Here is a 460,252-nt window from a genome sequence, read left to right on the forward strand (position 1 = left end):
CGGCTTGAAGGCGCCGGCGAACTGCTTGATCGGCGCGTCGCCGCGGAACAGGTACATCGGGTTGACCAGGGAGCTGCCGGCGGTGAGTTCGATCGCGTCCAGCCCGCCGTCTTCCTCCAGCCATTTGGCCGTGGTCACCGATTCCTCGGTGGTGATGCCGCCGCGCACTCCGTCGGCCATGTTCAACTTGGCTGTGACGGCGATCTGCCGCGGACCCTGGTCGACGGCCCGGCGCACGGCCATCACCACCCCGCGCGCGACCTTCGCCCGATTCGCCAGTGATCCGCCGAACTCGTCGTCGCGCCGGTTGATCAGTGGTGACAGAAACGAGCTGGCCAGATAGTTGTGGCCGAGGTGGATTTCCACCGCGTCGAAGCCGGCCTCCACCGCAAAGCGGGCGGCGTGCGCGTGGTCGGCCAGCACGTCGTCGATGTCGTCGCGGTCGGCCTTGCGGGCGAACCGCATGCCGATCGGGTTGAAGAACCGCACCGGCGCCAACGCGGTGGTCTTGTTGGAGCGAGCGTCGGCAACCGGGCCGGCGTGGCCAATCTGTGCGCTCACGGCCACGCCCTCGGCGTGGATCGCGTCGGTGAGCCGGCGCAGGCCGGGCACCGCCTCTGGACGCATCCACAGTCCGTCGCCGCCGGTGCGGCCGCCGGGGGAGACCGCGCAATAGGCGACGGTGGTCATCCCGACGCCGCCCGCCGCCGGTTGCCGGTGGTACTCGATCAGGTCGTCGGAAACCAGCGCGTTGGGGGTGCGGTGTTCAAACGTCGCTGCCTTGATGACCCGGTTGCGCAGGGTCAGGGGACCGAGTTTGGCCGGGCTGAAAACATCTGGCGGGCCTGGGCTGAGACTTGCCATACGGGGAGCCTACTCAGGCGGCATGCCAGACTGTCTGGCGTGGGAGCAATCACGCTGGACGGCAAGGCCACCCGGGACGAGATCTTCGTCGACTTGACCCATCGCGTGGCAGCGCTGAGCGGATCGGGACGCACCCCTGGACTGGGCACAATCCTGGTCGGGGACGACCCCGGCTCGCAGGCCTACGTCCGCGGCAAGCACGCCGACTGCGCCAAGGTGGGCATCACCTCGATCCGGCGCGACTTGCCCGCCGACATCGACACAGCCACGCTCAACGCCACGATCGACGAACTCAACGCCAACCCCGAGTGCACCGGTTACATCGTGCAGTTGCCGCTGCCCAAGCATCTCGACGAGAACGCGGCGCTGCAGCGCGTCGACCCGGACAAGGACGCCGACGGGCTGCACCCGACCAACCTGGGGCGCCTGGTGCTCAACGATCCGGCTCCGTTGCCGTGCACGCCCCGCGGCATCGTTCACCTGCTGCGCCGCTACAACGTGCCGATCGCCGGTGCGCACGTGGTAGTGATCGGCCGCGGTGTCACGGTGGGCCGGCCGTTGGGCCTGCTGCTCACCCGGCGTTCGGAGAATGCCACAGTCACGTTGTGCCACACCGGAACTCGCGATCTGCCCGCGCTGACCAGGCAGGCCGACATCATCGTGGCCGGGGTTGGGGTGCCGCACCTGCTGACCGCCGACATGGTGCGCCCGGGCGCGGCCGTGGTGGACGTGGGGGTCAGCCGGGTGGACGGCAAACTCACCGGCGACGTGCATCCGGACGTGTGGGAGGTTGCTGGCCACGTGTCACCCAACCCAGGTGGTGTGGGCCCGCTGACTCGCGCCTTTCTGCTCACCAATGTCGTCGAGCGAGCCGAGCAGCAATGACGACCGGGGCCATCCTCGGGCGCGCGGTCCGCGCCCAATGGCCGATCCTGCTTGTCGGGCTGATCTTCTTGGTGGCGTTCGCGCTTGCCGGGGCGAACTTCTGGCGTCGCGGCGCGCTGCTGATCGGCATCGGCGTGGGGGTGGCCGCGGTGCTGCGGTTGGCACTGCCCGACGAGCGGGCGGGGCTGCTGGTGGTGCGCAGCCGGGGAACCGACTTTCTGACCACGTTCTCGGTGGGGGCAGCGATGATCTACGTCGCGTGGACCATCGACCCCCTCGGCACCGGCTAGCGCCGGGCAGCCTCGCCGAGCGCTCGGTTACTGCGGCAGCCCAGGGATGGACTGCAGGCCCGGGATCTGTTGTAGCGCTCCCGGCATCTGGCCGTTGGCGACGTCGGCCATCACCGACGGGCAGTACATCTGGATGGCGATGGTGGCGAACATGCTGGCCATCCCAGGCGACATGCCGTTGCTGCCGCTAATTTGTGAGGCGGCCGCGGCAAGGTTTCCGCCCGGCTGAGCCATCATTGGGCATACCGACTGGCCCAGTGCCGCAGCGCTTCCCGGGTCGCCGTAGTTGACACCAGCGTTGGACAGCGCGGTAGTGAACGCGTCGTCAATCGGACTTGCCTCGGCGGGTGCGCTGGTGAAGGCCGCGGCGGCGGCGAGCGCGCCCGCGCCTGCCGCGAGTAGTCGTATGGTCAGCGGTTGGTGGCGCCATAGGTTCATCTGTGTTCCCCTGATCTGAAGTTGGAGAGCACCGAAGTCCAGCGGCACTCAAGCGACGTTACGAACCTTTCTCTGCCGCGGTCTCATTCGGGACACGATGGCGTAAAGGTTTGGTGTGCCAAGCGTTTTGTGGGGCGTCGCGCATGCCGGCATCGAGTAGCGGGGTTACGGCCCAACGACACGATCACATCACGCTGCACTGCGACACGTTGCACGACAACCCGTTTCGCGGGCGGGGCGATTAACAATGCGGGCATGATCTCTCGTCAGGCCTTTCTCCGCGGCGCCGCGGGGGCGCTGGCCACCTCGGCGCTGTTCGGGACGACGAAGGTACGGGCCGAGCCGGCCAACGGCTGGAGCACCCTGGCCTCCTCGATCAGCGGCAAGGTGCTGCTGCCGTCCGACGCGAACTTCGCCAGCGGCAAGCAGGTGTTCAACTCGTTGTACAACGGGTCCAGTCCGGCTGCCGTAGTGGTGGTGACCTCGCCGGCGGACGTCCAGAAGGCGGTTGCCTTCGCGGCGGCCAACAAGCTCAAGATCGCGCCGCGCGGCGGAGGCCATTCTTACGTCGGCGCGTCGAGCGCCAACGGCACCATGGTGCTCGACCTGCGCGGCCTGACCGGCGGGGTGAACGTCGATCCCGTCGGGGGGACCGTCACGGTTCCGGCCGGCACCAATCTGTATTCGGTACAGCAGGCTCTGGCCGGTGCGGGTCGCGCGATTCCGATCGGCAGTTGCCCGACGGTGGGCACCGCGGGGCTGACATTGGGTGGCGGGATGGGGGCCGACTCCCGCCACGCCGGCCTGACCTGCGATGCGTTGCGGTCGGCGACGGTGGTGCTGCCCACCGGAGAACTGGTCACGGCCTCCGAACAGGACCATCCCGATCTGTTCTGGGCACTGCGCGGCGGCGGTGGCGGCAACTTCGGGGTGACAACGTCGCTGACGTTCAGCACCTTTCCTACCGCCGACACCGACGTGGTGCGCGTCGAGTTCGCACCCACCGCGGGGGCGCAGGTGCTCACCGGCTGGCAGACCTGGATCGCCGGGGCCGACCGCAACACCTGGGGGCTGGTCGATCTCTCCGTCAACGGGTCCCAGGGCGCCTGTCACGTGCTGGCAACCTGCCCGGCCGGCTCCGGCGCCGCGGTAGCCGACGCGATCAAGTCCGCGGTCGGCGTGACGCCGACGGCGACCGAACACAAGACCCTGAGCCGCATGGACCTGGTGACCTATCTGGCCGGCGGCAGCTCCACGAGTTCGCCGCGTGCGTTCGTGGCCGGCTCGGACGTCATCGGCACCATGAATTCGGCTGCGGCACAAGCGATCGTCGGGGCCATTGGCAAGTGGCCACCGGAGGGCGGACGCGCCTCGGTGATCGTCGACACGCTCAGCGGCGCGGTCGGCGACGTCGATCCGGCCGGCACCGCCTTTCCGTGGCGCCAGGCCGCCGCCGTCGCGCAGTGGTATGTGGAGACCGGCAACGGGTCCTCGTCGACGGCGAGCACCTGGGTGGCTACCGCACACCAGACGGTCAAGCAGTTCTCGGTGGGTGGCTATGTCAATTATCTGGAGGCCAACACGTCGGCGTCCCGGTATTTCGGGTCGAACCTGGCGCGGTTGACGACGGTTCGCCAACAGCTCGACCCCGGCCGGCTGATGTACTCCGGGCTCGACTTCTGATCGACTCGGCTTCTGGATCGACCTCGGCTTCTGAATCGACCTCGACTTCTGGATCGACCTCGCCGAGAGTGATTCCTGCGAGGCGACTCACCGCAGATGCGTCGCGGGATTCACTGTCGGGGTCGGCTGTGATCCGCTCAGTGTCGGATCAAGGTTCCGCTGTTCGTCGGTAGTGCGGAGGGACAGTTTGCCAACGAGGGGAACCCCATGACCGACATCACCGAGTTACACCGAGAGTTGATCGCACGAGTCCGCGACAACGACGCTACGGCACCACGCGAGCTGCGTCGCGCCGCATTCGACAATGCCGACCTCGACGAACCCGTGCGCACACTGATCGACAAAGTCGTCGGCCGGTCGCACCAGGTGACCGATGAGGACGTCGTAGCGGTGCGCACGGCTGGGTTAAGCGAGGACCAGATCTTCGAGATAGTGGTGTGCGCCGCCGTCGGCCAGGCAACCCGTCAGCATGACGGCGCGCTCGCCGTCCTTGCGGAGGTGACCGGGCGATGAGGCTCGAGGTGCTGGACCGCGGTCACCCGTTGCCGACGAAGGCATTGTTCGGCGTGATTCGACTGGTCACCCGACAACCAGTGGTGGACGCCGTCAAGCTGGCCCTTTACCGGCGGCAGTTCTACGGTGCCGGACCGCTGACCCACGAGGCCATGCGCGGACGCTCGGAGTGGTCGGTCGGTGACCGGGAGCTGATGGCCGCGTACATCTCGCAGGCCAACGACTGCGCGTTCTGTGTGGCCGCGCATTCGGCGACCTCCGGCCAGTGGTACGGCGATGCCTCGAAGGTGGCCGCAACGCTGGCCGACCTGGACACCGCGCCGATCGGTGAACCGCTGCGGGCCACACTGCGGCTGCTGGGCAAACTCACCCGGGAACAACGCATCGACGCCGATGACATTCATGCCGTTGTGGCCGAAGGCGTTTCCGCATCGCAGGTCCGAGACGCTCTGGCGGTATTCCTGGCCTTCGATATCACGAATCGGTTGGCCAACGCGTTCGGCTTCGCCGTCGCGGGCCCCGAGGCGATGAACGCGGGCGCCCGGCATCTGCTCAGACGCGGATACCGCTGACGCTCAGCCCAGCGTTGCTCGTACGCACACCGTCACATATGGCAGCGCCAACCCGGCAGAGTTGGCCAGCGCCGGGTGGGTGGCCAGCAACTCGCGGACCCGGTCCAACGTTTTGGTGCGCACCTCCGTCGGGGAGGTAATGCAGTAGGTGCGTGACGCCACCAAGTCGACAAGCGCTTGCGGCGTAAGGTAATTCGTCCATTCGACCTGATGACGCTCCACGTCGGTGAACGGCTCAGGCAAGGTCACCAGGTCGTTCAGGGGGTCGGCGTCGCGGCCGATGATATCGCCGAGCTCGCGCACCCAGCCCAGTCGTTCGTCGCGGGTGTTCCACACCAGGCCCAGCCGCCCGCCGGGTCGCAACACCCTGGCCACCTCCGGCACGGCGCGGGCCGGGTCGACCCAGTGCCACGCCTGGGCCACCAGTACGGCATCAACGCTGTTGTCCTCCAACGGAATCTCTTCCGCGGTACCAAGCAGGGCCACCGTTTTCGGCAGCGATGCGCTTAGTACCTCCAGCATTTCGGGAACCGGGTCGACGGCTACCACGTCCAGGCCCCGTTCCACCAGGCGCGTGGTCAGCTTCCCGGTGCCCGCACCCAGATCGAGCACCTTGCGTGCCCCGGATGACAGCAGCCAGTCGATCGCCTCGGGTGGGTAGGTCGGACGGCCTCGCTCGTAGGCGGCGGCCGCCGAACCGAAAGACAGCGAGCGATCACGCCGGGACCGGGTCACCGCGGACACTCGCCTTGAGCCAGATCCAGTGTCTGGCCGATCAATTCGCCGACCGCTTCGGACTCGACCAGGAACCCGTCGTGGCCGCAGCCCGAGCTGACCACCTGCACGCCGTCGCAACCCGGCAACAGTTCGGCAAGCTCGTCCTGCAACCGCAGCGGGTAGAGCCGGTCGGAGGTGATGCCGCCGACCACCACCGGGACCGGGCAGCTGGTCAGCGCCGAGTGCACGCCGCCACGTCCGCGGCCAACGTCATGGCTGTTGAGCGATTCGGTCAGGACCACGTAGCTGCCGGCGTCGAATCGGGACACCAGCTTGTCGCCCTGATACTCCAGGTAGCTCTGTACGGCGTAGCGGCCACCGGTCGCCGGGTCCTCGTCCGGCTGTGCTTTGTTGGCGAACCGGGTGTCCAGTTCGAGTTCGCCGCGGTAGGTCAGGTGGGCGATTCGCCGGGCGAGCTTGAGGCCCTCGTCGGGCGCGCGGCCGGATTCGTGATAGTCGCCGCCCTGCCAGTTCGGGTCGGCCTTGATGGCTGCGATCTGCGTGGTCTGGGTGCCGACCTGGTCGCCGGTCGCGCGGGCACCGACCGCAAGCAGCAGCCCGGCCCGCACCCGGTCGGGGTGACCGACAATCCATTCCAAAGCCCGGGCTCCGCCCATGGACCCGCCAACGACGGCGGCCACCTCGGTTATTCCCAGCGCCGCCAACGCGGCGATGTCCGCCTGTACCTGATCACGGATGGTGATCAGTGGAAACCTTGAGCCGTAGGGCTTTCCGTCGCGAGCCAGCGAACTCGGACCAGTGGAGCCACGGCAGCCGCCGAGCACGTTGGTGGACACCGCGCACCAGTGGTCGGTGTCGATGGGGGCGCCTGGACCGACGACGCCGTCCCACCAGCCGGGAGTGGGATGCCCGGGCCCGGCCGGCCCGGTGACGTGCGAATCACCGGTCAGCGCATGCAGCACCATGACCACGTTGTCGCGTGTCGGTGACAACTCGCCCCAGCGCTGCACAGCGATATGGACGTCGTCGATGGCCGCGCCGCTCTCCAGCCGCAGCGAGCCGATGTCGACGACACCGATCTCACCTTCGGCGGGCAACGTCTGGGTGGGTACGTCGGAGATCGTCATTTCGGTTCTCTCGCGAGGCCTTAGAATGCCGCCACGGTCTGCGGGTCGCTACCGTTGGCCGCGTATACCCCGGCTGCGGCGAAACCAAGCTCCAGGTCGGCCAGGATATCGGCAATACCTTCGATGCCCACAGCCAAGCGCACCAGGCCGGGTGTGACGCCGGTGGCCAATTGTTCGGCGGGGCTGAGCTGGGCGTGGGTGGTGGATGCCGGGTGGATCACTAGCGAGCGCACGTCACCGATGTTGGCGACGTGACTGTGCAGCTGCAGCGCGTCGACGAACGCTTTGCCGGCCTCGACGCCACCGGCCAGTTCGAAGGCCAGTACGGCTCCGGTTCCCTTGGGCGCCAACTTCTTTGCCCGCTCGTGCCACGGCGAACCGGGCAGTCCCGCGTAGTTGACCGACAGCACGTCGTCGCGGGTAACCAGGAACTGCGCGACCTGCTCGGCGTTGGCGACATGGCGCTCCATCCGCAGGCTCAGCGTCTCTAGACCCTGGGCCACCAGGAACGCGTTGAACGGTGACGCCGCCGAACCGAGGTCGCGCAGCAACTGCACGCGCGCCTTGAGCGCGAAGGCCGGCGGTCCCAGCTCGGCGTAGACCACGCCGTGATAGCTCGGGTCTGGCGTGGTGAATCCGGGGAAGCGGCCCTGTGTCCAGTCGAAGGTGCCGCCGTCGACGATCACGCCGGCGATTGCCGAACCGTGCCCGCCCAGATATTTGGTGGCCGAGTGGACCACGATGTCGGCGCCCTGGGCCAGCGGCTGGATCAGGTAGGGCGTGGCGATGGTGTTGTCGACGATCAATGGCAACCCGTTGCGATGCGCCACCTCGGAGACCCCGGGGGTGTCGAGGATGTCGATCTGCGGGTTGGAGATGGTCTCGGCGAAGAACGCCTTGGTATTTGGGCGCACGGCTTGTTGCCAGGCGTCCAGATCGTCTGGGTCCTCGACGAAGCTGACCTCGATGCCGAGCTTGGCCAGCGAGTAGTGGAACAGGTTGTACGTGCCGCCGTAGAGCCTGGGGCTGGACACGATGTGGTCACCCGCGCCGGCCAGGTTGAGGATGGCGAACGTCTCGGCGGCCTGCCCCGAAGATAGAAACAGCCCGGCCACCCCGCCCTCGAGCGCAGCGATGCGCTGCTCGACGACATCGGTGGTCGGGTTGCCGATGCGGGTGTAGATGTTGCCGGGCTCGGCGAGCCCGAACAGCGCGGCGGCGTGCGCGACATTGTTGAACGTGTAGGACGTGGTCTGGTAAATCGGCAGCGCGCGCGCGTTGGTGGTCGGGTCCGGTTGCTGGCCGGCGTGGATCTGCTTGGTCTCGAACGACCAGCTCGCCGTCGGGTCGGTCTCTGCGGTGTTGTCGTTGGTCACGAGAATGCTTCCCCTGTCTGGCTCAGGGGCCCGTTGATGGCGGACCCGCGCTTGCCGGATAGCCGGTTGTGGCTACTCAACCTGGTCATCACCCGGGGCACCCCACCGCGGTTGGAGGGTTGCCGGCCAGCAAGCCGGGGCTTGACGCTGGCGCTCATGACCGTTTCGAAGGATATCGTATGGCCGCCGATGGCTGCCAATTGCGCAGCAACTGGCGGGTGCCGTAGGCCGATCTTCGCGTGCACGGAGTATCTACGAGATGCATACCGGCTGCTGGCGCAAATGCTCTCGCGTCGCACGGTTGCGCGGGTTTCAGCTGATCTAGCTGGGAGTGGCACGATCCAAGCCCGTGAGCCGTTCGCGGGTACCGGCATAGCAACGACCCGTTCGCACCCGCTACTTCGGCCCCTTCGCGTGACGCGTTTCTGGAGTCGTTGGCACCCTCCGGCGCGCGTTGCGCTCTTGACCGCGGGTTTCAATGCTGCCGCGCCGCGTTAGTCCTTGTTGATCAAGTTGTCCAGGGTAGGCAACGGTGCCGGAGTGGTGTCCATTTTCGCGTTTGCGCGGAGTTGAACCAATTAAACGAAATTAAATTCTAGAACTGCAAATAACAGCGTTGGCTGGCCACTGGATCGGAACAACATTCTAAATTCGCGGGCTCTCCGATGTCTGCGGACATTGCGCTGGCGTGCTGGCCAGAATTTTTACGAAGAACAGCGCCGGTTCCATTGTTCGTCATGCTTCGATCAGGTACATTGACCAGTCAACAGCCAACGGATTGGGAAGAGGTCTATGTTGACGGCTGCAAAGAAGAGCATTACTGCGCATCCCAATAGTTGGTATGCCGTTGCACGAAGTAAAGATATTCCATCAGGATCCCGCCGTGTAATCCATGTCCTGTCGCGTGAGATTCTGCTTTTTCGAACGAATACTGGCAGCCTTAGTGCCTTCGACCCGTTCTGTCCACATCTTGGTGCGCATATTGGAAAGTCGGGACGCGTAGTCGACGACACGTTGCAATGCGGGTTCCATGGCTGGAAGTTTCGCGCTGACGGTTCCTGTGCCGAGATACCGTATGCTCGCCGTATTCCACCGAAGGCGCGGCTCACGTCATATCCTGTATATGAATCGCATGGATTGGTATTCCTCTATTATCACGCCGATCGAACGGCGCCCTCAGGAGTTCCATCATTGCCACAACTGGATGCGATCAATCCAGCCATTTCGACCTGGAAAACGAGGCGGTGGCATTTACGGCGGCTGCGGTCACAGCTGATTGATGTTAATGAAAACGTGGCCGACCCGGTTCATTTTCAGTATGTTCACGGCGGACAAGCAGTCACGCGCTGCGAATTACTTGATGATGAAGAGACATTTCATACACGCGTCGACTTCGGATTAAGTTTTCTCGGTTTTAATTTAACTACGGTTGTTGACACAATCCTCTACGAACCTGGGATCTTTGTTAACCATACAACCTATCCTTCGGGTCAGGTTTTGGTCGTGGGCGGCACCACACCGATTGATGAGGAGCACTGTCAAACGCTAGTTAAGGTTCTGGTGCCGAGGTCGAAATCTCTGCATGCATTCGCCTTATCTTCCATCGCGGCTTGGCGCGTAGGACGCGCGATCGGCGAAGATACCGAAATGTTTTTCTCGAAGGTTTTTCGTGACCATCCACTACTGTGCGAGGAAGATCGTGCGCTCGCCCGATACAGGCATTGGCACTCGAGATATGTCAGCAAAAAGACCGACCCTCCTAAGGAACAGAGCAAAATTCCTGCTGGTGCGGTAGTGGCGGATTCAGCAGTCTAAGAGTGGCCGCGCGTAGCACACCGGTGCTTCGAAATGATGGATTTCAGTACCGCCGCCGATCCCGCAGAACGACCGATCTGCGGAGCTGCTCGATTGCAGAGTCGGCAGTCGCAGCAATTAACTATGTCTGTTTAGGTTCGGTGACGTCTTGATTGAATTCGCCAGTTGCTTACGTAGGCTTGTGTGCAAGTCAATTGCACCGACGATCGGCATCCGCGCATTTCGTAAGCCCTTTGATCAAGTGAGCCACGATCGGCGAGAGGTGTATTTCAGTGGAGCTTAAATCGAACATTTACGATGCACCATCACAGGTCGATTCAACGGGGGTGGAGGGGCAAATTCCGTTTTCTGGTTCCTTATCGAAGGTGCGTCGGTTGGGAGCTACACTGCCCCGCTTCCCATCGGGCTGGTTCGCGGTCGGGTTCTCCGCTGAGCTGCGCGCTGGACAGATCTTAACGCGGCGCTTTATGAACCGAGAAGTGGTAATCTACCGAACTCGATCGGGTATCGTGCGAGCCATCGAGGCTCATTGTCCGCATCTTGGCGCACATTTTGGATACGGCGGCAAAGTGGTAGGTGAAGAGCTACGCTGTCCCTTCCACGGTCTGGGATTCTCGGTCAGCGGGTCATGCGTTTATTCTCCCCAGGGTCCGCCACCGCCGGCGGCACGGCTCCAAATTATTGAGTCGCGGGAAGTATGCGGAGCGATAATGTTGTGGCACGGCCCCGCTGGAGCAGAGCCTTGGGAGCTGAGGGAGCCGGAGAGCCCGTACAGTTGGGGGCAAATAAGGTATGGTGCTATCCCGTCATCCGCCCCTACGCAGGAGATGGTCGAGAATTTTGTTGATTATGCCCATTTTCTAACAGTGCACCGAATTCCCAGCACGAACTTGATGCAGCCCATTTCCTTCTCGGGGCACACGGCACAGGGTCGCATCGAATTCGTGCGGCCTTTGCCGTTCAAAGGTGGGATTCGCATTCAGATGGATATCCGGGCTCAGGGTCTTGGTTTCGTCGTGGTGAACTATGAAATAGGTGGAGTGCCTTTCAGGCTGCTTGCGCTTAACACTCCGGCCAGCGATGTCGAAACAATGGCATATGTCGGATCTGCGGTCGCGAAGGTAGCTGCGAACACGCGTGCAAAGCTTTCGCGAAAATTAGTCGCACCCCTGCTGGGGCGTTTGATCCATCAGCAAACGATGGTCGGGATTCGCGAAGACAAGGTGATATGGGACCATCGGAAGTACTTAAGCCGTCCGGCGATCGCCGCGGGCGATGGCCCGATTGCCGAATACCGAGCATGGGCCAGCCAGTTTTACCCGGAAACCGCGGACTAGCTCGACAGTCCGGCATTAGCTGATTCTGAGCGTGTCCTCGACATCGGAGTGCACGCCTAGCGGCGCGGTAAGGAGGCCTCAGTAGGCCGGAGTCAGGACTGCTGGAGAGCTACCGGAAGCATCTCGCGTCAGCGCCTGGACGCAACCTCAACCGGGGCGTCGTCACGTCAACGGGTTTACGCTTCTTTGCGCGCAGTCCACCGCGACTGATCAGCATGCCCGTGCGCCCCGGTCTGGTAGCCACTGGTGCGAGGCTCGCCCGTGCGCGCCGAGGAGACGCATTCGTCGAGGAACTCGGTGATCACCTCGGTGACCCGGCCCGGCGCCTCGAACATCGGCACATGTCCGACGTTTTCCAGGACGGTGAAACGATGATCGTCGGGCAGGTGATTACGGAAGTGCTTGCTGAACCGAGGGGAGGGGACGATGCGGTCCTTGGTGCAGATCACCAGATGCGCCGGGACGGCGTTCTCGGCAAGTTCCTGCAGGCCGGGCATCAGCAGCGCTTTGAGCAGTAGCTGGAAGTACGCCGGGCAGTGCGCAACGTCATCGATGATGGTGCTCAATTCGCGTTCGCTAACGCCGTCGGGTGAGGCGCTGATCGCGTAGGTGGCCAGCGGGCGGCTGAACGGAATGCGCAGCACCCGCGGACCCAGCAGCCAGGCGACCACCAGCAACGGGATGCCCAGGATGAACTTGGCGATCACCTCGAACTTCGCCGGACTCCAACGCGTCCATCCGCCAGCCGGGGCGATGCCGGTGACGCTGCGGGCGCGGCCGCGCCGTTCCAGCTCGAACGCGACCCAGCCGCCCAATGAGTTGCCGACGATGTGCGCGGTGTCCCAGCCCAGTTCGTCCATCTGACGTTCCACGTGGTCGGCCAACACCTGCGAGGACAGGAACCAGGTGCCGGCGCGGGGACCGCCGTTGTGGCTGGCCATCGTGGGTGCGAACACCTCGTAGCGGCCGGTGTCGGCCAGTTGCTGCGCGACTACCTCCCACACCGTCTGAGACATCAGGAATGGGTGCAGCAACAGAACCGGTTCTGCCGAGCCGTCGGTAGGGCCCAGGTGGATGGGCTCGCGGGGAGTCACATTTTCGACAGTAAATGCGGTACCGCCGGTACCGCAAGCTGCGTGGGCCTGGCATTCCCCGTACCGCGGGCGGCACATGAAAGGATCGACAGCACCATGAGCACCCCGACCGGATCACGCCGGATCTTCTCCGGCGTCCAGCCCACTTCCGATTCCCTGCATCTGGGCAACGCGCTCGGCGCTGTCGCCCAATGGGTGGGTTTGCAGGACGATCACGACGCGTTCTTCTGCGTGGTCGATCTGCACGCGATCACCATCCCGCAGGATCCCGCGGCGCTGCGACGCCGGACGCTGATCACCGCCGCGCAGTATCTTGCGCTGGGTATCGATCCGGCCCGCGCGACCATCTTCGTGCAGAGCCACGTGCCCGCCCACAGCGAGCTGGCGTGGGTCTTGGGCTGCTTCACCGGCTTCGGGCAGGCGTCGCGGATGACGCAGTTCAAGGACAAGTCATCCAAGCAGGGGGCCGACTCCACCACCGTCGGGCTGTTCACCTATCCGGTGTTGCAGGCCGCCGACGTGCTGGCCTACGACACCAATCTGGTGCCGGTTGGGGAGGACCAGCGCCAGCACCTGGAGCTGGCCCGCGATGTCGCGCAGCGGTTCAACAGCCGCTTCCCGGACACCTTCGTGGTTCCCGATGTGCTGGTCCCCAAGGTCACCGCAAAAATCTACGACCTGCAGGACCCGGCGTCGAAGATGAGCAAGTCCGCCTCCTCCGATGCCGGACTGATCAGCCTGCTGGATGATCCGGCCAAGTCTGCCAAGAAGATTCGCTCCGCAGTCACCGACAGCGAACGCGAGATCCGCTATGACCCGCAGGCCAAGCCGGGGGTGTCGAATCTGCTGAGCATTCAGTCGGCGGTCACCGGGGTGGGTATCGACCGCCTCGTCGACGGCTACGCCGGGCGCGGTTACGGCGACCTCAAGAAGGACACGGCCGAAGCCATCGTCGAGTACGTCAGCCCGATCAAGGCGCGCGTCGAGGAACTAACGGCCGATCTGGCCGAGCTGGAGGCGACCTTGGCCGCCGGCGCGCAGCGGGCGAACGAGGTCGCCAGCAAAACCGTGCACCGGGTCTACGATCGGTTAGGTTTCCTTCCGCAAGGGAATAGGTGAGCCATGAACGAGGCGGTCGAGCAGGCCGAGCCGGGTTTGCTCGATCGGCTCCGGGCCCGACATGCCTGGCTCGACCACGTCGTGCGTGCCTATCAGCGTTTCAATGAGCAAAACGGCGGGTTCTTCGCCGGCGGCCTGACCTACTACACGATCTTCGCGCTCTTTCCGCTGCTCATGGTCGGCTTCGCGTCGGTCGGGTACCTGCTGTCGCGACGGCCGGGATGGCTCAAGGCGATCGACGACAAGATCACCGCGTCGGTGTCCGGCCCAATGGCCAAACAACTGGTCGAACTGATGAACTCGGCGATCGAGGCGCGGACTTCGATCGGGATCATCGGCCTGGCCACCGCCATTTGGGCCGGGCTGGGCTGGATTTCACACTTGCGGGCCGCAATCAGCGCGATGTGGGCGCAAACCCCGAACGGCGAGGGCTACGTGCGCACCAAGCTGTCCGATCTGCTGGCCATGCTCGGCACGTTCGCCGTGACCATGCTCAGTCTCGCACTGAGTGCGCTCGGCCACACCGGACCGATGCGGACGGTGCTGAGATGGCTTCATATACCAGAGTTTTCGATCTTCGACCCGATGTTCCGGGTGGCCTCGATATTGGTGTCGTTGCTGGTGACCTGGCTGCTGTTCACCTGGATGATCGCTAGGTTGCCGCGGGAGAAGGTCCGGCTGGTCACGTCGATGCGGGCCGGCCTGCTGGCAGCGGTGGCCTTTGAGTTGTTCAAGCAGGTGGCGTCGATCTACCTGCGAGTCGTGTTGCGTAGCCCCGCCGGTGCAACGTTCGGACCGGTATTGGGGTTGATGGTGTTCGCCAATGTGACCGCTTACCTGGTGTTGTTCGCCACGGCTTGGGCGGCCACCACCCGCCCGGAAGACCCGCGCGACAAGCAGATCGAGCCACCGCCGCCGGCTGTTATCAGCCCGCGGATCCTCGTCGACGAGGGGCTCAGCGCCCGCCAAACCGCCGTCGCGCTGGCAGCGGGAGCTGTTGGTGCGCTTACGCTTTCCAGGTTTGCGCGAAGAAGGGACTAGCCCGGGGTCACCAACTGCTCACGCATCCGCGCGGCGAAGGCAGTGACCGCTTTGAGTGGGCGCATCATGACGGTGATCTCGTCGATGAGTCCCGCCCGGCCGGTGTGCAGGAAATCGCAGCCCCAGAGTTCCAGCCCATCGACTTTGGCGGTGAATCTGAACGCATGATGGGTTGGCCCGCAGCTAGATTCGGGTCCGCAAAGCTCCGCGACGAAGCGAAAGTCGTCGACAACCGTCGCGACGGCTCCCACGACCAGCGCGATGGCGTCGCGGCCGCGGTAGGGCCGGCGCGTGATCGGGCTGTGCAGCACAGCGTTTTCGGCGAAAATCTCGCCAATGGTATCGAACCGGCCGGCTTCGACGGCCGCGCGGAATGGATGCGTGCTCACAGCCCGGACCCCCGTCCCACTGCGACGATGACAGCGGCTGTGAAGATCAGCACGGTCAGCGCGACATTGCGCGGCTCGCGCAGGTGCGCGTGCGAGCCGATGGCGCCGACCATCACCACGGCGAAACCGGCAGCGGCCAGCGGGGTGAGAAACTTGTCGACCCCGAGTAGCCAGGGCAGCAGAATCCCGATAGCGCCCAGCAGTTCGCAGAACGCGGTGACCCGAACTACCGGCAGCGGGAAGGGAGCGACCCCGGTTTGGCCGATCGCGATCAGCCTCTCTTTGGGCTGACTTATTTTCGCCGCCCCCGACACCGCGAATATTGCGGCAAGTGCTACCTGCAATGTCCATAGCAGTGCATTCATTTCGACCTCCGATGTAGATGTGCGTGCACAGATGAGACGCCGCAGCCACGCCGGATGTGACAGGGACTTCAGCCGACCAGCTTCAAGCCGACGATGCAGGCGATCACTCCGCCGATGAGCAGGATCTTTACCGGCGACGCCGATTCGCCGCCGGTCAGCATCGCGTAGCCGACGGTGAGCACGGCGCCGACGCCGACCCACACCGCGTAGCTCGTTCCGGTGGGTAGGCTGCGCATCGCGATCGCCAGGCCGGTCATAGATGCCAGCAGAGCGACGGCGAAAATCACCGAGGGAAGCAGCCGCGAGAAGCCGTCGGACCTCGCCAACGCGGTGGCCCACACGGCCTCTAGGGTCCCCGACACGATCAAGACGAGCCAAGCCATCACGCACCTCCATAGCGCCGTCTTTTCGCAGGCCGGGTACGGTGCGCCTCGTCCGGTGTCGGTTTCGACTCAGGCGATGCTAGCAAACTGCGGAAAGGCCGGGCACCCACTGCCCGTCGGCCATCACCGCTTTGACTCTCAGATCAGCTTCCAGCACAACAAGATTCGCGCGCCATCCGGCCTTTATGGCGCCCACCCCATCGAACCCCAGCGCACGGGCCGGGGTGGCCGAGGTGGTCCGCACCGCCGCGTTCAAACCCGAACCGCGCGCCACCGCAGCGAAGAGTTGATCCATGGCGGCGGTGCTGCCCGCGATGGTGGACGTGCCGCGCACCGTGGCCACACCCGCATTCACCACGATCGGCAGCGACCCGAGACGGAACTCGCCGTCGCCGCATCCGGCCGCGGCCGTCGCATCGGTGATCACCGCAACGCGCTCGGGCCCCACCGCCGCGATCACCGCGGCGACTACATCGGGGTGCAGGTGCACGCCGTCGGCGATGAGTTCGACGGTCACCCGCGGGTCGGCCAGCAAGGCCAGCACCGGGCCCGGGTCTCGGTGGTCCAGTGGCGGCATGGCATTGAACAGATGGGTTCCGACGGTGGCGCCCAGCGCCAGGGCGTGCCGAGTCTGTTGGTATGTCGCATTTGTATGCCCCACGGCGACAACAATATTCGCCTGCACAAACCGGCGGATCGCCCACTCGCTGCCGGGTAGTTCGGGGGCCAGCGTGACCATCCGGATGGTGCCGTCGGCGGCGGCGAGCAGGGCCTCGATCTCGGTCGCGTCCGGCGCGCGCAGCGCAGTGTGGTCGTGGGCGCCGCAGCGCGCCGCACTGAGCCACGGTCCCTCCAGGTGGATGCCGGCGACGGTGCCTTGGTGCGTCGCCTTGGCGAGGACGCGTACGGCATCGATCAGATCGGTGGGTACGGCGGTCACCAGGCTGGCCAGCATGGTGGTGGTCCCGTGCCGGCGGTGGAACTCGACGGCTTGCTCGGCCGTGGCCGGGTCGGTGAACGACGAACCACCACCCCCGTGTACGTGCATGTCGACGAAGCCAGGAACCACAACGGAATTCGGCAGATCGACATCGACGGGGACGGGCGGGTCCCCGCCGCCGCAGGCAACGATTCGGCGCCCGGCCACGTGTACCCAGCCTGGACGGCAGACTTCGCCATCGACGACAACCGTCCCGGCTTGGATCAGGGTCACGAGGACTCCGCCGGCGCGGGCCAGCGCCCGCCGTTCTCCCAGAAGTACCTGATCTCCTCGAGCTGGCGGCCTTTGGTCTCGGGCGCAAAGCGATGCACCACGACGAAGGCGACAACAGCGAACACGCCGAATGCGGCGAAAACCGTTGCGCCACCGAGCCAGTCCAGCAACGTCAGGAAGAAGGCGGCGATCAGCGCATTGGCGATCAGATTCGAGGTCAGCATCACGCTGGATCCCATTGACCTCAGGTGAGACGGAAAGCTCTCGCCGGCGAAAACCCAAACCAGCGAACCGAATCCGAAGTTGAACCCGATGGTGAACAGCAGCACCCCGCCGAACCCGAGTGCCAGTGCGACACCACCTTGTCCACTGCCCTTGGGGTAGAAGGCGATCAACACCGCGTCGGCGGCGATCATCATCGCGATACCGGACAGCAAGATCGGGATCCGGCCCAGCCGGTCGACCAGCGACAGCGACACGCTGACCGCCGCCAACGCGGCGACCTGCACCAGCGCGGGCAATCCCAGCTTTCCGAAGTTGCCGGCAAAGCCCATGTCGGAGAACAGTTGTGGGCTGTAGTAGACGATTGCGTTGATCCCGGTGATCTGCACCAGAAATCCGAGTGCGACGACGAACAACGTGGCCCGCAGGTATGGCCGCCGCAGCATCTCCCCGATGGTGCCGCGGCCCTCGTCGACCGCGGCCGTGATCTCGGCCAGATCGGTCTCGACGGCGTCGGCGGGTTCGACTCGCGCCAGCGCTTCGCGGGCCTGCTCGACGCGGCCCTTGAGCACATACCAGCGCGCGGTATCGGGCATCCGCAGCAGCAACGGGATCAGCAGCGTGGCGGGCACGGCAGCCAGGCCCAGCATCCAGCGCCAACTCTGGATCGTCTCGGCCAGTGCGTAGCCCACCACATAACCGAGGATGATGCCGGTAAGTGTGGCGAACTGGTAGGCGGTCAGCAGCCGGCCCCGCACGGCGGACGGCGCCGATTCGGCCACGTACACGGGCACCACTACCAGCGACACCCCGATGGTCACGCCCAGCAGGAACCGCGCCGCAAACAGCATCGGCAGCGACACCGCCGTCGCGCCCAGCAGCGCGAACACCGCGTAACCGATCAGGATTGCGACCATCGACTTCTTGCGTCCGATCGCGTCGGCGAGCACCCCGCCGGCCAGGGCTCCGACAATCTGGCCGATCACCACCATGGTGGTCACCAATCCCTTTTCCGGGATGGTGAGGCCGAAGTCGTTGGGCAAGAACAGCAGTGCCCCGGCGATGCTGGATAGGTCGTAGCCGTAGATGACTCCGACGCTGGCCGCGGTCAGTCCGACCAGGATCGCCCGCCGTCGAGCGCTCAGATTTTTACCTTTGCTCTGAGGATTTTGATCACTGCGGCGGGGTCGTCAGGGGTAATGCAGGCGCGCACTGGGCGGCCCGTGTGCAGGATCAATAGTGTTGACTTGCGGCCCCGGTGGACGTCTAGGGGGAACCAGTAGCGCGGGTCGGTGGCGCCCCAGATGCGGCCCTTGCCAGTAGCCCAGCCCATCTTTTTGGACTTGATGCTGGTGATGTCGGCGTATTCGATGCGCTTAGCGTTGGCAAACGGGAAGTAGTAGCGCCGAATTGTCATCCCGTCCTCGTCGAGCGTGAGGCCAGAGTCCTCGTAGAGGGCGGTCATTGCGTGGAGTCTAGTGCTGGGCCCGGCGGTTCATCGACCGTGCCACCAGGATCAGACCGAAGACGACAACGGCGCCGACAAGGGCCACCCCGACCCGGATTGGGAGCGCGTCGGCGGGCGACATCAAACCGGCGGCCTGGGTGTTGTCGGGGCCGCGGCTGGCCGGGTTGTTGCCGGGGGTGGCCAGCGACGGATCGGGTTCCACCAGCGATCCCACCTGAGTGCCCTGGGGGGTGCTGAACCCATAGTCGAGCAGATGCGCGGCCTGCTCCCACGGAGCGATCGGCTGCCGGGTGCCGTGCAGCAGCACCGCCATCAAGCGCCGGCCGTCGCGGTTGGCCGCGCCGACGAAGGTCTGGCCGGCGTCGTCGGTGTAGCCGGTCTTGCCGCCCATGGCGCCCGGATAGTGGTAGAGCAGCTGGTTGTCGTTCTCTAGCTCATAGCCCGGGTGGTCGCCGTGGCCGGGGAAGTCGAAGGTGCGGGTGGCGACGATGTCGGCGAAGACGGGGTTGTGCCAGGCATAGCGGTAGAACAGGCCGATGTCGTAGGCCGAGGTGCTCATGCCCGGCCCGTCCAGCCCGGACGGGGTGGCGACGCGGGTGTCGTGGCCGCCTAGCTTGACTGCCAGCACGTTCAGCTTGTCCAGGGCGGCTTGCATGCCGCCGAGTTGCATGGCCAGCGCGTGCGCGGCGTCGTTGCCCGAGTGCATCAGCAGGCCGTGCAGCAGCTGGTTGATGGTGTAGGTGCCGCCGGAGTCGACGCCGACCTTGGTGCCTTCGGCGGCGGCGTCGTCATCGGTGCCCGGGACGGTCTTGTTCTGGTTGAACGCGTTGATGGATGCCATCGCCACCAGCACCTTGATGATGCTGGCGGGGCGGTGGCGCGCGTGCGGATCCTTGGCAGCGATGACGGCGCCGCTGTCAATGTCGGCGACCAGCCAAGCCTCGGCGGAGACGTCGCCGGGCACCGGGGGGGTGCCCGGGGCGGCGACGATGCCGCACCCGCCCAGTGCGGTTCCGCCGATGGGTGTCGAGGGTACGGCCAGCGGCAGCGGCGGGTCGCCCGCGTGGGGCACTTCGGAGGAGTCGACCGCAGGCGGAGTGTTGATCTTGTACGGGCAGTTCGGCGCCCCGGGATTCGCTTCGGCGCTGGGCTCTGCGGAGGCGAGCGCACCCGACCCCGCGACGAGGAATATCGCCGCGGCCAGGCTCGAAGCTGCGCGAAGTGAGGTCCTTAGAAGGGGCATCGCTGAGCAGACTAGGCGATTGACGGTGGGAATTCGGGTTGCCGCGCTGTGACTGATGTGGCGTAAGTTGCGGGTCGAAACCCGGTATTTGACAGTGTCGGAAACCTAAATGACACTGTCATTATCATGAAGTTGCTGACACTTCCCGAATTCGCCGCCGCGGCCGCCGAGGCCGTGCGGGCATCCGGCGCGGCACCGGAGAACCGGCAGGCCAAGGCCGTCCCGGCCGAGCGGATGGTGCGCTATTACACGGCCCGGGGTCTGCTACCCAGGCCGGGAAACGCCGGCCGCGCGCTGACCTACGGGCGCACGCACCTGGTCAGGCTTGTCGCGATCAAGCGGTTGCAGGGCCAGGGACTGTCCCTGGACGACATCGCCGCACGGTTGGAGGGGATGTCGCAGGACGACGTGGAAGCGCTGGCCGCGATACCGGCGGGGGCTATGCCGGCCGACCTGGGCGACCCCCAGCCCACTGCCGAACCCGCCCGCGCGGCCGGCACCTTTTGGCGGACGGTTCCCGCGGCCGCGTCCGTCGCACCCGTTGCGGCCGAACCGGCGGTGACCAGCCTGCAGGCCGTCCGCCTTTCCGACACTGTCACCTTGTTGCTGGACGGATCTGCCGGCCCGCTGCCCCCGCTCGACTCGTTGCGCAGTGCCGCGACGCCGCTGCTGGATCTGCTCGCCACCGCATGGAAGGACTCGCCATGAATGCCCAATTGTTGCCCCTGCTGCCGCCGGAATCCGCCCCGCCGGTTCGAGCCGACGTGCCGTCGTGCGGCGAGCTAAGCGCGGCGGACGGCCGTCCGCTGCCGCTCAAGGCGCTCAGTGTCGAGACCGCGATTGTGGGCATGACGGCCACGTCCACGGTGCGGCAGCGGTTCGTCAACACCGGCGACACCACCATCGAGGCCACGTATGTGTTCCCGCTGCCTTCCCGGGCCGGGGTCACCGACTTCGTCGCGGATCTGGCCGGACGACGGGTGATCGGCGTGCTCAAGGAGCGCGGCGAGGCCCGTGCCGCGTACGAACAGGCCATCGTGGCCGGCCAGCGCGCCGCGATCGTGGAGGAGGACCGCTCCGACGTCTTCTCGGTGCGGGTCGGCAACATCGGGCCGGGCGAAGCGGCCACCATCGAGATGCGGCTGACGGGCCCACTGCCGTTCGAGGACGGCGAGGCCACCTTCCGCTTTCCGCTGGTGGTCGCCCCGCGCTACACCACGGGCACCCCGCTGCCGGGCGACCAGACCGGTTCGGGACAGGCCGCCGACACCGATGCCGTGCCCGACGCGTCGCGGGTGACCCCGCCGCGGCTGCTCGATTCCGAAGACCGCCCGGACCTGGATATCTCGCTGACCGTCGACGGCGCCGGACTGGCGGTGTCGGAGCTACGCGCGAGCCTGCCCACCGTTGTTACTGCCGGCGACGGACCGAGCGTGCTGCGGCTCGAGCCGGGCGTGCGCGCTGACCAGGACTTCGTGCTGCGTTTCCTGGTCGACCGCAGCGGGCTGTCGTCGTCGGCGGTGCTGGTGCCGGACGCCGAAGGCCACCAGGGCACCTGGGCGGTGACCGTACTGCCGCCCGCCGAGACATCCAGTGCGCCTAGGGATGTGGTGGTGGTGCTGGACCGCTCGGGATCGATGCACGGCTGGAAGATGATCGCTGCGCGACGGGCAGCCGGCCGGATCGTAGACATGCTCGACGCGCGAGATCGGTTCTGTGTACTGGCTTTTGACGACCGGATCGACACGGTACCCCGGCTCAGCGCCGGATTGGTCGAGGCCAACGACCGCAACCGGTTCGCGGCCGCGTCCTGGCTGGGTTCACTGGACAGCCGCGGGGGAACGGAGATGGCCGAGCCGTTGCAGCGGGCGGTCCAGCTGCTCAGCGATTCCGGCGCCGAGAGGCAGGCCAGCGTGGTGCTGGTGACCGACGGGCAAATCACCGGCGAGGACCAGCTGCTGCGGACGCTAGCCCCCACGGTCGGGAGCACCCGCATCTATTGCGTGGGCGTCGACCGCGCGGTCAACGCGGGCTTCCTGGACCGGCTTGCGCAGTTGGGCACCGGGCGATCGGAGCTGGTCGAATCCGAGGAACGGCTGGACGAGGTGATGGCGCGGCTGGCCCGCACCATCGGGCGCCCGGCGCTGACCGGGCTGCGGGTCCGTGCCGACGGCGTCGAGCTCATTGACGACACCGTCACGCCGAGCCGACTGCCCGACGCTTTCGCCGGTGTGCCGAGGGTGATCTCCGGGCGCTACCGGGGCCCGGGCCCCGCAACGTTCCGGATCGAAGCCGACGGCTCCACGGTGGCCACGCTGGACGCGCGGATCATACCGGAAGCTGTTGCGGTTCAGACGATTTGGGCTCGGGCGTTGGTACGTGATCTGGAGGACGACTACGCTGCGTACCGCGCCGACGACGAATTGGCCGCGCAGATCGTCGCGCACTCCATCCGGTTCGGGGTGCTGTCCCGCTTCACCGCTTTCGTGGCCGTCGACCCGTCACGTACCGACGCGGGGCCACTCGACGAGGTGATCCAGCCCGTCGAGAGGCCCTCCGGCTGGGCGCCCACAGTGGGATTCGCGCCCACCGGAATGGCTAATTCGGCCGCCTGCCTGGCGATGCCCGCGCCAGCGGTGTACTCCGGGCCCGAAGCCCGCGCTACCCGGAAGCCCGCGCCCGCGCGGCTGCGGCCGCTGGACAAACTGCTCAAGCAGGTGGAGAAGGCAACCCAGGTGCGGCGTTCTGGGCTCGACGCGGTGCTGGCCGAACTCGAGCAGCATCGGGATGCGGCGACGGAGCCCGACCTGCACGCGGCGCTGGTGCAGCTGTGCAATGCGTTAGCGCGGTTCGTGAAGGGTCAGACGCAGGCCCAGTCGCGGGAGGTGCTGGTGGCCGTAGACGCGGTCAAGCGGCTGCTCGGCGGCAGCGATCGCGGACCACGCGTCCGGAAGCTGCGGTTCTGGGAGTAGCGCAGGCGCGGCTTCGCCGACTAAAACCGCTCCCAGACCTGCCTCAGCACACCGCGCAGGATCGATTCGATGGTGTCGAACTCGGCCTGGCCGCTGATCAGCGGCGGGGCCAACTGGATGACGGAGTCGCCGCGCTCGTCGGTGCGGCAGTACAGGCCGGCGTCGAACAGTGCCGCGGACACCCGTCCCAGGAGCACCGACCGTTCGTCGTCGGAGAACCTCTGCTTGGCGGCCTGATCCTTGACCAGTTCGATACCGAAGAAGAAGCCTTCGCCGCGGACATCGCCGACGATCGGTAGGTCGTAGAGCTTTTCCAGCGTCGCTCGCAGGGCCGGGGACTGCTGCTTGACGTGATCGTTGAGGCCTTCGCGCTCGAAGATGTCCAGGTTGGCCAGTCCGACGGCGGTCGACACCGGATGGCCGCCAAAGGTGTAGCCGTGCGCGAACATCGTGGAGCTGTCGTAGAACGGCTCGAACAGCCGGTCGCTGGCAATCATCGCGCCCAGCGGTGAGTAGCCCGACGTCAGGCCTTTGGCGCAGGTGATCATGTCCGGCACGTAGCCGAAATCGCGACAGGCGAACATCGAACCGATCCGGCCGAACGCGCAGATCACCTCGTCGGAGACCAGCAGCACGTCGTAGGCATCGCAGATCTCACGGACCCGCTCAAAGTAGCCCGGCGGGGGCGGGATGGAGCCGCCGGCATTCTGCACCGGTTCCAAGAACACCGCGGCGACGGTGTCAGGGCCTTCGAATTCGATGGCTTCGGCGATCCGGTCGGCGGCCCAGCGCCCGAACGCTTTCTCATCGGTGTCATAGGGCTCGGGGGCGCGGTAGAAGTTGGTGTTGGGCACCCGGAATCCGCCTGGGGTGACCGGTTCGAAAGGCTGTTTGTACTTAGGCAGTCCGGTGATGGCCAGCGCGCCCTGGGTGGTGCCGTGGTAGGCGACCGAACGCGAAATCACCTTGTGCTTACCGGGTTTGCCGGTGAGCTTGAAGAATTGCTTGGCGACTTTCCATGCCGTCTCCACGGCTTCGGTGCCGCCGGTGGTGAAGAACACCCGGTTCAGGTCACCGGGGGCGTAACCGGCGACGCGTTCGGCCAGTTCGATCGCTGTCGGGGTGGCGTATCCCCAGAGCGGGAAGAACGCCAGCGTCTCGGCCTGTCGCGCCGCGACCTGCGCGAGTTCACTGCGGCCGTGGCCGACCTGCACGACGAACAGCCCGGAGAGCGCATCCAGGTATGCCTTGCCGTGGTCGTCGTAGATGGTGACGCCGTCGCCGCGGGTGATGACCGGCGGCGTGAACCCCGGACCGTGTTGGCTGAAGTGCAGCCAGAGGTTGTCGGCCATCGCTGGCGAGCGTAACGCCGAGTCCGCGGTGGCCAGCAGTCGGAGGCCTTCCTGGGAATGAGCTGTGAGCCTCCGCGCTCTAGTTGCTAATGACAATCATTGTCAATAATCTCATGACGAATTCATATGAACCCAAACACCCGGGGGAGTTACGGATGACGTACCGGTCTGCACTGCGCGGGTTGGCGGACGGCGGTTGACCATGTCGGCACCGATCTGGATGGCCTCACCGCCGGAGTTGCATTCGGCGTTGCTGAGCGGCGGGCCCGGGCCGGCGTCTTTGCTGGCGGCGGCGGACGCGTGGAGCCTGCTCAGTGCCGAGTACACGGCCGTGGCCGAGGAATTGCTCGCGGTGCTGTCCGACGTGCAGGGCGGTGCCTGGGCCGGGCCGACCGCCGAGTCATACCTGGCCGCCCACATCCCGTTCTTGGCATGGTTGGAGCAAGCAGGCGCAAACAGCGCCGCCGCCGCTTCCGGCCTGAGCACCGCCGCCGCGGGCTATACCGCCGCGGTAGCGGCCATGCCGACGCTGCCCGAACTGGCTGCCAACCACGCGATCCACGGCGTGCTGGTGGCCACGAACTTCTTCGGTATCAACACCATTCCCATCGCGCTCAACGAGGCCGACTACGCGCGGATGTGGGTACAGGCCGCCACCACGATGGGCGTCTACCAAGGAGTGTCCAGCGCGGCGGTGGCGGAGGCGCCACCGACCCCCGCGGTCCCACAGATCGTGAAAAACGACGCGAGCGAGGCGTCGAACCCGCTGCAGGGCATTGAGCAGTTCTGGCAGAACCTGTTGCAGGAATACCAGAACTTCGCCAGCAACCCGCAGCTCAACCCGTTCACCAATTTCGAGAACCTGGTGAACAATCCGCAGCTGGATGCCATCCTCGAGCAGTTCGGTATCGGCAACGACACCGTCGCGCACGACCCGACTGTGGTCAACGGGCTGGACAATGCGATCGCCAACATCCTGCAGCGCTTCGGCTACACCTGGAACCCCGCGCAGGGCACGCTGAACGGGCTGGATTACGACGACTACACCGACCCGACCGTCGCGGCCTTCTGGGTGGCCCGGTCGCTGGAGCTCAGCGAGGACTTCCAGCAGTTCTTCGTGTATCTGCAGACCAACCCAGTGCTGGCCGTGCAGTACCTGGTGAGTCTGGAGTTATTCGACTGGCCGACCCACCTCGCCGAGATTTTCACCCTGACCAGCCAGCCGGCCGCGCTTGCGGCCGCGCTGCCGGTGGCAGCCGCCCCGTTGGCGTCTGTCGGCGGACTGGCCGGCCTGGCCGGGCTGGCGGCACTGCCCGCACCCGCGGTGGCGCCACCGCCGGCGCCTGCGGTGGTTCCCGCGCTGACCCCGGTCGTCGGGGTGGGCTCGACGTTCGCCGCGCCGGCCGCGGGGGTGGCGGGGGCGCCGCCGCCCTCGCCCACGCCACCGAGTCCGCCCGCACCGGCCAGTCCGGCGCCGCCGCCGGCGCCCGGTGCGCCCGGTGCGGGTTTCACGCCCCCGTACGTGGTGGGCGGTCCCCGAATCGGCTCCGGCTCCCCGATGGGTTCAAGTGCCAGCGCCCGGGCGCAACGCAAAGCACCGGAACCGGATTCGGCTGCCGCCGGTGCTGCGGCGGCCACCCGAGAGGCAGCACGGGCACGTCGGCGGCAACGGTCCAAGCGACACGGCGACGCCGACGAGTACATGGACATGAACGTCGACGTCACGCCGGACTGGACACCACCGCCCGATCAGACAGCCCCCTCTGGCCGCGGCGCCGGCCAGCTCGGGTTCAGCGGAACCGTCGGCAGTCGGTCCGCCGACCCGGCGGGCCTGGCCACGATGACCGACGACTTCGGGGCCGGGCCGACCATCCCGATGCTGCCCGGCACGTGGGAGCCGGACGACTGGGAGGACCAGCGGCCCGAGCGTTAGGGTCGAAAATATGGCGGCGACCCAACAGATCTCGGAATTCGAGGCGTTGCGGCCACACCTGATGTCGGTCGCCTACCGGCTGACCGGGACGGTAGCCGACGCCGAGGACATCGTCCAGGACGCCTGGCTGAGGTGGAGCACGCAGGATGGGGCGATCCATGACCTGCGGGCGTGGCTGACCACGGTGGTGAGCCGGCTGGGCTTGGACCGGTTGCGGTCGGCGGTGCACCGGCGCGAGATGTACACCGGCAACTGGCTGCCTGAGCCGGTGGTCACTGGCTTCTCGGACTCCCAACCCGCCGATCCGCTATCGGCGGTGGTGGCCAACGAGGACGCCCGATTCGCGGCGATGGTGGTGCTGGAACGGCTCAGCCCCGACCAACGGGTGGCATTCGTGCTGCACGACGGGTTCGCGGTGCCGTTCGCCACTGTCGCCGACGTGCTGGGCGTCAGTGTCGCCGCCGCCCGACAGCTGGCGTCGCGAGCCCGCAAAGCCGTCGCCGACGCACCGCCGCCCGAGCCCGACCCCGGCCACGCCGAGGTGGTCGGCAGGCTGATGGCCGCGATGGCCGCCGGCGACATCGACACCGTGGTCTCGCTGTTGCATCCCGACGTCACGTTCACCGGCGACTCGAACGGCAAGGCTCCCACCGCAGTGCACACCATCCGCGGGGCAGACAAGGTGGTCCGCTTCATGTTGGGCCTGGCCCAGCGCTACGGGCCGGCGTTCTACACGGCCAACCAGCTGGCGTTGGTCAATGGCGAATTGGGTGCCTACACAAGCGGATTCACCGGCGAGGACGGTCGTCGAGACTTGGCTCCGCGGATCACCGCGATGACAGTGCGCGACGGGAAGGTGGTCGCCCTGTGGGATATCGCCAACCCGGACAAGTTCACCGGCTCTCCGTTGCGGCGCTGACCCGTCCGCGGGTCAGTTCCAGGGCACCCGGCAAGTCTCCCCGGAGCTGAAACCCTGCTCGGTGATGCCCAGCGCCGAGTACATCCGAGCGCGCATGTTCTCGACGCCGATCTGATAGGTCAGTTCGATCACGCCCGCCGCACCGAACCGGGCGCGCAGATCGTCGACCTGTTCGTCGGTCACCGAATGCGGGTCGGTGGTCATGGCGTCGGAGTAGGCGATGGCGGCGCGCTCGTCCTCGGTGAACAGCGGCGAGGTCGCGTACGCGTCGATGTCTCGGAGCCGGTCGATGTCCAACCCGTCCAGGCGCTGCAGCATCGAACCGAAGTCCACGCACCAGGAGCATCCGATGGTTCGCGCGGTCCAGAACACCGCCAGCTCGCGCGCGCCGGCCGGCAATGTCTGCGACGCGCGCTGCAACATCGTCTCGTGCACCGCGTTGGCGATCAGTAGCCGCGGGTGGTGCGCAGCGACGGTGAACGGTTCGGGAACCTCGCCGAAGCGCCGCTTGGTGACCCGGTACATGGTGCGAACCAGCAGGCTGGCGCGCTTGGGGGGCAGGGGCTCGATGCGGGTGTGTTGTGTCATGACCATTGGACGAGACGGGGCGTCGGTTCGTGACAGCGCGTTGGTGATGGAGGCAGCGCCAAGGATCCACCAAGGATTCGTTGAGGTCCGCCCAGGAGTCTGGGCGAGTGGAACAGCCAACGTCGTCTTACTGGACTTACACCGCGATTCCGATGGTCAACGACCTCGAGGAGCAAGCGCACCAGGAGGTGCTGGTCGCCGACTCGCGGCTCGATCAACCGGGCATCTGCGCCGCGGTGGAGGCAGTCTTCGAGGCCAACCCCACCCTGGGCGCGGTGTTCGAGCCGAGTCGCGACCACTGGTTGTCCCGCCCGGGCGGCGCCTGGAGCTGGGCTGTCGAGCCGCCGGGGGCCACGGTGACCGAAGTGATCGCGCGGCAGCGCGCCTGCTATGACAAGCGCACCGGCCGGCTGTTCGCGGTGTCGTTGCTGCCTGGCGCCCGCGACCGGCTGGTGCTGACCGCCAGCCACCTGTGCGTGGACGACACCCTGTGGCGTGCCGTGGTCGATGGTCTGATGACGGCCTACCGGGGCGGAGTCCTGGCGCCCGACGCTGAGTATCGGGCTAGAAATCGTGCCGGATGCTCATGGGCGTGGTGGCGGGCAAGTCGCCGCCGCCGATCACCAGTCGCGCAAGCGGCGTCAGCGCACTGAACAACAGTTGAAGTTCGTCATCGTCCAAACCGTCGAATGCGTGCAAAGCCAATGTGTCGGTGACGGTCTCGATCTGGTCCTTGAGGCGGCGGCCTTCGGGCGTCACGGCGCCGTCGTGGCCGAGCAGGCCGCGCGCGGAGAGGCTGCGCTCGCAGGCGCCCCACTCGGCCTCGTCGTAGTGACGCGCGCGCTTCATGTATTCCGCGGACACCTCGGTGGCCGCGGCGTGCAGCACATTCGATTCGCGCCCCGAGATGCCCGCGGCCGCCAGCACCGCAATGTGCCCGTCACCGCGATGCTCACGCAACAGCGTCGCCGCGTGCCACAGCGCGGCCACCGGCTCGTTTGGCACCCGCAGCGCGATGTTGGCCGCGAACAGCGGCCGGCCGCTCAGCGGTGTGCGCTGTGCCGCGCGGATCGCCAATTGTGCTGCGGTGCGCACAGTTTCGTTGTCGGTTACACCACAACGCCGTAACGCCGCGACCGCTGAGTCCTGCCGGGCCCGCAGCACGACATCCGGCGCGGCGATCTCCCACGCCGCGGGCAACGCCTTGGCGACCCGCTCGTGGGAGAAGTTGTAGAACACCGCGGTCACCACTTCCGGCGGCACCGGACCCAACGGAGCCGAGCGGGCCGCGAAGTAACCCGCGAAGAAGCCGCGGTAGCCCAGGCCGTCCAGCGCTTCGCGGGTTTCGGACGCGAAGTACGTCACGGCATGGATCGATTCGAAGCGGTCGTAGAACTGCCGGGCCAGTTCGGGTGTGCGTTGCATGATTGCAGCTAAGCATTTCCCAGGTGCCCGCCAAGTCCGGGATCGTCGCCGAGCCCCGCGCGGACCGAGCCGCCAGACTCGCCGCGCCGAACGTCAACGCGAGAACATGGTGGCGCGTTTAACCTCTTGGATCGCCTTGGTCACCTCAATGCCGCGCGGACAGGCGTCGGTGCAGTTGAACGTGGTGCGGCAGCGCCACACGCCGTCGACCTCGTTAAGAATGTCGAGTCGTTCGGCGGCCGCCTCATCGCGGCTGTCGAAGATGAAGCGGTGCGCGTTGACGATCGCCGCCGGCCCGAAGTAGCTGCCCTGATTCCAGAACACCGGACAACTTGTGGTGCAGCACGCGCACAGGATGCATTTGGTGGTGTCGTCGTAGCGCGCGCGGTCGGTCGGGCTCTGGATTCGTTCGCGGGTGGGCGGGTTGCCGCTGGTGATCAGGTACGGCTTGATGGCCCGGTACGCGTCGAAGAACGGTTCCATGTCGACCACCAGGTCCTTCTCCACCGGCAGCCCACGGATCGGTTCGACCGTGATGGTGAGTTTCTTGCCCGGCTTTTGCGGCAGCAGGTCGCGCATCAGCACCTTGCAGGCCAGCCGGTTGACACCGTTGATCCGCATCGCGTCGGACCCGCACACCCCGTGCGCGCAGGAGCGGCGAAAGGTCAGCGTCCCGTCCAGGTAGCCCTTGACGTAGAGCAGCAGGTTCAGCAGCCGGTCACTCGGCAGGCACGGAACCCGGAAGCTTTGCCAGCCGCCGGTCGCCGCGAACTTGTCCGGGTCGTCGGGGTTGAAACGTGCGATCTTCAGCGTCACCATCACCGCGCCGTCGGGCACCGGTGGCAGCGGCGGGTCCAGCGTCTGGACGTCGGTTGCATCGGGCTCCGGGTTCATCAGTACTTTCTTTCCTTCGGCTCATACCGGGTCTGCACAACGGGTTTGAAGTCCAGCCGAATGTCGCTGAGCAGGTCGGTGCCCTCCTTATAAGCCATCGTGTGGCGCATGAAGTTGACGTCGTCGCGGTTGGGGTAGTCCTCGCGGGCATGACCGCCGCGCGACTCTTTGCGGTTGAGCGCACCCAGCACGGTGACCTCCGCCAGCTCCAGCAGAAAGCCCAGCTCGATGGCCTCCAGCAGGTCACTGTTGAATCGTTTTCCCTTGTCGTGCACAGTGATTCGGGAATAGCGCTGTTTGAGGGCGTGAATGTCGGTGAGGGCTTGCTTGAGGGTCTCCTCGGTGCGGAACACCGCGGCGTTGTTGTCCATCGTCTGCTGCAGGGCGGTGCGGATGTCGGCCACGCGTTCGTTGCCGTGCTCGCTCAAGATGTCGGCCACCCAGCCCTGCACCATCGCGGCCGGTTCCGGTGGCATGTCGGCGAAGTCGTTGCCGCGCGCATAGGCGGCCGCAGCCAGTCCGGCGCGGCGCCCGAACACGTTGATATCCAGCAGCGAGTTGGTGCCCAGCCGGTTGGCGCCGTGCACCGAAACGCACGCGCACTCTCCGGCCGCGAACAGGCCCGGCACGGTGTTGGTGTTGTCCCGCAACACTTGTCCGGTGACCGTGGTCGGGATGCCGCCCATCACGTAGTGGCAGGTCGGGTACACCGGGACCAGCTCGTGCACCGGGTCCACGCCGAGGTAGGTGCGGGCGAACTCGGTGATGTCGGGCAGCTTGGCCTCCAGCACGTCCTCGCCGAGGTGGCGCACGTCGATGTACACGTAGTCCTTGTTGGGGCCTGCGCCGCGGCCCTCGAGCACCTCGAGGACCATCGAGCGGGCGACGATGTCGCGGGGCGCCAAGTCGACGATGGTCGGCGCGTAACGCTCCATAAAGCGTTCGCCGTCGGCGTTGAGCAGCCGGCCGCCCTCGCCGCGCACCGCCTCGGAGATCAGGATGCCAAGGCCAGCCAGTCCAGTCGGATGGAACTGGTGAAATTCCATGTCCTCCAAGGGAAGTCCCTTGCGGAACACGATGCCTATACCGTCTCCGGTCAATGTGTGCGCGTTGGAGGTGGTCTTGTACATCCGGCCCGAGCCGCCGGTGGCCAGCACGATCGCCTTGGCGTGGAAAACGTGGATCACCCCGGTCGCCAACTCATAGGCGACCACCCCGGTGGCAATCGGCCCGGTTGGGGTCTCGGTCAGCACCAGGTCCAACGCGTAGAACTCGTTGAAGAACTGCACATCGTGCTTGACGCAGTTCTGATAGAGCGTCTGCAGGATCATGTGGCCGGTACGGTCGGCGGCGTAGCAGGCCCGGCGCACCGGCGCCTTACCGTGATCGCGGGTGTGTCCGCCGAAGCGGCGCTGGTCGATGCGGCCCTCGGGGGTGCGGTTGAACGGCATCCCCATCTTTTCCAGGTCCAGCACCGCGTCGATGGCCTCTTTGCACATAATCTCCACGGCGTCCTGGTCGGCGAGGTAGTCGCCGCCCTTGACGGTGTCGAAGGTGTGCCATTCCCAGTTGTCGTCCTCGACGTTGGCCAGTGCGGCGCACATCCCGCCCTGGGCAGCGCCGGTGTGGCTACGCGTCGGGTACAGCTTGGTCAGCACCGCGGTGCGGACGCGGGGACCCGCCTCGACCGCCGCGCGCATTCCGGCGCCCCCGGCGCCGACGATCACCACGTCGTATCGGTGTTGCTCGATCACAGGCCCTCCGACTCTTCTACGAGATGTTCGGGTTGAAGGTCATCAGCACGTACGTCCCGAGCATCAAGGTGAACACCATCGACGCGGTAAGCAGCGCGTTGAGCCAGAATCGGGTGATGTTCTTACGGCTGTAGTCGTCGATGATGTTGCGGATCCCGTTGCCGCCGTGCAGTTGTGCCAGCCACAGCAACAGCAGGTCCCACACCTGCCAGAACGGCGAGGCCCAGCGTTGCGCGACGAAGTTGAAGTCCAAGCGGAAGACGCCGCCATCCCACATCAGCATGATGAACAGGTGGCCGATCGCCAGGAATACCAGCACGATTCCGGAGAACCGCATGAACAGCCACGCGAACTTCTCGAAGTTGGGTATTCCGGCGCGGCGGCGCGGGGAGCGGGGGTTGTCCAGGCTGGCCGGCCGGTCGTAGCTGCGTTGCCGCACCGGTGCGATCTGGCCGGGGCCCAACTGCAGGTCGGGGCTGCTCATCGCAGGTGCTCCGATACGTGGATACCGATCACCACTCCGGCCATCACCAGGGGTATGAGGAACGCCACCGCAACGACCCACAACATCGTTCGCTGATGACGGGGACCCTCCGACCAGAAGTCGATCAGGATGATTCGGATTCCATTGAGCGCGTGGAACAGCACCGCGCCCACCAGGCCGTACTCCATCAGGCTGACGATCGGGGTCTTGTATGTCGCCAGGACCTGGTTGTAGGCCTGCGGACTGACCCGTAGCACCGCCGCGTCGAGCACGTGGACGAACAGGAAGAAGAAGATCGTGGCTCCGCTGATGCGGTGCAACACCCACGCCCACATGCCGGGATCGCCTCGGTACAAGGTGCGTGGCGGGCGTCGTTTGCGCGGGGATCCCGGGCTGACCGGTTCCGCGGTCTCGGTTTGCGTACTCACCTGGGTTCTCCCCCTTCTGCCGGGCACCCGAGCTTAGCTCGGTCGACGTTGCCCGCGGTAGAAAAGCAGTGCGATTAACATCTCGCGCGGCGGTGGAGGCTAGGGTTGCTTTCATTGATTCTGCGCGTCGGCGAGCGGGGCTGCAAGATGGCTGATATTAATTGGAATATGTTGCGGGACAACGCAATCAAGCTATCCGCGCGAGCTTATGCGCCGTATTCTAGGTTCCCGGTGGGGGCTGCCGCGCTGGTGGACGACGGCCGCATCGTCGCTGGCTGCAATGTGGAGAATGTCTCATATGGCCTTGGTCTCTGTGCCGAATGCGCGGTCGTGTGCGCCCTGCACGCCGGCGGTGGTGGCCGGTTGCTGGCACTGGCGTGCGTGGACGGCAACGGTGCCCCGCTGATGCCGTGCGGGAGGTGCCGCCAGCTGCTGCTGGAACACGGCGGACCGGACATGCTGATAGACCACGCGCAGGGCCCACGCCGCCTGGGCGACCTGCTGCCCGATGCCTTCAGCCCCGATCTGCGTCGGCAATCATCGTGAGCGACAACATATTTGTGTCCCGCCGGACAGTCATGCGCCGCCGGGTCGCATTGATTACCGTCGTGGTCGCCGTCAGCGTCGGGCTGGTGGGATGCGGCTCACACTCGGGTACAGCCTCGCCCCCCGCGTCGCCCTCGTGGTCGGAGGAGTCCGTCACATTCCAGGTGGGCGAGATGACGGTGTATGGCACGTTCCGTCACCCGGCAGGGCAGAGCCCGGGCGTGCCTGCGGCGCTGCTGATTGCCGGCAGTGGGCCGACCGATCGCGACGGGAACTCCGCGGTCATGCCCGGCCAGATCGACACATTGCGGAATCTGGCCCAAGCCCTCTCGGACAGCGGAGTGGCTAGCTTGCGCTACGACAAACTCGGCACCGGTCAGACCGGTGTCGGCCCGTACGCCAAGGACCCAGGAAAACTCGACATGGCCGTGTTTCAGGATGAGGCGAGCGCGGCGCTGAGCTTTTTGGCCGGCCGGCCCGGCGTCGACAAGCACCGGCTCATGGTGATCGGCCACAGCGAGGGCGCCTTGTACGCCCTGCTGCTGGCCACCGCCGCGTCCGGGACGGTCCCTTCGGTGCGGGCGCTGGGTTTGCTGGAGCCGCAGAGTCGCCGCGTCCTAGACCACGTCTTGGAGCAACTGCACGCCCAGGCCGACGCGGCGGTCGCGGCTGGCAAACTGACCACGGCCCAGGCCGCCGAGTACACGGCGGCTTTCGACAAAGCTATCCAGGAATTCCGGGCAACCGGTCAGGTCCCGGCCGACGAGCCCGCGGCGCTCAAGCCGATCATCAACGCCGCCAACGCCAACATCCTGCAGCAGGAAGATGCCGTCAACCCGGCCGACATGGCCGCGAAGCTGCCCCGCGGCATGCCGGTGCTGGTCAGCTGCAGCGACGCAGACACCCAGGTGAACTGCGCCGACGTCGACCAGTTGGTATCGGGGCTGACCAGTGCCGGCACCAACACCGACTTTGTGCACCTGACCGGCGTGAACCACGTTCTCAAGGAGGATGCCAGCAAAGCGCCGGACAACTACACCAGGCCGCTGCCCTTCTCTGCCCAGCTCACCGCCGCACTGGCGTCCTTCGTCAAAGGCAACCTTTGAGCCAGTTGGTATCCGGCACGTTCGACGCGCCAACGGTCATCCGCGTTAAGCGGGACGGTGGCCGGCTGCCGGACGCCGCGATCGACTGGGTAATCGCTGCCTACACCGACGGCCACGTCGCCCCTGAACAGATGTCGGCGCTGCTGATGGCGATATTCCTGCGCGGCATGGATCGCGGCGAGACGGCCCGCTGGACAGCCGCGATGCTAGCCTCCGGACCCCGGATGGACTTCACCGACCTGGGTCTAGCGACCGTGGACAAGCACTCCACCGGCGGCGTCGGCGACAAGATCACCCTGCCCCTGGTGCCCGTCGTTATGGCATGTGGCGGCGTGGTTCCGCAGGCGTCCGGACGCGGGTTGGGTCACACCGGAGGCACCCTGGACAAGCTGGAATCGATCGCCGGATTCACCAGCGAGTTGTCCAATGCGCAAGTGCGCGAGCAGCTCCGGGACATCGGGGCGGCCATCTTCGCCGCGGGTGAGCTCGCCCCGGCCGATGCCAAGCTCTACGCGCTGCGTGACGTCACCGGCACCATCGAATCGTTGCCGCTGATCGCCAGTTCAATCATGAGTAAGAAGCTGGCCGAGGGCGCGGCCGCGCTGGTACTCGACGTCAAGGTCGGCTCCGGGGCTTTCCTGAAGTCCGAAGCGGACGCCCGCGACCTGGCCAATACCATGGTGGAGCTCGGCCACGCGCATGGTGTGCCAACTCGCGCGCTGCTGACCGACATGCGCGGCCCGCTTGGCCGAGCCGTCGGCAACTCCCTGGAAGTGGCGGAGTCGCTGGAGGTGCTGGCCGGCGGCGGCCCGACCGACGTGGTGGAGCTGACCGTGCGGCTGGCCGCCGAGATGCTCGAGCTGGCCGGGATAACCGGCCGCGATCCGGCGCAGACGTTGCGGGACGGCTCCGCGATGGATCGGTTCCGGCGGCTGGTCGCGGCCCAGGGTGGGGATTTGGCGAAACCTTTGCCAATTGGTGAGTGTTCGGAAACCGTGACGGCCACCAGGGGCGGCACAATGGGCGATATCGACGCAATGGCAGTGGGGCTGACGGCGTGGCGGCTCGGTGCGGGCAGATCCCGTCCGGGTGCGCGGGTGCAGCACGGCGCCGGCGTCCGGATCCATCGCAGACCCGGCGAACCGGTGGCCGCCGGCGACGCTTTGTTCACGCTCTACACCGATACTCCGGAACGGTTCGGCCCGGCGCTGGCCGAGCTGGACGGGGCCTACCGGGTGGCCGACGAGCCGCCCGCGCCCCGGCCGCTGATCATCGATCGGATCACGTGATGCTGACGCTGGAGAACATCCGCCAGGCGCCCAAGGCGCTGCTGCACGACCACCTCGACGGCGGGCTGCGCCCGGCCACCGTGCTCGAGATAGCGGAGGAAATCGGCTACGACGGCCTTCCCGCCGCCGACGCCGTCGCACTGGCCACCTGGTTTCGCACTCAGTCACACAGCGGCTCGCTGGAGCGCTACCTCGAACCGTTCTCGCACACCGTGGCGGTGATGCAGACTCCCGACGCGCTGTACCGGGTGGCCTACGAATGCGTGGAGGACCTGGCCGCCGACTCGGTGGTGTACGCCGAGGTGCGGTTTGCCCCAGAGCTGCACATCAACCGGGGACTCTCGTTCGACCAAGTTGTCGACGCGGTGCTGGCGGGATTCGTCGCCGGTGAAAAGGCTTGTGCGGCAGACGGTCGCACGATCAAAGTGCGTTGCCTGGTGACCGCGATGCGACACGCTGCCATGTCGCGGGAGATCGCCGAGCTGGCGATCCGGTTCCGGGACAGGGGCGTGGTCGGATTCGACATCGCCGGCGCCGAGGCAGGCCACCCGCCGACCCGGCACCTGGATGCGTTCGAATACATGCGAGACAACAACGCGCGCTTCACCATTCACGCCGGCGAGGCATTCGGGTTACCGTCCATCCACGAGGCGATCGCGTTCTGCGGCGCCGACCGGCTGGGTCACGGAGTGCGCATCGTCGACGACATCGATATCCATGCGGATGGGACGGTCAAGCTGGGGCGCCTGGCATCGTTGTTGCGCGACAAGCGAATTCCGTTCGAAATGTGTCCGAGCTCCAATGTGCAGACCGGAGCGGTGGCCAACATCGCCGAGCATCCCTTCGACCTGTTGGCGCGCACCCGCTTTCGGGTGACCGTCAACACCGACAATCGGCTGATGAGTGACACCACGATGAGCATGGAGATGTACCGGCTGGTCGAGGCGTTCGGCTACGGCTGGACCGATCTGCATCGCTTCACCATCAACGCGATGAAGTCCGCGTTCATCCCGTTCGATGAGCGGCTGGCGATCATCGACGAGGTGATCAAGCCGCGCTATGCGGTGCTGATCGGGTAGCGAGTCGGCGGTGCTGACTCAGGCGTGTCGTGCGGCCTCCTGGGCGAGTTGTACACGGGAGTTGTTGCCCAACTTGGTATAGACGTGGGTGAGGTGGGTCTGCACCGTGCGCGGCGAGACAAAGAGTCTTTCGGCGATATCTTTGTTCGAAAGCCCTTCTCCGACAAGGCGAACCACGTCGAGTTCGGCACGCGTCAGGGATGCCCAGCCGCTTGCCGCGCGTTTCCGCTCACCGCGCCGACGCTGCGGGTAGGCGATCGCCTCCTCGGTGGAAAGCGCGGCCCCGTCGGCCCAGGCGCATAGGAGTTGATCCTCGTCCATCGCCGTCCGCAGCGCGGTCACTGATGATTCGTATACGGCGTCGTAGACCTTGAATCGTACCGCGCCGGTACGCTGCCGCTGCGCCTCGGCCGCTCCGAAAAGCCTCGCGGCCACGGATTGATTTTCTTGATCGACGGCCAGCCGGGCCAGGGACTCGAGGATAGCCGGAACGCAGTTGTACGCCCGCACCTCGGCCGCGCAGGACAGCGCGGCGTAGGCGTCACGTTCGGCCTGCTCCGGTTCGCCCTGGCTCATCGCCACCCGGGCGCGCGTCGTCAGCGCCAGTGCGAGGTGCCAGCCGGACGTCGCCTCGACGGCCTCGTCGGCGCACTGCCGAGCTTCCGCCAGATCTCCGGACGCCAGCAGTACCTGGGACTTGAAGGCTCGCCAGAAATGGGCCGTTTGGGGCTGAGCGTTCAGGTTCAGCCAAGCCTTCTCGTTCGCCTCCTGCGCGGCCTCGACGTCACCCTCGACCAGTGCGGCGAGCACCAGCGTCGCATAGCCGAGTCCGGCGAAGTACTGGCCCGCCTCGGTGGCACCCGCAATGGCGGCCTCGGCGGCGGCGCGTGCACCGCGCACGTCGCCCTGGTAGGCGAGAGCATCGCCCAGGCCCTTGAGGCTCAGTGAAGTCAGCAGGTCGGTGTCGCTGCCATCGCTCACCAGCTCGGCGAATTCCTCTGCGGCCCTGGCCAATTCGCCATGCCAGAGTCGTGCATACGCCACGCTCAGCCGGCACTGGCGGGAGCTAACCAGGTCACCGATCGCGTCGGCGACAGCGCTCCCCTCGCTGCCGATCGCGTAGGCGGCGGCCGCGTCGCCCGCCACCATGGCGGCGTTGCTCTGCCAACTCAGGATCTGGCTGAGCCGCCACTGGTCCCCGGTGGAGCGGGCGTGTTGAGCCGCTTCGGCGAAGTATTCCTGCACCTCGTTGGCCTCATAGTTGAAGCCGGCCGTCAAGCCGCGCGCGGTCAGCGCCCGGGCCAGCAGTACAGGGTCCGCAATCTCACGCGCCATTGCCAGCGCCTCCTCGGCGCGCTGCCGGCTTGCGGCCGCGTCGAGGAATATGTCGAGCACAGCCATATCAGCAAGCGCTCGCGCGCACACCTGGGGGGCGATGTCGTGAGGGTCCGTAAGATCCTTCGCCAGCAAGGATTCAAACCACGAGCGGCCCTCGCGCATGTGTCCGCGGCTGAGCCACAGCGGTTGCAGCGACGAAGCCAGCGCCATGGCGGATTCCCAGTTGTAAGTCTCGCGGCACCAGGTGAAGGCGGCGCGCAGGTTGTCGATCTCGGTCTCGGCCTGATCCAGTAATTCGGCGTAGTCGGAGCGTCCCGGACTGTCGAGTCGCGCTGCCATGGCGATGTAGTGGTCACTGTGACGCTCACGCACGGTGTCGGTTTCGTCCGCCTCGTGCAGTTGCTCCATCGCGAATTGGCCGATCCCCTCGGATCTGCGGTATCGCGTCCGGCCCGCCGTGCTGTCGGCGACCACCAGTGACTTGTCGACCAGCAGGGTCAGCTCGTCAAGCACCTGGTAGTGCGGTAACTCACCGAAGCCGGCCACGGCCTGCACCGTCTCGAGGTCGAAACCGCCGACGAACACTCCCAGCCGCCGGAACAGGATCCGCTCGGGTTTGCTCAGCAGTTCGTGCGACCAGTCCAACGATGCCCGCAACGTCTGATGGCGCAGCGGTGCGGTGCGCGCACCGCCGGTCAGCAGGCGGATCTTGTCGTCGAGGCCGGCCATGATCTCGGGCAGCGACAACGACCGTACCCGCGCGGCCGCCAGCCCGAGGCCCAATGGCATGCCGTTCAACCTTCGACATATCTGGCTCACCAGTTCGACGTTGTCGTCGGTAACGGCGAAGTCGCGTCGGGCCAGCCGGGCACGGTCGGCGAAGAAGGCGATCGCGTCGTCGGACGACAGTGTCGGCACGCGCCAGACCACCTCGCCCGCCACCGCCATCGGCTCGCGACTGGTAGCCAGCAGGGTTAGTTCGGGGCAGCCCTGCAACAGTGCTTTGATCTGTGCCGCCGCGCCATCCAGCAAATGCTCGCAGTTGTCCAGCAGGATCAGTGATCGACGCCTGCAGAGGAAACGGACCAGGCTGTCCAGCGTGCCGTGTCCAGTGTGATCGACGAAGCCGAGCGCGTCGGCAATTACGCCCGGCACATCGTTGGGATCGGTGATCGGCTCCAGATTGGCGTAATAGACCTGGTCAGGTCCCTCCGGGGCCAGTTGAGCCGCAACCTGCACGGCCAGTCGGCTCTTCCCCACACCGCCGCCGCCGATCAGCGTGACCAACCGGTTGTCGGCCAGGATCGGTAGTACCTCTGCAATCTCGCGCCTTCGGCCGATGAAGCTGTCCAGCTGCACCGGAAGTCGACCCGCAACCGACTGGGTGGGCGCGCGAAGCGGCGGAAAGTTGTTGGGCAGGTCGCGGTGGCCCAACTGCGAGATGTGTTCCGGGCGAGGCAGATCACGCAGTTGATACGATCCGCAATCGATCAGCCAGGTCCCGTCCGAGAGCTGGTCGAGGACCATGTCGGCGGTGGTAGCCGACAACAACGTCTGCCCGCCGTGCGCGAGATCACGCAGCCGCCCCGCGCGATTGATCGTCGCGCCGACGTAGTTGTTGTCGTCGCGCAACTGCACGTCGCCGGTGTGCAGGCCGATGCGCAGTGCTATCGGTTCCAGCGGACTCAGCTGCAGTTGGAGGGCGCAGGAGACAGCGTCGGCGGCACGTCCGAACGCGACGACGAAGCTGTCACCTTCGCCTTGTTCGATGGGCCGGACACCGCCATGGGACGCGACGAGGTCGGCGAGGGTCCGATCCAGCAGTGCAATCGCGGCCGCCATCTGCGCGGGCTGGGTCTGCCAGAGCCGGGTAGAGCCTTCGATGTCGGCCAAGAGCAACGTAACGGTGCCGGTGGGCAGCAATTCGCTCACTCTCCAGTGCGAACGGCGGGTCCGAATTTTGTGTACCGATCCCGATCATGCTAGTCAGCATCGTGCCAGTTGGAGTGGCAGTTCTCGGCAAAAGTACGTACGCGTGTCAAATAGCCCTGCGCAAACGTACGACCCCCCCACAGGGGGGATTTACGCGTTCCTACCGATGATTGGTGCCTCGGTAAATAGGAAAGTCGATGCAGCCAAGATTTGGCCGCAATTTTCCGAAGGACCCAGACATGAAGCACCTGATTCGCGCTGCCTCGACTCTCGGCCGCACCGCCGACCTGTACGTGTACCGCAACCGGCCGCAGATCCGGACCGACCACGCGGCCCGTTACGCATTTCTCGAGAGCTCTTCGATGGCGCGCGCAATGGATCGGCTCTAGCGGACCAGCCGCACCCGGAGGGTGCCATGACCGACATCGACTTTGCCCTGGGCTGGGAGTTCATCGACCTCGAGGAGGGCGTGCCCCGGCAGTTACGGTTTCGGACCGAATGGACTCCTTCAGGCGACGGTGAGTCAGTCGACATCACCGGCCAGCTCGTCGCCGTCGTCGCCGACAGCAGTCGCCACGACCTAGGCCATGCCATCCCGATCAGCCAGCCCGGTGTCCTTCATGCCCACGTCGAACAAGCCCTCGTCGGGTGGCAGACCTGGGCGATGATAGGCAGCACCAGGGTCAACCTCGACCAAATTCGCCGGCGCATCTCGTCGGCAGGCCTTGCCCCTAGCGAGGCACTCCCAAGCCGCGGCTCAGTAGGATCGGGCGGTTCCACCGCGCAGCCCAGTAGGGGAGCCAGCCGCAATGCTGCCGCAGCGAATCCGCTCCGACGAGGCCGACCTCGTCACCCTGCCCGACGGGCGCGTGCTGGCCTGTCTGGACTGGGGTGAGCCGGCCGGCTATCCGGCGTTCTACTTTCATGGCACTCCGAGTTGCCGCTTGGAGGCCGTATTCGCCGACGCCGCCGCCCGCCGACACGGATTCCGGTTGATCGCCGTCGATCGTCCCGGCTTCGGGCGTTCCACCTTTCAGCGTGGCCGCCGGTTCCGCGACTGGCCCGCCGATGTGTGTGCGCTGGCCGATGCCCTGGACTTGACCACGTTCGGCGTGCTGGGGCATTCGGGGGCCGGACCGCATCTGTTTGCCTGCGGCGCGTTCATCCCGCACTCTCGGTTGACATTCATTGGCGCGCTCGGGCCGTGGGGGCCATTGGTGACGCCGGAGATCATGCACGGTCTCAGCGGCGCCGACCGGCTCTACGCGCGGCTGGCGCGTTTTGGACCGGGGGCGTTTCATGCTGCCTATGTCCCGTTCGGCTGGGGCGCGAGATACGCACCCGGATTCTTTGCCAAGGTGGTGACGGTATCGCTGCCCGATACCGACCTGCAGCACGTACGCGATGAGCTGTTCCTGCGGCACTTTCGTGCCATCCAGCTCGAGGCGTTCCGGCAGGGTGGTCGCGGTGGGGCGCACGAGACGTTCCTCGAATACCGGCCGTGGGGATTCGGGGTCGACGAGGTCTCCGTGCCCACCCACATCTGGCAGGGCGACCGGGACACCTTCATCCCGCGCGTTATCGGTGAATATCTCCAACGCGTCGTCCCCGACGTCGACCTGAACTGGGCCCGTGGAAAAGGGCACTTCAACATCGAGGACTGGGACGCGGTACTGGCGGCGTGCGCCGCCGACGTCGGACTTGGATAGTTAGCCCGCCCGATTCGGCAATCACGTGGTGCGTCGCCGGGTAGTGGTCGGCCGTCGCCAGGCGGGCCGGCGGCGGTTTGGCGGCCTCGGCGGTTGTGGTTGTGTCGGTGGCGACGCGGGTGACGCGGATGCGGCGGCGACGGGCCACCAAGGCGCAGCGCTCTGCCCAGGTTATAACCGCTACTCGCGTCGCAACCGGCTCTCGACGAACGCCTCCAGCTTCTCCCACGCCCGCACCGCGGCGGAATACGGGCCGTCGGGTTTGCTCACCGAATCCGGCTCCAACACATAGGCGATCAACTTGCCTAGCGGCTTGCTGGTCTCCAGCGCCTTGTCGACGGTGCTCTCCTCCGAGTAGTCGCCGATGTCACGGAGCAGTTCAACGGCCAGGTCAAGCTGCTCGCGGTCCACTGCCTCGGGGCCGTCGGTGAAGTCGTCGGCCAGCCCGCTGAGTACGTAGACATTCTCGTCGGTGATGTCGACCTTCAGCGAGCCGTCGGTCGCGGCGGTGCGGATGTCGTCGTAGGTGCTCAGATCCGACAGGTCGTGGTCGTGCTCGTCGGCGAGGTAGCGCGCCAGCGCCCGCTCGGAGCTGAACACGCTGATCCGGCCGTTGCGGCCCAGGAAGATCGGACGGTCGTCGAAGTAGCAGCGCAACGTGTAGAACGTGCCCGAACTCGTCATGATGCGGATCGGGTCGATGCCCACCTGCGCCCAGAAGTCCTCGTCGCTGCCCAGCACGACGGTGTCGCCCGCGGCGCGGCCTTCCTCGTTCTCTTCCTCGCCGTCCTCGGCGGACTCGTCGGCTTCGTCGGCCGTATCGCCTTCCGCCGCGGCCTCGTCGTCTTTCTCGTCGGCTTCGTCGGCCGACTCTTCCTCGGGTTCCTCGGGTTCTTCGATCTCCTCTTCGAGTTCTTCGGCAGCTTTGGCCGACAGGTCCTCGTCGACCTCGGGGCCCACGACGATGTCGTCGAGGGCCTTGAGCACGTCGTCCCAGCTGCGGGCGATCACCTCGGCGATCGCCTCCCAGCGTTTGCGGCCGGCCTTACCGGTGAAGTTGTCGATCCCGCCGGACACCGTGCCCAGATTCGGGTTGCCGTTGAAGAATTTCGAGATCGCCGGCAATTCGCATACCGAGCCGATCGACGACACGATCGCCAGCGCGCCGGCCAGCGCCTTCACCGATTCCTCGGTCGGCTTATCGGCCACCAACTCCTCGACGGCGACCAGGTCGAAACGCTTGTCCTCGGCGGGCTCGAACTTGCGGGCGTGTGTCTCGGTGATGCCCTGCCAGCCCGGGTGGTCGGTCAGGTCATTGTCGTCGTTGCTGCGCACGAACGCGACCAGGTCCGAAACGTTCTCAAAGGCGTACAGGTCGTCGTCCTTGCCCAGGAACGCCTCCCATTCATCCCCGGAGTCGCGCCAGCGCGGCGCCCACAGCGTGTAAAGGTCGCCCTCGGACAGGCTCAGGCGGATGGGCACGAGGTCAGCAGCCATGCGGCACACAATAGCGACCCGCTGCGTCGGCGCTTATCCGCCCCAAATAGTCGCGATCGGGGCAGCATTGGCCGCTAAACCCGTTTTGGGCAGTCCGTACATCTCCTCCAGGGTGGCCAGCACGTTGTAGTGGCTGATGGTCTCGTTGTAGCTGCCGGGCTGGATGTGAGCGCCGTAGAACACCGTCGGGATCTGGTTGCGCTGGCCGCCGTCGTCCTCGTCCCACGTCACGATCAGCAGACTGTTATTAGCCCTGGCCCAGTTGGCGTACGCCGACATCCGGCTGTTCAGCCAGGCATCGCCCTGGGCAATTGACCCGTCGTGCATGTTGTTGTCGTTGTTCGGGATGACGAACGATACGGTGGGCAGCGACGCATAGTTGGCCGGCTGCGGGAAGGCCGAGAACGGCACCGACACCCCCGGCGGCACATTGCTGAAGTTGACCCACGGCACGTGCTTGCGCGCATACTTGCCCGCGCTGCAGGCCGTCGAACCCACCGCCGGAAGGTCTTCCGAATAGCCCCCGAAGGTGCGGCCCGCGGCCAGCAGTTCGGTCGCCAGATTCGGCTGGGCGCCGACCTCGACCGGGCAGCTGTCCTTCTTCAACCCGAACGTGCTGCCGGCGAACAGCGCCAGATAGTTGGGCTCGCTGGGATGGGTCTCGGCGAACGACTGCGCCATCATCGCCCCGCCGGCGGCCAGCGCGTTGATAAACGGCGCTGCCTGATTGCCGATGATATTGGCCTGAGAGCGGTTCTCTTCCACCACGATCACCACGTGCGCGTAGGTCGGCAGGACGGCCGCCGCCAACGCTGACCGAGGTGTCGGCAGCACGACTGCACCCACTGCCGTCAGGGCGCAAAATGCCCTGATCAGATGCCTTTTCAGCCGCCGCATGCCGGGAGTATATGGGGCGGTCGCAGCACCCAAAGGGACTCGATCACGCGTGTCAGCGGGCCTGAACCGGATTGTTATATAAGGTCACTCCCCGTGGAGGTGCACGTCGTTGACCACCCGCTGGCGGCGGTCCGGCTGACCGCGCTGCGCGACGAGCGCGCCGACAACGCCACCTTCCGGGCAGCGCTGCGGGAGTTGACGCTGATGCTGGTCTACGAAGCGACCCGGGACGCGGGGATCGAGCCGGTGTCGATCCGTACGCCCCTGACCGCGACGACGGGTGCGCAGCTGACCGAGCTGCCGCTGCTGGTTCCGGTGCTGCGGGCCGGGCTGGGCATGGTTGACGCCGCGCTGGCGGCACTGCCGGGCGCCGCCGTCGGGTTCGTCGGGGTGGCCCGCAACGAACAGACCCACCAGCCCGAGCCGTACCTTGCGTCGCTGCCCGAGGACCTGTCTGCGCAGCCCGCGGTGATCCTGGACCCGATGCTGGCCACCGGGGGATCGATGACACACACTGTGCGTCTGCTGCAGGAGCGCGGCGCGACGAGCATCACCGCGTTGTGCGTGGTGGCGGCGCCGGAGGGCATCGCCGCGTTGCGGGAGGCGGCGCCGGGCGCGCGGTTGTTCACCGCGGCCGTCGACGACGGACTCAACGAGATCGCCTACATCGTGCCCGGACTCGGCGACGCCGGCGACCGTCAATTCGGGCCGCGCTGATCGGTCACCAGTGCGCGATCTCGGCTTTCAGCTGGTCGCGCAGCTCTTTGGCGCGCTGCCGAGCGGTGCTTAAATCTTCTGTCGGTTTGCAGCGAATCTCCAAGTAGCACTTCAGCTTTGGTTCGGTTCCCGACGGCCGCACCACCACCCTGGCCGAGGTATTTTGGTCGCCTCCAGCGTAGATCAGGGCGTCGTCGCTGTCGGTGACTCTCATCGGGAGGCCGGCCAGTCGGGCCGGCGGTGCCTGGCGCAGTCGTCGCATCACAGCGGCGGCTTCTTCGGCGTTGGCGACCCGGCGCGACACCGCGCCGACCTCGTGCACGCCGTAACGGCGGGCCAGGTCGTCGAGCGCGTCGAGCACGGTGCGGCCCCGCTGCTGCAGCGAAACCACCAGGTCGCAGCACAGCACCGCCGCACTGATACCGTCCTTATCCCGCACCGCGGCCGGGTCGACACAGTGCCCGATCGCCTCTTCGTAGGCGTAGACCAGGCTTCCGGGGTGCTCGCCGTCAGCGCGGGCCAGCCACTTGAACCCGGTGGGTGTCTCGACGTGCATCGCGCCGTGATGGTGAGCGATCGCGGCAAGCATGCGCGAGGACACCACCGTGCTGGCCACCGTGCGCCTACCCGTTGCCGGCTGCGAAAGGATGTAATCGCCTAGCAGCCAACCGGTTTCGTCGCCGGACAGCATTCGCCAACCGGATCCCGTCGGTATGCCGACGGCGCACCGGTCGGCATCGGGATCCAGCGCGATCGCGATGTCGGCGTCGACGTCGGCGGCCAGGGTCAACAGCGCGTCGGTAGCCCCTGGCTCCTCCGGGTTGGGAAAGTCGACCGTGGGGAAATCGGGGTCCGGCGTGAATTGCGTTGTGACCGTGTGCACGTCGTCGAAACCGGCCCGACGCAGCGTCTGCACGGCAACCGCGCCACCCACCCCGTGCATGGGAGTCAATGCCACCCGCAGCCCGCCGGCGCCGCGGCGTACCCCCGCCGCGCGACGGATGTACCGCTCCAGCAGGTCGGTCTCGGCGGGTTGCACTGGGATGCGCGGGATTTCGTCGGCAGGAGGAGCCGCGGGGATCGCGGCCTCGATCTGTCGGTCGGTCGGGGAAACGATCTGCAGGCCGCCCTGCAGATAGACCTTGTAACCATTGTCGGTCGCGGGGTTGTGTGAGGCCGTAATCTGAATCCCAGCGACCGCGCCGGTCGCGCGCACCGCGAAGGCGACTACCGGCGTAGGCACCGGTCCCGGGTATAGCAGCACTGAAAACCCTTGGGCAGCAAGCGCTTCGGCGGCAGCAGTGGCGAACATGGCCGAACCGTGCCGGGCGTCGCGTCCGACGATTACCGAGCCCGCACCGATTACCTGCGCCAAAGCCCAGGTGGCCCGCAACACCACCGCGATGTTCATCGCGTCCGGACCGCCCCGCACCGGCCCGCGCAGGCCCGCAGTGCCAAAGGTCAACGGACGCGCGAACCGGGCGGCCAGTTCGTGCAGATCCAGCGCCGCCAGCTCGGCGGCCGTCGTGGGGTCGGGGTCGTGGGCGATCCAGTCCTCGGGCCTCACTGGAACCGGGCGATCACGTCAGCAAGCAGCGACCCCATCGCGGCGGCGGACGCGGCCCCCGTGGCAAGCACCTCGGCGTGGCTCAGCGGCTGGCCGGTGATGCCGGCGGCCAGGTTCGTCACCAAAGAAACTGCTAGCACCTCGGCGCCGGCCGCCCGGGCAGCGATCGTCTCGTGCACCGTCGACATGCCCACCAGGTCGGCGCCCAGCGTCTGCAGCATCCGGATCTCGGCCGGCGTCTCGTAGTGCGGCCCGGGCAGCGCGGCGTAAACGCCTTCGGCCAGTTCCGCGTCACTCTCGCGGGCCAACGCGCGTAACCGCGGCGAATACGCGTCGGTCAGATCGACGAATTGCGCCCCCACCAGCGGAGAGCGCGCGGTCAGGTTCAAGTGGTCGCTGATCAGCACCGGCTGACCGACCCGCAGGTCCGCACGCAGCCCGCCCGCGGCGTTGGTAAGCACCACGATCCGTGCCCCCGCCGCGCACGCCGTCCGGACTGGATGTACCACGTGCTGCAGGTCATAGCCCTCGTAGGCGTGAATCCGCCCGGCCAGCACCAGCACCCGGTGCGCGCCGACCGGCACCGACAGCAGCTCACCGAGGTGCCCGGCCGCGGCGGGTGGGGCAAATCCGGGGACGTCGGCCTGCGCCAGCACCGCGGTCGGGGAGCCCAGCGCGGCCACCGCGGGTGACCACCCCGACCCCAGGACCACGGCGACGTCGTGCCTGCCGATGCCGGTGCGTTCGGCGACGACGGCGGCCGCGCGCGCCGCCATCTCGTCGGGGTGGGGCGCCACGTTGGTCACATTGGGCGAGCCTAGCTCGTCGCGCCCCCGAAACTGCGGGTGTGTGATGATCGGCCCTGTGAGACTTCGTAAATCGCCTCCTGCCGTGGTGGCCGCCGTCGTGTTCGCAGCCTTCGCAGCGCTCGGGATCGTGCCGCTGCCCAAAGCGACCGCCGACGACTGCCCGGACGTCGAACTCGTCTTCGCCCGCGGAACCGCTGAACCGCCTGGCATGGGGCGCGTTGGCGACGCGCTGATGGCAGCGCTCGGCCCCGCACTGGGTGGCCGCAGTCTGGGCGCCTACCCGGTCAACTATGCGGCCAGCTACAACTTCCTGACCACGGGCGATGCAGCCAACGACGCAGGCAGTCACATTGCCTGGATGGCAGAGCAATGCCCCAACACCCGGATCGCGCTCGGCGGCTTCTCGCAAGGCGCTGCCGCGATATCGATGCTGGCCGGTGTGCCGCCGCTGGGCGAGCGGATCGGTACCTTCGGCTCGGCTCCACCGCTGGACCCCGCGCTGGTCGGCCGCGTTGCTGCGGTCGCGGTGTTCGGCAATCCAGGCAACCGGTTCGGCACCCCGCTGTCGACGGCGGGAGCGTTCGCCGGCCGCGCGATCGACCTGTGTAGCGAGGGCGATCCGGTCTGCGTCGTCGGCGGTCGTGACCGTGAGGCGCATCATGCCTACGAGGTACCGCCCTGGCCCGGGCAGGCGGCACAGTTCATCGCCGCACGGGTGTGACGGGCGCTCGGCATCCCAGGCGGCGGTGAGATACTGCGAAGATGCCCGTAGCACTGGACCGCGTCGAAGATCTGGTGCGACGGCGTGGCAGTGACCTGATAGAGCTGTCCCACGCCATCCACGCCGAACCCGAGGTGGCGTTCGCCGAACACCGCAGCTGCGCCAAGGCCAAAGAGCTGGTGGCCCAGCGCGGTTTTGCGATCACCCCGGTTGCGGGTCTGGACACGGCGTTTCGCGCCGACTACGGCAGCGGGCCGCTGGTCGTTGGGGTGTGCGCCGAATACGACGCACTGCCCGAGATCGGCCACGCCTGCGGCCACAACATCATCGCGTCCACCGGGGTGGGGACCGCGCTGGCGCTGGCCGAAGTCGCCGACGAACTCGGCCTGACGGTGGCCCTGCTGGGCACCCCGGCCGAGGAGTCCGGCGGCGGCAAGGCGCTGATGCTGCGGGCCGGAACGTTCGACGACGTCGCACTTTCCGTGATGGCGCATCCCGGACCCACCGACATCGCCGGCGCGCGGTCGCTGGCGCTGACCGAAGTCACCGTGCACTACCGGGGCAAAGAATCGCACGCCGCCGTCGCACCGCATCTGGGGATCAACGCCGCCGACGCAGTGACCGTCGCGCAGGTGGCGATCGGGGTGCTGCGCCAGCAGCTGGCGCCCGGCCAGCTCGTGCACGGCATCGTCACCGACGGCGGCCAGGCGGTCAACGTGATTCCCGGGCAGGCAACACTGCAGTACGCGATGCGCGCGATCGAGTCCGATTCGCTGCGTGAGCTCGAGGGCAGGGTGTACGCGTGCTTCGCCGCCGCGGCGCTGGCCGCTGGCTGCGAATACGAGATCGACCCGGCCGGGCCGGGTTATGCCGAGCTGAAGCCCGATCAATGGATGGTCGACGTTTTTCGTGAGGAGATGCGCCGGCTGGGCCGCGAGCCGCTGGCCGCCGCGGTGGAGGTGGGCCTGCCGATGGGCAGCACCGACATGGGCAACCTGACACAGGTGATGCCCGGTATACATCCGGTGATCGGCGTCGACGCCGGCGGGGCCACGGTGCACCAGCGCGCCTTCGCTGCGGCGGCCGCCGGGCCCAGCGCCGACCGGGCCGTGATCGACGGAGCGATCATGCTGGCACGCACGGTCGTCGCGCTGGCCTGCGAGCCCGACCAGCGGGATCGGGTGCTGACCGCGCAGGAACGTCGAGGGTCGCTCGGATGAGCCTCATCGACACAGCCGAATCCTGGTTGGCCACCCACTGCGACGACCTGGTCGCCTGGCGTAGGCACATCCACCGCTATCCCGAGCTCGGCCGCCAGGAATTCGCCACCACGCAATTCGTCGCCGAGCGGTTGGCCGACGCCGGGCTCAATCCCAAGGTGATGCCCGGAGGAACCGGCCTGACCTGTGATTTCGGGCCTGAGCACCAGCCGCGGATCGCGCTGCGAGCCGATATGGACGCACTGCCGATGGCCGAGCTGACCGGTGCGCCGTACGCATCGACGATGCCCAACATCGCGCATGCGTGCGGGCACGATGCCCACACCGCGATACTGCTGGGCACCGCGCTCGCGCTGGCGTCGGTGCCCGAACTGCCGGTCGGGGTGCGGCTTATCTTCCAGGCAGCCGAGGAGCTGATGCCCGGAGGTGCGATCGACGCGATCGCGGCCGGCGCACTGACCGGGGTGTCGCGGATCTTCGCACTGCACTGCGACCCCCGGTTGGAAGTGGGCAAGGTGGCGGTGCGACTGGGACCCATCACATCGGCCGCCGACCAAGTCGAGATCACGCTGCAGTCGCCCGGCGGGCACACCTCGCGCCCGCACCTGACGGCCGACTTGGTCTACGGGCTTGGCACGCTGATCACCGGCCTGCCCGGGGTGCTGTCGCGCCGGATCGACCCCCGCAACAGCACCGTGCTGGTGTGGGGTGCGGTCAATGCCGGAAATGCGCCCAATGCGATTCCGCAGTCCGGGGTGCTGGCCGGCACCGTGCGCACCGCGAGCCGTCAGACCTGGTTCGACCTGGAAGGAATCATCCGGGAGAGTGTCACGGGCCTGTTGTCGCCGCTGGCCATCGAGCACACCTTGCAGTACCGACGCGGGGTGCCGCCGGTGGTTAACGAGGATCTCTCCACGCGCATTCTCACCCACGCCATCGAAGCGGTCGGCCCCGACGTGCTGGCCGATACCCGCCAGTCCGGCGGCGGCGAGGACTTCTCCTGGTACCTCGAAGAAATCCCGGGCGCGATGGCCCGGCTTGGCGTGTGGTCGGGGGAGGGTCCGCAGTTGGACCTGCACCAGCCGACGTTCGACCTCGACGAGCGTGCGTTGGCGATTGGTGTGCGGGTGATGGTCAACATCATCGAGCAGTCCGCGTCGTTCTAATTCCGGCCTTCGCCTTTGGCACTTGTGCCGAGCGCCCTCTTGTGTCTTGTGCCGAGCGCCCTCTTAAGTGCGGTAAAACGCCTCTGCGACCGGCATTTTGAGGGCGCTCGCGCGTGTGAATTGTGAGCGCGTCGCGTGTTGCCGAAGATTGGCCGCGTGCGCGCCGAACTCTGTCAGCTGCTTAACCAGCAGGGTGGCGTGGTTACCGCCGCTCAAGCCTTGAGCGTCCTGAGCCGCCGCAACTTGGAGACCTGCATCCGGCGCGGCGAGCTGCGAAGGATCTGGCGCGGCGTCTACGGCAGCGGGCGAGACACCACCACGTTGCGGCTGCGTGGGCTCGACCTGCTGGCGGGCACTACGGTCGCAACGTGTTTACACACCGCGGCCGCCGCCTACGGATTCGACACTGAAAGCGATGCCGACCTGCATGTGCTCAACCCCGGCTGCGGGCACCTGCACTCGGCACCCGGGCTGGTAGTACACCGACGCGAAGGTGCGCCGCTGACGGCAATTCGCGGCCGGCCGACCACGACGCCCGCCTGGACGGCGATCGAGGTGGCGCGCGGCCTGCGCCGGCCGCGCGCGCTGGCCACCCTGGACGCGGCGCTGCGCAGCGGTACCTGCAGCCGCGACGAGCTTGCCGCGGCCGTCGAGCTGCAGGCCGGCCGTCGAGGTATTCGCACCGCACGGGAGCTGCTTGTGCTGGCATCGCCGTTGGCCGAGTCGCCGATGGAGAGCGAGGCCCGGCTGGTGATGATCGACGGCGGATTGCCGGAACCGGTGCTGCAATACAAGGTCGTCGACCTGAACGGACGCCTTTGGCGGGTCGACTTCGCCTGGCCCGAGTGTCGCGTCGTGGCCGAGTACGACGGCGTCGACTCGCACCGCAGTGCCGAGGCGTTCAAATACGATCGGCTGCGAACCGCGTCGTTGCAAGATCTGGGATTGGTTGTCGTTGCGATGGTGGCCGAGGACGTCCGATTCGAACCCTGGCATCTCGTGAGCCGGCTCAGGACACGATTGGACTATGGTCGGGCCGCAGGGCCAGCGCGAGCGTCCTGAAAATGCCGTCGAAAACCGGATTTCACCGTACATACGGGGACGCTCGGCGACAGAGATATACGTAAGGCGCTCGGCGCAAGGGATCAGCTATGCGCTGGGGCCCGGGCCAATGTTGCGGGCCGGGCGGGTGCGAATGTCGTGCACGTATTCGGCAGGAGCGCCTGCGATTTCGGCGGCATCGGCCATCACCCCGAGGTAGCGCGCCGACGGTAGTCCGCCTTCCCAAGCGTCGAGTACATACAGCCACGCCAGCACTGGGTCGATGTCGGTGTCCGACGCCTCCCGCTCCACCCGACAGCGGATCTTCTTGTGCACACCGAACTCAGAGCCCTCCCAGCGGTCCAGGTTCATCTCGTCCGCCGGCGTCATGTCGTAGAGCACTACGAACACCCGCGAACCGGGATCCTGGACGACAGTGGCCAGCGCGCCTTCCCATCCGATGTCCTCGCCGCCGAACGTCAGCCGCCAGCCCGGCAACCAGCCCGTTCCGGCCATCGGGGAGTGCGGTGCACGCTTGAGCATCTGCTCGGGATGCATGTTCGAGCCGTACGCGGCGTAGAGCGGCACGGGGAAAGCTTAAACGCCGCGCGCTCACGCGGCGTCAACCGTCACGCCAAGCGGGGTGGGACTGCGAACCGCATGGTCGCCAAGCGGGGTGGGACTGCTTGGCTTCTCCTCGGTTCGCGCTGCGAACCGCATCGTCGCCAAGCTAGGTTTGAGGCCGTGGTGACGCGCATCGTGATCCTCGGTGGAGGCCCGGCCGGATACGAGGCAGCCCTAGTGGCCGCCAACGCACACCCCGACTCGGTGGAAGTCACCGTGATCGACTCCGAAGGCATCGGTGGCGCCGCCGTACTCGACGACTGCGTCCCATCCAAAACGTTCATCGCATCGACCTGGCTGCGCACCGAGCTGCGCCGGGCGCCGCGGCTGGGCTTCGACATCGACATCGACGACGCCAAGATCTCGCTGCCGCAGATCCACACCCGGGTCAGGAAGCTGGCCGCTGAGCAGTCGGCCGACATCGCCGCCCAGTTGCGCGCCGTGGGGGTGCGGCTGATCGCGGCTCGCGGCGAGCTGATCGACCCCGCCCCCGGCCTGGCGCGACACCGCATCAAAGCAACCGCCGCAGACGGCACCACCACCGAGCACGATGCCGACGTGGTGCTGATCGCCACCGGCGCCAGCCCGCGGGTGCTGCCGTCGGCCCAGCCGGACGGCGAGCGCATCCTGACCTGGCGGCAGCTCTACGACCTCGAAGAGTTGCCCGAACACCTGATAGTGGTGGGCTCGGGGGTCACCGGCGCCGAATTCGTGCACGCCTACACCGAATTGGGGGTGCCCGTGACGGTGGCCGCCAGTCGCGACCGGGTGCTGCCCTACGAGGATGCCGACGCCGCCGCGGTGCTGGAGGAGTCGTTCGCCGAACGCGGCGTCCAGCTGTTCAAGAACGCGCGCGCGGAGTCGGTAACCCGCACCGACACCGGTGTCCTGGTGACGATGACCGACGGCCGCACCGTCGAGGGCAGCCACGCCCTGATGACCATCGGTTCGGTCCCCAACACCAGCGGCCTGGGCCTAGAGCGGGTCGGCATCGAGCTGGGCCCGGGCGACTACCTCAAGGTGGACCGGGTGTCGCGGACGTCGGTCCCCGGCATCTACGCCGCCGGAGACTGCACCGGCCTGCTGCTACTGGCCTCGGTCGCGGCGATGCAGGGCCGCATCGCGATGTACCACGCGCTCGGCGAGGGTGTCAGCCCGATCCGACTGCGTACTGTCGCGGCGACGGTGTTCACCCGGCCCGAGATCGCGGCCGTCGGCGTCCCGCAGTCGGCGATCGACGACGGCGAGTTCAGCGCCCGGACCATCATGCTGCCGCTGCACACCAACGCGCGGGCGAAGATGTCGGGGCTGCGCCAGGGCTTCGTCAAGATCTTCTGCCGCAAATCCACCGGCGTGGTTATTGGCGGCGTGGTGGTGGCCCCGATCGCCTCCGAGCTGATCCTGCCCATCGCGGTGGCCGTCACCAACCGCATCACCGTCAACGAATTGGCCCAGACGTTGGCCGTTTACCCCTCGTTGTCCGGGTCCATCACCGAGGCCGCCCGTCGTTTAATGGCGCACGACGACCTGGACTGACTAGCCTTGGGCGAGCGCCTACCGACGAGTAACTGACAGGAGTCCTTAGTCGTGAGCAATCCGAGCAACGCAGCGGAGGGCGAGCAGAACTGGTCCGACGGGTCGCTGGGACCGCAACAGCGTGCGGTGGCCTGGGATCGTCTCGGCGCCGAGCAGTTCGACGTGGTGGTGATCGGCGGCGGCGTGGTCGGCTCCGGCTGCGCGCTCGACGCGGCCACCCGCGGCCTCAAGGTGGCCCTGGTCGAGGCTCGGGATCTAGCGTCGGGCACCTCGAGCCGCTCGTCGAAGATGTTTCACGGCGGCCTGCGCTACCTCGAGCAGCTCGAGTTCGGGCTGGTGCGCGAGGCGCTGTACGAGCGCGAGCTGTCGCTGACCAAGCTGGCGCCGCATCTGGTCAAGCCTTTGCCGTTCCTGTTCCCGCTGACCAACCGGTGGTGGGAACGGCCCTACATGGCCGCCGGAATCTTCCTCTACGACACCCTCGGCGGCTCGAAATCGGTTCCCGCGCAAAAACATTTGACCCGAGCCGGAGCGCTGCGGCTGAGCCCGGGCCTCAAACGCAGCTCGCTGATCGGCGGCATCCGCTACTACGACACCGTCGTCGACGACGCCCGGCACACCATGACGGTGGCGCGTACCGCCGCCCACTACGGCGCCGTAGTGCGCAGCTCCACCCAGGTGGTCGCGCTGCTGCGGGAAGGCGACCGGGTCACCGGAGTGCGGGTCCGCGACTCTGAGGACGGCGCGATCACCGAGGTTCGCGGGCACGTGGTGGTCAACGCCACCGGGGTGTGGACAGACGAGATCCAGGCACTGTCCAAGCAGCGCGGTCGATTCCAGGTGCGTGCGTCCAAGGGCGTACACGTGGTGGTGCCACGCGACCGAATCGTCAGCGACGTCGCGATCATCCTGCGCACCGAGAAGTCGGTGATGTTCGTCATCCCGTGGGGCAGCCACTGGATCATCGGCACCACCGACACGGACTGGAACCTGGACCTGGCCCACCCGGCGGCCACCAAGGCCGACATCGACTACATCCTGGGCACCGTCAACCAGGTACTGGCCACCCCGTTGACCCACGCCGACATCGACGGCGTGTACGCCGGGCTGCGCCCGCTGCTGGCCGGGGAGAGCGACGAGACCTCCAAGCTGTCCCGCGAGCACGCCGTCGCGGTGCCCGCGGCCGGGCTGGTCGCCATCGCCGGCGGCAAGTACACCACCTACCGGGTAATGGCCGCCGACGCGATCGACGCCGCAGTCCAGTTCGTGCCGGCACGGGTGGCGCCGTCGATCACCGAGAAGGTGAGCCTGCTGGGCGCGGACGGCTACTTCGCGCTGATCAACCAGGTCGAGCACGTCGGCGAGCGGGTGGGCCTGCACCCCTACCGGGTACGGCACCTGCTGGACCGGTACGGCTCGCTGATGGACGACGTCTTGGCCTTGGCGGCCGACAGGCCGGAATTGCTGGGCCCGATCACCGACGCCCCGGGTTACCTGAAGGTGGAAGCCGTCTACGCCGTCGTCGCCGAAGGCGCCCTGCACCTGGAGGACATCCTGGCCCGCCGGATGCGCATCTCGATCGAGTACTCGCACCGCGGCGTCGACTGTGCCCGGGAGGTTGCCGAACTGGTCGCGCCGGCGCTTGGCTGGAGCGCCGCCGACATCGACCGCGAAGTCGCCAACTACAAAGCACGGGTGGACGCTGAGGTCCTGTCCCAAGCCCAGCCCGACGATGTCTCCGCCGACGAGTTGCGCGCCAGCGCACCCGAGGCGCGCGCTGAGATCCTGGAACCGGTGCCGCTCAAGTGAAACCTGCGCCGCTGCCGGTCCGGGACGGTCTGGGTCCGGCGCGGGTGCGGCTGTGCGGTGGACCGGTGCTGGCTGAGCTGAGCGAACGGTTTGGCGCGGCCGCCCGTGCCAAGGTGCTGGCCGGGGAGGTTGTCGACACCGACGGCGCCGTGGTCGGCGAGGCGACCGTGCTGCCGGCGGGTGCGCACGTGTATCTGTACCGCGACCTGCCCGACGAGGTGCCGGTGCCTTTCGAGATTCCGGTGCTCTACCGCGACAACGACATTGTGGTCGTCGACAAGCCGCACTTCCTGGCCACCATGCCGCGTGGGCGTCACGTCGCCCAGACCGCGCTGGTGCGGCTGCGCCGCGAACTCGCGCTGCCGGAGCTCAGCCCGGCCCACCGGCTGGATCGGCTCACCGCGGGGGTGCTGCTGTTCACCGCCCGGCGGGAGGTGCGGGGCAGGTATCAGACATTGTTCGCCCGCGGCGAGGTGCGCAAGACCTACCTGGCGCGCGCGGAGGTCGACCCGGCGGTGCCGTTGCCCCGGGTGGTACGCAGCCGGATCATCAAATACCGGGGTCGGCTACAGGCGGTCAGCGAACCGGGGGAGCCCAACGCCGAGACGCTGATCGAACTGATCGCGCCGCAGCAGCGTTTGTACCAGCTGACACCGCGCACCGGCCGTACCCATCAGCTGCGGGTGCAGATGGCTTCGCTGGGGTTGCCGATCCTCGGGGACCCGTTGTACCCCAACATCATCGACGTCGCACCGGACGACTTCAGCGCGCCGCTGCAGTTGCTGGCGCAGTGCATCGAGTTCGACGACCCACGCACCGGTGCGCGCCGAAAATTCGTCAGCCGACGCACGCTGCACCCCCAGCCGCCGGGCTAGGCGCTCAAGCGGGACTGCCGCATCCGGTTGCGGACAATGTGCTCGACCAGTACCGGAACGAACGTCTGGATCGGCGCGTCGGCGAACTGCTGCGCCGCCTGCTCGCACCACCTCGCGATCTCAGCGGTTCGCTGCTGGTCCTCGCGCCCCTCGTGTTTAGCCAACGTAACCGCCACGTCGGCCACCGACCGCGCGACCTGCGACTGCCCGGCCGGTCCGGGTTCGGCCGGGACGCGTGCCGCCTCCAGCGCACGACGGGCTTCCTCCGGGCCGGTCTCCGGCCGGATGACGTGCAGGAACAGGTGGTCGCCGTCCTCGCCGACCAACATCACACTGGCGGGTTCGTCGCTGCTGAAGCCCAGCAACTCAATGGTGTGGCCGGCGACCTGCGCACGCGAGGGCACTTCGTCCCAGCCGTGCCGGTGATAGCCCACCATCACGACCCGCCCCAGCCGGTCGGACACCGATGTCATCAGGGGCGGCAGTTCGTCGACCAGTCGCCGCGAACGCGGCCACCACGCCCCGTCGACATGCTCCGAGGCGGAGCGGTAAGGCTTGAGCTGCAAACGCTTGTCGCGTTCCATCGTCGACCACCTGCCTGTTGAAGCCGGAGAGTTCCGGCGCGATCCGTCCATTGATACCGAGCGTTGTGATCCGTGAATTGACGGCGGCTGAACACGCGGTTGTGCACGCGCGAACGGGCGGCGCAGCTGGCATTGTGGTGCACGGCTGGCGCGGCGCGCCAAACCTGAGCGAGGAGAGGCCGGCGATGTCAGCAGCGCCCAAGACGACCGTCCCGATGCCGACGGCGCAGCAGGTCGCCACGGCCGCCGCCGACGAGGTGCTGCGCCAGTTGGACAGCTCGGCGGCTGGTCTGTCCACCGTCGAGGTGGCGGCGCGGCGCGCACGGTACGGGCCGAACGCGGTTGCGACACACCGGGTCAGCGCGGCGGCGGTGTTGGGCCGCCAATTGCGCAACGCGGTGCTCATCCTGCTCGCCGGGACGGCGGTCGTTTCGTCCTTCCTGGGCGACGGTGTGCAGGCGGTGATCATCGGCGTGATCCTGGTGGCCAGTGTGGGTCTTGGGTTTTTCAACGAGTACCGTGCCGAGCGGGCCGCCGCCGAGCTGCACGCGGGGATGCGCCACCAGGCGGTGGTGCGCCGTGACGGGCGGTTCGTCAAGGTCGGTGTCGTCGATCTGGTGCCCGGCGATGTGGTCCGGTTGTCGCTGGGTGAGGCGGTTCCCGCGGACCTGCGGCTCATCGACGTCAACGGTCTGGAATGCAACGAAAGCATCCTGACCGGCGAGTCCGCCGCCGCCGAGAAGACGTCAGATCCGGTGCCCGCCGGCGAACTGGCCGAAGCATCGGACCTGGCTTTCATGGGCACCATCGTTAGCGCCGGTAGCGGCGTCGGGGTGGTGTTCGCCACCGGGCGAGACGCCGAATTCGGGCGTATCGCAGCGGGTTTGGATGAGCGGGCACCCGAAACCGGGTTCCAAGTGGGGCTGCGCCGGTTTTCCTATTTGTTGCTGCAGGTCGCGATCGCACTGATGCTGGTCATCCTGGTCAGCAATCTGTTGCTCGGCAAGCCGATCATCGACTCGGTGCTGTTCTCGTTGGCCATCGCGGTCGGCATCACCCCGCAGTTGCTGCCGGCGGTGGTCAGCGCCGGCCTGGCGACCGGGTCCCGACAGCTGGCCAGGGCGAAGGTGCTGGTCAAGCGCCTGGTATGCATCGAAGACCTGGGCGACATGGACATTCTGATCACCGACAAGACCGGCACCTTGACCGAGGGCCGCCTGCGCTTCATCGGTGCGATCGATCCCGCCGGTGCGGACAGCGACGCGGTGCGCCGGTTCGGCCTACTGGCCACCGACGTAGACCCGCAATCCGGCGGCGTCAGCGCCAACGCGCTCGACGACGCGCTGTGGGAGTCCCCCACGGCGAGTCACCTGGTGGGTGCGGACGTGCGGCGGGTGGCGTTGCTGCCGTTCGACCATGAGCGCCGGGCCACCTCGGTGCTGATCGACGACGGCGACGAACGAGTGCTGGTGGTCAAGGGCGCACCCGAACAGCTGCTGCCGTTGTGCCGGACGACGCCGGCTGCCGCGGACGAGACGCTGGCGGCCCTGTTCGCCGCCGGGCGCCGCGTAATCGCTGTGGCAGCCCGCCCCGCCGCCGGACTCAGCACGATCACCCGCGACGACGAATGCGATCTGCAGTTGGCCGGGTTCCTGCTGTTCGCAGACGAACCCAAAGCCGCGGCCCGGCAATCGCTGTCCCAACTGGCCGGTCTCGGTATCGAGCTCAAGATCGCCACCGGCGACAATCCACGGGTTGCCGAAAAGGTTTGTGCCGACCTCGGTTTGGCGTCCAAAGGCACGGTTACCGGCGCGCAGCTGCAGTCCTTCGATGAAGACGCATTCGCCGACGCCGCGGTGAATCACACCATCTTCGCCAGAATTTCACCCGAGCAGAAGGCGCGGCTAATCGCCTGTCTGCGTGGGCACGGCCGGTCGGTGGGGTTTCTCGGCGACGGGGTGAACGACGCGCTGGCCCTGCATTCAGCCGACGTGGGAATCTCGGTCGACAGCGCCACCGACGTCGCCAAGGACGCCGCCGACGTGGTGCTGCTGGAGAAGGACCTGGGTGTGCTGGCCACCGGCGTGGCCGAGGGTCGGCGGATCTTCGCCAACACCATCAAGTACGTGTTGATGGGCACGTCGAGCAATTTCGGGAACATGTTCAGCGCCGCGGCCGCCTCGGCGCTGCTGTCCTTCCTGCCGATGCTGCCCAGTCAGATCCTGCTGAACAACCTGCTCTACGACAGTTCGCAGCTGGCGATCCCGACCGACCGCGTCGATGAGGAGCAACTCCGTGCGCCGTCGCACTGGGATGTCGCTTTCATCCGGCGATTCATGCTGACCTTCGGGCCGATCAGCTCGTTGTTCGACTTCTTGACGTTCGGGCTGATGCTGGGTGTGCTGCATGCGGGCCCCGTCGAGTTCCGCACCGGATGGTTCGTGGAATCGCTTGCGACGCAGACGTTGATCATCTTCGTCATCCGCACCCGCAAAGTGCCGTTCTTACGTAGCCGCCCCAGTGCGGCGCTGGCATTGGCCGCTCTGTCGATGGTCACCGTGGGTGTCGTGCTGACCATCTCGTGGCCGGCGCGCACCCTGGGGTTCACACCACTGCCGTGGCAGTTCTTCGCCGTGTTGGGCGGTTTCGTGGCGGTCTACCTGATTCTGGTGGAGCTCGCCAAGATGATGTTCTACGCCGAACCGGTGCGCTTGGCCGCGGCGCCGCTTCGTACCCGGGGGCGTGCCCACCGCATCCGGCGCCGCGCCGCGCGTTTCCACCATTTCGGGGGTGGGGCCGCTTAGACGTCCGGCGGGTCCGGGGGTCCCTGCAGCGCATCCAAGCCCTGCTCGATGCCGTCATTGGCTTGCTGCCAGAAGACTTGGGTGCCGGGCGCGGCGATCGCGCGGCTGGCGTCGCAGTCACAGCTCAGGGCGCTGTACACGCTTTGGTCGGCACCCGCCGAACTCGCCGTCGCCGCCGCGACGCTCAGCGCGATCGCGGCGCCCGACAACACTTTCGTGATCACTCATACTCCCCGTGAGGCTGGTGCCGAAAGTGTAAGGTCTGCCACCACGGATCGCGCGTTGCGATAACTGGGAATCGGCTGTCAAGCCGTCCCGTGATGCCGCGGGCAATAGGCGCTGATGCTCAGTCCGACGAAGTAGCCGGCGTGATAACCATCCAGGTTGCTGCTTGTAGCTACATCATTTGCGACGTCGGCCTTCGCTCTGCCGGTGTCGAGTTCATCGCAAACCTGATGCGCGGCCAAGATGGCCGCTTGCGGGGTCGCGAAGTTAATCCCGTGCGACTGCAACGCATTCAGGAACTGTCCGTCGATGCCGTCGGCGTGCGCGGCCGGGCCCACGAGCACCGCCACCGGGACAGCCAGCGCAACCACCAGTGCGGACCCTGGCAACCATGTCCGCCGCTGGCCGAGCGAGCGGATCGCAGAGATGATCATCGCTACAGCCTCCTCACGGCGAAAGTGTGACGTAACTAGTTGCTTACATTGCGATCATCGCACGTAACGGTCGGATGAGCGAACGGTTTCGGGTTCGCTGACCCAGACTGGCGCACCACCATTGCGGGACGTGTCAGCGCCATGAACCGTGGACCAACTGCGGCTGAATTTGTGAATGCGGGTGTGTTCAACCGGGTTCGCGGGTCGACTGCGCCGCCCCAGAACTTGTTAGCATGCCGCGGGACGGCCGAAACGGCCGTTTGCTGGTGCGGGTCGAGGAAATGAATTGGATCACTTTCGATTTGGTGTCGTGCTGACAGCAGTGGTCGTGCTGTTGTCGACGGCGTGTGATGGCAATCACGGCGCCGGGAATACGGCTGCCACCGCCGCGACGTCGGCCAGAGCGGGCTGCGGCGGCAAGGCGTCGCTGAAGGCCAGTGGATCCACCGCACAGGAAAACGCGATAACCCGCTTCACCCGGGCTTTCGAACACGACTGTCCCGGCCAGACCGTGGACTACACCGCCAACGGCTCCGGCGCCGGGATCAGCGAATTCCTTGGTGGGCAAACCGATTTCGCCGGCTCGGACTCGCCGCTGAGCAAGGACGAATACGGCGCGGCGCAGCGGCGCTGCGGCTCGCCGGTTTGGAACCTGCCGACGGTGTTCGGCCCCATCGCGATCGCGTACCACGTCAGCGGTCTGGCGGCGCTGAACCTCGACGCCCCGGCGGCGGCCAAGATCTTCACCGGCGCCATCACCGCGTGGAACGATCCGGTGATCACTGCACTGAACCCGGGTGTAGCTTTGCCGCCCACGCCGATCCGCGTCGTGTTCCGCAGCGACGATTCCGGCACCTCGGACAACTTCCAGCGCTACCTGGACACTGCCTCGGGTGATGCCTGGGGCAAGGGCGCCGGCAAGCAGTTCCGCGGTGGCGTGGGGGAAGGCGCCCTGGGGAGTGAGGGCGTCGCCGCGGCCGCATCAGAAGCCGACGGCGCGATCACCTACGTGGAATGGTCTTTCGCTCAAGCTCACCAGCTGAACACGGCCAAGATCATCACCTCGGCGGGCCCCGACCCGGTGGCCATTGGCCCCGATTCGGTGGGCGCAACGATCTCGGGTGCCTGGTTCATCAGGGACGGCAACGACCTGGCGCTGGACTCGATCTCGTTCTACCGACCGAACCAGCCCGCCTCGTATCCAATCGTGCTAGCGACCTACGAAGTTGTCTGTTCAAAGTATCCAGACGCCCAGGTGGGCGCTGCGGTCAAAGCGTTTCTGCGCAGCGCCATCGCCTCCGGGCAGAGCGGTCTAGCCGACCACGGTTACGCCCCCGTTCCCGCCGCGTTCAAAGGCCGGTTGTCCGCCGCGGTAAATGTGATCGCGTGACAAGGTCGTTTGCTGGATACAACAACCTTTGACGCTCAATGTTCTAGGCTTTTTTCCGGGGTGTTTAACCGAATGTTCCAAAAGTTTTCCAGCGGTGGTCATTGTGAGGTGCTATGGAGTTCATTACGTTGCCGCCGGAGATCAGTTCAGCGCTGATCCATTCGGGACCTGGCGCTGCGTCGCTGACCGAGGCTTCGTACGCCTGGCAGCGGCTTGGCGTCGAACTGGATGAGTCCGCCAGCGTTTACACTCCCGCGGTTGCGGCGCTCGCCGGGTTGTGGCACGGCCCGGCGTCCTCGACGATGGTCGACGCAGTTGCCCCGTATCTGTCCTGGATGCGCACTACCGCCCAGCAGTGCCGCCAGCTGGGCTTGGCGGCGCAGGCGGTTGTCTCGGAGTTCAACTCCACGCTGTCGACGGTGGTGCATCCTGCGGTGGTAGCGGCCAACCGCCAGCAGCTCGCGCAGCTGCTGGCCACCAACGGGCTGGGCAGAAACCTAACAGCCATCGCCGAAACCGAAGCGCAGTACGAGCGCATGTGGGTCAACAACGCGGCCGCGATGTACCGGTATGAGACAGCGACGGCGCAGGCGCTGCTGGTTGAGCCGTTCACCTCGCCGCCGCAGATCACCGACGCCGAGGGGGAGGGCGCCCAAGCCGCGGCCGTGCAGACGGCGTCGGCCACCTCGGCGGGCACCGCCGCCCGATCCGCGCAGTCGGCGATGGCTAGCACGGCGGCCGCGCTGCCCGCCGACGCGGTGGCGCCGCCGGTGTCTCCGATCGATGCGCTGGTCCAGGCCGTCGGCGTCACCTTCGACCCCAACCAGGGCTGGTTCGGGCTGGCCAACACCTACGCCAACCAGTTCATCTCGTCCGGATTCCCGATCAACCTGCTGTCCTACATGGCCCAGAACACCTCGGCTCAGGCCCTGCAGTCGGTGGCGCCCGATGTCGCCCAGGGGCTTTCGGAAGGCGAGGCGGCGCTAGGCGACATGGCGGCCGGGCTGTCGAACGCGGCCGGCGCCCTGGGGTCCATCGAACCCGCCGCGGCGATGGGTGCCGCGGTGCAGATGGGCGCATTGTCAGCGCCGCCCGCCGCCACCGGCGTTTTGACCGCCGCGCACAGCATGCCGGTGCAGCTCGCCTCGGCGGCTTCGCCGCTTCCCGCGGCGGACGCCGGCGGCGGATTCCCGATGCTTCCGCCGTTGATGCCGCCGCCGGTCAGTGCCGGCAGCGGCTGGAAGAAGCGCAAAGAGCCGAAATACGAGGACCTGGCGATGGGCCTGGAGTTGAAGGGGACGTTCATGACTCGTCCGCCGTCGGCGGGCTGAGGACCGGATCAACGTTATCGGTACTTTTAACGGCATGCCCTGGGCGCGTCTGCTCTTGCTTGCCGCACTCCTAATCTGTCTGGTCGGGTGCAACGAGCGGCAGGTCCAGGCTGCCCGGGCCCGCGACCAGGCGGGAATGATGCAGTATGGCGGGCTTAACCGCACCTATCTGGTGCACGTGCCGCCCGGGCCGCCCTTCGGCCTGGTGCTGAACCTGCATGGCGGCGGCGGCACCGGTGCCGGGCAGCGGGGTTTGACAGACTTCGACTCCGTCGCCGACATCAACGGCCTGCTGGTGGTCTATCCCGACGGCTACGACAAGAGCTGGGCCGACGGGCGCGGCGCCGCTCCGGCCGACCGCCGCCGACTCGACGACATCGGTTTCCTGGTCGCGCTGGTGAACAAGCTGCGCAAGGACTTCAATGTCCCCGAAGGCCACATTTTCGCCACCGGCATGTCCAACGGCGGATTCATGTCCAACCGGTTGGCCTGCGACCACGCCGAGGTGTTTGCCGCGATCGCCCCGATCTCCGGCACCTTGGGTACTGGTGTGGCGTGCAATCCATCGCGGCCAGTGTCGGTGCTTTATGCGCACGGCACCTCCGATGCGGTGGTGCCGTACAACGGTGGCGACGTCCGCGGTCGGGGCGGACTGAGCCACGCCATCTCGGCAAACAGTCTTCTTGAGCGCTGGCGAACAATCGACCAGTGCCCGGGTGCCCCAATCGTGTGGGAACTGCCCAACGTGGGCGACGGAACCGTCGTGCGTCGGTTCGACTCCCAGGACTGCGCCGAGAACACCGAAGTGGTGCACTACCAGATTGACAAGGGCGGTCACACCTGGCCGGGCACAAAACAGTATCTGCCGAAGTCGGTGATCGGGGCCACCACCCGCGCCTTCGACGGCTCGCAGGTCGTCGCGCACTTCTTCATGACCCACGGCCGTGGCTGACGCCGCGGTGACTCAACGCTGACAGGTCGGGCACCAGTACCGCACGCGCTCGACCGTCCCGCCCGGCGGGTTCTGCTGCACGATAGGTGTGCCGCAGCGACGGCAACTTTGGCCGGCCCGTCCGTACACCCACAGTTGCCGGCCCGCTCGGGTGTCGCCGGTGGTACAGCGATTCCAGCGGAAGCGGTTGACCCACAACATGTCTCGAGCGCGGCTGACCAAGCGCAGCGGATCGGCGACGGCCCGGACCGGTGCGGTCGGCAGGTGTCCGCTGACGAAACACAGTTCGTTGCAGTACACGTTGCCGACCCCGGCCATCACCCGCTGGTCCAGCAGCGCCTCGGCGAGAGCGCGATCCGGGTCGCCCACCAGGTTGGCGGCGGCGCGCCGCGGGTCCCAGTCGTCGCCGAGCAGATCGGGTCCCAGATGGGCGACCGCGTCGACGTCGTGGTCGCGGTCGCGGATCTCCAGCACGCCCAGGTCGATCCCGACGGCTTGGATATTGCCCGCTTCCAGGATGATTCGCGCCCGATGGTCAACCCGGACCGGACGCTTGCCGACCCGCCAGCTGCCGTCCATCTTCAGGTGGGAGTGAATGCTGGCGGGGCCGACCCTAATGAACAGGTGCTTTCCGCGACTGAGCACTTCGTCCACCACCTGCCCGGCCAGGTCCACGGTGGCGAATTGCGGCACCCGGACGTCGCAGCGCGTCAGCGTACGACCGACCAGCTGCTCGCGCAGCGCGGCCGCGGTGTGCCAGACGGTGTCTCCTTCGGGCATGGCCTACCGCAGCCGCAGACCGCGTGGCGTGCGCGCAAAGCCCGCTTCGGCCAGTGCGTCGGCCGCTGCCGTTCCGGACCCGTCGGGCGCGAGCACCGAAACCCCGTCGACCCGCTCAACTAGCAGCGACGCCACCCGGCGGGCGGCGACCAGATCGGCCAACGCCACCGCGGCCGCCTGCTCGGCGCCGGCATCGGCGTAGAACGTGAGCAGTGAGCGCCCACCCCGTTCCAGGAACCAGCACAACTCGCCGTCGACCAGCACCACCAGCGCCCCGGCCTTGCGGCCGGGCCGCGCGCCCTCACCGGCGGCGGCTGGCCAGGGGAGCGCCGCTCCGTACGGGTTCGCCGGGTCGGTGGCGGCCAGCACCACGGCCCGGTACTCGGGCCGCTGCGGGTCCACCCCGTCCAGATAGCCCCGCAATCGGTCCACGGTCGAGGCCACGGCGAATTGCGCGCCCCCCAACGACTCGATGAAATAGCCGCGCTGACAACGGCCGGCGTCCTCGAAACCGCTCAGCACCTTGTACAGCGTGGCGAATCCGCCCGCCACCCCTTCGGCGGCGACCGCGCCCTTGGTGAGCACCCCGTGGCGGTTCAATAGCAGCTCGGCCTGGAAGTGGGCGCGCAGGGTGGAGTCGGGCTCCGGCCGCGACAGGGCCGACCAGCGACCCGCCACGGTGGGATCGCTGCTGCGGGCCTGCGCGTGGGCAACGCTGTAGCGGCTCAGCCGCGGCGGCCGCTGGGCGCGGTGCGCGGGGGCCGATCGTTTGCGGGAACCGCTGCCGAGCAGGGCCCGCACCGGCGCGAAGGTGTCGCCGGTTACCCGGCCGGCCCAGATGAGTTCCCACAGCGCGGCTTTGAGCTCGGCCTCGGCGTATCCGGCCTGTGTGAGCTGGCGAAAGAAGTACGCGCCGCCGCCGGCCAGGGTGTCCAAAACCGCCCGGTGCACCTCGGTCAGTTCGATGTCGGTCGGCGCGGCCAGCGTCAGGGCCGCCGAATCGGCCATGTGCAACGCGATCCAGCCGTCGGTGCCCGAGATCGACCCCGCACCCGACCAGGTGACCTCCCCGCTGGCGAGTAACTCGTCGAGCGTCGCGGGAGCGTAATCGCGCAGCCGCGGGGCCAGCACCAGCGGCTCGAGTGCCGAGGCGGGTATACGCACTCCGGCCAGCTGTTCGACGACGGATGCCAGACCGTCTGGTCCGGCGGGGCGCATCCCGGCCGAGCCGGCGCCGCCCACGTGATGCCACGCGGGCAGGAACCGTCCATAGGCGGCGGTGCTGACCGGTTCGACCTGCGCACGCAGCGCGGCCAGCGAGCGCCGCCGCAGGATGCGCAGCACGTCGGCGTCGCACCACTGCTCGGCACCGGGACCGCCGCTGCTCGCCAAGAATTCGCCGCGCACCAGGCGCCCGTCGCTGGCCAGTCGGCCGAGGACGTCCGCGGTGACCCGGAGCCCCAGCCCGAACCGACCGGCGGCCTGGGCGGTGTCGAACGGCGTGTGGGTGCGCGCGTAGCGTCCGAGCAGCTCGCCCAACGGATCGGTCACGGCCGCGGTGAAAGTTGTCGGCAGGCCGACCGGTACCGCGGCGCCGACCCCGTCGCGCAACCGGCCGATGTCCTCGACGGCGACCCACCAACTGCGCCCGGCGAACGACACCGTCAGCGCCCGCCGGGTGGCGCGCAGGCCTTCCAGCCAGCCGCCCACGTCGGCAGTGGTGGAGCGGGCGGCCACCTCTCCCTCGGTCAGCGGACCGAGCAGCCGCAGCAGGTCGGCGACGCCCTCGGCATCGCGCGCGGCCCGGTCGGCCGACAGATGCTGCAATTGGCGACCGGTGCCGGCGATTACGTCGGGGTCCAGCAGCTCGCGCAGTTCGATCCGGCCAAGCAGCTGGGCCAGGAGCGTGCTGTCTAGCGACAGCGCCGCTGCGCGCCGCTCCGCCAGCGGCACATCGCCCTCGTACATGAACGCGCCGACGTACCCGAACAGCAGCGACGCCGCAAACGGCGACGGTTTGGCGGTCTCGACCTCCAGCACCCGGACCTGACGCGCGGCGATCCGGGCCATCAGACCGGTCAGGGTCGGTACGTCGTAGACGTCCTGCAGACACTCACGGACCGTTTCCAGCACGATCGGGAAGTCGGGATACTTGCGGGCCACCTCCAGTAGCTGGGCGGCGCGTTGCCGCTGCTGCCACAGCGGTGAGCGTTTGCCGGGATGGCGGCGGGGGAGCAGCAACGCGCGGGCTGCGGCCTCCCGGAACCGGGAGGCGAACAGCGCCGACTCGCCGACTTCGGCGGTGACGATCGGGTCGATCTCGTCGGCCTCGAACACGAACAGCTCGGCGCCGGGTGGGGCGTCTTCGCCGGCGGACATCCCGGAGAATTCGGTGTCGGGCAGTCGTACCACGATGCCGTCGTCGGAGGCGGTCGGCTTTTCGTCCAGGCCGTAGCGTTCGCGCAGCCGCCGACCCACCGCCAGTGCGAGCGGACCGTGCACCTGAAGCCCGTACGGCGAATGCAGCACGACCCGCCAATCGCCCAACTCGTCGCGGAAGCGCTCGATCAGCAGCGTGGTGTCGGTAGGCACCACCCGGGTGGCGCCGCGCTGCTCGTCCAACAAACGCCACAGGTTGTCGATCGCGTAGTCGTCGAAACCCCATCCTGCGCAACGCTTTCCGAAGGCATCTCGATCGAGTTCAGCCAGCTCCCCGGTCAGCGCGCCCAGCGCGGCACCGAGTTCCGCGGGCCTGCCGACGTCGTCGCCGCGCCAGAACGGCAACCGCGCCGGCTGGCCTGGTGCGGGGAGGACCAGCACCCGGTCGTGGGTGATCTCGACGATTCGCCAGCTGGTGGCGCCCAGCGCGATGACGTCGCCGGGGCGCGATTCGTAGACCATCTCCTCGTCCAGCTCGCCCACTCGCGACGGCTTCTCCGAATCGGTGGCCAGGTAGACGGTGAACAATCCGCGGTCGGGGATCGCGCCGCCGGAGGTTACGGCCAGCCGTTGCGCGCCCGGCCGCGCCGTCAAAATGCCGTGATCGCGGTCGTAGACCAGCCGGGGCCGCAACTCCGCGAACTCGGTCGACGGGTACTTGCCGGACAGCAGGTCCAAGGTGGCCTCGAACACGCCACGCGGCAGCGTCGCGAACGGGGCGCTGCGCCGCACGGTGTCAAACCAACGGTCGGCGTCGATGGGCTCCAGGGCCGCCGCCGCGACGGTGTGCTGGGCCAGGATGTCCAGCGGATTGGCGGGTACCCGCATGGTCTCGATCTGACCGGCGAGCATGCGCTGGACGCTGACCGCGCAGCCGAGCAGATCGGTGCGGTGCTTGGGGAACAACACACCTCGCGACGTCTGGCCGACTTGATGGCCGGCCCGTCCGATCCGCTGCAGGCCGCTGGCCACCGAGGGCGGCGCCTCGACCTGGATGACCAGGTCCACCGCGCCCATGTCGATGCCGAGCTCCAGGCTGGAGGTGGCCACCACCGCCTTGAGCTGACCGCTCTTGAGGTCCTCCTCGACGATGGCGCGTTGCTCTTTGCTGACCGAGCCATGGTGGGCGCGGGCCAGCAGGGTGGGCGCGCCGAAGCTTTGTCCGCTACCCATCACATAGGCCGGCGCGCCGCCCGGCACCTGGGTGTTGGTCGCCCCGGCAATCTCGACGCCGCACCGCTCGGCATGGATCTCGTTGAGCCGCGCGGTCAGCCGCTCCGCAAGCCGCCTCGAATTGGCGAACACGATGGTCGAGTTGTGCGACTCGATCAGGTCGACCAGCCGGGCCTCGACATCGGGCCAGATGGAGTTGTCAGCCAGATTTGCCATGTCGGGCACTGGCACCTGCACGGACAGCTCGACGGTCTTGGCCGAGGGCGGGGCTACGACAGTCGTGCGGGCCTGGCCCGACAGGAACCGGGCCAACTCCTCGGGCGGACGCACGGTGGCCGACAACCCGATGCGCTGCGTGGCCCGATCGGACAACTCGTCGAGGCGTTCCAGCGACAGCGCCAGGTGCGCGCCGCGCTTGGTCGCCGCGATGGCGTGGATCTCGTCGACGATGACCGTCTGCACCCCGGCCAGGGTGTCGCGCGCGGAAGACGTCAGCATCAGAAACAGCGATTCGGGAGTGGTGATCAGCACGTCGGGCGGCCGACTGATCAGTTGCCGCCGCTGGGCCGGTGGGGTGTCGCCGGATCGGACCCCCACGCTGATTTCGGGAGTGGGCAGGCCGCGGGCCTGCGCCAGGCGGGTCAAACCCGCGAGAGGGGTGCGCAAGTTGCGCTCCACGTCCACCGCCAGCGCCTTGAGTGGGGAGACGTAGAGCACCCGGGTGCCCGGTGGCCGCTCGGGCGAGCGCGCCAGGCTGTCCAGTGCCCACAGGAATGCGGCCAGCGTCTTGCCCGACCCGGTCGGCGCGACGACCAGCGTGTTGTCCCCGTCGGCGATGGCGTTCCAGGCGGCGGCCTGAGCTTCGGTGGGCGCGGCGAAAGTACTGGTGAACCAGTCACGGGTGACGGCGCTGAACCGGGCCAGCGCGGCAGGCGACGAAGCTTCGGGTTCAGACGCCGCGGTAGTCACCCAACCATCGTGCCTGCAGGCACCGACAATACGTCCAGACCGTCAGGACTGCGGCTTGAACCGTGCGGTTGCCATCGCCTCGGCCAGCTTTTCGGGGATCGCCGGGACCCGGACGATCGCGTCGAGCAGGGTATGCGCGCAGGCGTCGGCCAGCCGATCCGCTTCCAGGGTCTGGTCCATGATCCGTTGCCGGCAGATTTCGAAAGTGAACGCCAGCCAGCCATGGATGATGACCCGCAGGTCCCGCTCGACTTCGGGTTCCAGCACGTTGGTCCCGGGCATGCCGCTGATGACCTCGCCGATGCGGGTCATGACGTGTTCCATCTGGCGGTTCTTGGCCTCGTCGTCGATCCCCAGCAGAACTGGGTCGGAACGGCCGAGCCCGACGTACGCCGCCCAGGCGGCCTCCGGGTTCTGTTCGTGGTAGGCCATGTAGGCCAGCACGCCGGTGCGGATCTCCTCGAACATCGTCATGCCTGGTGCCGGGTCGATGTTGGTGGCTGCATACAGCCGGTCCGCTTCGTCCTTGACGACGGCAGCGAAGAACGCCCGCTTGTCCGGGAAGTAGTGATACATCAAGGCGCGCGAAACCCCGGCACGCTCGGCGATCTCGTCGATCCGAACCTCGTCGTACGGCCGTTTCCCGAAGACTTCCGCCCCCAGGGCGAGCAGTTCGGCGCGTCGATCCTCAGGAGATAGTCGCCTTCTGGCTGTCGCCATAATCACAGATAGTACTCACGCCAGGTATGCACTCCCTGTGAACCGATCTGCTTGGTAAACCGATCCGCTTGCCAAGGCTTCTTCCGGTAGGGCCGAGCAGACGGTTTGTGAGATGGCTCCCGAACGAACGGCCAGCGGTTTGCCCGATGGCGACGCTGGGTATTGCAGTTCAACATCGTCCAGCGGGATCACGAGGGGGACCCGCGCAGCGGCGTAATGTACGAGAAAAGCCAGATAGAGGTGCTCCGATGCATAGAGCAGACGAGAAATTGCGCGGTGACCACCTGGGTCGGGACGACGGCGAGGTCCACGCCGCCATCAAGTTTGCGGTGCTGGCGACCGCGGCCGGGTTGGGGTTCGTAATCGTGGCGGCACTGTGGGTGTCGACCTGCGGCGGGGTAAGCGTGGACACGGTGGCGTGCGGCCGACCGGAGCGGACCATCTTGGGGTTGGGCGGCCCGCTGATCTTGCTGCTCGCCGGTCTCTGGTCGTTCATCCGCACCTACCGGGTGTGGCGCGAGCAGGGGGTCTGGTGGGGGTGGCATGGCGCCGGCTGGTTCCTGCTGACGCTGATGCTGGTGACCCTGGCGATGAGTGCCCCGCCGATCGCCGGGTCAGTAATGGCGCTGTAGCGCGTTCACCGGCCGGCGCGGTTCCGCGAGTTCCGTCGTGATTTCCCTATCTGTAGCGGGTACTCCACGCAGGTACGGAACCGAACGAAGGAGGCTGCCATGGGGGACACGTTTCATGACCCCGTCGACCACTTGCGGACGACGCGGCCACTTGCCGGCGAATCGCTGATCGACGTCCTGCATTGGCCGGGCTACCTGCTGGTGGTGGCCGGGGTAATCGGCAGCGTCGGATCACTGACGGCATTCGGCAGCGGGCATTATGCCCAGGGCGTGACGGCGGGCATCGCCGCCGCCGCTGTGTCGGTCGTCGGGCTGCTATGGCTGGCCGTCGAGCATCGCCGGATCCGTCGTATCGCCGACCTCTGGTACGCCGAGCACCCCGACGTGCAACGCGGGCCGCTGGGCAGCTGACTGGACGAAAAACTACTACGAATCGACTGCCCGGCAGGCGATTTGGAGTTTCGTGTGGTCCCGCTAGAGTTGAGTTCGGCGCGCCCGGCGGGGTCGCGACCCAACCGCTCCTGAAACACTCGGGCGTTAGTTGTTTTATCCGCGCCGACGACGGGGTATCAGGAGGGCACCATGATGAGTACCGGCACAATTCCGTTAGCGTGGACGCCCCATCATGGGGTGCGAAATCACGACGAACACGACAACCAACACCACCCTGGCCAGCAACGAGACGTTCCTTCGGTGTCGACATCGGTGCGCAAAGCCACTGCCGGATGTGTTTGCCTCGCCGGCGACTGGTTGAATACCCGGTGGCGATCATGACCAACCGGCTCGACCCATTGGTCCACGGCGGGCAGCAACCCGGCGCCTTAGCCGGGGACCAGACCAAGGGTAGTGTCGGTCGAATATTGCCGGGAGGCCAAATGACCGATGCGGATCTGCGCGCTGACGGGCGTCAACGCGGTTACCGCGCCGTCGAATTGACTGTAGCTGCCCGCCTGGAGAACCTGGCGATGCTACGAACCTTGGTCGGTGCTATCGGCACCTTCGAGGACCTGGATTTCGACGCCGTCGCAGACCTGCGGCTGGCCGTAGACGAAGTGTGCACCCGACTGATCCGCTCGGCGACCGCCGGCGCCACGCTGACGCTGGTCGTGGATCCACGCGACGACGAACTGGTGGTGGAGGCATCCGCGGCGTGTGACACCCACGACGTGGTGGCCCCGGGCAGCTTTAGTTGGCACGTATTGACCTCGCTGGCCGATGATGTTCAGACGTTCCATGACGGTCGCAAGCCGGACGCAACGGGCAGTGTCTTCGGCATCTCGTTGACGGCGCGGCGGGCGGCCCCCGGTAAGTGACGGCCAGTTGACAGAGCAACCTGCCGGCGGTTCCAATTCGCGACCTAACGAATACGCCGATGTTCCGGACATGTTCCGTGAGCTCGCCAGCTTCGCTGCCGGCTCGGCGGAGTTCCAGCGGCGCCAGGACAAGATCGTGGAGCGCTGTCTGCCGCTGGCCGATCACATCGCGCGCCGGTTCGAGGGCCGCGGCGAACCGCGCGACGACCTGATTCAGGTCGCACGGGTGGGGCTGGTCAACGCCGTGGTGCGCTTCGACGTCGAAACCGGTTCGGATTTCGTCTCGTTCGCCGTGCCCACCATCATGGGCGAGGTCCGGCGACACTTCCGCGACAACAGCTGGTCGGTCAAGGTGCCGCGCCGGCTCAAGGAACTGCACTTGCGGCTAGGCACTGCCACCGCCGAGTTGTCGCAGCGGCTCGGCCGGGCGCCCACCGCAACCGAACTCGCCGCCGAACTGGGCATGGACCGCGCGGAGGTGGTCGAGGGTCTGGTTGCCGGCAGCTCCTACAACACCCTGTCGATCGACAGCGGTGGCGGCAACGAAGACGACGACGCCCGCGCGATCGCCGACACCTTGGGTGACGTCGATTCCGGTCTGGATCGGATCGAGAACCGCGAGGCCCTGCGTCCGCTACTCGAGGCGTTGCCGGAGCGCGAACGAATGGTGTTGGTACTGCGGTTCTTTGAGTCTATGACGCAGACCCAGATCGCCGAGCGCGTCGGCATCTCGCAGATGCACGTGTCGCGCTTGCTGGCGAAGTCGCTAGCGCGGCTGCGGGACCAGCTGGAGTAGGCGCACCTGTTCGGGTCGGGTCGGCCCCGTCCACGCGGTGATGGGCAGCGTGCCGTCCGGATCGCAGATTCGCAGTAGCCGTGCTACCGCCCGGCTGGGCGTCATCACCCAAGTGGTGCCGTTGGCCGAGCACTCCACGTTGATTCGGTGCAGCGCGGAAAACGCCGCTGTGCCAACGAAATCTAGACCAGCGAGGTCGACCACCAGCCATCGGCAGTGCCGCGCGCAGCGGGCGACGTATTGGGCGAACTGATCTGCGTTGGCGGCGTCGAGTTCACCGCGGGCGGTGACAACACCGCTGGACAGCTCCCACTTCGCGGTGAATTCGGCGTTTGGGCATTTTAGCCACATTTGAGTGACGGGCATGTTGGCTCCGAAAGTCGGCGACGGCGTGCGTGCACGATTCGCCTCCCCGCGAATCCTGGCGCACCAGCAATTCGTTCCGCACGGCTGTGAACTCAACCTGTCCGCACCCTACCCCCGATGGGCAGGGCCGACAACGCAGTGACCAACTGGAACGGCAATGCCGAACCAGGCCGAACCGGAAGGCCCCTATTTGATCTCGGCCAGCACGGTGCCCTGGGTGATGGCCGCGCCCGGCTCGACCGCCAGCCCGGTGATCACACCATCCTTGTGCGCGGTGACAGGATTTTCCATCTTCATCGCCTCCAGGACAACCACAAGGTCGCCGACGGAGACCTCCTGGCCTTCCTCCACGGCTACCTTCACCACAGTGCCCTGCATGGGTGCGGTCACCGCGTCACCGGAGGCCGCAGCCCCCCCGTGCCCGCCGCGCTTGCGGGGCTTGGGCTTGCGGCGTACCACGCCGACAGCGTCCGGGGCGCCGCCGCTGGCCAGCGCCAGGTCGCCGGGCAACGAGACCTCGACCCGGCGGCCGTCGACCTCGACGACCACCTTCTGGCGTGGCCGGGAATCTTCCTCGTCAATGGGTTCGCCGCCGGTGAAGGGCTCGACGGTGTTGTCCCACTCGGTCTCGATCCAACGGGTGTGCACCGTAAAGCCGTTCTCGTCACCGATGAACGCCGGGTCGGACACCACTGCGCGGTGGAACGGGATCACCGTGGCAAGGCCTTCAACGTGGAACTCGTCGAGCGCGCGGCGGGCGCGGGCCAGCGCCTCGTCGCGATTGGCACCGTAAACGATGAGCTTGGCCAGCATGGAGTCGAACTGGCCGCCGATCACCGAGCCGGCGTGCACCCCGGAGTCCAGCCGGACACCGGGTCCGCTGGGCGTGTCGTAGCGGGTGACCGGGCCGGGTGCGGGCAAAAAGCCCCGGCCGGCGTCCTCGCCGTTGATCCGGAACTCGATGGCGTGGCCGCGGGGGGTGGGGTCCTCGGTGATGTCGAGCTTCTCGCCATTGGCGATCTTGAACTGCTGCAGCACCAGGTCGATGCCGGCGGTCTCCTCGGTGACTGGGTGTTCCACCTGCAGCCGGGTGTTGACCTCGAGGAACGAAATCAGCCCGTCCTGGCCGACCAGGTATTCGACGGTGCCGGCACCGTAGTAGTGCGCTTCCTTGCAGATCCGTTTGGCCGACTCGTGGATCTCCTTGCGCTGCGCGTCGGTAAGAAAAGGTGCCGGCGCTTCTTCCACCAGCTTCTGGAAGCGGCGCTGCAGCGAGCAGTCGCGGGTGCCGGCGACGACGACGTTGCCGTGCTGGTCGGCGATCACCTGAGCCTCGACGTGGCGGGGCTTGTCCAGGTAGCGCTCGACGAAGCATTCGCCGCGCCCGAAGGCGGCGACGGCCTCGCGCACGGCGGACTCGTAGAGGTGCGGGATCTCTTCGAGGGTGCGCGCGACCTTCATGCCGCGTCCGCCGCCACCGAAGGCCGCCTTAATGGCAATCGGCACGCCGTACTCCTTGGCGAAGGCGACCACCTCGTCGGCGTCCTTGACCGGGTCCGGGGTGCCCGGCACCAGGGGTGCCTGTGCGCGCGCGGCGATGTGGCGTGCGGTGACTTTGTCGCCGAGGTCGCGAATCGACTGCGGGCTGGGCCCGATCCAGATCAGCCCGGCGTCGATCACAGCTTGGGCGAAGTCGGCATTCTCGGACAGGAAGCCGTACCCGGGGTGAATCGCGTTGGCGCCTGACTTCGCGGCGGCGTCCAGGATCTTGCCGAAGTCCAGGTAGGACTCGGCCGACGTTTGACCCCCGAGCGCATACGCCTCGTCCGCCAAGCTCACGTGGGGGGCGTCGGCATCGGGCTCGGCGTAGACCGCCACACTGGGCAGGCCCGCGTCCTTGGCCGCCCGGATCACCCGGACGGCGATCTCGCCGCGGTTTGCGACCAGAACCTTCGCGATTCGCGAGCTGGCGTGACTGGGCACTGCGCCTCCTGTTTTAGCGTCTTCTTCGTCTCTAAGAGAATTTCTTACAAGTCTTGTGGGGGAAGTTTATGCGGCGCGCGCAAGCCGGTGGAACCCGGTCTACCGTCAGGCGGATTCGCGCAGTCGCCGTTTGATCCGGGCCAGCATCGCCGACATGCCGCGCAGCCGCAGCGGGCTGATCAGATCGGCCAGTCCGAGGTCGGTGTAGAAGTCCTCGGGCACCGCCAGAATGTCGGCCGCGGACGCTTCGTCCAGCCCCGTCGCCAGGATCGAGGCGAACCCACGGGTGGTCGGGGCCTCGGCCGGTGCGCTGAAGTGCAACCGCACCCGGTCGGGGTCGCTGGCGTCGACGTGCAGGAACAGCGGGGACTGGCATTCGGGCACCGGCTCCATCGCCGAGGGGGCCAAGTCCGCGGGCAGGTCCGGCAGGTCGTTGGCGAACTCCAGCAGCAGCTGCAGCTTCTCCTGGCCCTGGACTTCGGCGAAGTCGGATATCACTTCGGCCAGGGCCGTGGGCATGCTCATCAGGCCGGTACGGTCCCGGGATCTTCGCCGGCCACGATCGGCACCCGCACGGTGTTGCCCCACTCGGTCCAGGAGCCGTCGTAATTGCGCACCCCCGGCTTGCCCAACAGGTGGGTGAGTACGAACCAGGTGTGGCTGGACCGTTCGCCAATACGGCAGTAGACGATCGCCTTGTCCTCGGGGGTCACGAATCCGTACAGCTCGTCGAGCTCCTCGCGGCTGCGGAAGCGTCCGTTCTCGTCGGCCGCCTTACCCCACGGGATTGAGCGGGCGGTGGGGATGTGGCCGGCGCGCAGCGCACCCTCTTCGGGATAGTCGGGCATGTGGGTGCGCTTGCCGGTGTATTCGTCGGGGGAGCGCACGTCGATTAGCGGCTGGCCACCCAGGGCCGCGAGCACGTCGTCCTTGAAGGCCCGGATCGGCGCGTCGTTGCGTTGTACGACGGGATAGCCGGCCGAGGTCTTGGTGGGCACTTCCAGGGTGGTGTCGCGGCGCTCGGACAGCCATAAGTCGCGACCGCCGTTGAGCAGCCGCACGTCGGGATGCCCGAACAGGGTGAACACCCACAACGCGTACGCCGCCCACCAGTTGCTCTTGTCGCCGTAGATCACCACGGTGTCTTCGCGAGCGATGCCCTTGCTGTCCATCAGGGCGGCGAACTGCTCGCCGTTGATGTAGTCGCGAACCCGCGGGTCGTTGAGGTCGGTGTGCCAGTCGATCTTGACGGCGCCGGGGATATGTCCGACGTCGTAGAGCAGCACGTCTTCGTCGGATTCGACGATCGCCAGGCCGGGCGAGCCGATATGGGCGGACAGCCAGTCCGGGGTGACGAGGCGTTCGGGGTGGGCGTAGCCCGACAGGCTGGGGCTGGGATCCGGGGGCAGAGGCACGTCTTGAAGCCTACTCAGTGTTTGCGCACTACCCGTTCCGGTTGGCCCGGTTTCCAGATGGTGATGTCGAGGTGGTCATCGCGCACTTCCACCGCCGATGCCCCGGTGATCTCGACGCCGACCATGTCGAACTCCTGGCCTCGCAGGTCCAGGCCGATTTCGTCGAACAGCGCCGCGGCGAAGCGTTCGTGCAGCCCGCCGTACGCAACGAAGCGAGCCAGCCCCCAAAGTTTTGCGTCGCCGTCGGCGACTGCCGTGTCGACCGTCGCCGTGTGCAGACATAACTTCGGATTGCGTTGCAGGTCAAAGTATTTAGTGGTGTTCGGCATTCCCGTGATCCACAGTTGATCCTCGAAGATCCGGGGCTCCATCGGGCTGATCCGTGGAAATCCGTCGGATCGGATGGTGGCCAACATGCATAGGTTTCCGGCCGCGGCGTGGCGGCGGGTGAAGACGGCGCCGATGCGAGGGGCGTCGGCGGTGAACTGTGCCCAGGACGTCATAGGGTCGAGACTAGGAGGCTGCCCACAAGTCGGCGACCGACAGTCCGCAGCGGGCCAGCAGGGTGCGCAGTAGCGGCAGGCTCAGCCCGATCACCGTCGACGGGTCGCCGTCGACGCCGTCGACGAACCAGCCGCCCAGCCCGTCCAGGGTGAATCCGCCGGCGACTTGCAGCGGCTCGCCGCTGGCCAGGTAAGCCGTCAGGTCGCCGGCCGCCGGAAATCCGAAATGCACTGTGGTGATTGATGTTTCGGCTTCGGTTTGCACGACGACGTGGTCGCGCAGCCGGATCAGGCAATGCCCGGTGTGCAGTTGACCGGCTTGCCCGGCCATCGACTGCCACTGCCGGCGGGCGTCGTCGATCGACCCGGGCTTGCCGCACAGCCGGCCATCCAGGTAGAGCATCGAGTCACAGCCGACGACAACGCAATCCGCGGTCAGGTCGGGTTCATTCAAGACGGCGCTCACCTGCTTAGCCTTGGCGACGGCCAGGGCGCGCACCACCTGGTCGGGCGCAACGCGGGGACCGAGCCCGGCGACCAGGGCGTCCTCGTCGACTCCGGAGACCACCACTAGCGGTTCGACGCCGGCCTGGCGCAGGACTTTGAGCCGGCCGGAGGAGGCCGACCCGAGCACCAGCCGGGTCATCGACGCATGTGCTTCATTTCCTGCAATGTGATGCGCTGCCAGCTGAAGACGGGGTAGCGCAACTTGTCCACCGGCAAGCCCCAGCGGGTGGCGACGGGCTCCGGTGGCGGTGTGCCGCCGCCGATGCAGCCCAGCACGGCGACGAGCGCGGCCAGCTCCTGATCGGTCGGGTGCCCCTTGAGGATCTGGAGGTGCGGCTCGTGCGGATGCGGCGCCTCGACCGTTGCCGGTGCCTCGTCGCTGATAGGGGCGCTCATAGGGGGATGTTCCCATGCTTCTTTGGCGGCAACTGCGCGATCTTGCGTTCCAGCAGCCGCAGCGCCGTGCCGATGTAGCCGCGCGTGTGCGACGGCGGGATCACCGCGTCGACATAGCCGCGCTCGGCCGCGATGTACGGGTTCACCAGCGTGTCCTCGTACTCCTGCTGCAACTGCAGGCGCAGCGCGTCCACGTCCTCGCCCGCCTGAGCCGCCTCCTTGAGCTTGCCGCGGTAGACGAAACCGACCGCGCCGGAGGCGCCCATCACCGCGATCTGCGCAGTCGGCCAGGCCAGGTTGACGTCGCAGCCCATGTCCTTGGACCCCATCACGCAGTAGGCGCCGCCGTAGGCCTTGCGGGTGATGACCGTGATCTTGGGGACGGTTGCCTCGCCGTAGGCGTAGAGCAGCTTGGCGCCGCGGCGGATGATGCCGTTGTATTCCTGGCCGGTGCCGGGCAGGAAGCCGGGAACGTCGACCAGCATCACAATCGGGATGTTGAAGCAGTCGCAGGTCCGGACGAACCGGGCGGCCTTCTCGGAGGCGTTGATGTCGAGGCAACCGGCGAACTGGGTGGGCTGGTTGGCGACAATGCCTACTGGTCTACCGTCCACTCTCCCGAATCCGACGATGATGTTCTGCGCGTAGCCGGCCTGGACTTCGAGGAACTCGTCGTCGTCGAGGATGCGGACGATCACCTCGTGCATGTCATAGGGCTGATTGGGCGAGTCCGGGATCAGCGTGTCCAGCTCCAGGTCCTCGTCGGTGAGGTTGTCCTCGATGGGGCCGACCGGCAGTGGCGCCGGCTCGCGGGGCGCGTCGGTGGCGTTGTTCGGCGGCAGGTAGCTCAGCAGGTCGCGGACGTAGTCGAAGGCGTCCTGCTCGCCGGACGCTACGTAGTGCAGCGTGCCGGACTTGGCCATATGGGTGTGGGCGCCACCAAGTTCCTCCATGGTGACGTCTTCGCCGGTGACGGTCTTGATGACGTCGGGTCCGGTGATGAACATCTGGCTGGTCTGGTCGACCATGATGACGAAGTCGGTCAGGGCGGGGGAGTAGACGTGCCCACCCGCGGCGGCGCCCATGATCAGCGAGATCTGCGGGATCACACCCGATGCCAGGATGTTGTTGCGGAAAATGCGGCTGTACAGGCCGAGGGAGACCACACCCTCCTGAATGCGGGCGCCGGCTCCATCGTTGATGCCGATCAGTGGTCGGCCGGTCTTGATCGCCAGCTCCTGGACCTTAACGATCTTCTCGCCGTACACCTCGCCCAGGCTGCCGCCGAAGACGGTGGCGTCCTGGCTGAAGATGCAGACGTCGCGTCCGTCGATGGTGCCGTAGCCGGTGACCACGCCGTCGCCCACCGGACGGTTGGCCTCCAGGCCGAAGTTTTTGCTGCGGTGCTTGGCCAGGGCGTCGAGTTCGACGAAGGAATCCTCGTCCAATAGCGCGGTGATGCGTTCGCGCGCGGTGAGTTTGCCCTTGGCGTGCACTTTGTCCACAGCGGCTTCACCGACTGGGTGCAGCGACTCTTCGCGACGCTTGTGCAGTTCGGCCAGCTTGCCGGCGGTGGTGTGGATATCGATGACGTGCTCGGCTGCGGGCTCAGCCGTATGGGAAGACTGGTCGGTAACGCTTGTCATGGGAGACGATGTTATCGGCAGCCCCCTGCCCCGTCCTTAGGCAGCCCTTAAGTAGTCTCCGGTGATGGGCGACGACGGCGCGCTGGACTTCTCGCAGGAGTATGACGTTCTGGTTGCCGGTTCCGGCGGCGGCGGCGTCACCGGCGCTTACACCGCCGCTCGCGAGGGCCTGGACGTGTTGCTCGTCGAGGCGACCGACAAGTTCGGCGGCACCACCGCCTACTCCGGCGGAGGCGGGGTGTGGTTCCCGTGCAACCCGGTGCTGCAGCGGGCCGGCAGCTGGGACGGTGTCGAGGACACCATCGACGACGCGCTGACCTACTACCACGCAGTGGTCGGCGACCGGACCCCGCGCGAACTGCAGGAGACTTACGTGCGCGGCGGTGCACCGCTGATCGAGTACCTTGAGCAGGATCCGCACCTGAAGTTTGTGCCGCTGCCCTGGCCCGACTACTACGGCAAGGCGCCCAAGGCGCGGCTCGACGGCCGGCGCCACATCGCTGCCAAGCCCCTGAAGGTGGCCGCGGCCCCCGAGCTACGCGACGCCATCCGTGGGCCGCTGGACACCGACCGGCTCGGCGCTCCGACACCTCCCGACTACTACATCGGTGGCCGCGCGCTGATCGCGAGGTTCCTGACGGCGATCGGGCAGTACCCGAACGCGACGCTGCGCCGCGACACCGCCCTGGTCGACCTCGTCGTCGTAGACGGCAGGGTGCACGGCGCCGTCGTCGAGCGCAACGGTGAGCGCACGGCAATCCGGACCCGGCTCGGCGTCCTGTTGGCCGCCGGCGGTTTCGAGAACAACGACGAACTGCGCCGCCGGTACGGGGTGCCCGGCGTCGCCCGCGACACAATGGGCGGGCCGGGCAGTCTCGGCCAGGCACTACAGGCGGGTATCGCTGCCGGCGCTGACACCGACCTGTTGGACCAGGCGTGGTGGTCGCCGGGCATGACGCATCCCGACGGACGCTCGGCGTTCGCGCTGTGGTTTACCGGCGGCATCTTCGTCAACCAGGACGGCAACCGTTTCGTCAACGAATCCCGGGCCTACGACCGCGCGGGCCGCGAAATCATCGCCCGGCTGCGGGACGGGTCGGTCACGTTGCCGTACTGGATGATCTACGACGACCGCGAAGGCGAAGTGCCGCCGGTCAAGGCCGCCAACGTGCCCATCGTCGAAACGCAGAAATATGTCGACGCCGGACTGTGGCACACGGCCGACACGCTCGAGGAACTCGCCACCCTAATCGGGGTACCCGCGGCCGCGCTGACGGCGACGGTCGCGCGGTTCAACGAGTTCGCCGCCGCTGGCCGGGACGACGATTTCGGCCGCGGAGACGAGGCGTTCGACCGCGCGTTCTCCGGCGGCGCCTCGCCGCTGGTTCCGATCGACAAGCCGCCCTATCACGCTGCCGCATTTGGCATCTCGGATCTGGGCACCAAGGGCGGGTTGCGCACCGACGCCGCCGCCCGGGTGCTCGACGCGTCCGGGCGGCCGATCCCCGGCCTCTACGCCGCCGGCAACACCATGGCCGCGCCGAGCGGGCTGGCCTATCCCGGTGGGGGCAACCCGATCGGCACCAGCATGCTGTTCAGCCACCTGGCGGTACGGGACATGCTCGGCCGGGCGGCCGGCGCCTCCTAAGCTAGCCCGATGACCGACCGCGACCAATCAACGCCCCTCGACGAGGCCGCGCTGCGCGTCGAGGTGCTCGGCGAGCCTTCCTACTGGCGCCGACTCGACGTCGTCGCCCAGACCGGATCCACCAACGCCGACCTGTTGGCCCGCGCCTCGTCGGGGGAGGACATCGACGGCGCGGTGTTGATCGCCGAGCACCAGACGGCCGGTCGCGGGCGTCACGGCCGCACCTGGCTGGCGTCGCCGGGCGCGCAGCTCACCCTGTCGGTCGGGGTGCGGGTGGACGACGTGCCGACCGCCGGCTGGGGCTGGCTGTCGCTGGCCACCGGCCTGGCGGTGGTCGACGCGGTAGCCGGCGAGACCCCGGTAGAACCGTGCCTCAAATGGCCTAACGACGTGCTCGCCGGAGCCTCCAACTCGATGCGCAAGCTGGCCGGGATCCTGTCCGAGGTGTCCCAGCCGTTCGCGGTGGTCGGCATCGGGCTCAACGTCGCCGAGGCGCCCCGTGACGTCGACGGGCCCGGGGCCACCTCGCTGCGCGACGAGGGAGTCCAGACACCCGACCGGGACCTGTTGGTGCGTCGGCTGCTGCGCGAACTCGGCGAGCGCATCAAAGCGTGGCGCGGCGCCGACGACGGCTGGGCCGCGTTGGCCAACGACTACCGGGCCCGCAGCCTGACCCTGGGCTCGCGGGTGCGCGCCGAACTGCCGGGCGGAAGCGACGTCGTCGGCATCGCGCGCGACGTCGACGAGCAGGGCCGGCTGTGCCTGGAGACCTGGGACAACGACGCCGACAAGTCGGGCCAGACCGTGGTGGTGGCCGCCGGCGACGTGGTGCATTTGCGGTAGCCAGGCCGGGCGATAGGGTCGCGGATATGAGCTATCCGGACAACGCCCTGGCCGCTGGCGAGAAGGTCGTGTTGCATCGGCATCCGCATTGGAAGCGGCTGATCCTGCCGGTCCTTGCGCTGATCCTGTTGACGGGGCTGGCCGCGCTGGGCAGCGGGGTGATCGACGGCAGCCAATGGCAGCCGCTCACCAAGAAAATTTTGTTCGGCGTTATCTGGGGCATCTGGCTGGTCATCGTCGCCTGGCTGACGGTGTGGCCGTTCCTGACCTGGCTGACCACCCACTTCGTGGTGACGAACCGGCGGATTATGTATCGGCACGGCGTGCTGACCCGCAGTGGCATCGACATCCCGGTGGCGCGGATCAACAGCGTGGAATTCCGGGATCGGATTTTCGAGCGGATCTTCCGGACCGGAACGCTGATCATCGAGTCGGCGTCGCAGGACCCGCTGGAATTTCACGACATCCCGCGGTTACGCGAGGTGCACGCGCTGCTGTATCACGAAGTTTTCGACACGCTGGGCTCCGAAGAGTCGCCCAGCTGAGCCTGCGCCTTGCGCTTGTTGCGCCATGCGCGCAGCAGCGTGACGTTGCCGCCTTCGATCTGGTCCTCGAAGACCTCGGCGATGCCGCCGGCGGTAAGCGCCGATTCCAGCGCCCGGTCCGGGTCGCGCGCGAACGCGTCCGGGAACACCCAGCGCCGGAAGGCCCAGAACCGGAACGCCATTTGCAGCAGGTTGCCGATGATGTACGCCGATAGGAAGTCCGCGAGATTCTCCACCGTCAGCGACACGTTGGGCACCCGCAGCTGCAGCACGTAGCTGGAGAACCACAGCGGGGCCATACTCAACAGCACCCCGACGCCGCTGAATGCGAAGAACAGCAGCGCCTCGTGGTGGCGCTCGCGGCCCCCGCGGTTCCGGAAGCTCCACTCCCGGTTCAAGATGTAGGACGCGATGACCGCGACGATCCCGGCGATCACCTTGGCGGTGACCGGCTTGGATTCGAGAATGGTGAGCTTGAGCGTGTAGAAAATTGCCGAGTCGATGATGAAAGTGGTGCCGCCGACGATGGCGAATTTGATCAGTTCATGGTGGCGCATCGCAAAGGGCTGAATTACCCCCGGGAGGCGCGCAATCGTGGCATCGGCAAAGGACACAGCACGCCAGTCTACGGACGATCTCGAAACCGACGCAAAATGATACATAACGATTTGGTAGAACGGCCGGTAAACACGCCGGTCAGGCACCGTGACACCATGATGGCCGTGCCGAGTCCCCGTACCCCGCTGGTGGCGATGGTGGGCGGTGGTCAGCTTGCCCGCATGACGCATCAGGCCGCTATCGCCCTCGGTCAAACCCTGCGTGTTCTGGCTAACACCGGTGACGAGCCGGCGGCCCAGGTGAGCCCCGACGTGGTGATCGGTTCTCACACCGATCTCGAGGACCTGCGCCGGGTGGCGGCCGGGGCCGCCGCGCTGACCTTCGACCACGAGCACGTGCCCACCGAGCTGCTGAACAAGCTGGTCGCCGAGGGCGTCAATGTTGCCCCGCCCCCCCAAGCCCTGATGCACGCCCAGGACAAGCTGCTGATGCGGCAGAAGCTGATGGCGCTGGACGCACCGGTGCCCCGCTGGCTGGGTATCGAGACTGTCGAGGGACTCGGCGAGCTTGAGGCGTTCGCGCGGCAAACCGGTGGTGCGCTGGTGGTCAAGGCCGCCCGCGGGGGCTACGACGGCCGCGGCGTGACAATGGCGCGTGACCTCGCCCACGCTGGGCAGGTCGCTGCCCAGTACCTCGCCGACGGGGTGCCCGTGCTCGTCGAGGAACGGGTAGGGCTGCGCCGGGAGTTGTCGGCGCTGGTGGCCCGCTCGCCGTTCGGCCAGGGCGCGGCCTGGCCGGTGGTGGAGACCGTGCAACGGGACGGGATCTGCGTGCAGGTGATCGCGCCGGCACCGGACCTGACGCAGGACGCGGCCGCCGACGCTGCACAGCTGGCGCTGCGGCTCGCTGGTGAGCTGGGTGTGGTCGGGGTGCTCGCCGTCGAGTTGTTCGAGACCACCGATGGCACGTTGCTGGTCAACGAACTCGCCATGCGCCCGCACAATTCCGGGCACTGGACCATGGACGGATCCCGGACCAGCCAGTTCGAGCAGCACCTGCGTGCGGTGCTGGACTATCCCCTGGGCGACACCGACGCGATCGTGCCGGTGACGGTGATGGCCAACGTGTTGGGCGCGGCGCAGCCGCCGTCGATGAGCGTGGACGAACGGCTGCACCACCTGTTCGCCCGGATGCCCGATGCGAAGGTCCATCTCTACGGCAAGGCCGAGTGGCCCGGTCGCAAGGTCGGGCATGTGAACTTCCTCGGCACCGGCGGTACCGGCCTGGCCGAGCTGCGCAATCGTGCCGAGTTGGCGGCACACTGGTTGTCCCACGCGCAATGGACGGATGGATGGGATCCACATGGTTAACGCTGATAGCCCACGCGTTGGCGTGATCATGGGCAGCGACAGCGACTGGTCGGTGATGGCTGATGCGGCCGCCGCGCTGGCCGAGTTCGATATCCCGCACGAGGTCCGGGTTGTCTCGGCGCACCGCACCCCCGGGGTGATGTTCGACTATGCCCGCGACGCCGCGGGGCGCGGCCTTGAGGTGATCATCGCTGGCGCGGGGGGAGCGGCTCACCTGCCCGGCATGGTCGCCTCGGCCACACCGCTGCCGGTGATTGGGGTGCCGGTGCCGCTGGCGCGCCTGGACGGCCTGGATTCGCTGCTGTCGATCGTGCAGATGCCGGCCGGTGTTCCGGTGGCCACGGTGTCGATCGGCGGCGCGCGCAACGCGGGACTGCTGGCCGTGCGCATGCTGGGATCGTCGGACCCACAGCTGCGAGCGCGCATTGTCGCGTTTCAGGATGAGCTGGCGCGCAGCGTGCAAGCCAAGGATGCGGCGTTGCAGCAGCGAGCGAGTAAGTTAGGCGCCGACTAGCAAGGAGGCCGAGAGATGGCTGGATGGGCCGGAAACCCGTCATTCGATTTGTTCCAACTTCCCGAGGAACACCAGGAATTGCGCGCCGCGATCCGGGCGCTGGCGGAGAAGGAGATCGCCCCGCACGCCGCCGACGTCGACGAGAATTCGCGGTTCCCGCAGGAGGCGCTGGACGCGCTGAACGCCTCGGGTTTCAACGCCGTCCACGTGCCCGAGGACTACGGCGGCCAGGGTGCCGACTCGGTGGCGGCATGCATCGTCATCGAGGAGGTCGCCCGGGTCGACGCGTCCGCCTCGCTGATTCCCGCGGTCAACAAGCTGGGCACCATGGGCCTGATCCTGCGCGGCTCCGACGAACTCAAGAAGCAGGTGTTGCCGTCGATCGCCGACGGCACCGCCATGGCCTCCTACGCGCTGAGCGAGCGCGAAGCCGGCAGCGATGCCGGATCGATGCGGACCCGGGCCAAGGCCGACGGCGACGACTGGATCCTCAACGGCACCAAGTGTTGGATCACCAACGGCGGCAAGTCGAGTTGGTACACGGTGATGGCGGTGACCGACCCCGACAAGGGGGCGAACGGAATCTCGGCGTTCATGGTGCACAAGGACGACGAGGGCTTTGTCGTCGGGCCCAAGGAGCGCAAGCTGGGCATCAAGGGCTCACCCACCACCGAGTTGTACTTCGAGAACTGTCGGGTGCCCGGCGACCGCATCATCGGAGACCCCGGTACCGGCTTCAAGACGGCGCTGGCCACCCTCGACCACACCCGTCCGACCATCGGCGCGCAGGCGGTTGGGATTGCGCAGGGCGCCCTGGACGCGGCGATCGCATACACCAAGGACCGCAAGCAGTTCGGTGAGTCGATCAGCAGTTTCCAGGCGGTGCAGTTCATGATCGCCGACATGGCGATGAAGGTGGAGTCCGCCCGGTTGATGGTCTACACGGCGGCCGCCCGCGCCGAGCGCGGCGAGGGCAACCTGGGCTTCATCTCCGCCGCGTCGAAGTGTCTGGCCTCTGATGTGGCCATGGAGGTCACCACCGACGCTGTGCAGCTGTTCGGTGGCGCTGGCTACACCGTCGACTTCCCGGTCGAACGGATGATGCGCGACGCCAAGATCACTCAGATTTACGAAGGCACCAACCAGATTCAGCGGGTCGTGATGTCGCGGGCGCTGCTGCGCTGAGTTTTCCCGTAAACAGTACGTATGTAGTTTCGCGAACCAGGGGAAAACGCCAGCGCAACCACCTACTATCCAGCAGACGAACAAGTCCACGCGATTGAGCAGCCAGTCGGGGTGGCAGGACAAAACGCAGGGCCTGTGTTCGGCGGGCCGGCCGCATGCCTGCGCGCCTTCGTCCATCCAGACGTATTCCCACTGCCCAGGGGGCGATGAGGTGAAAAGCGTGGCTTCGCGTGCACTTGAACGTGTGGCGAGGACTTGATGGTGCAAAGTTCGATCGCACCGGTTTCGACATGGCAAGCCTTGTCACTGCTGCTGGTCGAGGACGACCGCGCTGACGCGGTGCTCGTCGAGGAGCTGATCGCCGACGCAGTCGCCGACATCGAGGTGGTGTGGGCGCAGTCGATGGCGCACGCCGAACGCGAGCTGGCCACCGCGCGGCCCGATTGCGTGCTGCTGGATCTGAATCTGCCCGACGCCAACGGAATCGACGCTCTGGACCGGATTCTGCGCAGCGACGCCACCGTTCCGATTGTCGTACTGACCGGACTCAACGACGAGTTCTTCGGGGCGTCCGCGGTCGCGGCCGGTGCGCAGGACTACCTGGTCAAGGGCCGGGTGGAGCCGGAGATGCTGCGCCGGGCGCTGCTGTACGCGATCGAGCGCAAGCGTGCCGAGCTGATCGCCGCGGACCTGCACGCCAGCCAGTTGCGGGCGCGAGAGAACGCACTGCTCGAACGCGGCCTGTTGCCCTCGCCGCTGTTGCTGGACAACCCGGGTGTCGACATCGTCGCCCGGTACCGGCCCAGCCGCGAGAACGCGTTGCTCTGCGGCGACTTCTACGACGTCGTGCAGACCCCGGACCGGGTCACCCACGTGCTGATCGGCGATGTCGCCGGACACGGCCCGGACGAGGCGGCGCTGGGAGCTGCGCTGCGGATCGCTTGGCGCACACTCACTTTCGCCGGTGTGCATGGCGGCGATCAGATGCGGCAGCTGGAGCGGGTGCTGCATGCCGAGCGCGCTGAGAACGGCGTGTTCGCCACCGTGTTGAGCCTGGCGATACCGCCCGGCGGTGGCCCGATCACCGCCGTCCGGGCCGGCCACCCGGGCATGCTGCTGCACGGGCCGGGATCGGTGGAGTGGATCGAACCGCCCTATGGCCCGGCTTTGGGTCTGCGCTGCGCGGGCTGGCCACAGCATCAGGTGGAGCTGCCGCCGGGGCACGGGTTGTTGCTGCTCACAGATGGCCTGTTCGAGGGTTACGCGGGGATCAGCGGCCGCCGGCTCGGTGAGGCCGGTTTGCTCGACCTGGCGCGGCGGCACGCGGAGTCGCCCGGGCCGGAATTCGTTGACGCAATCATCGACGGCGCCGAGGAACTGGCCAGGGGCATGGGTGGGCTCAGCGATGACATCGCCGTGGTACGCGTGGAGCGCACCTCGTGAGGACTGACGCGTCGGGAACGCTGCCCAAAAAGCAGCTCACCGTACGCGGCTGGCAGGCCCTGGTGCTGTCCGTGATGGGCGTGCTGGTGCTCGCTGGTGCGGTGGTGGGGGCGTTGTTGCTGAACCACGCCGACGAGGTATCGCGTGAGCTGCGAGACGGCGTGCAGCCGTCCAGGGTGGCAGCTTCCCAGCTGCAGGCCGCGCTGCGCGACCAGGAAACCGGTATCCGCGGCTACCTGCTTAGCTTTGACCCGCAGTTCCTCAAGCCGTACTACGACGGTCAACGAGCCGAACAGGACGCCGCTGCCACGATTCGCCAGCTGGTTGGCCGGCATGGCGAACTCATGGCGGATGTGGACGCGATCGAGGCAGTCGCGCGGGACTGGCGGAAGACCTACGCCGAACCGGTGATCGGCGCAGTGAACGCTAACAACGCCGCTGCCACCAAAAACGCCGACCTGACCTCGCACGGCAAGGAGCTGTTCGACCGGCTGCGCTCGCTTTTCGACACCCAGACCGCGCATTTGACCGCGGCACGCGATCAGGCTGCCAACGACCTGCAGCGCATGAACGACTGGCGCGACCGGGTGCTGGGTTCGATGGTGCTGACGTTCTTCGTGACGGCTGCGGTGCTGGGATTGCTGACCAACCGGGCGGTGTCGCGTCCGTTGGCGTCGCTGGCGGCGTCCTGCCGACAGGTCACCGAAGGCCACTTCGGCGATGTGATCGAGCTGCCTCGTCGGCCCTCGGACATCCGGGGCATCGCCTACGACGTGGAGGGCATGCGTCAGCGGATCGTGCAGGCGCTGGAGGCATCGCAGGCGGCACAGTCGCAACTCGACGAGCAGGCGGCCGATCTGCGGCGTTCGAATGCCGAACTCGAGCAATTCGCCTATGTCGCGTCGCACGACCTGCAGGAGCCACTGCGCAAGGTGGCCTCCTTCTGCACGTTGCTCGAGCGCCGATACCGGGACAAGCTCGACGACCGTGGGGTGGAGTACATCGACTTCGCGGTCGACGGCGCCAAGCGCATGCAAGTGCTGATCAACGACCTGCTCAGCTTCTCCCGGGTTGGCCGGCTGAACACCAAGTACACCGCGGTCGAACTCGACACGGCATTGGATTCGGCGGTGGCCAACCTGACCGTGGCCATTGAGGAGTCGGGAGCCGAGATCGTCCGGCCCGCCCAGCGGCTGCCGCAGGTCAACGGTGACCCGACGTTGCTAGTGGTGTTGTGGCAGAACCTGATTGGCAATGCCGTGAAGTTTCACCGCGAGAACGTCCCGCCCAGGGTCGCGATCGATTTCCGAAGCGGTACCGGATCTCGGGCGGATCACTGGGTTTTCAGCGTCTCCGATAACGGCATCGGTATCGCCGAGGAGTTCGTTGACAAGGTGTTCATCATCTTCCAGCGCCTGCACGGTCGCGACGCCTATGGTGGAACGGGTCTCGGTCTTGCGATGTGCAAGAAGATCGTCGAGCACCACGGGGGCACCGTGTGGATCGACACCTCGTACACCGATGGGACACGGTTCGAGTTCACTTTGCCTGTCGCCGAGCTCAACGCTGAACCCATCGGGGGGCGCAGTGGGGTAGCCCAGCACGACTTGGTCACTTCCGAAGGAGCACACGAATGACATCACCCGGTCGCGCGATTGACATCCTGTTGGTCGAGGACGACCCCGGCGACGAGCTGATCACCCGGGAAGCGTTCGAGCACAACAAGCTGAAGAACAGGCTGCACGTCGCGCACGACGGCGAGGAGGGCCTGAACTACCTCTACAAGCGCGGCGCGTACGAGCACGCGCCGCGTCCGGACCTGATCCTGCTGGACCTGAATCTGCCGAAGTACGACGGCCGGCACCTGCTGCAGAAGATCAAGTCGGACCCCGAGCTGTGCCGTATCCCGGTCGTGGTGCTGACCACGTCATCGGCCGAGGAGGACATCCTCAAGAGCTACAAGCTGCATGCCAACGCCTACGTCACCAAACCGGTGGACCTGGATCAGTTCATGAACGCGGTCCGTCAGATCGACGAGTTTTTCCTCCAGGTCGTGCGGCTGCCACCCAGCTAAAGTCGCCGGGCGTCAGTGCACGGGAGCCGCTTCGGCAGCGGGTGCCGAGGCGTGCACGATTCCGTGCCGATCCACCACGTGCACATGCACCGTGGCGAAGTCGAAGAAGATGCCGACCACCTGCACGGCGCCGGATTCCACCGCGTCCGCCAGGACCGGGTGCCGGCTCAGCCGGTCGACTTGCAAGGCGACGTTGACGATCGCCAGCTGGTCGACGTCGCTGAAGCGGAACCCGTTCGAGGTGCAGCTCACTCGCGCCTCGTGGTTGTTTCGATAGGCTGCCACGCTCTCGCTGGCGTGCTCGAGCCACTGCGCGATCGGGCTGGCGGGGTCGTCGACGGTCCCGTCGAGCAGTGCCTGCATCGCCCGGCACGATGAATGTCCGCACACCACAACCGAACTCACGCCGAGCTGGTTGACCGCAAAGTCCAGGGCGGCGTCCACGGAGTGCTCAGCGGGGTCGACGGGCACCAGGTTGCCGACGTTGCGCACGATGTAGAGGTCGCCGGGTCGGCTGGCGGTGATGGTGTCCGGCAGGATCCGTGAGTCGGCACAGGTCAAGAAGACGGTGTCCGGGTTGGGTGAATCCACCAGTTCGGGGACGTGGTGGTGCAGGTTGCCGTTGCGGTGATAGTGCTGGACGCCGTCCAGAATCGATGCGTCGGTCCGGTCGCCGGTGTTATCGCGGCGCGACGGCCAGGGAGCTTCGCGCAGGGAGCGGGAGAGGAAGTGGCGTCTGGGCGGGCTGCTGTGGGCGCTCACCAGGTTGGCCGGTGAGGTCTCGACGATGGTCACCGATCCGCCTGTGGCCTCGTGGGCGGTCTTCCAGTCGGAGATGGCCTCGGAGATCGAGTGGTCGATGTAGTCCGCGTTCAGGTTCAGCGTCACCTCGCAGCCGGGCGGCAGCATGGAGAGCACGTTGGTCAGTCGAGGCAGCAGCAGAAAGCTGAGGGTGCCATCGATGTCGACGCGCCAGTGCTTGGACTCCTCGCCGATCGGCTTGGCCTCGATGGGCGCCTGAATCACCCGGATCAGCAGGAAGGCGATCGCGACGGCCAGCCCGATGGCGACGCCTTCGAGCAGGTTGAGGAAGACCACGCAGACGATGGTGATGGCGTAGATGAAGAAGTTGCCGGTGCGCACGGCCACCTGGATGTGGGCCAGCTTGATCAGCTGGATTCCGATGACGATGAGTAGCCCGGCCAGCGCCGCCTTGGGGATCAACTCCACCAGGCTGGTCAGCAGCGAGGCGAACAGCAGGATCCACACCCCGTGCAGCACTGCCGACGTCCTGGTGCGCGCGCCTGCGGCAACGTTGGTGGAGCTACGCACGATGACGCCGGTGACCGGGAGCCCGCCCAGCAATCCGGACGCCACGTTGGCGCTGCCCTGCCCGATCATCTCCCGGTTGAAGTTGGTGCGCGGGCCGGTGTGCATTTTGTCGATGCCGACCGCGGACAGCAGGGATTCGACGCTGGCGATCAGCGCCACCGTGAGCACGCCGAGGGCGACCGCGCCGATCTCGGCGAGCCACGGGTGACCGCTGGGGGACATCGGTGGCAGGTGCGGAAGCCCGATTGCGTCGAAGAAATTGCCCGACAGGTTGATCCGGTCCACCTGCAAATTCACCAGCAGCGACAGCACGGTGGCCACCACGATCGCTACCAGCGCGCCCGGGATGAAGCGGATACGCGTCGGTAGCTTCGACCACAGCACCAGGATCGCGATGACCGTGCCACCCACAATCACCTCGTGCAGTTCGTGATTCATGATGCCGTCGGGAAGCGCCTTGATGTTCTCCCACGCCGAGCTGCGTGAGGAGCCGCCCATCAGCACGTGGATCTGCTGCAGCATGATGGTGACGCCGATGCCGGCCAGCATGGCGTGTACCACCACCGGGGCAACGGCGAGTGCGGCGCGTGCCACCCGGACCAGGCCCAGCAGGATCTGCACGCCGCCCGCGCACACGGTGATCAAGCACGTCATCTCCCAGCCGAACTGATTGATCAGCCCGGCCACCACCACGGTGAGACCGGCGGCCGGGCCACTAACCTGCAGCACTGAACCGCCGACCGCGCCGGCGATGATGCCACCCACGACCGCGGCGATCAGCCCGGCCATCAGCGGCGCGTTGGAGGCTATGGCGATGCCCAGCGACAGGGGCAGCGCCACCAGGAAGACCACCAGCGAGGCCGGAACGTCGTAGCGCAGGTTCGGCAGGATCTTGCGAGACGCGGGCGCCTCGGCGATGGCAGTGCTGCTCATGCGACTCCTCGTGGCCGGGTTACGGCTGACGACCCTTACAGGTCCGGCGTGAACGCGATCTGTTGACCGGCTGTCCACCAGGCATCGGGAGCGGGCAAAACATATTTGCGACCAGCAAACATATGAGCCCGATTACCGGCGTATCACCAAATATCCCTGCGCGTATCAGCCATTCGGCCGGCGGCGCGACGATTCATCGGCAATTCAAAGAAAAACCACGAACTCTGGTGCGTGAATTTAAGAAAGCCCGGTGAGATATAAGTCGTTGTGTTGGCCCGGAGCCGGTGGCGGTTCGGCGACGGTGGCGTCGAAGGTGGTGTAGCGAGCCGGCGTGCGGATGACGGTGACGGACCCGATCTCGGGATCGTCGGCGCCCACTTCCAGCGCAAGGTTGTTCTCGGCGAACAGCGGGGTGTCCACGACCTGCTTCCAGCTGTAGGCCAGGCATGCCATCAGCCCGCCCTCCTGCAGCAAATCGACCCATTCGGCGGCGCTCTTAGCGGCCAGCGCCGACTCGAGTTCGTCGGTCAGCTCCGCATAGTTAATCGCCCGGGAGCGTTGGTCGGCAAAGCGCTGGTCGTCGATCAGGTCGGGCCGGCCGATGGTCTGGCACAGTTTCGTCCAATGCTTCGGCACGTACGCGCTGATGATGAGGTACCCGTCGGACGCGCGGAACGCGTCCGACGGCTGGGTGGCGAAGCCGACGCTCTTGCGCTTCTTGCCAGGTTCGTTGGCCGGTTTGCTGACCGGCTCGTTGGCCGGTTCGGCTTTGGTGGCGAGCTTGTTCAGATGAATGGTCAGCTGATTGGCCTGCAGGCCCACCGCGACGTCGTACATAGCGACCTGGACCAGGTCGCCGACGCCGTGGCGCTCGCGGTTGAGCAGCGCGGCGAGCACCGCCTGTGCCAGCACGTGCCCGCTGGCGTTGTCTACCAGCTGAAAGGGGATGATCTGCGGTTTGCCGCTGGGCGTGGGCATCCCGGTGCTCATGCCGGCCTCGACCGCGACCATCAGGTCGACACCGGGTCGCGCGCCGTGCGGTCCGTTGCCGCCGTACGCGCTGAGGCGGGCGTAGATCAGGCGGGGATTGCGCGCCCGCAGCTCGTCGGGGCCCAGGCCCATCCGCTCCATGACGCCGGGCCGGAAGCCTTCCAGCACGACGTCGGCGGTGTCGGCGAGCTGGAGGATCTGCTGCTTGGCCGCGGCGTCGGTGAGGTCGACGGTCACCGACTTCTTGCCGCGGTTGTTCGGCAGGAAGTAGGTGGCCAGCGGCGGGCGGCCGGGCAACACCGAGGTGAGCCGCCGGGCCTGCTCCCCGCCGGGCGCCTCGATCTTGACGACCTCGGCGCCCAGGTCGGCCATTATCTGTCCGGCCAGCGGTCCGGCGACGTTCTGGGTGAAGTCGAGTACCCGGAATCCGTCGAGCGGTTTGGGGTGGTTGTCCGTCATCGGCCGCGCTTCTCCTCGTCTGTCTCGCCGTTGGGGGTCAGGCGTGACGTACATGCTTCGACAGAGTAACGACGCGGTCGCAGGCGCTGTCATCAAACCGTGTCCGCGGCCGGCGAGCCGCGTTGCGGGCGTCTTCGGCGGCTCGCATCTAGCATCGTGGGATGCAACCGGCGACTAACCCCGGTCTTATTGAAGCCAACGCCTGCTGCGACGGAACCGTCGCCCGCCACGGGCCTCCGACGCGAGATCCCGCCTGGCAGCGCCACGCGAGACTGGCTCATCGGTTGGCCTGGGTGAGCCTGGCGGTGATGCTGTGCGAGGGCGTCGTTGGTCTGTGGCAGGGCCTGGCGGTTGGGTCGATCGCCCTGACCGGGTGGGCGCTGGGCAGCGTGCCCGAGGGCCTGGCCAGTGCGATGGTGATCTGGCGGTTCAGCGGTTCGCGCACGCACTGCCAGAAGGCCGAGCGGCGCGCGCAGATCGGTGTCGCGGTGTCGTTCTGGCTGACCGCCCCGTATATCGCGGCCGAGTCGGTCCGGCACCTCTTCGAGGGCCAGCACGCAGAGACGTCGACGATCGGTATTGCGTTGACGGCGCTGGCGTTGGTGTTGATGCCGACGCTGGGTTGGGTCAAACACAATCTGGGCGCGCGATTGGGCTCCGGGGCCACCAAAGGCGAGGGCACGCAGAACTACCTGTGTGCCGCCCAGGCCGCGGGGGTCCTGGTCGGCCTTGCCGTCACAGCGACCTGGTCCGGCGCCTGGTGGGTGGACCCGGCCGTCGGGCTCGCGATCGCCGCTGTTGCGGTGTGGCAGGGATTCCGAGCCTGGCGTGGCCTGGACTGCGGCTGCTGACTGCGGCTGCTGACTGCGGCTGGAGACACAATTTCGATTGCCGCCAATGTGCTGTTCACTCGCTGCCTGCCCGCTGTTCTCCATCCTTAGAACTTGCTGCCGACAGGTGCTCGGCGGCGACCTGCTGGCGCGTCCAGCATTCGGGGCGCACCGGCCCGGGCCGCTGTTATGCAGCGCCACTGAAGTTCAAACCCATTGCACGGCAAACAGGCTCGCGCCAGAGCTGGGTTTGTGAATCACCTGGCAATCAGCTGAGACCAGGCATTCCTCCTCGCATCGAACGCCTAGTACGTGTAGTAAGGGTAGAGCAAGGGGGAGGTATGCAGAAGTGGTGTATTTCATGACAGTTGAACGGATTGCCCAGGTCAGCCCGGTGCCGATCGGCTGAGCCCGCAGACAATGAGCCGGTGACATTGTCGTCCGCCGCTCACAGCCCATTGTGAACACCCACTGGCGAAGCTCACAGGTGTGAATTCCCGGTTCGTGTCGAATCTGACGAAAGGACTTTGCTGCGCCCGGAGAACGGCCAATGGCATCATGCGGGGGATGAGCTGTTCGGCCTATCACATGTTGTGCCGCTGACGATTTGGTCGATATGAGCCCGTGCAACTGCACGGGTCTTCGCCTTCCGAAGATCTGCAGGATCGGCGATGTGCGTCTTGTTGTCGCCGTGCGTCGACAGACCGTCGGTCAATGAATTCAGCGGTGACTGCTGCTCAAAGTAGCGGCGGTTTCTACGAAATGAATGTTCTTCAAAATGGGAGGGATTCAGATGACGGAGTTACTGACACACTTTGAGAGCGAGCTGGAGCTCGTGAAGAACGGCCTTCTTTCCGTGGCCACCGAAGCGCTGCCCGAAGTTACGCCAGATCTCGAAATCGCCGACCTCGGCTACAGCTCGGTCCAGACTCTGGAACTTCTCGCATATCTGGAGGAGACGGCGGCTATTTCGTTACCGCCGCGGTCGCTGATCGGGGTCGAGACAGTCGCGGACCTGGTCGCGAAGGTGCACCAGGCCGTTGTCGAAACCACAGCGAGCCGGATTTGAATCCCACTTCAGAAGCGCTGGCGGACAAACCCTCTGGTGCGCGATTGGCTGTGGTGGGTATGGCGTGCAACGTCCCCGGCGCCGCCGACGTGAAGTCCTTTTGGCAGATGTTGATGGCGGCGGAGTCTGCATTCGACACGGTTCCGCGGGATCGGTGGGACCACGAGCCGTTCTTCGACCCGGCGGGCCGCACCCCCAATTCCGCTTATAGCGACGTGATGGCCACCGTGAGTGGAATCCAGGAGTTCGATCCGCTGCCTTTCGGCATCTCGCCGCGCCAAGCGGAGGTGATGGATCCGCAGCACCGCATCCTGCTGACGGCCACCCGGGCGGCACTCGACGACGCCGGGTTGGGTGATCGTCAGCTGGCCTCTCGGAAAGTTGGTGTTTACGTTGGCATTTCGGCCAGCGACTTCCGGGAGCTGATGACAGCCCCATTGCGGGTACGGCAGTTCGCCGGGGGCGCATTCGGGGCGGGCACCGACACCGACCTCGACTGTCTGGCCGAAGCGGTGCCCCCGGTGCGGGCGTTCACCATGCCCGGTTCGTTGCTCAACATGGCGGCCGCGGCGATCAGTCGCAGCTTCAATCTGCGGGGACCGTCGATGGCGATGGACGCCGCCTGCGCGTCATCGCTAGTCGCCTTGTACAGCGCGGCGGTTGCGCTGCGTGCCGGCCAGTGCGACACCGCCGTGGTCGCCGGGGTGCACGTGAACCTAGTACCCGACGGACTAATCCTCTTCTCGAAGATCGGCGCCGTGTCCAAGACAGGCGTGTGCGCCCCGTTCGATAGCAGCGCAGACGGTTTCGTGCTCGGCGAAGGCGTGGGCGTGGTGGTGCTGACGCGACAGGACGCGGTCCCCGAAAATGCCGAGGTCTATGCCTGGCTGCGCGGGGTCGGCTGCACCACCGACGGTGCCGGCGCGGGTGTGATGGAACCGCAGGTGGACGGACAGTGTGCCGCGGTGCAAGCGGCCCTGGCCGATTCGGGGCTTGCCGCGGCCGACGTCGACTACATCGAAGCGCACGGCACCGCCACGGTGGTCGGCGACGCCGTGGAAGTCGAATCGTTGAGCGCCTGCCTGCCGCCGAGGCAGGAATCACCCCGCTATCTCGGCAGCGCCAAGGCCAATGTGGGCCACGCGATGTCAGCCGCGGGAGTGATCGGACTCATCAAGGCTGTGCTGGTGTTGCGGCACGGCGTCGTCCCACCCCACCCGCATCTGCGCGAAGAACGCCCCGAACTGCGGCTCGGCGATCGGGGCATCGTGATACCCCGCGAACCGCTCCGGTTGCCCGACTTCGATCGGCCGCACGTCGCCGCGGTCAGCGCGTTCGGATTCGGCGGCACCAATGTGCACGCGCTGCTGCAGGCCGAGCCTGTGGCGGCGAGTGCGGCAACGACGAGCTACATCGTGCCCGTGCGGGGACGTAACGTCGACGAGGTCGCATTCCGGTGCCAGTGCCTGCTGCGGGACCTCGAAGACGACGATGCGGATCTGGCCGGTGTCGCGGCCACCCTCACCCGGCGAGCCGAACGGGGCGCCGAATTGTTGGCGGTGGCAACCTCGGTGGCCGGGCTGCGCAGTCAGCTGCGAAAGGCGCTGAGCGTCCTGCGATCCGAGCGTCCCGTGCCCCATGAGATCGGCGAAGCCCTCTGGTACCGGGACACCGAACCCGACGCGCAGGCGCTGCAGCTGTGCTTCCTGTTCGGTGGCCAAGGATCCCAAAAGGTCAGTGACGCAGCGACATTGCGCAACTCCGATCCGGAATTCTCGCGGGTCGTCGAAGAGCTGGCAGGTTGCGCGGAGTGCCCCGGCCTGCTTGAGGCGATGTACCCGGCCGAACCCGATGCCGGGTCGGCGGCGGCGCTGGCCGAGACTCAGCGCTGCCAGCCGGCGTTGCTGGTCACCCAGCTGGCACTCGCCGGGCAGTTGCAGGCTGCCGGCATCGATCCCGATGTAGTGCTGGGACACAGCGTCGGTGAATTTGCCGCCGCAGCGGTGGCCGGAGTCGTGACGCCGCAAGCGGCGGTGCGCTTCGCCGCGCGCCGAGGCCAGGCGATCGCCGAGGCGGACATTCCGCGCGGCGGCATGCTGGCCTGCCGTGCCGACGAGGCAACGGTGCGGGAAGCTTTGGAGGGCAACAGCTCGGTCTGGATCGTCAACGTCAACTCGCCCGAACAGACCGTGGTAGCGGGTACAGCGGACGGAATCGCCCGCGCAGCAAAACGACTCGGCTTGGCCCAGGTGGCTCACAAAGAGCTCGATGTCTCGCACCCCTTCCACAGCCCACTGCTTGCGCCCGCCAATGCGCGGATAGCCGAACACGTCGACGCCCTGGTTCTGCAGGACCCCCGAGCGGCTTTCTTCTCCTGCCTGCACGGCCGTCGATACACCGACGCCAATGACATTCGCCAGTCGTGGCGTGAGCACGCGCTGCTGTCGGTGCGATTTGCCGATGCGATCGGCGCGGTCGGCGCTACCCGTACGGTGTTCGTCGAAATTGGAGCGGGGACAACACTGTTGAATCTAGTTCGTGATTCCGGTGTGCCGCGGGAGAGGCTGGTGCCGGCCGGCGACTTCGGCGCCGACCCACGGCACGCGGCGAATCTGCTGTTGGCCCGGTTGCGCGCGCTCGGCGTCCGGGTGGCCTTACCCGGCCCGGGAAAGCGCAGGGGCGCACTCCTATCGGCGCTTCCCCTGCCCGCCAAGACGTTGTGGCCGTTGAAGAATGGCCGGGATGATGCCGCCGCGTCAGTGTCGGTCGTGACTTCTGAGTCGGCGGACGGAGCAGCGGCAGATTCGGCGAACCCATTCCCGGCCGCGCGGACAGAACTTGCCACCGATACGAAAGACACAGTCGTGCAAGAGCTCATCGCGCTGTGGCGTGAACAGACGGCCGTTATCGCCAAGCATCTAGAGGGCACCGGCACCGGCACCGGCACCGGCAGCGCTGCGGCGCAGGCCCCGGTTCGCGCGGCGCACGCGTCGAGTTCGGCCGACGTGTTGGCGACGATCGCCGAGATCGGTTCCTACGACGTGAGTGACCTGGCGCCAGAACAGTTGCTGGTCGGCGATCTCGGATTCGACTCGCTGATGCTTACCGCGTTGTTAAACAAGTTGCGCGGGCAGCACCCCGATCTCGCGGTGCAGGAGTTCAATCCGGCCGACCTGACCGTGGCGACGGTGCTCGCCTGGGCGGGGGATCGGCAAGTATCCGCGGCGGCGGCCGCCGCGGATCGAAAACCGCCAGCGGTTGCCCGGCAGCACGGAATCGCGGAGTTCCCGGAGTGGCAGGCCCTGAGCACACGCTTGTCGGCGTTCCGGGACGCCGGCATCGAGAACCCGTACTGGACCCTGCACGAGCGGGTGGTCAACGACACCACCCAGATCGGCGATCGGGTGCTGGTCAACTATTCGAGTTACAACTATCTCGGGCTGTCGGGAGACCCTCGGGTGAGCCGCAGTGCCCAACAGGCCATCGAACGCTACGGGACCTCGGTCTCGGCCAGCAGGTTGCTCTCCGGCGAGAAGCCGCTGCACCGGGAACTGGAAGCTGCCATCGCCAGGTTGATCGGCGTCGCGGACGCGGTGACGCTGGTGGGCGGTCACTCCACGAACGTGACCGCGATCGGTCACCTGCTCGGCGAGGCGGACATCGTGCTGCCGGACGCGCTGGCCCACGACAGCATCATGCAGGGCTGCCATCTCTCCGGCGCGGTCCGACGGCCCTTCCGCCACAACGACGCCGGCCACCTGCGGGAGCTGCTGTCCAACGTGCGCGACCGCTACCGGCGCGCCCTGGTGGTGATCGAGGGCGCCTACAGCATGGACGGCGACATCGCCGACCTGCCGGCGTTCATCGAGGTGGCCAAGGAGCACGACGCCATGTTGATGGTCGACGAGGCGCATTCCATCGGCGTGCTCGGCGCCGGTGGGGGCGGTGTCAGCGAGTACTTCGGGGTGGACCGCTCGCAGGTCGACATCTGGATGGGCACCCTGTCCAAGTCGTTGTCGAGTTGCGGGGGCTACCTCGCCGGTTCGGGTGAGCTGGTCGAGTACCTCCGCTACAGCCTGCCCGGCTTCGTCTACAGCTGCGGATTGCCACCAGCGTCCGCGGCTGCCGCGCTGGCGTCGATCGAGATCCTGGCGGCCGAGCCCGAGCGGGTTGCGGCATTGCACGCCAACGCCGACTACATGCGGTCGGCGTTCACCTTCCACGGCTTGTCGTTCGGGCTGAGCAAGGACACCCCGATCGTGCCGTTCGTGGTCGGAGATTCGGCACGCTGCCTGGCACTGGCGAGCCGGCTGCGAGAGGCAGGGATCAACGTCGACCCCATCATGTACCCGGCGGTGCCCGACGACGAGGCGCGGCTGCGCTTCTTCGTCACCGCGTCGCACAGCTTCGAACAGATCGACAGCACGGTCGCGGCGCTGGCCCGCGAGTACCGCAATCTGTCTGACCGGGCAATCGCATAGGAGAAGAACACAAATGGCGCAACCCCACACCCCGATGACTGTCGTGGACGCCCTAGAGCAGGGCTCGACCGACAGCCGGCGCGGCTTCGCGTTCATCGGTGACGACCGTGCGGAAACTTTCGTATCCTTTGCCGGCCTGCGCGATTCGGTGGCCCGCGCCGCGGCGGTCTTGGCTGACCGCGGCATCGTCGGGGGCGATCGGGTGGCCCTCATTGTGCCCGACGCAAAAGAGTTCGTCACCGGCTTTTTGGCCGTCATGTGGGCGGGAGCGATACCCGTCCCGCTCTACCCGCCGGTCGGCTTTGGAAAGCAAGATTCGTATCTGGAATACATTGCCACGCTGATGAATTCGGTGGGAGTGACGGGACTGGTGGTCCCGCAGTGGTTGGACGAGGCACTCGAGTTGGGTGAGCGGTTCCGTGCGCGGTTGTCGGCGGTCGCGCCCGCTGATGCGCTGGACACCGGCAACGACCTCCTGGATCCGGCGGCCCGTGGGGCCGACCAGACGGCGTTTCTGCAGTTCACCAGCGGCAGCACCGGTAAGCCGAAGGCCGTGGTTGTCAAGGACCGCGCGTTGTGGGTCAACATCGAATCGTTCGTATCGACCCTGGGCTGCAACGACGAAGACCATATCGTGAGCTGGCTGCCGCTGTATCACGATATGGGACTTGTCGGCAAAATGCTTGCTCCCCTGATGTTTTCACTGAACACTACGTTCCTGCCCACACTCGGGTTTCTGCGGGACCCGGGCAGCTGGCTGGACACTATCTCGGCCAAACGCGGTTCCATGTCGTTCGCACCGAACTTCGCCTACGCCCTGGCGGCGAAGAAGGCGCAGCCCCCCGAGACGGGATGGGATCTGTCCAGCATGCGGGTCTTCGGTTGCGCCGCGGAACCAATCAACGCCGACACCCTGGACATGTTCATCGAGCGGTTCGCGCCGCACGGCTTGCGGCCCGAGGCCGTGGTCCCGGGCTACGGCATGGCCGAGGCGACGCTGGGGATCACCCTGGACCGGTTGGACCGCCGGTTCCGCCGGCTCAGCGCCGCCGCGGACGCCTATCACGCTGGGGGAGTGGTGCACTCGCCGGCCGACGGGGCCGCCGCGCTCACCTTCGTGAGCAGCGGCCGGGTGTTCGCCGACGGGCACGCCCTGCGGATCGTCGACGACGCGGGACATGAGCTACCCGCCGGACGGGTAGGCGACGTCCAATTCCGGGGGCCGTCTCTGGCTATGGGCTACTTCGGCGACGCCGAGGCCACCTCGTCGGCGTTTTTGCCGGACGGGTGGCTGGCGACCGGTGACCGCGGATTCATCCACGACGGCGACCTCTTCATCACCGGGCGGCGAAAGGACATCCTGATCGTCAACGGCCGTAACTATGATCCCCACCACGTGGAGTGGGCGGCCGCGGACGTCCCCGGAATCCGAAAGGGAAACGTAGTCGCATTCTCCGTGCCCGGAGAACTCACCGAGGACATCGTCGTTGCCGCCGAACGGAATTCGGCGGACCCGGATCACGATCAGCAAGTGCGGCGAATCATCTGGACCCGCACCCGCCTGGCCGTTGCCGAGGTGGTCTTCCTGGACCCGGGGCAGCTACCCAAGACCTCATCGGGCAAGGTGCAGCGGTCCCGGACCCGCGACCTGTACCTGCGCGGCGAGTTGCGTGAGTCCGCCGTCGCAACCCGCACGCACACCCACACCGCGAAGGTCTGAGCCGGTGAATCAACGCGAAGGGGGAAGGGAGCCGTCATCGTCGAGTCACTGAAGCGCGCCTGGGTTCCCCTGGTGGTGGTGGCCGTGCTTGCTGTCGCGGCCTTCGCCGTCTTCCGGCTGCACGGAATCTTCGGATCGCAGAACATCAATGCGTCTGCCGGCGGCAAAGACGAGTCCAAGAACGTCATACCCAAGGACGTGGTGTACCAGATCTTCGGGCCGCCCGGGACGCACGGCCAGGTGGACTACCTCGACGAGTACGCGCAACCGAAGCGAGCTGAATTCAGCAGCTTACCTTGGTCTTTCGACATCAACACCCTGATGACATCGGTCTTCGCCAGCGTCGTTGCGCAGGGGGACAGTGACACCATCGGTTGCCGGATTGTCGTCAACGGCGTTGTGCGCGACGAGCATACGGTGAGCACCCGCGACGCCCAAGCATCGTGTCTGGCGAAGGCCGCGTGAGCCTTCATCGCACCTCCGAGCGGCGTGGCCTGGCCGGTTTCGTGCTCAGGTTCTCGGTTCCGGTCATCCTGGCCTGGCTCTTGCTGACCGTCCTGGTGAATGTGTTCGTGCCGCAACTGGAGGCGGTGGGCAAAGAGCACTCCGTCTCACTGGCTTCACGCTCGTCGCAGTCTTACCGGGCGCTCAAACGCCAGGGTGAGCTGTTCGACCAGTTCAACTCCGACAGCATCGCGATGGTGCTGCTGGAAAGCGACACCGCGCTGGGGCCGGCCGCGCGTGACTACTACCGCGGGCTGGTCGACCGGCTCAAGCGCGATACCGCGCACGTGCAGCATGTCCAGGACTTCTGGGGCGACCGGATCACCGCCGGCGGCGCCCAAAGTGCGGACGGCAAGGCGGCTTACGTGCAGATCAACCTGGTCGGCGACCAGGGCACGACCACGGGTAAGGATTCGGTCGCAGCGGTGCGCGGCATCGTCGATCGGGATCCTCCGCCGCGTGGGCTCCGGGTGTACGTGACCGGTCAGGCGGCGCTGACCGCGGATATGAACAACGCGGGGGACAAGAGCCTGACCAAGATGACGCTGATCACCTTGGCCGTCATCACCATCGTGCTGTTGCTGATCTACCGATCGATCAGCACTGTGCTGCTGATCCTGGCGGTGGTATTCGTCGAGTTAGGCGCCGCGCGCGGGGTTGTCGCGTTCCTGGGCCAGCAGAACCTATTCGGCCTGTCGGTGTTCGCGGTCAGCCTGATCACCTCACTGGCGATCGCGGCCGGCACCGACTACGTCATCTTCTTCCTCGGCCGGTACCAGGAGGCCCGCGCGGCCGGTCAGGATCGCACGACTGCCTACTTCACCACCTACCGCAGCGTCTCACACGTCGTGCTGGCCTCTGGCCTGACCATCGCCGGTGCGACGCTGTGCCTGAGTTTCACCCGGCTGCCGTACCTGCAGACCCTGGGTGTGCCGTGCTTCATCGGGATGTTGGTGGTGGTCGCGGCCGCGCTGACCGCCACGCCCGCGGTGCTGCTGGTGGCCACCCGGTTCGGCCTGATGGAGTCCACCCGTGTCGTCAGCAATCGGCGCTGGCGGCGCATCGGCACCGCGATCGTGCGCTGGCCGGGGCCGATCCTGGCGGTTACCTGCATCGCCGCCCTGGTTGGTCTGGCTGTGCTGCCGACGTATTCGGTGAGCTACAACGAACGCTATTACGTGCCCGACCGGCTCCCGTCGATCAAAGCTCTCGAGGTCTCCGACGCGCACTTCTCCAAAGCTCGGATGAACCCGGACATCTTCGTCATCGAGGCGAAGCACGATTTGCGCACTCCCGCCAACATGCTGGTGCTGGACAAGGTCGCCCGGGCTATCTTCCGGCTGCACGGAATCAACAAGGTGCAGAGCATCACTCGGCCGCTCGGCGCGCCGATAGACCATAGCTCGGTGCCGTTTCAGGTGAGCGCGCAGGCGATTCCGCTCAACGAGAACATGCAGTTCCTCAAGGAGCGTATGGGCGACATGCACAAGATGATCGACGACATCGGCCGCATGATCGCCATCCTGGAGCAGACGCATGGCATCATGACCGACCTGTCGAACATCAACCACGTGACGCTCGACGACACGAAGGCCATGCAGGCCACCACCGCCAAGATGCGCGACGAGTTCGCCGACTTCGACGACGAGTTCCGGCCGATCCGCAACTATTTCTATTGGGAGAAGCACTGTTTCGACATCCCGATGTGCTGGGGGATAAGGCAGTTGTTCGACTCGCTGGACAACCTGGACGTGTTGGCCGAGAACATGCAGACCATGAACGGGCACTTCGAGCAGCTGGACACGACGTTGCGCAAGGTCAACGAGCAACTGCCACCCATGATCGCGGTTGCCACGACCGTCCGGGACACGATGCTGACCATGTACAGCAGCTACGACGGGTTCGTCAACCAGATGGACCGCATGGTCGACACCGCGAGCGTGATGGGCCGGGCGTTCGACGAAGCCAAGAACGACGACCTGTTCTATCTGCCGCCGGAAGCGTTCGGTAACGAGGACTTCAAAAAGGGTATGGCGCTTATGCTTTCACCCGACGGCAAGACCGCGCAGATGATCATCACCCACAAGGGTGACCCGGCCAGCAACACCGCACTGGCGACCACCGATGCCGAACTGGATGCCGCGCAGGAGGCGCTGAAGGGAACACCGTTGGACGACTCGTCGGTCTATCTGGCCGGCACTGCCCCGACGTACCACGACATCGCCGAGGCGGTGAAATATGACTTGATGATCGCGGTGGTCGCCGCGCTGAGCCTGATCCTGATCATCATGCTGGTAGTCACCCGCGCCGTGGTGGCGTCGTGTGTGATCGTTGGCACCATCGTGGTGTCGTTGGGTTCGTCCTTTGGTCTTTCGGTGCTGATTTGGCAGTACATCCTGGGCCTGCCGCTGCACTGGATGGTTATGCCGTTCACCGTGATTGCGTTGTTGGCGGTGGGATCGGACTACAACTTGCTGCTGGTGTCGCGCCTGCAGGAGGAACTCGGTGCCGGGCTCAACACCGCGATCATCCGGGGTGTCGCCGGATCTGGCAAGGTGGTCACCGCGGCCGGGCTGGTGTTCGCTTTCACGATGGGGTCGATGATAAGTAGCGATCTGACGGCGATCGGGCAGGTCGGTACGTCCATCTGTTTGGGCCTGCTGTTCGACACCTTGGTGGTGCGCGCGTTCATGACCCCGGCGGCTGCCGCCCTGCTGGGGCGTTGGTTCTGGTGGCCGATGCGGGTGGACAAGTACGCGGCGCGTGCCCGTCGGCGCGCCAACTCCGCTCGCGAGCTGGTGCCGGTCTGAGTCAATCCAGCCGGTAGCGGATCAACCGGGAACTGTTGGCCACCACCGCGACCGACGATGCGTTGTGCAGGATCGCGGCCAGCACCGGCGACAGCGCGCCGCCCGCCCCGATCAGCAGGCCGGCCGCGTTGACGGCGATCGACATGCCGTAGTTCTGCTGAATGACGTCCACGGCGCGCGCACCCAGGTCCCGCACGTCGAGCAGCCGGTGCAGGTTGTCGTTGGCCAGTGCAACGTCGGCGGTCTCGACGGCGACGTCGGTGCCGGCCAGACCCATCGCGATCCCGATGTCGGCGGCGGCCAATGCGGGCGCGTCGTTGACGCCGTCGCCGACCATGCCGACCACGTAGCCGGCCTGCTGCAGCTCGCGTACCACTTCGAGCTTGTCCTCGGGCATCACCTCGGCGCGCCACTCGTCGATGCCCAGCTCCTCGGCCACCACCTTGGCGATATCTGGGTGGTCGCCGGTGAGCATCACGATGCGGCGAATCCCATTGACCCGCAACTGGTTCAGTACTTCTACGGCTTCGTCTCGGACTTCGTCACGCAGGCTGATCAGGCCCACCAGCGTGCCGTCCACCGCGAGCAGCAGCGGCGTCTCGGCCTGCGAGCGCAGCTTGGCGACCCATTCAGACGCTTTCTTGGACACCTTGACCTTTTCGGCGCGCAGCAGCCCCGGGCTACCCAGCAGTAGGGTGCGCCCGTCGGCCCAGGTCCGCATGCCTAGGCCCACTAGCACCTCGCACTCCTCGTGTGGCGGGATGCTGATGTGGCGCTCCTCGGTGGAGCGGATCACGGCTTCGGCCAGCGGATGTCGCGAGTGGATCTCCGAGCTGGCGGCGTAGGCCAGCACCTGTTCGGGCTCCCACTCCTTGTGCAGGGAAACGATATTGGTGACCACTGGGCGTCCCACGGTCAACGTCCCGGTCTTGTCGAACACGATTGCGTCCACGCGGCCGGCCTGCTCGAGGTGTGAGCCGCCCTTGATCAGGATGCCGCGTCGGGCGCCGTTGCCTATCGCCGCGCTGATCGCCGTCGGGGTGGACAATCCCACCGCGCATGGGCACGCGATCAGCAGCATCGTCATCGCGCGCCTAACGTCGCCCGTGATCAGCAGGGTGAGACCCGAGACCAGGAAGGAGGTGGGCACGAAGCGGCGGGAGAAGTTCTCTCCGACGGTTTGGATCGGAGCCCGATCATGTTGGGCTTCTTCGACTCTGGTGATAATACGGCCGATCGTGGTCTGGTTGCCGACGGCCTGCGCGCGCACCACCAGCCGGCCCCGGACCACCACCGAACCGGCGTGTACGTGAGCCCCGACGACCACCGACACCGGTAGGTTCTCGCCGGTGATCGCGGACTGGTTGACCACCGCCTCGCCATCGACCACCTCGCCGTCGACCGGGATGGCGACGTGGTCGTGGATCACCACCTCGTCGCCGATCTGCACAGTGTCGATCGCCACCTGCACCTCGGTGCCGTCGCCGAGGCGGATCCAGGCGGTGTCCTGGCTGCCGCGCAGCAGGTCGGAGATGGCGCGCCGGGTCCGGCGCAGGGTCAGATCCTGCAGGTACTCACCGATGTTGAGCAGCCACAGCACCGTCAGCGCGACCACGTTCTCGCGCAGGATCAGACTGGCGACCGTCGCCGCCGAGACCAGCGCATCGGTGCCGAGCTTGCCCGAACTCACCGAGCGCAGGGCTCCGCGCAGGAATGGGTAGCCGGTGAAGATGGTGACGCCGGTGGCCACCACGCGTCCGCTCGGACCGAGCAGCGGGGGCCGCGCGAACACGTATCGGCGCACCCCGAGCAGTGCCAGCGCCGCGCCGCCGATAACCATGCGCAGCACATCGGTGTTGCGGATCTCGCTGGAGTGCGGCGCCCTGGCGGGGATCAGCTCGGCGGCAACGGTTTCGGCGGCACTGATCGCATCGAGCACGGCGCCGCGGTCACACCGGGTGGGGGAGTACCACACGACCACCGAACCGGTGCGCGGGTAAGCGTGCACCACCCGAACGCCGTTGACCTGGGCGACAGCGTCTTCCACCGCGACGGCCCGCCGCGAGTCCGAACGCACCCAATCCACCCGCACCCGCATTCGGCCGGCGGCGTCGGAGACCACCGCCAAGTCGCGGTCGGCCGCGGTGACGAGCGCCTCCGAAGCAAGAACCGTCACGATCAGTGGTCGTGGTCGTGGACGTCCCCGACGGCAGGTGTGGGTGCTTCTTCGCCGATGCGGTCGCGGGCCTCGGCCATCACGTCGGCGATCTTGAGCCGGGCCGACTCGGCGGCTTCCTCGGCTTTGCGGGTGCTACGCAGGCCCAGTTCGGCGCTCTTGACCGCGGTCTCGTGCAGGGGCGCCTTCTTGGCGGCTTTCTTCAGCACTTCGTATGCGGTGACCCCGGCGAGGCCGGTGAGTACCGTCGAAGCCGCCTTTGCGAATAGCACCTGCACCGCCATCGTCACGCCTTTCTGTGGGAGTTCCCCGACGCTAACATCAAAATATCGCGATATCAACATGTATCCGAAAGCCGCGCCGGGCGGCGCCGTTGATGTCGACCTACGCGATGACTATGCCGGGCGTGCCGTCGCCACCATTGGAACCGTTGGGGCCGCCGCTTCCCCCCATGCCAGCCTTTCCGGCCGTGGCCAGCAATGTTCCATTGGTGTTGCCGCCGTTGCCCCCATTGCCGCCGTTACTGCCATCGAGTGAGCCATCGCCACCGTCGCCACCGCTGCCGCCGTTGGCGGTGTTGACCGCAGTGGCAGACGCTGTACCGCCGCTCCCGCCGTCACCGCCACCCGCGCCGCCGTCTGCGCCGAACCCGCCCGCGCCGCCACGGGCCACCGCTCCGGCAACGCTGTGAGTGATTTCTGCCGTGCCGCCGTTTCCGCCCGCCCCGCCGATGCCGGCGGCACCGCCGCTGGCGCCACGCGCGCCGTCGCCGCCGACAGCGTCGCCGGACCCCGCGTTGTTGGCAAACCCGCCGTTACCGCCAGCTCCGCCGCCGGCGCCGCCGGTGCCGCCGGACGCGCCGGAATGGCCGATGGCGTCGCCGCTCCCGGCAACGATGGCGGCCCAGCCCCCGTTTCCGCCGGCACCGCCGATGCCCGTGTCGCTGTGGCCACCGCGACCCCCCGCTGCTCCGTAAGCGTCTTGCGACGAGGACGCATTGACAATCTCCACACTGCCGCCGGTGCCACCGGCGCCGCCGTTGCCGCTGCTAGCGGCGCCACCGCCGCCGCCGGCACCGCCAGCGCCCGTGCCGAGTCCATACTGGACTGCCCAGCCGCCGTCGCCACCGGCACCGCCAGTGGTCCCGGTGCCGCCGCGACCGCCGGCACCGCCGGCGGCGGCGCCCATCGAAGTGGGATCGGTAACTTCGGCGGCACCGCCGCCGCCGCCCTTGCCGCCGACTCCGGTGCCGCCTGCGCCGCCGTCCGCTCCCGCACCGGCGGTGGCGCTACCGGCTCCGGCGGCGGACGCCGAACCTCCGTCACCGCCGTTGCCGCCTCCGGTCGCACCGCTGCCGCCGCGGCCGCCTTCGCCGCCCACAGCGTCGCCCTGGCCGTTGTGGGTCGCAAAGCCGCCCGATCCGCCGTTTCCGCCGCTGCCCGAGGTGCTGTCACCGCCCGCGCCGCCGTCGCCGGCGGTGACCGTAGAGGTCGCGGTTGTGCCGGCGTTTCTCGCGGCTCCGCCGTTACCGCCGTCGCCACCGTTGCCGACGGTCGCCGCGCCGCCGGCGCCGCCGTGGCCCGCATACAGGTAGCCGGATCCCTGCGCACCTCTGGCGTCGCCGCCGTGGCCACCGTTGCCGTTGGTGCCGCCGGCAGCTCCGTCGGCGCCGTCGGCGCCGATCGCCTTCCCGGTTCCCTCGGTGTAGCCGAGGCCGCCATTGCCCCCGTTCCCGCCGTTGCCAGACACGCTGGTGCCGGCGGCGCCAGCCGCTGCCCCGTAGACGTCGACGGTCGAGGATGCGTTCAGCGATGCTGCGGCGCCGCCATTGCCGCCGTTTCCGCCGCTGCCGGTGGTGGCGGCACCACCGCTGCCACCGGCGCCGGCGGTGACCGCGCCCGTCCCGTAATTGACAGCGATGCCGCCGTCGCCGCCATTGCCTCCGGTGGTGCCGGCCGCACCATTGCCGCCGGCGCCGCTGGAGGCGACCGCTGTCGAACCAGGTCCGTTAACCGTTGCCATGCCGCCGCGCCCGCCATTGCCGCCGAGGCCGGTGGTGCCGCCCCCTCGGCCGTCGGCCCCATTGCCTCCCACTGCGGCACCGCCGCCGGAGGTCTCGGCCGTACCGCCGAACCCGCCGTCACCGCCCCCGGCTGGGCCGGCGCCGCCGCCGGCTCCCTGTCCGCCGAAGGCAGCCCCGCTGCCGATGTTTTGTGCGCCGCCACCCGCACCGCCGCGGCCGCCGAACGCATTGCCGCTGTCTGCGCCGGCGCCGCCGTTGCCCGCGTGGGCGTCTCCGCTTCCGGCCGCGCCGGCGAAGCCACCGACACCCCCGCGGCCGCCGTCCTCGGTTGCTCCGAATCCGCCCTCGCCACCGGTCGCGCCGGTGGCGTCTCCGGCTCCGTATGTGACTGCCCATCCGCCATCGCCGCCGTCGCCGCCGAACCTGGCTCCCAATCCGCCCGCGCCGCCCGCACCGCCCATTGCGTGGCCGTCGCCGTTGTTGTCCGCTTGGCCGCCGTTGCCGCCACGGCCACCGCGGCCGGTCAAGCCCTCACCGCCGTCGCCGCCCTGTCCGCCTGTCGCCGAACCGGTGCCGTTGCTGACGGCTTCGCCGCCGTATCCGCCGTCGCCACCGTCGGCACCGAATCCACCTTTGCCGCCAGTGCCGCCAATGCCCGTGTCGCCGCCGGTGCCGCCGGTGCCGCCGGTGCCGGCACTGCCGCCCTCGCCGGCCGTGCCGCCCTGCCCGCCTCGACCACCGCTGGCGCCGGACAAGCCGGCGCCGCCTTCCCCGCCGGTGCCGCCGTTGCCACCGGCGCCGCCGTTGCCGTTGATGCCACCGTTGCCGGCCCCACCGCCACCGCCGGCGCCGCCGTTGCCGCCCATGCTGCCCTGGCCGCCGGTTCCCGTGCCGACGGCGAGTGTTCCTTCCATCCCGGCACCGCCGGTACCGCCGGTGCCGCCGGCGCCGCCGGTACCCATCGCACCGCTCGCGGCACTGGCGTAACCGGCGCCGCCCACACCCGCGGCACCTCCGGTTCCGCCCGCGCCGCCGGTTCCGGCGCCCGAACCGTTGTCGGTGGCCCCGGTGCCGCCGTGACCGCCCATGCCGCCGGTACCCCCGGTGCCACCGGCGCCGCCAATGCCGTTGGCGCCGGCGGTGCTGCCGAATAGCCCCCCGGGTTGCCCGCCTGCCCCGCCCGCACCGCCGAGGCCGCCGCCACCCCCTTGTCCACCCGTGCCGCCGGCGCCACCCGCGCCGTCGTCGATGCCGGCGACCCCCGTGGCGCCCGCCGCACCTGCGCCGCCGGTACCGCCGGTGCCGCCGACGCCGCCCGCCCCGCCGGCGCCCCCGTTGCCCCACAGGATGCCGCCATTGCCGCCGGCCCCGCCGGTTGCGCCGGCGCCGCCGGTCCCGCCGATCACACCGGTGGCCCCAACCGAGCCGGTGGCGCCGATGCCGCCGGTCCCGCCGTTGCCGCCATGGCCGAACAGTCCGGCGTCGCCGCCGCGGCCACCGGCTTGCCCGACCGCGCCGGAGCCGCCGTTGCCGCCGTTGCCCCAGAGCAATCCGCCCGCACCGCCATTCGCGCCGGTGCCGGCCGCGCCGTCGGTGCCGTTGCCGATCAGCGGACGGCCCAACAACGTGTTGGTGGGTGCGTTGATCACACCGAGCACCAGCTCCTCGATACGTTGCAGCGGTGCGGCGTTGGCCGCTTCGGCCAGCGCGTACGCACTGCCGGCTCCGGTCAGCGTCCGCACGAATTGTGCGTGAAAGGCATTGGCCTGCACGTGTAGCGCCTGAAACTGCCGGCCGTGGTCGGAGAACAGCGCGGCGATAGCCGCTGAAACCTCGTCGGCGGCTGCGGCGGCCATTCCCGTTGTCGCCGTGGCGGCGGTATGTGTTGCGGAGCTGACCGTCGAACCGACCCCGGCCAGCTCAGCGGCGACGGCGGCAACTTCCTCTGGCACTGCGAAGACGTACGACACCTATTCCTCCATGACGCGCCGACAATAAGATTCCGGAGTGGTCAGATTGCGGCCCGGTTCGCGCAATGACCAGTCATCGACGTCCGGATGCTATAGGTCAAATTTAGGGCAGAAGTGGCTTTTCGAAATATCTATGACGAGACTCTTTAGTTCTTCAAATAAAAATCAAATGATTTGTCAATAAAATTCACACGGGCGGCGTCTTGATGCATTACCTGGACGAATCATGTTGTAGCTCAGTTCATCTACGTCCACCGTGGACGCGGCGGTCCATTTATCACAACGTGGCGTGAAACAACTGCCGGATATCGATTCGCCTTGTCAAACAATTTGACATTCGCCGGACTTGTTCCGTGGAATGCGTCAAAGCCTGCGGGTGACTTTCTCGGTTTCGATCCGGCGCTGGATTGTCGCCAAATCTGGGTTAGCCACCTGTACCAGCGACCCCCCAACCGACAGCACTGCCAGCAAACCGTCCACCAAGAGTTCGGGCCGTTCCCACGACGCGGTGGACAGCACCCGGTCCGCCGACGTCAGACCGTGCAGCGCCGCCGATTGCGCACATGCCGCTAGCAGCTGCGCGGTCGACTGCCCGGCCAGCGCCGGGCCGGGCTGTGCTTCGGGCACGATCTGGTCGCCGTGCACCCGCACCGCGGTGGCGTAGTCGGTGACACCGATCGGCAGGTCGGGAGCCGGCTTGCCGAACGGGTCCAGCGACAGCACCGCCACATCACCATTGCCGCTGCCTTCGGCAACCACCAGATCCGCCTCATCGAGGCGGTCGGCGGTGCACAACGCGATATCGGCGGGGCCGTCGAGTATCACCTCGGCGCCGATCCACCACACCCCGAACAACACCGCCGCCGTCTGCCAATGCGCCGGCAATAGCACCGCAACCCGGCTGCCCGGTCCGGCGCCCAGTTCGTCGCGCAGCAGGTTGGCCGTCTTGGCGGCCCAGTTCGCGAGCGTGACCGCGGAAAGCTCGATACGTTCACCGGTGGAGTCGTCGTAGTAGGTGATGCGTGGGCCGACGGGGTCGGCGCGCAGCATCGGGTCCAGGATCGCTCCGCTGAGTGTTAGTTGCCCCACGAAGTGGTCAGTTTATGCACTCCGGGTTGTCCGAACCCGCGGTGAGGATTGGCGACGGCGCGGGCGCGGTCGAGTTCGCGGCGCCGACGGTCGAGGCGCGAACCGGCGTCACCGTCCCGCCGTCGAGGCCGGATCCGGGACCGGTGTAGTCGTTGGCCAGCACCACCCGCACCGCTCTCGCCGGGATCGACGAGTCCGCGACGACGGGCAGGCCACCCAGCTGCTTGGCCACTTCCTGGGCGCCCAGGTCGTCGGTTTTGGCGGTGCGCACCTGGCTGTTCTTGACGTGGCCACCCTCGTTGTTGCCGACTGTCCCGGCGGTGAAGCCCTTGGCGGTCAACACATCCGAGACGGCGGAGGCGAGCCCGTTGATGTCGGTGTCGTTGACCACGTTGGCGGTGGTCTTGGCGGGCGCGTACGCCAGTTCCTCGGTGTGGCCCTGGTCCTGCTCGTGCAGCAGCCCGGCGACCCAGTCCTGCACCTGGTGCGGATCCACTCGCACCACGCTCTGCATGCCGTCGTCGCTCCAGCCGGCTCCGTCGAGCACCGGGATCGTGGCGAACGCAACCTTGCCGCCAGCCAGGCTCTGCAGTTGACGGACGAAGTCCATGATGTCCCAGCCCGACGAGATCACCACCGAGCGCTGCACCGCCTGTTCCAGCCGCTTGAGCGTGGCCGGGCTGGACAGCGTCCTACCCGAGATCACCCGGTGCGCCAGCGAGGCCATCACAACCTGCTGTCGCACTACCCGGTCCAGGTCGCCACGGGGCAGCTCGTGGCGCTGCCGGACAAAGCTGAGTGCCTGGGGTCCGTTCAGCTTCTGGCGGCCGGCCGGGAAGTCGGCGCCCGAAAGGGGTTCGAACACCGCCTCTTTGAGGCATACGTCGACGCCTCCGAGCGCGTCCGCGATCAGGGCGAAGCCCAGCAGGCCGATTTCGGCGTAGTGGTCGACGGTGACTCCGGTGAGGTCGGCCACCGTCTTGATCAGGGCCGTCCGTCCGGCTTCGGTGCCTGCGGCCGCGGCCTCGGCGGCCGAGGCGCCGGCTTTGACCAGGCTGGTCCGCTTGGCTTCACGGGTTTGCCCGTAGACGCCGTTGATCTTGGTCTTGCCCAGGCCGGGCGCCTGTACGTAGGAGTCGCGGGGGATCGAGATCGCGGTTGCCGACTTCCCGTTGTTAGGGATCCGGACCAGGATGATCGTGTCGGTGTTGGTGGCTTCCTCGTCGCCGGCGCGCAAGGTCGCCAGTTCCTCGGGTGTCAGGGCATTGCCGTGTGCGTCGGTCCGGCTGTCGAGGCCGACCAGCAGGATGTCGATGGCGCCGTCGTCGCCGCCGTGTCCCAGCGAGGGCGACGACATGTGGAAGATGCCGTCTTCGAAGGACCTGACGTTGCTCCAGGCCACGCCGGTGCCGATCACTACGGCCACCGCCATGACGGTGCAAACCACACGAATCACACGAGCCACAGTTTGCGCAGGCATCACTGTAGGTTACTTGCGCAACATCGTGTTTCCGGGTAGCTCGCCTCGGCGTGCCAGACTCAAACCATGGCGGGCAGGCTTGTGGTCACCGGTGCGGGGGGGCAGTTGGGGAGCTTGGTGGCCGCGCAAGCTACCCGCGCTGGCCGCGACGTGCTGGCCAGGACTTCCTCCCAATGGGACATCACCGATCCTGTGCTGGCCGAGCAGCTGATCCAGGCCGGCGACACCGTGATCAACTGCGCCGCCTACACCAATGTCGACGGCGCCGAGACCGACGAGGCCGGCGCGTACGCCGTCAACGCCGCCGGCCCGGAGCACCTGGCCAGGGCCTGCGCGCGGGTCGGGGCGGACCTCGTTCACGTCTCGACCGACTTTGTGTTCAACGGCGATTTTGGGGACGCACCACCACATCCCTACGAGCCGGGCGACCCCACCGCGCCGCAGGGCGTCTACGCGCGCAGCAAGTTGGCCGGGGAACGGGCGGTGCACGCCGCGCTGCCCGACGCCGTCGTGGTGCGCACCGCGTGGGTCTACACCGGCGGCATCGACCGCAGCGACTTCGTCGCCGTGATGCAGCGGCTGGCGGCCGGTGCGGGTCCGATCAAGGTAGTCGGCGACCAGACCGGCTCTCCCACCTACTCCGCCGACCTGGCCGCGGGGCTGCTGGAGTTGGCCGACAGCGCGGTTCGCGGTCGCGTGCTGCACGCCACTAACGAGGGTGTGGTCTCCCGCTACGAGCAGGCCTGCGCAGTGTTCGAGGAAACCGGCGCCGACCCGCAACGGGTCAGTCCGTGCAGTGCCGACGAATTCCCGCGGGCGGCCGCGCGGCCGTGCTATTCAGCGCTCTCCAACCGGGAGTGGGGCGCGGCGGGCTTGACACCGCTACGCCCTTGGCGCAGTGCACTTGTCGCGGCACTTGCCGCGACGGGCGCCGACGTACCGTTACCCTCTACGCGTGACTGACGTTCTGCCGGTGGTGGCGGTGACCTATTCGCCGGGTCCGCACCTGGAGCGGTTTTTGGCGTCACTATCCCTTGCCACCGAACGCCCCGTCAGTGTGCTGTTGGCCGACAACGGCTCCACCGACGGCACACCACAAGCCGCCGTGATGCGCTATCCCAACGTCAGGTTGTTACCTACCGGGTCCAATCTCGGTTACGGGACGGCGGTCAACCGCACGGTCGCCAAGCTGGCGCAGCGCGACGAAAGCTGGGTCGAAGACTGGATGATCGTGGCCAACCCGGATGTGCAATGGGGTCCGGGCAGCATCGACGCGCTGCTCGAGGCGGCCGGCCGATGGCCCAGGGCAGGCGCCCTTGGACCCCTGATTCGCGACCCGGATGGGTCGGTGTACCCGTCGGCGCGCCACCTGCCCAGCCTGGTCCGCGGCGGCATGCACGCGTTACTAGGGCCGGTCTGGCCACGCAACCGCTGGACCACGGCATACCGCCAAGAGCACCTGGAACCCAGCGAGCGTCCGGTGGGCTGGCTGTCGGGGTCGTGCCTGCTGGTCCGCCGGGCCGCCTTCGAGCAAATCGGCGGCTTCGACGAGCGTTACTTCATGTACATGGAGGACGTCGACCTTGGCGACCGGCTGGGCAAGGCCGGCTGGCAGTCCATCTACGTGCCGTCGGCGGAAGTGCTGCACCACAAGGGCCACTCGACCGGGCGCGACCCGGCCAGCCATCTGGCCGCGCACCACCGAAGTACCTATATCTTTCTGGCCGACCGGCATTCCGGCTGGTGGCGGGCACCGCTGCGCTGGACGTTGCGAGGCTCACTGGCCCTGCGCTCTCGGGTGATGGTGCGCAGCGCACTGCGCAGGTCCCGCAAGTCGTTGCGCAGAGAGTTGAAGATGGCAGAAGGGCGGCGCTGAGGTGGCACCCCACGAAGTCGACGCGGTGGTCCTGGTTGGCGGCAAAGGAACCCGGCTGCGTCCGCTGACGCTGTCCGCGCCCAAGCCGATGTTGCCGACGGCGGGGCTGCCGTTCCTGACTCACCTGCTGTCGCGGATCGCTGCCGCGGGCATCGAGCACGTAGTGCTGGGTACCTCCTACCGGGCCGAGGTATTCGAGGCCGAGTTCGGTGACGGGTCCAAGCTTGGACTGCAGATCGAGTATGTGACCGAGGAGAACCCGCTGGGCACCGGCGGCGGCATCGCCAACGTGGCCAGCAAGCTGCGCCACGACACGGTGATGGTTTTCAACGGCGATGTGCTGTCCGGCGCGGACCTGGGCCAGCTGCTGGACTTTCATCGCGCCCGCCGCGCCGACGTGACCCTGCACCTGGTGCGGGTCGGTGACCCCCGAGCGTTCGGCTGCGTGCCCACCGACGATAACGACCGCGTCGTCGCCTTTCTCGAAAAGACGCAGGATCCGCCGACCGACCAGATCAACGCCGGCTGCTACGTCTTCTCCCGCGGCGTCATCGACCGGATACCGCGCGGGCGCGAGGTATCAGTCGAGCGGGAGGTGTTCCCGGCGTTGCTGTCGGATCCCGCGACGAAGGTTTGCGGCTACGTCGACGCGTCCTATTGGCGCGACATGGGCACCCCAGAGGACTTCGTGCGCGGATCGGCGGATCTGGTGCGCGGGATCGCGCCGTCGCCGGCGCTGCACGGCCAGCGCGGCGAGCAGCTGGTGCACGACGGCGCCGCGGTGGCGCCGGGCGCGCTGCTGATCGGCGGCACGGTGGTCGGCCGCGGCGCCGAGATTGGCCCCGGGGTGCGGCTAGACGGGGCGGTGATCTTCGACGGCGTCAAGGTCGAGGCGGGCAGCGTGATTGAACGCTCGATCATCGGCTTCGGTGCCCGCATCGGCCCGCGGGCGCTGATCCGCGACGGCGTGATCGGCGACGGCGCCGATATCGGCGCCCGCTGCGAACTCTTGCGCGGCGCGCGGGTGTGGCCGGGGGTCTCGATTCCCGACGGCGGCATCCGCTATTCGTCGGACGTCTGAGCACCGCCGGCCGTGACCTGGTTCCCTTGTCGGGAGCGCATCAAGCTGGAGGGACGCTGGACGTCAAGACCGGCGAGCTCGGGTCACCAACTGCCGTAGCGCGAAATCGGTGCCGTCCGGCAATTCGTCGACCGGCCACCATTTCAGATCGTCGGACTCGTCGCTGAGCACGATCCGCGCCCCGGCCGGCGCGTGCGCTACGAACTGCAGATCCAGATGCCTGGTTGGCATTCCCAGTGAGCACGTCAGCGCATGGACGTGCACGGCAACCAGATTCGGGTCCAGCCGCAGGTCGATGATGCCGGATTCTTCGGTGGCCTCGCGCAGCGCGGCGGCCAGTATGTCGGTGTCCTCGTCCTCGCAGTGGCCACCCAGCTGGACCCAGCGACGCAGCCGCGGGTGCAGGGTGAGCAACACCCGCTCGCCCCGGTCGTCGAGCACCAGCGTCGACGCGGTGATATGGCCGGGTTCGCACGCGCGCTGGCAGGCGTCTTCGCGAGCCAGCACGAAACCCAGTACGGCCTGACGCAACGCGTCCTGCGCGCCGTCGGCTGCTTCCCACTCCGTGAGCAGCCCAATCACCGACTCCCGCAGCGTCATCGGCCCCTCCGTCCGGTGCGGCGGTCCCGCAGAGCGATCCACGCCGCGCGGCACTCCGCCACCACAGCCGGCGACAAACCCAGCCCCTCGATCAGCACCCGGCGATCCACTAGGTCCAGCGCCTTCTCGATCTCGTTGGCCCGCAACAGAAGATCGACATCGGCCGCCAGGCCGGGACGGGCGCACGCGGGCGGTGGTAGCGGCAGCCGTTCGGCCTCGGCGGGTTCGAGTTCCAGGATCCCGCCGCCGTAGCTGCGGCCCATGGTCTCGGCGAAGGCGAAGGTAGCGCTGTTGTGGAACACCGCGGCTAGGGCGGTGGGCTCGATGCCCGGGGTGACCCGGACCCGGTGCACGGTATCGGTGCTTGTTGCCGCGGCCGCGTTGACGGTCAGCCGCGGCGCCTGGTGGATCTGGCGCAGCAGGAACAGATCCGGGTTCCACAACGACGGGGTCCTCCACCACGGTTTGCGCAGCGAGCACTTGTAGCCCAGGTGGACGCCGGCGGCCTCACCGGCCTCAATGTGTGCGGCTAGGGCGGTGTCGGTGGGCTGCGCCGGGGCATTGAGCAACCAGGTCCGTCTACCTCTCGCGACATCGTCACTGCGGCAATCGAAGTCATAGCGCAGGCCGGACAGCTGCACGCTGCGGGAAACCAGCGGGACGCAGTGCGGCGTGAGTCCCAGCTCGCGAGCCTGGGCGTCGGTGAAGGTGAAGAAGCTGTTGCGGCCGGTCACAATGCCAACGTCCACCCCGGCTACCCGGCCCAGCCGGGTCATGGCGGGGCCCTCCACGAGGTCGCGCAGCGTCTGGATCGCGGCTGGCCCGAGGAAGTACTTGGTCCACTTCTCGGTGTCGTGCAGCAGCGCGGGAGCCGCGTCGACGTTCAGGTCGGCGCCCTCCAGCGTGTCCGCGCCGGACAGCTGGACCGTGCGGATCTGCGCCGGCCCGGTGCCAACGACGCCGCAGAACAGCACCACCTCCTGCAGCACCCCGTCGAACACCAGCCGCCGGAAGCTGATCAGCGTGATCTCCCGATACCGACTCACCAGGAAATCTCGCAGCTGCGCGGCATAGCCGACCTGAAGCAGCTCGGCGGGTAGCACCAGCCCGACCCGGCCACCGGCGCGCACCAGTGCGGTGCTGGCCACCACGAAGGGGACCCACGCGTTGGTCAGCTTGGTGGGCCGCATCCCCTCGCGTCGCATGAGGTCCAATGCGGACTCCCGTTGTTCGGCGGGCCAATTGCCGAATCGGATGTAGGGCGGGTTGCCGGCGACGCCGTCCCACCCGGCGCTGCGCAGGGCGCCGGGCCAGGCGAACAGGTCGCAATTGTCGACCGGCGCGAACTGCCTTGCCTTGGCAGCTTCTTCGGCGACCAGCTCCACGCCGCGGGCCTGCCCGGTCAGTGTGGCGAGCTCGCGCAGGATGCTGCCGTCGCCGCAGGAGGGCTCCAGGATCCGGGACCCGGCTAGCGCGACCCACCCGGCCAGGAAGCGGGCAATCGGTTCCGGCGTGTAGTAGCCGCCGCGGACCTTCGCGGCCGAGGCGGGATTCTTGCCCGCGAACGTTGTCATTTCCGGATCAGCAAGTCTGCGACGGGCGCCGGCTCGCGCGGGCCGGCCGGCTCGGCGGGGTAGCCGATCGCGACGGCCCCCAGTGGCTCCCACTCGGCGGGCAGCGCCAGCTCGTCGCGGACTAGGTCCGCGGCGAAGATCGTCGACCCAATCCAGCAACTGCCCACCCCCCGCACCGCCAGCGCCACCAGCAGGGCCTGTACGGCAGCGCCCACCGCGACGGTGAACATGGTGTGCTCGGCGGCGGTGCGCGCTTCGTCAGGGTACTCGTGCGCACCGTCGGGAACCAGGAAGGGGATGACGACTTCGGTTGCGTCGTAGAGGATTTGGCCACGGGAAACCCTGCGTTCCACCGCGTCGGGCGGGCGGCCGTCGCCACTGAGGTCGCGGCGCCATTTGTCCTTCATCCGGTCCAGCAGCCTAGTGCGGGTCTGCGCGGTCTGCAGCCAGACGAACCGCACCGGCCGGGTGTGATGGGGGGCCGGGGCGGTCAGCGCCTCCGCGACGGCGGCCTCGATGAGTTCGGCGGGGATGGGCTGCGTGCTGAACTGCCGCACTGACCGACGCGTCAACTGGGCCTGGCGCCGGCCAAGATCCAGTGCCTCGGCGGTGCCGAGCCAGAACAAGTCCTCGTCGCCGGGGCGTACCAGGTCCCGGGCCGTCGAGCCGTCGTCGGCCGGTTGCAGCCCCCGCACCACGGCGACCGGCATCGCGGTCAGCTTGCCCTTGACCAGATCCGCCGCGGCCGCGACCTCGTCGGCGATGGCGATCTCGGTGACCACCAGGTCGTTGCCATGCTGGTCTACCGCACCCGAATAGTTGTGCAGCACAGCCAGACCCGAGCTGCCGACGGCGGCGTCGATCTGACCGTTGCGCCAGGCCCGGCCCATGGTGTCGGTAATGACTACGGCGACATCGACACCGAGTCGCTCGCGCAGGGCGGCCCGCAAGGCCGCGGCACTGCCGTCCGGGTCGAGGGGCAGCAGCGCCAATTCCGAACGGCCGACGTTGGATCCGTCCACACCGGCCGCGGCCTGCACCAGTCCCAGCCGGTTCTCGGTGATCAGGGTGCGTTCCTTGCGGGCCAGTACACGTACTGCCTCTTCTTCGACCAGCTTGCGGCGCAACGAATCTCGCTCCTCGGCGGCCAAAGGTGCCGGCACCAGCCGGCCTTCGCACTTGGACACCACCTTGCTGGTGACCACCACCACGTCGCCGTCGCGCAGCCATGGCGTGGCGGCTGCCAGGGCCGCACCCAGGTCGTCGCCCGGCCGGAACTCGGGAAGCTCGGTAACGGGCAGGATTTCGATGGCAGCGGCGGTACCGTGTTCGCCGGTTGGCGGTAGAGCCGGCTGTCGACTCACTCCGTCACGCCCGCAATCTCGAGCCCGGCCCGCACCATCTCGGCGGTGGCGGCCGGGTTGCTCATCATCAGTGGAATGGAGCGCGTCGTCACTCCGTCGATTTCGGCTGAGTCGCCGTCGTGGACCAGCCAGCAGTCCAGGATGCCGGTACTGCTGCGGGCGCCGTAGTACTGGCCGACTGCTTGGGCGGTGGACTCGACCCCGATCACCGACAGGCAGGCATCGGCCATGCCTCGCAACGGCTTACCGCCGATGATCGGCGAGTAGCCGACGACGGGCGCCGAGGCCGCTCGCAGTGCGGCCCGGATGCCGGGCACTGCGAGGATAGCGCCGACGCTGACCACCGGGTTCGACGGTGCCAGCATGATGGCGTCGGCCTCGGCGATTGCGACAAGTGCTTCGTTTGTGGCGCTTGCCTTTTCGGCCCCCACGAACGCGAAGCTGTGGGTGGGCACTTGGGCGCGGTACCGTACCCACCACTCCTGGAAGTGGATCGCCCGCCGGGTCGCGGATTCTGGGTCGGTGATCACGACGTGCGTTTCGCAACGGTCGTCGCTGACCGGTAGCAACAGTGCTCCGGGTTGCCAACGGTCGCACAGTGCCGAGGTGATCTGTGTCAGCGGGTAGCCGGCGTTGAGCATCTGGGTGCGTACCAGGTGCGTGGCCAAATCACGGTCGCCGAGTCCGAACCAGTCGGGCGCTACGCCATAGCGCGCGAGTTCCTCCTTGGCGTGCCAGGTTTCGTCACGGTGACCCCAGCCGCGTTCCGGGTCCACACCGCCGCCCAGGGTGTACATGCAGGTGTCGAGGTCGGGGCAGACCCGCACCCCGTGGATCCAGGCGTCGTCGCCAATGTTGACCACGGCCCGCAAGTCGTGGCCGTTATCCCCGGATTGAGCAAACTGGCCGAGGCCCAGCAGCTGCTGCACCCCGAGCAGGAATCGGGCACCCCCGACGCCGCCGACGAGAACGGTGACCTTCACACCGCAGGACAGTACCCCCGCGCGTGTGGCATGGTGGTTCCGGTAACCGCTGTGGCGCAAGGGACTTGTGATGAATCTGTGGCCGACACGCCGCGTCCCTACCACAACAGAATCGCCGAAATTCGATCACGAGATGGTATGGAAATCCGCCGAAGTGCTTGACCAAGATCGCCGACCCGTGTCTAATCACATCAGTGTCATTTCCCGGTTGGCCGGCCGGTTCCGGTGTCGCAGACCGAGATTCGATCACTTGTTCGAATTGGGTATCTGTACATCAGAACAGTGGGAAACTATTTCATTCTCTATCAGTGAGGAGGCGGAGGCATGTCCTATGAGTACCTTCGGGGCGTAATGGGAAGCACACCGCACGCCGTTCCCGGTTCCGCCGTGACGTCTTTGCCAATGCCGACGGCACCTGTCCGCCCTCATCTGAGTGTGGTTCCCGACGCACCGTCCGCGTTCGAGCCGGAGCCGTTGGAGGAAGTCCCCGCCGATCAGTGGCAGGACAAGGCGTTGTGCGCGCAGACCGACCCAGAAGCCTTCTTCCCGGAGAAGGGCGGCTCGACGCGCGAGGCGAAGAAGATCTGCCTGGGCTGCGAGGTCCGGCACGAATGCCTGGAATATGCGCTGGCCCACGACGAGCGCTTCGGGATCTGGGGCGGTTTGTCGGAACGGGAACGCCGCCGCCTCAAGCGCGGTATTATCTAGCCCGCCTTGCGAATAGGCGAGTATTCAGTCGTCGATCGTCGGGTCGATAACCGAGGGCTCGACGTCCAGAAAGATGGCCACTTGGGCCACCAGTATCTCGTGCAGTAAGTCGCCGAGTTCGACGGTGTCCTTCGCTCGTCGCTCAATTGGCTTGCGGAACAACACAATTCGTGCCCGCGTGGCGTTGCCGCGGACATCGACCCCGGCCGGGATCAGCCGGGCCAAAGCGATCGGACCGTCGGCGATCACCTCCGGGGGCCACTGCACGCTATCGGGATCCTTGGCCGAGATGCGCGGAATCTCGTCGACGGCGATGTCGAGCTCGGCCACCCGGTCTCGCCAGCGCCGCTCGATGGGTTCGTAGCACTCGAGCACCGCCATGTCGAAGCGTTCCGCCCGGCTCCGCCACCCCGGCACCGTCGGCGGCAGTAGCGGGCCGCGTGGATCGCGACCCCGTCGCCGGGATCGGCGGCGGAATGCTCCGGCCGGCCCGATCCAGGGTCGATCACTGCGGCCACAACCGCGGGAATCGCTCACGCGCCGATGGTAACGGTTGCACATCGTGCGCCGACGCGTTGCGCGTGTCCGGCGCTTGCGCGGCGTCAGCGCGCGATAGCCTTTCGATCGTGAACGTACCCCGTCGCTGCTGCCGGCCCGGGTGTCCGCACTATGCAGTGGCAACGCTGACGTTCGTCTACTCGGACTCCACGGCGGTGGTCGGCCCACTCGCTACCGCGCGGGAACCCCATTCCTGGGACTTGTGCGTCGGTCATGCCGGCCGCATCACCGCCCCCCGCGGGTGGGAACTTGTCCGTCACGCCGGGCCGCTCAATGCCGAGCCTGTCAACCCCGACGAAGACGACCTGGTCGCCCTGGCCGACGCGGTGCGCGAGGGCGGCGCTGCCCGGGCCAACGCGGTTGTCAACGGCTTCACCGCCGAGGTCTACGACGGGTACGACGACGTCCCGCGTACCAACGGTGCCGGGGACCTGCACACTGCCGGTGCCCACGCCACCGCGCCCAGCGGCGGTCTGCTGGCGCCGCCCGAGCACCGCTCCGGTCGGCGTCGCGGGCATTTGCGGGTATTGCCCGATCCTTCCGACTAAGCACCTGCCGTGCCGGTCGGGGGTGGCCGATAGGCTGGCGGCCAAGAGTTCACGTCGTCAGGAGCACCCCGCATGTCTTGGCCCGCCGCGGCTGTCCACCGTGTCATCAAGGCATATGACGTGCGTGGGCTTGTCGGAGACGAGATCACCGAACCGTTCGTCACCGATGTCGGCGCCGCATTCGCCCGGCTGATGCGTGCCGAGGGCGCCGGGCAGGTGGTGATCGGGCATGACATGCGCGACAGTTCCCCGGCGCTGGCGGCCGCGTTCGCGCGTGGAGTACTCGGCGAGGGCCTGGACGTGGTGCGCATCGGTTTGGCGTCCACCGATCAGCTGTACTTCGCCTCGGGGCAGCTGAACTGCCCGGGTGCCATGTTCACCGCCAGCCACAATCCGGCGGCGTACAACGGCATCAAACTGTGCCGCGCCGGCGCCAAACCGGTCGGCAAGGACACCGGTCTGACGACCATCAGCGAGGACCTGATCGCCGGGAACCCAAGTGCCTATCAGGGCGCGCCCGGCGCCGCCGCCGACAAGGACGTGCTAGCCGACTACGGGGCGTTCCTGCGGTCCCTGGTGAACACCGATGGCCTGCGCCCGCTGCGGGTCGCGGTGGACGCCGGCAACGGGATGGCCGGGCACACCACGCCCGCCGTGCTGGGCGCGATCGAATCGATCACCTTGCTGCCCTTGTACTTTGAGCTCGACGGCACATTTCCCAACCACGAGGCCAACCCGCTGGACCCGGCGAACCTGCTGGACCTGCAGAACTTCGTGCGTGAGACCGGCGCCGATATCGGGCTGGCTTTCGACGGCGATGCAGACCGCTGCTTCGTCGTCGACGAACGCGGCCGGCCGGTCTCCCCGTCGACGGTCACCAGCCTGGTGGCCGCCCGCGAGCTGGGCCGCGAGATCGGCGCCACGGTGATCCACAACGTGATCACTTCCCGCGCCGTGCCCGAATTGGTGGCTGAGCGCGGCGGCACACCGCTGCGCTCACGCGTCGGCCATTCCTATATCAAGGCGCTGATGGCCGAAACCGGCGCCATCTTCGGCGGCGAACATTCGGCGCACTATTACTTCCGCGACTTCTGGGGTGCCGACTCGGGGATGCTGGCCGCCCTGTATGTGCTCGCGGCGCTGGGGGAGCAACATCGTCCGCTGTCGGAGTTGACCGCGGACTACCAGCGCTACGAATCCTCCGGCGAGATCAACTTCACCGTGGCGGACGCGCCGGCCGCGGTGGACGCGGTGTTGAAGGCGTTCGCCAGCCAGATCCACTCCATCGATCACCTCGACGGCGTAACGGTCGACCTGGGCGGCGGCAGCTGGTTCAACTTGCGCAGTTCCAACACCGAGCCGTTGTTGCGGCTCAACGTCGAGGGGCGCAGCATCGAAGACGTGGACGCGGTGGTCGGCCAGGTCAGTGCACAGATCGAGGCGCAGGCAGGCCGGGACGGGGCCGGACCGTGAACGCGATCGGCGCCGTCGATCTGGGAGACACCGACGGTCTGCTCGCCGCTGACCGCGACGGCTTGCTGCGGGCAGCGTCGATGGCCGGCGCTCAGGTGCGTGCGGTGGCCGCCGCGCTGGACGAAGGAGACCTGGACCTGCTGCGCGAGCCGGAGAACAAGCCGCGCACGGTGATCTGGGTGTCCGGGCGCGGCACCGCCGAATCGGCCGGTGCCCTGTTGGCCGCGACGCAGGCCGGCGCGGCCGCCGAGCCCATCGTGCTGGCTAGCGAGGCGCCGCCGTGGGTCGGACCGCTCGACGTGTTGATCGTGGCCGGCGACGATCCGGGGGATCCCACCCTGGTCGGCGCTGCGGCGACCGGGGTGCGGCGCGGCGCCCGGGTAGTGGTGGTGGCGCCCTACGAAGGTCCGCTGCGCGACTCCACGGCGGGCCGGGTCGCGGTGCTGGCTCCGCGGCTGTGGTCGGCCGACGGGTTCGGTTTGTGCCGGTATCTGGCGGCGGGCTTGGCCGTGCTGCAGGTGGTCGACTCCCGGCTGCGCGTCGATCTGGCGGCACTGGCCGACGAGCTGGACGCCGAGGCGCTGCGCAATAGCGCCGCGCGGGAACTGTTCACCAATCCCGCCAAGACACTGGCCGCGCGTATGACCGATCACCGGGTGGTGTTGGCCGGTGACAACGCGGCGACGCTGGCGCTGGCCCGGCACGGCAGTTCGGTGTTGTTGCGTAACGCGCACCAAGCGGTAGCGGGTACCGGGCTGGCCGACGCGCTGGCCGCGCTGCGCGACGGGCACAGCAGATCCCAATCGTCCACCGAGGCTCTCTTCCACGATGAGCAGATCGACGGGCCGTTGCCGCAGCGCCTGCGGGTGCTGGCACTGACGCTTGCCGACGAGCGCACCGTGGTCACGGCCCGCGTCGCCGGGCTCGACGAGGTCTATCTGGTCGGTGCCCAAGACGACCCGGGTTTGCCGCCGGCGCCCATTGCGGCGCAACGGGCCGAGCTGCAGCTGGCAGTATTGGCCGTTCGGTTGGAGATGGCCGCGGTTTACCTGCGACTGGCACGGGGATAGATAAACGGTGGAACTGCTACGCGGAGCCTTGCGCACCTACGCCTGGGGATCTCGCACCGCACTCGCCGAGTTCACCGGGCGGCCGGTCCCTGCCGCGCACCCCGAGGCCGAATTGTGGTTCGGCGCGCACCCCGGCGACCCGGCCTGGCTGGAGACGCCTAGCGGTGAGACTTCGTTGCTGAAGGTGCTCACCGACGATCCGGAAGGGCAGTTGGGGTCGGCTTGCCGCGCGCGGTTCGGTAACGTGCTGCCATTTTTGGTGAAGGTGCTGGCCGCCGACGAGCCGTTGTCGCTGCAGGCCCACCCGAGTGCCGCGCAGGCGGTGGAGGGTTACCGCCGCGAGGAGCGACAGGGTATTCCGGTGAATTCGCCGGTGCGCAATTATCGCGACACCAGCCACAAGCCCGAGCTGCTGGTGGCGCTGCAGCCGTTCGAGGCTCTGGCCGGCTTCCGGCAAGTGTCCCGCACCGCAGAGCTGTTGCGGGCGCTGGCGGTTTCCGATCTCGACCCGTTCATCGATTTGCTGGGCGCCGGTTCGGATGCGCAGTCCGATGCCGATGGGCTGCGCGCGCTGTTCACCACCTGGATCACCGCGCCCCAACCCGATCTAGATGTGCTGGTGCCTGCCGTGCTGGACGGCGCCATCCAGTACCTCAGCTCTGGTGCCACCAAGTTCGCCGGTGAGGCCAAAATGGTGCTAGAGCTGGGGGAGCGTTATCCCGGCGATGCCGGAGTGCTGGCGGCGTTGCTGCTCAACCGGGTCATCCTGGCCCCGGGTGAGGCGATCTTCCTGGCGGCCGGCAACTTGCACACCTACCTGCACGGTTTCGCGCTGGAGGTGATGGCCAACTCCGACAACGTGTTACGCGGTGGGCTGACTCCCAAGCACGTCGACGTGCCGGAGCTGCTGCGGGTGCTGGACTTCACCCCGACACCGGAGTCGCAGCTGCGCCCGCCGGTTCACCGGGACGGGCTGGCACTGGTGTACGACACCCCGACCGACGAGTTCGCGGCCGCGTTGCTGATGCTCGACGGCGAGAATCTGGGCCATGAGGTTGACGCGCCGTCGCGTCATGACGGCCCACAGATCCTGCTGTGCGCCGAGGGGGAGCTGACGGTGCACGGCAAGTCCGGGTCGCTGAATCTGGACCGTGGGGCGGCGGCCTGGGTGGGCGCCGACGACGGCCCGATCCGGCTGTCCGCGCAGCGCCCGGCCAAGCTATTCCGGGCTACCGTGGGCTTGTAACGGCGCGGCGGCGTTCCCGCTTCTCGCCCAGCCACAGCCGCATGTTGTGCGCGATGGTGCGGCCGAGTATCGACGGCGACGGCACCATGTAGAGGCTGTCGAGCAGCGAGAAGCGACGCAGAAACCATTCGCCCAGTACGGGATTGGTTTCGGCCGCGCCCAGGAATTGGTCGAACAGCCCGCCGGCGGCCCGCCACCAGCCGGGTTCGGGTGAGGCGGCCGCATGGTGGAACGTGACGTCGCCGATCGCGTTCATCGTCCACACCGGGAAGGTGGTCTTGGCGGTGAGTCGGCTGAACTCGCCGGCCAGCTCGCTGTCGTCGTCGACCGATTGCAGCGCCCGGCGCAGGTGACCGGCCTGTAGCGACGTCATTGTCATGCCCTGCCCGAACGTGGGGTTGAAGCTGGCCACCGCGTCTCCAAACGGCACGATCCCGGCCGGGAAGCGCTCCAGCTTGTGGTAGCGGCGCCAGCGGCTGACCGGGAACGCGTGGTAGGCCGGATCGCCGACGGGTTCGGATTGCGCCAGCGCGGCGTTGAAGTGTTCCGGCAGCAGTTCCTTGGCCAGTCCGAGCATTTCGGGATAGGTGCGCGGTGGTTTGGCGTTGGCCACCCCGAAGGTGGTCAGCACCCAGGTGTAGTTCTCATAGTGCAGCATGCCCAGGCCCAGCGACTGGTCATGGGAGGCGCCGGCGACCACCACCTTCTCGGCGATCAGGCCTTCGGGCATGCGGAACTGGTGGGTCGCGTAATTGATGCCGATGTCGACGGTGGCCTCGGGGGCACGCTGGTAGCCCCATTGCGTCAACCACACCGGCAGCCGGGTGCCGCGTCCCGCGGCGTCGACCACGAGATCGGCGCCGACGAACTCGGGCGAATCCTGGCCGGGCCCGGGATCCAGCAGGATGCCCGTCACCCGCTGTGTCGCGGGCTCGAACCGGGGCTCGGCGACCGGGCGCCGCTGTATCGAGACGTTGTCGATCTGCTGGACCCGGCGCCGTATCTGCCACTCTAGGTGCGGTCGGCTGGGCACGTAGGCGGTGAACTCGTCCCGCAGGGTGTGCCCGGTGCCCAGCACGTGTCCGGCCGCGCCGAGATGGATGCAGTCCGGCCGGTTTTCCAGGATCGGTACTCCCGCGGCGACCATGTCGTCCAGCAGACCCGGGAACAGGCCCTCGAACTCGTTGGCGCCACGCGCCATCAGCATGTGCAGATGCCGGTCCTGGGGAACGGTGGCGCGGTTGGCCGGCTTGCTGGGCAGCTCATCGCGCTCGTAGACGGTTACCCGGGCGTAGAAGTCCGACAGCACCCGGGCTGCACACAACCCGGCAATGCTGGCACCGATGACGACGGCGTGATTTCTGTTCGTTGTGCTCCCCACCACCGACGCAGAGTACCCAGTACTGTCCCGTCACAAAGGTGAGGTGAAAGGGGGCGCTGAATGGTCCGGTTCAAGGATTCGGTGCGCACGAAGACGGTCGAGCAGTCGATCGCCGACACCGACGAGCCCGGTACCCGGCTCCGCAAGGACCTCACCTGGCGGGATCTGGTGGTGTTCGGTGTCTCCGTGGTGATCGGGGCCGGGATCTTCACGGTCACCGCGTCGACCGCCGGCGACATCACCGGGCCGGCCATCTGGATTTCGTTCCTGATCGCGGCGGGCACCTGCGCACTGGCTGCGCTGTGCTACGCCGAGTTCGCTTCGACGCTGCCGGTGGCCGGCAGCGCCTACACCTTCTCCTATGCCACTTTTGGCGAGTTCCTGGCCTGGGTGATCGGCTGGAATCTGGTGCTGGAGCTGGCAATTGGCGCGGCGGTGGTCGCCAAAGGCTGGTCCAGTTACCTGGGCACCGTGTTCAGGTTTTCCGGCGGCACCGCGACGTTCGGGTCGTTTCACTTCGACTGGGGCGCGTTGCTGATTGTCACGCTGGTCGCGATCCTGCTGGCGCTCGGCACCAAGCTGTCGTCGCGATTCTCTGCAGTGGTCACCACCATCAAGGTGGCGGTGGTGCTGCTGGTTGTGGTGGTCGGCGCGTTCTACATCAAGGCCGAGAACTACCGGCCGTTCATCCCCGAACCTGAGACCGAGCGCGACGGAAACGGTCTCGACCAGTCCGTATTGTCGATGCTCACCGGTGCCGGCAGCAGCCATTACGGCTGGTACGGGGTTCTGGCCGGAGCGTCGATCGTGTTTTTCGCGTTTATCGGTTTCGACATCGTGGCGACCATGGCCGAGGAGACCAAGCATCCGCAGCGCGACGTCCCGCGCGGCATTCTGGCGTCGTTGGGCGTGGTCACGGTGCTCTATGTGGCGGTTTCGGTGGTGCTGTCCGGCATGGTGTCCTACACCCAGCTGAAGACCGTGGGGCGCAACTCGGCGAACCTGGCCACGGCTTTCCGGGCCAACGGCATTCATTGGGCCAGTGGCATCATCTCGGTCGGCGCCCTGGCCGGTCTGACCACCGTGGTGATGGTGCTGATGCTGGGGCAGTGCCGGGTTCTGTTCGCGATGGCCCGCGACGGTCTGCTGCCGCGAGGCCTGGCCAAGACGGGTTCCCGGGGCACGCCGGTGCGTATCACCGTGCTGGTGGCGGTGGTGATCGCTGCGACGGCGTCGGCGTTTCCGATCGACAAGCTGGAGGAGATGGTCAACGTCGGCACATTGTTCGCGTTCGTGCTGGTGTCGGCCGGTGTCATCGTGCTGCGCAGGACCCGTCCGGATCTGGAACGCGGGTTCAAGGCGCCGTGGGTGCCGCTGTTGCCGATCGCTTCGGTGGTTGCCTGCCTTTGGCTGATGCTCAACCTCACCGCGCTGACTTGGGTCCGGTTCGGCGTGTGGCTGGTGCTCGGAGCGGCGATCTACTTCGGCTACGGGCGCCGGCATTCGGTTCAGGGACGGCGTACGCACCACGATTTGGACTCGACACGAAGTGCGTGAATGACGATCCTGTTTACAAATTGGCGCCTGGTGTCTAGACACGAGACGCAAACTATCGTATTGTCCAATCTCAAGGTGGTGTGACTCACAAGGAGGTTTGGCATATGACCACACAACTCACGCAAACCGACCCGCAACCTGCGGGAACACCGATCGAATGGCGCGACAAGAAGCGCTATCTGTGGCTGATGGGCCTGATCGCCCCCACGGCGCTATTCGTAATGCTGCCGATCGTCTGGGCGTTCAACCAGCTCGGCTGGCAGACCACGGCCCAGGTACCGCTGTGGATCGGGCCGATCCTGCTGTACATCCTGCTGCCCGCCCTGGACCGCTTCTTCGGCCCGGACGGCCAGAATCCGCCGGACGAGGTGATGGAGCGGCTGGAGAACGACAAGTACTACCGCTACTGCACCTATCTCTACATCCCCTTCCAGTACGCCAGCGTGCTGCTGGGCGCCTACCTGTTCACCGCCTCGAACCTGAGCTGGCTGGGCTTTGACGGGCCACTGGGCTGGTTCGGCAAGATCGGCCTGGCGTTGTCGGTCGGTGTGCTCGGCGGCGTCGGCATCAATACCGCGCACGAGATGGGGCACAAGAAGGACTCGCTGGAGCGCTGGCTGTCCAAGATCACGCTGGCCCAGACGGCGTATGGCCACTTCTACATCGAGCACAACCGGGGACACCACGTCCGTGTCTCCACCCCGGAGGACCCCGCGTCGTCCCGCTTCGGCGAGACCTTCTGGGAGTTCCTGCCGCGCAGCGTGATCGGCAGCGCCCGCTCGTCGGTCCACCTCGAGGCCCAGCGGATCCGCCGGCTCGGCAAGAGCCCGTGGAACCCGCGCACCTACCTGTCCAACGACGTGTTGAACGCCTGGGCGATGACGGTGGTGCTGTTCGGCGCGCTGATTGCCGCCTTCGGCGTCGGGGTGATCCCCTTCCTTCTGATCCAGGCGGTCTTCGGCTTCAGCCTGCTCGAAGCCGTCAACTACCTCGAGCACTACGGGCTGCTGCGGCAGAAGAACGCCAACGGGCGCTACGAGCGGTGCGCCCCCGTGCACAGCTGGAACTCCGACCACATCGTGACCAACCTGTTCCTGTACCACCTGCAGCGGCACAGCGACCACCACGCCAACCCGACCCGGCGCTACCAGACGCTGCGCAGCATGGAAGGTTCGCCGAACCTGCCCAGTGGCTACGCGTCGATGATCTCGCTGACCTACGTCCCGCCACTGTGGCGCAAGGTGATGGACCACCGGGTGCTCGCGCACTACGGCGGTGACATCACCAAGGTCAACGTGCAGCCCCGGTTGCGCCGCAAGCTGTACGCCAAGTACGGCGTTGCCGAAATGGCCCGGGCATGACCGCCGCATATCAGTGCCCCGTCTGCGAGTACACCTACGACGAGGCCAAAGGTGACGCCCGCGAAGGATTCCCGGCCGGCACCGGCTGGGACCAGATCCCCGAAGACTGGTGTTGTCCGGACTGCGCCGTCCGCGAGAAGCCCGATTTCGAACTCGTCCAGAAAGGATAGAAGTCAGATGAGTGACTACAAGCTCTACCAATGCGTCCAGTGCGGTTTCGAGTACGACGAGGAACTGGGCTGGCCGGAAGACGGCATCGAACCCGGCACCCGCTGGGAGGACATCCCCGAGGATTGGAGCTGCCCGGACTGCGGCGCGGCCAAGGCGGACTTCGTGATGGTGGAGGTCGCCCGGCCATGATCGGCACCAACTTCGTGGCCAAAGCGGATAGTGTCGCGCCTGTGAAGCGGATTCCTTACGCGGAGGCGTCGCGGGCACTGCTGCGTGATTCGGTCCTCGACGCGATGCGGGACCTGCTGCTGAGCCGCGACTGGTCGGCCATCACGCTCTCGGACGTGGCCAGGGCCGCCGGCATCAGCCGGCAGACCATCTACAACGAGTTCGGCTCCCGCCAGGGCTTGGCGCAGGGTTACGCGCTGCGCCTGGCCGACCGGCTGGTCGACACCGTCAGGACCGCGCTGGACGCCAACATCGGCAACATCTACGAGTCGTTCCTGCAGGGGTTCCGGGCCTTCTTTGCCGAGTCGGCCGCGGACCCGCTGGTGCAGTCGCTGTTGTCCGGGGTGGCCAAGCCCGACCTGCTGCAGCTGATCACCACCGACAGCGCGCCGATCATCACCCGGGCCTCGGCACGGTTGTCGACGGCCTTCACCCAGACCTGGCTGGCCACCAGCGACGACGACGCCAACGTCCTGTCTCGGGCGATCGTGCGGCTGTGCTTGAGCTACGTGCCCATGCCGCCCGAATCCGACCACGATGTCGCCGCCGACCTAGCGCGGTTGATGACGCCGTTCGCGGAGCGGCACGGGGTGGTGAACGTCCCTTAGAGTCCCCTGACGGGCGGGTCCGTGCCGGGCGGCTACAGTGGCTGAGGAGCAATCCGAGGCGCTGCTAGCCGCCCGGCTCCGCTGTGTGACCCAAGACGTTCCGAAAGAACCCCGACGAAGGATGTAACACGACCATGGCCCCCGGAAATTCGCTGACACCCGACGTTATCAACGGCATCGACTTCAAGGTCGCTGACCTGTCGCTGGCGGAGTTCGGGCGTAAGGAACTGGACCTGGCCGAGTACGAGATGCCCGGCCTGATGTCGCTGCGCCGCGAGTACGCCGAAGTGCAGCCGCTCAAGGGTGCCCGGATCTCGGGGTCGTTGCACATGACGGTGCAGACCGCGGTGCTGATCGAGACCCTGGTCGAGCTGGGCGCGCAGGTGCGCTGGGCGTCCTGCAACATCTTCTCCACCCAGGACCACGCGGCGGCGGCGGTTGTCGTCGGCAAGCACGGCACCCCGGAGGAGCCCAAGGGTGTGCCGGTGTACGCCTGGAAGGGCGAGACGCTCGACGAGTACTGGTGGTGCGCCGAGCAGATGCTCACCTGGGAGGGTGAGCCCGCGAACATGATCCTGGACGACGGCGGCGACGCCACCATGATGGTGCTGCGCGGCATGCAGTACGAGAAGGCCGGCGTGGTACCGCCCGCCGAGGACGACGACCCCGCGGAGTGGAAGGTCTTCCTCGGCGTGCTTCGCAAGCGCTTCGAAACCGACAAGCAGAAGTGGACCAAGATCGCCGAGTCAGTCAAGGGTGTCACCGAGGAAACCACCACCGGCGTGCTGCGGCTGTACCAGTTCGCCGCCGCGGGCGATCTGGCGTTCCCGGCGATCAACGTCAACGACTCGGTGACCAAGTCCAAGTTCGACAACAAGTACGGCACCCGGCACTCGCTGCTCGACGGCATTAACCGCGGTACTGACGCGCTGATCGGTGGCAAGAATGTGCTGATCTGTGGCTTCGGCGACGTCGGCAAGGGTTGTGCGGAGGCCGCCAAGGGCCAGGGTGCGCGCGTCTCGGTCACCGAGATCGATCCCATCAACGCGCTGCAGGCACTGATGGAGGGCTACGACGTGGTGACCGTGGAGGATGCCATCGCCACCGCCGACATCGTCATCACCTCCACCGGCAATAAGGACATCATCTCCCTCGCGCACATGAAGGCGATGAAGGACCACGCCATCCTGGGCAACATCGGCCACTTCGACAACGAGATCGACATGGCTGCGCTGGAGCGCTCCGGCGCGACCAAGCTCAACATCAAGCCGCAGGTCGACTTGTGGACGTTCGGTGACACGGGCCGCTCGATCATCGTGCTCTCCGAGGGCCGGTTGCTGAATTTGGGCAACGCCACCGGACACCCGTCGTTCGTAATGAGCAACAGCTTCGCGAACCAGACGATCGCCCAGATCGAGCTGTGGACCAAGAACGACGAGTACGACAACGAGGTGTACCGGCTGCCCAAGCACCTCGACGAGAAGGTGGCCCGCATCCACGTCGAGGCACTCGGCGGCAAGCTGACCAAGCTGACCAAGGAGCAGGCCGAGTACCTCGGCGTCGACGTCGAGGGTCCGTACAAGCCGGACCACTACCGCTACTGAGCTGCGCGGAACCCGCATTCCTGCCGAGCGTGACGCGCAGGCGCAGGCGGGCGCCATGCTGATCGTGATCGAGGGCGTCGACGGCTCCGGCAAGCGGACGTTAACCGACGGGCTGAAGGTTTCCTTCGAGGCGGCCGGCAGGTCGGTGGCGACGTTGGCCTTTCCCCGGTACGGGCTGTCGATCGCCGCGGATCTGGCCGCCGAGGCACTGCACGGCCAACACGGCGACCTGGCCGATTCGGTGTACGCGATGGCGACGTTGTTCGCACTGGACCGGGCCGGGGCGGTGGCCGAGATCGAGCGGCTGCGCCACGACTGTGACGTGCTAATCCTGGATCGCTACGTCGCCTCCAATGCCGCGTACAGCGCGGCGCGGCTGCGGCAGGACGCGACCGGGGCGGTAGTGGCGTGGGTGCGGCAGCTCGAATACGAACGGTTGGGGCTGCCGGCGCCGGACTGGCAGATCCTGCTCGCCGTGCCGGCCGAACTCGCCGGGCAACGGGCGCGCAGCCGGGCGGAGCTTGACCCGAGCCGGGCGCGCGACAGCTATGAGCGCGACGACGGACTGCAGCACCGTACCGGCGCGGTGTACTCCGAATTGGCCGCCGCGCAGTGGTGCGGCAGGTGGCTGGTCGTCGGCGCGGACGTCGATCCGGGCGCGCTGGCCGCCACCGTTTCGGGCTCCGAGACCCCGAAATAGCACAAATTTGGCGATATTCGTCCCGATCGGGCAAGAAACGCCCGTGTGGTGCGGCAGTTTTGTCAGGAACTGGTGACACCATGGACGTCATGAGGCAAAGGATTCTGGTTGTCGACGACGACGCTTCGCTGGCCGAGATGCTCACCATCGTGTTGCGTGGGGAGGGTTTCGACACCGCCGTCATCGGCGACGGCACCCAGGCCCTGACCGCGGTCCGGGAACTGCGGCCCGACCTGGTGCTGCTGGACTTGATGCTGCCGGGCATGAACGGCATCGACGTCTGCCGGGTGTTGCGTGCCGATTCGGGTGTCCCGATCGTCATGCTGACCGCCAAGACCGACACCGTCGATGTGGTGCTGGGGCTGGAATCCGGCGCCGACGACTACATCATGAAGCCGTTCAAGCCCAAGGAGCTGGTCGCGCGGGTGCGGGCGCGGCTGCGTCGCAATGACGACGAGCCCGCCGAGATGCTGTCCATCGCCGATGTGGACATCGACGTGCCGGCGCACAAGGTCACCCGCAACGGCGAGCAGATCTCGCTGACGCCGCTGGAGTTCGACCTGCTGGTCGCGTTGGCGCGCAAACCGCGCCAGGTGTTTACTCGTGATGTGCTGCTCGAACAGGTGTGGGGATACCGGCACCCGGCGGACACCCGCCTGGTGAACGTGCACGTCCAGCGCCTGCGCGCCAAGGTCGAGAAAGACCCGGAGAACCCGACCGTGGTTCTCACCGTTCGAGGAGTGGGTTACAAGGCCGGACCTCCGTGATCCGGTCGGGAGAGTGCGGTGTAGGTGATCTGGCGCTCCCCACGACGTAGCCGAGGCCGGTGGGGTCGTTCCGGCCCGTTGCCGCGCGGACTGAGCGCGCTGAGCCGTGCGGTCGCGGTCATCTGGCGCAAATCTCTGCAGTTGCGGGTCGTAGCGCTGACGTTGGGCCTGTCACTGGCCGTGATATTGGCGTTGGGATTCGTGCTGACCAGCCAGGTCACCAACCGGGTGCTGGACATCAAGGTCAAGGCCGCGATCGACCAGATCGAGCGGGCCCGTAACACCGTCAGCGGAATCGTCAACGGTGAAGAGACCCGCTCGCTGGACAGCAGCCTGCAGCTGGCCCGCAATACGTTGACGTCGAAAACCGATCCCGCCTCCGGTGCCGGCTTGGCGGGCGCGTTCGACGCGGTGCTGATGGTGCCCGGCGACGGCCCGCGCGCGGCGTCCACCGCGGGACCTGTGGACCAGGTGCCCAGCGCGCTGCGCGGCTTCGTCAAGGCCGGGCAGGCGGCCTACCAGTACGCAACCGTGCACACCGAGGGCTTCTCCGGGCCAGCGCTGATCGTCGGCTCGCCGACGTCGTCGCGGGTGGCCAACCTGGAGCTGTACCTGATCTTTCCGCTGGCAAACGAGCAGGCGACCATCACCTTGGTGCGCAGCACCATGGCTACCGGCGGCCTGGTGTTGCTGTTGCTGCTGGCCGGTATCGCGCTGCTGGTGTCGCGCCAGGTGGTGAACCCGGTGCGGTCCGCCTCGCGGATCGCCGAGCGGTTCGCCGAGGGCCACCTGTCGGAGCGGATGCCGGTGCGCGGTGAGGACGACATGGCCCGGCTGGCGGTGTCGTTCAACGACATGGCCGAAAGCTTGTCCCGGCAGATCACCCAGCTCGAGGAGTTCGGCAACCTGCAGCGCCGCTTCACCTCCGACGTCAGCCACGAGCTGCGCACGCCGCTGACCACGGTGCGGATGGCCGCGGACCTGATCTACGACCACAGCGCCGACCTGGACCCGGCGCTGCGCCGTTCCACCGAGCTGATGGTTAACGAGCTGGACCGGTTCGAGAGCCTGCTCAACGACCTGTTGGAGATCTCCCGCCACGACGCCGGGGTGGCCGAATTGTCGGTGGAGGCCGTCGATTTGCGCACCACGGTCAACAGCGCGTTGGGTAACGTCGGTCACCTGGCCGAGGACGCCGGCATCGAACTGCTGGTGGACATGCCGACCGAAGAGGTGATCGCCGAGGTCGATGCGCGCCGGGTGGAACGCATCCTGCGGAACCTGATCGCCAACGCCATCGACCATGCCGAGCACAAGCCGGTGCGGATTCGGATGGCCGCGGACGAGGACACGGTGGCGGTGACCGTGCGCGACTACGGCGTCGGGTTGCGGCCCGGCGAGGAGAAGCTGGTGTTCAGCCGCTTCTGGCGGTCGGACCCGTCGCGGGTGCGGCGTTCCGGCGGCACCGGACTGGGCCTGGCGATCAGCATCGAGGATGCGCGTCTGCACCAGGGCCGGCTGGAAGCCTGGGGTGAGCCGGGGGAGGGGGCATGCTTCCGGCTGACCCTGCCTTTGGTACGCGGACACAAAGTGACCACCAGCCCGCTGCCGATGAAACCCATCCCGCCGTCTAGCACCCCGCTGGGTCCGCAACCGCTCACCCCGACCGGTCCCCAGCCCCTCACGCGTCACCGCGAGCACGCCGACCGGAGCGGATGATGTTGTTGCGCAAGTTTTTTGCCCTGCTGTTGGCGGCCGGCATGCTGGCCGGCTGCGCGAGTGTGCCTAGTTCGTCGGCCCCGCAGGCGATCGGAACCGTCGACCGGCCGGCGCCGTCGAATCTGCCCAAGCCGACTCCGGGCATGGATCCCGACGTACTGCTGCGGGAATTTCTCAAGGCCACCGCCGACCCGGCGAACCGGCATCTGGCGGCGCGCCAGTTCCTCACTCAGTCAGCGTCCAACGGCTGGGACGACGCGGGTAGCGCCCTGCTTATCGACCATGTGGTGTTCGTGGAAACCCGTGGTGCCGAACGTGTTTCGGCGACTATGCGGGCCGACATCCTGGGTTCGCTGTCGGATGTGGGTGTCTTCGAGACCGCGGAGGGTCAGCTGCCCGACCCCGGCCCGATCGAGTTGGTCAAGACGTCCGGTGGTTGGCGCATCGACAAACTGCCCAACGGGGTTTTCCTGGACTGGCAGCAGTTCCAGGCCACCTACAAGCGCAACACGCTGTATTTCGCCGATCCGACCGGCAAGACCGTGGCGCCCGACCCGCGCTATGTGGCGGTCTCCGACCACGATCAGCTGGCCACCGAGCTGGTCTCCAAGTTGCTGGCCGGACCCCGCCCGGAGATGGTGCGCACGGTGCGCAACCTGCTGAGTCCACCGCTGCGGCTGCGCGGCCCGGTGACCCGCGCCGACGGTGGCAAGAGCGGCGTCGGCAAGGGGTACGGCGGTGCCCGCATCGATCTCGAGAAGCTGGCCACCACCGATCCGCACAGTCGGCAATTGCTTGCCGCGCAGATCATTTGGACGCTGGCCCGGGCCGATATCCGTGGGCCGTATGTGATCAACGCTGACGGCGCCCCGCTCGAGGACCGCTTCGCCGAGGGCTGGACGACTTCCGACGTCGCGGCCACCGACCCCGGGGTGGCGGATGGCGCCGGCGCCGGTCTGCACGCTTTGGTCAACGGGTCGATGGTAGCCCTGGACGGACAGCAGATCAGCACGTTGCCGGGTGCGTTCGGGCGGATGGGGGACCAGACCGGGGCCGCGCTGTCGCGCAATGGCCGGCAGGTGGCGTCGGTGGTGACGTTGCGCCGCGGCGCGCCGGACATGGCGGCGTCATTGTGGATCGGGGATGTGGGTGGTGAGGCGGTGCAGTCCGCCGACGGGCACAACCTGTCGCGGCCGAGTTGGTCGCTGGACGACGCGGTATGGGTGGTGGTCGACGCCAACAACGTGCTGCGGGCGATCCAGGAACCGGCGTCGGGTCAGCCGGCCCGCATCCCGGTGGATTCCACCGCGGTGTCCAGTCGCTTCCCCGGTCCGATCTCCGACCTACAGCTGTCCCGGGACGGCACGCGGGCGGCGATGGTGATCGGGGGCCAGGTGATCCTGGCCGGTGTTGAGCAGACTCAGGCTGGGCAGTTCGCGTTGACTTACCCGCGGCGGCTGGGTTTCGGGTTGGGCACCTCGGTGGTGTCGTTGTACTGGCGCACCGGGGACGACATCGTGGTGACCCGCAACGACGCCACGCACCCGGTGTCCTACGTCAACCTCGACGGGGTGAACTCCGATGCGCCGTCGCGCGGTCTGCAGATTCCGTTGTTCGCGATCGCGGCGAACCCGTCGACGGTATACGTCGCCGGTCCGCAGGGGGTGCTGATGTATTCGGCGGCGGCCGCCGAAACCCAGCAGGGCTGGTCGGAGGTGGCCGGGTTGATGATCGGCGGTGCTGCACCGGTATTGCCCGGCTGAGTGCAGCGGTTACCCTCGCACAAAGGAGGCGCTTGCCGATGTCGCCGAAGGTCCCGTTCCTGCGTTGGGACGATCCGCTGCGGGCGCTGGACGCGTTGGCGTCGCTGTGGTTTTCGTCGGTTAGCGCCGGAGCCGCCCAGGCGGCCGCGGTGCCGTACCGGACGTTGTTCGCCACCTTGCAGCAGTTGCTCGTCGGCAAGGAAGTCACGGTGCGCATCGGCGAGCACGACGTGACGTTGACCGTCACCGAGCTGGAGTCGGCGCTGGATCCGCAGGGCCTGCCGGTCGGCCAGCTCGGGGAGGTCCGGGTGGCCGCACGCGACATCCGCTGGGACGAGCACCAGCTACAGAGCGCCGTGGCGGTGCTGCGCAACGTGCACATCCGTCCGGGTGTGCCGCCGCTGGTGATCGCGGCTCCGACGGAATTGTCGACGGAGTTGGCCAAGGATATTTTCGACGACGTGTTGCGGCAGGCGGCGCCGCAGCTGGACAGCGACCTGGGCGACGACGGGACGGCGCGGCTGCGCTGGGCCCGCCGGCCCGCCTGGGGCGGGCTGGAAATCGACGCCGACGTCACCGGGTCGACGCTCTGGCTGCGTCCTCGAGCTCTGGTCGCCGGGCAGCGCCGCTGGAAGCTGCCGCAGCGCACGCCGGCCTATCAGGTGCCATTGCCGGAGTTGCCGCACGGGTTGATGATCACCGGCGTCGAGCTCAACCCGGGGGCGCTGCACGTGTCCGGACTGCTGCCGGAGTGGCGGATGGAGTTGTCGCTGCCGGCCTTGGAGGATCTCATCACCCGGCTCAGTCAGGGTGCGCTCAGCTTTAGCTGGCCGTCGCTGTGGTGGGGTTCGGACTGAAACGGAGACCGAATTACAACGGTGTAAATTACACCAATGTAATTTAGCGGATTAATTTGCTACGGCGCTATTTCAATGTGCGGCCCGTTGGTCTCACGCAGACGCTCAGGTGGGTTCTCAAGCCCCGAAACCCCCTGCTACGTCACCATTCGGGAAAGTATCGGTCACGGCGCGGCGCGGGTGGGGTATCGGTTGGGCAACCATCAAATCACTGCTCTAGGCGCGAATTCGGCGCACCTATACGGTTTCCGGTTGTCAGTTAATTGCGGGGGCAATGAATTGGGATGGACGGGGTCGCGTTGCTGATGAGGGATCGATTCTGTATTGCGCTGTTAGCCGGTGCGGGCTTTTGCGGAGCTGTGCTGGCGTTGAGTCCGAGTGCGGCCGCCACGCCCCGGCCGACCGGTGGCGGGGGCGCTTGCCTCGAGCAACTCGCCGCTCCGCTGGTGCCGATGGCCGCGCCGGTCGTTCTGCCCGGGCCGGTGCCGGTGGCGCCGGTGGTGCCGGTTGCGCCGGTGGTGCCCGTCGCCCCGGTGGTGCCGGTCGCGCCCGTCGTGCCGATGGCCGGCGCTGGTGCCTTGCCGGCCGACGCGGTGCCCGCGGCGCCGATTACCAAGGCGGCCGGCACCGGGAAGGGCGCACCGACGGCTCCGCCGCCGTCGCTGGCCGCCACGGCCGCACCGGTGGTGCTGCCCGGCCCGCCGCCGCCACCGGAACCAACTGCGCCCATTCCGGCGATGCTGGCCGGGTCGCTGTCTGCGGTGCCGGTGTGTGCGGCGGGTGGGGTCAACTAGGCGGCCGGTCGGGATTGAGCGTCGACGGCTGGACGTCCACCTCTTTTCCGCTGTGGTCTACCGTGACTCCTGCCTCTACGATCACCGGGTCGCCGACGTGGACCGTGTCGTAATACCACTCGGCATCGGCCGGGCTGAGGCTGATGCAGCCGTGGCTGACGTTCTCCAGGCCCATGGACTGAATCGCCCACGGAGCCGAGTGCACGTAGAGCCCGTGGTTGGTGATGCGCACCGCGTAGTCGACCGGGAGCCGGTAACCGTCCGGGTCGTTGACCGGGATGCCGACCGAACTCGAATCCATGATCACCGAACGGTCTTTGGACAGCACGCTGTAGCTGCCGACGGGGGTGGCGAACTCAGGCCTGCCCATCGAGGCGGGCAGGATCCCGGACTCTCCCCAATGCGGCCGGTGGTGCGGCGCAGGCAGGGCAGGAGGCGGGGGTCCCGCGTCGACGTCGTCGATGCGGACGGTGAACGTGTGGTTGGCGATGTCGGCGACGCCGACGACCTTCGGTCCGGTTTTGAAGTCGGTGCGCAGGCCGCCCACCGACAGCGCCACCGTGCTGTGCGCCGGCCAGTACCGGTCGGGCACCCATTGCACGACATTGACGTCGAGCCACTCGAACCTGCCGGTCATCGCGGGCTGCGAGCTGATCCGGATGGCCCGTTCGGCCGCTCCCCGATCCGTGACGGGCCCGCGCAGGGTCACCACCACCGGGTGGGCCACGCCGACTACCGCGCCGCGCGCGGGCAGCACCGAGGCGACGTCGTCGTAGGGCCGGCTCACACCCAACAACGTCAGGTCGGCTCGGCCGCCAAACACGGCTGTGGTAATCGCAACCGACACCAGAAGAGACCGTATTGCCGCCCTCATCACGACCTTTCAACACCTCTGTTAGTCGGATTGCTCTGTCGCTGGTGATCGTAGGGGCGCGGTGAGGCGTGAAACTGAAAGCGCGCGTGGGTAAGTCGGTCAGGGTTTGGTTACAAGTGGGTCTCCGCCGCCGTGATGTCCGGCGCTGTCACACCTACACACCAAACTGTGGTCATGCCAGGTGTCCTCGATCTTGTACTGCCGCTGGAGTGCGGCGGTTGCGGTGAGCCCGCCGTGCGCTGGTGTCAGGCGTGCGCGCGCGAGCTGTCGGTTTCACCCGGTGAGCCGCTTGTAGTGAGCCCGCGGGTGGACCCCGGCGTTCCGGTGTTCGCGCTGGGCCGCTACACCGGTGCCCGCCGCCAGGCAATCCTGGCGGTCAAGGAGCGGGGCCGCGGGGATCTGGTGGCCCCGCTGGCGTACGCGCTCGCGGTCGCGGTGCACCGGCTGTTGTGCTGGGGGATGGTTGAGCAACCGCTGACTGTGGTGCCGGCGCCGACGCGGCGTTCGGCGGCGCGGCGGCGCGGCGGGGATCCGGTCGCCCGGATGGCCAGGGCCGCGGTCCTGGGCAATCCAGACATCGCAGTCGGGGCGGTGCTGCGCTTGCGCGCGCTGGTGCACGACTCGGTGGGGCTGGACGTCTCGGCGCGCGAACGCAACGTCGCCGGACGGGTGCTGGTGCGTGGTCGCCTGCCGGTAGACGAGGTGTTGATCGTCGACGATGTCGTCACCACCGGCGCCACCGCCGCTGAGTCGGTGCGGGTGCTGCGGGCTGCCGGGGTGCGGGTGGCCGCCGTTCTTGCCATCGCAGCGGCGTGAAAGCCCCGGGACAACAGTGAAGAAGCTAGACAACAGTGAAGAACTCGCAAAGAGTCCGCGAATTGGGTGGCACGTGAAGGCGAACACGGGTTAACGTCGACAGCAGACTCTCGACTTACGTTCGCGAAATTGCCGAGTTGAGCAGGACCCGCGGTAGGAGGTGAGTATTCGACTTCTTGCTCCGGCGGGCAGCCTGCGGCAATACCGTTCTAAACCCCGTCGGTGCGTATCGAAATGCCGTGCACGCAGGGTGCGTGTGACACGACGAGAGAAACGAGTTGTCAAGAATGTCAAGGCTTTCCGTGGATTCCGAGCAGGTTCTCGAACCGGCAGGAATTGAGAACGACGCCAGGACCGAAGCCCAGGCCGATCCGCTGGCCAACGCCGAGATCGTGTTCAAGGGGCGCAACGTCGAGATCCCCGATCATTTCCGCACCTACGTTTCACAAAAGCTCGCCCGATGCGAGCGTTTCGACCGAACCATCTACCTGTTCGATGTCGAACTCAACCACGAACGCAACCGGCGTCAGCGCAAGGCATGCCAACGCGTGGAGATCACCGCGCGCCGCCGCGGGCCGGTGGTCCGCGGCGAGGCCTGCGCCGACAGTTTCTACGCAGCGCTGGAGTCCGCCGTCGCCAAGCTGGAGAACCGCCTGCGCCGGGGCAAGGATCGCCGCAAGGTGCACTACGGCGACAAGACGCCGGTGTCCCTGGCCGAGGCCACCGCGGTGCTGCCGCCGCCGGAGAAGGCGTTCGACTCCGAGCCGGCCGAGCCGCACGCCCACGACGGCGCCGACCTGGCCGTTAGGGACCACGAGCCGGGACGGGTGGTGCGTACCAAGGAACACCCGGCCAAGCCGATGTCGGTGGACGACGCGCTCTACGAGATGGAACTCGTCGGACATGACTTCTTCTTGTTCCTGGACAAGGAGACCGACCAGGCGTCGGTGGTCTACCGTCGGCACGCCTACGACTACGGGCTCATCAGGCTGGCGTGATCCGCTCGGCTTGACGATCGACACCGGTCAGCGGCTCGTCACCTAGCCCATTTGGTCGCGCCCGGCTACGCCGCGCTAGCGATCGCTCCTAGGATGGGGGTCGCTTGTAAAGAAGACGACTCCTGCTTACAGGGGAACACCCCAAAGGGGACCACACTGTGCTGTCCAGATTGCTGCGCCTCGGTGAAGGTCGCATGGTCAAGCGCCTCAAGAAGGTGGCCGACTATGTCAACACGTTGTCCGATGACGTCGAGAAGCTCACTGATGCCGAGCTGAGGGCCAAGACCGACGAGTTCAAGAAGCGCCTGGAGAAGGGCGAAGAGGACCTCGAGGACTTGCTGCCCGAGGCGTTCGCGGTGGCCCGCGAGGCGGCCTGGCGGGTACTCGACCAGCGTCCGTTCGACGTCCAGGTGATGGGCGCTGCCGCGTTGCACCTGGGCAATGTCGCCGAGATGAAGACCGGTGAGGGCAAGACCCTGACCTGTGTGTTGCCCGCCTATCTCAACGCTCTGGCCGGCAAGGGCGTGCACGTTGTCACGGTCAACGACTACCTGGCCAAACGTGACAGCGAGTGGATGGGCCGGGTGCACCGCTTCCTGGGCCTGGAAGTCGGCGTCATCCTGGCGCAGATGACGCCCGAGGAACGGCGGGTGGCGTACAACGCCGACATCACTTACGGCACCAACAACGAGTTCGGGTTCGATTACCTGCGGGACAACATGGCCCACTCGCTGGATGATCTGGTGCAGCGCGGACACAACTTCGCCATCGTCGACGAGGTCGACTCCATCTTGATCGACGAGGCCCGCACCCCGCTGATCATCTCCGGCCCGGCTGACGGCGCGTCCAACTGGTACACCGAGTTCGCGCGCATCGCTCCGCTGATGGAGAAGGACGTCCATTACGAGGTTGACCTGCGCAAGCGCACCGTGGGCGTACATGAGAAGGGCGTGGAGTTCGTTGAGGACCAGCTAGGTATCGACAACCTCTACGAAGCCGCCAACTCCCCGTTGGTCAGCTACCTCAACAACGCGCTGAAAGCCAAGGAGCTGTTCAACCGCGACAAGGACTACATCGTTCGTGACGGCGAGGTGTTGATCGTCGACGAGTTCACCGGCCGCGTGCTGATCGGCCGCCGCTACAACGAGGGCATGCACCAGGCCATCGAGGCCAAGGAGCACGTCGAGATCAAGGCCGAGAACCAGACGCTGGCCACCATCACGCTGCAGAATTACTTCCGGCTTTACGACAAGCTGGCCGGCATGACCGGTACCGCGCAGACCGAGGCGGCCGAGCTGCACGAGATTTACAAACTCGGTGTCGTGTCCATCCCGACCAACAAGCCGATGGTCCGCACCGACCAGTCCGACCTGATCTACAAGACCGAAGAGGCCAAGTACATCGCGGTGGTCGACGACGTCGTCGAGCGTTACGAGAAGGGCCAGCCGGTCCTGATCGGCACTACCAGCGTGGAGCGTTCGGAGTACCTGTCGCGCCAGTTCCAGAAGCGGCGCGTCCCGCACAACGTGCTCAACGCCAAGTACCACGAGCAGGAGGCCGGCATCATTGCCGAGGCGGGCCGGCGTGGGGGCATCACCGTGGCCACCAATATGGCGGGCCGCGGTACCGACATCGTGCTGGGCGGCAACGTCGACTTCCTCACTGACAAACGGTTGCGGGATCGTGGCCTGGACCCGGTGGAGACACCTGAGGAGTACGAGGCGGCGTGGCACGAGGAGCTGCCCAAGGTCAAAGAGGAAGCCAGTGCGGAGGCCGCCGAGGTGGTCGAGGCCGGCGGCCTGTACGTGCTGGGCACCGAGCGTCACGAGTCGCGGCGCATCGACAACCAGCTGCGCGGCCGGTCTGGCCGGCAGGGTGACCCGGGGGAATCGCGGTTTTACTTGTCGTTGGGTGACGAACTCATGCGGCGGTTCAACGGTGCCGCCCTGGAGAGCCTGCTCACCCGGCTGAACTTGCCGGACGACGTGCCGATCGAAGCCAAGATGGTCACCCGGGCGATCAAGAGCGCGCAGACCCAGGTCGAGCAGCAGAACTTCGAGATGCGCAAGAACGTGTTGAAGTACGACGAGGTGATGAACCAGCAGCGCAAGGTGATCTACGCCGAGCGTCGCCGCATCCTGGAGGGCGAGAACCTCAAGGATCAGGCCACCGACATGATCCGCGACGTCATCACGGCCTACGTCAACGGTGCGACGGCCGAGGGTTACGCCGAGGACTGGGACCTGGATGCGCTGTGGACCGCGCTCAAGACGCTCTACCCGGTCGGCATCGACCACGAGACGTTGACCGCCCACGACGAAGAGTCCGAGCGTGACGACCTGACTCGCGAAGATCTGCTCGAGGCGCTCCTCGAAGACGCGGAAAGGGCTTATGCCGCAAGGGAAGCCGAGCTAGAGGAGATCGCAGGAGAGGGCGCGATGCGCCAACTCGAGCGCAACGTGCTGCTCAACGTCATCGACCGTAAGTGGCGCGAGCACCTCTACGAGATGGACTACCTCAAGGAGGGCATCGGGCTGCGCGCGATGGCCCAGCGTGACCCGCTGGTCGAGTACCAGCGCGAGGGTTACGACATGTTCATGGCCATGCTCGACGGAATGAAAGAGGAGTCGGTCGGCTTCCTGTTCAACGTCAGCGTCGAGGCCACCCCGGCGCCGCAGGTCGACGTGGCGCCCGTCGAAGAGCCGGAGGGTCTGGCCGAATTCGCCAGCGCGGCCGCGGTCGGGGACGACAAGCACGAGAAGCCGACGCCGAAGGAGCCGGTGAGCACGTTGCGCGCCAAGGGCATTGACAACGAAGCGCCCGCACTGACGTATTCGGGCCCGTCCGAGGACGGCTCGGCCCAGGTGCAGCGCAACGGTGGCGGCGCCAAGACGCCGGCCGGGGCGGCGGCCGGCGGTACCCGTCGAGAACGGCGAGCTGCTGCGCGACAGCAGGGCCGGGGCGCCAAGCCGCCAAAGTCGGTGAAGAAGCGCTGATTTGACGCAGCTCTGCGCCATTGGCCGGTCGTCAGCCGATGTGCAAGGCGACCAGCAGCCATTGGCCACCTACGGGCAGTCGCTCCACCCGAGCGGCGATGGCGTGGATTCGTTCGCCGCGGCTGTAGATGCCGAACACTTCGGCGGCGGTGCTCGCGGTGCCGCCGCCAGTGGGCTGCAGCCGCATTCTGCGCAGCATCGCGGCTCCCGGTTGGGGGGCCAGCCTCAGGCTGGACGCGAGCACCGAATCCACCAGGTCGGGCGCCAGCACCGAGCGTAGCTGCCCGGCCGGGCGGCGGCGGTCGATGACTTCGAGCACCCGGCGCAGCGCGGCGTCGGCGAACTGTGCCGCTTGCCGCATCTGCGGGGACAGCGGCGCCGCGGGCGGGGTGTACCCGGCCTGACTGCGCGCACGCGACGTCGCTGGCCGCGCTGGCGCATGGGTTGCCGGACGGCATCGTGGCGGGTTGCGGGTCGGTGGTTCGTAGTCGATCACCGGGGTGACGGCAAAAGTGGGCACGGGCACTCTCCGGTTCATGAGCGGCGATAAGGGGCAGCCTGCGCAAGAGTGACAGACAATGGACGTTCCGCGGTATTCACTTCGGACGCCATCCACAGCCACTAAAGTGCTGACCCGCACCGTCATTCAGCGACGATTGCGGTTACCGTGGGCGGCAACCCGCTTCGTGATGAAAGAAGACAGAATTGACAGCTAGGACAAGCCCGCAATGGTGACCCGGTTGTCCAACGCGGACGCGTCCTTCTACCGGCTGGAGAACACCGCCACCCCGATGTACGTTGGGTCGCTGGCGATCCTGCGCAAGCCACGGTCGGGGCTGAGCTACGAGACGCTGCTGGCCACCGTCGAGAAGCGGTTGCCGCAAATACCGCGCTACCGGCAGAAGGTGCGGGAGGTCCAATTCGGTTTGGCCAGACCGGTCTGGCTCGATGACCGGGACTTCGACATCACCTACCACATCCGGCGCTCGGCGCTGCCGTCACCGGGTAGCGACGAGCAACTACACGAGCTGATCGCCCGGCTTGCTGCACGGCCGCTGGACAAGTCGCGGCCGCTGTGGGAGATGTACCTCGTCGAGGGCCTGGAAAAGAACCGGATCGCTCTTTACACCAAGTCGCACCAAGCATTGATCAACGGCATGGGTGCGCTGGAGATCAACCATGTGATCGCCGACCGGACCCGCCGCCCGCCGCCGCTGCCCGAGGATATCTGGGTGCCCGAGCGCGACCCCGGCAGCACCCGGCTGGTGCTGGGTGCGGTCGGCGACTGGCTGGGAGCTCCGGGTGCCCAGTTGCAGGCCGTCGGGTCCTCGGTGGCCGGCATGCTGACCAGTTCGACGCAGATCGTCGAGGCCGGTCGCCGGTTTCTCGACGTGGTGCGCACGGTGGCGCGGGGTACCGCGCCCAGCAGCCCACTCAACGCGACGGTGTCCCGCAATCGGCGGTTCACGGTTGCCCGCGGTGCGCTGGACGATTATCGGAAGGTGCGGGCGCGCTACGACTGCGACATCAACGATGTGGTGCTGGCGGTGGTGACCGGTGCGCTGAGCAACTGGCTGATGTCGCGCGGCGAAGCCGTCTCGCCGACCGCGACGGTGCGCGCGATGGCGCCGCTGTCGGTCTACCCTGACGACCAGCTCGACCCGTCCGGTCCGGGGCAGGCGATGAGCGAGGTGACCCCGTTCCTGGTGGACCTGCCGGTGGGGGAGCGCAACGCGGTGGTGAGGCTGTCCCAGATCGCCCACGCCACCGAATCCAACCCGACGGCCGCCAGCCGGGTGGACGCCAGAACCATCGTCACGTTGTCCGGTTTCGCGCCACCGACGTTGCACGCGATGGGGATTCGGGTGGCGACGACCTTCTCGGCGCGCTTGTTCAACTTGCTCATTAGCAATGCGCCGGGGGCGCAATCGCAGATGTACGTCGCCGGCACCAAGTTGTTGGAGACCTACGCCGTGCCGCCGCTGCTGCACAATCAAGCGCTGGCGATCAGCGTCACGTCCTACAACGGGGTGCTCTATTTCGGCATCAATGCCGACCGCGATGCGATGAGTGACGTGGACCTGCTGCCGGGGCTGCTGGCGCAGTCGCTGGAGGAGTTACTGGAAGCTTCGCGCTAGTTCAGTGCCACAATGGCTGTCTAAGGCTAACATCCGTTGATGTGAGCAACCCGAACAACGACGGTTCGTCGACGAAGTCCAAGAAGAAGAAGTCGACGGCGACGGGCGCGCGCAAGGTTTCGAGTGACGTCTACCAAGCCGAATTGTTCAGGCTGCAAACGGAATTCGTGAAGCTGCAAGAGTGGGTGCGGCACACGGGTGCGCGCCTGGTGATCATTTTCGAAGGGCGCGATGCCGCGGGCAAGGGCGGTGCTATCAAGCGGATCACCGAGTATCTCAGCCCCCGCATCGCCCATGTCGCTGCGCTACCGGTGCCCACCGACCGCGAACGCGGACAGTGGTACTACCAGCGTTACATCGCCAATCTGCCCGCCCGGGGTGAAATCGTCCTGTTCGACCGGTCCTGGTACAACCGTGCCGGCATCGAGAAGGTGATGGGATTCTGCACCCCGCAGGAGCACTCACTGTTTTTGCGGCAGACGCCGATTTTCGAGCAGATGCTGATCGACGACGGGATATTGCTGCGTAAGTACTGGTTCTCGGTCTCCGACGCCGAGCAGTTGCGCCGGTTTAAGGCGCGACTCAATGATCCTGTGCGGCAATGGAAACTGAGTCCGATGGATCTGGAATCGGTGTATCGATGGGAAGACTATTCACGCGCCAAGGACGAAATGATGGTGCACACCGACACCCCGGTCAGCCCGTGGTACGTGGTGGAATCCGATGTCAAGAAGCGTGCCCGGCTGAATATGATGGCGCACCTGCTATCAACCGTCGACTACACCGAGGTGGAGATCCCCAAGGTGAAATTGCCTGACCGCCCGGTCGTCACCGGCAACTATCAGCGGCCCTCACGGGTGTTGCAGAAGTACGTCCCCGATCATGTCGCCACGCTGACGACATGACCCAGGTCTACATCCCGGCGACCCTGGCCATGTTGCAACAGCTTGTCGCCCACGAGGCGTTGCGCCCGGTTAACGGCACCGCATTCGCGGTGACGCCGACCTTGCGCGAGTCCTACGCCGCGGGCGACGACGACGAACTCGCCGAGGTGGCGCTGCGCGAGGCCGCGTTGGCGTCACTGCGACTACTGGCGGCCGAGCCCGCCGGTGCGCTGCCGCTGCGGCGCGTGGTGCTGGCGGCCGAGGTAGATGAATTGACCTACCGTCCCGATCTCGACGACGCTGTGGCCCGGATCGCCGGCCCGGTCGCCCGGGATCAGGTGATTGCGGCTTATGTGGACAATTCCGCCGCCGAGACGGCCGTGGCAGCGGCGATAGAGGCGATCGACGCTGCCGATCTGGGCGACGAGGACGCCGACCTGATTGTCGGCGATGCCCAGGATCACGATCTTGCCTGGTACGCCAGTCAGGAGCTGCCTTTTCTGCTCGAGCTGCTCTGATGGCGGCCGCTTCCGACTGGCTACGCAACCGTAGGTTACGGTACCGTAGGTTAGTCGAGGCCAACAGTGCAGGAGTTTTCGTGAGCAAGAAGCACGTAGCGCTCACCGCCAAGGTCGTCGAGACCCAGCGCCCAAGCGTGGCCGGGGCGGACAAGCATCCCGGCTGGCACGCTCTGCGGACGATTGCCGCGCGCATTACCACGCCGCTGTTGCCCGATGATTATCTGCGCCTGGCCAATCCCTTGTGGTCGGCGCGGGAGCTGCGGGGACGCATCGTGGAGGTCTGCAGGGAGACCGAAGACTCCGCGACCTTGGTAATTAAGCCCGGTTGGGGTTTCAGCTTCGACTATCAACCCGGGCAGTACGTGGGGATCGGGGTGCTGGTCGATGGCAGGTGGCGCTGGCGGTCGTATTCGCTGACGTCGAGTCCCGCGGCCGCGAACGCCGGTTCGGCTCGCACCATCACCATCACCGTCAAGGCGATGCCCGAAGGGTTTCTGTCCACCCACCTGGTGGCCGGGGTCGAACCGGGCACCATCGTGCGGCTTGCCGCGCCGCAGGGGAATTTCGTACTGCCGGACCCGGCGCCGTCGGCCATCCTGTTCCTAACCGCGGGTTCGGGCATCACGCCGGTAATGTCGATGTTGCGAACGTTGGCCCGCCGCAACCAGATTGGTGACATCACCCACGTGCATTCGGCGCCCACCGAGTCCGATGTGCTGTTCGGCGCCGAACTGGCGGCGCTGGCCGAGCACAATCCCGGCTACCGGTTGTCGGTGCGCCAGACCCGCACCAGCGGCCGGCTCGATCTGACCCGACTGGACCAACAAGTGCCGGATTGGCGATCGCGCCAGACCTGGGCCTGCGGACCCGAGGGCATGCTCAACGCAGCCGAGAGGATGTGGTCGGCGGCGGGCATCGGCGATCAGCTGCATCTGGAGCGGTTCGCGGTCCCCAAGGCCGCCCCGGCGGGGGCCGGCGGGACGGTGACCTTTGCGCGCAGCGGCCGGAAGGTGGCCGCCGATGCCGCGACATCGGTGCTCGACGCGGGCGAGCAGACCGGCGTGCTGATGCCGTTCGGTTGCCGAATGGGTATATGTCAGTCATGCGTGGTCGAACTGGTTGACGGCCATGTGCGAGACCTGCGGACCGGTCACGAGCACGATCCCGGCTCCAGGGTGCAGACCTGCATCTCGGCGGCATCTGGCGATTGTGTGATCGACATCTAGAGTTACTGGTAGGTAACCTACGGAGTCGTAGCTTTCGATAGCGTAGGTCTGGGTAAGCTTCGGGACGATACGACAGGGAGGAAGACGTGGCGATCACCGACGTCGACGTATTCGCGCACCTGACGGACGCTGACATCGAAAACCTGGCGTTCGAGCTGGACGCAATTCGCCAGGACATCGAAGACTCGCGTGGCCAGCGCGACGCGCGTTACATCCACCGAACTATCGCCGTCCAGCGCGCGCTCGAACTGGCTGGCCGGGTCACACTGGCCGCCAGCTCCCGGCGTTCGGCTTGGTGGGCAGGCACCGTTACGCTCGGCGTGGCCAAGATCATCGAGAACATGGAGATCGGCCATAACGTCATGCATGGCCAGTGGGATTGGATGAACGATCCCGAAATTCACTCCTCGACGTGGGAGTGGGACATGAGCGGGTCGTCCAAGCACTGGCGCTATACCCACAACTTCGTGCACCACAAGTACACCAACATCCTGGGTATCGACGACGATGTCGGCTACGGCTTGCTGCGCGTCACCCGGGATCAGCGCTGGAAGCGCTTCAATATCTTCAACCTCGTGTGGAACACGCTGCTCGCGCTCCTGTTCGAATGGGGTGTCGGCATGCAGCACGTGGAGATCGGCAAGGTCGTGAAGAAGCGGATGGATCACGCCGAGGCCCGCGAGCGGATCGACGAGTTCCTCGCCAAAGCCGGTCGGCAGGTGCTCAAGGACTACGTCGCTTTCCCGGCGCTGACCTCGTTGTCACCCGGCGCTACCTACAAGTCGACGGTGAAGGCCAACGCCACGGCCAACGTGATCCGCAATGTCTGGGCGAACGCCGTGATCTTCTGCGGCCACTTTCCCGACGGCGCTGAGAAATTCACCAAAACGGACATGATCGGCGAGTCCAAGGGGCAGTGGTACCTGCGGCAGATGCTGGGCAGCGCCAACTTCGAGGGCAGCTGGCTACTGCGGTTCATGAGCGGCAACCTGTGCCACCAGATCGAGCACCACCTTTATCCGGATCTGCCGAGCAATCGGTTGCATGAGATCTCGCTGCGGGTGCGCCCGATCTGCGACAAGTACGACTTGCCCTACACCACAGGGTCTTTCCTGGTGCAGTACGGCAAGACGTGGCGGACGCTGGCCAAGTTGTCGTTACCCGACAAGTACTTGCGGGACAACGCCGACGACGCGCCGGAGACGCGCAGTGAGCGGATGTTCGTCGACCTTGAGCCCGGCTTTGCGGGCCCCGATCCAGCCACGGGCCGCCGCCGCGGATTGAAGACGGCGATCGCCACCGTGCGGGGATGGCGCCGCAACAAGCGGTCTCGCGCCGCTGATGGTTCCGACGACCTGGCGGCCTGACTCTCGCGTTTCTATGTTGCCGCATGTCCAGCTGCGGCCTTCCGCTTTGGTTTCGATGTTGGCTCGGCGGCCCAGCTGCTCTGCGCGCCGACCGGGTCTACCCTCGAAACGTACTGAGGAAGGTGTGTGATGCTCGCAGCGTTTGGATTCGAAAACCTCGGCGTCGTGGTCGGGGACATGTTCTTCGTCGACCCGAACCCCAACGCCGGTCACGAGACCCCGGAGCGGGGAGTCAGACTCGAACTGCGCATTGTCGACCGGGACGAGCCGCAGGGTTCTATCTACGCCGGGATACCGATCTCGTTCAGCCGCCCGGTGTGGCGGGTGGATCTGTTCGGCTCCACCGAGAGCCCGCCTGGCACGCTGGACCGGGCGCATCACCACCCGCGGTTCAATGGTTGGGAGCCCGGACGCCGTCACTTCGTCCCCGAACTGTCCGCTGACCCCGTTGGCTGGCTGACCGGCCAACTGGCCAATCCGCCGGCCGTGCTAGCCCGGGCCGGTGTCGACGCCGGTGACTACACCGAAGCCGACGTCGCCGGACTCGCCGCCACCGCCCCGGAGATCGTCGCCGCTGTTCAGCGGATGCTCGAGGGTGTGCGCGACGGGGAATTGGCTCCCGCACCCCCGGAGCCGGTTGCGGCGGCCCGCACCGGCTGGCTCTGAGTCTGGGGCAGCGATACCCCGCACGCCCCGCAACGGGGCGTCACGAGAGTCGTTCGATGATGGTGGCGTTGGCCATGCCGCCGCCCTCGCACATCGTCTGCAGCGCGTAGCGGCCACCGCGTTGCTGCAGGGCATTGACCATGGTGGTCATGATGCGCGCTCCGCTGGCACCCAAGGGGTGGCCGATAGCGATGGCGCCACCGTTGACGTTCGTCTTGGCCAGATCGGCGTTAGTCTCCTTCGCCCAGGCCAGCACGACGGGCGCGAAGGCCTCGTTGACCTCGAAGATGTCGATGTCGCCGAGCGTCAGTCCGGCGCGCTGCAAGACCTTTTCGGTGGCAGGGATGACGCCGGTCAGCATGTAGAGCGGGTCGGAGCCCACCACCGTCGCGGTGTGGATACGGGCCAGCGGTCGCAGGCCGAGCCGCTGGGCGGTCTCCCCGCTGGTGATCAGTACCGCCGCGCTGCCATCGGACAACGGTGAGGAGTTACCCGGGGTGATCTGCCAGGTGATCTGTGGGAATCGCGCCGCGGCGGTCTCGCTGTAGAACGCCGGCTTGAGGCCGGCCAGCGTGTCGAGCGTCGTGCCGGGACGGACGATCTCGTCGGTGGACAAACCGGCGACCGGGATCAACTCATCATCGAATAGGCCGTCTTTGGTTGCGGCGGCGGCCTTTTCGTGGCTGGCCGCAGAGAATTCGTCGAGTTGGGCACGGGAGAACCCCCACTTCGCGGTGATCAGCTCGGCGCTGATGCCCTGCGGTACCAGTCCGTCCGGGTAGCGCCGCGTCATGTCCGTGCCGAACGGGTTGCTGCCCGCCAGCACCGAGCTGCCCATCGGGACCCGGCTCATCGACTCTACGCCGCCGGCGATCACGATCTCGTAGGCTCCGGCGACTACACCCTGGGCGGCGAAGCTGATGGCCTGCTGGCTGCTGCCGCACTGCCGGTCGATCGTGGTGCCCGGCACTGACTCCGGGAAACCCGCTCCCAGCAAGGCATTACGGGCAATGTTGACGGCCTGGTCGCCGACTTGGGTAACGGCTCCGACGATGACGTCGTCGACCTGTGCCGGGTCAATATCGGTGCGCGCCACCAGTTCGCGCAGGCTGTGCGCGAGCAGGTCGGCTGGCAGCACGTCGTGCAGTGCGCCGTTTGCCTTGCCTTTGCCGACGGGGGTGCGGACAGCACCCACGATGACGGCGTCTCGGGTCATGGCTCCTCCTTGAGCTGAGTTTCGTTACCTATACTCAGCTATAACACCTGGATATACTGAATGCAACCTAGGTCGGGAGGTGATTTGCGTGACAATGTTGCAGGGCAGGCTGGCCGACCGCGACGCATGGTCGGCGGTCGGCGAGTGCGCAATAGAGAAGACGATGGCCGTGGTCGGTACCAAGTCGGCCATGCTGATCATGCGTGAGGCCTACTACGGCACCACCCGGTTCGACGACTTCGCCCGGCGGGTCGGCATCACCAAGGCTGCAACCGCGGCGCGGCTCGCCGAATTGGTCGAACTGGGGCTGCTGACCCGACGGCCCTACCGGGTGCCCGGGCAGCGCAGCCGCGACGAATACGTGCTCACCGAGGCAGGTGTCGAGTTCATGCCGGTGGTGTGGTCGCTGTTCCAATGGGGCCAACGTCATCTACCCGGCAAGCATCGGCAACTGCGCCTGACGCACCTGGGCTGCGGGGCGGACGTCAGGGTTGAAATTCGTTGTGCCGAAGGGCATCTTGTTGCACCGGAGGATCTTGGTATGCGGCTGACCCGCTGATTGCACAGCGACGTTGTTGGGGCGTGTCTCAACACTCCCTGAGTCCGCTGAGTAATCGACGCGCCGCAGCGACGCGGCGCATCGCCGGCCCCGACAGTAAGTCGAGTGCGCACTCGGGGTCGGCCGGCGGCCCCATGTGCCCGCACCCGCGGGGGCAGTCCTCGATCGCCTCGGCCAGGTCGGAGAACGCCATCATCACGTCCTCGGGACAGATGTGCGCTAGCCCGAACGAGCGGATGCCGGGGGTGTCGATTACCCAGCCGCCGTTGGCAAGCGGAAGGGCGACCGATTGGGTCGACGTGTGCCGTCCGCGGCCGATATCGGTGACCTCGCCCACCGCCCGATCCGCCTCGGGCACAAGCCTGTTGACCAATGTCGACTTACCCACTCCGGAGTGTCCGAGCAATACGGTGATGTTGTCGTCGAGCAGGTCGGCCACCGCGAACAGGGGGTCCTCGACACCCGCGGCGACCACGGTCAGGTCCAGGTCCACAAACTGTGCGGCGAATGGCTCCGGTGCTGCGAGGTCGGTTTTGGTCAGGCACAGGATCGGCCTGAGTCCGCCGGCGTACGCGGCGATCAGCGCACGGTCGACCAGGCCGGTCCGGGGTGGGGGATCGGCCAGCGCGACCACGATCAGCAGTTGGTCGGCGTTGGCGACCACCACCCGTTCGCTCGGGTCGTCGTCATCGGCGGTGCGGCGCAACACCGTTCGTCGGGGACCGCGCCGCACGATGCGGGCCAGGGTGTCGGTGCGGCCGGACAGGTCGCCGACGATGTCGACGTCGTCGCCGACGACGATCGGGGTGCGGCCGAGCTCACGCGCCCGCATGGCGGTGACCCGCCGCTCCGGAAGGCCACCCAACACGCATCCCCAGCGGCCGCGGTCGACACTGACCACCATGGCGGCCTCCGCGTCGGCGTGCTGCGGACGAGTTTTGGTCCGGGGCCGCGAACCCTTGCCGGAGCGGACCTTGACGTCGGACTCGTCGTAGTCGCCGGGTCTCAAGTGTTGTGCACCATTTCCGCCCAGAGTTGCGCAAATTCGGGCAGCGTCTTGGTGGTGGCGGCGATGTCGTCGACCTCGACGCCGGGTACGCGCAGCCCCACGATTGCGCCGGCCATGGCCATCCGGTGATCGGCGTAGGCCCGCCACAGGCCGGGGCGCAATGGCCCGGCGGTGATAATCAGGCCGTCGTCGATCTCCCGGCAGTTGCCGCCCAGGCGGTTGATCTCGGCGCTCAGTGCGGCCAGGCGGTCGGTCTCGTGGCCGCGTAGGTGCGCGATGCCGCTCAGCCGTGACACCGATCCCGGTCTTGCCAATGCGGCCAGCGCCGCGATTGTCGGAGTGAGTTCGCCGACGGCTGCCAGGTCGACCTCGAAGCCCTGGTATCCGTTGCCGGGGCCCTGCAGCTCGAGAACCGAATCATTCTGGCTGACAACGGCATTGAGCTTATGCAACACGTCGATGATGTGCCCGGCGGGCTGGACGCTGTGTGCTGGCCAACCCGTGATGCGCACAGTGCCGCCGGTGACCACCGCGGCGGCCAGGAACGCCACCGCGTTGGTGAGATCGGGCTCGACCTCCCACTGCCTAGCCTCTACGGCGCCGGGATGCACCTGCCAACGGTTGGCGACGGTGTCGTCGACGTCAACACCGGCTTGGCGGAGCATCTCGACGGTCATCGCGATATGCGGAGCCGACGGCAGTGACGCGCCGGTGTGGTGCACGGTCAGGCCCTGGGTGAACGACGCGCCGCACAGCAACAGACCCGACACGAACTGAGACGACGACGAGGCGTCGATGCCCACCGAGCCGCCGGCCACCGAGCCGTTGCCGTGCACCTGGAAGGGTAGGCCGGTGCCGTCGACCGGGACGCCCAGGCCGCGCAGCGCGTCGAGCAGGGGTGCGATGGGCCGGGCGCGGGCCTGCTCGTCGCCGTCGAAGGTGACCGGGACGGAGCTGAGCGCGGCCAGTGAGGGGACGAAGCGCAGCACCGTGCCGGCCAGGCCGCAGTCGACGCGGGCATCGGGCCCGGGTTGGATCTGGCCGCTGACGGTCAGCTCAGTCCCTGGGCCTGCCACGGTGAGGCCGAGCGAGTGCAACGCCCCGATCATCAAGTCGGTGTCGCGGCTGCGCAGCGCCCCGGTGATCGTCGAGCTGCCCTGGCCCTGAGCGGCGGCCAGCGCCGCGAGGATCAGCGTGCGGTTGGTCTGGGACTTAGAGCCCGGGACGGTCACGGTCGCGTGCACCGGGGTCGGTGCCGACGGGGCCTGCCATGCGCTCACCGCTCCATCATCGCTTGTCGGGTGGCTCTGCCAACATGGAGCTATGTGTGGACGTTTCGCGGTCACCACCGATCCGGCTCTGTTGGCCGAGAAGATCAAGGCAATCGACGAGGCCAGCGGCGCTTCCGACAGGGCGTCCGAGCCCAACTACAACGTGGCTCCCACCACCACGGTCGCGACCGTGGTCACCCGGCATACCGAGCCGGGCGATGAGGCCACCCGTCGGGTGCGTCTGATGCGTTGGGGACTGCTGCCGCCGTGGGTGAAGGCCGGCCCGGATGGCGCGCCGGACAACCAGGGGCCGCTGCTGATCAATGCGCGCGCCGACAAGGTCGCCACGTCCCCGGCGTTTCGGGGGTCCGCTAAAGGCAAGCGCTGCCTGGTGCCGATGGACGGCTGGTTTGAGTGGCGGCCGAACCCGGAGACGGGCAAGTCCCCTAAGACGCCGTTTTTCATGCATCGCGGTGACGGGGAGCCGTTGTTCATGGCCGGATTGTGGTCGGTCTGGAAGCCGGCCAAGGAGGCCGATCCGCTGTTGAGTTGCACGATCATTACCACCGACGCGGTGGGGGAGCTGGCCGAGATCCACGACCGGATGCCGCTGGTGTTGGCCGAGGACGACTGGGATGCGTGGCTGAATCCGGACGCGCCGCTGGACAGCGAGATACTGGCCCGCCCGCCCGACGTGCATGGCATCGAAATCCGTCAGGTGTCGACGCTGGTCAACAACACCCGCAACAACGGGCCTGAGCTGCTGGAGCCGGCTGAGCCAGAGCCGGGGCAGATGACGCTGCTGTAGCGGGAAGGTAGAACGGGTGCGGCGGCGCCCTATCCGCCGGAGACAGCGATCGGCTGCTTCTTGTCGCCTGGAGACGAAATCGCACGAACCGGCACGACTTAGCATGCCTATGTGACCGGCAAGTACACCTATACGTTCGAAGAGATCCAGAACCGCCCCGTGGCGGTGATCGGAGCGGGAACGCTGGGCCGACGCATCGCGCTGATGCTGGCCAGCCGCGGCGGCACCGTGCGGATCTACGCCCGCCGCGAAGAACAGCGGGCCGAAGCCACCCAGTTCGTGACAGATAACCTACCGAAATTGTTGCAAGACAGAGGATTTGGTGAAATCGGCGTCGCGGTGGGAACCGCTTCGCTCGAGCAGGCGCTCGACGGGGCATGGCTGGTCATCGAATCCGTCCCCGAGCGCCTGGACATCAAGGTCCCACTGTGGGGCGAGATCGACCGGGCCGCTCCGCCGAGCACCATCTTCGCCACCAATTCGTCGTCGTTCCCATCGCGCCTGATGGCCGAAAACATCAGGGACAAAACTCGTTTGTGCAACACCCACTTCTACATGCCGCCGCAGTTCAACGCCCTGGACCTGATGTCGGACGGTCAAACCGATCGCGGCCTACTCGACACGCTGTTGGCGGTGCTGCCCGAATTCGGCCTGCACCCCTTCGAAGCGCTGAAGGAGTCCACCGGATTCATCTTCAACCGGGTGTGGGCCGCCATCAAACGCGAATGCATCGCGGTGGTCGCCGAGGGTGTGGCCCGCCCGCAGGACGTCGACGGGATGTTCAAGGTCAACTGGGGAGTACCCGCCGGGCCCTTCCAGATGATGGACATGGTCGGTCTCGACGTCGTGCTCGACATCGAGAACAACTACGCCCGGGAGTTCCCGCACCTGCCTGTGAGCGTGCGGGACTTGCTGCAGTCCTACGTCGACGCGGGCAGGCTCGGCCTCAAGACCGGTGAAGGCTTCTACAGCTACTCATAGCGTGCCTTTCACACATGTCAGCGACACCGCCGTGGCCACCGCCTCGAGTAGCCGGCTGAGCTGATCGGCGTCGTGGATCGACCGGTCGCCGCCGGCCAGCCGGGTGAATACCCCAGCGATGAAGGTAGTGACGGCCGCGGCCTGCGCGGCGACCAGGTCGGGGTCATCAGTGTCTGGTTGCAGGTGCGCGATGGCCTGCTGCGCCATCGCGTTCATCCGGCCGAGGAAGTCTGCGGAGGTCTCTGCCAGGTCAGGGTCGCGTGCTGCGGCCAGCAGCAGCTCATGACGCGCCCGATTGAGCATCAGCCCGCTCCCGCCAGCCTGGAGCAGGATCAGCTCGGCCAGGTGCGCGAACGGCGAGGCCGCGTCGAGCGGCTCGTCGATCACCGACCGCAGATTGGCGACGTCGATCTGCGCGACGCGCTTGCCGACGCCGCGCAGCAGCGCGGCCCGGGTGCGGTAGTAGTACGACGTGGTGCCGTCGGGCACGCCAGCGCAACGGTCCACCCGACCGTGGGTGAGTCCGCGTGATCCATATTCGGCGAGCACTTGTATTGCGGCATCGCACAATTCGCGCCGTCGCTCGTCGCCGTCGCGTTTGCGGGGAGTCTGGGACGGCGTATTCAGCGCAGCACCGTGCCGCCATCGATATTGATTACCTGGCCGTTGATCCACTCGCCTTCGTGCGACAACAGAAAGGCGACCAGGGACGCGATGTCGTCGGGCGCACCGACGCGGTGCCCGCGGATGCGTTTGAGGGCACCGGCTTCCAGTTGCGGCCACTGCGGCACCGACCGGATGGCGTCGGTTGCGGTGAACCCCGGCGCGACGGCGTTGCACCGGATGCCGTCCTTGCCCCACCGCGCCGCGACGTGCCGCGTCAGCGATCCGATGCCGGCTTTCGCGGTGGCGTAGGCAGGCCGCGCGGGTTCGCCCTGGAACGCCGCGGCCGATGACATGTTGACGATCGCCCCGCCGCCGCGCGCGAGCAGATGCGGTATGGCGTATTTCATGGCCGCCACATATCCGCGCAGGCTTACCGCCATCACGCGATCCCATACGTCGAAGTCGATGTCGACAACGTCGGTGTCGGCGGGCAGGGTCGACATGTCCGCACCCACATTGAAAAGCACGTCGATTGCGCCGAAAGTTTTTGCGGCAGTGTCCATTAAGTCAGCAACCGACGGCGGATCGGCGAGGTCGAACCCGACGTGGGTGGCCGTGCCGCCCGTCGCGGTGATGTGTTGAGCCGTTCGTGCTGCGTCCTCGGCGGCGATGTCGCCGACGACCACCCGGCAGCCCTCTTCGCCCAGCCGGATGGCGGTCGCCGCGCCGATGCCGGTGGCTCCGCCGGCCACCACGGCGACTCTGTCGGTCAGTCCGCGCAATCCCATGGGCGTCCCTCCGCATATTGACATTAACTCTAGAACTATAGAGGATCAGCTGTCATGGCTGGGATTCATCGGAAACGGCCGGCCGTGCCCAAAAAATTGAGGACGACCGAATGAACTCCGTGCGGTTCGACTTCACCGGCGCACGTGTGCTGGTCACCGGCGGCACCAGCGGCATCGGCAACGGCATTGCGACCGCCTTCGTCAAGGCAGGTGCCTCGGTGATGATCACCGGAACACGTTCCGCGGCTGCAGATTACGATGCCGACCTCGGCGCGTTCAGCTATCAACAGTGCCGGATTCAGGATTCCGATTCAGTCGACGCCCTGGTCGGTTCGTTGGGCGAACTGGACATCCTGGTGAACAACGCCGGCGGTCCCTACCCCGCCGGAGACGAATACGACCCCGACGGCTACATCGCCTCGGTGACGCAGAACATGTTTGGGCCGATGCGGCTCACCATGCGCTGCCACGAACTACTCAGGGCCAGCAGCGCTTCCGGCGGAGCTAGCGTGGTCAACATCGTCTCGATGTCCGCGTTTCGCTCGGCGGTCTTCGTGCCCGGCTACGCCTCCGCGAAGATGGGCTTGGTCGCGCTGACGATGAACCTCGCGCGCCGCTGGGCGAACGACGGGATCCGGGTCAACGCCGTCGCACCCGGGATGATCGACACCCGGATGACACAGCCGGCGTTGCGTATTCCGCAGATCATGGACGTCGAGATCGGCTTCCACACCCCGTTGGGCAGGCCCGGCACTCCGCAGGACTGCGCGGGCGCGACATTGTTTCTCTGTAGTGACGCCGCGTCGTACATCACCGGGTCGACGGTCGCCGTCGACGGCGGGTATCTGACGGTCTGAACCATGTGTGGCTACCACAACGTCAGCCGACATCGAACTGGAGAGACGCCGTGACCGACGCACCACTGTCGCCGCTGGACTGCTACCACACCGGGCTGGTGGTGCCCGACTTGCAAGCCGCGATCGAAAGTACCACCGCTGCAGCAGGATACACCTGGACCAAAGCGGTCGAGGCCACCCTGGCCATCGCTGCTGGCGACGCAGAGTACGAGGTTCCCTTCAAGTTCGTCTACTCCATCGAGGCCCCGCACCTGGAACTGATCCAGGCGGTGCCCGGCACCATCTGGGCGGAACAGCCCGGCGGTGCGGCCCACCACCTCGGCTACTGGGCCGACGATCTTGTGGGCATCGCGGACCGGCTCGCCGCGGCAGGGTATCGACTCGAGGCCCGGCCCGCAGGCGATCAATTGTCGATGTTCGCCTACTTCATCGCACCATCCGGTGTCCGCATCGAAATCGTCGACCGCGCACTGTTTCCCGACTTTCCGGGCTTCCTGGAATCCGTCAAGGCCTGATCGATGAGGAGCAGGAGATGAAATCCGCCGTGGTGACCGGGCCGGGGAAGACCGACGTTGTCGATGCCGATCGCCCACAGGTTGGTGCGAGTGACGTGCTGGTACAGATGCGTGCCTGCGGCATCTGCGGATCGGACGCGTTCTACGTCACCATCGGAGGCGTCCCGCCGCGCCAGGGCCGGATGCCGCTCGGTCACGAACCTGCCGGCGAGGTGGTCGAGGTGGGCCCAGCGGTATCCGGTATCACGGTGGGCGACCACGTCGTCGTCAACCCAATGGCAGCACCCGGCGGCATCATCGGCAACGGCGGCCCCGCTGGTGCGCTGTCCGACTACCTGCTGATCGAAAACGCGGTCCGTGGCACCAGTCTGGAGGTGATCCCGGATCACATCCCATGGCAGGTCGCCGCGCTCAACGAGCCGATGGCGGTCGCGCGGCACGGCGCCAACCAGTGCCGGCCGAAGTCGTCGGACAAGGTGGTGGTGTTCGGTGCCGGTCCGGTAGGCCTAGGGGCCACGCTGGCATTCAAATCGATTGGTGTGCAACATATCGCGGTCGTCGATCTGGTTCCCGGACGACTCCAGAAGGCGCTGCAGATCGGCGCCGACGCGGTGATCAACTCCGCTGAGGAAGATGTCGTCGAGCGGCTCCTCGAGCTGCACGGACCGGGTGAGTCGATGTTCCCCGGCAAGGTGGGCACTCACGTCTACCTCGACTGCGCGGGAGTAGCCGCCGTCGTCAACACCGCCTTGGCGGCAGCTCAGAAGGGAGCCACCCTGGGCATCGTCGGCGTGCACAAGCAACCGGTGCCGGTCGAGTTGATCAACGTGATGAGCAACGAGATCACGATCGTCGGCAGCATAGGTTATCCGACCGAGATCTTCGAGGTGACCAAGGATCTCGTTGTGAACTGGGAGAGGTATGCGCTGATTGTCAGTCACACCGTGCCGTTCGAGAACCTTTCAGACGCGCTGCAATTGGCTAGCACGCCAGGTGCCGCGGATAAGGTCGTCGTCACGTTCTGAGTTCGCCGGCCGCGGCCTTTGGCTCCGCGTAGTTCGGTGTCCGCAACAGCGCGATCGAGGTGCCGAGATACCAGAACAGCAGCGAGACAGCCGGCGCCCAGGCAGAAAAGCCGCCCTCGAGGCAGAACGGCCCGGTGCGGAAGAACACGCCAGTGCTGGCGACCAGATCCATCAGGAACGTCAACACTGCTAGATAGCCGGTCCATTTCGGTAGGCCGCCGTAGGCGAAAACACTGAACGCGTAGGCGACCGCCGTGGTCGCTATGAGAAAGCCCCACAAGCCGATCAGCACGCCGCCGAAATGAGTGCCCAACAGGAAAGCCACATCGGCTGACAGTGCCGCGGCGTGCTGCGCAACCGCGATTTGCATTGCCTGCGTGACCATGAGCAGGCCCAGCACAATGCCGGTGCCGACGAAGAAAAGCTCAGCAAGGTAGCCACTATCGGCCGTGCTGCGCAAGACGCGACGCACTGAGATGGCGAAGATCAGCCACAGCGGCGCGGCCAGGGCGTACATCCAGGCCTGCACGACCAGTGCCTGCTGATGTTCGATGAAGTAAGCCTGATAGGTGGACGGGTTGCCATTCGCCTCCGGTGGGGCGCCCGGGAGCGCGCCGGCAACGACAGCGATGAGTACGTAGCCGATGCCGGCGACACCACCCATTCGAATCCACCGATTGTCGATCATGCCTGGTGACGCTACGCCCGCGACGACAGCCAATCCAGAGCCAGCCGGGCCGCATTCGCCCCGCACATGCCGTGCGCGCCGGGCCCCGGTGGGGTGGCCGCCGAGCAGATGTACATCCCAGGTACGCCGATACGATAGGGCGACAGCGTGATTCGCGGTCCGAAGGTGAGCTGCCGAATATCCTTCGCGCCGGTCATGATGTCACCACCGACGTAATTAGGGTTGTACGAAGACATCTGCGTGGCCGAGCGCACCGACATGCCGGCGATGCGGTCTCGAAACCCGGGTGCGAACCGCTCGATCTGAGAGACGATCGCGTCGGTCGCGTCGCCGGTGTAACCGTTCGGGACGTGCGCGTAACTCCACACGGGATGCACGTTGCCCACCGAGCGTCCAGGGTCGGCAAGGTACTGCTGGCCCACCAGGACGAACGGCCGCGACGGCATCCGACCAGCGTGGATCTCCCGCTCGGTCCAGGCCAACTCGCGGTACGTGCCGGCCAGGTGTACGGTACCGGCTCGGTGCGCAGCCGGATTCGTCCATGGCACACCGCCTTCGACCGCAATGTCGACCTTGAACGCGCCCGGACCCCGGCGGAACCGGCTGAACGCCCGGCTGATTCGGCGCGGCAGCCGGTCGCCGAGGATCCGGACTACCGCCTCTGGGCCCAGGTCGAACATTGTCACGTCGGCGGTAGGCAGCTGTTCGGCCGCGATGACGCGGACACCGGTCTCGATCTTGCCGCCCAGGTCGCCGAGCAACGCCACCATCGCGTTGGTGATCGACTGCGATCCACCCTCGGCGACCGCCCAGCCGTGGCGATGCCCCGCCACGATGATCCCCATGCCGATCGCCGATGTCATCGGGTAATGCAGCGGCCGAAAGGCGTGCGCGGCAACGCCTCCGAACAGGGCGCGTCCCTGCTCGGTCCCGAATAGTCGAGCGAAGGTGGACGCCGGCGCCACGGTGGGCATCCCGAAGCGGGCCAGTGCCAACGGATGACGCGGCACCCGCAACAGCGGACGCATAATGTCCTGGCTCAGCAGGTCGAACCGTGCGGCGGGATACCCGAATGCCAAGCTCCACCGGGATCCGTCTCGCCCGAGCCCGGCAGCGGTTTGCTCCACCGAGCGGTATAACACCCCGGCCGACCCATCGTCCAGCGGATGCGCACAATCGATGTCCGGCCAGCGCCAAGCCAATCCGTACCGGTGCAGTCCGGCGTCGGTCAGGAACTGGGATCCGACAGCCATCGGGTGGATCGCCGAGCAGTGGTCGTGCAGCAGGCCCGGCAGGATCGCCTCGCTGCTGCGGGTACCGCCACCGACCTCCTCGGCGGCCTCCAACACCGTGACGTCAACACCTTCGGCGGCCAGGGTGATGGCGGCGGCGAGGCCGTTGGGCCCACCGCCTACCACCACGGCGGTGCTCACGCCGTCGCTCCCAACTGGTTGGGCCGCAGTGCCCAGCTCACCTGAAGTGGGATCGGGCCGTCCGGCAGCCAGGGTTGCGCGGCGACCGCGTCGGCCACCTTCCAGGTGCCGCGCTCGATGACGCCGAGGGCGGCGTCGATCAGCTGGTAGTGCTGCACACCAGCGCCGAACGCTTCCGACTCCACCCACGCCACTACGCACTCGCCGGGCTCGAAGCTTGCCTCGGCCTGCACGGCCCGCACGAATGATGCGTCGTGCAAGTGGCCGTCGCCGAAGTTGAACCCGATGGTGGAGTTGCACAGGAACTCACCCTCGCGCACGGTCCGGATGTCGATGTCGGGTAGGCGGCTGATCAGCAGCGAGAAGAGGCCGCGACCCTGGCTGTGCATGGCGCGCCAGGCAATCGTCTTCTGGCAGGTGATCTCGGCCCATTGCGGGTCATAGCCAAATGCGACGAACTGGTCGACTTGGTTGCCGGCCGAGCGGGTGAGGCGGTTCAGCTTCGCCTCGGCGCCCGGCGCGAACGTCCACACCGCCGAGGCCCAGTTGCCGGCGTACTGCCGCAGTGACGGCAGGAACGAGACTTTGTCGGGCCGCAGGTTGCCCAACACGGGAAAGAACAGCAGACCCGCCACCAGTAGGGCGGTCAGCCACGGCGAAGACATGTCGGTCACGTAGTAGCCCTGCCACGAAGGAAAGCCGAGGAACAAAAATACTGTGGTGTAAGCGAATACGACGTTCCACTCCAAAGGCACGGCCAGCGGGAAGGTCGAGATGATGAACAGGTGGAACCCCACCATCACCAGGGCCGCAGCCAATGTCAGCCACTTGTTCGTCGAGAAGAACAGGATCAGCGGGGCGACGATCTCTACCAGCGTGCCGTTCACGTGCGCCATGAACCCGGCCACCTTCGACGGCCGCATGTCCCGCGGAAAGTCGCGGTAGTGCGCCCGCTTGAGCCATTTGAACGGAATGAAGGGGCTGTTGCTGACCATCGGTGGAATCACGCTGGAGAAGTGCTTGCCGAACTTGGAGAATCCCGCACCGACCCAAACCACCACGATCAGCATCTTCAGCGCGATGATCATGTCAGTGAAAGGCAGCACCGTGAAGAACACCAGCGCAGGGAAGTACTGCTCGCCGCGCGCGGCCAGGAAGATGGTCTTGTCGCGCAGGCCGATCAGCACCAGCAGCGCCATCGGGGCGATCAGCAGCGCTGGGTTCACCAGCCCGGAGGTATTGTCCGGCAATGCTTTTGACAGCGAGTCGCTGTGCACGCCCGGCAGCACCAGCGCCACTACCAGACTTGCCAACAAAGCCAGGTACACGCCGATGTCGAACCAGGTGCGCCGGTCGCCGTCCGTGCCGGGCACCCACCGCCACGGCCGCAGCCGGATCGTGCCCGGGCGCGCCCAGAACAGGATGCCGCCGGTCATCGGCTTGACCTTGCCCGCCAGCGGGCCCCACGATCCGGCGACCCCGATCGCTTCCAGCAGGACCGTCCACAAGATCACCTTCTGGTATACGATCGGCTGGTTCCACCATTGGCCGACGTGCCAAAACGCCGGCAGCCCGGAGGTCACCGTCGCGATGGTGACGCCGCCCAACACGAAGAACAGCGCCAGCTTGACGATGTACACCAAATGCACGATCCGGGGCGAGCCGAAACCGTGCTCAGCCCAGTCGGTGATCAGGATCCGCATGCGTTCCATCAGCGGCTTGCGCAGAAAATCGTGCGGATCGACCGCGGGATTATGAGGTTCGGTCAGTGCCATGATTTTCGCTCCTTTGCTTGCGGGTGGCGCAAACATAGGGAGTCGTGTGCTGTGGGCCACAGTCCTCGACCGACAAAACAACGTGCCGCGGTTATCGCTCGGAAACAACCTCAAGGGCTAACGTCAATGTCGTGAACAAGACGCACCTCGCCAGCGACGTTGAGGTGAAGCACTACGTCGCGCAGGTCGCCGGCCGATTACAGGAGCGGCTCACCGAAGTGACCGCGGACATCCGTCTTTTCCTCGACACGCACATCCCCGAGCTGCGACGGGACGCCCGAATCCTCGAACTGCTCGGCGCCAGCATCGAAGGCAACGTCGAAACGATGCTGCACGCACTGCGCCACGACATCGCCGTGGAGCGCGTCGAGCCTCCGACTGTCGCACTGGAATATGCGCGGCGGGTAGCTCAACATGGCGCTCCGGTCAACGCGCTGGTGCGCGCCTACCGGCTGGGGCAACGCCGGATCAGCGAGCTCATCTTCGACGAACTACGGGTTACCGACATGCCGGAAGCGATGCGGGTGCCGGTGATCGAAGCGATGACGGTCGCGATAGCGGAGTACATCGACCGGATGTCGCAGGAGGTGGTCGTCAGCTACGAGGATGAACGCGAGCGGTGGCTGGAGAACCAGAACAGCCTGCGTGGCGTTCGGGTGCGCGAGACATTGGCCGCCATCAATCCAATCGACGTCGACGCGGCAACCACGGCGATGAGATACCCGCTGCGCTGGCATCACCTGGGTCTGGTCATGTGGTATCCGGAACGGGCGACGGAAACCGACGAGCTCCCGCGGCTGCAACGATTTCTACGGGAACTGGGCGAGTCGGTGGGTACCGACGCCGTTCCGCTGTTCGTCGCCGCCGATCGCACCTGCGGGTGGGGCTGGTTGCCGTACCGCGCCGCGACGGGAGACCCGGTGTCGAAGGTTCGCCAGTTCGCGCTATCCCGATCGGACTCACCGAGCGTGGCCATCGGAACCGTCGCCGCCGACATCGATGGGTTCCGCCGCTCGCACCGTGAGGCCGTCGAGGCGCGCGGCGTCGCGATCGTCAGCGACCGCGCCGAGCCGACTGTAATCGCGGCCGGTGATCCCGGACTATCGGTGGTCGCGCGGCTGGGTTTCGATGTGGCCGGTACGCGGTCCTGGGTGGACCGGGTGCTCGGCGACCTGGCCACCGATGACGACAACGATGCGCGGCTGCGCGAAACGCTTCGGGTATTTCTCGGCTGCGGTTCCAGCTACAAGACCGCCGCCGAGGAATTGAACATGCATTTCAACACCGTGAAGTACCGGGTGGGTCGCGCGGTGGCCCGGCGGGGCCGCGAGATTGGCGACGACCGTCTCGAGGTGGAACTGGCGCTGCTCGCCTGCCATTGGTACGGCACGCCGGTACTGCGGTCGAAGTAGCTATGCGCCCTGTCGCTGGGCGCGGGTGCGCGGCTGCGGGGTGAGGGTGTGCACCAGCGTGATCACCGCCGGAAGTAGCACCGGGAACAGGATCAGGACAAGCATCGCGGCAATGGTCAGGTAGGCCATGAAAGGTCTCGCTTCTCTCCGCTGGTCGCGGGAACATTTGGAGCACTGAATGATTGGATGGCGCGACGCTGCGCTGTCCGAGAAATCTAGGGCTGTCGCCGGCGTTTCGGCCATGTCCGCAGCGGATCAACTTCCGGCTCGGCTTTGTCGGCCGAAGACAAGAGTGATGTGTAGTGCGACTGCCACCATGAAAGCCACTTCAACCAGGATGTGGAGCAGAACGTGACCGCTCTGAGCGCTGGCCTCGTCGCCGCGAAAGACCGACACCCCGAGCGCATTGCGCTGCGCTGCGACGAGCTGCAGCTGACCTACGCCGAACTCGACGCCGCCGCGGCCCGAGTGGCGACGCTGCTGGAGCGCGCGGGCGTTGTGGCCGGCGACCGGGTGGGCGTGATGCTGCCGAATACCCCCGCATTCGCTATCACGCTGTACGGGATCATGTATCGCGGTGCCGTTGCGGTGCCGATGAATCCGCTGCTCAAGTCCCGTGAGGTGGCCTACTACCTGTCCAACAGCGGGGCCAAGGCACTGTTCGCGACCCCGGCCTTCGCCGATGAGGCCACGGCAGGCGCCGCCGCAGTCGATGCCCAGTGCTGGCTGGTCGACGACGCCGCCCTGCGCGAACTCATCGACGATCTACCCGCCCAGAACACACCGGCGGACCGCGCTGACGATGACGTCGCTGTCATCCTGCACACGTCCGGTACAACCGGAAAACCCAAGGGGGCCATGCTCACTCACGCCAACCTGAGCAGCAACGCCGACGTCGCGGTACGTACGTTGCTGCAGATCGGGCCGGACGACGTGGTGATGGGCTGCCTGCCGCTGTTCCACGTCTTCGGGCTGACTTGCGGGTTGAACGGTTCGATCTTGGCGGGCGCCACGCTGACCTTGGTGCCACGATTCGATCCACGCAAAGCGCTTGAAGTGATCGAGCGGGACGGCGTAACGCTGTTCCAGGGCGTGCCGACGATGTATTCGGCGCTGCTCGGCCTGGTCGACGACGCCGCAGCCGACGCCACCCGCAGCCTGCGTGCTTGCGTATCCGGCGGGGCGTCATTGCCGGTCCAGGTACTCGTTGACTTCGAAAAGTCCTACGGCTGCGTCATTCTGGAGGGCTACGGGTTGTCCGAGACGTCCCCGGTGGCCTCCTTCAATCACCCCGACCGACCACGCAAGGCAGGCTCGATCGGCACGCCCGTCGAGGGTGTCGAGATGCGTGTGGTGGACCCGGCCGGCGCCGAGGTGCCGCAGGGCCAGCCGGGTGAGATCCAGATCCGTGGCCACAACGTGATGCTGGGCTACTGGAATCTGCCCGACGCTACCAAGGCCGCTGTCTCCGAGGATGGTTGGTTCAGCACCGGTGACGTCGGGCGCGTCGACGAGGACGGCTACTTCTACATCGTCGATCGCACCAAAGACATGATCATACGCGGTGGGTACAACGTGTATCCGCGGGAGATCGAGGAAGTGCTCTACGAGCACCCGGCCGTGGCGGAGGCCGCGGTGATCGGCGTGCCGCACGACGAGCTCGGTGAAGAGGTCGGCGCCGCGGTAGCCCTGAAGAAGGATGCGGCCGTCGACGTTGACGAGCTGCGCGACCATGTCAAAGCCCGCGTGGCCGCCTACAAATATCCGCGCCGCATCTGGCTGGTCGACGCCTTGCCCAAGGGTCCGACCGGCAAGGTGCTCAAGCGCGAAATCGTTGTTCCAACAACCGAAAGCCCGTAGATCAATGGCCACCTCGACCGTTCCGAAGCCCGACGAACTCGCCGCACCTCTGGACCTGCTGCTGACCAGTGCCACCAGGCCCTTTATCAGCCGGATGCTGCCTGACGCGACCTGGAGCCGGTTCGCCACCAACCTCGCCAGGCAACCCGGTGCGGTTGCCGGCCGTGCCGCCACTCTGACTCGCGAACTCGGCAATATCGTCGCCGGCCGCTCGCATCGGGTGCCGGCGCGGGCCGATAAGCGCTTCACCGACCCGGCGTGGCAACAGAATCCGGTTCTGCACCGCATTATGCAGGCCTACCTCGCGGCGGCCGAGACCGCCGAGGCATTGCTGGCTGACGCCGCGCTGCAGTGGCGCGACGAGGAGAAGATGCAGTTCGTCGTGAACAATATCGTGGAGGGACTGGCGCCCAGTAACAACCCGCTGATCAGCCCGCTGGGCTGGAAGGCGCTGATCGACACCGGTGGCCTCAGTGCGGTTCGGGGCGCCAAAGCCTTTGCCCGGGATATGCTTTCAGCGCCACGGGTGCCGGCGATGGTGGAGCCGGACGCGTTCGCGGTGGGGGAGACTGTCGCCGTCACCAAGGGGGCGGTGGTGGCGCAGACCTCGATGTTCGAATTGATTCAGTACGCACCGCAGACCGAGCAGGTGCGCGCTGTTCCGCTGCTGATCGTGCCGCCGGTGATCAACAAGTACTACATCATGGACATCACGCCGGGACGCAGCATGATCGAATACTTCGTCCGGCAGGGCCAGCAGGTGTTCGTCATCTCCTGGCGCAATCCGCAGGCTCGACACCGGGATTGGGGCTTCGATGCCTACGGCGGTGCCATCCTCGAGGCCATGGCCGCCGTGGGCCAAATTACCGGAACCGACAGCACACACCTGTTCGCCACCTGCTCGGGCGGCATCCTGGCGGCGATGACGGCGGCCCACCTCGCCACGATCGGCGAGGCAGACCGCATCGCCGGCCTGGCCCTCGCGGTCACCGTGCTCGACGAGAACCGGGCCGGTTTCGCAGCCGCAGCGATGAGCGACCGCGCCGCGCAGGCCGCGATCCGTGCCTCCGACAAGAAAGGCTACCTAGACGGACGGGCCATGGCCGAAATGTTTGCCTGGCTGCGGCCCACCGACCTGGTGTGGCGCTATGTGGTGAACAACTACGTGCAGGGCCGCCCACCCGCGCCGTTCGACGTGTTGTTCTGGAACGCCGACACGACCCGGATGACCGCCGCGCTGCATCGCGACATGGTGCTGATGGGACTGCAAAACGCGCTGGTCACACCGGGCGGGGTCAGCATGCTGGGCAGCCCGGTCGACCTGGCCACGGTCACCAACGACGCCTACGTCATCGGTGGAGTCGCTGACCACATCTCGCCGTGGCAGGCTACCTACCGCAGCGCCCGGCTGCTCGGCAGCAAGGACAGCCGTTACATACTGTCCACCAGCGGCCACATCGCCGCGCTGGTCAACCCGCCCGGAAATCCGAAGGCGTCGTTCCGATCCGGACCCGTGGACGTCGACGACCCGCAAGGATGGCTCGATTCGGCGCAGAAATCCGCCGACTCCTGGTGGCCCGACTACGTTAGCTGGCTCGCTGAGCGCAGCGGTCCGCAGATAGACGCGCCCAAAGTGCTTGGTGGTGACGGGTTTCCACCACTGGGTGCCGCGCCGGGACGTTACGTGATGGAGAAGTGAGTAGCTACGTCGCCGCCGGAGGACAACGGATCCGCGTCGAAACCCGCCCCGGCACCGGGGTGCCGCTGGTGGTGTGCAACGGCATCGGCGCCAGCCTCGAAGTGCTCGACCCCTTCGTGGATCAGTTGACTTGTCCGGTAGTCAGATTCGACGTTCCCGGAACCGGGGGATCGCCGACGTCGTTGTTGCCGTACGGGTTTCCCTACCTGGCCTGGGTGCTAGGCCGGGTGCTGACCAAACTCGGCATCGGCGTGGTCGACGTACTCGGGCTGTCCTGGGGTGGGGCGCTGGCGCAGCAGTTCGCCTTTCAAAACCCGCGACGGTGTCGTCGCCTGGTGCTGGTCGCCACCGGAACCGGAGCGGTGATGGTGCCAGCCCACCCGCGCGTGCTAGCGAAAATGCTGACCCCGCGCCGCTTCTCCGATCCGCGGTATGCCGCCTCGATCGCCGGTGAACTCTACGGCGGCACGGTGCGCGCGCACGGCGAGGACGTGGCGCAGCTTTTCGTCAAGCAACTGCACGCCGGCTCCAAGCTCGGGTATCTGCATCAGTTGCTGGCGGGGTCGGTGTGGACCAGCCTGTTCGCGCTGCGCGCCGTGCGGCAGCAGACGTTGATCGTCGCCGGCACCGACGACCCGATCATCCCGGTAATTAACGCTCACATCATGAATGCGCTATTGCCGCACTCACGTGTGCACCTGCACGGCGGCGGCCACATCGATCTGGTGCACAACGCCACCGAACTAGCGCCGGTGATCGAGCAGTTTCTCAAGGCGCCGGGTCCGCGGGCTTAACTCGCCGCCAGGTCCCAGGTGATCGCGTCGGTCAACCGGACTAGATCGGCCGGACTTACCACCACATCCCAGTGCCGCCTGCCGGCGCTGCACAGCACCCGGTCCCAGTTCAGCGCGGAATTGTCCACCGCCGTGCGCAGCCGTCGGCGCTGGCCGAACGGTGAAATGCCGCCAACCACATAGCCGCTGGACCGCTCGGCTGCGGCAGGGTCGGCCATGCTGGCCTTGGCCACACCGAAAGCCGCGGCGACCGCTTTCAACGACAGCTTCGAGGGCACCGGAATCACCGCGACCGCCAGCTCAGCGGGCAGCGCGACGATCAGCGTCTTGAACACCTGTTCGGGCGCTATGCCGGTGCCGTCGGATAGGTCGGCAACCGAGTCGAACTGCCGGATCTCGTGCGGTACACCGGCTTTGACCAGGACCGCGATGCCCGGCGTGGCCGCGCCGGCCACGCCGGCTCAGGGGCCGCTGTAGCCGGGCGGGTTGACACCGTCGACCCAGAAGTCGACGCCGAGCTTCGAGCCCGGTACGCAGTCGTAGACCGATAGGTCTTTGACCCCGGAGTCGACGAGCACGTCCTCGCACAGCAGCATGTTGCCGGTGAACTCGCGTGACGGCTTGTTCAGGATCACGTAGGCGGCGTCCGAGTACACCTCGGGCTTGCGGGACCGGGCCATCGCCTCGTCGCCTCCGAGTAGGTTCTGTACGGCGGCGGTGGCTACCATGGTGCGCGGCCACAGCGTATTCGAGGCGATGCCCTCGTCGCGCATCTCCTCGGCAATCCCCAACGCGCACAACGTCATACCGAACTTAGCCATCATGTACGCGGTCGGCTTCAGCCATTCTTTGCCCAGCAGTACCGGCGGCGACAGCGTCAGGATGTGGGGGTTCTCACGGCCCTTCATGTGCGCAAGACAGGCCTGCGACACTGCGTAGGTGCCGCGCACCTGGATGCCGTTCATCAGGTCGAACCGCTTCATCGGCACCTCGGTGATGGAGCCCAGGTTGATCGCCGACGCATTGTTGACACAGATATCGATGCCGCCGAACTGCTCGACCGCCTTGGCTACCGCGGACTCGACCGACTCCGGGTCGCGCACATCCCCGACGATCGGCAGGGCCTGCCCGCCGACCTCCTCGAGTTCCTTGGCGGCGGTGTACACGGTGCCCGGCAGCTTCGGGTGCGGCTCGGCGGTCTTGGCGATCAGCGCGATGTTGGCGCCATCCTGCGCGGCGCGCTTGGCGATCGCCAGCCCGATGCCGCGGCTGGCACCCGAAATGAACATGGTCTTATCTTTGAGCGACATGGCGTCACCCTAACGCCCCGTCTCAGCTGCCGTTTCGTGGGTGGCCATTCCTGCCTTGCCCGCAGGTGAGCCGCCGCGTTGGTGCGAACTGCCGCCGCGCCGCGCCGCTCGCCATTATCCAGGTCATCAGGCCAGCGAGGAGCCATCAGGCCAGCGAGAGGAAAAGCTCTTCAGCTCGTCGTCGCTGAGGACCGGTTTCGTACCGGCTTAACGCTGGTGTCTTGTCCGGTTGCCGAGTCTACCCGGGGGGGTATGCAATCGCTCGGTGTACTATACCCGGTAGGGTATATTTGGACGTCCGCCACGATTGGAGAAACTGCGATGAGCTTTCTTAAGCGGGTTTGGGTGGCGCTAGTTGTCGTGGTGGCGGTCGCGCTCGGTGGGATCGCGGTCAACCGGCTGCGCGGCGCGTTCGGCTCCGATGCAAGCTTCAGCGCGAGCGGCAGCAGCGCCCAACCGCTCCAGCAGTCCCACGTCAAGCAGGTGATCTACGAGGTCTATGGGCAGAGCGGGGCAACGGGAAAAGTGAGCTTCCTGGACGGCAATGCGCAGCCGCAAAATGCCGCGTTCACCGGATTGCCCTGGACGTTCACGATCGAAACGACAGTTCCTGCGGTTATCGCGAACGTGGTGGCACAAGGCACCGGAGGCGACATCGGGTGCCGGATCACCGTCGACGGTGTGGTCAGGGACGAGCAGTCGTCGGTCGGCCATCACGCTCAGACGTCGTGTCTGGTGAAAGCCGCATGAAAACCGACAGCGAAGCTCAGCCAAGATTCATGCGGTTCGTCCGCCGGTTCGCCGTGCCGATTCTCATCGCATGGCTGCTGCTGACGGTTGCGTTGAATGTGCTTGTGCCGCCGATCGAGTCGGTCGCTCGGAATCACGCCGTGACGATGTCCCCACAGGATGCGCCGGCGATGATAGCCGCGAAACGCATCGGCTCGAAATTCCACGAATCAGACTCCGACAGCATCGCGATGATCGTCTTGGAGAGCGATAAGCAGCTTGCCGCTCCTGCTCACCGCTATTACGACAACTTGGTAAAGGCGCTGCAGGCAGACTCCAAGCACGTTCAGCATGTCCAGAACGTGTGGGGTGACCCCCTCACGGCTGCCGGCGTACAGAGCCGGGACGGCAAAGCTGCTTATGTCCAACTGAATCTGGCTGGGGACCAGGGCAGCACCCTGGGCAACGAGTCCGTCAAAGCGGTGCGCAAGATCGTCGAACACTCGGCGCCCCCTGCGGGTCTCAAGGTGTACGTCACCGGGCCGGCGGCGCTGACTACCGACATGAACGAAGCCGCAGATAAAAGCATGTTCACGATGATGGGCGTGACGGGCGTGGTCATCATGATCATGCTGTTCATCGCCTACCGTTCGGTGAGTACGGTGCTGCTGGTTCTCGTCATGGTTGGTTTCGAGATGGGTACGGCGAGAGGGCTCGTGGCGTTGCTCGGGAATTACGACTTGCTGGGATTCTCGACGTTCGTCGTTGCCATGTTGTCCTCGTTGGCGATCGCCGCGGGAACGGACTACGCGATATTTCTGATCGGTCGCTATCAGGAGGCCCGACAGGCCGGGCAAGATCGAGAGACCGCCTATTACAGCATGTTTCGTGGGACTTTCCACATTATCTTGGGGTCGGGATTGACGATTGCCGGTGCCACGCTATGTCTGCACCTGGCGCGCCTGTCGTATTTCAAGGCGCTGGGAGTTCCCTCCGCGCTGGGCCTGCTCGTCGTCGTCGCGGGGGCCTTGACCGCAGCGCCGGCTGTTGTCGCGGTGGCGAGCAGGTTCGGGTTGCTCGACCCGCGGCAGATGATCAAGACCCGCGGGTGGCGACGTATCGGCACCGCCACAGTGCGCTGGCCCGGTCCGGTGTTCGCGGCATCACTGGTCATCGCGATCGTCGGTATCCTGATCATGCCGAGTATGAAGGTTAGTTACAACGACCGGTTCTACATTCCTAGCGATCTGCCCTCGAATGTCGGATACGCGGCAGCGGAGCGCCATTTCAGCGCCGCCACAATGAATCCCGACATTCTGATGATCGAGAGCGATCACGACATGCGCAACAGCGGTGACATGATCGTTCTGGACCGGCTGGCCAAGGACGTCTTCCGCTCGCCGGGAATTGCGATGGTACAAAGCATCACCAGGCCGCTGGGCGGTCCGATCGAGCACACGTCGATCCCCTTTCAGATCAGCGCGCAGTCAATCCCGATCCAGGAAAACCTTCAGTTCATGAAGGACCGAACTGCCGACATGCTGGCGATGAGCGATGATCTCGGCGCCATGATCGCCTCGATGCAACGGATGCAAGGCTTGCTGCAGGCGATGAGCAACACCACCCATCGCATGCTCGGCGACATGCATGACATGCAAGCCACACTTGACGAGATGCGGGACCATATCGCCGATTTCGACGATTTCGCACGTCCATTCCGTAACTACTTGTATTGGGAACAGCATTGCTACAACATCCCCGTGTGCTGGGCGGCCAAGTCGGTGTTCGAGGCGATGGACGGTGTGGACAGGTTCAGCGAGAACATGCACACGCTGATCGCCGACGTCCACGACGTCGACACGATTTTGCCGCAGATGGTTTCCGAATTCCCGGCGATCATCGCTGTCGCGACATCCATGCGGGCAACGTTGTTGACGATGCACAGCAGCTTCTCGGGCCTGATCACGCAGATGGCGAAGATGACCGACACAGCAAGCGCAATGGGGCAAGCCTTCGACGCCTCCAGGAGCGGTGACTACTTCTATCTACCGCCAGAAGCGTTCCAGAATCCGGATTTTCAGCGAGGCCTGAAGCTCTTTTTATCGCCGGACGGCAAGGCGGCGCGCTTCATCATCACCCACGACACCGACCCGGCTACGCCGGCGGGCATCGCCGCGGTAACACCGGAACTTGCCGCCGCGCACCAGGCGGTCAAGGGAACGAACCTGACCGACGCCAAGTTCTATCTGGCCGGGACGGCGGCCATCTACCGCGACATCCAGTCGGGCTCCCACTACGACTTGCTGATTGTCGGCATCGCGGCGGTGACACTGATTTTCGCCGTCATGGTGATAATCACCCGTGCTTTAGTGGCGTCTGTGGTGATCGTCGGCACCGTCCTGTTGTCGCTGGGGGCCGCTTTCGGACTCTCGGTGCTGGTCTGGCAGCATCTGTTCGGCCTGGACCTGAACTGGATTGCCCCGGTGTTCGGGTTGATCATCTTGCTGGCGGTCGGCTCGGACTACAACCTGCTGCTGGTGTCCCGCTTCCAAGAGGAGATCGGTGCCGGGCTGAAGACGGGCATCGTCCGCTCGATGGGCGAGACCGGTGGCGTGGTCACCTCGGCGGGCCTGGTCTTCGCCTTCACCATGATGTCCATGGTCGCCAGCGATTTGCGCTCAATCGGCCAGGCCGGCAGCACGATTGGGTTGGGGTTGTTGTTCGACACCCTGATAGTGCGATCGTTGATGACGCCGTCGATCGCCGCACTGCTCGGACGCTGGTTCTGGTGGCCTCAACGGGTGCGTCCGCGGCCGGCCAGCGAGATGCTGCGGCCCTTCGGACCGCGTCGTCTGGTCAGATCGCTGCTGCTGGGCGAGAGCGCGGACTCGGTCAACAATGAGCGACGGATTTCGGGCGAGCCCGATCGGCCACTATCGCCGGCCGGTGTCGTCGTGACCGCCAGCGATGATCCGCATCATTCGTAGATTGATGCGGACGAAGCGCCAGAACTGGATGACCGGGTTTTGGCGCATACGTAGCGTCGACGCCGTGGGCAGCGGCGCCTCGGCGATGCGCTCTGCGGTCTTCTGATCAACCGCGGAGTGATTGTTAACCTGCCGCACGAGAGACCCTTTCATTCAGGTATCAGCCACCACAGCGGCCGAGCCTTTGCCTTGTAGATGAACATGAAGTGCAGCATCAGTTTGATCCAGTGACCCGCCAGGCCGAGCTCTCCGGACGTGCCGGCGATGTCACGACCGGTCTGTGGGTACCGCGCCGGGTCGGGAACGACCGGGTACATCGTCATCGCCGCGGCCGAACCGCGTCGAAGTCCGGTGCCGGCTGAGGCAACGCAAGCGGCTCCCATTGTCGCCATGGATGCACGATGGGCGTTGGCCTGGGGTGCTTCGACGCGGTCCCGGATGGTCTCGGCGACCGTCTTGGCCATGACGCCTGACGGCATGCCGGTGCGAGGCGGGCTCGGCGTGATGACCGTGCCTCGAGAGCTCTTGCGTGGTTTTGAAATCGGGTGTGGCGGTGCGAATGCGATACCGGGCGCGAAGATATTTGGGTATTTCGGAGACTCGTAGGTGTGTGGCCAGTCGTCGGCCGACCATTCGTCATACGGCTTGCTGGAATAGTCTGCGTCGACCTTGAGGAAGCCCGATGGCGCGAACAGTTCTGAGGTGATGTCGTTGCCATCCTTATCGTAAGCAACCAGACTGGCGCCTTTGAACGGTGGTAACAGCATCGCGAAGTCGAATTCCAGATCGCGTTCGACGCCGTCGAGTTGCTCGTAGCGAAGCTTGCCGTCCATCACCTCGTGGACGGCGGCCTGTGTAATCGCCGTGACGCCACGTTCCCGGAACAGCGACTCCGTCCACAGCCGGCTGGATTGCACGAAACCTTTGTCGACAAAACTCATGCCGTCTACGCCGAAATCGCCGAGCTCGTATTCGTTCGTGAGATAGACGATTTCGGCGAGGTCACGTACACCGGCCTCGCGCAACTTGTGCTCGACATTGAAGGTGTACTCGAACGCCGCGCCCTCACAGGTGCAGGTGCCGTGCCCGACGCCGATCACCAGGCGTTGTCGCTCACCCTTTTTCAACTTGTCGACGACGTCTTCAAGCGCCTTTGCGGCCTGCCGGGCATGCCCTGCCGTGCACACCGAGTATGAGTAACCGTCCGGACCAAGTCCTGCAGTGGCGGCGAAATTCAATTGCGGGCCAGTCGCATTGATGAGGTAGTCGTACTCAAGACTGCCTGACTCGCCGCGGTGTTTGTCATCGGTATAGGTGAAATCCACTGATGGCGAACCGTTGTCGCGGGTTCCCTCGGGTCGGATTGCTGTCGCGAGGCCCTGGTAGAAGGTGATGCGCTTACGCCGATAGATTGGTCGCAGTGGAATCAGGACCTTGGACGCATCCATTTGTCCGACTCCGACCCAGATATTCGACGGGATCCAGTTCCATTCCGCGGCTGGGGAAATGACGGCGACTTCATGCTCACGGCGTAACCATCGCCGCAGATGCAAGGCGGCGGTGTGACCGGCGATGCCGGCGCCAAGAATTACAACTCTGGCCATCCCGGCTCCTATCTGTGGTGCCAGTCGGGAATACCCGGCGGGGTATTGCTATTGTATAAGACATGACAGCAAATAGCCACTACCATGACGTCCTGAACGACCTCAATCCACAGCACCGCGACCTGCGGCAGATGATCCCGGACGTGTATCGGGGATTCGGCGAGATGAGCAACGCCGCACTGACTTCGGGCGCATTGGACAAGCGATACAAAGAGCTGATCGCAATGGCCATCGGCGTGGTCGCCGGCTGTGACGGTTGCATCGCATCACACGCGCGCGGAGCCGCTCGCGCCGGCGCGACCAAACAGGAGGCTGCCGAGGCCATTGGCGTCAGCATCCTTATGCACGGTGGTCCCGCCACCATCTACGGCGCCCGCGCCTACACCGCGTTTTGCGAGTTCGCCGACTCAGCCGCCGGCGACACACAGTAGATAAGGAAAGCACTATGTCGGTAACAAACCTCACTGCAGCCGATTTTGAATCTACGATTCTCGACAACGAAATCGTGCTGGTTGATTTCTGGGCACCTTGGTGCGGACCGTGCCGTGCATTTGCGCCGGTTTTCGAGCGCGCCGCGCAAGACCACCACGGCGTAGTGTTCGCCAAGGTGGATACCCAGGCCGAGCCTGCACTGGCGGCCACCGTCAACATCCGGTCAATCCCGACCATCATGGCGTTTCGTGAGGGCATTCTGGTCTACAGCCAGGCTGGGGCGATGCCCAAACCGGCGCTCGAAGATTTGATCAGCCAGGTCGAGCGACTCGACATGGCCGTAGTGCGGGCCAAGATCGCCGAACGTAAGGCCGCCGCGAGCGCTTAGCGCGGTGGATGCGTCCGGCTAACGCCCTGCAAGCCGGACCAGGGTGCGGGTACCACCGAGATGTCCCGCGGAAATAGCAGGCCGGCAAATGCCGTTGATCGAGGCGGCGTCCGCATTGGCATCAACTAAAACTAGTGACGAACCGACCGGGGCGGGCGCGTGTCGGTCGCGGCCTTTAGATTGGGAGGAGGGAGCCAGGTGTCAACGGCGACGAGCCTATTGTGCGACGAGCGGTTGGATAGCTTCCTTGCGAGTCCGGCGGCGTTCTTCGCGCTGTCCGGTGACACCGCAACCGAAGGGACCGTGTTACTCGAGATGGCCGACACCGATGGCGAGACCGGGCCCGAGGTTGCCGAGACTCCGCCCGAACCCGAACCAGCCGCGCCCGCACCGGCGGAGACCGACGCCGAACTGACCGCGCGCTTCGAGCGTGACGCGATTCCGCTGCTTGATCAGCTCTACGGTGGTGCTTTGCGCATGACCCGCAATCCCGCCGATGCAGAAGATCTGCTGCAGGAGACGATGGTCAAGGCATACGCAGGGTTCCGGTCGTTCCGGGAGGGCACCAACCTCAAGGCTTGGCTGTACCGGATCCTGACCAACACCTACATCAACAGCTACCGCAAGAAGCAGCGGCAACCGTCGGAGTACCCGACCGACGAGATCACCGACTGGCAGTTGGCCGCCAACGCCGAGCATTCCTCCACCGGACTGCGGTCGGCCGAGGTCGAGGCGCTCGAAGCGCTGCCGGACACCGAGATCAAGGCGGCGTTGCAGGCGCTGCCCGAAGAATTCCGGATGGCGGTCTACTACGCGGACGTCGAAGGTTTCCCGTACAAGGAGATCGCCGAGATCATGGGCACCCCGATCGGTACCGTGATGTCTCGGCTGCATCGCGGCCGACGTCAGCTGCGTGAACTGTTGGCTGACGTGGCCAGGGACCGCGGCTTCATCCGTGGTGAGCATGAGGAGGTGTCGTCATGAGCGAGTCCTGCGGCACGCCCAGCGGCCACGACCACGGCGATTTCGGCTGCGCCGAGGTGATCGCCGAGGTGTGGACGCTGCTCGACGGCGAATGCACGCCGGAAAAGAAGGAAAGCCTGCGCCGGCACCTAGAAGCGTGCCCGGGGTGTTTCCAGCACTACGGGCTTGAGGAGCGGATCAAAGCGTTGGTTGCCACTAAATGCAGTGGCGAAAAGGCCCCCGAGGGTCTGCGGGAGCGGCTGCGGCTGGAATTCCGCCGAACCACCATCATCCGCGGCGAAATTCAGCCCTAGGGTCGCCGGTCAGGCGTTGGGCCGCTTGCCGTGGTTGGCCTTGCTGTACTTGCGGTCGCGCTTCTTACGGCCACGCTTGGCCATGGTTGAACCTCATTTCCTCAGGTTTTTCGCTGCAGGCGGCCGAAACGCCGCGCAATTGGCGTCCATTGTCTCACGCGGACGGCCCCCCGCGCTCCACCGCCCGCGCCACGCGACCTCGAACGGTCTTATGGTTCGATATAGAAAGCCCGACGGGGCAGACCAGCATGGGCAGTGGCCGATACGAGTGGGGTGATGGATGTCCGAGGAGGTTCGCGCCGAGATCGTAGCCAGCGTGCTCGAAGTCGTTGTCAACGAAGGCGACCAGATCGCCCAGGGCGACACCGTGGTGCTGCTCGAGTCGATGAAGATGGAGATCCCGGTTCTGGCCGAAGTCGCCGGCACGGTCAGCAAGGTGAGCGTGGCGGTCGGCGACGTCATCCAAGCCGGCGACCTGATCGCCGTGATCAGCTGACCAACTCCTGGGTTCATGTCCACTCTCGGTGACCTGCTCGCCGATCACACGGTGCTGCCGGGCAATGCCGTAGACCATCTGCACGCTGTGGTGGGGGAGTGGCAACTGCTGGCCGACCTGTCCTTCGCCGACTATCTGATGTGGGTGCGCCGCGACGATGGCGTCCTGGTGTGTGTCGCCCAGTGCCGGCCCAACACCGCCCCGACCGTCCTACAGACCGACGCGGTGGGCAGCGTGGTCGCCGCCGACCGCTTACCTTTGGTCGCCGATGCTTTTGCGTCCGGCGAGGTGCAGCAAGGAGACGCCGGCAAACAGGGCGAATGGCAACTCCCCGGCCTCAATGCCGGACTCCTTCGGGGACCTAACGTGATCGCTTCACCCGTTCGATACGGCGAACAGGTGGTGGCGGTGCTGACCCAGCACCAAACCGAGACCACAGCCCAACGCATGTCCGGCCACCTGGAGACCGCCTACCGCGACTGCGCCACCGATCTGCTGCACATGCTCGCCGAGGGCACCTTCCCCGACGTCGGCGACGTGGCCATGTCCCGTTCCACACCGCGCGCCGGCGACGGATTCATCCGCCTCGACGTCGACGGCATCGTCGCCTATGCCAGTCCCAACGCACTTTCCGCCTACCACCGGATGGGCCTGAACAGCGAGTTGGAGGGGCACAACCTGATCAAGGTCACCCGGCCACTGATCTCGGACCCGTTCGAGGCCCAGGAGGTGGCCGAACACATCCTCAATCTGCTGGCCGGGGGTTCCAGCATGCGCATGGAGGTCGACGCCGGCGGCGCCACGGTGTTACTGCGGACGCTGCCCTTGGTGGTGCACGGGGAGAATGCGGGGGCGGCAATCCTGATCCGCGACGTCACTGAGGTCAAGCGGCGCGACCGTGCCCTGATTTCAAAGGACGCCACCATTCGCGAGATCCACCACCGGGTGAAAAACAACCTGCAGACGGTGGCCGCACTGCTGCGGTTGCAGGCCCGCCGCACCGTCAACGCCGAGGGAAGGGAGGCGTTGATCGAGTCGGTGCGGCGTGTGTCGTCGATTGCCCTGGTGCACGATGCGCTGTCGATGTCGGTGGACGAGCAGGTCAACCTCGACGAGGTCATCGACCGAATCCTGCCGATCATGAATGACGTCGCCTCGGTGGACCGCCCGATACGGATCAACAGAGTCGGCGATTTGGGTGTCTTGGACTCCGACCGCGCAACGGCGCTGATCATGGTGATCACCGAACTGGTGCAGAACGCGATCGAGCACGCCTTCGATCCCGCCGCCGCCGGGGGTTCGGTCACCATCCGGGCCGAGCGGTCGGCCCGATGGCTGGACGTGGTGGTGCACGACGACGGGCGCGGCCTGCCCGAGGGATTCAGCCTGGAGAAATCTGACAGCCTGGGTTTGCAGATCGTGCGAACGCTCGTCTCCGCCGAGCTGGACGGGTCCCTGGGCATGCGAGAGGGCAGTGACCGCGGTACGGACGTGGTGCTTCGGGTGCCGATCGGTCGACGAGGCCGGCTACTGGTATGACGACGTTCGTACGCAGCAATGCGGCCCCGGTTGTGACCGGGGCCGCATCGCAGTGAATCTAGGGTCAGACTCCGCTGCGAGCCTTCGTCCGGGCGTTGCGACGCTTGAGTGCGCGCCGCTCGTCCTCACTCATCCCGCCCCAGACGCCTGAGTCCTGGCCGGTGTTCAGAGCCCATCCGAGACACTCTGTGGTCACCGGACAGCGATTACAGACCAGTTTCGCGTCAGCGATCTGCGCGAGTGCCGGTCCGCTGTTCCCAACCGGGAAGAACAGTTCCGGATCCTCGTCGCGACAGACCGCCCTATGGCGCCAATCCATTAGTTGCTACTCCTCACTATGTGCGCAGCACTGCGCACGGGCATTTCTTCTTGGCTGTTAAACCGTGCACAAGAAAGGGGTTCTGTACCTCTGCATATCTCTGCATGCAACCTTTTGATCGTTTCACAGGCTCAACAGATGTCAATAGTGTTACGCGGGCTCGTGGGCTATCTCACTTTGGCGATCTCTTACCCTTGCCCTTAACCAGTTGTACTACACTACCCGGCGAATTTCGCCCCACATTTTCGTCGCGGACGAGTCACGACTTCATTCGCGCAGGTCAGTGACCTGTTTCCGGCTGGGAGCCGGGCGCTGGAGCCGCCACCGCGAGGGCATTCGGGACCACCCGGAACGTCATAGACTCCCGCAAACCGAGGTATTCGCCGTCGTACTGACAAGCGGCCGGCTCGGCCATCTTAGTTATCCGCGCGTAACTCACATCGTCGTCGCGGATCAGCTGTTTGGCCTCCAACTTGGGGCGCTTGGCCAGCAGTTGGCGCAGCAGTCGCAAGGTGGGGATCAGCTTCATACTGGTGAGCGCGAATATGCCCAGACCCGACTCGAAGCTGCAGCCCGGGTTGGTGACCATCGGCCGGTCGTCGCTATAGGTCCAGGGGTTGGTGTTGGAGACCCAGACGAAGTGCACACCGGAAACGGGATCGCGGTCCGGCAGTTCGAGGATGAGGTTCGGGTCGCGTCGGCTGAACCGCACCGAGACGGGCACTGCCACTCTCCAGTAGCGCAGCGGTGTGATCTTGTGGCCCTTCTCGCGCTCCTTCTCCACCGCCTCGACCACTTCGGCGTCGACACCCATTCCGGCGTTGACCAGCGCGTAGATCTCGCCGCAGTCGATCAGGGAGATGCGGCGCCACTGCCGGTGCTGCTCGTATTCGTCGAGGAGGTCGATCAGCTGGTTGCTGGCGGCCGCCGGGTCGCGGTGTATACCCAATGCCCTGGCCAGCACGTTTGCCGAGCCGCCGGGAATGACCCCCAGCGCTGGGACGGGTCCCTGGGGGGTCGAGCCGGGGCGGCCGAGCATGCCGTTGACCACAGCGCTCACCGTGCCGTCGCCGCCGTGCACGACGACCAGATCGTAGCCTTGCGCCACCGCGGTGCGGCCGAGTTCATTGGCGTGACCTGCGTGTTCGGTGTTGACGATGGTGAGCTGAACGCGACTTTCCAGGGCGTGTGTCACCAGTTCGCGGGCGGCCGGTGTGATGCTGGTGGCGATCGGGTTGGCGATCAACATGGCACGCATGAGCCATGACGTTATGCGCGGCGGTCCCTTCCGCTCCACGCGGGCCGGGGTTGGGTCCGGTTGACTACGCTGGCGCCGTGACCGTTCGAGCTCCCTCTGCTGTCCGGCGCGCCGGATTCATCGTCGCGGCACAGGGGATCGCGGCGTTGGCGATCGCGGTGACTTTGGTGATCCGTGGTCTGGCGGGTGCCGACCAGCATGTCGTCAACGGATTGGGCACCGCGGGCTGGTTCGTGGTTTGCGGCGGCGCGGTGCTGGCCGGCGGATACGCGCTGGTGACGGGCCGTCGCTGGGGACGCGGGCTGGCCGTGTTCACCCAGCTCTTGCTGCTGCCGGTGGCATGGTATCTGGCGGTGGGTTCGCACCGGCCGCTGTTGGGTGTCCCGGTCGGGTTGCTGGCGCTGACCGTGCTGGGCCTGCTGTTCAGCGCGTCGGCGGTGCGATGGGCCGCGGGCGGCGGTCAGCGCGGCTCGGCCAGCGCGACCAATTCGGGTCCAGACACCCGGTAGGTCGTCCACTCCCGCTGCGGCCGCCCACCGACGCCGTCGTAGAGGGCGATAGCGTCGGCGTTCCAGTTCAGCACCGCCCAGGACAGCCGCGAATAGCCGTTGGCCAAGCATTCGCCGGCCAGCGCCGACAGCAAACCGCGGGCTAGGCCGCGGCGCCGGAAGTCGGGCCGCACATAGAGGTCTTCGAGATAGATGCCGGCCACACCGTCCCAGGTGGAGAAGTTCAGGAACCACAGCGCCATGGCAGCGATCTGGCTCCCGACCGTGCTGACATGCCCCCGCAACGTTGGCTCGTTTTCGAAAAGTGCTGCTGTTATTTGGTTTTCAGTGACCGAGCACTGTGGAGCGGCTTCCTCGAACTCGGCCAGCTCATGGATCATGGCGGTGATGTCGGCGACGTCGCCCGGTCGGGCGCGGCGGGTGCTCGGCGTCACTGCTGGACCTCCAGTGCGTTCAGTATGGTCGCGAATTTCGTTGTGGTCTCGTCGACTTCGCTGTCCGGGTCGGATTCGGCGACGATCCCGCCGCCCGCGTGAGCCAATGCTGATCGGCGGTCGGGCGACAGCTGTGCGCAACGGATCGACACCACCCAGTCGCCGTCGCCGGCCGCGTCGCACCAGCCCACTGCGCCGGCATAGAAGCCCCGGTCACCCTCCAGGGCGGCGATCAGCTTCGTCGCAGCCTCGGTCGGAACACCGCCGACCGCGGGGGTGGGGTGCAGGGCGAGTGCCAAATCTATTGCGGTAGTTGAGGTATCGCGTAGCCGTCCGATCACCGGGGTGCACAGATGCCAGACCGCCGCGGTGCGACTCAGCTGCGGCCCGTCGGCAATGGTCAGCTCATCGCACAACGGCTCCAGCGCGGCGCGCATGGTATCGATCACCAACCGGTGCTCGTGGCGGTCCTTGGCCGAAGCGGCCAGCGCTGCCCCGTTGGCGGCATCGGTGTCCGGGTCGGGCGACCGTGGCGCCGATCCGGCGAAGGGCCGGCACACCACGCGATCCCCGGCGCGCGCGACCAGCAATTCGGGGCTGGCGCCCACCAGGGCGGCGCCGCGGTAGTCCGCACCGGCCGCGCTCAGGTCCACCAGATAGCCGTATGCGGTGGGGTCGGCGGCGATGAGCCTGCGCAGTACGACGCGGCCGTCCAGCGGTGCTTCGGCGCGCAACCTCAAGGCCCGCGCTAGCACCACCTTGTGCAAGGGATTGTCCGGTGCGGCCAGCTGATCGCGGGCCCGGCTGATCCGGGCCCGGTGCTCGGCAAGCGCCGGGATGGCCACCTCCGCACGCACCGCCGGCAGGGGCCCGGTGGGCCAGTCCGGCAGTAAGTTGAGGCGCCGCAGCGTTTCCGGAACCAGCAGCGCGACCGGCTGGGATAAGTCGAAAGGCAACGCGCCCAATACTATTGGCGCGCTTCCCGACCGCAGCGCGGTTTGCGCGGCTGTGATATCGCGATAGTGTTCCCTAGCTCGGTCAGCGATCAGGGTCCCGCGCGCTCCGGTCAGCGCAAACGCCGGTTCGGGGTTCACGCGGATGCGATCGGTCGCGGATGACAGCTCAGTCCGAGCTGACTGAGCTGACGGATGCCGTGTTCGAACCCGCAGATCGCGATGGTCGCGGTGGGCATGCCGAAGCGTGACCCCTCAGTCACCGGAAGCTGCACCCACCGGGTGATCACAGCGCGGGAGAAGTGGCCGTGGCTGACGAACAGCACATCCCGCGATTGCATGTTCTCCAATGCCAAGGCGATGGCGTGGTCGGCTCGATCGCTGACCTGCGCGATGGTTTCGCCGCCGGGACAGCCGTGTGTCCACACCAGCCAATCCGGGTCGGACTCGTGGATCTGCGGTGTGGTCAGCCCCTCGTAGTCGCCGTAGTCCCACTCCGCTAGCAGCGGCGTGACCTGATCGATGATCAGCCCCGCCAGGTCGGCAGTGACCAGGGTGCGACGTCGCGGGCTGCAGATAACCAGGGGATCGTCCAGGCCGAGTTCGCCGAGAACGACGCCGGCGAATTCGGCCTGCTCCCGGCCGGCCTCGGTCAGCTCGATGTCGGTGTGCCCGGTGTGCCGGCCGGACTTCGACCACTCGGTCTCACCGTGACGCAGCAACAGCAGCCGGTGCTTTGCGACCCCCATGCCAGCGATTCTGCCCGAGACGCCGACGCCGGCCCGGTGCGCCACCCGACCGGTGCCACCGGGTACGTGCCAGGATGGGCACCGTGACCGCGTCGGCGACGATGCGGAGCGAAGTGACAAGGAGGAGCGACGCTGGTGAGTGAGTTGCGCGTGCTGGCGGTGGCCAACCAGAAGGGTGGTGTGGCCAAGACGACGACGGTCGCCTCGCTCGGTGCGGCGATGGTGGACATGGGAAAACGGGTGCTGCTCGTTGACCTGGATCCGCAAGGATGTCTGACATTCTCCCTCGGTCAGGACCCCGACAAATTGCATGTCTCCGTGCACGAGGTGCTGCTGGGAGAGGTCGAACCGAGCACCGCGTTGGTCACCACGGCCGAGGGGATGACTCTGCTGCCGGCCAACATCGATTTGGCCGGTGCCGAAGCGATGCTGCTGATGCGGGCCGGGCGGGAATACGCACTCAAACGGGCGCTGGCCAAGATCGCCGACAACTTCGACGTGGTGATCATCGACTGTCCGCCGTCGCTGGGAGTGCTCACCCTCAATGGGCTCACCGCCGCCAACGAGGTCATGGTGCCGTTGCAGTGCGAGACGCTGGCACACCGCGGCGTGGGTCAGTTCCTGCGCACCGTCGCCGACGTCCAGCAGATCACCAACCCGGACCTGCGGTTGCTGGGCGCGCTGCCCACGCTGTACGACTCGCGGACCACTCACACCCGTGACGTGCTGCTCGACGTCGCCGACCGCTATGAGCTGCCGGTGCTGGCGCCGCCGATTCCGCGGACCGTGCGTTTCGCCGAGGCCAGCGCGTCGGGCTCGTCGGTGCTGGCCGGCCGCAAGAACAAGGGCGGAGTGGCGTACCGCGAGCTGGCGACGGCCCTGCTCAAGCACTGGAAGACCGGCAAGCCACTGCCCACCTTCGCCGTCGAGTACTGACCGGGCTTCAGCCCAGCGCCACCAGGGTGTCGCCCCGCTGCTCCATCAGCCTGGAACCCAATACCGCCGGGATGACGGGTGCCGCGCTGGGTTGCCGCTCGACGGGTATGTAGCGGCTGGCTTCGCCGTTGACCGGGTCGTACACCCCGATAGCGCCGGTGACCGGTACCAGCAGCTGGCCGGCCATCGTCACGCCTGGCCCCAGCGGCACCGCGGTTTCTCCCGCGGCGATGGTGTAGCGCACGGTGAGGGTGCCGGCATCGAACACGAGCAGCGAGTCTCCCGTCCACCAGGTCACAAGGCTGCCGGTAGTCGACGCCACCGCAGACGCCGACGGCGGCGCGGGCAGCAGCGTGCTCGCCACCGTGGTGCCGGTTTCGTCCAGCACGTCGACGTGCGGCTGCGGGGACGGCAGATATACCGCGGTGCGGTTCTGCGAAACCACCACCACCCGGGCACCGGTGCCCGGACGCAACCCGGGCTCGACCACCACTTGCTGCTGGGGCTCGTCGTCCTCCTTGCCGGGACGCAACAACACCAACCGCATGTCGGCCTGATTTTCGCAGGACTCCAGCACCGCCACCTGCGACGAACTGGCCGTCGCCGATTCGAGCGTGCAACCGGAGTGCAGGCCGCGCGCCGATGGCTTAACTCGGGCGTCGATTTCGCCGTAAGCCATCATCCGGACCATGTCCGAGCGCCACATCTCCAGCCTGGTGCTGCCCGCCGACAGCACGGTGGTGCCGTCGGCGGATAGGCGTACCCGCGGATCGGCGTAGCTGCTGCGGGCGGGGCCGCGGCGCCCGGTTGCGCCGTCAATGGTGCTGACCTGGCCGCAACCACGATCGTCCCGGTAGACCGCGACCGCATAGTGGTACACCCAGGTCACCCCGCACAGGTCTGTGTCGCGTGAGTAGCTCCACACCGGCTGTCCGGTGCCCGGGTCGCGGCCCTCCATCAGGCGGCCGCCGGCGGTGACCACGACCCCACCGACCACCACCGGAACACGGGTGGCCGGACTGGGCGCGGACCAGAGTTGGTGCAGTGCGGCCGGGACCTCCCGCGCTGTGGCCGGCGTCGCGACGGGTGCGGACGCGGGCCGACTGATGGTGGCCCGGGCGTCGCTCGTCCACCAGATGAGCGAGGCAGCTACGCCGATGGCGACGGCGATCGCCGCAGCAGCCAGCATGTCGCCCCTGGTGCGCCGCTCGGGTCGGACCATTGAGTTGCGTTCGCCTCGGTTGAGCGTGTCAGTTGGCTGCCGGGGCGGCGTCTACCGGCTTGCGCCGGCGCCGGCGCCGGCGGGCCGAACTGCTCGCCGAACCCGTACCGGCAGTCGCAGCCGCAGCGCCACCCGCCTCCGACGCGGAATCGCCGGTGGCGGCCGGGTTGACGGGGTGGCTGGTCACCGGTTTGCCGCCGCGGGTGCGCTGGCGCCGGTCGGTGCGACGCGCCGGACGGCTGGTTGCACCGTCGCTGCTGCTGGCTTCGCGACGCTTGGCCGGTGCCTTGCGTGGTTCGCCGACGGTGCCGCCGGCGTCGGCCGGGATGGACAGCTCGGAGTACAGGTGTGGCGAATTGGAGTACGTCTCGGGCGGGTGGGGCGAACCCAATCCCAGCGCCTTGTCGATCATCGTCCAGCGTTCCAGCTCGTCCCAGTCCACCAGGGTGACCGCGACGCCGGTACGGCCGGCGCGGCCGGTACGCCCGATGCGGTGGACGTACATCTTCTCGTCCTCGGGGCACTGGTAGTTCACGACGTGGGTGACATCGTCGATATCGATGCCGCGGGCCGCCACGTCGGTGGCGACCAGCACGTTGATGTCACCGGAGCGGAACGCTTTGAGCGCCTTCTCGCGCGCGATCTGGCCGAGGTCGCCGTGGACGGCGCCGACGGCGAACCCACGTTCGTTGAGCTCGTCGGCCACCTTCTGAGCCGTGCGCTTGGTCCGGGTGAAGATCATGGTCGCACCGCGGCCGCCGGCTTGCAGGATCCGGCTGACCAGTTCCACTTTGTCCAGCGCGTGGGCGCGGTAGACGAACTGCTCGGTGGTGTCGTGCACTGCCAGCGAATGCGGCGCCTCGGCCCGGATGTGGGTGGGCTGGGTCATGAAGGTGCGCGCCAGCGTGATGATCGGGTCGGGCATGGTCGCCGAGAACAGCATCGACTGTCGGTCGGCGGGGATCTGCCGCAGGATGCGCTCGATATCGGGCAAGAAGCCCAGATCCAGCATCTCGTCCGCCTCGTCGAGCACCAGGACCGACAAACCGCCGAGTTGCAGGTGGCCTTGCTGGCACAGGTCGAGTAACCGGCCGGGTGTGCCGATCACTACGTCGGCGCCTTTCTGCAGCGCCTCGATCTGCGGCTCGTAGGCGCGGCCGCCGTAGATGGAGATCACCGAGAGTGGCCGCTGGCCGCCGTCGTCGGTGGTAGCGGTCAAGTACTTGGCCGCGGTAGCCAGGTCGCCGGTGACCTGCAGGCACAACTCGCGGGTCGGTACGACCACCAGGGCGCGCGGGGCGCCGGTCAGCGGTCGTGCAGCGGTTTCGGAGGTGACGCGCTGCAGCAGCGGCACGCCGAACCCGAAGGTCTTGCCCATGCCGGTGCGGGCCTGGCCGATCACGTCCTCCCCGTCGAGCGCCAGCGGCAGGGTCAATTCCTGGATGGCGAAGGGAGTCTCGATGCCCTTCTCGGCCAGCGCGCGGACAATTTCGTCGCGGACGCCAAGGTCGGCAAATCCTGGTTTGGGGGTAGCTTCAGCGTTGTTTTCGAGTGCGGTCATACGCGGTTGGAGAGCCTTTCGGTGACAGTAGTCGAGGTTGAATCGGTACTTCTCTGTGTCGCGGTTCACGCGCGCACGAGTTCCGATTCCGACTATGTCGCCGGGCCCGGTCGCCGGCCCGCATCGGCTTCGATCGTCAGCGGGCGGCTACGTGCACGCACATTTCTTGGGCGGTGGCAGCACAGATTCAGCCACTACCAATTAGCCATCATACCTGGCCGCTTAGTGGGACCCAGTGGGTTCGACGACTCCCTACTAGAGTGTTGCCCATGCCACCGCCCCCATCCGCCGACGAGTTGGCGGAGTCGCCCAGGCCGCGGCTGTCAGCCGATCACCCCGGTGTCAACGAGCTTTTCGCAGTGCTCGCGTATGGCGAGGTGGCGGCGTTTTACCGGCTGACCGACGAGGCGCGGATGGCGCCCAACCTGCAGGGCCGGATCTCTATGGCCAGCATCGCCGCCGCCGAGATGGCGCATTACGAGCTGCTACGCGACGCGCTGGAAAGCCGGGGTGTGGACGTCGTCGCGGCGATGTCGAAGTACGTCTCGGCACTGGAGAACTACCACCGGCTGACCACCCCGAGTACCTGGCTGGAAGCCTTGGTTAAGACCTACGTCGGCGACGCCTTGGCCGCTGACCTCTATCTCGAGATCGCCGGCGGGCTGCCCGACGAGGTCGCCGACGTGGTACGGGCGGCACTGTCGGAGACCGGGCACTCCCAGTTCGTCGTCGCCGAGGTGCGTGCCGCGGTGACATCCAGCGGCAAGCAGCGCAGCCGGCTGGCATTGTGGGCTCGCCGGCTGCTCGGGGAGGCGATTACCCAGGCCCAGTTTCTGCTGGCCGACCACGACGAGCTGGTCGACCTGGTGGTGTCGGGCAGTGGCGGTCTGGGGCAGCTCGGTACGTTTTTCGAGCGGCTGCAGCGGACGCACGACCAGCGAATGCGGGAGCTGGGCCTCAGCTCTTAGCGGGTGCAGGTGGCGATCGACGAGTTGTTGGCCGACGCCTTGACCAGCTGTCCTTGGGCGTTGACGATCGAGCAATTCAGCTGGCCGTAGATGCTTGTCGCGATAACCGACTCGGTCTGCACGCCAGGGTTGAGCACGACGACCTTCGTCCACGGCAGCGCCACGTTGAACTCCGTCACCGGGAAGCCCCGCGCGTCCGTGTACGCGATGTTCACCAGGTCGAAGAGCTGCTTGGTACCGGTCACGGTGTAGACGATCGCGCGTGGACTCAGAGCGGCGCCCGGGGGCGTGGCAGGGGGAACGGGTGCGGCGGTGGGAATGCGGGTGGGCACATTGCTGGGCGGCGTCAGGGTGGTGACCGTCTCCGGAGGCAGCGGTGTCCGTGCGGTGGTGGGTGGTGTGCTTGGCGTCATGCTCGGTGGGGCCGGGCTGTGTGGTGTGGTGGAAATCACTGTCCGCGGTGCCGGCGCACCGACAGTGGCCTTGGTGGTTGCGCTGTCGCCGCTGTTGATGATGACGGCGGTCGCGATCGCGCCGATAGCGATGACGGCGCCGAAGAACAGGGCGATCGGGCGCCAGCGACGATTGGCCGGCCAGGCCCAGTCTTCGTCGTCATAGCTGTCGTGCGCCCAGCTGTCGGTGTCGGCTACGTCGTCGGTGTAGCCGTACTCGTAATCGTCTTCGTAGCCTTCGGGAGCTGGGCGGCCTTTAGCCTCCGAGAAGTCCTCGAGGTCTCGGACGATGTCGTAGAGGGTGTTACGTATGGTACCGATGTTGCCGATGTTACTGAGACTCGTAGGCGTGGATTCGGCGTCGGACCAGGTGTTGGCAAAGGTTAGACCGAATTGTGACGTGTTCGTTTCGCTAAGCGCGAACCACCAGCCGGGGGCGGGGCGGCACGTCGTGGGCTGGCGTCCATTAGCCTGCTGCTGACACGCCTGCGATCGGAAAGCCAACGGAAGGGGCCCTGTGGAGGTCAAGATCGGTATCACGCAAAGTGCGCGCGAACTGGTGTTCTCCAGCGCGCAGACGCCTGCCGAGGTCGAAGAGTTGGTCGGCGCGGCATTGCACGAAGACTCGGGACTGCTGAGTCTGACCGACGAACGCGGCCGCCGTTACCTGGTCAACGCGGACAAGATTGCCTACGTCGAGATCGGTGCCGCCGACTCACGCCGGGTCGGCTTCGGGATCGTTGCAGACTCCGCGGCCAAGGCCGCCAAAGCCTCAGAAAGCTAGGAGCGGGCCAGCGGCACGTGCGATAGTCCGCCCCAGGCGAACTGCACGGTGCCATCGACGGCGTCCGACTTCGAGATCGGCTTATCGGAGTCCAGCCAGTAGCGCGCGCTGTCCACGCTCATGCCGACTAGGCCCACCGCGATCATCCGGGCGCGATGCGGATCCAGCCCGGAGTCCTCGGCGATCAGGGCGAATACCGCGTCGATGCACGATTCGGTGGCCACCCGCACCTGCGCCGCCACCTCCGGCTCGGTGACGTAGTCGTTCTCGAAGATCAGGCGGTACCCCTGGCTGTCGTGCTCGATGAAGTCGAAAAACGCCTGCACGGCCGAGTGCAATCGCCGCCTGTTGTCGGTCGTCCTGTCCAACGCCTGCTGCACGCCGGAGACCAAGTTGTCCACATGCCGATTCAGCACCGCCAGATACAGTTCCAGCTTGCTCGAAAAGTGTTGGTAAAGAACCGGCTTGCTGACCCCTGCGCGATCCGCGATCTCGTCCATCCCGGCGGCGTGGTAGCCGCGGTCGACGAAGACGTCACTGGCGACCACCAGTAGCTGGCCGCGGCGCTCATCACGCGGCAGCCGGTTTCCCCGACGGTTCGAGGGCGCGGCGTCTCCCGGCCGAACACCTTCGGCCGACCTGACAGCGCGTCGCGGCGCTGCCTTGGCGAGATCGCTCATCGGTCCTCAATCTGGTCGGCGGTGTGCCCATTTTGCCATCCCCGCGGCCGCACCGTAATTTGCAAGCAGATTACAACCTGCGTTGTCGCGTCGACCGGAACCCGTGCTATCCGGCTTTTCGGGCGCGCCAGGGCGGGCTGCCAGGTGCCGTTGTGCCATCCTGGGGAAATGACGTCCCCGCGGCCTGCCCGCGACACAGGTCGCGTGCCTGTGTTGCGTGACGACTGGCGCGAGCCGCTGCGGGCTCAACGCGACCCGCTCGGCCAGAACGCCGGCCGCGTCCGTGCTGACCGTGATCGGCCACGGCAATGGCGCAAGCAGTCGTGGCTCGGGCGGTTCGTGACCACCTACGGCTGGCGGGCGTACGCGCTGCCGTTTTTGACAGTGATCACGCTGGTGGTGGCGTATCAGACGGTCGCCGGTGCCGGCAGCCCCAAGCCGGCAGCGCAATCGACCCACAAGGATCCCCCCACCATCGGCGCGGTCGGTACGTCGATCCTCGATACACCGCCGCGTGGCCTGGCCGCTTTCGACGCCAACCTGCCGACCGGCACGCTGCCGGAGGGCGGGCCGTTCACCCAAGCGGGTGACAAGACGTGGCGAGTGATCCCGGGCACCACACCGCAGATCGGACAGGGGACCGCCAAGGTGTTCCGTTACACCGTGGAGGTCGAGAACGGCCTGGACCCCACCATGTACGGCGGTGACGACGCTTTCGCGCAGATGGTCGACCAGACGCTGGACAACCCGAAAAGCTGGACGCACAACCCGCAATTCGCGTTCGTCCGCATCGACGGTGCCGCTGGGGGCAAACCCGACTTCCGGGTGTCGTTGGTATCGCCGATGACCGTGCGGGTGGGATGTGGTTACGAGTTTCCGCTGGAGACCTCGTGCTACAACCCCTCATACGGGCCCGACCGAGAATCCCGCGTATTCATCAACGAGGCGCGCTGGGTGCGCGGAGCGGTTCCCTTCGAGGGCGACGTGGGCTCCTACCGTCAGTACGTGGTCAACCACGAAGTCGGCCACGCCATCGGGTACGTGCGCCACGAGCCCTGCGAACAACAGGGCGGGCTCGCGCCGGTGATGATGCAGCAGACGTTCTCCACTGCCAACAACGACGGCGCAAAGTTCGACCCCGACCAGGTCAAGCCCGACGGCAAGACGTGCCGATTCAACCCTTGGCCGTTCCCGATCGCCTGAATCATCGCTGCCCGCCCGAGGCTGCGCCTAACCTCGGTGGTGTGACGCCATCGTTGCCGCCGCTGGTCGAACCCGCCGCCGCGCTGAGCCGCGATGAGGTGGCCCGCTACAGCCGCCACCTCATCCTTCCCGAGCTGGGCGTAGACGGGCAGAAGCGGCTGAAGAACGCGCGGGTACTGGTGATTGGCGCCGGCGGCCTCGGGTCGCCGACCTTGCTGTACCTGGCCGCCGCCGGGGTCGGCACCATCGGGATCCTCGAGTTCGATGTCGTCGACGAGTCCAACCTGCAACGCCAGATCATCCACGGCACCGCCGACGTCGGCCACTCCAAGGCTCGGTCGGCGCGCGACTCGATCGCGGCGATCAACCCGTTCGTCGAGGTGCAACTGCACGAGCTGCGGCTGGAGCCCGACAACGCGGTCGAGCTGTTCGAGGGGTACGACCTGATCGTGGACGGCACCGATAACTTCGCCACCCGCTATCTGGTCAATGACGCCGCCATAGTTGCCGGCAAGCCCTACGTATGGGGGTCGATCTACCGGTTCGAGGGCCAGGTGTCGGTGTTCTGGGAAGACGCGCCGGATGGCCTCGGGTTGAACTACCGCGACCTCTACCCGCAGCCACCGCCGCCGGGCCTGGTGCCGTCTTGCGCCGAAGGCGGTGTGCTGGGCGTCATCTGCGCCTCGATCGCGTCGGTGATGAGCACCGAGGCGATCAAACTGATCACCGGAATCGGCGAGACGCTGCTGGGGCGCCTGATGATCTACGACGCGCTTCAGATGAGCTATCGCACGATCCGGATCCGCAAGGACCCCTCGTCGCCGAAGATCACCGAACTCGTTGACTACGAGCAGTTTTGCGGCCTGGTCCCGGAAGATGCCGCAGACGCTGCCGCCGGTTCGGCGATCACTCCCGCCGAGCTGCGCGCGATGCTGGACTCGGGTAGGAAGCTGGCTTTGATCGACGTTCGCGAGCAGGTCGAGTGGGACATCGCGCACATCGAGGGTGCCCAGCTGGTGCCCAAGTCGTCGATCATCTCGGGGGAAGGGCTGGCTCAGTTGCCGCGGGACCGGGTTGCGGTCCTGTACTGCAAGAGTGGGGTCCGCTCTGCAGAGGCACTGGCCGCGGTAAAACGGGCCGGCTTCTCTGACGCGGTTCACCTGCAGGGCGGGATTGTGGCATGGGCCAAGCAGGTGGAGCCCGACATGCTCATGTACTGATCTGACCGCGCCCGTTCCCCGGGGCGAACACGATCGGCCATTGCGCCGCTCGTCGCGACCGCTCTACTAGGCTGACCGCTGTGACCGTCGAGCCGCCGCCCGAGCACGTGCTGACGGCGTTCGGTTTGCACGGGGTGCAGCCCGCCCCATTGGGCGATGCGTGGGAGGGCGGCTGGCGGTGCGGCGAGGTCGTGCTGTCCATGGTGGCCGACAATGCGCGTGCCACGTGGTCGGCGCGGGTTCGTGAGACATTATTCGTCGACGGTGTGCGCTTGGCCCGGCCGGTCCGGTCCACGGATGGCCGTTACGTGGTCTCTGGCTGGAGAGCTGACACCTTCGTTGCGGGCACCCCCGAGGCCCGCCACGACGAGGTGGTCTCGGCCGCGGTGCGGCTGCATGAAGCCACCGGCAAGCTGGAGCGCCCCCGCTTCCTGACTCAGGGACCCACCGCGCCGTGGGCCGACGTCGACGTGTTCATCGCGGCTGACCGTGCCGCGTGGGAAGAGCGCCCGCTGCAGTCGGTCCCGCCCGGAGCGCGCACCGCGCCGCCGTCGGCCGACGCCGCGCGTTCCGTCGAGCTGATCAATCAACTTGCCACGCTGCGCAAGCCGACCCGCAGCCCCAATCAACTGGTGCACGGTGATCTCTACGGCACGGTGCTTTTCGCCGGCACCGCGCCGCCGGGCATCACCGACATCACGCCGTACTGGCGGCCGGCATCCTGGGCGGCCGGGGTTGTCGTCGTCGACGCGTTGTCGTGGGGTGAAGCCGACGACGGGCTCATCGAACGGTGGAGTGCGCTGCCGGAGTGGCCGCAGATGTTGTTGCGCGCGTTGATCTTCCGGCTTGCGGTGCACGCCCTGCATCCCAGGTCCACCGCCGAGGCGTTTCCGGGTCTGGCCCGCACCGCGGCAATGATCCGGATGATCCTCTAACCGTCGAACTCGTAGCGGACCTCGCTCAGCGCGATCCGGCCGTCAACCGACAACACCCCTTCCGCCCGCAGCAGCTCCAGCTGCCGGGTGGTCAGATGCCGGGCGGGCCGTCCGGAGGCGGTGATCACCCGGTGCCAGGGCAGGTCCGCGGAATCGGTGCGCATGATCCAGCCGACGATGCGAGGGCTGGAAAGTGCTGCGGCAGAAGCGATGTCACCATAGGTCGACACCCTGCCCGGCGGGATCGAAGCGACCAGCGAACGCACCCGTTCAACCTGCTCGTCCGTGACTCGGGCCACGGTCAGCCAGCCAACCGTTTGCGCACCAGCGCGGCGACGTCGTCGGGCTTGGCGTGCGGCACCATGTGATCGCACTCGTAGTCCAGGAGTTCGAAATCGGTCCCCAAGCGGTCCCGTAATCCGGCGATCAGCGCGTCGCCGACGTAGGGCGGTGACGTCCACTTTGCCCGCACCAGCGTCGTCGGCATCCCTGGGGGCGGCAGCACGAGGTCGCGGGCCAACTCGCTCCAGTACGACATCATCGCGGGTAGAAAGATCCGCCAGCCGTACCGTCCATTAGGCAGCGGCACCAGATGCTCGTCCAGATCGGCCTCGAGTACCGCCGAGTCCACATCCGCCCAAGAACCGCCGGCTTTTTCCTGGTAAGCCTGCGCGCGGTCGGGATAATCGGGCGAGCCGAACATCGCCTCGGCGATCTGCGCCGTCCAGTGGCCGTCCAACCCGATAGCCGGATCGAGCAACACCAAACCGGATACCACCTCAGGCCGGGCCGCGGCCAGGTGCAGCGCGAGCGCGCCACCAAAGGAGTGCCCGACGACCAGCGCAGGCGCCTGTATCTCGGCATCCAGCAGTGCGGCGAGCGCCGAAACGTTGGCGTCGATGCTCCACGGAGCGTCCCAGGTGGACCTGCCATGTCCGATGAGATCCGGTGCTGCGACCGATATTTCGGGTACGTAGTTGGTGAAGTGCTGCCAGCGCTTGCCGTGCCCGGTCAATCCGTGCAGTGCCAGTAGCTGGACCGGGCCGGGGGGGCCGAAGCGGTGCACATGTAGGGCGGGGGTCACGCGTCGATCATGCCCCGAACCGACCCGCCCTTTCGAGTTGGCCTCTTTGAAGAACTGGCGCGCTGGTAGTAACGCGTGGCCGGCGTTGTGGGCGCTTCCGGCCGGATTCTTCATGATCATGCTCCACTGGACCATCGTTGGCGTCGCGTACCTCCGGGTCCGGCGGTGGCCTTTGGCCTTGGTATTGGCTGGCGCGCTGCTGTGCTGTCGGCCGACATGACGGTGACCACCCCAATGTGGCGATTAGTGTTGCCGTTCATCGGAATTGGTGTGGGTGAGGCATTCATCACCTCACCATTGGCGGCGACCGCCACGCTCGATCTGCCGACTGAGCTGGCCGGGGCGGGCTGTGGTGTCTTGCCGCGGCGATGTCGCAATCGGTGTTGCTGCTGGCGTTCTTGGCGCTGCTCGGAGTGGTCTGTGCGGCGTGTCTCGTCGGGGTGCGGCGGTCTGTCGTCACGGCATCTTCCAGCACGGAGTAGCTGGTCGGGCAACTTGTCGGACCCCCGTGGTTGCATGCCCGGTATGTCATACGCGTGGGGTGCCGAGGCGCGGGAGGTACTGCAGCCCGGGTTGCGCGGGGTGGTGCGGGTGCTAGGCGGCCCGGGCACCGGCAAGAGCACGCTGCTGGCCGCGGCCGCGGCGGCTCAGATCGCTGCCGGGGTAGATCCCGAATCGGTTCTGCTGCTTACTGGTTCGGGCCGGATCGGAATGCGGGAGCGCAGCGCTCTGACGATGGCGTTACTGGGCCGGGGCCGGGTTGCGGCTGTACGCGAGCCGTTGGTCCGCACGGTGCACAGCTACGCCTACGCCGTGCTGCGGCGGGCCGCTGAGCGCGCGGGGGACCCGCCGCCGCGGCTGCTCACCGGCGCGGAGCAGGACGCCATCGTGCGGGAACTGCTGGCCGGTGACCTCGAAGACGGCAGCGGGTGGCCCGACCACATGCTGCCGGCGCTGACCACGGCCGGGTTCGCCAACGAGCTGCGAAACCTGCTGGCGCGCTGCGCCGAACGTGGTGTAGATCCGCTGGACCTAGAGCGGCTTGGCCGTCGCTGCGGGCGTCCAGAATGGGTCGCGGCTGGTCGCTTTGCCCGACAGTACGAGCAGGTGATGCTGCTGCGCGCGGCGGTTGGCACGGCGGCACCTCAGGCGACGGCACCGGCGCTGGCCGCCGCCGAGCTCGTCGGCGCGGCGCTGGAGGCATTTGCGATCGATCCGGAGCTGTTGGCCGCCGAGCGCGCCCGGGTCCGGGTGTTGCTGGTGGACGATGCACAGCAGCTCGATCCGCAAGCGGCGCAACTGGTCCGGGTGTTGGCGGCCGGTCCCGACACTACGCTGATCGCCGGCGACCCGAACCAGGCGGTGTTCGGGTTTCGGGGCGGCGAGCCAGCCGGGCTGCTCGGCCAGGACGGCCCGTCGGTGACCCTGACGGTCTCGCATCGCTGCGCTCCTGCGGTGGCGCGCGTCATCAGTGACATCGCCACCGCGCTGCCCGGCAGCAGTGCAGGTCGGCGAATCGAAGGCAGTGGCGATGAACCGGGTTCGGTGTCGGCGCGGTTGGCGGCCACGGCGCATGCGGAGGCCGCACTGGTCGCGGACACGCTGCGGCGCGCGCACCTCGTCGACGGTGTTCCGTGGTCGCAGATGGCGGTGATCGTCAGGTCCGTCCCACGGGCCGGCGCGCGGTTGCCGCGGGCGCTGGCCGCCGCGGGAATTCCGGTGGCGACGCCGGCGAACGGCGCATCGCTGTCCGAGGAGCCCGCCGTTGATGCGCTGCTCACCGTCTTGGCCGCGACGGCCGAGGGGCTCGACGAGGATCGGGCGCTGACGCTGCTCACCGGCGCAATCGGCCGCGTCGACCCGGTATCGTTACGGCAGTTGCGCAGGTCGCTGCGCCGCGCTGAGGCCGAGCTGGTTCCGACGCTGCTCGGCGACGGGCCGTTGTCCGGGCCACAATCCGGCGCGCTGCGACGGGTGCGGGCGGTGCTGGCCGCCGCCGGGCGGTGCGATCGTGATGGTCAGGATCCGCGCTACACACTGTGGGAGGCCTGGCATCGGTCCGGTCTGCAGCGCCGCTGGCTGGCCGCCATCGAGCGCGGCGGCACGGCCGGGGCACAGGCCACGCGAAATCTCGAATTGGTGACCGCGCTGTTCGACACCGCCGACGACTATGTGTCACGCACTTCTGGAGCGTCACTGCGCGGACTCGTCGACCATGTAGTGGCCCTGCGGCTACCCGCGTCCACCCGTGCACCCGCCACTGAGGGCGAGCACGTCGAGGTGCTCAGCGCACACGCTGCGCTGGGCCGCGAATGGGATCTGGTGGTGATTGCCGGATTGCAGGATGGGTTGTGGCCCAACACCGTTCCGCGCGGTGGCATCCTGGGCACCCAACGGCTGCTCGACGAAGCCGACGGGATCACCCAGCAGGCGTCGGCCCGTGCACCACTATTGGCCGAGGAGCGACGGCTGCTGGTCGCCGCCATGGGCCGGGCCCGCCGCCGGTTGTGGGTGACAGCGGTCGACGGGGACGCCGGCGGGGGTCAGGACGCCGCGCTGCCGTCGCCGTTCTTTTACGAGCTTGCGGGTGAGACTGAATCTATTGTGACGCAGCCTATTTCAATGCCTCGAGTATTGTCGACCGCGGCGGTGGTGGGTCGGCTGCGGGCTGTGGTGTGCGCCCCCGAGGGGATGGTCGATGAGGCCGTCCGTGCCTGTGCAGCAACCCAATTGGCCCGTCTGGCCCAAGCCGGTGTGCCGGGTGCGGATCCGGCGCGATGGCACGGGCTGATCCCCCTCAGCACCGATGCGCCGCTGTGCGGTGCTGGCGACGTCGTCACGTTGACGCCCTCGACCCTGCAGACGCTGTCCGACTGCCCGCTGCGCTGGCTGGCCGAACGGCACGGCGGCAGCAACCCGCGAGAGCTGCGGTCGACAGTCGGCTCGGTGCTGCACGCGCTGATCGCCGAGCCGGGCCGCACCGAAGCGCAATTGCTCGCCGAACTCGACCGGGTGTGGACTCACCTGCCGTTCGACGCCGGTTGGCATTCGGCTAACGAGCTCGCGCGCCATCGCGCCATGATTGAGGCGTTCGTCGAGTGGCGGGCGCAGACGCGCGGCGAGTTCGCCGAGGTCGGTGTCGAGGTCGACGTCGACGGCGTGCTCGACACTCCGCGCAGCGACGGGGGACAGATTCGGTTGCGTGGCCGCATCGACCGGCTTGAGCGCGACGCCGCCGGCCGGCTGGTGATCGTCGACGTCAAGACCGGCAAGACGCCGGTCAGCAAGGACGACGCCCAGCAGCACGCACAGCTGGCGATGTACCAGCTGGCCATCGCCGAAGGCCTGCTGCCCGAAGGCGACGAGCCCGGCGGCGCCCGTCTGGTCTACCCCGGCAAGACCGGTGCGGCCGGGGCCTCCCAACGTGAGCAGGACCCGCTGACCGCGCAGGCCCGCGACCGTTGGACCACCCTGGTACGCCAGGCCGCCGACGCGACGGCGGGCCCGCAATTCGTCGCCCGGCGCAACGACGGGTGCTCACACTGCCCGATCCGGCCGTTTTGCCCGGCCCATGCCGACGGGCCGGCGCAGTGAGCCCCCGCTACACCCCCGCCGAATTGGCCGACGCCCTGGGCATTTTCCCGCCCACCGACGAGCAGTCCGCGGTGATTGCGGCGCCGCCGGGTCCCCTCGTCGTGATCGCCGGCGCCGGGGCCGGCAAAACCGAGACCATGGCGGCTCGCGTGGTGTGGCTGATCGCCAACGGCTACGCAACCGCCGACCAGGTCCTCGGATTGACCTTCACCCGCAAGGCCGCCGGGCAGCTGCTGCGGCGTGTCCGGGCCCGCGTGGCCCGGTTGGCCGCGCTGGCCATCGAGGGCGTCGAGGCCGCGGGCACACCGGCCGTCAGCACCTACCACGCGTTTGCCGGGTCGCTGCTGCGCGACTACGGCCTACTGCTGCCGATGGAACCCGACACCAGACTGCTCACCGAGACAGAGCTGTGGCAGCTGACATTCGATGTCGTCACCGGCTACCGCGGCGAACTGCGGACCACAAAGACGCCGGCCGCCGTCACCTCCACACTGTTGCGGTTGTGGGGCCAGCTCGCCGAACACCTCGTCGACACCGGACAGCTGCGGGACACCCATGTCGAACTGGAACGACTGGTTCACACCCTGCCGGCGGGACCGCGCCAGCGGGACACCGGCCCCAACCAGGCGCTGCTGCGGATGCTCAGCAGTCAAACCGTGCGCGCCGAACTGGTGCCGCTGCTCGACGCCCTGCAAGAGCGTCTGCACGCCGCCAAGGTGATGGACTTCGGCATGCAGATGGCCTCGGCGGCGCGGCTGGCGGCAGAGTTCCCGCAGGTCGGCCGCGAGCTGCGGACCCGCTACCGGGTGGTGCTGCTCGACGAGTACCAGGACACCGGGCATTCCCAACGAGTGGCGCTGTCCGCACTGTTCGGCGGCGGCGCCGACGACGGGTTGGCGCTGACCGCGGTCGGCGACCCAACCCAGTCCATTTACGGTTGGCGCGGCGCATCGGCGACCAACCTGCCGCGGTTCACCACCGACTTCCCGCTGTCTGATGGCTCCCCAGCGCCGACCCTGGAATTGCGCACTAGCTGGCGCAACCCGCCGACCACGCTGCATTTGGCCAACGCTATCTCGGCCGAGGCCCGGCGGCGCTCGGTGGCGGTCCGGCCGCTGCGCGCCCGCTCGGACGCCACGGCCGGGGTGGTGCGGTGCGCGTTGCTCTCCGACGTTCGGGCCGAACGCGGCTGGATCGCCGACCACATCGAACAACGGTATCGGCTGGCTCGCGACAATGGCGTCGCCCCGCCCACCACCGCGGTGTTGGTGCGCCGCAACGCCGACGCAGCACCGATCGCGGATGTGCTGCGGGCCCGCGGAATCCCGGTCGAAGTGGTCGGCCTGGCCGGCCTGCTGTCCATCCCCGAGGTCGCTGACCTGGTGGCCATGCTGCGGGTGGTCGCCGACCCCACGGCCGGGTCGGCGGCCATGCGGATACTGTCCGGTCCGCGCTGGCGGCTCGGTGGCGCCGACCTCGCCGCGCTGTGGCGACGTGCGCGGGAATTGGCCGGGGGTGCAACGGAATCTGCCTCGGCCGAGTCGATCGCACGACGGGCGGGATCTGATGCCGACACCGCCTGCCTGGCCGAAGCCATCTGCGACCCCGGCCCGCCGGCCGCCTACTCGTCAACGGGACACCAGCGCATCAGCACGCTCGCCACCGAGCTGACCGCGCTGCGCGGCCACCTCGGCTACCCGCTGCCCGACCTGGTCGCCGAGGTGCGCCGGACGCTGGGCTTGGATTGCGAGGTCCGGGCGACCGCGGTCGCCGAGTGGTCGGGCACCGAACATCTGGACGCCTTCGCCGACGAGGTGGTCGGCTACGCCGAGCGAGCCAGCCTGTCCGGGACGTCCACGAAAGCCTCGGTAGCCGGCCTGCTGGCCTACCTGGACGCGGCCGCTCAGGTGGAGAACGGGTTGGCCTATGCACAACCGGCCGTCGCCAAGGACCGAGTCCAGGTTCTCACCGTGCACGCCGCCAAGGGATTGGAATGGCAGGTGGTGGCGGTGGCCCACCTGTCGGGTGGCATCTTCCCGTCGACCGCGTCGCGCAGCAGCTGGCTCACCGACCCCGGCGATTTACCACCGCTGCTGCGGGGCGACCGCGCCGGCGTCGGTGGGCTCGGTATCCCGGTGCTGGACACCTCGGCGGTGACGAACCGAAAACAGCTGTCGGACAAGATCTCCGAACATCGTGCTCAGCTGGACCGGCGACGTGTCGACGAGGAACGCCGGCTGCTGTATGTCGGTGTCACCCGCGCCGAAGACACCCTGCTGGTGTCCGGTCATCATTGGGGATCCGCGGGCATCAAGCCGCGCGGTCCCTCGGAGTTTCTCTGCGAGATCAAGGAAGTCATCGAACGCTCGGAACAAGCCGGCGAAAGCTGCGGAATCATCGAGCACTGGGCGCCGGAGCCGGTTGACGGCGAGCGAAACCCGTTGCAGAACAACATTATCGAAGCTGTATGGCCCGCCGAACCGCTGGGTCTGAGGCGTACTGACGTCGAGCGGGGGGCCTTGTTGGTGTCGCAGGCGATGGCCGCCATGACCGAGAGTGATACCGCCGCCGAGTCCGGCTCCGCGGCCCACGGTGTCGCCGACCCAGAAGGGTGGATTGCCGACGTCGATGCGCTGCTGGCCGAACGCGCCCGCGCAGCCGCGGTGCCGCAGCGGGCGCTTCCAAGCCAGTTGTCGGTCAGCGGTCTGGTCGAGTTGGCCCGCGATCCCGATAATGCCGTGCAACGGCTGATTCATCGGCTGCCCACCCGCCCTGATCCACATGCCCTGCTGGGCAATGCATTTCACTCCTGGGTTCAGAAATTCTACGGTGCGGAGCTGCTGTTTGACCTGGGCGATCTGCCCGGCTCCGCCGATTCGGACGTGAGTGATCCCGCGGAGCTGACCGCATTGCAGGCGGCATTCACCGAATCAGCGTGGGCGGCCCGTACCCCGATCGCGGTCGAGGTTCCCTTCGAGATGCCGATCAACGACACCGTGGTCCGGGGGCGTATCGACGCGGTGTTCGCCGACGACGACGGCGGTACGACTGTGGTGGATTGGAAGACCGGTGAGCCGCCCCGCGGACCCGAAGCCATGCGGCAGGCTGCGGTGCAGTTGGCCGTCTATCGGCTGGCCTGGGCAGCGCTGCATGGCTGCCCGGAGTCTTCGGTGCGCACCGCCTTTCACTACGTGCGGAGCGGGACGACCGTAGCCCCAACAGAGCTACCCGACGCCGACGAGCTGGCCGTCCTGCTTGCCGACGCCAACCGCGCTCCGGGAGGCTGATCGTGGTTACATGATTGGCGTGCGAGTGACCAGCGTCGGGATCAAGACGGCTTGCCGTGGCGCAAGGTAGTTGGCGGCGACTGCGGCGTCTCGACGAGAGGCTGACCGTCCAACCGAGTTACGCCCTGGTCGGCGTGCTGCGTATCCCGCAGGGCCAGGCCAGCCCCGCCCGGATCGTCTCCCGCCGGGTGCTCATCGCGTTGGCGGCGTTATTCCTCGGTGCCATCACCGTCTACCTCGATCGCGACGGGTACCACGACACGCAGGGCGACCGGCTGTCCTTCCTGGACTGCCTCTACTACTCGGCGGTGACGTTGTCGACGACCGGGTACGGCGACATCACGCCGATCTCGGAATTTGCCCGCGCGGCGAACGTCCTGATCATTACTCCGCTTCGCATCGCGTTCCTGATCCTGCTGGTCGGAACGACGCTTGAGGTCGTCACGGAAACGTCTCGGCAGGCACTGAAAATCCAGCGTTGGAGGAGCAGGGTGCGCAACCACACCATCGTCATCGGGTACGGGACCAAGGGTAAAACGGCGATCGCCGCGATGCTGGGGGACGAGACGGCTCCCGGCGAGATCGTGGTCGTCGACACCGATCGGGCCGTGCTGGACCGCGCCGCGTCGGCGGGTCTGGTCACCGTGCACGGCGACGCCACCAAATCCGACGTGCTGCGGTTGGCCGGCGCGCAGCACGCGGCCTCGATCGTGGTGGCCACCAACCGTGACGACACCGCGGTGCTGGTGACGTTGACCGCGCGCGAGCTGTCGCCCAAGGCCAAGATCGTGGCGTCAATCCGGGAAGCTGAGAATCAGCATCTGCTGCAGCAATCCGGAGCCGACTCGGTAGTGGTCTCCTCCGAAACCGCCGGCCGCCTGCTGGGGCTGGCTACCACCACACCCAGCGTGGTGGCGATGATCGAGGATCTGCTGACCCCCGACGAAGGCCTGGCCATCGCCGAACGCGAGGTGGAACGGTCCGAGGTCGGCGGCTCGCCGCGGCACCTGCGAGACATCGTGCTCGGGGTGGTACGCGGCGGGCAGCTACTGCGCATCGACTCCCCCGAGGTGGACGCGATCGAGACCGACGACCGGCTGCTCTACATCCGCAACGCCGGGCACTAGCTGTGGACTTCCAACTGCGCAATATCCCGCTGCTCTCGCGGGTCGGCGCCGACCGCGCCGATCAGCTGCGCACCGATGTCGAAGCGGCCGCGGCCGGATGGGCGCAGGCGGCGCTGCTGCGCGTCGACAACCGCAATCAGGTGCTGGCCGCCGACGGCCGGGTCATCCTCGGCCCGGCCGCCGCGCTGGGCGACAAACCGCCGCCCGAGGCGGTCTTCTTGGGCCGCCTCGAGGACGGTCGCCACGTTTGGGCGGTTCGTGGGGCCCTGGTGACGCCGGATGATGTGGCCGAACCCGACTCCGTTGAAGTGCTCGACCTGCGCCGACTCGGCCGCATCATCGACGACACCAGCAGCCAGTTGGTGTCCGTGGCGCTGGCATTGCTGAACTGGCATGACAGCGCCAGGTTCAGCCCGGTCGACGGGACGCCCACCAAGCCCGCCAGGGCCGGCTGGTCACGGGTCAACCCGCTTACCGGGCACGAGGAGTTCCCGCGCGTCGACCCCGCGGTGATTTGCCTGGTGCATGACGGTGGCGACCGTGTCGTGCTGGCCCGGCAGGCGGCGTGGCCGCAGCGGATGTTCTCGTTGCTGGCCGGTTTCGTAGAGGCCGGCGAGTCGTTCGAAGGCTGTGTGGCGCGCGAGATCCGCGAGGAGATCGGGCTGACGGTGCGCGGCGTGCGCTACCTGGGCAGCCAGCCGTGGCCGTTCCCACGGTCGCTGATGGTCGGGTTCCACGCTGTCGGCGACCCTGACGAACCCTTCGCGTTCAACGACGGCGAGATCGCCGAGGCGGCCTGGTTCACCCGCGACGAAGTGCGCGCCGCCCTCGACGCCGGTGACTGGACAACCGGGTCGGACTCGAAACTACTTCTGCCCGGGTCGATTTCGATTGCTCGGGTGATCATCGAGTCCTGGGCCGCGCTCGACTGACAACGCGGCGTCTCTGCTACTTGATGCGATCGGTGATGTTGTCCAGGATCGTCGCGGCGATCCGGTCGGCCGGTTCGATGCCCAGCACACCGACGGACATCAGCACCGCGTTCTTGACGCGATATTGGTGACTCCAGCCACTGTCGGTGATGCGCAGGGAGGTGGAATCGGGCCGGTCCACCTGGAAGGTGTATTTCGGATCGTGCAGGGCCACACAGGCGTTCAGCGACGACTCCAATTGGCCGAGGGCGCTGCGCGCCCCCGCGGCATCCGGGTAGATCGCGACCGCCTGACTGACCGAGTCGACCAGCGCGATCCCCCCGGGCAGCGTGTCGTCGGTCACGCCGCTGTAACCCGCGCTGCGAAATTCGGTCCAGCCGGAAGCAAAAGTTAGGTCGCTGGTCCCCGCCGCCCGGCAGGGGCCGGGCGCGTTCACGTCGCCAGCCGGTGGATGGCGAAGGTCCGCGTGCACATGTGGGGTCAGTTCCTCGTAGTTGGCGATGCGCCGCACATCCTCGACGCTGACGATCAGTGCGTCGACCCGGCTGGCGGCGGGGGCCGGCGCGGCGTTGGTGTCGTGGTGCGAGCATCCACAGAGCGCAGCCAGTGCGCACCACACGGCGAAGACCGCTCGTCGGGCCAGCGCCGATGCCATGGCCCTTATCGTAGGGGCGATCAGACCCGGCAGTTCGCAGCACTTGCGGCGCCGTGTCGGCAGCTGTGACTCAGCCCGCGACCTGCGCCAGCTTCGCCTTGACCTCGCCGGCACTCGGGTTGGTCAGCGTCGATCCGTCGGCGAACTTCACAGTGGGGACGACGTGGTTGCCGCCGTTGACCGACCCGACGAACTCCGCGGCCGCGGGGTCGCGCTCGATGTCGATCTCGTCGTAGGGAATTCCCTGTGCCTTCAGCGCTGTCTTCAGCCGAAAGCAATAGCCACACCATGTGGTCGAGTAAACGGTGAGCGCGGCGTTGGTCATGACTGGTAAACGTATCCGCACCGCGGGCCATTCCGGCCGCGGGCCCCGCCGAAGGCCGCGACACGCCAGGTTTGTCGGCGGGCACTGACAAGATGGACGCCATGCCGGTAGTGGCCGACTCTCTGATCGCAGACCTGGACGACGAGCAACGCGAAGCCGTTGAGGCTGCGCGCGGACCGGTGTGCGTGCTCGCGGGCGCGGGCACCGGCAAGACCCGCACCATCACCCATCGCATCGCACAGCTCGTCGCCAACGGTCACGTCGCCGCCGGGCAGGTGCTGGCGGTGACGTTCACTCAGCGCGCGGCGGGGGAGATGCGCTCGCGGCTGCGATCGTTGGATGCCAGCGCGCGGATCGGGGCCGGAGTGGGCTCGGTGCAGGCACTGACCTTTCACGCCGCAGCCCATCGTCAGCTGCGCTACTTCTGGCCGCGGGTGGTCGGCAACACGCGGTGGGAACTGCTGGACACCAAGTTCGCCGTCGTCGCCCGGGCGGCCAGCCGGTCCCGCCTCAACGTCAGCACCGACGACGTCCGCGACCTGGCCGGCGAGATCGAGTGGGCTAAGGCGTCGCTCATCACCCCGGAGGACTACGCCGGCGCGGTGGCCGCCGCGGGCCGCGACACCCCGCTGGACGCCGAGCAAACCGCGGCCGTCTACGCCGCCTACGAAGCGCTCAAGGTGCGCGACGAAGACGTCACGCTGCTCGATTTCGACGACCTGTTGCTGCACACTGCGGCTGCCATTGAGAATGACGCTGCAGTGGCCGGCGAGTTCCGCGACCGGTACCGGTGTTTCGTAGTCGACGAGTACCAGGACGTCACCCCGCTGCAGCAGCGGGTGCTGACGGCCTGGTTGGGCGACCGCGACGACCTCACCGTGGTCGGTGACGCCAACCAGACCATTTACTCGTTCACCGGCGCTTCGCCACGCTTTTTGCTCGACTTCTCGCGGCGCTACCCGGACGCCACCGTGGTCCGTCTGGAACGTGACTACCGGTCCACGCCGCAGGTCGTGTCGCTAGCTAACCAGGTGATCGCGACCGCTCGGGGTCGGGTGGCAGGCAGCAAGCTGCAGCTCACCGGCCAGCGCCCACCCGGCCCGGTCCCCAGCTTCCGGGAGCATCCTGACGAGGCCACCGAGGCCGCGGCGGTCGCCTCGTCGATTGCGCGGCTCATCGAATCCGGTACTGCGCCTTCGGAAATCGCGATTCTGTACCGGGTTAACGCCCAGTCAGAGGTCTACGAGGAGGCGTTGACCGAGGCTGGCATCGACTACCAGGTGCGCGGCGGTGAGGGGTTTTTCAACCGTCAGGAGATCAAGCAGGCCTTGCTGGCGCTGCACCGCGCGGCAGAGCGGGGCTCCGAATCAGGCCCGGTCCGCGACGTCGTGCGCGCCGTCCTGGAACCGTTGGGGCTAACCGTGACCGAGCCGACCGGCACCCGCGCCCGCGAGCGCTGGCAGGCGCTGGGAGCGCTGGCCCAGTTGGTCGACGACGAGCTCGTCCAGCGTCCGGATCTGGAGCTGCCCGGCCTGGTAGCCGAGTTGCGAACCCGCGCCGACGCCCGCCATCCACCGGTGGTGCAGGGCGTCACCCTGGCCTCGTTGCATGCGGCGAAGGGCCTGGAATGGGATGCGGTGTTCCTGGTGGGCCTGGCCGACGGCACCCTGCCCATCTCGCACGCACTCGCGCGCGGCCCCGAAAGCGAACCCGTCGAGGAAGAGCGCCGGTTGCTCTACGTCGGAATTACGAGGGCCCGAGTGCATCTGGCGCTCAGCTGGGCGCTGGCGCGGACGCAGGGCGGCCGGCAAAGCCGCAAGCTGTCACGGTTCCTCAACGGCATCGCTCCCGATACACGCGCCGACCCCGCTCCGGCGAAGTCGCGGCGTAGCCGCACCCCGTTACGCTGCCGGATCTGCAACGAAGAGTTGAGCACACCCGCCGCGATCATGCTGCGGCGGTGTACGACGTGCGCGGGTGACGTCGACGAGGACCTGCTACTCAAGCTGAAGGCGTGGCGACTCGAGATGGCCAAGGAACACAAGGTTCCGCCCTACATCGTGTTCAGCGACAACACGTTGGTCGCGATCGCCGAGATGCTTCCAGCCGACGAAGCGGGGCTGATCGCTATCCCGGGCATCGGCGCCTCCAAGCTCGCCCAATATGGACCCGACGTGCTCGAGTTGGTACGCCAGGCCCGCTGACAACCAAACCCGCAGGTCAGAAAATCGGTTGGCAGCGCAGGCCACGACCCATTACGCTCAATTGCTGGTTCACCGAGACATGAGACGAGACATGAGAAGGGGGGTGGCCACAATGATCAACAACCTCGTATCTGGCGCTGCAGTGGCTACCCGCAGCCCCCATTGGGGCACTGCCCATGCCGCCGCCGCGCCGGCGGCCGCGGCCAAGCGCCGTGTCGCCGCCGCGACTGAAGCGTCCGTGGATCGGGGCTATCGCACAACGAGCTGAGCAGCCCAGTTACGCCAAATGGCCACGGACCCGAAGTCACCAGGATCCGTGGCCATAGTTTTTGGGAAGACAGCTTCCCGACCTGGTCCGGATCACCGAAAGCAGCCAACCGACCAGGAAAAGGTGAACAAGCAATGTCGACCACGCCAGTCCCTAGACAGACGCGGCCGGTCCTGCCATGCCACGCCGACGATCCCGACCTGTGGTTCGCCGAAACCCCGGGCGACTTGGAACGCGCCAAGATCCTGTGCGCCGACTGTCCGGTCCGGCAGCAGTGCCTGGCCGCAGCGCTCGATCGGGCAGAACCCTGGGGGGTGTGGGGCGGTGAGATCTTCGAGCGGGGCTCGATCGTCAGCCGCAAGCGTCCGCGAGGACGCCCGCGCAAGCAGGCCGCCTGAATGCCGGCATCGCCGTCGCGCGGGACAGTCAGACGGCGGCAGTATCCGGCTCGGCGAAGCCGGGAATCAGCTCCTCCGAGAGGGCCTTGATGGGAACGGTTGCGTCCAGTTGGCACAAGATCGCGGCCACCGATGCGATCACCCGCATCGGGATGGCCAGCTTGGGGGGTAGGTCCATCTGCCGAACCGTCTTGATCTGCGCCACCGAACGGTCGAATTGGCTGACCGTCATTCGCTGCAGCCATTTGCGGGTGTAGTGGAACTCCTCCACCTCGATGGGTTCGACGTATTGGCGCAGCATCTCGTCGATCTCACGCACCGACACCTGCTGGCCCGGCTGGATGAACCCGACCTTCTCCATCGTCGGCAGCAGCAGGTCGTAGTTCTTGTCGCGGGCTAACCGAATGGTCATCCCGAGCTCGATTGGGTACCCCCCGGGCATGGGCGCCACGGCACCGAAGTCGATGACGCCCATCCGCCCGTCGGGCAGCAGCAGGAAGTTCCCCGGGTGGGCGTCACCGTGCAGCATCTCCAGCCTGCGCGGCGCGTCGAAGGTGAGCTCGAGCAGCCGGACGCCGATCAGGTCGCGCTGTTCCTTGGTGCCACTGCGGATGATCTCGGCCATGTGAGTGCCGTCGATCCACTCCTGGATGACCACCTTCGGTGCGCTGGCGACCACGTGTGGCACCGAGAAGTGCGGGTGGCCTTCGTAAGCCTTGGCGAATGCGCGCTGGTTGTTGGCTTCCAGCCGGTAGTCCAGCTCCATTTCAGTGCGTTCGAACAGCTCGTCCACCACGCCCTGCACGTCGGCGCCCGGCGCGAGCTGCTTGAACAGACCAACCATGCGCTGCATCGTCTTCAGGTCGGCGCGCAGCGCCTCGTCGGCGCCCGGGTACTGGATCTTGACGGCGACTTCGCGGCCGTCGGACCAGACCGCCTTATGTACTTGGCCGATGCTGGCCGAGGCGACCGGGGTGTCGTTGAACTCGCTGAACCGGTCCCGCCACTTGGTGCCGAGCTGAGCGTCCAGCACCCGGTGCACCTTGGCGGCGGGCAGAGGCGGCGCGTCCTTCTGCAGCTTGGTCAGCGCCTCCCGATACGGCTCGGTGAACTGCTCGGGGATGGCGGCTTCCATTACCGACAGCGCCTGGCCGACCTTCATCGCGCCGCCCTTGAGCTCGCCGAGCACAGTGAACAGCTGGTGGGCCGCCTTCTCCATCAACTCGGTGTTGACTTCGTCCCTGGACTTGCCGGTCAGTCGCTTGCCGAAGCCGAGAGCAGCCCGACCGGCCATACCAACCGGCAGGCTGGCGAGCTTTGCATTGCGGGCCGCGCGGCCGCGCTTTATTTCTGACACCTATCCATCATCCATGACGTCCAGCGCAATGGGCGCATTGATCCCACATCGTTCGCGTTGGTTCAGCTGCGGTTGCCGAGCAATATGTAGTCTCTTCGGGTCGCAATCGAGTGACGCATACTCACCACACCCGCCGAAGGGGACCGCAACCGCCATGGCAGCACGACAGACCCAGCACGACGCCGCCGACGCTCTGTTCCGGGCGATCATCGAAACCCTGGACAAGCACCGCAACGAGCGCACTCTGACCGAGCACGTGCTGGACACCCTCGGCCGGGCCTACGCATCGATATCGACGAGCGTTCCCGAGCAGGGCCGGCTGGGCTGACCCCCTCCGGTAATTCAGCACGCACACAACGGGTGCCGCGTCCACTGCCGCGCCACGATCGCGCTGGAGTTCAGGTCGAACTCCAGCGTGGCATTGAGCGACGACGGGGGAGTGGCTTGCCGGCCGCGCACCGCGGCGATCACCTGATTGACCTGGCCCAGTGCCAGCGCTGCCGTCGCCAGCAGGGTCGCGCGGTCGGCCACGCCGACGGTGTCGCGTAGCTGGGCGGCGATGGCGGGCCATGCCGCGTCGCGGTCGCGGCGGTGCAGGTCGGCACACGCCAAACAGCTGGTCACCCCAGGTATCACGAGCGGCCCGACCAGCCCGGTGCCGTCACGCACCCGGACCGGCAGATGCGGGACACCGGAACTGTGCAGATCGCGCACGATGCGCGGGTCGGCCACCAGGTAGTCAGCCAGCACTACCAGGTCGACCGTGGCGGCGGACACCGCGGCGTGCGGTTGACTGCTCTGCCCGATCCGCACGCCCGAACTGCGCAGCGCCGACACCAGCAGATCCGACAGCGGCCCTCGTCCGTGCACCCGGATCGAGGCGGCCCGACCCGTGGTGGTGCCGGGCTCACGGGTCGCGACACCATGGCTGACCAGCTGTTGCAGCAGTTCGGTCAGGTCCTCGCCGTTGGTCCGCCGATGCAACTCGGTCAGTGGTACCGGTGAGCGCATCGCCCGCAGTAGCGCGGCCAAACCGCTGGTGGTCAGCCCGCCCGGAGGTCGGATCAGCACGGCCCGGCGAGGATCCCAGCCGACCTGCACCGCACCGTCGGGTCGTAACAGCACCGGCATCGCCGGGTCCAGGCAATACAGGGAAGCGGGCCGTGCCATGACGTGCCACGGTGCCACGACTGCGGCGAGGGCGTCCTCAGTTATCCACAGCGCCGGGGTCGTCGTTGCCGCGGTTTTCGCGGCCCAATTCGGCCTCCAGGTCCGAGAGCGCGGCGTCGATCCCGCTGGTGTCGCCGCCGATTGCCCCATCGATGAACGCTGCCGGGTCGTCCAGGTCCTCGGCGCTGGGCAGCAGGTCCGGGTGTTGCCACACCGCGTCGCGGGCGTCCATTCCCACGGCCTGCTCCAGCCGGGTCCACAGTGCCGCAGCTTCGCGCAGCTTGCGGGGCCGCAGTTCCAGGCCGACGAGGGTGGCGAAGGTTTGTTCGGCGGGACCGCCGCTGGCCCGACGGCGCCGCAGCGTCTCGCTGAGTGCCGCTTCGCCCGGCAGCCGCTCACCCAGGGCGGCGGTCACCACCGTCTGTACCCAACCTTCGATCAGCGCGAGCAGGGTTTCCAGCCGCTCCAACGCCTGCGTTTGCGCCGGGGTGGCCTTGGGTTCGAACACGCCCTGGCTGAGCAGTTGTTCCATGGCGGCGGGGTCGGCCAGCGTCGCGGGATTGAAATCCCGGGCCAGCTCTTCGATGCCGGTCATGTCGATCTGCATTCCCGCTGCGTAGGCCTCGACGGCCCCCAGCAGTTGGGTGGGTAGCCACGGAACGTGGCTGAACAGCCGGTGGTGGGCGGCTTCACGGGCGGCCAGGAACGTCATGATCTCGCTGCGTGGCTGTTCGAGCCCGGACGCAAATGCCTCCACGGCCTCCGGCAGGATCGCGGCCACGCCCTTGGGACCCAGCGGTAGACCGATGTCGGTCGAGGTCAGCACCTCCTTGGACAGCCGACCCAGCGCCTGGCCCAGCTGCGACCCGAACGCGACGCCGCCCATCTGGGACATCATCTGCATCAGCGGCCCAGCCATGCCCTTGGCTTCCTCGGGCAGCGCGGACACCCACACCGAGGAGATCTGCTGGGCCATCGGATCGCACAGCCGCTTCCAGGTGCCGATCGTGTTGTCCACCCAGTCGGTGGGGCTCCAGCCCGTCGCCCTGGTGGTGCCGGCCGGCAGCGCAGTGGCCCCGTTCAGCCAAGTCTCCGCCAGATGCACCGCGTCGGAGATCGCCGAGTTGGTGGTGGCCGGGATGGGTGCGACGAAGCCGATCGAACTGGATGCGACCTGGCGGGCCAGGTCGTAGTTGACCGGGCCGGCGTTCGAACCGGCGGCACCCGACGCCATCGCGTTGCCGACGCCGCCGAACATCTCGCCCAGGCGGGTGAACAACTGGCCGAGGTTGGCCATGTCGAACTCGCCGCCGAAGCCGAACGGGTTGGCGCCGGACTCGGGGTCGTTCTCGCGCCGCTTGTCGCGATCGGGGTCGTCTCCGGCGTTGAAGCCGAAGGGCAGGTCAGCCATGACGTCAACGGTACTCACCGCGCAGCGGGAAAGTGCACTGCACCGTCACGCTCGTAGCTGAACGGTGTGCCGCCCCCGCCGGTTAGTGTGTTCGGCGTGAACAGGCGGATTTTGACCTTGGTGGTCGCGCTCGTCCCGATCGTGGTGTTCGGCGTTCTGCTGGCGGTGGCCAAGGTGCCGTTTGTGTCGTTGGGGCCGGGTCCCACGTTCGACACCCTCGGCGAGGTCGACGGCAGTCAAGTGGTCCACATTGAGGGCACACAAACTCACCCGACGACGGGCCACCTCAATATGACGACGGTGTCCCAGCGTGACGATCTGACCTTGGGCGCAGCCATCGGCCTGTGGATTTCAGGCCAGGAACAGCTGGTGCCGCGGGACCTGATTTACCCACCGGGTAAGTCGCGCGACGAGGTCGACAAGGCCAACGACGCCGACTTCAAGAACTCCGAGGACAGCGCCGAGTATGCCGCCCTGGGATACCTGAAATATCCCGAGGCGGTGACGGTTGCGACGGTCAGCGACGGCGGCCCGTCGGTGGGCAAGCTCAAGCCCGGCGACGCGATCGACGCGGTCAATCGGACACCGGTGGCCAACGTCGAACAGTTCACCGGCATCTTGAAGAACACCAAACCCGGCCAGGTGGTGACGATCGATTACCGCCGCAAGAACGAGCCGCCCGGCGTCGCTGAGATCACCCTGGGCAGCAACAAGGATCGCGACTACGGGTTCTTGGGCGTCGCCGTGCTGGACGCGCCGTGGGCGCCGTTCACCGTGCAGTTCAACCTGGCCAATATCGGCGGTCCGTCGGCCGGTTTGATGTTCAGTCTGGCTGTCGTCGACAAACTCACCACCGGCGATCTGGCTGGCTCCACGTTCGTCGCGGGCACCGGCACTATCAGCATCGATGGCAAAGTCGGGCCGATCGGCGGAATCACGCACAAGATGGCCGCGGCCCGCGCCGCCGGGGCGACCGTGTTTCTGGTGCCGGCGAAAAACTGCTACGAAGCGGTCTCCGACGTTCCGTCCGGGCTGAAGCTGGTGAAGGTCGAGACGCTCGGCTCGGCGGTGGACGCTTTGCACGCGATGACCTCGGGGGCGGCCACCCCGAGTTGCTGACTCCGACCCCGGGTCGCGTGATGCGTACAGTTGTGACCGTCGGGGAAACAGAGCAGGGAGCGTAGCCAGTGGGAATGCGGCCCACCGCAAGGATGCCGAAGCTGACTCGGCGTAGCCGGATTCTGATCCTGATCACCCTGGGTGTGATCGTGCTGTTGCTGGCCGGCCCGCGGCTGATCGACGCTTACGTCGACTGGTTGTGGTTCGGCGAACTCGGCTACCGCTCGGTGTTCACCACCGTGCTGGTTACCCGCCTGGTGGTATTCGTGCTGACCGCGTTGCTGGTTGGCGGCATCGTTTTCGGCGGCCTGGCCCTCGCTTACCGCACCCGCCCGGTGTTCGTGCCGAGCAACGAAAACGACCCGGTGGCGCGATACCGCGTCCTGGTCATGAGCCGGCTGCGATTGGTGGGTATCGGGATCCCCGCTTCGATCGGGGTGCTGGCTGGCGTCGTCGCGCAGAGCTACTGGGCGCGCGTCCAGCTGTTCCTGCACGGCGGCGATTTCGGGATCCGCGACCCGCAGTTCGGTAAAGACCTCGGCTTCTACGCGTTCGAGCTGCCGTTCTACCGGTTGGTGCTCAGCTATCTGTTCGTCGCGGTCTTCCTTGCTTTCCTAGCGAATCTGGTGTCGCACTACTTGTTTGGCGGCATCCGGTTGTCCGGGCGGGCCGGGGTGCTGAGCCGCTCGGCGCGGATCCAGTTGATCACCTTGGTCGGTGTGTTGGTGTTACTCAAGGCCGTCGCGTACTGGCTGGATCGCTACGAGCTGCTATCGCATACCCGTGCCGGCAAGCCGTTCACCGGGGCCGGTTACACCGACATCAACGCCGTACTACCGGCCAAGCTGATCCTGATGGCGATCGCGCTGATCTGTGCTGCCGCGGTGTTCTCTGCGATTACGTTGCGCGACTTGCGGATTCCGGCCATCGGACTGGTGCTGCTGTTGTTGTCGTCGATGATCGTGGGGGCCGGCTGGCCGATGATCGTCGAGCAGATCAGCGTCAAACCCAATGCGGCACAGAAGGAAAGCGAGTACATAAGCCGTAGCATCGCCGCGACCAGGCAAGCCTACGGACTCACTCCGGACGTGGTGACCTACCGCAACTACACCGCTGGCGACAGCCAGGCGACCGCACAGCAGGTTGCCGCCGACCGCGCCACCACCTCCAACATCCGGCTGCTCGACCCCACCATCGTCAGTCCGGCGTTCACCCAGTTCCAGCAGGGCAAGAACTTCTACTACTTCCCCGAGCAGCTATCCATCGACCGGTACCTGGACCGCACCGGCGCGCTGCGCGACTACGTGGTGGCCGCCCGCGAACTCAACCCGGAACGGCTGATCGACAACCAGCGCGACTGGATCAACCGGCACACCGTCTACACCCACGGCAACGGGTTCATTGCCTCACCGGCCAACACTGTGCGCGGCATCGCCAACGACCCGAACCAGAACGGCGGCTACCCGCAGTTTCTGGCCAACGTCGTCGGCGCCAACGGCAGCATCGTGTCCGACGGGCCGGCGCAGCTGGACCAGCCGCGCATCTACTTCGGGCCGGTGATCGCCAACGCGAGCGCGGACTACGCGATCGTCGGCAAGACGGGCGCCGACCGCGAATACGACTACGAGACCAGCACCGAGACCAAGAACTACACGTACACCGGCAGCGGCGGCGTTTCGGTGGGCAGTTGGTTAGCGCGCAGCGTATTTGCCGCGAAGTTCGCCGAGCGAAACTTCTTGTTCTCCAACGTGATCGGATCCAACAGCAAGATCCTGTTCAATCGCGACCCGGCGCAGCGGGTGGAGGCGGTGGCGCCATGGCTGACTACCGACAGCTCCGTTTACCCGGCGATCGTGAACAAGCGGCTGGTGTGGATCATCGACGGCTACACCACGCTGGACAACTACCCGTACTCCGAGCTGACGTCGCTGTCGTCGGCGACCGCGGACTCCACCGAGGTGGCGTTCAACCGGTTGGTCCCCGACAAGAAGGTCTCCTACATCCGTAACTCGGTGAAGGCCACCGTCGACGCCTACGACGGCACCGTGACGCTGTATCAGCAGGACGAGAACGACCCGGTGTTGAAAGCTTGGATGCGGGTGTTCCCCGGCACCGTCAAACCCAAGAGCGACATCACCCCTGAACTCGCCGACCATCTGCGCTACCCCGAGGACCTGTTCAAGGTGCAGCGGATGCTGCTGGCGAAGTACCACGTCAACGACCCGGTGACGTTCTTCTCCACGTCCGACTTCTGGGACGTACCGTTGGACCCCAACCCGACAGCCAGCAGCTACCAGCCGCCGTATTACATCGTCGCGAAAAACATTGCCAAGAACGACAACTCGGCCTCATACCAGTTGACCAGCGCGATGAACAGGTTCAAGCGCGATTACCTGGCCGCCTATATCAGCGCCAGTTCGGACCGCGACACCTACGGCAAGATCACCGTGCTGACCATCCCGGGTCAGGTCAACGGGCCCAAGCTGGCCAACAATGCAATTACTACCGACCCGGCGGTGTCGCAGGACCTCGGCGTGATCGGGCGGGACAACCAGAACCGCATCAAGTGGGGCAATCTGCTCACACTGCCGGTTGGCCAGGGCGGCTTGCTGTATGTCGAACCGGTCTACGCCTCGCCTGGGGCCAGTGACGCGGCGTCGTCGTATCCGCGGCTGATCCGGGTGGCGATGATGTACAACGACAAGATCGGCTATGGGCCGACGGTAGGCGATGCGTTGACTGGGCTGTTCGGGCCGGGTGCGGGTGCGACCGCGACCGGTATCCAGCCGACTGAGGGAGGCGCGCCGGCAAGTACGCCGCCGCCGGCCGCCGGTCCGGGTCCGCCACCGCCGACCGCCGCGGTACCCCCGCCTCCGGATGGGTCTGCGGCGCTGTCTCCGGCGAAAGCCGCTGCGCTGCAAGAGATTCAGGCTGCGATCGGCGCGGCCCGGGATGCGCAGAAGAAGGGTGACTTCGCGGGGTACGGGTCGGCGCTGCAGCGCCTGGACGAGGCGATTACCAAGTTCAACAACACCAAGTAGGTGCGCGGGCGTGTTCGCTGCCTCCTGCCTCTCCTGTTGCCCCTGACTTGGTGCCTTGGCTCTGCCCTCTTGGCTCTGCCCTCTTGATCCTGCCCGCCTCTGCTTCGCGAGCGTCCCCGCATGTACGGCCACGGGCCGATATTTGCGGCATTAGGGGGACGCTCGTCGCGATGAGTCGGTGCAGTTGGGCATGTAGGTGGTGCGGTCCGAGGACGCCCAGGAGGGCCCACGCATTGCTCGAGAACCAACCCGAACTTCACCGGCGCTTTGCGGTCCGCATTCCGTGCGTTTCCTGGCGATTTGGTGACGCTCCCTCACGTTGGGTAACGTTGCGTCTACCGACGCGGGGTGGAGCAGCTCGGTAGCTCGCTGGGCTCATAACCCAGAGGTCGCAGGTTCGAATCCTGTCCCCGCTACCAAAGTTCGAAAGTTCGAACTTGGGTCCTGATAAACAGGGCGCAAGTTCGAACTTTTCGACATTCTGGGTGTTGTTATTCTCGGTTCCTGCGCGGCGACGGTGCCGCCCGTCAACTCGGCGTCGAGGCTCTGTTTGAGATTCGGATCGAGAAGCCGATCGAACAGCTCGGTGAGTTCCACGTCGGCAATCTCATCGTCGGTGATGTAGAGCCGCTCGAACACTGCTTGGACCATCAGTCGGCGCTCCCTTGGATGACTCTTCATATAGAAGTGCTCGGAGTCACGCAGGATGTTCAGTGCCGCGTCTAGGGGTACTCGGCTAAGACGTTGTTGTCAGTCGGCTGATCGGGGGTTGGCCTCCGAGTGCTGAGTGGCGTCGTTGATTGTTGTAGTGCTCGAGCCATGGGGCAAGGGCTGCGCTACGGGCATCGTTGGTGGTGAAGACCTGTCGGTAGGCCCATTCGGTTTGCAGTGTCCGGTTGAAGCGTTCGACTTTGCCGTTCTGCCAAGGGCAATGGGGACGGATGAACTTGTGCGTGGCGTTCAACGAGGCTATGACCTCAGCGACGGCAACCGATCGCCGGTAACTGAAGTGGTTGTCGGTGATGACCCGCTCGATGCTGGTGACACCGCAGGCGGCGAAGTGGGCAGCAGCCCGTCTGAGAAACGCCGCGCAGGTGGGCCCTTTCTCATCGGGCAAGATCTCGGAGTAGGCCAGGCGGGAATGGTCATCCACGGCGGAGTGCACGTAATCAAAGCCGGTTCCGGCGACCTTGTGTGCGTAAGTGTCGCCGGCGGCCCGACCCTTGGCCTTCCACCCACCGCCGTCCGGGATGCGGCCAATCTTTTTGACGTCCATATGGATTAACTCACCAGGGCGTGCTCGCTCATAGCGGACCGCGGTAGTTTTCGAGGCCCGTATCGGTGTGCCGGTGAGCGGATCGCAGTCACGCAGATACGGCACCTGGTGGCGTCGCAGGATCGTACTGACGGTACGTGGCGACACTCCAAGCTCGGCCCCGATCCAGTCTTGGCCGCGGCGCTCACGAAGCCGCAGTGTGATCACCGCGTCTTCGACAGCCGGCGCGGTCCGGCGCGGGCATCGTCGCGGCCGTGACGATCGATCTGCTAGACCCGCCGATCCGAGCTCGCGGAAACGACGGACCCATCGGTGCGCGCATTGCCGCGAAACGCCCAGCTCAGCCGCAACATGAGCAACCGGACGTTGACCGCCAACGATCCGATCGACCAACAAAGCGCGACCGTGAACGGTCAATCGAGCATTAGCGTGGGACACGAGGACCTCCGTGGGGTCGTGAAGACGTCAGACATCTCCACTAAGCCCGGAGGTCCTCCCCACAATCAACAACCGTCACCAACGTGTCCGCCGAGTACATCTAGGCCCTTGCGAAGTACGTCGCGGTCAGCGTTCTGGTTGTTCAGTTCGCGCTGCGCATTGGCGAGCGCTGAGCTTATGCGCTCTTGCTCCGTCTTGAGCTGGTCGAGGGGTACAGCGCCTGCATAGTGGGCATGGAGCAAGGTGTCCCGCTCTTCAATGAGCCGCTTCGCCGATCGTTCGGCGGCGCGGATGCGCTTGTTACGATCAGGGAGAGCCTTATCGACGTATTCCATGATGGTTCGCCGACAATCTGCGGTATGGCACTCGACGCTCCGCTCAATGCACGCCAGGTCGAGGTCCTCCGCTGGATACACGACGGCTGCCCAGACGGCCGCTGGACTGATTTCACCTTCAAGACGACGGCCAACGCACTTGCTTCCCGTCGCCTGGTAACGGTATCCAAGCGCGGCGGCCGGTGGAGCGCGGCGATCTTGCCCGCCGGCGAGCATTACCTCACCAATAACAGTTATCCCCAGGGCCATTGGGCCAAGCGAAGGCCCACGGTTCGAGTCGAACTTGACACACCGACCCGCCCCGCCGCGATTGCCCATAGACCAGTTGCAGCAACGCCGCCCGGTGCAGTTCCGCGACCGAAGCAACAACCGCCCGCCGACGGATTGACCCCGACCCGCAAGCTGGTCAAAGACATCGTCAACGCGGGCGGAATCCTGGAGATCAACACCAAGGACGATGACACCAGCTATCGCAGCCTGGTCGGCATCATCAACCGGCGCGGCATGGCCCCGGACGGCCAGGAAGTGCTCATGGTGCGCGGCAAGACCTACCACCATGTTGTGTTCCGGTTGTCGTCTGTGTCGGATTGGCAGACCACACCGCCGTCGGAGACCGTGTCGATCGAGCGCATCGGGCGATGGCATCCGGCCGTCGCGAAGCTTCGCGAGGAGAAGCGTCTCGACTCGATCGGAAAGGATCTGCGCGGCAGGGCGTTTCGTCTGCTCCACGCGCTCGCGAAAGAGGCGGAGACCCGCGGACACTCAGTGCGCGTGCCAACCCGCGACGGCCACGGCTATCGACAAGACAGCAGCAAGCTCAGTGGTGACCTGATCGTTAAAGTCGGTGACATCGAGTGCTCGGTCGACATCTGGCAGCCGAAAGACCGAGTGGATCACGTACCGACACGGGAGGAAATTGAGCGCGAGAAGAAGTACGGCTGGGGTCCCACGCGCTATGACTATGTGCCGTCCAACCGCTTGAGTATCGCCGTCGACACCAACAGCCGATTCTCGTCCAAGTTGTCGTGGACCGAGACAAAGACAATCTCGCTCGCAACACGGCTACCCGACGTGATCATGACCTTCGACCGCTGGGCAGTCATCGACACTGAGGGCAAGGAAGCCGAACGGCGCGCTGCAATCGAGAAGCAGGAGCGCGAGTCACGCGAGGACGCGCTCGCCCGAGATGCGTACGTTCAGCACGCGCTGGGGGAGCGGTTGACGGCAGACCTCGGCGACTGGGAACTTGCGAACCGGTTGAGCGCATACCTCGCCGCACTGCGCGATCGAGTCTCGGAGATGGCGCCCTCGGACGAGCGCGCCGCCGCCGAGGAATGGTTGCAATGGTGTGACCACTACGTCGACAAGCTTGACCCGGTGGCGCGGCCAATCCGCCAGCCCAAGGTCAAGCCGCCCGACTACAACGACCTCAGGGAGTTTCGCCAGCGGCTCGGCTTCGGAATGCGGTGGTGAGGCACGTTGGAGCGGGCGGAGGACGGCGATCTCTCCTGGCTGACGTTGTCGCTCATTGCAGGAATCAGCGCCTGCCGGCATCGTTTCTGTGTGCCTGCTCCCTTTACGCTCGACGTGTGCGGTTACCGCATTGATCGTGATGGCAACATCACGGACAAGCCGAACACCTCAGATGCGGGTGACGATCTTTCGATCGAGCTTGGAACGGCATTCTTCCAGGAGCTTGGCGTACCTAAAGGCAAAGCTGCACAGCCGCTTTCAGGTGACACATTGGAAGAGAAGATTGTAGACGCGCTGAGGGAGCTGCGCCCTGACCTCCGGATCGAGCGTTCTCGGGCCGCGAGCGAGTTTCGCCAGTATGCCCATCTTGATGTTTTTCCACAGTTCCGCAGGAGCTTTGGCGATCTTCGACCAACACTTAGCGATCTCAGTTCCCGCGTCCTTGCTGCGGAACTGGGAGCATCCAGAAGACGAATCGAAAAGGCGCTCGGCAAGCTGTCGGATGCGACAGACGAGCAGGCGAGGCTGATCGATGATCTTAACGAGCAGATGCCAGAAGAGTCACTTCTGAAGATCGATGTCTCCGTTGCCATTCCGCATCCCGGAGAGCCGGATGAGTTGGCGATCGCGCTTTCGTCCAAGTGGTCATTGCGGACTGATCGTGCACAAGACTGCGTATCGCAGGGAAGCAAGCTGGTTGCTCAACGGCGGGGAATGATGCCGCACTTTGGCGTCATCACCATCGAGCCTAGACCGTCAATGTTGCGGATCATCGCCGATGGGTCCGGTGCCATCGACTACGTTTATCACCTGGACTTGCCTGCGCTCTCGGCCGCCATTAATGGCGTTGCCGAGTCAAAACCTGCGCGGTGGTCGCCGAAGGAGACCTTCGGGCGCTTGATGCGACAGAGGCGGTTACGTGATTTTGATGAGCTGGTTTACGAGGTCAGCCGCGTGCCGGGTCCCGATTAGTTCGGCGGCGTCGACGTTTCTAGTTCGGTCCATTGCCTGGGGAACTGCGGGCTTGGAAGAATCGCGTCGGATGGGTCGGCTTTCGTCCACCAGCGTCCTTCAAGGAAGAAGCCTCTATTCACGCTGTTGTCGCTAGCAGGTGCGACGCGGGTCGAGATCCACGATCCTTTCCGCGGCATCGGAAGGCCCAGGCTGGTGGCGATTCGCTGGTGGGGGTCTTCATGGCCGAGCACGATGATGCCCTCCGATCGCAGGTGGATCCGTGCGTCGCGAGCACGCTTTGGGGCGTCGTCTTGTTGTCCGACTGTGAGGATCACCTGTCGATTGATCAGTCGGTCTTGAACGTGTCGGAACAGGTCGTTGACGCGACCCTGTCCGCTTGACCCCTGTCTGAGGATCTTGTCGCGCGTTTCCGCTGGCAGATGCCGCAGGAGATTTGGAGGAAGGTCGTTCTGCACGCCGCCCCACAGCCAGTAGATTTCGGGGAATGCGTGTTCGGCGACACGACGCTTGTTATCCCGGTTGTACGCACGGACCTGATCGCTGGAACCGGGACCACCTTGCCGCCATCTCAGTCGGGCGTCGGTGATCCGGAGCAAACCAGCCGCCCATTCACTGGTGTCGTCGTTCAGCCAGACGAGCAGTGCGGGGTGATCCTCGTCGGCGGACTGAGTGCCGTGATCTGGACAGCGGTACATCTCCATCGGGATTTCCCATCCGCCCATATCGCGGGAAAACTTGCAGTCGACTTCCGCGTTGTCGATACGCCAGTCGAGGTCCAGGCCGTCAGCTATCTCGTATTCGCGCGTGAGGTTGATCTCGATCGCGGTGCCAAGGTAGGTCTTCTCGGTCTTGCGGAGGTGCTGGTAGCACCACCGCCCCGTGCGCTGTCCGTCGAGCAGCTCATCGAGTGAGTCGCGAAGCGTCCATCTGAATCGCTCCCGCCCGTCTGGAGCACCCTCGAAGAACGCCACAATGTGCCCGACGTCCTCGGGAGCTTCGCGGGTCGTCGGAGCGGGCCGATATCGGACTGTGGACATCGGTGCGGTTGGAGCTGCGAGGGGACGGAAACTGTTGCGAGTGCGCCGCATAGCTGTAGCCCGCGCATCAGAGGGATGAGCGTTACCGGCAACGTCACTCCACGCGATATCGATCTGGCGCTTGTCGTTGGCGGACACGTCTTGATCATGCCGGCAGCCGGGCTATGTGATGCTGCGCTCGTCGAGCTGCGTGTGTCGCGGGTGACTAACTGGTCAGAGATAGTTGTTGAGATGTCCCGCCAGAGCCCGAGCCAGGCCGACAGGCACCGCGTTGCCGATTTGTTTGGCGATGCCGATCTTGGTGCCGCACCAGAGAAACTTCTCCGGGAAATCCTGCAACAACGCCGCCTCATAGTGAGTGATAGGTCGATTTACACGGTGACGCCCTTCTTCATCCCATTGTGGGTGAAGGTACGCGCCCTTCTCCGGTTTGAAGAACTCTGTACGGATCGTGTGCGACGGCATATCCCAACGCATTCGGCCCATGACATCGGTTGTTCCTGTAGGTTTTTCGCGCCAGCACCGTGGAAGCAGATGGTCAGGCACGTCGAACCTCCCTCCGCCGGGTGGCACGTGTTCATACCGCTGCCGTGACAAAGCTGTTGGCGTCCTGCCGAGATGGATTTCGATCGCTTTGAACGTGCCTGGGACCTGCTCGCCGAAGAACTCGACTGTCGATTCGGGAAGGAATTTTGAGGTTGGTTCCTCGGGCACCTTGCCGATACGCTGCTTTGTCGTCACCCAACGTTTTGTCGCGCCTGGCTCTGGTCGGCGAGCGTGTGTTGGCTCCGGTAGCTGGATTGGTCCAATTCGGGAACCGATGACGATCGTACGGATTCGACGTTGGCCGACGCCAAAATCAGCCGCATTGAGATGACCGAAGCTCAATTCGTACCGCGACAGGCTGCCGTGGTCGGCTTCCTCAAGAAGCAGGTCGAACTCCGGTGACTTCATGAAGCGGTCGACGTTCTCAATGACGAACACCTTTGGGTTGGCGGCCTTTACCACTCGCAGGTACTCGCGCCAAAGCTTGTTGCGCGGATCGTTCACGTCCTTTGTGCCGAGATTCGAGAACCCCTGGCAGGGCGGGCCGCCTATGACGACGTCGGCCTTGGGGATCTCAGACGATTTGACCGTGGCGATGTCGCGCCAGAGAGTGTGGTCCTCGCCAAAGTTTGCCGCATAGGTTGAGGCCGCGAACAGATCCCACTCGATCGCGAGGACCGATGAGAACCGCTTGGCGGTAAAACCGCTGGTCATGCCGCCGCAACCGGCGAATAGGTCGATCATGGTGGGCACGTCTGAATAGTACGGTGGAACGCCGACAGAATGCGGTACCGCCGCGCACGGGGTTCTACGTCTCGCTGGGCCGTCGTCGCTGGTCGATGGCGCGCTGGACCTCGTATACGGCGTCATCAAGGGACTCGTGTTCCCAGATCCTCACCACAAGCCAACCGGCGTCGGTCAGCAGCTGGTTTTGGTCTTTGTCACGTGCGGCGTTTCCTTCAAGTTTCTGTTTCCAGAAGTCGGCGTTGGTCGCTGGCATGGTGCGGTGCTGCGGGCACATGTGCCAGAAGCAGCCATCCACAAAGATGGCGACCTTCCAGCGCGTAAGTGCAACATCGGGGCGAATGATCTTGCCTGAGACACGGATTGCGAAGTCGACACGAAATCGATAGCCCAGCTTATGCAGCATCGAGCGCAGTGCGATCTCAGGCTTGGTATTCACACGCTTGACTGCCGCCATGTTCCGCGAGCGTTGAGCGTCTGGGGCGTTCGCCACCCCCCTAGGCTAGGGCGCGTGTTTGACGGCTATCTCTCAGATGTCGTGTGTCGGCCGACATCAGTGACGTGGAAGGCGGCGGCGTGCCACTGCTTGCGTGTCGGGTGCACGAGACTCGACCGGAATCCGCACGAACGACCCTGAACGATTCAGTCACAGCTCGAACTGGTCGATCCACTCTATTGTCGGGGGACGCACTGGGAGCCTGGGCTACACGGCCTCGTCGCAGACAGCATGGTGGTGAGTCAGCTATGTCGGCGCAGGGCGATACGGTGTGGCGGTGGGACAGACGGGGCCGCGACAGGGCGGGTGTGAAGACTAATGGTCGCGGGGACGGAGGCGGGGAGGTGAACCGAGTGCGGGTCAAAATTGAGAATTGTCATGGGATTCATGAGCTCAGCGCGGAGTTTGATTTCCGCACAAGCCGGGCGGTCGCAATCTATGCGCCCAACGGTATGATGAAGACGTCGTTTGCGCGGACGTTCGCTGACCTCGCCAAGGATCAGCCTTCGACTGATCGGATGTTTCCGGATCGCCCGAGCTCACGGGAAATCGTAGATGAGACGGGCTCCGAAGTCAGCCCGCAGGACGTGGTCGTCATCCTGTCGTACGACGAGGAAATGGGCCCAACCGAAGCCACGTCCACGTTGCTTGTCGATTCCCAACTTCGGAAAGAGTACGAGGCGCTGCAAGTCGATGTGCTAAAGGCCAAGGCGGATCTGCTAGCGGCCTTGAAGATGCAGTCGCACACCCGTAAAGACGTCGCGCAAAGTCTCTCGCGGGCATTCACAAGCGATGACGAAAGTTTCTTCGTCGCGCTGCTCCGCGTTCATGAAGAGGTGTCAGCGCAAGACAACGCACCGTACGCCGATGTCCCCTACGACGTCGTATTTGCCGATAAGGTCCTCGCGCTTCTCAAGACACACGATTTTCAGGCAGCGCTGAGCGACTACATCACTCGATATAACGAGTTGCTGGATGCATCGACGTACTTCAGCAGGGAGGCGTTCAGCTACTACAACGCAGCCAACGTGACGAAGAGCCTGGCAGATAACAAGTTCTTCGACGCCAATCATTCGATCCTGTTACGCGGCGATGGGTCCGCTGAAGAGATCTCTAGTCATCAAGATCTCGCAGCGCTGATCGAGTCGGAAAAGCAAAAGATCACCGAAGATGCGGGTCTGCGTAAGACATTTGCCAGCATCGAGAAGCAGCTAATGAAGAATGCAGAGGCGCGGGCTTTCGCCGCCCACATCTCTGAGCACACTGAACTGTTGACGGAGCTGGAGAATGTCGACCGGTTCAATGAGCGGGTATGGAAATCGTACCTGAAGACCCATTTTTCGCTTTACGATGCTGCAGTCCAATGTTTTCGGGCAGCTGACAGCAGAAAGAAAGAGATTGAACGCTCCGCGACGGATCAGCGTACGCAGTGGGAAGAGGTTATCGATATCTTCAACGATCGGTTCTTCGTTCCATTCAGATTGATCGGAAGAAACCGAGAACGCGTCATGCTAGGCCTTGAGCCGATCCTCAAACTTGGATTTGAATTTGAGGACGGCGAAGACCGGGCTGAAGTGGACAGGAAGGAGTTACTACAAGTCCTGAGCACCGGGGAGAAAAAGGCTCTGTACATTCTCAATGTACTTTTCGAGGTGCAGGCGAGGCGCAATTCAGAACGTGAAACTATCTTCGTCATCGATGACATCGCTGACTCCTTCGACTACAAGAACAAGTACGCCATTATCCAGTATCTGAAGGAGATGGCTGAGCATGATAATTTTCGCCTGATAATCCTCACTCATAACTTCGACTTCTACCGGACGCTGGAAAGCCGGTTCGTCTCCTATGACAAATGCTTGATGGCGCAGAAAAGCGAGACCGGTATCTCATTGATCAAGGCGGTAGGCATTCGCAATCCGTTCATCAAAGACTTTAAGCCCAGCTTTTTTACTCACGCGATGAAACGGGCCGCATCCATACCATTTATGCGAAATCTCCTTGAGTACACGCAAGGAGACGACGATCCGGACTATCTGCTACTTACCTCTTTGCTGCACTGGAAGAACGATTCGGAGCAGATCACACAATCAGACCTCGACAAAGTTTTCTCCAAAGTTTTCGGCGGTGATGCTGCGTGGGCGGACGCTAGCCAGGTCGTGACTGACATGATCTTGCAGGAAGCAGACCAGTGCATCAGTGCTGCCACAAGCATTAACTTTGAGAACAAGATCGTGCTGTCGATCGCAATCCGTCTACTCGCCGAGAAGTACATGATCGACGCGATCGCGGATTCGGGATTCACCGACGCGATAGCCGCAAATCAAACACCGGTGCTATTCACTGAGTTTCGGCGGCGCTTCCCGCAGGCCGAGGAAGTGCGCAGAATCCTCGACAGCGTCGTGCTGATGACACCAGAACACATACATGTCAATTCCTTTATGTACGAACCGATTCTCGATATGGCCGATGACCACCTGCGGCGGTTGTATCAGGACATCAAAGATTTAGTAGCGACCGGGACTACCGTTCTGACGCCGGCTTCGGTCTAGGGCTGCGTAGTATTCAGCGGCCGTGTCACGTTCGGAACGCGGTGTTCGGCCGTCGCGGCGCGATAAATGATTTATCGATAATGATGAACTAACCATAACGTCGTTGCTGGTTTCGTCTCCGCGCCGTGAGCTACCTTGACGCCTAGTACTTTCGTCCCTGTGGCCGCACCGTCGCGCCGTAAGCCTTCAGGATCTTCAGGACTGTCGTTCGCCCGATGGCGAACGTCTCTGCAACTTCCCGGCTCGTCTGTCCGGACTCATACGCCTCGACCACCTCGGCTCGTAGCCGGTCAGTGATCCGTCGCCGTTGTCGTTGGGGAGATACGAACGACATGGGTCGTTCAACCTCAACAACACCATCTTGCACACGAGTCAACAATGTGTTCGGACTGAACTGTCCCAGGGCTACCATGATTAGCCAAGCTAAATAGTTTAAGCCCTGTTATTTGACGGGGGTCAAACTATTTTATGGGGCATTTTTTGACCAACAGCCATGTTTGATGGTCTGGTAGCGTTTTATTCACCCCTGTTACGTGTTCGAACCCAGAGTGGGTATTGACGAAAATAATCAGTTATTATTTTATATGTTAATCGCTGAGCAAGAGCCTCAGTCGTTGGAAGACTTCGTCAAAGGTCAGCACTATCGTGCCGGAGAGGTTTTTGCGGTAAAGCTCGAAGGATCGCTTGAACGTATCTGACGTCAATTCGGCGGTGTTTCCCGTGATGACGTAAGTTGGAATGTTGACTGCATCAAAGACGCCGTAGTCTTCTTTGAGGGCTGGAAGGTTTTTCAGTACATGGTATTTGTAGTTTTGAACCTGGGTCACCGCACCGGCAAGATCCCATGATGGTGGGTATATGCCGCGATACTCTTTGGCCAGCAGCTTAGCGACTGGTGTCTTGATTTCCATCAGCGCGGTATTGTTAGTATTTTTGTTGATAAAGCCGTAGTCGACGGTCTTGCCGCCGGAACCTGACGCGTTGGTCCCGCCGACGTACATCTTAGATTTCATGATGATGATCGGCTCGGGGCAGAGCAGTGAGAGAATCCACGGCCGATCGCTGAAGTACTTTTGCCAGTTTTCCTCAGTACTGTCGTTTTTGTGCTCTTCCCAGTACTTCAAAGCGCTACGGATGCGAGCATGCAGAATGAGATCGTTGATCTTGACTGCCTGATCTCTGCCGAGTTTGGCCAACTCCGTGGTGATCTGCTCGTCGGTCGAATTCTCAATCAGCTTTGCCAGTATCGGTGCCATGTCCGCCCTGCTAGGTACGAACGTTGTGTTGGTCCGGCCCTTCTTAACCTGCTCGGCGATCTCTTCGATGTCCATGAGGCCACCTATAAGCTCGCCGAGGGCATGTGAATCAAGCTCGAGTTTGTAGCCTTCACCTGCCTTCAGTCGGTTGAGTGACTCGCCTTCGATGGTGATCTTGTCCCATTCGTCAGCCTTGAGTTTGCGCTGGTAGACGAAGGCGCCTTTGGCTGGCCAGTCCTTCTTCGGGTTGTTATGGATGACGGGAATGAACACCAATCGCCGAGTCTTGTCTGCCGACTCCATCAGTACGATAGGGTCACACTCGGATATGCCGCGAGCGACTGATTTGACGGCGATGGGGTTAGTCATACCCTTATTATATCGCTCAAATCGCCTGACAAAACTGGTAATGCTTAGAAAGGGATTATAATCATCTCATGAGGTTACTGTCTCTCGACTACGATCCTATCTACGGCGATGATGACTGCACCCGTAGTACGTTTGATAGTGATATCAGTGTTTTCGACTACGATGTGGTGAATTGGGATCCAGCGAAAAGCCTGTCGCACTATCATAGTGTTTACGGGGAACAATATCAGAATCTACCAAGTCCAACCGAGAACGAATCGGTGCGACTTCTTGCGGACATAGACCGTCGTCGTGGTGAATTTAGAGACTTCCTCAATGCGGGTCGGATCTTGATTGTCATCACGCGACCGCCGCAAGAGTGCTATGTGGACACCGGCAAAAAGGAATATTCCGGAACAGGCCGGAATAGAAGTACAACTCGGGTAGTGTCGAAGGCAGATCTTTGGCGCGCCTTGCCGGTTGCGCGTGATCAACTTTCCTTAACACGGGCTAGCGGAAGTCGGATACAAATCTCCGGATCAAATTCTCTGGCGACTTTCTTGAAGAATCGGAAAGCCTTCTTCAAATACGACGCTGTGATGAGTGCCTGGCCAGGTGCTGACGTAGCAAGGGTACAGGGAACAGAACGTGCGGTCAGCTCCTACGTAGAGACTGAGGGCGGTGGCATTCTTGTTCTATTACCAGCGCCGGACCTCATTAAAAGTGTCAGCGAGAAGACGGGTAAGGTCCTTTATAAGCCGCAGGCGATAGCCATCCAGGGCGAACTGATACAGGCAGTCTTTGACCTGACGTCTGCCGGAGTGATCTCACGGCCTGCTTGGGCCGAAAAATATTCAACAAAGGCGCAACTTGAGGTGCGGGAATCTGTAGTGAAACAGCAAGCCCGCGTACAGTCGGCACGCACAAAGCTCACCAATCTTCAGAAAAAGCAGGAAGAAAGCGAGCTAAAAGATCAGCTATTTTTGGGTACTGGTCGCCCGCTCGAACTCCAGGTTAAGGCAGTTTTTGAGCTGCTTGGGTGCGAGGTATCCGAACCCGAGCCCGGACGCGATGACTGGAAGGTCAAGTTTCCTAGGCGCAATGCAGTTGTGGAGGTAAAAGGCGTTGCCAAGAGCGCTGCTGAGAAACATGCTGCGCAGCTTGAGAAGTGGGTTGCAGGTGAGATGGAGGAGGTGGGCACTGCGCCGAAAGGCGTTCTGGTCGTGAACACCTGGCGTGAAACAGAGCTCGCAGACCGAACTGAGAAGGACTTTCCAGATCAGATGATCCCATACAGTCGCGGTCGCGAGCACTGCTTAGTAACAGGGCTTCAGCTGTTTGTGATTCAGGCGGAAGTTGAAGCCGACCCAGCGAGAGCGGAATATTGGCGTGGGAAGATTCTGGAGACTTCCGGCGTGTTGGAAGGGGCCGACGACTGGCGCGCGATCTTGATGCAAGCGGAATCAGGGGAGATTGACACGGCATCCGATGTTGGTGATATATGACCTCAACTTCTCCACCAAAATCACCCCGTCGAAACTCCCGTCCGCGAAAAGAGCGCCGCATCAGAGTCTGGTCCGTTCCGCGTGAAGAGATCGACACCAAGGCGCTGGCGAGGGCACTAGTCGAGATGGTCCTCCGTGACATCGACGAAGCTGCCGGCAAGAAACCAACGGTTCCGCCACCGCCGGGAAAGAAGTACTTCTAATACTTATGTCCCTTACTTATGTCCCTGCGGCCGCACCATCACCCCAGCTGCCTTCAGAATCTTCAGAACAGTCGATCGTCCGATAGCGAACGTCTCTGCCACTTGTCGGCTGGTCTGTCCGAACTCGTAGGCAGCAACAACTTCAGCTCGCAGGCGATCGGTGATGCGTTGGCGCTGGCGCGGCGGAGATACAAACTCCAGGGGTCGATCAGTCACAGAAACCTCATGTTGCACACCTGTCAACAATATGTTCGGACTGAACGGTCCCAGGGCTACCAGCGGAAATGGCCCTCAGGCAGCAGCCTGGGGGCCATTTTCATGCCTGCCCGAAACGTGTCATCGCTGAGATCAGCGCATTCATTGCGAAGAGGAACGAGCGTCATCCGGCCGAAGCCGCACCATAATCCGTCCCACTATCGCGGCGCCGCACCCCGGCCAAAACCTCGTCCGCGGCTCGGAATTGCAGACGGCGTATCTGCCCGGCCTCGATGGTGAAGTCGAAGGCAACCTTGACCTCGCCGCGGTGGATCCAGGCCGCGCCGGCGCGCTCCTCGATGAAGACCGGGAAGGCTGCCCGCGCCGCGCCGTTGAAGAAGTTAGCCACCTCATCGGCGCCGTCCAGGCGGGCCGGGCTGCCCAGGGCGATCGCGGCCGCGTCGGAAGCGATCACCACATCGGGCGCGAGTAGTTCGAGCAGCCTGGTGAAGTCGCCCTCGCGGGCCGCGGTCATGAAGGCGTCCACGATCTCCCAGTCCGCGAGGGCATCCTCGGACGCGGCTGGGCGTACCTTGGCGCGAGCCCGAGAAGCCAGCTTGCGGGCAGCGACCGGTGTGGTGTCGAGCATCGAGGCGATCGCCCCGAAGTCGACGCCGAAGCTTTCATACAGCACGAAGGCGACCCGCTCGGCGGGTGTTAGGCGGTCCAGCACCACCTGCAGGGCGACGCCAACGGTGTCGGCCAGTGCCACATCGTCGGCCGGGTCGAGTGCCGTGGCCTCGACCTCAATCGACTCCTGCGGCACCGGGGTACGCGCCCGCAACCGGTCGAGGCACAGCCGCGAGGTCACCGTGGTGAGCCAGCCCGGCAGGTTTGCGATTGGCTCGTCGGTGGCGTGCAGCCGCAGCCACGCCTGCTGCACGACGTCCTGTGCCGCGTCGACATCCCCGAGGATCCGCGCGGCGATGCGCTGCATACGAGGACGTTCGGCCTCGAAGCCGTCACGTAGCTGATCGGCGCTCACCATGGGCGGTCACACTTTCGTCGTCGGGTGCGTCACCATCCTGACGCACCCGGATCGCCCGGTGTGACCACGAGATGGAGGACCCTTGTGAAGACGATGACCTGCCATGACCTCGGTGGCCCCTGCGGCCTGGCGCACCGTGGTGAGAGCGCCGACGAGATCATCAAGGCCCAGGATCGCCACCTCAAGGAACTCGTCGAGGCGGGCGACAACGCGCACGCGCCCGCTCGTGAGGACATGAAGGGGCGCTGGCGCCACCCGATCAAGTCGATGTCCTGGTACAACGACGTCAAGAAGCGGTTCGCGGCGCTGCCGGAGAGTTGACACTCGGCTCGCGGCATCAACCTTCGGCAGATAGAGCAAGCACCGCACGCACGGCCCCGCGGACCCGGTCGGCAACCGCCTGGCTCGATGAGGTGTCGAGCTTGCCGTCGAGGTGCAAGAACGCCAGTCCGTGCACCAGCCCCCACGCGGCGATGGCCATCGCTTCCGGATCGGACGATGGAAGTGTCTGCTGCACAACATAATTGAGGTACTCCGTGATCGCTGCCACGGCTGCTACCCGATCGGGACTGGTCGCATCGCATCCCTCGGCGAACATCACCCGAAACAGGCCCGGTCGTTCGAGCGCGAACCGCACGTAGGCGACCGCGATGTTAGCCAGCTGGTCGGGGCCGGGTGCCCCGTGCTGCGCCGCAGCGAGGTGTTCGGCCAGCTCGCGGTAGCCCACGGCGGCAACGGCTGATAACAGGGCGTTGCGATCGGAGAAGTGACGATACGGCGCGGCGGTGGACAGTCCGGCGCGTCGAGCCGCCGCGCGCAGTGACAACTCGGTGGCGCCGCTTTCTTCGAGCAGTTCCAAGGCGGCGCGCATCAGGGCGGCGGGCACGTCGCCATGGTGGTACGTCCGGCTCGATGTCGTCATCGTCACAACCTATCCGGTGTTGACACTGCTTACATTCGCACCTAACGTTAGCATCACTGACAGAGTAAGCACTGCTAACATCCAGGAGTACCACGCCATGTCGAACCCGCCGCCGGAATTGTTCTCCCCGCTACAGCTGCCATCCGGCCAGATCTTGCGCAACCGCATTGCCAAAGCCGCGATGGAAGAGGGGATGGCCGGGCAGGCGCAGCTGCCCGACAGGCGTCTGACGGCGCTCTATCGCCGCTGGGGCGCCGGCGGGGCCGGTTTGCTCATCACCGGGAATGTGATGGTGCATGCCGAGGCGCTGACCGGACCCGGCGGCATCGTCCTGGACGCCGACGCGCCGCTAGGGCCGTTCGCAGCCTGGGCGCACGCCGGCAAGTCAGGCGGTGCGGCCATGTGGATGCAGATTAGTCACCCCGGCCGTCAGGTCCAGGCGAACATGCCTGGTGTGGTTTGGGGTCCATCGGACATCGCGGTCGATGTCGGCCGGCACTCGAAGCGGTTTGGTCAGCCAATCGCCATGAGTGTCAACCAAATTCACGACACCATCGATCGGTTCGCGACCACCGCGCGCCGGGCCGAGGAGGCCGGCTTCGACGGGGTCGAGGTGCACGCCGCGCATGGCTACCTGTTGTCGCAGTTCTTGTCTCCGCTGGTCAACGTCCGGACCGACGAGTGGGGCGGCCCGCTGGAGAACCGTGCGCGCCTGCTGCTCGAGGTCGTCACAGCCATCCGCGCTGCGGTGTCGCCGAGTTTTGCCGTTGCGGTGAAACTGAATTCGGCAGATTTCCAGCGTGGCGGATTCGACGCCGACGACGCACGCAAGGTCATCGAGATGCTTGCCCCGCGCAGGATCGACCTCGTGGAGATATCTGGCGGCAGTTACGAGAGTCCCGCAATGACAGGACGCGCCGCGGACGGGCGCACCGCCGCACGCGAGGCGTATTTCCTGGAACTGGCAAGCGAATTAGCCGCGACCAGTCCGCTTCCGCTCATGCTGACCGGCGGTATCTCGCGTCGCGATACAGCCGAACAGGTACTGGCCAACGGCGTCTCGATGATTGGTATGGGTACAGCGCTGGCCACCACGCCTGATCTGCCCAACCGTTGGCGCCGGGACTTCGAGGCCACCACCAAGTTGAAGCCGGTCAACTGGTCGGACAAGGCGCTCGCGTCGATGGCCAGCATGGCGCAAGTCCGCTACCAGATGCGCCGGATCGCGGCCGGCAAGAACCCCACGCAGCGAGTCGGCCCCGGTCTGTCGCTGCTCGCCGATCGCCGACAGCAGCGCCGTGCCCTGCGACGCTACTCACGCTGGCTCAAGTCGAAGAACGACGCGCGCCAACCCATTCCGGCACACCGCTGAGGAGGATCAACACCATGACAGAAGTCTCGGTCGACCTAGGCGGCCACGTTGTCACAGTCCCCAAAGGTGGCCTGTATGACCAATATCGGATGGATACCGATCTCGACGCAGTCGCCCGTGATCCGCGCGTGAGCAGCGTCGACTTCTTCCGGCGACTGCCCAAAACCCGGGTCGACTCGCCGATCGGTCCCACGCTCACGCCGAACTTCTACTACCGCATATCCACCGCCCGGATCACGATGCTCGCCCCCACGCGCGCGATTCGTACCCGATTGCCCGCCGAGTTGGCGCCGCTGCAGATCGCGCCGAGGCTTGGATTGGTCTCAGTGATGTTCTTTCGGTACGACGTGTGCGACATCGACTTCTACACCGAAGCGGCTGTCGGGGTTGCCGTCAGACCGGCGCGGCACGGCGGACCGGGATTCGTGGATCTGGCAGCCGCGTTGGCCAACGATCATGTGCATTCGCATGTGCTGTCGCTGCCGGTGAGCACCGAGATCGCCCAGGTTCGCGGTCACGACGGCTACGGCTTCCCGAAGTGGGTCACCAAGATCGATGTCGACGTTGATGCCGGCCGGGCTACCGCGCGGGTGTCCAACGATTCGGGTGGGACAGATCTGGCACTCTCCGTCGCTACGCCCGCGCAGACCAGATACCCGACTGGCGAATGTGTTTCGACGCTGACCTCGTACACGCAAATCAACGGTGCGTGGCATTCGACGTTGAGTCAGACGAATATGCTGGCCGCCGGAAGTACGCGTTTGCCGCGTCATCTCGGCCTGCAGGTCGGCGACGGGCGCATGGCCGATGACCTGCGTTCGCTGCGGCCCACCAGGGCCGTCCGGCTCGATGTGACGACCGAAGGCCAACTCGCACTGCACATGCCCGTCCCGACTTGCGTCCAGAACCCGAACGGCAGGGCCGGCTGAGCTGGCTGTCAGCGTCGGCAGAAGGCGGTAGGGTCCGCACAGTGTCGGACAGTCGAAAGCGCCGGAAGGCCAAACAGGCGCGGCGCGATGCGCGCCGGGTGCGCGCCGGGCGTCGCGCGTACGGGCACGACGAGGAGTTCCCGCTCGTCGACGCGGTTCGCGAGGCCCTCGCCAGCGACCATCCACTGGAACTGCTGCACACGGTCAGCCTCATCATCCAAGCGACGGCACCCCCGCACCCGGTGCTCGCCGACCCCGACGAGCAAGAAGTGGTCGGTCTCGGCGAACTCATCGAAAGCTTCATCACTACGAAGCTTCACGAAACCACGGTGCTGTTGGCGGTGCTCGCCGAAATGCTCGATAACGAGGTGCTGCGCACGCGCTGCGAACGCGAGGTTGCCACGCGTGATGACGAACTCCCGCAGTGGCTCACCGACCTGCGCCTCACCCAGGTCGACCGGGCGGTACGGATGACGCACATTCTCGGTGACGGAGACGAATTGATGCTTGGAGTGCGCTTGCCTTCCGGGTATGAGATGACCTGCGCGGCCTTCATCGACCACACCCTTTCGTCAGAGGTGAGCGACGCCTTCTTCGTGCCGGCATCGTTGGAAGAGGTGCTCGACGTCGCCACGCGCAGCCGTACCGATCCCGACACCACGTTTGTCGAGATGAGCCTCGCCGATGCCCGCGCTTGGTTGCGCCGGGGTGTCGAGGTGGAGAGTCTGGCGACGATGCTGGAGGAGTCCGACACGTGGCCGGCGAGTCGGCCGCTGCTCAAATGGCTGACCCAACGACTGCCTGAGGGGGGTAGTGGCTACCGACCGCCCTCGCTCGAGGACGCGGAGCTCGAGGCGTTGTTGGACAAGTTCTTTGCCACCGCGCCGGGCTTGCGGTTCGACGACGTCGGCCATCGGGAATTGTTGCGCGCATGCATCGCGGAGGGCACTGGCGATCCTTTGCGGTGGAGTGCGGTCCGGCTAGGGAAACTCCCCGACGTTCTTTTGCCCGCCGACGAATGTTTCGACGGTCTTTCCGACACCGTCCTATTGGACCTCCCGGATCTGATGCGCGCGTATGTTCCGTTCGCACACGCCGAGTCCGGGATTCGCGACGAATTGACCGCCGAGGCCCAAGCCGCCATCGACGAACTTGAGCCCGAGTATCGGGAGCTGGTTTTGGAGGACGCCCGATACCTCAACGAGTACGACGACCAGGATTCTTGAGACTCGTCAATCCTGTGGGCGTTGGCGGTGGAGGCGCTCGCGAGCGTCACGGTAGCTGGCGAGCCGCGACCCGGTAGCGCAGGTGCGCCACGCCCGGCGCTTCAAGCACCCTTACCAGCTCGAGTGCGGGCTTACCCGCCTCGAACCCGTCGAATAACCGCTCACCCGACCCGAGCAGCACCGGGTTGACTTGAAGATCGATCTCGTCGACGAGTCCTGCTGCGATTGCCTGCCGGGCGCACGAGGCTCCTCCAGCGATCGAGATGGCGCGGCCATCGGCAGCTGCTTTTGCCTGGGCGTAGGCGGCCTCGATCCCTTCGGTGACGAAGTGGAAGGTGGTCCCTCCTTTAAGCTCGATTGATTGGCGCGGGTAGTGAGTCAGGACGAAAACCGGGCAGTGGTAAGGCGGTTCGTCGCCCCACCAGCCGGCCCAATCCGAGTCGCGCCATTCGCCGCGAATGGGACCGAACATGTTGCGGCCCATGATCGTTGCTCCCATCCCGTCGAGCATCTCGAAGGCCACTTGTTGGTTGACAGGATGGTCTTTCGCGGGGCCCAAGTGCCAGTCATGAAGCGCTCCGCCGCCGACGCCGAGCGGCTGGGCCTCGCACTGACCGGGCCCGGCAATATAGCCGTCCGCTGAGATCGACATCGAAAGATTGGTTCTGCTCACGTGGCCCCCATCGGCTGTGTTCACCTCGGTCGTAACTAAGACCCCAGTGGCCCGCAAAACTCATCGGCCGGCGGCGATCTCACACCATCGCGATCGGCGAGATCTTCAAACCGATCTCGAGCGCACCATAGAGTTCGCGCGCAGTGTCCTGATCGAAGATCACGTGACCCGCCCCCATTTCCGCGTCCCGGCGGGCCCGTTGCAGCGGATTGGCCAGGAAGTTGGCGGACGCTCCGGAAGCTACCATGAGATTATTGATGACGCAAAGAGATTCGTTCACTACGTGGGCTGCGGTAGCTCGCGCGCGGGCCCGCAACTTGCGTTGCACGACGCCGCCCTCGGCGACGATCGATTCGATGGTGCCGGCGATGTCGGTCACCAATCCCTGCAGCGCTTGCAGCCGTATCCGCGCATCGGCCAGGCGAATCTGGGTGGCCGGCTGTTCCTTCTGCCTGGCACCGCTATAGGCCAGTACCCGGGTCTCGAGTCGCTCGGCGAAAGCCTTCACCACCAACTGGGCGCTACCAAGAATGGGCATCGCCGCCGTCAGCGCGAGCGCGGGTACTACCGGCCAGCGATACAGCGGGGCATCGTGCAGCGTCGCACCCGCTGAGGTGCCGTTGTAGAGGTCCGACAGGGGGACGATCCGATGCGCGGGCACGAACACCTCGTTGACGGTGACGTCATTGGATCCGGTTGCGCGCATGCCCAGTGTGTGCCAGACGTCGTCGACGGTCACTTCGTCGACCGGGACGATGATCAGACCTGGAAACATATCGTCGCCCGAGCCGCACAGCGCGCAGACCATGACCCAGTCGGCGTGCATGATCCCGGTGGCCCAGGACCATTTGCCACTCAATTTGATTCCCCCGCTTACCTTCTCGCCGAACCCGGTCGGTGCCAGCGGTGCGGGTGCCAGCGCCGGACCGGCAGCGAAAACCTCGACCTGAGCCTGTTCGTCGAACAACGACAACAGCCAGTTGTGCAGGACGAAGAAGCCGATCGTCCACGAGCTCGACGCGCAGCCCAAGGCCATCCGCTGGACGGGTTCGAGCACCTCGGGAAAACACGCCTGTCGCCCGCCGAAGCGTTTCGGCGCAAGCAGGCCCAGCAGCTCGCTGTCGCGGACCTCTGCAACGGTGTCGTCCGGCAGCCGTCGCAGCTGTTCGGCCTCGCCGGCCCGTTCGGCCAAGCGTGCGACGAAGTCATCCGGCACCAGGGCCGAGGCGCTGGACAAAGGCAGTCCCATGAACGCACACACTATACTAAAAAGTATGGTGCAATAATCGGCCGGCCGCGCACCCCGGTTCAGGGTCGCAGCATGAAGTCGACCAGCTCGGCGCGCTCTGGGGCCGGCATATGTGCACGCTTGGACGCCAGATGCAGCGCGCCGATGCCCATCGAGAAGATCCAGTCGGCTCGTTGCCGGGCCGTGTTCGCATCGAAGCCTTCGTCGAGGAACGCCTGGCGCACCGCGCGCTGAACCCGACGGTCGGCGGCGCGGACGCTGGTCGCGGCGATCTCATCCGAGCGGGCCCATTCCCGCATTGCCCGCTCCAGCGTCCAGTACCGCGAGCTGAGCAGTACCGACATCATCTTGATCAGCCGATCTCGGGGCGCGAGCATGGCCAAATCGCCTAGTTGCTGGTGGTCATCATCGCGCCACTGCGCCCAATTGGCCACCAGCGCAGCCTTATACGCGGCCATGTCGGTGAAATGCCAGTAGAAGCTGCCGCGTGTGACGCCCAGGCGTTTGGTGATGACGTCGAGCTTGAGGGCTTTGAAGCCTTCCTCGGCGAGGACTTCGTACCCGATTTGCAACCAGGCATCCCGAGGGCTCGCGCCGGAGCCGCGCCGCTGGGCTTTGGTCATGCAGCTACCTTATTGGTTAGATCAACGATGGTCCGCTGAGCCGAGAGCAGCTGCTGAAGTGAGTTGGAAGAGATACAAGGGCACCGCAATGGCTGATGCGACGCTGAGCGGCAGCGCGCTGCTCGCCGAACTCGAAGCCTATGTCCGCGTGCACAGCCCACATTTGACCGACGTCCGGTTGGACAAGGCGACCGCCGCCGAGGGCGCGCCTGTCGATCAGGGCCGACGTTGGTATTACGTCACCTATTTGGCCGACGACGGCGAGGGAAGCTGAGCGTCCCAGCTGGACATGATCTGAAGTGCTTGCGCTGAAGGCGAATTCGGCTCGGCGACATAACCCACCACCGACAGCCCCGGCGCCGCGGTGACCGCCAGTACGTTGTAAGTCAGGGTCAGCTCGCCGAACTCGGTGTGGCGGAACACTTTGGTGCCGTTGCGGTGTGCAGTTACATTGTGTGCGGCCCAGCGGCTTCGGAAATCCTCACTGCGAGTGGCGAGTTCACCGACGAGCTTGGTGATGGCAGGGGAGTGCGGCGATCGTGCGGCCTCGGCCTGCAGCAGCGCGACCGCCTCGTCGGCCGTGCGATCCCATGGCGGAAAGACATCGGGTGAGGACGCGTCGAAGAAGACGAACTTCGCTATGTTCGGGACGCCCTTGGACCGGACGAACATCGGGGCGTAGAGCGCGCGGCCGAGCCGGTTTGCGGCGATGATGTCCAGGCTGCCGGTCAGCACGATCGCCGGCGACGCCAGCAGGCCATCGATCAGGTCCTGCAGCCCGGCCGGAATCTTGCGGCTCGCGACCTGGGTCCGCGCACCGCCGCGCGCCCCGGCGACCGCCCGCACCAGATCGAAGAAATGGGTGGTTTCGTCGTCGCTGAATTGCAGTGTCCGCCCCACCGAGCGCAGCACCTCGTCGGACACCCCGGCCACGCTGCCCCGCTCGATCTGGGTGTAGTACTCGGTACTCACCCCGGCTAGCTGGGCGACTTCTTCGCGCCGCAGCCCCGGCACCCGACGGCGCCGTCCACTCGGTAGGCCCACTTGTTCCGGGCCGATCCGCGCCCGCCGGGTCATCAGAAACTCCTTGATGTCCTTGGCGGGATCGATGTTCATATAGCCACCGTAGGAGACGGTCCACCCTTAAGGCAGGGACCGCCAGTACCGGGTATAAGCAGCGACTCCCTGCCCAGCTGCGCGGCGCCTAGGTTCAAGACAGATGAACCACAGCAGATAGGGATCGACATGGCCGACAACAATGACGCGCAGACCGCTTTCGACAACTTCGTCCAGCTCTGGACGACCGGAACCACAGCGGGCCGCCGCGCCCCGGTCTACCGGCGCCCTGACGAGGTCGGTCTGGACTACGAGGACGTCTTCTTTCCGTCGATGGACGGTGTGCCGCTGGAGGGCTGGTTCATCCCGGCCGACTCCGACCGGTTGATCATCCACAACCACTTTCTGCCCGGCAACCGCTACGGCTACCCCGGTCACCTGCCGGAATTCGGTGGCTTGGGCGGCTTCGAGGTCAACTTCCTGCCCGAGTACAAAGCGCTACACGACGCCGGCTACAACATCCTGGCCTACGACATCCGTAACCACGGCATGAGCGGCCAGGGCAACGGCGGTATCGCCGGCATCGGGCTCACCGAATACCGCGACGTGATCGGCTCGCTGCGCTACGCCGCCTCCCGTCCGGACACCAACAAGATGAAGAAAGCGCTGCTGTCGGTCTGCCTGGGTGCCGACTCGACTGCGGTGGCCTGGTCCAAGCACCCCGAAGAGTTCTCCGAGATCCAGGCCATGGTGATGCTGCAGCCGGTCTCGGCACGCTATGTCGTCGAAGAGTTCGTCAAGTCCGTCGGCATCGAGGACGGCTACGAGGAATTCGAGAAAGCTGTGCACGACCGAACCGGGTTCCATCTGTCCGAGCAGTCGCCGCTCGAACACGTCAAGGCGGTGACCGTCCCGACACTGGTGGCACAGGTGCACGACGACACCATGACCCGCCCGCAAGACGTTCAGGACATCTACGACGCCCTCCCGGTGGCCGAAAAGAGCCTGCACTGGATCCAGGGCACCGACCGCCGGTTCGACGGCTACAACTACTTCGGGATCCACCCTGAGGTCGCGGTCGGGTGGTTCGACAAGCACATCAACTGAGCGCTAGCCAGGTAACGTGACCGGATCGCCTCACGGACGGGCGGGAACATGAAGGAGGATCGTCGAAGAGGGCGTTGCTGTACACGGCGCGGCTGGTGCGGCACAATGTTATTGGGAGCAGACCGCCGGTTTTGCCCGCAGGCATCTGGCGGGGGGCGACGGTGTGGACCGTATCGCCGAACTGGGGGAGAAGATCGTCGCAGCGACACCGATCGCGGGGTTGCCCTTGTATGCGGGATGGCGCACAATGCCGCTGGCCGACGATGCACCGGCGCGAGCCCTGCAGGTGATGTTCATTCTGCGCGAGCTGCGGGCGGGCGTGCACTTCAACGCCCTCAGCATTTCCGGTGTCAGCCCGGTCGAAGCGCACATGCTCAACAAGGGGACCGAGTACACGAGGATGTTCGGCTGGCCCGAGCCGTTCGCCGACGGTGCGGACAAGAAGAATCGCTACGCAAAGGTCGAGCAGGCGACCAACCGCCGGATGGCGGAACTCATGGCGGCGGCCCTCAGTCGCGACGAGGTCGATGAACTTGCCCGACTCAGCGCCGCCGCGCTGTCGTCTTTACAGACCAAGGTGCCTGTGGAAAACGCCTAGCGGTGTTTAGCTTGCGGCATGGCGCACCAAGCTAGGTCTCGTTGGCGCACGCAGGTCGTGATCCGGTTGATCGTCGCGGCGGCGGTCGGTGTCATCGCGGCGACGCTGGTTCATTTCCTGGCGGGCTTGCGGTATGCGCCCAGCGTCGGCTGGATCGCCGCGGCAGCCACCTACCTGGTGTGGACGTGGATCGTCGTGCTACCGATGGACGCGGCGAAGACGCGCGAGCACGTTGAACCCGAGGACCCGCCCCGTGGGTGGCTGACTGACGCGGTGATTCTGACGGCGAGTGTCGCGAGTTTGGCCGGCGTCGAGCATCTGCTGGCCGCCGGATCGAAATCCGGGGCGGAGAAGGACATCGCCGCGGCGGTCGGGGTGGTCAGCATCATTGCCGCGTGGTGCGTCGTGCATACGGTGTTCAGTGTTCGCTACGCCGACATCTACTACTCCGACGCCAACGACGGCATCACTTCGATCGGCTTCACGGGCTCCGACAATCCACGGTTTCTCGACTTCTTCTATCTCGGGTTCACCATCGGCATGACCTACCAGGTCTCCGACACCAGCTTGCAGACCGGCCAGCTGCGCCGTATCGCGCTCGCGCAGGCGTTGCTGTCCTATCTCTTCGGTGCCGTGATCTTGGCGGTCACCATCAATCTCGTGGTCGCGCTGAGCAATTCATGACCTTGCACCAGACGTCCTTATGCCCTCCGACGATCTCGAACAAACCAAGGCGGTCACCGACCCGCCATGTGAACGCGGCATGATGTTTCCGTCCGCCCGGTGACGGGAAAGCGAACGTGTGCGCGAGGAGCCGATCATTTCGACGTCCGATGGGGTGACCGGATCGATCCGTAGCCTCATCCCCGCCCGCATTGACCGGCTGCCCTGGTCGGCGTTCCACACCCGGATGGTGGTGGCGCTCGGTGTGGCCTGGGTGCTCGACGGGCTGGAGATCACCGTGGCCAGCGCGGTGGCCGACACACTTACCGCCCCCGAGACGTTGCACCTGTCCGCTGCGGCCGTCGGGTTCGCCGCGACCATCTATCTGATCGGCGAGGTGGCCGGGGCCTTGTTCTTCGGGCAGCTGTCCGACAAGCTGGGCCGACGCAATCTGTTCATGGTCACCTTGGCCGTCTACCTGGTGGGCAGCGCGCTCACCGCCTTCACCATGGGGAACAGCGCCGGCTGGATCGCGTTTCTCTACGCCACCCGATTCGTTGCCGGCACCGGCATCGGTGGCGAGTACGCGGCCATCAACTCGGCGATCGACGAGCTGATCCCGGCCCGCTACCGGGGCCGCGTCGACATCGCCGTCAACGGCACCTACTGGGCCGGGGCGATACTCGGGACGCTCGGCACATTCGTCTTCCTCAAGGTGATCGATCTGAGCCTGGGCTGGCGACTGGCCTTCCTACTTGGTCCGGTGCTGGCGCTGGTGATTTTGCTGGTGCGTCGCAATCTGCCGGAAAGTCCGCGCTGGCAGGTGATGAACGGCCGCACCGAAGAGGCCGAGAAGTCCATCGCCCATATCGAAGAGGAGGTCCGGGCCACCGGCGCCACCCTGCCCGAGGTCGACGAAAGCAGGGCCATCGAACTCAAGCCCGCCGAGAAGATCGGCTACCTGGCGCTGACGCGGGTACTGTTCCGCGACTACCCCAGCCGCTCCGTGCTCGGTGCATCCCTGATGATCAGCCAGTCGTTCCTCTACAACGCGATCTTCTTCACCTACACCCTGGTGCTGGGCAAGTTCTACCACGTGTCCAGTGCGTCGGCGCCGCTCTACCTCGTCGCGTTCGCAGTAGGAAACTTGTTGGGGCCGTTGATGCTTGGGCGCTTCTTCGATACGATCGGCCGCCGCAAGATGATCGCCGGCACCTATGTTTCATCCGGTTTGCTACTGGCCGTCAGCGCGGGCCTGTTCGAGGCCGGCGCCCTCAACGCGATAACCCAGACTGTCGCCTGGTGCCTCATCTTCTTCATCGCCTCCGCCGGCGCCAGCGCCGCCTATCTGACGGTCAGCGAGATCTTCCCGCTGGAGGTCCGGGCCAAAGCGATCGCGGTGTTCTTCGCCATCGCCCAGAGTTTCGGAGCGCTGGGGCCGGTCATCTACGGTGCGCTCATCGGTGACGGCGCCAACCCGACGATGCTGTTCCTGGGTTACTTGCTGGGTGCGGTGGTGATGATGGCCGGCGGCTTGATTGCCTGGTTTCTCGCCGTCGATGCCGAAGGCAGATCGTTGGAGGACATTGCCACCCCATTGGCGGCCAACCGCTGAACGAGGTGTTTCTATGTCGCGACCGCATTGAGCAGGCAGTGGACGTTTGCTATGGATAGTCTCTGACGGTGAGGCAACGCTCGTGGGACCAACCGGAGCTCGAAAGGTAGGTCAGTGGTCTTCCGTGCAGACCAGGAGATCGGCATCGATCTCGCCGCAGTCGATTGGTCGTCGACACCACTAGGTCCCGTCGAAGCGTGGCCACAGAGCCTGCGTACAGCCGTCGATATCCTGCTCTCGTCTCAATTTTCGATGTGGATGGGGTGGGGGCCCGACCTCACGTTCTTCTGCAATGCCGCCTATCGCCGCGACACCCTGGGACGCAAATATCCCTGGGCGTTGGGCCGGCCGGCCCGCGAGGTGTGGGCCGAGATCTGGTCTGACATCGGGCCGCGTGCCGCCCGCGTCCTCAGTGCGCAGGAATCGACCTGGGACGACGGGTTGATGCTTTTCCTGGAACGGTCCGGCTACACCGAGGAGACCTACCACACCTTTTCCTACAGCCCGCTGCGAGACGATGACTCGCGCGTGGTCGGTTTGCTGTGTGTGGTCAGTGAGGACACCGGGCGGGTCATCTCACAGCGCCGGATGTCGACGTTGCGTGAACTCGGTTCGGATCCGAGCGTGGTGCGCACCGAGCGGCAGATGCTCGACTTCGCCGCCCAGCAGCTCGAGCGCAATCCCTACGACCTCCCGTTTACCCTCACGTACCTCTTCGACAACGACGGGCAGGCGCACCTGGCCGGGGCCAGTGGCATCGAGGCCGGGCATCCGGCTGCACCGCAAACGCTGCCCGGCAACGACTCGTCGGTGTGGCCCGCCGACAAGGTGGCCCGAGGCGAGGCGCAACTCGTCGAGCTGGACGGCGCCGCGATGGGCTTGCCCAGCGGCGCCTGGCGTAAGCCGCCAGTCCAGGCGCTCGTCGTGCCGCTGCGGCAGCAGGGTGGATCGCCGGTCGGGTTCCTGGTGGCGGCGCTGAACCGGCACCGGGAACTCGACGACGGCTACCGCGGCTTCGTCGAATTGGTTGCCGGGTACATCGCGACGGGTGTGAGCAGCGCCCGCAGCTACGAGGCTCAGCAGCAACGCGCCGAGGCGCTGGCCGAACTCGACCGCGCAAAAACCACGTTCTTCTCCAACATCAGTCACGAGTTCCGCACGCCCCTCACCCTGATCCTGGGACCGGTCGACGAGTTGCGGGCCCGGCCGACCGGTGTGGACGACTACGCGCGTCAAGAACTCGAACTCGTGCACCGCAACGGACTGCGGCTGGCCAAACTGGTCAACACACTGCTCGATTTCTCCCGTATCGAGGCGGGGCGGATGCAGGCTCGATTCTCCGCCGTGGACCTGGCATCCATCACTGCCGAGCTGGCCAGCGTGTTTCGGTCGGCGATCGACCAGGCAGGGCTGACGTTCACGGTGGACTGTCCTGCGCTGGACGAACCGGTGTACCTGGACCGCGAGATGTGGGAGAAGGTGGTGCTCAACCTGCTCTCCAACGCGCTGAAATTCACTTTCGCCGGGTCGATCACCGTCCGGGTGTCCCGGGACGACGACCACGCGGTCGTCACCGTCGCCGACACCGGAATAGGCGTCCCCGCCGCCGAAATGCCCCGGCTCTTCGAGCGCTTCCATCGCATCGAATCGGCGCGCGCCCGATCCACCGAAGGTAGTGGGATCGGATTGGCCCTGGTCAAGGAGCTGGTGGGGTTGCACGGCGGAACCATCAGCGCCGACAGCCGCGAGGGCACCGGCACCACGTTCACCGTTCGGCTTCCCTTCGGCGCCGCCCACCTGCGCAGCGACGAAGTGGTCACGTCAGGGCAGGCGGCGACACCGGCTTCTTCCGGGGTGATCGCCGAGCCGTTCGTCCTGGAAGCCTTGCGCTGGCTGCCGGGGGCGTCGACATCGACGGAGGTCGGTACGGTCCCAGACGTCACGGTCGAACCTCGCGGGTCGCGGGTGTTGGTGGCCGACGACAACGCCGACATGCGCGAATACCTGACCAATCTGCTGCGCGCTTCCGGCTACGAGGTCAGCGGCTACAGCGACGGTCTGCAGGCGCTCGATGCGATCCGCATCCAACTTCCCGATCTGGTGATCAGCGACGTCATAATGCCGGGTCTGGACGGTCTGGCCTTGCTTGCGGTGCTGCGCAAGGATCCGCGCACTGCCGCGCTGCCCGTCATACTGCTGTCCGCGCGGGCCGGCCAGGAGGCGGCGGTCGAAGGCCTACTCGCCGGCGCGGACGACTACCTGGTCAAACCATTCGCGGCCGCCGATTTGCTGGCCCGGGTTCGCGCCAATGTGGAGTTGACGCGGTTGCGTAACCATCACGCGCGCTGGCGCACCGCGCTGGTGGACTCGCTACAGGAAGCGTTCTTTGTCTGCGACGAGTACGGTGCCGTCGTCGAGATCAACGCCGCCTTCAGCGAGATCCTCGGCTTCGGTCCGGAAAACCTGCCCTATGAGCCCATCCATCCCTGGTGGCCGACCGCCGAAACCGACGCCGACGCCTACCGACAGGTCGAAACGGCGTTCGGCGCGATGCTGACCCAGGCGCAGGGCACCTTCACTGTTCCGCTGGTTCACCACGACGGGCACCGGCTGTGGGTGGCGGTGTCCTTCAACCACGCTGAGGATCCCGACACGGGCCGCCGGGTCATGGTGGGCACGTTGCGCGACGTGACGGCCGAGCACTATATGGTGCAGCGGCAGACCGCGCTGGCCGCGCTCAATCAGCAACTGGTACAAGCAGATACGTTGGACGACGCGCTGCGCGGCGCGGCCGAGGTGCTTCGCCGCGTGTGGCAGGCTCGGCGCGTTCTGGCGGTCACGTTCGTCAGCGATTCGTCCACGGAGCGGGCACCGGACCTGGTCTGCGCCGGGGAACCGATCAAGTGGGGCGACCTGACGCCACAGCGGCGGAGCCTGATGGAGTCGTTGCGCGACGCCGATCTGCTCACCACCGTCACCGAGGAAGCGGGCACGGCCGGCATCGCACTGCAACAGCCTCGCGGCGTGCTGGTGATCTGGGTCCAGTTGGCCGAGAAGCGCGCGTTTACTCCCGAAGACCACACGTTGCTGACGGTGTTGGCCGGACGGCTCGGGCAGGGTCTGCAGCGCGTCTATCAGTTGGACGTGCAACGCGAAACCGCGGTGGCGCTGCAGCACGCGATGCTGGGTCCGGCTGACCTGCCCGGTGGTATCGCGGTGCGCTACCTCCCCGCGAGCCGCCCGTTGCAGGTCGGCGGCGACTGGTACGACGTCGTGGATCTCGGCGACAGCCGGATAGCCCTTATCGTCGGCGACTGCGTCGGACACGGATTGGCGGCCGCTACGGTGATGGGCCAGTTGCGTAGCGCTTGCCGCGCCCTGCTGCTCGAGCAATCCGGCCCCAGGGCCGCCCTGGCCGGACTGGATCGCTTCGCGGCGCTTCTCCCCGGCGCGCGCTGCACCACGGCATTCTGCGCGGTGCTCAACTCCGATACCGGCGAGCTGGTGTACGCCAACGCGGGCCATCCGCCGCCCATCCTGGTCTACGCCGACGGCACCAAGGTGATGCTGGACGGCGAACATGGGCTGCCATTGGCGCTGCGACCGGAGTGGGATCGGCCCGAATCGCGCATCACGATGCCGCCGCGGGCAACACTGTTGCTCTACACCGACGGCCTGGTCGAGCGCCGCGGCATGTCATTGGACGACGGCATGTCGCGTGCCGCCGATCTGGTGCAGGACGGCCGTTCGCAGTCCCTCGACGAGGTTGCCGATCATCTGATGTCCGACTTGGAGCCCGCGGGCGGCTATCCCGACGACGTGGCCGTGCTGCTGTATCGCCAACCAGCGCCGCTGGCAATGGAATTCGTCGCCGACGCCGAACAGCTCGCCGGAAGTCGGGCTGCCCTGCGCAGCTGGCTGACTCAGGTGGGGGTCGAGCCAACCCAAATCCAGGACGTGTTGACGGCCGCCGGTGAGGCCGTCGCCAACGCGATCGAACACGGCCACCGCGACAAGCCGCACGGCACCGTCTCGCTGCGTGCCACCGCGGTGGTGGACCGCCTTCAGGTGACCGTCACCGACAGCGGCGTGTGGAAGCCGCCTACGAAGGTGCCTGGCATGAGTCGCGGTCGTGGCATCGCCTTGATGCGAGTTCTCATGGAGGACTTCAGCATTCACTCCACCGATGCCGGCACCACGGTGCACATGTACGCGAGGATCCCGTAATGGCCACACCGCTGTACCTCATCACCGACCGTGGCGCAGACGGGACGGCGCGGGTGACGGCCACCGGCGAAATCGACCTGAGCAATATCAAGACATTCACCCGGGCGTTGACGGCCGCCGGCGAGGGGACTCGTCGGCCGATCACGATCGATCTGAGCGCGGTTCGGTATCTCGACAGTGCCGGTATCAACGCACTTTTCGATCATGCCGACGCGGTCGACCATCTGCGGGTCATCGTGCATCCCTTACTGATTCGGGTTCTCACGATCAGCGGGCTCAGCAAGATCGCGACGGTCGAGTCCGCGACGGCGTCGACCGACGGCTAGTCCAGCTAGCGCGCCGCGGGCCAGGGAGGTGGCCCAGCGGCTGGTCGCTGCGCTACGCGCCAGTTATCCCGCCGCTCGGGAGGCGCAGGTGCTGGACGTCGCCGTGGTGCCCTGGCCCAAGGCCACTTTCTCGTCGCGGGTCGGCATGTCGACGATCCGCCCCGCTAATCGCACGGCGCTGCCGAACCTGGCGTTAGCCGGCGACTGGACCCTCAATGATTGGCCCACCACCATGGAGGGCGCCGCAAAGCGCCTCGCTCGCGGTCGATTTGGTTCATGCGGCGCTCGGCGCGGCGGGTGCCGAGGTCTAGGGTTGGCCACATGCCGAAGCTGCAGGGACGACGCGTTGCCATCACCGGAGGGGCGCAGGGGATCGGCCGCGCGATCGGCCAGGCCCTTATCGCTGCCGGCGCCAAGGTGGCCCTCGGTGACGTGCAGGAGTCCGTTGTCCAGCAGACCGCTGCCGAACTCGGCACGGCGGCAACGGGTTATCGACTCGATGTAACGGATCCAGCCGGTTTCGAGGCGTTCCTGGACCGCTCGGCCGAGGATCTCGGCGGGCTCGACGTACTGGTCAACAACGCCGGCATCATGCCGATCGGACCGTTCCTCAACGAGAACCCCAACGTCACCCGTCGCACGCTGGAGATCGACATTCTGGGGGTGATGACCGGAACCCGGCTGGCCGGTGCGCGGTTCGCAGCGCGGGGGTCGGGTCACATCGTGAACATCGCCTCGGCGATGGGCACTCTGGCATCGCCGAACGCCGCCACCTACTGCGCTGCCAAATATGCGGTGGTCGGATTCTGCGCGTCGCTGCGTCAGGAGTGGCGGGGCAGCGGGGTCAACATTTCGGCGATCTGCCCCGGCTTCGTGCGCACCGAGTTGATCGCGGGAATGGCGGCGCCCCGCCCGCTGGAACGGTTCCTGGTGGTCAACCCCGAGGACGTCGCCGCCGCGGTGGTCACCGAACTGGGCAAGGGCGCCTCGCGCACCGTGTTTGTGCCCAAGTTGGTAGGTCTGGTCTCCCGCGGAACCAGCACCCTGCCGGCCCCGGTCGTCGACGCTGTCTTCCGGCTGTCCGGCGGCAACAAGGTCACCTCGGAGCTGGACCGCGAGAAACGGGCGTCGTACCAGGCGCGTGTCGAAGGCCGAGGGATTCAGGAGTAGCTATGTCGCGTATCGAGCTGACAGGACTGCGCGGGGTGCCTGAGACCGCACTGTCCGAGGCCCTGGTCGCCACCCTGCCAGGCAATGCGGCGCCCGCACCGTGGGAATGCCGCTGCTCGGCGGTGCTGTGGCTGGGCCGGGGCGGACGGTCCGCCGCTGCGGCGCTGCCGCCGGCGCTGGCCGGTAGCCCGGCGCTAGCCACCCTTGGTGGATTCGTCCGATACACCGACACCCCGGTCGGCCCCTACGACGAGGTGCTCGGCATCGTCGGTTCCCGCACCGGGCTGCGTCCGTGGGGCAACGTGGCCTTCATGTCGGTGGATTCGCAGTCCAGTCTGGTCGGTGGCCGCACTAATTGGGCGATGCCCAAGACGCTGGCCCGCTTCGACGGGGAGTTGGCCAACGGCCGGGTTATCACCGCCAGCAGTGCCGACCAAGTGTCCTGGACGGTCAGCGCAACCCCGCGGGTGGTGGGCCCGGCTGTCCCGCTGAAGACGAAGGGCAGCGCTCGGCAGCAGTTCGCCGACGGGCGGGTCGGTGACTGCCTGCTGACTTTCGCCGGCCGGGTGCAGCCGGCGTTGGTGACCGTCGGCGTCACGTCGACGGGAACTCTGCCATCCTGGCTGCGACCCGGACTGCACCTCGGGGCGTTGGTCGACGACGCTGTCTTCACCCTGGGCGAACCGCGCCTTTAGTTAATCCAGCTCGCCGTATTCGTCGAACCAGTGCGCAAGTTTGCCGCGCCGGCTGACGGCCCGAAGCCTGGCTTCGGCGGCCGCCCGGGTCTTGCTGGTGGTGACGATCAGCAGTTCGTCGCCGGCCGCGATCCGCGTGTCGGGTTCTGGGACGAAGGTGTGGCCGTTGCGGATGATCAGCGTGATGACCGCCGGATCGGGCAGGCGCAGCTCCAGGATGGTGACGTTGTGCAGTCGCGACGGCCGCTGGACGGTCATGGTCAGCAGTTCCGCGTCGAGCATGTCCAGGGGGGCGGCCTCAACCTGGATCTCGCGGGTGGCCTCGCGAGATATCAGTCCGAGAATGCGGGCGATCGGGCGCAGGCTGGGTCCCTGGATCAGGGTGAAGACCACCACCAGCACGAACACGATGTTGAGCAGGTGGTGACTGCCCTGGACCCCGGCGACGATCGGGAAGGTAGCCAGCACGATCGGGACCGCTCCGCGCAATCCCGCCCAGGACAGGAAGACCTGTTCGCGCCATGGGATGCGGAACCAGATCAGCGATCCCACCACCGACAGGGGCCGCGCGACCAGCAGCAGGACCAGGCCGATGACGATCGCCGTGACCACATCCGGACCCAGCTCGCTCGGGTTCACCAGGAGGCCGAGCAGCACGAACAGCCCGATTTGTGCCAGCCAGCCGACGCCTTCGGCGAACGAGCGGGTCGCCGACCGGTGCGGCAGCCCCGAATTCGCCAGCACCACCGCCGCCAGATATGCGGCGATGAAGCCGCTCGCGTGGGCATCGCCGGCGGCGGCGAACGCCATCAGACCCAACCCGAAGGTGGCGATCGGATACAAACCCGACGCCGGGAGGGCGATGCGGCGCAGCCCGACGGCGCCGAGGTAGCCGACGACCAACCCGATCGCCGATCCGCCCAGCAGTTCATAGAGCAGGTCGGTTACCGCGCCTTCGGGGTGGAAGACGAACGGCACCACGCTGAACATCAGCACCAGGATCACGCCGGGGGCGTCGTTGAACCCAGACTCGGCCTCCAGTAGGCCGGCCAGGCGTCGCGGCAACGGCAACACCCGCAGCACCGAGAACACCGCCGCGGCGTCGGTGGACGACACGATGGCGCCGAGCAGTAGCGCGAGCTGCCACTCGATGTGTAGCAGCAGGTGCGCTCCGACCGCGGTCACCAACGTGCTGATCAGGACGCCGAGGCTGGCCAGCGATGCCGCCGGGGCCAGCACTTTGCGGATATCGCCGAACCGGGTGGTCAAGCCGCCTTCGACGAGAATCAATGCCAGCGCCGCGGTCCCCACGTTGCGGGCCAGCAGGGCGTCGTCGAATTGCAGCCCCAGGCCGTCCTCGCCGATCACCACCCCGACCATCAGGTAGAGCAGCAGGCTGGGGAAGCCCACCACGGTGGCCACCCGGGTACCGACGATGCTGGCCAGCAGCACGAGGCCGCCGATCGACACGATCAGATACAGCTGTTCCAGGGTCATTCTTTCCCGTTCAACATGACCAGCGCTTACCGCGCTCTGCCCGGCGAGGGTGCCGATTTCGGCGTCCTGTCAGTAAATCAGTCCGGACCGACCGATCGCTCGGCGCACAGCAGGAGGCGCCGACCCTCTGTGGATACGCAAAGATGATTACGTGACGACACGCAAGTTGCGAATCGGGATTGCCGGAGCCGGCAATGTCGGGCGTTCCGTCGCGCAGGAACTGCTCGACAACGGGCACAAGATCTTGCTGATCGAGCGGGAGCGCCGCGCCTTCGAGCCGCATAAGGTCCCCGACGCGGACTGGCTCAATGCGGACGCTTGCGAGATGTCTGCGTTGCAGGAGGCCGGCGTGCAGACCTGCGACGTGGTTATCGCGGCTACCGGCGACGACAAGGCCAACCTGGTCGTGGGTTTGCTGGCCAAATCCGAGTTCGGTGTGCCTCGAGTGGTGGCGCGCATCAACGACGTCCGCAACGAGTGGCTGTTCGGGCAGGCGTGGGGGATCGATGTCTCGGTTTCGACGCCGGGCGCCATGGTCGCCGGGATCGAGGGCGCCATCGATGTCGGCCATCTCGTGCGACTGATGGGTCTGCGCGAGGGCCGCACGGCCCTGACGAAGTTGACGCTGCCCGCCGACAATCCGACGGTCGGGCAGCGCGTCGACGAGCTGGATCTGCCGCACAACACTGCCCTGGTGACCGTGGTGCGCGGCGACCAGGTGATCGCCCCCCGGGACGAGGATGTTCTGGAGGGGGGCGACGAGTTGCTATTCATCGCCGACAACGCCCGCGAGCGTGCGCTGTGGGCCGCCGTAAACCGGATCAAGCCGACGCCGCGGATGCCGATGCGTCACGACGCCTGGTGAGGGCGCGCGGGTGACGGTCGCATTGCTTCGAGAGATGTTCGAGCGGATGGTCGTCGCCAAGAGCGGCGAGCTGATCGAGCACTACTACCACCCCGACTTCGTGATGTGCTCCGACGGGGTGACGCAGGGTTTCGCCGAATTCCGCGATAGCCACCTCAAGCTCTACGCGACGCCGATCAGTTACGCCGTCGAGTACGACGAGCAGGCGTGGGTGGAAGGCACCGATAAGGTCGCCGGCCGGGTGTGGATCACCACCGCACGCCCCGGGGAAGAGCCGACCCGCATCGAGGTGGTGCTGATCGCCGCTTACCGAGACGGCCGCATTTACCGGGTCTGGGAGACTACTTGGCCGAGTTGGCGCGGTGTGGCCGCGTTGGACGGGTACTGAGATGGGCGCGGCGGCTATTGTTCAGCTGATCCTGCGCAGCAGTTCGGCCGCCGCACGTCGACCGCTGAGTACGGCGCCGTGCACGGTGGCCGGATTGTCCACCCCGACGGCTTCACCGGCCAGGTAGAGCCGGTCGCCGAGCGGTTCCTGGAGTCGCCGACGATCGTCTAGGCCGGATCCTGGTGCGTGAAAAGAGTACGAACCCAGTGCAAACGGGTCGCTGGTCCAACTCGATGAGCGGACCTCGGTGACATCGGTTCCGAACAGCTCTCGGGCGATCGGCATCGCTTGGGCCAGCAGTTCTTCGGCGGCCGCCGACTCCACCTGTCGGCCACGCCGACCGGCGTTGAAGGCCAACACAATCGGGCCGGCGGCGGCGGGCAGCGTGAACCACTGAGCCCACATGCCCTGCTGCGAACCCAGGTACTGGAAGAACGCGTTTTCGGCGTCCCAGGTGCGGCGTCGGAGACGGAAGTAGCTCTTGGACAGCACGCCGAATCCCAGCGCGCTCACCGCGTGCGCGTGGCCGTCGGGAAGGGGCGGGTCGAAGGTGACCTTGCCGGATTTGAGCACGCCGAGCCCAACGGTGACGATTGCGGCGGGTCCCTCGAAAGTCTGGCTGCCGGCCCGTAGCAGTACTGAGTTGTCTTTGCGCACAACGGTATCCACCATAGTGTTGAGCGTGATCGGCAAGCCTTCGGCCAGTAGCCGCGGCAGCGCGTCGTAGCCGCTGGTGATCACCGCCTGTGCGCCGCCGGTGTAGGTGCCTACGTCAAACGTGTTGGCGGACAGCTGGTTTGCGTCTGCGGCGTACTCGTCCTCGATTTCGGTGGTGACGTAATACGCCAGCGCGGCTCGGTCCCGCTCGGATAGCCCGACCGACTCGCCGTCGACGGCGGCGCCCAAGGTCCCGCCGTCGACGGCGTCGCGCGCGTCCGACACCAAGGCGCGCCAGGTCTCGGGGTGGTAGGTCATCGGCTGCAGTCGGGGATCGATGGCCAGTTTCGCCGGCCGGTTGTAGTCGGTGGCAACGACCTGGGCCTGCACCTTCGCCGCCAACTCCAGCAGCGGATTGCCCGTCGTGCCGTGGATCCACGAGGCGCCCATTTCCAGCGGCGTACCCCACTCGCGGCTGGTGTGCACGCGCCCGCCGATCCGGTTGCGAGCCTCGATCACCCGCACCGACCGGCCCGCATCCGCAAGGCTGCGCGCCGCGGCCAGTCCGGCCATGCCGGCGCCGACGATCAAGATCGACCCGGTGTCCGGGGGCAACGTACTCGTGCTCGACGGCCCGTTGACGCTCTGCGGCGACGGCCGTGCGCACCCTGCTAGCAGGGCGGATGCCGCCAGGAAACCCCGACGCGACAGGGACACGGGTGTCAGCGTCTCACACGCCGTTACCCGATCGTGTTCTGCGAACGCGGCAGAACGCACATTACGGTCAGGTAAAATTGTGCATATCCGGAGGGCGGCAACGGTGCCGCGTCCAAGGGGGGAGCGGCGATGAATGCTCAACAGGCCACCCGTGCTTTGCCGGTCGGCCGCGCCCTCACGGTTCGCGCGGCCGACGGCACGCCCCTGCACGCCGAGGTGTTCGGCCCGCCCGACGGTTATCCAATCGTTTTGACCCACGGCTTCGTGTGCGCCATCCGCGCCTGGGCCTACCAGATCGAGGATCTGTCGGCCGATTTCCGGGTGATCGCGTTCGACCACCGTGGGCATGGTCGCAGCGGCCTGCCGCGCCGTGGCGGCTACAGCCTCAATCACCTTGCCTCCGACCTTGATTGCGTGTTGGACGCCACACTGGCTCCGCACGAACGCGCGGTGATCGCCGGGCACTCGATGGGCGGGATGACCATCCAGGCCTGGTCGCAGCGCTACGGCCACAAGGTCGCCCGGCGCGCCGACGCCGTGGCGCTGATCAATACGGCCAGCGGTGATCTGCTCCGCAAGATCCGCTTTCTCTCCGTCCCGCGCGGGTTGTCGCCGGCCCGGGTTGTGGCCGGGCGGACGCTGATCAACGCGGTCGGCGGCGTCCCGCTGCCCGACGCCGTGCGGATCCCGGCCCGCTACTTGGTCGCGCTGATGGCGACCGGCGCCGAGGCACATCCCGACGTGGTGAAGCTGGTCTACGAGATGTTCGCGCAGACCTCACCGGCCGGGCGCGGGGGTTGCGCACGGATGCTGGTGGGGGAGGTTGGGTCGCGCCACCTCAGCCTGGCCGGCCTGACGGTGCCGACCCTGGTCATCGGCAGCGAACGCGACCGGCTGACGCCCATCAGCCAATCCCGCAAGATTGCTCGCACGGCACCCAATGTCGTCGATCTGGTCGAGCTGCCTGGCGGGCATTGCTCGATGCTGGAACAGCCGGCCGCGGTGAACGGGCAGCTGCGCGCGCTCGCCGAGTCGGCGTTGGCGCGGCGCGAGCTGCGGTTGATCAGCTCATAGCAGGGCGGCGACCTCGGCTGCGGCGCGCCGGCCGGACCGGACGGCGCCGTCGAAGTAGCCGGTCCACTCGTCGGCGGTCTCGGTACCGGCCCAGTGGATCGGCCCGACTGCCGCGCGTAGCAACGGGCCGTATTTGGTCCACGATCCCGGCGGCACCGCGGCAGTAGGCCCGCCGGGTGCGAATTCCTCTGCCCCCCAACGGAAGTCCGTGTAATCGAGCGGCTTTAGCGCGGCGTCTCCGTACACCGACGCAAAGCAGCGCAGCGCGTCTCGGCGACGCTGGTCGCTGGGCAGCGAGTCGAAAGCCCGGGCGTCGACGAAACCCAGCAAGATCCCCGGGCCGTCGTCGTGCGGGCTGACATCGAAAGTGATGAACACCGGGCCGCGGTCCAACAGCGCCTGTCCGGACAGGCCGTCGGCCCGCCAGAACGGTGTCTCGTAGGCCGCGTACGCCTTGCTCAGCCGGCCCTGTGGCCACCCTCGGGCGAGTTCGGCGTAATCGGGCGGCAGCGGGGGATCGAACTCGATGGCGGCCCGGTGGGCGGGCGGGATCGCGACGATGACGAATCCTGCCTCGGCCTCACCCCGGTCGGTGCTCACCGTCACGCCTGATCCGTGCCGTTGAATACGGCGCACCGGCGCGTCCAGGACTACTCGGTCGCCGAGTTCGGCCGCCGCGCGCTCGGCGATTTGTTGGGTGCCGCCCGGGATCAGGTCTTGCTGAGCGCCGTTCTCGACGTCGAGGAGCCGATTCAGGCCGCCGGCCGCCCGCACATAGCGGGCCGCGTGCAGCATCGACACATCGCCGGGTTCGCACCCCCAGGTCACCCGGGACATGATCGCCATCAGGTCCAGGGACGATTTGCTGGCCCGCACCATGCCGAGCCACTGACCGAGCGAAACGCTGTCCAGTTGCCGTGCCCGCTTGGCGTTCCACGGCGCCGAGATCGGCACGGCACGGGCAAGCCGTTCGAACTGCCATTGCAGTCGGCCGATGTCCAGCAGGCCCACCAGCGACAGCCGGGGGATGGTTCCGCCGTATGCGCGCGCGGCGCCGCGCCACAAGATGACGTTCTTGCCGTCGTGATATGTCGGGGTCGTGGGCACCCCCAAATCGGCGGCCAGGGCCAGCACCGCGTCCTGGGTGGGGCCCACGAACGAGCCGCCCAGATCGACGGGCAGTCCCGCGACATTACCGGTAAACGAACGGCCCCCAACTCGGTCGCGGCCCTCGAGTACCAGCACTTCATGACCCTGTCGGGTCAGTTCAAGGGCTGCGGTTAGCCCGGCGAAGCCGGCCCCCACCACGACAACATCGACGTTCCACGGGGCAGTTGTCACGCCCTACAGTGAACCGCATCCCGGATGTGAATTACGGCGCAACCGTCAACCAATCGGCGAAGCCGGACGGATCGTGGCGGCCTAGGGCACCGTGTTCGTACAGGCCCCAGCCCTCGACGGGGTCCCCGTCGCCGTCGCGGCACACGGCGCGACCGACGTGGTCGATGACGCCAAATCCGGACCGGGCGACGATGGCCGCGTCGGTCATGTCGTAGGTCAGCCGTTCGACGAACTTCTCGCCTTTCCACACCCCGTGCAGCCAGTCGGAGTCGCCGCCGTAGCCACCGCCCACGTGGATCGGCACCGGCAGTTTGGACTCGACGTCGAAATGCACCGGCGTGCCGTCCGGAGTCGTCGCGTCGATCGTCGCCCCGGTCGGGATCCGGGTGCCGGAGCGGTAGTGGATCTTGACCCGCGGCCAGCCCAGCTGCTCGACTCGGCCGTCACGCCATATCCGGGTGCAGTCGTTGAGCGAACGGAACCCGTTGGGCTCCTCCTGGATGATCAGCACAATCGCGAAGTCATCGAACGCAATCGGCACATATAGCCACCACATGCCCTCGAACGGCGGGTCGGCCGGCCGGCCGGCCGGCTCGGGCTCGCCGATCGGGCGGATGCCCCAGGATCGGTCCCGGCTGCCGATCCAGACAGCCGGGTCGACGGCAATGTCCTGGCCGTCGATCATCAGCTGTCCGCTCCAGCTCCCGAGCTGAGCGAACCGCTGGGCGTTCAGAGTCACCCGGTTACCCGCGCGCAGGATGTGCGGCTGCTCCTGGACGACGTCGAACAATCCCTCCCAGGTGAGATCGGCTGCGATGCCTTCGGTTTCGTCGAGCACGATACGCACTTTGCGCAGCGGCTCGATGACCTCGACCCGGTAGCTGTTGACGTGCTGGTTGAGTCGGTCCTGATCGATGGAGTCGGAGAGGTGCACGGCGGTCTGCGTGTCACCGCGCCGGACGAGCAGGAACGCGTCCTTGACTCCGAGGTTGGGGTAGTAGCCGATGCCGGAGATCACGAAGATGTCGCCGGTGCGATCGTGGGCATTGAAGTAGGAGCGGTCGTAGAAGTTGCGATCGGAGGAGCCGGGCCAGGCGATCGGCTGCGGCACCTGGTGTACCGGGTATTCGTCGAGCGGTCCGAGCATTAACTTTCCTCTCCGATAAGGCGTTTCATCAGTCCGGCGTGGTAGAACAGCGACTCGACATCGTCGGGCCTCTCGGCCTCGCCGAAGTGGATGCGTCGTGCTCCGGTGCGCATGAAGACGCAGGCCCACATGATGCCGGAATACACGTAGAACCAGTGCAGGTCACCGAGTTCCGCGCCGGTGAGCTTCTGGTAGGTGTCACGCACGTCTTCCTCGCGCATCACCTGTGGCAGTCCGGGTAGCCCGGCGAGACCGGCGAGTTCCTCGAAAACCTTGTGCGCGTAGATCATCCAGGCGACGTCGAGTTCGCGCGGGCCCAGAGCTACCATCTCCCAGTCGAGCACCGCGACCGGTTCGAAGTTCCGGTACATTACATTGCCCACCCGGGCGTCCCCCCACAACAGCACTGGCTCGCGGGCGTCGGCCTCTTCGGGCCAATTGGCTTGCAGCCATTCGAAACTACGCTCGACCAATGGGGATCGGCCGATGTCGGGGACGGCGAAGTCATACCAGGATCTGACCCAGCCGAAGTGTCTGTGCAGCGCGGTGTCGCCGGTCAGGTTTTCGGTCAGGAAGCCAAACGTCTTCTCGGCCGCGGGGATTGAGTGCAGCGTCGCCAATACATTCACTGACATGTCCTGCAGCTTGCGCTGTTGTTCGACCGGAGCGTCGGCGAACCAGTTGCCGCCGAACGTGTAGGGCATGACGTCGGGCGGTACCTCGCCGTCGACGTAGTCCATCAAGAAGAACGGCGCGCCCAGCACGTCGCCGGTGTTCTCAATCCAGCGCACCCGCGGCACCGGGACGTCGGTGAGTTCGCCGACCTGGCGGATCACCTCGAACTGGTGGTCGAGGCGGTAGGTCGGAAAGACCGGGACATCCTGGGCGGTGGGTGCGACCCGGGCGACAAGCTTCTGTTCGTTGCCCGCGAAGCGCGCCGTTAGGATGATCGTCTCCGAGGACATCCCGGTCGAGTCCACGCCACTTTCCACGGTAATCTCGGGTGTCTCGGGCAGCACGGTCGACAACCACTGCGACATCAACTCCGGAACGGTGGTGGTATCGCGGCTCGAGCGTTGCATGCGGCCGACATCTTCAACCGCCGGTTCATTGGCCACGGGTAGTCCTTCGCGGGATAATTACGATACGGTAGGTAGCGTTATGAAAGCAGACCTGCCATCCCTTGACAAGGCCCCCGGTGCCGGGCGACCCCGGGATCCGCGCATCGACTCGGCCATCCTGGCGGCAACCGCCGAACTGCTTGTAGAGATCGGCTATTCGAACCTTAGCCTGGCCGCGGTCGCCGAACGTGCCGGGACGACGAAGTCGGCGCTGTACCGGCGGTGGTCGAGCAAGGCGGAGTTGGTTCACGAGGCGGCCTTCCCGGTAGCCCCGACCGCCCTGACCACCCCGGCCGGTGATTTTGCCGCCGATATTCGATTGATGTTCGAAGCCACTCGGGACATCTTCACCACACCCGTAGTGCGTGCCGCGTTGCCCGGCCTGCTGGCCGATATGACCGCGGACCCCGATCTGAACGCGCGGGTGATGGCGCGCTTCGCTGGCCTCTTTGACGCGGTCCGCCTGAGGCTGCGTGAAGCCATCGATCGCGGGGAAGCGCATCCCGACGTCGACCCGGGCCGGCTCATCGAGCTTATCGGCGGATCCACCATGCTGCGGATGCTGCTGTATCCCGAATTGGACGACACCTGGGTGGAGCAGACCACCGCGATCGTGGTGCACGGGGTCAACCGATGACTGCGATCGTCACGGGCGCCAGCCGTGGCCTCGGCCGGGCGATTGCGTTGGCCCTGGCAGCCGACGGCGAGGCAGTGGCCGTCGTCGGGCGCACTGAGGCGATCTGGGACGACCGGCTGCCCGGAACTATCGGCGAAACCGTTGCCGAGATCGAGTCCGCCGGGGGCCGGGCGGTGGCGGTGCGAGCAGACCTGACTGATCGCGAGGATATCGGCCGACTGGTGGGTGAGGCGCGGAATGCGTTGGGGGCCATCACGATTCTGGTGAACAATGCCGCCTTCACCGCACCGGGACGGCCGGGTGTGAAGCCGCGCCCGAAGACGGCCAAGCAAACCGAAGAAAAGCCCGGCTGGCCAGGTTTCGTCAGCACCCCGCTCGCGGCCTACCGTCGGCACTTCGAGATTTCGATTTTCGCAGCCTACGAACTGATGCAGTTGGTCGCTCCCGACATGATCAACGCGGGCGGTGGCTCGATCGTCAACATCACCTCGATCGCCTCGCGACTGCCGGGCGACGGGCCCTACCTCGACCGCAGTGCCGGGGTGTTGCCAGGCTACGGCGGATCCAAGGCCGCGCTGGAGCACCTCACCCAATGCGCGGCGTTCGATCTCGCCAGCCACAACATCGCGGTGAATGCACTCGCACCGTCCAAGCCCATCATGACGCCGGGCCTGTCCTACTACGCGCACGGCTTCGCGGACTCCAGCTCCGCCGAGGAATTCGCCCAAGCCGCAGTCCAATTGGTGCGAGTCGACCCCAACGTCGTGACCGGGCGCACCATCGGCCACCACCAGGTTCTCGACGGCAGCTTCACGCCGTTCATGGTGTGAGGTCACATCAGGCGGCATGTCGGTTGATCAGCGCGACCGTGATGGCGGTTTCGATCTCGCTGATGTCGAGTCGTGGGTAGATCGGTGGCGCCGTGGATCGGTAGCTGGCTCCGGTCGGTGTTACATATTCGGCTGTGTGCCTTGCGGTTTCGTTGCTAGCGCGCACCTGCCAGCCAGATGCTTCTTTGACATAGTTGCAGTACTCGCAGGATCCGAGACCGTTCTCGGAGGTGGTGGGTCCGCCGCGCTGCCAGGGTTGGGCGTGGTCGCGGTGGCGGATGGGAGCGTCGCAGTATGGGGTGCGGCAGGTCTGATCACGCAGGCCGATGAACTCGGCCAGGCCGCGCGGGAAGTTGCGCGAACGCGATTCCATTGCGACTAGGGCGCCGGTGGCGGGGCTGGCGTACAGCCGTCGCAATGTCGCCCAGGATTTGTCGTCGTTGATCGCGTTGTCGAGCATGGACAGCGCGATCGTCGCCGGGACCGGTCCGTATCCGTCGAGGACCGCCGGCTCATTGCCGGCGCCCAACAGCGCCTGATCGGAGATCACCAGGCTGACCGCGATAGGTGCCGCCACGTCAGCGGGAGTGCCAGTGATGCGTTCGACCAAGGTGTCGGCCATGACTTGTCCTCGAGTACGGCCGTCGAAGGTCGTGTCGGCCGCGCGTCGCAGTGCGGCGTAGACCCCTACGCCCTGGGCGACGGGCAGCAGCGCGCTGACCCAGCTCATCATGTCGGGGGCGGGGCGGGTGGTGACCGTGCGCTCCTCGGGAGCCTTAGCGGCCCGGTCGACTACGGCGTGCGGGTCCAGCCGGTAGGCAATGCTCTTGGCGGCAGCAGTGATTCGCCGGTCGCCCATCCCGATGAGTGCGGCGGCGTCGGCGCAAAGTTCGCGATCCAGGTTGCGGCGGTCTTCGACGTCCAAACAGGCTGATTCCCGCACGATCAACGTCGCCCGCCACTCCGATAGCGTCCCGGTTTCCAGTGCGGCCAGGGTGTGTGGCATCTCATGGACCAGGGCCTTGGCGAATCCCAGGTGCCGGCTGCCGCGGGCGGGGGAGTCGTGGCGGGCCAAAGCGACCTCACTGGCGACTCCCCGCCCGCGTTTGGCCGCCGGCATGCCGGCCTCGGTTTCGACAGCCCGCCGCCTTGCATCCAGAGCTGCCGCCGCGCGAGCCTGGCCCGCCGCCGCGGCGCATTTGATCTGCTCCAACGCGCTGATCCGGGCCACCAACTCCGCCTCACTGGCATCGGCCAGCAACCCTGATAAATCAGCTGCTTCGAACATATATTCGAATATACACCACGTCCTGACAAGTTTCTGTGACAAGGCCTCGCTGTCGGGGATAGCCTTCGGCTATGGGGCGACTCGACAAGCCCACCGCGCGTGTCATCGCGGTGATCGCCCTGCTGATCCTGGTCGCCGCGGCGTTGCGCGGCTATCTGCCTGTCCACCACGGATCGCGCTGGAAAGAAGCGGGCGGGAGTCCAGCGGCGCTGATGATCCTCGCTGCGGCCATCGCCGCTACCCTCGCGCTGCTCGCCTTCTCCATCGTCGCTCGACTGCGCGACCCCCGCGCAGCGGCACCCAGCGCCGGCGGCCTGCCGGAAATGTTGGGCGGCGACGCCGGCCGGCCGAGCTGGCGCGTGATCCTGATTGCGGTCGGGGTGATCGTGGCCTGGCTGCTGATTACGCTACTGCTCGCCCGACTGTTCGCGCCGCCCGATATCGCACTCGATGCACCTCAACCGGACACCGCGGCCCCGCCGACTGGCCCGGGTAAGGCCCAGCCGACCCATCCGGTTGCGCAACGCAAGAACACCGGGGACATGCTCGGCATCTTGCTCGCGACCGCGCCGCTGCTGCTGATGATATTCGTCGGCGGCATCGTCGCCTCCCGACGGCGCAAACCTGGCGCCGTCGCAACGCCCCCTCGTGAATACGGCACTGCGCCGCCGTCCGAAGCGGCCGTCGAAACGCTTGCGCGCGCAGCCGAAGTGGGGTTGGCCGCAATGGCTGACCTTAGTCGCGATCCCCGTGCGGCCATCATCGCGTGCTACGCGGCAATGGAGCGTGAGCTGGCCAACGTCCCCGGTGCCGCCCCACAAGACTTTGACACCCCCACCGAAGTACTGGCCCGCGCCGTCGAACACCAAGCCCTGCAGGCTGATAACGCCGTGCAGCTCGTCAATCTGTTCGAGGAGGCCCGGTTCAGTCCACACGTCATGGACGAAAAGCACCGCGAAACGGCAGTCCAGGTGCTGGAACTGGTTCTTGCCGAGATAGCCCCAAGATCGGCCCCAATGCGATGAGAAAGCTTCTTGCACTTGGGGTTTTGCTCATTATTGGCATCGAGTTGCTGGCACTGATGTTGCAGAATCGCAGTCTGGTGCTCGTTGCCTCCGGGGCGGGTTTGGCTTTGGTGCTGCTCAACATCCGCAAACTGCTGGGGTACCCGAACCATCCGCCCGACGATGAAAGTTCCGACGACCCCGGGGACGGGCTGCGGCGTTGGCTGGCCAACACCGAGACCACGATCCGGTGGTCGGAGTCCACTCGCGCGGATTGGGACCGCCATCTGCGTCCAATGTTGGCCCGGCGCTTCGAATTGGCGACGGGACAACGTCTGGCCAAGGACCCGGCGGCATATGCCGCTACGGGCGAGATGCTCTTCGGCCCGCAGTTGTGGGTGTGGGTGAACCCGAACGACATCGGGCATTCGGGCAACCGCCAGCATCCCGGGCCAGGCCGGGCGGCACTCGAGGAAATTCTGCAAAGGTTGGAGCAGGTATGAATCCGGAGCAGGCATGAGTACGCCGGCCACCATGCCGGCCAGCCAGACCACCGCCAATTGCGAAGCGGTCCTGGACGAAATCGAACGCGTGGTGGTGGGCAAGCGTGCGGCGCTGACATTGATCCTGACGGCCGTTCTGGCACGGGGGCACGTGCTGATCGAGGATCTGCCCGGCCTGGGCAAGACGCTGATCGCCCGGTCCTTCGCCTCGGCACTTGGCCTGGAGTTCACCCGCGTGCAGTTCACCCCTGACCTGTTACCGGCCGATCTGCTCGGCTCGACTATCTACGACATGCAATCGGGCAGGTTCGAGTTCCGCCGCGGACCTATCTTCACCAACCTGCTCCTCGCCGACGAGATCAATCGCACACCGCCCAAGACCCAGGCTGCACTGCTCGAGGCCATGGCCGAGGGGCAGGTAAGCATCGACGGCCAAACACACCGGCTGCCGACGCCTTTCATCGTTCTGGCTACCGACAACCCGATTGAGTACGAGGGCACCTATCCGCTGCCCGAGGCACAACTGGACCGGTTCGCCATCCGCCTGGAACTGCGGTACCTGTCGGAGCGAGACGAGACCGCGATGCTGCGCCGACGGCTTGATCGCGGCTCGGCCGAACCGACGGTCAACCAGGTGGTCGACTCGCACGATCTGCTCGCCATGCGCGAATCGGTCGAGTACGTGACCGTGCACGACGACGTACTCCGTTACGTCGTGTCGCTGGCGACCGCTACCCGCCATCATCCGCAGGTCGCTGTCGGTGCCAGCCCGCGCGCCGAACTAGACCTGGTGCAGTTGGCCCGTGCTCGCGCGCTACTGCTGGGTCGCGACTACGTGATTCCCGAAGACGTCAAAGCACTCGCGATCCCCGCGGTCGCACACCGCATCACGCTGCGGCCCGAGATGTGGGTGCGCAAGATTCAGGGCGCCGACGTGCTCGGAGAACTGTTGCGGCGCTTGCCGGTTCCGCGTGCCAATGGCGGGTCGGCGCCCGGGTGAGTGAAGCCGAGGTTGAGTTCCGCTGGCGTGCCTCGCAATTGACGCTCGCGATCGCCACCTGCGCCAGCGTCGCTCTGGCCGCAGCTGTGATGGCGTCACGATGGCAGCTGGTCGCGTTCGCCGCCCCGCTGCTCGGGGTGTTGTGCTCGCTCGGTTGGCAGCGACCGGCCCCTACCGTGCGCGTGCACGCCGAGCCAGACGTCCAGCGTTGCTTCGAGGGCGAGGAATCCAAGGTAAAAGTCTGGGCAACAACCGATTCCGACGACGCCACGATAGATCTCGCCGTCTTCGCGCCAACCGAGATGCAGCTGGAGGTTCAGGACCGGGATGAAGCGAAAGCAGTGACGGCCGTCGCGCATCGTTGGGGACGCTATCCCATCAAGGTCCACGTCGACGTTATCGCCCGCGGTGGGCTACTACGGGGCACGGGGACCGTCAACACCGCGCACGTCATCGTGTTTCCGTTGACGCCGCCGCAGGCGACATCCATTCCGCAGACCGAGTTGCTCGACCGGCTCGGCGCCCACCTCACCCGTTACCTGGGGCCGGGCGTCGAATACGCCGACATCCGTCCGTACGTTCCGGGTGACCAACTGCGCGCAGTGAACTGGCCGGTGAGCGCACGCCGTGGCCGGTTGCACGTTACTCAGCGACTGACCGACCGCGCCGCCGACGTAGTGGTGCTCATCGACACTTACCGGCAGCCGCAGGGCCCGGCGACGGAGGCCACCGAGCGGATTGTGCGCGGCGCGGCTCAGGTGGTCCAGACGGCGTTGCGGCACGGTGATCGCGCCGGGATCGTTGCCCTGGGCGGCAATCGCCCGCGCTGGCTGGGCGCCGATATCGGGCAGCGCCAGTTTTACCGGGTGCTCGACACCGTGCTGGAAGCCGGCGAGCAGGTGGACAACGCCACCGGCACGCTGGCGCCGCGGGCCGCCGTCCCGGCCGGTGCGATCGTCTTTGCGTTCTCCACGCTGCTCGACACCGAGTTCGCGCTGGCGTTAATCGATTTGCGCAAGCGCGGTCATGTTGTGATCGCCATCGATGTCTTGGACTCTTCCCCGTTTCAGGGCGAGCACGACCCGTTGGTGCTGCGGATGTGGACGCTGCAACGATCTTCGATGTACCGGGACATGGCCACCGTCGGCGTCGACGTGCTGTCCTGGCCGGCCGATCGGGCGCTGGAGCAGTCGATGGGAACGCTCTCCGACCGTCGGGGCCACTGGCGGGGGCGGCACTAAGATGCCGGCCGTTGCACAACAGGTGGTGTCGACCGCGTTCGGACTGGCGATGGTGGGTCTGGTCGCGGTCGGGTCGGACGGGGCAACCCTGGTGGTGGTGGCGGCGGCAGCGGCGGGGTTGGTGGTTGGGCTGGGAACGATGTTTCGATCCGCAGCAACGGGTGCGGTGCTGCTGGCAGTGCTGGTAGTTGTGCTCTCTGATCCCCCGCACATCCTCGTCGCGCTGTCGGGACTGTGCGCGGCGGCCTATCTGGTGAGTCGGCACCTGGCCGGTTCATGGCCGACGGCCGTTGCAGCAGTGGGGTTTACGTTCGTGGGTTTGGTAGCGACATCGTTTCCGCTACAGGTGCCGTGGTTGCCGTTGCTCGCGCCACTGGCGGTGTTGGCGATATACGTGGTGGCGACGCGGCCGTTCCTGACTTGATTTGACCCAATTCGCTAGTGGTTTCGCGGATTTTGAGAAATCCCGAATTGGGAGTCCTAGTATCTTGCGCGACGGGGTCTTGCCGGGATCGGGGGCCGTGGTTGCGCTGGGAAGGGGTCGGCCCAATGAGCTTCTTCGGACTGCCGCCAGAGATCAATTCGTTGCGGATGTTCATCGGTGCGGGATCTGCGCCGATGTTGCAGGCGGCCGCAGCCTGGAATGGCCTGGCCGAGGAGTTGGCGACGGCGGCGCAGTCCTTCGCGGCAGTGACCACGGGGCTCACCGGGCAAGCATGGCAGGGCGCGGCGGCGGAGGCGATGGCCGCAGCGGCGGCACCTTATGCCGGCTGGCTTTCGGCTGCGGCAGCGCGGGCAGTGGATGCCTCGTCGTCAGCGCAAGCGGTGGCAAGCGCCTTCGAGGCCGCGCAGGCAGCTACGGTGCACCCCTTGGCGGTGGCAGCGAACCGAAATGCGTTCGTGCAGCTGGTGGTATCGAACCTATTCGGCCAGAACGCGCCGGCGATCGCGGCAGCGGAAAGTATCTACGAGCAGTTCTGGGCCGCGGATGTGGCGGCACTGGTGGGCTATCACGGCGGTGCGTCGGCGGCGGTTGCGACCCTGTCGTCGTGGGGGTCGACGCTGGCCAGCCTGCCGGGATTGGGTCAGGCGGCGGCCGCTGTGTCGAGTGCGGCGGCGGCGATCCCGAGCTTCAACACCGGCCTGGGCAACATCGGATCGTGGAACCTGGGCGGCGGCAATATCGGCGATTTCAACCTAGGCAACGGCAACGCCGGCAACGTCAATCTCGGCAGCGGCAATACGGGTGCCACTAATTTCGGATTTGGAAATTACGGCAATGCTAATTTTGGGTTCGGTAACAATGGTTTCACTAATTTTGGCCTGGGGAACTTGGGAAACCTGAACCTGGGTTTGGGCAACAGCGGCAGCGGTAACCTTGGGCTGGGCAACGTCGGCCTCGGCAACCTCGGCTTCGGGAATACCTTCAATCCGGTCACGTTCGCTAGTGGAACGAACTTCGGCAGCGGCAACGCCGGCGCCTTCAACCTGGGCAGCGGTAACTTCGGTTCCAACAACATCGGCTTCGGGAACAAGGGCAATTTCAATTTCGGATTCGGTAATACCGGCAACAACAACATCGGCTTCGGCCTCACCGGCGACAATCAGTTCGGTATCGGCGCGCTGAATTCGGGTATTGGCAACTTCGGCTTCGGTAACTCGGGCAACAACAACATCGGATTCTTCAACTCCGGTGACGGAAATGTGGGCTTCTTCAACTCCGGGAACGGCAACTTCGGTTTCTGTAATGGGGGCAGCACGAACACAGGGTTCTGGAATGCGGGCGGGACGAACACCGGCTTCGGCAATGCCGGCAGCTATAACGTCGGTTTTGGCAACGCGGGCAACGTCAATGCCGGTTCCGGCAACGCCGGATCGGAAAACATGGGTTCCGGGAACTCGCATAGCAACAACACTGGATTCTTCAATTCCGGTGATTACAACACGGGCTTCGCGAACGCGGGCTCGGTCAACACCGGCTTCGGCAATGCTGGCGACACCAATACCGGCGCGTTAAACTCCGGCAGCCTCAACACCGGGATCGGCAGCTCGACAACCCCCCTCGGGGTTACTTCTTCCGGTTTCGGCAACACGGGTATCGGCAGCTCGGGCTTCTACAACGAAGCGAACGCCTCGTCGGGGTACCACAACTCCGACGCCACCTACGGGTGGGGCCAGATTTCGGGCTTCAACAACACCAACGCATACGCGTCCGGGTTCAACAACTCGGGATTCGCGAGCACCGGTATCGGCAATACCGGTGGCAACAGTGCGGGATTCTGGAATTCTGCCGGTTCGTCCTCGGGCATCGCGAACTCCGGAGACTTCAGCTCCGGCGTTGGCAATGCGGGCCAGTACAGTGCCGGCTTCTTCAACCACGCCAACAACCAGGTCGGCATCTTCGGCCCCGCCGCAGCGCCGGCGCTGCGGCTCGACCTTGGCCCGTTGGCGCCGATCCTCACCGGGGCATCCGCACCGGCAATTACCGTGCCCGACATCAATACTGGCCTCGGCAACATCGGTTCGTGGAATTTGGGTGGCGGAAACCTAGGCGACCTGAACCTCGGCAGCGGCAACGCGGGGAACGTCAACTTCGGTGGCGGCAACGTCGGCAACCTGAACCTTGGCAGCGGAAACCAGGGGTTCTACAACCTTGGCAGCGGCAACGCAGGAAGCACCAATATCGGCAGCGGGAACGTCGGCAACCTGAATCTAGGTAGCGGCAACTTTGGCAGTGGCAACTTTGGCTTCGGCAACAACGGCTCCGGAAACTTCGGCGGCGGAAACCTGGGTTCCTACAACTTCGGCAGCGGTAACCTAGGTTCTTTCAACCTCGGTAGCGGCAACCTCGGCTCGAACAACGTCGGATTTGGGAACAACGGCGTCGCGAATTTCGGCTTCGGCAACAGCGGCAACAACAACATCGGATTCGGCCTGACCGGCAACAACCAGTTCGGGATCGGCGCATTGAACACCGGCTCCGGGAACCTGGGGTTTGGCAACTCCGGCAACAACAACATCGGATTCTTCAACTCCGGCAACGGCAACGTCGGCTTCTTCAACTCGGGCAACGGAAGCTTCGGCTTCGGCAACGCCGGCAACACCGACACCGGCTTCTGGAACGCGGGCTCGCTTAGCAATGGGGTTGGCAACGCAGGTTACAGCAACTTTGGGATCGGCAATGCCGGAGAGTTCAACATGGGCATCGGCAACTCCGGGGACGCCAACCTCGGCCTGGGCAACACCGGCTCGGGCAACACCGGAAACTTCAACGCCGGCAACGGTAATACCGGTGACTTCAACTCGGGCTACTTCAACACCGGCTACGGCAACTCCGGTGCATCCAACACCGGCTTGATGAACTCCGGCGACCTGAATACCGGCATCGGCAGCTCTACTACCCCAGTGGGCGTCACCACTTCGGGCTACGGAAACAGCGGCCTCGGCACTTCCGGCTTCTTCAACACCGGCGTCCACACCTCCGGCTTCCAGAACTCCGCGCCCGCCGGCTTCGGCAACACCTCCGGGTTCTTGAACCAGGGCGACAGCCTGGTGGGCTTCCGCAATGCGGGCGCCGACGCGGTGGGCTATTTCAACACAGGGGTGGGCGCTATTGGGATCGCCAATTCCGGCACCAGTAGCGTCGGCATCTCGAACGCAGGCACTCAAAGCAGCGGAGTAGGGAACTCTGGCGACAACAGCGCCGGGCTGTTCAACCAGAGCGACAACGTGGCTGGCATCTTCCGCTAACCGCGCCGCCCGCGCCGTCAGTGCAGGAGCGTGGCCGCCTGCTCGGCCAGGTCGAGCACCGGCTGTGGAAAGATGCCCAGCACCACAGTTACCAACGCGCACAACGCAATTGCGATCTTGCTCAACACTCCAGGCTCGACCACCTGCGGCGTGTCGTCGGTTGGTTCGGTAAAGAACATGGAGACGATCACCCGCACGTAGAAGTAGGCGGCGATCGCGCTGGAGATCACGCCGATGATCACCAGTGGCACCGCGCCACCTTGGGCCGCGGCGCGGAACACCGCGAACTTACTGATGAATCCGCTTGTCAGCGGGATACCCGCGAACGCGAGCAGGAACATCGAAAGCATCACGCCCACAATGGGAGAACGCTGCCCGAGCCCGGCCCAGTGCGCCAGTTCGGCGTCTTCGACACCGTCGGATCCGCGGATCAGACCGACTATCGCGAACGCGCCAACCGTGCTGAAACTGTAAGCCACCAAATAGAACAACGTCCCGGACAAGCCGGCGGAGCTGTCGGCGATCACGCCGGTGAGAATGAATCCGACGTGTGCCACCGACGAGTACGCCAGCATGCGCTTGACGTCGACCTGGTTCACTGCGGTGATGGTTCCCACCACCATGGTCAGGATCGAGATGCCCCACAGCACTGGGCGCCAATCGTGATGAAGCGGCGGTAGTGCCACGTACACCACGCGCAGCAGCGCGCCGAAGGCCGCCACCTTAGTGGCGGCTGCCATGAACCCCGTGATCGGGGTGGGTGCTCCCTGGTATACATCGGGAATCCAGGAGTGGAATGGCACCGCACCCACCTTGAACAGCAGCCCGACCGACAACAGCGCGACCCCGACCAGCGCCATGGACTCATCGCTTTGGGCCGCAAGCGAATCGCGGATCCCGGTTAGGGTGAGCGTGCCGGTCGCCCCGTACAGCAGAGCGACGCCGTAGAGGAAGAATGCCGACGAGAACGCGCCCAGCAGGAAGTACTTCAGCGCCGATTCCTGCGACATCAGGCGGCGGTGCCGGGCTAGACCACACATCAGGTACAGCGGCAGCGAAAGAACTTCCAGCGCAACGAACATGGTCAACAGGTCATTGGACGCCGGGAACACCATCATCCCGCCGACCGACAGCAGCAGCAGCGGGAACAGTTCGGTCTGGGCGGCGCCGGCGCGCTGCGCCTCTTGTTCGGCCTCGCTGTCGGGCACCGAAGACGCTTGCGGTGTGAAGGAATCCAAACCCGCGAATACCTTGGCCGAAACTGAGTTTTTGACCACCACCTTGCTGCGTTCGGCCACGAAGATGGTCGCTAGCACAGCGACCAACAGCACCGTGCCCTGCAGGAACAGCGCCGGCCGATCCACGGCCATCGCACCCATGACGGTGCGCCTGCCCGCGGCCGGCACCGTGCGGGCCACCACGACCACCGCCGCAAACGCCGCGATCAATCCGCTAAGAGTCAAAAAGACCTGGACGCCATAGCGAAGCCGGCGCGGCAGGAACGCCTCGGCGAGCACCCCGACCACGGCCATACCGAAAACGATGAATAACGGGGACAGCAGGAAGTACTCAATACTGGGGGAGGGCAGGATCATCGGTGCGGTCCTTCGGCTTGGCCGGGGTTCCTCCCAGAAACCGGCATCGGAACGGCGGGCGCGGGATCGTGCTGGCCGATGGTTTGCATGGTGTGGTCAACCGCCGGGTTGATGACGTCCAGGATCGGCTTTGGGTAGACCCCTAGCACCAGCAACAGCGCGATGAGCGGTGCGACGACCGCCATTTCGCGGCCGACCAAATCACGGATCTTCTCGTTGCCGGTGGCCACCGGTCCCGTCATGACGCGCTGGTAGAGCCAGAGCATGTAGATCGCCGCCAGCACCAGTGCCGTGACCCCGAACGCCGCAGCCAGCCAGTAACGGTTGAAAGTCCCTAGCAGCACCAGGAATTCGCTGACGAATGGCGCCAGCCCGGGCAGCGACAGGGTTGCCATACAGGAGACCAAGAAGGTGCCTGCCAAAATCGGGGCCACCTTTTGTACCCCCCCGTAGTCGGAGATGGACCTGCTGCCGCGCCGGGACACCAGGAAGCCGGCGATCAAGAACACGGCCGCTGTCGAGAGGCCATGGTTGAGCATGTACAGCGTCGATCCGCTCTGGCCCTGCGTGGTCATCACGAAGATGCCGGCGATGATGAACCCGAAGTGCGAGATCGAGGTATAGGCGATCAGGCGCATCATGTCGGTCTGGCCGATCGCCACGATCGCGCCGTAGATTACGCCGACAATGGCCAGCGTAACGATCACCGGCCGGAAATACGTTGAGGCATCAGGGAACAGCTGCAGGCAGTAGCGCAGCATGCCGAATGTGCCGACCTTGTCCATCACCGCGGTGATCAGCACCGCGGTCGCCGGGGTGGACTCGACCGCCGCGTCGGGCAGCCAGCGGTGCAGCGGCCATAGTGGCGCCTTGACCGCGAACGCGAACATGAAGCCCAGGAAGATGGCCTTGAACACCGCGGGATCCACATCGCTGTAGCGGCCCCATTGCACTCCGGTCACAATCTCGCGGAAATCGAAGGTGCCGCCGCCGTGCTGCGCGGTCACGACGTAAAGCCCGATCACCGCCGCCAGCATGATCAACCCGCCGAACAGGTTGTACAGCAAGAACTTCACCGCGGCGCGCGAGCGCCCGGCGCCCTGACCGAACCCGCCGATCAGGAAGTACATCGGGATCAGCATCGCCTCGAAGAACACGTAGAACAGCAGCACGTCGAGGGCTACCACCGAGATCAATACCATCGACTCGATGGCCAGCGTCAGCGCGATGTAGGCGTGTACCCCGCGTGGGTTTCGATCGCCGCTTCGTGACGATTGCAGGTCGGGCGAAGCAGGGCGCAGCAGGCCGTTACCATCCGGATCGTTCCAGCCCGCCACCAGCAGCAGCGGGATCAACACCGTGGTGAGCACCACCAGCACGAGCGCAATGCCATCCACGCCCAACGTATAGCCGGCACCGAAAGCCGGTATCCACTGGTGTGATTCGACGAATTGGTAGTTGCTGCCGCCCGGTTTGAAACCGACACCGACGACCAGCGACACTGCCAGGGTCAGCACACTGACCACCAGTCCGGTCCACTTGGCGAGTTGGCGCAGCGCCGGCGGTAGCAGGATGATCAGCACCGACCCGGCCAGTGGCAGCAGCCACAGTACCGTCAGCCAGGGGACCTGAGTCATGAGCGCCGCTCCTCTTGATCGCTTCGCCCTGCAAAGTCGCCGGCTCGCGTAGTCACCACAGGTTCACCGCCAACAGTGCGCCGGCCACCACGGCGGCACCCAGCAGCATGGACAACGCGTAGTTGCGGGCGAAGCCGGTCTGCAAGTCGCGCAAGCGATTCGACGTGCGGCCCACCAGCGCAGCGAGACCGTTGACCGATCCGTCCACACCGGCGTCGTCGACGGTGACCAGTGCGTGCGTCAATTGCGCACCGGGGCGCATGAAGACCTCCTCGTTGAAGGCGTCGCCGTACGCGTCGGCGCGGGCGGCCGTCGTCAGTACCGAGACCCGGGCCGGGGCCACGCGCGGGATCTCCGCCTTGCCGCCGTACATCCGGTAAGCGACCATGACGCCGACGAGAACGACCGCCAACGCCGCGGCACTGACCGCCGCGGCCGGAATGCCGTGCGCCGCTTCCTCGTGCACGCCGACGACGGGTTCCAGCCAGTGCTTCAGCGAGTCGCCGAAGGTGAATAGGAAGCCGGAGAACACCGAGCCGAACGCCAGCAGGATCATCGGCATCGTCATCAGGGCGGGTGATTCGTGGGGATGCGTCCCCGGCGTCCAGCGCTTCTTTCCGAAGAACGTCATCAGCATCACCCGGGTCATGTAGAAGGCGGTGATGCCGGCGCCCAGCAACGCCGCCCCACCGAGCACATAGCCACGGGTACCGCCCGCGCCCAGGGCTGCCTCGATGATCGCGTCCTTGGAGAAGAATCCGGCGAACGGCCACACCCCGATGATCGCCAGATACCCGAGGCCGAAGGTGACGAAGGTGATCGGGAGCGCCTTGCGCAGCGCGCCGTACCTGCGCATGTCCTGTTCCTCGTGCATCGCGTGGATGATGGACCCGGAACCCAGGAACAGCCCGGCCTTGAAGAAGCCGTGGGTGAGCAAATGCATGATCGCGAAGGGGTACCCGGCCGGGCCCAGACCCGCGGCCAGCACCATGTAGCCGATCTGGCTCATCGTGGAGGCGGCCAGGGCGCGCTTGATGTCGTCCTTGGCGCAGCCGATGAAGGCCCCCAGCATGAGGGTCACCGCACCGACGATGACGACGGCCAGTTGCGCGCCGGGAGCCAGGTTGAACACGGGGTTGGATCGCACGATCAGGTAGACACCCGCGGTCACCATGGTGGCGGCGTGGATCAGCGCGGACACCGGCGTGGGGCCCTCCATGGCGTCACCCAACCAGGCCTGCAGTGGCACCTGTGCGGACTTAGCGCACGCGCCCATCAGCAGCAGCAACCCCATCGCGTTCAACACGCCCTGACTGGCGGCAGGCGCCCCCGCGAACACGCCGCTGTACGACACCGTGCCGAAGGTGCTGAACATCAGGAACATCGCTAAGGCCAGCCCGGCGTCGCCGACTCGGTTCATCACGAACGCCTTCTTGGCCGCCGTGGCGGCTGACGGCTTGTGGTACCAGAATCCGATCAGCAGGTAGGAAGCTAGGCCCACGCCTTCCCAGCCGACGTAGAGCAGCACATAGTTGTCGGCGACCACCAGCAGCAGCATCGAGGCGAGGAACAAATTCAGGTAGCCGAAAAAGCGGCGGCGGTCCGGGTCCTTGGCCATGTAGGCGATGGAATAGATGTGGATCAGCGAGCCGACGCCGGAGATCAGCAGCACGAAACACATTGACAGCTGGTCGATCTGCAGCCCGAAGTCGACCTGCAGGCCGCCGACGGGTATCCAGGAGAACACCGTCTGTGAGATGGTGCGCTCGCCGTCACCGCGGCCGATCATCTCCGCGAGCAGCGTCGCGCCCACCCCGAACGCGGACAGTGCGGCCAGCGTCCCCAACCAGTGGCCCCACGCGTCGGTGCGCCGACCGCCGAACAGCAGGATCGCGGCGCCTGCCAGGGGTAGTGCCACCAGCAGCCAGGTGTAGTGAATCATCGTGGCGTGTCTAGCCTTTGAGTAGATTCGCGTCGTCGACCGACGCCGATTTGCGGGCACGGAAAATCGTCATGATGATGGCCAGGCCGATCACGACCTCGCAGGCGGCGACGACCATGGTGAAGAACGCGATCATCTGGCCGTCGAGTTTGCCGTGCAGGCGCGCGAACGTGACGAACGCCAGGTTGACGGCGTTGAGCATCAGCTCCACACACATGAACATGACGATCGCGTTGCGCCGCAGCAGCACGCCGGCGGCTCCGATGGTGAACAGCAGAGCCGACAGATAAAGGTAGTTGGCCGGATTCATGACGCACCGCCTTTGGGACCGCCGGACAGGGCTTCGGGGGAGGGGGTCTCGAGGCCGTCGGCGCCGCGGGTGCGCAGGATCTTGGAGACCGACAGCTGCGAGTAGGACCCGTCCGGCAGCAGTGCAGCCACGTCGACTGCGTTGTGCCGGGCGTAGACGCCCGGAGCCGGCAGCGGGGTGGGGTGCCCGCCGGGACGGAAGCGCTCCTCGGCGAGTTCGCGCTGGGTCTTGCGGCGCTCAAAACGTTCTCGGTGCGCCAGGATCATCGCCCCGACGGCCGCGGTGATCAGCAACGCGCTGGTCAATTCGAAGGCCCACAGGTATCGGGAGAAGATCAGCGCCGCAAGGCCTTCGACGTTGCCGTTGGCGTTCGCGGCGGCCAGGCCGGAGAAGCCGCCGGTCGCGGTATTGCCGATGCCGGCGACTAGCAGGACGCCGAACCCGATCCCGACCACAACGCCGGCGACCCGCTGACCGCGCAGCGTCTCTTTCAGGGATTCGGCGGAGTCGACGCCGATCAGCATCAACACGAACAGGAACAGCATCATCACCGCGCCGGTGTAGACGACGACTTGGACGACACCGAGGAACAGCGCGTCCTGGGCCATGTAAAACACCGCCAGGATCAGCATCGTCATCGCGAGGAACATCGCTGAGTAGACGGCGTTGACCGCCAGTACCACCCCGAGCGCGCCGATCAGCGCTACGGTGCCCAGCACCCAGAACATCACCGCTTCACCGGTGGAGGTGCGGACCAGCGCGTCGGCCGCGAGGTTGGAAGCCAGGGTGGCGATCACTTGGCGTCCTGGCTTTCGCGCAAACCGTGGGCAGTTACATTGCCCAGGTAGTAGTCCTTGTCGGTGGCGCCTTCGGCCCGCGGATGCGGAGGCGCGAGCATGTCTTGCAGCAGCGGCGCCAGCAGGCGGTCCTTCTCGTAAATCAGATCGGCGCGGTTGTCGTCGGCCAGCTCGTAGTCGTTGGTCATGGTCAGCGCGCGGGTTGGGCACGCCTCGATGCACAGGCCGCAACCGATGCAGCGCAGGTAGTTGATCTGATAGACCCGGCCGTAGCGTTCGCCCGGGGAATACCGGGCTTCCTCGGTGTTGTCGGCACCCTCGACATAGATCGCGTCGGCCGGACACGACCAGGCGCACAACTCGCAGCCGATGCACTTTTCCAGGCCGTCGGGATACCGGTTGAGCTGATGGCGTCCGTGGTAGCGCGGCGCCACCGGGCCCGGCTTCTCCGGATACTCCTCGGTGACGGTCTTCTTAAACATCGAGCTGAACGTCACGCCGAATCCGGCCAGGGCGTCCAACGGACGCCGGAGGGGGTTAGCCACGTGCCTTCTCCTTGCTCGCATCGCTCGCACCAATTGGCTGCTCGAGTTTCTTGAGCGGCAGCGGCGGCACCGGGAACACCGGCTCGGTGCTGCCGCGCTCCTCGAGTTCCTTGCGGCGCTGACGGGCGCGCGCTTTCGGGCTGGGCGCGCTGAACGGTTTGCGCAGCGTCGCCAATAGCAGCGCGCCGACGACGAGGCTGCAGATCACCAGCACCACCGTCCAATGCTGGTAGCCCTGGTTGCGCAGGGTGCGGACGACGGCCGCGATCATGATCCACACCAGCGAGACCGGGATCAGCAGCTTCCAACCCAACGACATGAACTGGTCGTAGCGGAACCGGGGCAGGCTGGCGCGCAGCCAGAAATAGATGAACAGGAAGGTCCACATCTTGGCGGTGAACCAGAGCACCGGCCACCAGCCCGAGTTGGCCCCTTCCCACATGTTCAGCGGCCACGGGGCATGCCAGCCGCCGAAGAACATGACCGTGGCCAGCGACGACACGGTCATCATGTTGACGTACTCGGCGAGCATGAAGATCGCGAACTTCAGCGACGAGTACTCGGTGTGGAAACCGGCGACCAATTCGCCTTCGGCCTCCGGCAGGTCGAAGGGCGCCCGGTTGGTTTCGCCCACCATTGAGATGAGGTAGATGATGAACGACGGGAGCAGCAGGAAGACGTACCAAACCCGGTCCTGGCTGGCCACGATCTGCGACGTCGACATCGAACCCGCGTAGAGGAACACCGCGGCGAACGACAGTCCCATCGCGACCTCGTAGGAGATGACCTGGGCGGTCGAGCGGACCCCGCCCAGCAGCGGGTAGGTGGATCCGGATGCCCAGCCGCCCAGCACAATGCCGTACACGCCGATCGCCGAGAGCCCCAGGATGAATAGCACCGCGACGGGAAGGTCGGTCAGCTGTAGCGGTGTCCAGTGCCCGAACACCGACACCTCGGGGCCGAACGGGATGAACGCGAATGCGGTGAACGCCGGGATTGCCGAGATGGCCGGTGCCGCGAAGTAGACGAACCAGTCGACGCCCCCGGGTGTGATGCTCTCCTTGAGCGCCAGCTTGATCCCGTCGGCCAGGCTCTGCAGCGTGCCCCACGGTCCCACCCGGTTTGGTCCGGGCCGCAGCTGCATCCAGCCGAGGATCTTGCGCTCGAGCAGGATCGCCACCAGCACGTTGAGCATCAGGAACACGAAGATGGCCAGGGTCTTGCCCACCACCAGCCACCACGGGTCATGCCCGAAGGCTGTCAAGCCGTTCATTTTTTCTCAGCCCCGATCTTCACCACGCTGCCTATGGTCACGCCCAATTGCCGGTGCACCGCCGAGCCGGGCGAGTTCAGCGGCAGCCACGCCACCCGGTCAGGCATGTCGGTGATGTTGAGCGGCAAGGTGATTGAGCCGCGCTCGGTGCTGACAGTGACGGGTTCACCGTCGGCGGCGCCGATCTCGGCCGCGGTGTCCGGCGACAGTCGCACCTCGGGTTTGCGGGCGGTTCCGGCCAGATGTGGTTCACCGTCCTGACCGCGACCCGCGTCCAGCAGCAACCGCCAGCCGGTCAGTACCGCCTCGCCGGTCCCGGGCTGCGCGGTTGGTCCGGCCTCGACCGAGGGCCCCGCCGCGCGCTCGCCGTCCCAGGTGCCCAGCGCCGCCAGTTCTTCGCGGGCCGACTCGACCGAGGCGCAGCCGAGGTAGATGCCCATTTCGTCGGCCAGCGTGTCGAGCACCCGGTGATCGGATTGGCCGGCTTGCAGCGTGGTGCCCCGGAACACCGGCTCGAAGCCGCGGTAGCGGCCTTCCCAGTTGACGAATGCGCCTGGCTTCTGGGTGGTCGGTGCGACCGGGAACACCACGTCGGCGCGCTCGGTTACCTCGCTGTGGCGCAGCTCTAGGCTCACCACGAACGGTGCCGCGTCGAGTGCGTCGAGCACCGCGTCCGGATCGGCGAAGTCGCCGGGCTCGATGCCGCCCACCAGCAGCGCGCCCAGCGTGCCGTCGGAAGCGGCGGCCAGAATGGCGTCGGCGTCGCGTCCTGGCGCGGAAGGCAATTCGTCGACGTGCCAGGCGGCAAGAATCTGCGCGCGGGCGGCGTCGTCGGCGACGGGACGACCGCCGGGCAGCAGGCCAGGCAGCGCACCGGCTTCCAGCGCGCCCCGCTCACCGGCGCGCCGGGGCACCCAGGCCAACCGGGCTCCGGTCGCGTCGGCCAGCCGTGCCGCGGCCGACAAGCCGCCGGCCACGGTGGCCAGCCGTTCCCCGACCATGATGACCGCGCCCGGCTTGCGCAGCAGCTCACCCACCTCGCCGTCGGTCAGGCCGTCCAACGTGGCGGGCTCGGCGCCGGGGGCCGTGCGCAGCAACCGACCGGACATCTTGGCCAGGGCGCGGGTGGCGAAGGGCGCGACACCATAGACCGGAACGCCGTTCTTGCGGGCGGCCTTTCGCAACCGCAGGAACACCGACGGCGACTCTTCTTCCGGCTCGAAACCGACCAGCAGCACCACTGGCGCCGTTTCCAGGTCGGAGAAGCTGACGGTAACCGGCCGCCCCGCGATACGAGCCGCCAGGAAATCGGCTTCTTCGGCTGAGAACGGCCGGGCGCGGAAGTCGATATCGTTGGTGCCCAAGACGATTCGCGCGAACTTTGCGTAGGCGTAGGCGTCTTCCCAGGTTACTCGGCCACCGACCAGCACCCCGGCGTTGCCGCGGGCGGCGTCGAGTCCCTGCACCGCGGCCACGATCGCGTGCGACCACGACGCGGGTTGCAGCGTTCCGTCAGCATCGCGGATCAGTGGAGTGGTGATGACGTCGGGCTGGGTCGCGTAGGTGAACGCCCAGCGCCCCTTGTCGCAGATCCACTCCTCGTTGACTTCCGGATCGTCGCCGGCCAGCCGGCGCATCACCTTGCCGCGGCGGTGGTCGGTGCGCTCGGCGCAGCCACCGGCGCAGTGCTCGCACACGCTCGGGCTGGACACCAGGTCGAACGGGCGGGCCCGGAACCGGTAGGACATCCCGGTCAGCGCGCCCACCGGGCAGATCTGGACGGTGTTGCCGGAGAAGTAGGAGTCGAATGGCTCATTGGCGTAGATGCCGACCTGCTGCAGCGCGCCGCGCTCTTGCATGTCGATAAACGGGTCGCCGGCGATCTGGTCGGAGAACCGGGTGCAACGGGCGCACAGGATGCAGCGTTCGCGGTCCAGCAGTACCTGCGAGGAGATGTTGATCGGTTTGGCGAAGGTGCGCTTGGTGTCGGTGAAGCGAGATTCCGCGCGGCCGTTGGACATTGCCTGGTTCTGCAGCGGGCATTCGCCGCCCTTGTCGCACATCGGGCAGTCCAGCGGGTGGTTGATCAGCAGCAGTTCCATCACACCGTGCTGGGCCTTGTCGGCGGCCGGCGAGGTGAGCTGGGTGCGCACCACCATGTCGTCGGTGCACACGGTGGTGCATGACGCCAGTGGCTTGCGCTGGCCCTCCACCTCAACCAAGCACTGCCGGCAGGCGCCGACCGGGTCGAGCAGCGGGTGGTCGCAGAACCGCGGGATCTGAATACCCATCAGCTCGGCCGCCCGGATCACCAAAGTTCCCTTGGGAACACTGATTTCGACGCCATCGATGGTCAGCGACACCATGTCCGGCGGGGTTGCCTCATCGGTCTTGTTGGCCGCGTCAGAAGTCGTGGTCATCGGCAGGTCAAGCCTTTCCGTCCGGCGAGAGCATGGAGTCCCGGGGGTCGAACGGGCATCCGCCTCTTTCGACGTGGGCGATGTATTCGTCACGGAAGAGTTTGATCGACGACATCACCGGGCTGGCGGCGCCATCGCCCAACGCGCAGAACGCTTTCCCGAGTATTGCGTCGGAGATGTCCAGGAGCTTGTCGATGTCGTCGCGGGTGCCCTGGCCGTTCTCCAGCCGCGCGTAGATCTTGTCCAGCCAGAAAGTGCCCTCCCGGCATGGCGTGCACTTACCGCAGGACTCGTGTTTGTAGAACTCGGTCCAGCGCCGCACCGCCCGCACCACGCAGGTGGTTTCGTCGAAGATCTCCAAAGCTTTGGTGCCCAGCATCGAGCCTGCGGCACCCACACCCTCATAGTCCAGCGGCACGTCGAGGTGTTCGTCGGTTAGCAGCGGCGTGGACGAACCGCCCGGGGTCCAGAATTTGAGCCGGTGCCCGGCCCGAACGCCGCCAGCGTAGTCGAGCAGCTCGCGCAGGGTGATGCCCAGGGGCGCCTCGTACTGACCGGGCCGGGTGACATGTCCGGACAGCGAATACAGCGTGAAACCGGGTGACTTCTCGCTGCCCATGGACCGGAACCAGTCGACGCCGTTGAGGACGATCGACGGGACGCTGGCGATGGTCTCGACGTTGTTGATCACGGTCGGGCAGCCATACAGGCCGGCGACGGCCGGGAAGGGAGGCCGCAGCCGCGGCTGGCCGCGGCGGCCTTCCAGCGAGTCCAGCAGCGCGGTCTCCTCACCGCAGATGTAGGCTCCGGCTCCAGCGTGCACCACCAACTCCAGGTCGAACCCGGAACCACCGATGTCGCGGCCCAGATACCCCGCGGCGTACGCCTCGGCCACCGCGTTCTGCAAGCGGCGCAACACCGGAACCACCTCGCCGCGCACATAGATGAAAGCGTGGCTGGCCCGGATCGCGTAGGAGGCGATGATCACACCCTCGACGAGCACGTGCGGCGTGGCCAGCATCAGCGGAATGTCTTTGCAGGTGCCAGGTTCGGACTCGTCGGCGTTGACCACCAGGTAATGCGGCTTGGCGGCGGCGCCGGAGTCGCCCTGCGGGATGAACGACCATTTGGTGCCGGTCGAGAAGCCCGCGCCGCCACGACCGCGCAGCCCGGACTCCTTGACGGTCGTGATCACCTCGTCGGGATCGGTGGCCAGGGCCTTCTTCATGGCCTGGTAGCCGCCATGACGTTCGTAGGTCTGCAGCGACCACGACTCGGGGTCGTCCCAGTACCGGCTGATGACCGGAGTCAAAGGTGTTGTCATGCTTTGCCTTCCGGCGCGCTCCCCGGAACGGTGGGTGCCTGCATGTCGTTCTCTTGCGCCACCCGCAGCCCGGCCAGCGTGGCCGCCCCGGCCCCGCCCTGCCCCTCGTCGGGGCGTTCGTCGCGCAGCCCCGCCAGAATCCGTGAGGTCTCACGGAACTTGCACAGTGGCGCTCCGCGGGTGGGCGGCACCGGATCGCCGGCGCGCAGCGAATCGACGAGCCGTCGCGCCGACTCGGTGGTCTGGTTGTCGTAGAACTCCCAGTTGACCATCACCACGGGCGCGTAGTCGCAGGCGGCGTTGCATTCGATGTGCTGCAGCGTGACGGAGCCGTCGGTGGTGGTCTCGTCGTTGCCGATGCCGAGGTGTTGCTTCAGGTCCTCGAAAATGGCGTCGCCACCCATCACCGCGCACAGCGTGTTGGTGCAGACGCCGACGAAGTAATCGCCGGTGGGGCCCCGGCGGTACATCGTGTAGAAGCTGGCCACCGCGGAGACCTCGGCCCCCGTCAGGTCGAGCTGCTGCGCACAGAACTCCAGCCCGGCCGGAGTCAGATAGGAATCCTCGCCCTGCACCAGGTGCAGCAACGGCAGCAACGCCGAGCGCTTGTTCGGGTACTTACCGATGATTTCCTTGGCCTCGAGTTCCAGCCGCGCCTGCACCTGCGGCGGATACGACTGCGGGGCGCCCTCGACTACGAATTGGTTGGGTTCCGACGGCGGCGGCCCGAGCCGGATGAAGACCCGCTCGCCGCTGTCCGGCGTGGACGCCGCGGTCATCGGTCCACCCCGCCCATGACCGGGTCGATGCTGGCGACCGCGGTAATCAGGTCGGCCACCATGCCGCCCTCGCACATCGCGGCCACCGATTGCAGATTGGTGAACGACGGGTCGCGGTAGTGCACGCGGTAGGGCCGGGTGCCGCCGTCGCTGACCATATGCACGCCGAGTTCGCCGCGCGGGGATTCCACCGCCGTATAGACCTGTCCGGCAGGAACCCGGATACCCTCGGTCACCAGCTTGAAGTGGTGGATCAGCGCTTCCATCGAACTGCCCATGATCTTGGCGATGTGCTCAGGAGAGTTACCCATTCCATCCGGGCCTACGTAAAGGTCAGCGGGCCAAGCGATCTTGCGGTCCTCGACCATCGTCGGACCGGGGCGCAGCTTGTCTAGGCACTGCTCGGCGATCTTGATCGACTCCCACATCTCCTTGACGCGAATGATGTAGCGCGCGTACGCATCACAGGTGTCGTCGGTGATTACGTCGAACTCGTAGTCTTCGTAGCCGCAGTAGGGTTCGCTCTTGCGCAGGTCGTACGGAAGTCCGGTGGCGCGCAGGATCGGGCCGGTGATGCCCAACGCCATGCAGCCCGTCAAGTCGAGGTATCCGACGTCCTCGGTACGTGCCTTCCAGATCGCGTTCTCGTTGAGCAGGTTGCCCATCTCGCGCAGTACTTTGCGCAGCTCCACAAGGGCTTCGGCGACGTCGTCGGCACCGCCGGGCGGCAGGTCCTGAGCCAGGCCGCCGGGCCGGACGTAGGCGCTGTTCATCCGCAGGCCGGTGATCTTCTCGAACAGGCTGAGTATTATTTCGCGGCCCCGGAAGCCGACGAACATCGGCGTCATCGCGCCCAGCTCCATACCGCCGGTTGCCAGTGCGACCAGGTGCGAGGAGATCCGGTTGAGCTCCATCATCAACACCCGGATGACGTTGACCCGCTCCGGGATCTGGTCGGTGATGCCGAGCAGCTTCTCCACGCCCAAGCAGTAGGCAGTCTCATTGAAAAATGGTGAGAGATAGTCCATTCGGGTCACGAAGGTGACGCCCTGCGTCCAGTACCGGTATTCGAGGTTCTTCTCGATTCCGGTGTGCAGGTAGCCGATTCCGCAGCGGGCCTCAGTGACCGTTTCGCCCTCGATCTCAAGGATCAGCCGCAGCACGCCGTGAGTGGACGGGTGCTGCGGTCCCATGTTGACCACGATGCGCTCGCCGGGATCGGCGTTGCGCGCGGCGTCGACGACCTTGTCCCAATCCTGGCCGCCGGCAACGACCAGGGTTTCTGCTGTGCTCATTCTTCGTCTTTTTTCGTCATTTTCGGTCTTTTTTCGTCATTTTCGGTCTTTTTCGTCATTAGTTGTATCCCCTCCGCTCGTCGGGCGGGGGTATCTGTGCGCCCTTGTATTCGACCGGGATGCCGCCCAGCGGGTAGTCCTTGCGTTGCGGATGCCCGTGCCAGTCGTCGGGCATTTCGATGCGAGTCAGCGACGGGTGTCCGTCGAAGATGATCCCGAAGAAGTCGTAGGTCTCGCGCTCGTGCCAGTCGTTGGTCGGGTAGACGGCGAACAGCGACGGAATGTGCGGATCACTGTCCGGCGCAGACACTTCCAGACGTAGTCGGCGGTTGTGCGTGATCGACTTCAGCGGATAGACGGCGTGCAGTTCCCGGCCGGTCTCGTGCGGATAGTGCACACCGTTGACGCCCATGCACAGTTCGAACCGCAGCTCGGGTTCGTCGCGCAGGCGTTGGGCCACCTGCGGCAACAGCTCCCGGCGGACGTGCAGGGTGAGTTCGTCGCGGTCCACGACGACTTTCTCGATCGCGTCGTCGAAGTCGATACCCTCGCCAGACAGCGCCTCGCTCAGCCGATCGGCGATGTCGTCGAAGTAGCCGCCGTAGGGGCGGGGACTGCCGCCCGGCAGGGCGACCTCGCGAACCAGCCGCCCGTAGCCGGAGGTGTCGCCGGTGCCGGACACGCCGAACATGCCGCGGCGCACGTCGATCACTTCGCCGCCTGCCGGCACCTGGGCACCTGGGGTGACGGCAGCGCCCTGCGGATCTTTGTCCGGTGAGCTCATCGCAGCAGCCCGCGCATTTCGATGGTGGGCCGGGCGCTCATCGCGGCCTCCTCGGCTTCGGCGATGGCGCGCTCGCGATTAACACCCAGCGGCATTTCTTGAATCTTGTCGTGCAGCTTGAGAATCGCGTGCAGCAGCATCTCTGGCCGGGGCGGGCAGCCGGGCAGATAGATATCCACCGGGACGATGTGGTCGACACCCTGCACGATCGCGTAGTTGTTGAACATCCCGCCCGAGGAGGCGCACACGCCCATGGCCAGTACCCATTTGGGCTCGGCCATCTGGTCGTAGATCTGGCGCAGCACCGGCGCCATCTTCTGGCTGACCCGGCCCGCGACGATCATCAGGTCCGCCTGCCGAGGCGTCGCCGAGAACCGTTCCATTCCGAACCGGGCGATGTCGAACCTTGGGCCGGCCGTCGCCATCATCTCGATCGCGCAGCAGGCCAGCCCGAACGTCGCGGGCCACAGCGAGTTCTTGCGGACGTAGCCCGCCACCTTCTCGACCGTGGACAGCAGGATCCCGCCGGGAAGCTGTTCTTCGATTCCCACGTCTTACCTCAATCCCACGTCAGGCCGCCGCGGCGCCACACATAGGCGTAGGCCACGAAAACCGTCAGCATGAACACCACCATCTCGACGAGCGCGAACACCCCCAGCGAATCGAAGCTGACCGCCCAGGGATAGAGGAACACGATTTCGATGTCGAAGACGATGAACAACATCGCGGTTAAGTAGTACTTGATCGGAAACCGTTGACCGCTGGCCGCGTGCGGCCCGCTGACCGGGCTGTCGGTCGGTTCGATCCCACATTCGTAGGCAGCCAGCTTGGACCTGTTGAAGCGGGTCGGCCCGGTGATGCTGGCTAGGAAGACCGAACCTATGGCAAAAGCCGCGGCAACCGCCGCGAGTATCAGGATGGGTATGTAAACGTTCAACTCGCTCCACGATCCGTCCGTATGGGCCGCCAGCGTGGGCGGCAAAGCGCGTGATAGGGCTGTGTGACGGACCGGGCTTGTGGGCCGTCACAGTGACCTTCAACATAGTCGCGCGACCGCCTGGGCACATGCCCGGGGTCAGGCTCGCGAACAGCGCTGGGTCGCCCGCCTGCGGGCACCGTGCACGGCGTCACCGGATGGCGTGTCGGACGGTCGAAAGTTTGCTGTCCCGAAAGCCAATTTTCGATACCTAGCCAGGCAAAATATTGTCGATTCCGCCGACCGCCAGACGCGCGGAGCGCTTGTTGTTACCCTTACCACTGACCGCTGCCGGGGCGATTTGCGAGGGCCGCGCGATCGCAGACGGCCGATCTGGGAGGACGCGAACTGTGAGCTTTTTCACGCTGCCGCCGGAGATCAACTCCTTGCGCATGTTCCTAGGCGCCGGTAGCGCGCCCATGTTGGAAGCCGCCGCGGCGTGGGACGGCTTGGCCGCGGAGTTGGGCACGGCCGCCCAGTCGTTCGGTTCGGTGATCTCGAATCTGGCTGGGCAGGCATGGCAGGGCCCGGCTGCGGCGGCGATGGCGGCGGCGGCCGCTCCGTACGCGGGATGGTTAGCCGCGGCGGCTTCGCAGTCGCTGGGCGCGGCCGGTCAGGCGCGGTCGGTGGTCAGCGCATTCGAGGCGGCGCGCGCTGCCACTGTCCATCCAGGAGCGGTGGACGCCAACCGCAATGCATTCGTGAACCTGGTGATGACAAACCTGTTCGGCCAGAACGCGCCGCTGATCGCGATGGCCGAGAGCATCTACGAAGAAATGTGGGCCGCGGACGTCACCGCGATGACCGGGTATTACGCCGGTGCCGCTGCGGCGGCGGCGCAGGTGGTGCCGTGGCAGACCGTGCTGCAGAGCTTCCCAGCCCTGACGGGTGGCCTCGCCGGCGCGGTGGCCGGTGCGGCCGGTGCCGGCGCGGGCGCGGGTGGCGGTGCAGCTGGGAGCGCCACGAACGGTGCAACCGCCGGGGGCGCCCCCCCAGCTGCCGGTGCCGCGGGCGGTGGCGAGGCAAGCAGTGCCGGTGGCGTGGGAAGTGCCGACCCGGGTCTCGCTCCGGCCGCCTATGCCGGCGGTGATCCTGCCGCGTATACGGCCGGCAACGCGGTGGCACCTGCAGATGCGGGCGCCGTAGCGGCGACGACCGTGAACACTGGCGTCGTGAGTCCGGGGGGCTTCAGCATGATGCCGATGGCGATGGGTGGCATCGCCATGGCCGGGCTGCTGGGTGACAGGCCGTCGATGCCTAGCCAGTCCCAGGAATCGGCAAAGTCCAAGGAACCCGCGCAGTCCGAGGAGTCCGCCGGCAAGCCCGAGGAAGCGGTTACGACGGAGGAAACCGCGGAGTCGCAGGCCGCGGAAACCCTGGAAAACCTCGAGGCCGAGGTGCCGGCGATGAGCGTGCTGCCAAGCGCGGCGCCCGACGTCGCGGCGGCGGCGGCACCCAGCGTCGTGGCTGCGGTTGCCCCGGCATCGGCAATCTCGGAGACTTCCCGAATCCCGGTGTCGTCCCTGCGGGCAACCGGCGCAAAGCCGGCCGGCAAGGAATCAGAAGACTCGGAGAGCGGTGAAGCCGAGGCTTCGGTGGTGCGACTGCGCCCGGAGATCGAGCCGGGACAATTTCACCAGCCGCAGGCCCAGCCCGAAGCCGAGGCCGAGGCCGAGGAAAAAATACGGCTGCGGGGCTGATCGCCCGGTCAGAGGGCGGGCGCGCGCAATAGGCTCAGCACCGCGCGGCCCAGCACGATCGGGTCCAGCGGATGCGGCACGGCCGCTTCGGCCCGCGACCAGCTGGCCAGCCATGCGTCGTCCGGACGGCCGGTGAGCACCAGGATCGGCGGGCAAGCCGAGAGTTCGTCCTTGAGTTGCTTGGCGATTCCCATGCCGCCGGTCGGCGTGGCCTCCCCGTCCAGGATGGCCAGGTCGATGCCGCCTTCGTCCATCGTGCGGATCACCATGGGGCCGGTCGCGACCTCCACATAACTCAACTCGGGCAGATCCGGATGCAGCCGCTTACCCAGCGCCCGCATCACTTGCTCGCGGGTCTGCGCGTTGTCGCTGTAGACGAGAATCTTCAGGGGGCTGCTCGAGTCGGGCACGGTGCAGATGTTAATTCACGCCCCGATGGGCGACCGCACGAAGACGGCTTCCGCCGAGACTGTGACGGTCGTGGCCATCACGCCGAGTTTGTTCCAGTGCAGGTTGAAGCGGGTTCGGTCGATGTCGCCGCGGCCCGAAATAGTCACCGAGCCGTCGTCGTGCTCGGTGACTCTGACCGGCAGCGCCACCGGTTCGGTGATTCCCTTGATGGTGAATTCCGACGTCAGTTCGGCGGCGTTCCCGGACTCCGGATGCAGGGCGGTGACGGCGACGGTGATCGTCGGGAACCGTTCGGCGTCGAAGAAGTCGGCGGAGCGCAGGTGCTTGTCGCGGCGGCCGATGCCCGTGCGCAGCGACGCGACCTGGATGTCGATGCGGCCGTTGACAGCGCCCCGGGCGGTGAGTTGGCCGGTGCCGGTGAACTCGGTGAACTTGCCCTTCACGGGCACGACACCCCACATGTTCTTGATCTTGAAGCCGATAGTCGATTTGTCGGGCAGCAATGCCCAGGTCCCGCTGGTGTCGGGATCGGTGAGCAGTGTTTCTAGCGTCGTCATCTTGGGTCCCGGTTCATCGTCATAGTTTCTGGTCCAGCAGCGGAGCGAGGTCTTTAGGGTCGAAGTACTCGTCGATTCGGTTGATAAGACCATTTGTGTCCAACTTGATCACGATGCAAACCCGCATCGCGATCATCTGACCGGTGTGCCCAGTGGCGCGCAGGATGTGCTGCTGGACGAATCCGTTCTCGAAGACTTCGCGGTCCACGATCTCGTAGGCGCGCTGCGTCGTGGCCGAGATGAACCAGCTGATCACCCGCAGCGCCCGCGGCTTGTCGTCGACCCGGTCTGGGCGGACGCCGGTGCGCCACACGGTGACGTCGTCGCTCCACATGTTCTCAACCGCGGCCTTGTCGCCGTTTTCGATCGCGTTGAACAGCCGGTCGGCCGTTTCGATGACGGACATCGGTGGACTCCTAATCGTCGTATCCGGGGTGTGCGGCGGCCAGTCGGTGGCGCACCAGCGTGCGCAGGCAGGCGGTGACGTCCAGATCGCGGCCGTCCAGTTGGCCGGCGCGGATGGCGGCGGCCAGGCTCGCCTCGTCGGTGTATCCCAGGCTGTCCAGCGCTGCCCGCACGTCGGAGTCGCCTGGATGCTGTAGTTCCCGCTCGACCATGCGTAACGCGTTGGCGGCCACTCGGGCGTGAAAGTTGACCGCGCCGGTCGTGGCGTCCCGGACTTCGGTTTCCAGGAATTCGGCGACGGCGGCGACGAGCTCGGCCGCCGTGGGCCTGCCGTGCAGGTTCACGACGGGACCTCCTGGAGCAGATCGAGGAGGTCCCATTCGTTTTCGCATACCCGGCGACCGATGGTGGCCAACTCCACCGAGCGGGTCTGCCCGCTCAGGTGGCGCTCGGCCTGATACCGGCAGATGATTCCCCACCGGAGCGTCGCCAGTACCAGCCACCAGTGAAACGCGACCCGGTCGACGGTAGGTGCGCCGGTCTCCTCGTAGCCGCGCAAGAAACTCTCGATGCTGCCCAGGCCTCCTGCGCCGCGGCTGGCGGGTGCACCGAACCGCCAGGCGCGTACGCAGAACCAGGCCAGGTCCTCGTAGGCTTCACCGAGGTGCACCAGCTCCCAGTCCAGCACCGCGGCCAGGTCGGATCCGTCGACGATCAGGTTGCCCATCCGGAAGTCGCCGTGCACCAGCACCGCGGGCGTGCGGGCAGGCCGGTTCGCGTCCAGCCACCGAAACGTCCACTCGAAAGTGGCTGTGGTGTCGCACATTTCGTCAAGGCGCTCGCGCCACTGGCCTACGGGATCCTCTTGGGTCAGTCCGGGAATCTCGGGGTCGGCGCGGTGGATCGCCGCGATGGCCTGGGCGCACTGGCGCAGTAGCCGCTCGGGGTCGTCGAGCTGTCGCTGGATACGCCGGACGATCGTCTCGCCCTTGATCTCGTCGCAGATCAGGTACGGGTTGCCAAGGGCGGCAGCCGAATCGTCGGCGACCAGGACGTGCGGGACGGGAGCTCCGGCGGTTGCGGCGGCGACCTGGACCCGGGCCTCCAGTTCCATGGCGGCGTGCACGTCGTCGGGCGTGCCGGTGCGCAGGATCAGCGCGCGTCGGTCAGCGTCGGTGAGGGCGTCGAACGCCCAGGTGGTGCGGCTGGCCCCGCCGGTCAGCGCGCGCAGGTTCTCGATCCGCACCCGGTCTCCGAAGACCTCGGAGAGCAGGTCGCTAAGGCTCGCCGCCAGGGTCACTTTTTGCCGAACTTGAACAGCCGCTGGGCAACTCGCCGGATCTGGATTTCTTCGGCACCTTCAGTGATGCGGTAGCGGCGGTGGTGGCGGTAGATGTGCTCGAGTTGCTCGTGCCGGCTGTAACCGATGCCGCCGAGCACCTGCATGGCCCGGTCGGCCGCATCGCACACCAGGCGATTGGCGCGATAGTTGGCCATCGATACTTTGTCCGAGACCTCCATGTGGTGGTTTTCGTCCAATTGCGTTGCCGCGTAATAAACGAGCAGTCGCACCATCTGCGCCTCGGTCTGCAGTTCGACAAGCGGCCACTGCACCGCCTGGTTCACCGCCAGCGGTTTGCCGAACACTTTGCGTTCACCGGCATAGGACACGGCTCGGTCTATGCAGTACTGGGCGGCGCCCAGGCTGCTGGCCGCTTGCCGAATTCGGTTCTCATGCAAGAACGTCTGACCCACCTCGAGGCCGCGATCCACCTCGCCGAGCACCGCGCCGTCGGGTACTCGGACATCTTTGAGCTCCACCTCGGCGTGGTCGGTCGGCATGTTGAACGTCCACCAGTAGAACGGGATGGTGAAGCCCGGGGCGTCGCAGGGCACCAGGAACGTCGTGATGCCCCGGGCATGTCCCGGGTCGCCGGAGGTGCGGGCGAACACCAGGTCGTGGGTGGCGCGATGTACACCGGTGTTGAATCGCTTGGCGCCGTTGATGACCCAGTCGTCTCCGTCGTGCACGGCGGTGGTCTCCAGCCAGGTGGCGTCCGAGCCGTGGTTGGGTTCGGTCAGGCCGAACGCCATCGAGCGCTCGCCGGTAATCAGAGCCTCGGTCCATTCCTTCTTCTGCGCGGCGGTGCCGAACCGGTCCATCATGATGACCTGTGGGAAGTTGCCGACGATCGAGGACTCGTCCTGAAGGTCGTTGTGCAGCCCGAGCCCCTTGTGGGCCAGGTGTTCCCGGATGACTGCCATGTCGATGTTGCTGCCGTCGCGGCCGCCGAACTGCGACGGCAGCCCGTACCGCAGCCAGCCGGCCTTGTCGGCGCGCCGACGCATCTCGCCGAGCAGGTCCTCCCACTCGCGGCGCGGGATGCCGCCGTTGTCCCAGTCGGTGCGGGCGTTCTCCCGGCGATGGTCGAAGTACTGGGTGTTTTCGCGTTCCAGTGGCTTGATCTCGGTCTCGATGAACTCGTCCATCTCGGCCAGCAAGCCAGGAAGATGTTCGGGCAGAGTGAAATCCACGTTGATTGCTCCTTCGATGTGGTCAGGCGCCGTACAAAGTCTTCTTCCAGATCCGAGACAGCAGGACAATCGCGTCGTCGTCGGTTATCCGCACGCCCAGGCCCTTCTGGGGGTCGGACTTGCCGACGAAGACGGTGGTGAAGTTCTCGAACAGCAGCGCGATGGCGGCCGCGGTGTGCTCCGGGTTGAGCTCCAGCGCGTGGCCCTGATCTTGGGCTCGGCGGACCGATGCCGCCACGATCTCCATACCGAAGCGGCGAAATTCGTTCTGCACGTCGGCGAATCGCGGCTGGGTGGCCGCCAGCTGTGCCACTGCGATCATGATGCCGATGTTCTGCTTGAACATGCTCCAGTAGCCGGTGACCACCGAGGTGAAGAACGCGTTGTCGGCGGGTGATTCGGGTAGCGGTACCGCCCACCCCGAGGGTTCGACCACCTCGTGCAGGAACGACCCGGCCAGGGCGGCCAGCAGATCTTCCTTGTCGGTGAAATAGCGGTAGAACACCGCCGGTGACTTGCCCGCTGCCGAGGTGATATCGGCCAGCGTGGTGCCGTGAAAGCCGCGCTCGGCGAACAGCTTCCGGGCGGCCTGCTCGATCGCTTGACGGGTCTGCCGGCCTTTGGCACTCACCAGTTCTGCGGGCATCAGCTGCGGATCCGGTCTCCTGCGCGTAGCAGAGCGCTCGGCAAATCGTGGTCGACTGCTTCTTTGGCGACCTGCGCCGCGGAGATCGCGGCCCGCAGATCGACGTCGACGTGGTAGCCGCTGTCGGTCAGCAGGTACACCAGATCCTCGGTGGCGATGTTGCCGGTGGCTCCGGGCGCGAATGGGCAACCGCCCAGCCCGCCCACCGAGGCGTCCAGCCGGGTCACGCCAGCGATAACCGCCGCGTAGGCGCTGGCCAGCCCACAGCCGCGAGTGTTGTGGAAATGTGCACCCAGTGGTAGATCCCCGATGATTGGAAGAAGTTGAGAGATAAGCGAACTGACCCGCCCGGGGGTGGCAGTGCCAATGGTGTCGGCGATCGAGAACCGGTCCACGCCCTGGTCCCGCGCGGCGGCGGCAATGTCAAGTACCCGCTGGCTGGGAGTAGGACCTTCGAATGGGGAGTCCCACGCGGTGGCGACGATGACCTCGACGCGGACGTCACTGGCGTGGGCGATATCGACGATCTCGCTGATCTGACTAGTGGCTTCGGTGCTGGTGCGCCCGACGTTCTTGAGGCTGAACGTGTCGTCGGCGGCCACCACGTACTCGATCGACCGCAACCCCGCGACGACCGCCCGTTTGGCGCCGTTTGGGCTGGCGACCAGTGCGGAAAACTCGATATCGGGGAAGTTGTGCAGTTCGGCGGCCAGCTCGGCCGCGTCTGCCATGGACGGCACCTTGGTGGGGGAGACGAAGGCCGTGGCTTCGACTTCGCGCACGCCGGTGTTCGCAATCGCTACGAGCAGTTCCAGCTTGGCCGACAACGGAATCGGCTTTTCGATCTGCAGGCCGTCGCGCAGTGCCACTTCGCGGATGGCTACCTTCTTGCTCACAGCACCGCCTCGGCTCGCAGGGCTTCGAGCTCGTCAGCGGTTTTGCCGAGCAGTCCGGTATAGACGTCGTCGTTGTGTTGTCCGGGACGGGCCGGGCCGGCGTGGCGGACTCCGCCGGGGGATTCGGAGAGCACCGGAACGATTCCGGGTCCGAGCACGTCGCGTCCGATTCGCTCGTCGTAGTGCCCAACCAGCATGCCGCGTGCCTGCAGCTGCGGGTCGTTGACGACCTCGGCGACGGTGTTGATCGGTCCCGCGATAACGCCAGCGGCAGAGAGGGTTTCGATGATATCGCCGGGTTCGCGTTGCGCAGCCCAGGCGCCGATGATCGCGTCCAGCTCGTCCTGGTTGCGGCCTCGGGCGCCGTGGGTGGCGAACCGCTCGTCGGTGGCGAGTTCCGGGTGGCCCATTGCCTTGCACAGCCGGGTGAAGACGGTGTCCTGGTTGGCCGCGATCACCACCCAGGAGCCGTCGGCGCTGCGGTAGATGTTGGACGGCGCGATGCCCTCCAGCCGGGTGCCCGACGGGCCGCGTACCACGCCGCCGACGTCGTAGTCGGGGATGGTGGATTCCTGGACAGCCAAGCAGGATTCGGTCAGTGCGACGTCGACGACCTGGCCCTTGCCGGTAACACTGCGGCGATACAGTGCGGCCAGCGCGCCCTGGGCGCCGAACATGCCGGCGAGGGTATCGCCGAGCGAGAGGGCGAGTCGCGGCGGCGGGCCGCCGGGAAATCCGTTGAGGTGCCGCAGCCCGCTGGCCGCCTCGGCGACCGAGGCGTAGCCGGCCTTGTGTGCGTCGGGTCCGGTCTGGCCGTAGCCTGATACCCGGACCAGGATGATGCCCGGATTACGTTCGGACAGGGCTTCGTAGCCCAGGTTCCACTTCTCCAGCGTGCCCGGCCGGAAGTTCTCCACGACCAGATCGGACTTCTCGACGAGGTCGAGGAAAAGTTGGCGGCCGCGCGGTTTGCGGAGGTCGAGGGTGACGGCCCGCTTGTTGCGGGCGTGCACGGTCCAGAAGACGTGGTGCCCGTCGACCTCGGCCTGGCCCCAGGTGCGCAACGGGTCCGGGGCGCCCGGCGGTTCGACTTTGATGACGTCGGCGCCCATGTCGCCCAGCAGGCGCCCGACCATGGGACCGGCGATCAGGGTGCCCAGTTCGAGCACCCGGATGCCGTCGAGGGCTCCTGTCATTCAGCCCCCGCGAAGTCGTGGCGCTTCAGCCAGTCGGTAACGATCTGCACGGCCTCGCGCAGCTTGTCGCGTTGGTCGGGGCCCGCGTAATAGTGTGTGGCGCCGTGGATTTCGTGCATCTCCTTATCCGGGTGCCCGATCGCCTCGAAGAGCCGCCGGGTGTGGCTGGGTGTGCATGCGTCGTCGCCCAGGTTACCGATGACCAGGGCGGGGATGGCAAGGTCCCTGCCGCACGCCACGCCGTCGCCGCGGGCCTCGTCGTAGCTCCACTGCGAGAGCCAACCGCGCAGTGTGGAGTAACGGGCCAGCCCGACCGGGCTCATGTTCACCACCGCAGGGTCACCCAGGTAGCAGGTTCCCGGGGTGCGCTCGTTGGGATCGACGGTCGGATCCAGCCAACGCGGGTCGGCCATGGTGCCGTGCACCACGAAGCAGAACTCGTCGTTGGGGCGCCCGGCCGCTGTCAGCCCGTCCAGCTTCTGGTGCACCCAGGCGGTGATTCGCCGGTTGCGGTCGATCTGCGCCTGTCGATAGCGGGCCAGGAATTCCTCGGTGTAGGGCGGCTGGTTGGGGTTGTCGGGGTTGTAGAGGTCGAGCTCGGGATCGCGCTTGGTGGGGTCGGATTCGTCGAGGATGGACGCGTCTAACCATTCGGTCAGCGTGCCGTGCCGGCTGATGTGCGCGGCCAGCAGCATGATCCCGTCAGCGGCCGGCAACTCCAATTTGGTCAAGTCTGGGCCGTCGCCGGACGGGCTGGAGGTGATGGTCGGGTGCTGGGCCTGCTGTTGGTAGAACACCGACAGTGAGCCGCCGCCGCTCCAGCCGGCCAGCACCACCTTCTGGTAACCGAGGCGGTTTTTGGCGTCCTTGATGCATTCGCCGAGGTCCTCGACCACCTTCTCCATCAGCAGGGCGGAGTCAGTGCCGCGGAACCGGCTGTTGCAGTAGATCACGTGGTGGCCGGCGCGGGCCAGCGCGTTGATCATCGGCAGGTAGGCGCCGCCGCCGATCGGGTGCATGAACACCAGCACGGTGTCGCTGGGCCGGTCTTTCGGCTTGAGGAGATAGCTTTCCAATACGGTCAGCCCGGCTACCCCTCCATAGACGTCGCGCACACCGGAATTGTTGGCGAAGGCAACAAGATAGGGAATGCGTTCGTAGTCGTGCTTAACCGGGGCCTGCGTCATTTCAGTGTTGTCCTAGGTCGTTGGCCAGTATCTCGGGGGAGGGGGTGAGTCGTCGGCGGGTGTCGATGGCGATTACCTGCCAGTCGACCCGGGTGTAGTCGTCGAACTTGCGTCGCGCCCGTTCTCGCGCCTTCTCCGGTGCACCGTGGTGAACCCCTTGTGGCGCATGGGAAATGAGGCCGGGCGGCATTGGGATGCCGTAGAGCGAGCCGCCGTGGAAGAACGCGATCTCGTCGTAGTCGACGTTGCGGTGATACCAAGGTGTGCGTTCGGTGCCCGGTGTGCCTTCGGCGGGCTTCGGCAAGAAGTTCATCACGTAGACCCCGGTCGCCTGCATGAACAGATGCACGGTCGGGGGCAGATGCACGCTGTCGGAGGTGACGACGTTGTAATCGGAGATATTGAAGCTGAAGGCGAAGTTGTCGCCGCGCCAGCCTTCGACGTCGAGCGGATTGTGTTGGTAGTAAAGGGTAGTGGGGCCGCCCTCGTGGATGAGCCGAACGTCGTACTGGTCGCGCCCGTCCTCATCGATAGGGTCTGGGTCCGGGATGACTGCCTGTGACGGGTCGAACGGGAAGTGACGTCCCAGGGTTCCGGGCGGGGGCACCCGGAACTCGTCGGTGGCCTCGATCATCAGCATGGTGGTCTCGGCGTCGGGTACCTGGCGCCAGGTGCAGGCTTTCGGAACGTAGATCCAGTCGCCCGGCCGGTAGCGCAGCGGCCCGAACTCGGTTTCCAGCAGGCCGCCGCCGCTGTGCACGAAGCACAACAGGTCGCCGTCGACGTGTCGGGCGTAGTATGGCATCGCCTCGCCGCGGCGGCTCAGCAGCACCCGGCAGTCGGCATTGCTGAACATCAGCAGCGGTCCGCCATTGGCATCGGTGGCGTCGCTGGGCTTGAGCTGGTCAGCCAGCACGTCGACGGGTCGCAGTGGACCGACCGCGCGGTAGGCGGTGGGGTCGTGGCGGCGGTACATGTTGGCGGTGCGCCCGGTAAAGCCGCCGCGCCCCAGTTCGTCGTCCTTGAGGCCGTCGAGATCGGCATGCACGCGCCGCGGGGTCTTGCCTTTGCGCAGGTGGATAAAGGATTCCATGGATCATTCCCAGGTCGGTCAGTGGTGTTCCGGGTGAAAACTAAAAGTGACATTACTTTTTGTTTAGGTTTGAGGGCAAGGCTCCGGCCGATGGCCCCGGATCACGCACAGTAATGGAGTAATGGGTGGCAAGGCACGGGTACGCGAGCTGGTCAAAGAGCTCGGCGTGACCAGTAAGGAGATCTTGGCGCGGCTCGCCGCGGACGGCGAGTTCGTGACGTCTGCATCCTCCACTATCAAGGCCCCCGTTGCGGCTCGGCTGCGTGCAGCGTATGGCTATACACGTCCAGGTCCGAAATCAGTCGCCGTCGAGGCCCGGCGGCGAGCAGCCGGTACCACCCCCACCCAGCCAAAAGCAGCCGCTGACAAGCGGGCGCGCCGAGCGCCGCTTCCCCCGCCGAGGCCCTCGACATCTGCAGGCGTTTTCGACTTGCCTCCGCTTCGGAGAATCCCAACCAGGCGATTGACGAGTTATCTCGGGAATGTGAAGCCAGGTACGGGCTTACGCAGTCAGGGCTGTGCGAAATGATTGCCAACCATCAGCGACGCATTTCAGCAACGTCTCTCGCTTTGCGCAACCTTCGCAACGCTAAACGTAGCGCTCGAAACCGAGCGGGACTGCAGAAACCACAGAGATCCGGTCCTGCGGGCGCTGCGCAGTTGACAGCCAAGACATCAGACGGCGAAGACGTCGTGATCACCCGCCCGCTGCCCGAACGGCCTGCCTGCCACCGGTCGTGGTCACTATGGATGTGGAGGCTATTGCAGACATCGTCGCCGGCAAGACCGTGGGCCACGGTCGGGAAGTGATCGTTACCTGTCCGCAGGAACTTGCCGCGAACGAATCAGGCGAATATGGCTATCTCACCTAGCAATACGCGGTATCCCGCCGCGCCACGAAAACCGAAACGAGATTGACAACCGTGCATCAGGACCTCTCATAACCCTCGCAGTCGTCATCGACCACGATAAGCGGCTTCTCGACACACTGGTGCGCGCCCACGGCTCCATTCTGACGCAGCCTGGCCTTGCGGAACGCGGGATAGAGAGTTCCGCGAGCTGATCGACGCCGACGATGGCGGGCGCTCCGCAGCTGACGAACTACGCCGCACGTGAGCCTCTTTTGACTTTCTTCGTCGCGCTGTCGTGCTCACCATCGCCAGTGTGGGCAATGACCAGCGCTTGTGGGACATGCTCGGGTGCATCCAGCCCAGGGCCAGAGATCGCCTCGTCGAGACCAGTCCGCAGCTGAATCGAGCAACACGACGGCTTATCGAATTCATCGCCGACGTCGAGAGACTCTTGAGCACAGACTATGCGAGCCTGGCGCAATTCTTTCGCCGCTCGCGTGGCCTTCGATGACCAGTCAGCCACCTGATTCACTGTAAGCGCCGTGACCCGTTCTGCGGAGACGCTGGACGCGATTCAACGAATTCGCATCATGCACGATCGCGGGACTCGGGCGGCCGTTCTTCAATTCTGGCCGCGTCGCGGGATATTACGCGGTGGCGATCGGCCGCCCGATGAGGTCACCCGCGAGGGCATGCTCGATTACACTTGGTTCGACGCTCGCATGCCAGGTACGCGCACCGTCGGGAGTCAAAGCCGCCGTCAGCACGCGGGCCGGTGCGCGTGCAGAGTCGAACTCGATCGTGTAGGCCTCGACAGTGGCGGTGCCTGCGTAGCCCTTCGCCAAAGCGCGCGAGGGAAATTCGTCAACCTCCGCCTGAACGTTCGCTCGTCGGAAGGTGGTTCTCGGTGGCGTTCCGGAGTAGACGCCGATCGCATGCTTGGACAGCATTCCGCCGTTGGCAGTCGCGATGGCGACATCGTCAGGACGCGTACGGAGCAGCGGCACCAGCGATGCGATGGCGTGGGTGGTGTAGTTATTGGCGGGCCCACCGGCGAAGGTGAGGCCACCGGTGGCCGTGAGTTCGCGATCCAACGACAGCCCCAGCTCACTCGCAGCCACTTGAACCGCCGAGGGAAAGCAGGAGTAGAGATCCACGAGGTCGACATCGTCGACCTCGACTCCCGCCAACGCCAGCGCCGTCCTTCCCGCGACTCTGATTGCGGGGGATTCGGCGAGATTGTCGCGGGTAGACGCAGTGGCTGTGCCGAACGCCTCGGCACCACTCCAGGGAAACACCCAACGGCTGTCGTCGATTCCAAGGGCACGAGCACGTTCCACCGAACACATGATCAGTGCAGCAGACTGATCGACGACTATGTTGGAGTTCATCAGCTTCGGATACGGATAATTGATCATCCGATTCTCATCGCTCACCGTCGATATCTGCTCGGGCGTGTACGTGCGGGGGATGGCCGCATAGGGGTTCCTCGACGCAACGCTCGAAAACCGCGACCACAGTTCGGAGATCCGTCTCAGGTGCGCCTCGGGTTCGAGGCCGAGCGCGTTGCGCAAGGCCGTCTCGAAGATCGCGTACATCTGCCCGGGCCGCTCGATCCCGACAGCGGCCTCGTCCGCATGAAAGAAGGGTTCGTCGTCCCCGTAGGTATCGTCAGGGATAGCAGCGGAGTCCTGCTTGCTCCAATCGAGTCTGTCACCCCGCTTCTTCGCGGCCGAGCGGGTCCGCCATGATTCGGCGCCACCGATCAGAGCGAGATCGAGTCCCTCATTGGCGATTTCGTGCGCGGTGCGGTTGATGAGAGCCTGAGGATGATTGCCACCGGAAGTCGTGATACCGCGGTGCACGGACGGCACTCCGATCCGTTCGACCAGTAGCGCTGCCGGATCCGGATAGCCGCGAGACATGATGCGGACGATTCGGATCGATTGCAGTGCAGCCAGAATCGCATCTGTTCCCGCATCGTCCGCCGCCGCCCAGGCTGCTCGTTCGAGTAGTGCAATCGGCTCGGGTGCCTGAACGTCGGCGATGGTGACCTGGCCCACGCCCACGATCACCGGTGTGCGTCCGTCGATAGCCATGACATCTATCTCCTCACATTCGTCGTCAGCGGTGGTGTGCGGCGTGAAGGCAGATCACGTTCGCGATATCAACGGCATCGGTTTGAGATCTCCTCCCCTGTCGGAGCGCCCACGTTCCGATGGAAACGCTCAGCGACTCCGCGAATGCGAAACCGCCTGGTGCGGCTCCGACTACATCGATGAAGCACGTGCCTTTCTTCGCGCGCGGCCGGTGCCGGCCACTCCGCACGAGACTATTATTCAGTCTGATTAATGATTATAACGGGATGCCTGCTGTGGGTTCAGTGTGGAATAGGATCGAGCAGCGCGCGGACGCTGCTGCGAATCCGGCAGTGGCTAGTCAGAACTGGGGTGGGTGTGGGGTCTCGATCGAAATCCAAGAACGACACCAATTCAAGGCGCGCGCCTGGTCGCCCCGCAGCGGTGGGCAGCGAGGAGACGCGCCGACTGATTCTCGACAGCGCAGAGCGACTGTTCGCCGAGCATGGTTACGCAACTACGACGTTGAAGATGATCGCTGAAGACGCGGGACTTACGCAGGGCTCTGTGTACCACCATTATCGGACCAAGAGCGAGTTGTTCCTCAAGGTCGACTCCTCAGCTAATGATCGCATGCTGGTTCCCATGCAGGAAGCCGCGGCTGCGGAGCGGACGTTCTCGGCGCAACTCTCCGCCGTACTCGACGTCGCAACCGAAATTGTTCGGACGGACCCAGTTACACATCACTTCGTCGTGATGGTACGGCTGGAGGCGCGTCGCCATGCCGAGATCGCCGAGGCTGGCCACGACACGCGATGGGGAGATCTCTGGCAACTTCTGATCAGTACCGGTATACAGACCGGCGAGATCGACGCGTCCGATCGGCAATGGGCGCTGGGCATGCTCATGGCGGTATTCAGCGGACTCGGCCAGATTTCGGCTGAACTGGACTTCGAGCGGTTTCGCCTCACGGTCGAAGGATTCAAGCGGGCCTTTCCGCACAGCTTCCACACTCCTCGGAGGCGCGTGGCGATCCACAACGAGGTCTCCACCGGCGCACCACGACGGATGCCGCGATGAAAACGCCCAGACGGGTGCGCGTCCACGGTCGGTGACCACGAGGGCCGATCGGGCGGCGGGATTGACTCCGTCATCGCCCGCTGAAGTTCGGTTGATCATCCCGGGCACAGGTCGGCGTACGCCACCTGCGTGATGATCGGCGACAACAGAACTGTCGGTGCGCCGACGAACCCCTGAGCCTTCTTACTGCAGGCGTACCAACCCTTTTCCAGAAGCCATCCGTCGCCATGGGATACCGCGGGATCACCATGGCCCGGGAGCAACTGGTGAAGGTGATCGAGGTATCTGACCTCTTCTGGAGTCAATGGGACCAGCGGGTCCGCCGGGGCTGCGGGCATCGGCGCAAGCCAGGACGCAGTCGCCACGATCACCGCTGTCATCGCAACCTTTAACATCATCATGGAAACTTTGCCGCCCCCTTGTACCCGCGTACTTTTCTGGCAGACCGCGGATCTGCCAGAGGACCTGTGGTGGACTTAATCAGTCTACCGGATGAATTGCTCCTGACGGCGGCGGGCTATCTCACCCACTCCGTTGTGCACGAAGTCGCCCCAATCGGACCCAACGGATTCATGCGTCCCATCCGGCACGAGCGGGACACCCAACGAGTTGATACCGCGTCCACGGATGCCATTCTCTCGCCGTACGAGTACGCCGTTCGCAGCCCCGAACGCAATTTCCCCTAAAGCTTGTACCGGCAAGAAGGGCCCTCCCAGCGTGAATTGCGTGATCGGGGAATCGCCAACTTAGCTGTCTGCCACACGTCATCTGGTTGCCACCCCCTGTGTATAAATCGGTTAATAAACTGAATATGCCATGGTCGGCGCGCACTCTCCGTCGCAGCCGAGGTGCGAGATTGCGCGAGAACTGCTCTCTATAAGTATGTTTCTGCTGACTGGCCGTCTCGCCAAAGTCTCTTGATTTAGTCAGCTAGCTGGTTTACTGTGCTGTGAACTTCGCAGGCTAGCGAGCGAAAGGACCTGCGGAGGGAGTTCGCAGCAAGAGGCGAACGAGGTGGGCATAGGTGATGCGCAGCAGACAGAAAGGAAGTTGGTGACCACTCGCGTTAGCGAACTGCGGTTCCAGCAAACGTTCACGGAGGTCGTGAACGGGCCGAAGCGCGCGGGTTTGCGAGCGCTGAAGATCCCGTGGCTCGCGGCGGGCACGGTGGGTCGTGCTTCTCATCTGTTTGTCAGCGTGGTGCGGTACTCAATCGCAGATGCGGTGTCGTTGCGCCTACCAATTGCCGAGATGCTCTGGCAAGCGTGGATGTTGCTCAAGGTCACCGCGATTCCCGCGGTTTTGATGGCAATCCCGTTCGGCGCGATGGTGACCGTCGTGACATCGGGATTGGTTTCCCAAGTGGGAGCTACCGCGCTTTTGGGCGCGGCCAGCGGAGTGGGCGTCGTGCGGCAAGGCGCGCCGATTACCGCGGGGTTGTTGATGGGTGGGGCAGCGGCTTCAGCAATCGCATCCGACTTCGGGGCGCGGATGATGCGGGAAGAGCTTGACGCCATGCGGGTGATGGGAGTCGATCCGATTCGCAGGTTGGTCGTGCCTCGATTTCTGGCCCTGCTGGCTCTGTCGCCGATCCTGTGCACGATCATCGTGGCGTCGGGCACCGGAGCCGCCTTCACATTGTCGGTGGCAGTGAATGACGTTGCCCCCGGGAGCTTCTGGATGTCATTCGGCACCTTCGCGAAGATGACTGACCTGTGGTTCGCGTTGGCCAAGAGCGCCGTCTTTGCCGCAATCGTGGCAATCGTCTCGACGCTACGCGGGATGGAGGCCAAGGGCGGTCCTCGCGGGGTGGCCGATGCCGTGAACGCCGCAGTCGTCGTCAACGTGGTGTGCATCGTGTTCGCCAACCTCGCGATCACTGAGATCCAGAACATGTTCTTTCCGATGGCGATCGCATAGTGGCCAGCCCCTCGGTTCTCCTGCACATCCGCGTCATATCGATGCGCATGGTCAAGCGACCGCTGCGCGAGGCTGGCCAGTGGGTGCTGTTCATCGGTCTGACGTTATGGCTGCTTCCGGTCACGATCCGTCGGTATTCGCGGCAGACGTTGGCCGCGACCATCAACCTCGCCTGGGGGAGGGGTTCGCTCATTGTGGACGGCGGGACGATCAGCGTACTTCTCATCGTCGGCGTCGCGGTGGGTGGATCGTTGGCGATCGAAGCGCTCGCCACGTTGAACATCATCGGTTTCGGGGCGCTGTCGGGGCTCATCGGCGGCGTGGGTGCCATACGCGTGATCGGGCCGCTGGTGGCGGGGATCGCGTTCACAGCGCAAGCCGGCACGCGCATGACCGCGGAGATCGGGGCCATGCGCATCGCCGACGAACTCGACGCCGTGGAGGTCATGGGGCTCAGGCCCATCCCGTTCGTGGTGGGCACTCGCCTCGTCGGCGGCATGACGTGTGTGATCCCCGGCTACCTTTTGACTCTAGTGACCATCTTCTTCGTACTGGACACCGTGATAACGGTGTTCGAGCACGAACCCGGCGGAACATATAACCACTACTTCCTTCAGTTCCTCACGCCGACGGATCTGGCGTACTCCTTGGCCAAGGCCGTCATCTACTGCACGGCCGCGACGCTGATCCACTGCTACTACGGCTATTTCGCCTCGGGGGGTCCAGTGGGCGTCGGTGAAGCCTCAGGCCGTGCGGTACGCGCAAGTCTGGTGACCATCATCGTGTTGGACTTCGCCACCACCGTGTTGCTATGGGGCGTTCGACCCGAATTCGTGTTCAGGGGATAGGTGATCATGCTGCTTCGAGGATCAGAACAACGTCAAGAGCGAGTGTTGGCGATCATTGGCGGAGCGATGTTCGTCGTCGTCATCGCCTCGACCATGCTGGCTCAACTAAGGCCATTCCATGGCCGCGTAGCAGGCCAGATTTCGGTGGCGTTCGACACTCCGTACGCCGGCCAAGGCGTTCAAGCGGGGACTCCCGTTGTGCTGCACGGCGTTAAAGTCGGACGCGTCACCGAAGTAAGCAATCGACCCGGCGGCGGCATTCGACTGCTGACCGAGCTGCAGAAGCGTCCAGTATCAGCAGTCACGAACGCCACCGGCATCGACTTTCGGCCGATCAACTACTTCGGAGTGCCCGGTATCAACCTGACACCTGTCCCCAACGGGGCACCGCTACGCGACGGCATGGAAATCCAGACGGTGCCGAAGGGGAATTTCACGTTGACGGAAATGCTCTCACAGCTCGGCGACGTCACCGCAAATGCCATCACGCCACGACTCATCTCCGTGATCGATCGAGCCACGCGATACACCGACGGTCTGAACCCCCTGTTCGAAACCATGCTGACCGTGACGAGGACCGTTGCGCACGTACAGAGGGTATCGACGGCGCAACTGCTCTCCAGCACGGCGGCTGCCAGCGATGGTGCTCCCCCGGCGATCGACGCGGGACTCGACGCTGGCCAGCGCTTCGTCGACAACAACCTGCAGCAGGGCCCGCCACCGGGAATGAACCCAGCCGCGTTGCCGGACAAGCCTTTCCCGCCGTACCTCGAGGGGGTGCATCTGCCGTCCTTCGCCGACTTCAGCGAAAAAGATTGGCAAACTGCCGTCTATGCGAACGTCATTGCAGCCAACGACATGTTCGGCGGACTCGGCCGAATGGAGTCGAGCCACGTCGATGATCTGCTGCCCTTAGTCAAGGGTTTCCAGAGCCTCACGGACGTAGTACCTTCGCTCGTCAGACCCGGCGACTTCGGCCGAACGATCACCGAGCTGCGGACCCGGTTCGAGCGGCTATACGCCGGCAACGGTGATCAACGCGCGCTCCAGGTTCGCGTCGTGCTAGACAGTCTGCCCGGCGTTGCAGCTCCACTGGGCATCGTGGTGGAGCGGGGCCGATGAAGATCCGTTCGACTCTTTGGCGGCTCGCGATCAGCGTCGCCGTTGCGGCAGTGCTGTTCGTGCTACTAGCCAACATCCTGTCGAATCCCGTGGCAGCGCAGACGCGGACCTACGTTGCGGAGTTCACTGACGCGTCCGGATTGCACCCCGACGCCGACGTGCGTGTGCGTGGCGTGCGGGTGGGGAAGGTCGAACGCGTCAAACTCGCGCAGCGCAACGGTCAGGACGTCGCCTCGGTCCACCTGACCCTGGACAAGAAGTACGGCGTGGTATCGATTACCCGGCTGGCCATCAAGTACCAGGCGCTCACGGGACAACGTTACGTCGACGTGCAAAACGCGTCCGAGGGATATTCGCCAGCCGACTTGGTGACCAACGTGCCCATCGCCATGACGAAGCCGTCCTTCGATATCACGTCGCTGTTCAACGGCTTACAACCGGTGCTCGCCACAGTGAGTCCCGACGAGTTGAACAACTTCACTGCGAATGCCGCCTCGTTCCTCTCAGGCGACGGCGGAAGCATCGGTCCTCTCCTCGACAGCCTGCACCGGTTCACCAGCTTCGTCTCGGACCGGCAGCAGGTGCTGGCGACCTTGATGCAAAACCTCGCGGGCATCGCCAATGGAATCGACGGCCAAACGAAGCAATTCATGCACATCGTCGAACTATTGAATCAACCAGTGGAGGCCACGCTCACCGTGCTGGACGAATTCCGCAAGTCCGAGCTCTACGGGCCCAACTTCACCGAGCCCGTCGTCCGGATGTTGCACAACATGGGGTTGAAGCCGGGCGGCGACGTCGACGCCGCGATGGATCGCGCCTTCAAAAACCTCGACAACTTCTTCGATGCATTCAAGCTGGTGCCGGTGATGTGGGACAACGTCCCACTGCCGGACGAGGATCCTGCGGCTGCCGCACCTTGTTCCAAAGGCCCGATGCAACTGCCCGAGACCATGGACATTCTGCTGAACGGAACTCGAGTGGTGCTATGCAATCGTTAAGGAAACGGCGACTCCTGCAGCACCCGACGACGTGGGGCGCGGGCGCCTTCGCCGTTGCCACGGTGGTCGCACTTGTGCTTGCCTACTCCTACGTTAGCCCTCCATGGGAGCGGATCGTCACCTTCTACACCGATGACTCAGCCACGATGAGACCGGGAGATGAAGTACGGATCGCCGGTGTGCGCGTCGGAGCGGTGAAAGACCTATCCCTGGAGGCCAACCAAGTGCGAGTTCGACTGCGCGTCGACAAGACCGCCCACGTCGGCGACCAATCGAACGTCGATGTCCGAATGCTCACCGTCGTCGGTGGCTACTACGTGAACATCGATTCCATCGGCCGTGCCGAACTCGGCTCGAACTCTGCGATACCTCGTGAACGAGTCACGATGCCGTACAGTCTCATTCGTGCTTTGAGCGACACGACGGACGTCGTGCAGCAAGTGAACCCTAAACCGATCAACGAGTCGCTCAACGACATTCAAGCGGGTCTTCAGGGCTCCAACATCCAGTCGCTCTCGGCAATCGTGGACGCCGGTAACTCGATCATGTCCACGATCGAACGACAGCGAGGACAGATCACGAGCATCCTGAACGTGTCAAACCAGTACATCGACGCCTTGACCGACTATCGAGACCAACTGGTGCCACTGGTCAGAAAGATCTCGATCATCGTTGCGACACTTGAGCTCTACGAAAGGGGATTCGCGAAGGCGATCGATGGTCTAGGCGACACCGTGTTATCGCTCAAGCCCGTCTCGGATTTCTACGAGAACCATCGCCAAGAGTTCATCGAGAAGGTTCGCCAGCACCAGCATCGTGTCCGTGAGTTCGTGGAACGCAACGGCGTAACCATTCGCGTACTGCACCGACTGCAGAACTTGTTCGATCGTATCCTCAACGCACAGAACGCACGGCCAGCGTTGTTGGCTACCGATCTCTGCATCCCGACTCCCGGGACCCCGTGCTGATGGCCGGGCGAATTCCCTGGCGACGAGGTGCCGGCGTGGCGGTCGGGTGGTTCTTGGCTGCGACGCTCGTCGCGGCGCTCACCTCCTGTCAAGCCCAGACAGCAGCGCAGCAACGCGCAACGTACTGCGCGATCATGCCTGACTCGGTGGGTCTGTACGTGGGCAATCCGGTCACCCAGATGGGCTACCGGATCGGCGACGTGACTTCGATCACCCCTTCAGCGCGCAGTGTTCGGGTCGACTTCACCGTCAACGAGCAGCGTACGTTGCCGCACGACGTCCGCGCGCTCATCAGGTCCAGGTCGATCCTGGCCGACCGGTCGTTGGAACTCGTCGGCAACTTTGCCGGAGGGCCCACTTTGACGGCGGGGCAATGTATTCCGTTGAGCCGATCGTCGACCCCGAAGAGCTTGTCGGCGATCGTCGGATCGTCGACCGAGTTACTCAATGCGATCAACCCCGAGGATTCCAGGAACATCGGAGACGTCGTCAAGTCGCTTGATCAAGCGCTCCGAACCGAAGGGCCAGACGTCAACAAGTTGCTGACGAAGGCGTCGGCGCTGCTGGACTCGCCTGACCAAGCGATCGGCGATCTCGGTTCGATCGTCAAGAACATGGCGTTGCTGACGCGAACGTTCTCGGGCATGCGAGGCAACGTCAAACAACTGCTCTACGACCTGGACGAAAGTCTGCCCTATGCGGCAACAGCCTTGTGGGGTGGTGTCAAACTTTTTCACGGCCAGATCCCCTTGATGGCCATGACCAGCGACATCGAAGTCGAGCTGGGTGGAGAGATCCAACAAACGCTCGATAGCGTTTCCGTCGTCATCCGGAAGCTGACACCGCGCGCACCGTTCTACGCGAATCTCTTGACACCCGTGCCCGGGTGGATCAACTGGGTGGCCAACGTCGCGAATAATCACCAATTCAACACGATCAGATACCGACCTCCGCTTTATCGCGTTCGCACTCCCGACGGCGTCGCAACATGCAATCGGCTCAACGCGTCGATGCCCGGCAGTTGCGCCAACGTCAACGGAATGCCCTACGCGATCGACGTCGCCCTGCTTCAACTGGTCCTCACACAGGCGAGCCGATGACCGCCCGACTCAAGACGTTCGCCGCGGTTGTCGTCGTACTCGTCCTGGCGCTCACATCGTGCGCGTCACTCAATGCGAGTTCGCTGCCACAGCCCGGGAACTCGTTCGGCGACGGGTTCGACGTGGTGCTCAAGTTCGACAACGTACTCAACCTGCCGGACCGCGCGAAGGTGATGCTGGACGGGATCACCGTCGGCGTGGTCACGGCGATGAAGCTGAAAGGTGACGGAGTCGACGTCACCGCCCGCATCGGCAAGGACGTCACCGTGCCGTCCAATATCCGCGCGTCGCTCGAGCAGGCCACGGTACTGGGCGACATCTACGTCGCTTTGCAGCGTCCAAGCGCCGGGCCGGTCGGACCACCGTTGCGAGCGGGAAGCCGGGTCCCGCTGACTCAGACGAGCTCGCCTCCTCAACTCGAGGACACGATCGCGGGGCTCGCCAACTTCGTCTCGAGCGGGTCCATCCAGCGCATCCAGAAGACAGTCATCCGCCTCAACCGGTTGACGCCGCCAACTGAAGAGGTTCGTAGGTTGACGTCCCTCGTGGTCACGGATCTCACGGACGTGTCGTCCAACATCGACCAGGTCGACCAGTTGCTAGGCAATGTCACGCATACGGCAGAAATTGTCAACAGCAGGGTCCCGTGGATGCAATTCTGGTTCTCGCCCAAGGGGCAGACCGGATTCGATCGGTCGACGAAACAGCTCAACGTCGTCGGTGTCCTCTTCCCCGGACTTGGAAGCATCTATTCGGGGGGTTACTGGCTCGTTCCATTGTTGAATTCGCTCGCTAACACACTCGGTAGTGTGCGCGAAGCGAAATTGGACTTCGAGGCCGAGGTGCCAGCGTGGCGACGGCTGTTCACGAACTTCTTTCTCCCCGAAGACAAATACCCGGCGATCAACATCACCTCGATCGTGGGCCCCGATGGCCGCGAGATGTCAGGCAACGTCCAAGACGTGCTGCGGATGCTAGGAGCGGTGCCGTGATACTCAAGGGTTTGGCTTCTTATGCCGCCTTCGCCGCGATGATCGCGTTCGTCTTGGGCTACTTTGCAACGTCCGGGGTTCGGGTGGCGCCCCCAGCCGATCGCCTCAATCTGTCGATAGACGTGACGGACATCAACAGCCTCGCCTTGGGTTCGAACGTGTTGTTGCGAGGGGTTGCGGTCGGCAAGGTCACCGATATCAGGACCGACGCGAATTCGGCGACCGTTGGCTTCTACGTCGACCCGGGCTTTCGGATCCCGCTCGACAGCGAGATCAGGCTGGAAAACTTGTCTGCGCTTGGTGAGTCGTACATCGCCTTGCTTCCGCGCAGTGAGGGTGGACCGCTGATGAGGGATGGCGAGCACCTGTCGACCGAGGCTGTTGTGCAGCCCCCATCGATCTCTCAGTTGGCGGCTAGCGTCGTGCGAGTCCTCAAACAGCTCAACCCCGAGGAACTGGATGGCATCATCGCGGCGGGCGACGAAGCGCTGCCAGACCCGGTGAAAGTGCTGCCGAATCTGTCGCGCGCCAGCATTCTCGCCCGAAACACCATCGACGATCTGGGTGGCAGCGGTCGCGAGTTGCTCGACAACTTCCAGGTGTTGTTGCGCAACTCAGCATTTGCCGGACCGCTCCTCACGCACCTGTCGCCCTCGCTCACGGACGCCAGCAAGGGTCTTCAAGAATTGTGGAGAGAGAACTCCATCCTAGTCTACCGCGGTCAACCGGGGCTCTTCGTCAACACAGCCAAGATCATCGCACGACTTCAGGAGTTGCTCGACAATCGAGGATCGGACCTCAAGGTGCTCGGTGAGGCATTCCAGCCGAAGTTGAACGACATTTCGGGAGCACTGATGAACTTCGATACCGGACAAATGCTGACCAATTTGCTTGCGACCGTCCCTGCCGACGGAGCGATAACACTGCGGGTAGTTCCCTAGTCGTCGAGAAGCGACGCGAACGGACCGGTCGCACTAGAGAAAGGTGAAATCATGACGAAGAACGGCGCTGCGCCAGCAGAACTGACGTCAATCCTCTCGGCGTCAGCGCTGCACGAGACCACAGATAATGCTGAAGGGGAGCTCGGGGAACCCGCAGAGTCGAATCAAGCAAACTCGCGGGAGAGTAAGACGAGCGACGAAGAAAACGCCGCGCCCGGCGGTGCTGCTTCCAGCGTCCCGAAATCGGATTCCGACGCGCAGCAACGGCGTCGCTCCCGGTCAGTCTCAATCAGCCTGCGCAGCTTGCTGATCTCGTTGATCATCGTTCTTCTCGCCATCGCGACCGGTCTGACGACGCGGATGTATCTCGAAGCGCGATCACAGATCGACGTTGCGGCCAGCGAAGCGGCGACCATCTCGAAGGCGGAGAAGATTGCGCTCGACTATGCGGTCAAGGCAGCGACGATGGACAGCAGGGACCTGCAAAGCTGGAAGGTCAAACTCGTCGACGGAACCAGTCCCGAGCTCAAGGACAAGCTGACCAAGGCGGCGGATTCCATGGAACAGATACTCGTTCCACTGCAATGGATCTCGACGGCGCAACCGCTCGCCGCGAAACTGCGAACGAGCACCGCCGGTGTCTATATCGTCGACTGCTTCGTCAGGGTACAAACCAAAACCGTGCAGACCCCGGACGCACTGCAGTCAACTGCGACGTACAGCGTCACGATCGATGCAAACAAGGACTGGAAGATCACCGACGTCGGTGGCATCGGCGCAGTCGCGGAGCGGAAGTAGTCCAGCCGATGTTCGCCAGACTCCTCGCTAACAGATCGGCACGCACCAGCGCCACACTGGCGAGCATGGGGGCCGTAGCGTCGCTACTTTTCGCCGTTACGACCGCTCATGCCGACCCCTTGGTGATTGATCCCTCTCCGCCGGATCCGATCTCCGATAGCCACATCATGTTGCCACTGCCGGTCATCACACCCAAGCCCTCGAATTGGGCGCCGTCCTTCCCGTTTCCCTATGACCAGCTGCGGTCGCAGGTCACGGGGCAGGACATCACGGCGATGGGAGAAATGTGTCAGTGGTACTCCGCGCAGTATCCCACCCTGCGCGCCCAAATCGACCGACTGCAATTCAATCGAATTACCGCCAACGGCACGGACTTCGACTATTCGGTAGGCAACATCCAGCAGCAGGTCGACATCGTCACCACCAACATCGCTCAAGCGGTGACCTTCTTGGACCCCCGCGTTCACATGCTCACTCAAAGCCAGAACCACTTTGGCGATTCGTTCTTCCCGATCTACGAGGGCGAGGCGTTCTTCAAGCTCTGGGAACAGCTCAGCAACGTGAACAACGGCATCATGGCTCATCAGCCCGACTGGTTCACCGGACCATCGGTACAGAAGGCGAAACGGTGGGGAAGCCACATTGCCCATTCTCACGTCTGCGGATAGCCGGTTTACGCAACCATGACCGATTCCTCGTCAGCACACAGACCCCAACCGAGCCGGCTCCGGGCGCGGTCTCGGATTGCTCGACGGACGCTGGCCACCGCCGTTATCACCACGATGGCGATCGCACCAGGCGTGATCGCCCAAGCGCCAACGGCAACAGCGGATTCCGCCGATGCTCTGCGGGCCGCCGTGGCACAGATGCGTACGGTGAGCTGTCCTGCGTTGCGGTCGGATCCAGTCGTCGAGAAGGTGGCTCAGAACACCAACGACTCGTCCATCGCCTGGCTCAACCACACGGCACGCGCGGTACCCGTGCCGGAACCGCTTCCGGTCCTGAAGGACTTCGGATATAGCGGCACTAAGGCGACGATGATGCAAGGCGCGGGGCAGATCGATGGCTCAGCCATCAAGGGCTTGCTCTTGGAAGGCTGGGACAAGATTCCGGACTGTTCGTACACCGACTACGGTGCCAGCGTCGTCCGCCACGAGAAGAGCGGCTTCATACTCATGGTCGTCGTGCTGGCCGGTGCCTAGCGATGGCGAAAATAGAATGGGCATTGCCGAACACCATGGCAGCACTGACTTGCCTACGCCGAGTTGGTATATCGCTAATGTGCGCGATGGGCTCCATCGCTGCCGCGATCGCGACCCCGATTGCACATGCCGACGACAGCGTGACGTATGAGGTCGTATCGGATTCGGTGCCCATATTGAGCGGCATCGAATATCGCGATGCTTCCGGGCGGAGGCTGATCCGCAACGTCACCTTGCCCTGGCGTCTCACAGCGCCTGTGACGGATGCCTCGAGTCCAGCCGACGCCGGCGCCGAACTGCGCGCCGACTGGCGGCCGAGTTACCGAGCCTTTGCGTTCGTGACCGTTCGCATCTCATTCGGTGGTCAGGTTCTCTGCGAAAACACGCTCGATGTCGGCAACGCGACGTGCTACGGCAATGTTCCGCACCGACCGGCGTAGGGCCGCGACGAAGAGGCTCAAGCGATGTCGCCTCGCATCGGCGTCGCGCGAACGAAGGGAAGGCAAATGAACCAGCGTCACGTTCGCCGCTGTCTGATGGTGATCGCGTGCGCGACCGTGCCGGTGATGGGAGGTGCTCCCGCGGCACTTGCAGAGCCGAGCATCTACAACCCGGAACCGACCCCCTATCCGGACCACGGACTCATTATGCGGTCCTACGAAGAGCATGCAGCAGAGGAGTTCTTCACCGCCTCGGCTGCAGGTGTGTGGTTCACGTCGCCGGCCGGGCTCAACTGTGGCATCTGGGATAGAGGTAGCTTCGGTTGCGCGGGCAATCTAGGCGGACGCGACCCGGGTGACAACCGTGTTGGCTGGGTCAACGGCAACATCGTCGTCCGACACGACCCCCTTCTGGGTCTGCAGTTCCCGCCCGGACAAGCCGAACGGACGCTACCGCCACACAGTTACGTGAGCTACAGCGGGACGATGTGCGCGATCACCGGCGACATGAGCACGTACTGCGTTCGCGGGCCCTACCAATTCTTCGTCACACCCAACGGAACATGGCTAAGCCCAACGTGACAGCGCCGACGCCGTCACCTCACGCGCTCCGATGTCACGCCGCGCCCATGAATCACGAGAGCGCACCGAGCGGAGGAGACCCGCAATGACGAACCGTCACACCGTGATTGCGTGCATGACCGTGGCCGCTGTGATCTATGGGGGAGCACCCGCGGCGAGGGCGGACGATGAAAGCTTCTTCGCTGCAGGCCGCGCCCTCGGGTACCAGTGGTCACTGGACACCATGATCGAAGCAGGTCGGTCGATCTGCGATTCCCTCTGGCGAGGCCGGAACATCGACGAAGTCACTTTCCATACGAAGCGATACGGGCTCGTGACGCCGCAGCAAGCCCATGATTTCGTCAAGCTTTCCGTAGACGAATACTGCCCCAACTTCCGTCAATTCGTCAGTCCTTAGCGGTTTGCCCACCCCCCGACCGATGGCGACTCCGCCCGTGCCGTCATCGGTCGGGCACTCGCGAGCTACGACAATCCGTGTTCTCGACCGCATCTCGTCCCACCGCTGGCGGCGATCCTCGCACAAACCCATAGCCACCTGATCGACTGATCTATCGCAGAACCCTCACTGGCATACGCTCCACCAAGGCCGGGGTTTGATCTCATCCCCCTGCGTGAGATCGTCGCCGACGACCCCACGATCGGAGGACACAGACTTGGTCCAGGCTGCGAATAGTGACACGACGCGGCTTAGCATTACGACCTGATGTCGCGCGCTCGTGCGCCAGTCGGTTTGGACGGCTTCGGCGATCCGGGGTTCACCGGACGGCTGACGACGCTCGTCGGATTCATCAATGGCCGGGGCGACATCACCTCGACGCACTGTCGCCCGTCGCCGACTTCGTCTGGTGGCCTTACGAAACAGCGCCCAGCAGTACACGAGATGCTTGACCTCGCGGGCCTGATCATCGCTCAGGGACGGGCGGGACTTCAGGGCGTTTAAACCGGACAAGACCGTGGAGTACATGCTCCCGGCGGTCGAAGGCGCAGCCAATCTGTCCGTTCGAACGACTTGCAATGAAGGGATCAACGTGACGGTCATGAGCCTGTCCAACCGGTTCCCGAGGTGATCGGCGCGCAACCCGGCGTCGTCTTGATCTCGCAATCAGGCCCCCTGAAGCACACGGCACCGACCTCGTTCGCCAGCGAGCCCAATCCTTAATGGAGCGAATGAATCTGCTCACCGTATCGGTTGGCTGCCGCAGGCGATTCGTTCGTGCGCCACTCCGTGTTTGCTAAATCAGCAGGTAGAGCGCAATGCAGTAGCCTTCGAACATACCGCGCAGTAGCCAAGGCGCATTTCGAAGTTCCATGAAGTAAAGGCATATTAATCGCACCTCAAAGACTGATGCGAGCCGAACTCACTCGTCGTCAATCGACTGGAGCACGTGTTTCATCACCTTTCCGGAGGCGTTTCGTGGCAACGACTCGTGAAACTGAACCCTTCGGGGAAGCTTGTAGCGCGCCAGCGATGCCGCCGCCCACGACCGTAGAGATTCGACATCCATGGGATGACCCCCCGCGCGAATCACGAGGTGTGCCACGGGTATCTCGCCCCACTGTTGGTCCTGGCGCCCTACGACGCTGACCTCGGCCACATCCGGGTGGCCCGCAAGGACGTTCTCAACCTCCACGCAGTAGATGTTCTCTCCGCCGGAGATGATCATGTCATTCACCCGATCCACGACGAAGATGTAACCGTCATCATCGACGCGAACGAGGTCGCCCGAGTGAAACCACCCGCCGCGGAAGGCTTCTGCCGTTGCCTCGGGATTGTTCCAGTACCAGAGCATCATCCCAGGGCCTCGGTAGACGATCTCACCGACGCCACCGGGCTCAACATCGCTGAGGTCCGGATTGACAACGCGGGTGTTCACCGACGACACCGGGCGTCCGACGGAACCAATCTTGCCGATCGCGTCCTCGCCTTCGAGAATACAAGTGATGGCCGTCATTTCGGTTTGACCGAAGGTGGCGATGTTAAGACAACGGGGCATGAGTTCGGCCATCTTCGCTAGCAGCGTGTCCGAAGCCGGGGCGGCGCCCCACATCGTGACTCGAAGGTTCGAGAGATCTCGGTGTGTGGTGCTCGGGTCGTCGCATACCGCCTGCCACTGCGCCGGGACCAAGAAGACAGTGCTCACCCGTTCGGCTTCGAGTAAGTCGAGCGTCCGCGTCGACGTAAAGGCACCTGTGGACATGATGACCGTGCAGGCTCCAAGGTACAGGGACCCCACGAGCGAACCGATGGCTCCGATGTGGAATAGCGGCGATGCAATGAGGTTGACCTCGTCGGGGCCGGTGAGTTGGCAGGCTCGCACGATCGTCACCGCCTGAGCATGAAGGTTCGCGTGGCACAATACAGCGCCCTTGGGGCGGCCCGTCGTGCCCGAGGTGTACATGATGAGAGCGGGCGTGTCTTCCGGCGTATCCGGCTGGAGATGTGGTTGACCCTCCTCGTCGATCAGGGAGCTGAAGGCCTCGTAGGGTTCGTCCGCTCCGTCGGCATTCACGAGACGTGGGAGCTTCTCCAGTTCCGCGAGTGCTGCGTCGACGGCCAGCCGGGCGAGGTCGTCCACCACAACCAGGCTGACCGCGGCGTCGCGAAGGATATAGGCGATCTCGGGGCCGGCCAGACGTAGATTCACCGGTACCGCAATGGCCCCGAGTCTGGTCGTCGCCAAGAGGGTCTCGATGAACTCAGGCCGATTCCCCACGATGATGGCAACACGGTCACCAGCTGTTACGCCGCGGTGCATCAACGCATCGGTGAGTCGGTTCACGCGATGCCGCAATTGCGACCACGTGATCGTGTTGCCCTCGTAACGTACCGCCGGTCGGCCCGGCAAGACGTCCGCGTGTCGTTCGAGTTGATTGTTCCAGTGGATTCGACGTGCGATCAGGGGTTGCTCTGGGTGCGTCGACAAGACGAAATCCGTTCCCGCAGTGGCCGAAAAGCATAGGAATGCGCCCGGCGGTGACGTCGACCATGCAATCGGTTCGTCGCCGCCGTGTGTGGGTTTGCTCAGGTGGCCTTGTTCAAACCACTGGTGTGGGATGCTCCCACATAGCGCTCGACCGCACGGTTGAACGCCGTCACGCGCACCTCTTGCTTGGAAATTAGCATGTGCTTGAGTCTGTCGCTGTGGAGACCACGCTGCACACCCGGCAGGTTGTCGAAATCCTGAACCAGCACCTTGCCGTAATTCACTTCACCCTCAGCCTTGACGACGTTCGGACGTGACTTAAATGGGCCGCGCTCGGGATGTGGCCACTCGTAGGTGCATACGTCAACCCAGCAACTGTCCGGATCGGTGGCATGCGGCCGCATGCGCAGCAGCAGAGTCGACATCGGGTTGATGTTCATTACTACACCGGGGAAAAGGAAGTAGTGCCAATCGTCGATCGCCTGGTTGGGCAACATGTCGTCGAGTGGTCGGCCGCGCGCCCCCGCCTCCTTCCGGACGTAGTCCATCAGCCACTCACGCACCGTCATCCCGTCTGCATCACGCATCGTCTCCGCGAGTTCTTCACTGCTGGGACGTAGGCCGGTGTGGAGTGGCGTATCGCCCGGATCGAGCTCGCGACCCTGGATCGCTCCACCGGTATCGGTGTACGAGTCGAGTATCGCCCTGATGTCGACCTCCTCGTATCGCATGCTAGGAACCCCGAACGGCGTGATCATTCGGCTGTGGTCGCCCATCACCTCGAAGGTCGTGTTCACGTCATCGAGCGACGGGAGGAGCTGCGGGTGGAGACCCATGGTGTGGTACGCCTCGAGGAAGGCCTCGATGGCTGTCTTCCAGTTGCACGAGAGCGGCTGAGTGACATTGGTGGTCGTCAACATGTTCTCGAAGTGATACGGCGCTAACTGGTCGACGATCGGGCCAAGGAAGTCGCGCAGCAAGACCGGCGACGTCGAATCGGGATTGAGGAACACGAAGCCCGCCCACGTATCGCACGGCACCTCGCCCAGTGAGAGGTCTTCGTCGTCGAGGCCAACGAAGCAGTGTCTATCGGGAATGTCCTTGAGGCTCCCGTCGATCTCCCACGCCCAGTGGTGGAATCGGCACTTCAGATCTTCGGTGACGCCGCAGCCGTTCCGCAGCATGTTGCCGCGGTGCAAACACACGTTGTTCAGCGCCTTGACGGAGCCATCGGCTTGACGCACGACCAAGAACTCCTGATCGGCGATGGTGTAAGTCAGGAAACTGCCCGCGTCGGGGATGTCGTCGGCGCGGCATACGTACTGCCACGTCTTCTTCCACACGCGCTCGATCTCGGCAGCCAACCACGTGGGGGAGATATATCGATCGGTCGAGATCTTGCCGTCCTCGTCGGGGAAGATGAGTTCCTCCGCGAACTGGGTTCCATCGGGGTAATTCATCCCATACCTGTGCAGGGCGTTCTCATGGTAGTAGTCGATGGACCCAACATAATCAGTCATATAACTGATTTTTGGCCACTGGGCTCTTCGTGTCAACACTCTCTTGAAAGGCGCGCTTGGAGCGGAAGATTTGTGCTGCCGCGACGTTCACCGGCGACACGTCGCGTCGACGCCAGCCGTCATCGTTGCGGCGCATACCTGCCAGCCGAGTTAGTGGCGCCGGAAACCGGATGCAATGAGTTTCGATTACTCCCCGAAGGAGTGGAGTGGCCCGAAGATCCTGGTGCTTCACGCAAGTCGACCGACAAACTCTGATATTCGTTGGTATTCGCGCTGTCGCGCAGTGCAGTAGTACATGCGCGGGGCTGGAAAGGCGGCGAAACGACCGGGTATATGCAGAAGGTCTTGCTTTGTTGGTGTGTGGCCATGGCCCGGATCTACGCATTGGCCTTGCGATCCCGTTGCGCACGCGCCTTTCCCGACAGCGGCGTGGACTTCGGCTGACCTGGCGGGTTCTACGCGGAGCGCTCCAGCCAGGTCAAGGTCGAAGCGATGCTATCGGGATGGACTGGCGTCTAGTTGTACTTGCCGTTCGCCGTCGTCCTGCAATTCAGATGTACCGCCACTCAAAATGTGTGGGCGACCTTGGCCGGGGCCGGTGGCACCATGCCCACCATCTTCATCGTGATCTCGACTGCGCTGGCGAGTGGCCGCGTTTCACGGCCAACCGCGGGGCCGACGCCACCCTGGTCATGCACGCATAGGACGTCCTGGCCGGCTACTACACGGTCTGGATGGTCTCGTATCCGGGTTGGAGCCGTCGCGCTACTGCCGCGCAAAGGCTCCTTCGTACGAAGCGGACTGCTTTGCATAGTGGGTGCCTCTCCGGTCTTCGACGTGTGGTAAGTGGTATTCATAAGGTTGCCTTCGAAATAGATCAAACCGTTAAGATGCCGATGCCGCCGCACGGAACTCGGCCTGGTTTGAGCTAGTCAGCGCTACGCCAACCTGACATCCGCTGATCACTGACGCACCGCTGGTGGCGCCGTGGGCAATCACTTCCACGCCCCTGTGGCGACCAGACCGATGGCTGAAGTCCTTGGTTCAGGTCCACTCAAGGTCGCGTGACCGGCTACACACATTGCCTTGACATATTCAGTTGCCCACATGATTATTGGGTGCATGGCCATGGACCAGCATGGAGAAGTATTCGAATCCATAGCAGCCAGCATGGAGGACGACGCCACGCAAACCTGTGGTCAATGCTTACGCTCGTGGATGGGCCTTCTGCCGCGAAGCCCTGCCTCGCTACCTGTCGTAGTCGGCTGAAGGAGCCCTGGCAAATGCGGATTGGAATCATCGGCGCGGGATACTGGAGTAGATATCACGCGCAGGGCTACGCCTTGCTGGACGATGCTCAGGTGGTCTCGGTGTGCGACTTGGACGCTGGCCGCGCAAAGGCATTCGCCGAAGACTTTGGCATCGATCGCATCTTCTACGATCCGTATCGACTCATCGAGGACGACGAACTCGATGTCGTCGACATCGTGGTGCCGCCGCCGACCCACTTGCGCCTGGCGACTGCAGCCATCGATGCCCGTAAGCACGTGTTGTGTGAGAAACCGATGGCGATGACCGCAGCCGAGGCCAACGAGATGGCCCAGGCGGCGATCACCTCCAACAAGCTGCACGCAATCGGTTTCCAACGCCGGTACGACCCGGCTCACCGCTGCCTGCGACAGCTGGTCCAAGACGGATACGTGGGCGAGACGCGATACGTCTCACTGACCGTCGCCACGCCTTGGTCAGCCGTCTATGACTCGTCGCCGACACATAGGTGGGTGCGAAGCCGATCGGCTGGTGGCGGGTTCATGTCGCAGGTGATGGTGCACTGGATCGATCTCGCGCGGTTTGTGTTCGGAGATTTGTACGACGTCAGCGGCACCTTCAGAACGGTGGGCACCGTTGCTGGAACGCCGCCAGAAGCAGCGCCCGACGCGGTCGACGACGTAGTGGTGGCTCATGCCAGCCTGCCCACCGGTGGTGTTGCCACGCTGTCCGGCACGTGGTCGGCTCACCATGCGACGGCCTTTCGGTGGGAGGTGTACGGCAGCGAAGGCACCCTTCGTCTCGATACGGGCTTCAAGCTCTATGGGGGCAAAGCGACCGACAGTGAGATGCATCGGATCGGCATTCCATCGACCCTGATGCCGGTCGTCGGTTCCGACTTGTTCGACATCGAGCACCGCAGTACTTTCCACGACGTCGACAGAGAGAATTTCACGTTATTCGGATGTTTGGCAAGGGATTTCGTAGATGCGATTGCAGATAGACCTACTCCACGCGCGTTCGCGACGTTCTCGGACGGCGCGCGCACACAGGAGATCATCGAATCGTGCGTCGGGACGTGGAAATGAAGATCGTCTTCGATCGTGACGCCTGTGAAGGCAACGCCGTCTGCATCGCGTTATCTCCCGACCTCTTCGGTCTCGACGACGAAGGTAAGGCAATCGTCCTGGTAGATGATGTCCCTGAGCAAAGCGAAGGCTTCGCAGCGGACGCCGTGTCCATGTGCCCCGTCGCCGCGTTGCGGCTGCAGAGTTGAAAGGATCGTAGGTTGACTGTCAACGAACAGCTGCGCCCCGAAACAGGTGACGCAGACTTCCTGCTGAACCCGGCCGGCGTACTGGGCGCGTTACGCGAGACGCACGGCCCTGTCGTCGCCGGAGTAGGTGAGAAGTTCGGCGAGGTCCAGCTGCCGGTAATGTTTGCCGCGCCACGGGATCGGGAGTCGTACCTGATCTTGTCCTATGCCGGCGTACTCGAGGCACTTCGTCATCCCAGCGTCTCCCACGATGTGTTCGCGCATACATCCGAGCGGGTGATGGGACGCGCGCTCATCGGTCAGGATGCGCCGGTACACACCATCTTGCGCCGCCTCCTCATGTCGGGCTTCACACCGACACAGGTCGACTGGTGGGAAAAGCGGGGGATCATCCCCGCGTTGACATCGACGCTCGATTCGCTGGTGGGCGTCGAGCGCTTTGACCTCGTCCACGACCTCGCCGCCGTTTACCCCTATCTAGTGATCACCAACATCCTCGGATTGCCCGACGACGAACGGGAATGGGCTACCAAGATGGTCCTGTCGATGATCGCGATCGCGAGCCGGCCAATAGAAGCCTTCGACGCCTCACACCGGCTGGCTGACTACTTCCGCATGCATATCGCGCGCAAACGCGCGGAGCCAAAAGAGGATTTCATCTCGACGCTCGTCAACGCGGAGTTGGAAGACGGTCGAAAGCTCACCGACGACGAGCTGGTGAACTTCCTGCGCCACTTACTGCTTGCCGGCATCGAAACGACATACAGCACCACTGGCTGCCTCATGCACCACCTGCTCGCCCTTCCCGAGCGATGGGAGAAGCTGAAGTCCGACCCGCAGAAGTACATTCCCGCCGCCATCGAGGAAACCCTGCGAACGGAACCCGCAGGCGCATACTTCCCGCGCATTACCCGGGAGGAGATCACGATCGAGGGTGTCACGATTCCCGCCGATACGTGGCTATTCGTGTCGCTCGTAACCGCCAATCGTGAACCCACGCGATGGGAGCGGCCCGATGAATTCGACTTAGACCGGCCGTCCAGGTCGCACCTGGCCTTCGCCGCGGGGCCGCATACGTGTATCGGGATGCACCTCGCCCGGCGCGAGCTGACGCTCTTCCTGCGAATGCTGATCGAGCGATTCCCAGTTCTAGCATTGGATCCGGACACTGAATTGGTGCCCATCACCGGTATCGTGGGCCGTCATCCGGATTCCCTGAAGGTGGTAAAGCCCGTAGGTATTGGGCACGGCAGCATGGCGCCTGGGCGTCGTCATCGCGCGAATTAGTCGGATGACGTATTATCTTCGGCAGGTTGCAAAGCGCTGCATGTCAGTGCAATTCGTGAATCCAGGCTACGGGACTACGTTTCTGATCGATATGGGTCTCGGAGCGGCGCAGGTGTGACTGGCGGGATGCGCCTGGTCCGACCAAACAAATTTGACGAAAGGTAGTTGTGTTATGGCGAGACACGTCCTGTTGGTCTATTCGGAGCCGGTACCCGGGCAGGAAGATGAGTACAACGAGTGGTATGACGGTCTGCACCTGGACGAGCTGCTGCAGTTCGATGGAATCGTGTCGGCCGAGCGCTTCGATTTCCTTGCCCACGAGGACTTTCCGAAGCCGGAACGAAGCCGTCTCGCGATCTACGATGTCGAGACCGACAACCCTCACGACTTCCTCCGACGTCTTCTGGGCGCTACCGAGTCGATGACGGTGAGTCCCAGCATCGACATCAAATCCGTTCGTCTGTACGCATTCGAGTCTCGGCAGCCGCACCGCAACACTAGCCAATGACGGATCGCGACGTCGACGTCGTCGTCATCGGTTCCGGAGCTGCTGGACTGACAGCCGCGCTGACCGCTCGCGAGGCGGGTTGCTCGGTGGTGGTCGCCGAGTCCGAACAGGTGGTAGGGGGTAGTTCGCGGCTGTCCGAGGGCATCATCATGGCCGCAGGCACTGAGTTCCAGAAGGACCAGGGAATCGTCGACACGCCCGATGACCTCTATGACGAGTATCTCCTGCTGAATCAGTTCGTGGTCCAGCCGGGAATCGTCCGCCGGCTCGCCGATGAGTCAGCGGCTGCGGTCCACTGGCTGAGCGAACTCGGCGTTCGTTACCTGCCCTGGGTCATGCTCGGTGGAGAGGAGCGCAATCCCCGTTCGCACGTCCCGGCCGGACGGGGTCAGCGCGTGATGGACGCGCTGGAGCGTCACTGTCGAGCACGTGGGATTGAGATCGCATTGGGTCGCCGGATCGATCGCCTACTCGTGACAGATGGACGCGTGACCGGAGTGGCATCCGGCGATGACGAACTGCGGTCGGGCGCAGTGATCATCGCGACAGGCGGGATCGGCGCCAGCCCCGAGCTGCTCGGCAAGCACGTCCCCAGCCTCAACCAGGCCGATAGATGGTACTTCTACGTCGGGGCGGACGGATCGCGTGGAGACGGACTCGGTCTTGGTGCCCAAGTGGGCGCCGACACTGTCGGTCACGATCGTGCCGTGGCACTGGTGTCGCCGAAGCTGACGACGAAGGAATTCGACGGATACCTGCCCGGATGGATGCTCTTGCTCGATGGCGCGGGTCACCGATTGTGTGCGGAGACAGCCCCTTACGGGGTGTTGTCGGGTCTTGTCGGAGACAACGGTGGACACGCGTTCGGGTTCTTCGACAGCGCGATTCTCGAGGAGAACGGGACCGCCAGCCTGCCAACACTAAAGGTCGAATACCCGCCGGGGAAGCCGGCTCCAGCACATGTGTGGACCACCGAAAACATCAAGCGGATGATCGACTCCGGCTCCGTACGACAAGCTGCGACGGTCCAGGAGCTCGCGCGAGATCTCGGATTGTCGCCTCATGCGGTCGGGGGAGCAGTCGAGCGCTACAACGGCTTTGCCGAGCAAGCCCGTGACGGCGACTTCCTCAAGGCCCCGAAATTCCTTCGCAGGATCGGCAAAGCACCGTTCTACGGTGTGGAGCTTCGCGCCGCAGCCCTGGGCCTCACGTGCTATGGCCTGCGCATCGACGCCGAGGCGCGCGTGATGGACCGCTCCAACCGCGACATTCCTGGTCTGTTTGCTGCGGGCGAATGCGTGGGCGGCGTGCTTGGGCCGCGCTACATGGGCAGTGGTAACAGCTGGACCAACTGCGTGGTCTTCGGTCGAGCAGCCGGGCGCAGCGCTGCCCTCGTTGCAAACTGACATCCGCTGGATCCACGTTCGCAAGCCAGAGACCTGGCAGGCGAATATCGTTGGCGTCCAGGATCATTCGTTATCCCCCCAGGCGGATGTTGCAAAAGTCCGTCGGCGGGCTTCGATGTTCGTCGGAGCCAACCTCGTGTTGGCGCATCCTGCCTTGGTCTGGGCGGGCTACCGCGTCGTGGATCAGGGCCAGCGACGCACCCATCGAGGAACCAAGGCTTGTCTATCGATAATCAGTTGGCTAACCTATTTTCTGTGTCGATCGGTGATGTCGAATTTCCATGGGGTACTGAGTGCATTCAATCCGAGGTGCGTGGCTACCCCTGTCGGATGTTGACGCCGCGTCGGTCGAGCGTTTCAGAGCTCCTCCTTGACGGCGAACGTTGGGCCGACCGGGATCTGCTCGTTCGGGGTGACACCCGAGTCAGCTTCCGCGATCACGAGGCGGGCGTCCATGCGATCGCCGCCGTGCTGGCCGACAAGGGCGTGGGCCACAACGATCGCGTCATGATGCTTTCCGGCAATCATCCGGAGACGGTGGCCTGCTGGTGGGCGGTGCTGCAGCTCGGCGGTGTGGTCGTCATGGGCAACGGGTGGTGGAGCGAGGCGGAAGTGCGCGCGGCGATCGAGGAAGTGGGGCCGGCCCTCGTGATCGCCGACAGTCGTCGCGCAGAACGCGTGCCCGAAGGCGTTGCGCTCGAACCGATGGAACAATTTGCGAAACTCTTGACCGGCGGTGTGCATCAAGAACCGCTCTCGTTGCCAAGTGTTGACGAGGACGACCCTGCGGTGATCATCTTCACCTCGGGCACCACCTGCGCGCCCAAGGGCGTCCTGTTATCTCACCGTTCGATCGTCGGCAACATCCACAACATTCTGCTGGCCAGTCGTCGGCTACCTCAGCAGCTGCGAGACGACGCGCGCCCCGACATCACGATGCTTGCGGTGCCGCTGTTCCATCTCTCCGGTATCCAGACCATGTTGCTGATGATGGTGACGGGAGGCCGCATGGTTTTTCGATCCGACGGACGTTTCGATCCGGCCGAGATACTTGAGGCCATCGAGCGCGAGAAGGTGACGTCGCTCGGATTGGTCCCGACCATGCTGACCCGCGTCCTCGATCACCCCGACTTCGAGCGAAGGGATACGTCGAGCATCAAATCGGTTGGTACAGGCGGAATGCCGGTACCTCCATCGCTGTCGCCTCGCCTGCGCGCCGCTTTCCCGCAAGCTTCGCGGCGGCTAAATCAGATCTACGGCCTCAGCGAATCCGGCGGCGTGTTGACCATGATCGCCGGCGATGCATATGCCGAGCGTCCTTGGTCGTCGGGTGTTCCACATCCCGTCGTAGAGTTGAGGATTGCCAATCCAGACGCCGACGGTGTTGGCGAGGTAATGGCGCGAACGCCGACCAACATGATCGGCTACCTCAACCGCCCGGATGACGAGACGGTGACTGCAGACGGCTGGCTGCACACCGGTGATCTGGGTCGAATCCGCGAGGGACATCTGGAGATGGTGGGTCGTTCGAAGGACATCATCATCCGCGCGGGCGAGAACGTTGCGGCCCCTCAAGTCGAAGCCCGCCTGCTCGAGCACCCAGCCGTTGCGGAGGTCGCGGTCGTGGGGCTGCCGCACGAGGACCTCGGTGAGGCGGTGGCCGCCGTCGTTCGCCTCCGCGAGGGCATGTCGGCGACCACCGAGGAACTCGAGGATCACACCCGAAAGTCCGTTGCCTCGTTCGCAGTTCCCTCGCGGTGGTGGTTCCGTCCTGAACCGCTGCCGACGAATGCTTCCGGTAAGCCCGTTAAAGCGGCACTGGTCCGGGCTTGGCCCACCGAGTCAGCCGTCTCATGACTTCGCGGGTCCGTGAGGTCGAGTGCGCGTCGTCTTCTCAATAGAAGGAGTGTCCATGTCGGAATCATCAAGCAGCCCAGACACACAGGAGCTGCTGGGCATATATGAAACCGCCCACACGATCAGACTCGTCGATCAGACGTTGCGAAATCTTCTCGACCAGGCCAAGTTCCGGGGTGTGCTCTATCCGGTTCGGGGCCAGGAGGTGGTGGCCGCGTGCATCGGATCGACACTGCGCTCGGACGACCAAGTCGTGACAACCTATCGCGGGATGCACGACCAGATTGCCAAGGGCGTTCCGCTCGACGAATTGCTGGCCGAGCTTTACGGCAAGGCCACCGGGTGCTGCAAAGGCAAGGGCGGCCCGATGCACATCACTGACGCCGATGCGGGCGTGATGGTAACCACGGGCATCGTCGGGGCCGGTCTGCCGATCGCGACGGGATTGGCGCTCGCCGCCAAGATGCAGGGCAGCGACCGCGTATGCGTCGTGAACTTCGGAGATGGTGCGACGAACATCGGAGCATTTCACGAGGCGATGAACTTGGCAGCGGTGTGGGACCTTCCCGTGATCTTCGTGTGTCAGAACAACGAGTACGCCGAGTACACTCATCGCCTCGAGACGCAGCGCGGCGAGATTTTCGAACGCGCCGCGGCCTACGGAATGCCGGGAGTCGTCGCGAGTGATGATGATCCACGCGGCATGGTCCGCGCCTCCGAGGCGGCTGTCGCGCGGGCGCGCGCAGGGGAGGGACCGACCCTCCTCGAGTGCCGGACCTTCCGGTACATGGGTCACATCTACGGTGAACCGCAGGCCTACATGGACAAGGAAGAACTGGCCAGACGGATGGCCAACGACCCCGTCGATGCGCTTCGCAACACGCTGGTTTCGGAAGGCGTCGGCGATGCCGTCAACGAGCGGGAGAAGTCCGTCCGCGCGGCAGTGGACGCGGCCGTGACCTATGCGATCGATTCCCCACTGCCAGAGGAGAGGGAATTGATGACCGACATCTACGCCGGACCGGTTGTCACATCATGACCGCAGAAACAGCCGTCGACAGTCCTCCTGTGACGACCCTGAGAATGGTCAAGGCCATCAACCACACGCTCGACCTTCTGCTCGAGCGGGATGAGCGCGTATTCCTGCTGGGAGAAGACATCGTTGATCCCGGCGGCGGGGCGATGCAGGCGACCGCCGGACTATCGACGAAATACGGCACCCAGCGCATTCGAGAAACGCCCATCTCCGAACAGGCGATCATCGGCGCGGCAACCGGCGCCGCGCTGGCCGGAATGCGGCCGATCGCGGAGATCATGATCATGGACTTCTACGCGGTATGCCTGGACCAACTGGTCAATCATGCTGCGAAGCTGAACTACATGTCGGGCGGACGGACGCCGGTGCCGCTCACCGTCCGGGGTACCGCCACCGGCGGCCTGCAGTTTGGTGCCCAGCATTCGCAGATGCTGGAGACATGGATGGTGCACACTCCGGGTCTCAAGGTCGTCGTACCAAGCACGCCAGCCGACGCCAAGGGTCTGCTCGCGTCATGCGTGGCTGACGACAATCCGTGCGTGTTCGTAGAGATGGCCTCGCTGTACTCGCGCAAAGGTGACGTGCCCCTCGACTATTACGAGATTCCGCTTGGCGTCGCCGACGTGAAGCGTAATGGTTCGGACGTCACGGTGGTCACGTACGGTCGGCAGGTTCACGATGCGCTGAAGGCCGCCGAGGCGCTCGCGGGCGAGATCGACATCGAAGTCGTGGACCTTCGTACGCTTGAGCCGCTAGACGAGGCAACGGTATTGGAGTCGGTGGCCAAGACGCGCCGCGCGGTAATCGTTCATCAAGCCGTCGAACGGAGCGGCTTCGGTGCGGAACTAGCAGCACAGCTACAGCTCGAACTGTGGGGGCAGTTGGAGAGCCCGGTCCTTCGGGTTGCGGGAAAGAACGCACCGATTCCGTACGCGGCGAACCTCGAACGGCTGCACATGCCGTCGGTCGAAGATGTCGTCAACGCGTGTCGCCGCGCTTGCAAGGAGGCAAGCAATGTCTGAGCCAATTCTCGTCCCCAGGTTGGGGCTGACCGTCGAAGAGGTGACGATCGTCGAGTGGCAAGTGTCGGACGGTGACGTCGTCACTGAGGGCGACGTGATCGTCACGGTCGCGACGGACAAGGTCGAAACCGAGATCACTGCCCCGAATTCGGGGAAGATCACTATCGAAGCTAAACCGGACGACGTCTGCGAAGTCGGTACGGCTATCGGGACGATCACCGAATGAGTCCCCTTGTGGGTCCGCTCGACCAAGCGACAGTCAAGCGCGAAAGGTAGTCATAGTGGACTATTCGAAGATCGATCTCCGCGACCGCCTCGATCTGCTCGATCTGCCGCGCAAGGCATCCGACGCGGTCACCAGACGAGACGTGGATCAGTACGTCTCGACCTACACCGAGGACGCACAGTGGGATCCCCAACCCCTCTTCCACGTGTGCAACGGACGCGACGAGATTCGCGTGGGCTTCCTTGCAGCGCACGAGACGCTGGAGTGGGCTGCGCAGATCACCTGGATGACGCTCATCGAGGCGTACGACGGGTCGACCGCCAAAACACGGTCGTACATCGGGGAGTGGGGGAAGCCCAAAGGCGGAGAGCCGGCCGGCTGCGGGATCGGCATGTATACGGATATCTGTGTCAAGCAGGATGGGGTTTGGCTCGTGCAACACCACGACCTCACCTCGATCTACTTCGGTGCCCCCGATTGGAACACACCGTTTGCACCTCCAACCTGGCCGCCGCCAGGTATGACGCTTTAACTCGCGAATGATGTTCTCACCCAATCGAGATCCATCACGTCGCGGGCGCCACGACGTTCTGACGTCGATGCTGCTCCTCACAGCCGGAGCGTCACACCTCCATGGGACGGCCAGTACGCCGCCGAGCCTGCCCGATTCGATAAGCCCACCCCGATACGACCATCGCCACGTGGACCGCCGTGGTCCATCCGTCCGGCGGTCAGACATTAGGACCCTATCGTGACCGACCTGCACTGGGCCTCAATTTGGGAGACAGTGGCCGATGCCGTACCCAGCCATCCCGCCATCATTCAGGGTGGTATCGCAATTTCCTTCGGAGACTACGAACACCGCGCAAGTTGCTTTGCACAAGCCCTGCACGATCTGGAAACGAGTGTCGGAGACGCGATTGCGATCTGCCTGCCCAATTGCCCCGAATACGCTGAAGCGCAATTTGCGGCATTGAAGAACCGTCAGCTCGTGGTAAACACCAACTACCGCTACAAGTGTGCCGAACTCACCGCGCTACTCGCATCCAGTGGCGCCAAGGTTCTGCTCTACCACGCCGATAATGAGGCTGTCATCAGCGAACTCGACCGCACGCAGATCCCCGAACTCGCGCATGTCATCAGGGTCGGTGGCGGCGGTCGGCCGGGAGACGTGGCGCTGAGCTACGACGATTTGATCGATGCGAGCCCGCCCGCCAAGCGCATTTTCCGCAGCTCCTCAGACCCATATGTGTTCTACACCGGCGGCACGACGGGCGTGCCCAAGGGAGTGGTGTACCCGATTGGCGAACACGTCGGACAGTTCCTCGTGAATACGCCGACGACGTTCGGATTTGCCGCAACCGATGGACCCGAGGACTGTGCGCGACGCGCGAAGGAACTAGTGCAGGAAGGCGCCAGCCCCTCGGCACTGCCGGTGGCCAGCTTGATGCACGGAACTGGGAACTGGGGTGGACTGATGGGGCCCCACCTGTTCGGGGGAACCTCGGTGTTCCTATCGAATCGCTCGTTCGCCGCGCTGGAGATGTGGGATGCGATCAAGGCCAACGAAGTCACAGTCGCGGTCATCGTCGGAGATGCGATGGCGCTCCCGGCGATTCGGGCTCTCGACCAGCGTGCTGCCGAGGGCGCACCGGTCAGGGCACGCTCCCTTGGGTTGGTCCTCTCATCGGGTGCTGCGTTCTCTCGTCACCTGAAAGTCGCCCTGCTCGAGCATCTTCCGCACATCCGGATCATCGATGCGATCGGATCGACGGAGGGCGTGATGGGGATGTCGGTGTCGACGGCTGACTCCGTGGCCGAGACCGGCGTGTTCGTACCCCTGCCGGGCACCAAGGTATTCACCGGGAACGGTCACGAGGTGCTTCCAGGATCGGGATTGATCGGCTCGATCGCCGTCGGTAGTGCCGCGATACCCAGCGAGTATCGCGGGGACCCATCCAAGTCTGCATGCACCTTTCGTAGCGTGAATGGCCGCCGTTACTCGTTCCCGGGTGATTTGGCCACGGTTGAGGCGAACGGCTCAATCCGCTTGCTGGGCAGAGGATCCCAAATAATCAACAGCGGTGGTGAGAAAGTCTTCGCCGAAGAAGTCGAGATGATGCTGAAGTCGTTGCCGCACATCGACGACGCCGTGGTCGTCGGGATTCCCCACGAACGATTCGGCCAGGCCGTAGCCGCGGTGCTTACGCCAAGTGATGGACACGTGATCGACTTCGACAAAGTCATCAAGGATGCCACACCGCTGATCGCTGACTATAAGCTCCCGCGTGCGTTCGCCGTCGCGGAGGTGGCGCCGCGGTCCGTGACGGGCAAGCCGGATTACGCCAAAGCCCGCGACATCCTCACCCAATCTGCTGCGCGTGTCGTCGGGTCGCTAGGGGCATAGCCGGGTCCGATCGTGCCGGCAGGCAGTACCAATCGAAAGGAAATACAGATGGAAACGTGTGACCGCCCGAATCTCTTTATCGGTGGTCGATGGGTGCCGGCCGGCAACGAACCACCGATCGATGTGATCAATCCCGCCACCGAGGAGGTAATCGGTCGCGTCCCGAACGGCGGTCCCGATCATGTGAACGCCGCCGTGTCTGCTGCACGCGCGGCGTGGGAATCGTGGGCAGACACGCCCGTCGAGGATCGGGCCAAAATATGTGAGCGAGTGGGAAAGGCTTGGGATGCGCTTATTCCCGAGATCGCCCAACTGATATCGCGCGAAGTCGGCACGCCAGTGGTCGCCTCGGAAACGCTGCAGGCCCCCGGCCCTTCGATCATGTTTCGCCACTACGCCGCGATCGCCCGGTCATATCCGTGGACTACGGACGTCAACGGTTCGATCGTCGTCAGGGAACCGATTGGCGTGGTGGGTGCAATCACGCCGTGGAACTATCCGTTGACGCTCGTCTCATACAAGATTCCCGGCGCGCTGGCCGCGGGCTGTACCGTGGTGCTCAAGCCATCCGAAGTCGCACCCCTATCCGCATTTGTTTTGGCCGAACAGTTGCAGCAGGCAGGCCTGCCTGACGGCGTCTTCAACATCGTGACCGGCGGACCGGCGGCGGGCGAACGACTGGTCAGCCATCCCGAGGTCGACATGGTCACGTTCACCGGCTCGACGGCAAGTGGTCGACATGTTGCAGCGGCAGCGGCGGCAACCGTCAAGCGCGTGCACCTCGAACTCGGAGGAAAGAGTGCGGCAATCTTCATGCCCGACACCGATCTTGACGAGGCCGTGGGTGCGTATCTGCGGCAAGCCCTGATGAACAACGGACAGACGTGCCTGGCGTGGTCGAGACTGCTGGTGCCCGCCGACCGTCACGATGAAATCGTCGAAGCGCTGAAGGTTGTCGTTGAAAGCGCGTTTGCTCCCGGGGACCCCTTCGGGGGTGCGTTCGTAGGGCCCATGGCATCCAAAGTTCAGCAGCGGCGCATCCAGCAGTTCATCCGTCAGGGGCAGCACGAAGGCGCGGTCCTTGTGACCGGAGGTGCCGATTCACCGCAGGGGCTCGAGACCGGGTTCTACTTGAGGCCGACGATCTTCGCAAACGTCTCCAACGACATGACCGTGGCCCGCGAGGAGATCTTCGGCCCGGTCATATGCGTCCTGCCCTATCGCGACGTCGATGAGGCGGTCGCGATCGCCAACGACTCACCGTACGGATTGCACGGCGCAGTCTTCAGCGCCGACGCCGACGCCGCGATTGCACTGGCGCGCCGGCTGCGTACGGGACAGGTGGACATCAATGGATTCCAGTTCAACGTCATGGCGCCTTTCGGAGGCTACAAACAATCGGGAAATGGCAAAGAACTTGGGGTCGAGGGCTTTGAAGCGTTCTTGGAGACGAAGACGATTCAGCATGGAGTGACGACGTGACCTGCGGAGCGGGCCGACGCCGCATCCGTCGCCGCGATGCGTCGTGACTGGTTGCGAAGCGGCGAACCGCGCCGCCACATAGCTGCGATCTGAGGTACTGTTTCGCAAGATTGAGTGACGTGGTCGTGCACCGATCTTCGGGCAACCACATATGCGGAACGGAGAACAGGTGAGCCGTCGATCGCGCCCGGTGCGACGGACGACTTCGGCGCGTCGCCCCCCCGGGCGGCCCGCGGATGTGGACAGCGACGATACCCGTCGGCTGATCTTGGACAGCGCCGAGCAGCTGTTCTCCGACAAGGGTTTCGCGACTACGACACTCAAGGCGATCGCCGAGAACGCGGGAATGACGCAGGGCACGGTATACCACCACTTCCGGACCAAGCACGAATTATTCGAGGCGGTCAACGATCGCGCCAATGACCGAATGCTGATCCCGATGGGAGAGGCGGCCGAAGCGCAGCGAACGTTCGCTGGAAAGCTGGCAAGCGTCTTCGATGTGGCGACGGAGATCGTGCGTACCCAGCCGCTTACGGCGCAGTTCGTCGCGGTGGTACGCCTGGAGACGCGTCGTCACGTCGAGATCGCCGACACTGGAGGAGACCTTCGCTGGGCGCGGTTGTGGCGTGACCTCGTCGATACCGGCGTCCGGACGGGAGAGATAGACGCCGCTGATCGCGATTGGGCCCTGGCCATGCTCGTCGCCGTGTTCCTTGGTCTCGGCCAGGTCTCGGTCGAGCTCGACTTCGATCGCTATCAAATGACCGTCGACGGATTCAAGCGCGCGTTCCCGCACAGCTTCATCACCCCCCGCAACACGGTGGCCCGCCACAACCCGGACGTCCGCACGGCGCGCCGGTCGGGGAGTGGCCGACGTCCGTAGCATTTCGAGCCCGAACGACGAAATCACCACCGACCCTCACCACGTCTCATAGCGCTGGTCGGCGCCGCGTCACCTGCCGAGCCACGCAGGCACCCGCTTGGCGAGAAAAGCCGAGACGCCCTCCTGGAAATCCGTTGTCCGAGTGAGGCTTACGAGCGCTTCGTCGGTCTCCTGCCAGATCGGCTCGTCATCACCTCGAGTTGCCAAGTCGAAGAGGCGCCGAGTCGCCCGAAGTGCGAGCGGCGCGCCGCGGGACACCTCGCGTGCAAGCTCCAGTGCAACTTCCTCAGCGTGTCCAGGCTCGACGAGGCGGTTGACCAGGCCCCAACGGGAAGCCTCCTGAGCCTCGAGGAATCTGCACGTCAGCAGCAAATCGAGGGCCACGTTTCGGGGCAGGAACTCGGACAGGCGCAGCACACCGCCCGCACCCGCCACGAGGCAACGGCGGACGTCGGGCAACGAGAATCGGGCCGTCGTGGATGCGACGACGAGGTCACACGCCAGCACCAGCTCGAAGCCGCCACCGACGGCCGCGCCCTCCACCGCCGCGACCATCGGCTTCGTGCGCTCTTGACACACGAATGCACCAAAGAATCCGCCTCGATCTGCCGACACGTCCATGCCGAGATCGGCGAGGGCACGCAAATCAGCACCGGCACAGAAGGCGGATCCCGAACTGGTCAGCACACCGACCTGCATGCAATCGTTGGATTCGAATTCATCCAACGCAGCGGCCAGTTGCTCTGACATCGCCTCATTGACCGCGTTGAGTGCTTTCGGGCGATTCAGCCGTATGACGCCAAGCATCCCACAACGTTCCAGTTCCACGTAGTCCATGTGACCTCCAATGTCGAATCGATGCGCGAAGCGCGCAGGCTTCGGCCCGGTCGATTCCCATTCGAGGAGGTCGGCCTTTCCGGAGGAGCTGGTCGACGTTCAACGATGAGGTCATCGGTACCTGGCGGCCCCCGCCGCGGTGGAGCCCTCACTGGCGTAACGAGGGCGTCAGAATCGCAGATTACCTTGGCCAGAGCCACATTGACATCCCGCCTCCCAATTTCTTAATATTCAGTTGGTCAGCTGATAATTTCGCTCGACGGCTCGTCGGCAGTCATGAATAGACGCCGTGGGTCGACCCGTCCATGCGTTGAAGGAAGTAGCTCTTGAGTAGCAAGCCCATTGATGCAGTGATCATCGGAGCTGGCTTCGCCGGCCTCTACATGACCCATCGACTGAGAAACGTCCTCGGAATCGACGTGCGCGTCTTCGAGGCAGGAGAGACAGTCGGCGGCACCTGGTTTTGGAATCGGTACCCAGGTGCCCGTTGCGATTCGGAGAGCTACACCTACTGCTTCTCGTTCTCGGACGAGTTGCTCGAGGAGTGGGACTGGACCTGCAAGTACCCCGAGCAAAAGCAACTGCTCGCGTACCTGGAGCACGTAGCCGATCGGTTCGACCTCCGGCGCTCCATCGAATTCGACACCCGAGTCCTCTCCGCGGAGTTCGTCGACGAGACGGGACTATGGCGCGTCACCACGAACCGCGACGAGCACGTTCATGCCCGATTCTTGGTGAGCGCCATCGGCGCGCTTTCCATCGCCCCCTACACTCCGCACTTCCACGGTATCGAGTCATTCCAGGGCAAGTGGTATCACACGGCCGACTGGCCCCATGAGCCTGTGGACTTCAGCGGCAAGCGAGTGGGGGTGATCGGCACGGGATCCTCAGGGGTGCAGACGATCCCAGTTGTCGCCGAGCAAGCCGAGCACGTGACCGTGTTCCAGCGCACTGCGCAGTACAGCATCCCCGCCAACCACGACACGTTCACCGAAGACATGTGGCGAGACATCAAGAGCCATTACCGGGAACTCTGGGACAAGGCGCAGCAGTCCGCCGGCGGATTCCCGTGGGAACACAACGGCAAGGGCGCGCTCGAAGTCGACGATCAGGAACGGCAGGCCACGTACGAGAAAATGTGGCGAGAGGGCGGAATGAAGTTCGCACTTGGCTCGTTCAAGGACATCTCCTACGATCCGGCGGCGAATGAGACCGCCTCGAACTTCATCAAGCGCAAAATCCGGGAGGCGGTCCGCGATCCCGAGACCGCCGAGGCACTGATTCCCGATCACCCGTTTTGGGCTCGGCGTCCGATCGTCGACACGAATTATTACCAGACGTACAACCGGAACAACGTGGCCCTTGTCGACTTGAAGAAGACCCCGATCATCGAGGTCACGCCCGACGGAGTGCGGACGTCCACCGGCGTGGTACCGCTCGAGATCCTCATCTTCGCAACGGGTTTCGATGCTATCACCGGACCTTTCTTCAACATCGATCTCCGGGGTTATCACGGCCTGACCATTCGAGACAAGTGGGCGCACGGCGGATCGACCTACCTGGGTCTGATGACGTCGGGTTTCCCCAACTTCTTCATGGTCGGGGGGCCAGGGTCGACCACCGGCAACGTGCCGTTGACGTTGGAAACGCACGGCGATTGGATCGCGGACTGTATCGATTACATGCGGTGTAACGGCATCAACCTCATCGAGGCGTCCGCCGAAGCGGAGAACGAATGGACCGACTACGTGCAAGAGCGAGCGCAGAATTCGATGCTCGCGCACGCCAACTCCTGGATCAACGGCGCGAACATTCCGGGCAAGACCCGCTTCTACAACTTTTACCTCGGCCACTTCGGCAGATATCGGAAGCAGTTGCAGGACATTGCCCAACAAGGCTATCCCGGTTTCGAAATGGACAGGGTACCGGTTCGGAAGAAAACTCCGGCCCCGGGTAGTGATGCCGCCACGCGACCCGGCCATGGCTCGTTCGAGCGGCTTACTGCAACGCATCTCGCGTAGCTCGCATGTCGCCGCCAATGCGAACCCGTCCGACGGAGACGTCGGTGATCGGTGCCCGTCGACGCTCGACCTCGATTGACGTGCCTGCGCGCCGGACCGGACTCGCGTATCGAATCACACGGTCGCGCGTGGCTCCCGCGGCGTCGGGAGGCGGCTCTACCAACCTGGACAACGGCGTGCGGGGCGGCGGTGTTGCGAGTCGCGGGCGAGCACTTCTTGCGGCGAGCCTGAACTGAAGTCCCGTGCCTGATGCGCCACTCAGACTATCTGTGTGGGCCTTGCATCCAGCAACATCGACGACAGCGATCGCCGGTCGGGGCCCAGGCGCACGTACGTCTGTGCACGTTTGACTACCGCGCCTGCGGGGCACTCTGCGACCACTCCCACGCCGCCGTGATTCTGCACGTTGTCGTCGGCGTTTCGTTCCGCTGCCTGCATCGCTAGCAGATACCCCGAGGCCGATTCCAAGGCGCCGCCTTCCGTCCCGTCGGATTCGACCAGCAATGCCGCCATGAGTACTTGCGCGCGAGCCGTGTGCGCCCGGATGGTCATCTCCGCACACCGGTGCTTGACTGCTTGGAATGAGCCGATCGGCTTGCCGAACTGCTCGCGAACCGACGCGTACGCGGTCGACATCTCCGTTGCTCGCTCGGCCAGTCCGACAAGGTAGCTCGCCAGTAATACCAGTAGCCGTGCGTGAAATCGCCCGTCGGTCACCGACGCCACGGTGCGGCGCCGACGCACTCGCGCAATCGGCGTCGCCTCGTCGATGCCGTGAACTGGCTCGACGGCGGTGAGTTCATAGAGGTCGGCGCCATCGTCGCGAACACCGATAGCGTAATCCTCGCCCGCGACTCCAACTGCGTAGAGATCGACCATGATTCCCGAACGAGCACGTCCCGACTCGAATAGTAATGCGAGATCTAGGTGCCCGGCCGCGCGACTAAGCTCCGCGGCTAGCAACGTTCCGATCAAAGGTCCAGGCACCAGCGCGCGGCCGAGTTCGATCGACACGAGCGCAGCATCCACCAGCGACAGGCCGGCGCCCAACGAGATCGAGAACCAGCCGAGTTCGGCTGCACGTCGCCAGGATTCGCCGTCAATGTCGCTCGGTTTGCCCGCGGTGATCGCTTCCATTGTCGTGTCGACCGGAAAGAGCGTGGTGGCCGCACGTCGCGTTGCCGCGATGAGATCGAGCTGCGATGGTGACAGGCCGAGATCCATCATCGCGGAAGACCCAGCACGCGCTCACCCAGGATGTTCTTCTGAATGTCCTTCGTCCCGCCCAGGATGGTCTCGGGTAAGGAGGTGAAGTACCGGGTGGTGGTGTCGTTACGAACGAGGGCATCGTTGCCGATCACCTCCAGCGCGGCCCGGTGGAGTCGCTTGGCAAGTTCGGCGTGGAACACCTGGTTCACACAAGCGAGCAGATCAACCTGGGCGTCGGATGTCACGCCTTCGTAGCCGAGTGCCTGCACGGCCGTCGCCTCTGCACGAATATTTGCGAGTTCGAATGCAATTCGATCGTCCTTCAGTGCGCCCCGTGCTCGGGCCTCGTCGATGAGTTTGTCCACGTCGTTTCGTAGGCGCAATCGGTTCGCGAGGTATCCCGTGCCGCGTTCGAAGCCGAGAGTGGTCATGGCGACCTTCCAACCCTGGTTCAGTCCCCCAACCACGTTCTTGAGCGGAACGCGTACCTCGTCGTAGAAGACGTCGGCGAATTCTGCCTGACCGTCCAAGGTGGTGATGGGCCGCACGGTGATCCCTGGGCTATGCATGTCCACGATTAGCCAGGAGATCCCTTGGTGCTTTGGCGCATGGGGGTCGGTGCGAACTAGCAATTCCTGAAAGTCGGCGATAGCTGCGAAGCTGGTCCACTTCTTCTGGCCGTTCACGACGAAGTGATCTCCGTCCAGCAGCGCCGCGGTGCGTAGCGATGCAAGGTCGGACCCGGAGTTCGGTTCGGAGAAGCCTTGGCACCATGGTGATTCGCCCTTGAGGATGGACGGCAGGTACGTCTGTTGTTGCTCGGAGTCGCCGTGATGAATGATCGTTGGTCCGGCGTGCCCCAACGCGACGGTGAAGCTCCCCATCCCCGGTGCGTCGGCGCGCACCATCTCCTCGATCCAGATGACTTGCTGCAGAGGCGACAGGCCGCGACCGCCAAACGAACGTGGCCACGCAACTCCAGCCCACCCGCCGTCGAACTGTCTTCGTTGCCAGGCGCAGTCGTACTGACGTGCCGCCGAATCACCCTGTGGGCGTGGCTCAGTGGGGACGTTTTCGTGGAGCCAGGTGCGAGCCTCATCGCGAAACGAGCGCAGGCCCGAGTCGTCTACCGCGTGCATGGATCCGAATCAGTGGCTGGTGAGGCGGATTCGGCTAGTGCCTGTCCGCGCGGAGGAAAGTGCGTTTGCGCTGCGCAGCATCTCGCCGACACCGTCGGGCGATGCCGCCAGGTAGTTTGGCGTTTAGGGCTGGGTGTACCAGTATTGGGCAACGTCGGCAGTTCGGTGAACAGCCCGCGCATACCGTCGATGACTGGGCGATCTCCGATGACTTCCCGCACCTTGGACCACAGGTTCACTGTGACGGCGTCCGGTATGTCGGCGCTGACCGACTCGAAAGGATCACCGCAAGTATCGGTGTCGTCTTGCAACACTGTCATCCCTTCTTACACAACACCACTGAGTGGTGTCCAAAGCCATCGCGAATAGATGCCGATCCTGATCACTCGTCTTACGTCGTCGCTCTGGAGCATCGACCGTGGTCGTCCGTCATGTGCCCTAGTTCGGTTTCAGCGGCCACCGTATGAGCCATGGCCTCGACGCAGGCGTTTGGTTGGAGCATGTGGGCCTTGTGGGTGCACGAGCCGGGTGCCGTTCTGTGACCGCATCCGCGAGAGCGGGTCCGTATACCCTGCGCACGCGTGGCGGCCCCTTGGCGGCTGAATCCAACCGGTCATCTAAGGTAATCATTTATTGAACTGATTATCTGACCGTCGGGTCTAGCTGTCAAGAGCGGCCTTCGTGACCGCGCAACCGCGCTGACGAATTGTGTTGCGGGCGCGAGCTTGGAATTGCACCAGGCGGGGCCGGCTGATGACTAGCGTCTACAGCGATGATGCGAGCATGCGCTGGCGACTGATCCTGTACGGGCGCGGATGGACAGCACCTGCCTGCGGTCGCCCTTCGGCGGCTGTGACTGGGTCTCGCAGCACTGCATCTTCACCCGTGAATCGACTCTCGTCGAGCACCGCCGTTGTCGCCGACGGGTATTCGCGCATGGTGGGGCTTGCGATCTTCGCCTAAGGCACTCCTGCTCAGCTGGACTTCTTTCTGCCCCGCATCCTCACAGGTGAAGTCTTGTTGTCACCTTTCCTCGAGCCAGATTCAGCGACGAACCGATGGCGGCCGCATCTATCGGACAAGTCCACCGCGCGTTACTGCACGACGGTAGACAGGTCGCGGTCCAGATCCAGTACCCGGGCGCGGCCCAAGCGATCCGTGCAGACCTGTCCAATACCGAGCTACTCGCCTCCTTCCGGATCATGTGCTCGGCATCGGGTACGACGATGCCCGATCTGCGACCGCACAAGATGCCGACCAATGTCTCAAAGACACCTGGGCAGAGGTACTTTGGCGGATCTACGGTGGTTCGTGGCGACACGCGAATCTTTTCCAGGCGGATCCGCATCCGGCGAATTGCCGCTTCGGCTCCGACGGCCGGGTCGGCTTCGTCGACTTCGGCTGCGTCAAGGTCGTTCCCGAGCGCCAGCGCCGCAGACTCCTTGGGCTGACTCGTGCCGTCATCGACGGACGGAAGGGCGACGTGCGTAATCTGATGGGCGAATTAGGTTACTTTGCAGAAGGTTTCACGCTATCTGTAGACGAAGCGTACGAGTGGATGGCCGAGATTCATCATGAAGTACTCGCAGCCCAGCCGGTAAGCTATGACCGATACACTTCGCAGCGTGCCGTCCGCACCCTTGTTGATGTGCGCCGTTGCTCCGACCATCCTGTTCGTCACGTCTCGATTCCCGGCGATCTGCTCTTTTTCTCGCGAATCAACCTGACTGCCAACGCAATACTGGCCAAACTTGGGGCAACCGTGCATGCCCGCGCTATTGCCGACGACATGGACGGTGCCGCCGAACCCATGACTGCGCTCGGCAAGCGGCATGTCGCTTGGGTACGCCAACGCGGGCTACCGTACGGGTTGGAGAACCACGACCACCCGTAGTATCGCAGCGTTCCTTCGGCGGACGGTGACAATGAAGCTATGCGACTGCGGCCAGCCAAGAGCCGCTCTCGGGCCAAGCTACCCATGGAACGGTCAGCCCACTACCGCGTAGAAGCCCGACGACCCACCTCGCAAACGCGTTCACAGCCGCTAACGCACGCGCAGCACGACCTTGCCTTTGGCGCTGCGGTTTTCCAACGACGCGACCGCAGCCGCGGCCTCCTCCAGCGGGAACACATCAGGCTCCGGGGGCGCCAGCTTGCCCGAGCTCAATAACTGCTCCAGTGCCGCCCACTGCTCCTCGAGCGAACCGGGGTGGCGACCCGCCCATGCGCCCCAGCCGACACCAACCACGTCAATATTGTTGAGCAACAACCGATTGACCTTCACCGTAGGGATCTCGCCACCGGTGAATCCGATGACCAGTAACCTTCCCGCCGGCGCCAGGGAACGCAACGAATCGGTGAACCTGTCACCACCCACGGGGTCCACCACGATGTCGACGCCGCGCCCGCCGGTGAGTTCCTTGACTGCGTCCTTGAACCCGTCGGCCAGCACCACGTCGGTGGCCCCGGCCGTAGAGGCGATCTGGCCCTTGGCTTCGGAACTGACCACCGCGATCACTCGGGATGCCCCGAGCGCCGGCGCCAGCCGCAGCGCAGAGGTCCCGATACCGCCGGCCGCACCGTGCACCAGCACCGTCTCGCCCTGGGTGAGCCGGCCGCGGACCGCCAGCGCGAAGTACACCGTCAGATCGTTGAACAGTACGCCCGCGCCGGCCTCGAAGCTGACGTTGTCCGGCAGCCTGAACACCCGGTCGGGGGTCAGCACCGCAACCTCGGCCATGGCCCCGGTCAGCATCGTCAGTCCCAGCACCCTGTCGCCCGCTTGGACGTGGGCACCATCCGGCGCCGAGCGCACCACGCCTGCGATCTCGGCTCCGAGCACGAACGGCGGGTCCGGCCGGTACTGGTAGAGACCGCGCGTTAGTAGCGCGTCGGGGAAAGCCACCCCGGCCGCGTGTACGTCGACCACCACACCGTCGCCGGTGGGTTCGTCGATGTCCACGATCTCGATCGCGTCCGGACCATCCAGCCGAGTTACCTGTGCTGCGCGCATGCCGATCACCCTACTTCCGGGCCAGCACCGGGCAATAACCCCTCCGATGGCCCGGCGAACTAACGTGTCTTTATGGATGCCTTTCCCCTCGGTCAGTATTCGGTCGCCCGCGTGGGTTTCGGGGCGATGCAACTCCCGGGTCCCGGAGTGATGGGGCCTCCGAGGAACCGCGATGCGGCCTTGGCGGTGCTGCGCCGTGCGGTGGAACTTGGCGTCAACCACATCGACACCGCCCAGTTTTACGGCCCGAATATGGCCAACGAGCTCATCCGGGAGGCGCTGCACCCCTACCCGGAAAGCCTGGCCCTGGTCAGCAAGGTGGGCGGACGACGCGACGACGCCGGCGCGTGGCTGCCGGTGTTGGAGCCCGCCGACCTGCGTCGCGACTTGGAGGCCAACCTTCGCACCCTCGGCGTGGACCGGCTCGCGGTGGTCAACCTGCGGCTGTTCGAAAGTAAGGGACCGGACCAGCTTTTCGACGACCAGCTCGCGGTCCTGATCGCAGCCCGCGACGAAGGACTGATCGGCGGCATCGGGCTCAGCGAAATTACCCGCGAGCATCTAGTGCACGCGCTTGACGTAACCGAAATCGTCTGTGTGCAGAACGCTTTCAATATCGTGCACCGCGCCTCGGCGCCGGTCCTCGACGAATGCGCTACCCGTGGAATAGCTTTCGTGCCGTTCTTCCCACTCGGTGCGGCGTTCACCGGTCCGAACAACCCGGTGCTCACCAACGAACTGGTACGCAGCGCCGCACAGCGTCTCGGCCATACCCCGGCACAGATCGCGCTTGCGTGGACTCTGAACGTGGCGCCCAATGTGCTGTTGATCCCGGGGACCTCGTCGGTGCGGCACCTGGAGGAGAATCTTGCCGTCGCCGACATCGAACTCGACGACGAATTGCGCGCCCAGCTCGACGCGGTCGCCTGATGCTGGTCCGTTCCGCGAGCACGGCCGACGCGGCGGCATGCGTCGAGGTCTACCGTCCCTATGTGCTGGACACCGCGATATCGTTCGAGACCGAGGTGCCCACAATCGAGACCATGGCGACGCGGATCGAAACCGCGCAGGCCCGCTACGAATGGCTGGTGCTGGAGATCGACGGCACGGTCGCGGGTTATGCCTATGCGAGCCAATTTCATTCGCGCGATGCGTACCAGTGGTCGGTCGAGACGAGCGTGTACATGGCGCAGGCTCGGGCCCGTGCCGGAGGTGGGCGGATGCTTTACGCCGAACTGCTGAGTCGACTCGCCGGGCGCGGCTTCCGGCGGGCGTTCGCCTGCATCGCTCATCCACACCCGGCCAGCTACGCGTTCCATGCCGCCTTCGGCTACGAGCCGGTGGGCCATTTTCGCCGGGTTGGGTGGAAACTCGGCACCTGGCATGACGTGCAGTGGTGGCAGCGGGACCTGATCGATGCCGACCACGAGACCGACCCGCCCACTGAGATCGCCGCTTCGGTGCGCGGCCAGTGAGGGCGGAGCACATGCCACTCCTCGATTCTGCAGTGTAGTGACCACTACGGTAAGGTAGATCCTGTCGCCGGATCAAGGGGAGCGCGATGACAGACCAGAAGGCCAAGACCGAGCCCACGCGGAAGCGCCGGGCCGACGGAGAACTGTCGCGCACCCGGATTCTCGACGCGGCCACCGAGATCGCGGCCGAGCGTGGCTACGAGGGCACCAGTATTGGACTGGTAAGCAAGAAGTGCGGGCTGCCGGCAAGTTCGATCTACTGGCATTTCAAGGACAAAGACGACCTGATTGCGGCGGTCATCGAGCGCAGTTTTGGTGCGTGGCTGACCGCCTGGCAACTGCCCGACGAAGGCGAAGCCGAACAGCGGATTGTCGAGCTGTCGACACATACCGCCAAGGCGCTGCTGGAGGCCCCGGACTTCATCCGGCTCGGGCTCATGCTGGCACTGGAGCGCCGGCCTACCGAACCGCGCGCTCGCACCATGTTCATCCAGGTCCGTGCCCAGGCATTCGAGCAACTCGTGCGCAATTTCACCGAGAACATCGCCGGGCTCACCGCCGACGAGATCCACCAGTTGGCCACGTATGCGATGGCTGGTGCCGACGGGCTTTTCATCGCCCGCGAGATTGACGGAGATGCCGTGGACCTGATCGCGCTATTCGAATTGCACGGCCGCGCGATCTACCAACTCGCCCGCGGCATGATCGATGGGACTACTTGAGTTCGGCCGACGACAGCCCCAACAGCCTGCGCGCGACAACCAGCTGCTGGATCTGCTGAGTGCCCTCGAAGATGTCCAGGATCTTGGAGTCGCGACCCCACTTCTCCAGCAGCATCTGCTCGGAATACCCGGTGGTACCTGCCAATTCAACCGATTTCAGCGTGACATCGGTGGCCATCCGGCCAGCTTTGGCCTTGCTCATCGAGGCCTCTTTGGAGTTGGGGATGCTGTTGTCGGCCTGCCATGCCGCGCGCAGCGCGAGCAGGTAACTGGCCTCCCAGTCCGACTCCATTCGCAGGAATTCCGCGGCGGCTGCACTCTGGGCGTGCGACGGCCGGTCGTAGTCGATCTGGACTCCGGCATCGGTGAGAATCCGGCGGATCTCTTCCAGCGCCGCGCGGCCGATTCCGACGGCCATGGCAGCGACTATCGGCCGGGTGTTGTCAAAGGTCTCCATCACCCCGGAAAAGCCTTTGCCCTCTTGTATTTCCGGGTCGCCTAGGATGTTGTCCTTGGGGATTCGGACGTTGTCGAAGCGGATCACCGCGGTGTCCGAACCCTTGATGCCGAGCTTGTGTTCGAGCCGCTCCACGGTGACACCGGGGTGTTCACGGGGCACGATGAACGACTTGATCGCTGCGCGGCCCTTGGATTTGTCCAGCGTCGCCCACACCACGATATGGGTGGCGCGCGAACCCGCCGTGACGAAAATCTTCTCGCCGTTGATCACGTACTCGTCGCCGTCGAGGGTGGCCGTGGTCGACACGGCCGCCGAGTCCGAGCCGAAACCCGGCTCGGTGATCGCCATTGCGGCCCACACCCTGCCGAGGCGCTCCAGCTGCTCGTCGGTGGCCACCGCGGAGATCGCCGCGTTGCCCAGCCCCTGGTACGGGATGGACAACATCATCGCCACGTCACCCCAGCTGGCTTCCATGCTCTGCACCAGCGCCGCCATGTTGGCGCCGTTGTGATTATCCTCTTTGCTTGCCGCACCACGGAGTTCGTCGGCGCCGGCAAAGCTGAACGAATCCGAAGCGCCCTCGAAGAGGTTGATCAGGGTGTCCAGTTCGACGGGGTAGGCGTGTTCTTTCAGGTCGTATTTGCGGGCGATCGGCCGCACCATCTCGGCGATACCTTGATGCGTCTTGGTGATCACCGCTTGCAGCTTGGGGGGTAGCTCCAGATTGATTGCCATGATTGATCTTTCGTTCGAAGAAGTCTGTTCTCAGGTGTCCACTGGATAACGGCTCAGATGACCACAACGCCCTCGGCGACGCCGATGGCCCGCAAGTCGCGGTACCAGCGTTCGACCGGGTGCTCTTTGGTGTAACCGTGGCCGCCGAGTAGCTGCACACCATCCAGGCCGATCTGCATGGCCTTGTCGGCGCCGAATCGCTTGGCAAGCGCGCCTTCCCGAGCGAATGGCAACCCCTGCTCGGCGCGCGAGGCGCCGCGCCAGGTGATCAGGCGCAACCCGTCCAGCTCGATGGCGATGTTGGCGCACATGAAGGCGACAGCCTGGCGTCGGGCGATCGGCTCGCCGAACGCCTCGCGTTCCTTGACGTAGGGGATGACGTAATCCAGTACGGCGTGTGAGGTGCCCACAGCCAGTGCGGCCCAGCCCAGTCGGGCCAAGGCGATGGCCTCCGAGTAGTCCTCGTCACTGGCGCCATCTTCGCCCAGGCGGGCGCTTAGCGGCACAGTGACGCCGGACAGCTCAACCTGGCCCAGCGCCGCCGCGCGAATCCCCATGCTCGGGTCAGGCTTGACGGTCAGGCCCTTGCTGGACGACTCAACGACGAACAGCGCGGGCCTGCCGTTGAGCTGCGCGCCGACGATGAACAGTTCGGCCTCCGCCGCGGCGGGCACCAGCGACTTCACGCCATCGAGGCGGTAACCCGACGGGGTGCGTACCGCGGTAGTCCGCAGCCGGGTGGGGTCGAAAAGCGGCTGCGGTTCGGCGATCGCCACGCAGGCCTGCGGTACGTTCTCGCCGGCGAACGCGGGCAGGTAGGTAGCCTGCTGGTCCGCGCTGCCCCAGTGCGTCAGCGCGGTAGCCACGCCGCCGGGGGCCAGGATCGGCAGCGCCTGACCCATGTCGCCGTACGCCAGCGCCTCGGCCACGAGCACGTTGGTCACCGCGGAGCGGTGCTCGGCGATGCCGTCGAAGTCTTCGGGGATGTTGATGGCGGTGATGCCCAGTTCGGCGGCCCTGGCGATCAGTCCGTCTGGGTAGTGGGTGGCCTCGTCGGCGTCATGGGCGGCCGGGCGCAGGACCTCGGCAGCGAATTCCTCGACCGTCTCGACGATCATCTTCTGGTCGTCATCGGGTGTGAGGTCGAAGTAGTTCTTGCCGCTGGGCTTGAGCCGGGTCGGTGTGCCGCGCAGGTTCTGCACCCGCTTGAACTGCCGGTTGGCAGCCGCAGTGGTGGAGAACATCTGCTTGACGCCGTAGCGCAGGGTGCGGTTCAGCGGGTCGCGCAGGTGGTACTTGTCCAGGAACTCCTGGCCTACGACGGGCGTCAGCAGGGCCAGCGCAACGTCGATTCCGGTGCGCTTGTGGGGCTTCATTCCGATCGCTGTCTGGCGGTCGCCGCCCTTTTTGGCGCGCGAACGGTTAGCGGAAGCAGGAAGTGTGTCGGTCATATCAGCAGCCTCTGTCGGTGGGGCGATGCGTACCACCGTATCTTACTCCGGAGTAAGATATGTAGGGGCTTGTTAGCTAATTCACATCTGGACGTAACAGATTCAGCACCCGTTCGTGCAGCACACCGTTGCTGGCCACGGCACTGCCGCCGTGCGGCCCCGCGGTGCCATCGAGGCTGGTGAACTGCCCGCCCGCCTCGCGCACCAAAACGTCGAGTGCGGCCAGATCCCAGACCGACACCTCCGGTTCGGCGGCAATGTCCACCGCGCCTTCGGCCAGCAGGCAGTAGGACAGAAAATCGCCGTACCCGCGCACCCGCCACACCGCGTCGGTCAGTCGGACGAACCTATCCCGCAATCCCAGCTGCGCCCACCCCGACAGGCTGGAGAACGACAGGCTGGCCGAATCTAGTTCGGCCACAGCCGAAACCGACAGGCGGCGCGGCTGCCCACCGTCGACCGCGGCGTACGCGCCACCGCGGTGCGCGGCCCACCACCGCCGTCGCAATGCGGGCGCGCTCACCACGCCGACGATCGGCACGCCGTCCTGTAGCAGCGCAATCAGGGTGGCCCAAACCGGTACTCCGCGCACGAAATTCTTGGTGCCGTCGATCGGGTCGATGATCCACTGCCGCCCAGTGAAGGCGGCGGTGCCGCCGAACTCTTCACCGAGTACGTCGTCGCCGCGCCGGCCCACCGCGATGGCCTCACGCAACTCCGATTCGACGGCACGATCGGCGTCGGTCACCGGGGTTAGGTCGGGTTTGGTCTCGACACGCAGGTCGATCGCTCCGAATCGGGCCCGGGTCAACTCGTCGGCCCGGTCGGCGAGTTCCAGCGCGAACTCCAGATCATCATTGCGGCCCATGCCAGCAGTCCTACCATGGCCTGATGTGGGAATTCATGATGCTGCTCCTGCTGGTGGGAGTGTTGGTGCTGCTACTGGCGCCGCGCTTCATGCGGCCCGGCCCGCGCGGAGCGCGGGCTAGCGGCACGTTGCTGGTCACCGGGGTCAGTCCACGACCGGATGCCATCGGCGAGCAGTTCGTGACCATTGCCGGCGTCATCAACGGGCCCACCGTCAACGAGCACGCTGTGCATCGGCAAATGGCCGTCGACGTGGCCCAATGGCCGGTGGTCGGACAGCAGTTTCCCGTGGTCTACTCACCGAACAACCCGGACAACTGGACCTTCGCTCCCGCGGAGCCGCCGCCCACCGAGGTGCAGGACTACCCCTCGTGATTCACCTTGTCGAACGCATCCCGTAGAACGTTGGGATTGCGCAGGAACGGCGTGATGATGTCGACCGGCAGCGGGAAGACCACCGTCGAATTCTGATCGGCGCCCAGTTCCAAAAGTGTTTGCAGATAACGCAATTGCAGAGATGCCGGACTCTTCGAGAGCGTCTCGGCGGCTTCCCGTAGTTCTGCCGACGCCTGCAGTTCACCGCGCGCGTTGATCACCTTTGCTCGCCGCTCACGTTCGGCCTCGGCCTCGCGTGCCATGGCACGCTGCATCGACTCGGGAATCTCAACGTCCTTGATCTCCACCACCCGCACCTGCACACCCCACGGCTCGGTCATTTTCTCGATGATGGTGCGCAGGTCGCTGTTGAGATCCTCGCGGTGGGCCAGCAGGGTGTCCAGGTCGACGCGGCCCAGCAATGACCGCAGCGTCGTCTGAGCGATCTGCGAGGTGGCCACCGCGTAGTTCTCCACCGCCAGAATGGCTTTCAGCGGATCAGTCACCGCAAACATGACGACGGCATTCACCCGGGCGGGCACATTGTCACGGGTGATCACCTCCTGGGGTGGGATGGTCAGCGTCACCAGCCGCTGGTCGACCCGAATCATTTTGTCCACCAAAGGAACCAGGAGCCGCAATCCGGGCTGGTACAGCGGGCGCACATGGCCCATCCGGAACACCACCCCGCGCTCATACTCGCGCAGTACCGCCAGCGAGACCACGGCAAGTGCGGCCAATACCAGGACGCCGAAGACGAGTATCCCCATCACCACACCTGTCATGCTTTGTCCTCCTTGCCTTCCCAGCCGCCCCAGCGGGTGGAGTAACGGTCCACCGCGGCAGCCACCTGGTCCTCGATCGCGGTGCGGTGCGGCAGATAGTCAGGCGCATTGGCCGGGGTATTCCACAGGTGCCGGGCCAGTGGTAGGCCCAGCAGCCCTACCACCAGGATGGTACCCGCCAGCACCAGCACGTCGGACAACGAGTGATCGGCGAACAACATCGCCAATGGCAACACGATTCCGAATGCGGCTACGCTGCAAGCGATTCCGCGATGAAATCGGCCCGCTTCCGAATGTGGCCACGGATCGATCTCGCGGCTGATCTCGCGGCCGTGATCGGATGTGGTGCAGGTGGACTTGACTGGGCAGCTGTTGCAAACCACCGGCAACGCCCGGTATCGCATCACCCGGTGCTTTGGATCGAACGAAGTCGGCCACAGCCAGTGATCCTGCGGACACACCCAGGCGTCGTGATCCGGACGGTAACTGAATTGCCCGGTGCGCCAAGCCGCGGCACGCGCCGATGCGCGCCGGGCCATCACGTCGAAGCACCAGCCGACGCCCAGTAGCATCAGCGCGTAACCGGCGGTCAGCCAAACCGTGGTTGCCGGTGCGGCCATAGCTCAGTCCTTCGCCGCCGGTTGCGCTTCGACCTCGGTATACAGCGGGTGCTCGGGCAATTCGTCGACGGTGGTGCCGGAGCGGAAGTTGCGCAACGCCGTCCAGGCGATCCAGACGAACGGCACCACCCCGCCGACGATCAGGATGATGTCGCCAGGCATTCGTAGCCATTCAAGCACCGCGTTGCCCGGCTTGGTGATGTACCCGAGCGCCCGCGCCTCGTAGTAGCCGTCGCCGACGGAGTGGTACAGCTGCATCACACCGAGCGGCAGCAGGGTGACGAACACCATCCAGGCCAGGCCGATGTTCATGCACCAGAACGAGATTCGGGCCAGCTTCTCCGGCCACTTGTCGGCCGGAATGACGTAGCGGAAGGCGAACATCGCCAGCCCGACGGCGAGCATGCCGTAGACGCCCATCATGGCCGCGTGGCCGTGGTTGGCCGTCAGTGCGGTACCGATCTGGTAGTAGGACACCACCGGGAGATTGATCAGGAACCCAAAGATGCCCGCTCCCAGGAAGTTCCAGAACCCGACTGCCACCAAGAACATCACCGCCCAGCGGTGCGGGAACGGGTTTGCGTCACCGGTCTGCTGGCGTGCACCCAACTGCAGGAACGCCCACGCCTCAACTGTCAGGAACGTCAGCGGGATCACCTCGGCCGCCGAGAAGAACGCGCCCAGTGCCATGTGTTCCACCGGAGTGCCGGAGAAGTACAGGTGGTGCATGGTCCCGATGACACCGCCGGCCGAGTACAAGATCACGTCGAGGAAGATCACGCCGAGCGCGATGCGTTCGCGCACCACACCCAGCAGCACGAACATGTAGGCCACCATCACTGTGGTGAACAGTTCGAGGAAGTCCTCGACCCACAGATGCACCACCCAGAACCGCCAGAAGTCGGCGACGGTGTAATGGGTGTCGCTGGTGGCTAGCAGCCCGACGGCGTAAAACATTGGGATCGCCAGCCCGGAGAAGAAGAACAACCACGGCATGTTCATCTTCGACTCGCCCTTGAGCCTGGCCCGCATCCCGCGCCAGATGATGGCGATCCAGATAAACAATCCGGCCACCAGCAGGATCTGCCAGAGCCTCGGCAGGTCGAGATACTCCCACTGCTGGGAGAACAGGCCGCCTTCGGGGATCACTCCGTAGATCGACAGAGCTTCACAGGTCAATGACCCGAACACCACCAGCGCCACCGCGCCCAACAGGATGTAGGCCAGCAGCCCTTGACGTTTGGGCTCGCGGCGCGCGATGAACGGCACCAGGAAGATACCGCCGGCCAGGAATGCGGCCGCCGTCCAGAACAACGCCAGCTGCAGATGCCAGGTGCGGGCCAGGTTGTAGGGCAGGACGCGGGCCAGGTCTAGCCCGAAGAACGTGGACAGGTCGGCCCGGTAGTGCTCGGCTGCCGCACCCAGCAACGTCTGCGCCAGGAACAGCACGGACACCACCGCGAAGAACCAGATGCAGGCACGTTGCGCCCGGGTCAGCGGCACCTCGCCGGGTTGGCGGAACGACAGCGTCGAGGTCTCAGCCCCGTGCCAGCCGACCTTCTGACTCCAACGGCCGTAGACGGCGAACATGACCCCGATGCCGCCCAGCAGCGCGATCAGGGACAGCGCCGACCACACGATCACCGCCGCGGTCGGCCCGTTGTCTACGCGCTGCTCGGCTGGCCAGTTGTTGGTGTAGGTGTACTTGTGGCCGGGGCGTTCGGCGGCCGCGGCCCAAGCGGTCCAGGCGAAGAATGCCGTCAACTGCCGAATTTGAGTCTTGTCGGTAATCAGCTGCGGCAGCAACCCGTACTTGGTGGAATTCTCACCGAAATATGCCGCGTAGTGGCCCATGATGTGGTCGAAAGCGGTTGTCTGCTTATTGGTGAACACCAGCGTCTTGGTGTCGGCGTTGTAGCGGTTGGTGCGGAACTCGGTGACAACCCGTTCGTGCGGGTCGGCGATACCTTCGGCGCGGAACTGACCGGTGACGTCGTCGGTGGCCAGCCGCAAGTATTCGGCGGTGTAATCGGGACCCAGGTAGGCGCCATGGCCCAGCACCGACCCGTACTGCATGAGTCCGCGGGCTTGGTACAACTCCTGACCCTTGGTGATGTCATTCCCGGTGAACAGCACCTGTCCCGATTCGCTGACCACCTTGTCCGGCATAGGCATCGCGGCCGTGTAGGTCCGGTAGGCCAGGATTCCCATCACCAGGAAACCGAAGATCATCACCAGCGCGACGCCCTGAATCCACCCCTTCCCAACCAGTGGTTGAGCCGACGGGTGAGCGGAATCGGGCGACGAAGATACGTCTTGAACAGCCATTCACAGGACTCCTGTCTAGGCGAATATCTGGGCGATGGGCTGATCGCCGGGCCGGCTGCGCGGAATTTTTACAGCGCGCCCGGTGAATATCCAATGGGTATTCGGCGTCGGTGGCAAGAGGCCATTTCACCGATTTCGAGGACCAATGGCACTCGACAGGGGACCAACGCCCCTGGGATACGCAGGTCACGCGCAATAACGTTCGAATTGAGCACGGATGGAAGGGAGACGGCGATGAAGAACCTCAAGCCGGGACCGGCCGTCGTCGTCGGTATCGACGGATCGCGGGCTGCGGTGTATGCGGCACTGTGGGCGGTAGACGAGGCGGTCAGCCGCGACATCCCACTGCGGTTGATCTATGTGGTCGATCCGATTCAGCCAGCCAGATCCAGCGTTCTCGATGTGCGGCAGGCCGCCGCGCGTTCGGCCCTATACGACGCCTACCGGGCGGTCGACGCCACCGGCGCACCGGTCAAGATCGAAACCGAGATCCTCTGGGGCAAGCCACTGAACAAGCTGATGGCCGAATCGCGCTCGGCAACGATGATCTGCGTCGGCTCGATGGGCATCAACCACGCCCGGTGCGGCAAGGGTTCGGTCGCGGGCGCGCTAGCCGGGTCGGCGCTGTGCCCGGTGGCGGTCATCCACCGGTCGGCGGACGCCGCCGCCCCCCAGATCAAACGGGTGGTCGCCGAAGTGGACAATGGTGCGGTGTTGCGACACGCGTTCGAGGAGGCGCGGCTACGTCGCGTTCCGCTTCGTGCCATCTCCGTAAGCGGGCATCGCACCCGGGAGCGTGGCGAGGAAAGCTCGTTGGCTCAAGCACAATTGGAGCGCCGGCTGGCCCGCTGGACCCGGCTTTACCCCGACGTGCAGGTGGAGTCGGAGATCGTCCGGGGAGGAGCCACGCGATACATGGCCGATCAGGGCGAGCCGCGCCAGCTGTTCGTCACCGACGCGCACGCCGCGCAGGTGTCCAGCGTTTACAACGCGGGTTCCTCGGTATTGACTGTGCGGAGCGGGAACTTGTAGGCACGGGGACTCAAAAGGAGTGGTGGCTTGGTAAAGGTCTTCTTGGTCGACGACCACGAAGTGGTGCGACGAGGCCTGATCGACTTGCTCGGCGCCGACCCTGAACTCGATGTCGTCGGAGAAGCCGGCTCGGTGGCCGAAGCGATGGCGAGAATACCCGCCGCCAATCCCGATGTAGCCGTCCTCGACGTTCGGCTGCCCGACGGCAACGGCATCGAGCTATGCCGAGATCTGTTGTCCCGCATGCCCGACCTGCGTTGCCTAATCCTCACGTCCTACACCTCCGACGAGGCGATGCTGGATGCCATCTTGGCCGGCGCGAGCGGATATGTGGTCAAAGACATCAAGGGCATGGAATTGGCACGCGCCGTGAAAGACGTGGGTGCCGGCCGGTCGTTGCTGGACAATCGCGCCGCGGCCGCGCTGATGTCCAAGCTGCGCGATGCTACTGAGCGTCCGGACCCGTTGTCGGGCTTGACCGACCAGGAACGCACCCTGCTGAGCCTGCTCAGCGAGGGCTTGACCAACAAGCAGATCGCCGACCGCATGTTCCTCGCCGAGAAGACGGTGAAGAACTACGTGTCCCGGCTGCTGGCGAAACTGGGGATGGAACGCCGCACCCAAGCCGCGGTCTTCGCCACGGAACTGAAACGCACCCGGCCGCCCAGCAATGGATAGCTTCTCCGGCGACCCCGGGCTGCACCCGCTGCGTCAGACGCTGTCCCAGCTGCGGCTGCGGGAGCTGCTGGCCGAGGTGCAGGACCGGGTCGAGCAGATCGTCGAGGGACGCGACCGCCTCGACGGACTCCTGGAGGCCATGCTGGTGGTGACCTCGGGCCTGGAACTCAACGCCACCCTGCGCACGATCGTGCATTCGGCGACCGAACTGGTCGACGCCCGCTACGGTGCCCTCGAGGTGCACGACAGCGACAACCGCGTGCTGAACTTCGTCCACGAAGGCATCGACGAGGAGACAGTCCGCCTCATCGGTCACCTGCCCGAGGGCTTGGGTCTGATTCGCCTGCTCATCGACGAGCCCAAACCGCTACGGCTGGACGATCTTTCACAACACCCGGCGTCGGTGGGCTTCCCGGCGCACCACCCGCCCATGCGAACATTCCTCGGCGTCCCGGTTCGGGTGCGCGGTGAATCATTCGGCACGCTGTACCTGACGGACAAACAGAACGGGCAACCGTTCAGCGACGACGACGAGGTGCTGGTACAGGCGCTGGCGGCGGCGGCCGGTATCGCTATCGCCAATGCCCGGCTGTATCACCAGGCACAGGCTCGCCAGTCCTGGATCGAAGCCACCCGCGACATCGCCACTGAACTGCTGTCGGGCACCGAACCGGCCACCGTTTTCCGGCTGGTCGCCGAGGAGGCGATGAAGCTAACGAACGCCGACGCGGCGCTGGTTGCCGTACCGATAGACGAGAGCATTCCGGCCGCCGAGGTGACCGAGCTGCTGGTCATCGAGACCGTGGGCAGCGCAGTGGAATTCGTCGCGGGAGAGAACATCTCTGTCGCAGGTACGGTCCTTGGCGAGGTGCTCGTCGACGGTGCGCCGCGCCGGTTTGACCTGATCGATGTCGACGGCTTGACCGGAGCTGGCCCGGCGCTGCTGCTGCCGTTGCAAGCCGCCGATGCCGACACCGTCGCCGGCATCGTAGTTTTGTTGCGCCAAGGCGGTCCAGCACCGTTCGGCGGGGAACAACTTGAGATGATGGCCGCCTTCGCCGACCAGGCGGCGCTGGCGTTGCAGCTGGCCACCTCACAGCGCCGGATGCGTGAACTCGACGTGCTGGCCGATCGCGATCGCATCGCGCGAGACCTGCACGACCACGTGATCCAGCGACTGTTCGCCGTCGGGCTGTCGCTGCAGGGTACTGTACCGCGCACCCGAGAAACCGAAGTGCAGCAACGACTTTCAGAGGCAGTCGACGACCTGCAGGCGGTGATTCAAGAAATTCGGACCACGATCTTCGACCTGCACGGGGCGTCGCAGGGCATTACCCGGTTGCGCCAGCGGATCGATGCCGCGGTCGGGCAGTTCGCCGGATCGGGGTTGCGCACCACCGTGCATTACACCGGGCCGTTGTCGGTGGTCGACAGCGGACTGGCCGACCACGCCGAGGCGGTGGTGCGCGAAGCCGTCAGCAACGCTGCCCGGCACGCGCACGCCACCACGTTGACCGTGCGGATCAGGGTGGAGGACGATCTGACCATCGAGGTCAGCGACAACGGCCGTGGCATACCGGACCTGGAAGCCGAGGGTCTGACCACCAGCGGACTGACCAACCTGCGCCGGCGCGCGGAGCAGCTCGGTGGCGAGTTCAGCGTCGCAAACCAGCCCACGGGGGGCACGCTGCTGCGCTGGTCAGCGCCGCTCCTCCAATAGCTGTTCGGGCCAGTCGACAACGCGCACCAGCCGGCGCCGGGGCGTTGCGGGCAGCGGATCGGCATTGACCGGAGCCCAGCCGACCCGCAGCAGCATCTGCGGGTACCCGCCGGCACCGAACACGTCGGCGCGCACCGCGTCGCGTGTTTCCTGGATCTCCAGTGGCTCGGTGATCGGGCAGCAGGCCAGGCCCATCGCCGTGGCGGTCAACAGCACCACGCTGGTCGCCTCGCCGGCGCGCAGGCGCGCCAGCCTGTCGTCTCGCTCGGTGCCCAGCGCCAGCAGTGCGGCGCCCTCGTCGGCGGGGGAGATCCCCGACGGCTGAGCGAGTCCGGCGCCGGCGAACAGCCGACCCGGAATCGGGGCGGCAGGGTCCGACTGAGGCGCGTTTCGGGCCGGGACCCCGGCCACCGAGCCGAACCGGCCACTCCAGGTGGTCAGTTCACGCATGTACGCGTCATCGGTCATATGGTCTAAAACAGCCTGCGCTACAATACTTTTCATTCTGTGTAGCGATCCGACCTGGCGCAGCATGACCCCGCAGCGGGCCGCGCGGGCCGCCATCTGAGCGATGTCGCCACCCGGCACGGGCCAGGAACTGTATGCGCGCCGGTCAGTGCGCCGTCGCGGAATGGCAGCCGCCAGCGCGATGTCGCTCTGGTCGGGAACCTGCGCCACCACCTCGATGGCGGCCAGGTGACGAGGATTGTCGGGATCGGGAAGCCGGCTGACCTTCGCGTGCCACCCCATTGACGCAAGTGCGACGACGCAATGATGCAGCGCGACACCGCAGCTGATGATCAGGTCACGCCCGTCCGGGTCGGTGCTCTGCAATTGCATGTCGGGTTCGCAGAACAATTGCAGGCTGGTGGGCTCCACCCGCCATCGCCATGGCTGCGTGTTGTGGATCGAAGGCGCGCGGGTGGCCAGGGTGAGCACCGTCCGCAGCGTGTCGGCATCCGGAAATCGGGCGTTCATCGCTGCCGGGCCTCTCCTGTCGATCACAGTGGTCATTGCTTCAAGGATCGTCCGCGCAGGGCTGCGGCGGCAGGGCATGAAGCCCTGGCGGCGTGGGACCTTTGGCCCTGCTCGGAGCGACTCTCACCGGGCAATACTGGATTTCATGGACTGCTGGTGCCGCGATGACAACAGGAATTGACAACGAACTGGTCGACCGCGCCGATGTCGAGGCGCTGCTGCACCGGTTCTATGCCCGTGCCCTGGCCGACGGCGCCCTGTACGAATCCTTCGCCGACCTGCGCGCGACCGGACTCGATGCGCACATTCCGACCATGGCCGATTTCTGGGAGACCGTACTGTTTCGCGCCGGGCTCTACCACGGCAGCGCGCTGAACGTGCATCGCGATATCCATCTCCGGACACCGCTGACTGCAAATCATTTCGCCCGTTGGCTGACGCTGTGGTGTGAAACAGTCGACGAGATGTACTCTGGGCCCGCGGCCGAGCGGGCCAAGATTCAGGCCGGCCGGATCGCCTGGGCGATGCATCGCCGCCTCAACGGCTTCGATGCGCCCGAACTCGACGCCCTGCTTGTGCGCTGATACCCGCTTTGATACTTAGGCGACCGTCTCGGTACCGTCGGGTTCCGGGCCGAAAACGAAACGGCGGCCGGTAATGTCGGTGGCGGTGATGCGAACGTAATTGGGCTTGCGCGTCGCGATCCACGGGTAGAGCCCCGCCCGGTCGGCCTCCTGGATCTCAGCGTCGCTCTTCAACAGCTGCGCGCGTCCTCGCACGATCACACTCCAGCCTTCGGCGACGTTGTGGTCGTCGGCCTCGAAGAGCACGGTGTGGTTTCCCACGGCCGAGAACAGTTTGGTGCCTTCGGCCGTGCGGAACAGGACGCTGTTGCCCTGCACGACATAGTTGACCGGGAAGATCTCCGGCTCGCCGGCAAAGTTGGTCACCAGGCGCCCCAGCGCAGCGGTGCCCAGCAGGCCCCAACTCTCATTTGCTGACAGGACGGTGAACGGCTCGTCGGTCATCGGCTCAACCTATCTTGTATCTGGCGGATCTCAAGCACGGCATCGAGCGGTCGTCGTGGTGTGGGCGGGGCGGGGGATTCCATCGGCGGGGCAATTCCGACCCGAATCAGGGCCTGCGGCTCACCACTCCCGCCGATCAGCCTGCGCACGATGTCGCGGCCTTGTTCGGTTTCGATCAAATGGGTCAGTGTGCAGGTCGCCATGCCGGCCATGGTGCATTCCAGCAGTACCGTCGAGAGCACCTCGCCGCACCGCAGTACGTCAGCCGCGGTGTCCTGGGGAGTCGACAGCACAACGATTTTCGACCAGTCCGCGGCGATCTCGGGGCGTCTGTCCTGGTGGCCCCGGACCGGGAAGTCGCGGCCCACGCCAACCCGTAGGCTTTCGGTGTCGGAGGCCAGTGCGGACGGCGGCACGCCTTCGGACAAGACGAATGGCGAAGTCCACCAATCTAGTTCGGCGTGATAGGACGGATCGTCAACACGCAACGACGCGGTAAGTCGCGACGCGTCGGCTAGTTGTCGTCGGTGGTGATCGGCGAGCACGTCGATGGTGGCGACGTCGCCGCCGACCGTGTTGCGCAGGGTTGGCTCGAACCAGTCCCAGAATGCGGGTCGGTCCAGCGGCAGCCGATCGGTTCGACGGTGCAGAATCGCCTTGGCGCGATTGCGCTGTACCCGCATGATGTGATCGGTCGGTGTGAAGTCGACAGTGGCCAGATGGCCGGCATTGCCGGGGTTGGGAAAGCGGGTGGTGTGCGAGTCCCAGCCGAGGGCTTGCATCGCGATGCGCAGATGGTCGAGTACGGCACCGCAGCTGATGAGCGTTTCGCGGCCGGAATGGTCTGTGGCAGGCACGGTTCGGCAACGATCGACGAACAGATGAATTGCATCGCCCTCGGCCACGAACTTCCAGGGCTGGCTATTGTGCACCGACGGCGCCCGGCCGGCCAGCCGGATGGCGGTCCGCAGGACCTCTGTGTCCATGCCGATGACCATACGAAGGCCGGTCGCGGGACGATAGGGGCTTTGGTCATCACGTCAAACGCGTTGTGCCGAACTGGATCTGGATCGCGGCACGGTCGCGTGGATCAGTTGGATCTGCGAAAGCCGCGTCGTCGCGCTTGCATTGTGCTGCTGACCTGGCATTCTGAACGGATGGCAGGCAAGGAAATCGACCCGATCCGGGCCAAGAGTGCGCTGGCGGTGATCAGGCAGAACCCGGGGATCGTGTTGTTCGCGGCCTCACCGCTGATCGCGCTGGTGGCCCTCACCTGGATTTTCGCCGGCACTGGCTGGGGCATTCTGTTGGCGCTGGTGTTGGTGGTTGCCGCCGGCGCCGTCGTCCTGCTCAAGCGCTGACACCGCCGACATGCGTTCGTGGTGGGGCTGGGGGACGCTTGAGGGTGCCCTCACCGAGGAGGAGACAAGAGATCTGGTGGCGCGCGTGGCGGCGATGTTGCCCGGCCACGACCTAACCGACCATCGGCCGCCAGATCCGGCCGCGCTCGGCCTGCCCGGACCGCGGATCACCCCGCCGTCGACGCTGGCCGCGCTGTGCTCACCGCAGATCGTCGATCGGGCCGGCCACGCCCGCGGCAAGGCGTTCCGCGATGTGGCGCGCAACCTGCAAGGCCGCCTGAATCATTTGCCCGATCTGGTCGTGCGGCCAAGGCGCGAGCAGGAAGTCGTCGATGTGTTGGATTGGTGTGCGCGCGAACGGATTCCGGTCATCCCGTACGGCGGCGGCAGTTCGGTGGTGGGTGGGGTGGAGCCGCGCTTCGAGGAACCCGCCGTCACGCTGGATATCAGCGCGATGAGCGCGGTGGTCGAAGTCGACCAGGTCAGCCGCGCCGCGCGGATTCAGGCGGGCGCGCTCGGCCCGTGGATCGAAGACCAACTACGCCGGCACGACCTGACGTTGCGGCACTTTCCGCAGTCGTTCGCATTCTCCAGCCTCGGCGGCTGGTTGGCCACCCGTGCCGGCGGACACTTCGCCACCCTGTACACCCACATCGACGACCTGACCGAGTCAGTGCGCGTAGTCACGCCCACCGGAATCAGCGAGTCGCGACGACTGCCCGGATCGGGCGCGGGCCCGTCCCCGGACCGGCTGTTCATCGGCTCGGAAGGCACCCTCGGCGTGATCACCGAGGCGTGGATGCGGCTGCAGAACCGGCCGCGCTGGCAGGTCACTGCGTCGGTGGCGTTCGACAACTGGAGCGCGGCGGTCGCCGCCACCCGGACCGTCGCGCAAGCGGGCCTGTTTCCGGCGAACTGCCGGTTGCTCGATCCGGCCGAGGCTTTCCTCAATGCCGGCACTCCGGTCACCGGCGGGTTACTGGTGCTGGCTTTCGAATCCGCGGACCACCCGATCGACCCGTGGCTCAACCGGGCGTTGGAGATCGCCGCCGAACACGGAGGTAATGTCATTGCGCGCCGCAGCCGAGACGCCGCGGGCGACAACGCCGAACGGGACGCCGGCGATGCCTCGGAGAATTGGCGCTCGGCGTTTCTGCGGATGCCCTATCAGCGGGATGCGTTGGCGCGCCGCGGCGTCATCGCCGAGACCTTCGAAACCGCTTGCACCTGGCACGGATTCGACGATCTGCATGCCGCGGTGACCGACGCCGCCCAGGCCGCGATCAAGAGGGTATGCGGCACCGGCGTGGTGACTTGCCGGTTCACCCACGTTTACCCCGACGGCCCGGCGCCTTATTACGGCATCTACGCCGCGGGCCGGTGGGGCTCCCTGGACGCGCAGTGGGACGAGATGAAAGCGGCTGTCTCCGAAGCGATCAGCACCACCGGTGGCACCATCACCCATCACCACGCCGTGGGCCGCGACCACCGTCCCTGGTACGACCGGCAACGTCCGGGCCCGTTCGCGGCGGCGCTGCGCGCCGTCAAGCACACTCTGGACCCGTCCGGGATCCTCAATCCCGGAGTGCTTTTCGATCCGTGATCAGCCGTGCCCGACATGCAGCAGCCGGGCCAGGCTGGGCAGCTTCACCCGCGGGCGCCCGTGCGGCTCCCCGGCCGCCCGCTCGAAACTGTCGATGACCTCCCAGTGCGCCGAGGTGATCACCCTGGGCTGACGTTCGCTCAACCAACTGGCGAGCTGGTCGCGGTGATCGCCGGCGAATTCGGGCAGATTGCCCTGCGCGGCCGCAGCGGCCAGGTCGGCGAGCAACGTGTCCACCGTTTCCTGCGAGTCGGACTTATTGGTGCCGATCACTCCGGTCGGTCCGCGCTTAATCCAGCCGACGACATATTCGTTGCGGCTATCTCGGATCCGGCCGTCGGTGTGCGGGATGGTGCCGCGCTTGTCGTCGAACGGCAACCCGGGAGTGGGTGTGCCGCGATAGCCGACGGAGCGGACCACCAGCTGAACGGGAAGCTCTTCGCGCTCACCGGTGTCTTTGGCTGAGACCCAACCGGTTTCGTCGGTGACCAACTCATTGCGGCCCAGCACAATGCTCTCGACGCGGTCGGTGCCTTTGATTTCGATTGGAGATGTCAAGAAGCGGAACACGATTCGCCGATGGCCGGGCCGCGGCTCGCGTTCCGTATAGCCGCGCAGCACCTTGATATTCTGCTTGGTGGTCTTGCCGGCAGCCTCCGCGTCCTCGTCGGTGATGCCGTCGAATTGAGCCGGGTCGACGATCACGTCGACGCCTTCGAGCTCACCGAGCTCGCGCAGTTCCAGCGTGGTGAAAGCCGTCTGCAACGGGCCGCGCCGCCCGATGATCACCACCTCGTCGACCCCTTTGGGGCGCAGCGACTCCAGCGCGTGATCGGCGATATCGGTCTGGCCCAACACATCAGGATCCGTGACCAGAATCCGCGCGACGTCGATGGCCACGTTGCCGTTGCCGACGACCACCGCCCGCGCCCCGGACAGGTTCGGGGTTTTTTCCTCGAAGTGCGGGTGCGCGTTGTACCAGCCGACAAAGTCGACTGCGGAGATACTGCCCGGGAGGTCCTCTCCGGGAATGTTCAACGGCTTGTCGGACTGGGCGCCCACGGCATAGATCACCGCGTCGTACTTCGCGGCCAGTTCACCGGCCTCGACGTGCTCGCCTACCACCACGTTGCCGAAGAAGCGGAACCGCTCGTCGGCTGCGGTCTTCTCGAACTGTTTGCTGATCGACTTGATCTTGGGATGATCGGGGGCGACACCGGACCGAACCAGACCCCACGGCGTAGGCAGCATCTCCAGCATGTCGACGGCCACCTCGACGTCGTCGGCGGCGTCGGCGGCCTTGAGCAGGGAAGCGGCGGCGAAGAATCCTGACGGACCGGAGCCGACGATCGCAACGTGATAGGGACGCATCTCGCGCTTTCTGTTCGTGCCCGGCTGCGGCGCAAGGGGGCTGAGCCTGGGCTGAGCGTCGCAGTCGTGCGGTGCACTGGTCTCCTGATGCTAGACCGCCGTGCCGGTAACGTTGTCGCCTGTGGAACCTGACCGTCAAGCCGATATCGCCGCCCTCGACTCCACTCTGACCACGGTTGAGCGGGTGCTAGACGTGGCGGGTCTGAAGAGCCGGATCGAGCAACTCGAGCAGCAGGCGTCCGACCCGAACCTGTGGGACGACCAGACTCACGCGCAGAAAGTAACCAGCGAGTTGTCCCACACGCAGGGGGAGCTGCGCCGCATCGAGGAGTTGCGGCAGCGCCTCGACGATCTGCCGGTGCTCTACGAACTGGCCGAGGAAGAGGATGGGCCGGCCGCCGAGTCCGCGCGCGCCGAGGCCGACGCCGAACTCAAGGCGTTGCGCGCCGACATCGAAGCCACCGAAGTGCGGACTTTGCTCTCCGGCGAGTACGACGAACGTGAGGCATTGGTCACAATTCGCTCAGGAGCGGGCGGAGTCGACGCCGCCGACTGGGCCGAGATGCTGATGCGGATGTACATCCGCTGGGCTGAGCAGCACAAATACGGCGTCGAGGTATTCGACACGTCCTACGCCGAAGAAGCCGGGATCAAAAGCGCCACCTTCGCCGTGCACGCACCATTCGCCTACGGCACATTGTCGGTCGAACAGGGCACCCACCGGCTGGTGCGGATCAGCCCGTTCGACAACCAAAGCCGACGGCAGACGTCGTTCGCGGAGGTCGAAGTGCTGCCCGTGGTGGAGACCACCGACCACATCGAAATCCCCGAGGGAGACATTCGCGTCGACGTCTACCGCTCCAGCGGCCCCGGCGGCCAATCGGTCAACACCACCGACTCGGCGGTTCGACTCACGCATATCCCGACCGGTATTGTCGTTACTTGCCAGAACGAGAAGTCGCAACTGCAGAACAAAGTTTCGGCGTTACGAGTGCTTCAGGCAAAGTTGTTGGAGCGCAAGCGTTCCGAGGAGCGCGCGGAGCTGGATGCCTTGAAAGGCGACGGCGGCAGCTCCTGGGGCAACCAGATGCGGTCCTATGTACTGCACCCCTATCAGATGGTCAAAGATCTGCGCACCGAGTACGAGGTGGGCAATCCTGCGGCTGTCTTGGACGGAGACATCGACGGGTTCCTGGAGGCAGGGATCAGGTGGCGCAACCGAAAAGATGACGATTAATACAACGTATTCAGCCATGAGCCTCGCCACGGCGGCGCAGCGCTGGCACGACTTCTGGCGCGGCCACATCGGGGAGTGGATCCTCACTCGGGGCCTGCGGGTCGCCATGCTGATCATCGCCGCGATGCTGGCCGCCCGGTTCGTCAACTGGGTGGCCCAACGGGTAACCCGCCAACTCGACGAGGGTTTCGCCGAAAGCGACGCACTGGTGCGCTCGGAGGCGACCAAGCACCGGCAGGCGGTCGCGTCGGTGATCTCGTGGGTATCGATCGTTCTGATCTCGATCGTGGTGATCATGCAGATCGCCGACGTGCTGCAGTTTTCCGTCGGTGGCCTCGTCGCGCCGGCCACTGTATTAGGTGCGGCACTCGGTTTCGGTGCCCAACAGCTGGTGAAGGACCTACTTTCGGGCTTTTTCATCATCGTCGAGAAGCAGTACGGCTTCGGTGACCTGGTATCGCTGACCGTGTCGGGGATCGCGGCCGAAGCGCGGGGCACCGTGGAGAACGTGACCTTGCGGGTCACTCGGCTGCGCTCCTCGGACGGCGAGCTGTACACCATTCCCAACGGCTCGATCGTCAAAACCATCAACCTGTCCAAGGACTGGGCACGCGCCGTGGTGGACATCCCGGTGTCGACCAACGCCGACCTCAACCGAGTCAATGAGGTGTTGCACCAGGAATGCGAGCGCGCCCTGGACAACCCGCTGCTGGGGGAACTGCTACTGGACGCACCCACTGTGATGGGGGTGGAGAGCATCGAGATCAACACCGTCACCCTGCGGCTGGTGGCCCGCACGCTGCCGGGCAAGCAGTTCGAGGCCGGTCGCCAACTACGGGTGCTGGTCATCCGGGCGCTCGCCCGGGCAGGAATCGTCACCGCTGCGGATGCGACGGTCGGGGTCGTCGACGACGCCGGGATCAGTGACCCCAGCGAGGTGACCGAACCCGAGAAGGCCGCGGATCAGGTGAAGCAGCGATGAAACTCGACCTGAACCTGCTGCACAAGCCCCGTCCAAAAGAAGAGCGGCGCACACCCCTTCACCTGTTCGGCGGCCGCATCCGTACCTCGACGATCGTGTTGATCGTGCTGTTCTTCGCGCTGTGGTGGACCTACGACACTTACCGCCCGGAGCCAGCGACGGCACCCAGCAACACGCCGCAACTCGTGCCGCCCGGCTACGTGCCGGACCCCAACTACACCTGGGTGCCGCGAACCCGGGTGCAGCAGCGACCGCAGGACACGCCCACCTACACGCCGACCCGGACGTCGACGCCGACGACCACCCCGCCGCCGCCCCCACCGACGACGACCACCACCACGCCGGCGTTCCCGCCGCCGTTGCCGTGTCTGCTGCCGCCGCCGTTCTGTCCAGCGACGTCTTCGCCGTCTCCGAGCCCGACTGAACTGCCCCAGCAACCGCTGCCTGGGCAGGCCCCAACGCCCACGTCCACGCCACCCGGACGCTGACTTTCGCGCGGTGCTCAGACACACCGCTACACTGGCGTGCCGTGATGATTGCCCTGGAACATGTCACCAAGCAGTACAAATCGTCGGCGCGTCCGGCCTTGGATGACATCAACGTCAAGATCGACAAGGGTGAGTTCGTCTTCCTCATCGGTCCATCGGGTTCGGGCAAGTCGACGTTCATGCGGCTGCTTCTGGCGGCGGAGACACCGACGTCCGGTGACATCCGGGTGTCGAAGTTCCATGTCAACAAGCTGCGCGGCCGTAATGTGCCCAAGTTGCGGCAGGTGATGGGCTGCGTCTTCCAGGACTTCCGGTTGCTCCAACAGAAGTCTGTGTACGACAACGTCGCGTTCGCGCTGGAGGTCATCGGCCGGCGCGCCGACACCATCAACAGGGTGGTGCCGGAAGTGCTTGAGACGGTGGGTCTGTCGGGCAAGGCCAACCGGCTGCCTCATGAGCTGTCCGGCGGCGAGCAGCAGCGGGTGGCGATCGCCCGCGCGTACGTCAACAAGCCGTTGGTGCTGCTGGCCGACGAGCCCACCGGCAACCTGGACCCGGACACCAGTAAGGACATCATGGATTTGTTGGAGAAAATCAACCGCATCGGCGGGACGACGGTCCTGATGGCCACCCACGACCACAACATCGTGGACGCGATGCGCCAACGTGTGGTCGAGTTGTCGCTGGGCAGACTGGTTCGCGACGAGCAGGGTGGCGTCTACGGGATGGATCGCTAAGTGCGCTTCGGATTTCTGGTCAACGAGGTTCTTACGGGGCTTCGCCGCAATGTCACCATGACGATCGCGATGATCCTCACGACGGCGATCTCGATCGGTCTGTTCGGCGGCGGTCTGCTGATGGTTCGGCTCGCCGACAAATCGCGGGCCATCTATCTGGACCGCGTCGAGACGCAGGTGTTCCTCACCGAGGACATCTCGGCCAACGACCCCGACTGCAGCGGTGCGGTGTGTAAGGCGCTGCGCAACAAGATCGAGAGCCGGCAGGACGTCAAGGCGGTGCGGTTCGTCAACCAGGAAGCCGCCTACACCTCGGCGATGAAGAAGTTCCCGGAGTTCAAGGAATACGCCGGCAAGGACTCCTTTCCGGCGTCGTTCATCGTCAAACTCAACAGTCCCGACCAGCACACCGAATTCGCCGCTGCGATGGAGGGCCAGCCCGGCGTGCGCGGCACCCTCAACGAGAAACAGCTGATCGACCGGCTGTTCGCGGTGTTGGACGGCTTGAGTAATGCTGCGTTCGCGGTGGCGCTGGTACAGGCGATCGGGGCCGTCCTGCTGATCGCCAACATGGTGCAGGTAGCCGCCTATACGCGAAGAACCGAGATCGGCATCATGCGATTAGTGGGCGCCAGCCGCTGGTATACCCAGTTGCCGTTCCTGGTGGAGGCGGTGTTCGCCGCGACGATCGGGGTGGTGATTGCGATCCTGGGCTTGATCGCGGTGCGCGCGTGGTTCCTCGAAGACGCGCTAAGCGAGTTCTACAACGCCCACCTGATCGCCCGAGTGGACTACGGTGACATCTTCTTCCCGGTATCGCTGATCCTGCTGGCACTGGGGGTGGCGATGTCGGGGTTGACGGCCTACACCACGCTGCGCCTCTACATACGGCGGTAGCCATGGCCCAAAAGTCGCAGTCCAAGCGACGTGCCGACGGCAGGCAGATCATCGCCAGTAACCGCAAGGCCCGGCACAACTACTCGATCCTTGAGGTGTTCGAGGCTGGCGTGGCGCTGCAGGGGACCGAGGTGAAAAGCCTCCGTGAGGGGCATGCGTCGCTGGTCGATGCGTTCGCCACGGTTGACGACGGCGAGATCTGGCTCCGCAACGTACACATCCCGGAATACCGGCATGGCAGCTGGACGAACCACGAGCCGCGGCGCAATCGCAAGCTGCTGCTGCACCGGCGCCAGATCGACACGCTGATCGGCAAGATCCGCGAGGGCAACTACGCACTGGTGCCGTTGTCGATGTATTTCTTCGAGGGCAAGGTCAAGGTTGAGTTGGCGCTGGGGCGGGGCAAGCAGGCGCACGACAAACGTCAGGACATGGCCAAGCGGGACGCGCAGCGTGAGGTGGTCCGCGAGCTGGGCCGACGGGCCAAGGGGATGGGTTCATGACCGTTCACGACGGCGGGCCTACTATCCGAGCATGGCCGACCGACCTCTGACCCTGCTCGACAAGTCCGACGTGCTCGGTGGTCTTTTCGCCGTGTGGGACGACCTGGACACGCTGCTGAACGGCGTGGCCGAGACGCAGTGGCGGGCGCCGAGCGCGCTGGCCGGCTGGGACGTCAAGGCTGTGGTGTCGCACATCGTCGGCACCGAGTCCTTCCTTTCCGGTGTTCCGGCGCCAGAACCAGACGTCGACGTCAAGGCCCTCGACCATGTGCGCAACGACATCGGCGCCTTAAACGAGTGCTGGGTGCGTCACCTGCGCGGAGAACCCGGAGTGCAGGTACTGCAGCGGTTCCGCGACGTGACCGCGGCTCGACGCCAGGTTCTTCAGAACATGTCCGAGGATGAGTGGAACGCGCAGTCCTTCACCCCCGCGGGCCCGGACAGCTACGGACGGTTCATGCGGATCCGGGTGTTCGACTGCTGGATGCACGAGCAGGACATTCGGGTGGGACTGCGGCGGCCACCTGCGGATGAGGAACTGGACGGACCGGCGGCACGGCTGTCGCTCGACGAGATTGCGGGCTCCATGGGGTTCGTGGTCGGCAAGCTCGGCAAAGCCCCTGAGGGCTCGCGGGTGCTGTTGGACCTCACCGGCCCTCTGGCGCGTTCGGTGCGGGTCAGCGTCGATGGTCGCGCCCGGGTAGTCGACGACTTCGGTGACGCCGAGCCGACCGCGACGATCCGGGTGGATGCGTTGCAGTTCACCCGCCTGGCTGGCGGGCGGCCCCTGTGCCCGGCGCGCAGTCAGGACGTGGAGCTGCAGGGTGACCGGGACGTGGCGGCACGGATCGTCGAGAACTTGAATTTCGTTATCTGACAGCTTCTTTCGCGAAGCGGCGGTTGTCCCTCTACCGAGTGGGTGCGATGCCAGCGGGATATCTCACAACATTGCCGCACATGTTGGGCTTGCGGAATTGGTGGGTAGTCGATCTAACAGGGCCCGCCATTGGCGTCACCGCCACAAGTCAACATTTGGAGGTTACAACCGTAATGACTGCAACGGATACAACCAGACTGCTTGCGCAGCTGCGAACCCTGCTCGATCTGACCAACACCGAAATCCAGATCGCCGAAACCCGCGTCGCCCAGGCACGCACTGAGGCAGTACGCCGTGAACTGCAGCAAAACGCCGGCAACGGGCGTGAGCGTGCGGAAGCAATCGAAGGTGCGATCCGCGATCTGGGCGGATTCCCCGATGTCATCGGGCCGCTGCTGGGGCGCGCTGCCGCGGTCGTCAAAGCGCTAACCGAGCAGGCGCAACCGTTCGACGAGGCGCTGCTGGGTGACCTTGCACTTGAGGATCAGCTTCTGGACCGCGCGCGATACGCCAAGGCGCTGGCCGTCGCCGCGAAGGCCAAAAACATCGAGAACTTGGCGGATCGTCTGATCACCGCGCACTCGGCCACAGTCGATTGGCTGACCACGGTGCTCGCCGAAGACGCGCTCGGCGGTCCGGCAGCACTGCGCCGCACACCCCTGCAAGCCGCCGCCGGTACTGCGGTGAAGCTGGTCAACCTGCCGGTCAATTGGTCGGTCCGCGGTCTCGACAAGGCCTTCGAAGCACTCCGTTCTGCCGGACCGACGCTGAACGAACTGGTCGAACGCAGCGGCAACGCCACCGAGATCGCCGCGAAGGCGCTGACCGCGTCCCGCGACGCCGCGCTCGAGGCCGCAGAAAAAGTGACGCGCCGTGAGGGCGCTGACCGGGCGGCCGACGTGCTGCATTACGGGCGCACCGCAGCCGGTGTGCTGGACGCCGCCGAACTTCCCATCGCCGACTACGACGAACTCAATGTCAGTGACGCGATCGCGGCGGTAAAGGAGCTTGAAGCTCCCGAGGACCTGCGGGCGATCATCGCCTACGAAGAGGCCCACAAGAACCGCCAGCGCATCGTCTCGGCGGCTCAGACTCGGGTGGCAGCCATCGCCCAGGAAGTCGTCGGCATCAGCTAAGCGGCCCCGCTCGTGTGTCCCGGGCCGTACGGGGCGCACGAGCCCTTGGGAACAAAAACGCGTTGCCACCGGTTGTGCGCGGCGTACCATGAGTTGTCCTGCCGGAAATCGGCAGGGATGCGAGGGGCTGAACGGTTTCGACTTCGCGCATCGAATCAAGGGAAGCGTGCCGGTGCAGGCAAGAGACCACCGTAAGCGTCGATGCAACCAATTAAGCGCCGATTCACATCAGCGCGACTACGCTCTCGCTGCCTAAGCGACAGCTAGTCTGTCGGACCGGGAACGCCCTCGCCCCGGACCCCGGCATCAGCTAGAGGGATCAACCGATGAGTTCGGTCGCGGGGCTCATCGGGACACTAACAGCGACTGGGATCGTCATCCTGGCTTGTTCGCGTGACCAGGAGATCCGAGTAGAGGCATAGCGAACTGCGCACGGAGAAGCCTTGAGGGAATGCCGTAGGACCCGGGTTCGATTCCCGGCAGCTCCACCAGTAGTACCCAGATAACTTCATATTCGAGACCTCCTTGCCGACGAGCAGAAGTGTCATACCCGTGGAGTACCACTGGATGCACAGTCGGCAAGGAGGTCTCTGTATGCGGATAGTCGTCGTCCAGAGAAGCGCCGATGCGGGCGAAACACTGCGCGCTCCCGACGGCGCGGCATCGCTGCCGTGGTCATCAGTTGCGCAGACGCTCGACCGGCACGATGTCCCCGACGGACTGCCGTTCATCGTCGACGACGATGGCTCACTGAACGGTTGCGACCGACTCAACACCTACCTGCTGACCGCGTGGCGTCAACGCGCCTACGACCTCGACAGCCTCCGGAGCTTCCACGCCTACCACCTCACGCGGCTGCTGCGGTTTATCCGAGCGCGCCGTCGCGGGGAATTGGTGGACCTCACCGCGGCAACGACTGAGGACATGACGGCTTACCGCGATGCCCGCCAGGCGGAAGTCCAAGACACCACACTGGCTACGGAATTCGGCTGCTTCTCCTCGTTCTTCTACTTCGCAGTCGAGGTCGGCTGGATGGCGAAAGATCCGATCCCTCGCTGGGGCCGCAATAACCGCAACACCCTGATTTCCCACAAGCGGCGCGATCACCGCGCACGATTCCTTAAGGCGGCCCAGACCAGACACTTCCTGGACATCGGCATGCGCGGTGACGGCTGCGACCCGGCGAGTGCGCCCGGCTACCCCGAACGGGACTACGTGTACGGGCTGTTGCTCGCAACTACCGGTCTACGCCGTGAGGAGTGTGCATTTCTCCTCGACGCCGAGGTGCCGGTCCCGGAAACGATGGGATCCGAGTCCATCCACGTCTTCGATCGGCTGGGCAAGAAGCAGGTGGTCCGATCCATCTACATCACCGCGCATGTAGCCCGCGCCACCGACCTCTACCGCCGGACGGAACGGCACCGGGTCGTGCAGGCGGCCCAACGCGGCCTCCGGACCAAGATCCGCGACGGCTCTCTGCTGGTGGTCGACGACCTGATCGAGCGGCGGGGAAAGCTCTATGTCGCCACAGGCTCCCAGCGCATTCCGCTGGTCCGTTTCACCAACAAGGACCGGGCCAAAGCCGTTCGCTTCCGCGATGACGGAACCATCGATCCACTTGCGTTGTTCGTCTCCCGCAGTGGACTCCCACCCGGTCTCGAACGCTGGAACCAACTCTTCGCTGACGCGCGAGACCGAGTCCGCCAATCCGGCCACCCGGAACAACCGCCCCGCCACGTTCACGTCACGCCGCACACGATGCGGCACTCGTACGCGGTCCGGATGCTGGCCGCGCTCATGAAAGAAGGGCGATCCCGGGCAGGAGACCCGTACCTGCTGTTGGCAAACCCTGTACTGACCGTCAAGGAACTGCTCGGCCACGCCAGTGTGCAGACCACCATGCACTACCTCCACGCCGCAGAAACATGGACCGAAGACGTTCCGGCCGCCCTCGCGGGAACCGCAGCCGACGTCGTAGGACACACCGATTCCGATCCCGGCCCGGATCCTGAGTCCATCGAGGACGACTGGGAATCAGACGTCGATCTCGTCGACGGAGACGTTCAATGAGGGGCTCTTACTCCACACCCGATGTGCCCGATAGCTCTGCGACGCCGACGACACCGTGCGACGGCAAGTTCACCTTCGAGTGGACCGACTACGACGATCAACTGGCAGTGACCATTGACCCGGCCACCTTCGATACGCCGGTTCTTGCGGGCGAGCTTGCTGTGACGTGGCTCCAAGTGCTTACCGAGTTCGGCCGCAATGAACGATCACTCACAACGGGTCTTCTGGATCTACTGCGGTCGATCGGTCTGTTGCCATTGACCGACGACGCCAAGTCCAAATTCGCCGTGCGCGACTTGCGCCGCTCACATTTGGACCTGTGGGAACTCAACATGCTGGCGCGGCATCGAGAAGCCAAATCTGACACCGCCTATCGCAAAGTCGTCCATGTCTTCGCCCTTCTCCGCAGACACGAAGACGACCACCCAGGCTCGCTTCACAAGGAGGTCGCGGACCGGTTAGCGCGACAACCGCGCCTATGGCATCACCGCAACGATGGACTGCCGCCCCTGAGCCCGGAGGAAATCCGAGCGTGGCGCCGCTGGGCTTACCAGAAGGCGAAGAGTGCCCTGACTCAGCCAGGCCGCGGCATCACCGACATCGACGTCCAGACCGCCACGCATGTGCTCCTCAGTCTTGCAACCGGCGAACCACCAGAAGTACTCCGTGCTTTGACAATTCACGACATCGAGGCCACCGCCACAACCGAAGTAGAAGACTCATTGGCCGCGCTGTCGCCGGTCGACAGACTCGCTTACCTCGCCGAGAACGACCTCATCGAATTGCTCCGCGTCCGATACACCAAGAACCGCGCCCACGAGACCTACGACGAGGTATATGGCCGCCGCGACACAGCGCCCTTCACCGCGTTTCGCTGGGCACTGATGCTCAACGCTGCGGCTCGTTCGGAATCCGGCCATCTGCCCCTGATCCTCATGAAGGACACTCGCGGAACGGTGAGGCAACCACCGTGGCAGCGCGCGATCTATCGGCTCTCTGAGATCGCGGAGCGGAACGGTCTTCCGCTGTCGGGGCCGAACCATTGGGCGCGGCTGCGTAAGGTTGCCACCACCCGCGAGGTGCTTGCCGACCCCAGGGCCTATTTGGCCAATGGCCGCCGCCACTCGGCGAAGACCTTCTTCGGCCACTACACCAACAGTTCGGTTCTGCGCGCCAAGGCCGGTCGCATTCTCATCGACAGCGTCAACGACATGTTCGACAGCGCCGTCAACGGTCCGACCATCGTCACGCCGGACGCTGAGCAAGCCATCCGAGCCGGTGCCGACGCACCAGGCCTTGACCCAGACACGGCCAGCGCTCTAGTGGCCGGCCAACTCGACGGACCCCACACCGGATGCCGCGACCCCCTCGACAGCCCCTACGAGAAGAAAGGCACCGTCTGCACCAAGTCGATCACCGGCACCTGCTTCGCATGCCCGAACGCGCTCATCACCCTGCACCACCTGCCGGCCGCCCTCGCGATCCAGGACATGACACATCCCGATCGCGCCGCCGACCCACGAACCTGGCAGACGCACTGGAAACCCATCTACGACACCATCACCGAGGTGGTCCTGCCGGCCTTCAGCCCTGACCAGATCCAGCGAGCCCGCCAGCAAGCGAACCTGACACCGATCGACGCAGGCGTTCTCAACGACATGCGTGGCGTCCCGGAAGCACCGGCATCGTGACGGCCAGAAGATCCCCGCGAGAATCCCCAGCATTGTGGAGGAACCCCTTCACCGCGGAGGTGCGCATCTGGCCCCACCTTGCCGACGGCCCGCAATACGGCGACGACCCATGGGATCTCGCCCTTGTGGCCAACCGGGTCAACATGGGAGAGCGCTACATTCACTTCGCCAGCGCTCCGGATGTGCACCGCATGACCGTCAAGAACATCCTCATGACGGTCGCAGCCCCCGACCGCGAAGTCGTCGTAGAGGCGGGCGTCATCCGCCGCGGCCACGGAACAACACCAGCAGGGCTATACGACTGCTTTCGCAAGCTCGTCGTCATCGCCAAGTGGTCCGAGGACAACGGAACCGCCCGCTTCGCCGACTGGACTCAAGCCGACGCCGATCGTTTCCTCGATGACCTCCGCACTGGCCAGCACCGCGTGGGCGGCGTCGGACTCACCGCGACGAGTATCCGTGGGTACGTCACCACCTTGCGGTTGCTGCGAGAGTGCCAGGCAGTTCTGCCCGACGCGCTTTCCTTCTTCCCCTGGGCTGGCCGCAGCGCTTCCAGCGTCAGCGGTGAAGTCACGCACACTGAGAACACCACGCCGCCCCTCCCGTGGGAGACCTGGGCGCCGCTCATCACCGCATCATGGGTCATCGTCGACCGATTCAGCGATGACATTATCGCGGCGGCCGATACTCGAGCTGCGCTTCCGAAGGAGCCACGAGGACCAGCTGGAGCCAACGCGTACAACGCCTTGCTCGACTGGACCGAGCAGCGCGGTCTGTTACCCCTGCATACCGGGTTCGGCCGCACCAAACACCAACGAGGAGAGCCGAATACGACACTGCTAGAAAAACTCCTCGGCATCAACGCCAACGTCCTCAACCGGGCGAGCCACCAGTACATGCCGGATGCCACGGCACTCATCGCAACCGCTGCGGCCGACCCGCAGCGGGCGACTTTCGGAGGACTGCACGTGCCGACTGCCGTCGTCTCCCACCCGGACGGGACAAGCAGCACGTGGGTGGAGGAGTTGGGCCTCGGCGAAACCGAGTATCTCGAAAGCGTGCTCCGCGCTGCTTGCTACGTCCTGATCGCCAGTCTTACCGGCATGCGCGACAGCGAGATCCAGGAACTGACACGCGACAGCCACACCACCAAGGACGGACTCGACGCCCTACGCAGCATCCAGCACAAGGGCAACGACCATCCTGACGGTGAGCGCCGAACGTGGTGGGCACCTCAACCCGTCATTCGGACGGTAGAGGTGCTCGGCAACCTGGCCAGGCACGACACGCACCTGTTCGCCCGCCGCAGTGGCAACGCTGGCTCCTACCTACCCAGCCGTGACATCGCCAGGCTCATCGCGTTCATCAACGATGACCCAGCACACCGACCCGGACGCGGAAGGGGACTCGGACTGGAGCACATCGCGATCCCGAAAGGCCAAGCCATCAACGCGACCTCCCTCCGACGTGCGTTCAGCGTCTTCGCCACCACCCGCCCAGGAGCCGAACTCGGACTAGGAATCCAACTGGGACACAGCGCTTGGCGAATGAGCACCGGGTACATGAGCGACGGACAACAACGCGCCGTGCGCCTCATGGACGACGAACGTAAACGCGTCCTGCACCGCGACGCCGCCGCCCTGCTGCAGGACGACAGCCCAGTGGCCGGGCCAGCAGCGCACCACGTCAAGGGATTCCGCGCACAGGTCATCACTAACCCCGACCGCGCCGATCGACTCACCGAGACGCTTGCCGAGCGACTTCACCTGGGGCTCACCAACGACTGCATGTGGAATCCCGCAACCAGTAGCTGCGGCGGCGACCGCCCAAAACTCGGTGACCACGTGTGTGTCGGCGTCGACTGCACCAACGCCCTACTGCGGCCAGCGCACGTCGGCGTGATCGCCAGTGCCATCGACCGCATCGACACTTACCTCGATCAGCAGCGCGGCCACCCGGCCCTCATCGAGCAGATGCGCCGAGACCGCGCAAACCTCGCCCGCATCCGCCGCGAGCTCGCCACCGCCGACGACCCAGACGACCTCTACGACGACTTGGATCAGGAGAACAAACATGCCTAGCCCTACGCGGAAGCGTGTCAGCGACGCCGTGATGCAGGCCATCGCCGATGCCATCAACACCATCGAGAACAGCGCTGACATGCCACGCACCAAACGGCAGATCGAAGCCATCACCGGCAGAAGCCACGACGCCGTCGCCCGCGCGTTCGTGCAGGACCGAATCGAGAACAGCTTGTACCGGCTCAATAGCCGTTTCGAGCAGCTCACCGCGAATCTGACCAGAGGCGAAAGCCTGAACGCGGCCGCTGCTCGCAACGACCGGCAGACCATAGCCGAACTGCGCCAGACGAACCGCGACCTACACAACCAGCTCGACCGCTTCGCCATCGCACTGTTCGCGCGGCACCTTGACGCCGAAATCGAGCGGCCCGAAATCGAACTCGTCACGCGAATCCGGCGGGGGCGGGGTGGGGAGTGACCTGCCGGAAAGTGCAAACTCGGGTCTGCGCAAGACGATGTCGTTCCTGCGGTCCGTACCCCTCGTCGCCGATGCCGGTCGATGGCGAGGCGGAGTCGGTGTGTGGAGGAAGGCGTACCCGTGCCTTGGCGAGTTGCTGGTTAGAAAGTTCTGCGGCCGAATTTGTCGTACCCGATGCTTACCGTTGTCGCATGACCATCCCGAACCATGGGTTGAACGTCGAGCAGGCCGAAGCATTGTTCAATCTCACGCACAACGGCGTCCTTATCCGCATCGACGAGCGCGGCCAGCGCTGCGGTGACCTGTACCAGTGGGCGATCCACCCCCGCACCGCCGAGCACGGCAGCCCGCTCGCGGCCGACGACGCAGCCTTCGCCGCGGCGTACCCTGTGACCTTTCCTGGTCCGCAGGCGGTAACCGAGCACGCGTTGTTCCCGGCCATGAGCGCCGCTGAGAGCTTGCACACCGCAGGGATCCTGGTTGGCCGGCGCAAGTCGCACCAACAACCCCACATCGCCGAGGTGCTGCAGCTGTGCCGGGTGGCGATGGAATGCGCTGCCCTGACCATCTGGCTGCTCAACGACCCGTCGGGCGACGTTCGCCGAGACCGGTGCCTGTCGGAGGAGATGGAACAGCTGGACCAGCAGCGCCGGTTCCTAGCGATTGGTGAGGAGGCCGAGACCGGAAATCCGACTCGGTACCCCCCGCAGCTGCTGAAGATGAACGCCGAGCACCGCCGAAAGTTCAATGAGATGCTCGCCGAGACAAAGACGGCTTACACCTTCGCCAAGGCGCCGTCGTTCACGAAGATGATCCGAGAGTCCGCGCAGTGGGTCGATGCCCACGTCCCGGCTCATGACACCGGGGAGATCGCAGATCACGGCTTGGAGAACCCGGCGCGGTCCCTGTACTCCTACGGCTCCAGTTTTATCCACGGCTACAAGTGGATGACGGATTACGGCCGGAATGGTGCAGTGTTCACGATGATCGCCGACGCCCTCGCGGTCACACTGAATATGGTCGAGTGTGCGGTGTGCCTATTCGAGGCGGTGTCCCGGGCGCCGGGTGCTGCCCGACCCGATGGTTCCTATCTGCCGGAGCGGTTCGAACCGACTGTCGCTGCCTGGTCGGCGGGATTGTTCAGCTCGTAGCGTCAGGCCTCGCCCCATGTCACCGAGCCTTGAGCGCGATTCGGCAATCACATCACGCAGCTCGCCACCTTTAGGGACGGTGCACTGCCACGCCCACCTGCGTGACAGAACCCCTAAGGCTCCGAATACGGGGTAGCTTTCATGCAGATCTGGCGGCGGCACGGTTGGGGTTTCCTCGGCGGCGGTAGCCTCCGGTGAGCCTGCATTCGGGAGAGGAGAACCAGACGCGATGGGCGAGGAAGTGTCGGATACGGACCACTCCGCCGCGGCTAGCGTCCTTGGGTACCTCCACCAAACACGTTGGGGCTTAATGGAGCTCCTCCGGGCAAGGACGAATAATCCAGGCCAAAGCCTCACTCTTGAGATGCATGACGACATCGCGTGGGAGCAAGCCGGTACGCCAGCCGAGCTGAAACAGCTGAAGCTTCATGTTTCGGCTTTGCGCAACTTGACCGATGCGTCAGACGACATGTGGCGCACCCTGCGAGTGTGGATGGATAACGCACGTCCAGGGGATCCGTACGGGCCGATCCTCACGCTCGTCACCAACAGCAGTGCGGGAGCAGATTCCGCGGCCGCTCTTCTCCGTGACACCGATCGCGACGTCCCAGCGGCCGTCGCCAAGCTTGAACGCACCGCACGCGACTCCAAATCTAAGGAGACCAAGGCCGCCCGTGAGCAATTCCTCAAGTTGACGCCTGCTGAACGGATGGCTTTTGTCGGTCGAATATTTGTCGCCGACCGGTCGCCGGACATTGATGGGGTGAACCAGGAGGTGGCCGAACGTCTTCGGCCCGGCGCGCCAACTGAGCAGTTCGATACATATCTCGACTTGGTCTGGGCCTGGTGGGCCGCAACCTCCATAGCGATGCTCAAGGGTGACAGAGGGCCGGTGCAGGTGGAGGAGATGCTCACGGTTCTCGAACGCATCCGCGATCAGTTCACCCGCGATAACCTCCCGCTGCTGGTTGACGCGGACGAGGTTGACGTAAATTCAGTTCTCCAGCAGCACGAAGGTCGGTCGTATGTTTATCAGTTGACGATTCTCGACGTGCTACCCCGCCAGCTGCAAAAGGCGATTCTCGACTACCAGCGGGCATACCTCCAAGACACTCGGTGGCTCGACGTGCACTTGGTCGACTATGACGAATTGGAGAAGTTCTCCAAACGGTTGGTGGACGAGTGGGAGCGGGCCTTCGACCACATGCGGTCTGAGTTGCCCGACGGCGCCAGTGATGATGAAAAGCGCAGAGCCGGCCGGAATCTCCTCCACACGCTGAGCAATTCGACCGTGTCGATCCGGGCTAGGTTTCAGGATCCTTTCCACGCTCGCGGCAAACGGCATGAGCTAGCCGACCTTCATAAGATCGGGTGGCATCCGGATTTTGAGGAGCATCTGGCAAAGTTCCTACTCGAAGGCGCCTAATCGGCAGTTCGGGCACACAATGTCGTCGACATCCGTTTTCAATTGAGCGACACGACCGTACCTACGCTTTGTGAATTGACGCGTACACCTGGGTGCGCATGACAAGCTCCACCGTTATGGAGCAGTGGAGCGAGCGCACACCCGCCGTGGCCGACCTGCTAAATCCTGCGTTGATGGCCACCATCATTGCAGCTGCCGCGTCCCAATATGAGAGCCGAGGTGGGAGCCGCATGCCTTTCGAGCTGTCGTATCTCGCAGCGCCACTTGTCCTACACCGTGACACGCGGGCCGCGCTTCCAGTGCGTGTCGACTCCCATCTCGCCAAGTGGGTTACAGCCCACGAGGTTCTAGCTGCGGGATTCGGTGCGCGGGCGAAGGCACTGGCCGAACCTGTTCGTGAGGGCCTACGGTTCGGTCTCCGTATCGGAGCGATCGAGCTTGATGGAGGAAGAATTGCGGGCAGCTTCCGATCCCGCACGCCTGCAAAGATTGGTGACATCGGCGAAATAGTGAAGAAGGCTGGTTTCGTCGGACGATGGTTCACTCAGATCGAGTCGTCTGCCACCGCGTTTGCACTCCTCGGTGTGGAAGTCTAGGCCGGTGCAGTTACTCGCGTTGGCCCTCTACAGGCACGGTGGCCGCGATCGCCGAGACGTGCGATTCACACCGGGGGAGCTGAACATCGTTACCGGCGAGTCCAAGACCGGCAAGAGTGCTCTTCTGACGATCACCGAGTTCTGCCTCGGGCGCGACGACTACCTCGCCCCGGCGGGGCCGATCGCTGATCACGTTGCTTGGTACGGGTCGCTCTGGCAGCTCACCGACGACCCAGCGGGGCCGAGGGCATTCGTGGGGCGGCCGGCACCGCCGAAGGGGCAGCAGTCAACTCAACTGGCGATGCTTGAGTTCGGCGGGGCAACGATGGATCTGTTCGACTTCGACGCACTTACCGTGAACGCGGATAGCGCGAGTGTTCGTCGCCAGATCGGCCGGAGAATTGGCATCGATGAAAACATCATCGAACCTCGTGGCGGAGGCGTCGGGCAGACTCCATTCGAGGCACATCTGGGCCACGCTGCGTGGCTCTGCTTACAGGATCAAGGCGAGATCGCGAACCAGAATCTGTTGTTCCACCGGCAAGCTGAATACGCCGTCGCACAGCACCTGAAGGACACCATCCCGTATTTTCTTGGAGCAGTCCCAGTGGACGCCGCCGCGAAGAAGGCGGCGTTGCGGGACGCAAACCGGGCGCAGCGTCGTGCGGAAGCAGCGCTTAAGGCCGCAGAAGAAGAGGCGGAGGCGGTTCAGGCTAATCTCCGTGGCCTCCTTGCGGAGGCACACGCCGCCGGACTGACCGATGAGCATGAGCTGACGGAGAGCAGCCAGATCATTGGCGCGCTTCACGCTGCAGCTCGCGATCCTCGTGACGGCGGTACAGGCGAGGGTTACCCCCTGCGGGAAAAGCCGACGAAGGCTCACTCGAACTGCAAGACCGTCGCAGGAACCTGTTACGCCGACGAACGGAGCTGCGAAGTCAGTTGGGGTCCGTCATGGACGACCGAGCCCTGCTCCTAGACAGGGCCGAGTCTGAACGTGATTTCGCGGACGCGGTCGAACTGCATGCCGGGCGACTCACCAGTCTTGAACTCCTCCCCGCAGCAGAGAATGTCGAGGCTGAACACAACGCATGCCCGGTCTGCGGCTCCGGCTTGGATGTGTCCGATCCGACCGCGACCGCGCTCGCTGAACGGTTGCAGGAGCTGCGAAGCGAGCTGACGTTGCTCGAGGCCGCTCCCGAGTCTCGGCGGCGGGTACTGATAGCCATCGAAACTGAGGCCGATCGCCTTCGCCAAGAGTTGGGCGCCGTGGAGGCTGCCGTTGCTGCCCTCGACGCCGCAGACCAAACGGCACGCGCGCAGCGTGAGGCGGACGCGGCCAAGAACTACACCCGCGGCCGGATAGGCGCTTTTCTCGAAGTCATCACCGAGAACGCCGGGGGATCTCTCGAACGCCTTCGTCGCAACTTGGCCATGGCAAACCAGCGGGTCGACCAATTGCTCGCAGAGCTCAATCCAGATGAAGACCGGGAACAGTTGCTGTCCAGACTCAACATAATCGGCCGCACGATGACCGACTTGGCTCGGCGCCTCGAGCTTGAGCATGTCGAGAACGGTGTGCGCCTTGACCTCGCAAACCTGACGGTTGTGACTGATACGAGCAACGGCCCGTTGCCGCTCCAGCGCATCGGCAGCGCCGCGAACTGGATCGGCTATCACCTCGTGACACACCTAGCGCTTCATCAGTTCTTCGTCGAGAACGATCGCCCTGTGCCGCGATTTCTGATGATCGATCAGCCGACGCAAGCTTTTTATCCGTCGGACAGCGCGAAGAATGAAGGAGCTGTGAACGATGCCGACCGCACCGCCGTGCTGGCCATGTTCACCGTGATGCGAGACGTGGTAGAGGCGTTGACGCCGCGGATGCAGGTCATCGTGAGTGATCACGCTGACCTCGCTGACGAGGTGTGGTTTCAGGATGCAGTACGACATCGGTGGCGCGAAGGTATCCGTCTCATACCCACCGAATGGCTGGGGGACGAAGACGAGGCTGCACCTTCCCCATCGGCCGATGAGAGTTAGGGGAAGACACTCCATCTCGACTGCACGAAGTGAGCCGGCGTACAGATGACACGGAAGACACTCTGAATATGACAGTTAGCTCCACCGATATTGAACTGCGGTTTTACACCCAGGTTCTATTTTTCGCCGCATATTTTCACCACTACCGCCGCCTAGAGTTGCTGCCATGACCGCGGCCGGCCCTGTGGAAGGCGTCTATAAGAACCGCCACGCCACCAGCAGGCACCGTGACATCGCGGAGGCCAACACCGTGCTCTGCACCCAGGTCGGCTCAGGCCTGCACGGTGTGACGATCGCGGGCACCGACGACCGCGACGAAATGGGCGTCTGCATAGAACCGCCCGACTGCGTCATCGGGCTACGGCAGTTCGAGCAATACCAGTACCGCACCCAGCCCGAAGGTGTCCGATCTGGCGCAGACGACCTCGACCTGGTCATCTACAGCTTGCGCAAGTGGACGCGGCTCGCGGCCGCCGGCAACCCGACCGTACTGTTGCTGCTGTTCGCCCCGGAGGCCGAGATCGTCAAGATCGCTGATCCCGGCCGCGATCTGCGCCGGCACCCCGAACTGTTCCTGTCGCGCGATTGCGGACGCCGGTTCATCGGCTACCTCGACGCTCAGCGCGACCAGATGCTAGGCCTACGTTCCAAGCACACTAATCGACCCGAACTCATCGATGTACACGGCTTCGACACGAAATTCGCCTACCACGCTGTGCGTCTGGGCATCCAGGGCCTCGAGCTGATCACCACGGGGCGGATCACGCTGCCGATGCCGGAACCGTCACGAAGCTGGCTCTATGACCTGCGGGTCGGCAAGGTCGATAAGCAGACGGTTCTGGACGCGATCGAGAATGCGCGCAACGAACTGGTTGCGTGCACCGACAAGTCGGATCTGCCGGACCATTGTGACTACGACAAGCTGAACCGCTGGCTGGTCGACACCTACAACAACTGGTGGCAAAGATGAAGGGCGTCGAGCCCGCAATAAGCGTCCTGCATGGGCATCGTGGCATGCCCTGCCCAACCCTCAGCGGCTCGCGTAGCCCAGTCGCGCACAGCTAAGCTTCGTGGCTTGACGACGGGAGGGTCTGTGGTGCGCGTATTCGTCCGTACGGTGGCTGTGTCCTTGGTTGCTGGTCTGTTGTTTGTCGGGTGCAGCCACAAGACCGCGCAGCCGCCCAAACCCAAAGTCGGCAGTTGGGGCGTGGACATGACCCAGATGGACACGTCGGTCCGGCCGGGTAACGACTTCTTCGCCTACGCCGTTGGCTCCTGGGTGAAGAACGCGAAGATCCCCGCCGACAAGGTCTGTGCGGGCGTCAATCTCGACATCCAGAACCAGCTCAACGCCGACCTGCGGGCGATCGTGGAGGGCGCCGCAGCCAAACACGCGCCCGCGGGCGACATTTCCCAACAGATCGGCGACCTGTTCGCGTCATACATGGACGAGGCGACGTTGAACAAGAACGGTGTCGAGCCGGTGCGGCCATTGCTGGCATCGATCGACGCCGTCAACGACCGGGCCGCGCTCAATGCGGTGCTGGTGTCGTTCAACGGCAAAACCCGCGTGGACGACCCCTTCCCGGTCTCGGTGGACATCGATCCGAACAACCCCACGCGCTACCTGCCCAACATCTGGCAGGGCGGCCTGTCGCTCGGCGAGCGTGGCTACTACGTGAACACCGACGCCGAATCGGTGGAATTGCGCAACAAGTTCGTCGCTCATGTCGCCCGGTTGCTCGGCCTGGCCGGCTACACCGATTCCCAACAGCAGGCCGAACGACTGCTCGCCCTGGAAACCAAACTGGCGCAGGTGCAGGTGTCCCGGGAGGACGCGCGCAACGTCGACAAGACGAACAACATCATGTCGCGCAACGACGTCGAGCAGCTGGGGCAGGGCGCACCTCTGCACGAGATGTTCGACGCCCTCAAATTGCCGGCGACAATCGACTTCCGGGTCGGCATGCCCGATGTATTACGGCAAACTGCACAGCTTTTCGCCACCGAGCCACTGGACTCGTGGCAGGCCTACATGCGCTACCAGGTTCTCAACGCCTACGGCGGCGATCTCTCCACCCCGTTCGCCGACGAGCTGTTCGACTTCTACGGGCGCACGATGGGCGGGGCCGAGCAGCGCGCCCCACGCGTCGAGCGCGGCGTGACCCGGGTGAGCAACGGGCTCGGCGACCCGGTTGGGGAACTCTACGTCGGCGCGCACTTCAGTCAGCAGACCCGTGACAAGGCGCGGGAACTCGTCGAGAATTTGCGCAAGGCCTACAGTCAGCGCATCGACGCCGCGTCGTGGATGGCGCCCGAAACCAAGAAGGAAGCCCAGGCCAAGCTCGCGGCGCTGGTCGCCAAGATCGGTTACCCCGACCATTGGAAATCGTATGCGACCGTGAAGATCAACGCGGCCGACCTCATCGGCAATGACAACAACCTGGCGGTGTGGTCGTGGAACGACGACGTGAGCAAGCTACCCAAGCCCATCGACCGCACCGAATGGGACATGACGCCGCAGACCAACAACGCCTACTACTCGCCGCGGCTCAACGACATCGTGTTCCCCGCCGCAATCCTGCAGCCACCCAACTTCGACCCCGCGGCTGACCCCGCAGCGAACTACGGCGCCATCGGGGCCACCATCGGTCACGAGATGAGCCACGCATTCGACGATCAAGGTCGTAAGAGCGACGGAACGGGCATGCAGCGCGACTGGTGGACGCCGGCCGACGCCGAACGCTATGTGCGCGAATCCAACAAGCTCGTCGCGCAGTTCAACGGCTATGAGCCGCTGCCAGGCAATCACATCAACGGAGCGGTGACCCTTGGGGAGAACACAGCCGATCTCGCCGGATTGCGCATCGCCTACGACGCCTACAAGCTCTCACTCGGCGGTAAGACGGCTCCGGTGATCGACGGTCTCACCGGCGACCAGCGGTTCTTCCTCGCCTTCGCGGCCAGCTGGCGAGAGATCTGCCGGCCCGAAAGCGAACGCAATCAGCTGCTTTCGGATGTTCACAGCCCCGCGAAATTCCGGGTCAACGGGATCGTCCGCAATATGGACGAGTGGTACGCCGCGTTCAACGTCCAGCCGGGAGACGCCCTGTACCTCAGTCCCGAGGACCGCGTCCGGGTGTGGTGAACGCAGACTGCGAACGGAGACTGCGCTACCCCTTCCACCCGCGTCCACACCGATGCTGCTGTCTCGGTATCGGGCTGATCGACGTCCAGTAGGCCACCCCACCGTGCCCGGCTGCGGTGAAACGAAATCAGGGCACCCGGCGATATCCGAACGTACGGTTTCATGCCGCTGCGGTCAGGGAGTGCCGACTATTGACGAAGAGCAAGCGATTCAAGGCGGCCTGCAGAACAACCGTGGCGGTGAGCAGCGCGATATCGCTGGCCGCGGTGATAGCAATCGCACCCTCCGAAGCCGACACCGCCGCTGACCGGACCAAAGGTGCCATCACCGACCACAACCCCCTCGGCGGCTACGAGGGCTACTGCACGTGGGGTGCCCAGGAACAGATCCACCTGCACACCGGCTACTACGTCGCCGCGCTCACCGGGAACGCCGAAGACTGGGCCAACCAGGCTCAGCGGGCCGGCTGGACGGTGGTCGACGAACCGGCGCCCCGATCGATCGCCGTCTACAGCAGGGCGATCGTGGGCGGTGTCGGACACGTCGCATGGGTCGAGACGGTCGATGGCGTGGGCGTCACCATCACCGAAATGAATTTCGGAGTGGGCGCCACGGCCGCAAACGGCTTCCGCGGCTCCGGTTTTCACATATTCGACACCCGCACGGTCCGGGATATCACAGGGGTGCGCTACATCTTGATCCCGTGAGCCGCTCCGTGGTGTTCGTGGGAATCGCTCTCGGTCGATCACTCGGGATGGTCGGTCGATTAACGTCTGTCCAGTGAGCCTCGGACAGATACCTGGTTACCGCGTCGGTGCCGGGTGGTTGGGTGCATTGCTGGCTGTATCCGTCCTCGCAACTGGATGCACCCACCCGAAGCAATCTCATGCGGTTCCGGCGGCGACTGTTGCTGCCCCCGAGTCGGGCGCTGCCGCGCTGGCGAGTGAGGTCCAGCGTGAACTCAACTCGATGCGGGTCACCCGCTACCAGCACACCACGGCCGTCGAGGAGAGCAGCGGCCAATTTTTCTACGACTGCTCGGGGCTTGTGGACTACGCATTGGAGCGCGCAACACCCGCGGACCTGCAGCCTATCCCGCATCAGAAGGCGCGACCGCTGGCCGCCGACATCGAGAGTTATCTGCAGCGCGGCTTGGGTGGCCCGATCCAGGGGTGGCAGCCGCTGTCGCGGGTGGATGCGTTGCGAGCCGGTGACGTCGTCGCCTGGTTGGCCACCGAGGATTCCACCACCGGGGACACCGGGCACGTGATGGTGGTGCTGGCGGCGCCGGCCCAAAACTCCGCCCGGCGCAGGCGAATGGCTGGTGCGCGTGGCTGATTCCACGCTGAATCCGCACGCGTCGGACAGCCGGCATTCGGGGACGACTGGCCTGGGCAGCGGCACGATCGGCCTGGTTGCGGACGACCACGGCACGGCCACGGCCTTCTACTGGCGCGGAGGTGTCAGCCCGCTAGCGAAGACGACCCAAATCGCCCTCGGCCGTCCCAAGTGAACGGCAATTCCGGCATTTGCCCCCGTGAGGCCACCGCGTCGGCATAAGCTCGCGCTACTGCGATCGATGTTGGCTGGGCAACTGCGGAGTGTGCCCTGAGGCGGTGGGAGCGGCGCGGTGTCATATGTTTACGCGGTTACCGAGACGATGTCCGCAGCGGCGACGGACGTGGTCTCGATCGGTTCGGCCGTTGCGACGGTCAACCGAGACGTAGCGACGGCCACCACCACGGTGTTGGCCGCTGCCGAGGACGAGGTATCCGCGGCGATCGCGACTCTGTTCTCCACGCACGGCCAGGGCTACCAGACGCTCAGCGCGCAAGCCGCCGCCTTTCACCAACAATTTGTGCGGGCGCTGACCAATGCCAGCGGGGCATATGCCGCCGCCGAGGCGGCCAGCGCCGCGCCGTTAGGAGCGTTCGAAGACGCCTTCGCGGTTCTGCAGCAGGATTTCGCGGTTCTGCAGCAGGATTTCGCGGTTCTGCAGCAGGAAATTGTGCAGGCGCCCTCGGCGCTGGCCAACGGATTCACCCGACTGGGTAATGAGATCTTCACGTTCGTCTTCGGCGCACCGGCGGGTCCGCCCATCCCGGCGAACGAGTATGGGACATACACCGGTTCGCCGTCGCTGATTACCCGCTTCGAAGAAGCTTTGCTGTTTCCGGTAAAGCCGTTGCTGAATCTGTCCGGGATGGAAACCTACATTGCCACGCCGGGTAATCCGCTCCTGCAGCTGTTGGCCAGCGATATCCCGCCGCTGTCGTGGTTCATTGGCAATTCGCCCCCACCATTGTTGAATTTGCTGCTTGGGGAAACGGTCTCGTACAGCACTTCCAACGGGATGAGCATCGTGCAGATCACTCCGGCGCACCCCACCGGGGAGTACGTGGTCGCCGTTCACGGCGGCGCTTTCATCTTCCCGCCTTCGTTTCTGCACTGGATTCACTACTCGGTGATGGCTTATCAAACCGGCGCCACCATTGAGGTGCCGATCTATCCGTTGCTGCAGCAGGGGGGCACGGCCGATCTGGTGGTGCCGATGATGGCGAATTTCATCGCGTCACAAACCCTGCTGCACGGGACCCCGAACGTCAGCGTCATCGGGGACTCTGCGGGAGGAAACCTCGCGCTCGCGGCGGTACAGCGGATGGTGATCGACGGAGACCATTTGCCGTCGTCGATGGTCTTGCTCTCGCCGTGGCTGGATCTGAGCATGACCAATCCGAATATTGCCTTTGTCCAGGATCCGTTGCTGCCCGTGGGGCTAGCCCATGAGTTCGGTCGACAATGGGCCGGGAATCTGTCGGTGACCAACCCCGAGGTGAGCCCGCTTTATGGGGACCTGCACGGCCTCCCGCCAACGACTATCTACACGGGCAACCTGGACATCCTTTCGCCCGACACGATTCTGCTCAAACAGCTAGCAGACACCGCACACGTCACCAATATGAATTTCGTTCTGGCCAACGGACAAATCCACGACTGGATCATTCTCACCCTGGACGGCCCCCAATACTGGTCGCAGATCAACCAGGAACTCGGTATCGCTGCCTGACTGCCGAGCGAGCAACGCTGTCACTATTAGTCGAGTGATCCTTTCCATCGACCTCGGCAAGACGACCTGCCGGGCCGCGGGCGCGGGCCGTCGGGTCGATGGGCCGGGCGCCCCGGGACTTTCATTCCCTGGCGGGCTGCGGGCCGCCCATGCGGCCATCCTCGCTGTCGCGCGGTCGTTCGGACCGGTCGACGAGCTGATCGTCGGCGCGGCCGGGGCGCTGACGGCTCCGGACGCAACCCGCGCCCTGGGCGAGGCGCTGCTGACCTCGCTGCCGGCGCACCGTGTCACGGTGACCAGTGACGCGGTCGTTGCCCACGCCGGCGCGCTGGACGGAAAGCCGGGCGTGGTACTCATCGTCGGCACCGGGGTGGTGGCCCTGGCAATAGACGCCGACGGCGTCCTTCGCACCACCGACGGGTGGGGCCCGTGGCTTGGCGACGAGGGAGGCGGCGCGTGGATCGGCTCGGCGGGGCTGCGGTCGGCGTTACGTGCGTTCGACGGCCGTGGCCCAAGCACCTCCCTGATCGATGCCGCCACCGCCCGTTTTGGCTCGCCGACAATCTGGCCTGCGCAGCTCACCGACGCCGCGACGCTCGCGTCGTTCGCGCCCGACGTGCTCGCCGCGGACGACGATCTCGTCGCCGCGGCGATTCTCGACGAGGCCGCGGCGAAACTCGCCGCGACCGCCCGCGCGGCCGGTGACGGGCCGGTGGCGATGGTCGGCGGCCTGGCCGCTGTGCCGGCGCTGCGCAAGCGGCTCAATCTGGTCCCGGCCGCTGGCGATGCGCTGCAGGGAACACTGCGGCTGGGACCGATTCATGAACCGCACCTGATCCGGCTGCGCGCTAAAGCCACCCGCAACCGCCTCGACACGCTGGCGACCGAGGCGGCCCGACCCGACCTGGACGACCTCGACACCCGTCCGGTCGCAGACGTCGTCGCACTGCTCGTCGCCGCCGAGAAGGAGGCCCACGACGCCATCGCGGTGGCACTCCCGCAGATCACGGCGGCGGCCGAACGGATCGCCGAACGGCTTGATGCCGGCGGCCGGCTCATTTACGCCGGCGCCGGCACGCCCGGCCGACTCGGCGTACTTGACGCGGCCGAGTGCGGGCCGACCTTCGACACCGACCTCGTCCGTGGGGTGATCGCCGGCGGCCCGGCGGCGATCACGCATGCGATCGACGGGGCCGAAGACGTGTTCGACCCGGCCGATCTTGCGGACCTGACCGCGGTCGACGCCGTGGTCGGAATCACCGCATCCGGCCGCACGCCGTATGTGCTCGGCGCACTCGACCATGCCCGCAAGTCGGGTGCGCTGACCGTCGCGATCGTCAACAACGCCGGTAGCGAGGCCGCCGCCGACATCACGATCGAGCTGTTGACCGGACCCGAGGTGCTGGCCGGGTCCACCCGGCTGACCGCGGGGACGGCTCAAAAGGTGGTGCTCAACACGCTCTCGACGAGCGTGATGATCGCCCTGGGCAAGGTGTACGGACCACGGATGGTCGACGTGCGCGCGACCAACGCGAAGCTGCGCCGCCGCACGGTCCGGATCGTGCGCGATGCCGCCGGCGTCGACGAAGAAGCGGCCGGCGCCGCGTTGGCCGCCGCAGACGGTCACGCCAAGACGGCGATCGTCGCGCTGCTGGCCGGCGTAGGCCCGGCCGAAGCCGCGAACCGGCTGGAACGAGCGCGGGGCCGGGTGCGCGATGCGGTGGCTGGCAGGTGTGATGCGTAGGGCGATAGCGGCGGTCCTGCTCGCGTTCGTCGCGGCCTGTTCGCATGACAAGCCCGCGCACCCGGCAGCAACTGCCCCCACGCAGCCGACGCGGGTATTGAGCCCCAGCAGCGCGCCGCCGGCCAAGCCGCCCGAGACACCCACCCCACCCGCGTTCGCACCGGTCTCGAAGTTGATCGACGACGCGATCGCGGCGGAGAAGTTGCCCGGGGCTGTGCTCCAAATCGGGCACGGCGGCGAGATCGCTTTTCATCACGCGTACGGCGTACGCAGACTCGCCAGTGAACCCGGGTTGGATGGATCGCGGTCTCCTGCGGATCCGATGACCGAAGACACCATCTTCGACCTGGCGTCGCTGACGAAGATCCTGGCCACGGCCACGGCCGTCATGCAGTTTTTCGAACGGGGCATGGTCGCATTCGACGATCCGGTGCAGCAGTATCTGCCCGACTTCAACCCGGCGAACGATCCGCGGCGGGCGAAGGTGACGATTCGCATGTTGTTGACCCACACCTCGGGTGAGACCGGAGATGTCGAGCTCAAGGATCCGTGGGGACTCGAGCACACCGATAAGGCGGAAGGGCTGCACCGCGCGCTGACGACCCCGTTGGAGTCCGAACCCGGTACTGGCTTCCGCTACTCCGACATCAACTTCATCCTGCTCGGCGCGCTGGTGGAGAAGCTCAGCGGCGAGCCCGAAGACGTCTACGTTCAGCAGCAAGTATTCGAGCCGCTCGGCATGGCCGAGACTCGCTACCTGCCGGTGGCGAAAGCATGCGGTCCGCACACCGTTCGTGGGGCGGCGATCGGTTGGGCGCCGCTCTCTGGGTCGGTGGTCGACTGTCCAGCGGATTCCTGGTCCACCGATCTGTTGCCGCGTATCGCGCCGACGGCGCGCGACGAAGAGAGCAGAGCCGACCCCGCTAAGAATCCCGACATCGACCATCTGCTGTGGGGCACCGTGCACGACACGACGGCGCGGCGGATGGGTGGAGTGGCCGGGCATGCCGGCGTGTTCTCGACGGCACGCGATGTCGGTGTCTTCGCGCAGGCGCTGCTGGACCGGCTGGCGGGCCGGCAGAGCAGCTTCCCGTTGACGCAGGCGACGTTGCAGCTGATGACGTCGCCGCAGCAGCCCGGCCACACCGCTCAGCAGGTCGAGGCGGCCAACGCCGCTACCCGTGACGCCGTCGCCAAGAGACCGAACAGCAGGGATGCGCTGCTGGCTCCGCGGTATCCGGCGATCCCGGGGCAGAACCTGCGCGGCTTCGGCTGGGACATCGACACCGGCCAGTCCACGACCCGGGGCATGGTGTTTCCGATCGGCAGCTTCGGGCACACCGGCTTTACCGGGACCTCGGTGTGGATCGACCCGGCCTCCGATACCTACGTGGTCTTGCTGTCCAATTCGATCCACACGCGTGGCAGCCCACCGATGTCGAACCTGCGGGGCGAGGTCGCGACGACGGCGGCCCGTGCCCTGGGGCTCTGAACCGTCAGGGCCGTTCGAAGTGCTGATAGTCGGGCGTTCGCCAGTAGCCGCCCCACTGCCAGCCGCGATCGGTGAAGGCGCGCTCGGCCGGGTCTCCGTCGTGCAGCAGTCCCGGGTCGGTGCGGCCGCGGTCCAGGTAGACCGCCGCGTTCTGTGGTTCGAAGTAGCCGCTGGTGTACAGGCATGGGTTGATCAGGGGATTGATGTCGATGGCTCGGCCGTAGGCGTGGGGTGACCAGTCGCCGCTGCCGGGGATGCGTCGGCAATTGAACGCCGAGGTGTTGTTGTCTTCCATCGACAACTCGTCGTCGGCGTCCGAGTAGTTGTCGACGGTGCGCATCTTGTCGACGGGATATCCCAGCCGCTGCAGCTGGCCGAAGATGGCGATGACGTCGGGCACCAGGTCTTCGTGTACGACCAGGGCGCCGCGGTGGGTCTGGCCGTCGAAGCCGACATAGCCCACCTCGACGCGTCGCAATTGCTGGGGTTGCACGGGGCACTCCGGCCGCCAGGTCGTGCCGAGATCCGCGGCGGTGACCGGCTGCGCGGCCGCGGCAGCGGGCGGCCGCGACGCGCTGGGAGAGGAACTGAGTGAGGTAGCCGTGGTCACTGACGAGGACGTTGTCGATGCGGGCGGAGCCGCGGGTTGCGGTGCGGTGGCGCAATGGACTAGCGGCACCGCCGCTGCCAGCAGCCAGGCCGGCAGGGCGACGCGCCGCCGCAATGACATCAATTCAGATTCGCGGTCCCGGTCTCAGGTCAGGTCAGCACGAGCGCGGGGACGTCAGGCTTGTGGACGATTTCGTTGGGCACCTTGAATAGGTCGATCATGTTGCCGCCCATTACCTTTCGGATACCTTCGTCGTCCAGGCCGTGCTTTTCGAGGTCGTCGACCAGGTTGATCGGGTCGGACAATCCCTCCGGGTGCGGCCAGTCGGAGCCGAACATGACGCGATCGATGCCGCACAGGTCGGAGATCTTCTTGAAGTCGTCCTCCCAGAACGGCGCGACGTAGACGCAGCGCTTGAACGCCTGGATCGGGTCTTCGGGGAACTCTTGCGGCATCTTCGAGTAGACGCCCTTGAATTGGTAGAAGAGGTATGGCACCCAGGAGGCACCGTTCTCGACAGACAGGACGCGCAGGTTGGGGTTGCGGGTGAGCGCGCCGTGGCAAACTAGCGCGGCCATGGTGTCTTCGATGGGCCGCTTGCCCATTGCGACCATCCGGAACGCGGTGGGCTTGAACGGCTTGTATTCGTCGCCGGGCTCCCAGTCGTTGAGGTACTCGGCGTAGCCGCTGTCCGAGGCATGCATCGACACCGGGATGCCCGCCTTGACGCAGGCATCCCAGAATGGATCGAATTCGGGCAGTCCGAGCGAGCGGGTGCCGCGGTAGCCGGGCACCGGCGCGGGCCGGACCAGCACGGTCTTGGCGCCGCGCTGCAGACACCAGTCGAGTTCTTCGAGTGCGCGATCGACGATGGCCAGGTTGATCACCGGCGTGGAGAAGATGCGGTCCTCGTAGTTGAACTGCCAGGTCTCATACATCCACTGGTTCAGTCCGTGGATGATGTCCAGGATCAATTCCGGGTCGTCCTTGAGGCGTTCCTCGACCAGCGAGGCCAGCGTCGGGAACATCAGTGTGTAGTCCAGGCCGAGCGAGTCGAGAACCTCGAGACGTGCCGCGGGGTTGCGGAACGCCGGGATGGCCTTCATCGGCTTGCCCATCACCTCACGGAAGCTCTTGCCGCCGCTACCGTGCCGGAAGTACTCCTCTTGTGCCCCGGGCCGGGCGACAACCTCGAAAGTTGGGTTGGGGATGTAGTCGCTGACCACGTTGCGAACCATGATTTTGGTGCGGCCCCGGACGTCGATGTAGTCGATGACACCTTTGCGGTGCTCGGGCAGGAATTGAGTCAGCGCTTCCTTGGGCTCGTAGAAGTGGTTATCGGCGTCGAACACCGGGTAGGGAAGGTGGCGTGACGGCATGGCTGTCTCCTGGCAATATTGATGGCTCTGGTAATGAGATTACCACTTCTGTCCGCGATGCAACCCCGGTATTCGTCATGCTTCCGCTCGAATTGACTAGCCGAGAATGTCGTTACCGAAGCGGAAGCGATTCCGGCGTAATCTCAGCCGGCGGCCTGCAGGGTGATCTCGGAGATCTGGGTGCGGCTCCGACCGTTGGTGGTGCCCAGGGTTGAGATCCATACCAGCACGTTGGAGGTCTTGGTCTTGCTGCGCACTTCTATCCGGTTGGGCCCGGGCTGCAACGTGGTCGTCGGGCTGAGCTCGGTGGTGTCGGACAATTTGGCGGGCGACTCGGTGGGCGAGGAGCGGATCTGCACCTGGGTGCCGGTGCTGGGGACGTCGACCGTCACGACGCTCAACGCCGTCGGCTCGGACAGGTGCAGCATCAGGCCCATTCCAGAGATGAACTTCGGGAACGGGACGCTGTCCTGATAGGTGACCGTCGACCACGCGGTGTTCGGGTTTCCGTCGATCGCCAGCTTGGCGTCCTGCGGATTGTCGGGGGCGCCGTCGGGTGAGAACACGGTGGCGCTGACCGGCTTCACGATCGGTCCCGGACGCATAGGGGTGGCGAAGAAGTCGGTGAAATAGAAGACCGCGACGGCGGTCAGTGCGAGCACGGCGGCGACGGCAACGACGACGGAAATCCATGCACGCCGACGTTTCGGGGCCGCTCGGGGGGCGTCTTGCGCCGGCGGCCGGGGTTTCGTGCGGTCGGTAGCGGAGAGATTGACCACTTTGTCGGCATCGAGGGTCTCACCGTCCCAGACGCCGCTGACCTCGATCTCGTCGCCGTCCTCGAGGCGACCGCCCAGATCGGTCGGCATCTCGACCGGAAGGGGAGCACGGCGGGAACCCGGCAGGTCGTGCTGGACGATCTGGAACGTCAGGACCCCGACCTGATCGTGGCCACCGACCGCGCTCTGCTGCACGCGGCGAGCGGTGCCCTGGACGACGACACGCTCGAGCGGCTGGGTGTGCGGACGTTCCGCGCGGCGGCTGCTCTGCAGCGCCTGGGCGAACTCGACGCAACTGGGGTACCGGTCCTCGGGGTGTTTGGCCAGCGCGCGCGCCAACACTGCGTCCAGATGCGCGAGTTCGGGCCGGCGTTCCGATATCCGCGGTGGCGGCGTGCTCAGGTGGTGGCTGACCACGACGGCGCGGTTGGAGTCCTGGAACGGTGGCGCGCCGGTGAGCAGGTGAAACGCCGTGGCTGCCAGTGCGTACTGATCCGCCCGGCCGTCCAACTGCTTGCCCAGGAGTTGTTCGGGCGCCACGTAGCTGATGGTTCCCATCGCGACGTTGGCGTCGGTGAGGTTGCTGACGTCGTCGATCCGGCGCGCGATGCCGAAGTCCGTCAGCAGCACCCTGCGCCGGCCGCCGTTGGCCGCTGTCACCAGAATGTTCTCCGGCTTGACGTCGCGGTGCAGCAGCAGCCGCTCGTGACCGAAGTCCAGTGCCTCGGCCACCGCCGCCACAATCTCGGCGACATCGTGTTCCGGCATGCCCTCGGGGTAGTTCTCCCGGATGAGCCGTCCCGCGTCGGTGCCGTCGACGTACTCCATCGATATCCACAGGCGGCCGTCGAACTCGCCGCGGTCCAGGACGGTCACGATGTGCGGGTGCCACAGCGTGGCGGCCAGTTCGGCTTCCCGATTGAACCTGGCCCGGAACTCCACGTCGGCGGTGGCGGCCAGGGACAGCACCTTGATGGCGTCGTGCCGGGGGAGGCGAGGGTGTTGGGCGAGGTACACCTCGCCCATGCCCCCAGCACCGAGCAGGCGCTCGATGGTGTAGCCAGCGAAAACCTCGCCGTTGTTCAACGGCATGACCAAAAGCCTACAAACCGTTGCGGCTATGCGTCCGGCCCGGTTTCCAGCAGCCGTAGCGGGTGCAGGCCGTCGACGGCGCCGACGAACGGCGGATGGATGCTGTAGCCGATCATGCGCCGGATGTCCTCGGAGACCGTCCGGGCGATATCGCGCGAAATCGACAGCGTGAACGCTTCCATCGGTCGCAGCCAGGGTTGACAGTATTGGGCGGTGACCGCGAGACGGTCCCGGCTGGTGGTGTTGGCCCCGCCGCCGTGCCACAGAGTGCCCACGAAGAAGACGCATGACCCGGCGGGCATCTGCACCCCGACCGCGCGGTCGTCCGGGCCGGGTCGGCGTTTACCCCAGCGGTGGCTGCCGGGATAGAGCACCGTGGCGCCGTTGTCCGCGGTGAAGTCGTCGATCGCCCAGATCGTCGCGGCGGCGAGCGGTTCGCGTGGCCGCGGGATAGGGTAGAAGCCGTCGTCGTGGTGCGCCAGCTGCGCGGTCTCGCCGGGCTGGATGTTGATCGCCTGCAACGCCGACAGCAGGTAGTTGGGCATCAGCAGCCGATCCAGGCAGGCCAGCACCCGCGGATGGTCGGCGAGCCGGTCGCAGACCCGGGTCCTGCTCAACACGCTATAGATGCGCTGGGTACACCGACCCTCGAAGGAATTGCGTCCGGTATGCCCCAGCCGCGGGGCCACTACCGCCCGAATCTGCTCGCAATGATCGGCCTGCAGCAGGTTCTCCCAGATGACATAGCCGTCGCGGTCGAGAGCCGCCAGGTCGGCTTCCACGACCGCATCGTCGACTGAGCTGCCGCCGCTTGGCGTTCGCTTGTAGCGCTCCGCCAGATCGCCGCGCAGGTCCTCGAGCGTGGTGACGTGTTCGTCGTCGATCGTCATTGGCCAGTCCTACGTCGCAAGCAACTCCGAGGATTTCCTTCCCGTGTCCACACTAAGCCTGACTACGCGCTGGCGTGGCCCGTCGCCTCGATCAACAGATCATCCAGCCGCCGCGCCAGGTTCCACCCTTGGTAGACGGCGAAGTGAATCACCAGTTCCTCCAACTCGTTTCGGTTCATGTCACCGAGCTGAAGCGCGGCGTGCAGGTGCTCGGCCACCTCTTCGTCGATCGCGTTGGAGGCTGCGCCGCAGATGCTGATGATGCGCCGGTCGCGGCGGCTGAGGTACTTCTCCCGGTTCCACACCTCGCCGTAGAGATAGTCCAGCCGGGCGCGGGCCTGGAACTCCGTCGCGGAGGTCGGTGGCGGGTGGCCGTGGACCTGCTGGTAGGTCGCGACGCCACGCCGCCGGCGGGCGTTGTCGTCGACGGGCGCCGCCCACAGCTCGAAATCGTTGGGCACCAACGATTGTCCAGTTTCCTCCTGGATCTTGTGGGCGGCCATCATGCCGTACATCTGCAGCACCGATGCTTTGGGCCAGCCGGCTTGCGTGCCGAAGTGCAGGACGAACTCGTCGAATTCCGGGTAGGCGATGTCCCCACTCTTCAACGCGGCGTAGACATGCGTCTCGATGGGGACGATCGCCCCCGCCGTCCCCACGCAGGTCAGGGTTATCCAACGGCGGTCCCTGGGCGTGAGGACGCCGCGGCGCCACATCTCGCCGAAGACGAATCCGATCACCCCTGATTCGATGTAGGCGCCGCTGGGCTCGGGGCTCGGGGTGGTCATGATGTGCTCGTACTCGGCACGCGCGACCGCCTGCCGCTCTTCGCGAGTTGTCCACTCCGGCACGGCAAATCCTTCCTTCGAAGCGGCTGTCAAAGCCGCATGATCCAGCCGCCGTCGACCGAGATGGTCTGCCCGTTGATCCAGTCACCCGCCGGCGAGCACAGCAGCAGCATGGTGCCGATCAGGTCGGCCGGCGGCCCTGAGGTCTTGCCAGGGATCTGAGCGCCGAGGATCTCGCGGAACGGCGAATCCTTGGGCAGGCTGGCGTATCCGCTGTTGCTGGCAACCAGACCGGGCGCGATGCCGTTGACGTTGATGCCACGTGACCCGAGCTCGGTGGCGAGGTTGCAGGTCAGGCCGTGCAGAGCGTACTTCGACACGCCGTAGATGCCGCCCGGCATGAAGGCGCCGGCCGACAAACCGTTGACGATCCGCCCGCCGCCGCGCTGGGTCATCGACTCGATGACCGCCTGGGTGCACACCAGCGGCCCGCGCAGGTTCACATTGAGCACCCGGTCCCAGTCCGGTATCGGCATGTTCGACAGGCCGAAGGGCGGCAGATCGGTCATCACCGCGGCGTTGTTGATCAGGATGTCGATGCCGCCGAACGCCCCCACCGCTGCGGCCGCCATCGCCGCGGCCGACTCCGGCGAGGTTACGTCCAGGTGCACGGCAATCGCCGAAAATCCTTCGCGCGCAAGCATATCGACACAACGCCGAGCCGCGCCGAGGTCGATGTCGGCGATAGCCACCGCCGCTCCGGCTGCGCAGAGCGCCGTGGTGTACGCCTTGCCGATGTCGCCGGCGCCTCCGGTGACTACAGCGACCTTGCCGGTGAGGTCGAACAGTTGCGTCACATCCATTCGAGCATTAAGCACTCCTTGACCAATGAAGTCAAGTGCCTTAGTAATAAGAAAGATGTCTTAGATAGTTGTGCGCGCCTGGGCCCGGAGGACCGAACGATGACCGTTGACCTGACCATTCCCACGGTGCATCTGCACATTGGCGACGAGGCGCGAACACAAGGTTCCGGCGGCGTGCACGAGCACGTGTTCCCGGCGACCGGTCAGATCCAGGGGACGGTTCCGTTGGCCGGTCCCGACGACGTCGACGCCGCCGTGCGGGCCGCGCACGCCGCGTACCCGAACTGGCGGGCCTGGCGGCCTGCCCAGCGAGCGCGCGTCCTACGCCGGCTCGGTGAGCTGATGGAACGCGACGCCGACGAAATAGCCCGCTTGTCGGTGCTGGACAACGGGATGTCGGCGACCATGAGCCGGCCGCTGGTCGACATCATGGCGAACTGGACGTCGTATTACGCCGGTTGGGCTGACAAGATCGAAGGGCGGGTCACGTCGTTCCCGGCCAACCAGCGCGAGCTGGCCTACGCAATGCCCGAACCGTACGGCGTAATCGGCATCATCCTCACCTGGAACGGCCCGGTCGTTTCGATCGGCATGAAACTCATCCCAGCACTGGCCGCCGGCAACACCGTGGTGATGAAACCCTCCGAGCTGACGCCGTATGCCACCGAGCATTTGATGGGCCTAGTCAAGGAGGCCGGAATTCCGCCTGGCGTAGTAAATCTCGTGCTCGGCGGACCCGACACAGGTGACGCGCTGGTTCGCCACCCGCTGGTGCAGAAGGTCAGCTTCACCGGCGGGCCCGTGACGGCCCGCAAGATCCTGGCCGCCTGCGCCGAGTCACTCAAACCGGCCATCCTGGAACTCGGCGGCAAGTCCGCCAATGTGCTGTTTCCCGACGCCGACTTGGACACCGCGGTGGCGGTCAACGCGTTCAGTGTGCTGGGCACGCTGGCCGGCCAGGGCTGTGCGATCCCGTCGCGGATGATCGTGCACGACGACATCTACGACGATGTCGTCGCGCGGGTGCTGGCGGTCGTCGGCGGGATGCGTTGCGGTGACCCGTTCGATCCGGCGGCCGTGATCAGTCCGGTGGTGAGCCGCGCGGCCCAGCAACGGATTTTGGCCATGATCGAGCGGGCCCAGGCCGACGGCGCAAAGCTGCTGATCGGCGGCCGGGCTCCCAGCCACCTGCCCGACGGCTTCTTCGTCGAGCCGACAGTGCTTGGCGACGTCGACCCGGATTCCGAGCTCGGACAGGTTGAAGTGTTCGGCCCGGTGCTCTCACTGTTGCGGTTCGATACCGAGGAGCAGGCGATCGCGATCGCGAACTGCACCGACTACGGCCTGGCCTCCTACGTCTACACCAGGGACGTGGACCGGATACAGCGGATGGTGACCGCGCTGCGAGCCGGCGGGGTGTACGTGAACGGGGCCAGCCCAGTGGTGGGCTGCGAACTCGCGTTCGGCGGCGTCGGCATCTCAGGCTTCGGCAGGGAAGGCGGCGAGGAAGGCCTGTTCGAGTTCCTACGCACCAAGGCGGTAGGGATCGCATGAGCAGGCCGCTCGAACTGGGCGGCGCCGTGGCCGTGCTGACCGGCGCTGGCAGTGGCATCGGTCGCGCAACCGCGCTGGAGTTCGCCCGCCGCGGCGCATCTGTAGTGGTCAGTGACCTGTCACCGGACCGCGTCACCGAGGTGGTCGAACAGCTTCAGGCGCTGGGTCGGCCGGTGACCGGGTTACCCGTCGACGTTACCGCCGAAGCCGACCTGGTGCGGCTGCGCGACGCCGCCCTCGGCCGGTTCGGCCGCGTCGACGTGGTGATGAACAATGTCGGAGTGCTCGCGATCGGTGCCCCGGAAACCCTGCCAGACGAGGCATGGAGCCGCACCCTCGATGTCAACCTATTAAGCATCGCCCGCAGCAACCGGGTGTTTCTGCCGGGACTGATCGCCCAGGGCAGCGGTCATCTGGTCAACACCGCATCGGCCTCCGGCCTGCTCAGCTACGGCTTCGACCGGCTGCCCTACCTTGCCTCCAAGCACGCGATCGTTGGCGTCTCCGAAGCGCTGGCGACCTATCTCGGACCGAAAGGTATTGGCGTGACCTGTCTTTGCCCCTCCGGTGTGATTACAAACATCCTCGAGGGCATCACCGCCTACGGGGATGCGCCGGCGACACCCCGCGCCCCGGCGCACCAGATCGTCAGCGCGGAGGATGTCGCGACGCTCGCCGCCGATGCGGTCGAGCAGGGCCGATTTCTGGTCCTGACCGCACCCGAGGTGCGCGACGCCCTGCTCGAACGGGCCACCGACATCGAGGCCTACCTGCGGGCAGGAATTGAGGCGCAATCATGACCACGCCGCGAATCGGCTTCGTGGGCCTGGGATCTCAGGGCGGCCCGATGGCTCGCAGGATCATCGAAGACGGGTTTCCTACGACGCTGTGGGCGCGCCGGCCGGAGTCGCTGAGGCCCTTTGACGGCAGCGGCGCAGACTACGCTGCGGACCGCCGTGCACTCGGTGCCGCCTCGGATGTGTTGTGCCTCTGCGTGGTCGGAGATGCCGACGTCGACCAGGTGTTGCGCGGCGACGACGGGGCGTTGGCGACGATGGCGGCGGGGGGCATCGTCGTGATCCACAGCACGGTGCATCCCCAAACTTGCCGTCGATTGCAAAAAGATTATCCCACAATACATTTCGTCGACGCGCCGGTCTCCGGCGGCGGCCACCAGGCTGCCGCCAAATCGCTGCTGGTGATGGTGGGCGGCGAAGACGAGGCGATCGCGCGGTGCCGGCCGGTGCTGGACACGTTCGCCAACCCGGTGGTGCGGCTCGGCGCGTTGGGTGCGGGCCAAGCCGCCAAGCTGCTGAACAACTCGCTGTTCACCGCTCAGCTCGGCCTGGCGGCCAGCACCTTCGCGCTCGCACGTGACCTCGGGGTCGACCTGGACGCGCTGACCGCGATCTTGTCTGCCGGCAGTGCCCGCAGCTACGCCGCGGAGATAGTCGCCAACTCGGACTACAACCTCTCGGTGATAGCAGAGCTGGCCGGAACACTGCTGGCCAAGGACGTCGGGATCCTCACCGACGTGGTCGGGGACGACGCGCCAGAGCTGCTCAAGATGGCGACCGCCACCATCGCCGCCATGCATTCGAACGAGCCCACCCGTGCGCGATGATCTGTCGGTGAGCACCCGGACACCGCCGGCGACGGCGCTGCAGCTGCTGGTGGCGGCCGAGCGGCTGTTCGCCGAACACGGCCTGGCCGGAGTGTCGCTGCGGCAGATCTCGATGGAAGCGGGCTCGTCGAACAACTCCGCGATCCGCTACCACTTCGGTTCCAAAGACGAACTGCTGCGCGCGATCTTCGCTTACCGGCTGGGCGACCTGACGCAACGCCGCGCCCTACTCAAGGCCAGGGCCAACCCCGACGACCTGCGGGCGCAGCTCGAGGCGCACATCCTTCCGCTGCTGGAATTGGCCGAGTCGCCCGACAGCTCCTACGTGTCGTTCGTCGAACAGCTGCAGCGTGCGGGCGCGGTCGAGGTCTTCGTGCACCAGGAGAACGCGATGAAGTCCCAGGATGAGTTCGGTTCGGTGCTGCGCCGGCTGCTGGCGCACCTGCCGGAGCCGGCGCGTGCCTTGCGAATCCAGCAGGTCCAGGACCTCGGGGTGCACCTGGCCGCCGAACGTGAGCGTGCGGTCGGCCGCGGCGACGCCGTCGTCCCGTTCGCGTTGTTCGTCAGCGGGGTCGTCGATGGCCTGGCGGGCTTCTTGGGGGCTCCGGCGTCCGCGGAGACCGAGCAGCTGATCGCCCGCGAAACCGCGACGCACTGACCCATGCGCCGACGGGAACAAACCGCCGGTCGTGCGCGACTATAGAGACGTGTACTGCGAGGTGGCCCGCGAAGCGCTCTCGGCGCGGCTCGACGGTGAACGGGAGCCGGTCCCGGCGGCCCGGGTCGACGAGCATCTCGAGGAATGCGCCGAGTGCCGCGCGTGGCTCGAGCAGGTGCAGAGCCAGGCCGACGAACTTAGCCTGATGCTGCAGTCGCGGCCCGTCATCGCCCCACTCGCCCCGCTTGACCTTGGGCCGGTACCGCCTCGCCGGCGCGTCCGGCTCAGTGGGCTGCGCTGGGCGCTGCTAGTCGTCGGCATCGCGCAGGTCGCGCTGTCCACCGTGCAGGGGCTGGGCCTCGATCTCGGTCTGACCCACGATCACGGCATGGGCTCGGCCCACCATCTGCTCAACGAGTCGACCGCATGGTCGATGGCGCTGGGCGTAATCATGGTCGGCGCGGCCCTCTGGCCGGCCGCCGCGGCCGGCCTCGCTGGTGTCCTGACGGTGTTTGTTGCCGTACTGGCCATCTATGTCGTCGTCGACGCCATGTCCGGAGCGGTCACCCTCACCCGGATCGGCACCCACATACCGGTGCTGATCGGCGCCGTGCTGGCCACCCTAGTGTGGCGGCGCACCACCGCCCCGCCCCCGGACGGGGCGGCCGCAGAACCCGATATTGTGTTGCCGCCCAATGCATCTCGCGGTCGGCGACGCGGTCACCTATGGCCGACGGACGGCTCCGCGGCCTAGCATTTCTCCCGGGTTCGTTCTTAACCGACTTCCTTAGCCGACTTCGTCGGTTGCCTGAGCAGCTTGCAGCAGATCGCTGCGGGCCCGCGCCACCCTGGACCGGATGGTGCCGATCGGGCAGCCTCCGACCTCGGCTGCCTCGGCGTAGGACAGGCCCAACACCTGGGTCAGCACGAAGGCCTCCCGGCGTTCGGGGTCCAGTGCGTCGAGCAGCATCCGGATCTCCACGACGTTCTCGATCCGGCTGGCGTACCGCCCCTGGCTCAGCGCGTCGTCGAGATCGCGGACCTGCGTGGTGCGGGGTCTGCTGCTGTTGTGCCGAATCTGGTCGACGACCACCCGCCGTGCGATCGACAGCAGCCAGGTCCGCGCGGTGGATCGGCCACTGAACCGCGGTAGCGACCGGATCGCCCGCAGAAAGGTCTCCTGGGTCAGATCGTCGGCGCTGCCCGGGTCGGCCAGGTAGGCCACCGTGCGCCACACGTCGCGCTGGGTGGCCGCGATGAACTGCGACAGCGCGGCCTGGTCACCCCGCCCCGCAGCTTTCGCAAGCTGCGTGATCAGGTCCTCCTCGCCCATCGCGCCTGTTCCCACGGATACTGAGGGTAGGCCATGGACGGCTGGAACTTATCGCCAGCCCGCAACGACTTATCTCTCTGGATCCCTCTGGATCCGGGATCAGAGGAGGTGGACGGCCACGATGTCGTCGATGACCGCGGCAACAGACGAGCTGCCCGCGCGTGTTCAGCGGGTGCAACTCGAGGTCAGCGGTATGTCCTGCGCCGCCTGCGCCCGGCGGGTGGAATCGGCGCTGAACAAGGTGGCCGGGGTGCGGGCCTCGGTGAATTTCGCCACCCGGCTGGCAACCGTCGACGCCGAGGAGGGAATCGGAACTGATGAACTCTGCGGGGTGGTGGAGCGGGCCGGCTACCGGGCCGAGCCGCGCCGCTCCGGCCGTGCATTCGACGATGACCCCGACGCCGCCCATGCGCGCTACCTGCTGACCCGCCTGGCTGTCGCCGCAGTGCTGTTCATTCCGCTGGCGCATCTCTCAGTGATGTTCGCCGTCGTGCCCAGCACTCGGTTCACCGGCTGGGAGTGGGTGCTGACCGCGCTGGCGCTTCCCGTGGTGACCTGGGCGGCGCTGCCGTTCCACCGGGTAGCGATGAACAACCTGCACGCTGGCACCGCGTCGATGGAGACGCTGATCTCGGTTGGCATCACCGCCGCAACCGTTTGGTCGTTCTACACCGTTTTCGGCGACCACCCCCGCGTCGAGCATCGTGGCGTCTGGCAGGCGCTGCTGGGCAGCGATGCGATCTACTTCGAGGTCGCCGCGGGCGTCACCGTTTTTGTGTTGGCGGGCCGGTTCTTCGAGGCCCGCGCGAAGTCGAAGACGGGTAGCGCGCTGCGGACGCTGGCCGCGCTCAGCGCCAAAGACGTCGCGGTGCTGCAGCCCGATGGAACTGAGATCGTCATCCCGGCCGACGAGCTCAAAGAGCTGCAGCGTTTCGTGGTGCGCCCGGGTCAGACAATCGCCGCCGACGGCCTGGTGGTCGACGGGTCAGCTGCAGTGGATATGAGCGCGATGACCGGTGAGGCACGCCCGGTGCGGGTGCAGCCCGGGGCCAACGTGATCGGTGGGACGGTGGTGCTCGACGGCCGGCTAATCGTGGAGGCCGCGGCCGTCGGCGCCGACACCCAGTTCGCTGGCATGGTCCGCCTCGTCGAGCAGGCGCAGGCGCAGAAGGCCAATGCGCAGCGGCTGGCCGACCGCATCTCGGCGGTGTTCGTGCCCTGTGTCTTCGCGGTGGCGGTGTTGACCACGCTGGGCTGGCTGGTGGCCGGCGGCGGACTGGACCGCGCCTTCTCGGCCGGGCTGGCGGTGCTGGTCATCGCGTGCCCGTGTGCGTTGGGACTGGCCACCCCAACAGCCATGCTGGTCGCATCCGGACGCGGCGCCCAGCTTGGCATCTTCCTCAAGGGCCACAGCTCTCTGGAGGCCACCCGTGCGGTCGACACCGTGGTGTTCGACAAGACCGGCACTCTGACGTCAGGCCAGTTGGCGGTCAGCGCGGTGGTGGCCGCGCCGGGTTGGGATGCGGCCGAAGTACAGCGGTTGGCTGCCGCGGTGGAGGCGGCATCCGAGCACGCTGTCGCGCTCGCGATCGCCGCGTCAACGGCTGCGCCCGAACCCGTCACCGATTTCCGAGCGGTCCCCGGCCGCGGAGTCGCCGGCATCGTTGCCGGCCGTGCGGTGCGGGTCGGGAAGCCGTCCTGGATCGCCCCGGCCGGCACCACCGCTGAACTGGTCACCGCCCGCCGGGATGCCGAATCACGAGGTGAGACATCGGTTTACGTTGAGGTCCAGGGAACGCCGTGCGGGGTGATCGCGGTGTCCGACGCGGTCAAGGAGTCGGCGGCTGGTGCGGTGGCGGCGCTGCATCAGCGCGGTTTTCGGACGGTATTGCTGACCGGCGACAATCCGGCCTCGGCGGCGGCGGTGGCCGCGCACGTGGGCATCGAGGAAGTGATCGCCGATGTGCTGCCCGAAGGCAAGGTCGACATCATCGAGCAACTGCGCGACGGCGGCCGGGTGGTCGCCATGGTGGGTGACGGCATCAACGATGGGCCCGCGCTGGCGTGCGCTGATCTGGGGATGGCGATGGGGCGCGGCACCGACGTGGCCATCGACGCCGCCGACATCATCCTGGTCCGCGAGGACTTGGACGTGGTGCCGCTGGCGCTGGACTTGGCTGCCGCGACCATGCGCACTATCCGGATGAATATGGTGTGGGCGTTCGGTTACAACATCGCCGCGATTCCGGTGGCCGCCGCCGGATTGCTGAACCCACTGATCGCCGGGGCGGCGATGGCGTTCTCGTCGTTCTTCGTCGTGTCAAACAGCTTGCGGTTGCGCAACTTTGCCATGTCCGCGCGCCAGTAGATCGCGCAACGGCTGCGGTCGCGCGTCGACTTCGGTAACCGTGTCGACCGCTAGCTCCACGGTGGGGCGGTCCGCCAGGTATTGCGAGTAGCTGCGCTCGCCGAGCCGCGAGCCCAGGCTGATCCAACCGTCAAGTACCGACCATCTTCGCGGGTTGCGCCGCGCCCAGTCGCTGCGGTCAAGCCGTGCCTTCCATTCGGCTACGCTGATTTCCTCGAGACCGTAACCGTCGAGGAACTCCGCGTAAGCGACCGGCTGGCCGCGCAGCACGGCGAGGCCGCGGCCCAACGCAGCCGCTCCGGAATTCAGGCCTAGAATGGCTGCCGCCGCGGCGCTGCCGGTGGTGATCTCTTCGGTTAGCGTCAGGGCAGGGTAGGCGCCCAACGCCAGGCACGCGTCGACCAGTGACACGAAAATATCGGCGGAGGACGACAACTGGTACTTGTCGCCCAGCACCCGGGGGAGGCGCACGATGCTGAAATCCAGCGCCGGTGGCGACGCGGCCACCACCAGTTCCGCGAGCGACTTGGCCGCCGCGTACGGATACGGCGCGTGTCGGGGATCGGTGACGTGCGGCTGGGTGACATCGGCATGGACGACGAACGTCGAGAGGTGCACCAGGCGGGCGCCCTGTCCCGCGCACGCCTGGGTAAGTGCAGCGACGAATTCCACATTGGCCGACCGGAGTTCGCGGTACGGCACCAGCACATTGGTGTTGCCGACACAGTTGATCACGGTCCTTGCACCGCGGGACAGCGCGTTGAGCTCGGCCGAATCGGACCCGGTGAGCTGGTGCAACCGGATCCCGTCGGCGCCCCGCAGCCAATCCCACGGATCATGTTGGGGAAGAGCAGATCTCGTGACAAAGACCACCTCGGGGTGGGATGTCCCAGACTGCGCCAGGTCCAGGACCGCTCGCGCGAATCCGGTGCCGAGGATGCCTGACGCGCCTAGGACCACGATTGCTCCGGAGTCGTGATTCTGTTGGGGGCATACGGCATTGGGCTTCAGCAGCAATGTGAGATCACGTTTGATCTCGGTGGCGGTGCCAGAGTCCAGCCAGCCCTGCGCGGCCTGGTCTTCGATCAGGTTGGTGGCGGTGTCGGCGCTGACGAGATCCAGCAGGGTGAGCTGCCGCCCCAGATATGCGCGAGTCTGCGGGAGAATCCGGATGAGGTCCACTGAGCCGATTCCCGCCGCGAGCAGCGACGTGTCAGCCCGGATCGGTTGGTCCAGCTGCCGGCTCCACATCTCGGCCAACCCGTCCGCCTCGCCGGACGCGGTATCTGTTGCAGCACAGTCTAGTTGGGGCAATGCAGGTAGCCTGGCACTGTCGACTTTTCCATTGGGCTTGCGCGGGATGTCGCCGACCGCGGTCACGAAGGAAGAGGGCACCCCGAGACTTTGCAGTAGCAACCTGATGCGGGCCGCCGCTGCGGGGTCCTCGCCGGTGCTGCGCGTCTGCGCGGTTTGGAACCAGACTCCTAATCGACCGTCGTGCGGCTCAACCGCGAGGTCGGAGATCGTAGGGTCGGCACAGACGCGTGCGACGACCTCGGCGGTGTCGACCCGCTTTCCGGCGATCTTGACTATCGCGTCCTTGCGACCGGCGAAGATCGGGAAGCCCTCCGCGTCGACCGACACCCGGTCTGCGGTGGCGAAGGCGCGGCGTTGTGTCCCATCGGGGGTAGTGACGATGCCGAAGCCGCGGCCCTCGATTCCGAGGTAGCCGGCAGAGACCAGATCGCCGACGACGACGACCTCGCCGAACGCGGTGAATACCGTGTTGGGCAGCACCGGCCGGCCCAGCCGGTCGCTGCCCTCGCCGGTAATCGGCAGATACGTGACGACGACCGTGGTTTCGGTCGGGCCATAGCTGGAAATCAGGGAAATCCGCCGTGCCAGAGCGTGGTCACGCCATCTGTGGATGGCGGTGGTGCGCAGCGCTTCGCCGCCGATGACGATCTGCCGCAGGTTCGAGCGGTGCAGTGCGTCCAGAGCCATATCGTCGTCGCACAGCAGCTGCCAGATGGCGGTCGGCAGGTCGGCGACAGTCGCCCGCTGCTCGATCAAATCTCGCGTCAGCGTGTCCAGATCGCCGGACCTCATTGCGGTGGAGCGCACCAGCTTGGCTCCGCAGAATGCGGCACCGAAGATCTCTTCGATACTGATGTCCGACGTCAGCGGCGCACTTTGCAGGATGGTGTCGTCCGGTCCCCACCCGTAGCCGTGCCGGACCCCGCCGCAGAACGCCCCCAGGGACCCATGCGTGACCCGGACCAGCTTGGGCCGCCCGGTCGAACCCGAAGTGGGCATGACATAAGCGGTTTGACCGGGGAGTCCGGGAGCGCGCCGCACCTCGTCGATGCGTCGGCCGACGGCATCGTCGAGGACGCCGACGAGTTCGGCGGCACCGAGATCGACGACGTGCGCGGTGTCCCCAGCGGCGCTAATGGCGTCGGCGCGCTGCCTCAGCTCGTCGACGCCGTCGCACACGCTGTAGCCACACCCCGCGAGATGGCAGGCCAGCAGCAGGTCGATGGTCCGTTCGGAGCCGTCGTCACAGCACACCACGATGTCGCCCGCAGCGACGCCTTGGCCAATCAGCCAGCCAACCCACGGGTACACGAAGGAACGGCGCTGTAGGAATCGCTCGACGGATGGATCGGCGAACCACGCTGTAGCCGTAAATGTTTCGCGTCTACTGGCCGGATAGCCGGGCCGCCGGGCGCCATCGGCATCGATAGCGAACCATTCGTCGACCATCATCGCGATGGGCTGATGCCACAGCGTGGGCATCGAGTGCAGCGCGTCGGCGATGCGCTGCGCGACTCCGGTGTGTCGCCCGCCGTCGAGCCCTCTTTCGGGCAGATCCGCTCGGTCCCAGATTGCCAGCTGCAACGAGCGCTGCTCTTCGTCCTGAACGCAAGCCACCGTCATGCCCTCTACGGGGCCGATTCGCGTCGCCTCCGGCGCTTCGGTCAGGAATGGGCGCAGTTGCGGTGCGCACGACCGGCGAATGAAGTTGAGCGTCAACGCTTGTACCCCGGTGGCGCGGTTGATGGCCAGGTACATGCGGCGGTAATGTTCCTCACGTAGCCATCGGCGCCGCACGGCCTTGACATAGCTGCGATCCAGCAACGCGACAACGTCGGCGACCGAGGCGAATGGCTGGAACTGGAACGTCTGCGCCACCGAATTAACCAGGCAGGTAGCCACATTCAATTCGGGGTCGCCGAATCGGTTGTCCACTGCATGAACCACCAGACCGTCGGTGCTCTGCCGCCGGCTCGCGTCCACGGCCATCGCGGCCGCGGTCACCAGCACGTTAAGCGGGACATGCCGGGCCTCGGAGAGGGCGAGCAACGCATCGTAACGATCGCCGCAGACCAGCACCGATTCGCGCAGTACACCTCTGGCCGCCAGCACCGGCGCTTCGCTCGGCCCGGCTATCACCGATTCCTCCGCCAGTTCGCGCTGCACAACGGCGGCCAGGCGCTGCAATGCCTCGGCAACCCTGGCCGCTTCGCGCTGATGGGCCAACGCCACCTTGGCTAGACCGTCAGTCGCACAGGGGATCTCAGCGATATACCCCGCCGAGAGATGGTGCGCCAGGCTGGCTTCGATGATCCCCGTCGCGCCGCCGTCGAGCAGAATGTGGTGGGAGTCGACGTCCATTCCGCAGACGGTGCCGGCTGAGTCGGTCCGCACGGTGTACCGCACCAGTGGCCGGCCAAGGATGCCGGTCTGCCAGGTCTCGGCCAGCTCGACGTCGTCAGTCTCCGGCGCGGACCGCACCAGGTCGGAAACCCCCAGCTGCGGAACCAGATCCGGGACGCCGTCTGGGCCGGGCGAGGCTTCCAGCACGCACAGCTGAATCGGATTCTCCAGCACCGATGCCGCAAGCGCGGCGAGGAACCGGGCGGGATCTAGGGGCCGGAATCGGTACCGCTTGCTGATCAGGTATAGCGACGGTTCGCCGTCCTGAAGCACGCCCTGGTAGATATTGCGTTGCGAATGACTCAGTGGAACGCGCTGCGTGTGTGCTTGATCGAGCACGGTCACGGCGCAGTTTCCAGCTCGGACTTCTCCAGTTCCGCAACCCATCCGGCGATCGACAGATTCTCCGCAAGCCGCGACGGCAACGACGATTCACGTTCCACACCAAGCCGTTTCATCAGTACGACGAATCGTACCGAATCCAATCCGAGGTCTCGCAGATCGGTGGAGTCGCCGTCGACGAGGTCCGCGTCGTCCACGTAGAGCACGTCGCAGATCGCGGCGCGAATGGCGTCGCGCAGTTGCTCAGCCACGAATCGTCGCTCCTGCTTGCGTGTCGGTCACCCTGGCCGCCAGCGATGCTCGCATGACCTTTCCGGACTGCGTACGCGGAATGTCGGCGACCAGCATGATGGTCGACGGGCGCGCCGTCGCCTCGGACTCCTGACGGAAGCGAGCCGCGACAGCATGCTTGAGTTTTCGTTCCTCGGTTTCGTCCAGTGCCGTCGCGGCGACCACCGCCAGACCGACCAGCGCGCCGAATTCGGCATCCGGAATCTCGTAGCATGCCGCCTCTTGCACGCCCGGCACACTCTCGGCAATTCGGTCCACTTCGTCGGGCGCGACATTCACGCCGCCGCAGATGATCATCTCCGAAGAGCGCCCCTTGATGTAGAAGAAGCCGTCGTCGTGGCGCTCGAGCAGGTCCCCGGTGTTCACCCAGCCGTCGCTGAGCACCTCGGCGGTGCGATCCGGGTTGTTCCAGTAGCCGAGCATGTTGGCCGGCGACCTGATCCACAGCGTGCCGAACGACGCCGAATCGGCGGGTCCCGCGGCCGGCGGCCGTTCGCCGTCGGCAGCCAGATACACGTCGACGCCGGGATAGGGCCGCCCTACCGCGCCCGCCTCGATCTTGCCTATGGAGCCGTCATCCGTGGGCAGACACAAAGCGGTGCAACCTGTTTCGCTCAGGCCATACACCTGTGCGGTGCGCACACCGGTGGCTTCGATGAAGCGCACGTCGGCCGCGATAGCTCGGGACCCGCCGTAGCCGAGCAGCCGCAGCGCCGGCAGCCTCGCATCGGCGGCCTTCATCTCCGCGACTAGTTTCGCAAGCAGGGTCGGCACCAGACAGGTCGATGCCACGGCATTGGTTTGCAGAATTTGCAGCAGTGATGTGGTGTTCTCACCGCCGGTGATGCAGCAGCCGCCGCGCATCAGGCAGGTCAGGATCCACCACAGTCCGCCGATATGGGTGGCGGGCAGCGGCGAATATGTGGTTTCGCCGTCCACCCAGGTGATCCAGTTTAAGTCTTCATCGCGCAGGATGTCCGGGATGGCGTAGAACGTGCGGTTGGCCAGCAGCACCGCTTTCGGCTCGCCGGTGGTGCCACTGGTGAAGATCATCGCCAGCGGGTCGTCGGCACCGAGGTCGGTCGGGTCTACCTCGCTGAATCCGGTGGAATACTTTTCGCTGGAACCGATTTCCACGGGAATGGCCGGTAGGGAACTCAACGCATCCGCCATACCGGTCGAGGCCAACCTGGCCCGGGATGCCACGAGAATTGCCGTGGGCCGGGCGATCTCGGCGAACCGGGTGATGATTGCCGGCGGAAGGCTTCCGTCGACCATGACGGCGATCGCACCGAGTTTCGCGCAGGCCAGCACCGACAGGAAGGTTTCCGGCCCGTTGTCGGAGCTGACCAGCACCCGGTCTCCGCGGGAGATGCCTTGTGTGGCAAGGGTTTCAGCGAGCAGCGCCAGTTCAGCGAACAGCGCCCCGTAGCGCAACACGCTAGTGCCGTCGACACGGCGTAGCGCGATCGCTTCGGGTCGTATTCGTGCCCGATCTCGGACGCGTTGCAACACGGTGGGCGGTGGGGAAGACATGACGATTGACTGCTTCTTCTGCCGGAGGGTCAGGGGATGTTCAGGGCGGCCAACTCGACCTCGGCCGATGCGGAACCTTGGTACTCGTCCCAGAACTCGATGGCGCACGGGACGGACAGGTACCGCAAGCTGCGGTCGATGACCTTGAAGTTCTGGCACAACAGCCGGGCCGAGAACCTCTGGGCGTTGATCGGCCTGCGGAACCGGGATGCGGTGTTCTTGATCAACATGCTGGGCAGTTGCAGGTCGAAGTAATCACTGATCGACCAGCCTCGCAGCACGGGAATCTCCTCGTTCAGGATGGCCGGCGCAAAGGCGCTGTAGGCGAGCTGGTTGAAGCACAGGATCAGCTCGGCGGCATTGAAATGACCGGTGGTGCGAATGTACGCGGATTCCTCGATGCGGAAATTGCCGACGGCGTAGACCGAATCGGCGGTCGCTTGATACTCGGCGTCGAGTAGGTAGCGGCAGCCCTTGTAGGAATACGGCTCCAGCACCCGGACCAGAAGATCCTCGGGGATCGGTGTGGTGACGGCGGATTCGGGCGAAAGCGTGGTCTGTGCGGTGGACGGTACATCGATGTGAGTCATGCCGCATACCCCGGCGTCACGAGGCCGTCCAGCATGGTTAGCCGGTGGGTGGTCAGCGTGCCCGAGGCGGTGCCGTGTTTGGCCCGATGCATCAGAACCCGGTTGTCCCACAACACGATGTCGCCGACTTCGTAATGCTGGGTGTGGATGAAGGGAGACTTGTATTCGGTGTCCAGTTGGCCGGTAGCCTCCATCAATCGTTGCAGCACCGCGGGATCGAGGGTTTCGCCGTTCTGGTCCTCGATCTTGGTGGTGCCCGATGCGCAGATGTAGAGGATCTCTTCCCCGGTCTTGGGGTGCCTGATGATCGTCGGCCATTTGATCGGCGGTGTGGTCCGGCTGATCTCCGCCCATACTTCGCCGATCGGGCGGTACACGTCGCTGGGGCGAATCTTGATGTGGCGCCGTGGATCATGGGTACTGAACGTCCCGCGGGCCGGCTGCTGCACGGCGGGCGGCAGCGACTCCCACACCTTGTTGAGGTCGATGAAGTAGGTTCCGCGGTCGTGACCGGGTACGGCCAGCGGCACCACCATAGAGAAGGCGAACGGCTCCGGCATGAACATGTAGTCGATGTGCCAGAATGCCCCCGTCTTGGGAACACCATGGCCTTCCTCGGTGGAGGAGACGAATATCTCCGGATGCTGCTCGTGGTGGTACATGGGCTCGTAGTACGGCACAATTTGCCCGACGATCCGACCGAGCTGGATGAATTGCTCCGGGCTTGGGTGCACGTCCTTGAGGATCACGAGCTTGTTCTCGTAGACGATGTCGCGAATCTCTTCGGTGCTGATGTTGTCCAGGTTGTGGGGATCGATGCCCGTGACTTGGGCCCCGAGCCCGTTGCCTTTCACGTTGAGCGTCATAGGGTTCCTACTCCTCATCGATTGCGCTGTGGTTCATCTGCGTTGCGTTCGTGGTGCTCAGCCGGTCCTCCTGTCCGCCACCGATGTTTCCTCCGGCCGCCAGCTCGCCGGCAGCAACGGGACGGTGACATCGGTTGCCGCCGAGGATGTTCGGACAAGTCCGGCGGCCAGTGTGTCCGGCGCCGCGACGGTCCCCGCGAAGCCGAGCCCTCCGGCGCCCCGGGAGCTCGCGGTGGGCTCCGCGGTGGGTTCAGCGGCGCCGGTGGCGGCGCCCGCATCAACCGACGCATCTAGGAACTCGTCCCGATGACCGCGCACACCCGTCTTGGCGCGTTGCCGTCGCCGCACCCGCGCCGCGGTATGACTCGTGGTCGCCGCGGCCGCGGACCCGATGCGGTCGGTCGCGCTCGCCGATGCATTCGCTTCGGCTCGCGGCCCGAAGCCGGCGCCCGGCGGCGCCAGGCCGGCAACGGCGTAGCTCAGCTCCGGCGGGGCGGGCGGCCCGCTCGTCGAGGTTGCGCTCGATGTGCCCGGCGCGGTGTTGCCGGTGCTCGAGCCGCTACCGGGAGAACTGGAAAAGACCTGCACCACTGTGGTATTCGGGTTCGAAGCGCCGTGGTGGGCGGCACCAGCCGCAGCAGGGACGGGCAGCGGCTCGGTTATCGGATCCAAATGGAACCATTGGGTCAGCAGGTTCAGGGCGCTCAACGCGCTGAGCGCGGGAGTGAAGAAAGGAAGCAGCAGCAGGGAATACGAGGCGTAGTACGGGTACCAGAGGACGTCGTAAAGGAACAGCGCTATAACGGCCAGGGCAATGGTGGTGGCCGGGCTGAAGCCGAATTGCTGGAAAAAGTCCAGGAAATACTGGTACGGATCGGCGATGAAGTTCGCGATGTCCCGGACGAGTTGTCCGATGCTGCCGGTGACCTGGCTTGGATCGGCTTGAGCCTCGGCGGCGGGCTTGAGAATATGCGGCGCCGGCTGGGTAGGCGGAGTCGCCGCGGTGGCCGTTTCGGTGATGGCTTGATACACGGCCATGGTGTCGGCTGCCTGAACCCACATGCGGGCGTAGTCGGCTTCGTTGACCGCGATCGGGATGGTGTTGATACCGAAAAAATTGGTGGTTACTAACACGCCGTGCAGTACGTGGTTGGCGGCCAGTTCGGCCAGCGTCGGCATGGTGGCGAGCGCGCTGCCGAATGCGGTGGCGGCGGTCTGGTGCGCGGCAGCCCTCAGCGCACTATCCACCGCGGATTGCTCGAGCCAGGCCAGGTAGGGGCCGTGCGCCGCCGCATACTCGGCGCCGGTGGTTCCCTCCCAGCTGGCCCCCTGCACATCGGCCAGCAGGCCGCTCAACTCGGCGGCCGCACGCGTGTACTGCGTGCTCAGCTCCTGCCACTGATCGGCGGCAGCAAGCAGCGACCCCGGACCGTGCCCGGCGCTCAGCAACGCCGAATGCACCTCCGGAGGCGTCGCCATCCAAATGGGGGCTGTCAGGACCCGACCTCCTCGTAACGGCGCGTGTGGCGTCCCTACGAACGCGCACACTCTCCCGTTGCGAAGTAGTCGGTCCGGGCCCGCGGAAAGTTCCCCGCCTCGTCCGCTGCACGAGTGAGCTCGACGTAAGCGCATGTCGCGGGGCCCCAACCGGCCATGTCTATAGTTCAGCCATGCCAGTGATAGACGCTCGCCATCTGGCGGGTATCTCCGAGACCGCGTTGCTGACTCTGTATCAGCGGGCGACCGAGGCGGCCCGGCCGGACGGCATCGTTGCGGACCCCATGGCGATCGCGCTGCGCGACAGCCTCGACTATGACTACCAGGATTTCGGCAAGACGCATCAGGCAACCGCGTGGCGCTCGGTGATCTTCGACAGTGCCTCTCGCGAATACCTTCAGGCCCATCCCAAGGCCAATGTCGTCGCCTTGGCCGAAGGGCTGCAGACCAGCTTCTGGCGACTGGACAACGGTGAATTGACTTGGCTGTCGGTCGATCTCGAGCCTATCGTGCGGCTGCGCAAGCAGCTGCTGCCCACGCCGGACCGGCTGCACTATCTGGCGCAGTCGGCGCTGGACTATACCTGGATGGACCGGGTCGAGGCCACCGATGGCGTCCTGATCACCGTCGAAGGCCTACTGCAATACCTCGACCGAGACGCCGCATTCGACCTGATCGCGGCCTGCGCCAAGCGGTTTCCCGGTGGCCGGCTGATTTTCGATAGTGTGCCCCGGTTGTTGAGCGCATATTCGCGGCGATTCGGTATCAAGCTCAGCAAGCAGTACACAGCCCCGCCGATGCCATTCTGGTTCACCGCCAAGCAATACGACGAGCTGCGGGCAATTTCGGGTATCCGTGCGGTGCGCGAGTTGCCGGTGCCGAGGGTCCGTGGCCGAGTCCTGGGGCCGGCCACCGCGCTGCTGTATCGGCAGCCGGAACTCGAACGGTTCCGGGCCGCTCACACACTTGTCGAATTCGGATGAGCAGACCGCGGAGCCGCAACCTCCGCTGGACGGTCTCGAACGTGAACTACACGACGCTGCGTCGGCGTGTTGTGTCGCGTAGTTCACAGTCGGCAGGCGAAGTTCAGAATTTCGCGACTGCCCCGGCGTCAACGGGCAGGGCCGCCCCTGTGATGTAGTGCGCCTCGTCGGAGGCCAGGAAAAGCACCGCGTTGCTCACGGCGCGCGCCTCGATCAGCGGTTTGGGCAACAGGTGGAACTGCCCAATGATCTCCGCAGCGTCGTGCACGGTCGGATTGGGCAGGTCGGGCCGCAGTGTCCGGCAGAACTGCTCGTTGTCCAGCATCGGCGTCAAGATATTGCCCGGGTGAATTGAGTTGACTCGAATCCACTGCGGCGCAAGCTCATTGGCCAAAGAGTTCATCAGCCCTACGACGGCGTGTTTCGCGGCCGCGTAGTGGGCCATGTAACCCCCGCCGCGAATGCCCAGCATCGAGCTGACCAGGATGATCGACCCACCGCCGTTGGTCATGTGCGGCAACGCGGCCTTGACGGTTTGCCACACGCCGGTCAGGTTGATGTCGATCATCGTCTGCCATGCGGAATGCTCGATCTGCGCCGCGGGGGCGGGAGAACCGCTGATCCCGGCGTTGGCGACCACGATGTCGACCGGGCCCAGGGCGGCAACACCCTGTTCGAGGGCGGCGCGCAGACTGTCCAGATTCCGCACGTCGGCCTTAGCGGTAAACGAGCGCCGGCCCGCCTTCTCCACGAACGCCGCGGTGTCGGCCAGGTCGGTCTCGGTTGCGCCGGGGTAGGCAACACCGTCGATGTCCTCGCAGACGTCGACGGCGATGACGTCGGCGCCCTCCTCGGCCAGCCGGATCGCGTGCTCACGGCCCATACCGCGTGCCGCGCCGGTGATGAATGCGACCTTGCCGGCGACTCTGCCGACGCTATTGCCTGACATTGGCGACCTTTCGCTCGAGAAGGACTCCATCGAAAGGACTCATCGTGCCATGACGGCTCCGCGAGGCGCTCAGTTGCCCGCTTCGATGGCCCGCACCCGGGCGACGGCCTCGGGCCCGCAGAACGGCTGCAGGTCTACCCCGCCCGCAGCCAACAGCGAGTCGATTTGCGTCCGCAGTTCACCCGAGGTTAGCTGTGCGTAGAGATTGGTTCCCGGACAAGAGGTTTCGGCGAAGTCGCGGTGTCCCTTCAAGGTGCCGGTCGCGATGCGGTAGGTCTGGGCGGCCCAGGCAAACGCGGTCGCGATACCACGCACCTGGGCGGGCGACACGGTCTCTTCATTGAAATCGCCTTCGCAAATCACCAGGAAGTGACCCGTCGTGTCGTAATCGGTTGCGGTGTCGCCTTCGATGCCGGGGTCGCGCAGTTGGTAGATGTTGCCGTCGCGGTCGATGCCGAGGTGGTAGGCGATGTCGATCCAACCGAGTTGGTCCTGGTGGTAGCGCTGGTCTTGGCGGAATCGGCCGGGCGCGTTGCTGTTGGCGCCCAAGACCACCCCGGCGTGGTGCAACGTCAGTCGGTTAGGGGTGTGCGGTTTGCCGCCGGGCCGCGCGGCTCGGGCACCCCAGGCGTCTCGGCAGAGCAACTGCGCCGCGGTCGCGCGCGAAGCGGGCGGGCCGGGGTTATTGGCGGCTGGTCCGGAACTTACGGCGGGCGGGGTGGCAGGCGAACTCGGACCCGGTTGCGCAGGCAGCGGGCTGGCCGTGGTCTTGGTCGCACATCCGCCCAATGCGCCCGCGAACCCGACACCGCCAACGACCTGGAACAGTTGACGTCGGCTCACCGAAAACGGGTGCTCATCGGATCGCGCGGTCGGTGGCGGCGGGTCCATCGCCCCACCATAGGGGTTGGCATGCTGATATAGCGCGATAAAGGGTCAGCCAGTTCAGTCGTAGACACTTGTATCGTATTCGAGTCAAATAGGGACTTGAATCGGCGCAGCCCAGCCGTGCGGTTCAGGAGAGGAGCAAGACCATGCCAGCGTTGTCGTCGCACCCGAAGGCTTCGGCATCACCGACACTTTCGCCGTCGCCGATTCGGCTCGGAAAGGGGCGGGGCTTTCGAACGCGTGCGCTGTGCACGGTGGCCGCTGCGACGGCGGCAGTCGCGCTGGTCGGCGCCGTATGCCGGGCCCCGATTGCGTGGGCGGCAGGTGGGATCAACCTGGCGCCCGGCATCTCGGTGACTCCGGCCCCGGGCTGGACTGTGAGCGACCAAGGCGGCGGCTGGGTATCGCTGCACAACGCAACCTCCAGCGCGGAAATCGAAATCCGGGTCAAGCCGGCCAACGGATCCGATCCCGTCGCTTTGCTGCAATCGGACATCGATCAATTGAGCAGCGTGTCGACGACGGGCCTGAGCAATGTCAGGGACCTTAGCGTGCCCAGCCCGAAACCGGCACACGGCAACTTCAACGAGGGTGCTTCCATGGACTACAGCGCTGACGGAACCTCCCGAATGGGTGCGATTCCTGTGACCGGCTCCTTCGTCGAGTTGCTGAATACCTCGAACCATATGTCGGCCTTCGTCGTCTACACCGAAAACGGCGACGCACCCGCCGATGCGGACGGTGAGGCGCAAATGATGCTCGATTCGCTCTTGTGATGTTGAGGAGTCGCGCGTGACGACGTCCGTGCGTGCCGGTGTGATCGGCCTGGGCGAGATCGGTGGCGGCGTCGCGGTCAGCATGGCCCGGCGCGGACGCGTACCGAGCGTGTACGACGTGCGCCCGGACGCTGCGGCGCAGCTGGAAGGCGTTCCCGCGCAATTGGATTCGATCGCCGCGGTGACGCGCAACTCAGATGTGGTGTTGATTGCGGTGGTTAGCGCGGACCAGGCGCGCGATGTGCTGGTGGGCTCTGACGGGCTGCTGGCCGCCGCCCGGCCTGGCCTGATCGTGGTGCTCTTGTCGACCGTGTCGGTCACCGAGCTGCACGAACTTGCCGAGCTGTGTCGCGACGCCGATGTCATCCTGCTCGACTGCGGAGTCACCAACGGCGACAAGGCCGCCGAAAACGGCATCATCGCGATGATCGGCGGGCCAGACGAGCAGGTAGACAGGGCCCGCCCGGTGCTAGACGACTTCGCCAGCGCGATCATGCACTGTGGCCCGGTGGGAGCTGGTATGGCCACGAAGATCGCCCGCAACCTGATCCAGTATGGTTGTTGGTCGGTCGTAGACGAAGCGGCAAATCTAGTTGCTGCACAAGGTGTTTCGTTAAATACCTTGCTTTCGGTCATGCGGGAGGCGGATTCGGACGGCAAGCAGACGCTGCGGCTGCTTGACGTGCGCGCGGCCGGCATCACGGTACCGTCCGATTACGCCGACCGGGTGGCGGCGCTGGCGAACAAGGATCTCGACGCCGCGGCCGACCTCGGGGTCGCCTCCGGTGTTCCCACTCCGTTGGCTCGCGCCATCAAACCGACCATGCGTGACGTTTACACGGGGCACCGCGCCTGATGGTCGTTGCGGCGTTGATCACGCGGCGACATATTGACGCGGCCTAACGGGTAGTAGTTCATCCATGTTCTTCACGAGCCCGCAGCCGAAAACATCCGCGTGGGCGACAACCGGCTGCTGACGCCCGGTCAGACCTGCTGGCAGGTCGCCCGGGCGGACCGGTTCGCCTGCATCATCGACGCGGCGGACTACTTCAAGCACGTCAAGGCGGCGATGTTGGGTGCTCAGCATCGGATCATGCTCATTGCTTGGGATCTCGACGCGAGGATGACGTTCGAGCGTGGCGCCAAGGTTCTGCCCGGCCCCAACCAGCTGGGAGTGTTCTTGCTCTGGTTGCTGCGCGAGCGGCCGGGGTTGGAGATCTATCTGCTGAAGTCCAATCTCCGGCTGCTGCCGGCCTTCGGCGGTATCTGGAACGGGCTGACCCCTGTGTCGCTACTGAATCAGATCAGCAGTAAGCGAATCCATTTCGCCGTCGACGGCGCGCACCCGGTCGGTTCGGTGCACCACCAGAAGATCGTGGTGGTCGACGACGTGGTGGCATTCTGCGGCGGTATCGATCTCACAGTCAACCGCTGGGACACCCGTGCGCACCAGCACGACAGTCGTGGACGCCGGACGTTGCGGCGAAGCTACGGACCGCGGCACGACGTCGGTGGTGCGGTCGAGGGCGCTGCCGCGGGCAAACTCGCCGAACAGGCCCGGCTCCGGTGGCGAATTGCGACGAAACAGCGGCTGGAACCCCTCGACACCGTGCGTCCCGCCTGGCCCCGCGACTTGGCGCCGACGCTGCGCAACGTCGACGTCGGAATCGCCCGCACGCTACCCGAATTGGAGGATCGCAAAGAGGTCCGCGAGGTCGAGGCGCTGAATCTGACGGCGATCGCGGCAGCCGCTGACACCATCTACCTGGAGAACCAGTACCTGGCTTCCAGGCGCATCGTCGATGCGCTGGCCGCCCGGCTCAGGGAGCCCGCTGGCCCAGAGGTCGTGGTCGTGCTGGCCCGCCGGGGCAATAATCCGATCGAGCGCGGAACAATGGACAGCGCCCGTCACAAAGTCATCCAACTACTCTGGGCCGCTGACGATCACGGCCGGCTGGGTATCTACTGGCCGGCCACCGACCGCGGTGCTCCGATCTATGTCCACTCGAAGGTTCTGGTCGTCGACGACCGCCTGCTGCGCATTGGATCGTCGAACCTCAACAACCGGTCACTGGGGTTCGACAGCGAGTGCGACATCGCCGTCGAAGCAAAGCCCGGGGGCTCGCAGTGCGTCGAGATCAATCACCAGATCCGGTTAGTGCGCGATGAATTGGTGTCCGAGCATCTGGGCGTGTCCGTAACCGAGCTGAACGAGGCGATCGGCCGGTCCGGTTCGCTATTGAAGGCGATTGAGCAACTCCGGGGAAAAGGCAGGACGTTGCGCCGGATTACTGGCCGGACCGTCTCGAGCGAAGCGGGTCCGCTGGCCGAGAACGACTTGGTGGATCCCGATCACGTGCCGCGTTCGCTGACCCGAGGACTGCAACGGTTGATCGCCGAACTTCGGGACTAACGGTCTGGCCGATGCAGGAAGCCATGCAGGCTCGTCTGGACGAGTTCGTCGACGATGGTGTCGCGGCTGGGTTGCTGTTCCGGGAAGAAGGTCGAACGCAGTGCCACCATGCCGACGATCAGGGCCACCGTCGAATGTGCGGGTAGCTCCGGCCGATTCGAGCGCAGCCCGCGCAATCGCATTCCCTCGGTGCTGATATGGCCGAGCAAGGCGATGGCGCGCCGGATGTCGGCGATTCCTGCCTCGGCGATCTCGGGCCCGCTCAGCGATTCCGCGGCGGCCAGCGTCAACACCAGGCCCCGATGCTCGACGATCACGTCATAGAGCTGTCCGACGAACTGACGGGCGAACTCGTCCTCGTCGGTCTGTTCGGGCACGATGGCCTGCCACGTCCGGCCGAACTCGTCGACGAAGTTCGTAAACGGAACAACGAGGGCCTCGCGAAACAAACCGGCCTTGGACCCGAAGTTGCGGAACAGCAGGTATTCGGTGACTCCAGCGGCCTCGGCGATCTCCCGCGTGGTGGTGCGGCGGTAATCCTGGCGGGCGAATAGCTCGCGGGCGGCGTCGAGCAGGAGTCGGCGCGGCTCACCGCGTGGCCGGCGAGCCGGCGGGGCCGCTGCCTCCGGCGCGGTCCGCTTCATCGCAGAAGGTCGTTGGGGCAACCGCATTCACTCCATCTTCGGGCTTGACCTCATTCTTAGAATAGTATCCACTATTAACAGCGTTGAGGAGGAGAGGAGCGTTGATGGTGGGCGCGGTCATCATGCTCGGCACGTTGTTCGGTCTGATCGCGCTGATCTACGGCGTGGTCATTTACTTCGACCCCGAGGCACGTGGAGGCCGGAAGCCATGACCCCATTGCTTACCGGCGCGGTCATCTTCGGCTGGGGCAGTGGCATCGTGTTCACCGCGATCGCCGTCTATCTGAGCATCCGCGACCGACGTATCCATCCGATGCTGCTGCTGTGCATTTCGGCGATGTCGTTCTCCTGGATCGAGGCGCCGTATGACTGGGCGATGTATGCGCAGTTCCCGCCGGCGCTACCGCGGATGCCGTCATGGTGGCCGCTGAACATGACCTGGGGCGGGTTGCCCTCGTCAGTGCCGGTGGGCTACATCGGCTACTTCGTGCTGCCGGCGGTGATCGGCGCCACGATCGGCCAGCGGTTGAGTGCACGATTCGGATTGCGCAGGCCGACGACACTTCTCACGGTCGGCCTGATCGTGGGATTCTGTTGGGCATTCGTGTTCAACGCGTTCCTCGGCGCCCGGCTCGGCGTCTTCCACTACGGGTACGTGATCCCTGGGCTGGCCGTGTTCGAGGGGACCAAGCATCAGTACCCCGTTTACGATTCCATCGCGATGGGCGTGCAGATGATGGTCTTCACCTACCTACTCGGGCGTACGGACGCGCAGGGCCGCAACGTCATCGAGAGCTGGGCGGACAAGCGCACGAAGACCCGGGCGCAATCGGCGGTGCTGTCTATCGTCGCCGTAGTAGTGATCGGAAACCTGATGTACGGCGCGGTCTTTGCGCCGCACCTGGCGACGAAGCTGGGCGGATGGGTTACCTCGGGGCCCAGCGGACAGCTCTTTCCCGGCGTACCGAATCAGCCGAAATAGGCTCAGCGTCGGGCTGTTTCATGCGCGGGTTCATTCGGAGTCCGACCGGGCCGGCTTCCCCCTGCTCAGGGTGTCCAGTAGGTCCCGGTAGGGTCCGACAAGGTAGGCTGTGTCGCCGGCGCGCAGAGCGGTCTCGCTGCGTGAGTGCACAGGAAATACGATCTCACCCCGGTTGATCGCGATGACTTGCGTCTGGGTGGGCAGCTCGGAAAGCTTCACGCCATCGAGTTCGCTGTCCGGCGCGACGCGAATCGCGCCGACCACAAATGACCGCAGCCCCACCGAAAATGTGTCCAATACCTGCAGGTTGATCGCGGCGGCGATGAACCAGGGTGCGACCAATTCGACGGTCGAGCGAGCATTGACGAAGCCGAATTGTTGCGCCAGCGCGAAGCCCAGCGGCCGGTCGAAAACTCGCAGTACCACGGGGATATCGGGCCAACTATGCAGCGGCGCCACGGGGCGACCGTGCAGCTGGGCCAACGTAATCCCGGTTCCGATGTTGACCATGTCCTCGTGGGTCAGCACGGCGACCGCTCGCGCGCGGTCCACCCGGGCCGATTTCAAAGTCTGGCTCAGCATGGCATCCCCGACAATGACCGGGACGTGGAGTTCACGCGCCGCGGTCAAAAACGGGTTGTCTTCGTCGATCTCGACGACCGCGACCTCGTGCCCGGCCGCGACCAGGTCGCTGACTACGCGGATCCCCAACGCACTGAGACCGATCACCACGATGTGGTCGCGCAGGCGCGCGATCCGCCAACCTGCGGCATTCTGCACGAAGCGACTCGACAACAGCACGTCGGCAACGAACGCAACCAGTAGTGCGATGGTGGTCAGACCGACGAACATCATTGTGGCCGCGAACAAGCGTAGCCAGGTTGGTTGGTGCATCAGGCTGAAGTCGCCGTAGCCGGTGGTGCTAATCGTTTCGGCGGTGAAATACAGCGCGTCGACCCAACTCATGCGGGGGTTTTGGTGACCGAACCGCAGGAGCACGGTGGAGATGATCACCAGCGCGACAACTATGCCCACCAATGGGTAGAACGCGGGGTTGACGTCGTTGCGAAAAGCACGCAGGCCGTCGAAAATTCCCCGCAGCTCCGTGCGGTGCGAGCGGGCTTGCGCTGCGAGTGGGATCTCGACGCCCTGGGCGGCGACTTCCTCCGCGGTACCAATCATCACCGTCCAGTCACCGGTGCTCACGGGGAGGTCGCGGGGCGGGCATGCCTCCAATTCACCCGGCGATGCGGATTTTTCGCCCCGGATGACCGCTACCGGCGCCAGCTCGCCGCACAGATCACCGAGCGTGGTGTCCTGGGGTGACGACGTGCCGGCGATCACGAACGGGATCCCCGCTACCTCCAGCGGGTGGCAGCTGTGGGCCAGACAGGCCTCCACAACGGACGGCGCCGCGAGTTCAGCCACGTCGAACATCGCACCCGACACATCGCTGTCGGCAAATGCCTTTCGCAAGATGTCATTGGACAGCCGCGCCACCACGCGTACACCGGGATTGGCTCTGTCCGCCAGAAGCGCGACTTCGAGATTCACCGAGTCGTCGCTCCCGGCGCAGACTACGGCGCGTGCGTGCGCGATACCCGCTCGGTAGAGGTCATTCTTTGTGCCGGCTCGCTTGGTGTCCTCGAGTCGGATCACGGTGGCACCGGCCGTTCTCAACTCATCAACAATCGTCATTGCCAGCGCGTCGTCGCCGCTGACGATGATGTGGTCGGTGCTCATCCCGAGGCCGTTCCTACTTTCGGCATAGTTGTACCACCAGAATTGCACGGCAGTCGCCAGAGCTGGGTGTTTCGTTGGGAAACTCGTCCGATGGATGCGCTGCTGCAATTTGCCGACGACGAGAACGCCAGGTCACTTCTTCGACACAATCTCGCCACAGTCCTACCCGGTAGGCATAACTCAGCGCCACCATGAATGCAGCCGACAGGGGAGGCATTCTTGCTACGGAAAGTGATCTTGGCGATGCTCGTCGCCGGCTGCCTGCTGAATCCACTGGTCGCGCCCGCAAAGGCCGACCCGACCTGTGGGGTCAACCTTGCTGCGCCCGAGATCGCGGCGGCCATCAAGACGCTGCCGGCCCTGCCGAACAATGCCCCGTGGGATGCCAAACCACACAGCTTCGATCCGAGCAGCAATTACAACCCGTGCTCCACACTGTCGACGGTCATCATCACCGTCACCGGAGCCACCGGCAGTTCACCGGACCTAGCGCTGCTCTTCCACAGGGGTGCCTTCGCCGGAGTCGCCACTTCGAAGGCGTACCCGTTCACGTCCCTCAACACGGCCAAGACCACCGACAACACCGTCGCCCTGGACTACAAAGACGGCAGCAACGTCTGCACCGCGTGCCCGGGGCCCACCACCACGGTGCGGTTCCAGTGGCAGGGCAATCAAGCTGTCGCGCTGGACCCGCTACCGACCTGGTGAGACCCGCCGCTTGGACATTCGGTTCGCTCCGGACAAGATGTTGGGTGGAATGAATGCACGCGCGCCGACCGCGTCGGCGCGCGCCCGCCCGCAGCGCTGAGGTCAATAATATGTACGTTCGTCACCAGGAGCATCCGAGCGCGAAACTGCGACTTGGTGTGATGCGTTGCGGCGCAATGCTATTCGTGGCAATCGCCGGGCTGGCACTGATATCCCAGCCGGAATCCGCCGCGACTACGCTGCCCGCGGCGCCCGCTCTGGCCGCGGACCCCGCGCTGCTGGCCCGCGACCTGGTTGCCGACGAGCAGACGTTGCGTGACCCGTCGTCGTCGGAGGGGGCGCTGCAGGCGGCGGCGCTACGCGAGCAGGCAGCCTACCGTGCCATCGGGCGCCACCCCGAGTGGGAGTCGACGGTCCGGCCGGTCATCCCGGCCTCGCTCACCGGAATCTACGACCTCAACGTCGACGCCCGGCACCATCTGCAGGCCCTGAACGCCGGTGAAGCCAAACCGACCCTGCCCGCTTGGCGCATCGACCCACCAGCACCGGCCGACGAACTACTCGGCTATTACCGCGCTGCGGAGGCTGCCACCGGCGTCAACTGGAACTACCTGGCGGCGATCAACATGGTCGAAACCGCCTTCGGCCGCATCTCCGGCACCAGCACCGCCGGGGCGCAGGGGCCCATGCAGTTCCTGCCCTCGACGTTCGCCTCCTACGGTGACGGCGGAGATATCCATTCGCCGCGCGACAGCGTCATGGCGGCCGGCCGAATGCTGGCGGCCAACGGTTTCGCCGGCAACCATGACCGCGCGATCTTCAGCTACAACCACTCCAACAACTACGTCGGAGCGGTCGACGACTACGCTGCGGCGATCGCCGCAGACCCGGCCGCCTTCGCCGCCTACCACCGCTGGGATGTCTACTATCTGACCACGTCGGGTGACGTGTTACTGCCTGTGGGATACGTTGCATCCGAACGGATCCCCGCCGCCGAATACCTAGCGTCCCACCCGCAGTAGTCGCCTTCAGGTCATGCAGACGTTGGAGAACAGCAACACCGGCCACGACACGATCGAACCCAGGAAGGAGACAACCAGGTCGGCTCCGTGCATCTGGTGCAGGTGCTCGGTGTGCGTCGACGACCAAATCAGCCCCACGATGAAGTACGGGATACCGAGCATGATGGCGAGGCCAATCAGTTCGGCGATGGTCAATTTGTAGTCGAGTAGATTGCGAAGTCTGCTCAGCATGGTCGGCATCTGTACACAACGTCCTGATCTGCGTCGGCTAGCATTTATGTTAATGATAGTTCCGCATCTCGTTGCCCACCAGCCTAGGGCAGCGATACGTTTGATCAGTCCGAAGTGCTGTCCAGCGGGGGTGTAGTCAATGACTGTTTCGCCTGAACCTGCCGTCGGGCGGGGCCCTCTGACTATCGCAGACACGCGCATCCGCGCTAGACGGCAAACGGCTCGCTGGACCGATGCGCCGGTGGACGTCCGCGAAGCGATGGACTTCTGGGCGTTCGCTGCCGGCGCCGCGAACGTGATCATGCAGTTGTCGTGGCCCCAGGTGGGATACGGCGTGGTGGAGTCGAAGGTGGATTCCGGCAACCTGCTCAAGCATCCGTGGAAACGCGCACGCACCACCTTTCAGTATCTGGCGGTCGCGGTCTTCGGATCCGAGCAGGACCGAGCCGCGTTCCGTGCCGCCGTCGACGGCGCACACCGACAGGTCAAGTCCACCCCGGACAGTCCACTCCGTTACAACGCGTTTGATCCCAGCCTCCAGATGTGGGTAGCCGCGTGCCTTTTCGTGGGGCTCGAAGACACTTACCAGTTGCTGCGCGGACCGATGAATACTGAACAGTCCGAACAGTTCTACCGATCCGCCTGGACGCTGGGCACCACCTTGCAGGTACGCGAGGAGCAGTGGCCGCCGACCCGGAGATCTTTCGACGACTATTGGATCGGCGCCTGCGCGCAGGTGCACATCGACGACGTGGTCGGCGGCTATCTGCGCGATCTGATCGATCTGCGAATGATCAACCCGTTGCTGCGGTTCCCTTTTCACCGGCTGTTGAAGTTTCTCACGGCGGGATTCCTCGCCCCGGTGTTCCGTGACGCGCTCGGGCTGTCCTGGAGTCCCGCCAAGCAGCGGCGCTTCGAATGGCTGTTCCTGCTGGTGGCTTTCGTCAACCGCTTCCTGCCGCTGTTCGTCCGGCAGGGCGGAAGTCAGGTCTTGCTTGCAGATGTCCGCCACCGGGTGCGGCGGAACCGTCCGTTGATCTGAATGGCGCAGGAAGCCATGGATCGACTCCGTCGGATACTGAGCTACCAGGTCAGCCTTTCCGCGCTGATCGAAGTGGCGCTCTGGCTGGCGCTGCCTTATCTGGTCATCGGGTTGGGATGGGCCGCATGGCATCCCACGCAGGTCGAACAGATCGAGTCGCGACTGGCCAGGGTGACGCCGGCGGGCGCTGACATCGGCGCGTTCGGGTTGGTGACGGTGCTGTGGCCTGCTTCGCTGCAGATCGCGGCCGCCTGCCCGGCATCCTGAATCGCAGCATCAAGGGCGTTACCTGGTATGCACGGCCCCTTGGCATAGGCTACGTCGGCAACGATCACGGAAGGCGACGTGCTGAGGCGGAGATGAAAGTACATCTGCAAGTCGAGGGAGCCCCGGACAGAGTTCGTGACAGCGCCCGGCAGATCGCCGAGGCCGGAGCCGACGGGCTGTTCACTTTCGAGGGCCCGCATGACGTGTTCTTTCCACTTGTGGTCGCGGCCGGGGAGACCGACCTGGAGTTGATGACCAATGTGGCGATCGCGGGCCCGCGCAGCCCGGTCCATCTCGCCCATTCCGCGTACGACCTACAGGTCTACAGTCGGGGCCGTTTCCGGCTCGGTTTGGGATCGCAGATCCGGGCGCATATCGTGAAGCGGTACGGCAGCCCTTGGGGCAAGCCCGCGGCCCGGATGGCCGAGACCGTGGCGGCGGTCAAGGCGATTTTCGCCACCTGGGAGGGGCAGGCGCCGCTGAAGTTTCGCGGCGAGTTCTACACCCACACCTTGATGCCGCCGAACTTCAACCCGGGCCCCAACCCTTACGGTCCGCCGCCGGTGCTGATGGGCGCGCTCGGGCCGGTGATGACCCGTAAGGCGGCCGAAGTAGCCGACGGACTGCTGATGATGCCGTTTAACAGCGCGCGACACCTGGCGCAGCGGACTTTGCCCGCACTCGCCGAAGGCCTGCAGAATTCCGGGCGCGCCGCGGCTGACCTGCAGGTGATCGCGCAGGCGATGGTCGCTGTCGGCAGCACCGATGCCGAACTGGCTGCCGCTATCGACGGCGTCTCGACGCTGATCGCCTTCTACGGTTCGACGCCCAACTACCGGCCGGTGCTCGACGTAGAGGGTTGGGGTGAGCTGCAACCGCGGCTGAACGCGCTGTCCAAGACGGGTGATTACGCAGCAATGCGTGCGTTGATCACCGACGAGATGGTGCGCACCATCGGGATCGCCGGCAGTCCGGCCGAATGCGCCGTTGCGATCGAGAAGCGTTTCGGCGCAATGGCTTCTGACGTCTGTTGTTACTTCCCGGGCTACCGGCCCAGCGCGCAGGACCTCGCCGACCTGGTCGGCGAGTTGCACGCTGGCCGGGTGCTAGCTTGAGGGAACCGCCCAACCCGGAGCCGCCGATGACCCGCCACGACACCGAGATCGAGATGCTCGCCGAAAAGATCGCGCTGTCGGCCCGCGAGATGGCGCCCGAGATCGACCGCGAGCGCCGGCTCCCGTCCCAATTGACAGCGCAGTTGAACGAGGCGGGGCTGCTGCGGGCCACCATGCCGCGCGAAGTAGACGCCGCAGAACTCTCACCCGGGGTGGCACTGCGATGCGCCGAGGCGATCGCCCGCGGTGACGCGGCCACCGGCTGGTGTGTGTCCATTGCGGTCACCAGCGCGCTGCTGGTCGCCTATCTGCCGGATAGCACGCGCGACGAATTGTTTGGCGGCGGCCGGGGTGTCGCCGCAGGAGTATGGGCGCCGCGGGGCACCGCGACGTCGGTCGACGGGGGCGTACGGGTGACCGGCCGCTGGCCGTTCTGCAGCGGTATCACCCACGCCGACATCATGTTCGCTGGATGCATCGTCGACGGGCAGACCGCCCCTTCGGTCGTCGCGTTGCCCAAGGCGGATCTGCAGGTCCTCGACACCTGGCACACACTGGGGCTGCGCGGCACCGGCAGCCACGACACCGTCGCCGACGACGTCTTTGTGCCGGCCGACCGGGTCCTGTCCCTGTTCGACGGACCGGTGCTCGACCGGCCGCTGTATCGCTTCCCGGTGTTCGGGTTTTTCGCTTTGTCGATTGGTGCCGCCGCGCTCGGGAATGCCCGCGCGGCTATTGACGATCTCGTCGAGCTGGCCGATGAGAAAAAGGGCCTCGGGTCCACCCGCACCCTGGCCCAGCGTCCCGCGTCCCAGGTTGCCGTCGCGACGGCCGACGCCGCTCTGAGCGCGGCGCGCCTGCTGTACTACCAGGCGATCGAGGAGGCGTGGCAGGCCAGCCAGGGGAGTGGCCCGGTGCCGGTCCCGCTGCGCAACCGGTTGCGCTTGGCGGCCACCCATGCCACCCGGACCGCCGCCGACGTGGTGCGCAGCATGTACGAGATGGCAGGCGGAACAGCGATTTACGACACTTCGCCGCTGCAACGACGGTTCCGCGACGCCTTCACCGCTACCGCGCACTTTCAGGTCAACGAAGCGGCTCGCGAGCTTCCCGGGCGTATCCTGCTCGGCCAACAGGCCGACACGTCGATGTTATGACCGGTTGCGCTGCCATGACTGTCGTCGAGGTTGTTTTGCCGTTCTGGCTTGACCGACCCGACCAGGAAGCGCTCGATGTGGCACAAGCGGCGTCCGACAACGGTTTCGGCGCGTTATGGATCGGCGAGATGGCCACCTACGACGCGTTCGCCCTCGCGACCGCGATCGGACTGCGCGCACCCAATCTGACGCTGAACATCGGACCGCTGGCCGTCGGTGTGCGCGGGCCGGTGACGTTGGCGCTGGGCGCCAGTTCGGTTGCTTCGCTGACCGGCTGCTCGGTTCACCTCGCGCTGGGAGCGTCCAGCCCGATGATCGTTGCCGGCTGGCACAACCGGGACTGGACTCAGCACGTGGCCGTCATGCGCGAAACCATCGAATGCCTGCGCCCGATGCTGGCCGGCGACCGCGTGCACTACAGCGGTCGGCATGTCGGCAGCCATGGCTTCCGCCTGCGCGAACCCATTCCCGAAGCGCGAATCGCGGTGGGCGCTTTCGGTCCCGCCATGATTGCGCTGGCGGCGCAGTACGCCGACGAGGTGGTGCTCAACCTGGCGTCGCCGCGCCGCGTCGCGCAGGTCAGGGCAGCGATCGACGAGGCCGTGCCACCTGGTGCCGCCGCACCTCGTCTGACCGTCTGGGTGCCGGTTGCGCTGGACCCGGGTGCCGACGCACGCGCGCAGCTGGCCGGACAATTGGCGGTGTACCTGGCCCCGCCCGGGTACGGGGAGATGTTCAGCGCCTTGGGTTTCGGCGATCTCGTCGCGAAAGCAAGGGCTGGCGGGGCGCGTCGCGAACTGGCGGCCGCCGTACCCGTCGAGCTGCCGGACGCGGTGGGGGCCTTGGGTTCCCCGGAGCGGATTAGGGAACGGCTGGGTGTGTACGCGCAGTCCGGTGCCGACTGTGTTGCGCTTGTTCCGGCCACCGCGGAAGATCCCGGAGCTAGGGCAACGCTGCGAGCTCTGGCACCGCTCATCTGAGGGCGGCTACGCGCGATGGGTCATCACGTGCCGATCTTGAGGCGGCCCGCAAACGCGCGCAGCGGCAGGTCGGCACTGGTGATCAGGCCGGGCGGGGCGGCGACGACCGACCTGATGGAGTTCAGTGCGGGCAGTCCGGTCACGGTCATGCCGATCGAGGCGAAGTTGTCCGGGTTGGACAAGTCGACACCCGGCTTCGGGAAGATCATGTGTTTGTTGTAGATGCAGGGGTCGCCCTTGATCTGAGTGATGTAGCAGCCCTTGATGTCCCAGCTCGGATCGGTGTGCGGGGTCATCTGCCATTCCAGATGTGTCTCGACCCTGGGCACACCGTTGACCATGCCCTGGTATTTGATGTAGTTGCCGCCGAGTGACCCTTTGGGCAGCGTGTACCAGCCCAGGTCGACGTCTTTGGTGCAGGCGCCTAGTTCGTAGCTGAACTTCACCTCGTCGAGTTCGATGTCGAAGCAGTCGGCCATCATGAGCACGCTGTCAGCGAAGACGCGGGTGTACTTCTCCAGCTTCGACGGGATCGACGGATCGTCCACCGGTAGGCCGTAACCCACCTCGATCCAGGTGTCCTTGGAGTGGTGGCAGGACACGTCGACCGACTCGATGGTGGTGACGTTCTCGATCTCGGCGACGTCCGCAGAACACACCACGCCCAGGATCTGGTTGACGCCCGGGTTCATACCCGTCCCGTAGAAGGTCGAGCCGCCCTTCTCGCAGGCTTCGGCCAGCAGTTGGGTGACCGGTTTGCCGGAGCGATGCGGGTGGTTGCGGTCCCGATGCCATCCGGTGATCCAGTCGGCGGTGGTGACGATATTGATCCCGGCCTCAAGGACTTTCACGTAGAGGTCTTCGTCGGGGAAGACGCCGTGGAAGGTCAGCACATCGGGTTTGGCGGCAATGATCTCTTCGCTCGTGCCGGTGGCCTTGACGCCGTTGGCCCCAACGCCGACCAGCTCACCGACGTCGCGGCCGATCTTGTCCGGTGAATAACAGTGCACGCCAATGAGTTCGAGATCCGGCTGGGTGGCGATTCGTTTGATCATCTCCGAACCGACATTGCCGGTGGCAACTTGGAAAACCTTGATCAACGTCCGGTGGCCTTTCACTAGGAGTTGGCGGCAGCCAGTTCGGCGGCGGAGCCGCCCTTGCCGTCGGGGTAGAACCTTTTGGCCCAGTTGCGGATTGCGGTGAATCCTTCGTATTCCGCGGTTGCGAGGGCGGGTGGGTCGGAGTAGCGCTGGTGGGCCCAGATGTGTATGTCCTGGGCGAACTGCCGGATCACTTCTTCACCGAACGAGCGGGCTTTGGCCTCGTCGCGTTCGGCCTGGCCCACGGGACGGCCCGGGACCCGACCGATGTAGACCATGAACCGGACATCGGAGGTGCGTTCGTCGACGGGCGTGATCGCCGAGATCGTGCGGTTGTCGATCATCCCCCAACTCTTGGTGACCGCGATGCCCAGGCCGCCGTTGATGGCCTCCACGCCGCTCTTGACGTCGTGGATGCTCTGCTGGTCGTCACCTTCGAAGGTGATGGTGAAATCGACATAAGACACCGCGTCGTCGAAGTCGTGCCGGGTGAAGATCGGCACGATTGGTGTGTTGTGGACGTATTTGAAATGGGCGAAGTCGACGCCGTTCTCCAGCACGTACTGCGGGTGCATCTCGAGGTTCTGCCGGAATAGACGCTGCTGCGGGTAGTAGTCGGCGGGCCCGCTACCGTCCTCGAAGCTCGCGAAGACGTCGGGTGCATCGAAAAACGGTGCGCGGCCTTCGATGTCGTGCCAGATGTAGACCGACTCGTTGCGCTCCACGACGGGGTAGGCGCGTATCCGGCGCCCGCGGTTCGGCCGGTCCTGGTACGGGATGCACACGTTACGTCCCTGCTGGTTCCACTGCCAGCCGTGGAAGGGGCACTGCAGCACTTCGCCGATCACCTTGCCGCCGTACCCCAGGTGTGCGCCGAGGTGCTCACAATAGGCGTTCATGACGGTGAGCTGTCCCGAGTCGGCGCGCCAGGCGACCATCTCCTGGTCGAAGTACTTCATCGTGTGGACGTCGCCGATGCCGATCTCGTCAGACCACGCAACCTGGAACCACCCAGTTGGTTTCATCGACAAAGGCGGCTTGGCCATACCCGCAGTCCTCCCGATCCGTCACTGGAAAACTCTAGGAAAAAATCATAAAGGTGTCAACGAAACTATAGGCTCGACGTTAGGATGCAAAGATGGCGGTGGCGGACAGCGCGGGTCGCAGATCCAACAAGCGAGGTGTGGCCACCCGAGAGGCCATGTTGCGGGCGGCGGTGACGGCGCTGGCGTCCGGCGATCCAGGCGCGGTGTCGGCCAACCGCATCGCCAAGCAGATCGGGGTTACCTGGGGCACCGTGCAATACCAGTTCGGCGACGCCGACGGGTTTTGGGCGGCGGTGCTGCACCACACCGCCGAACGGCGGGCCAATGTGTTCACCCAACCCGACTCCGGGGCGCCGTTGCGGGCGCGGGTCGCGCAGATCATCGACACTTTGTACCGGGGCCTGAACGCGCCGGACTCCCGAGCGATCGAAAATTTGCGGGCTGCGTTGCCGCGCGAGCCCAGCGAGCTGGATCGGCTCTACCCTCGCACCGCGGCCGAACTGCGCTCCTGGGGGCAGGGATGGCATGCGACGTGCCAGAAAGCCTTTGCTGACCTGCAGGTCGACCCGCAGCGGGTGCGCGAGATAGCCACGCTGATCCCCGGCGCGATGCGGGGCTTGGTGTCCGAGCGGCAGCTGGGCAGCTATGCGGATCTGGACGAGGCCCGCCGCGGTTTGACCAATGCGATCGCCGCCTACCTCGCGGAATCCACTGTCGACGAAGGCATTACGCGATAGGGACGAAGCGCCGCAATTTGCCGCTCAGCGGATGCCGATCGACCCGATCCACTGCATGAATCTTCACGCAGGGTTGGCCCAGTCCGGCGTCAGTTAGCGCCCGGCGCAGCCGTCCGGCCAGGTCTTCCCGTGCCATATGGCCATCGAATACCGCGAAAACATCTATTCCGCAATCGGTCTGATGTACCTGATAGTCGACTACTTCAGGTGTTGTGGCCATCACGGAACGGATGGCGATGGGATGGCTGGTGATGTCCTGGTACCGCAGCACCTCATCGCTGCGTCCCTGTACCCGAGCCCGCAGATGGCCGTGTTCGGCCGCATCTGGTTGGCGCGTGAAGATGTCGGTGAGCTCATAGCGGATCAGCGGTTGGACAAGGTTGTAGAGGTTGGTAACCAGAACCTTGGCTGAGGGTGCCCCGGGTGCCACGGGTCGGTTGTTGGCGTCGACGAGTTCGACGATGCACATGTCGGTGTTGAATGCGAACACCTCATCATCGGGGCCGGTCTTTCCGAAGAGTCCCTCGGTTGAACCGAAGCTGTCAAAAATCGCGTATCCTCCCAGTACTTCGGGCTGCAGTGTGTTCAGCCGGTCGACCACTTCGTTCATTCGTCTTGTCGCGGGTACTAGTTCGGGATGGGCGGAGGCGTCGGGGCCTTCGGTTAGCGGCGTGAGTAAGCCTGTGGCGTGCACGGCCGATGGCGCGGCAACCATCGCGATGCGTGGGGGACGGACCGGCGCCGTTGGTGCGAGGATCGCTTCCACCGGAGGGCGGGCAATGGCGGAGAGGAAGCTGGCAGTCGCTGCGCGATCGTAGACGAACAGGCCGCGCTGTCCCGAGCAACCGCCGCTGGCCAGTGCGATGAAGTCATTCAGAATCGGGACAGGCCGGTATTTTGTTGTAGCAATCGCCTTTTCGACGTCACGGCGGCACAGGCGGCGATCCGTGAAGACCTCGTCGAGCGCGTTCATCATCTCTGCTTTGGTCATTACCGGCAGCGGCGAAAGGTCGGTCGGGTCGATGCCGGTGAGGTCGATGCCGCTCAGCCGGCTCCGATGAAACGGCGAGTACTCGACGGCGCGCGACAGCAATGTCCGCAGGCCGCGGCGTTGCTCTTCCAGCATGATGGGCCCAGCGACGGTAGTCTGCAACGCCATGGGGAAGACGCGATGAGCGCGGGCCTCTTCGGCCTGCTCGATGATGTCGCGTTGTTGGCGCGGCTGACCGCAGCGTCGCTCAATGACGTGGGTGGGGCGGCGGGACGCGCTACGGCCAAGGCCGCCGGTGTGGTCATCGACGACACCGCAGTTACACCGCAGTTCGTCGAAGGCATCGCCGCCGAGCGCGAGTTGCCGATCATCAAGCGCATCGCCCTGGGCTCGCTGCGCAACAAGCTGGTGCTCATCCTTCCCGGCGCCATGTTGCTCAGCCAATTCGCGCCCTGGATGCTCAGCCCCATCCTGATGCTGGGCGCCACGTATCTGTGTTATGAAGGCGCCGAGAAGATTTGGGGAAGTCTGCGGGGTCACGGCCAGGTGGCCGACGAGCCGCAGAGCGAGCGCAAAGTGGTGAGCGGTGCGATCCGGACCGACTTCATCCTGTCCGCCGAAATCATGGTGATCGCGCTCAACGAGGTCGCCGAGTCCGCATTCGTCCCTCGGCTGGTGATCCTGGTTATCGTCGCCTTCGTCATTACCACCGCGGTTTATGGAGTCGTCGCCGGCATCGTCAAGATGGACGATGCCGGCCTGCGTCTCACCCGAACCGGCTCTCGCCCGGGCGAGGTGATCGGTCGGGCTCTGGTAGCCGGGATGCCGAGGCTGCTCTCGGCGCTTTCAGTTGTGGGGACGATTGCGATGCTCTGGGTGGGCGGTCACATCCTGCTCACCAACAGTGACCACCTAGGCTGGCACACCCCGCACGCTCTGGTGGCCCGTGCGCAGGAATGGGTGCGGCACCGACCGGTGAGCGGGGTACTGGCCTGGTTGATCGACACCGGGATCTCGGCGGTGGTCGGCGCGTTGGTCGGTGCCGTCGTCGTGGTAATCATGCAGCTGCTGTCTTCGATCCGGCGCCGTCGAAACCGGCACGGCGACTAGGTGACTCTCGCTATGCTCCGATGGTCGAACGGACGGGAGTAGTAAGGGTGTCCACCTTCCGGCGCTACGTTGTCATCCAGACGATGACCTTCGTGTGCGGCATCGTCGGGCCTATCTTCTTGATCATGTTCTTTGCCTCTCAACCGGATCCGCAGCTGAAGTGGGCGTTCTGGGCTGGAATGTTCGTCACCTATGCCGACATCATGATCGCGCTAGGCATCACCGCGGCTACCCGCGACGGTCAGGTGCCGCAGAAGGTGCGGTAGGTTCCGAAATCCGCCGGGGCGGGCTTTGCATAGCGTTCCAGTCCGGCCCGCTCGGTGTAGGGGGCGCGGACGGCATCGAGTAACCCGTGCAGCGGACCGAGGTCTCCCGCGGTAGCCGCTTCCAGCGCCTCCTCGACCAGGTGATTGCGCGGGATGTAGATCGGGTTGACCCGTGACATCAATTCGGGGTCGGGGTTCACTGCGCGCCATCGGACGGCCCAGTCGTCGAACAGAGCGGGGTCGACGAACAGTTCGCGCACCGGCCCGGTGTCGCTGCGCGCCAATCCGGACAACCGGGCGAAGAACGAGGTGTAGTCGACGTGGCTCTCCTGCAGCAGCGACAATATTTCGTCGAGCAACGGCGCCATGTCTTCGGCGTCGGCGGTCAGTCCGAGCTTGGCGTACATGCCCGACCGCCACGCGGCGTGATAGTCATGGAATCCATCAAAAGCGTTCTCCACCAACGACACTGATTCCTCGACATCGTCGCCGATCAGCGGCAGTAGGGTCTCGGCAAATCGCGCCAGATTCCATGCGGCGATGGTTGGTTGATTGCAGTAGGCGTAGCGGCCCCATGCGTCGATCGAGCTGAAAACCGTGTCGGGGTCGTAAGCCTCCATGAACGCGCACGGCCCGTAGTCGATGGTTTCACCGGAGATCGTCATGTTGTCCGTGTTCATCACACCGTGTACGAAGCCGACCAGCATCCACTGAGCCACCAGCGCCGCCTGGGCGGCGACCACGTCTTCGAACAGCGCGAGGTAGGGTCGCTCGGCGTCGGCGGCATCGGGATGGTGGCGGGCAATGGCGTGGTCGGCCAGACGCCGTAACAGATCGAGATCGCCTGTTGCCGAAGCGTATTGGAAACTTCCTACTCGGAGGTGACTGCTAGCCACACGGACCAGCAACGCTCCCGGTAGCAGCGATTCGCGGGCAACCGGGCGCCCAGTGGCCAACACGGCCAGGGAGCGCGTCGTCGGGACACCCAGCGCGTGCATGCCCTCGCTGACGATGTATTCGCGCAACATGGGCCCGGTCGCGGCCAAGCCGTCCCCGCCGCGCGCGAACGGCGTGCGCCCGGAACCCTTGAGGTGAATGTCACGAAGGTGTTGCTGCCCGTCCACCAGCTCGCCCAGCAGCAGGGCGCGGCCGTCACCCAGCTGCGGAACATACCCGCCGAACTGGTGCCCGGCATAGGCTTGGGCCACCGGTGTGGCGCCGTCGGGAATCAAGTTGCCCGCCAGGAAACGCAGCCCGTCCGGACCACGCAGCCAGTCGACGCTGAGACCGAGTTCGGCCGCCAATGTTTCGTTGAGCACCAGCAAGCTGGGCTCGGGCGGCAGTTCGGCCTGCCACGGAACCGCCAATTCAGGAAGCTCGCGAAAGAACCGATCCTGAAGGGCGACGGTGCGGCCCGGTGCGACGCTCACGCCACTGAGCCTACGGAGCGACTCAACCAAGGGCTTGGTGCATCAGGTCGCGGGCGCGGTCGAGCATCGCGGCGAAGGGTCCGACGGCGAAGTTTAGCTTTGCCGATTCCACCCCGGCGTGTGGGCGGGTGGGCGCGATCGCCTCCGCAACCTTCACCGCCGTGGCCATCCGCTTTTGTTCGCTTATGTCGAGGTCGCGCTGCAATTTCGCGAACTCCTCCAGTTCTTCATGCTCGGCGTGGGCCAGCACCGAGTCACGCAGCTGGGTCAGCTCGTCCACGAACTTCTGCGACGTGATCTCGAGGTTCTCGATCTTCGCCAGATGCTCCTTGGCGTCGTGCTCTTCGTGCAGCAGCTCGTCGACGATCGCGTCGCCGTCGTCGAACTCGCGGCGCACGCGCGGATGCACCAGCATTTCCTCGGCGGTTTCGTGGACAGCCAGCAGCTGGCGCAGCGCAACGAACGGTATGCTGCGCGCCTGCGTGTCCGACGCCAACAGCACGTCGTCGAACATGTCCTCGATCAGTGCGTGCTGGGCTTTGAGAAACGCCACTACCTCATCGGGCGTTTGAACAATCATCTCGGCCACCAGCGTGACCTCCAATCAGGAAATGCGTAAAAAACGGGCTGCGCTCTGGTTCGCATACCCGAGCGGGCATTTGCTAAACCGCGCTATCCGGAACGCCGATCGGGACCATCAGTGGACTGGTTTCGAAAGCACTCCGCGTCCCACGATGTTGGGCAGGTCGAGGAAGGTCCGGATGCCCGCCGGTGCGTCGCACACCGGTGCAATCGCATGCACCGCGTGCATCGCGGTACCCAGGCAACCCTGGTCTGTGTCGTCCTCGCCGTGGATCGCGATCCGCGATTCCAGCATCATCGACGGCGATCCTGCCACGGTGACCTTCCAGCCGCGTCCGGTCGGCCAGTCGGGTGCCACCTCGGCGCCTAGGCGGGTAATGTGCTCGACGGTCAGCGCCGGTCGGCCCTCGACGATCGCCGTGTAGCTGAACCGCTGGGCCGCGACGGTGCCCTTCTCGATGTGCCCAGCCTTCACTTCGATCGGTGCGTCGGCGATCGCGACCTGACGTTCATAGACGAATTCGTCGATGGACGCGCCGAGGCCGTCGGCCAACAGCATCAGTGGAGCCTTGAAAGCTATTGCCCCTACTGCCGGCTCGGTCATCGGCACCGGTTCGTCCGGGTGCTTGCCGAAGCCCATCACGTCGAACAGCACGAACCCCACGTCGTAGGTGGAGTAGTCCATCAGCTCCTGCACAACCAGCGAATCGATCCGCCGAAACAAACCCGACATGGTCAGTGGTAAAACCTCTGCGGCCCAACCGGGTTCGATGCCGGTACCGTGAAACGACGTCTTGCCCGCGGCGCACGCGGCCTCAAGCTGTTCGGCTACCGGTCCGTCGCAACTCTTCGGATAGATCAGTGCGGTTACCGCCGTTGACACCACGTTCTTGCCCGACGCAAGCAGCCGGCAGATGTCCTCGACCGCAGCGGTCGGATTCGCTTCGCCCATCGCGTTGTACAGCACGCAGTCGGCCTCCAGGGCGAGGATCTCGTCGACGTCTTTGGTTGCGACTACGCCGATTTCACCGATTCCGCAGATCTCGCCCACGTCCCTGCCGGCCTTGTCGTCGCTGTAGACCAGGGCGCCGACCAGCTCCAGATCCGGGTGTTCCTGCACGGCCGCGACTGCGTGGCGGCCGACATTGCCGGTAGCCCACTGGATGACCCGCAGCGGCTGCGTCATGGTTTCGGCGCCTGCTGAGCATGCTGGCGGGCGATTCTCTCGTCGTGAATCCGCACGAGTTCCCGGAAGCCCAGCCTGTGGTAGCGGGGGACGGGCTGGATACCCCAGTCGTCACGCGCGGTGCCCTTGCCGGCAACTCCTTCCGGCGGACCCAGCGGCGGGTAGGGGTATTTGCATTCCAGAGTGTCATTGGAGTACCGAACTTTGAGCAACTCGCTGCAAATCTCGGTGAGGCTCAGCGTCGGGTAGCCGTAGTAGACGGCCATGAACGGCAGTGTGAACGCACCCTCGAGCACCAGCGCCACCAAGCAAACCAGCACCGCGCGCTTGATCCATTTATGCATGCGCGCGTAGTAGGGCGTGGTACCTGGCGGAAGTTCCTCGGCGACGGTGTCTTCCGATGTCGGTGTGGTCATGATCGGGCTCCTTGGGGTCAGTCGGAGAAGATTTCGCGGTTGACGGTGTGCAGGTAGGGGATCGCCAGGAAGGGGGTGATGTAGAAGATGTCGTAGAGCCACCAGCCGATCACGGGGAATACGACCCCGGCGTACCGCACGTCGGCGTACATGGTCATGTTGAACACATAGGCCATCCAGATCACTACGCCCATCCAGCAGGTGACCACCATCCACTGGTGGCCCCACCGCTTCATCTGCAGGAAGCCGATCGCCGCGGCGACCCGCATCGAGAACACCGTGAGGATCAACCCCGCGACATAAGCCTTTTCGCCGGGCGCGGCGGCGCCGCCCACCCACAGTTCGTTGTAGTGCCAGAAGTAGCCGGCGTCGAACATGTTGCCCCAGCCGACCATCAGCACCCGATTGATCAAGGTGTGGTTGGCGACCAGGTCCAGCGCCCAGCCCAGGCTGTTGAGCATGCCGTCGATCAAGACCAGATAGCCGATCAGCGTGACAATCATCGGTCGTACTGACAGTCCCGCACGTAGCGCCTGGCGTTGCAGCCAGACTCCACGCATGAAGATGGGAAATCCAAGCAGGCCGGGAGCCCAACACCCCATCAGTCCGGCGCCGACGATCATCCATCTGTCGGCCCGCCGCTGGGCTTGTCTGGAGGCGTCGTGATGCTGCTCGAGGCCGGAGGTAGCCGAATGCCCATGCAGCGCAGGCAGGCTCACAGATCCCACCAGCCTCGGGCGAACGACATGTACAGCTGGATGCCGAACATCACCAGCAGATACCCGTAGATGAAAACCTGGAAGACGATGAGTGCCCGTTTGCGCTTGCGCTCTTGTTGATCAACCATCTCGTCGCCTTTCTCTATCGGTCTCTACTGGTGCGGGGAGTTCTGGGATGCGAGCAGGGTTGCCTCGGCGATTTCACGCAGACCGTCGCTCACGGCACCATCGGTAGTGAGGGGTGCGAGTATGCACGCCTGCGCTGCATCGATCTCGGATGCTCCGGCCGCGATGAGCTTCGCTGCCGTGACCAGCACCCGGGTAGATGGCGGCTCGAAGTGGAACACGTCGTCGGCGTTGCGAATAGCGTTGGCGCAGACGACAAGTCGCCGGGCGATGGCAATCTCGACGGCTGTCTCGGCGACGATGACCTCCGCCTCTCGAGCGGCGGGCAGATAATTGATCGCCAAGGTGGCGAAGCGTTGACGGAAAGACGGCTTCAGTTCCTTCAGCGAACTGCGGTAGGCGGGGTTGTAGGAACACACCAGCGTGAACGAATCCGGCGCATGCACCACCTCGTCAGCGCGATCCAGGTAGAGAGCGCGACGGTGGTCGGTGAGGGAGTGCAGGATCGCCAGAGAGTCATGCCTGGCCTCCACCACCTCATCGAGATAACAAATCGCCCCGGCTTTGACGGCTCGAGTCAGCGGACCATCGGTCCACACCACGTCGCCCCCGGTGACCATAAAACGACCGACCAGATCGGAGCTGGTCAGGTCGTCGTGGCAGCTGATGGTGACGACGGGTAGACCTAGCAGCACGCCCATGTGCTCGACGAAGCGCGTTTTGCCGCATCCGGTCGGTCCGGTGAGCATCACCGGAACATGTTCGCGGTGAGCCTGTTCGAACAGCTGTACCTCGCTGCCGCCAGCGATGTAGATGTCCGTCATATTCCCCCCGGGGCTGTAGTTCTTCACGCAGCGACGAGTTCTCGGTGGACGTGGGCCAGCACGCGCGGCAGTTCTTCGACAGATTTGATCCGTCTGGAGCGGCGTACTCCGAACACCTCAGGCAGCGGGTCGACCCGCGTTGGTCCGACCCCCACGTAGTACACCGAAACGCCTGCATCGTGAGCTTCCTCGACGGCGTGTGCCACGTCGGCCCAGGCGTAGCGGCCTTCGTAGCCCTCGTCGGACATCAACCCGTCGCCGATCACGATCAGCAGCCGCCGCTCCGAAGGTTGTGCCAGTAGCCGCGACGTCAGGTGTCGTATCGGCGCGCCAAGCCTTGTGTAGCCAGCGGTCCGCAGCCCGAGACGGCTCGGGGCGAGAAACCGACCGTCGCGAAAGTCCTTGAGACAGTGCACTTCCACTCGATGGCGGGTGTTGCCGGTGAACACGAAGATGCCGTGGCGTTCCCGGGCGAGGGTCATCGCACGCGAGAGGGCATCGGCGCATTGCAGTTCCAGTCGGAAGACGCGGCCGCCGTGCACTCCCAGCGACGAGCTGCCATCGAGCAGCAGTGCGGTGGTCACGTCGCGGCCGCTCGGTGCCAGCTCCCGGAAGATCCGCGGTTCGGCGGTCTGCTGACTTGTCGAGTCGATGTAATGCTTGACGTATTGGTCGACATCGATGTCGGACCCGACTTCGAGGCGGTTGGTCATAGCGCGGTGGGTGGGCTCCTCGAACCATTTCCGCAGATTCGCCGCGATCGGTGCGGGGTGTGCACGGTGGGTCTGCGGTGGGATCTCGATAACTGCAACGTGATTCGTCAGGAAGGCCTTGGTCCAGGCATTCCACTCCGGGTACGGGATGCCTTGCCGACGCTGCGGGCTGATGTCGATGTCGTTGTCCTCCGGTCGGCTCGGCGGCGGCAGATTGGGGTCGCGCACGCCGCCGTCACCGCCCACCGGCACCGAGTAGGGGCGCGGGCGCCGTTGTTGGGTGCTGGTCCACGGCATCCTGCCGAATCGTTTGATCACACTTGCCAGTCCGCGGGCGTGCCCACTCGTGCGCGGCAGCACGCCCAGCAGCGGGTATTCGGCGATCGGCGCTCCGGCGCGTGCCATGTCGATCGCACGGTCGAACATCGACGGTGCGTCCAATTCCGGGTCGCCGACCGGTAAGTCGGGTAGCAGCCTTTTGATTTCCAGCAGCAGCCCGGGCCATCTCGATGCGATCCAGCCCACAGCGACGCCCGCCTCGACGAGCGTGAGGGCACGGTGCTCACGATCGGAGAGATCGGTCAACCGGTAATGAGCCACGCGTTCCTTGGACGGTGAGCACTGCAGAGCCACACCGCAGGTCAGCGTGCGGCGCGTCCATTCGCGGGCGAGCGCCGGGAAGGGGACGTGTACCAGGTCCAGCGCCGGGCTCACCCCAAAGCCACGCTTGGCCCCTGTCGTCAAGCGCGCGCCACCGCGGCGCCGCTCGCTGAGCACGACTGCGGTCAGCGCGCAACTGCGCTCGAGCGCCATCGCCGACGAATTGGTAGCCTCGGCCACGCGATCAGAACGTTCCGATGTTGGAGAACATCCAATACCAGAACCAGATGATTAACCCGGTTCCACCCCAGGCCGCGACGTAGCGCAGTAGTTCCCAAACCAAGTCCATATGTTGGACCTCCTTATCCGGCAACAGAGTTCATTACGATTTCAGGCCAACCTGGATGTGCTCAGTCGGAGAAGATCTCGCGGTTGACCGTATGCAGGTAGGGGATGGCCAGGAATGGGGTGATGTAGAAGATGTCGTAAAGCCACCAGCCGACCACCGGGAGCACCACACCGGCGAAGCGCACGTCGGCGTAAATGGTCATGTTGAACACGTAACCGATCCAGATCACCACGCCCATCCAGCAGGTGACGACCATCCACTGATGGCCCCACCGCTTCATCTGCAAAAAGCCGATGCCGGCTGCGATCCGCATGGTGAAGACGGTGAAGATCAGCCCAACTTCCCAGCCTTTCTCGCCGGGGCCTGCAGCGCCGCCGATCCAGAGTTCGTTGAAGTGCCAGAAGTATCCGGCATCGAACATGTTTCCCCACCCCACCAGCAACACTCGGCCGAGCAGGGTGTGGTTGCCCACCATGTCCAGAGCCCAGCCGACGGTGTTGATGGCGGCATCGATGATGACTAGGTAGCCCAGCAGGGTGACCAGCATCGGCCGCACCGACAACCCAGCCCGCTGGGCGCGTCGCAGCAGCCAGACCCCGCGCAGGAATAGCGGCAAGCCGAAGACGCCCAGCGCGGCAGTGCCGATCAGCAGGGACCCCGAGATCAGCCACTTGTCGGCCTGTCGCTGCGCGAGCTGCGATTCGTCCGCGTGCTCGTCCAGGCCCAGACCGTGCCGGGTGCTGCGAGCCTCCCCGGCGGAACGGCGGAAGTTCACCGTAGGCAGATTCAAGTTGGCCTCCCTCGACCCGCCAGTTCTAACGCAGAAACTGACTCAGGTCAATATTCTGCGCTCGCGAGCCACCAGACTGCACAGGGTTCTGGTTACGTAGTCGCCGAGCATCGCGTCGCGGTTCGGCCAGGTGTTCGTCGTAATCAGCAGCGCATACAGACCGAGCAGAAAGAACACTGCGCTGTTCATCGGGGTGACGTCTGGGTCAACGTCTCCGCGTTCTTGTGCTTGTTCGATCTCGCGGGCGACCGCGACGATGATCGGGTGGTCACGGCCGTCTTCTACTGGTGGACGCGTTTGTGAGAAGTGCAGCGCAAGAAAGTCTTTGAACAACTCGTCGCCCAAACGGCGCTCCAGTCCGGCGATCAACCGCACTGCCTCGGTGAGGGCGTCAGCGAGATCGTGGTCGGTCTCCAGGAACCGGGTGAACTGGCCGGCGATGCGTTGTTCTTCACGGTGCTCTAGCTCGAGGAGCACGTGTTCTTTGGTGGGAAAGTGAAAAAAGAAGGTGCCGTGCGCAACTCCGGCGGCACCGACGATCGCCCCGACATCCGCTTCGGCCATACCGGACCGCTTGAACTCGGCAACTGCCGCTCCCAGCAGTCGCTCTCGCGTCTGCAGGCGCTTCGTCTCGCGTGCAGAGATCTTGCTGTTTGCCGCCATCGTTCCGTTCTGCTTCCTCGGTAGGACGTGACTGCAAACAGTAGCGCGGCACCGCTGTCCAGGCTAGGTACGGCTGTGCGCCGCAGCCTCAAATTCGATGACTTGAGTCAGTTAGAAAGCCGCTGGCGACGACGGTTCACCAGTTGCGCAATTCCTTGACCGCGCTGGAAGAGCGCGGAGCCAGGGTGAGATATGGGATGAAACTACTCTTGCCACAACGAATCACGTTGTTGACCACGTCCGTCAGATGTTCGGCATCGACCAGGCCGCCCAGCATGTACTTGTGCTCCATCCAGAATCTGATCGATGTTTCCAGTGCCTGGGGATCCCAGCTTTTGTTGAACTCGGTCATCGAGTCACCGCTGCCGCCGAGGCTGTCGCCCACCGCGAGGCGGGTGAAGCCAATTTCCGGGTGCTCGATCCGCCACGCCTCGACCAGCTTGTCGAGAGCGCTCTTGGTCACTGCATAGGAGCCGAGCATCGGCCACGGCGTCGTGTACGAGGCGCTCAGGGACGACAGATACACCGCCGAGCCACCCGTCGCGGCCAGATGCGGTGCCGCGGCCGCAGTGATCAGCGACGCGCCAGTGACGTTGGTGGCAAACAAGAGCGCCCACTGTTCGGCCGTAACCTGCTCCAGGGGCGCAAGCACACCCATGCCGGTGGTGTAGACCAGGGCGTCCAGGCCGCCCAACTCGTCGATCACCCGCGAGACCGCTTGCCCGCAGGCCTCGGCTACGGTGACATCGCAGGCGACGGCGACCGCACCATTGCCGGCGTCTTGGGCAGCGACGAGCAACCGCTCGTACCGGCGGGCCAGCAACGCGACCCGGGCGCCTCGCTGAGCAAGCCCAATGCCGATACACCTGCCCAGGCCCGCGGAGGCGCCGACGACTGCGACTCGCAGCGGCTGCTCTTTGTTCCCCGACATACGATTCACCGCCGCAGCACTTTTCGGTCGTCCACCGCAAAACTCAGCAGCAGCCGATCGAGTATCGTGGCCGCACGCCGGCGTGCTCGAGCGGGATCATCGGCATGCGCCACCAGCAGCGAGGCTTCCTCGAGCGCTGCGACCAGCATGTGTGTCAGCTCCCCGACCGGTTGATCGTCGATGATGCCGTCCGCGATCGCTTCCCGGACCTTTTCGTTGATCAGTGCGATGCTGTTGCTCTCCTGTATGGCGCGCAGCGCCTGCCAGCCGAGCACCACCGGGCCGTCGAGCAGCATCACTCGCTGCACTTCGGGTTCCAGTGCGGCGTCGAGAAATCCGTGCAGTCCGCGGCTCAACCGCTGCCAGAGGTCCGCGCCGGCGGGCGGGGCGGCGATGGAACGCAAGGTGAGGTCGTTCTCCACTTCTTCGAAGACCGCTCGAAACAGCTCGGCCTTGTCCTTGAAATGGTGGTAGAAAGCGCCGCGGGTGCCCACGCCAGATTTTGCGACTAGGTCACCGATGCTGGTGTTGAAGTAGCCCGGTGTCACGAATAGTTCGCGGCCCGCGTCGATGAGGTCGCGCCGGGTTCGGTCGCCGCGCGCGCGACGATCGTCGTCGGACCCGCCTCGCTTAGCCATGGCGATGATCCTATCAACATTCGTACTGTATGTTGCCAGGTATGGCAGACGACGTGGTTCGCGCGTACGAGTCGGTCGCCCCATTGAAGGTCGGATTGCTCAACGACTACCCGACCAGCGGGGTCACCGAAAACAACACCGTCGCCGCTTTGCAATTGGTGATGGAGGAAGCGCTGGCGTCCAACCTGATCGACCGGCGGGTCGAGCTCATCGAGCGCAACGTCGTCGGGTTGCCCAATGGCACCTTTCAGGCGGTCGAACGTGCCTTCGACGAGCTGGTCGAGGAAGGGTGTCTAGTCATATTCGGGCCGTGGGTCTCCGACAACGTGGTGCCGCTACGGGCCCACGTCGACGAGACAGCCAAGGTCCCGATCATCACGCTGTCGGGATCCGAAGGCGCGCTGGGCGAGTGGTGTTTCGCGCTGAACAACGGCTCGATGGCCGAGGAGCCGGTGATGCTGGCCGCGGTGATGATCGGCGACGGCCGCTCACGGATCGCGATTGCCCACGAGGCGTCCCTGATCGGCAAAGAGTATCTGTCCTTTGCGGAAAAGGTCTATGCCACAGCAGGTTTGAAGGTCGTCACGACTGTCGCGATCCCACAAATACAGGCCGACAAGGCTGCGGCGGTGGCCGCGCTGCGGGCGTCGGACCCCGACGCCGTCGTTCATGTGGGTTTCGGGCACGGGCTGTGGGGATTCACCGACGCTCTGCTCGGAGCCGGCTGGAACCCGGCCCGATACACCACCACCGCCTTCGAGATGGCGCACATCAACGCCGAATGGATGCGCCACCTTTCGGGCTGGATCGGTCTGGACAGCTACGACGAGCGCAACGAGGTCGGCCAGGCGTTTCTGGATCGATTCGAGGCCAAATACGGCCGGCGGCCGGAAAACTCGATGCCCTGTTTGTCCCATGATGCGGCGACCGTCATCGTGCGAGCCCTCGCCGCGGCGCGGCCGTTGACCGGCGAGGGGGTCAAGACGGGACTCGAACAGGTCAAGCTGATTCCTGCGGCGAGCGGTGCGCCGGGAACCTTTCTGCGGTTTGGCCGCTTCATCCGGCAAGGCTGGTTGGGCTCCGACTACCTGATCGCCCGCCGGGTATTGCCGGACGGTTCGGGGCATGTCTTCCACGCCGCGCCGAGTGCGCACATCTCACGCGCGGTCGGTGTCGCTCCCGGCTAGCTGAATGGCTCCGAACACGGGTGCCGTAACGATTCCGGGGGGCCGACCCAGCATGTAGGGAATGGCGCGGACCGCGCTCATGGCGATCATGAGATGGCCCGGCATGGCGTGCTGCCCTGTCGGCAGCTGCCCGTCAAACCCGACGTCGAGTTGCAGCTCGAAGCTAGGCATGCCCTTGATAACCGCACGAATCAGCGGCGCCTTCTCTCCGGATGCCAAGGGCCGCAATCCCCACTGCGGGAGGTCGCGAGTCAGCACCCATTCCTCGTGGATAGCTAGCAACGGTCGGCCCGACCAGTACCCTGTCCATGAGAACCGCTGACCAACAACGGTTCCCGCCTCAATGGTGCCCGCCTGAACTTCGAGGTCGTGGGGAAGCGTGGTGGCGTCCACCGACACGTCGATGTGAGATAGGGCGATTCCCAGCACGTCGGCAGTTGCGTTGAGTGCTTGGCGGTAGGCCGTGTCGAGCTTCTTGATGATGGGGGAATCGACCGTGACGTCCGCTGGAGGGCGCCCCATGCCCATCAAGTCGATCAACATCGGCCGGCTCTGCACCGCCGATACGTCGGTGGCCTCGTACAAGTCGATACGGTCGATGCTCTTGCTCAGCCCGGTCAGGGTCGCGACGAGTCGCTCCAACATAAAACCGGGATTCTCGCCGGCAGCGTGGAATCGGGTTGCGCCCTCTTGGCATGCCGCAACGAATGCCGACTCCACGAGCGCACCGTAGGTTGGCAGGTGGTTGTACGACGTGGTCGTCACGACGTTGGTGCCGGTGGCAAGCAAGCGGCAGATGTCCTCGGCGTTGGTCTCGACGTCGTGAGCCTTGCTGGCGGCATGTACGACGACGTCGGCTCCCAGCGCGATGATCGCATCCTTGTCCGCCGTGGCGGTGACACCTGTAGTCGGAGGCAGGCCGCACAACGCGCCTGCATCCAGGCCCACTTTCGCCGGGTCGTAGACAAGTACGCCCACCAATCCAAAATCGGGATTCTCGATGAGTTCTCGCAGTGCGGCGCGTCCTACCGCGCCCGTCGCCCACTGCACAGCTCGAATGGTCAATCGAATGCTCCAGGTTGTGTTTTGGAGTTTGGGTTCGCTGCCGGTCGGACCAACATACATCAGGCCGGTATGCAACCTACGGAGTGGATGTTGATGCCGGGGGTGGCGGGCATGCCCGGGAGTCCACGGCGACGCGATGCCGTATCGGGTCGAAGACGTTGCGCGCTCTCGTGCGAACGCTTGCGTTCGGCACGCTGAGCCCGAGAATCGAGAATGGCCATTTCCACGCTGTCTCGTCGGCTTGCGCACGAGCGGAAGGGCGCCTTATCCCCGGATCCCGGGTACTCGTGTTCAACATGTGCGTGTAGGTAGCGCACGAGCTATCGTCACTTGCCGCGTACTCTGATGGGCATCATGGCTGCAAAAAAGAGTGCCGGCGAGGAACCCGACGCCGGTTTGGAAATCATCGATCCCGCCGTCGAGTCGCCGAGCACCTGGCAGGAGCGCACCATCGAGCGGCGGTTGAGTACCGCGAGAGCACGAGCTCTCGCACGTAGTTCGCGATTCCTCGCCACAGCGCTGGAGTTGGTGGAGGAGTCGGGCAAGGCCGACTTTACGATTCAGACCCTCATCGACCGGTCGAACCTGAGCCTGCGCGCGTTCTACCAACATTTCGCCGGCAAAGAGGAACTGATGCTGGCGCTGTACGAGAACGTCACCAGTCAGTTCACCGAGAACATCAGACAGGAAGTCGCGGCCGCGGACGGGCCGATGGAGCAGCTCGAGGCGTTCTGCCGAGGCGTCCTCTACCGGGCTGAATCCTCGGAAGCGGTGGGTGGTCGGGTGATGACGATCTACAACCTCAGTCTGGAGATCGAGCGGCCCGCCGACTTCGCCAAGGTTTGGGAGCCACACCTGAAGCTGCTGACCAAGATCATCACCGCCTGCGCGCGGGCCGGTCTGGTGCGCGACGATCTCACACCCGCGCAGTTGACCACGCTGCTGAACGCAACTCTGACGGCACTGGCTCAGATCGGCGTTTTTCATCTGGGTGGCAAGGGATCCAAGTTAACCGAAGACCAGCTGTGGGCTTGGTGCAAGCAGGCCATCAGTCCGCCCGCGGCGGCTGCGAAACCCAAGACGACACGCAAAGCTGCGCCCCGCGCGACGTCGACTCGACGGGCGCGAAAGCTAACGGGGTAGTCCGCATCGCCCGGTTGGGCCGACCGTCCAAGTTCTATCGCCCTCCCCGGCAATGGTGTTATCTATATCTGAGAAGGTATGTTCTCAAAATGGTCGACGGCGGAGTGGGGCGGAGAGCGTGAACATGGGGGCGAACAGCGGAAGTTGCCGATGATGCGGAAGCCCCGAGTAATTTTGTGGGGCCCCGGGCAGGTCGGGGTCGGTGCGCTGCGGGCCTTAATCGCTCACCCAGGACTGGAGCTGTCCGGCGTGGTGGTGCACTCCGAAGCCAAGGACGGACGCGACGCCGGTGACCTGTGCGGAATGCCGGCGACCGGCATCTTCGCCACCCGCGACGTCGATGCCGCACTGAGCGGCGATGCAGATGTGGTGGCCTATTTCGCGTCGGGCGACTATCGCTACCACGAGGCCGCACAGGACATCGCACGCTGCCTGCGTGCCGGCAAGCACGTGGTGTGCACCTCCCTGGTGCCGTTGTGTTACCCGCCGGCGGCGGATAAGCAGACCGTCGAACTGCTGGAGGCGGCCTGCCGGGAGGGCAACTCCAGCTTCTTCAACAGTGGCGTCGACCCGGGCTGGGCTAACGATGTCATCGCGCTGACGATGACGGGATTCAGCAGTCGGGTCGACAAGATCACCATGCTGGAGATCCTCGACTACGGGCCGATCAATCAGCCCGAGATCATGTTCGACTTCATGGGATTCGGTCACTTCCCCGCACACGCCGCGCCGCTGTTCGACGCGGAGCGACTCGCCGCGCTGTGGGCGCCTATCGTCCACCTGGTCGCCGACGGAGTCGGGCTGCCGCTCGATCGGGTTAAGACGACGATCGAGAAGTGGCTTGCCCCAGAGCGTTACGAGGTCGCGTCGGGGTGGGTCGAGCCTGGGACGATGGGCGGGATGCGGTTCAAACTGGCAGGCATCCGCGACGGCGAAGAACGCGTCGTGCTCGAACACATCACCCGCATGGGCGAAGGTTCCGCCCCCCAGTGGCCGCGACATCCGTCACCGCACGGGGGATACCGCGTGATCGTGGATGGTCTGCCCACCTACACCGTCGACATCGAGATGCATGGCCGGGGAAACAATATGCGCGGCTTGACCTATGCGACCGTGATGCGCGAACTCAACGCCATACCGGCGGTGATGGCCGCGCCACCGGGATTGTTGTCGACCCTGGATCTTCCCCTGGTGACCGGTCCGATGCGGGGCGGGACCTGGCAGGGTGTGCTGCCGAGCGCGGCGACGCCGGCATGAGCGACGCGGATCTCTGGGAGGTGATGCGCACCGCTTCGACCGTGCGCAGGTATCTAGACCGACCTGTCGGCGACGATGCGTTGGAACGCTGTCTACTGGCGGCCACCTGGGCGCCCTCCGGCGCCAACCAGCAGCCATGGAAATTCGTCGTGCTCAAATCGAAAGAGGCGCGCGACGTCGTCACGGCAGGTGCGACGAGGACGTGGCAGGCACTAAGGGAGTATTACCGGCTTTCGACGCCCGGTGACGAGGCTGACGATCCGAAGTCGCGCGCGCTGCGGACGATGGCCGAGCACACCCGGGTCGGGGGTGCGGCGCCGGCGCTCGTGTTGTTTTGTATTCGGCCGCAGGCGGGGGCATCCGAGCTGCAACAGGGTGCGTCGATCTTTCCCGCCATGCAGAACTTCTTGCTCGCTGCCCGCGCTCAGGGGCTGGGTGCCGCGATCACGCTGTGGCATTACTCGTGCGAGGACGAATTGCGCTCTGTCGCAGCCATACCCGATGACTGGCAGATTGCATCCTTGCTCACCGTCGGCTGGCCGAAAGGCAGGCACCATTCCGTGCGGCGAAAGCCGCTGTCGGAGGTCGCGGTGACGGACCGGTGGGATAAGCCATGGCGCTGAATCCAGTGCCCTGACAATCGGTTTCCGGCACCGACTACCAGAATCAGGTCAGCGCGAAATCGATCACGCCGCGAATGTTGTGCCCCGACTGCAAATCCTTCATCGCGACGTTTATGTCGTCGAGCTTGTAGCGCGCGGTGATCAGCTCGTCGAGTTTGATGCTGCCCGCCTCGTACATCGACAACAACATCGGCATGGCGTCCCTGGGATTCATCTCGCCGTAGAGGGCACCTTTGAGCGTCTTGCAGGAGTAGACCATGTCGGTCATGGACAGTGGCACCATCAGGTCCGTGGTCTTGGCCACCCCGGTGATCACACATGTACCACCCTTGCGCACCAGCATCATCGCGACGATCACCATGTCCGCCGGCACCACCCCAGGTGTCAAGATGACCCGGTCGGCCATCACGCCCCAGGTGATCTCCTTGACCAGGTCCAGGGCCGCGATGATGTCGATAGCGGTGTGAGTGGCGCCGAAAGACGGTGCCACCTCCCGCTTGAACTCGACCGGGTCGACGGCAACGACATGCTTCGCGCCAGCGGCGCGCGCCCCCTGGACCGCGTTCATGCCGACGCCACCCACCCCAACGACGACGACGGTTTCGCCGGTCTTGGTACCCGCGGCCACCGATCCGGAGCCGAATCCCGTTGTCACACCGCAGGAAACCAGCGAGGCCACCTCCAGCGGTATCCAGTCGTGCACCTTGACCACCGAACGCTCGGAGGCGACGACGTATTCGGCGAACGTCCCGGCCTGCATCATTGCCATCAGGTCGGCATCGCCGAGATGGCGGCGCGGAGTGCCGTCGGTGGTCATGTTGGTGCTGTAGATGTCGGCACCCACGTCGCAGAGATAGGTGTGTCCCGAGGCGCACCACCGGCAGTCACCGCAGGCGGGCAGGAACGAGAACGCCACGTGGTCACCGGGTTTGACAGTGCGCACCTCGGGTCCGACTGCTTCGATCACGCCGGCGCCTTCGTGCCCGCCGAGCAACGGAAACCAGTCCGGTACCCGCTGGCCCGCGGCGCGCATCATGTCCTCCATCTCCTTGGTCGGCACCGCGTCGCCCGTGGCGAAGTGCGCATCGGAATGGCATACGCCGGCGAACGCCATCTTGACCAGTACCTCGCGGGCTCGTGGCGGGTCCAGTTCGATCTCGGTTATTTCCCAATCCATGCCCACCCCATGCAGTACCGCACCCCTGGTTTTCATGGACATACCCCTTCGTCAACGCCGCCGCGCCTCGACATCCCTGGATCATAGCAACATGCATGCTGTAGGTTGCCAGTACAACGAAAGGTGATGGCATGTCAATGATCCCGCCCCTGGGGCGGGTGCGAGGAGTTCGCCCACTACCGTGGGCGTATCGGAACGCTCGACACGCGACGGGACTTGGCCAATGACGGATCGTCCGAAACTTTCGGTTTATCTGCGCAATTTCAGCGACCGCGTGGGCACGGATTGGCACGCGACGCTGGACACGGCGCGTGCCATGGACGCCGTGGGTGTCGACCGCGTCGTGGTGTCCGACCACGTTGTCTTCGGGGAAAATCTGGCCGCCTATGGCGACCCGACGGCGGGTGGAACGGCGGGCGGGAAGCAACCGACCGGACCCGACGGCGAATGGATGGAGCCGCTCATCTTCCTGACCGCGGTCGCGGCCACCACCACCCGGATCAGGCTGGGGACCGGGGTGCTGCTCGCCGCGCTGCGCCGGCCGGCCGTGCTGGCCAAGCAGCTGGCCACCATGGACATCCTATCCGGTGGGCGTGTCGACCTCGGAGTCGGAATCGGTTGGCAGCGTGAGGAATACGAGGCAACCGGGCTGCCCTTCGAGCGCCGCGGACGCCTGCTCGACCACACCCTGCAAGTGTGCCGGACCTTGTGGACCGAACAACGCGCGTCCTATAGCTCGCCTGATCTGACCTTCGACGGCATCCACCAGATGCCCAAGCCGGTGCAGGCCGACGGCGTGCCTATCTGGGTCAGCGGAACCGTGCACCCGGCGGTGGCCAGACGGGTAAGCCGGTTCGGAAACCGTTGGATCCCTTGGGGTCCGGCTATCACCGATCTCAAAGGGTCGATTCCGGCGATGAAGCGAGCGATCGCCGACGCTGGGGGAGACCCGAGTGGCCTTCAGGTTCAAGGTTCGGCCGGGCTGTTGCGTGGCGCGGATCGGTCGATCGACGTGCCGACCTCGGTGGCCGTGGTTCCGCAGCTGGTGGCGGACGGCGCGACCGATATCCGGTTCAGCGGATCGCTACCGGCGGATCCCGCGCAGGCACACGACGTGCTGGCGGAGCTAGTGAGTGCCTTCCGGGCGGCTACTGAGTGAGTGCGTCCCGGGCAGATCGTTGATTCCTAGATTCCTGCGACGAGCTTGCTGTATTGCGGGCAGTAGGCACGAACCGACACGGCGACGATGTCCTCGGCGTGATCGCTGAAGTCGGGGCTGGCCTGCCGGAACTGCGCCACCACCTGAGCCAGCGAAAGTTTCGCCGCGAAGCTCTGGCACACCGCCTTGCCGTTCGAGACGGCGACGTCAGGGTTCTTGAAGACGATGCCCTTTTCGTTGAGGGCCGCGATGAAGCGGCGGTCCTGTTCCGGCGTGGAGACGATCTCGGTGGTGGTCGCCGGCGCGGCCGGCGCTGTGGTGGTGGGTTGCGTCGCGGTAACGGTGGGCGTGGAGTCGTTGCTGGCCAGCACCAGACCTGCCACCACAATTACCGCCGCCAGACCCAGACAGATCAGCAGGACTGCCAGGGCTCGACTCCACGCCGTGCTCCAGGACTGCTCCACGATCGCGGGTTCGGCCGCGGTGACGTCGCGAGGATCTCTTGCATCACCAGGCGGCGTGCGCTGAATGTCCGGCACCTCGGTGCTGCTTGACCACGCCAGACTCGACGAGTCCGCATTGGTGCCGGCGTTGTAGTCGGCGCCTCCGACCGGGTCGACCATGAGGTCATGGTAGTCCGCTGCCGTTGCCGCTTCAGGTCAGGTGGCGGTCACGCCACCGCGCCAGCCGGCCGCCCGGCGCTTGGATTGCGGCCATCACCGAACTCATCGACGATGCCACCGACTTTGCCCTTTCGTGTTGTGCCGACCGCGGGGCCGCGGGCGCGTCCCCTTCCCACCACGTCGGCCGCAAGAGTGCAGAGGTGACCGGCAGGGCCCCTTCCACGCTGTTGCGTCCCCATCTGCACGCGCGGTCGATGGCCGCCGCCGAGGGCGCTAGGTTGATCGGCGACAGGGTGGGCTCGAACCGGACCAGATGATCGGCGTAGGGGAGATTCCGCAGCATCTGCAACTGGATGGCCTGCAGAATCGGGGCCATCCACAAGTGTCGCGAATCCCATTGCGGATGAAAGCAATCGAAAGCCAGATAACAGGCGTTGCGGGAGCCCAGCTTGCCGTCTCGAACCCGCTTCCAGGCCAGCTCAACCGGGACGTTGCTGGCCGCCCCGCCATCGACGAGAGCGGCGATATCGCGTTCGGCGCACAGCTCGTCGAGCAGCGGTATCATGCGCGGATCGTCCGATTCATGGTGCAGCACACCGGGAATCGCTGAGGAGAACGAGGCCGCGTCGAGCACGTCGAAGTCTAGGGCGGGATCGTCGGCGCTGACCACGAGCGGCTTGACCACCCGCAGGTCGATGAAGGCCGCGACCTGCCACATGCGTGCCGCCACCAGCGGCCCGATTCCGATGGGGCGGAACGGAAGTGAACGCCCTTGCAACGCGGCCAATTCGGGGCGTCGAAAGCGCGACGGCAATGCAGCGTACGGCTGCTTGCGCACGCCGGCGATCACCACGTCGAACGGTATCGCCAGGTCTGACATCCGCATGCGTTCGCCGTCCTCGCGGCTGAGCAGCGCGCGGGCGAACTCGTCGAAACGCAGCGCGAAGAGGCCAGCCATGCCGTGCCGCCGGCGCAGCCGCTCGGGGCCCAGAATCGCCCGGTAGGACACCGTCTTGGCCCAGGCGATGTACTCATCGACCGGCACCGGCAGTTCGCGGGCCACTAGGCTGCCCATGATTGATCCGAACGAAGCGCCAATCATGTAGTCGGGCAGCTGGTCGGCCTGTAGCAGTCGCTGTATCCCACCGATGTAGACGAAGCCGGCTCCGCCACCACCGCCCATGATCGTGACGAGTTTTTTATAGCCGACCTCGGCGTCGAGTTCGGCGGCGGAGAAGTCGTTTCGGTGCCGATCGATCAGCACGGTGCGCTGGTCGTCTTGGTCACTGCTCAGCGCATCCAGCATGGCCCGGGCTGCGGTCAGCGCCTTGACCGGATCGGCCTCCTCGCGCAGCGGCTCGAACAGCGAGTCGACGACCCGCGAGCGCCACGGGCCGATCTCTGCGCCCACCGATACGTCCCCGCGGCCACGCTGGCCACCGGGGCCGGCCGCTCCGGGTTCGAAGTCGCCGAGTCGGGCGAAGTTGAGGATGTAGCGCAGTTTGCGCAGCTGTCCCTCGCTGAGTACGTCGTTGGCCAGGTGGTTGCGGACCAGCCGGTTCTCCATCTTCTGCAGCAGCAGTGCCGGGTCGGCGGATGGCAGGTCGACGGTGTCCAGCGCGGCGTCGGTGGCCTTGGTTTCGTCGTCCTCGAACTGGATCTCGGCGTCCTCGAACTCCTCGGTTACGTCAACCGGGGGCGTGCGCCGGCCGAAACGGCCGCGCAGCGCGTCTGCGAACGGGTACTGCATGGGTACCAACCCTCTCATGGCGGTTGCCGGGCCGTGGATCCCATCGGGAACGGTCCTTCTGCTCGGCGCAGGGGACCGCTATGCTCCCGACGCATGGCGATCGATCGAGCCGCGCTCGTCGCGGGCAGCATCCGACTTGCGTCGGGCATCTCGTTTCTTGTCGACCCCATCAAGGCGAACAAGCTGTGGGGCGATCCGGACGACCAAACACCCACCGCTCAACTGCTGCTGCGGTCGATGGGTTATCGCGATGCGCTGATCGGCGGGCTACTGGCCACGTCGGCGTTGCGCGGTAAGAACACTCGCGGCTGGTTCCTGGCCTCCGCGGGTGCGGATGCGGCCGACTTACTCGGCGGGGTGAGCGTGCACGGCGAACTCAAGCGCGCGCAACAGATCATCGGCCTCGGTGGCGCCATCGTCGGTGTCGGCGTTGGTCTTTGGGGTGCCGTTCGGCCAGCCAGGCGAGTGGTCGAAGCGCCGGCGGACTCAAATTAGCCATCGGCGCCAGCATCTGGTGCGGTAACGCGGCCCGGTGACATCGCGGCGAGGATCAGACCACGATGCGCAGGCGCTCCCATCCGCGCACGGTCGAGGTCGGCGCCAGCTTGAGGCTGTCATAGTCGACTTCCCACTCCGGCCAGCGGTTGAGCAGTTCGTCGAGCGCGACCCGGCCTTCCAGCCGCGCCAGGTTGGCTCCCAGACAGTAGTGCACACCCTTGCCGAAGGTGAGATGCGAGATGTTGTCGCGATGCAGGTTGAAGGTGTCGGGATCCTTGTAGCGCAACGGATCTCGGTTAGCCGCACCGAACAATAGCAGGATCGCGCTGCCCTTGGGCACGGTGGTGCCGTAGAGCTCGAAGTCCCGGATGGCGTACCGCCCGACGTGCGGGCCGGTCGGCTCGAAGCGCAGTGTCTCGTCGACCGCGCGGGTCAACAGCGAACGGTCCCGAGCGACCTCGCGGCGCTGATCGGGATGCTCCGCCAAGACCTTCGCCAGCCAGCCGATCAGCCGGCCCGTCGTCTCGTTGCCTGCGCCCGCTACCACCTGTGTGTAGTGCAGAACCTCTTTGCGGGAAAGCTTTCTCGTCACACCGTGCTCGTCCTCGAACTCTACGTTGAGCAGGGCGGTCATCAGGTCGTCGGAAGGATTCTTGGCGCGCCAGTCCACGTAGTCGGCGTAGATGCGGCCGTCGGCGATCGCCTCGGGATCGGCCACTTTCATAGGTGTTCCGGCTTTGGTACGCAGATTGGCGTCATTGGCGTCGCGTACGCCGATCTGCTCGTCCTCGGGAATGCCCAACAACATGCCGATCACCCGCATCGGCATCATCGAGGCGAGTTCGGCGATGATGTCGAAACTGTCCGAACCGACCAGCGGGTCGAGGCAGCGCACACAATAGCGCCGGATCTGATCCTCGATCGCGGCCATCCGTCGGGGCGTGAACACCCGGGACATGACGCCGCGCAACATGGTGTGCTTGGGCGGGTCCTCGAACATCATCACGCCGGGCGGCATATCGAATTTCGACTGGATGAGTTCCAGGATGTCGCTGCGGCTGTTGGAGAAGGTCTCCCAATTCGACAGTGCCGCTTCGACATCGGCGTGCCGGGAGATGGCCCAGAAGTTGTAACGCTCGTTGTAGTAGACCGGTGCCTGGTCGCGTAACCGGGCGTAGGTGGGATAGGGATCGGCGGTGATGTTGACGTCGTAGGGGTCGTAATAGACGTCGGTGTCACGCGTCGTGGTCATTTCAGGCAGCTTCCTGCGTCTACGGGAAGGGTGACGCCAGTGATGTAACGGGCTTCGTCGGAAACCAGGAACAGCACTGCGTTGCTGATGTCCTCGGCGTTGACCCAGGGGATCGGCAGGGTGTGGAAGGTCTGGCAAATCGGAGCCAGGTCGTCGGGCCCGGGGTTTTTCAGGTCCGGGCGGAAGAGGTGAAATGTCTGCTCGTTGATCAGCAGCGGGGTGTTCACGTGGGTGGGATGTACAGTGTTCACCCGAATATTCTTGGGGCCCAACTCGACTGCGAAAGAGCGCATCAACCCGACTACGCCGTGCTTGGCGGCATTGTAGTGACCGGTGTGCGTGTAGGCCTTGAGTCCCGCAACGGAACTGGTCAGCACGATCGCGCCACCTCCAGCCGAGAGAAGATGCGGTACAGCCGCTTTGACTGACTTCCAGACCCCGCTGAGGTTGACGTCGATCATCTGCTGCCAGAGGCTCTCGTCCATCCGGTCTAGGCGGGGAGCGACGGTGCCGATACCGGCGTTGGCGACGACGATATCCAGCCGACCGAGTTGGTCGACCCCGCTGTCGACGGCCGCCTTGAGCGCGCCATAGTCGCGTACGTCGACCTCAGCGGTGACGATGCGCCGATTCAGGCCTTTGACGAGATCCGCCGTCTCGGCGAGGTCTTCGGGCGTCGAAGCTGGCGCCGGGGAGTTGTCGAAGGGCTGGCATATGTCGACCGCGATGATGTCGGCGCCCTCCTGGGCCAGCCGTACCGCGTGACTGCGGCCCTGCCCGCGCGCCGCACCTGTGACAAACGCAACCTTGTCCGCAACTCGCCCGACCATGGCACCCTCCTCGTGGATCTTCTTGAGTAACCGCGTTACTGCAGGTACCGTAACTGTGTTACTCGACGAAGACAAGGGTGAATGTGGCAAGTGCTGAAGCGGTGACCGACGACCCGGCGGGCCGTCAGCACCGCATCATCGAGATCGTCGTGGACATATTGGAAACCGACGGCTACGACGCCGTGCAACTACGGGAGGTCGCCAAACGGGCCCGTACCTCACTGGCGACCATCTACCGGCGCTTTCCTACCCGCGACGCACTTATCCTGGCCGCTCTTGAATCCTGGATGGACGAGAACCGGTACGCGGCACTGTCGAGCCTGAAACCGGATCCGGACGAATCGATCTACGACGGCCTGATGCGGGTGTTCCGAATCATCTTCGAGCCCTGGGAACGCCATCCGGACATGCTGCGGGCCTATTTCCGCGCGCGATCGGCGCCCGGTGGTCAGCGGTTGGTGAGCCGGGGGGTCGATGCGGTTATCCCTGCCACGGCCGCCGTCCTCGAAGGCGCCGATGCCGAGCTGGTAGAGGAGCTGCCACCGATCGTGTCGAATCTGGCCTACGGCCTGGTGGCGCGGTTCGCCGCGGGCGAGATCGGCATCACCGAGATCCTGCCGACGCTGGATCGTGCGCTGTTCCGGTTGACGGCTAACGCGGCGAAAGAATGACGACCGGGATTTCGCGGTCCGTCCATTGCTGATACTTCGCGAAATCGGCGTAGATGTCGACCAGTCTCGGCCATAGCGCGGCGCGCTCCTCGGGCGTGGCGACGTGCGCGGCGACTTCGATATCGCGTCGCCCCTGCACATGTACCCGGGTCTCGGGGTGCGCCTTCAGGTTGAAGTACCACTGCGGATTCTTGGGGTGACCGCCCTGGGAAGCGACGATCACGTAGTCGTCGCCATCACACAGATACACCAGGGGAGTGGTGAACAGCTTGCCGGACTTACGGCCGCGATGCTCGAGCAACAGCGTCGGCACTGGTTTATGAAAGCCAGCGCCGATCCGCCATTTGTTCCCGATCCGCCCATTGGTCAGTTTGAACACTGCGACGTGTGCCTTCGCCGCGTACTTCATGATCTTGGTTGTCGCCGGTGACGCGAGGCCGTGGGGTGCCTCTTCGGGTAGCGAAAATCTAGGAATCGTTATCTCCTTGTTTGACAGAGCTTTTCAAAAGGAGGTCACGAGGCCTTGGCGTACCGACGAACCAGGTCGTGGTCGCCGAATGTACCGTTGTGCTGCTGGCCGTAGGTGTCGCTGCCGAAAAACGTCCACTTCTTCGGTCCGCTCTGCGGCCCGCTGATCATCTTGACCACGTAACGCAATTCGGTGGGGCGCAGCGTGCCGATCGTGTCACCGACTCGAATCTCTGACGGATGAATTTCGGGCGCATCGGACCAATTCTGGATAACCATCTCTACCCGTCCTCGTCGTTGTTGCCGCTACTGTACGCCCGCTGCGCGAAGCCGCCCATCGCGGTCGGGGTTGCGGTGGTGGCGTACCATCAACACCGAGCCGTTTCGTTGTCGGCGGTGGTGTTCTGCGGTCAGCTGTGGATCAGGGCCATGGGCAATGTGATTCCTCCGTCGTCCCGCGCCCGTGGGGCGGTCGAATTCGACCGTGAAGGAATAGCATCGCGATGAATCCTCCCTATTCGCACCGCCTGGTGTGCGTCCCACCGATGGGGCCGATTCGGTGACATATCCGTTGAGCGGGCGGCGCCGGTCGACTCCCATCCGGCTCACCCTGGCCAGCGAGCTCGGCCATGATATCGACGGAGCATGGTGGCCGCGAACGGACCGAATAAGCGGCGAGTTGCCCGATCTCGTCGCAGCTGTTGGTGCCCGACTCGGCGAAATCTGCGAAATCACCATCAACTGGCCGCCACTGCAGCGGCCGCCTGACTTGAATTGGCAAGGCTGGCAGCGCAGGAACCAACACGTGATAGTCCTGGAAAGCGAGAATGCCTGTGCCAAAGTGCTGATCGTGCCGTATAACACGCACAGCGCCCTGGCGATGATGGTGTTGCGTCGCGCCGCGAAGCTTCACGTCTCCATGGCCGACCGGGAAACCGCGTCATTCCGGACTGCCGGGTCGATCCTATGCGCCGCCATGCAACAACTGGCGCCAAATCCTTCATCGATCGCGTCGTTGTAAGCACTCATGGGCGCCGCCGGGTACGTCAACACGCACGGCTACGTGAACCGCCCCAGCACCCGGCGAACCAGGCCTTCACCTTCCGGCGGCCGGCGATTGGCGTACGGCCACGGTTCGTTGCGTTCGGGTACCGACGCCGTTCTGGCCTGCTTGAGCTGCATTCGCAAGTACTGTCGCAGCTCGTGTAGTTCCATTTCTTCCCAGCGGTTCTGAGCTTCTATCGGATCGGCCGTGAGGTCGTAGAGCTCCCATTGGTCGTCGATCGGATCGGTTCGATACGCCTCGCCGCCAATTCCGTTGGCGGCCAAATGGCGCACGCCGGGTTCGGTCCAGGTGGCCGGATCGTCGAAGGTACGGACCAGTTTCCACAGATGGCCGCCTCCGCCGTTCGCCTCGTCGACCCGAACCACCAGGCCCTCGAAGTTGGACGCTACATGCGCTGGCAGCTTGATGCGAAGGGGCGCAGGAGGATTCGTGTTTCTGCCGAGCTGGCGTGAGAACGCCGAGGCGCCGGTGTCGCCTTCGAGGACATTGTCGCGCGTCATCAGATAGACCGCCCGACCCTCGTCGGCCGCGGCGCCCGCCACGACCGGCATCAAGTCTTGGCCCGGCAGCGGGTGGACCTCCGAAAACGACTCGGCCAGCTCGGCCGCGACGGCGTCGACGTCGATACCAGCGGCGCCGAGCAGCGTCGGCACCAAGTCTATGTGTGACGTCGGTGCCGAAACCGAGCGCGCCACAGTGGCTTTCGCGCCAACTCGGGCGACGACGAATGGCACCCGGGTGGCCTCGTCGTAGAGGTTGAACCATTTCTGATGAAGTCCGCCGTGCGCCCCTAACAACTCGCCGTGATCGGACGTGCGCACCAGGACGGCGTCTTCGGATCCACCCTCGGTCACTGCGCGGCGCACCCGGTCGATAGGTCCGTCGACCTCGGCGTGCAAACGATAGTAGAGGTCACGGTAGCGCTGCGCCCCGCGCGTGTAGGTGCGACTGATCGCCGGCGACGGTCCGTAGCCGGAGTAGTACGCCTCGCGGAAAGCGATCTGCGCTGCCGGCTTGGTGGCCAGATCCTCCTCGGCCGTTGGCGGCGGCGCTACCGCGGGCGGGTCCAGCGGCGACGGTTGCACCGGACTGCGCAGAGCCCAGGCCGGGAACAGGACAATGTCATGCGGATTGACGAAGCTGGCCACCAACAGAAATGGACGAAGCGCGGCCTTTTCCCCGGCCCGGCGCCGGGCATAACGGTCTTCCAGCCACGCCACCACCCGATCGGCGATCAGCGGGTCGCGACGGAAACCGCTGTTGGCGTTGCCGGCGCCGTGCGGCTCGGGGCCGACCCAGCCTGAAAAGCCATACGCAGCAAGGGGATCAGCGTCGAGATAACGCTGCACGGCGTCTGGGTCGACGACGCCGTCATCGTCGTTGGTAGCCAGAGATCCGCCGGTCTTCGGGTCCTCGAGGTCGGCGTGCGAGATGTGCCACTTGCCGTCGTAATGGGTGTCATAGCCGGCTGCCCGGAACCAGTTACCAAGGGTGGGGACCTCGCCGGCGCGCAGCCAGCGCAGCCGGGAATCGTCGAAGCGCTTGCCGATGCCGTCGGTTTGCGTGACGCCGTGGAGGTCAGGGTACTGGCCGGTGAAGATCGTCGGGCGACTCGGCACGCAGGCGAGCGAGCCGGTGTAGTGCCGGGTGAAGTTGATGCCGTGCTCGTCGAACCAGCGTCGCCCAGGCAGGGTTCGCCGCCGCCAGGCCAGCAGTTCGGCCGATTCGTAGGGCGGGATCGCCCGCTCCTCGTCGGTCATCAGGATGACGATGTCGGGGCGTTCAGACATGGGTGTTCTCCAATCGTCGTGCCAACCCGGCGAGCAGCTTGTCGGACTGCTTGGCCAGCACGCGCAGCGCTACCCACTCCGCCATCCGGGCGGGCCGGCCGGCGCCGACCTCGACTGTGCTGATCAGTGCGACCAGCGTTCCCGGCCCCGACGGGCGCAGCGTCCAGCGGTTGGCGACCGTGCGCAGCCGTTTCGGCAGGCCTTCGATGTCATAGGCGAGCGCACCAGGTGGGTCGAACTCGGTGATGCGTTCCACCAGCGCATTGGGGCCCACCTGCACGCGGCGGGTAGTGCCCAGCGCAGCGCCGCCGGGTCCGTGGTTGAGCACGCACGAGTGGTCGATGTCGTCGGCCCAGCTGCTCAGGCGGCCGAAATCGGCCAGTACATCCCAAATCTGCTGGGGCTGCGCCGCTAGGGTTCGGCTTCGGCTGATCTCTGCCACCTCGACATCCAAGCACCTTTCGGCGACCAGATCGTCGAGAGGCGGTGATCGGCCGTCGCCTCGCCCCACACAGCCGGATGCTACGCAGATGCTCAGCATCCGAGGGCAGAACCGGATCCACAATGACCAAGGCAGATGAAGTCGAAGTCGGTCTGGGCTCAGCTCCAACGGTCGCTACGGTTAGGGACGTGTACGAACACGTCAACACCGACACGACAGACCCCGCCGACATCGGCTCACGCATCGACCCCGTGCTGGCGCGCAGTTGGCTGCTGGTCAATGGCACGCACGCGGACAGGTTCGAGGCTGCGGCGCATTCACGAGCAGACATCGTCGTACTGGACATCGAGGACGCCGTCGCACCCAAGGACAAGGTCAGCGCGCGTGACAACGTGGTGCGGTGGCTGTCGGAGGACAACAACGACTGGGTTCGGATCAACGGTTTCGGCACACCCTGGTGGGCTGACGATCTCGCGAAGCTGGCCGACACCGCGGTGGGTGGTGTGATGCTGGCGATGGTCGAGTCGGTGGACCACGTCACCGAGACCGCCAAGCGACTGCCCAGCGTGCCCATTGTGGCGTTGGTCGAGACCGCTCGGGGGCTCGAACGCATCACCGAGATCGCCGCCGCCAAGGGCACTTTCCGCTTGGCGTTCGGTATCGGAGACTTTCGTCGCGATACCGGTTTCGGTGAAGACCCATCGACGCTGGCCTACGCGCGGTCCCGGTTCACCATCGCGGCCAAGGCCGCCGGCCTGCCCAGTGCGATCGACGGGCCGACCATCGGGTCCAATCCGCTCAAGCTGATCGAGGCATCGGCGGTTTCCGTCGAATTCGGCATGACCGGAAAGATCTGCCTATCGCCCGACCAGTGCGTGGTGGTGAACGAGGGCTTGTCGCCCTCGCAGGAGGAAATCGGTTGGGCGAAAGAGTTTTTTGCGGAGTTCGAACGCGATGGGGGAGAGATTCGTAACGGGTCGGACCTTCCTCGCATTGCCCGGGCGACCAAGATTCTCGACCTGGCCCGGTCCTATGGCATCGTTTCGGTGGAATTCGAAGACGACCAAGGGCACTCGCCGGCCCCGTCGGACACCTACCATTACTGAGCGCCATGGCAGAGATCCGCACGGCAAGGGTTTACGACGACGTTGCCTCCGGCGACGGTCAACGAGTGCTGGTGGACCGGCTATGGCCGCGCGGCATCCGCAAGGACGATCCGCGCGTCGGGATCTGGCTCAAAGATGTTGCGCCGTCGAAAGAGCTACGCGAGTGGTATCACCACGAACCGGAGCGTTTCGACGAATTCGCGTCGCGCTACCGAGCCGAACTCGCCGGCAACCCGGCGCTGGGCGAACTGCGCAAACTGACCGAGCGGGGTGTCGTGACGCTGGTGACCGCGACC

At 65.5% G+C, this 460,252-nt stretch carries 428 protein-coding genes, 1 tRNA gene, 1 other RNA gene, 8 pseudogenes and 2 riboswitches (2 of these 440 only partly in view); of the genes and pseudogenes, 247 read left to right on the forward strand and 191 right to left on the reverse strand.

Features of this window, described 5'->3' with window-relative positions; translation table 11 throughout:
* Positions 1-864, reverse strand: partial view of an NADH:flavin oxidoreductase gene (locus tag H0P51_RS05835; RefSeq protein WP_180917046.1) — the 5' portion only. 345 nt of this gene lie to the left of the window's left edge; 864 of the gene's 1,209 nt are visible here — the first part of the coding sequence; the start codon lies at positions 862-864; the stop codon falls past the left edge of the window.
* Between the two features lie 39 nt (positions 865-903).
* On the opposite strand from H0P51_RS05835, the gene H0P51_RS05840 reads away from it, so the two are divergent.
* Together H0P51_RS05840 and H0P51_RS05845 are read left to right on the forward strand one after the other, a co-directional pair.
* Complete coding sequence (locus H0P51_RS05840; RefSeq protein ID WP_180917047.1) at positions 904-1,749, forward strand: bifunctional methylenetetrahydrofolate dehydrogenase/methenyltetrahydrofolate cyclohydrolase; 846 nt, start codon at positions 904-906, stop codon at positions 1,747-1,749.
* Positions 1,746-2,039 carry a DUF3017 domain-containing protein gene (locus tag H0P51_RS05845; RefSeq protein WP_180917048.1) on the forward strand — a complete coding sequence of 98 codons (294 nt, stop codon included), beginning with the start codon at positions 1,746-1,748 and terminating at the stop codon, positions 2,037-2,039. The genes H0P51_RS05840 and H0P51_RS05845 overlap by 4 nt, the downstream gene beginning before the upstream one ends.
* Before the next feature lie 27 nt (positions 2,040-2,066).
* On the opposite strand, the gene H0P51_RS05850 is transcribed toward H0P51_RS05845, so the two are convergent.
* Complete coding sequence (locus tag H0P51_RS05850; protein WP_180918772.1) at positions 2,067-2,477, reverse strand: DUF732 domain-containing protein; 411 nt, start codon at positions 2,475-2,477, stop codon at positions 2,067-2,069.
* A gap of 255 nt (positions 2,478-2,732) precedes the next feature.
* On the opposite strand from H0P51_RS05850, the gene H0P51_RS05855 reads away from it, so the two are divergent.
* From H0P51_RS05855 to H0P51_RS05865, 3 genes are all read left to right on the forward strand, one after another.
* Positions 2,733-4,160, forward strand: a complete 1,428-nt coding sequence (locus H0P51_RS05855) for an FAD-binding oxidoreductase (RefSeq protein WP_180917049.1) — start codon at positions 2,733-2,735, stop codon at positions 4,158-4,160.
* Between the two features lie 207 nt (positions 4,161-4,367).
* Positions 4,368-4,673: a carboxymuconolactone decarboxylase family protein gene (locus H0P51_RS05860; RefSeq protein ID WP_180917050.1), complete on the forward strand. Its 306-nt coding sequence runs from the start codon at positions 4,368-4,370 to the stop codon at positions 4,671-4,673.
* Positions 4,670-5,245 (forward strand): carboxymuconolactone decarboxylase family protein, encoded by a 576-nt coding sequence (locus H0P51_RS05865; RefSeq protein WP_180917051.1) that lies wholly within the window; start codon positions 4,670-4,672, stop codon positions 5,243-5,245. The genes H0P51_RS05860 and H0P51_RS05865 overlap by 4 nt, the downstream gene beginning before the upstream one ends.
* A 3-nt stretch (positions 5,246-5,248) precedes the next feature.
* Here the strand turns inward: H0P51_RS05865 and H0P51_RS05870 are convergent, their stop codons facing one another.
* From H0P51_RS05870 to H0P51_RS05880, 3 genes are read right to left on the reverse strand one after another with little or no spacing between them, the layout of a single operon-like run.
* Positions 5,249-5,980: a class I SAM-dependent methyltransferase gene (locus H0P51_RS05870; protein ID WP_180917052.1), complete on the reverse strand. Its 732-nt coding sequence runs from the start codon at positions 5,978-5,980 to the stop codon at positions 5,249-5,251.
* Positions 5,977-7,110, reverse strand: coding sequence for a homoserine O-acetyltransferase MetX (metX, locus tag H0P51_RS05875; RefSeq protein WP_180917053.1), 1,134 nt, complete (start codon positions 7,108-7,110; stop codon positions 5,977-5,979). The genes H0P51_RS05870 and metX overlap by 4 nt, the downstream gene beginning before the upstream one ends.
* A 20-nt stretch (positions 7,111-7,130) precedes the next feature.
* A complete protein-coding gene (locus H0P51_RS05880) occupies positions 7,131-8,486 on the reverse strand; it encodes a bifunctional o-acetylhomoserine/o-acetylserine sulfhydrylase (RefSeq protein ID WP_425488968.1) in 1,356 nt (451 codons plus the stop codon).
* A gap of 42 nt (positions 8,487-8,528) precedes the next feature.
* Positions 8,529-8,648, reverse strand: a riboswitch (SAM riboswitch).
* A gap of 630 nt (positions 8,649-9,278) precedes the next feature.
* Between H0P51_RS05880 and H0P51_RS05885 the strand changes: the two genes are divergently transcribed.
* Together H0P51_RS05885 and H0P51_RS28340 are read left to right on the forward strand one after the other, a co-directional pair.
* Positions 9,279-10,301 carry a Rieske 2Fe-2S domain-containing protein gene (locus tag H0P51_RS05885; RefSeq protein ID WP_180917054.1) on the forward strand — a complete coding sequence of 341 codons (1,023 nt, stop codon included), beginning with the start codon at positions 9,279-9,281 and terminating at the stop codon, positions 10,299-10,301.
* Positions 10,302-10,768: 467 nt separating this feature from the next.
* On the forward strand, positions 10,769-11,638 hold the full coding sequence (locus H0P51_RS28340; RefSeq protein ID WP_425489016.1) for a Rieske 2Fe-2S domain-containing protein: 870 nt from the start codon (positions 10,769-10,771) through the stop codon (positions 11,636-11,638).
* Positions 11,639-11,814: 176 nt separating this feature from the next.
* Here the strand turns inward: H0P51_RS28340 and H0P51_RS05895 are convergent, their stop codons facing one another.
* Positions 11,815-12,675, reverse strand: a complete 861-nt coding sequence (locus tag H0P51_RS05895; RefSeq protein WP_246398722.1) for an alpha/beta fold hydrolase — start codon at positions 12,673-12,675, stop codon at positions 11,815-11,817.
* Between the two features lie 153 nt (positions 12,676-12,828).
* On the opposite strand from H0P51_RS05895, the gene trpS reads away from it, so the two are divergent.
* Both trpS and yhjD read left to right on the forward strand, forming a co-directional pair.
* A complete protein-coding gene (gene trpS, locus H0P51_RS05900; protein WP_180917057.1) occupies positions 12,829-13,851 on the forward strand; it encodes a tryptophan--tRNA ligase in 1,023 nt (340 codons plus the stop codon).
* 3 nt (positions 13,852-13,854) lie between these two features.
* A complete protein-coding gene (gene yhjD, locus H0P51_RS05905) occupies positions 13,855-14,892 on the forward strand; it encodes an inner membrane protein YhjD (protein WP_180917058.1) in 1,038 nt (345 codons plus the stop codon).
* Here the strand turns inward: yhjD and H0P51_RS05910 are convergent.
* The 7 genes from H0P51_RS05910 to dacB1 form a co-directional block, all read right to left on the reverse strand.
* Entirely contained in the window at positions 14,889-15,281 is a 393-nt protein-coding gene (locus H0P51_RS05910; RefSeq protein ID WP_180917059.1) for a nuclear transport factor 2 family protein, read from the reverse strand. The two genes, yhjD and H0P51_RS05910, sit on opposite strands and share 4 nt — an antisense overlap.
* Positions 15,278-15,646, reverse strand: coding sequence for a DoxX family protein (locus H0P51_RS05915; RefSeq protein ID WP_180917060.1), 369 nt, complete (start codon positions 15,644-15,646; stop codon positions 15,278-15,280). Before H0P51_RS05915 ends, H0P51_RS05910 begins: the two co-directional genes overlap by 4 nt.
* Positions 15,647-15,714: 68 nt before the next feature.
* The gene (locus H0P51_RS05920; RefSeq protein WP_180917061.1) at positions 15,715-16,029 is read right to left on the reverse strand and encodes a DMT family transporter; all 315 of its coding nucleotides are present in this window, start codon (positions 16,027-16,029) and stop codon (positions 15,715-15,717) included.
* A gap of 11 nt (positions 16,030-16,040) precedes the next feature.
* A riboswitch (guanidine-III (ykkC-III) riboswitch) is annotated at positions 16,041-16,103 on the reverse strand.
* A 5-nt stretch (positions 16,104-16,108) separates the two neighbouring features.
* Entirely contained in the window at positions 16,109-17,242 is a 1,134-nt protein-coding gene (gene nagA / locus H0P51_RS05925; protein ID WP_180917062.1) for an N-acetylglucosamine-6-phosphate deacetylase, read from the reverse strand.
* A complete protein-coding gene (locus H0P51_RS05930; protein ID WP_180918774.1) occupies positions 17,239-18,609 on the reverse strand; it encodes a sugar porter family MFS transporter in 1,371 nt (456 codons plus the stop codon). Before H0P51_RS05930 ends, nagA begins: the two co-directional genes overlap by 4 nt.
* The gene (locus H0P51_RS05935) at positions 18,606-18,929 is read right to left on the reverse strand and encodes a hypothetical protein (protein WP_180917063.1); all 324 of its coding nucleotides are present in this window, start codon (positions 18,927-18,929) and stop codon (positions 18,606-18,608) included. The genes H0P51_RS05930 and H0P51_RS05935 overlap by 4 nt, the downstream gene beginning before the upstream one ends.
* A gap of 10 nt (positions 18,930-18,939) precedes the next feature.
* Positions 18,940-20,175 (reverse strand): D-alanyl-D-alanine carboxypeptidase DacB1, encoded by a 1,236-nt coding sequence (gene dacB1 / locus H0P51_RS05940; protein WP_180917064.1) that lies wholly within the window; start codon positions 20,173-20,175, stop codon positions 18,940-18,942.
* 126 nt (positions 20,176-20,301) lie between these two features.
* Here dacB1 and H0P51_RS05945 point away from each other — a divergent pair, with 126 nt between their 5' ends.
* Positions 20,302-20,883: a helix-turn-helix domain-containing protein gene (locus tag H0P51_RS05945; RefSeq protein WP_180917065.1), complete on the forward strand. Its 582-nt coding sequence runs from the start codon at positions 20,302-20,304 to the stop codon at positions 20,881-20,883.
* Entirely contained in the window at positions 20,880-23,147 is a 2,268-nt protein-coding gene (locus tag H0P51_RS05950; protein WP_180917066.1) for a VIT domain-containing protein, read from the forward strand. Before H0P51_RS05945 ends, H0P51_RS05950 begins: the two co-directional genes overlap by 4 nt.
* Positions 23,148-23,167: 20 nt before the next feature.
* Here the strand turns inward: H0P51_RS05950 and H0P51_RS05955 are convergent, their stop codons facing one another.
* Positions 23,168-24,499, reverse strand: coding sequence for an aspartate aminotransferase family protein (locus H0P51_RS05955; protein ID WP_180917067.1), 1,332 nt, complete (start codon positions 24,497-24,499; stop codon positions 23,168-23,170).
* Positions 24,500-24,701: 202 nt separating this feature from the next.
* On the opposite strand from H0P51_RS05955, the gene H0P51_RS05960 reads away from it, so the two are divergent.
* A complete protein-coding gene (locus H0P51_RS05960) occupies positions 24,702-26,432 on the forward strand; it encodes a PPE family protein (RefSeq protein ID WP_180917068.1) in 1,731 nt (576 codons plus the stop codon).
* 10 nt (positions 26,433-26,442) lie between these two features.
* Positions 26,443-27,351: a sigma-70 family RNA polymerase sigma factor gene (locus H0P51_RS05965; RefSeq protein WP_180917069.1), complete on the forward strand. Its 909-nt coding sequence runs from the start codon at positions 26,443-26,445 to the stop codon at positions 27,349-27,351.
* Between the two features lie 12 nt (positions 27,352-27,363).
* Here the strand turns inward: H0P51_RS05965 and H0P51_RS05970 are convergent.
* A pseudogene (locus tag H0P51_RS05970) lies at positions 27,364-27,951 on the reverse strand (carboxymuconolactone decarboxylase family protein); the annotation flags it as partial.
* 95 nt (positions 27,952-28,046) lie between these two features.
* Here H0P51_RS05970 and H0P51_RS05975 point away from each other — a divergent pair.
* Positions 28,047-28,592 (forward strand): condensation domain-containing protein, encoded by a 546-nt coding sequence (locus tag H0P51_RS05975; protein WP_246398424.1) that lies wholly within the window; start codon positions 28,047-28,049, stop codon positions 28,590-28,592.
* On the opposite strand, the gene H0P51_RS05980 is transcribed toward H0P51_RS05975, so the two are convergent.
* The 5 genes from H0P51_RS05980 to sdhC all read right to left on the reverse strand — a co-directional run bounded on the left by H0P51_RS05980 (position 28,504) and on the right by sdhC (position 32,831).
* Positions 28,504-29,364 carry an SCO6745 family protein gene (locus H0P51_RS05980; RefSeq protein WP_180917071.1) on the reverse strand — a complete coding sequence of 287 codons (861 nt, stop codon included), beginning with the start codon at positions 29,362-29,364 and terminating at the stop codon, positions 28,504-28,506. The genes H0P51_RS05975 and H0P51_RS05980 overlap by 89 nt on opposite strands.
* A 93-nt stretch (positions 29,365-29,457) precedes the next feature.
* Positions 29,458-30,258, reverse strand: coding sequence for a succinate dehydrogenase iron-sulfur subunit (locus tag H0P51_RS05985; RefSeq protein WP_180917072.1), 801 nt, complete (start codon positions 30,256-30,258; stop codon positions 29,458-29,460).
* A complete protein-coding gene (gene sdhA, locus H0P51_RS05990; protein WP_180917073.1) occupies positions 30,258-32,012 on the reverse strand; it encodes a succinate dehydrogenase flavoprotein subunit in 1,755 nt (584 codons plus the stop codon). The genes H0P51_RS05985 and sdhA overlap by 1 nt, the downstream gene beginning before the upstream one ends.
* Before the next feature lie 16 nt (positions 32,013-32,028).
* The gene (locus H0P51_RS05995; RefSeq protein ID WP_180917074.1) at positions 32,029-32,496 is read right to left on the reverse strand and encodes a succinate dehydrogenase hydrophobic membrane anchor subunit; all 468 of its coding nucleotides are present in this window, start codon (positions 32,494-32,496) and stop codon (positions 32,029-32,031) included.
* Positions 32,493-32,831 (reverse strand): succinate dehydrogenase, cytochrome b556 subunit, encoded by a 339-nt coding sequence (gene sdhC / locus H0P51_RS06000; protein ID WP_246398724.1) that lies wholly within the window; start codon positions 32,829-32,831, stop codon positions 32,493-32,495. The genes H0P51_RS05995 and sdhC overlap by 4 nt, the downstream gene beginning before the upstream one ends.
* Positions 32,832-33,071: 240 nt before the next feature.
* On the opposite strand from sdhC, the gene H0P51_RS06005 reads away from it, so the two are divergent.
* From H0P51_RS06005 to H0P51_RS06020, 4 genes are all read left to right on the forward strand, one after another.
* Complete coding sequence (locus H0P51_RS06005) at positions 33,072-33,470, forward strand: cytidine deaminase (protein ID WP_180917076.1); 399 nt, start codon at positions 33,072-33,074, stop codon at positions 33,468-33,470.
* A gap of 173 nt (positions 33,471-33,643) precedes the next feature.
* Positions 33,644-34,576, forward strand: a complete 933-nt coding sequence (locus tag H0P51_RS06010; RefSeq protein ID WP_213016727.1) for an alpha/beta hydrolase family protein — start codon at positions 33,644-33,646, stop codon at positions 34,574-34,576.
* Positions 34,577-34,581: 5 nt separating this feature from the next.
* On the forward strand, positions 34,582-35,865 hold the full coding sequence (locus tag H0P51_RS06015; RefSeq protein WP_180918775.1) for a thymidine phosphorylase: 1,284 nt from the start codon (positions 34,582-34,584) through the stop codon (positions 35,863-35,865).
* Complete coding sequence (locus H0P51_RS06020) at positions 35,865-36,944, forward strand: adenosine deaminase (RefSeq protein ID WP_180917078.1); 1,080 nt, start codon at positions 35,865-35,867, stop codon at positions 36,942-36,944. Before H0P51_RS06015 ends, H0P51_RS06020 begins: the two co-directional genes overlap by 1 nt.
* Positions 36,945-36,962: 18 nt before the next feature.
* Here H0P51_RS06020 and H0P51_RS06025 read toward each other — a convergent pair whose 3' ends face one another.
* Positions 36,963-40,214, reverse strand: coding sequence for a helix-turn-helix transcriptional regulator (locus H0P51_RS06025; RefSeq protein WP_180917079.1), 3,252 nt, complete (start codon positions 40,212-40,214; stop codon positions 36,963-36,965).
* A 239-nt stretch (positions 40,215-40,453) separates the two neighbouring features.
* Here H0P51_RS06025 and H0P51_RS06030 point away from each other — a divergent pair, with 239 nt between their 5' ends.
* Positions 40,454-40,603, forward strand: coding sequence for a hypothetical protein (locus H0P51_RS06030; protein WP_180917080.1), 150 nt, complete (start codon positions 40,454-40,456; stop codon positions 40,601-40,603).
* Between the two features lie 420 nt (positions 40,604-41,023).
* Complete coding sequence (locus H0P51_RS06035) at positions 41,024-41,923, forward strand: alpha/beta fold hydrolase (RefSeq protein WP_180917081.1); 900 nt, start codon at positions 41,024-41,026, stop codon at positions 41,921-41,923.
* 180 nt (positions 41,924-42,103) lie between these two features.
* Here H0P51_RS06035 and satS read toward each other — a convergent pair whose 3' ends face one another.
* Both satS and H0P51_RS06045 read right to left on the reverse strand, forming a co-directional pair.
* Positions 42,104-43,420: a protein export chaperone SatS gene (gene satS / locus H0P51_RS06040; protein WP_180917082.1), complete on the reverse strand. Its 1,317-nt coding sequence runs from the start codon at positions 43,418-43,420 to the stop codon at positions 42,104-42,106.
* A 33-nt stretch (positions 43,421-43,453) separates the two neighbouring features.
* Positions 43,454-44,317, reverse strand: a complete 864-nt coding sequence (locus H0P51_RS06045) for an alkaline phosphatase family protein (RefSeq protein ID WP_180917083.1) — start codon at positions 44,315-44,317, stop codon at positions 43,454-43,456.
* Positions 44,318-44,410: 93 nt separating this feature from the next.
* On the opposite strand from H0P51_RS06045, the gene upp reads away from it, so the two are divergent.
* Positions 44,411-45,034 carry a uracil phosphoribosyltransferase gene (gene upp / locus H0P51_RS06050; protein ID WP_180917084.1) on the forward strand — a complete coding sequence of 208 codons (624 nt, stop codon included), beginning with the start codon at positions 44,411-44,413 and terminating at the stop codon, positions 45,032-45,034.
* 4 nt (positions 45,035-45,038) lie between these two features.
* On the opposite strand, the gene H0P51_RS06055 is transcribed toward upp, so the two are convergent.
* Positions 45,039-46,601, reverse strand: a complete 1,563-nt coding sequence (locus tag H0P51_RS06055) for a phospho-sugar mutase (RefSeq protein WP_180917085.1) — start codon at positions 46,599-46,601, stop codon at positions 45,039-45,041.
* The gene (locus H0P51_RS06060) at positions 46,598-47,377 is read right to left on the reverse strand and encodes a purine-nucleoside phosphorylase (protein WP_425489017.1); all 780 of its coding nucleotides are present in this window, start codon (positions 47,375-47,377) and stop codon (positions 46,598-46,600) included. Before H0P51_RS06060 ends, H0P51_RS06055 begins: the two co-directional genes overlap by 4 nt.
* Before the next feature lie 76 nt (positions 47,378-47,453).
* Here H0P51_RS06060 and H0P51_RS06065 point away from each other — a divergent pair, with 76 nt between their 5' ends.
* The 4 genes from H0P51_RS06065 (at position 47,454) to H0P51_RS06080 (ending at position 51,579) form a co-directional block, all read left to right on the forward strand.
* Positions 47,454-48,131 (forward strand): cutinase family protein, encoded by a 678-nt coding sequence (locus H0P51_RS06065; protein ID WP_180917087.1) that lies wholly within the window; start codon positions 47,454-47,456, stop codon positions 48,129-48,131.
* A 41-nt stretch (positions 48,132-48,172) separates the two neighbouring features.
* Positions 48,173-49,351, forward strand: a complete 1,179-nt coding sequence (locus H0P51_RS06070; protein WP_180917088.1) for a M20 family metallopeptidase — start codon at positions 48,173-48,175, stop codon at positions 49,349-49,351.
* Positions 49,348-50,517, forward strand: a complete 1,170-nt coding sequence (locus H0P51_RS06075) for a M20 family metallopeptidase (RefSeq protein WP_180917089.1) — start codon at positions 49,348-49,350, stop codon at positions 50,515-50,517. Before H0P51_RS06070 ends, H0P51_RS06075 begins: the two co-directional genes overlap by 4 nt.
* A gap of 156 nt (positions 50,518-50,673) precedes the next feature.
* Positions 50,674-51,579 carry a PDDEXK family nuclease gene (locus H0P51_RS06080; protein WP_180917090.1) on the forward strand — a complete coding sequence of 302 codons (906 nt, stop codon included), beginning with the start codon at positions 50,674-50,676 and terminating at the stop codon, positions 51,577-51,579.
* A gap of 87 nt (positions 51,580-51,666) precedes the next feature.
* Here H0P51_RS06080 and H0P51_RS06085 read toward each other — a convergent pair whose 3' ends face one another.
* Positions 51,667-52,146, reverse strand: a complete 480-nt coding sequence (locus H0P51_RS06085) for a gamma-glutamylcyclotransferase family protein (RefSeq protein ID WP_180917091.1) — start codon at positions 52,144-52,146, stop codon at positions 51,667-51,669.
* A gap of 156 nt (positions 52,147-52,302) precedes the next feature.
* Between H0P51_RS06085 and H0P51_RS06090 the strand changes: the two genes are divergently transcribed.
* Genes H0P51_RS06090 through H0P51_RS06100 form a run of 3 tightly spaced genes read left to right on the forward strand, consistent with a single transcriptional unit; the run spans position 52,303 to position 56,402 of the window.
* Positions 52,303-53,718, forward strand: a complete 1,416-nt coding sequence (locus H0P51_RS06090) for an NAD(P)H-quinone dehydrogenase (RefSeq protein ID WP_180917092.1) — start codon at positions 52,303-52,305, stop codon at positions 53,716-53,718.
* A gap of 51 nt (positions 53,719-53,769) precedes the next feature.
* The gene (locus H0P51_RS06095; RefSeq protein WP_180917093.1) at positions 53,770-55,527 is read left to right on the forward strand and encodes a glycerol-3-phosphate dehydrogenase/oxidase; all 1,758 of its coding nucleotides are present in this window, start codon (positions 53,770-53,772) and stop codon (positions 55,525-55,527) included.
* A complete protein-coding gene (locus H0P51_RS06100) occupies positions 55,524-56,402 on the forward strand; it encodes a pseudouridine synthase (RefSeq protein WP_180917094.1) in 879 nt (292 codons plus the stop codon). Before H0P51_RS06095 ends, H0P51_RS06100 begins: the two co-directional genes overlap by 4 nt.
* Here H0P51_RS06100 and H0P51_RS06105 read toward each other — a convergent pair.
* The gene (locus H0P51_RS06105) at positions 56,399-56,986 is read right to left on the reverse strand and encodes a DUF5994 family protein (protein ID WP_180917095.1); all 588 of its coding nucleotides are present in this window, start codon (positions 56,984-56,986) and stop codon (positions 56,399-56,401) included. The genes H0P51_RS06100 and H0P51_RS06105 overlap by 4 nt on opposite strands.
* A 215-nt stretch (positions 56,987-57,201) precedes the next feature.
* On the opposite strand from H0P51_RS06105, the gene mgtA reads away from it, so the two are divergent.
* The gene (gene mgtA, locus H0P51_RS06110; RefSeq protein ID WP_425489018.1) at positions 57,202-59,790 is read left to right on the forward strand and encodes a magnesium-translocating P-type ATPase; all 2,589 of its coding nucleotides are present in this window, start codon (positions 57,202-57,204) and stop codon (positions 59,788-59,790) included.
* On the opposite strand, the gene H0P51_RS06115 is transcribed toward mgtA, so the two are convergent.
* Together H0P51_RS06115 and H0P51_RS06120 are read right to left on the reverse strand one after the other, a co-directional pair.
* Positions 59,787-60,014, reverse strand: a complete 228-nt coding sequence (locus H0P51_RS06115) for a hypothetical protein (RefSeq protein ID WP_180917097.1) — start codon at positions 60,012-60,014, stop codon at positions 59,787-59,789. The two genes, mgtA and H0P51_RS06115, sit on opposite strands and share 4 nt — an antisense overlap.
* An 81-nt stretch (positions 60,015-60,095) precedes the next feature.
* The gene (locus H0P51_RS06120; protein WP_180917098.1) at positions 60,096-60,449 is read right to left on the reverse strand and encodes a DUF732 domain-containing protein; all 354 of its coding nucleotides are present in this window, start codon (positions 60,447-60,449) and stop codon (positions 60,096-60,098) included.
* Positions 60,450-60,735: 286 nt separating this feature from the next.
* Between H0P51_RS06120 and pstS the strand changes: the two genes are divergently transcribed.
* From pstS to H0P51_RS06135, 3 genes are all read left to right on the forward strand, one after another.
* Positions 60,736-61,839 carry a phosphate ABC transporter substrate-binding protein PstS gene (gene pstS / locus H0P51_RS06125; protein ID WP_180917099.1) on the forward strand — a complete coding sequence of 368 codons (1,104 nt, stop codon included), beginning with the start codon at positions 60,736-60,738 and terminating at the stop codon, positions 61,837-61,839.
* A gap of 113 nt (positions 61,840-61,952) precedes the next feature.
* On the forward strand, positions 61,953-63,170 hold the full coding sequence (locus H0P51_RS06130; RefSeq protein ID WP_180917100.1) for a PPE family protein: 1,218 nt from the start codon (positions 61,953-61,955) through the stop codon (positions 63,168-63,170).
* 34 nt (positions 63,171-63,204) lie between these two features.
* On the forward strand, positions 63,205-64,122 hold the full coding sequence (locus H0P51_RS06135) for a CE1 family esterase (protein WP_180917101.1): 918 nt from the start codon (positions 63,205-63,207) through the stop codon (positions 64,120-64,122).
* A gap of 12 nt (positions 64,123-64,134) precedes the next feature.
* Here H0P51_RS06135 and nei2 read toward each other — a convergent pair whose 3' ends face one another.
* The 3 genes from nei2 to H0P51_RS06150 are packed head-to-tail and all read right to left on the reverse strand — an operon-like array spanning position 64,135 to position 70,203.
* A complete protein-coding gene (gene nei2 / locus H0P51_RS06140; RefSeq protein ID WP_180917102.1) occupies positions 64,135-64,902 on the reverse strand; it encodes an endonuclease VIII Nei2 in 768 nt (255 codons plus the stop codon).
* 3 nt (positions 64,903-64,905) lie between these two features.
* Positions 64,906-69,483, reverse strand: a complete 4,578-nt coding sequence (locus tag H0P51_RS06145) for an ATP-dependent helicase (protein WP_180917103.1) — start codon at positions 69,481-69,483, stop codon at positions 64,906-64,908.
* Positions 69,484-69,525: 42 nt separating this feature from the next.
* Positions 69,526-70,203, reverse strand: coding sequence for a TetR/AcrR family transcriptional regulator (locus H0P51_RS06150; RefSeq protein ID WP_180917104.1), 678 nt, complete (start codon positions 70,201-70,203; stop codon positions 69,526-69,528).
* 248 nt (positions 70,204-70,451) lie between these two features.
* Between H0P51_RS06150 and H0P51_RS06155 the strand changes: the two genes are divergently transcribed.
* The 4 genes from H0P51_RS06155 to H0P51_RS06170 all read left to right on the forward strand — a co-directional run bounded on the left by H0P51_RS06155 (position 70,452) and on the right by H0P51_RS06170 (position 72,944).
* Positions 70,452-70,835: a hypothetical protein gene (locus H0P51_RS06155; protein ID WP_180917105.1), complete on the forward strand. Its 384-nt coding sequence runs from the start codon at positions 70,452-70,454 to the stop codon at positions 70,833-70,835.
* Between the two features lie 99 nt (positions 70,836-70,934).
* A complete protein-coding gene (gene usfY, locus H0P51_RS06160; protein WP_180917106.1) occupies positions 70,935-71,246 on the forward strand; it encodes a protein UsfY in 312 nt (103 codons plus the stop codon).
* A 464-nt stretch (positions 71,247-71,710) separates the two neighbouring features.
* Positions 71,711-72,148 (forward strand): ATP-binding protein, encoded by a 438-nt coding sequence (locus H0P51_RS06165; protein ID WP_180917107.1) that lies wholly within the window; start codon positions 71,711-71,713, stop codon positions 72,146-72,148.
* A 7-nt stretch (positions 72,149-72,155) separates the two neighbouring features.
* Positions 72,156-72,944 carry an RNA polymerase sigma factor SigF gene (locus tag H0P51_RS06170; RefSeq protein WP_180917108.1) on the forward strand — a complete coding sequence of 263 codons (789 nt, stop codon included), beginning with the start codon at positions 72,156-72,158 and terminating at the stop codon, positions 72,942-72,944.
* On the opposite strand, the gene H0P51_RS06175 is transcribed toward H0P51_RS06170, so the two are convergent.
* From H0P51_RS06175 to H0P51_RS06210, 8 genes and pseudogenes are all read right to left on the reverse strand, one after another.
* Entirely contained in the window at positions 72,915-73,310 is a 396-nt protein-coding gene (locus H0P51_RS06175) for an STAS domain-containing protein (protein ID WP_180917109.1), read from the reverse strand. The genes H0P51_RS06170 and H0P51_RS06175 overlap by 30 nt on opposite strands.
* A gap of 186 nt (positions 73,311-73,496) precedes the next feature.
* A complete protein-coding gene (locus H0P51_RS06180; protein WP_180917110.1) occupies positions 73,497-75,293 on the reverse strand; it encodes an acetyl/propionyl/methylcrotonyl-CoA carboxylase subunit alpha in 1,797 nt (598 codons plus the stop codon).
* A 105-nt stretch (positions 75,294-75,398) separates the two neighbouring features.
* Positions 75,399-75,818, reverse strand: a complete 420-nt coding sequence (locus tag H0P51_RS06185) for a SufE family protein (RefSeq protein ID WP_180917111.1) — start codon at positions 75,816-75,818, stop codon at positions 75,399-75,401.
* Positions 75,818-76,708 carry a sulfurtransferase gene (locus H0P51_RS06190; RefSeq protein ID WP_180917112.1) on the reverse strand — a complete coding sequence of 297 codons (891 nt, stop codon included), beginning with the start codon at positions 76,706-76,708 and terminating at the stop codon, positions 75,818-75,820. Before H0P51_RS06190 ends, H0P51_RS06185 begins: the two co-directional genes overlap by 1 nt.
* Positions 76,709-76,722: 14 nt before the next feature.
* Entirely contained in the window at positions 76,723-77,211 is a 489-nt protein-coding gene (locus tag H0P51_RS06195) for a pyridoxamine 5'-phosphate oxidase family protein (RefSeq protein WP_180917113.1), read from the reverse strand.
* Positions 77,212-77,221: 10 nt separating this feature from the next.
* Positions 77,222-77,857, reverse strand: coding sequence for a Maf family protein (locus tag H0P51_RS06200; RefSeq protein ID WP_180917114.1), 636 nt, complete (start codon positions 77,855-77,857; stop codon positions 77,222-77,224).
* Positions 77,854-78,099, reverse strand: a pseudogene (locus H0P51_RS06205) (acyl-CoA carboxylase subunit epsilon); the annotation flags it as partial. The gene H0P51_RS06200 and the pseudogene H0P51_RS06205, both read right to left, overlap by 4 nt.
* An 11-nt stretch (positions 78,100-78,110) precedes the next feature.
* Positions 78,111-79,760 (reverse strand): acyl-CoA carboxylase subunit beta, encoded by a 1,650-nt coding sequence (locus H0P51_RS06210; RefSeq protein WP_180917116.1) that lies wholly within the window; start codon positions 79,758-79,760, stop codon positions 78,111-78,113.
* 64 nt (positions 79,761-79,824) lie between these two features.
* Here H0P51_RS06210 and H0P51_RS06215 point away from each other — a divergent pair, with 64 nt between their 5' ends.
* Genes H0P51_RS06215 through H0P51_RS06225 form a run of 3 tightly spaced genes read left to right on the forward strand, consistent with a single transcriptional unit; the run spans position 79,825 to position 82,796 of the window.
* Positions 79,825-81,408 (forward strand): FAD-binding protein, encoded by a 1,584-nt coding sequence (locus H0P51_RS06215; protein WP_180917117.1) that lies wholly within the window; start codon positions 79,825-79,827, stop codon positions 81,406-81,408.
* Positions 81,409-81,417: 9 nt separating this feature from the next.
* Positions 81,418-82,251, forward strand: a complete 834-nt coding sequence (locus H0P51_RS06220) for a biotin--[acetyl-CoA-carboxylase] ligase (protein ID WP_180917118.1) — start codon at positions 81,418-81,420, stop codon at positions 82,249-82,251.
* A gap of 26 nt (positions 82,252-82,277) precedes the next feature.
* Positions 82,278-82,796: a PH domain-containing protein gene (locus H0P51_RS06225; RefSeq protein ID WP_180917119.1), complete on the forward strand. Its 519-nt coding sequence runs from the start codon at positions 82,278-82,280 to the stop codon at positions 82,794-82,796.
* Here the strand turns inward: H0P51_RS06225 and H0P51_RS06230 are convergent.
* Complete coding sequence (locus H0P51_RS06230; protein ID WP_180917120.1) at positions 82,751-83,410, reverse strand: GtrA family protein; 660 nt, start codon at positions 83,408-83,410, stop codon at positions 82,751-82,753. The genes H0P51_RS06225 and H0P51_RS06230 overlap by 46 nt on opposite strands.
* Positions 83,411-83,509: 99 nt before the next feature.
* On the opposite strand from H0P51_RS06230, the gene H0P51_RS06235 reads away from it, so the two are divergent.
* From H0P51_RS06235 to H0P51_RS06260, 6 genes are all read left to right on the forward strand, one after another.
* Positions 83,510-84,724 carry a 5-(carboxyamino)imidazole ribonucleotide synthase gene (locus tag H0P51_RS06235; RefSeq protein ID WP_180917121.1) on the forward strand — a complete coding sequence of 405 codons (1,215 nt, stop codon included), beginning with the start codon at positions 83,510-83,512 and terminating at the stop codon, positions 84,722-84,724.
* Complete coding sequence (purE, locus tag H0P51_RS06240) at positions 84,717-85,238, forward strand: 5-(carboxyamino)imidazole ribonucleotide mutase (protein WP_180917122.1); 522 nt, start codon at positions 84,717-84,719, stop codon at positions 85,236-85,238. Before H0P51_RS06235 ends, purE begins: the two co-directional genes overlap by 8 nt.
* A gap of 15 nt (positions 85,239-85,253) precedes the next feature.
* Positions 85,254-86,423 (forward strand): acyl-CoA dehydrogenase, encoded by a 1,170-nt coding sequence (locus H0P51_RS06245; protein ID WP_180917123.1) that lies wholly within the window; start codon positions 85,254-85,256, stop codon positions 86,421-86,423.
* A 300-nt stretch (positions 86,424-86,723) separates the two neighbouring features.
* Positions 86,724-87,866: a PP2C family protein-serine/threonine phosphatase gene (locus H0P51_RS06250; protein WP_246398726.1), complete on the forward strand. Its 1,143-nt coding sequence runs from the start codon at positions 86,724-86,726 to the stop codon at positions 87,864-87,866.
* 74 nt (positions 87,867-87,940) lie between these two features.
* The gene (locus tag H0P51_RS06255; protein WP_180918776.1) at positions 87,941-89,503 is read left to right on the forward strand and encodes a sensor histidine kinase; all 1,563 of its coding nucleotides are present in this window, start codon (positions 87,941-87,943) and stop codon (positions 89,501-89,503) included.
* Positions 89,500-89,940: a response regulator gene (locus H0P51_RS06260; protein ID WP_180917125.1), complete on the forward strand. Its 441-nt coding sequence runs from the start codon at positions 89,500-89,502 to the stop codon at positions 89,938-89,940. The genes H0P51_RS06255 and H0P51_RS06260 overlap by 4 nt, the downstream gene beginning before the upstream one ends.
* A 12-nt stretch (positions 89,941-89,952) precedes the next feature.
* On the opposite strand, the gene H0P51_RS06265 is transcribed toward H0P51_RS06260, so the two are convergent.
* Complete coding sequence (locus tag H0P51_RS06265) at positions 89,953-92,205, reverse strand: SulP family inorganic anion transporter (RefSeq protein ID WP_180917126.1); 2,253 nt, start codon at positions 92,203-92,205, stop codon at positions 89,953-89,955.
* A 237-nt stretch (positions 92,206-92,442) separates the two neighbouring features.
* Positions 92,443-93,654 carry a CoA transferase gene (locus H0P51_RS06270; protein WP_180917127.1) on the reverse strand — a complete coding sequence of 404 codons (1,212 nt, stop codon included), beginning with the start codon at positions 93,652-93,654 and terminating at the stop codon, positions 92,443-92,445.
* A 161-nt stretch (positions 93,655-93,815) separates the two neighbouring features.
* On the opposite strand from H0P51_RS06270, the gene H0P51_RS06275 reads away from it, so the two are divergent.
* The 6 genes from H0P51_RS06275 (at position 93,816) to H0P51_RS06300 (ending at position 105,068) form a co-directional block, all read left to right on the forward strand.
* On the forward strand, positions 93,816-94,505 hold the full coding sequence (locus H0P51_RS06275; RefSeq protein WP_180917128.1) for a cation efflux transmembrane domain-containing protein: 690 nt from the start codon (positions 93,816-93,818) through the stop codon (positions 94,503-94,505).
* A gap of 772 nt (positions 94,506-95,277) precedes the next feature.
* Positions 95,278-95,553: an acyl carrier protein gene (locus H0P51_RS06280; protein WP_180917129.1), complete on the forward strand. Its 276-nt coding sequence runs from the start codon at positions 95,278-95,280 to the stop codon at positions 95,551-95,553.
* A complete protein-coding gene (locus H0P51_RS06285) occupies positions 95,550-100,034 on the forward strand; it encodes a type I polyketide synthase (RefSeq protein WP_246398432.1) in 4,485 nt (1,494 codons plus the stop codon). The genes H0P51_RS06280 and H0P51_RS06285 overlap by 4 nt, the downstream gene beginning before the upstream one ends.
* A 13-nt stretch (positions 100,035-100,047) precedes the next feature.
* Complete coding sequence (locus H0P51_RS06290) at positions 100,048-101,754, forward strand: fatty acyl-AMP ligase (RefSeq protein WP_180917130.1); 1,707 nt, start codon at positions 100,048-100,050, stop codon at positions 101,752-101,754.
* Between the two features lie 69 nt (positions 101,755-101,823).
* Positions 101,824-102,219 (forward strand): MmpS family transport accessory protein, encoded by a 396-nt coding sequence (locus H0P51_RS06295; protein ID WP_246398728.1) that lies wholly within the window; start codon positions 101,824-101,826, stop codon positions 102,217-102,219.
* A complete protein-coding gene (locus tag H0P51_RS06300) occupies positions 102,216-105,068 on the forward strand; it encodes an MMPL/RND family transporter (RefSeq protein WP_180917131.1) in 2,853 nt (950 codons plus the stop codon). Before H0P51_RS06295 ends, H0P51_RS06300 begins: the two co-directional genes overlap by 4 nt.
* Before the next feature lies 1 nt (position 105,069).
* On the opposite strand, the gene ctpC is transcribed toward H0P51_RS06300, so the two are convergent.
* From ctpC to H0P51_RS06325, 5 genes are all read right to left on the reverse strand, one after another.
* Entirely contained in the window at positions 105,070-107,166 is a 2,097-nt protein-coding gene (gene ctpC / locus H0P51_RS06305; RefSeq protein WP_180918779.1) for a manganese-exporting P-type ATPase CtpC, read from the reverse strand.
* An 80-nt stretch (positions 107,167-107,246) separates the two neighbouring features.
* On the reverse strand, positions 107,247-107,528 hold the full coding sequence (locus H0P51_RS06310) for a DUF1490 family protein (RefSeq protein WP_180917132.1): 282 nt from the start codon (positions 107,526-107,528) through the stop codon (positions 107,247-107,249).
* 100 nt (positions 107,529-107,628) lie between these two features.
* Positions 107,629-111,237: a PE family protein gene (locus tag H0P51_RS28840; protein ID WP_213016728.1), complete on the reverse strand. Its 3,609-nt coding sequence runs from the start codon at positions 111,235-111,237 to the stop codon at positions 107,629-107,631.
* A 363-nt stretch (positions 111,238-111,600) separates the two neighbouring features.
* Entirely contained in the window at positions 111,601-112,287 is a 687-nt protein-coding gene (locus H0P51_RS06320; RefSeq protein WP_180918780.1) for a TIGR03089 family protein, read from the reverse strand.
* Between the two features lie 46 nt (positions 112,288-112,333).
* Positions 112,334-113,809, reverse strand: a complete 1,476-nt coding sequence (locus H0P51_RS06325) for an LCP family protein (protein WP_180917133.1) — start codon at positions 113,807-113,809, stop codon at positions 112,334-112,336.
* A gap of 63 nt (positions 113,810-113,872) precedes the next feature.
* Here H0P51_RS06325 and rfbD point away from each other — a divergent pair, with 63 nt between their 5' ends.
* Genes rfbD through manB form a run of 3 tightly spaced genes read left to right on the forward strand, consistent with a single transcriptional unit; the run spans position 113,873 to position 116,763 of the window.
* The gene (gene rfbD / locus H0P51_RS06330; RefSeq protein WP_180917134.1) at positions 113,873-114,769 is read left to right on the forward strand and encodes a dTDP-4-dehydrorhamnose reductase; all 897 of its coding nucleotides are present in this window, start codon (positions 113,873-113,875) and stop codon (positions 114,767-114,769) included.
* 10 nt (positions 114,770-114,779) lie between these two features.
* A complete protein-coding gene (locus tag H0P51_RS06335; protein ID WP_180918781.1) occupies positions 114,780-115,682 on the forward strand; it encodes a glycosyltransferase family 2 protein in 903 nt (300 codons plus the stop codon).
* Between the two features lies 1 nt (position 115,683).
* Positions 115,684-116,763, forward strand: a complete 1,080-nt coding sequence (gene manB, locus H0P51_RS06340) for a mannose-1-phosphate guanylyltransferase (RefSeq protein WP_180917135.1) — start codon at positions 115,684-115,686, stop codon at positions 116,761-116,763.
* Positions 116,764-116,826: 63 nt separating this feature from the next.
* On the opposite strand, the gene H0P51_RS06345 is transcribed toward manB, so the two are convergent.
* Genes H0P51_RS06345 through cofD form a run of 4 tightly spaced genes read right to left on the reverse strand, consistent with a single transcriptional unit; the run spans position 116,827 to position 121,284 of the window.
* Complete coding sequence (locus H0P51_RS06345) at positions 116,827-117,363, reverse strand: NUDIX hydrolase (protein ID WP_180917136.1); 537 nt, start codon at positions 117,361-117,363, stop codon at positions 116,827-116,829.
* A complete protein-coding gene (locus H0P51_RS06350; RefSeq protein WP_180917137.1) occupies positions 117,360-118,937 on the reverse strand; it encodes an Eco57I restriction-modification methylase domain-containing protein in 1,578 nt (525 codons plus the stop codon). Before H0P51_RS06350 ends, H0P51_RS06345 begins: the two co-directional genes overlap by 4 nt.
* Positions 118,934-120,301 carry a coenzyme F420-0:L-glutamate ligase gene (locus H0P51_RS06355; protein WP_180917138.1) on the reverse strand — a complete coding sequence of 456 codons (1,368 nt, stop codon included), beginning with the start codon at positions 120,299-120,301 and terminating at the stop codon, positions 118,934-118,936. The genes H0P51_RS06350 and H0P51_RS06355 overlap by 4 nt, the downstream gene beginning before the upstream one ends.
* The gene (cofD, locus tag H0P51_RS06360) at positions 120,298-121,284 is read right to left on the reverse strand and encodes a 2-phospho-L-lactate transferase (protein WP_180917139.1); all 987 of its coding nucleotides are present in this window, start codon (positions 121,282-121,284) and stop codon (positions 120,298-120,300) included. The genes H0P51_RS06355 and cofD overlap by 4 nt, the downstream gene beginning before the upstream one ends.
* 351 nt (positions 121,285-121,635) lie before the next feature.
* Here cofD and H0P51_RS06365 point away from each other — a divergent pair, with 351 nt between their 5' ends.
* Positions 121,636-121,992: a WhiB family transcriptional regulator gene (locus H0P51_RS06365; RefSeq protein ID WP_425489020.1), complete on the forward strand. Its 357-nt coding sequence runs from the start codon at positions 121,636-121,638 to the stop codon at positions 121,990-121,992.
* 24 nt (positions 121,993-122,016) lie between these two features.
* Here H0P51_RS06365 and H0P51_RS06370 read toward each other — a convergent pair whose 3' ends face one another.
* Positions 122,017-122,487, reverse strand: coding sequence for a metallopeptidase family protein (locus H0P51_RS06370; RefSeq protein ID WP_180918783.1), 471 nt, complete (start codon positions 122,485-122,487; stop codon positions 122,017-122,019).
* Between the two features lie 131 nt (positions 122,488-122,618).
* Between H0P51_RS06370 and H0P51_RS06375 the strand changes: the two genes are divergently transcribed.
* From H0P51_RS06375 to manA, 4 genes are all read left to right on the forward strand, one after another.
* Positions 122,619-123,098 carry a DUF3499 domain-containing protein gene (locus H0P51_RS06375; protein ID WP_180917140.1) on the forward strand — a complete coding sequence of 160 codons (480 nt, stop codon included), beginning with the start codon at positions 122,619-122,621 and terminating at the stop codon, positions 123,096-123,098.
* A 72-nt stretch (positions 123,099-123,170) separates the two neighbouring features.
* Positions 123,171-124,571 carry a phosphomannomutase/phosphoglucomutase gene (locus H0P51_RS06380; protein ID WP_180917141.1) on the forward strand — a complete coding sequence of 467 codons (1,401 nt, stop codon included), beginning with the start codon at positions 123,171-123,173 and terminating at the stop codon, positions 124,569-124,571.
* The gene (locus tag H0P51_RS06385; protein WP_180917142.1) at positions 124,568-125,641 is read left to right on the forward strand and encodes a TobH protein; all 1,074 of its coding nucleotides are present in this window, start codon (positions 124,568-124,570) and stop codon (positions 125,639-125,641) included. The genes H0P51_RS06380 and H0P51_RS06385 overlap by 4 nt, the downstream gene beginning before the upstream one ends.
* 7 nt (positions 125,642-125,648) lie before the next feature.
* Positions 125,649-126,887, forward strand: coding sequence for a mannose-6-phosphate isomerase, class I (gene manA / locus H0P51_RS06390; protein WP_180917143.1), 1,239 nt, complete (start codon positions 125,649-125,651; stop codon positions 126,885-126,887).
* Here manA and H0P51_RS06395 read toward each other — a convergent pair.
* Complete coding sequence (locus H0P51_RS06395; RefSeq protein ID WP_180918784.1) at positions 126,871-128,268, reverse strand: FAD-dependent oxidoreductase; 1,398 nt, start codon at positions 128,266-128,268, stop codon at positions 126,871-126,873. The two genes, manA and H0P51_RS06395, sit on opposite strands and share 17 nt — an antisense overlap.
* A gap of 60 nt (positions 128,269-128,328) precedes the next feature.
* Here H0P51_RS06395 and H0P51_RS06400 point away from each other — a divergent pair, with 60 nt between their 5' ends.
* From H0P51_RS06400 to H0P51_RS06455, 12 genes are all read left to right on the forward strand, one after another.
* The gene (locus H0P51_RS06400) at positions 128,329-129,825 is read left to right on the forward strand and encodes an APC family permease (protein WP_180917144.1); all 1,497 of its coding nucleotides are present in this window, start codon (positions 128,329-128,331) and stop codon (positions 129,823-129,825) included.
* Positions 129,826-129,929: 104 nt separating this feature from the next.
* A complete protein-coding gene (locus tag H0P51_RS06405) occupies positions 129,930-131,186 on the forward strand; it encodes an alkane 1-monooxygenase (protein WP_180917145.1) in 1,257 nt (418 codons plus the stop codon).
* Positions 131,183-131,356: a rubredoxin gene (locus tag H0P51_RS06410; RefSeq protein ID WP_180917146.1), complete on the forward strand. Its 174-nt coding sequence runs from the start codon at positions 131,183-131,185 to the stop codon at positions 131,354-131,356. The genes H0P51_RS06405 and H0P51_RS06410 overlap by 4 nt, the downstream gene beginning before the upstream one ends.
* Positions 131,357-131,363: 7 nt before the next feature.
* Positions 131,364-131,546, forward strand: a complete 183-nt coding sequence (locus tag H0P51_RS06415; RefSeq protein ID WP_180917147.1) for a rubredoxin — start codon at positions 131,364-131,366, stop codon at positions 131,544-131,546.
* On the forward strand, positions 131,543-132,193 hold the full coding sequence (gene alkX / locus H0P51_RS06420; protein ID WP_180917148.1) for a TetR family transcriptional regulator AlkX: 651 nt from the start codon (positions 131,543-131,545) through the stop codon (positions 132,191-132,193). The genes H0P51_RS06415 and alkX overlap by 4 nt, the downstream gene beginning before the upstream one ends.
* 134 nt (positions 132,194-132,327) lie before the next feature.
* Positions 132,328-133,797 carry an adenosylhomocysteinase gene (ahcY, locus tag H0P51_RS06425; protein WP_180917149.1) on the forward strand — a complete coding sequence of 490 codons (1,470 nt, stop codon included), beginning with the start codon at positions 132,328-132,330 and terminating at the stop codon, positions 133,795-133,797.
* A 55-nt stretch (positions 133,798-133,852) separates the two neighbouring features.
* Positions 133,853-134,497, forward strand: coding sequence for a dTMP kinase (locus H0P51_RS06430; protein ID WP_180917150.1), 645 nt, complete (start codon positions 133,853-133,855; stop codon positions 134,495-134,497).
* Positions 134,498-134,577: 80 nt separating this feature from the next.
* The gene (gene mtrA / locus H0P51_RS06435) at positions 134,578-135,264 is read left to right on the forward strand and encodes a two-component system response regulator MtrA (RefSeq protein WP_180917151.1); all 687 of its coding nucleotides are present in this window, start codon (positions 134,578-134,580) and stop codon (positions 135,262-135,264) included.
* A gap of 24 nt (positions 135,265-135,288) precedes the next feature.
* Positions 135,289-136,983, forward strand: coding sequence for an MtrAB system histidine kinase MtrB (gene mtrB / locus H0P51_RS06440; protein WP_180917152.1), 1,695 nt, complete (start codon positions 135,289-135,291; stop codon positions 136,981-136,983).
* Positions 136,983-138,746: an MtrAB system accessory lipoprotein LpqB gene (lpqB, locus tag H0P51_RS06445; protein WP_180917153.1), complete on the forward strand. Its 1,764-nt coding sequence runs from the start codon at positions 136,983-136,985 to the stop codon at positions 138,744-138,746. Before mtrB ends, lpqB begins: the two co-directional genes overlap by 1 nt.
* Positions 138,747-138,784: 38 nt before the next feature.
* The gene (locus H0P51_RS06450) at positions 138,785-139,603 is read left to right on the forward strand and encodes an LmeA family phospholipid-binding protein (RefSeq protein WP_180917154.1); all 819 of its coding nucleotides are present in this window, start codon (positions 138,785-138,787) and stop codon (positions 139,601-139,603) included.
* A 284-nt stretch (positions 139,604-139,887) separates the two neighbouring features.
* Positions 139,888-140,397, forward strand: coding sequence for a hypothetical protein (locus H0P51_RS06455; protein WP_246398967.1), 510 nt, complete (start codon positions 139,888-139,890; stop codon positions 140,395-140,397).
* Here H0P51_RS06455 and H0P51_RS06460 read toward each other — a convergent pair.
* A complete protein-coding gene (locus H0P51_RS06460) occupies positions 140,390-141,271 on the reverse strand; it encodes a L,D-transpeptidase (RefSeq protein ID WP_180917155.1) in 882 nt (293 codons plus the stop codon). The genes H0P51_RS06455 and H0P51_RS06460 overlap by 8 nt on opposite strands.
* Positions 141,272-141,445: 174 nt before the next feature.
* Here H0P51_RS06460 and H0P51_RS06465 point away from each other — a divergent pair, with 174 nt between their 5' ends.
* The 3 genes from H0P51_RS06465 to secA all read left to right on the forward strand — a co-directional run bounded on the left by H0P51_RS06465 (position 141,446) and on the right by secA (position 146,081).
* A complete protein-coding gene (locus H0P51_RS06465) occupies positions 141,446-142,087 on the forward strand; it encodes a ComF family protein (protein ID WP_180917156.1) in 642 nt (213 codons plus the stop codon).
* 287 nt (positions 142,088-142,374) lie between these two features.
* On the forward strand, positions 142,375-143,085 hold the full coding sequence (gene hpf / locus H0P51_RS06470; protein WP_180917157.1) for a ribosome hibernation-promoting factor, HPF/YfiA family: 711 nt from the start codon (positions 142,375-142,377) through the stop codon (positions 143,083-143,085).
* Positions 143,086-143,243: 158 nt separating this feature from the next.
* The gene (secA, locus tag H0P51_RS06475; protein WP_180917158.1) at positions 143,244-146,081 is read left to right on the forward strand and encodes a preprotein translocase subunit SecA; all 2,838 of its coding nucleotides are present in this window, start codon (positions 143,244-143,246) and stop codon (positions 146,079-146,081) included.
* A 31-nt stretch (positions 146,082-146,112) separates the two neighbouring features.
* Here secA and H0P51_RS06480 read toward each other — a convergent pair whose 3' ends face one another.
* Entirely contained in the window at positions 146,113-146,619 is a 507-nt protein-coding gene (locus H0P51_RS06480) for an Rv3235 family protein (RefSeq protein ID WP_180917159.1), read from the reverse strand.
* A gap of 190 nt (positions 146,620-146,809) precedes the next feature.
* On the opposite strand from H0P51_RS06480, the gene H0P51_RS06485 reads away from it, so the two are divergent.
* The 6 genes from H0P51_RS06485 (at position 146,810) to H0P51_RS06510 (ending at position 152,883) form a co-directional block, all read left to right on the forward strand.
* Positions 146,810-148,219, forward strand: a complete 1,410-nt coding sequence (locus tag H0P51_RS06485) for a WS/DGAT/MGAT family O-acyltransferase (protein WP_180917160.1) — start codon at positions 146,810-146,812, stop codon at positions 148,217-148,219.
* Positions 148,220-148,260: 41 nt separating this feature from the next.
* Positions 148,261-149,124: a polyphosphate kinase 2 gene (ppk2, locus tag H0P51_RS06490; RefSeq protein WP_180917161.1), complete on the forward strand. Its 864-nt coding sequence runs from the start codon at positions 148,261-148,263 to the stop codon at positions 149,122-149,124.
* Complete coding sequence (locus H0P51_RS06495) at positions 149,121-149,621, forward strand: DUF6912 family protein (RefSeq protein ID WP_180917162.1); 501 nt, start codon at positions 149,121-149,123, stop codon at positions 149,619-149,621. The genes ppk2 and H0P51_RS06495 overlap by 4 nt, the downstream gene beginning before the upstream one ends.
* An 80-nt stretch (positions 149,622-149,701) precedes the next feature.
* Complete coding sequence (locus H0P51_RS06500; protein ID WP_180917163.1) at positions 149,702-150,850, forward strand: ferredoxin reductase; 1,149 nt, start codon at positions 149,702-149,704, stop codon at positions 150,848-150,850.
* A gap of 86 nt (positions 150,851-150,936) precedes the next feature.
* A complete protein-coding gene (locus H0P51_RS06505; RefSeq protein WP_180917164.1) occupies positions 150,937-152,217 on the forward strand; it encodes a fatty acid desaturase family protein in 1,281 nt (426 codons plus the stop codon).
* Between the two features lie 129 nt (positions 152,218-152,346).
* Complete coding sequence (locus H0P51_RS06510) at positions 152,347-152,883, forward strand: hypothetical protein (protein ID WP_180917165.1); 537 nt, start codon at positions 152,347-152,349, stop codon at positions 152,881-152,883.
* Between the two features lie 40 nt (positions 152,884-152,923).
* Here the strand turns inward: H0P51_RS06510 and H0P51_RS06515 are convergent, their stop codons facing one another.
* Positions 152,924-154,099 carry a thiolase family protein gene (locus H0P51_RS06515; protein ID WP_180917166.1) on the reverse strand — a complete coding sequence of 392 codons (1,176 nt, stop codon included), beginning with the start codon at positions 154,097-154,099 and terminating at the stop codon, positions 152,924-152,926.
* 88 nt (positions 154,100-154,187) lie between these two features.
* Between H0P51_RS06515 and H0P51_RS06520 the strand changes: the two genes are divergently transcribed.
* Positions 154,188-154,658, forward strand: a complete 471-nt coding sequence (locus H0P51_RS06520) for a winged helix-turn-helix transcriptional regulator (protein WP_180917167.1) — start codon at positions 154,188-154,190, stop codon at positions 154,656-154,658.
* A gap of 28 nt (positions 154,659-154,686) precedes the next feature.
* On the opposite strand, the gene rsgA is transcribed toward H0P51_RS06520, so the two are convergent.
* Both rsgA and aroA read right to left on the reverse strand, forming a co-directional pair.
* Entirely contained in the window at positions 154,687-155,667 is a 981-nt protein-coding gene (gene rsgA / locus H0P51_RS06525) for a ribosome small subunit-dependent GTPase A (RefSeq protein ID WP_180917168.1), read from the reverse strand.
* Positions 155,664-156,947, reverse strand: coding sequence for a 3-phosphoshikimate 1-carboxyvinyltransferase (gene aroA / locus H0P51_RS06530; RefSeq protein ID WP_180917169.1), 1,284 nt, complete (start codon positions 156,945-156,947; stop codon positions 155,664-155,666). The genes rsgA and aroA overlap by 4 nt, the downstream gene beginning before the upstream one ends.
* Before the next feature lie 43 nt (positions 156,948-156,990).
* Here aroA and H0P51_RS06535 point away from each other — a divergent pair, with 43 nt between their 5' ends.
* Together H0P51_RS06535 and H0P51_RS06540 are read left to right on the forward strand one after the other, a co-directional pair.
* A complete protein-coding gene (locus H0P51_RS06535) occupies positions 156,991-157,746 on the forward strand; it encodes an SOS response-associated peptidase (protein WP_180917170.1) in 756 nt (251 codons plus the stop codon).
* Positions 157,747-157,857: 111 nt separating this feature from the next.
* Positions 157,858-158,727, forward strand: coding sequence for a 3-hydroxyacyl-CoA dehydrogenase family protein (locus H0P51_RS06540; RefSeq protein WP_180917171.1), 870 nt, complete (start codon positions 157,858-157,860; stop codon positions 158,725-158,727).
* Here the strand turns inward: H0P51_RS06540 and H0P51_RS06545 are convergent.
* Together H0P51_RS06545 and H0P51_RS06550 are read right to left on the reverse strand one after the other, a co-directional pair.
* On the reverse strand, positions 158,722-159,354 hold the full coding sequence (locus H0P51_RS06545; RefSeq protein ID WP_180918785.1) for a TetR/AcrR family transcriptional regulator: 633 nt from the start codon (positions 159,352-159,354) through the stop codon (positions 158,722-158,724). The two genes, H0P51_RS06540 and H0P51_RS06545, sit on opposite strands and share 6 nt — an antisense overlap.
* Complete coding sequence (locus H0P51_RS06550; RefSeq protein ID WP_180917172.1) at positions 159,351-160,121, reverse strand: SDR family NAD(P)-dependent oxidoreductase; 771 nt, start codon at positions 160,119-160,121, stop codon at positions 159,351-159,353. Before H0P51_RS06550 ends, H0P51_RS06545 begins: the two co-directional genes overlap by 4 nt.
* Positions 160,122-160,231: 110 nt before the next feature.
* On the opposite strand from H0P51_RS06550, the gene H0P51_RS06555 reads away from it, so the two are divergent.
* Genes H0P51_RS06555 through H0P51_RS06565 form a run of 3 tightly spaced genes read left to right on the forward strand, consistent with a single transcriptional unit; the run spans position 160,232 to position 162,518 of the window.
* A complete protein-coding gene (locus H0P51_RS06555) occupies positions 160,232-160,978 on the forward strand; it encodes an SDR family NAD(P)-dependent oxidoreductase (protein ID WP_180917173.1) in 747 nt (248 codons plus the stop codon).
* A 50-nt stretch (positions 160,979-161,028) separates the two neighbouring features.
* A complete protein-coding gene (locus H0P51_RS06560; protein ID WP_180917174.1) occupies positions 161,029-161,493 on the forward strand; it encodes a VOC family protein in 465 nt (154 codons plus the stop codon).
* Between the two features lie 17 nt (positions 161,494-161,510).
* A complete protein-coding gene (locus H0P51_RS06565) occupies positions 161,511-162,518 on the forward strand; it encodes a zinc-dependent alcohol dehydrogenase (protein WP_180917175.1) in 1,008 nt (335 codons plus the stop codon).
* On the opposite strand, the gene H0P51_RS06570 is transcribed toward H0P51_RS06565, so the two are convergent.
* From H0P51_RS06570 to H0P51_RS06580, 3 genes are read right to left on the reverse strand one after another with little or no spacing between them, the layout of a single operon-like run.
* On the reverse strand, positions 162,508-163,206 hold the full coding sequence (locus H0P51_RS06570; protein WP_180917176.1) for a hypothetical protein: 699 nt from the start codon (positions 163,204-163,206) through the stop codon (positions 162,508-162,510). The genes H0P51_RS06565 and H0P51_RS06570 overlap by 11 nt on opposite strands.
* A gap of 11 nt (positions 163,207-163,217) precedes the next feature.
* A complete protein-coding gene (locus H0P51_RS06575) occupies positions 163,218-164,639 on the reverse strand; it encodes a phytoene desaturase family protein (RefSeq protein WP_180917177.1) in 1,422 nt (473 codons plus the stop codon).
* A complete protein-coding gene (locus H0P51_RS06580; protein WP_180917178.1) occupies positions 164,636-166,414 on the reverse strand; it encodes a DUF3556 domain-containing protein in 1,779 nt (592 codons plus the stop codon). The genes H0P51_RS06575 and H0P51_RS06580 overlap by 4 nt, the downstream gene beginning before the upstream one ends.
* Positions 166,415-166,545: 131 nt before the next feature.
* Between H0P51_RS06580 and H0P51_RS06585 the strand changes: the two genes are divergently transcribed.
* Entirely contained in the window at positions 166,546-167,826 is a 1,281-nt protein-coding gene (locus tag H0P51_RS06585) for a PucR family transcriptional regulator (RefSeq protein ID WP_180917179.1), read from the forward strand.
* On the opposite strand, the gene H0P51_RS28845 is transcribed toward H0P51_RS06585, so the two are convergent.
* Positions 167,827-167,955: a hypothetical protein gene (locus H0P51_RS28845; RefSeq protein ID WP_281373889.1), complete on the reverse strand. Its 129-nt coding sequence runs from the start codon at positions 167,953-167,955 to the stop codon at positions 167,827-167,829.
* 222 nt (positions 167,956-168,177) lie between these two features.
* Between H0P51_RS28845 and H0P51_RS06590 the strand changes: the two genes are divergently transcribed.
* Genes H0P51_RS06590 through H0P51_RS06600 form a run of 3 tightly spaced genes read left to right on the forward strand, consistent with a single transcriptional unit; the run spans position 168,178 to position 172,179 of the window.
* Entirely contained in the window at positions 168,178-169,686 is a 1,509-nt protein-coding gene (locus H0P51_RS06590; RefSeq protein ID WP_180917180.1) for a long-chain-fatty-acid--CoA ligase, read from the forward strand.
* A gap of 4 nt (positions 169,687-169,690) precedes the next feature.
* A complete protein-coding gene (locus tag H0P51_RS06595) occupies positions 169,691-171,385 on the forward strand; it encodes a PHA/PHB synthase family protein (protein WP_180917181.1) in 1,695 nt (564 codons plus the stop codon).
* Positions 171,382-172,179, forward strand: a complete 798-nt coding sequence (locus H0P51_RS06600; RefSeq protein ID WP_180917182.1) for an alpha/beta fold hydrolase — start codon at positions 171,382-171,384, stop codon at positions 172,177-172,179. The genes H0P51_RS06595 and H0P51_RS06600 overlap by 4 nt, the downstream gene beginning before the upstream one ends.
* Here H0P51_RS06600 and H0P51_RS06605 read toward each other — a convergent pair.
* Positions 172,176-172,634, reverse strand: coding sequence for an aminoacyl-tRNA deacylase (locus H0P51_RS06605; protein WP_180917183.1), 459 nt, complete (start codon positions 172,632-172,634; stop codon positions 172,176-172,178). The genes H0P51_RS06600 and H0P51_RS06605 overlap by 4 nt on opposite strands.
* Positions 172,635-172,640: 6 nt before the next feature.
* Positions 172,641-173,489: an SDR family oxidoreductase gene (locus H0P51_RS06610; protein WP_180917184.1), complete on the reverse strand. Its 849-nt coding sequence runs from the start codon at positions 173,487-173,489 to the stop codon at positions 172,641-172,643.
* A 321-nt stretch (positions 173,490-173,810) separates the two neighbouring features.
* Here H0P51_RS06610 and H0P51_RS06615 point away from each other — a divergent pair, with 321 nt between their 5' ends.
* Both H0P51_RS06615 and H0P51_RS06620 read left to right on the forward strand, forming a co-directional pair.
* Positions 173,811-174,239 carry an MmpS family transport accessory protein gene (locus H0P51_RS06615; protein WP_180917185.1) on the forward strand — a complete coding sequence of 143 codons (429 nt, stop codon included), beginning with the start codon at positions 173,811-173,813 and terminating at the stop codon, positions 174,237-174,239.
* 29 nt (positions 174,240-174,268) lie between these two features.
* Positions 174,269-177,205, forward strand: coding sequence for an MMPL/RND family transporter (locus tag H0P51_RS06620; protein ID WP_425489021.1), 2,937 nt, complete (start codon positions 174,269-174,271; stop codon positions 177,203-177,205).
* Between the two features lie 149 nt (positions 177,206-177,354).
* Here H0P51_RS06620 and H0P51_RS06625 read toward each other — a convergent pair whose 3' ends face one another.
* Positions 177,355-178,809, reverse strand: coding sequence for an NAD(P)/FAD-dependent oxidoreductase (locus H0P51_RS06625; RefSeq protein WP_180917186.1), 1,455 nt, complete (start codon positions 178,807-178,809; stop codon positions 177,355-177,357).
* A gap of 62 nt (positions 178,810-178,871) precedes the next feature.
* Between H0P51_RS06625 and H0P51_RS06630 the strand changes: the two genes are divergently transcribed.
* The 4 genes from H0P51_RS06630 (at position 178,872) to rsrA (ending at position 180,906) form a co-directional block, all read left to right on the forward strand.
* The gene (locus H0P51_RS06630) at positions 178,872-179,240 is read left to right on the forward strand and encodes a carboxymuconolactone decarboxylase family protein (RefSeq protein WP_180917187.1); all 369 of its coding nucleotides are present in this window, start codon (positions 178,872-178,874) and stop codon (positions 179,238-179,240) included.
* Positions 179,241-179,254: 14 nt separating this feature from the next.
* Complete coding sequence (gene trxA, locus H0P51_RS06635) at positions 179,255-179,629, forward strand: thioredoxin (RefSeq protein WP_180917188.1); 375 nt, start codon at positions 179,255-179,257, stop codon at positions 179,627-179,629.
* A gap of 315 nt (positions 179,630-179,944) precedes the next feature.
* Positions 179,945-180,613 (forward strand): sigma-70 family RNA polymerase sigma factor, encoded by a 669-nt coding sequence (locus tag H0P51_RS06640; RefSeq protein WP_425489022.1) that lies wholly within the window; start codon positions 179,945-179,947, stop codon positions 180,611-180,613.
* The gene (rsrA, locus tag H0P51_RS06645) at positions 180,610-180,906 is read left to right on the forward strand and encodes a mycothiol system anti-sigma-R factor (protein WP_180917190.1); all 297 of its coding nucleotides are present in this window, start codon (positions 180,610-180,612) and stop codon (positions 180,904-180,906) included. Before H0P51_RS06640 ends, rsrA begins: the two co-directional genes overlap by 4 nt.
* A 9-nt stretch (positions 180,907-180,915) precedes the next feature.
* Here the strand turns inward: rsrA and H0P51_RS29180 are convergent, their stop codons facing one another.
* Complete coding sequence (locus tag H0P51_RS29180) at positions 180,916-180,990, reverse strand: 50S ribosomal protein bL37 (protein WP_089025046.1); 75 nt, start codon at positions 180,988-180,990, stop codon at positions 180,916-180,918.
* Positions 180,991-181,186: 196 nt separating this feature from the next.
* Between H0P51_RS29180 and H0P51_RS06650 the strand changes: the two genes are divergently transcribed.
* Positions 181,187-181,402, forward strand: coding sequence for a biotin/lipoyl-binding carrier protein (locus H0P51_RS06650; protein WP_180917191.1), 216 nt, complete (start codon positions 181,187-181,189; stop codon positions 181,400-181,402).
* A gap of 15 nt (positions 181,403-181,417) precedes the next feature.
* Positions 181,418-182,941 carry a sensor histidine kinase gene (locus H0P51_RS06655; RefSeq protein ID WP_180917192.1) on the forward strand — a complete coding sequence of 508 codons (1,524 nt, stop codon included), beginning with the start codon at positions 181,418-181,420 and terminating at the stop codon, positions 182,939-182,941.
* Positions 182,942-183,005: 64 nt separating this feature from the next.
* Here H0P51_RS06655 and whiB1 read toward each other — a convergent pair whose 3' ends face one another.
* Together whiB1 and H0P51_RS06665 are read right to left on the reverse strand one after the other, a co-directional pair.
* Positions 183,006-183,260 (reverse strand): transcriptional regulator WhiB1, encoded by a 255-nt coding sequence (gene whiB1, locus H0P51_RS06660; RefSeq protein ID WP_036353357.1) that lies wholly within the window; start codon positions 183,258-183,260, stop codon positions 183,006-183,008.
* A 280-nt stretch (positions 183,261-183,540) separates the two neighbouring features.
* Positions 183,541-184,518 carry a diacylglycerol/lipid kinase family protein gene (locus H0P51_RS06665; RefSeq protein ID WP_180917193.1) on the reverse strand — a complete coding sequence of 326 codons (978 nt, stop codon included), beginning with the start codon at positions 184,516-184,518 and terminating at the stop codon, positions 183,541-183,543.
* A gap of 77 nt (positions 184,519-184,595) precedes the next feature.
* Between H0P51_RS06665 and H0P51_RS06670 the strand changes: the two genes are divergently transcribed.
* Positions 184,596-185,027, forward strand: coding sequence for a hypothetical protein (locus tag H0P51_RS06670; RefSeq protein ID WP_180917194.1), 432 nt, complete (start codon positions 184,596-184,598; stop codon positions 185,025-185,027).
* Here H0P51_RS06670 and H0P51_RS06675 read toward each other — a convergent pair.
* The 3 genes from H0P51_RS06675 to H0P51_RS06685 are packed head-to-tail and all read right to left on the reverse strand — an operon-like array spanning position 184,979 to position 187,163.
* Positions 184,979-185,461: a GNAT family N-acetyltransferase gene (locus tag H0P51_RS06675; protein WP_180917195.1), complete on the reverse strand. Its 483-nt coding sequence runs from the start codon at positions 185,459-185,461 to the stop codon at positions 184,979-184,981. The two genes, H0P51_RS06670 and H0P51_RS06675, sit on opposite strands and share 49 nt — an antisense overlap.
* Positions 185,458-186,555: an isochorismate synthase gene (locus tag H0P51_RS06680; protein ID WP_180917196.1), complete on the reverse strand. Its 1,098-nt coding sequence runs from the start codon at positions 186,553-186,555 to the stop codon at positions 185,458-185,460. The genes H0P51_RS06675 and H0P51_RS06680 overlap by 4 nt, the downstream gene beginning before the upstream one ends.
* Positions 186,552-187,163 (reverse strand): acid phosphatase, encoded by a 612-nt coding sequence (locus H0P51_RS06685; RefSeq protein WP_180917197.1) that lies wholly within the window; start codon positions 187,161-187,163, stop codon positions 186,552-186,554. The genes H0P51_RS06680 and H0P51_RS06685 overlap by 4 nt, the downstream gene beginning before the upstream one ends.
* Before the next feature lie 135 nt (positions 187,164-187,298).
* On the opposite strand from H0P51_RS06685, the gene H0P51_RS06690 reads away from it, so the two are divergent.
* The gene (locus tag H0P51_RS06690; protein ID WP_180917198.1) at positions 187,299-188,099 is read left to right on the forward strand and encodes a ParA family protein; all 801 of its coding nucleotides are present in this window, start codon (positions 187,299-187,301) and stop codon (positions 188,097-188,099) included.
* 7 nt (positions 188,100-188,106) lie between these two features.
* Here H0P51_RS06690 and H0P51_RS06695 read toward each other — a convergent pair whose 3' ends face one another.
* Both H0P51_RS06695 and H0P51_RS06700 read right to left on the reverse strand, forming a co-directional pair.
* Positions 188,107-189,321 carry an Rv3212 family protein gene (locus H0P51_RS06695; protein ID WP_180917199.1) on the reverse strand — a complete coding sequence of 405 codons (1,215 nt, stop codon included), beginning with the start codon at positions 189,319-189,321 and terminating at the stop codon, positions 188,107-188,109.
* Between the two features lie 28 nt (positions 189,322-189,349).
* On the reverse strand, positions 189,350-190,882 hold the full coding sequence (locus H0P51_RS06700) for a DEAD/DEAH box helicase (RefSeq protein ID WP_180917200.1): 1,533 nt from the start codon (positions 190,880-190,882) through the stop codon (positions 189,350-189,352).
* Positions 190,883-191,151: 269 nt separating this feature from the next.
* Here H0P51_RS06700 and H0P51_RS06705 point away from each other — a divergent pair, with 269 nt between their 5' ends.
* Positions 191,152-191,850, forward strand: a complete 699-nt coding sequence (locus H0P51_RS06705; RefSeq protein ID WP_180917201.1) for a ferritin-like fold-containing protein — start codon at positions 191,152-191,154, stop codon at positions 191,848-191,850.
* Here H0P51_RS06705 and H0P51_RS06710 read toward each other — a convergent pair.
* Positions 191,847-192,632, reverse strand: a complete 786-nt coding sequence (locus H0P51_RS06710; protein ID WP_246398730.1) for a threonine AND proline RICH protein — start codon at positions 192,630-192,632, stop codon at positions 191,847-191,849. The genes H0P51_RS06705 and H0P51_RS06710 overlap by 4 nt on opposite strands.
* 187 nt (positions 192,633-192,819) lie before the next feature.
* Here H0P51_RS06710 and H0P51_RS06715 point away from each other — a divergent pair, with 187 nt between their 5' ends.
* Positions 192,820-193,086, forward strand: a complete 267-nt coding sequence (locus H0P51_RS06715) for a DUF3107 domain-containing protein (protein WP_180917202.1) — start codon at positions 192,820-192,822, stop codon at positions 193,084-193,086.
* On the opposite strand, the gene fasR is transcribed toward H0P51_RS06715, so the two are convergent.
* Positions 193,083-193,766 (reverse strand): HTH-type transcriptional activator FasR, encoded by a 684-nt coding sequence (fasR, locus tag H0P51_RS06720; RefSeq protein WP_180917203.1) that lies wholly within the window; start codon positions 193,764-193,766, stop codon positions 193,083-193,085. The two genes, H0P51_RS06715 and fasR, sit on opposite strands and share 4 nt — an antisense overlap.
* 168 nt (positions 193,767-193,934) lie before the next feature.
* Between fasR and H0P51_RS06725 the strand changes: the two genes are divergently transcribed.
* From H0P51_RS06725 to H0P51_RS06735, 3 genes are all read left to right on the forward strand, one after another.
* Complete coding sequence (locus H0P51_RS06725) at positions 193,935-194,969, forward strand: DUF3152 domain-containing protein (RefSeq protein WP_180917204.1); 1,035 nt, start codon at positions 193,935-193,937, stop codon at positions 194,967-194,969.
* Positions 194,970-195,010: 41 nt separating this feature from the next.
* A complete protein-coding gene (gene moeZ, locus H0P51_RS06730; protein WP_180917205.1) occupies positions 195,011-196,189 on the forward strand; it encodes an adenylyltransferase/sulfurtransferase MoeZ in 1,179 nt (392 codons plus the stop codon).
* Positions 196,190-196,269: 80 nt separating this feature from the next.
* Positions 196,270-197,124: a TIGR02569 family protein gene (locus tag H0P51_RS06735; RefSeq protein WP_180917206.1), complete on the forward strand. Its 855-nt coding sequence runs from the start codon at positions 196,270-196,272 to the stop codon at positions 197,122-197,124.
* Here H0P51_RS06735 and H0P51_RS06740 read toward each other — a convergent pair.
* Both H0P51_RS06740 and H0P51_RS06745 read right to left on the reverse strand, forming a co-directional pair.
* A complete protein-coding gene (locus H0P51_RS06740; RefSeq protein ID WP_180917207.1) occupies positions 197,121-197,423 on the reverse strand; it encodes an MGMT family protein in 303 nt (100 codons plus the stop codon). The genes H0P51_RS06735 and H0P51_RS06740 overlap by 4 nt on opposite strands.
* A gap of 2 nt (positions 197,424-197,425) precedes the next feature.
* Positions 197,426-198,208, reverse strand: a complete 783-nt coding sequence (locus H0P51_RS06745) for an alpha/beta fold hydrolase (RefSeq protein ID WP_180918787.1) — start codon at positions 198,206-198,208, stop codon at positions 197,426-197,428.
* A 525-nt stretch (positions 198,209-198,733) separates the two neighbouring features.
* Between H0P51_RS06745 and H0P51_RS06750 the strand changes: the two genes are divergently transcribed.
* From H0P51_RS06750 to nudC, 4 genes are read left to right on the forward strand one after another with little or no spacing between them, the layout of a single operon-like run.
* A complete protein-coding gene (locus H0P51_RS06750) occupies positions 198,734-201,802 on the forward strand; it encodes an ATP-dependent helicase (RefSeq protein WP_180917208.1) in 3,069 nt (1,022 codons plus the stop codon).
* Complete coding sequence (locus tag H0P51_RS06755) at positions 201,769-205,089, forward strand: ATP-dependent helicase (RefSeq protein WP_425489023.1); 3,321 nt, start codon at positions 201,769-201,771, stop codon at positions 205,087-205,089. The genes H0P51_RS06750 and H0P51_RS06755 overlap by 34 nt, the downstream gene beginning before the upstream one ends.
* A 56-nt stretch (positions 205,090-205,145) precedes the next feature.
* Positions 205,146-206,216, forward strand: a complete 1,071-nt coding sequence (locus H0P51_RS06760) for a potassium channel family protein (protein WP_180917210.1) — start codon at positions 205,146-205,148, stop codon at positions 206,214-206,216.
* Between the two features lie 2 nt (positions 206,217-206,218).
* A complete protein-coding gene (nudC, locus tag H0P51_RS06765) occupies positions 206,219-207,148 on the forward strand; it encodes an NAD(+) diphosphatase (protein ID WP_180917211.1) in 930 nt (309 codons plus the stop codon).
* A gap of 16 nt (positions 207,149-207,164) precedes the next feature.
* Here the strand turns inward: nudC and H0P51_RS06770 are convergent, their stop codons facing one another.
* Both H0P51_RS06770 and mrx1 read right to left on the reverse strand, forming a co-directional pair.
* Entirely contained in the window at positions 207,165-207,803 is a 639-nt protein-coding gene (locus tag H0P51_RS06770; protein ID WP_180917212.1) for a sensor domain-containing protein, read from the reverse strand.
* 70 nt (positions 207,804-207,873) lie between these two features.
* On the reverse strand, positions 207,874-208,128 hold the full coding sequence (gene mrx1 / locus H0P51_RS06775) for a mycoredoxin Mrx1 (RefSeq protein WP_180917213.1): 255 nt from the start codon (positions 208,126-208,128) through the stop codon (positions 207,874-207,876).
* A gap of 101 nt (positions 208,129-208,229) precedes the next feature.
* Between mrx1 and H0P51_RS06780 the strand changes: the two genes are divergently transcribed.
* Both H0P51_RS06780 and H0P51_RS06790 read left to right on the forward strand, forming a co-directional pair.
* The gene (locus H0P51_RS06780; RefSeq protein WP_180917214.1) at positions 208,230-210,332 is read left to right on the forward strand and encodes an ATP-dependent DNA helicase UvrD2; all 2,103 of its coding nucleotides are present in this window, start codon (positions 208,230-208,232) and stop codon (positions 210,330-210,332) included.
* A gap of 402 nt (positions 210,333-210,734) precedes the next feature.
* Complete coding sequence (locus H0P51_RS06790) at positions 210,735-210,998, forward strand: WhiB family transcriptional regulator (RefSeq protein ID WP_180918788.1); 264 nt, start codon at positions 210,735-210,737, stop codon at positions 210,996-210,998.
* A gap of 28 nt (positions 210,999-211,026) precedes the next feature.
* Here H0P51_RS06790 and H0P51_RS06795 read toward each other — a convergent pair whose 3' ends face one another.
* Positions 211,027-212,355 (reverse strand): macrolide-binding ATPase MABP-1, encoded by a 1,329-nt coding sequence (locus H0P51_RS06795; RefSeq protein ID WP_180917215.1) that lies wholly within the window; start codon positions 212,353-212,355, stop codon positions 211,027-211,029.
* 154 nt (positions 212,356-212,509) lie between these two features.
* Between H0P51_RS06795 and H0P51_RS06800 the strand changes: the two genes are divergently transcribed.
* Positions 212,510-212,683, forward strand: coding sequence for a hypothetical protein (locus H0P51_RS06800; protein ID WP_180917216.1), 174 nt, complete (start codon positions 212,510-212,512; stop codon positions 212,681-212,683).
* Positions 212,684-212,697: 14 nt separating this feature from the next.
* On the opposite strand, the gene H0P51_RS06805 is transcribed toward H0P51_RS06800, so the two are convergent.
* Together H0P51_RS06805 and H0P51_RS06810 are read right to left on the reverse strand one after the other, a co-directional pair.
* Positions 212,698-213,525 (reverse strand): cyclodehydratase, encoded by an 828-nt coding sequence (locus H0P51_RS06805; protein ID WP_180917217.1) that lies wholly within the window; start codon positions 213,523-213,525, stop codon positions 212,698-212,700.
* A 37-nt stretch (positions 213,526-213,562) separates the two neighbouring features.
* Positions 213,563-214,954: a zinc-dependent metalloprotease gene (locus tag H0P51_RS06810; protein ID WP_180917218.1), complete on the reverse strand. Its 1,392-nt coding sequence runs from the start codon at positions 214,952-214,954 to the stop codon at positions 213,563-213,565.
* A 78-nt stretch (positions 214,955-215,032) separates the two neighbouring features.
* Between H0P51_RS06810 and H0P51_RS06815 the strand changes: the two genes are divergently transcribed.
* The 3 genes from H0P51_RS06815 to H0P51_RS06825 all read left to right on the forward strand — a co-directional run bounded on the left by H0P51_RS06815 (position 215,033) and on the right by H0P51_RS06825 (position 219,515).
* Positions 215,033-216,055, forward strand: a complete 1,023-nt coding sequence (locus H0P51_RS06815) for a YlbL family protein (protein ID WP_180917219.1) — start codon at positions 215,033-215,035, stop codon at positions 216,053-216,055.
* A gap of 68 nt (positions 216,056-216,123) precedes the next feature.
* A complete protein-coding gene (locus tag H0P51_RS06820; RefSeq protein ID WP_180917220.1) occupies positions 216,124-219,096 on the forward strand; it encodes a UPF0182 family protein in 2,973 nt (990 codons plus the stop codon).
* A 342-nt stretch (positions 219,097-219,438) separates the two neighbouring features.
* Positions 219,439-219,515: transfer RNA gene (locus H0P51_RS06825), tRNA-Met, on the forward strand.
* Positions 219,516-219,832: 317 nt separating this feature from the next.
* Here H0P51_RS06825 and H0P51_RS06830 read toward each other — a convergent pair.
* Positions 219,833-220,810 carry an IS481 family transposase gene (locus tag H0P51_RS06830; protein ID WP_180917221.1) on the reverse strand — a complete coding sequence of 326 codons (978 nt, stop codon included), beginning with the start codon at positions 220,808-220,810 and terminating at the stop codon, positions 219,833-219,835.
* A 65-nt stretch (positions 220,811-220,875) separates the two neighbouring features.
* Positions 220,876-221,145 carry a hypothetical protein gene (locus H0P51_RS06835; RefSeq protein WP_180917222.1) on the reverse strand — a complete coding sequence of 90 codons (270 nt, stop codon included), beginning with the start codon at positions 221,143-221,145 and terminating at the stop codon, positions 220,876-220,878.
* Between the two features lie 24 nt (positions 221,146-221,169).
* Between H0P51_RS06835 and H0P51_RS06840 the strand changes: the two genes are divergently transcribed.
* Positions 221,170-222,618 carry a hypothetical protein gene (locus tag H0P51_RS06840; RefSeq protein WP_180917223.1) on the forward strand — a complete coding sequence of 483 codons (1,449 nt, stop codon included), beginning with the start codon at positions 221,170-221,172 and terminating at the stop codon, positions 222,616-222,618.
* Between the two features lie 6 nt (positions 222,619-222,624).
* Positions 222,625-223,590, forward strand: coding sequence for an NgoMIV family type II restriction endonuclease (locus H0P51_RS06845; RefSeq protein WP_246398438.1), 966 nt, complete (start codon positions 222,625-222,627; stop codon positions 223,588-223,590).
* Here the strand turns inward: H0P51_RS06845 and H0P51_RS06850 are convergent.
* The 3 genes from H0P51_RS06850 to H0P51_RS06860 form a co-directional block, all read right to left on the reverse strand.
* Complete coding sequence (locus H0P51_RS06850; RefSeq protein ID WP_180917224.1) at positions 223,587-224,630, reverse strand: NaeI family type II restriction endonuclease; 1,044 nt, start codon at positions 224,628-224,630, stop codon at positions 223,587-223,589. The genes H0P51_RS06845 and H0P51_RS06850 overlap by 4 nt on opposite strands.
* A gap of 213 nt (positions 224,631-224,843) precedes the next feature.
* Complete coding sequence (locus tag H0P51_RS06855; RefSeq protein ID WP_180918790.1) at positions 224,844-225,920, reverse strand: DNA cytosine methyltransferase; 1,077 nt, start codon at positions 225,918-225,920, stop codon at positions 224,844-224,846.
* A gap of 64 nt (positions 225,921-225,984) precedes the next feature.
* Positions 225,985-226,377: a very short patch repair endonuclease gene (locus H0P51_RS06860; protein WP_180917225.1), complete on the reverse strand. Its 393-nt coding sequence runs from the start codon at positions 226,375-226,377 to the stop codon at positions 225,985-225,987.
* Between the two features lie 392 nt (positions 226,378-226,769).
* Here H0P51_RS06860 and H0P51_RS06865 point away from each other — a divergent pair, with 392 nt between their 5' ends.
* Positions 226,770-228,965 carry an ATP-binding protein gene (locus H0P51_RS06865; protein ID WP_246398439.1) on the forward strand — a complete coding sequence of 732 codons (2,196 nt, stop codon included), beginning with the start codon at positions 226,770-226,772 and terminating at the stop codon, positions 228,963-228,965.
* A 142-nt stretch (positions 228,966-229,107) separates the two neighbouring features.
* On the opposite strand, the gene H0P51_RS06870 is transcribed toward H0P51_RS06865, so the two are convergent.
* Positions 229,108-229,299 (reverse strand): helix-turn-helix domain-containing protein, encoded by a 192-nt coding sequence (locus H0P51_RS06870; protein ID WP_180917227.1) that lies wholly within the window; start codon positions 229,297-229,299, stop codon positions 229,108-229,110.
* Between the two features lie 253 nt (positions 229,300-229,552).
* Complete coding sequence (locus H0P51_RS06875) at positions 229,553-230,590, reverse strand: Shedu immune nuclease family protein (protein ID WP_180917228.1); 1,038 nt, start codon at positions 230,588-230,590, stop codon at positions 229,553-229,555.
* A gap of 68 nt (positions 230,591-230,658) precedes the next feature.
* Between H0P51_RS06875 and H0P51_RS06880 the strand changes: the two genes are divergently transcribed.
* Positions 230,659-232,074, forward strand: coding sequence for a hypothetical protein (locus H0P51_RS06880; protein WP_180917229.1), 1,416 nt, complete (start codon positions 230,659-230,661; stop codon positions 232,072-232,074).
* 582 nt (positions 232,075-232,656) lie between these two features.
* Here the strand turns inward: H0P51_RS06880 and H0P51_RS06890 are convergent.
* Positions 232,657-233,520, reverse strand: a complete 864-nt coding sequence (locus tag H0P51_RS06890) for a sigma-70 family RNA polymerase sigma factor (protein ID WP_180917231.1) — start codon at positions 233,518-233,520, stop codon at positions 232,657-232,659.
* A gap of 93 nt (positions 233,521-233,613) precedes the next feature.
* On the opposite strand from H0P51_RS06890, the gene H0P51_RS06895 reads away from it, so the two are divergent.
* On the forward strand, positions 233,614-233,841 hold the full coding sequence (locus H0P51_RS06895; RefSeq protein ID WP_246398732.1) for a hypothetical protein: 228 nt from the start codon (positions 233,614-233,616) through the stop codon (positions 233,839-233,841).
* 16 nt (positions 233,842-233,857) lie between these two features.
* On the opposite strand, the gene H0P51_RS06900 is transcribed toward H0P51_RS06895, so the two are convergent.
* Complete coding sequence (locus tag H0P51_RS06900; protein ID WP_180917233.1) at positions 233,858-234,442, reverse strand: TetR/AcrR family transcriptional regulator; 585 nt, start codon at positions 234,440-234,442, stop codon at positions 233,858-233,860.
* A 97-nt stretch (positions 234,443-234,539) separates the two neighbouring features.
* Here H0P51_RS06900 and H0P51_RS06905 point away from each other — a divergent pair, with 97 nt between their 5' ends.
* Genes H0P51_RS06905 through H0P51_RS06915 form a run of 3 tightly spaced genes read left to right on the forward strand, consistent with a single transcriptional unit; the run spans position 234,540 to position 237,969 of the window.
* Positions 234,540-235,814 carry an NADH:flavin oxidoreductase/NADH oxidase family protein gene (locus tag H0P51_RS06905; RefSeq protein ID WP_180917234.1) on the forward strand — a complete coding sequence of 425 codons (1,275 nt, stop codon included), beginning with the start codon at positions 234,540-234,542 and terminating at the stop codon, positions 235,812-235,814.
* Between the two features lie 14 nt (positions 235,815-235,828).
* Positions 235,829-236,743 carry an acetoacetate decarboxylase family protein gene (locus H0P51_RS06910; RefSeq protein WP_180917235.1) on the forward strand — a complete coding sequence of 305 codons (915 nt, stop codon included), beginning with the start codon at positions 235,829-235,831 and terminating at the stop codon, positions 236,741-236,743.
* Positions 236,744-236,784: 41 nt separating this feature from the next.
* On the forward strand, positions 236,785-237,969 hold the full coding sequence (locus H0P51_RS06915; protein ID WP_180917236.1) for a hypothetical protein: 1,185 nt from the start codon (positions 236,785-236,787) through the stop codon (positions 237,967-237,969).
* A gap of 46 nt (positions 237,970-238,015) precedes the next feature.
* Here the strand turns inward: H0P51_RS06915 and H0P51_RS06920 are convergent, their stop codons facing one another.
* From H0P51_RS06920 to H0P51_RS06930, 3 genes are all read right to left on the reverse strand, one after another.
* Complete coding sequence (locus tag H0P51_RS06920) at positions 238,016-238,642, reverse strand: dihydrofolate reductase family protein (RefSeq protein ID WP_180917237.1); 627 nt, start codon at positions 238,640-238,642, stop codon at positions 238,016-238,018.
* Between the two features lie 79 nt (positions 238,643-238,721).
* Positions 238,722-239,891: an acyl-CoA dehydrogenase family protein gene (locus H0P51_RS06925; RefSeq protein WP_180917238.1), complete on the reverse strand. Its 1,170-nt coding sequence runs from the start codon at positions 239,889-239,891 to the stop codon at positions 238,722-238,724.
* Positions 239,892-239,950: 59 nt separating this feature from the next.
* Positions 239,951-240,514 (reverse strand): TetR/AcrR family transcriptional regulator, encoded by a 564-nt coding sequence (locus H0P51_RS06930; RefSeq protein ID WP_180917239.1) that lies wholly within the window; start codon positions 240,512-240,514, stop codon positions 239,951-239,953.
* Positions 240,515-240,572: 58 nt separating this feature from the next.
* Between H0P51_RS06930 and H0P51_RS06935 the strand changes: the two genes are divergently transcribed.
* Positions 240,573-240,788: a hypothetical protein gene (locus H0P51_RS06935; protein WP_180917240.1), complete on the forward strand. Its 216-nt coding sequence runs from the start codon at positions 240,573-240,575 to the stop codon at positions 240,786-240,788.
* On the opposite strand, the gene H0P51_RS06940 is transcribed toward H0P51_RS06935, so the two are convergent.
* Complete coding sequence (locus H0P51_RS06940; protein WP_180918791.1) at positions 240,758-241,624, reverse strand: helix-turn-helix transcriptional regulator; 867 nt, start codon at positions 241,622-241,624, stop codon at positions 240,758-240,760. The two genes, H0P51_RS06935 and H0P51_RS06940, sit on opposite strands and share 31 nt — an antisense overlap.
* A gap of 135 nt (positions 241,625-241,759) precedes the next feature.
* On the opposite strand from H0P51_RS06940, the gene H0P51_RS06945 reads away from it, so the two are divergent.
* From H0P51_RS06945 to H0P51_RS06985, 9 genes and pseudogenes are all read left to right on the forward strand, one after another.
* On the forward strand, positions 241,760-242,677 hold the full coding sequence (locus tag H0P51_RS06945) for an alpha/beta hydrolase family protein (RefSeq protein ID WP_180917241.1): 918 nt from the start codon (positions 241,760-241,762) through the stop codon (positions 242,675-242,677).
* A 64-nt stretch (positions 242,678-242,741) separates the two neighbouring features.
* Positions 242,742-243,275, forward strand: a pseudogene (locus H0P51_RS06950) (helix-turn-helix domain-containing protein); the annotation flags it as partial.
* Between the two features lie 18 nt (positions 243,276-243,293).
* Entirely contained in the window at positions 243,294-243,959 is a 666-nt protein-coding gene (locus H0P51_RS06955) for a DUF1345 domain-containing protein (RefSeq protein ID WP_180917242.1), read from the forward strand.
* Between the two features lie 118 nt (positions 243,960-244,077).
* Positions 244,078-245,553, forward strand: coding sequence for an MFS transporter (locus tag H0P51_RS06960; protein ID WP_246398440.1), 1,476 nt, complete (start codon positions 244,078-244,080; stop codon positions 245,551-245,553).
* Between the two features lie 114 nt (positions 245,554-245,667).
* On the forward strand, positions 245,668-249,780 hold the full coding sequence (locus tag H0P51_RS06965; protein WP_180917243.1) for a SpoIIE family protein phosphatase: 4,113 nt from the start codon (positions 245,668-245,670) through the stop codon (positions 249,778-249,780).
* On the forward strand, positions 249,780-250,106 hold the full coding sequence (locus H0P51_RS06970; protein WP_180917244.1) for an STAS domain-containing protein: 327 nt from the start codon (positions 249,780-249,782) through the stop codon (positions 250,104-250,106). Before H0P51_RS06965 ends, H0P51_RS06970 begins: the two co-directional genes overlap by 1 nt.
* 28 nt (positions 250,107-250,134) lie before the next feature.
* Positions 250,135-250,293: pseudogene (locus tag H0P51_RS28360) on the forward strand (amine oxidase); the annotation flags it as partial.
* Positions 250,294-250,427: 134 nt separating this feature from the next.
* Positions 250,428-251,276, forward strand: a complete 849-nt coding sequence (locus H0P51_RS06980; RefSeq protein ID WP_180917245.1) for an SDR family oxidoreductase — start codon at positions 250,428-250,430, stop codon at positions 251,274-251,276.
* Between the two features lie 2 nt (positions 251,277-251,278).
* Complete coding sequence (locus tag H0P51_RS06985; protein WP_180917246.1) at positions 251,279-251,971, forward strand: acetoacetate decarboxylase family protein; 693 nt, start codon at positions 251,279-251,281, stop codon at positions 251,969-251,971.
* Here H0P51_RS06985 and H0P51_RS06990 read toward each other — a convergent pair whose 3' ends face one another.
* Complete coding sequence (locus H0P51_RS06990; protein WP_180917247.1) at positions 251,972-253,468, reverse strand: potassium/proton antiporter; 1,497 nt, start codon at positions 253,466-253,468, stop codon at positions 251,972-251,974. It lies immediately after the preceding gene.
* A gap of 166 nt (positions 253,469-253,634) precedes the next feature.
* Here H0P51_RS06990 and H0P51_RS06995 point away from each other — a divergent pair, with 166 nt between their 5' ends.
* Together H0P51_RS06995 and H0P51_RS07000 are read left to right on the forward strand one after the other, a co-directional pair.
* A complete protein-coding gene (locus H0P51_RS06995; protein ID WP_180918793.1) occupies positions 253,635-254,333 on the forward strand; it encodes a potassium channel family protein in 699 nt (232 codons plus the stop codon).
* A 10-nt stretch (positions 254,334-254,343) separates the two neighbouring features.
* Positions 254,344-254,721, forward strand: a complete 378-nt coding sequence (locus tag H0P51_RS07000) for a nuclear transport factor 2 family protein (protein WP_180917248.1) — start codon at positions 254,344-254,346, stop codon at positions 254,719-254,721.
* A 21-nt stretch (positions 254,722-254,742) separates the two neighbouring features.
* On the opposite strand, the gene H0P51_RS07005 is transcribed toward H0P51_RS07000, so the two are convergent.
* Positions 254,743-256,089 carry a flavin monoamine oxidase family protein gene (locus H0P51_RS07005; protein ID WP_425489024.1) on the reverse strand — a complete coding sequence of 449 codons (1,347 nt, stop codon included), beginning with the start codon at positions 256,087-256,089 and terminating at the stop codon, positions 254,743-254,745.
* A gap of 135 nt (positions 256,090-256,224) precedes the next feature.
* Here H0P51_RS07005 and H0P51_RS07010 point away from each other — a divergent pair, with 135 nt between their 5' ends.
* Positions 256,225-257,169 (forward strand): alpha/beta fold hydrolase, encoded by a 945-nt coding sequence (locus tag H0P51_RS07010; protein ID WP_180917249.1) that lies wholly within the window; start codon positions 256,225-256,227, stop codon positions 257,167-257,169.
* Here the strand turns inward: H0P51_RS07010 and H0P51_RS07015 are convergent.
* From H0P51_RS07015 to H0P51_RS07025, 3 genes are read right to left on the reverse strand one after another with little or no spacing between them, the layout of a single operon-like run.
* A complete protein-coding gene (locus tag H0P51_RS07015; protein WP_180917250.1) occupies positions 257,164-258,510 on the reverse strand; it encodes a flavin monoamine oxidase family protein in 1,347 nt (448 codons plus the stop codon). The genes H0P51_RS07010 and H0P51_RS07015 overlap by 6 nt on opposite strands.
* Before the next feature lie 31 nt (positions 258,511-258,541).
* A complete protein-coding gene (locus H0P51_RS07020) occupies positions 258,542-259,657 on the reverse strand; it encodes an Rv3169 family protein (RefSeq protein ID WP_180917251.1) in 1,116 nt (371 codons plus the stop codon).
* Complete coding sequence (locus H0P51_RS07025) at positions 259,657-260,775, reverse strand: phosphotransferase family protein (RefSeq protein ID WP_180917252.1); 1,119 nt, start codon at positions 260,773-260,775, stop codon at positions 259,657-259,659. Before H0P51_RS07025 ends, H0P51_RS07020 begins: the two co-directional genes overlap by 1 nt.
* Positions 260,776-260,818: 43 nt before the next feature.
* Here H0P51_RS07025 and H0P51_RS07030 point away from each other — a divergent pair, with 43 nt between their 5' ends.
* Together H0P51_RS07030 and H0P51_RS07035 are read left to right on the forward strand one after the other, a co-directional pair.
* Complete coding sequence (locus tag H0P51_RS07030) at positions 260,819-261,415, forward strand: TetR/AcrR family transcriptional regulator (protein ID WP_180917253.1); 597 nt, start codon at positions 260,819-260,821, stop codon at positions 261,413-261,415.
* Positions 261,412-262,245, forward strand: a complete 834-nt coding sequence (locus H0P51_RS07035) for an SDR family NAD(P)-dependent oxidoreductase (RefSeq protein WP_180917254.1) — start codon at positions 261,412-261,414, stop codon at positions 262,243-262,245. The genes H0P51_RS07030 and H0P51_RS07035 overlap by 4 nt, the downstream gene beginning before the upstream one ends.
* 7 nt (positions 262,246-262,252) lie before the next feature.
* On the opposite strand, the gene H0P51_RS07040 is transcribed toward H0P51_RS07035, so the two are convergent.
* Positions 262,253-263,533, reverse strand: coding sequence for an HNH endonuclease (locus H0P51_RS07040; RefSeq protein ID WP_180917255.1), 1,281 nt, complete (start codon positions 263,531-263,533; stop codon positions 262,253-262,255).
* Between the two features lie 71 nt (positions 263,534-263,604).
* Between H0P51_RS07040 and H0P51_RS07045 the strand changes: the two genes are divergently transcribed.
* From H0P51_RS07045 to H0P51_RS07070, 6 genes are all read left to right on the forward strand, one after another.
* Positions 263,605-264,558: a DUF4129 domain-containing protein gene (locus H0P51_RS07045; protein WP_180917256.1), complete on the forward strand. Its 954-nt coding sequence runs from the start codon at positions 263,605-263,607 to the stop codon at positions 264,556-264,558.
* The gene (locus H0P51_RS07050) at positions 264,555-265,040 is read left to right on the forward strand and encodes a hypothetical protein (RefSeq protein ID WP_180917257.1); all 486 of its coding nucleotides are present in this window, start codon (positions 264,555-264,557) and stop codon (positions 265,038-265,040) included. The genes H0P51_RS07045 and H0P51_RS07050 overlap by 4 nt, the downstream gene beginning before the upstream one ends.
* Positions 265,041-265,071: 31 nt before the next feature.
* Entirely contained in the window at positions 265,072-266,040 is a 969-nt protein-coding gene (locus H0P51_RS07055; RefSeq protein ID WP_180918795.1) for an AAA family ATPase, read from the forward strand.
* On the forward strand, positions 266,037-267,281 hold the full coding sequence (locus H0P51_RS07060) for a DUF58 domain-containing protein (RefSeq protein ID WP_246398442.1): 1,245 nt from the start codon (positions 266,037-266,039) through the stop codon (positions 267,279-267,281). Before H0P51_RS07055 ends, H0P51_RS07060 begins: the two co-directional genes overlap by 4 nt.
* Position 267,282: 1 nt before the next feature.
* Complete coding sequence (locus tag H0P51_RS07065; RefSeq protein ID WP_180917258.1) at positions 267,283-267,705, forward strand: hypothetical protein; 423 nt, start codon at positions 267,283-267,285, stop codon at positions 267,703-267,705.
* Between the two features lie 125 nt (positions 267,706-267,830).
* Entirely contained in the window at positions 267,831-271,031 is a 3,201-nt protein-coding gene (locus tag H0P51_RS07070) for a PPE family protein (RefSeq protein ID WP_180917259.1), read from the forward strand.
* A 17-nt stretch (positions 271,032-271,048) separates the two neighbouring features.
* Here the strand turns inward: H0P51_RS07070 and nuoN are convergent, their stop codons facing one another.
* The 14 genes from nuoN to H0P51_RS07140 form a co-directional block, all read right to left on the reverse strand.
* Entirely contained in the window at positions 271,049-272,626 is a 1,578-nt protein-coding gene (gene nuoN, locus H0P51_RS07075; RefSeq protein WP_180917260.1) for an NADH-quinone oxidoreductase subunit NuoN, read from the reverse strand.
* Complete coding sequence (locus H0P51_RS07080) at positions 272,623-274,263, reverse strand: NADH-quinone oxidoreductase subunit M (protein ID WP_180917261.1); 1,641 nt, start codon at positions 274,261-274,263, stop codon at positions 272,623-272,625. The genes nuoN and H0P51_RS07080 overlap by 4 nt, the downstream gene beginning before the upstream one ends.
* Before the next feature lie 52 nt (positions 274,264-274,315).
* The gene (gene nuoL, locus H0P51_RS07085) at positions 274,316-276,205 is read right to left on the reverse strand and encodes an NADH-quinone oxidoreductase subunit L (RefSeq protein WP_180917262.1); all 1,890 of its coding nucleotides are present in this window, start codon (positions 276,203-276,205) and stop codon (positions 274,316-274,318) included.
* A gap of 10 nt (positions 276,206-276,215) precedes the next feature.
* Complete coding sequence (nuoK, locus tag H0P51_RS07090) at positions 276,216-276,515, reverse strand: NADH-quinone oxidoreductase subunit NuoK (RefSeq protein ID WP_180917263.1); 300 nt, start codon at positions 276,513-276,515, stop codon at positions 276,216-276,218.
* Positions 276,512-277,243 (reverse strand): NADH-quinone oxidoreductase subunit J, encoded by a 732-nt coding sequence (locus tag H0P51_RS07095; RefSeq protein ID WP_425489025.1) that lies wholly within the window; start codon positions 277,241-277,243, stop codon positions 276,512-276,514. The genes nuoK and H0P51_RS07095 overlap by 4 nt, the downstream gene beginning before the upstream one ends.
* 65 nt (positions 277,244-277,308) lie before the next feature.
* Positions 277,309-277,794: an NADH-quinone oxidoreductase subunit NuoI gene (nuoI, locus tag H0P51_RS07100; protein ID WP_246398736.1), complete on the reverse strand. Its 486-nt coding sequence runs from the start codon at positions 277,792-277,794 to the stop codon at positions 277,309-277,311.
* Positions 277,795-277,849: 55 nt separating this feature from the next.
* Positions 277,850-279,121 (reverse strand): NADH-quinone oxidoreductase subunit NuoH, encoded by a 1,272-nt coding sequence (nuoH, locus tag H0P51_RS07105; RefSeq protein ID WP_180918798.1) that lies wholly within the window; start codon positions 279,119-279,121, stop codon positions 277,850-277,852.
* A gap of 5 nt (positions 279,122-279,126) precedes the next feature.
* Positions 279,127-281,550, reverse strand: coding sequence for an NADH-quinone oxidoreductase subunit G (locus tag H0P51_RS07110; protein ID WP_180917265.1), 2,424 nt, complete (start codon positions 281,548-281,550; stop codon positions 279,127-279,129).
* A gap of 7 nt (positions 281,551-281,557) precedes the next feature.
* Positions 281,558-282,874 (reverse strand): NADH-quinone oxidoreductase subunit NuoF, encoded by a 1,317-nt coding sequence (gene nuoF / locus H0P51_RS07115; RefSeq protein ID WP_180917266.1) that lies wholly within the window; start codon positions 282,872-282,874, stop codon positions 281,558-281,560.
* Entirely contained in the window at positions 282,871-283,653 is a 783-nt protein-coding gene (gene nuoE / locus H0P51_RS07120) for an NADH-quinone oxidoreductase subunit NuoE (protein ID WP_180917267.1), read from the reverse strand. The genes nuoF and nuoE overlap by 4 nt, the downstream gene beginning before the upstream one ends.
* Positions 283,650-284,948, reverse strand: a complete 1,299-nt coding sequence (gene nuoD, locus H0P51_RS07125; protein WP_180917268.1) for an NADH dehydrogenase (quinone) subunit D — start codon at positions 284,946-284,948, stop codon at positions 283,650-283,652. Before nuoD ends, nuoE begins: the two co-directional genes overlap by 4 nt.
* A 58-nt stretch (positions 284,949-285,006) precedes the next feature.
* Positions 285,007-285,732 carry an NADH-quinone oxidoreductase subunit C gene (locus H0P51_RS07130; protein ID WP_180917269.1) on the reverse strand — a complete coding sequence of 242 codons (726 nt, stop codon included), beginning with the start codon at positions 285,730-285,732 and terminating at the stop codon, positions 285,007-285,009.
* Entirely contained in the window at positions 285,729-286,283 is a 555-nt protein-coding gene (locus tag H0P51_RS07135; RefSeq protein WP_180917270.1) for a NuoB/complex I 20 kDa subunit family protein, read from the reverse strand. Before H0P51_RS07135 ends, H0P51_RS07130 begins: the two co-directional genes overlap by 4 nt.
* Positions 286,284-286,291: 8 nt before the next feature.
* On the reverse strand, positions 286,292-286,669 hold the full coding sequence (locus tag H0P51_RS07140; protein ID WP_180917271.1) for an NADH-quinone oxidoreductase subunit A: 378 nt from the start codon (positions 286,667-286,669) through the stop codon (positions 286,292-286,294).
* 431 nt (positions 286,670-287,100) lie between these two features.
* Between H0P51_RS07140 and H0P51_RS29185 the strand changes: the two are divergent.
* Positions 287,101-287,557 (forward strand): annotated as a pseudogene (locus tag H0P51_RS29185) (PPE family protein); the annotation flags it as partial.
* Between the two features lie 859 nt (positions 287,558-288,416).
* On the opposite strand, the gene H0P51_RS07150 reads toward H0P51_RS29185, so the two are convergent.
* Genes H0P51_RS07150 through H0P51_RS07200 form a run of 11 tightly spaced genes read right to left on the reverse strand, consistent with a single transcriptional unit; the run spans position 288,417 to position 297,334 of the window.
* Positions 288,417-288,818 carry an Rv3143 family two-component system response regulator gene (locus H0P51_RS07150; protein ID WP_180917273.1) on the reverse strand — a complete coding sequence of 134 codons (402 nt, stop codon included), beginning with the start codon at positions 288,816-288,818 and terminating at the stop codon, positions 288,417-288,419.
* Positions 288,819-288,833: 15 nt separating this feature from the next.
* Positions 288,834-289,376 (reverse strand): YceI family protein, encoded by a 543-nt coding sequence (locus H0P51_RS07155; RefSeq protein WP_180917274.1) that lies wholly within the window; start codon positions 289,374-289,376, stop codon positions 288,834-288,836.
* 19 nt (positions 289,377-289,395) lie between these two features.
* Positions 289,396-289,782, reverse strand: coding sequence for a nuclear transport factor 2 family protein (locus H0P51_RS07160; RefSeq protein ID WP_180917275.1), 387 nt, complete (start codon positions 289,780-289,782; stop codon positions 289,396-289,398).
* A 10-nt stretch (positions 289,783-289,792) separates the two neighbouring features.
* The gene (locus tag H0P51_RS07165; RefSeq protein ID WP_180917276.1) at positions 289,793-290,161 is read right to left on the reverse strand and encodes a DUF6285 domain-containing protein; all 369 of its coding nucleotides are present in this window, start codon (positions 290,159-290,161) and stop codon (positions 289,793-289,795) included.
* The gene (locus tag H0P51_RS07170; RefSeq protein ID WP_246398444.1) at positions 290,122-291,081 is read right to left on the reverse strand and encodes a phosphotransferase family protein; all 960 of its coding nucleotides are present in this window, start codon (positions 291,079-291,081) and stop codon (positions 290,122-290,124) included. The genes H0P51_RS07165 and H0P51_RS07170 overlap by 40 nt, the downstream gene beginning before the upstream one ends.
* Positions 291,078-292,316: an acyl-CoA dehydrogenase family protein gene (locus tag H0P51_RS07175; protein ID WP_180917277.1), complete on the reverse strand. Its 1,239-nt coding sequence runs from the start codon at positions 292,314-292,316 to the stop codon at positions 291,078-291,080. The genes H0P51_RS07170 and H0P51_RS07175 overlap by 4 nt, the downstream gene beginning before the upstream one ends.
* A 22-nt stretch (positions 292,317-292,338) precedes the next feature.
* On the reverse strand, positions 292,339-292,962 hold the full coding sequence (locus H0P51_RS07180) for a TetR/AcrR family transcriptional regulator (protein ID WP_180917278.1): 624 nt from the start codon (positions 292,960-292,962) through the stop codon (positions 292,339-292,341).
* Positions 292,962-293,858, reverse strand: a complete 897-nt coding sequence (locus tag H0P51_RS07185) for a hydroxymethylglutaryl-CoA lyase (protein WP_180917279.1) — start codon at positions 293,856-293,858, stop codon at positions 292,962-292,964. The genes H0P51_RS07180 and H0P51_RS07185 overlap by 1 nt, the downstream gene beginning before the upstream one ends.
* On the reverse strand, positions 293,855-295,054 hold the full coding sequence (locus tag H0P51_RS07190; RefSeq protein WP_180917280.1) for a CaiB/BaiF CoA transferase family protein: 1,200 nt from the start codon (positions 295,052-295,054) through the stop codon (positions 293,855-293,857). The genes H0P51_RS07185 and H0P51_RS07190 overlap by 4 nt, the downstream gene beginning before the upstream one ends.
* Complete coding sequence (locus H0P51_RS07195) at positions 295,051-296,241, reverse strand: alpha/beta hydrolase (RefSeq protein WP_180917281.1); 1,191 nt, start codon at positions 296,239-296,241, stop codon at positions 295,051-295,053. Before H0P51_RS07195 ends, H0P51_RS07190 begins: the two co-directional genes overlap by 4 nt.
* A gap of 1 nt (position 296,242) precedes the next feature.
* The gene (locus tag H0P51_RS07200) at positions 296,243-297,334 is read right to left on the reverse strand and encodes a homogentisate 1,2-dioxygenase (RefSeq protein WP_180917282.1); all 1,092 of its coding nucleotides are present in this window, start codon (positions 297,332-297,334) and stop codon (positions 296,243-296,245) included.
* Between the two features lie 121 nt (positions 297,335-297,455).
* On the opposite strand from H0P51_RS07200, the pseudogene H0P51_RS28365 reads away from it, so the two are divergent.
* Both H0P51_RS28365 and H0P51_RS28850 read left to right on the forward strand, forming a co-directional pair.
* Positions 297,456-297,606: pseudogene (locus H0P51_RS28365) on the forward strand (translation initiation factor IF-2 N-terminal domain-containing protein); the annotation flags it as partial.
* Positions 297,607-298,080: 474 nt separating this feature from the next.
* Entirely contained in the window at positions 298,081-298,206 is a 126-nt protein-coding gene (locus H0P51_RS28850; RefSeq protein ID WP_281373893.1) for a hypothetical protein, read from the forward strand.
* Positions 298,207-298,435: 229 nt separating this feature from the next.
* Here the strand turns inward: H0P51_RS28850 and H0P51_RS07210 are convergent, their stop codons facing one another.
* Positions 298,436-298,708 carry a hypothetical protein gene (locus H0P51_RS07210; RefSeq protein ID WP_180917284.1) on the reverse strand — a complete coding sequence of 91 codons (273 nt, stop codon included), beginning with the start codon at positions 298,706-298,708 and terminating at the stop codon, positions 298,436-298,438.
* A 124-nt stretch (positions 298,709-298,832) separates the two neighbouring features.
* The gene (locus H0P51_RS07215) at positions 298,833-300,284 is read right to left on the reverse strand and encodes a thiolase C-terminal domain-containing protein (protein WP_180917285.1); all 1,452 of its coding nucleotides are present in this window, start codon (positions 300,282-300,284) and stop codon (positions 298,833-298,835) included.
* Positions 300,285-300,707: 423 nt separating this feature from the next.
* Between H0P51_RS07215 and H0P51_RS07220 the strand changes: the two genes are divergently transcribed.
* Positions 300,708-301,343 (forward strand): TetR/AcrR family transcriptional regulator, encoded by a 636-nt coding sequence (locus tag H0P51_RS07220; protein WP_180917286.1) that lies wholly within the window; start codon positions 300,708-300,710, stop codon positions 301,341-301,343.
* 95 nt (positions 301,344-301,438) lie between these two features.
* Here the strand turns inward: H0P51_RS07220 and H0P51_RS07225 are convergent, their stop codons facing one another.
* Positions 301,439-301,741, reverse strand: coding sequence for a hypothetical protein (locus H0P51_RS07225; RefSeq protein ID WP_180917287.1), 303 nt, complete (start codon positions 301,739-301,741; stop codon positions 301,439-301,441).
* Positions 301,742-301,813: 72 nt separating this feature from the next.
* Here H0P51_RS07225 and H0P51_RS07230 point away from each other — a divergent pair, with 72 nt between their 5' ends.
* The 15 genes from H0P51_RS07230 to H0P51_RS07300 all read left to right on the forward strand — a co-directional run bounded on the left by H0P51_RS07230 (position 301,814) and on the right by H0P51_RS07300 (position 313,654).
* Positions 301,814-302,029, forward strand: a complete 216-nt coding sequence (locus H0P51_RS07230; RefSeq protein WP_180917288.1) for a hypothetical protein — start codon at positions 301,814-301,816, stop codon at positions 302,027-302,029.
* Between the two features lie 418 nt (positions 302,030-302,447).
* On the forward strand, positions 302,448-303,263 hold the full coding sequence (locus H0P51_RS07235) for an ABC transporter permease (RefSeq protein WP_246398738.1): 816 nt from the start codon (positions 302,448-302,450) through the stop codon (positions 303,261-303,263).
* Between the two features lie 47 nt (positions 303,264-303,310).
* Entirely contained in the window at positions 303,311-304,111 is an 801-nt protein-coding gene (locus H0P51_RS07240) for an ABC transporter permease (RefSeq protein WP_425489026.1), read from the forward strand.
* A 42-nt stretch (positions 304,112-304,153) separates the two neighbouring features.
* A complete protein-coding gene (locus H0P51_RS07245; protein ID WP_246398446.1) occupies positions 304,154-305,233 on the forward strand; it encodes an MlaD family protein in 1,080 nt (359 codons plus the stop codon).
* Positions 305,230-306,234 (forward strand): MlaD family protein, encoded by a 1,005-nt coding sequence (locus tag H0P51_RS07250; protein ID WP_180917289.1) that lies wholly within the window; start codon positions 305,230-305,232, stop codon positions 306,232-306,234. Before H0P51_RS07245 ends, H0P51_RS07250 begins: the two co-directional genes overlap by 4 nt.
* The gene (locus tag H0P51_RS07255; RefSeq protein WP_180917290.1) at positions 306,222-307,202 is read left to right on the forward strand and encodes an MlaD family protein; all 981 of its coding nucleotides are present in this window, start codon (positions 306,222-306,224) and stop codon (positions 307,200-307,202) included. Before H0P51_RS07250 ends, H0P51_RS07255 begins: the two co-directional genes overlap by 13 nt.
* Positions 307,202-308,302 carry an MlaD family protein gene (locus H0P51_RS07260; protein ID WP_180917291.1) on the forward strand — a complete coding sequence of 367 codons (1,101 nt, stop codon included), beginning with the start codon at positions 307,202-307,204 and terminating at the stop codon, positions 308,300-308,302. The genes H0P51_RS07255 and H0P51_RS07260 overlap by 1 nt, the downstream gene beginning before the upstream one ends.
* Positions 308,299-309,294, forward strand: a complete 996-nt coding sequence (locus tag H0P51_RS07265; RefSeq protein ID WP_180917292.1) for an MlaD family protein — start codon at positions 308,299-308,301, stop codon at positions 309,292-309,294. The genes H0P51_RS07260 and H0P51_RS07265 overlap by 4 nt, the downstream gene beginning before the upstream one ends.
* Positions 309,295-309,332: 38 nt before the next feature.
* Positions 309,333-310,235 carry an MlaD family protein gene (locus H0P51_RS07270; protein ID WP_180917293.1) on the forward strand — a complete coding sequence of 301 codons (903 nt, stop codon included), beginning with the start codon at positions 309,333-309,335 and terminating at the stop codon, positions 310,233-310,235.
* Between the two features lie 51 nt (positions 310,236-310,286).
* Entirely contained in the window at positions 310,287-311,033 is a 747-nt protein-coding gene (locus H0P51_RS07275) for a hypothetical protein (protein ID WP_246398451.1), read from the forward strand.
* Between the two features lie 65 nt (positions 311,034-311,098).
* On the forward strand, positions 311,099-311,701 hold the full coding sequence (locus tag H0P51_RS07280) for a hypothetical protein (protein WP_180917294.1): 603 nt from the start codon (positions 311,099-311,101) through the stop codon (positions 311,699-311,701).
* A 114-nt stretch (positions 311,702-311,815) separates the two neighbouring features.
* On the forward strand, positions 311,816-312,235 hold the full coding sequence (locus tag H0P51_RS07285) for a hypothetical protein (RefSeq protein WP_180917295.1): 420 nt from the start codon (positions 311,816-311,818) through the stop codon (positions 312,233-312,235).
* 86 nt (positions 312,236-312,321) lie between these two features.
* The gene (locus H0P51_RS07290; protein WP_246398453.1) at positions 312,322-312,675 is read left to right on the forward strand and encodes a hypothetical protein; all 354 of its coding nucleotides are present in this window, start codon (positions 312,322-312,324) and stop codon (positions 312,673-312,675) included.
* A gap of 66 nt (positions 312,676-312,741) precedes the next feature.
* Positions 312,742-313,257: a hypothetical protein gene (locus H0P51_RS07295; protein WP_180917296.1), complete on the forward strand. Its 516-nt coding sequence runs from the start codon at positions 312,742-312,744 to the stop codon at positions 313,255-313,257.
* 85 nt (positions 313,258-313,342) lie between these two features.
* A complete protein-coding gene (locus tag H0P51_RS07300) occupies positions 313,343-313,654 on the forward strand; it encodes a DUF732 domain-containing protein (RefSeq protein WP_180917297.1) in 312 nt (103 codons plus the stop codon).
* A 961-nt stretch (positions 313,655-314,615) separates the two neighbouring features.
* Here H0P51_RS07300 and H0P51_RS07305 read toward each other — a convergent pair.
* Together H0P51_RS07305 and H0P51_RS07310 are read right to left on the reverse strand one after the other, a co-directional pair.
* Positions 314,616-316,181, reverse strand: coding sequence for an AMP-binding protein (locus H0P51_RS07305; RefSeq protein ID WP_180917298.1), 1,566 nt, complete (start codon positions 316,179-316,181; stop codon positions 314,616-314,618).
* Between the two features lie 98 nt (positions 316,182-316,279).
* The gene (locus H0P51_RS07310) at positions 316,280-317,701 is read right to left on the reverse strand and encodes an aromatic ring-hydroxylating oxygenase subunit alpha (RefSeq protein WP_180917299.1); all 1,422 of its coding nucleotides are present in this window, start codon (positions 317,699-317,701) and stop codon (positions 316,280-316,282) included.
* A gap of 1,283 nt (positions 317,702-318,984) precedes the next feature.
* Here H0P51_RS07310 and H0P51_RS07315 point away from each other — a divergent pair.
* The 13 genes from H0P51_RS07315 (at position 318,985) to H0P51_RS07375 (ending at position 332,360) form a co-directional block, all read left to right on the forward strand.
* Positions 318,985-320,058, forward strand: a complete 1,074-nt coding sequence (locus tag H0P51_RS07315; protein ID WP_180917300.1) for a Gfo/Idh/MocA family protein — start codon at positions 318,985-318,987, stop codon at positions 320,056-320,058.
* Positions 320,055-320,246, forward strand: coding sequence for a ferredoxin (locus H0P51_RS07320; protein WP_180917301.1), 192 nt, complete (start codon positions 320,055-320,057; stop codon positions 320,244-320,246). The genes H0P51_RS07315 and H0P51_RS07320 overlap by 4 nt, the downstream gene beginning before the upstream one ends.
* 12 nt (positions 320,247-320,258) lie before the next feature.
* Positions 320,259-321,533: a cytochrome P450 gene (locus H0P51_RS07325; RefSeq protein WP_180917302.1), complete on the forward strand. Its 1,275-nt coding sequence runs from the start codon at positions 320,259-320,261 to the stop codon at positions 321,531-321,533.
* Positions 321,534-321,705: 172 nt separating this feature from the next.
* Positions 321,706-322,041: a hypothetical protein gene (locus tag H0P51_RS07330; RefSeq protein WP_180917303.1), complete on the forward strand. Its 336-nt coding sequence runs from the start codon at positions 321,706-321,708 to the stop codon at positions 322,039-322,041.
* Positions 322,038-323,447, forward strand: a complete 1,410-nt coding sequence (locus H0P51_RS07335) for an FAD-dependent oxidoreductase (protein ID WP_180917304.1) — start codon at positions 322,038-322,040, stop codon at positions 323,445-323,447. Before H0P51_RS07330 ends, H0P51_RS07335 begins: the two co-directional genes overlap by 4 nt.
* A 330-nt stretch (positions 323,448-323,777) precedes the next feature.
* On the forward strand, positions 323,778-325,304 hold the full coding sequence (locus H0P51_RS07340; protein WP_180917305.1) for a class I adenylate-forming enzyme family protein: 1,527 nt from the start codon (positions 323,778-323,780) through the stop codon (positions 325,302-325,304).
* 55 nt (positions 325,305-325,359) lie between these two features.
* The gene (locus tag H0P51_RS07345) at positions 325,360-326,343 is read left to right on the forward strand and encodes a thiamine pyrophosphate-dependent dehydrogenase E1 component subunit alpha (RefSeq protein ID WP_180917306.1); all 984 of its coding nucleotides are present in this window, start codon (positions 325,360-325,362) and stop codon (positions 326,341-326,343) included.
* 44 nt (positions 326,344-326,387) lie between these two features.
* Complete coding sequence (locus tag H0P51_RS07350; protein ID WP_425489027.1) at positions 326,388-327,362, forward strand: alpha-ketoacid dehydrogenase subunit beta; 975 nt, start codon at positions 326,388-326,390, stop codon at positions 327,360-327,362.
* A complete protein-coding gene (locus H0P51_RS07355) occupies positions 327,355-327,588 on the forward strand; it encodes a biotin/lipoyl-containing protein (RefSeq protein ID WP_180917308.1) in 234 nt (77 codons plus the stop codon). The genes H0P51_RS07350 and H0P51_RS07355 overlap by 8 nt, the downstream gene beginning before the upstream one ends.
* A gap of 55 nt (positions 327,589-327,643) precedes the next feature.
* Positions 327,644-328,120, forward strand: a complete 477-nt coding sequence (locus tag H0P51_RS07360; protein ID WP_180917309.1) for a YybH family protein — start codon at positions 327,644-327,646, stop codon at positions 328,118-328,120.
* Positions 328,121-328,339: 219 nt separating this feature from the next.
* Positions 328,340-329,995 (forward strand): AMP-binding protein, encoded by a 1,656-nt coding sequence (locus tag H0P51_RS07365; RefSeq protein WP_180917310.1) that lies wholly within the window; start codon positions 328,340-328,342, stop codon positions 329,993-329,995.
* Positions 329,996-330,043: 48 nt separating this feature from the next.
* Positions 330,044-331,477 carry an aldehyde dehydrogenase family protein gene (locus tag H0P51_RS07370; protein ID WP_180917311.1) on the forward strand — a complete coding sequence of 478 codons (1,434 nt, stop codon included), beginning with the start codon at positions 330,044-330,046 and terminating at the stop codon, positions 331,475-331,477.
* Positions 331,478-331,646: 169 nt separating this feature from the next.
* Positions 331,647-332,360 (forward strand): TetR/AcrR family transcriptional regulator, encoded by a 714-nt coding sequence (locus H0P51_RS07375; RefSeq protein WP_180917312.1) that lies wholly within the window; start codon positions 331,647-331,649, stop codon positions 332,358-332,360.
* Between the two features lie 69 nt (positions 332,361-332,429).
* On the opposite strand, the gene H0P51_RS07380 is transcribed toward H0P51_RS07375, so the two are convergent.
* Entirely contained in the window at positions 332,430-333,197 is a 768-nt protein-coding gene (locus tag H0P51_RS07380; RefSeq protein WP_180917313.1) for an enoyl-CoA hydratase-related protein, read from the reverse strand.
* Between the two features lie 326 nt (positions 333,198-333,523).
* Here H0P51_RS07380 and H0P51_RS07385 point away from each other — a divergent pair, with 326 nt between their 5' ends.
* Positions 333,524-335,218, forward strand: a complete 1,695-nt coding sequence (locus H0P51_RS07385) for a flavin-containing monooxygenase (RefSeq protein ID WP_246398455.1) — start codon at positions 333,524-333,526, stop codon at positions 335,216-335,218.
* Positions 335,219-335,476: 258 nt separating this feature from the next.
* On the opposite strand, the gene H0P51_RS07390 is transcribed toward H0P51_RS07385, so the two are convergent.
* Together H0P51_RS07390 and H0P51_RS07395 are read right to left on the reverse strand one after the other, a co-directional pair.
* Entirely contained in the window at positions 335,477-336,445 is a 969-nt protein-coding gene (locus tag H0P51_RS07390; protein WP_180917314.1) for an acyl-CoA dehydrogenase family protein, read from the reverse strand.
* The gene (locus tag H0P51_RS07395; protein WP_180917315.1) at positions 336,442-337,566 is read right to left on the reverse strand and encodes an acyl-CoA dehydrogenase family protein; all 1,125 of its coding nucleotides are present in this window, start codon (positions 337,564-337,566) and stop codon (positions 336,442-336,444) included. The genes H0P51_RS07390 and H0P51_RS07395 overlap by 4 nt, the downstream gene beginning before the upstream one ends.
* 1,058 nt (positions 337,567-338,624) lie before the next feature.
* Here H0P51_RS07395 and H0P51_RS28370 point away from each other — a divergent pair.
* Positions 338,625-338,699, forward strand: a pseudogene (locus H0P51_RS28370) (AarF/UbiB family protein); the annotation flags it as partial.
* 71 nt (positions 338,700-338,770) lie between these two features.
* A complete protein-coding gene (locus tag H0P51_RS28220; RefSeq protein WP_246398456.1) occupies positions 338,771-339,460 on the forward strand; it encodes an AarF/UbiB family protein in 690 nt (229 codons plus the stop codon).
* 150 nt (positions 339,461-339,610) lie between these two features.
* Here H0P51_RS28220 and H0P51_RS07410 read toward each other — a convergent pair whose 3' ends face one another.
* On the reverse strand, positions 339,611-340,579 hold the full coding sequence (locus tag H0P51_RS07410) for an NADPH:quinone oxidoreductase family protein (protein ID WP_180917318.1): 969 nt from the start codon (positions 340,577-340,579) through the stop codon (positions 339,611-339,613).
* A 72-nt stretch (positions 340,580-340,651) separates the two neighbouring features.
* Here H0P51_RS07410 and H0P51_RS07415 point away from each other — a divergent pair, with 72 nt between their 5' ends.
* The 3 genes from H0P51_RS07415 to H0P51_RS07425 all read left to right on the forward strand — a co-directional run bounded on the left by H0P51_RS07415 (position 340,652) and on the right by H0P51_RS07425 (position 342,776).
* The gene (locus H0P51_RS07415) at positions 340,652-341,509 is read left to right on the forward strand and encodes an oxidoreductase (protein ID WP_180917319.1); all 858 of its coding nucleotides are present in this window, start codon (positions 340,652-340,654) and stop codon (positions 341,507-341,509) included.
* A 62-nt stretch (positions 341,510-341,571) separates the two neighbouring features.
* Positions 341,572-342,054, forward strand: a complete 483-nt coding sequence (locus H0P51_RS07420) for a GNAT family N-acetyltransferase (protein ID WP_425488969.1) — start codon at positions 341,572-341,574, stop codon at positions 342,052-342,054.
* 86 nt (positions 342,055-342,140) lie between these two features.
* Complete coding sequence (locus tag H0P51_RS07425) at positions 342,141-342,776, forward strand: TetR/AcrR family transcriptional regulator (RefSeq protein WP_180917321.1); 636 nt, start codon at positions 342,141-342,143, stop codon at positions 342,774-342,776.
* Here H0P51_RS07425 and H0P51_RS07430 read toward each other — a convergent pair.
* The 3 genes from H0P51_RS07430 to hisN form a co-directional block, all read right to left on the reverse strand.
* Positions 342,769-343,971 (reverse strand): acyl-CoA dehydrogenase family protein, encoded by a 1,203-nt coding sequence (locus H0P51_RS07430; protein ID WP_180917322.1) that lies wholly within the window; start codon positions 343,969-343,971, stop codon positions 342,769-342,771. The two genes, H0P51_RS07425 and H0P51_RS07430, sit on opposite strands and share 8 nt — an antisense overlap.
* Positions 343,972-344,024: 53 nt before the next feature.
* The gene (locus H0P51_RS07435; RefSeq protein WP_180917323.1) at positions 344,025-345,422 is read right to left on the reverse strand and encodes an acyl-CoA dehydrogenase family protein; all 1,398 of its coding nucleotides are present in this window, start codon (positions 345,420-345,422) and stop codon (positions 344,025-344,027) included.
* A 76-nt stretch (positions 345,423-345,498) separates the two neighbouring features.
* Positions 345,499-346,290 (reverse strand): histidinol-phosphatase, encoded by a 792-nt coding sequence (gene hisN, locus H0P51_RS07440; protein WP_180917324.1) that lies wholly within the window; start codon positions 346,288-346,290, stop codon positions 345,499-345,501.
* Positions 346,291-346,313: 23 nt separating this feature from the next.
* Here hisN and H0P51_RS07445 point away from each other — a divergent pair, with 23 nt between their 5' ends.
* A complete protein-coding gene (locus H0P51_RS07445; protein WP_180917325.1) occupies positions 346,314-346,664 on the forward strand; it encodes a hypothetical protein in 351 nt (116 codons plus the stop codon).
* On the opposite strand, the gene H0P51_RS07450 is transcribed toward H0P51_RS07445, so the two are convergent.
* From H0P51_RS07450 to H0P51_RS07460, 3 genes are read right to left on the reverse strand one after another with little or no spacing between them, the layout of a single operon-like run.
* Positions 346,652-347,449, reverse strand: a complete 798-nt coding sequence (locus H0P51_RS07450; protein ID WP_180917326.1) for a slipin family protein — start codon at positions 347,447-347,449, stop codon at positions 346,652-346,654. The genes H0P51_RS07445 and H0P51_RS07450 overlap by 13 nt on opposite strands.
* Positions 347,446-348,069: a hypothetical protein gene (locus H0P51_RS07455; protein WP_180917327.1), complete on the reverse strand. Its 624-nt coding sequence runs from the start codon at positions 348,067-348,069 to the stop codon at positions 347,446-347,448. The genes H0P51_RS07450 and H0P51_RS07455 overlap by 4 nt, the downstream gene beginning before the upstream one ends.
* Positions 348,070-348,072: 3 nt before the next feature.
* Positions 348,073-350,397, reverse strand: a complete 2,325-nt coding sequence (locus H0P51_RS07460) for a nitric-oxide reductase large subunit (RefSeq protein ID WP_180917328.1) — start codon at positions 350,395-350,397, stop codon at positions 348,073-348,075.
* A 234-nt stretch (positions 350,398-350,631) separates the two neighbouring features.
* Here H0P51_RS07460 and H0P51_RS07465 point away from each other — a divergent pair, with 234 nt between their 5' ends.
* Genes H0P51_RS07465 through H0P51_RS07475 form a run of 3 tightly spaced genes read left to right on the forward strand, consistent with a single transcriptional unit; the run spans position 350,632 to position 353,827 of the window.
* Entirely contained in the window at positions 350,632-351,429 is a 798-nt protein-coding gene (locus tag H0P51_RS07465) for a universal stress protein (protein WP_180917329.1), read from the forward strand.
* Positions 351,430-351,456: 27 nt separating this feature from the next.
* Positions 351,457-352,107, forward strand: coding sequence for a hypoxia response regulator transcription factor DosR/DevR (gene dosR, locus H0P51_RS07470; protein ID WP_180917330.1), 651 nt, complete (start codon positions 351,457-351,459; stop codon positions 352,105-352,107).
* The gene (locus H0P51_RS07475) at positions 352,100-353,827 is read left to right on the forward strand and encodes a GAF domain-containing sensor histidine kinase (RefSeq protein ID WP_180917331.1); all 1,728 of its coding nucleotides are present in this window, start codon (positions 352,100-352,102) and stop codon (positions 353,825-353,827) included. The genes dosR and H0P51_RS07475 overlap by 8 nt, the downstream gene beginning before the upstream one ends.
* Here the strand turns inward: H0P51_RS07475 and H0P51_RS07480 are convergent.
* Positions 353,807-354,805, reverse strand: a complete 999-nt coding sequence (locus H0P51_RS07480; RefSeq protein WP_180918806.1) for an Acg family FMN-binding oxidoreductase — start codon at positions 354,803-354,805, stop codon at positions 353,807-353,809. The two genes, H0P51_RS07475 and H0P51_RS07480, sit on opposite strands and share 21 nt — an antisense overlap.
* Positions 354,806-354,969: 164 nt before the next feature.
* Here H0P51_RS07480 and H0P51_RS07485 point away from each other — a divergent pair, with 164 nt between their 5' ends.
* Positions 354,970-355,389, forward strand: coding sequence for a group III truncated hemoglobin (locus H0P51_RS07485; protein WP_180917332.1), 420 nt, complete (start codon positions 354,970-354,972; stop codon positions 355,387-355,389).
* A 15-nt stretch (positions 355,390-355,404) separates the two neighbouring features.
* On the opposite strand, the gene H0P51_RS07490 is transcribed toward H0P51_RS07485, so the two are convergent.
* Both H0P51_RS07490 and H0P51_RS07495 read right to left on the reverse strand, forming a co-directional pair.
* Positions 355,405-355,833 carry a pyridoxamine 5'-phosphate oxidase family protein gene (locus H0P51_RS07490; protein ID WP_180917333.1) on the reverse strand — a complete coding sequence of 143 codons (429 nt, stop codon included), beginning with the start codon at positions 355,831-355,833 and terminating at the stop codon, positions 355,405-355,407.
* A complete protein-coding gene (locus H0P51_RS07495) occupies positions 355,830-356,819 on the reverse strand; it encodes an Acg family FMN-binding oxidoreductase (protein ID WP_180917334.1) in 990 nt (329 codons plus the stop codon). Before H0P51_RS07495 ends, H0P51_RS07490 begins: the two co-directional genes overlap by 4 nt.
* Before the next feature lie 171 nt (positions 356,820-356,990).
* Here H0P51_RS07495 and H0P51_RS07500 point away from each other — a divergent pair, with 171 nt between their 5' ends.
* On the forward strand, positions 356,991-357,194 hold the full coding sequence (locus tag H0P51_RS07500; RefSeq protein ID WP_180917335.1) for a hypothetical protein: 204 nt from the start codon (positions 356,991-356,993) through the stop codon (positions 357,192-357,194).
* Between the two features lie 10 nt (positions 357,195-357,204).
* A complete protein-coding gene (locus H0P51_RS07505; RefSeq protein WP_180917336.1) occupies positions 357,205-358,797 on the forward strand; it encodes an FAD-binding oxidoreductase in 1,593 nt (530 codons plus the stop codon).
* Here H0P51_RS07505 and H0P51_RS07510 read toward each other — a convergent pair whose 3' ends face one another.
* On the reverse strand, positions 358,798-360,168 hold the full coding sequence (locus H0P51_RS07510) for an FAD-dependent oxidoreductase (protein ID WP_180917337.1): 1,371 nt from the start codon (positions 360,166-360,168) through the stop codon (positions 358,798-358,800).
* A 121-nt stretch (positions 360,169-360,289) separates the two neighbouring features.
* Here H0P51_RS07510 and prfB point away from each other — a divergent pair, with 121 nt between their 5' ends.
* The 27 genes and pseudogenes from prfB (at position 360,290) to H0P51_RS07645 (ending at position 387,952) form a co-directional block, all read left to right on the forward strand.
* Positions 360,290-361,405 carry a peptide chain release factor 2 gene (gene prfB / locus H0P51_RS07515; RefSeq protein ID WP_180917338.1) on the forward strand — a complete coding sequence of 372 codons (1,116 nt, stop codon included), beginning with the start codon at positions 360,290-360,292 and terminating at the stop codon, positions 361,403-361,405.
* The gene (locus tag H0P51_RS07520) at positions 361,395-362,387 is read left to right on the forward strand and encodes a mechanosensitive ion channel family protein (protein WP_425488970.1); all 993 of its coding nucleotides are present in this window, start codon (positions 361,395-361,397) and stop codon (positions 362,385-362,387) included. The genes prfB and H0P51_RS07520 overlap by 11 nt, the downstream gene beginning before the upstream one ends.
* A complete protein-coding gene (locus tag H0P51_RS07525) occupies positions 362,384-362,875 on the forward strand; it encodes an Rv3103c family proline-rich protein (protein ID WP_180917340.1) in 492 nt (163 codons plus the stop codon). The genes H0P51_RS07520 and H0P51_RS07525 overlap by 4 nt, the downstream gene beginning before the upstream one ends.
* A gap of 44 nt (positions 362,876-362,919) precedes the next feature.
* Complete coding sequence (gene ftsE, locus H0P51_RS07530) at positions 362,920-363,612, forward strand: cell division ATP-binding protein FtsE (protein ID WP_180918807.1); 693 nt, start codon at positions 362,920-362,922, stop codon at positions 363,610-363,612.
* Positions 363,613-364,509 (forward strand): permease-like cell division protein FtsX, encoded by an 897-nt coding sequence (gene ftsX, locus H0P51_RS07535; RefSeq protein ID WP_180917341.1) that lies wholly within the window; start codon positions 363,613-363,615, stop codon positions 364,507-364,509.
* A gap of 2 nt (positions 364,510-364,511) precedes the next feature.
* Complete coding sequence (gene smpB / locus H0P51_RS07540) at positions 364,512-365,012, forward strand: SsrA-binding protein SmpB (RefSeq protein WP_180917342.1); 501 nt, start codon at positions 364,512-364,514, stop codon at positions 365,010-365,012.
* A 31-nt stretch (positions 365,013-365,043) separates the two neighbouring features.
* On the forward strand, positions 365,044-365,889 hold the full coding sequence (locus tag H0P51_RS07545; protein ID WP_180917343.1) for a maleylpyruvate isomerase family mycothiol-dependent enzyme: 846 nt from the start codon (positions 365,044-365,046) through the stop codon (positions 365,887-365,889).
* Between the two features lie 173 nt (positions 365,890-366,062).
* Positions 366,063-367,025 (forward strand): coiled-coil domain-containing protein, encoded by a 963-nt coding sequence (locus tag H0P51_RS07550; RefSeq protein ID WP_180917344.1) that lies wholly within the window; start codon positions 366,063-366,065, stop codon positions 367,023-367,025.
* 123 nt (positions 367,026-367,148) lie between these two features.
* Positions 367,149-367,516: a transfer-messenger RNA gene (gene ssrA, locus H0P51_RS07555) on the forward strand.
* Between the two features lie 103 nt (positions 367,517-367,619).
* On the forward strand, positions 367,620-369,095 hold the full coding sequence (locus H0P51_RS07560; protein WP_180917345.1) for a tyrosine-type recombinase/integrase: 1,476 nt from the start codon (positions 367,620-367,622) through the stop codon (positions 369,093-369,095).
* Positions 369,092-370,786 (forward strand): hypothetical protein, encoded by a 1,695-nt coding sequence (locus tag H0P51_RS28375; RefSeq protein WP_246398457.1) that lies wholly within the window; start codon positions 369,092-369,094, stop codon positions 370,784-370,786. The genes H0P51_RS07560 and H0P51_RS28375 overlap by 4 nt, the downstream gene beginning before the upstream one ends.
* Positions 370,787-370,818: 32 nt before the next feature.
* Positions 370,819-372,867 (forward strand): hypothetical protein, encoded by a 2,049-nt coding sequence (locus H0P51_RS07575; protein ID WP_246398458.1) that lies wholly within the window; start codon positions 370,819-370,821, stop codon positions 372,865-372,867.
* Positions 372,860-373,285, forward strand: a complete 426-nt coding sequence (locus tag H0P51_RS07580; RefSeq protein WP_180917347.1) for a hypothetical protein — start codon at positions 372,860-372,862, stop codon at positions 373,283-373,285. The genes H0P51_RS07575 and H0P51_RS07580 overlap by 8 nt, the downstream gene beginning before the upstream one ends.
* A 191-nt stretch (positions 373,286-373,476) precedes the next feature.
* Positions 373,477-374,436, forward strand: coding sequence for a hypothetical protein (locus H0P51_RS07585; RefSeq protein WP_180917348.1), 960 nt, complete (start codon positions 373,477-373,479; stop codon positions 374,434-374,436).
* A gap of 364 nt (positions 374,437-374,800) precedes the next feature.
* Positions 374,801-375,862 (forward strand): ABC-three component system protein, encoded by a 1,062-nt coding sequence (locus H0P51_RS07590; RefSeq protein WP_180917349.1) that lies wholly within the window; start codon positions 374,801-374,803, stop codon positions 375,860-375,862.
* A gap of 173 nt (positions 375,863-376,035) precedes the next feature.
* The gene (locus tag H0P51_RS07595; protein WP_213016729.1) at positions 376,036-376,458 is read left to right on the forward strand and encodes a three component ABC system middle component; all 423 of its coding nucleotides are present in this window, start codon (positions 376,036-376,038) and stop codon (positions 376,456-376,458) included.
* Between the two features lie 4 nt (positions 376,459-376,462).
* A complete protein-coding gene (locus tag H0P51_RS07600) occupies positions 376,463-377,437 on the forward strand; it encodes a hypothetical protein (protein ID WP_180917351.1) in 975 nt (324 codons plus the stop codon).
* Complete coding sequence (locus H0P51_RS07605) at positions 377,413-378,501, forward strand: DUF3732 domain-containing protein (RefSeq protein ID WP_180917352.1); 1,089 nt, start codon at positions 377,413-377,415, stop codon at positions 378,499-378,501. Before H0P51_RS07600 ends, H0P51_RS07605 begins: the two co-directional genes overlap by 25 nt.
* A 166-nt stretch (positions 378,502-378,667) precedes the next feature.
* Positions 378,668-379,471, forward strand: coding sequence for a DNA polymerase beta superfamily protein (locus tag H0P51_RS07610; protein ID WP_180917353.1), 804 nt, complete (start codon positions 378,668-378,670; stop codon positions 379,469-379,471).
* Between the two features lie 147 nt (positions 379,472-379,618).
* On the forward strand, positions 379,619-381,649 hold the full coding sequence (locus tag H0P51_RS07615; protein WP_180917354.1) for a M13 family metallopeptidase: 2,031 nt from the start codon (positions 379,619-379,621) through the stop codon (positions 381,647-381,649).
* Between the two features lie 239 nt (positions 381,650-381,888).
* Positions 381,889-382,356, forward strand: a complete 468-nt coding sequence (locus H0P51_RS07620; RefSeq protein WP_180917355.1) for a CHAP domain-containing protein — start codon at positions 381,889-381,891, stop codon at positions 382,354-382,356.
* 73 nt (positions 382,357-382,429) lie between these two features.
* Entirely contained in the window at positions 382,430-382,987 is a 558-nt protein-coding gene (locus H0P51_RS07625) for a hypothetical protein (protein ID WP_180917356.1), read from the forward strand.
* Positions 382,980-383,162, forward strand: a complete 183-nt coding sequence (locus H0P51_RS07630) for a hypothetical protein (protein ID WP_180917357.1) — start codon at positions 382,980-382,982, stop codon at positions 383,160-383,162. The genes H0P51_RS07625 and H0P51_RS07630 overlap by 8 nt, the downstream gene beginning before the upstream one ends.
* A 147-nt stretch (positions 383,163-383,309) precedes the next feature.
* Entirely contained in the window at positions 383,310-384,716 is a 1,407-nt protein-coding gene (lipY, locus tag H0P51_RS07635; protein ID WP_246398740.1) for a triacylglycerol lipase LipY, read from the forward strand.
* A gap of 292 nt (positions 384,717-385,008) precedes the next feature.
* Positions 385,009-385,419: pseudogene (locus tag H0P51_RS29190) on the forward strand (BadF/BadG/BcrA/BcrD ATPase family protein); the annotation flags it as partial.
* A gap of 138 nt (positions 385,420-385,557) precedes the next feature.
* On the forward strand, positions 385,558-386,460 hold the full coding sequence (murQ, locus tag H0P51_RS29195; RefSeq protein ID WP_425489028.1) for an N-acetylmuramic acid 6-phosphate etherase: 903 nt from the start codon (positions 385,558-385,560) through the stop codon (positions 386,458-386,460).
* Complete coding sequence (locus tag H0P51_RS07645; RefSeq protein ID WP_180917359.1) at positions 386,453-387,952, forward strand: serine hydrolase domain-containing protein; 1,500 nt, start codon at positions 386,453-386,455, stop codon at positions 387,950-387,952. The genes murQ and H0P51_RS07645 overlap by 8 nt, the downstream gene beginning before the upstream one ends.
* A gap of 4 nt (positions 387,953-387,956) precedes the next feature.
* Here H0P51_RS07645 and H0P51_RS07650 read toward each other — a convergent pair whose 3' ends face one another.
* The 6 genes from H0P51_RS07650 to H0P51_RS07675 form a co-directional block, all read right to left on the reverse strand.
* Entirely contained in the window at positions 387,957-388,682 is a 726-nt protein-coding gene (locus H0P51_RS07650; RefSeq protein ID WP_180917360.1) for a M15 family metallopeptidase, read from the reverse strand.
* 29 nt (positions 388,683-388,711) lie between these two features.
* Entirely contained in the window at positions 388,712-389,941 is a 1,230-nt protein-coding gene (locus H0P51_RS07655; RefSeq protein WP_180917361.1) for an amidohydrolase family protein, read from the reverse strand.
* 143 nt (positions 389,942-390,084) lie between these two features.
* Positions 390,085-391,812, reverse strand: a complete 1,728-nt coding sequence (locus H0P51_RS07660) for a serine/threonine-protein kinase (RefSeq protein WP_180917362.1) — start codon at positions 391,810-391,812, stop codon at positions 390,085-390,087.
* Positions 391,813-391,838: 26 nt separating this feature from the next.
* A complete protein-coding gene (locus H0P51_RS07665) occupies positions 391,839-392,702 on the reverse strand; it encodes a phytanoyl-CoA dioxygenase family protein (protein ID WP_180917363.1) in 864 nt (287 codons plus the stop codon).
* 62 nt (positions 392,703-392,764) lie between these two features.
* Positions 392,765-393,553, reverse strand: a complete 789-nt coding sequence (locus H0P51_RS07670; RefSeq protein ID WP_180917364.1) for a carboxymuconolactone decarboxylase family protein — start codon at positions 393,551-393,553, stop codon at positions 392,765-392,767.
* Between the two features lie 26 nt (positions 393,554-393,579).
* Complete coding sequence (locus H0P51_RS07675; protein WP_180917365.1) at positions 393,580-394,353, reverse strand: SDR family oxidoreductase; 774 nt, start codon at positions 394,351-394,353, stop codon at positions 393,580-393,582.
* 99 nt (positions 394,354-394,452) lie between these two features.
* On the opposite strand from H0P51_RS07675, the gene H0P51_RS07680 reads away from it, so the two are divergent.
* The 5 genes from H0P51_RS07680 to H0P51_RS07700 are packed head-to-tail and all read left to right on the forward strand — an operon-like array spanning position 394,453 to position 398,943.
* Positions 394,453-395,907 carry an aldehyde dehydrogenase family protein gene (locus H0P51_RS07680; protein WP_180917366.1) on the forward strand — a complete coding sequence of 485 codons (1,455 nt, stop codon included), beginning with the start codon at positions 394,453-394,455 and terminating at the stop codon, positions 395,905-395,907.
* Complete coding sequence (locus H0P51_RS07685) at positions 395,904-396,707, forward strand: SDR family oxidoreductase (protein ID WP_180917367.1); 804 nt, start codon at positions 395,904-395,906, stop codon at positions 396,705-396,707. The genes H0P51_RS07680 and H0P51_RS07685 overlap by 4 nt, the downstream gene beginning before the upstream one ends.
* Complete coding sequence (locus tag H0P51_RS07690) at positions 396,704-397,531, forward strand: NAD(P)-dependent oxidoreductase (protein WP_180917368.1); 828 nt, start codon at positions 396,704-396,706, stop codon at positions 397,529-397,531. Before H0P51_RS07685 ends, H0P51_RS07690 begins: the two co-directional genes overlap by 4 nt.
* Before the next feature lie 7 nt (positions 397,532-397,538).
* On the forward strand, positions 397,539-398,189 hold the full coding sequence (locus tag H0P51_RS07695) for a TetR/AcrR family transcriptional regulator (RefSeq protein WP_213016730.1): 651 nt from the start codon (positions 397,539-397,541) through the stop codon (positions 398,187-398,189).
* A gap of 49 nt (positions 398,190-398,238) precedes the next feature.
* The gene (locus H0P51_RS07700) at positions 398,239-398,943 is read left to right on the forward strand and encodes a zf-HC2 domain-containing protein (protein ID WP_180918811.1); all 705 of its coding nucleotides are present in this window, start codon (positions 398,239-398,241) and stop codon (positions 398,941-398,943) included.
* A 33-nt stretch (positions 398,944-398,976) separates the two neighbouring features.
* Here the strand turns inward: H0P51_RS07700 and sigC are convergent, their stop codons facing one another.
* The gene (gene sigC / locus H0P51_RS07705; RefSeq protein WP_180918812.1) at positions 398,977-399,522 is read right to left on the reverse strand and encodes an RNA polymerase sigma factor SigC; all 546 of its coding nucleotides are present in this window, start codon (positions 399,520-399,522) and stop codon (positions 398,977-398,979) included.
* A 130-nt stretch (positions 399,523-399,652) separates the two neighbouring features.
* Between sigC and H0P51_RS07710 the strand changes: the two genes are divergently transcribed.
* Positions 399,653-401,890, forward strand: a complete 2,238-nt coding sequence (locus H0P51_RS07710; protein WP_180917369.1) for a heavy metal translocating P-type ATPase — start codon at positions 399,653-399,655, stop codon at positions 401,888-401,890.
* Here H0P51_RS07710 and H0P51_RS07715 read toward each other — a convergent pair.
* Genes H0P51_RS07715 through H0P51_RS07740 form a run of 6 tightly spaced genes read right to left on the reverse strand, consistent with a single transcriptional unit; the run spans position 401,843 to position 410,714 of the window.
* Entirely contained in the window at positions 401,843-405,955 is a 4,113-nt protein-coding gene (locus H0P51_RS07715) for an AMP-binding protein (protein ID WP_246398460.1), read from the reverse strand. The two genes, H0P51_RS07710 and H0P51_RS07715, sit on opposite strands and share 48 nt — an antisense overlap.
* Positions 405,952-406,191 (reverse strand): acyl carrier protein, encoded by a 240-nt coding sequence (locus tag H0P51_RS07720; RefSeq protein WP_180918813.1) that lies wholly within the window; start codon positions 406,189-406,191, stop codon positions 405,952-405,954. Before H0P51_RS07720 ends, H0P51_RS07715 begins: the two co-directional genes overlap by 4 nt.
* Before the next feature lie 4 nt (positions 406,192-406,195).
* The gene (gene fadD10 / locus H0P51_RS07725) at positions 406,196-407,779 is read right to left on the reverse strand and encodes a fatty acid--CoA ligase FadD10 (RefSeq protein ID WP_180917371.1); all 1,584 of its coding nucleotides are present in this window, start codon (positions 407,777-407,779) and stop codon (positions 406,196-406,198) included.
* Positions 407,780-407,808: 29 nt separating this feature from the next.
* A complete protein-coding gene (locus tag H0P51_RS07730; protein WP_180917372.1) occupies positions 407,809-408,369 on the reverse strand; it encodes an FcoT family thioesterase in 561 nt (186 codons plus the stop codon).
* Positions 408,366-409,235 carry a (3R)-3-[(carboxymethyl)amino]fatty acid oxygenase/decarboxylase gene (scoE, locus tag H0P51_RS07735; protein WP_180917373.1) on the reverse strand — a complete coding sequence of 290 codons (870 nt, stop codon included), beginning with the start codon at positions 409,233-409,235 and terminating at the stop codon, positions 408,366-408,368. Before scoE ends, H0P51_RS07730 begins: the two co-directional genes overlap by 4 nt.
* Positions 409,236-409,292: 57 nt before the next feature.
* On the reverse strand, positions 409,293-410,714 hold the full coding sequence (locus H0P51_RS07740) for a PPE domain-containing protein (RefSeq protein ID WP_180917374.1): 1,422 nt from the start codon (positions 410,712-410,714) through the stop codon (positions 409,293-409,295).
* Positions 410,715-410,905: 191 nt separating this feature from the next.
* On the opposite strand from H0P51_RS07740, the gene H0P51_RS07745 reads away from it, so the two are divergent.
* Positions 410,906-411,715, forward strand: a complete 810-nt coding sequence (locus H0P51_RS07745) for a class I SAM-dependent methyltransferase (protein WP_180917375.1) — start codon at positions 410,906-410,908, stop codon at positions 411,713-411,715.
* Between the two features lie 103 nt (positions 411,716-411,818).
* Here the strand turns inward: H0P51_RS07745 and H0P51_RS07750 are convergent, their stop codons facing one another.
* Both H0P51_RS07750 and H0P51_RS07755 read right to left on the reverse strand, forming a co-directional pair.
* Positions 411,819-412,664: a mycofactocin-coupled SDR family oxidoreductase gene (locus H0P51_RS07750; RefSeq protein ID WP_180917376.1), complete on the reverse strand. Its 846-nt coding sequence runs from the start codon at positions 412,662-412,664 to the stop codon at positions 411,819-411,821.
* Between the two features lie 69 nt (positions 412,665-412,733).
* A complete protein-coding gene (locus H0P51_RS07755; protein ID WP_180917377.1) occupies positions 412,734-413,555 on the reverse strand; it encodes a peptidoglycan recognition protein family protein in 822 nt (273 codons plus the stop codon).
* 143 nt (positions 413,556-413,698) lie between these two features.
* On the opposite strand from H0P51_RS07755, the gene H0P51_RS07760 reads away from it, so the two are divergent.
* From H0P51_RS07760 to H0P51_RS07770, 3 genes are all read left to right on the forward strand, one after another.
* Complete coding sequence (locus H0P51_RS07760; protein ID WP_180917378.1) at positions 413,699-414,328, forward strand: hypothetical protein; 630 nt, start codon at positions 413,699-413,701, stop codon at positions 414,326-414,328.
* A gap of 16 nt (positions 414,329-414,344) precedes the next feature.
* Positions 414,345-415,184 carry an NAD(P)-dependent oxidoreductase gene (locus H0P51_RS07765; protein WP_213016731.1) on the forward strand — a complete coding sequence of 280 codons (840 nt, stop codon included), beginning with the start codon at positions 414,345-414,347 and terminating at the stop codon, positions 415,182-415,184.
* Between the two features lie 99 nt (positions 415,185-415,283).
* The gene (locus tag H0P51_RS07770) at positions 415,284-416,741 is read left to right on the forward strand and encodes a phospholipase D-like domain-containing protein (RefSeq protein ID WP_180917379.1); all 1,458 of its coding nucleotides are present in this window, start codon (positions 415,284-415,286) and stop codon (positions 416,739-416,741) included.
* Here H0P51_RS07770 and H0P51_RS07775 read toward each other — a convergent pair.
* Positions 416,738-417,406: a TetR/AcrR family transcriptional regulator gene (locus tag H0P51_RS07775; RefSeq protein WP_425489029.1), complete on the reverse strand. Its 669-nt coding sequence runs from the start codon at positions 417,404-417,406 to the stop codon at positions 416,738-416,740. The genes H0P51_RS07770 and H0P51_RS07775 overlap by 4 nt on opposite strands.
* A gap of 187 nt (positions 417,407-417,593) precedes the next feature.
* Between H0P51_RS07775 and H0P51_RS07780 the strand changes: the two genes are divergently transcribed.
* Positions 417,594-418,367, forward strand: a complete 774-nt coding sequence (locus H0P51_RS07780; RefSeq protein WP_180917381.1) for a spirocyclase AveC family protein — start codon at positions 417,594-417,596, stop codon at positions 418,365-418,367.
* A gap of 30 nt (positions 418,368-418,397) precedes the next feature.
* Here the strand turns inward: H0P51_RS07780 and H0P51_RS07785 are convergent, their stop codons facing one another.
* Positions 418,398-420,110 carry an NAD-binding protein gene (locus tag H0P51_RS07785; RefSeq protein WP_180917382.1) on the reverse strand — a complete coding sequence of 571 codons (1,713 nt, stop codon included), beginning with the start codon at positions 420,108-420,110 and terminating at the stop codon, positions 418,398-418,400.
* Between the two features lie 219 nt (positions 420,111-420,329).
* Here H0P51_RS07785 and H0P51_RS07790 point away from each other — a divergent pair, with 219 nt between their 5' ends.
* Positions 420,330-420,818, forward strand: coding sequence for an LppP/LprE family lipoprotein (locus tag H0P51_RS07790; protein ID WP_246398463.1), 489 nt, complete (start codon positions 420,330-420,332; stop codon positions 420,816-420,818).
* A gap of 110 nt (positions 420,819-420,928) precedes the next feature.
* Positions 420,929-421,840: a lytic transglycosylase domain-containing protein gene (locus H0P51_RS07795; RefSeq protein WP_180917383.1), complete on the forward strand. Its 912-nt coding sequence runs from the start codon at positions 420,929-420,931 to the stop codon at positions 421,838-421,840.
* Between the two features lie 6 nt (positions 421,841-421,846).
* Here H0P51_RS07795 and H0P51_RS07800 read toward each other — a convergent pair whose 3' ends face one another.
* Positions 421,847-422,071, reverse strand: a complete 225-nt coding sequence (locus H0P51_RS07800; protein WP_180917384.1) for a hypothetical protein — start codon at positions 422,069-422,071, stop codon at positions 421,847-421,849.
* 139 nt (positions 422,072-422,210) lie between these two features.
* Here H0P51_RS07800 and H0P51_RS07805 point away from each other — a divergent pair, with 139 nt between their 5' ends.
* The 5 genes from H0P51_RS07805 (at position 422,211) to H0P51_RS07825 (ending at position 426,632) form a co-directional block, all read left to right on the forward strand.
* Complete coding sequence (locus H0P51_RS07805) at positions 422,211-423,113, forward strand: oxygenase MpaB family protein (RefSeq protein WP_180917385.1); 903 nt, start codon at positions 422,211-422,213, stop codon at positions 423,111-423,113.
* A 15-nt stretch (positions 423,114-423,128) separates the two neighbouring features.
* The gene (locus tag H0P51_RS07810) at positions 423,129-423,380 is read left to right on the forward strand and encodes a hypothetical protein (protein WP_425488971.1); all 252 of its coding nucleotides are present in this window, start codon (positions 423,129-423,131) and stop codon (positions 423,378-423,380) included.
* 92 nt (positions 423,381-423,472) lie between these two features.
* Complete coding sequence (locus H0P51_RS07815; RefSeq protein ID WP_180917387.1) at positions 423,473-424,495, forward strand: TIGR03617 family F420-dependent LLM class oxidoreductase; 1,023 nt, start codon at positions 423,473-423,475, stop codon at positions 424,493-424,495.
* Positions 424,496-424,521: 26 nt separating this feature from the next.
* On the forward strand, positions 424,522-425,652 hold the full coding sequence (locus H0P51_RS07820; protein WP_180917388.1) for an acyl-CoA dehydrogenase family protein: 1,131 nt from the start codon (positions 424,522-424,524) through the stop codon (positions 425,650-425,652).
* A 14-nt stretch (positions 425,653-425,666) separates the two neighbouring features.
* Positions 425,667-426,632, forward strand: a complete 966-nt coding sequence (locus H0P51_RS07825; RefSeq protein ID WP_180917389.1) for an LLM class F420-dependent oxidoreductase — start codon at positions 425,667-425,669, stop codon at positions 426,630-426,632.
* Positions 426,633-426,655: 23 nt separating this feature from the next.
* Here the strand turns inward: H0P51_RS07825 and H0P51_RS07830 are convergent, their stop codons facing one another.
* Positions 426,656-427,687, reverse strand: coding sequence for an NAD(P)H-dependent amine dehydrogenase family protein (locus H0P51_RS07830; protein ID WP_246398746.1), 1,032 nt, complete (start codon positions 427,685-427,687; stop codon positions 426,656-426,658).
* Positions 427,688-427,749: 62 nt separating this feature from the next.
* Positions 427,750-428,778, reverse strand: coding sequence for a Rieske 2Fe-2S domain-containing protein (locus H0P51_RS07835; RefSeq protein ID WP_180917391.1), 1,029 nt, complete (start codon positions 428,776-428,778; stop codon positions 427,750-427,752).
* Positions 428,779-428,870: 92 nt separating this feature from the next.
* On the opposite strand from H0P51_RS07835, the gene H0P51_RS07840 reads away from it, so the two are divergent.
* The gene (locus H0P51_RS07840; RefSeq protein WP_180917392.1) at positions 428,871-429,515 is read left to right on the forward strand and encodes a TetR/AcrR family transcriptional regulator; all 645 of its coding nucleotides are present in this window, start codon (positions 428,871-428,873) and stop codon (positions 429,513-429,515) included.
* On the opposite strand, the gene H0P51_RS07845 is transcribed toward H0P51_RS07840, so the two are convergent.
* Positions 429,505-430,608 (reverse strand): phenylacetate--CoA ligase family protein, encoded by a 1,104-nt coding sequence (locus H0P51_RS07845; RefSeq protein ID WP_180917393.1) that lies wholly within the window; start codon positions 430,606-430,608, stop codon positions 429,505-429,507. The genes H0P51_RS07840 and H0P51_RS07845 overlap by 11 nt on opposite strands.
* Before the next feature lie 78 nt (positions 430,609-430,686).
* On the opposite strand from H0P51_RS07845, the gene H0P51_RS07850 reads away from it, so the two are divergent.
* Both H0P51_RS07850 and H0P51_RS07855 read left to right on the forward strand, forming a co-directional pair.
* Complete coding sequence (locus tag H0P51_RS07850) at positions 430,687-431,616, forward strand: DUF808 domain-containing protein (RefSeq protein WP_180917394.1); 930 nt, start codon at positions 430,687-430,689, stop codon at positions 431,614-431,616.
* Positions 431,617-431,663: 47 nt separating this feature from the next.
* Positions 431,664-431,882, forward strand: coding sequence for a hypothetical protein (locus tag H0P51_RS07855; RefSeq protein ID WP_180917395.1), 219 nt, complete (start codon positions 431,664-431,666; stop codon positions 431,880-431,882).
* On the opposite strand, the gene H0P51_RS07860 is transcribed toward H0P51_RS07855, so the two are convergent.
* From H0P51_RS07860 to H0P51_RS07910, 12 genes are all read right to left on the reverse strand, one after another.
* A complete protein-coding gene (locus tag H0P51_RS07860; protein ID WP_180917396.1) occupies positions 431,858-433,312 on the reverse strand; it encodes a protein adenylyltransferase SelO in 1,455 nt (484 codons plus the stop codon). The two genes, H0P51_RS07855 and H0P51_RS07860, sit on opposite strands and share 25 nt — an antisense overlap.
* Before the next feature lie 22 nt (positions 433,313-433,334).
* Positions 433,335-433,901: a hemerythrin domain-containing protein gene (locus H0P51_RS07865; RefSeq protein ID WP_180917397.1), complete on the reverse strand. Its 567-nt coding sequence runs from the start codon at positions 433,899-433,901 to the stop codon at positions 433,335-433,337.
* Between the two features lie 108 nt (positions 433,902-434,009).
* A complete protein-coding gene (locus tag H0P51_RS07870) occupies positions 434,010-435,080 on the reverse strand; it encodes an NAD(P)H-dependent amine dehydrogenase family protein (protein WP_180917398.1) in 1,071 nt (356 codons plus the stop codon).
* The gene (locus H0P51_RS07875) at positions 435,077-435,496 is read right to left on the reverse strand and encodes a hypothetical protein (RefSeq protein ID WP_180917399.1); all 420 of its coding nucleotides are present in this window, start codon (positions 435,494-435,496) and stop codon (positions 435,077-435,079) included. Before H0P51_RS07875 ends, H0P51_RS07870 begins: the two co-directional genes overlap by 4 nt.
* Positions 435,497-435,513: 17 nt before the next feature.
* The gene (locus H0P51_RS07880) at positions 435,514-436,119 is read right to left on the reverse strand and encodes a hypothetical protein (protein ID WP_425489030.1); all 606 of its coding nucleotides are present in this window, start codon (positions 436,117-436,119) and stop codon (positions 435,514-435,516) included.
* A 92-nt stretch (positions 436,120-436,211) separates the two neighbouring features.
* Positions 436,212-436,343 carry a hypothetical protein gene (locus H0P51_RS28855; RefSeq protein ID WP_281373896.1) on the reverse strand — a complete coding sequence of 44 codons (132 nt, stop codon included), beginning with the start codon at positions 436,341-436,343 and terminating at the stop codon, positions 436,212-436,214.
* Positions 436,344-436,367: 24 nt separating this feature from the next.
* Positions 436,368-437,165: a CbbQ/NirQ/NorQ/GpvN family protein gene (locus H0P51_RS07885; RefSeq protein ID WP_180917401.1), complete on the reverse strand. Its 798-nt coding sequence runs from the start codon at positions 437,163-437,165 to the stop codon at positions 436,368-436,370.
* Positions 437,166-437,188: 23 nt separating this feature from the next.
* On the reverse strand, positions 437,189-438,691 hold the full coding sequence (locus H0P51_RS07890) for a nitric oxide reductase activation protein NorD (RefSeq protein WP_425489031.1): 1,503 nt from the start codon (positions 438,689-438,691) through the stop codon (positions 437,189-437,191).
* A 197-nt stretch (positions 438,692-438,888) separates the two neighbouring features.
* Positions 438,889-439,617 carry a hypothetical protein gene (locus H0P51_RS07895; protein ID WP_180917403.1) on the reverse strand — a complete coding sequence of 243 codons (729 nt, stop codon included), beginning with the start codon at positions 439,615-439,617 and terminating at the stop codon, positions 438,889-438,891.
* Positions 439,618-439,659: 42 nt separating this feature from the next.
* Positions 439,660-440,280 carry a TetR/AcrR family transcriptional regulator gene (locus H0P51_RS07900; RefSeq protein ID WP_180917404.1) on the reverse strand — a complete coding sequence of 207 codons (621 nt, stop codon included), beginning with the start codon at positions 440,278-440,280 and terminating at the stop codon, positions 439,660-439,662.
* 136 nt (positions 440,281-440,416) lie between these two features.
* A complete protein-coding gene (locus tag H0P51_RS07905; protein WP_180917405.1) occupies positions 440,417-441,211 on the reverse strand; it encodes an SDR family oxidoreductase in 795 nt (264 codons plus the stop codon).
* Between the two features lie 5 nt (positions 441,212-441,216).
* On the reverse strand, positions 441,217-441,849 hold the full coding sequence (locus H0P51_RS07910) for a TetR/AcrR family transcriptional regulator (RefSeq protein WP_180917406.1): 633 nt from the start codon (positions 441,847-441,849) through the stop codon (positions 441,217-441,219).
* A gap of 41 nt (positions 441,850-441,890) precedes the next feature.
* On the opposite strand from H0P51_RS07910, the gene H0P51_RS07915 reads away from it, so the two are divergent.
* Complete coding sequence (locus H0P51_RS07915; protein WP_180917407.1) at positions 441,891-443,036, forward strand: ABC transporter substrate-binding protein; 1,146 nt, start codon at positions 441,891-441,893, stop codon at positions 443,034-443,036.
* Here the strand turns inward: H0P51_RS07915 and H0P51_RS07920 are convergent.
* On the reverse strand, positions 443,007-444,086 hold the full coding sequence (locus tag H0P51_RS07920) for a dihydrodipicolinate synthase (RefSeq protein WP_180918815.1): 1,080 nt from the start codon (positions 444,084-444,086) through the stop codon (positions 443,007-443,009). The genes H0P51_RS07915 and H0P51_RS07920 overlap by 30 nt on opposite strands.
* A gap of 369 nt (positions 444,087-444,455) precedes the next feature.
* On the opposite strand from H0P51_RS07920, the gene H0P51_RS07925 reads away from it, so the two are divergent.
* The 3 genes from H0P51_RS07925 (at position 444,456) to H0P51_RS07935 (ending at position 447,124) form a co-directional block, all read left to right on the forward strand.
* On the forward strand, positions 444,456-445,244 hold the full coding sequence (locus tag H0P51_RS07925; protein ID WP_180917408.1) for a TetR/AcrR family transcriptional regulator: 789 nt from the start codon (positions 444,456-444,458) through the stop codon (positions 445,242-445,244).
* A gap of 153 nt (positions 445,245-445,397) precedes the next feature.
* Positions 445,398-446,501: an NAD(P)H-dependent amine dehydrogenase family protein gene (locus H0P51_RS07930; RefSeq protein WP_180917409.1), complete on the forward strand. Its 1,104-nt coding sequence runs from the start codon at positions 445,398-445,400 to the stop codon at positions 446,499-446,501.
* Between the two features lie 23 nt (positions 446,502-446,524).
* Entirely contained in the window at positions 446,525-447,124 is a 600-nt protein-coding gene (locus tag H0P51_RS07935; RefSeq protein WP_180918816.1) for a nitroreductase family protein, read from the forward strand.
* A 43-nt stretch (positions 447,125-447,167) separates the two neighbouring features.
* On the opposite strand, the gene H0P51_RS07940 is transcribed toward H0P51_RS07935, so the two are convergent.
* A complete protein-coding gene (locus H0P51_RS07940) occupies positions 447,168-448,337 on the reverse strand; it encodes an NDMA-dependent alcohol dehydrogenase (RefSeq protein WP_180917410.1) in 1,170 nt (389 codons plus the stop codon).
* 187 nt (positions 448,338-448,524) lie between these two features.
* Here H0P51_RS07940 and H0P51_RS07945 point away from each other — a divergent pair, with 187 nt between their 5' ends.
* A complete protein-coding gene (locus H0P51_RS07945) occupies positions 448,525-449,460 on the forward strand; it encodes a TIGR03619 family F420-dependent LLM class oxidoreductase (RefSeq protein WP_180917411.1) in 936 nt (311 codons plus the stop codon).
* A gap of 26 nt (positions 449,461-449,486) precedes the next feature.
* Here H0P51_RS07945 and H0P51_RS07950 read toward each other — a convergent pair whose 3' ends face one another.
* Both H0P51_RS07950 and H0P51_RS07955 read right to left on the reverse strand, forming a co-directional pair.
* The gene (locus H0P51_RS07950) at positions 449,487-450,083 is read right to left on the reverse strand and encodes a DUF732 domain-containing protein (RefSeq protein WP_180917412.1); all 597 of its coding nucleotides are present in this window, start codon (positions 450,081-450,083) and stop codon (positions 449,487-449,489) included.
* A 31-nt stretch (positions 450,084-450,114) separates the two neighbouring features.
* On the reverse strand, positions 450,115-451,833 hold the full coding sequence (locus H0P51_RS07955; protein WP_180917413.1) for a patatin-like phospholipase family protein: 1,719 nt from the start codon (positions 451,831-451,833) through the stop codon (positions 450,115-450,117).
* Between the two features lie 93 nt (positions 451,834-451,926).
* Here H0P51_RS07955 and H0P51_RS07960 point away from each other — a divergent pair, with 93 nt between their 5' ends.
* Positions 451,927-452,328 (forward strand): DUF4267 domain-containing protein, encoded by a 402-nt coding sequence (locus H0P51_RS07960; protein ID WP_180917414.1) that lies wholly within the window; start codon positions 451,927-451,929, stop codon positions 452,326-452,328.
* A gap of 55 nt (positions 452,329-452,383) precedes the next feature.
* On the opposite strand, the gene H0P51_RS07965 is transcribed toward H0P51_RS07960, so the two are convergent.
* Together H0P51_RS07965 and H0P51_RS07970 are read right to left on the reverse strand one after the other, a co-directional pair.
* Complete coding sequence (locus tag H0P51_RS07965; RefSeq protein ID WP_180917415.1) at positions 452,384-453,583, reverse strand: cytochrome P450; 1,200 nt, start codon at positions 453,581-453,583, stop codon at positions 452,384-452,386.
* Entirely contained in the window at positions 453,580-454,413 is an 834-nt protein-coding gene (locus H0P51_RS07970) for a mycofactocin-coupled SDR family oxidoreductase (protein ID WP_180917416.1), read from the reverse strand. Before H0P51_RS07970 ends, H0P51_RS07965 begins: the two co-directional genes overlap by 4 nt.
* Before the next feature lie 83 nt (positions 454,414-454,496).
* Here H0P51_RS07970 and H0P51_RS07975 point away from each other — a divergent pair, with 83 nt between their 5' ends.
* On the forward strand, positions 454,497-455,084 hold the full coding sequence (locus H0P51_RS07975) for a TetR/AcrR family transcriptional regulator (protein ID WP_180917417.1): 588 nt from the start codon (positions 454,497-454,499) through the stop codon (positions 455,082-455,084).
* Here the strand turns inward: H0P51_RS07975 and H0P51_RS07980 are convergent.
* Together H0P51_RS07980 and H0P51_RS07985 are read right to left on the reverse strand one after the other, a co-directional pair.
* Complete coding sequence (locus H0P51_RS07980; RefSeq protein WP_213016732.1) at positions 455,065-455,493, reverse strand: nitroreductase family deazaflavin-dependent oxidoreductase; 429 nt, start codon at positions 455,491-455,493, stop codon at positions 455,065-455,067. The two genes, H0P51_RS07975 and H0P51_RS07980, sit on opposite strands and share 20 nt — an antisense overlap.
* A 104-nt stretch (positions 455,494-455,597) precedes the next feature.
* Positions 455,598-455,831 carry a hypothetical protein gene (locus H0P51_RS07985; RefSeq protein WP_180917418.1) on the reverse strand — a complete coding sequence of 78 codons (234 nt, stop codon included), beginning with the start codon at positions 455,829-455,831 and terminating at the stop codon, positions 455,598-455,600.
* A 280-nt stretch (positions 455,832-456,111) separates the two neighbouring features.
* On the opposite strand from H0P51_RS07985, the gene H0P51_RS07990 reads away from it, so the two are divergent.
* Positions 456,112-456,573: a DUF5994 family protein gene (locus H0P51_RS07990; RefSeq protein WP_180917419.1), complete on the forward strand. Its 462-nt coding sequence runs from the start codon at positions 456,112-456,114 to the stop codon at positions 456,571-456,573.
* Positions 456,574-456,611: 38 nt separating this feature from the next.
* Here the strand turns inward: H0P51_RS07990 and H0P51_RS07995 are convergent, their stop codons facing one another.
* Positions 456,612-458,408, reverse strand: coding sequence for a sulfatase-like hydrolase/transferase (locus H0P51_RS07995; protein ID WP_180917420.1), 1,797 nt, complete (start codon positions 458,406-458,408; stop codon positions 456,612-456,614).
* Positions 458,401-458,850, reverse strand: coding sequence for an SRPBCC family protein (locus H0P51_RS08000; protein ID WP_180917421.1), 450 nt, complete (start codon positions 458,848-458,850; stop codon positions 458,401-458,403). The genes H0P51_RS07995 and H0P51_RS08000 overlap by 8 nt, the downstream gene beginning before the upstream one ends.
* Before the next feature lie 188 nt (positions 458,851-459,038).
* Here H0P51_RS08000 and H0P51_RS08005 point away from each other — a divergent pair, with 188 nt between their 5' ends.
* Both H0P51_RS08005 and H0P51_RS08010 read left to right on the forward strand, forming a co-directional pair.
* Positions 459,039-459,956, forward strand: coding sequence for an HpcH/HpaI aldolase/citrate lyase family protein (locus tag H0P51_RS08005; protein ID WP_425488972.1), 918 nt, complete (start codon positions 459,039-459,041; stop codon positions 459,954-459,956).
* 5 nt (positions 459,957-459,961) lie between these two features.
* Positions 459,962-460,252, forward strand: the 5' portion of a protein-coding gene (locus tag H0P51_RS08010; protein ID WP_180917423.1) for a DUF488 domain-containing protein. 66 nt of this gene lie beyond the right edge of the window; only the first 291 of its 357 coding nucleotides appear in the window; its start codon is at positions 459,962-459,964; the stop codon falls past the right edge of the window.

The sequence above is a fragment of the Mycobacterium vicinigordonae genome (assembly GCF_013466425.1).
Taxonomy (GTDB): Bacteria; Actinomycetota; Actinomycetes; order Mycobacteriales; family Mycobacteriaceae; genus Mycobacterium; species Mycobacterium vicinigordonae.

Excerpts from the sequence above, each read along its gene's own strand:
- H0P51_RS05845 (WP_180917048.1), top strand. The coding sequence starts at position 1,746 with ATGACGACCGGGGCCATCCTCGGGCGCGCGGTCCGCGCCCAATGGCCG.
- H0P51_RS05850 (WP_180918772.1), bottom strand. The coding sequence starts at position 2,477 with ATGAACCTATGGCGCCACCAACCGCTGACCATACGACTACTCGCGGCA.
- H0P51_RS05855 (WP_180917049.1), top strand. The coding sequence starts at position 2,733 with ATGATCTCTCGTCAGGCCTTTCTCCGCGGCGCCGCGGGGGCGCTGGCC.
- H0P51_RS05860 (WP_180917050.1), top strand. The coding sequence starts at position 4,368 with ATGACCGACATCACCGAGTTACACCGAGAGTTGATCGCACGAGTCCGC.
- H0P51_RS05865 (WP_180917051.1), top strand. The coding sequence starts at position 4,670 with ATGAGGCTCGAGGTGCTGGACCGCGGTCACCCGTTGCCGACGAAGGCA.
- metX (WP_180917053.1), bottom strand. The coding sequence starts at position 7,110 with ATGACGATCTCCGACGTACCCACCCAGACGTTGCCCGCCGAAGGTGAG.
- H0P51_RS05885 (WP_180917054.1), top strand. The coding sequence starts at position 9,279 with ATGTTGACGGCTGCAAAGAAGAGCATTACTGCGCATCCCAATAGTTGG.
- H0P51_RS28340 (WP_425489016.1), top strand. The coding sequence starts at position 10,769 with ATGAACCGAGAAGTGGTAATCTACCGAACTCGATCGGGTATCGTGCGA.
- trpS (WP_180917057.1), top strand. The coding sequence starts at position 12,829 with ATGAGCACCCCGACCGGATCACGCCGGATCTTCTCCGGCGTCCAGCCC.
- yhjD (WP_180917058.1), top strand. The coding sequence starts at position 13,855 with ATGAACGAGGCGGTCGAGCAGGCCGAGCCGGGTTTGCTCGATCGGCTC.
- H0P51_RS05915 (WP_180917060.1), bottom strand. The coding sequence starts at position 15,646 with ATGAATGCACTGCTATGGACATTGCAGGTAGCACTTGCCGCAATATTC.
- H0P51_RS05920 (WP_180917061.1), bottom strand. The coding sequence starts at position 16,029 with ATGGCTTGGCTCGTCTTGATCGTGTCGGGGACCCTAGAGGCCGTGTGG.
- H0P51_RS05935 (WP_180917063.1), bottom strand. The coding sequence starts at position 18,929 with ATGACCGCCCTCTACGAGGACTCTGGCCTCACGCTCGACGAGGACGGG.
- dacB1 (WP_180917064.1), bottom strand. The coding sequence starts at position 20,175 with ATGCCCCTTCTAAGGACCTCACTTCGCGCAGCTTCGAGCCTGGCCGCG.
- H0P51_RS05945 (WP_180917065.1), top strand. The coding sequence starts at position 20,302 with ATGAAGTTGCTGACACTTCCCGAATTCGCCGCCGCGGCCGCCGAGGCC.
- H0P51_RS05950 (WP_180917066.1), top strand. The coding sequence starts at position 20,880 with ATGAATGCCCAATTGTTGCCCCTGCTGCCGCCGGAATCCGCCCCGCCG.
- H0P51_RS05955 (WP_180917067.1), bottom strand. The coding sequence starts at position 24,499 with ATGGCCGACAACCTCTGGCTGCACTTCAGCCAACACGGTCCGGGGTTC.
- H0P51_RS05960 (WP_180917068.1), top strand. The coding sequence starts at position 24,702 with ATGTCGGCACCGATCTGGATGGCCTCACCGCCGGAGTTGCATTCGGCG.
- H0P51_RS05965 (WP_180917069.1), top strand. The coding sequence starts at position 26,443 with ATGGCGGCGACCCAACAGATCTCGGAATTCGAGGCGTTGCGGCCACAC.
- H0P51_RS05980 (WP_180917071.1), bottom strand. The coding sequence starts at position 29,364 with ATGCAACGCACACCCGAACTGGCCCGGCAGTTCTACGACCGCTTCGAA.
- H0P51_RS05985 (WP_180917072.1), bottom strand. The coding sequence starts at position 30,258 with ATGAACCCGGAGCCCGATGCAACCGACGTCCAGACGCTGGACCCGCCG.
- H0P51_RS05995 (WP_180917074.1), bottom strand. The coding sequence starts at position 32,496 with ATGAGCAGCCCCGACCTGCAGTTGGGCCCCGGCCAGATCGCACCGGTG.
- sdhC (WP_246398724.1), bottom strand. The coding sequence starts at position 32,831 with ATGTGGGCGTGGGTGTTGCACCGCATCAGCGGAGCCACGATCTTCTTC.
- H0P51_RS06005 (WP_180917076.1), top strand. The coding sequence starts at position 33,072 with ATGGCTGATATTAATTGGAATATGTTGCGGGACAACGCAATCAAGCTA.
- H0P51_RS06010 (WP_213016727.1), top strand. The coding sequence starts at position 33,644 with ATGACGGTGTATGGCACGTTCCGTCACCCGGCAGGGCAGAGCCCGGGC.
- H0P51_RS06020 (WP_180917078.1), top strand. The coding sequence starts at position 35,865 with ATGCTGACGCTGGAGAACATCCGCCAGGCGCCCAAGGCGCTGCTGCAC.
- H0P51_RS06030 (WP_180917080.1), top strand. The coding sequence starts at position 40,454 with ATGAAGCACCTGATTCGCGCTGCCTCGACTCTCGGCCGCACCGCCGAC.
- H0P51_RS06035 (WP_180917081.1), top strand. The coding sequence starts at position 41,024 with ATGCTGCCGCAGCGAATCCGCTCCGACGAGGCCGACCTCGTCACCCTG.
- satS (WP_180917082.1), bottom strand. The coding sequence starts at position 43,420 with ATGGCTGCTGACCTCGTGCCCATCCGCCTGAGCCTGTCCGAGGGCGAC.
- H0P51_RS06045 (WP_180917083.1), bottom strand. The coding sequence starts at position 44,317 with ATGCGGCGGCTGAAAAGGCATCTGATCAGGGCATTTTGCGCCCTGACG.
- H0P51_RS06060 (WP_425489017.1), bottom strand. The coding sequence starts at position 47,377 with ATGGCGGCGCGCGCGGCCGCCGTCGTCGCCGAACGCACCGGCATCGGC.
- H0P51_RS06065 (WP_180917087.1), top strand. The coding sequence starts at position 47,454 with ATGATCGGCCCTGTGAGACTTCGTAAATCGCCTCCTGCCGTGGTGGCC.
- H0P51_RS06070 (WP_180917088.1), top strand. The coding sequence starts at position 48,173 with ATGCCCGTAGCACTGGACCGCGTCGAAGATCTGGTGCGACGGCGTGGC.
- H0P51_RS06075 (WP_180917089.1), top strand. The coding sequence starts at position 49,348 with ATGAGCCTCATCGACACAGCCGAATCCTGGTTGGCCACCCACTGCGAC.
- H0P51_RS06105 (WP_180917095.1), bottom strand. The coding sequence starts at position 56,986 with ATGGAACGCGACAAGCGTTTGCAGCTCAAGCCTTACCGCTCCGCCTCG.
- mgtA (WP_425489018.1), top strand. The coding sequence starts at position 57,202 with ATGCCGACGGCGCAGCAGGTCGCCACGGCCGCCGCCGACGAGGTGCTG.
- H0P51_RS06120 (WP_180917098.1), bottom strand. The coding sequence starts at position 60,449 with ATGATCATCTCTGCGATCCGCTCGCTCGGCCAGCGGCGGACATGGTTG.
- H0P51_RS06130 (WP_180917100.1), top strand. The coding sequence starts at position 61,953 with ATGGAGTTCATTACGTTGCCGCCGGAGATCAGTTCAGCGCTGATCCAT.
- H0P51_RS06135 (WP_180917101.1), top strand. The coding sequence starts at position 63,205 with ATGCCCTGGGCGCGTCTGCTCTTGCTTGCCGCACTCCTAATCTGTCTG.
- nei2 (WP_180917102.1), bottom strand. The coding sequence starts at position 64,902 with ATGCCCGAAGGAGACACCGTCTGGCACACCGCGGCCGCGCTGCGCGAG.
- H0P51_RS06150 (WP_180917104.1), bottom strand. The coding sequence starts at position 70,203 with ATGGCGACAGCCAGAAGGCGACTATCTCCTGAGGATCGACGCGCCGAA.
- H0P51_RS06155 (WP_180917105.1), top strand. The coding sequence starts at position 70,452 with ATGCATAGAGCAGACGAGAAATTGCGCGGTGACCACCTGGGTCGGGAC.
- usfY (WP_180917106.1), top strand. The coding sequence starts at position 70,935 with ATGGGGGACACGTTTCATGACCCCGTCGACCACTTGCGGACGACGCGG.
- H0P51_RS06165 (WP_180917107.1), top strand. The coding sequence starts at position 71,711 with ATGACCGATGCGGATCTGCGCGCTGACGGGCGTCAACGCGGTTACCGC.
- H0P51_RS06175 (WP_180917109.1), bottom strand. The coding sequence starts at position 73,310 with ATGCCCGTCACTCAAATGTGGCTAAAATGCCCAAACGCCGAATTCACC.
- H0P51_RS06185 (WP_180917111.1), bottom strand. The coding sequence starts at position 75,818 with ATGAGCATGCCCACGGCCCTGGCCGAAGTGATATCCGACTTCGCCGAA.
- H0P51_RS06195 (WP_180917113.1), bottom strand. The coding sequence starts at position 77,211 with ATGACGTCCTGGGCACAGTTCACCGCCGACGCCCCTCGCATCGGCGCC.
- H0P51_RS06200 (WP_180917114.1), bottom strand. The coding sequence starts at position 77,857 with ATGACCCGGCTGGTGCTCGGGTCGGCCTCCTCCGGCCGGCTCAAAGTC.
- H0P51_RS06210 (WP_180917116.1), bottom strand. The coding sequence starts at position 79,760 with ATGACAAGCGTTACCGACCAGTCTTCCCATACGGCTGAGCCCGCAGCC.
- H0P51_RS06215 (WP_180917117.1), top strand. The coding sequence starts at position 79,825 with ATGGGCGACGACGGCGCGCTGGACTTCTCGCAGGAGTATGACGTTCTG.
- H0P51_RS06220 (WP_180917118.1), top strand. The coding sequence starts at position 81,418 with ATGACCGACCGCGACCAATCAACGCCCCTCGACGAGGCCGCGCTGCGC.
- H0P51_RS06225 (WP_180917119.1), top strand. The coding sequence starts at position 82,278 with ATGAGCTATCCGGACAACGCCCTGGCCGCTGGCGAGAAGGTCGTGTTG.
- H0P51_RS06235 (WP_180917121.1), top strand. The coding sequence starts at position 83,510 with ATGATGGCCGTGCCGAGTCCCCGTACCCCGCTGGTGGCGATGGTGGGC.
- purE (WP_180917122.1), top strand. The coding sequence starts at position 84,717 with ATGGTTAACGCTGATAGCCCACGCGTTGGCGTGATCATGGGCAGCGAC.
- H0P51_RS06245 (WP_180917123.1), top strand. The coding sequence starts at position 85,254 with ATGGCTGGATGGGCCGGAAACCCGTCATTCGATTTGTTCCAACTTCCC.
- H0P51_RS06255 (WP_180918776.1), top strand. The coding sequence starts at position 87,941 with ATGGGCGTGCTGGTGCTCGCTGGTGCGGTGGTGGGGGCGTTGTTGCTG.
- H0P51_RS06260 (WP_180917125.1), top strand. The coding sequence starts at position 89,500 with ATGACATCACCCGGTCGCGCGATTGACATCCTGTTGGTCGAGGACGAC.
- H0P51_RS06265 (WP_180917126.1), bottom strand. The coding sequence starts at position 92,205 with ATGAGCAGCACTGCCATCGCCGAGGCGCCCGCGTCTCGCAAGATCCTG.
- H0P51_RS06270 (WP_180917127.1), bottom strand. The coding sequence starts at position 93,654 with ATGACGGACAACCACCCCAAACCGCTCGACGGATTCCGGGTACTCGAC.
- H0P51_RS06275 (WP_180917128.1), top strand. The coding sequence starts at position 93,816 with ATGCAACCGGCGACTAACCCCGGTCTTATTGAAGCCAACGCCTGCTGC.
- H0P51_RS06280 (WP_180917129.1), top strand. The coding sequence starts at position 95,278 with ATGACGGAGTTACTGACACACTTTGAGAGCGAGCTGGAGCTCGTGAAG.
- H0P51_RS06290 (WP_180917130.1), top strand. The coding sequence starts at position 100,048 with ATGGCGCAACCCCACACCCCGATGACTGTCGTGGACGCCCTAGAGCAG.
- ctpC (WP_180918779.1), bottom strand. The coding sequence starts at position 107,166 with ATGCGGGTGCGGGTGGATTGGGTGCGTTCGGACTCGCGGCGGGCCGTC.
- H0P51_RS06310 (WP_180917132.1), bottom strand. The coding sequence starts at position 107,528 with ATGGCGGTGCAGGTGCTATTCGCAAAGGCGGCTTCGACGGTACTCACC.
- H0P51_RS06320 (WP_180918780.1), bottom strand. The coding sequence starts at position 112,287 with ATGCTGCGCGCCGACCCCGTCGGCCCACGCATCACCTACTACGACGAC.
- rfbD (WP_180917134.1), top strand. The coding sequence starts at position 113,873 with ATGGCGGGCAGGCTTGTGGTCACCGGTGCGGGGGGGCAGTTGGGGAGC.
- H0P51_RS06345 (WP_180917136.1), bottom strand. The coding sequence starts at position 117,363 with ATGACGCTGCGGGAGTCGGTGATTGGGCTGCTCACGGAGTGGGAAGCA.
- H0P51_RS06350 (WP_180917137.1), bottom strand. The coding sequence starts at position 118,937 with ATGACAACGTTCGCGGGCAAGAATCCCGCCTCGGCCGCGAAGGTCCGC.
- H0P51_RS06365 (WP_425489020.1), top strand. The coding sequence starts at position 121,636 with ATGGGAAGCACACCGCACGCCGTTCCCGGTTCCGCCGTGACGTCTTTG.
- H0P51_RS06380 (WP_180917141.1), top strand. The coding sequence starts at position 123,171 with ATGTCTTGGCCCGCCGCGGCTGTCCACCGTGTCATCAAGGCATATGAC.
- H0P51_RS06400 (WP_180917144.1), top strand. The coding sequence starts at position 128,329 with ATGGTCCGGTTCAAGGATTCGGTGCGCACGAAGACGGTCGAGCAGTCG.
- H0P51_RS06405 (WP_180917145.1), top strand. The coding sequence starts at position 129,930 with ATGACCACACAACTCACGCAAACCGACCCGCAACCTGCGGGAACACCG.
- H0P51_RS06410 (WP_180917146.1), top strand. The coding sequence starts at position 131,183 with ATGACCGCCGCATATCAGTGCCCCGTCTGCGAGTACACCTACGACGAG.
- H0P51_RS06415 (WP_180917147.1), top strand. The coding sequence starts at position 131,364 with ATGAGTGACTACAAGCTCTACCAATGCGTCCAGTGCGGTTTCGAGTAC.
- alkX (WP_180917148.1), top strand. The coding sequence starts at position 131,543 with ATGATCGGCACCAACTTCGTGGCCAAAGCGGATAGTGTCGCGCCTGTG.
- ahcY (WP_180917149.1), top strand. The coding sequence starts at position 132,328 with ATGGCCCCCGGAAATTCGCTGACACCCGACGTTATCAACGGCATCGAC.
- H0P51_RS06430 (WP_180917150.1), top strand. The coding sequence starts at position 133,853 with ATGCTGATCGTGATCGAGGGCGTCGACGGCTCCGGCAAGCGGACGTTA.
- mtrA (WP_180917151.1), top strand. The coding sequence starts at position 134,578 with ATGGACGTCATGAGGCAAAGGATTCTGGTTGTCGACGACGACGCTTCG.
- lpqB (WP_180917153.1), top strand. The coding sequence starts at position 136,983 with ATGTTGTTGCGCAAGTTTTTTGCCCTGCTGTTGGCGGCCGGCATGCTG.
- H0P51_RS06450 (WP_180917154.1), top strand. The coding sequence starts at position 138,785 with ATGTCGCCGAAGGTCCCGTTCCTGCGTTGGGACGATCCGCTGCGGGCG.
- H0P51_RS06455 (WP_246398967.1), top strand. The coding sequence starts at position 139,888 with ATGGACGGGGTCGCGTTGCTGATGAGGGATCGATTCTGTATTGCGCTG.
- H0P51_RS06460 (WP_180917155.1), bottom strand. The coding sequence starts at position 141,271 with ATGAGGGCGGCAATACGGTCTCTTCTGGTGTCGGTTGCGATTACCACA.
- H0P51_RS06465 (WP_180917156.1), top strand. The coding sequence starts at position 141,446 with ATGCCAGGTGTCCTCGATCTTGTACTGCCGCTGGAGTGCGGCGGTTGC.
- hpf (WP_180917157.1), top strand. The coding sequence starts at position 142,375 with ATGTCAAGGCTTTCCGTGGATTCCGAGCAGGTTCTCGAACCGGCAGGA.
- H0P51_RS06480 (WP_180917159.1), bottom strand. The coding sequence starts at position 146,619 with ATGAACCGGAGAGTGCCCGTGCCCACTTTTGCCGTCACCCCGGTGATC.
- H0P51_RS06485 (WP_180917160.1), top strand. The coding sequence starts at position 146,810 with ATGGTGACCCGGTTGTCCAACGCGGACGCGTCCTTCTACCGGCTGGAG.
- H0P51_RS06495 (WP_180917162.1), top strand. The coding sequence starts at position 149,121 with ATGACCCAGGTCTACATCCCGGCGACCCTGGCCATGTTGCAACAGCTT.
- H0P51_RS06510 (WP_180917165.1), top strand. The coding sequence starts at position 152,347 with ATGCTCGCAGCGTTTGGATTCGAAAACCTCGGCGTCGTGGTCGGGGAC.
- H0P51_RS06515 (WP_180917166.1), bottom strand. The coding sequence starts at position 154,099 with ATGACCCGAGACGCCGTCATCGTGGGTGCTGTCCGCACCCCCGTCGGC.
- H0P51_RS06535 (WP_180917170.1), top strand. The coding sequence starts at position 156,991 with ATGTGTGGACGTTTCGCGGTCACCACCGATCCGGCTCTGTTGGCCGAG.
- H0P51_RS06550 (WP_180917172.1), bottom strand. The coding sequence starts at position 160,121 with ATGGGATTGCGCGGACTGACCGACAGAGTCGCCGTGGTGGCCGGCGGA.
- H0P51_RS06555 (WP_180917173.1), top strand. The coding sequence starts at position 160,232 with ATGAACTCCGTGCGGTTCGACTTCACCGGCGCACGTGTGCTGGTCACC.
- H0P51_RS06565 (WP_180917175.1), top strand. The coding sequence starts at position 161,511 with ATGAAATCCGCCGTGGTGACCGGGCCGGGGAAGACCGACGTTGTCGAT.
- H0P51_RS06570 (WP_180917176.1), bottom strand. The coding sequence starts at position 163,206 with ATGATCGACAATCGGTGGATTCGAATGGGTGGTGTCGCCGGCATCGGC.
- H0P51_RS06580 (WP_180917178.1), bottom strand. The coding sequence starts at position 166,414 with ATGGCACTGACCGAACCTCATAATCCCGCGGTCGATCCGCACGATTTT.
- H0P51_RS28845 (WP_281373889.1), bottom strand. The coding sequence starts at position 167,955 with ATGGCCTACCTGACCATTGCCGCGATGCTTGTCCTGATCCTGTTCCCG.
- H0P51_RS06595 (WP_180917181.1), top strand. The coding sequence starts at position 169,691 with ATGGCCACCTCGACCGTTCCGAAGCCCGACGAACTCGCCGCACCTCTG.
- H0P51_RS06610 (WP_180917184.1), bottom strand. The coding sequence starts at position 173,489 with ATGTCGCTCAAAGATAAGACCATGTTCATTTCGGGTGCCAGCCGCGGC.
- H0P51_RS06615 (WP_180917185.1), top strand. The coding sequence starts at position 173,811 with ATGAGCTTTCTTAAGCGGGTTTGGGTGGCGCTAGTTGTCGTGGTGGCG.
- H0P51_RS06620 (WP_425489021.1), top strand. The coding sequence starts at position 174,269 with ATGCGGTTCGTCCGCCGGTTCGCCGTGCCGATTCTCATCGCATGGCTG.
- H0P51_RS06625 (WP_180917186.1), bottom strand. The coding sequence starts at position 178,809 with ATGGCCAGAGTTGTAATTCTTGGCGCCGGCATCGCCGGTCACACCGCC.
- H0P51_RS06630 (WP_180917187.1), top strand. The coding sequence starts at position 178,872 with ATGACAGCAAATAGCCACTACCATGACGTCCTGAACGACCTCAATCCA.
- trxA (WP_180917188.1), top strand. The coding sequence starts at position 179,255 with ATGTCGGTAACAAACCTCACTGCAGCCGATTTTGAATCTACGATTCTC.
- H0P51_RS06640 (WP_425489022.1), top strand. The coding sequence starts at position 179,945 with ATGGCCGACACCGATGGCGAGACCGGGCCCGAGGTTGCCGAGACTCCG.
- rsrA (WP_180917190.1), top strand. The coding sequence starts at position 180,610 with ATGAGCGAGTCCTGCGGCACGCCCAGCGGCCACGACCACGGCGATTTC.
- H0P51_RS06650 (WP_180917191.1), top strand. The coding sequence starts at position 181,187 with ATGTCCGAGGAGGTTCGCGCCGAGATCGTAGCCAGCGTGCTCGAAGTC.
- H0P51_RS06655 (WP_180917192.1), top strand. The coding sequence starts at position 181,418 with ATGTCCACTCTCGGTGACCTGCTCGCCGATCACACGGTGCTGCCGGGC.
- whiB1 (WP_036353357.1), bottom strand. The coding sequence starts at position 183,260 with ATGGATTGGCGCCATAGGGCGGTCTGTCGCGACGAGGATCCGGAACTG.
- H0P51_RS06665 (WP_180917193.1), bottom strand. The coding sequence starts at position 184,518 with ATGCGTGCCATGTTGATCGCCAACCCGATCGCCACCAGCATCACACCG.
- H0P51_RS06685 (WP_180917197.1), bottom strand. The coding sequence starts at position 187,163 with ATGGGGGTCGCAAAGCACCGGCTGCTGTTGCTGCGTCACGGTGAGACC.
- H0P51_RS06695 (WP_180917199.1), bottom strand. The coding sequence starts at position 189,321 with ATGGTCCGACCCGAGCGGCGCACCAGGGGCGACATGCTGGCTGCTGCG.
- H0P51_RS06700 (WP_180917200.1), bottom strand. The coding sequence starts at position 190,882 with ATGACCGCACTCGAAAACAACGCTGAAGCTACCCCCAAACCAGGATTT.
- H0P51_RS06705 (WP_180917201.1), top strand. The coding sequence starts at position 191,152 with ATGCCACCGCCCCCATCCGCCGACGAGTTGGCGGAGTCGCCCAGGCCG.
- fasR (WP_180917203.1), bottom strand. The coding sequence starts at position 193,766 with ATGAGCGATCTCGCCAAGGCAGCGCCGCGACGCGCTGTCAGGTCGGCC.
- H0P51_RS06725 (WP_180917204.1), top strand. The coding sequence starts at position 193,935 with ATGACGTCCCCGCGGCCTGCCCGCGACACAGGTCGCGTGCCTGTGTTG.
- H0P51_RS06750 (WP_180917208.1), top strand. The coding sequence starts at position 198,734 with ATGTCATACGCGTGGGGTGCCGAGGCGCGGGAGGTACTGCAGCCCGGG.
- H0P51_RS06770 (WP_180917212.1), bottom strand. The coding sequence starts at position 207,803 with ATGGCATCGGCGCTGGCCCGACGAGCGGTCTTCGCCGTGTGGTGCGCA.
- mrx1 (WP_180917213.1), bottom strand. The coding sequence starts at position 208,128 with ATGACCAACGCCGCGCTCACCGTTTACTCGACCACATGGTGTGGCTAT.
- H0P51_RS06780 (WP_180917214.1), top strand. The coding sequence starts at position 208,230 with ATGCCGGTAGTGGCCGACTCTCTGATCGCAGACCTGGACGACGAGCAA.
- H0P51_RS06790 (WP_180918788.1), top strand. The coding sequence starts at position 210,735 with ATGTCGACCACGCCAGTCCCTAGACAGACGCGGCCGGTCCTGCCATGC.
- H0P51_RS06800 (WP_180917216.1), top strand. The coding sequence starts at position 212,510 with ATGGCAGCACGACAGACCCAGCACGACGCCGCCGACGCTCTGTTCCGG.
- H0P51_RS06805 (WP_180917217.1), bottom strand. The coding sequence starts at position 213,525 with ATGGCACGGCCCGCTTCCCTGTATTGCCTGGACCCGGCGATGCCGGTG.
- H0P51_RS06835 (WP_180917222.1), bottom strand. The coding sequence starts at position 221,145 with ATGGAATACGTCGATAAGGCTCTCCCTGATCGTAACAAGCGCATCCGC.
- H0P51_RS06840 (WP_180917223.1), top strand. The coding sequence starts at position 221,170 with ATGGCACTCGACGCTCCGCTCAATGCACGCCAGGTCGAGGTCCTCCGC.
- H0P51_RS06850 (WP_180917224.1), bottom strand. The coding sequence starts at position 224,630 with ATGTCCACAGTCCGATATCGGCCCGCTCCGACGACCCGCGAAGCTCCC.
- H0P51_RS06855 (WP_180918790.1), bottom strand. The coding sequence starts at position 225,920 with ATGATCGACCTATTCGCCGGTTGCGGCGGCATGACCAGCGGTTTTACC.
- H0P51_RS06860 (WP_180917225.1), bottom strand. The coding sequence starts at position 226,377 with ATGGCGGCAGTCAAGCGTGTGAATACCAAGCCTGAGATCGCACTGCGC.
- H0P51_RS06870 (WP_180917227.1), bottom strand. The coding sequence starts at position 229,299 with ATGTCGTTCGTATCTCCCCAACGACAACGGCGACGGATCACTGACCGG.
- H0P51_RS06875 (WP_180917228.1), bottom strand. The coding sequence starts at position 230,590 with ATGACTAACCCCATCGCCGTCAAATCAGTCGCTCGCGGCATATCCGAG.
- H0P51_RS06880 (WP_180917229.1), top strand. The coding sequence starts at position 230,659 with ATGAGGTTACTGTCTCTCGACTACGATCCTATCTACGGCGATGATGAC.
- H0P51_RS06890 (WP_180917231.1), bottom strand. The coding sequence starts at position 233,520 with ATGGTGAGCGCCGATCAGCTACGTGACGGCTTCGAGGCCGAACGTCCT.
- H0P51_RS06895 (WP_246398732.1), top strand. The coding sequence starts at position 233,614 with ATGACCTGCCATGACCTCGGTGGCCCCTGCGGCCTGGCGCACCGTGGT.
- H0P51_RS06900 (WP_180917233.1), bottom strand. The coding sequence starts at position 234,442 with ATGACGACATCGAGCCGGACGTACCACCATGGCGACGTGCCCGCCGCC.
- H0P51_RS06905 (WP_180917234.1), top strand. The coding sequence starts at position 234,540 with ATGTCGAACCCGCCGCCGGAATTGTTCTCCCCGCTACAGCTGCCATCC.
- H0P51_RS06910 (WP_180917235.1), top strand. The coding sequence starts at position 235,829 with ATGACAGAAGTCTCGGTCGACCTAGGCGGCCACGTTGTCACAGTCCCC.
- H0P51_RS06925 (WP_180917238.1), bottom strand. The coding sequence starts at position 239,891 with ATGGGACTGCCTTTGTCCAGCGCCTCGGCCCTGGTGCCGGATGACTTC.
- H0P51_RS06930 (WP_180917239.1), bottom strand. The coding sequence starts at position 240,514 with ATGACCAAAGCCCAGCGGCGCGGCTCCGGCGCGAGCCCTCGGGATGCC.
- H0P51_RS06945 (WP_180917241.1), top strand. The coding sequence starts at position 241,760 with ATGGCCGACAACAATGACGCGCAGACCGCTTTCGACAACTTCGTCCAG.
- H0P51_RS06955 (WP_180917242.1), top strand. The coding sequence starts at position 243,294 with ATGGCGCACCAAGCTAGGTCTCGTTGGCGCACGCAGGTCGTGATCCGG.
- H0P51_RS06970 (WP_180917244.1), top strand. The coding sequence starts at position 249,780 with ATGGCCACACCGCTGTACCTCATCACCGACCGTGGCGCAGACGGGACG.
- H0P51_RS06980 (WP_180917245.1), top strand. The coding sequence starts at position 250,428 with ATGCCGAAGCTGCAGGGACGACGCGTTGCCATCACCGGAGGGGCGCAG.
- H0P51_RS06985 (WP_180917246.1), top strand. The coding sequence starts at position 251,279 with ATGTCGCGTATCGAGCTGACAGGACTGCGCGGGGTGCCTGAGACCGCA.
- H0P51_RS06990 (WP_180917247.1), bottom strand. The coding sequence starts at position 253,468 with ATGACCCTGGAACAGCTGTATCTGATCGTGTCGATCGGCGGCCTCGTG.
- H0P51_RS07010 (WP_180917249.1), top strand. The coding sequence starts at position 256,225 with ATGAATGCTCAACAGGCCACCCGTGCTTTGCCGGTCGGCCGCGCCCTC.
- H0P51_RS07020 (WP_180917251.1), bottom strand. The coding sequence starts at position 259,657 with ATGCTCGGACCGCTCGACGAATACCCGGTACACCAGGTGCCGCAGCCG.
- H0P51_RS07030 (WP_180917253.1), top strand. The coding sequence starts at position 260,819 with ATGAAAGCAGACCTGCCATCCCTTGACAAGGCCCCCGGTGCCGGGCGA.
- H0P51_RS07035 (WP_180917254.1), top strand. The coding sequence starts at position 261,412 with ATGACTGCGATCGTCACGGGCGCCAGCCGTGGCCTCGGCCGGGCGATT.
- H0P51_RS07040 (WP_180917255.1), bottom strand. The coding sequence starts at position 263,533 with ATGTTCGAAGCAGCTGATTTATCAGGGTTGCTGGCCGATGCCAGTGAG.
- H0P51_RS07045 (WP_180917256.1), top strand. The coding sequence starts at position 263,605 with ATGGGGCGACTCGACAAGCCCACCGCGCGTGTCATCGCGGTGATCGCC.
- H0P51_RS07050 (WP_180917257.1), top strand. The coding sequence starts at position 264,555 with ATGAGAAAGCTTCTTGCACTTGGGGTTTTGCTCATTATTGGCATCGAG.
- H0P51_RS07055 (WP_180918795.1), top strand. The coding sequence starts at position 265,072 with ATGCCGGCCAGCCAGACCACCGCCAATTGCGAAGCGGTCCTGGACGAA.
- H0P51_RS07065 (WP_180917258.1), top strand. The coding sequence starts at position 267,283 with ATGCCGGCCGTTGCACAACAGGTGGTGTCGACCGCGTTCGGACTGGCG.
- H0P51_RS07070 (WP_180917259.1), top strand. The coding sequence starts at position 267,831 with ATGAGCTTCTTCGGACTGCCGCCAGAGATCAATTCGTTGCGGATGTTC.
- nuoN (WP_180917260.1), bottom strand. The coding sequence starts at position 272,626 with ATGATCCTGCCCTCCCCCAGTATTGAGTACTTCCTGCTGTCCCCGTTA.
- H0P51_RS07080 (WP_180917261.1), bottom strand. The coding sequence starts at position 274,263 with ATGACTCAGGTCCCCTGGCTGACGGTACTGTGGCTGCTGCCACTGGCC.
- nuoL (WP_180917262.1), bottom strand. The coding sequence starts at position 276,205 with ATGATTCACTACACCTGGCTGCTGGTGGCACTACCCCTGGCAGGCGCC.
- nuoK (WP_180917263.1), bottom strand. The coding sequence starts at position 276,515 with ATGAATCCGGCCAACTACCTTTATCTGTCGGCTCTGCTGTTCACCATC.
- H0P51_RS07095 (WP_425489025.1), bottom strand. The coding sequence starts at position 277,243 with ATGTTCTGGGTGCTGGGCACCGTAGCGCTGATCGGCGCGCTCGGGGTG.
- nuoI (WP_246398736.1), bottom strand. The coding sequence starts at position 277,794 with ATGTTTAAGAAGACCGTCACCGAGGAGTATCCGGAGAAGCCGGGCCCG.
- H0P51_RS07110 (WP_180917265.1), bottom strand. The coding sequence starts at position 281,550 with ATGACCACGACTTCTGACGCGGCCAACAAGACCGATGAGGCAACCCCG.
- nuoF (WP_180917266.1), bottom strand. The coding sequence starts at position 282,874 with ATGACAACACCTTTGACTCCGGTCATCAGCCGGTACTGGGACGACCCC.
- nuoE (WP_180917267.1), bottom strand. The coding sequence starts at position 283,653 with ATGACCGCGGCGTCCACGCCGGACAGCGGCGAGCGGGTCTTCATCCGG.
- nuoD (WP_180917268.1), bottom strand. The coding sequence starts at position 284,948 with ATGAGCACAGCAGAAACCCTGGTCGTTGCCGGCGGCCAGGATTGGGAC.
- H0P51_RS07130 (WP_180917269.1), bottom strand. The coding sequence starts at position 285,732 with ATGAGCTCACCGGACAAAGATCCGCAGGGCGCTGCCGTCACCCCAGGT.
- H0P51_RS07155 (WP_180917274.1), bottom strand. The coding sequence starts at position 289,376 with ATGACGACGCTAGAAACACTGCTCACCGATCCCGACACCAGCGGGACC.
- H0P51_RS07160 (WP_180917275.1), bottom strand. The coding sequence starts at position 289,782 with ATGTCCGTCATCGAAACGGCCGACCGGCTGTTCAACGCGATCGAAAAC.
- H0P51_RS07165 (WP_180917276.1), bottom strand. The coding sequence starts at position 290,161 with ATGGGACCTCCTCGATCTGCTCCAGGAGGTCCCGTCGTGAACCTGCAC.
- H0P51_RS07180 (WP_180917278.1), bottom strand. The coding sequence starts at position 292,962 with ATGCCCGCAGAACTGGTGAGTGCCAAAGGCCGGCAGACCCGTCAAGCG.
- H0P51_RS07190 (WP_180917280.1), bottom strand. The coding sequence starts at position 295,054 with ATGACAGGAGCCCTCGACGGCATCCGGGTGCTCGAACTGGGCACCCTG.
- H0P51_RS07195 (WP_180917281.1), bottom strand. The coding sequence starts at position 296,241 with ATGACGCAGGCCCCGGTTAAGCACGACTACGAACGCATTCCCTATCTT.
- H0P51_RS07200 (WP_180917282.1), bottom strand. The coding sequence starts at position 297,334 with ATGGAATCCTTTATCCACCTGCGCAAAGGCAAGACCCCGCGGCGCGTG.
- H0P51_RS28850 (WP_281373893.1), top strand. The coding sequence starts at position 298,081 with ATGGATGTGGAGGCTATTGCAGACATCGTCGCCGGCAAGACCGTGGGC.
- H0P51_RS07215 (WP_180917285.1), bottom strand. The coding sequence starts at position 300,284 with ATGGCTATCGACGGACGCACACCGGTGATCGTGGGCGTGGGCCAGGTC.
- H0P51_RS07225 (WP_180917287.1), bottom strand. The coding sequence starts at position 301,741 with ATGATGTTAAAGGTTGCGATGACAGCGGTGATCGTGGCGACTGCGTCC.
- H0P51_RS07240 (WP_425489026.1), top strand. The coding sequence starts at position 303,311 with ATGGTCAAGCGACCGCTGCGCGAGGCTGGCCAGTGGGTGCTGTTCATC.
- H0P51_RS07250 (WP_180917289.1), top strand. The coding sequence starts at position 305,230 with ATGAAGATCCGTTCGACTCTTTGGCGGCTCGCGATCAGCGTCGCCGTT.
- H0P51_RS07255 (WP_180917290.1), top strand. The coding sequence starts at position 306,222 with ATGCAATCGTTAAGGAAACGGCGACTCCTGCAGCACCCGACGACGTGG.
- H0P51_RS07260 (WP_180917291.1), top strand. The coding sequence starts at position 307,202 with ATGGCCGGGCGAATTCCCTGGCGACGAGGTGCCGGCGTGGCGGTCGGG.
- H0P51_RS07265 (WP_180917292.1), top strand. The coding sequence starts at position 308,299 with ATGACCGCCCGACTCAAGACGTTCGCCGCGGTTGTCGTCGTACTCGTC.
- H0P51_RS07270 (WP_180917293.1), top strand. The coding sequence starts at position 309,333 with ATGATCGCGTTCGTCTTGGGCTACTTTGCAACGTCCGGGGTTCGGGTG.
- H0P51_RS07275 (WP_246398451.1), top strand. The coding sequence starts at position 310,287 with ATGACGAAGAACGGCGCTGCGCCAGCAGAACTGACGTCAATCCTCTCG.
- H0P51_RS07280 (WP_180917294.1), top strand. The coding sequence starts at position 311,099 with ATGGGGGCCGTAGCGTCGCTACTTTTCGCCGTTACGACCGCTCATGCC.
- H0P51_RS07285 (WP_180917295.1), top strand. The coding sequence starts at position 311,816 with ATGGCGATCGCACCAGGCGTGATCGCCCAAGCGCCAACGGCAACAGCG.
- H0P51_RS07290 (WP_246398453.1), top strand. The coding sequence starts at position 312,322 with ATGGGCTCCATCGCTGCCGCGATCGCGACCCCGATTGCACATGCCGAC.
- H0P51_RS07295 (WP_180917296.1), top strand. The coding sequence starts at position 312,742 with ATGAACCAGCGTCACGTTCGCCGCTGTCTGATGGTGATCGCGTGCGCG.
- H0P51_RS07300 (WP_180917297.1), top strand. The coding sequence starts at position 313,343 with ATGACGAACCGTCACACCGTGATTGCGTGCATGACCGTGGCCGCTGTG.
- H0P51_RS07310 (WP_180917299.1), bottom strand. The coding sequence starts at position 317,701 with ATGACTGATTATGTTGGGTCCATCGACTACTACCATGAGAACGCCCTG.
- H0P51_RS07315 (WP_180917300.1), top strand. The coding sequence starts at position 318,985 with ATGCGGATTGGAATCATCGGCGCGGGATACTGGAGTAGATATCACGCG.
- H0P51_RS07320 (WP_180917301.1), top strand. The coding sequence starts at position 320,055 with ATGAAGATCGTCTTCGATCGTGACGCCTGTGAAGGCAACGCCGTCTGC.
- H0P51_RS07330 (WP_180917303.1), top strand. The coding sequence starts at position 321,706 with ATGGCGAGACACGTCCTGTTGGTCTATTCGGAGCCGGTACCCGGGCAG.
- H0P51_RS07335 (WP_180917304.1), top strand. The coding sequence starts at position 322,038 with ATGACGGATCGCGACGTCGACGTCGTCGTCATCGGTTCCGGAGCTGCT.
- H0P51_RS07340 (WP_180917305.1), top strand. The coding sequence starts at position 323,778 with ATGTTGACGCCGCGTCGGTCGAGCGTTTCAGAGCTCCTCCTTGACGGC.
- H0P51_RS07345 (WP_180917306.1), top strand. The coding sequence starts at position 325,360 with ATGTCGGAATCATCAAGCAGCCCAGACACACAGGAGCTGCTGGGCATA.
- H0P51_RS07350 (WP_425489027.1), top strand. The coding sequence starts at position 326,388 with ATGGTCAAGGCCATCAACCACACGCTCGACCTTCTGCTCGAGCGGGAT.
- H0P51_RS07355 (WP_180917308.1), top strand. The coding sequence starts at position 327,355 with ATGTCTGAGCCAATTCTCGTCCCCAGGTTGGGGCTGACCGTCGAAGAG.
- H0P51_RS07370 (WP_180917311.1), top strand. The coding sequence starts at position 330,044 with ATGGAAACGTGTGACCGCCCGAATCTCTTTATCGGTGGTCGATGGGTG.
- H0P51_RS07380 (WP_180917313.1), bottom strand. The coding sequence starts at position 333,197 with ATGGACTACGTGGAACTGGAACGTTGTGGGATGCTTGGCGTCATACGG.
- H0P51_RS07390 (WP_180917314.1), bottom strand. The coding sequence starts at position 336,445 with ATGATGGATCTCGGCCTGTCACCATCGCAGCTCGATCTCATCGCGGCA.
- H0P51_RS07395 (WP_180917315.1), bottom strand. The coding sequence starts at position 337,566 with ATGCACGCGGTAGACGACTCGGGCCTGCGCTCGTTTCGCGATGAGGCT.
- H0P51_RS07410 (WP_180917318.1), bottom strand. The coding sequence starts at position 340,579 with ATGCGCGCAGCACAGGTAACTCGGCTGGATGGTCCGGACGCGATCGAG.
- H0P51_RS07415 (WP_180917319.1), top strand. The coding sequence starts at position 340,652 with ATGGATGCCTTTCCCCTCGGTCAGTATTCGGTCGCCCGCGTGGGTTTC.
- H0P51_RS07425 (WP_180917321.1), top strand. The coding sequence starts at position 342,141 with ATGACAGACCAGAAGGCCAAGACCGAGCCCACGCGGAAGCGCCGGGCC.
- H0P51_RS07430 (WP_180917322.1), bottom strand. The coding sequence starts at position 343,971 with ATGGCAATCAATCTGGAGCTACCCCCCAAGCTGCAAGCGGTGATCACC.
- H0P51_RS07435 (WP_180917323.1), bottom strand. The coding sequence starts at position 345,422 with ATGACCGACACACTTCCTGCTTCCGCTAACCGTTCGCGCGCCAAAAAG.
- hisN (WP_180917324.1), bottom strand. The coding sequence starts at position 346,290 with ATGGGCCGCAATGATGATCTGGAGTTCGCGCTGGAACTCGCCGACCGG.
- H0P51_RS07445 (WP_180917325.1), top strand. The coding sequence starts at position 346,314 with ATGTGGGAATTCATGATGCTGCTCCTGCTGGTGGGAGTGTTGGTGCTG.
- H0P51_RS07450 (WP_180917326.1), bottom strand. The coding sequence starts at position 347,449 with ATGACAGGTGTGGTGATGGGGATACTCGTCTTCGGCGTCCTGGTATTG.
- H0P51_RS07455 (WP_180917327.1), bottom strand. The coding sequence starts at position 348,069 with ATGGCCGCACCGGCAACCACGGTTTGGCTGACCGCCGGTTACGCGCTG.
- H0P51_RS07460 (WP_180917328.1), bottom strand. The coding sequence starts at position 350,397 with ATGGCTGTTCAAGACGTATCTTCGTCGCCCGATTCCGCTCACCCGTCG.
- H0P51_RS07465 (WP_180917329.1), top strand. The coding sequence starts at position 350,632 with ATGAAGAACCTCAAGCCGGGACCGGCCGTCGTCGTCGGTATCGACGGA.
- H0P51_RS07475 (WP_180917331.1), top strand. The coding sequence starts at position 352,100 with ATGGATAGCTTCTCCGGCGACCCCGGGCTGCACCCGCTGCGTCAGACG.
- H0P51_RS07480 (WP_180918806.1), bottom strand. The coding sequence starts at position 354,805 with ATGAACGCCCGATTTCCGGATGCCGACACGCTGCGGACGGTGCTCACC.
- H0P51_RS07485 (WP_180917332.1), top strand. The coding sequence starts at position 354,970 with ATGACAACAGGAATTGACAACGAACTGGTCGACCGCGCCGATGTCGAG.
- H0P51_RS07490 (WP_180917333.1), bottom strand. The coding sequence starts at position 355,833 with ATGACCGACGAGCCGTTCACCGTCCTGTCAGCAAATGAGAGTTGGGGC.
- H0P51_RS07495 (WP_180917334.1), bottom strand. The coding sequence starts at position 356,819 with ATGGACACAGAGGTCCTGCGGACCGCCATCCGGCTGGCCGGCCGGGCG.
- H0P51_RS07500 (WP_180917335.1), top strand. The coding sequence starts at position 356,991 with ATGGCAGGCAAGGAAATCGACCCGATCCGGGCCAAGAGTGCGCTGGCG.
- H0P51_RS07505 (WP_180917336.1), top strand. The coding sequence starts at position 357,205 with ATGCGTTCGTGGTGGGGCTGGGGGACGCTTGAGGGTGCCCTCACCGAG.
- H0P51_RS07510 (WP_180917337.1), bottom strand. The coding sequence starts at position 360,168 with ATGCGTCCCTATCACGTTGCGATCGTCGGCTCCGGTCCGTCAGGATTC.
- H0P51_RS07520 (WP_425488970.1), top strand. The coding sequence starts at position 361,395 with ATGACGATTAATACAACGTATTCAGCCATGAGCCTCGCCACGGCGGCG.
- H0P51_RS07525 (WP_180917340.1), top strand. The coding sequence starts at position 362,384 with ATGAAACTCGACCTGAACCTGCTGCACAAGCCCCGTCCAAAAGAAGAG.
- ftsE (WP_180918807.1), top strand. The coding sequence starts at position 362,920 with ATGATTGCCCTGGAACATGTCACCAAGCAGTACAAATCGTCGGCGCGT.
- smpB (WP_180917342.1), top strand. The coding sequence starts at position 364,512 with ATGGCCCAAAAGTCGCAGTCCAAGCGACGTGCCGACGGCAGGCAGATC.
- H0P51_RS07545 (WP_180917343.1), top strand. The coding sequence starts at position 365,044 with ATGGCCGACCGACCTCTGACCCTGCTCGACAAGTCCGACGTGCTCGGT.
- H0P51_RS07550 (WP_180917344.1), top strand. The coding sequence starts at position 366,063 with ATGACTGCAACGGATACAACCAGACTGCTTGCGCAGCTGCGAACCCTG.
- H0P51_RS07560 (WP_180917345.1), top strand. The coding sequence starts at position 367,620 with ATGCGGATAGTCGTCGTCCAGAGAAGCGCCGATGCGGGCGAAACACTG.
- H0P51_RS28375 (WP_246398457.1), top strand. The coding sequence starts at position 369,092 with ATGAGGGGCTCTTACTCCACACCCGATGTGCCCGATAGCTCTGCGACG.
- H0P51_RS07580 (WP_180917347.1), top strand. The coding sequence starts at position 372,860 with ATGCCTAGCCCTACGCGGAAGCGTGTCAGCGACGCCGTGATGCAGGCC.
- H0P51_RS07585 (WP_180917348.1), top strand. The coding sequence starts at position 373,477 with ATGACCATCCCGAACCATGGGTTGAACGTCGAGCAGGCCGAAGCATTG.
- H0P51_RS07590 (WP_180917349.1), top strand. The coding sequence starts at position 374,801 with ATGCATGACGACATCGCGTGGGAGCAAGCCGGTACGCCAGCCGAGCTG.
- H0P51_RS07595 (WP_213016729.1), top strand. The coding sequence starts at position 376,036 with ATGGCCACCATCATTGCAGCTGCCGCGTCCCAATATGAGAGCCGAGGT.
- H0P51_RS07605 (WP_180917352.1), top strand. The coding sequence starts at position 377,413 with ATGGACGACCGAGCCCTGCTCCTAGACAGGGCCGAGTCTGAACGTGAT.
- H0P51_RS07610 (WP_180917353.1), top strand. The coding sequence starts at position 378,668 with ATGACCGCGGCCGGCCCTGTGGAAGGCGTCTATAAGAACCGCCACGCC.
- lipY (WP_246398740.1), top strand. The coding sequence starts at position 383,310 with ATGTCCGCAGCGGCGACGGACGTGGTCTCGATCGGTTCGGCCGTTGCG.
- H0P51_RS07645 (WP_180917359.1), top strand. The coding sequence starts at position 386,453 with ATGCGTAGGGCGATAGCGGCGGTCCTGCTCGCGTTCGTCGCGGCCTGT.
- H0P51_RS07650 (WP_180917360.1), bottom strand. The coding sequence starts at position 388,682 with ATGTCATTGCGGCGGCGCGTCGCCCTGCCGGCCTGGCTGCTGGCAGCG.
- H0P51_RS07655 (WP_180917361.1), bottom strand. The coding sequence starts at position 389,941 with ATGCCGTCACGCCACCTTCCCTACCCGGTGTTCGACGCCGATAACCAC.
- H0P51_RS07660 (WP_180917362.1), bottom strand. The coding sequence starts at position 391,812 with ATGCCGTTGAACAACGGCGAGGTTTTCGCTGGCTACACCATCGAGCGC.
- H0P51_RS07665 (WP_180917363.1), bottom strand. The coding sequence starts at position 392,702 with ATGACGATCGACGACGAACACGTCACCACGCTCGAGGACCTGCGCGGC.
- H0P51_RS07675 (WP_180917365.1), bottom strand. The coding sequence starts at position 394,353 with ATGGATGTGACGCAACTGTTCGACCTCACCGGCAAGGTCGCTGTAGTC.
- H0P51_RS07680 (WP_180917366.1), top strand. The coding sequence starts at position 394,453 with ATGACCGTTGACCTGACCATTCCCACGGTGCATCTGCACATTGGCGAC.
- H0P51_RS07685 (WP_180917367.1), top strand. The coding sequence starts at position 395,904 with ATGAGCAGGCCGCTCGAACTGGGCGGCGCCGTGGCCGTGCTGACCGGC.
- H0P51_RS07690 (WP_180917368.1), top strand. The coding sequence starts at position 396,704 with ATGACCACGCCGCGAATCGGCTTCGTGGGCCTGGGATCTCAGGGCGGC.
- sigC (WP_180918812.1), bottom strand. The coding sequence starts at position 399,522 with ATGGGCGAGGAGGACCTGATCACGCAGCTTGCGAAAGCTGCGGGGCGG.
- H0P51_RS07710 (WP_180917369.1), top strand. The coding sequence starts at position 399,653 with ATGACCGCGGCAACAGACGAGCTGCCCGCGCGTGTTCAGCGGGTGCAA.
- fadD10 (WP_180917371.1), bottom strand. The coding sequence starts at position 407,779 with ATGTCTTCCCCACCGCCCACCGTGTTGCAACGCGTCCGAGATCGGGCA.
- H0P51_RS07730 (WP_180917372.1), bottom strand. The coding sequence starts at position 408,369 with ATGACTCACATCGATGTACCGTCCACCGCACAGACCACGCTTTCGCCC.
- scoE (WP_180917373.1), bottom strand. The coding sequence starts at position 409,235 with ATGACGCTCAACGTGAAAGGCAACGGGCTCGGGGCCCAAGTCACGGGC.
- H0P51_RS07740 (WP_180917374.1), bottom strand. The coding sequence starts at position 410,714 with ATGGCGACGCCTCCGGAGGTGCATTCGGCGTTGCTGAGCGCCGGGCAC.
- H0P51_RS07745 (WP_180917375.1), top strand. The coding sequence starts at position 410,906 with ATGCCAGTGATAGACGCTCGCCATCTGGCGGGTATCTCCGAGACCGCG.
- H0P51_RS07750 (WP_180917376.1), bottom strand. The coding sequence starts at position 412,664 with ATGTCAGGCAATAGCGTCGGCAGAGTCGCCGGCAAGGTCGCATTCATC.
- H0P51_RS07755 (WP_180917377.1), bottom strand. The coding sequence starts at position 413,555 with ATGGACCCGCCGCCACCGACCGCGCGATCCGATGAGCACCCGTTTTCG.
- H0P51_RS07760 (WP_180917378.1), top strand. The coding sequence starts at position 413,699 with ATGCCAGCGTTGTCGTCGCACCCGAAGGCTTCGGCATCACCGACACTT.
- H0P51_RS07780 (WP_180917381.1), top strand. The coding sequence starts at position 417,594 with ATGACCCCATTGCTTACCGGCGCGGTCATCTTCGGCTGGGGCAGTGGC.
- H0P51_RS07785 (WP_180917382.1), bottom strand. The coding sequence starts at position 420,110 with ATGAGCACCGACCACATCATCGTCAGCGGCGACGACGCGCTGGCAATG.
- H0P51_RS07795 (WP_180917383.1), top strand. The coding sequence starts at position 420,929 with ATGTACGTTCGTCACCAGGAGCATCCGAGCGCGAAACTGCGACTTGGT.
- H0P51_RS07800 (WP_180917384.1), bottom strand. The coding sequence starts at position 422,071 with ATGCTGAGCAGACTTCGCAATCTACTCGACTACAAATTGACCATCGCC.
- H0P51_RS07805 (WP_180917385.1), top strand. The coding sequence starts at position 422,211 with ATGACTGTTTCGCCTGAACCTGCCGTCGGGCGGGGCCCTCTGACTATC.
- H0P51_RS07810 (WP_425488971.1), top strand. The coding sequence starts at position 423,129 with ATGGATCGACTCCGTCGGATACTGAGCTACCAGGTCAGCCTTTCCGCG.
- H0P51_RS07815 (WP_180917387.1), top strand. The coding sequence starts at position 423,473 with ATGAAAGTACATCTGCAAGTCGAGGGAGCCCCGGACAGAGTTCGTGAC.
- H0P51_RS07820 (WP_180917388.1), top strand. The coding sequence starts at position 424,522 with ATGACCCGCCACGACACCGAGATCGAGATGCTCGCCGAAAAGATCGCG.
- H0P51_RS07825 (WP_180917389.1), top strand. The coding sequence starts at position 425,667 with ATGACTGTCGTCGAGGTTGTTTTGCCGTTCTGGCTTGACCGACCCGAC.
- H0P51_RS07830 (WP_246398746.1), bottom strand. The coding sequence starts at position 427,687 with ATGATCAAACGAATCGCCACCCAGCCGGATCTCGAACTCATTGGCGTG.
- H0P51_RS07835 (WP_180917391.1), bottom strand. The coding sequence starts at position 428,778 with ATGGCCAAGCCGCCTTTGTCGATGAAACCAACTGGGTGGTTCCAGGTT.
- H0P51_RS07840 (WP_180917392.1), top strand. The coding sequence starts at position 428,871 with ATGGCGGTGGCGGACAGCGCGGGTCGCAGATCCAACAAGCGAGGTGTG.
- H0P51_RS07850 (WP_180917394.1), top strand. The coding sequence starts at position 430,687 with ATGAGCGCGGGCCTCTTCGGCCTGCTCGATGATGTCGCGTTGTTGGCG.
- H0P51_RS07870 (WP_180917398.1), bottom strand. The coding sequence starts at position 435,080 with ATGACGCAGCCGCTGCGGGTCATCCAGTGGGCTACCGGCAATGTCGGC.
- H0P51_RS07875 (WP_180917399.1), bottom strand. The coding sequence starts at position 435,496 with ATGACCACACCGACATCGGAAGACACCGTCGCCGAGGAACTTCCGCCA.
- H0P51_RS07880 (WP_425489030.1), bottom strand. The coding sequence starts at position 436,119 with ATGATCGTCGGCGCCGGACTGATGGGGTGTTGGGCTCCCGGCCTGCTT.
- H0P51_RS28855 (WP_281373896.1), bottom strand. The coding sequence starts at position 436,343 with ATGGTTGATCAACAAGAGCGCAAGCGCAAACGGGCACTCATCGTCTTC.
- H0P51_RS07885 (WP_180917401.1), bottom strand. The coding sequence starts at position 437,165 with ATGACGGACATCTACATCGCTGGCGGCAGCGAGGTACAGCTGTTCGAA.
- H0P51_RS07890 (WP_425489031.1), bottom strand. The coding sequence starts at position 438,691 with ATGGCGCTCGAGCGCAGTTGCGCGCTGACCGCAGTCGTGCTCAGCGAG.
- H0P51_RS07900 (WP_180917404.1), bottom strand. The coding sequence starts at position 440,280 with ATGGCGGCAAACAGCAAGATCTCTGCACGCGAGACGAAGCGCCTGCAG.
- H0P51_RS07905 (WP_180917405.1), bottom strand. The coding sequence starts at position 441,211 with ATGTCGGGGAACAAAGAGCAGCCGCTGCGAGTCGCAGTCGTCGGCGCC.
- H0P51_RS07910 (WP_180917406.1), bottom strand. The coding sequence starts at position 441,849 with ATGGCTAAGCGAGGCGGGTCCGACGACGATCGTCGCGCGCGCGGCGAC.
- H0P51_RS07915 (WP_180917407.1), top strand. The coding sequence starts at position 441,891 with ATGGCAGACGACGTGGTTCGCGCGTACGAGTCGGTCGCCCCATTGAAG.
- H0P51_RS07925 (WP_180917408.1), top strand. The coding sequence starts at position 444,456 with ATGGCTGCAAAAAAGAGTGCCGGCGAGGAACCCGACGCCGGTTTGGAA.
- H0P51_RS07930 (WP_180917409.1), top strand. The coding sequence starts at position 445,398 with ATGCGGAAGCCCCGAGTAATTTTGTGGGGCCCCGGGCAGGTCGGGGTC.
- H0P51_RS07935 (WP_180918816.1), top strand. The coding sequence starts at position 446,525 with ATGCGCACCGCTTCGACCGTGCGCAGGTATCTAGACCGACCTGTCGGC.
- H0P51_RS07940 (WP_180917410.1), bottom strand. The coding sequence starts at position 448,337 with ATGAAAACCAGGGGTGCGGTACTGCATGGGGTGGGCATGGATTGGGAA.
- H0P51_RS07945 (WP_180917411.1), top strand. The coding sequence starts at position 448,525 with ATGACGGATCGTCCGAAACTTTCGGTTTATCTGCGCAATTTCAGCGAC.
- H0P51_RS07950 (WP_180917412.1), bottom strand. The coding sequence starts at position 450,083 with ATGGTCGACCCGGTCGGAGGCGCCGACTACAACGCCGGCACCAATGCG.
- H0P51_RS07955 (WP_180917413.1), bottom strand. The coding sequence starts at position 451,833 with ATGCAGTACCCGTTCGCAGACGCGCTGCGCGGCCGTTTCGGCCGGCGC.
- H0P51_RS07960 (WP_180917414.1), top strand. The coding sequence starts at position 451,927 with ATGGCGATCGATCGAGCCGCGCTCGTCGCGGGCAGCATCCGACTTGCG.
- H0P51_RS07965 (WP_180917415.1), bottom strand. The coding sequence starts at position 453,583 with ATGACCACGACGCGTGACACCGACGTCTATTACGACCCCTACGACGTC.
- H0P51_RS07970 (WP_180917416.1), bottom strand. The coding sequence starts at position 454,413 with ATGGTCGGGCGAGTTGCGGACAAGGTTGCGTTTGTCACAGGTGCGGCG.
- H0P51_RS07980 (WP_213016732.1), bottom strand. The coding sequence starts at position 455,493 with ATGAAGTACGCGGCGAAGGCACACGTCGCAGTGTTCAAACTGACCAAT.
- H0P51_RS07985 (WP_180917418.1), bottom strand. The coding sequence starts at position 455,831 with ATGGTTATCCAGAATTGGTCCGATGCGCCCGAAATTCATCCGTCAGAG.
- H0P51_RS07995 (WP_180917420.1), bottom strand. The coding sequence starts at position 458,408 with ATGTCTGAACGCCCCGACATCGTCATCCTGATGACCGACGAGGAGCGG.